The organism is Shewanella sp. HL-SH8, from assembly GCF_051165765.1.
GTDB lineage: Bacteria > Pseudomonadota > Gammaproteobacteria > Enterobacterales > Shewanellaceae > Shewanella > Shewanella glacialimarina.
The window spans coordinates 3,381,171-3,842,543 of record NZ_CP195039.1 but is presented as its reverse complement, the minus strand read 5'-3'; the positions used below and the strand labels follow the sequence as shown (position 1 = coordinate 3,842,543).

The window sequence follows — 461,373 nt, the reverse complement described above, 5'->3', positions numbered from 1 at the left end:
TCCAACGGATGCATTAGTTGATGCTGACGTCGTATTAATGTCTGCTGGTGTTGCGCGTAAGCCTGGTATGGATCGCTCAGATCTATTCAACATCAACGCAGGTATCGTGCGTAACCTAATGGAAAAAGTGGCAGTAACTTGTCCTAAAGCATTAGTGGGTATTATTACTAACCCAGTAAACACGACTGTAGCGATTGCTGCTGAAGTATTAAAAAATGCCGGTGTTTACGACAAAAACCGTTTATTCGGTATCACTACACTTGACGTTATCCGTAGCGAAACTTTTATTGCTGAACTTAAAGGCTTAAACGTTGCTGATGTTAAAGTTAACGTGATCGGCGGCCACAGCGGCGTGACTATTCTTCCACTACTTTCTCAAATTGAAGGCGTGACTTTCACTGATGAAGAAGTTGCAGCAATGACTACTCGCATTCAAAACGCAGGTACTGAAGTTGTTGAAGCTAAAGCCGGTGGCGGTAGCGCAACATTATCAATGGGCCAAGCAGCATGTCGCTTTGGTTTATCATTAGTTCGTGGTCTTCAAGGTGAAGCGAACGTAGTTGAATGTGCCTATGTTGATGGTGGCAGCGAACACGCTGAGTTCTTCGCTCAACCTATCCTTTTAGGTAAAAACGGCGTAGAAAAAGTGCTTCCTTACGGTGACGTAAGTGCATTTGAAGCTAATGCACGTGATTCAATGTTAGATACATTAAAAGCTGATATTAAACTAGGTGTTGAATTCGTTAAGTAATTTAACTCGCTAATAAAAAACGCGAAGCTATGCTTCGCGTTTTTTTATGACTGTAATTTATATCTCTATCACCAACCCTGCATTACCATTGAATGTCATTGCCTGCCCAATCAATAAAACTAGCTTGGCCTTCTAGGGTAATATTTGACTGTATGTTGTAAAGCTGCTGCGCCACAAACTCAGGGGTAAATAATTTACCTTCGGCCACATTGTGCTGAAAAGGTTTTGATAATGGTGTGTCTGTGGTGCCAGGATGAAAAGCCATCAATTTGACGTGCTTAAGCCGCCTTGCAAACTCAATCGCAGTGGTTTTTATCAACATGTTTAATGCCGCTTTACTGGTGCGATAGCTATACCAACCGCCAAGGCGGTTATCACTTATGCTGCCGACTCTGGCGCTTAAAATACTTATCACGACTCGGCTTCGCTGCTTTGATAACAGCTTTACCAAACCTTGCAGCCAAAGCATAGGCGTGATGGTATTCATTTGTATTAAAGCGAGTAAATTGGCTTCATTGATATCTTCTATCTTTTTTTCAGGTTGTATCGCCCCCTGATGCAGTACCCCATTACAGATTAATATTCTGCTAACACTGCCGTTGCTTGTGGTAATTTGAGGAATGATCTGTTGATTCATCAGATGCTCAATATCCTGCTGTAAATTACTGCATTGGTAATGTTGCCATGATGACGTTTTATTTTGAGAGATTAGATGATGTATATCGGCACTGTGTAGATAGTCATCTCGGCTAATGGTGATCAAATTAATCGGCTGCGGGTGATTATCGGCTTGGTTTTGTTTAAGGCATTGAGTAGTAAAGGCATGGCCAATAGCCGAATTTGCACCAATAATAATCACAAATTCAGCAGTGCTATTAGCAGCAGTACTTTCAGTAACAGTACTATCAGTAACAGTGCTATCAGCAACAGTACTATCAGTAACAGTACTATCAGTAACAGTATTAGGGGAGTCGTTTAGGTTAGCGTCATTATGCACTGAGTGTATCCACCCTTTAAGATTGAAGGTTTTCAAAAGCCTTTGAGGTTAATTATTAGTGCTATTCACTTCAAATCAGATGACTTCAAATTGCTCTTCGGTAAACCACATTGACCATTATCACACCGCTGTTGACCAGTAAGCAGGTATGAGATTTTGTAGCGATTTTTAGCAAACAATAGATAAGCTTTATCGGCTATGGGTTTAATAAAAGGTTTTCTAAGCCACTGAACCCAAAAGTGCTTACCGGTAATTCCCCATGCTTTTGCCGTAACATCTAGCCCCAGCAGCAGTTGTCCGTCTTTAGTTAAGCCGTGCAGTATAGTGTTGGCTTTTTCGATATCAATTTGTGGAAAACGCTCATGTAAGTCAGCACTGTATAAGTCCTCTAAATGAATCTCGTCGTGCTTATCATGCCGTTTAAGTTGACGCATTTCATTGGCACAAAGTGGACATGTGCTGTCGTAAAATATGGTCAATTCCATGGTGTTTTCCTTATGTCATTACAATCAATCGAACCTGGGTATCAAGGTTAATCATTGCCATTATCTTGTAGAATGGCTGTCTAAAAACGATGTTAACGTTACAGTAGCGCGTAGATGAAGAATTATACGATTAAATAAGCTAATTAGATCCTCATTGTTTTTAAATTGACTTAATGTCCCACTTAGTTAAATGTTAACATTAGTTAATATTATGTTTTGAAGGACCAAGCACAATGAATGTTCGTCAGATGTTCTGTTCGTTCTCCTCCACCTCGATCATGCTGATTAGCTTGATGGTTGCTCCGCCTAGCATTGCTAGTGATAGTAATGAGATTATAGTTGATGCTAATGCTCAACCGTTTGCCCGCCCCGTTAAAGTCATACAGCTTGATATTGGCAAAGGCTTTCGTGAGCGGTTATTACCCGGTGAGGTCCGCGCGGCAGATAAAGCCTCTTTGTCGTTTAGGGTGGCAGGACAAATAGCCGATATTTATGTGCGCCCGGGCGATCATGTTAAGGCGGGTGACTTACTGGCCAAGCTGGACAGTGATTTATACCAACAACAGTACGAAGTGGCTAAAGCGCAATACGAACTGGCCAAAGTGCTATTTGAACGTTCCAGTAGTTTAGTGGAACAAGGTGTGGTGTCCCGTAACGATTTTGACCAATCTAAAAGTGATTTCACCATTGCCAGAGCAGCGCTTGATAAAGCCGAAACTGATCTGGCCTATACCCAACTAAAAGCGCCCTATGATGGCATGATTTCAAAGCGTGATCGCAAACAGTTTGAATTTGTGCAAGCACAAGAATCGATTATGGGCATTCGCACCGAATCATTTATCGACATTAGTTTTCAATTGCCCGAGCAATTTATTGGCGCAATTCAAGCTAATCGAGTCAATGAAGGCCCAGTAGAAAATATCGATGTTAAATTTGACAGCCGTGATGCCTGGTATAAAGCCAGACTGAAAGAGCTCAGTACCGTAGCGGATACTAGTACTGGCAGTTATACCATTATTCTCACCTTGAAAATGCCAACCGAATTAAATGTATTACCCGGAATGGCTGCATCAGTCAGGGTTAAGCTGCCTTACCGAGGTGCTAGCAGTAATCCTGTTATTGCCGCGGGCGCGAGAGTTGAAGAAAATGGTCAAACCTATGTTTTTCGTTGGTTACCTGAACAACTAAAAGTCGAAAAAGTAGCGGTGACATTAAATGATAATCAACTTGAATCAGGATTAGAGGACGGTGACTGGTTAGTGGTCGCGGGCGCTAGTGAGTTAACCGACGGTGAAAGTACGGTTCGCTGGGTCAAGGAAAGAGGGCTGTAATATGAAGATTAACAACACCACTAATATTTTCATCAGCGCTTTGGTCTCATTGGTCTTTATGGCCGGTTGTAGCAAACCGCTTGAGATGGCACATAAACCTACCCTAGTAGATGTATATACTTTACCCAGAATTGAAAATCAGGTGATGCGAGAGTTTAACGGCGTGTCACGGGCGCAAGACCTGACTAAATTATCATTTCGAGTTGAAGGGCGCATAGCAAGATTACCGGTTTCTAAAGGTCAGACAATCAAGCAAGGTGATTTACTCGCCGTGCTTGAAAAGCGTGATTATGAAATTGTGCTCAATGATCGCCAGGCTCGTATGGAGTTGACCTTTAAACAAGCCCAGCGTGGTAAGCAGTTAGTCAATAAAAAACTGATGGCACAATCAGAATATGACCAAATGAACGCGCAATATTTAGTTGCAAAAGCACAGGCAAAACAGGCTGAACTTAGCCTGCAATATACTGAATTACGCGCGCCTTTTGATGGCATGGTCAGCGATGTTTTTTTACAGTCATTTGAAAACATTCAACCGGGTATATCGGTATTAAGTGTACAAAAAACCGAACAAATTGAAGTCGATGTGCAAATCCCCGATATGTTGATAGCCGTCTCTCGGCGGGCAACAGATGAGAGTGCCTTCGAAGTCAGTTTTGAAGCATTTGAAGGGGTGGTATTTCAAGGTCGATTACTTGAAATTAATACTGAAAAAGATCCTACTACATCAACCTATATTGCCACTATTGCAGTAGATTTAGACGATCAATATAAAGTGTTGGAAGGAATGCCAGCCAAAGTTAAAGTCAATTTAAGTAATATGACTTACACCTACAGCCGCCAATTTTTATTACCCATAAAAGCGGTTGTAATGAAAGATGGCGACCAACTCGCTCATCAGGAAAGTGGTGTGTGGGTTTATCAGGCCAACACTAAAACCGTGCAATATCAGCCAGTCAAACTGGGGGTTATTGTGGGTGACAACATTGAAGTGGTCAGTGGACTTAAAGATGGTCAAACTATTATTACCACAGGGGCTTCTCGTATGATTGAAGGCCAACAAGTTCAATTAATTCAAGGGTAATAACTAGATGAATATTGCAGGATATTTCGTAAAAAATACCGTGATCAGTTGGATGTTTATCCTTATTTTACTTATCGGTGGATTAATGGCCTTCACTGGATTAGGCCAGCTAGAAGATCCGCCATTTACCATTAAAGATGCCGTGGTAGTCACCTTATATCCAGGTGCAACGTCAACTGAAGTCGAAGAAGAAGTCACTTATTTGGTCGAAAAAGCCATTCAAGAACTGCCTTATATTGATAAAATTCGCTCACTCAGTACCTCTGGTATGTCACAAATTACCGTCACCATGAGAAACAATTATGGCCCAGATGAATTGCCCCAAATTTGGGATGAGCTGCGTCGTAAAGTCAATGATATGGCATCAAGTTTACCGCCTGGGGCGCATGCTCCAATGGTTAACGATGACTTTGGTGATGTGTACGGCATCATGCTGATGGTCAGCGGTGCAGATTACAGTTATCGAGATTTATTAGACTATGTTGATTATGTTAAGCGTGAATTAGAACTCATACCCGGCGTGGGTAAGGTGTCGCTAGCGGGCAAACAGCAAGAGCAAGTTTTTGTTGAAATGTCGCTGAACAAAGCGGCAAGTTCTAATATTGACCCACAGCTTATTTCAAATCTACTTAACTCACAAAATATGGTGTCTGATGCCGGTAACATTCGTGTTTCGGGTGATAACCTTAAAATCAGAACCAGTGGCGGCTTTAGTTCCGTTGAAGAGCTAGAAGAGCTGATTATTCCCGGTACTCAAGGTAATAAACTGATTTACCTTAAAGATGTGGCTACCGTCAGCCGTGGTTTTCAAAATATTCCCACAAACCTATTAAGCTTTAACCAAAATAGTGCCATCAACATAGGTATTTCATTTTCATCTGGGGTCAATGTTGTTGAAGTGGGTAAGCTAGTCGATGCTAAATTAGCCTCAATCGAAAGCGCCAGACCGGCAGGTATGCACATTGAAACCATGTATAACCAGCCTAACGAGGTGGATGTTTCGGTTAGCAGTTTTGTGTGGAACCTGATTGCCGCAGTCGTCATTGTTATTGGTGTGCTACTGGTCTTTATGGGGGTTAAAAGTGGTATTTTAATCGGTCTTATTCTATTTTTAACCTGCCTTGGCACCTTTATGTTAATGCTGCAGGCAGAAATTGAATTGCAGCGTATTTCACTTGGCGCATTGATCATTGCCTTAGGCATGCTGGTGGACAACGCCATTGTGGTGGTCGAAGGTATTTTAATTGGTCGCCAACGAGGCCAAACCACACTCGAAGCTGGTCAAGCTATTGTTAAACAAACCATGTGGCCATTATTAGGCGCTACCGTTATCGCGATTATCGCGTTTGCGCCAATTGGCTTATCCCCTGATGCTACCGGTGAATTTGCTGGGTCATTGTTTTGGGTATTGCTGTTTTCACTGTTTTTATCCTGGATTACTGCCATTACGATCACACCATTTTTTGCACAGATATTTTTTGGCAAAGAGGGTGAAAAAGTGCCTGAAGGTGAGTTAGCCGATCCCTATGGCGGCGCATTTTTTGTGTTCTACAAAAAAATACTCAATATTTGCATGCGATTTCGCTGGTTCAGCACCTTTGCGGTACTGTTGATGTTCGTGATTTCTATTGCAGGCTTTGCCTATGTTAAGCAATCCTTCTTCCCGCCTTCAACAACGCCGATATTTTTAGTCGGCGTGTGGATGCCAGAAGGCGCAGATATTCGCGAAACCGAAGTAGTTATTAAACAAATGGAAGCCAAAGTCGCCGTTATTGAAAATGTTGAGTATGTGGCTTCAACCATAGGTAAAGGTTTTCCGCGTTTCTTATTAACCTATTCGCCGGAAAAAAACTTTGCCTCATACGGTCAAATAGCGGTTCGTGCCAGTAGTTTTGATACTTTACAACCGGTAATGGTTGAGTTTAGACGTCAAGCAGAGCAATTTTTCCCACAAACCCAGCTTAAGTTCAAACGCTTAGAAATTGGCCCTTCGACAGATGCCAAAATTGAAGCCAGATTAAGCGGCCCAGACCCAGATGTACTGCGTCAACTTGCGGCACAGGTTATGACCATTTTTAACGACACCCCAGGTACGGTCAACGTACGCCATGACTGGCGCGACCGGGTCAAATACATTGAACCGCGCTTTAATGAAACCCAGGCCCGCCGTTTAGGTATTGTAAAAAGTGAAGTGGATAGATCGATTAAGTTCGCCTTTACTGGGGTAGATATAGGGGTTTACCGTGAAGGCACCACCTTATTACCGATTATTGGTCGTTTACCTAATGATGAGCGTGTCGATATTGAGTCAATGGAAAGTATCCGTATCTGGAGTCCGGTGATTAACGGTTTTGTGCCACTTCAACAGGTTGTAGATGGCTTTGACGTTAAATTTGAAGACCCGATTATTCAACGTCGCGACCGTAAACGAACATTAACCGTGTTTGCCGATGCTGATTTTGAATACGATATTTTGCCAGCTGCACTGTTTAATCAAGTTAGGCCTAAAATTGAAGCGCTTGAGTTACCAGTAGGCTATGAATTGCAATGGGGCGGCGAGTTTGAATCATCAAGTGATGCGCAAGCGTCACTGTTTTCAACCTTGCCTATTGGATTCTTGTTGATGTTTTTAATCACGGTTTTCCTATTTAATTCAGTGCGTAAGCCACTGGTTATTTGGTGTTGTGTTCCGTTAGCGATTATAGGTATCACTTCAGGGTTATTGATTTTAGACAAGCCCTTCAGCTTTATGGCGCTACTAGGTATGTTGAGTTTATCGGGTATGTTACTGAAAAACGGCATTGTGTTGCTTGATCAAATCAACACCGAAATTAATGACGGCAAAGAGATATTTCAAGCGGTATTTGAGTCCACGGTTAGCCGTGTGCGTCCTGTGTGTATGGCAGCGGTAACCACTATTCTTGGGGTATTGCCGTTAATCACAGATGCGTTTTTTGAATCATTAGCTGCGGTAGTCATGTTCGGGTTAGGTGTTGCCACCATCTTAACGTTAATTATTGTACCTGTGTTTTACATCATATTCTTTAATGTGAAATACCGAGATTATAAGACCTTCTAGTCAAGATTGTTAACCGCTAAAGCCCTGCACATCAAGTAGGGCTTTTTTATTGCCGCTATGTGAACCGTTCAACCCAACGTGCCGTATAAAGTTGCATCTGTATTCAATGTGAGCCATAAAGATGTCTTTAGAAATAGGCGCTTATAGCCAGGCTATTATTAATGTCACCAACCTTCGTTTACGCACTTTTATCGGGTTTAACCAAGATGAAAGAGAAAAGCAGCAAGATGTGGTGATCAATATTGAAATTCATTACCCCGCAGACAAGTCATTTCAAACTGACAATGTCGCAGATGCACTCAATTACAAAGTCATCACTAAAAAAGTGATTCAGCATGTTGAGGAGGGGCGATTCTTACTACTTGAAAAGCTGGTGGCTGATGTTGTTGATATTTGTAGTGAACATCCTTCTGTCACCCTAGCGAAAGTCACCATCGACAAGCCCCATGCACTACGCTTCGCCGATTCAGTATCGTTATCTTTAGAGTATCGCCGTTAAACTCATTTAAGGGGCCAATTATGTCAGCAAATAGTATTATGTCAGCAAGCCACGGCAATATTTCAGACGCCGCCAAAAAGGTGCAATCAGCATTAGTTGCGCACGGATTAGAAACGCCATTATTGCCTTCAGAGCTTACCGCACAGCAAAAGTATGAGCGTATTAAAGGACTTATGACTGATGTGGTATCAACGTTAGGGCTAGACTTAACCGATGACAGTTTAGCTGAAACACCGCATCGTATTGCCAAAATGTACGTTAATGAAATCTTCTCGGGATTAGATTACGCCAACTTTCCAAAAATCAGCCAAATTGAAAATAAAATGGGTGTGGAAGAGATGGTTAAAGTCAGTGATATCAGTGTGGTTAGCACCTGTGAGCATCACTTTATTACTATCGATGGTATTGCCAAGGTTGCTTATATCCCTAAAGGCAAAATCATTGGCTTGTCTAAAATCAATCGTATCGTGCGATTTTTTGCCCAGCGTCCTCAAGTGCAAGAGCGCTTAACCCAGCAGGTACTGGTGGCATTACAAACCTTACTGGAAACCGAAGATGTTGCGGTTACCATTAAAGCGACTCATTATTGCGTAAAATCTCGCGGCATAATGGACACCACATCAAGCACGCAAACCACCGCCTTAGGTGGCAGCTTTAAGGCTAATGCTTCTACTCGCGCTGAGTTTTTAGCCGCTTAATTCGGCATCGCCAATCGCTATCGCTCATCATGAAGTTAAATTAAGGCATTGTTAACTGACAATGCCTTTGCTACTGGGTAGAATAAGCGCAAATAGTTCTTTAATAGAGTTTTTGCATGCACGTACATATTCTTGGCATTTGTGGCACCTTTATGGGTGGTTTAGCGTTATTAGCACGTGCAATGGGCCATAAGGTCACTGGCAGCGATGCTAATGTTTATCCACCGATGAGCACGCAACTTGAACAACAGGGCATAGAGCTTATTCAAGGTTTTGACCCAAGCCAGTTGGGCGAAGAAGGCATTAACCAGCCCGACATTGTGGTGATTGGTAATGCCATGAGTCGAGGCAATCCGTGCGTTGAAGCGGTATTAAACCGCGGGATAAAATATACTTCTGGGCCGCAATTTTTGTCAGAGCATATTTTGCCTAATCGTTGGGTATTGGCTGTGTCTGGCACTCACGGAAAAACGTCTACTGCCAGCATGTTGGCGTGGGTATTAGAGTATTGCGGCTACCAACCGGGCTTTTTAATTGGTGGCGTACCGCAAAACTTTGGTGTGTCAGCAAGGTTAGGTGATTCGGCTTTTTTTGTAGTCGAAGCAGACGAATACGACAGTGCCTTTTTCGATAAACGCTCTAAGTTTGTGCATTACAAACCACGCACATTGGTGATCAATAACTTAGAATTTGATCATGCCGATATCTTTACCGATTTAGCAGCTATTCAGCGCCAATTTAATCATGTTATTCGTACCGTACCGGGTGAGGGCAAAGTCATTTGGCCTAAAGATGTGGTTGCGGTTAAACAGGTTATCGATATGGGTTGCTGGAGCGAGCAAGAAACTTTTAGTGCAACAGCACAAGATGGCTGGCAAGGTCAATGTATTGCCGCTGACGGTCATGAGTTTGAAGTGATGTTTAAAGGTGAGTCCCAAGGCGTTTTAAATTGGGGCTTAATCGGTCAGCACAATATTGAAAATGCGATAATGGCTATTGCTGCAGCGCGACACGTGGGCGTTACCCCGCAACATGCTATTGACGCTTTAGCGCAATTTAGCCCACCAAAGCGTCGTATGGAATTATTAGCAACACCGAATAATATTGCGGTTTATGATGATTTTGCCCATCACCCAACCGCGATTGAAACCACCCTAAAAGGGCTTCGCGCTAAAGTTGGTAGTGGTGATAACGCTAGTGGCAAAATTATTGTGGTGCTTGAGCCGCGCTCTAACACCATGAAAAGTGGCGTGCATAAAGATACTCTTGCCAACTCGATGGCACTGGCCGACCAAGCATGGCTGTATCAAGCCTGCAATGTTGGTTGGGACATTGCCGACAATATGCGCTCTGCTTCTATTCCGGTTACCGTCAGTGATGATATTAGTCATATTGTGGCACGAGTCAGTCAAGCGGCGAATCCAGGTGACACCATAGTGGTAATGAGCAACGGTGGTTTTAATGGTATTCATCAGCAAATCATTCAGGCATTACTTAATAAGTAGTCTCTAAACTGAATGAGTTTTGCCAAAGTTAAATAGCGCGCCCTAATGCAAAACCAGTGGAAGCGTAGTACCGAATAAGGATTAACGATGGCTTACGCCAAAAAAGAAAAAGCAATTAGTTTAGCCTGGACCGGAGCCTCAGGTGCACCTTACGGCATTAAATTACTGCAATGTTTATTGGCAGCGGATTATCAGGTTTTTTTAATGATATCTAGTGCTGCCAGAGTGGTACTTGCCACCGAACACGGCTTACAATTAAGTGCTAACCCCGACAAAGCCCGCGAGCAACTACTCAGCTATTTTGCTCAGCAGCAAGCACCTTTAGCCGGTGAGTTAATTGTACTGGGCAAAGAAGAATGGTTTTCGCCGCCAGCGTCCGGCAGTGCTGCACCTAAGCAAATGGTGATTTGCCCTTGTTCAACAGGCACATTAGCCGCAGTTGCTAGTGGCATGAGTAATAATTTATTAGAACGTGCAGCCGGCGTGGTGATTAAAGAGCGCGGCCAGTTAATACTGGTGCCAAGAGAAACGCCCTTTAGTGCCATACACTTAGAGCATATGCTAAGCCTCACTCGCAATGGTGCCACCATAATGCCAGCCGCACCGGGTTTTTATCATAATCCCAAATCGGTGGAAGATCTGGTAGACTTCATGGTTTCCCGAATTCTAGATCATTTGGGTATTGCACACGAACTGACAAATCGCTGGGGTTATGGCGTCGACGCCCCCCAAGATATTGATAATTGAGAACTGTATGAAACACACCATAGAACCTATGATTTCAACCGAAGACATCAATAAAACTTTAGATCAACTTGCCGAGCGTATTAACGCCCACTATGCCAACAGCGAACGTTTACTCATGGTTGGCTTATTGAAAGGCTCAGTGGTTTTTATGGCGGACCTATGTCGCCGTATTAAAGGCCATGTTGAAATAGACTTTATGTCAGTATCAAGCTACGGCAACTCAACCACTAGTTCTCGTGATGTCAAAATCTTAAAAGATGTTCAATCAGATATTGCTGGTCGTGACGTATTGATTGTTGAAGACTTAATTGACTCGGGCAACACCTTAAATAAGGTGCGTGAAATTTTATTGCTGCGTAATCCAAAAAGCCTGGCGTTATGCACCTTATTAGATAAGCCAGAACGCCGTGAAGTGGATGTGCCAGTTGATTTTATTGGCATGACAATTCCCGACGAGTTTATTGTTGGCTACGGCATTGATTATGCCGAGCAATATCGAAATCTGCCTTACATAGCTAAAGTCGTGCCTTTATAACGACCGCTGTATTACAAATTACTCCCACAATTGTGGGAGTTTTTTTCGATAAAATAAGGAATTTAGCATGACAGAACACACCGATGCCCTGGTGATAGAAAATCTACAAAAAACCTATAAAGGGGGAGTTGAAGCCGTTAAGTCACTCAGCTTAACGGTTAAACAAGGTGACTTTTTTGCATTGCTAGGCCCTAACGGAGCGGGTAAGTCGACCACCATTGGCATTATTAGCTCATTAGTGCAAAAAACTGCAGGCAGCGTCAAAGTGTTTGGTTTTGATATCGACCAACAACTTGAGCGCGCCAAGTTGTGTATTGGCTTAGTGCCACAGGAGTTTAACTTTAATCAGTTTGAAACTGTGCTGCAAATTGTGGTTAACCAGGCCGGTTACTACGGCGTGACACGCAATATTGCGTTGGTTCGTGCTGAAAAATACCTGTCACAGCTGGATTTATGGCATAAGCGTAATGCGCAGGCCCGTGAACTGTCCGGTGGCATGAAACGCCGCCTAATGATTGCCCGTGCATTAATGCATGAACCCAAACTGCTTATTTTAGATGAGCCCACAGCCGGAGTAGATATTGAACTTCGCCGTTCAATGTGGGATTTTTTAAAGCAGATTAATGCCCAGGGCGTAACCATTATTCTCACCACCCATTATCTTGAAGAAGCTGAAATGCTGTGTCGTAATATTGGTATTATCGACACCGGGCGTTTAGTAGAATGCACTAGCATGAAGTCGTTGCTTAGTAAGTTAAATGTTGAAACCTTTATCTTAGATTTGACTCAAAATCTCAGCACCGCACCTGAGCTGGAAAACATGTCATGTCGCTTGATAGACCCGCACACGCTAGAAGTTGATGTGGCTAAAAGCCAAAGCATGAATAGCCTATTTACCCAGCTAACCACTGCCAACATAGAAGTGCTATCAATGCGCAATAAAGCTAACCGCCTAGAAGAGCTATTTGTCGAGCTCGTTGAAAAAGCCAAGGGGGCGAAATAATGAACGCACTGTATTTAGTCGCCTTTAGAAGTATTTTAAAGAAAGAAATTAATCGCTTCACCCGTATCTGGGTGCAAACCTTAGTGCCGCCAGCTATCACTATGACCTTATACTTTCTCATTTTTGGTAACTTAGTCGGCAGCCGTATTGGTGAAATGGGTGGCGTAAGCTACATGGAATTTATCGCCCCAGGGTTAATTATGATGTCAGTTATTACTAACTCATATTCTAATGTGGCCTCATCATTTTATAGCGCTAAGTTTCAAGGCAATATAGAAGAAATCATGGTGGCGCCCGTGCCGCATTATGTGATGATAGCCGGCTATGTCGGCGGCGGCGTTGCCCGTGGCTTATGTGTCGGCCTTATTGTGACTGTAGTGGCAATGTTGTTTGTTAACATCAGCTTACACCACGTTGGCTTGGTGATATTAACGGTATTTTTAACCTCAGTGCTATTTTCACTCGGCGGATTAATTAATGCAGTATTTGCCAAAAGTTTTGACGATATCAGCATCATTCCCACGTTTGTATTAACCCCATTAACTTACCTTGGCGGAGTATTTTACTCGTTGTCATTATTGCCAGAGTTTTGGCAAGGTGTGTCGGGCTTAAACCCTGTGGTGTATATGATCAACGTATTCCGCTATGGCTTTTTAGGCTTCGCCGATATCAGCGTGCCGTTATCGGTGGCTATCATGGTCGGCTTTTGTGTTGCCTTATGGACCTTGGCTTACTACCTTATATCGCGTGGTATTGGTTTGCGTAGCTAAGTCTTGTAATAGCCCGGTCTTGCAATAGCTAAACGCTCACAAACCGGTTGTCACAATATCAGTTTAAAAGGACTCGCAAGAGTCCTTTTTTGTGGGCGTTATCTATCTATGGGGCTGGTGGTATGGCTAAAACGAGAACCTATAACATGAGTATACAGTTCAGTCGTTTTAAGATCTGAATGGCCTAATAGTTCTTGAACAGTACGAATGTCGGTCCCATTTTGCAGTAGTTGAGTCGCAAACGTATGCCTAAAGGTATGTGCTTTTACTTGCTTTGGAATTTGGCTGATTAATACAGCTTTGTGTAATTGTTTTCTAAATGTTGTTTCGTGAATATGATGACGACAAATATAGCCATCATATGGATGCGTGCAGCGAGTCGATGAGGGGAAAACATACTGCCAAGATAAATCTTTAGCGGCATTACCATATTTGCGTAATAGTGCAGGTGGCAAAGATGCTAACCCATAGCCTTCACTTAAATCTTGCTGGTGGCGAGCTTTTACGATACTAAATTGGTTATCCAAAGAATGACTTAAGGATTTTGGTAATAATGTATAACGGTCTTTTTTACCTTTGCCTCTAAAAATAAATAACGTATTATTCTGTGTGTTTACATCTTTAATTCTTAATTGTAATGCCTCATTTATTCGTAATCCTCCACCATATAGAAGTGATGCAATTAACCAATATTGGCCAGAAAGATTGCTAATAATATTTTTAGCCTCCTCGTGGGTTAGTACTGTAGGTATAGACTGCTCTCGCTTAGTAAACGAATAACGTAAATCCGATATCTCTCTTCGAATGATATGTTTATATACATAAATAATTGCGCATAAAGCTTGGTTTTGTGTTGCAGCACTAACCTGCCGATTGACTGCTAAGTGATTTAAGAAACGCTCAATTTCGGCATTACCCATGTCTTGAGGATGTTTTTTGTCATTAAAAAGGATAAATTGCTTTATCCAATATAAATATACTTTCTCAGTTTTGATACTGTAACGACGAGTGCGAAGTTCTGTACGAATTGACTCTAGAAATGGTGATGTTGGCATATCAACTCCTTTTGATTCAAACTGACATTATGGCTGTATGTATATACAGTTATAATTCATTGTTGTAAAAATGCCAGTTTTGTTCTCGTTATGTAATCGCTAAAATTCTCGGTTTTACCTAAAGGATAATTCTATCTAATTGAATTAGCTTATTTTTGTTAACATATCTGCTCTGCATAACGAGTTTGTATTATTCTCGATTATCTAAATTCTCGCTTTTGCCTAGACTAAAAGGTGATTGATTTGGGTTATTTAAGCTGATAAGTTACTAAAATTATTAATAATTAAAGCGATTTGGATGTTGTGTTTTGGTGAGCTTCTCAGGATGTTTATCGGAATTCTCGCTAATACGCTGTTATAAGGTTCAATCAGGCATGGATAAGCAAACTCGAATGGAACTTCGAAGAAAAGCTGGTTACAGAGATTTACCTACACCAGTTATAAAGACTCAAGGTCCAGAGTACGCAATGTCTTTTGCATGCTTCAACTGTAAAACTTCTAATATGCGACATTTTAATGTTCCACCTTGTGATTACCCCAAGACAATGGAATGCCCTATATGTAAAAGTACAACGGTAAACTTAGGTCGGCATTTTAAATCACCTAAAAAATCAGATGTAGCCCAATGGAAAAAAATTAGGTTCCTCGCTGAACATGGATTTGTTTTCCAAAAAATACGTACCGATTCAAATAGCTATGATAGTGTTCCGTACCCTGATACATTATCCGAAGCCAAAGAGTTTGTCGTAAAATACAAAAAATGGGCTTGGGAGCCAACCTTATAACACATATGAGCCTTCCGCCAGTCAATAGGCGAGCCTAACTTATTTGACTGCTTTTGCAGTCAAATTAAAATCAATCAACAAATTCATCTACTTCGTCTGTCAGTTAGCTGTCAAATCATCGTTTACAGCAAACACATATAGAGGCTCTCTTAGTGCGATCTTATCGCTGCCTGACGCTTTTCAATCCTTTGAAATATCAGGGGCACTAGACATTTATCGGTTAACCCTAAGATGGCACTATTCAAGTCAGAGGTGCTTTGTGCACAGTTAGTTTCAGGCTCATTTAAGGTGTAAACGACTTTGGTGATTGTACTCATTAATGCGCGCCAATAAGGTGTCTAATCAAGTCAGCGTAGCTTAAATAGCATTTGGCATAGTGATGATGGTGAGAAGTCATTGCTTCATTAGCCACATCATTCACGTTCATGCTCGCTTCTCTTTTCAAGAGTATCTAGTTAGATGTTCAGCTCACCTTATTGCGCGACTTATCCTTTTAAGAATCGTTGTTCATCAAACACCGTTTTGTTCTTCAACATGAAATAGACGCAACGGCCAAGCTTATGTGCCAGTGCAGATAACGCTTTAGCCTTACTCATTCTTTTTTGTAATCTATTAAGATAGTTACGGGCTTTATCATTGCCTCGCAGGTAAAGCACAGCAGCTTCAGAGAATGCCCACTTTAAATGAGCATTACCGATTTTATTACCATTAGTACCATAGGTTTTACCCGCAGACTCAGCTTTGCATTTGACTAATCGAGAGTATGAAGCAAACTTTTGCACTGACTCAAATCGACTGATATCACCGATTTCATAGAGGATTGTCAGTGACAAAATCTTGCCAATACCTGGTACTGTTTTCAGTAATTCTAAATAGACGGGGTTATGGTTCTTGGCTTGTTTTTCAATAAACCATTCGACCTGTGCGAGTTCCTTGGCATAGCAATCAAGTAGTGCCATGTCTAAATCAATGTTGCGTTGGACGATAGGGTCTTGATATTGCTCGCGTAGTTTTTGTCTTGCAGAGATGTTTTTAAGGTTAAGTTCAGTGGCAGGTAAATTGTATTGGCTGTTGGTGTTAACCACATGACCTTTAAGCATAGCGCCGTGACGAACAATCTTCATACGTCGACGTAACAGGTCACGCGCAGCGCGCATTTCACTTGGGTAATCGTAGGCTATTGGAAAATTGCCACCACGCAGCAGTGTGGCAATTTTAAATGAATCGACTTTATCGTTCTTAGTTTTACCGCCGTGAATCGCTTTCATATAAAGGGCATGACCTAGAATAAAGTCGATACCCAGTTCAGCACACCAATCAGACACCCAATACCAACAATGCATGCACTCAACTCCGACAATGACATTGCCGATATAGGGTTCAAGTATGAGTAGTAAGTCATCTTTGTCAGCGCCAATCTTTTTATGGACGACAACTTCCCCTTTAGAATCAATGATGCAGACATAAAGTAAGCGTGCATGTAAATCGATACCACAGTAGTATGGATGTGAGTTATTATAAAATCTCATTGAGCTTTCTCCTGTTGGTTTGGTCACCTTAAGCATACCGCTGATGCGGCTTGCTAGGGAGGGGGCTCAATGAGTATCAAGGCGTTCAAACGGACAAAAAACAGTTGGCTGTTTCACTCCGTTCACAATTTTAGCCAACAATTTTTTGCCGCTTAACGTGGCGTTAGGTGAATAATATGAGTGCAGCTCCGCATGTAGCGGCCTTCTGTAAGGATGTAGCGAAGAACAAGGAAATCTGGACAATCCAGTTTTCTGACGAATCCTATATCAAATGGGAAAATTCTGAAGGAAGAGATGTCTTTCCGGTATGGTCAACTAAATCGCGCGTAAAGAAAATCCTATCTTACGAAGAAGAGTTTGAAGGTGCCGTCCCAGTATGCTTTTCTCTAGATGAATTCATCTCAGACTGGATGCCAACCTTATTAGAAAATACAACTGGTTTAGGGCCTAACTGGGCTGGCGAAAATTTGATGGGTTGGGAGATGGGAGCACAAGAAGTGATTGACCGCATTTTAAAACAGCCCGAGATTAACTTATGAAATCACCTAACCAGAAATTGCAAAATATTCAGGCTCAACTACAACCTGAATTTTTGAATTGAGCGTTAGCTGTAAATTATGTTCAAAGTAAAACGATCTAGAAGTGTAATTCATAGTGTTGCTCATCATGCAGTAAGCGCACTATCATGGTTGCACCCAAGACTTGGCCAAGAGTGCTTGGGGCAAAATGTAATCGAGTTAAATTTTGATTTACTAAACAGCAATATTACCAATCAAAATTTCGTGGCATCTAATGAAACAAAGATGGCTTTCAATACTCTTAAGTCAACTTTTGAGCGTATAGCGGAGGCTGAAGGAGTCGAAGTTAATCAACTTGTAAATGCATCAATTTCATTTGGCTTTGCAAAAGATCACTGGCCCAATTATTGTTGCTGTTCATGTACAAGTAGTAGCGGTAAATTTGTAAGTGTAAAGGTTGATGGTTTAGGTAATAAATATGGTTTACTCAGCACAGTTCGTGGTCTATACAGCTAACAAGTGCAGCTTGCCGGACTTGGGTAAACTGTCACCTTTTTCGCGCTGCGCAGCAAAAAAGCCGCCAGCTTACCCAAGCCGCAACTGCAGGCGTTATGTACCGCCTTCTTTTTGAGGTAAATTCTTTTTTAGGTTTGCTGGTTTCAGGTTGGTTTAGTATTTGTAACTTTTGAGTTTTCGCCAATGCTTGTTTGGCAAATATAATCACTAATTTTTAGTTGGCTCAAAGTTATCGGTTTAGTGTTAATTAGGCGGTGGACGTGTTTTTTTCTTCCGTTTATCTGTTAACTTTTAGTACTGTTTGTTAGTGTAAAGTTCATAAATACCAAATACATAACACATATGAGCCTTCCGCCAGTCAATAGGCGAGCCTAACTTATTTGACTGCTTTTGCAGTCAAATTAAAATCAATCAACAAATTCATCTACTTCGTCTGTCAGTTAGCTGTCAAATCATCGTTTACAGCAAACACATATAGAGGCTCTCTTAGTGCGATCTTATCGCTGCCTGACGCTTTTCAATCCTTTGAAATATCAGGGGCACTAGACATTTATCGGTTAACCCTAAGATGGCACTATTCAAGTCAGAGGTGCTTTGTGCACAGTTAGTTTCAGGCTCATTTAAGGTGTAAACGACTTTGGTGATTGTACTCATTAATGCGCGCCAATAAGGTGTCTAATCAAGTCAGCGTAGCTTAAATAGCATTTGGCATAGTGATGATGGTGAGAAGTCATTGCTTCATTAGCCACATCATTCACGTTCATGCTCGCTTCTCTTTTCAAGAGTATCTAGTTAGATGTTCAGCTCACCTTATTGCGCGACTTATCCTTTTAAGAATCGTTGTTCATCAAACACCGTTTTGTTCTTCAACATGAAATAGACGCAACGGCCAAGCTTATGTGCCAGTGCAGATAACGCTTTAGCCTTACTCATTCTTTTTTGTAATCTATTAAGATAGTTACGGGCTTTATCATTGCCTCGCAGGTAAAGCACAGCAGCTTCAGAGAATGCCCACTTTAAATGAGCATTACCGATTTTATTACCATTAGTACCATAGGTTTTACCCGCAGACTCAGCTTTGCATTTGACTAATCGAGAGTATGAAGCAAACTTTTGCACTGACTCAAATCGACTGATATCACCGATTTCATAGAGGATTGTCAGTGACAAAATCTTGCCAATACCTGGTACTGTTTTCAGTAATTCTAAATAGACGGGGTTATGGTTCTTGGCTTGTTTTTCAATAAACCATTCGACCTGTGCGAGTTCCTTGGCATAGCAATCAAGTAGTGCCATGTCTAAATCAATGTTGCGTTGGACGATAGGGTCTTGATATTGCTCGCGTAGTTTTTGTCTTGCAGAGATGTTTTTAAGGTTAAGTTCAGTGGCAGGTAAATTGTATTGGCTGTTGGTGTTAACCACATGACCTTTAAGCATAGCGCCGTGACGAACAATCTTCATACGTCGGCGTAACAGGTCACGCGCAGCGCGCATTTCACTTGGGTAATCGTAGGCTATTGGAAAATTGCCACCACGCAGCAGTGTGGCAATTTTAAATGAATCGACTTTATCGTTCTTAGTTTTACCGCCGTGAATCGCTTTCATATAAAGGGCATGACCTAGAATAAAGTCGATACCCAGTTCAGCACACCAATCAGACACCCAATACCAACAATGCATGCACTCAACTCCGACAATGACATTGCCGATATAGGGTTCAAGTATGAGTAGTAAGTCATCTTTGTCAGCGCCAATCTTTTTATGGACGACAACTTCCCCTTTAGAATCAATGATGCAGACATAAAGTAAGCGTGCATGTAAATCGATACCACAGTAGTATGGATGTGAGTTATTATAAAATCTCATTGAGCTTTCTCCTGTTGGTTTGGTCACCTTAAGCATACCGCTGATGCGGCTTGCTAGGGAGGGGGCTCAATGAGTATCAAGTTGCTTAAACGGACACAAACAGCTGGCTGTGCTCGTACCTCGCTATTATAGCCAGCCATTTTTAGCCGCTTAGCAAAGCGTTAAATGCCATGGACACATTAGAGAAACTCGCACAGAAAAATAAAGCTCATCAGAAGCAGCAGAGTAATGATCGCTTTTCTACTGTCGCCATGATCTTGGTTTTGGTTCCATTTTTATTTGGAATTGCCATCGATGTAGGGGTTATTAATTCATCTCTGAACTTTAACCTTTGGTTGTATGGCTTCGGTGCGCTTTGCTTTGGGTTACCTCTAGCGGCCATGGGAGATCTTATGCTTTTCTCGCGCTGGTTAAAAATTTCTGGTTTAATTATTACCCAAGGTTGGTTCATTTACTTTTGGGCTTTTCAAATGCAATCTTGGCTAGCGTTTGTACCATTAGTGCCAGCATTTGTTTTACTACAAATACAAATGCTCAAAATTAAAAAACAAGCTGAACGCGAGAAAAATGGCATTTAACAAGTTAAATCATCGGAAAACCGCTCACTGGCTGCGCCAAAACGTTCGCGTTTTCCGCTGTTTAAAGCGTTAGTGAGCAAGGAGTGTTCAAGTGCCAACTGGAGTTAAAGTCTTTGGTTTGGGTAATTTTGTTTATGGGCTTTTATTATTTGTCCCATCATTATTCCAAGGCTTTTCATTATCTTTATTAATTGGGGGCTGGTTAGCTCTCACGGGCATTGGATTGCTCTTGCGAAAAAATTGGAGCAGGATTCTATTTATTTATAGTTGGGTAATACCTGTTGGTATCATGCTTTATGAAGCACCTGCATTTTTACTATTAATACTCCAATTGCTAATACCTGCAATATATTTTGTTTTGGGTGCTATTTATCTTAACGGTAAAGAGGCTAAGGCGTATTTCGCAAAAGCTCACTAACACATATGAGCCTTCCGCCAGTCAATAGGCGAGCCTAACTTATTTGACTGCTTTTGCAGTCAAATTAAAATCAATCAACAAATTCATCTACTTCGTCTGTCAGTTAGCTGTCAAATCATCGTTTACAGCAAACACATATAGAGGCTCTCTTAGTGCGATCTTATCGCTGCCTGACGCTTTTCAATCCTTTGAAATATCAGGGGCACTAGACATTTATCGGTTAACCCTAAGATGGCACTATTCAAGTCAGAGGTGCTTTTTGCACAGTTAGTTTCAGGCTCATTTAGGGTGTAAACGACTTTGTTGATTGTATTTATTAAAACAAATAACATGGCCACCCAACATTGTTTGCCACCCAAGATTGTTGGCTAAATATTAAACCCTCAACTACGCTTTATTTACCCTTCCTAAATGGTATTTGAAGATGGCCAGACCAAGACAGACAATCGTCAGGCTAGAAGATACGCCTTCTCCTGCAAATAGAGAGTAGTCACTGTTGTTCGCGTGTGGTGCGTAAAGCTTTTTTGTGCGGTTTTGATAACTCAACAGGTGAAAACTTTGAACATCGACGCGAATGGGTTGATGCTCGTATTCTTGAATTAGCGACAATTTTCGCCATTGATATCTGTGCCTATGCATTCTTTGTAATGAACAGGGAGTAACCATTTACATGTAGTGGTTAAAGTGGACGCAGATAAAGCAAAAAACTGGTCAGATAAAGAAGTACTGATGCAGTGGCATAAAGACTTTAAAGGTACTTTACTGACACATAAGTTTGTAAAAGGTGAAGACCTAAACGAATTTGAACTTAATACTGTGAATGATTGCATAACTCAGTATAGACAACGCTTAATAGATATTAGCTGGTTTATGCGCTCACTTAGTGAGCCAATAGCCAGAATGGCCAATAAAGAAGATAAATGTACAGGTCGCTTCTGGGAAGGTAGGTTCAAGTCTCAAGCATTATTAGATGAAGCCGCAGTATTAGCCTGTATGGCCTATGTCGATTTAAACCCCATTCGTGCAAAGATGGCCACCACACCCGAAACCTCAGACTACACCAGCATTCAACGCCGAATAAATTCAGCGATAAAAGGTGAGCAACCAACAGAATTGTTGCCTTTTGTGGGTAATGAGCGTTTGAACATGCCTAATGGGTTATTGTTCAGCGTAAAAGACTACATAGTACTGGTTGAAGATACCGGCAGGATAATTCGACAAGATAAGTGTGGTGCCATTAGCTCAAGTAGCCAGGATATTCTCAATAGATTAAATATTCCTGCTGAAAACTGGTTAAAAATAACTACCGAATTTGGCGCATTATTCAAAGGTGCAGTAGGAGCTTTACCTGCATTAACTGACTATTGTGAACATTTAGACCGAAAGCGAGCGACAAGGCGCAGCCAACTGTCAGCGCTGGTTGTGTGCATAAACTCTAACTAGTCCTCCTCAACATCTAAATATTAACTTGAATATTATCAAGCTTTTCAGCTGTCTTGGTTTTAGCTAATGATTCATTTTGTGGATATCGAGTCTACAAAATCACTCTGTTATATCTGTTAGTTTAGAAAATTACAGCAGGTGTTGACCACTTAAAACAAAAGGAGCTATGTTGTGACTTAAAATTATGGGTGGCATTTTGCCTCTATTTACGGCTTAAGCGGGCGCTAGGCTTTTTATGCATGTATCAACAATGAATCTAAAGTTTCAGCCATTTATCGTATTTGTCATGCTGACATTGTTCGTCACTGGATGCAAAGATCACAAATCAAGCTCAGCACCGGTTGCCTCAGTGAGTTCTCCCAATGCGAGTTCTGCTCATGCTGCGGATAAGTGGCTTGGCAAGTGGGCCGGACCGGAGGGCACATTTTTTCTGCTCGCTGGTGGACGCGGAAAATACGAGGTCACAATCCAAAATCTTGACGGTCCGCAAACCTTTAAAGGCCTTGCTGTGGGAGATCAAATCAGATTTGAACGCAATGGCGTGAAAGAGCATCTGCGAGCAACAAGCTGTGTTGAAACAGGAATGAAGTGGCTTAGCGAGAAAGCAAACTGCCTGTCAGTTCGTGTCGGCAAAGGTTACTGCCGCGACTAGCGAAGGCTTCAATGCTATTAAGTATGAGCACACTCAGTATTCAACGATAAATAACATGTCCATATATGGCATTATTTTCTAACTTATACGCTTCTAACTGGCAGTAACTACGATCAGCAACAGTGTGTCTCCTCACTATCGTATATAGTGTTATATTGGCGTTACTACAATAATTTACGTATTGTAAAATATATACTTAAAGATGTAATGACAGGGAGTTTTACATGACGATAGGTAAGTTTTCACTAAGGGGCTTGGGTCACAAGGTTATTCGCAATTGTAATAGTGTTTACCTAAGCTGTTTTGCAGCCTTTTTTTTCCTGATGATTATAGTGCTGTTCTTGCTCCGTTTTACCTATGCCGCCAATGCAGGTGAAGGGTTAGTTGCAGACGCGTCAGTTGTATCTGATGCTGCTGTTTTGCAAGTACACATACCAATGGGCAAGGAGTTTGCTGAAAGTCATGTGTCATATTTTCCAAAGTTGTTGGCATTGGCGTTAGACAAAACAAGCATTACAGATGGGCCTTACAAGATATCCTATCTAAATGAGCAATATACCACTCATCGGCTTATTGCTGAACTATCGAAAGATAAGCATTTACTCAGTGTCATGTGGACAGCGAACAGCGCTGAGCGTCAACAGCAGTTACGTCCAGTTAAAATCTCAATTCTGAAAGGACTTAACAGCTATCGTATCTTTCTTATTAGAAAAGATGACCAGGTAAAATTTAATCTTGTTAATAGCTTACAGGATTTGCGAGGCTTTATTGCTGGGCAAGGTGCGCAGTGGCCTGATGCGAATGTATTGGCGGCTAATGACATGCCACTTGTCACTGTGACCCAATCCGATTCTTTGTTCCCGATGCTAGCCAGTAAACGCTTTGATTACTTTCCGCGAGGATTGTATGAAATATGGGCGGAGCAACCTGCCCATGCAAACAAAGGTTTGGTTATAGAGGAGTCATTGATCCTTAACTATCCATCGCCGATTTATTTTTTTGTAAATAAAAACGACAAAGCCTTAGCTGATCGTATTGAGCGCGGCTTAACTATTGCCATCAGTGATGGTAGTTTTGATGAACTTTTCTTTAGTGTTGAAGGGTTTAGAAAAGGATGGGCTGAACTGCATAACAATAATCGTAAGCTTTTGAAATTAAAAACTGATTTTCAAGATCAAGATTAGTGAGTGTATTCCAACTACTAATATGGTCTAAGATGCTTTTGAAACAATCAGTTCTTAATCAGACAAAACTATTTCCCACTTGATTGATATCAAGCTTTTCTGCGACTTCAAAATTATGGGTGGCATTATTGAAGTCCGGCATTATTGAAGTCGAAAGTCTATTGAAGTCCGCAATTGAAGTTCCCTAGTAAATTATCGACGTTTTCAGTGTGTATTTTGGTCTTTGGCATATTTCATAGCCTAATCTTACAGCGGATAATACCGCGCGATTTATGATGTTATTCGCTTGAAAATTCTTATGCTGATCAACCATTAACAAACAATATTTTGTTGCAGCGACTCTGGAATGGTAAAAACGAAATACGCACCTTTACTCTGTTTATTCTCAATACTGATATTTCCGCCTAGTTTTCCTGTGACAAGGTTATAAACAATATTCATTCCTAAGCCACTTCCGCCCTGGTTGCGTTTGGTGGTGAAAAATGGATCGAAAACCTTTGGTCTGTCATGCAGTGGAATACCAATTCCATTGTCTTTATAGTGAAATTGAATTAAACCTTTATTTTGGATTATTTCGATTTCAATTTTTCCATTGTCAATATCAACTAATCCGTGGGTCATTGAGTTACTGATGAGGTTAGTTATAATTTGTCCAATGGCACCAGGATAGGTTTCGATTGTCAGTGCTTTATCACAAATAATATTCCATGTGTGTGATGTATTTTCAAAATAGGGCTGCAGACTTAAAAGAAGTTCAGTGAGATATTTTTTTACATTTATAATGCGCGCTTCATCATTTGATTGATCTACCGCTAACTGTTTAAAACGTCCTATTTGACTGGCTGCACGGTTAAGGTTGGACTCGATAATTGCAGAAGATTTAGAGGCCGTCTGTAAAAATCTCTCTAAATCATTACGAGTCAATTTATCTTGATGATAAAGCGTTTGGTAGAAGCTAACTTGTTGAGTCAAATGAGATGATGCCGTTAAACAAACCCCGACAGGATTATTGATTTCGTGTGCTACGCCGGCAACCATTCCTCCCAAGGATGCTAAACGCTCAGAGCGAATAATTTGATCTTGAGCGCTTTTCAATTCGGCTAAAAAACGATTTAGTTCCTGGTTTTTATGTTGTAGTTCCGCTGTTCTTTCATTTATAGATTGCTCTAGGTTTTTATTGAGTAAAAGAATTTGTTGTTCAGTATAACGACGTTCTTTTATTTCATGTTTTAGTTGCTCAATTTTTAGATTAAGGGTTGCAAAAATCGCCGTGGATTGTTCTTTATTGTTACATTGCAACATGATCAAGGGCTGATGATTATTAGCACTGGATCTTATCGCACTCCCATTACATCGGTATGTCGAACTAGACTCATTTTGTTCATGAAATATCAAGCTTGAGGGGAGAGGGGTTTGAGTGCGAGACCACATTTTTAACAGCCGCTCTATTTTATCAGGGCTTTCATTTAAGAGTTCACTGATGTGAACCATAGAGCTTGTTTGTTTTAGTAACGGAAATATATATTTAGCGCGGCTGTTAAAGGACACGATAATGCCTTTATTAGTGAGTAATAAATGAGGCGATTGAAGTGCATTAGTGATTCTATCGAAGTTATCTGGTAGCATTTTGATTAACTTCCCTCGTAGTACTCTCTACCTTCGGCTTCCTCTGCCTCGTCAGTTGCTTGGAAATACACTGTGACATGGCAACATTTATCGCCTCGAGCAATTGTTTTATCTAGGGTGACTTTGGCATAGCCGTTATTTTCAGCCGCTATGGTGCCAAAAACGTTAGATGTCATCATACATAATGAAGGGCGGCCATGAACTTTATCACCAAATGGACAAGTGTTATTACCAAAAATAACCTTATTTTCATCCACGCTAATAATATGAAAATTGCCTTTTATACGAGTTTTGAGGTCTTGTAATACCCCACAAATTTGGTCTCTACTTAGTTTGGATACCTGTAATTCTTTTTTATAGCTATCATTGATTTCATTACCAATCTCTTGACCGACGATACTGATAAATCCCGATGCCTCATCAAGGCCGATAAGGTCCTCTAATTGCCCTGAGATCCCTCGAATAACCGAGCGAAAAAAAGTATCACGTTCAAGCGGGATACTGAGATGATCTAATCGGATATTGTTTACCTTTATCTCATTCATGATTATTTTCCGTCGCTCGTTGAAAGTGATTATCTATTGCAATGTCTTAAATAGTTTTTCCAATTTTTGTATTGGTCTACTTTAATTTCAAATGCTTGATCGGCTGGAAGAGGAGGGCTACAGAGATACCCTTGAATTGAATCGCAGCCTAATTCATCCAGAAAACTCAATTGCTCAGTAGTTTCGACACCTTCGGCAATGACATTCAGCCCAATTGAGTGAGCTAAGGTTATAATTGCAGAGGCAATGGCTCTATCATCTTTATTGGTTGTAACATCTGTGATGAATGATCTATCAATTTTCAACAGATCAAAGGGCATTCTTCTTAGGTAATTCATCGAAGAGTATCCTGTTCCAAAATCATCTATCGACAGTGATACCCCCAAATTATGCAGCTCATGTAATTTTTCGGCGGTTTCAGTAATATTATCTATTAATATACTTTCGGTGACTTCAAGCTCAAGATATTTCGCCTCTAATCCTGTTTTGATAAGTATTTCATGGACCATTTCAACAAAGTTTTTCTCTTTGAATTGATGAATTGAAATATTAACAGCGACTTTTTTTGCCACTTGCCCTGCAGATTGATTGGCTTTTTCCTGCTGACAAGCGGTCTGCAACACCCAATGCCCAACCGGTATAATCATGCCAGTTTCTTCTAATAGAGGAATAAAACTGTCGGGAGAAATTAAGCCATGTTCAGGATGTTGCCAGCGAAGCAATGCTTCATATGCCTCAATTTTGCAGGAGGTTAAACTTAGCTGAGGTTGATAATATAATTTAAATTCGTCACGCTCTAATGCACGGCGTAATCCAGATTCAAGCGTTAGGCGGTTTAATGTAACTTGTTCAATTTCAGAGGTATAAAACCGAAATGAATTCCTACTACTTCCTTTAGCAAGATACATAGCGGCATCTGCATTTTTAAGGAGTAATTGTGCAGTAATTCCGTGATCAGGGTAAAGACTGATACCAATGCTGGCTGTAATAAATAATTCAAAACCTTCATATAAGTAGACTTCAGAAAGTGAGCTCAGTATCTTTTGCGCTATCGCAGCAATATCGTTTACCGCTGCGATGTCATTCAGCATAATGGCAAACTCATCGCCACCAAAACGGGCAACAGTATCATCATCACGCATACAGTCTGATAACCTTTGCGCCATTTCATTGAGCAATAAATCACCAACATGGTGGCCAAGTGAGTCATTAATGATTTTGAATCTATCTAAGTCTAAAAATAATACCGCCAGGATACGGTTTCTCCAATGTGCTGTTTTAATTGCTTGCTCGAGACGATCGAGGAACAAAACACGATTTGGTAAACCTGTTAGTGAGTCATGATGGGCGAGGTGATAGAGATTCTCTTGTGCCTCAATACGGTCCGTAATGTCTTTACCGCTAGATATATAGCTAGTAATTTCACCTAGGCTATTGAGCTGTGGGGTTATTGTTTTCTCTTCGTAGTAAAGGCGTCCGCTTTTATGCCTATTAATAATAATCTCATTAAAAATTGAGCCCCTTTGAATTGTTTTCCAAAGTCGATGATAAAACCGATAACTTTGTTTATCTGATTTTAATATTCTAGGAGTACGGTTTATGAGTTCTTCTTTTGCGTATCCAGTCATCTGACACATAGCCGGATTTACATATTCAATAATACCTTCCTTGTTTGTTATCATAATGCCATCGGCTATTTGCTCAATAGCCGTTGCCAGTTTACGCATTTCAAGTTCCGCATTACGCCGCTCTGTAATATCTTGTAAGGTGCCAACTATGTTAATTACCTGGCCATCTGGGCTAATTGACACATCACCTTGGTGCCTTATAAAAAGTACGGTTCCATTATCAAGCACTAAGTGATGCTCTATATCATAGGGTTTTTGTTCTCGGATTGTTTGCTTGAGAATATCCAAAACATAATTTTGATCTTCAATTGCTAATTTAGCGATAAAATCTTCTTGTAAAATAAATCTCTTGCCTTCGGGAAGTTGGAGTATGCGATATATTTGTTCCGAGCAAGAAACGCTATCATTTGTAATTGACCATTCAAAATGGCCTATTTTAGCAATTCTTTGGGCCTCAGCGAGTCGATCTTCGCTGCACTGAAGAGCTGCAAGACTTTGGTTTTTGATCACCATTTGTTGTTGTAGTTGATCGTTTACTTCAATTAAGTCCTGAGTTCTTGCTTTTACCAATGATTCTAAATTGTCGTTGTTTGTCGATAGTTGGTTAATGGTGCAAATATCATCATAGGATCTCAGTGAAGTGATCATAGCTGTTTCTAGGTATTGCGAGGTAAGTTTGCTTTTTTCTAGGTAATCATTGATATCATATAAGCGTACAATTTTATGCTCAGGGGCTTGACCGGGCTGACCTGTTCGTAAAATAATCCTAACCGTTCTATTTTGCAGCTCTTCACGAATATACCTTACGGTCTCAAGCCCTGCAGTATCACTTTCCATCACCACATCTAGCAATAAAACGGCTGCGTCGGGATGTAATGCCATCATTTCACGCGCTTCTTTACCCGAATAACCATGTATAAAATGAATCTTACGTTCTTTAAACGTAAAATCATTAAGCACTAGCTGTGAAACGTCATGAATGTCCTGATCATCATCAATAATTACCACTTTCCATGTTGATTTTTTAGCGGGTATTTTTGAGTCATGGCTGTCAGTTCGTTTTGTTCTTGGAGTGTTAGCGAATAATAATTCTTCACCACGCTCAATACTGGGACTGCCTTGTATGTTCATAGACTTCCTTTACTCTATAAATATTCATGATTAGTTTTATAATCTTTAATATTTATAGCTTAGTAAAATATTTTTGTACATTATGATGGCAATAAAATAAAAATCATCGTGGCCTCGATTGTTGATTAAGTATTAAACAGCCTGCTAGGCTTTGTTTGTTCTTTTAAAATGATGATTGAGATGACATCACCCCAAAAATAGCGGTTAGCTTATTAGATGCTAGAGCTGATTTTCACTGTTTTTTGGGAGTGGGCGTGAAGGCTTTTTGTGTGGAGTTGAGTGTTTTTAGGGAAGATTGGATTGAAAAAATATATGGTTATCGAAAAATTTAAGCTCGGATGTTTTGAGGCAAATTATGCAAGATATAACGCTAAAGGGCGTATGTTTCCTGACGGGCTTCATTATCTAAATTCTTGGGTAAATAAAGAGCTTAATGTCTGTTATCAACTCATGGAGTCTAACGATATTGAGCTATTTTATGAGTGGTTTAAAAAGTGGGATGATTTGGTCGATTTTGAGTTAGTGCCACTGGATTAGTTTACGGGTAATTAGCCTGTTGGTTGGGATGTTTTTCGCCGGCTGCGACTCTTTCTTCACCAATTACAATCAATTTAAACCGTTTATAATTGGTGTGTTAGTGTATAAAAAGGATTTTTAGTGCTGAAGGTTTAGGGAAGGAGCTGGAGTAACATAATAATCGTAAACTTCTAAAATTAAAGGCTAAATGACAACATCAATATTAGAGTTAATAACATGACTATTGATGCTTTTTACAACAGAAACAAAGATTAGCTGTGCCAAACTATAGTTTAGCGTTCGACTCCCGCATCGTCCTACTCAAGCAAACTATAAATTAACAATCAATGACTTAATTAAGGCGACTTACTTAACTCAATAAGATTTCGATAGGGTATATTACGGATATTGAATCAGTTATAATTAACATACTCAATGGAACTGATACATAATTGAACCTATGTATAATGGGCTAGAACAATGAAAAAGGAATTTCAGTGAAAAACTTATCTGCTAGGCAATATCAATTCTTCCCAAGCTACTCAGTCACTCTGAGTCAGCATCAAACTGTAAATGACTCACTATATAAGCATAAAGCTTGCTAATAATTTGGACTCGTCATCGGCTAGAAAGACCTAGAGCTGACTTCATATTGTGATATTTGCTCATATTTTAATGGCCTAATCAAGGTGTTTAACTATGAACAATATTGCGGTTTAGTTTCAAATTAATCCCAAGGCATCATAAAGTATTTTGTCTATTTACCACAGGGTAGTGGCAATAACCAATTCAATAATATAAGGAAATTTAAATGAATCTTGCTCGTAAAATTACTGCAATCGCTGTAGCGGGTGCACTTTCTGCTTGTGCAGCGACACAAGTTGACAATACACCAAAGCACCCGACAGCAGTGGTTACTGCAGAATTTACTATTAATGGTTTATATCTGCCGGATCATAAAGGTACGCAAACCGTTTATACACGTGAAAATATGCGTGCGATCGATCAAAAAGCGGAATTTGATAGTTTTTATATGGGTTGGGCTGACTACGATGAGACTCTTATTTTCAGGATTTCTGAAAACCTACTATGGCATGTTGATCATGATAAGAAAACCTATCGTGAATGTCCTCTCAGTGGTTGTAAAAATGTGTTTGAAGAATTTATGGCTAAAACCCAAAGCGCTTCAGATGAGGAAGAAGAATATGAAACTTATGAAGAAAAAGGCTGTAGTGTCACGTTAGATAAAAATGACTTCACAGTCGTTGCGACTAATAACACACGTAAAATAGGTGGCTTAGCCTCGCAGGAATATACCGCGACTTGGACAACCGAATTTAAAGATGAAAACGGTAAAATAGACCTTAATTTACTGCAATTTGTATTTTGGACCACCACCCCAACGGCAGACATGAAAGGCGTTTGGAAAATTCATGAAAAAGCCACTGACAACTATCTTAATCAGGTAGGCGACAAAAATGGTTTAGTCCGTTTATTGGGTAAAGATGGCTATAAAGCCATTAGTGCTTTTAGTGGTGACGTAGAGAAAAATGATAAACAAAATTTTAATAGCATTACTGAAAAGCTAGCCACTATTCAAGGTTACCCATTATCGATAAAAATGGAATGGTTTCAAAAAAGTGAAGCTTGCCCTACGGTGAAGAAAAAGCGATCTGACGCTGGGCTCGATTTATCTCAAGGCCTTGAAAGTGCAGCGACAAATTTTTTTGGTAATCTGATTAAAGATGAAGCAGATAACGTTGTTGACAGTGTTGTTTCAGAGTGGAAAAAAGATGCAAGGGTACGTTATATATATGAAGTTACTTCAGTGTCTGAAAAACAAATAAATGATAGTCGATTTAATGTGCCCAATGGCTATACACTTGAAGATAGACAATAAAAATACTTAGATAAGGCCTCTTCATAAACGACTAAAGCAAGTGTGCTTAACGTTAATAAAACCCGATTAACATTGCGTGTTAATCGGGTTTTATTGATTTAGGGCCGAGTGATATCGGATAAAATCTAAGAGTTCATTTTACGTATTTCCACTCACATTACTGCCAACAACGACTTTAACAGTTTGGCCCCTTAGTCTTATCAGTGTCTTTTGTTGTTACGATAACCATTCTAATAAATAGAATGCTTTAAGGCATTTTTTGCTATTTTTATTCAACTTAATAGTCGATAAGCTAGAGGCAATTCACTGGCAAAACTGTTTTGCTAGTCTGGTATTTCGAGGTGATTATGCAAATTATCTATAAAACTCAAGCTCGCCCAGCAATGGATGGTGACGGGGTGAACATTAAACGTGTCGCTGATTTTGGTAAACAAAGCTATGACCCCTATTTAATGTTGGACGAATTGAAGTCGGATGATAAGCAAGATTTTATTGGCGGTTTTCCACCGCACCCTCATCGTGGCATTGAAACCTTTACCTATATTATGAAAGGCGGTTTTGAGCACCGTGATCATATGGGTAATGTGAAAGCTATTCGTGCTGGTGATGTACAGTGGATGAGCACAGGTAGTGGCGTTATTCATTCTGAAATGCCGTTAGCAGATGCTAATGAAGGGCTACACGGTTTTCAAATTTGGCTCAATATGCCAGCTAAAGACAAAATGCGTCCGGCTATTTATCGCGATACAACGGTTAATCCTAATCCAAGTTTGCTCAACAATAAGGGCGCCAAGCTGATTGCGTTAGCCGGCACTTGGCAGTTTGCTGATACACCAGACAGTATCATTAATACCCATATTGAAGGGCTTGCAGGCAGTGGGGCGATCGCTGATTTGATTATTGAGCCAAACAGCTCTGCTAATATTGCGTTAAACCAGCATGGCGCAGTCAATATCTATATTTACCAGGGCCAGCTTAACGTGCTGGTTGACGGCGAAAAAGTGGTGTTTGGCGAAGGCACTATGCTTAAACTTAATCCGCACATATTGGCACAGTTCAACGCAGGTGACTCAGGGCTAGGGTGTTTAATTCTGGCGGGTAACCCAATTAATGAGCAGATTGTGCATATGGGGCCGTTTGTAATGAATACTCAAGCTGAAATTAATCAAGCGGTTGAAGATTACCAGCAAGGGCGTTTTGGCCATTTAGCACATTAATCTTCTAGCGGGTTGCTGATTTATTAAACGGCTAAAATAATAGAGCTTAAACAATGATGCAGTAATTTTTGGGGTTTATTGCTATAATTAGCCCGTTCCGGCCAAAGCCATTTGCTTTGGCCTTATTATTTTTAGTTTGCTTTCAGCACAGGATATTCCTTTGAGTCAATCACCTTCGCAAGTTGCCAGTCAGGCATTTTCATCATTAAACTTAAAACCCGAGTTATTAGATAACCTTAGCACTATGGGCTATGAGTCTATGACACAAATCCAAGCAGAAAGTTTACCGCCGATTTTAGCGGGTGATGATGTGATTGGCCAAGGTAAAACCGGCTCAGGCAAAACTGCCGCCTTTGGTTTAGGCTTGTTAAATAAATTAGATGTGAAGCGTTTTCGCATTCAAACTATGGTGCTTTGTCCTACGCGTGAGCTAGCAGACCAGGTCGCTAAAGAAATTCGTACTTTAGCCCGCGGCATTCATAACGTGAAAGTACTCACCTTATGTGGTGGTGTGCCAATGGGGCCACAAATTGGTTCACTTGAACATGGCGCGCACATTATTGTCGGTACCCCGGGGCGTATTATTGATCATTTAGATCGTAACCGTCTTGATTTAAGCGATGTGAATATGTTGGTGTTAGACGAAGCCGATCGCATGTTAGAAATGGGCTTTCAAGAGCACATTGATGCGATTATCGACCAAACTCCGCATGAGCGCCAAACCCTGCTGTTTAGTGCGACTTTTCCAGAGCAAATTCAATCTATTGCTGAGCGCATCATGTATAAGCCGGTGATGGTTAAAGTGGAATCAACCCACGATAACTTAACCATTGAACAGCGCTTTTACCGTATTGAAGACAACCAAGGCCGCTTAGAAGCGCTGCGTTTGTTATTACTTGATAAGCAACCAGAAAGCGCTGTGGTATTTTGTAATACCAAGCGTGAAACCCAAGACGTGGCTGATGCACTGCTTGAGTTTGGTTTCAGTGTTTTAGCATTACACGGCGATTTAGAACAACGCGATCGCGATCAAATGTTACTGCAATTTGCTAACAAAAGTGCCCGTATTTTAGTGGCAACTGACGTTGCAGCCCGTGGTTTAGACATCGATGCGTTAGATGCGGTATTTAACTACCATTTAGCTTACGACAGCGAAGTGCATATTCACCGCATTGGCCGTACAGGTCGTGCGGGTAGCCAAGGTGCAGCATATAGCTTCTTTGGTGAAAATGACGGCTATAAAATGGCGATGATTGAAGAAGCGCTGAATAAAGATATTGTGCCTTCAACACTGCCACCATTAAGTGCGTTAACTAAAGCACCGCTTGCACCTCTTATGCAAACCATACAAATTGAGGGCGGCAAGAAACAAAAAATTCGTCCAGGCGATATTGTTGGTGCATTGACTGGCGAAAACGGCATTGATTTCAACGATATTGGTAAAATTAAAGTGACTGATATTCGTGCTTACGTTGCCGTATCTCGCACCGTGGCACAGGAAGCTATGTCTAAAATTACCAAGGGCAAGCTGAAAGGTAAAACCTACCGCGCTTGGTTTATGTAAAACAGACTTATCAACTAGCATTATTGGATAGTCGCTTATCGTGACTTAACCCTATAGCTAGTCGTTAGTTTCACCTCAAAAGGAGCATTATGCTCCTTTTTTGTTTTCGTTTTTTAATAGCATCATCACGGTAAGCGGCAGTCTTATCTGATTATTACTTTGAGCTAGCGCCATGTTTGAGGTAAATTCACCGCAAGTAAAATGATCAATAACGTCAATAGACGGATACTGAACAGTCGATTTCAAAAGGTATGATTGCTATGACTCCCGCCATTGATTTAGTTAAAAAACACCGCTTACCTTTTACTGTGCATGAGTATCAGCATGACTCGAATGCGGTTTCTTATGGTTTAGAAGCGGCTGAAAAGCTGCAAGTTCCCGCTGAACTGGTGTTTAAAACCTTAGTGGTCGAAACCGACAGCCATAAATTAGCGGTAGCGATATTGCCGGTCAGCCAACAGCTGAACTTTAAGAAAATGGCCAAAGCGCTGAAGGTTAAAAAAGTGCACATGGCAGACAGTGCTTTGGTGGAACGCACAACAGGTTATGTATTAGGTGGGGTGAGTCCTTTGGGGCAAAAAAAGCGTTTGGCCACTGTGATTGATCAAAGCGCAGCGTTATTACCACAACTGTATTTTAGTGCCGGTAAAAGAGGGCTTGAATTACAGATGTCGCCAACGGATTTACAAGCGTTACTGTCCGCCAGTTTTGCTGATATTACCAATGACTAAACTGTTTGTTCACCGTGATGATTCAAACACCGCCGTTATTCAAACACGGCAGTTATTCAAATTGAGGCCTTAACGCTTCTGGCAGTGAAAACTGCACAGGTGTCGCTGTGACGGGGCAAACAAAAGCAAATTCACAACAGCATAATTTTAAATCTGGAGCATCGGCTGCAGCATTGCCATGTAATCTGTCGCCCACCACAGGGTGACCAATACTGGCCATGTGAATGCGAATTTGATGTTTACGACCCGACTCAATTTTAACCTGCACTTTAGATTGATCTAATTCAGGGTTGTACTGGAATAAAATTGCGTGCGATAGCGCGGGTTTACCATCTACTTGGGTATTAATAGTTACCGTATTATCGGCAAAACGTCCTTGCACTATCACCTGGTAAAATTTATCTAACTGACGAGTCTCAAACAGTTTAGCAACTGCTGCGGTGGCTTTTTTGGTGTGGCCGATAATAATCAACCCAGATGCTGCACGGTCAAGACGGTGGATAATATACGCGCTACGTGGCGGCTCGGTATTTAATTCAATAAAGCGGTTTATGGTGGTGTGATCGCTCCACTTAGAAGCCTGGCAACGTAAACCATAGGGTTTATACCACAGGCTGTAATCGCCTTGATCAAACATCAACTCAGCAGTAGCAGGCACTTCTGCCAGTATGTGGCTGTTGTAATATAAATGGAGTTTATCGCCCACTTTAAGGGCTTTTTTCGCCCGTCTAAGTCGAATAACCTGTTTGCCATGGGTGTGCCAAACGGCGCCTTTTTGCATGGCCTGTTTGATGACTTGCTTTGATAGACCAGAATGTTGCGACAATAACGTGCTTGCATCGACCTCACAGGAAGTAATGTCGAGGTGACATTCAATCAGATTATCTATTTGTGGTGTATCTGGCATAGTTTGCATCGACTTTTACAGTTTGATAAACACTATTTTACGTGATTTGTTGCTGAAGAGGTGATCAATTTGGCGATAGGTGAATAATATTTCAGGCCACTTTAACCGTAAGTTTCTTTATTGGTTAGATAAAACAGCGTAGCATTAGCGCCATAAGTCAGCCTTTTTTGGAGTAACAATTGGATCATTTCGTTTGGAATTTAGACCCTGTTTTGGTGTCGTTTATGGGGTTGACTGTACATTGGTACGGCGCATTATTTGCTACCGCGATAGCGGCGGGTTTTCAGGTAATGAAAAAAATCTATCAGGCAGAAGGCTTAGATCTTGAGTCATTAGACAACTTTTTGGTTTACTGCGTTATCGGTATTATTGTCGGTGCAAGGTTAGCCCATTGCGTGTTTTATGATCCGAGTTATTATTTTGCCCATCCGTTAAAAATTCTCGCGATCTGGGAAGGTGGCTTAGCCAGCCATGGCGGCGGCTTAGGGGCTATTTTAGCGCTGTATTATTACAAGAGAAAAATAGGCCTGCCATTTTTGTTTTTGTTAGACAGACTGGCGATTGCCACGGCAATTTTTGGCTTTTTTGTGCGTATGGCAAATTTTGCCAATTCAGAAATTCTAGGTGAGCCAACCACAAAACCCTGGGGTATCATCTTTGAACGTATCGATTTGCTACCGCGTCATCCGGCGCAATTGTATGAAGCCGTGGCGTATTTGTTGATCTTTATTCTGCTGGTGGGTTTATATCGCAAAACAAAGTTAAAGCTACAACATGGTGGTCTATTCGGGGTGTTTTTAGTATTAGTGTTCAGCGCCCGTTTTGCGATTGAATCGGTTAAGGTTAGCCAAACCGCTTACAGCGAAGCCTTGATGACAGCAGGGCAGTGGTTAAGTGTGCCGTTTTTAATTGTCGGTGTTGTATTACTTGGCCGCGCTATGATGGCAAAAAGTGAACCCGTGACAAAGAAGTGATTAGCTAACGCTATCAATATTTTTAAGGCGATTTAATAAGCGAACAAAAAAGTGGTCAAGGCGATATGCGCCTGACCACTTTTTTATGCTAATAACAATTATGTCGATAACAATCTAGTTTCGCGTGCCTGTGAGCCGCTATTACTATTTAAAATTCATTTAACTTTAAAATTATTTCAATTTAAATATCACTTCAACGCGATCGCTCACGGTCACTTGTCCTTGCTGATAACCCTGATTGGCATCACTCGATTCTGCCGCCATACGGTACATTACCGGTTGCACGGGCTGTTGGTCAAAATAGCGAATTTGCCACACGCCATCGACCTTTTTATCAAATCCTTTGGCTAACGATGCGGCTTTTTGCTTAGCATCTGTGATAGCGCTTTGACGTGCCTGTTCAACATATTCCGCCTGTTTACTTGAGCTCAGTTTAATGTTGTTAACCCGATTGATACCTTGATCTAAAGCAGTGTCGAGTAAGTCATTTAACTGGCTTAAATCTCGTACGGTAATCGTCATGCTTCTGCTGGCCTGGTAAGCCACCAGTTTAGCGGGTTCATTATTTTGATAATGATATTGCGGGCGGATATTTAAATTGGCGCTGTCGATATCATTTTTGGCAATACCGGCTTTATCTAATCGGCTTAAAAACTGACTAATGGCCTTATCTGACTCGGTTTTAGCTTCTTTTGCTGTGGGTGCATCAACCACTACTTCAATATCAATGGTGGCCATATCGGCCTCAATGCTAATTTCGCTGTTGCCGATGGTTTCTAAGTGGGGAAATGGTAAGTCTGCCGCAAAAGCCGGTAAAGCACTGAACGCCAGCACTGATGACATGATTGATGCCAGTACTGATGTGCGTACTGTAGGAAAGGTTAAGGCTGAAAATGAGTTAGAAAAAGTAAGTTGCTTCATGTATTGCTCCAAATAAAGGCGATGTGCCTCAAGTGTAATTTGTTTTATTCGTTAATGTTGATAACGCTATAAACGAGAGTAAATCTAAAAAGGGTTAAAATATTATTTATTTTTTATTACTGGCATCACACGCACCGTAATGGCGGTTTTTTTCTAAAATCCTGTGGCGTGATCTGGTACCAACGTTTAAAGGCTCGTCTAAAGTTTGCTACGTCAACATAGCCTAATTCAAAGGCTATTTGCTTAATACTCATGTTTGATTCACGTAAATAATGCTGTGCTAAATGTTGTTGAACATCTGTGAGTAATTGCTGATAACTGGTGTGATGTTTTAGCAACTGACGGTGCAAGGTGCGTGGGCTTACATGTAATAGCTGGGCGATATCCTGTTGAGATATTTTGCCTTGATGCTTCAAAATAAGTTGTTGAACCTGGCTCACAAAACCTACAGGTTGTTGTGCATCAAGTTGCTGTTGGCAAAATTGTTTGGCTTGAAATGCCGCCGCTGGGTCGCTACTAGCCAGCCTTTGGTTTGCGGTAGTTTGCGATAACACAATACTATTATGCGGTTGTGAAAATAGCAGTTCACAGGGCATAAAGAGTGAATATTGCTCGTAATAATCAGGTTTGGTTACTTTTAAATGAACCGCTTTGATCACGGACTTATCAGTAAGAAGGTGTAAAAACAAGGTTAAAAAGGTCACCGTAATAGCATCAATAAAGGCTTGATGGCCTTTAGGAAGAGGCTGAGACAAATCATAGTTGATGTGTAGTTTTTGATGATGCGCGCTAATATCAATTTCAATTAATGGATTACGGGTATGAATAAACTGCTTTAACAGTAATAGCGCATCATTTAACGAGGCGCTATTGAGCATCGCTAACCCTAGCATGCCATGGGCAATAACAGATATTTTTTTACCGACATACAGGCCAATATCTGGCCGCTGTGACAGCGTTATCGCGCTGTCTATTAACTCACTATATTGGCTTAGGGTTAACTGGCTATTAGCTTGCTGTAAGTCAGCTAGTGTCAGCTTATTCTGTTGTAACCATTGCTGCGCCGGTAATTGCCAATCACACAATTGCTGATACAACTGATGCAGATAAAATACCGGTATTAAAGGCTCGCTAACCGCAGACATATTTTTGATGACTTTGTCATGCTTTATAGGGGGAATTGCAGTCAAGGTCATATCCTAGTCAGACACCAATGCCCTAGTTGTAGCGGATTTAATCAAAGTTGTCTATAAATGACCCCTAGATGTCTTTTTTACCCGCTATTCTTTTTACTCACACTTGATAGATTAATTGTTAATAAAAGACATTAGCTAGGAGCTAACGGTGCACTATTTAAAATTTATGTCGTTCCATTTAATGGGCCTATTTACCCTGACTGCGCTGACGTTAGGTCAATTTTACATTGTGCTGGGTTATGCCATCTGGTTGTTATTCTATATTGGTGGCGACATTGTGTTAGGTGATGATGATTCAACCCCAACTTATAAGCATCAAAGCATTATGACCTGGCAGCTTTGGCTGGCATTGCCCTTGTTAATGGCCATTCTATTTGTGTTTAGTTGGCATTTTTCGGTCACAGATGTATGGGGTTATGGCCAATGGATAACCGAATTAACCGGCTATGATGCACTGGCGGCCAAAGCCAATACCAGCTGGTATCAACAACTGGTATTAGTGGCTTTTACTGGGCTGGTTATCGGGGTGATAGGCACAGTGACGGGGCATGAACTGGTGCACCGTACTTGGCATAAGGTGTCTTACACTATTGGGCGATGGTTATTAGCGTTTAGTTTTGACGCTAACTTTGCTATTGAACACGTATACGGCCATCATCGTTTTGTGTGTACCGCGCAAGACCCTGCTTCAGCCCCAAGAGGGCGCAATGTTTACCATCACATTATTGTGTCCAGCTGGTATGGCAATATCAGTGCCTGGAATATTGAAAAGCGTCGTTTATCCGTTAAAAGTTTACCGATATTTTCACGGCATAATCGCGTGTTAAGAGGCATTGCCATGAGCCTGGTTATTCTTCTGGCGGTGTTTGCTTTGGGGTCTTGGCAGGCATTGGCATTTTTTATTCCCACCGCATTATGGGCTAAGGCGGCGTTAGAAATAGTCAATTACATGGAGCACTATGGTCTGGTTCGCGCCAATGGCACTAAAGTAGCGCCACGGCATTCATGGAACACCAATAAACGCATCAGCTCCTGGTCATTGTTTAATTTAACTCGCCATTCGCATCATCATGCGCAAGCTCAAGTACCGTATCACCGCTTAGCACCCTATGAGGGCGCACCTATGATGATCAGTGGTTACTTAGCCACCTTAGGATTAACCCTTATTCCGCCGTTATGGCATCGACTTATGCTGCCTAGGTTAGCCCATTGGGATGCTCATTTTGCCAATGATGATGAGAAAGTATTAGCACAACAAGCCAATGACGCCAGCGGCATAGCGGCTTACCAACAAATGCATCAAGTTGAAACGGGTTCAATACCAGCCTAGGTCAGTATTAACCTAGGCTGATATGTAATGCTATGTAGAGGCTTAAGCTGATACTACAAATAGAGGCTTAAGCTGATATTACAAATAGAGGCTTAAGCTGTTATTACAAATAGAGGCTTAAGCTGATATGACAAATAGAGGCTTAAGTTGATATTACAAATAGAGGCTTAAGTTGATATTACAAACTTAGGCTAATACGATTACGGCCTTCTGCTTTAGCACGGTAAAGCGCGGTGTCTGCGGCGCAAATTAGTGCGGTGGCGGTGCGGAATTGGCCTTGTTGTTCACAGGCAATGCCCTGGCTAACACTGACTTTTACTTCGTTAGTTAAACCAATGTCGGTGAATTTAATTTGATTAATTTGGCGCTGAATTTTTTCAGCCACTCGTTGCGCTTGATCCTGGCTGAAGTTAGGCAGAATAACGGTAAACTCTTCGCCGCCAAAACGGGCAGCTAAACATTCGCGGTTAGGCATGGCTAAGTTAATCACCTGAGCCACTTTTTGTAAGCACTTATCGCCATTAATGTGGCCATAGTTGTCGTTAAAAATTTTAAAGAAGTCGATATCAATCAAGATCAAACTTAACGGATGTTGATGTTGCATGCTATCGTCCCAGGCATTTTGCAATGCTTCATCAAAAGCATGACGATTAGCTAAACTGGTGAGTTTGTCGGTATTGGCTAAACGGGTTAACTCTTCAAACTTTTCTTTGTGGCTAGTGAGGTTGTGCATTACCCCGACAATTAACGGTTTGGCATTTTCACCTACGGGCAGGCACGACAATGAAATGTCGGCATTGACTAAACTTGAGTCAGAGCGTTGCAGTACAATTTCTTTGGGGCCGTGATTAAATGGGGTGAAGGTTTCACGCCAATGGGCAAACAACTCTTGGTATTCTTCCTGGTAGGCCGAGTTAACAAAGTTAGTCCATTTTTGACCAATCAATAACTCTTTTGGCGAGCCGAAAAGTTTGGCTGCATGCTGGTTAATCATTTCAATGACGCCTTCATCATTGACCACAAAAATGGCTTCTGAAATGGCATTCATCAAAAAACCTAGGCTAGATAATTGGGTGGCCTGATCTAACGTGTGCTCAAAAATTTTCGATGTTGACACTGTTTGTGGGGGACTGGTTAACGCTGTTTTGGCTGGGGTGACAGGCGCATTTTTTTGATCTGGCGTGGGGAAATTTTTACCTGATAACGCCTTAGCAAGTTCAGTGGCACGGGTTAATGTGTCATGGAATTCTTGGTATTTGTCAGAGGTAATCATGGTCAGTCCCTTTTAAAATATAATGTGTGTCAAACAAACGTATTTCGATGACACACACTATATTGGAAAAAGTAAAAAACAGCCTTCCGTTAACCTTCTGGTTGTATCTTATTGTTTTTAAATTTAATTTTTAGGAGGTCTGTTGAGTACTTGTGGGTCAGGACTGACTATGCATTCATTTGTATTGAGTGGCGTTAACACAATTCTGAATGATATATCATCAGTATGCTGGCAATAAGTGTCATGGATTTTTAACTCAGTAGCTTGGTTTTTGATGCTGACTTTACCGATGTCAGGGTCATTTGGATTACCAAAAATAACCCCCGCAAATCGATAATTAGAAGCTGTTGCAGTATCTAATATGAATCGAATGGATGTATCTTCTTGCACAACTAGTTGACACTTTGGCGAGCCGTTATATAAAAAGCTTGGCGGTTGGTAAGTCACGGTGACGTTAATTTTATTGGTAGATGACATTATTATTTCCTTATAGTGGGATGGACGTTTTAGAGGTTAAAAGTGGGTAATGCGCCGAGATATTAATGTGCATTTTATTGAGCGCATTTAACTGCTCGGTTATTGATACTTTCGATTTTAGGCATAAGTTGGCAGCAACAAATGCTTGATTAAACTCAATGTCATACAGATAAAATCTTTCAGGTATATGAGATAGTACTAATTGACAGTATGACTCCATAGCTAGCTTCTGCTGATTCTGTTTTGCTTGCGTTGCAGATAGTAGCGCAGCCTCCATTGAAAAAGAACTTGGTGTTGATTGGGCTATAGTCGATAGCTGGTTTAGCTCGATTAGAAGTAATTCACTTTCCTGCCACAGACCTAGTATTTGAAAATATTTTATGGCGGCAATCAGATTAATAGTTTTAAGCTCTAAGTACTTATTGTTTTGCTCAGATAAAGAATATTGATCAGCAAATTGAGCGAATAATTCGAGTGGGGTAATAAAACTTGATTGTGATGATTTTTGTTCGCTAATTAAGTGGGCAGCTAAAATCAGCTGCTTGGCTTGTATGTTTAATCTTTCAAAGCGCCAGTAGCTATTATCAGGGTCTTGATTATGCATCTTATCCAATAATTCAAATGCCTGTTTGCTCATATCAAATGCAAGCTGCCACTTGGCTTGAGCGGTTAAAATCTCTATTTGATGACTTAAGATATAAGAGAGCACCTCCATTAGTGGTGCATCTTTTGCTTTTTCTTTTAAGAGTAATTCCAATAAATGCTGACCTTGAGCATATAGCGCTAATGCACCTTCTAAATCCCCCTGTTTCATTGCGGTACTGGCTATCCATGAATAGGTATCGGCTGTAGATGAGGCAAGTAAACTGTCTTGAGGTGACTGCACTAAAGCTTTTTGTTTTAGTTCTAATGAGAGTTCGAAATTACGTTGAGCATTGCTGAAATTGTTCTGGTTGAAAAATAGACTGCCTAGTGAGTTGTAGGCATAAGATAACTCGATCCACGAATCGATATTGTCTGGTGCAATTTGATTCATCTTAATGCTGTAATCGCGGTAAAGTTCAAATTGTTTGAGTGTTTCAGCATCTTTTCTGTCATTTAATGCTATTTGACCTACCCAGAAAGCGTTTGCGCCCAATAGTTTGAGTAGTTCAATATCTGGGGCGTTGCTGGTTTCATCATAGAGCGCTTGAAGAATTTTTTGAGAATCGATAAATGCTGTTAATGCTTTGCTGTTATCGCCCCTTGAATAAGCAACCTCTGCTTTTGCTGCCAATGCCTGACCGTGTTGTAAGCGGCTTTGATAACTTAATTTTTTGTAGGCGGCTGACGCATTCGTTTGTTGATCATTACTAGCAAAATATTCCATCGACTTTTGGGTGATACCATCTAATAAATCCATGCGACCAACGCTACGTAATTTATCGGCGAACTCGCCGACCATAAAACCCAATAAGCTTTCTGCCTGTTGTTGTTTTTGTTTAGCAAATTGTTCAGCCTTAATACTTCTTACACTCATAAAAACAGCCAATAAGGTCAGCATGCACAGCACGGCTATGGTGGACATTTTCGCCAGGCGTTTTACGCCAACGCTTTTCTTAGAGGCATGAATAAAGGCGTGTTGCTCAGTATCTAAATTAAACAGCGGGTTGTCGGCCAGTGCTAGTGCTTCTTGCAGCGGTTTACCTTCGGCCAGTAAATAGGCTTTGTGCTGTTGCTCATCTTGCCAACGCTGGCTAAGTACGGTTAAACGTGCGTTAACCCGTAAGCTGTCACGATGTGCCTCAATCCATTGTAATACCCGTGGCCAGCGTCGTAATAGTGCCTCGTGGGCAACGCTGAAACAGCCCTGGCCATTTTGCAGGTGTGACACAAATAAGCGGTTATCAATCAGGGTTTGTACTAGGGCGGTTTCGTTGTCGTTGCTCAGTTGGCTTAAGCGCGCGGCGCGGCTGGTGATGTTGGTTTCATCGGCGGATAAGGTGACTAATAACGATAATACTTTGCTTAAACTGTGTTGGTGCTTTGCGGCTAATGCGGCAAAAATACCTTCGGCTTTTTGACCAATAGCACCTTCTATTCCGCCGAGTTTTTGATAAACAGACACTAATAAGGTGTCGTGTTCATCGCGCTGTAAATACAGCTCTTGTAAGGTGTATTGCAGCATAGGTAGTGCGTCAGGGTTGTTAACCGCTTCGGCGCACAGTAGTTCATCTAATGGCGTGTGGGTTTGCGGGTCTGTGTCCCATTTAAGTCCCGCAGCTTTAGCGGGCAGACGGATCATTTGCAGTAACTCGGTGCGGTTTGGTGCGGTTAAGTCAAAGTGTGATCCGCTGGCTTTACCGGCCATTAAACTGGGCCGACTGACCACCTGCGGATAAAAGTCATTTCTACAGGCGCTGAACACCATAAAGTAGCCGCTGGTGGCGAGCGATTCAATCATATCTAATGCGGTTTGAATGTGTGCTTCAGTAAAAATAGGTGAAGAAAGTAGCACTTCTACACGGTCAATAAATATCGATAGTTTGGGCGTAATTGCGGTGTCAGTTTGCTCGATATTGGCTAAGGCCTGTTTGGCTTGTTCAATGACCTTGGGCATATCTTGCTGCAACATGACGGCGAGATTTTCAGCGGTCATGCCATCAAATACCGGTATATCGTTTATGTCTAAATCCAGCAGTGCAAGGGCGATGTCGGTAAATAAACGGTCCTGGCTAATATCGGCTAAATCTAAACTGGTGTGAGACACAATGCCAATGCCATCAAACCCCTGTGGGCGCATAAACTGCGGCACGACTCCGGCATTTAATAATGACGATTTACCGCTGCCGCTAGGGCCGAGTAATAAACAAAATGCCCGACCAAATTGTACCTGGTTGCTCATGCGTTTTAGCAAGGTACTGATTTGCTCGCTGCGGCCGTAAAATACATCGGCATCTTTGGCATCAAATGCACGCAATCCAGGAAAGGGCGAACCACCTTGCCAGGTGTTTTGTTTTATTTGATTATCATGTTCAATTAACGGGTAATTAACTTCAGCTAAGGTGCGATAGCCGCGTTTACGGATGGTTTCAATAAATTGTGGCTTAGATGCGTTGTCGCCTAAGGCTTTACGCAGTTGGGTAATGATTTTGTGCAGCGGGTTATCGCCCACAACGGTATGGCCCCAGCATTGCTCGACTATGGTGTCTGGGCTGAGCACTTCTCCTGGATGTTGGCAGAGTAGTATCAACACATCCATTGCTTTGGGCTCAATTTGCTTAATGTCAGCGCCCTGTTGCAAGCTGTTACTTTCTGGATTGACCTGCCAGGCCCCGAAGAAGAAATGCTGTTTATTCATATTATTATATTTTCTTTTTAGGCACAGTTAACCGAGTAGTGAGATCGTTAATATTGATCTTTTCACCTTGTTCTAGTTGTTTTATGGCTTGATATATTAGCCCATTCACTGGTGTTGCAATATGACATTGCACTCCCAGTTTGACCACAGCGCCATTTAAATAGTCAATTTCTGTTAAACGTTTGGCTTGAATGTCTTCCCACATTGATGAACGGGCATGTGGGTCAATGGCTAACATAGACTTAGCCACAATATTAAACAAGCCGTTGGGCAAACGCAGTATTAATGGCAGCCACCTTGGGGCGACTTGAGTAAATTGCATTAACGGGCGCTGTGTTTTATGGCATATATCAAGCCATTCTTGCATAGCTTGAGCCAGTAGTAGCCTAAAAGGGCGTTGTTTTAATTGAGCTTGTATCGGCAGATCGCAAATAACATTAAGGGCATTATTGAGGTTAAGTAATAGTTTGCCGTTTATTACAGCGGCCATATCGTCAACTAAGGTGCAGGGCACATTATTGTTGCCCATGGCGGTGGCGATAAGCTGTGTTTTATTGATACTAGGCAGAATAAAGCATCCCTCAGTGCCTTTATGAAAGCGGCCATTAGCTAACTGCAACACGTTAAACGGGGTGATGCCCTGATAAATTTGGCGTTGGGGTAGCTGTTGATGGGCGTTATCAAAACTGCCAAGGCCATTTTGCATAAAAATAATACTGCTGTTGGCATGGGTTATATTGAATAAATCAGAGTAGTTGCTGTCAAGTTGGTGGCATTTTAAGGTGACAAACACTAAGTCGAAACACGGGGGCTGGCCAGTTAATGGGTCTAATTGGGTTAAGTCGGTGATGATATTTGATGGCATCACGCTATGATTAGCGCCCTGGTAATTGCTAATGGCAATACCGCCATTATCAATGATCACCTGTTTAATCCGTTCTCGACAGATGACAGTGACATTTTGCTTGGCGACTAATAGTTCTGCTGCTAAGTAACAGCCAGTAGAGCCGGCACCATAAATGGCGATATTCATTGCAGTGCTTGTTGGTTTACTCATTTAATTTTACCCAATAAAGTGCATTTACAATGAAACTACATCCGCAGTAAGTGGCTCGCGCTGTCGATTCTACAGTATTGTTAGCGTTAAATTATGCCATTTTCTTTTTATTCAATGGCAATAGCATCAACCTAAAATGTAACAAAAAGCATAATAACTTGTAACTTTTTGCCTTTTTTGTCAGCTTAGGTGGCAATTATTATCAAATGAGCGATTTATAATGAAAACAACAGTATTCGCAGTATCAAGATTAACCACTTTAATCGGCGGTGCATTATTAGCGCTAGCATCTCAAGCCGCTGACATTCAAATAATTCATGCTGGGCAATTGTTGGCTGTGCCGGGTGAAAAACCGTTACAGCAGCAATCTATTATTATCCGCGATGGCATTATTACAGAGGTGAAATCTGGCTTTGTTAAAGACGTTGCTGTAACGGCTGATGACACCTTAGCGATTATTGATTTAAGCCAGGCATTTGTGATGCCGGGCTTAATGGACATGCACGTGCATTTACAGGGTGAATTAGGCCCTAAAAATGATAGCCAAAAACTGCGTATGTCTGATGCCGATGTCGCCATGCACAGTGCGTATTTTGCTAAAAAAACCTTATTGGCAGGCTTTACCACAGTACGTGATTTAGGCGCTAAAGCTGAGCAAATTTATGCCCTGCGCGATGGCATTAATAAAGGCTGGGTTGATGGCCCAAGAATTATTGCCTCTGGCGGCGTGTCGGTTACCGGTGGCCATGGTGATGTAGATGGTATGAGCCCAGATTTATTGGATTTATACACAGAAAAAACCATTTGTGATGGCCCTTTTGATTGCCGCCGTGCCACACGCCGGGCGATTAAATTTGGCGCAGATGTGATTAAAATTACCTCTACAGGCGGGGTGTTGTCTGACACCAATACTGGTACGGGTCAGCAAATGGAAGATGATGAGCTAAAAGAAGTGATTGATGCTGCCCATGCTTTAGGGCGTAAAGTGGCCAGCCATGCCCATTCTGCTGCGGGCATTAACGCCGCATTACGCGCAGGCGTTGATAGTATTGAACATGGCAGTTATGCCGATAAAGACAGTATTAAATTATTCAAAAAGTCGGGTGCGTTTTTAGTGCCAACCTTGCTGGCTGGCGACACTGTGGTGCAAATGGCCAAAAGCACAGATGTGTTTTCTCCTGCGATTAAAGAAAAAGCCATTCGTGTTGGCGGCGATATGATGGACAACTTTAAAGCCTCTTATAAAGCAGGTGTTAAGATAGCTTACGGCACTGACAGCGGTGTGTCGCACCACGGTGACAATGCTAAAGAAGCGGTATTAATGCACGCTGCGGGTATGACCAACATGGATATTTTGAAAAGTGCGACGGTTAATGCGGCAGAGTTGATTGATATGTCGGCTACGTTGGGTACACTCGAAAAAGGCAAATATGCCGATATTATTGCGACGTCACAAAGCCCGCTTGATAACATTGAAACCTTGTTAAATATTCCCTTCGTAATGAAGTCAGGCATTGTTTATAAACAAGATTTATAAGCAAACCTGTTCGTCTTGTTTTGTTGCAACTAGCTGATTTTATGGGGTGAAGTCAGCTGGTTGCTTATCGTTTAACACTGATTTAATTCCAATATTAATATTTTTTGATTGCGCACAATTGATTATCGCGATAACAATGTGTTTTAATAGCTTCACGCAATGATAATGTTGCTCGCTGTTAATGTTAGGGCTGCTTTTATGTTAGGGCTAAGGCAGATTGATTTGCTTTGGCAGCTTATTACGAAAAGCATCTAAGCGTTGTTTAAGGTCGGCCATTTCGGCCTCATCAATACCACTTTGTAACTTAACGTGCTGCGTGATTTGCATGGCTTTTGACTTTAGCGCGATGCCTTTTTCAGTGAGGGTTAATGACAGTTGTCTGTCGTCCTCAGGGTGTCTAACGCGTTGGATATAATCTAAAGCTTCAAGCCGTTTGACTACCGGTGTGATAGCGCCCGATTTTTGGGCCAGTTTTTGGGCAACATCTTTAAGGCTTAAGCCTTCATTTTGCCAAATAATCAACATCACCAGGTATTGGGTGTAGGTTAGCCCTAGCGAATTTAATAAAGGTTTATAAAGCTGAGTAATGGCAAGTGATGTTGAATAAACAGCGAAACAAAGTTGATTATCAAGATGTAACTGGTGATCTTCTTTCATAACTCACTCTGTCTGGACTGTGATCAAAATGGCTCACAGTCACGTAAATAAGTAAAACGTGTGACGATGTTACCACTGTTGTTTTAGCTATTGTAGCCTTCATTGAGTCAACCTTTGTCAACGTTTTGGATTGCAATTAAAAAGGATTAATCATGTCATCACACAATCGTCGTATCGTTTTAGCCTCTCGTCCACAGGGCGAACCGACTGCCGAAAACTTCCGTTTAGAAACCGTCAGCAAGCCAATGCCACAATCTGGTGAAGTGTTACTGCGTGCAGTTTATTTATCACTTGACCCTTACATGCGTGGGCGCATGAATGATGCTAAATCCTATGCTGATCCGGTTGGTATTGATGAAGTGATGGTTGGCGCGACTGTGTCACAGGTTGAAGCAAGTCAGCACCCTGATTACAAGGTAGGCGATTGGGTATTGGCCTTTGGTGGTTGGCAGGATTACTGCGTATCAAACGGTGAAGGCCTAATGAACTTAGGCGCTAACCCAAGTATGCCATCTTATGCATTAGGCATTATGGGCATGCCAGGATTTACCGCATATATGGGGCTGCTTGAAATTGGCGCACCTAAAGCGGGTGACACTTTAGTGGTTGCTGCGGCAACTGGCCCAGTGGGTGCTACCGTTGGTCAAATAGGTAAGCTTAAAGGCTGTAAAGTGGTTGGTATTGCGGGTGGTGCTGAAAAATGTCGCCATGCGGTTGAAGTACTTGGTTTTGATGCCTGTATCGACCATAAAGCAGCTGATTTTGCTGAACAGTTAGCAAAACATTGTGACAAAGGCATTGATGTGTATTTTGAAAATGTTGGTGGCAAGGTATTTGATGCTGTTTTCCCTTTACTTAACACAGGTGCACGAGTACCAGTATGTGGGATGATTTCGCAATATAACGCCACCTCATTGCCAGCAGGACCGGATCGTTTATCACTGCTGATGGGCACCTTGTTAGTGAAGCGCATTAAAATGCAAGGCTTTATCATTTTTGATGATTATGGTCATCGTTACCCTGAATTTGCTAAGGATATGAGCCAGTGGTTAGCCAATGGCAAGATCCAATATCGTGAGCATTTAGTCGACGGTATAGAGAACACGACTAAAGCGTTTATCGGCCTGTTAAAAGGCGAAAATTTTGGCAAATTAGTGATTAAACTGAATGAGCCACTGTCTATTTAATGAGATTTTTTACTTTATTAGGAATACATAAATGAAAGTACTAATGGTACTAACATCGCACGACAAATTGGGCGATACAGAACATAAAACCGGTTTTTGGCTAGAAGAGTTAGCCGCGCCATATTATGTGTTTAAAGACAGTAATGTTGAAGTGGTATTGGCGTCGCCGTTAGGTGGCCAACCGCCTTTAGACCCTAAAAGCGATGAAGTTGATTTTCAAACTGAATCAACGAAACGTTTTAAATTAGACACAGATGCCCAACAAAAACTGGCTACAACCTTATTGTTGTCGTCGGTAGATATTGCTGATTATGATGCGGTATTTTACCCTGGTGGCCATGGTCCATTATGGGATTTGGCCGAAGACAGCACATCAATTGCTTTGATTGAAAATGCGGTAAAACAAGACAAGGTATTAGGGTTAGTTTGTCATGCACCAGGCGCACTTAAGCACGCTAAAAATGCTGATGGTACCTCTATTGTTAAAGGCAGAAAAGTCACCGGATTTACTAATGGCGAAGAGGATGCGGTGCAATTAACCGACATAGTGCCATTTTTAGTCGAAGACATGTTAATTGCCAATGGCGCAGATTATGCCAAGGCAGATGACTGGCATCCGTTTGCGCAGGTTGATGGTAAATTAGTGACAGGTCAAAACCCAGCGTCATCTGAGCTAGTAGCACATAAAATGTTGGCACTTTTAAGCTAATTGCTATTATTTATTGGCTTATGCAAAAGCAAACTTAGGTTTGCTTTTTTGTTTTTTACGGACAAAAAATAGATTTTAGTAGGTAAATAGTTGTACAAAACATTAATTTTTCTCAATATAACGGTTAAAGTTTATTCGAATGTCAAAATAATGATATATTGCGCTCAATATGAAATGTGAACCAAGAGGATGTTGAAAGCGTGTCGAAATCGTTGAGTGATGAAGAGTTAGCCTGTTTTAGTGATATTTTTACATCAAAGATGACTTTAGGTAATCCTTTACAGTCTAGAACTGATGCGGACATTTTGGCTGATAACTCTTTAAGTGTTTCGACAGAGATTCCTCAGGTATTAGCCCATATTCTGGGTGAGGCTAAATTAACGCTGCTGGCTGAAATTAGCCACTATCGTTTGTGGTTTCCGCTAGTGTTAAAACGCGATGAACTAGGGCAGTTTATTCCTGTATTAGGCGTACCTGAAGTGGTCGATATGCAAGGTGTTGAACGCAGTTGGCGCGTAACCGATTTAAAAGATGTCACCGTTGTTGGTAATACTGAGCAAGAGGTTGAGGTGTTGTCGCTATCCAGCTCTGGCTTAACGATTAAAATGCGCGGTGACTTACACGCTGAAATGCCTACATCTGGCAAACTTATGCTGACCAATGGTTTGCAAGTGGATGTAGATTTTGAGCCCGTACGTGCTGAAAATGGTATTATGGCGGCTAAAATTAATGCCCATGGTGAAGCAAGGGAAGCATTAAGGCAGTTTTTATTCAGCGCCCACAAAACCAAGTATTCTCACCTTTATAATATTTAACTCATATCTAGCTAATATTAAAATCCTGCTGCAATACGCCTCTTAACATTTGGTTGAAACCTTTATCTTGTTTTGCTGCAATCAGCTGGCAAATTTCATCGCCAATGGTGGTTAATCGATAATAGGTAAATAGCAGGTGTTGGCTTTTGGGTTGAAGAGTAAAATTATCATGCACAAATTGCATGGGTAATTTTACTTTAGGGTCAAGCAGGCCTGTTTCAAACTCACTATTATGGATCACCCCCGCATCTATTAAGGTTAAAATATTTGAGTAAGGCAACCCATATTGAGACAAGGGGATATTTACCTGATTATTTTTACGAAAATATTGCTTCACCCCGCCATTTATCCGATAACCACTGAGTAATTTATAACGGTTATCTGTGCCAATTTTAGCCGACATGCCTAAGGCTTTTTCAAGAATAAGCGCTTCACGAAAGGTGAATTGTTTTAGTACTAACAGCGAACGAAGGCTAAAGTTACCAGGAGACACTATTTCACTGGCAAGAATACGCGCCCATAAATCCTGCATTTTGCGATTATGAATTTGCTCGGCCATTTGAAAAAACTGATGACTCCAATCAGCATCTAAATCGACACCCGTTACATCTGAAGGGGTGTAATTTAATGCTAATGCAAAAATATTTTCCAGATTGGCTTGATATGCACTTAGCTGTTTACGCTGGCGATGCTGCGCCCGCTCGGCAATAGATGCGCTTGATGGACGGTAATCTTCTTCACTGGCTAGCCCTAACATGCGCCCGAGTAATAAGGCTTTTTTGCGCGCAGACATATTGGCGGTATCTGCCGCTTGTATATCGACTTCAATGATATTGTTGTCTGGTTCAGCCATTATTTACTCATTTATTCGCGTGGTTTAGGCCAGTAAGTTTCAAACCCTGGTTTGGGTGATTTGGGGACATTGAATGCCAGTAATAAAGAGCATACCGCGAATCCTGTGCCGATGAAAAAGACATATTTAGGCGAACTTAACCACAGCATACCCAATAGTACGGGAATGATCACCGCGGCAATGTGGTTAATGGTGAAGCTAACCGACATGGTTGAGGCAATATCTTGTTTATCAGCAATTTTTTGAAAGTAGGTTTTCATTGCGATTGCCATGGCAAACAATAAATGATCAATCACATATAAACCCGCAGCTACATGGGCATTCTCTACATAGGCATAGCTGATAAAAATAATAATCAAGCCCACATATTCAAAGATAAGCGCATAACGCTCACCAATGCGACCAATCAGTTTTCCGATAGCGGGGGCAAAAAATAAATTCACCACATAGTTAATTAAGAACAGGGCGGTGATTTCTGATACCGAATAGCCAAACTTTTCGACCATCATAAAGCCGGCAAAAACCATAAATATTTGCCGACGCGCGCCGGAGAAAAAGGTTAGCAAGTAATATAACCAGTATCGTTTACGCACTAATAAATGTTTGTGCTGCGTTTCGCTAATAGCAAAACGGGGGAAGTACAGACTCATCATCAGCACCATTATTAGTCCTAATGCGCCAATGATTGAATACATCCAAATGTAGTCAAGGTTTAGCCATGTCATGACTAGCCAGATACTGCCATATCCGATTAACGCCGCGGCTGAACGCCATGCGAGTGCTTTACCCATAAACCCTGGTGCTTCTGCTTTATCTACCCATTGCAATGTTAACGACTGGTTGATGGTTTCAAAATAATGAAAGCCTATCGACATTAAAATTGTGGTCAGATATAGCCCGAGTACGCCGGGAAAAAATCCGGTAATACCCACACCAATACATAACAATGCCAGCGATATAAGGGCAAAGGCTTGTTCGCGAATAAGCAGTAAAACAAATACCGCAGTAAACGCCAAAAAGCCGGGCACTTCTCGTAAGCTTTGCAGCATACCAATTTCAGCACCGGTAAACGCCGCTCTTTCAATCACAAAGTTGTTGAGTAAGGCTTGCCATACCGCAAATACCATTGACATAACAAAGGTCATCCATAGCAACAAATGCTGTGGATTGGTTTGATAACCCTCAGTGGCTGAGGTATTTGCAGTTGTGCTAGCAGATACATTAGCCGTGGTCAGTGATGATGAATCCATGAAGTTCCAAAGGGTGATTTTAAAGGCGTGTGACCATAGTGGCAAAAAAACATTTTTATGGGAAGTGTAATTTATTTGTAAATGCTGTTGCGAAGAAAGATCTTAATTTTAATGCAAATGATTATCAATTAAGTTATTGTGTGGCGAATTATTAAAATAAGCTTAATTATTTAAGTGTACGTGGAGAGTTGATATGAATAGCAAAATCTCACTATTGGCGATGACTTTAGCGAGCGTTATGGGCTTAGGTGTTGTAGCGAATGCAAATGCTGCTAATGAAACCGATGCAATTGCCAAGGCTATTGCCAAGCAAGAAGCTGAAATTGCAGCATTAAAGCAGCAGTTAAATCTATTAACCGAGCAACAAAAGTCACAGTCTGCACAGCAACAGGTTGAGCGCGATGCCTTAACGTCAAAGGTTGAAACCGTTGCCAGTGAGGTCTCTGCAGCGCAAGACCGTTATAGCCGCTTTAGCTTTAAATCTTACGGCACCGCGAACTACACCAGTGATGAATATTTCGATAACGTTCAAGATACCAGCCCTGAGCGCCGTAATCGTTTTGACTTAGAGCGCATAGTGACTGAGTTTGGTTATCAGTTTACCGATGAGTGGAGCATGGAAGTTGAGATTGAATATGAACATGGTGGCACAGGCACATCGCTTGAGTATGATGGTTTTGATGAATTTGGCGAGTTTGAATCTGAAGTTGAAGCAGGCGGCGAAGTCATTGTTGAAAAAGCGGAGATCCGCTATCGCCCAAGTAAAGAGTTTGGGATTAAGTTCGGTAATATTCACCTTCCAATCGGCCTAACCAGCACACTGCACAAGCCTAATCAATATCTCACCGTGTTGCGCCACAAAAGTGAAGCGGCCATGTTACCGGCTGTGTGGAATGAAAACGGTATCGGCGTTTATGGTGAAATTAGTGATTTTCATTACCAGGCTCAGGTCGTCAGTGGATTAAATTCAGAATACTTCCGTACCTATGACTGGGCTGCTTCTGGGCATCAAAAACGTTTTGAGCATGTTAACGGCGATGATTTAGCTTTTGCCGGACGTTTAGATTACGGCAACTTTAAAACCGGTAGCGCTGTAGGTGTGGCTTATTACTATGGCAATACTTCAGGTAATCGCCATAAAAGTAATAAGTTAGATGTAGATGGTGCAATGAGTATTGTCTCAATTGCTGGGGCATTTGTCGAAGGTCCATGGATTCTTCGTGGCCAGTATCTTTATGGCACTCTGGAAAACACTGATGCGATTACTCAGGCTAACAAAACCACCCCAGGTTTACGTCCAGGTAACTTTGCCCAGCTAGGTTCTGAGTCACAATCTTTCTTTGTTGAAGCGGGTGTCAAGCTGGACAGCTGGATCAATATACCAATAACTGCGTTTGCCAACATCGATTACTCAAATCCGCTGATGGCGGTTGAAACGGGTACTGCTACTAAGCGTTTTGAAAACACCTGGAGCAGCATAGGTATCAATTATTTCCCTATTCCTGAAATTGTGATTAAGGCGGAAGGCGGCATACATCAAGTTGCCGTGGCCAGTATTCCTGATACTAATTTCTTCGCATTAGGTGTTGGGTACCAATTTTCTTTATAAGTCATTGTCTTAACAGACGTTTAATAGTGTGTTTTTTTAACGTTAATTTGTTTTACATGGAGTTTTTATGAAATTTAAATATTCAGCTATCGCATTTTCATTAATCATGGGGTTATCTGCTTGTGGTGGTTCTGGCTCAGATGATACTGCGCCAATCGTGCCAGATGATAGTTTCTCATTTGTTGCGACTGAAATGATCACCAACTTAACCAATGAGGTTATTGTTGACGGTTATGCTGATTTAGCCAGTAAAGGTGAAGCGTTATTTAATGCTACCCAAAGTTTAATTAACTCAACCTCTCAAGCGGATTTAATCGCAGCACAAGCGGCCTGGAAAGCGGCTCGTCAGCCTTGGGAGCAAGGTGAATCGCATATTTTTGGCCCTGTTGACTCATTAAGTATTGACCCGCATTTAGACAGCTGGCCATTAAATACTACTGACCTGCAAACACAGTTAAACAGCGCGGTCGGGTTTGATGCTGAAACCATTAAAGGTTGGAACGATGATGTGCAAGGTTTCCATACTATGGAATACCTATTATTTGGTGATGGCGTTAACGACAACACTAAAGACATTGCCGAGTTAACCACCCGTGAACGTGAGTATCTAGTGGCCTTAGCTGAAGTGTTTCGTGATTACACTAAGCAACTTGATGATGCATGGCAAGTTAGCCATAACCCACAAGATACCAACGCACTGCCATATGCTGAGTTATTAAAGCAACCTGGCACCAGTACTAATACCATTTACTCTTCACAACTGGCGGTTGTTGAAGAATTGATCAATGGCATGATTGGTATTGTCGATGAAGTGGGTAACGGTAAAATTGCTGATCCATTTGGTGACTCAATTACCACTGCTGACACCTCAAAAGTAGAATCGCAATATTCTTGGAATTCATTAACTGACTTTTCAAATAACATCATTGGCGTACGTAATGTTTACCAGGGTGAATATACCGGTAGTGCAGACAAGCAAGGTTTAATTGATTTTGTTGCTGCTGCAGACACTGTTTTGGCGACTCGCATTGGCAGTGAAATTGATGATGCTATTTTAAAAATCCAAGCGATTAAGGGCAGTAATGATATGCCGTTTCGTCAGGCTATTTTAGATGTTGAGGGCCGTAAGCGTGTGCAAGTGGCTGTTGATGCATTAAGTAAGCTGCAAGCCTCGCTAGAATCAGACATGTTACCTTTATTGTCAGATTGGAAAACCAGCTAACGTTTAGTTGAAGTATACCTGGCCTCAATTGAGGCTAGGTATTTTGATAAACTGTAAAAATGTGTGAACAAAATGATGAAAATAACAACTAAGCTTTATGCGTTAATGTCAGTGATGATGACAACAACAATTTTAGTCGGCTGTGGTGGCAGTGGTGATGAAATTACCACTGAAATAGTACCAGAGCCGCCAGTAGTCACTTACCCTAGTTATACCGATATTAGTGCCTCAGGTGGTGATACCACTACCTTTGATACCAGTAATTCAGGCCATGGTTTTTCTACCCCAGCAACTAATTTAACCGCCAGTGAGTTGGCATTGCATTTGGAGGGTGACGTTAATTTTGAAACCTCTTTTACCACAGCGCCTAATAGTGAACATCCTGAATTAGATGGACTAGGTCCGGTATTTAATAATGCCGATTGTAACTCTTGTCACCAACGTGATGGGCGTAACTCAACCCCATTTTTAGCCGCCAATGAAAATCGAGTTAAGCTAGGATCTGCCGCGGGAATATTTTTACGCATCAGTAAAGCACCTGATGAAGTGTGCACTGAAGGAACTGCGCAAAACAATTATTGTGCGCCAATAGCCGTGCCTGATTTTGGTGGTCAGCTATTTCACCGCGGCGTGCTTAAAGCTCGCCCAGATTGGCAGCAAAATGCTTTTGTTGGTCAAGCCGATGTATATTTGTCTTATCAGCGCAGCGAAATAACCTACGCTGACGGCAGAACCCTTATTCTTAAAAAACCTTTATTTGATGTTGAAAACCCCTACGATGCACCGGGTGAAACCAAACAAAGCGCTAATGTTACCTCTAACCTATTGCAAGACGACGTACTAATGGGCTGGCGAAACGGTATGCCAGTATTTGGTTTAGGTTTATTAGAAGCGATACCTGAAGCGGATATTTTAGCCAATGTTGATGTCAATGATGCTAATGGCGATGGTGTGTCAGGCCGAGCTAATTGGGTATTTGATGCCGTAAAAGCCCGCGATGGTGTCGCGCATCCAGTGTCATTAGGGCGTTTTGGCTGGAAAGCCAATACCCCTAGCGTACGAGTGCAATCACTAGGCGCATTACGGGGTGACATTGGTATTACTAACCCACTGTTTCCAGACGAAAGTATTGCAGGTACTAGCTTGCATGATGCTTATTTAACCCGTACAGGTTTTGTTGATACCGGCAGTGATGAAAATGGTGAGCCAGAAGCCGATGTTGCGTTCAGTGACTCAGTGACTTTTTACGCTGAAACCTTAGCGGTTCCGGCCAGACGTAACGTCAGTAACAGCAATGTACGTGAGGGAGCACGTTTGTTTGAGCAAGTTAATTGTACAGGTTGTCACACACCATCATTTACCACGAAAACCGCCGGTGATATTGGCGGTGAACCGATGAGCGATAGCTTAAAGGGTCAAACAATTTATCCGTTCAGTGACATGCTATTGCATGACATGGGTGAAGGACTTGCTGATGGCCGCCCTGACTTTTTGGCGAACGGTAATGAATGGCGCACACGTCCTTTATGGGGCATAGGCTTAACTCAAACGGTGAATCCGCAAGCCGGATTTTTACATGATGGCCGTGCGGCAACATTGGAAGAAGCTATTTTATGGCATGGCGGCGAAGCTGAAAAAAGCCAACAAGCTTTTATGGCGTTAACCCAGAATGAGCGAGACCAGGTGGTAGCGTTTTTAATGTCACTATAACGACCGATGTAACTCCATAAAAGAAGTAAGGCAGGTGCTTGCTTCTTTTGATCTATTTTGATGTTAAAGCCGTGATCTGTTTCAAGGTCAACACCTGCTATATAACGTAATATAAGCGAGTTAATTACTTGTTTAGGCGGCAATATGGCTCAGATCCTTCTTGTTTACTCCAGCGTACACGGACAAACCCGTAGAATATGCGAGTACATCCAACAACAAATACCCCAAGCTGATCATCATGTGACCTTAGCGGCTTTAGATGATGTGAGTGATTTGTCTGGCTTTGATAGAATTTATATTGGTGCAAGTATCCGTCATGGTAAACATCGACCCGCTTTATATGAATTTATTCAGCAGCATCAGGTAGAGTTAGAAACTAAACCCAGCGGCTTTTTTTCAGTCAGTTTGGTGGCGCGCAAACCGAATAAAAACACCCCAGAAACCAATGCCTATATGCAGGCATTTTTACAACAAACCGTATGGAAACCCGCTTTATTACAGACCTTTGCGGGGAATTTAGATTACCAGGGCTATGGCCCAATGGATCGCAATATCATTCGATTTATTATGTGGATGACCAAAGGTCCAACCGATCCCAATACCAAGGTTGAATACACTGACTGGCAAAGGGTGGATGACTTTATCGCTAAAATGATTGAGGTGTAACGCTATGGTACTAAAGCTGATATGGCAAAAAATTGCAGTTAAGCTACATGCATTGGTACTCGTCATGTCGGTCATATTAGTGTGCACTAGCCCTTGGGTATTAATAGGGCGGCAATTAAGCGCAAATGCCGGTTTTTGGAGTCACTTTCATGTATACGGCGGCCTAATTACAGCATGTTTAGCGTTATTGTTTGCCATAAAAGTGTGCCTTAAAGGTCAATGGCGACAGTTCTTCCCGTGGTTACTATTGGACTTTAATCAAGTTAACACGGACCTGATTGGTATATTAACAGGCAAGATACCGGTTGCAGGAGGTAAGGGGTTGTTCAGTGTTATTGAAGGAATAGGTGTTATTTTACTTTTGCTGGTGGCGATCAGCGGTGTGGTTTGGTATTTAGTTGACCCGAGCGATGCCTTAGTATGGCGCAGCTATCATCAAGTGCTTGGCCAATGTTTTATCGGTTTTATGATTATTCACCTGCTATTAGCGTTACTGCATATTAAGGACTTTTTTGACTAAGCCATGTGTTTAGAGGCTAACAAGTTCTTTACCCTTAGTTATTATCATTATCTAAATTATTTAGCGTATTAACACTATTTAACATTTCAGCCACTTGCTATTTCCTTCGCTCAACTGTTTAATTGCGGCAATTTATCTCTACTTCATTTTATTGAGAATTATATATGAAATCGACTCTATGTTGCTTACTGGTTTTAGGCGTTATGGGTATGAGTGGTTGTGCAGCAACTCAGAATAATTTTGCCTCTAAAGTTAAATCTGAAGGCGCACAAAACCTTGATTTATCTCAACAATGGGAGCAGGGTGATAAGGATGTTAGAAACGGTAAAGAGCAACTACAAGATGGCCGTAAACTGGTGCAAGAAGGTAGTGCTGAGATCCGTGAAGGTGAAAAGCTAATCGCCGAGGCAAGAATTGAAGGCCAGAAACAGAAACAAGCTTTTTTGAGTTTTACTAGCACATTAAATGGTGCACCGACGGGCAAACGAGCGATTGTTTTATTGAATAAGCTGGAAGAAATTGCCGATCTTTGGGAAGACGCTGATGACAAGTTTGCAGATGGTAAAGAATTGGTTGAGGACGGCAATACTAAGTTAGCTGAAGGTGAAAGTGCCATAGAACAAGGTCAAAACCTAATCAATAGCGGCAGTAGCCGTATGAAACAGGCTGAAGGTAAATATCAGCAACGCAATGGTTCAGGATTAGTTGAACAAAGACGTGAAGATAAGGCATTAGTTGAACAAATGCATATCGAAGAAAGGTCGAATAACTTCTAATTGTGATTTAAAATTTCGTCGGTTTTCAATCGACTTATTTTTAACAATAAATGTTTAACAATAAAAAAACCGATATTAGCAGTGCGATATCGGTTTTTTAGTTTGTAAAATAAATTAGCGGCGCAGTTTAGTTATTTTTGTAGTGCTAAGTAGTTCATCACATTGATTAAGTCATCAAGGGTGCGCATTTCGTTCATATTAATGGCGTATTTATCATTGACGATAAAGGTAGGTACACTTTGTACCCGATATATCACTTGCTGTTGGCGCCATAGGCTCAATTTTTTGTCGGTATCTGTACTGTCGGCCAATTCATCATATTTAGCGGCATCAATACCAAATTTAGCAAAGACCTTTTTAATGTCATCGCGGCTATTAACCTGTGACTCATGTTTGTCACCATGGGCACTGTGATCATGACCGCCATCGTTTTCATCGCCTTGAATGGCACCGAACATTGCTACTTTTAACGCTTCTTGATTGTCCTGAGTGTGGATCACCGCTAGCGAGCGCATAACTTCAGTACCTAAATCGCTGTTCATAAAATCGACATGTTTAGTGTCAAATTTAACTTGTTTGTCTAAGCCTGCTTTAATCTCTGGTAAATACTTGGTTTCCATATTGAAACAGTTGTGACAATAAAAAGAGAAAAACTCAGTCACTTTAGGTTCGCTTGGCACCATGCTATTTGAAACTTGTGTGTAGTGCTTACCTTCTACAAAGGGGGCGGCAAAACTATTAATAGGGGCAATGATTAAAGAAAAAATGAGTGTGATAATTACGCTGGCGGCTAATGCAAAATGTTTAAACATGAATACCTCAAAATTATGTTATTAATGGAATTTTATCCGCTAATGATGACATATTTTGACAAACTAGACCGAAAGATTTATGTGATCCAGTGGTGATTTGTGACAAATATTGCCTTTTAGTGCTTCCGATAAGTCTACTAATGATTCAGGCAACTAAGCTTTTGTCGCGTAATGTTTGCCATGCTTCACAGACTTCTTTAAAACGTTCGGCATTGCCTTGGTCACGATCAGGGTGCCATTTTAAGGCTAACTTTTTCCATTGCCTTCTGATGTCTTTGTTTGATGCGCTATCATCTAATTCAAATACTTTTAAAGCATGACCTTTATTCATTAATTGGATGTTTACGCCAATATATTCTTGATAGCTGTTCCAGAACGACTCCAACATTTCACGGACGACATTAATGCTGGTATCGTAATTTTTCCAGTCTAAGTAGTAATCCCGCAGTGCGGCGTCTTGACGGTGTAATAGGTCTGCGTTGCCTGGCACAATTCTAAACAACTGAATTTCCATAGCCTTCACTTGTAACCATTGCTTGGGCAGCAAAATATCCTGTAACTCATACAAGGCATTCATCAATAGAAAGTTACGTTTAAACAGGTCCTTTTCTGGTAATGGGTCTAAATCATGCATTAGGCCTTTATGTTGCAATTCACTGGCTAAATGATGCACCTTCCAACTGTGATTCGAAGACTGCAATACACTTAACAGTGGCCAAATAAGTGGATTATCACCTTTTTCAGAAGTCATCGATGACGATGGTGCTTCTAAGCTAGGTTCTGCGGAACGTTTTTCAAATAACATAATGAGCGTCTTCATGCTGAAAATGGCGATAAAAAATACTATGCCATAGTGATGATGCAAGGAAAAGCAGATTTTTATCTGCTTTGCGGCGTGTTCATTGTCTAATAAACGTTAACAATGCAGGCAAAGTGGCTGGTTTTGGTATAAAATTCTCCGCAATAAAAATGGGGGTAAACACCAATGACCGATAAACACTTTATAAGCGCGCAACAATTACTTGAAGATTCATTTCGTTTAGCAGCACAGGTTTACCAATCTGGCTTTAGACCCCAATTTATTGTGGGCATATGGCGAGGCGGTGCACCCATTGGTATTGCGGTGCAAGAATATTTTGATTTCAAGGAAGTGGAAACAGATCACATAGCCGTTCGCACCTCATCTTATTATGGTATTGGCACCGACAAGCAAGATAAGAATATTAAAGTGCATGGTTTGCATTACATTATTGAAAATGCCAACGCCACAGATGGCTTACTAATTGTTGATGATGTATTTGATTCTGGTCGCAGCATCCATGCCTTAATCGGTAAGTTGCAGAAATTTATGCGATTAAATATTCCAACGGATATTCGTATTGCTTGTCCTTATTACAAGCCAAACAACACTAAAGTACCGTTAAAACCAGACTACTTTATCCATGAGTCTGACGAGTGGTTAGTGTTTCCGCATGAAGTGAAAGGCTTGACTCCAGACGAAATTGCCAACGGCAAAGCTGATTTGAAAAACATCCAAGATTTATTTATCTAATCTGGGCATTTTTACAACAAATTTGCTAGAATAAGAAAATATATGAGTGCGCCAACAATTTTGTTGGCGCACTTTTTTATCTAACCGATTTTGCTTAATTACAAGAATTGATATAACCATATGGCCTCTGTTGAACTTTTTACACCTACACCCGCCAAAAAGCGTCAGCTTGAACTGTTAGCACCTGCTAAAAATGCCGATTATGGTATTGAGGCAATTCGCCATGGTGCAGATGCGGTTTATATTGGTGGTCCTGCTTTTGGTGCCCGTCACAATGCGGGTAATAGTGTTGAAGATATTGCCCGTTTAGCTGAGTTTGCTCATCGCTATCATGCCCAAGTGTTTGTCGCCTTAAATACTATTTTAATGGACGATGAATTACCTAAAGCTGAGCAAATGATTTGGGACTTATACGAAGCTGGTGTTGATGCGTTAATTATTCAAGATATGGGCGTGTTGCAATTAAACTTACCGCCAATAGCGTTACATGCTAGTACGCAAATGGATAACCGTACCCCTGAAAAATCCGTTTTTTTAGAGCAGGTTGGGTTTTCTCAAGTGGTACTCGCGCGTGAGTTAAATATCCCGCAAATTCGTGATATTGCTAACAGCACTAAAATGAAGTTAGAGTTTTTTATTCATGGCGCCTTATGTGTTAGTTACAGTGGTTTATGTAACTTAAGCCATGCTTATTCTAATCGCAGTGCTAACCGCGGCGAATGTTCACAAATGTGTCGCTTACCGTGTAACTTGACCACTCGAGAAGGTGAGGTGTTAGCGGAGAATCAGCATTTATTGTCTTTAAAAGATAATAACCAAACCGATAACCTTGAAGCGTTAATTGAAGCTGGAGTGTCATCTTTTAAAATTGAAGGCCGTTTAAAAGACATTACTTATCTTAAAAACGTCACCGCCCATTATCGTCAACAATTAGATGCCATTATTGCCAAGCGCAGTGATGTTGAATCTATTTCTCACGGGCGTTGCGAGTTTAATTTTACTCCTGATCCAGATAAAAGCTTTAACCGCGGTAAAACTGACTATTTTGTTACCCAAAGAACCGAAGCGATTGAACACTTTAGTTCGCCGAAATTTATTGGTGAAAAAGTGGGCCGTATTACTCAGGTTGGTAAAGATTTTATCAAACTCGATACGACTGAAAGCGGCAAAGATATTGTGTTCAATAACGGTGATGGTTTGTGCTTTTTTGTTGAGCATTATGAAACTCAGCGTTTGTCGGATGATAAACTTGCTGGTACTCGAGTTAACCGCGCTGACGGCAATACCTTATATTTAACTGAGGTGCCAAAAGATTTAAAAGTTGGCGTGATGATGTTCAGAAACTTCGATCATAAATTTGAATCGACGTTAAATAAAGAATCCGCTACCCGTAAAATCAGTGTTGATATGCAATTGCATGATACTGAACATGGCGTTGCGCTGACGATGACCGATATTCACGGCATTAGCGCTACGGCCCGTTTGCAATGTGAAAAGCAAGCGGCAAACGATCAAGCTAAATCAGCTGCTAACCTTAAAAAGCAGTTAGGTAAGTTAGGCAGTACCGATTTTACTGTTAATAAGCTGAACTTATTAACCGAGCAAGCCTGGTTTTTACCGGCCTCAACCGTAAACGAGCTTCGCCGTGATGCGGTTGATGCCCTAATGCTTGCGCGAGTGGCTGCATATAAACGCCCAGAACGCTGGACACATGATAAAGAGGCGCGTTTCCCGCAGAAATCGTTAAGCTTTTTATCTAACGTTGCCAACGAACAAGCGCGTAATTTTTACGAGCAACATGGTGTTATTCAAATGGAAGACACCTATGAAAAAAATAAAGTGCTACATGACGCACCTTTAATGGTGACCAAGCATTGTTTACGTTACAGCTTTAATTTATGCCCTAAAGAAGTAGAGGGCATAAAAGCTGACCCAATGTTTTTAGATGTCGGTAAAGATAAATTGAAATTAGTGTTTGATTGCCAAAAATGCGAAATGATGATTGTTGGCTCAAATCAGATGGTAAAAAGTTAAACTGCACTTAATAAGCACTTATTAGTACAGTAATAAATTAGGCTAAATGCCTGTTAAAGCGTTAATTCACTAGGAAAAATAGATAAATGAGTAAAAAGTATGAGTCTCGCGTGTTTCAAGCTGACAATGGCTGGAAAACAGAAATCACTCGTCGTATGACCTCGACTAAAACGATAGTATCGAAAAGTCATGATGGTTTTGCAACAGAAGCTGAAGCTACAGCATGGGGCGAAGAAGCATTGAAGGGCTTTTTAAGCAAACAAGCTGATCGTAATAAGCGTAAAACGGCTAAACACCTAAAAGCAAAAACCTTGGCAGATGCCATTGCAGCAGAATCAAGTGAAACTGAAGCAGATACTCAAGATTATGATGAAGAGTTAGGTTAGTCATCAAAGTATTTGTTTATACAACGAGTTGTTAAAGATAAGTTTCAAAAAGTAGCTGTTGTGATATATAGTTAGTGCACAATTGCATAGTTATTTTGACTGATATCTAAAATAGCCTCATCAAAGGATGTTGGTGAATGTTTACAAAAGGATGTATGAAATGAAACAGTTTACTGCAATAAAGCTTTGGCTGGGGCTAGCTTGTCTAGTCCCTTGTGCTGTGCTTTTTGCAAAACCGTTCTCTTCAATAAACACGCTGTTTGGCGATGACAACCAAAGCCTTGGTAAAGTTGAAATGCCAAAGGATGTGCAGCAATTAACTGACTTTGCCTCAAAGTTTGGTTTCTTGCCTCCGCTGAATTGGAAATTGGCATTCAGTGAAATGCAAGGTGAGATGTTTATGGCTGAATTCATTCCAGCCAATGAATCGCTAAATGATTGGAGCGGCCTTGTGTGTATGCAAGGCTTTAAAGGCTTAGCTAATGACATTGAACCGCAAAAATTTCTTGATGGAATGGCCGATACCTATAAAGAACATTGCGAAGGCAAGGTCGTTTACACCGTTTTAGGCACATCAGAAGTGGAAGGTTTAGATGCGGTGCATGGTATTTTGGGGTGCACAGTCATGCCCAATATTCATCATGCCTCCATTTTTGTTGAAAAAGATTTTTCCACTATTCCCAAAGGTGAAATTGGCTACTTTACTGTGGTTAGCGGCTCCCAAGATCTTTATCTTATCCATAAATCGATACGTGTAGCTGTGTTCAGAGAAAACCAACCCCCGCTTGATGCCAACAACTACCGCGAGTTTATGGCTAACCCTTAAGTCTGTCATATCTTTGATTGCTACGACTGTGAATGCTGAATATTTTTAATGTTCAATTCCTGCCGTAGCTCTCCCTGCCTGTATCTAATTTAGCTGTTAATCCGTATAATCGGCGCGATTTTATGGTCATGATGACTAGTCAATCTTTTGTGGTGCCATAACGTTTAAATGAGCTTATGGATAATCGGGAAATCAGTGAAAAGCTGATACTGCCCCCGCAACGGTGAAAGGTTAAGATAATGTGTAACGATGGCATTATTTGTTTGTTGAATAAATAGTTCATACAAAATACCTCAGTCCGGAGACCGGCCCTAAAGATGATTTTAAGATTTCGGTGGGCAGATCTTAAAATGTAATAAGCTATTTTTGATTCGATTTATTCATTCGATGTTGAAAGCGTTTTATTGCGACGTAATTGCCCCATTTTCCCTTTCAGGAGTTAAAGGTAAATGGGTACTAATCCAACAAAACTAGCCTTATCATTAAGCGCTATTCTGGGACTTTCGAGTCTTTCTTTGTGTCTATCTGCAAATGAAATTCAATCTATCGCTCAAGCTGACCCTCAAACTAATGATATCGTGCAGCAAGAAGAGAGCATGGTGATTATTGGCCGCCGTGCAGAAACACCACTTAACATTGCAGCTAACGTTAATGTCATTGATGCCGCTGAAATTCAAATGAGCGGCGCCACCAATTTGGGTGATTTATTGCGTGGTCATAGTGGTATTCAGGTTTCCAATAACAATACTGGCCCGGTTTTTTCTATGCGTGGATTTACTGCCTCACAAGCGGCAAATAATACCCTTATTTTGGTCGATGGACGTCGTCTTAATAATATCGATATTGCCGCACCTAACGTCAGCGCCATTTCGCTTAATCAAATTGAGCGCGTAGAAATATTATCTGGCAGTTCAGGGGTGTTATACGGCGATCAAGCTGTAGGCGGTGTGATTAACATTATCACTAAAGCGCCTACTAGCAATGGTGGTAGCTTAGCTCTGTCGGCAGGTAGTTTTGATACTTTAGAAGCAAAGGGTGATGTTGCTGGGGCAATTAATGATGCTTGGCAATATTACTTAGCGGGTCAGTATAACGAGTCGGACAACTATCGTGATGATAATGCCAATGAAACCAGCTCAATATTAGGCCGTTTACAATATAAAACCCTTGAAGAAGATTTTTATATTGAAGCAAACTACTTTGATAATGATCGTCAAACCCCAGGTGCGTTAACCAAAGAGCAACTTGAAGAAAATCCACGCCAATCTAACCCTTGGAATAAAGGCGATTATATTCATGGCATGACGACAGCACTGCGCACGGGTTATCACAATCAAGTTACTGATACCTGGACCTTAGGTGCCGATGTCAGTTATACCGACAGTAATAATACCAGCCTGCAATGGGGCAGTTCAGGCCGTAATGATCGTACTTTATTGTCTATTTCACCTAAAGCGGTTGCTAAGTATCAAGTCGAAAGTGGCGAACTAAATATCATTACCGGTATTGATTACAATTTAGGTGAGTCGATATTTAGCTTTGGTAGAAGTAATCAACAAACCCAAAGCAGTGCTTATATTCAAGCCTCTGTGCCACTGACAACCTCATTATCCTATGTGGTTGGCGGTCGTTATGCAGAAGCTGAGGATGACCTGGTTGATGGGAATATTTATCCTAATGGCATTGATTTAGACCAGGATGCACATGCATTTGAACTGGGCTTAAATTATCGCCCTAATACTGAACATCGTTTGTATGTGCGTGCTGATGATAACTTCCGTTTTGCTAAAGTGGACGAGCAGGCTTATACCTCACCAGGTACAGTGGGCTTAAAGCCGCAGCTAGGGCGATCATTTGAAGCGGGTTGGGACTATGCATACGATATTCATAATCTACAAATTAATCTGTTTCAACTTGATTTAGAAGATGAAATTGTCTGGGATCCAAGTGCTGAAAAACCAGTCGGTGGTGTTTTCAATGGCGCTAACATTAATGCCGATGCATCGCGTCGATATGGTGTCAGTACTGATTATGATATTCAGCTTAGTCCTGCATTAATGCTTGGTGTTGCATATGACTATATTGATGCCGAGTTTACTGAAGGCGAGAATGCAGGTAAGGCTTTATCCTGGGTGGCCAAACACAATGGTCGCGGTTATGTGAGTTATGATTTTGCTAATCATTGGCAAGTATTTGCTGAAGGTGTATACACTGGTGAGCGCTTTATTGAAGGTGACAATGCTAACGTTGACCCTAAATTAGATAGCTATGTTCTGACCAATATTGCTGTTAATTACACATACCAGCAATGGTCTGCAAGCCTACGGGCTGACAATCTACTTGATGAAGAGTATGTCAGCGCAGGTTACTATTCGGCATGGGGAAGTGGCTTTTATCCAGGCGATGGGCGTAACTTACGTTTAACCGCAGGATATCGTTTTTAAATCTTGCTGATTTAAATCACACTGGCTTAAATGCTATTGGTTTAAATCACAAAGTAACTATACTTTATCAAGCCAACAAGTTTCTTGTTGGCTTTTTTATGCTATGGTTTTGCTAACAGCCTAAATACAAATTTCGATTTAATAATAAGGTGACAATGGGGTATGACGGATCTTGAGCAAAGAGTGTTAACTCAAGTTAGGGCAATTATTGGTAATGAAGATCAAGTCATTGGCCGTCGCGGCATTCTTATTCCGCTAAAAAAAGCGCTAATTAATGAAGCTGATATCAGAGTTGTGATTGATATTGTGTCAGATGATCCCGCATTAGCAGGGCACTTACTTATGCGCAGTAATACCGCGCAAACGGCAGGGCTTATATCAACTAAGAATCGCAGCATTAAAGATGCGCTAATTCGTCTTGGTCAGGTTAACATTTATCGTTATGCATTTTCGTTCTATCTAAAAGAACGTTTAGATGGTCTTGCCGAGCCTTATAAAAAGTTGATCCATGGTTATTGGAAATTGAACGAGTTAATTGCGGTTGATTCTATTTCGCTTTTACGTCAAGAAACCGAAAAGGGTAGCGGCCTAAAAATTGACGCCGATGAAATGCAAACCTTGGCACTGTTTAGTGTGTTTGGCCAGGTTATCGCCTTAACCGCTTTTGCTTACTTGAACAGCGAGCAAGAAACCCCCGTATCACTGCGGGTTATTAAGTCGTTACTTGACAACCATCAGCAAACACTTTCAATTGAAGCCTTTGAATCTTTAGGTCTAGATGATGATTTGCGTATTGAGTTTATGATTGCGCATAACTTACAACAAACTAAAAACCCTGACTCAGCAGGGCTTCTTTTGCGTAGAGTCTTGTCGAAAAGAGGTTTGTTGATAAATCCCCTATAGCGCCAGACCTGAGTGGTGCTAAACCTTTGAAGTGTTAGGCCTGAGTTAGACTCGATCTTTGCAGCGCCAACCCTTCCTGTGCCACTAATTCTAACCATTTCTGGATTAAGTTAGCATTGGTGGCATCACGTCTATAGGCTCCAAACAATGGTCGTTTTAAGCCTTCAGCGCCTAATGGTAATGAGGTTAAGCTTAAGCCCTGGCTTTCTTTAATTGACCATGTAGGCAGCGCAGCAACCCCATCATTACAGGCTACTCTTTGTAATAACATTGAGGTTAAATCACATTGTTTTTGTTCACCAATTTCTATCCCAGCTGGCTCTAAAAAGTGCTTATAAATATCTAAACGGGTCAGCGGCACAGGGTATGTCAATAATGTCTGTTTGGCTAAATGTACAGGGCTAATAAAAGCTTGCTTAGCCAATGGATTATTATTGGCAACCACTAATTTAACCTCAAAATCAAACAAGTGCTGATACGCCAAAGTATGTCCAGGTACAGGATCAGAAGTGAGTACTATGTCTAATCCGCCAGTTTCAAGCGCATTAAGGGAGTCGAAAAGATGACGGCTTGAAATATCAATCTGTGCATCGGGTGCGTGTTGCTTAAATGCTTCAATAACAGGCATTAACCATCTAAAGCAACTGTGGCATTCAATGCCTAATTTGAGTTGTTGATTTTCACCTTCTAATCCACGCTTCAAATCAGATTCTGTCGCAATCACCTTTGGCAAAATTTCTTCAGCAAGGTTAAGTAAACGGGCACCTTCGTGGGTGAAGGTGAGCGGTTTACTTTTACGAACAAAAATAGATGAATTAATGCGGGTTTCTAATTCTTTAATTTGGTGAGAAAGAGCCGATTGGGTTACAAAACGTTTCTTAGCTGCACCCGCTAAACTGCCACTTTCCTTTAACGCCATTAAGGTGCGAAGGTGTCTAAGTTCTATCATTGCTCACTCCACATGAAACTTACTCAACTTACCGATGAAATCAATTCGATTACTTGGTAGCAGGTTAGCACAATAAACTTCTAGACGTCCAGACGCCTGTGTAATTTATTTACACAAAGGCAACAATAATCTGTTCGCCCACAAGAAAAGTAGTATGAAAATTACGAGTTTAGCTTTTATGCGCTTTGTTGGGTAACGCGCACTTAAGTTGGCTTTATAGGGGGAGCTGGTAAGATTGGGATGAGCAAGTTTGGAGTTAGCTGAGTTTGGAATTAGCCGAGTAGTGCATGATTATTTCATTACTGCTAGTAAAACTATACTCACACACTCTCTGAAACTAGGCATCTCTTGGCAGCCCTTTTTGAACACTGCGAATAACCCGTTGGGTTTTGCGGCTTAGCGGTTCTATTATGGCGAGCGCTTGTTCCGCTAGCTTTACTTGCTGCTGATTAATGGCCCATTCAATATGTTCAATGACTAATGCATCTACTTCATCTGTTTGAGCTTTTTGAGTCAGTGCGGCAATAATATCATCGCTTGCGGGAGCGTTACCTAGGGCGACGGCTATGTTGCGTAGCCAGCGTTTGTGGCCGATGCGGCGGATAGCACTGCCTTCGGTGTTTGACAAAAATACACTTTCTGACCAGGCAAATAAACTCAGTAAGTCAGGTTGTATTAGTTTTGCCCGGGTATGAAAGTCGGTTTCCTGGGTAAGTGGGGCTTTGGCATTAACCGGGCATACTAGCTGGCAGTCGTCGCAACCATAAATTCGATTACCAATTAAGGGTCTAAACTCTTCCGGAATAGCAGTTTGTAATTCTATGGTGAGATAGGATATACAGCGCCTGGCGTCAACAACATAAGGGGCGACAATCGCATCTGTTGGGCAAGACTTGATGCAGGCCACACAGGTATTACAGCCGTCTTTAATAGGGACATCAGTTGGCAGAGGCAAGTTAATTAATAATTCGCCGAGAAAAAACCAGCTGCCTGCGTCTGGATGTAAAATTAGCGAGTGTTTGCCTGTCCAGCCTAAGCCTGCTTTTTCAGCTAGAGGTCTTTCTAAAATGGGCGCAGAGTCGACAAAAGGGCGAAAGTCGGTGTCATTAAACGCAAGACTTTGACAGTGTGATGCTATTTTTTCGCCAAGCTGTTTTAGCCGTTGTCGCATGAGTTTATGGTAGTCACGGCCACCGGCATAACGTGAGATATAAGCTAAATTAGGGTCAGTTAAGTTACTGGCAAACCCGGCATCAGGTGGCAGGTAATCCATGCGTGCACTAATCACTCTAATACAACCAGGGTGAAGTTCTGCTGGCCTTGCACGCATCATGCCGTGGTTAGCCATATAACCCATATCACCGTGGTAACCTTTATCTAACCATGCTTGCAAATCAGCTTCGTGTGCTGATAGGTCAACATCTGCGATACCAATATGTGCAAAACCTAAATTTTTACCCCATTGCTTAATTTCTCGGGCAAGCTCGGCAAGTTGGTTTACACTTAGTACAGTATTGGGCATGTCAGTATTGAGTAGCGCAGTCGATTCGGCCATGGTAAATCATTAGGTGTGAGTAATCTTGCCGTTGATTATACGCTATCTGTAATGGACTATAGATTTTTTCATTGGGAAAATTCGGTCTTATTTTTATGTGTAAGATATTGTATAAAAGAGTGGGGGTTGGCATTGAAGCAACTTTTTTATGTGTTATTAGCGGCTTTAGTTTGCATTAAGTGTGAACAATCAATTGCCGCTGAGCCCTTGATGATCGTCGCAGAAGATTGGGCACCGATGAGTTATCGTGTTAATGATCAACCTACGGGTTACGTTATTGAGTTAATTCAAGTGCTGCAGTTACAATTATCTAGAACAGATCCGATAGTTTTTTTACCTTGGGCACGGGCTAATTTGCTAGGTCAATCTCAAAAAAATGTTTTATTAATTGCCATGGCCAAGAATCATCAACGAGAAAGTCGATTTTCATTTATTGGGCCAATTGCTGAAGGAAGTATGGGGATTTTTGTACTTAAGGATGACCCTATCAAGTTAGATAATTTGAGTGACCTAACGAATCAAGGGGACATAGGGGTATACCGCGAAGGTGATTGTCAGCAGACACTTAAAGACTCGCATATAAGTCAATTAGCTGTGGCAAATTATCCTGACCAAAGCGTCAAACAGCTAGTGTTGTCTAGGGTTCGTTTTTTATGTCAGGCTGATTTTGGTGTGCCGTTTACACTTAATCAAATTGGTAAGCGTAAGTCTGATGTAAGAATGGCATATAAAATTAAAGATTTAGCGATATATTTAGCCTTTTCTGACGGTACTTCACCAGCGCTTATTCAACAATGGCATCAGGCATTAAGTCAATTTATGCAAACGCCAGAATATACTGCTTTGTATCAAAAGTGGTTTGAAACTGACTTGCACCCTAATGAGCCAAAGTTATTTACCGTGAATAATTAACTAAACCCCTTAATACAGTTTTTGAAGCTGCTTGCTACTTTGTAAGCACTTTCTGTGCGTTATAACTAAAAGTAATAAACTTTCTCCTTGGATTAAATCATTATCCAACTCAGCCACTTATCTTAAATATAATAAAATCAATAGGTTTTAAGCACTTCTAACGCAATTTCTACCATCAGCTTTGGCACTATACAGTGCATGATCAGCTTTAAGTAACAATGGAGACAGTTCGGCTTCATTGGTTAAACTCGTCACTCCCGCACTAACCGTTTGATGTAATTCTGGTGATATTTGGCTCCACTCATAATTAGCAATACAGTCTATTAAACGTTGGGCAATTTCCAGTGCGATAGTGTGTGAGATGTTAGGCAATAAGACTAAAAACTCTTCACCGCCAACACGACCAACAACATCGTTTTCTCGCATCATGCCCGTCGTTAAGGCTGCTAACTTGACTAATACTTTGTCGCCAACTTCATGACCTAAGGTATCGTTCACTTGCTTAAAATGGTCTGCATCAAACGAAATTACAGAAAAAGGTTTGCCACTTTGTTTTGCTTGCTTAATAAAAAGCTCACCTTGATGATAGGTATCTCGGCGGTTAGATAGTCCGGTTAACTCATCGGTTAACGCAAGGGTTTGATAAGTCCGCTTACGTTTAACCTGCTTGTAAGCAAATACTGAAACGATAATTAGGATGATGGCCACTAAGATAATGATCACAATTTGCATTGACTCGTTACGTTGCATTATTTGCAGTTGCAATTCTTTGTCGCTAGCCGCTTTAAGTAATAACTCATTTTCATTTTGTACTTTGTCGGTATTAAATCTGGTTTGCATTTCAGCGTTTTTATCGGACATGATTTGTTTGTCTAAGATTAAGTGCATATCAACAAAATCACTTAATGCCTTGTGCGCATTTGCTATGTCACCTTTGGCGAGATAAATATCATTTAATAAGCGCAGATTTTGAGTTTCACCACGTTTATTTGCACCACGGGTAAAATCAATGGAGGCTTTTTTGCTGTATTCAATCGCTTTATCTAACTCATTTTTTACTAAGTAAGCTTGAGCAAAATACAAGCACATAAAACTATGTGGGCCCTCATATTCTAACGGAACATCAGGTTCTGCTTCCTTAAGTAACATGAGCGCTTTATCTATTTGACCTTGTAAAATAAGGTTGCCAGCAATATTAACTTTGGTGCCTGCAATGGCGACCTTATCTTTTTTTGATTGCCAGTACTTTAACGATCGATAAAAGCGTTCAGTGGACTCATTAATTTTCCCCAGTGCTTCTAATGAAAATGCTATTTGCACATTAATGGTGTCAGCCTCCATAAGCTGGCCAGACTCTATGTACATTTTTTCTAATTTTATTTGATATTTAAGTGCGGTTTCTGAATCACCAAAACGGCGATAACTGGTGGCTATTTCATTTAAGGTTTCATTCGCCCAGTATGTTAGATTTAGCTTTTCATAAAGGTGTTGTGCGGTAATCAAATCTTCTAAGGCTGCGTTGTAGTTACCTTGGTATGACATCATTGAGCCGCGAATACTGCGTCCATCAGCGATTAGTCTTGGGCTTTCTAGCTCATATGCGCTGCTAACGGCGGATGATATATCAGCAAATGCGCCTTCGGTTTGTCCTGCATAATTTTTGTAATAACCCAAGCATAGCAGTAAGTCAGTGTGAATTTCAGAAGGGTATGGGTCTGAATAGATCAGTAATTGCTGTTGAGCATACTCAATAGCTTTGGCTAGTTGCTCATTGGTTTCTGATGGTCGGCTCCAGCAATTTTGGCGGATAAACAGTTTTTGGCGTACATCATCGTCAGCAGCGATAATTTGTTTATATTCTTTTAGCAGTGCATCGGCTTCTTTTTGATCTTTATAATCTACTTGCTCAAACTTTTGATAGATTTCATCCGCCCGAGCATTATCATAATACTCAGCCCATGCTGGAGATAATAAAAGTAGTGTTGTTAGCAAAATTGAAATGCTAAGAATGTTCTCGCGATATTTGTTCAAGATAACAGGCCACTTATTTTTGTTTTATGTAACAATAAAAACATGATGTTTATTGTTCCTGCAATGTTTGAATTATAGCCGGTTATAGATATAAATAACAAATATATAACAGACGTGCTACTTGTTATTTTAAACGGTAACAGTATTTGCATTATCTGGGCTTGCAGCGTATAACGTCGCGGTTATCGTTGTTGTCATTTATAAGTGAGTAAAGATGAAGATAAGAATCATTAGATCTGTAATGCTATCGATATTGTTATTGGTTGTGTCTTTACCTAGCCAAGCTGAAGGTGATCTTGAAACCTCTGGTGATGTATTACATTTTGCTTTACCTGCAGTAGCATTAGCTTCGACATTAATGATAGAAGATGATTATCAAGGCGCTTGGCAATTAGCTAAATCAGGTATTTCAAGCCGCTTAGTGGTTGAAGCACTCAAGTTAAGCGTTGATAAGCAAAGACCTGACGGCAGTGATGATGACTCATTTCCCTCTGGGCATTCAGCGGACACCTTTGCTGCAGCAACATTTATAAATCAACGTTATGGTTGGGAATATGGTGTACCGTCCTATGTGGTTGCGTCATACGTTGCTTATACTCGTGTTGCCAGCGACAAGCATCATGTTGAAGATGTGCTTGCTGGGGCGGCCATTGGCATTGTAGCGGGTTGGTATTTTACTGATCCTTATGAAAATATTAGCGTGGTGCCACTGGCTTATAATGGCACTTATGGTGTGTATATTAGTGGACGTTTTTAATCTAAATTCAAACGCTAACTCAAATTATAACTCTAATTTAAATTCTAATATTGATGAATATAAGGTGTAATCATGGTTGAACAAACCTATAGAGATACCGCTAAAAAGGTATCTTATAATGTAGCCAATAAAGTGCTACCCATGGATCAACTACCTGACAGCTTAATAGAAGCCTATGACGGCCTGTTTGAAGAGTTGTTTGCTGACAAAGCACAATCGTTTAACAATGCCTGGGACAAATTGCCTGCCAGTGCTCAAAAGCTTATTTCGCAGGCTGAGTTTCATGGTTTTTATATTGCTAATGCTTGGATGCAGCTGAGTCGTGTTGCGCAAGAGATTGCCGACAGCAATGACACAGAAGAAGAGATGAACAATAACGAATACGATGGTATTTTTGGCCGTTTAGCTGAGCAGTCGTTAAAAGAATGTTTACGCAAGCTGAAAAAAGCCCGAACCGATAGAGTGATGCTTAATAGCTTCAAAAAGGTTATGGCAGATTAAGCATTTTTTATCAGTTACTTGATTAAAAGAAAAATCCCAGTAATTCATTACTGGGATTTTTTACATCATTATTCAAGCACAGATTAAAATGCAGTGCGGCGATAACGACGATATTCTGGTTGCCAAAAGTTATTATCAATGGCTTGTTGCAGTAACTCATCAGTACAAGGTAGGGCTAAACCTTGGTCAATTGCGACTTTAGCCACTGCAAAAGCGATGTACTTACTCACTTTATGAATATCTTCAAGCTTAGGCAACAGTGAACCTTCACCCATTGTACCCAATGGCGAACATTCAGACAGTGCGCGGCTAGAAGCCATTAGCATTTCATCAGATACGCGGGTTGCACCACAAGATAATACCCCAAGACCAATACCTGGGAAAATAAAGCTGTTATTACACTGGGCTATTTCAAAGGTTTCACCATTGACTACAACTGGTTCAAATGGGCTACCTGTTGCCACAAGCGCCTGGCCCGATGTCCAGTTTAAAATATCTTTTGGGGTTGCTTCGACTCGACTTGTTGGGTTAGACAATGGAAATACTATTGGACGTGGGCAATGGCTGTGCATGGCTTTAATCACATCTTCAGTAAATAGTCCTGGTGCACCCGATACGCCAATTAACACTGTCGGTTTAGCGTTATTAACTACATTGAGCAACGAGACATTGTCGCTGTAGTTGTGCCATTGATCAACCAAGGCTGTTTTTTGTGCCAAGTTACTTTGAAAAGGTAATAGATTAGGCATGTTGTCGAGTAATAAGCCCCAGCGATCAACCATAAAGACTTGCGATCGAGCCTGCGCGTCACTGATGCCTTCAGAGACCATTTGGGCAATAATAGCTTCAGCGATACCACAACCAGCACTGCCTGCACCTAAAAACACAATGCGTTGTTGGCTTAGTGTAGTGTTAGCGGCTTTACTGGCAGCCAACAATGAACCGACAGTAACCGCAGCAGTGCCTTGAATATCATCATTAAAACAACAGTACTTGTCTTTATAGCGCTCAAGTAAAGGCATGGCATTTTTTTGGGCAAAGTCTTCAAACTGAATTAATGCATCTGGCCAGCGACGGTTAACCGCTTGCATAAAGGCTTCTACGAATTCTTTATAGTCATCACCGCCAACACGCTGATGGCGCCAACCCATGTACATAGGGTCATCAAGTAGTTGCGGGTTATCAGTACCTACATCTAATGTAACCGCCAGACAGTAAGCCGGACTAATACCACCACAGCTGGTGTAAAGTGATAGCTTACCAATAGGAATACCCATGCCACCAATACCCTGGTCGCCCAAACCTAAAATACGTTCACCATCGGTGACAACAATGACTTTGACTTTATGACGAGTCGAATTATTCAAAATGTCGTCGATGCGATCTTTGTTCTCGTAAGAGATAAATAACCCACGGTTACGGCGATAGTTTTTTGAAAAGCGCTCGCAGGCTAATCCTACCGTTGGGGTGTAAATAATCGGCATCATTTCACTGATGTTGTTGCGCACCAATGAATAAAATAGCGTTTCGTTGGTGTCTTGAATATTACGCAGGTATATATGTTTATCTAAGTCGTTAGTGAAGTTAGTAAACTGCTGATATGCGCGTGCGACCTGTTCATCAATGGTTTCAATTACCCAAGGCAACAAGCCTTCAAGGTTAAATGAAATACGTTCATCTTCAGTAAAGGCAGTGCCTTTATTTAGCAGCGGAGATTCAAGAATGGCTGGACCTGCAAAAGGAAGATAGAGTGGGCGTTTAGTATCGTCCATGGGTAACCTTTTTTGTGTGTTGTTTGATAGGTTTGTTAAAGGATAGATTAACATGACTAATATGTATTGTGGTCTGTTAAGTGATGAATTTCACACTTTTTTTATGAAGCAGTTGTTTGAATTACTCGCCAGTAACAAAAATGCACAGCCGCTAGCTGTGCATTGATAGGGTATAACAGGCTTTATTGAGCCTAATCTTATTTACCGCGGTGTTTAATTGACAAACCTTTAACGAAGTTACGCAACACTTGATCGCCACAGGGTTTATAGTTTTTGTGTTCAGGGTTGCGAAACAATGCACCTAATTCAGATTTAGACATCGCAAAATCAGCTAAGGCTAGTACGGCAATGATTTCGTCTTCGCGCATTTCTAATGCGACCCGTAGTTTCTTAAAAATAAGGTTGTTGGTTAGCTGCTTTAAAGGCGTAGGTACTTCAGCGTCAGGCTTTAAACCACGATTTTTGATGATAAAACCATCTAAAAACTGGCACATTAATTTATCGTTACAAGCTTGATAACCTTCTTCTTCCTCTTTTTTCAGTAGCGCGATTATCTCATCTGAAGTGATTTCGGCATTGGCTTGGCTGAAAATATTGATCATTTTTGCATTTGAGTAATCAAAAACAAAACGAATACGGCGAAGAATATCATTGTTAATCATAAGGTTCTCTGGCGCGGCTGCGCATAAATAGTTTAGGTCACGTGACTGAAGTATATTATAGCGATTAATCTTTAATTCGTCAGATTATTCGTGTGCTATAAGTTGCTCTGTTGCCGTTTGGCGGATTTTATTTTTAACCGGCTTAATAGCTAAGGTAACGTTTTGTGTTATCGCTACTCATTTCTGTGAAGCGATCATTTGGTGACATACCAATAAATAAACACTATCGCAAAGCCTACTAAATACAGTAGCCCAAACCAAGATAAGCCGACCATTGCCTTACCATAACGGTGTTTCGGCGCTAAGGTTTTACTGGTCATTAAACGAAAATTAAGCCATGCAAATATCACTGTGGTCATAAAAGCTAAAATCATAACAAACTCTAATAAAGGCAGCAGCGCACCTTTAAAAAATAAAATTAACCCTAAGCCTAAAGCGCTCATTAGCAACATAATCATATTAAGTCTTTTAGGCGAGTCTTGCGCTTTAGTGAGTAGCTGCCAACCCATATTGAGGGTACGGCTATAGCCATCAATCACGGTCACAGTGGTACTGAAAATACATAAAAACGCCACAATGCCAATAAGGTAGCGGGAGTTCTCGCCCATGACTTGACTGTATAAAGTGATTAATTGATTGGCAAACTGAGCCCCAGAGTCTGAAAACTGCTCGCCCGAGCCATACATGACTAATGCACCTAATGCCAAAAAGACCAGCGCGAGGATTGCGGTGGTGATGTAGCCTAAATTGAAATCGAAAATGGCTTGTTTGGGGGTTACCGTTTGGCTCTTCTGCTTTTCTAATAACCACAGCGAGTTCCATGCACTGACTTCAATAGGGGCAGGCATCCAGCCCATCATAGCCACTAAAAAACCTACATTAGCCCATTGCCATGCATCAGCAGAAGAGGTGATTACCGGCTTACCCCATTGATTGGAGAAAGCCAATGACACGGCAATTAATGTGCTGGTAGTCAGTACAAACATGATGATTTTTGTGATGCTATCCAGACACTTATAATGGCCGACAATTAACAATACCAATGAAGTGATTAATACTATTAAGGCTAATACATCAATAGAGAGTGGAATAAATTGAGTCAGCATTGCTGCGGTTAACATACATACTCCCGCAGTGCTTGCGACGGCGGCAATAGTATTGAGCCCAGTAAACAGCCACAAATAACCGCGTCCCTGGCGTAAATAACCCTCTAGCAAGCTTTCACCCGTTGCTGCGGTATAACGCGCTCCAGCAGCAAAAAAGGGATATTTAACCATGTTTACCGCCAATACTAACCAGGCTAACTGCCAACCATATTCAGCCCCCGCACGGGTTGATGCCACAAGATGTGATGCACCAATAGCTGCTGCAGCCATTAAAATACCAGGACCTGTTGCTTTAAACAAAATCTTGATTTTAGAGAGTGTGGAAATCGGAACCAATTGTTGATTTAGCATAAAAACCATTTAAGTATATTGTTCAACAGTTAACGTATTAACGGCAAAATATAACCATTATCTTTGATTAGACAAGGGCTAGGTCGGTAATTCTAGTTACTTATCTTATTTATGTATCATCCGGTCATATTTATTTTTTGAATTTAAATTCATTTATTTTGGCTTTTTATTCTTGATTAAGTGTTTGGTTACATTTACATTACTGCATTGTATTGACTTTGTTAAATTTTAAATTAACTTGGACATGTAAATAATAATCCAAGCAAGTCGTAGGTAATTATATTGTTACCGCAATTTGCAGTAGTCATGGATATAAAATAAAAAATATTTTAAGGAAGATCATGAAAAGACCTAACGTTTTGCGCAGCGCGTGCGCTATTGCTGTATCACTGTCATTGGCCCCAATCGCCTTTGTTGCTCAAGCCGCCGATGCATCAGCTGAAGCTAAAGTTGAACGTATCGAAGTGACCGGTTCTCGTATCAAACGGACAGATATTGAAGGACCTTCGCCAGTACAATCACTTAACAAAGAAGATATTGCTAACATGGGTTTTGACAACCTACAGCAATTATTAGAGCGTATGCCTGCCAATGGTTCTGGCGCATTCTCAACTCGCGGCAACAGCCAGGATTCTACCGCAAACGGCGGTGCGTCAATCAGTTTACGTGGCTTAGGCCCTGATGCGACATTAGTATTAATTAATGGCCGCCGTGTTGGTGCAAGTGCATTTGCCGAAGGAATTTCAAACTCGTTTGTTGATATTAATAACATTCCTGTATCTGCCATTGAGCGTATCGATATTTTAAAAGATGGCGCGTCAGCAATTTATGGCTCTGATGCTATTGCCGGTGTAGTCAATATTGTTTTAAGAAAAGACATTGAAGGCATTGAGCTTAACTTAGGTTATGGCGATGATAGCGGCACGGGATATGACGAAACCACAGCGAGTTTAGTGTGGGGCGTTAAAGCCGATAAAGGCAGTGCATCTATTATTTTAGATTACTTTACCAACGGCACATTATCTGCAGAAGACATGGGCCAATTTGGTACCGCAAATCAATCGCCTTATGGCGGCGAAGATTATCGTTCATCACGTGGCTACCCTGGCTATTTTTATGTTAACGGTGTTAAAACCATCGATCCAGATTGTCCTCCTGAAAATGCAACATCAAGTGGCAGTTGTTTATTCGATTACGGCCCGTACAACCTAACTATTCCTACGGCTGAGCGTGTTGGTGCTATTGGGCAATTTGATTACATGTTGGGCGAAGACTTAACCGCATTTTTAGAGTTATCTGTACAACATAATACTTCTGAAGCGGGCGGTGCACCAACACCATTAGATGAAGATGCTGGCTTAACCGTTCCGGGTTCACACCCAAATAATCCTTTTGGACAAGATATTGAAATTGGTCGTTACCGTACCGTTGATGCCGGTGCGCGTGGTTGGGATATCGAATCCGATACTATGCGTATTGTGGCAGGTCTTCGTGGCGTTGTGAACGAGTGGGATTGGGAAGTATCAACCCAACGTGGTCGCAGTGAATCCACTCAAACAGGTGATCGCTCACAGGGCTGGGTAAGAACGGATTATTTACAAGCTGAAATTGATGCCGGTAACTACAATCCATTCGGCGCAGCGGTTAATTCACAAGATGTTATTGATCGTATTACCACTAGCCTTGTAAGACAAGGTAAGTCGAGTATTACTGCTTATGATGCCAGTATTTCAGGCCATGCATTTACCATTGCAGACCGCGATATCATGATGGCAGCTGGGGCTGAGTACCGTGAAGAAAGTGTTAGCGATATTCCCGATGAGCAATTCCAACGTGGTTTGATTTTTGGTACTGAAGCTATATCAGCATTTGGTTCACGTGATCAATATGCGGCTTATGTAGAGTTATCTGTTCCAGTGACTGATAGCTTTGAGTTGCAGTTAGCGGGTCGTTATGACAATTACAGTGATTTCGGTTCAACCACTAACCCTAAAATTGCTTTCCAGTGGGGCATTAATGATGAGTTAACCGCTCGTGGTTCTTGGTCTACCGGTTTCCGCGCACCATCACTTGCACAAATTGGTCTTGGTCCATCTGAAAAGAGTGACTTTTTAGTCGATAGCTACCGCTGTGCCGCCGATAATGTAGATTGTGAGTTACTCGACTACAACTTTATTTTTGCCGGTAACCCTAACCTTAAAGCGGAAGAGTCTGAGACTTGGAACGTCGGCATGATATGGGCGCCAAGCCAACAGTTTGATGTGGGTTTTGATATATTTAATATTCTACAAGACAACAAAATTGATTCACTGCAAAACCAAGATCTTTATGATGCAAATTGTAACGTTCAAAATAGTACTGTTTGTTTACGAAATGCGCCGCAACCTGGCCAAACATTAGGTCCTCTTGATGTGATCAAATCAGGGTTCGTTAACATTGGTTCGCAAGAAGTACAGGGTGTAGATTTATCTTCTCACTATGGTATTGAGTTAAACAATTTTGGTGATGTGAAGTTTGGTTTAGAGTACAGCTACTTAATCAGCTTCGAAAAAGTAGGTGCCGAGGGGGATGTTACTGATTACACAGGAAAATACGAATACCCAGAACATCGCTGGTTAGCAACAACTAACTGGATGATGGATGATTTTGCCGCTAACGTTAACTTAAGCTATATCGGTGAGTTTGAAGACTACAATGAAACCCGCACTGTTGAGTCGCAGTTATTAGTGGATATGTCTGGCTCATACCGTTTCAATGACACGGTTAAGCTATCTGTAGGTGTAAATAATGTGTTTGATGAATCGCCATCATTTGCGATTGGCGATGGTGATGCTGACCTTTATGGTTATGCAATGGGTGTCCATAACCCGCTTGGTCGTTATCTCTACACTAAAGTGACAATGAAGTTTTAAGCATTAAATCTTCAGATAATAAAAGCCACATCCCTCTTTTGGGTGTGGCTTTTTCATTAATAGATTATGATTTTATCGGCATTAAAAAAGGAAGCATTAAGCTTCCTTGTTGTTTGTTATGTTATAGCCAATGACTATAGCTGAGTTGCAGCCCATTTAGCTCTGCTTTCACGGCTTTCACTCATGCCGCTATCTGCGCGATAGGTTTTGTATGCTTCTGCATCCAGCGCTATAAGGCTCACATCAACTTCAAGTACCAGCTTACATTCTTTTTTAATTCGCCATGCCGCAGTATTATACAACTCTGTTACCGGTAATGAGCTTAAAAATTCAGGATTATATTGGGTATAAAGTGCTTGGGTTGGATATACCACAAACGCTAAACGGCGTTTAGGCTCTTTTTTAAATAACTCTTCAATGCCATCGGTGGTATTGAGCACTTGCATTTCAATGATGTCATCAATTTCTAATAGCTTCTTTTGAGCAGGTATTGGCGCCTCAGCTTCACCGGCTTCCCATGCGATAACCGCTTCAGAAGTCGTTTTAGTGATGAGTGCGACCTGCTCAACTGTTAAACCAAATGATTGGCGTAAACACTGCATTTCAATGGCGTTTAAGCCAGAAGGGTTTGACATAATATTTCCTAAATAAGCTGATGTTTGAATGTGAAAATGGGTGTTATAGTCCAAGCCAAATATCTTCAATCCAGTCCCACAATGATTCCCAACGTGCATCACTAAAGCGACCGTTTTTCCAAAATTGCACTTGACCGTTTTCTTCAATGCAGTAAAAGCTGTCACCTATTTGGCAAATGGGGATTTGCTCTCTTGGTAATCCAATAGACCATGCGTAACTGGCTACTTCTGGCAAATACGTGTGCGAGTAGGGATCTGTGGCAGTAACTGGCTCATAAGTGCCATAAATAACGTCACTGGCATACAGTAAATACTCTTTTAAATCCCCTGGAAGCCCAATTAATATTTGTTCTTCAACTTCGACTAGTTGCTCAAAAGTGGGTAATTCAAAAGGAACTGGAACTGTTTCACTGAGTTCTTGTAAATGGTCAATAATGTCTTGCATTGGATGTTCCTTTAGTCGCGATAGCGGTCAATGCGATATTGGGCGGGATTATAGCAGAGATAATGGCTGATTCAGATAAAAAAAATGCGCTCATATGAGCGCAAAAGGGTGGGTGGAATTAATGGCTGGTTAGGCTGCTTGTGGATAATCGGTAGTGATAACTTGACGTTTATACACCAGCCAAGCTTTATGGTATTGCTTATGGGATTGTTGACGAATTCGGGTTATTTGCTGTATTTCAAATTCATTCAATGGACGATGTTCTATGCTGGCGATGGCTTCTATTTGCTGAATTTGTTCGTAGTGTTTATGATCCTGACCACTTTTTATATTGGCAATGGTTTGTAGGTGTAACTGCACTTCAACAATCATTTGGCTTTGTGGCAGTTTCAGCAGAACATTTAAATCGCGATAACCTGATACCTTTGGGTTAGCAAAGCGGTTTTTAATTTGTACCACTTCGCTGTTTTCAGCTAACATTTTGTAGCTTGCCATTAAGTCATCAACATTATTAGCCACTATGCTTCCTCGGGCTAAATCGGTAATTAAACGGGCATCGCCTTCAAACTTATGAGTTACTTTTTGTAACGCCCGCTGATAGCTTTTGGCCGCAGGTAACAACATGGTTGTTTTATTCTGTTGACTGATAACCGACAAAAGCTGGCCTAACTCAGTTTGAGCCAGATCTGCTTGTGTCATTAAATGAATCAAGTCTGCTGATTGTTGCATAGGCTGGTATGCTTGAAAGTCAGGGATTGAATATAAAATATCAAGCGCATTGTGAGTACCGAGATTTAATCCGTAAGGGACTTTGTCATCTTGTTGATTTACAGGCGCAAGTGACTGGGCGGTAACTTGGCGGGTGCTCAGTAGCACTAAAAAAATAAAAAGAGTACGAAAAAGTTTATTCAATGTAAATTCTCCAAGCGATTAGCTTGGGGACACTGTAACTTACTGAAGCTGAATCAATCCTGAATGACAGCAAGCGTTTACATTAAAGATGGTTAACAAAAAGGGCGCCAGAAGGCGCCCTTGGGTATCAAGCTATTATTACCAAATTTTCACGCGGCTTTCTGGTGCAAGGTACATCTTGTCACCTTCTTTCACGTCATAAGTAGTATAAAACTCAGGCATGTTAGACAATGCGCCTAATGCACGGAAATGGCCTGGAGAATGTGGATCCGTTGCTACGCGATTTCGCATGGCTTCTTCTTTCATTTTCACACGCCAGATTTGGCTAAAGCCCATAAAGAAACGTTGATCGCCAGTTAGACCATCAATTACTGGTGCTTCTTGACCATTTAGTGACATTTTGTAAGCTTTATAAGCAATGGTCACACCTGATAAATCACCAATGTTCTCGCCTAAGGTTAATTCACCATTCACGTTCAAATCGTCAAATACTTTATAACCGCTATATTGGGTAATAAGGGCATTACCTTTAGCTTCAAATGCTTTTAAATCAGCTTCAGTCCACCAGTCACGCATGTTACCTTCACCATCAAACTTAGCACCTTGGTCATCAAACCCATGGCCCATTTCGTGACCGATAACCGCGCCAATACCACCGTAGTTAACCGCATCATCAGCTTCTAAGTTGAAGAATGGTGGTTGTAAAATTGCAGCAGGAAACACAATTTCGTTCATGGTTGGGTTGTAGTAAGCATTAACGGTTTGCGGCGTCATGTGCCACTCGTCTTTATCTATTGGTTGGCCTAGCTTAGCTAAATTTTTGTTATGTTCAAAAATTGCAGCGCGTTTAGCATTACCTAATAAATCATCCGCTTTAATCGTCAGTTTAGTATAGTCATCCCATTTATTTGGATAACCAATCTTTGGGTTAAATTTAGCTAGCTTGTCTTTTGCCGCGACTTTAGTGTCAGCGCTCATCCAATCTAGCGAATCGATGCTCGAGCCATAAGCGCCACGAAGGTTTTCAACAAGCTGTTCCATCCGTGTTTTCGCTTCTGGAGCAAAATGACGTTTAACATACACTTTACCGACGACTTCACCTAGGGTATCGCTTACTGTAGTGACACCACGCTTCCAACGCGGTTCTTGCTCTGCCTGACCATTTAAGATTTTAGAGAAAAAAGCAAAATTTTCGTTGTCTACCGCTTCTGATAAGTTGCTTGCATTGTGGGTTAGGGTCATCCACGTGAGGTAATTTTTCCATGCATCAAGGTCATTGTTCTTAATGACTTCATTTAACCCTTGGATATAGCTAGGTTGGTTGATAATAATATCAGTTTGCTTATCACCCCCTAATGCTGCCAAGTAACCTTGCCAGTTAATGTCCGGTGCTAACTCATCTAAGTCAGCTACTTGATACAAGTTGTAAGTTTTGGTGCTATCGCGAGTTTCAACGACATCCCAATGCTTTTCAGCAATTTTGGTTTCTAGCGCAAGAACAGCTTGTGCGTTTGCTTTAGCATTTGGTAAACCAGCTAGGTCGTACATTTTTTCGATATGTTCAACATAGGCTTTACGAATATTAACAAAGCGCTCTTCCTGGTTAAAATAGTAATCCTTTTCTGGCAGGCTTAAGCCATATTGCCAAATATGAGTCGCATAACGGCTAGAGTTTTTGGCATCTATTTCAACGTAGAATGCCAATGGCGTTCCGCCACCATTAGCTTGATTTACACCAAAAAATGCCGTTAACTCTTTTTTGTCTTTTAGCGCTGAAATTTTATCTAAATCAGCTTGAATTGGTGCGATACCTAACTTGTTTAAGGTTGCAACGTCCATAAATGAGCGATACAAGTCCGCCACTTTTTGCTCGCCGGTACCATCTGCTAAATTAGGCGTGGCGCTTAAATCCTCAATGATAACTTTAACGTCGTCACGGGCATTTTCACGTAAGTCGTAAAAAGCACCAATGTTAGTGCGATCGCCTGGGATCTCAGCTGTGTTCATCCAGCCGCCATTAACATATAAGTAAAAGTCATCCTGTGGACGAATATTTTTGTCCATATTGTCAAAGCTAACACCTGAAGTCAGTGCTTTTTCAACAGCTGCTGCGGTTGCTGTTTTAGTGACTTCAGTTTTTGCTGCCGAATCAGCTGTTGCTTGAGTATTATCACTACAAGCTGACAGGCCAGCGATAAGCGAGGCACAAAGTCCTCCAATAACCAATTTTTTCATGTTGTTTCCCTTGCGTTAAATATGCCCTTCAATGGAGGCTGGTAATTTTGTTTTTATCTTGTCAGGTGTTGAGTGCCAAAGTATTTCTTTGAATTGACTGCTGACTTATTGTTGTGACAGCTATGTTAAGGGGTTGTCGGCTAATAATACAAGCGTTCTCTGGGGGTTTTAGTGTGGTTTTTTGTGACTAGGTGTAACGAAAAGTACGATTTACTCGGCTGTTATTTCTATTTTTAACTTAAGACCGCATAATATGAACAAATTAAAGCAGTGAGTATTGATTGTGCGTTTAGACAAATTTATTTGTGAGAGTACCGAACTGACCCGTACTATGGCGAAAAAAGCACTTCACCGAAGTGATGTTACCTGTGATGGTGTCATTATAAAAGATTCGGGATTTCAAGTGACAGAAAAAACAGTGGTTTGTTTAGATGGCCAAGTGATTTCTGTGGTAGGTGAACGATATATCATGTTGCACAAGCCAGTGGACACTATTTGCTCGACTATTGATGAAGTTTATCCTTCGGTGTTGAGCCTAATGGATATCGAAAAAATCGATACCTTGCACATTGCCGGAAGGCTAGATGCTGACACTACAGGTTTAGTATTGATCACTAGTGATGGTCAGTGGTCTCATAAAATAACCTCACCTAAAAAAGATTGCGGTAAGCGTTATTTAGTCGAATTAGCTGATCCCATTACTGAAGATTTAGTGGCTGTTTTTGCCAGTGGTATTGCACTGCGGAATGAGGATGGGTTAACTAAACCTGCTATTTTAGAGCTTATTACTCCACAACAGGTGCGCTTGACAATTAGCGAAGGCAAATATCATCAAGTTAAACGCATGTTTGCCGCAGTTGGTAATAAAGTGGTTAATTTACACCGTGAGTGTGTTGGTCAAATTGAACTAGACCCAGAGTTAGTGCCCGGAGATTGGCGCTACTTAACACAAGAAGAAGTGGACTCCATCCATTAATTTATGATTTAGATATCCAAGTGGTAAATAGCTTGGTGGTAATTTTTTTGGTTGAAAATCGTGCAGAAGCCTATAGCTTTGCTAAAGTTGATTCAGATTGTAAAAATAACGCTTAAAATTTGATGTTGTTATCATTTTTGATAATCTTTTTTGAAATAGAAACTAAAATAGTGGTTAATACACTTATTAAACGCGTGCAGTAAATGTTGAGCTTTGGAACGCATAATACTGATCTGCGCCTAAATGACTTAGGAGTATATATGAAATATTCAATTTTATTTGCTGCACTATTTTTTGCTGGTTCAGCTGCTGCAGTTGACTGTGTTGAGTGTCATGAAAGTATCGACGTTGCTATGCATACTGAAAATGAAGCAACCTTAGCTGTTTGTGCTGATTGTCATGCTATTGGTGATGCGCATGAAATAGACATGGAAATGCACAGCCCTGAACTGACAATGAAAGAATGTACTGATTGCCACCAAATGGAAAAATAAGCCTCGTATTTGTGCAAGCATTGGGCTTTTAGCATAATAGTGATGAATTAAGGTCTTCTTCGGAAGGCCTTTTTTTATGATTTTTTGGCTGTAAATGTCGATAAAAACATTTAGGTTTAATGTCATATGCCGATAATAATTTAATGGTAATTTTTTTGTAAAGAATATTTAGTTTAATTTTTAGCTTAATTTTTGGCTTAATTTTTAGTTTATTTATTAGCTTACTTACATAAAAACGACTATATATTAACTATTAAAATGAAAAAAGGATGCGCTATGTTAATCCGATCTAAGCTTCTGTTGAGTGCAGCCGTATCGATCTCGGCACTTGTTGCTATGTTTGCATTACAACAATATTCCATCAACGTACAACAGCAGCTGGCATTGGCAACAACCAGTGTAATGGAAATTGAAAAAGAAATTTATCAACTGAGAAAAGAAGAAAAAGATTTTTTAAACAGATTGGATGTCGTATATCTTGAAAAACATCAACAGAATTTCGCAGACCTAAATGTATTGTTTGAGCGTGTTGAAGAAGTGCTAAATGATCGCAATATCCCCCTTACTGCTTTAAATGGCTTAAAAGACAGTGTCCAGACTTATAAATCGACATTTAACGATGTTGTGGTGCTGCAAAAAGAAATAGGCTTAACCCCTAAAACAGGTCTGTATGGTCAGCTAAGAGAAGCTGTTCATAATGTGGAATCTATCTTAAGCAGCAATGATGAAAATGGATTATTAGTCATCATGTTACAACTTCGCCGTAATGAAAAAGATTTCATGTTGCGCCGCGACCCTAAATATATAGACTCGTTTAAATCTTATATTAGTCAGTTTAAGCAAGCGGTAAATAGTTCGTATTTAGCCTCTGGAACCAAAGATGAATTACAGGCGAGTATTGACCAATATCAGGCTGACTTTCAGGCCTTAGTGAGTAAAGAGCAAGAATTTGGCTTGACTGAAGTTGACGGTAAAATGAAGGTGTTACGCGATGCTATTTATAAAACCGATGACGATAGTAAAGCGTTAAAAGAACAAACTTTAGCTGAAATTAATCAAGCAGAAGAAAATGGCATATATTTAGGCGGCAGTATTTTCTTATTGATTACCCTGGCTTTGTCGATATCCACTTATTATATTATTCGCAGCATTATTACCCCCGTTGAAAATATTACCCGCGTAATTGCCAGTATTGAGCAATCTAAAGATTTAACCCTGCGTTGTGATGACTCAGGGGATGATGAGTTATCACGAATTGCCACTCATTTTAATAGTATGGTGGGAGCATTTCAAAGTTTGATTGAGCAAGTCAATGAAGCTGTTGATGCAATGAATACTTCCTGCCAGGAGCTATCTAATAATGCCTCTTTAGCATCAGAAGGTGTATTAAGGCAGCTGAATGAAACTGACATGGTTGCAACCGCCATTACTGAAATGGGCGCCACAATTGATGAGATTGCTAATAACACTGAATTAGCCGCATTAAAAGCTAGCCAAACCCACGATAACGCAAAGAGTGGTCAAATTGGTGTAGAAGAAACGATAGCAAAAATTCAACTACTTGCCAGTCAGCTTAATGATTCAGCTAAAGTGGTTCGCGAGCTCGAGCAGGACAGTAAGACTATTGGCAGTGTATTAGATGTTATCCGAGGAATTGCAGAGCAAACTAACTTACTGGCACTTAATGCCGCAATTGAAGCTGCTAGAGCAGGGGAACAAGGTCGCGGTTTTGCGGTTGTTGCAGATGAGGTTAGAAGTTTAGCGATGCGAACCCAAGAGTCTACCGAGGAGATTGCCGGTATTATTACTACCTTGCAAACACGGACTCGCTCTATTGTACAGTTAATGGAAACTAGCCAGCGCCAAGGTGCAGAAAGTGCTGACCAAGCTGCAAGTGCGGGTTCATTACTACGCTTAATTAATGAAGATGTGACTAATATTATGGACATGAGCACTCAAATCGCTGCCGCAATTGAGGAGCAAAGCATGGTGGCTGCTGAGGTTAATAAAAACGTGGTGGTTATTCGTGACATAGCTGATGAGTCTTCGCATGCTTCAGAAGAGAATGCAGCAGCATCAGAGGATTTGCGTATTCGCGCAGCTGGTCTGCATAAATCAGTGAGTATGTTTAAAGTCTAAAAGTACTTTGATGTGTTGGACATGGTTATTAGTATCTGTAGCTCAGTAATTAATTAGCTATTTCTATACTTTTTCTCAGGGGCAGCGGCTATTACATCTTGTATGCGCAGGCACTAGATAAATAAAAACCTAACTTAGCGAGTTAGGTTTTTTATTGGACGAGAATGCTGCTTTAGTCTTTGAAGTAGCTAAAAAATAACTATTTCAAAGCTAGCAGTATAAAAAGCTGTTACTTTGAGGTGACAGTGTTAACGCCTTCAGGTGTGCCAACTAGCAATACATCAGCGCCACGGTTAGCAAATAAACCATTGGTTACAACGCCGACTATGGCATTAATTTTAGTTTCCATGACTTTAGGATCTAAAATTTTCATATTGTGAACATCTATTATCACATTACCATTATCGGTCACTACACCTTGACGATATTCAGGATCACCGCCCAATTTAACTAATTCACGTGCCACATATGAGCGCGCCATCGGGATAACTTCTACCGGTAGCGGGAAGTCGCCTAATATCGATACTTGTTTAGTGTTATCAACAATACAGATGAATTTTTTGGCTACTGCGGCAACAATTTTTTCACGGGTTAAAGCTGCACCACCGCCCTTAATCATATCCATGCGGTCGTTAATTTCATCGGCGCCATCGACATAAACGGCTATGTCTGCAACATTGTTTAGATCAAATACCTCAATGCCTAATTGTTTCATTTTTGCTGTTGATGCTTCCGAGCTTGAAACCGCGCCTTTAATATCATCTTTCATTGTTGCTAGTGCATCAATAAAGTGATTAACCGTTGAGCCTGTACCTACACCTACAATGGTATCTCTTTCGACATATTTTAATGCAGCCCAGCCGGCCGCTTTTTTCATTTCATCTTGAGTCATTAGGCAATTCCATTAGTTGTTTTTAACATTATCTCGATTATAACGTAACCTGCGGCGAAATTATTTGCTTGTCGTCATAAAAATGCGCATCTTTAAAAGCATCTAACACTCTTACATTGATATCGCTGATGAACTTTCTTTCCAAGCGTACATCCATTACATAAGCTTTTATGGTAATGGTTTGCATATGCTGCCCATAGGATAAATCTGTCCCCAATATGATCCTAATGGGTTTATTTAAAAAGGTGTAAGGTGAGCATTGTGTAGCTTCTTTGGCGAGGGCTATGGCTTGTTTATGATCGGCGTGCAAAGGTAAATAAAAACTGATTACAACCATTTCATCTAGGGCGCCGCTATTGGCATTTGATACGGCATTTTTTAATACCTCAGCATTAGGCACCATGATGGTGTTGTCATCAAAGGTTCGCAGCCAGGTTACGCTCCATTCAAGTTTTATTACTTCGCCATAATGGCCTGCGAGCGAGACCATATCACCCACTCGATAGGGGGGATTTAACATAATAATGAAGCCAGCAATCATATTTTTTGCCGGTTCTTGAGTCGCTAAACCGATAACTATACTGATTGAACCAATAATAGCTAACACTACATTTTGGTGAGGTGCGATAATTCCTGCAGTAGTATAAATTATTACGCAGCCCCAAATAAATAAGCGGATAAACGGGTAAAGTCGTCCCCAGAATAATCGATATTTTGGCAGCTTTATGGTGAGTTTATCTAAACTGATTTTTATTACATTCAATAGCGCCCAGGCAAAAAAGCATATCAATAAAATTAAGGCTATTTTCTCTAATGAGATGATGCTAATTAGCGACTGTAGTGCATCTGTTGTTGATTCCATACCTATTCTCTTTGGTAATGATTAGAAGCTAAAAAGTTTGTTGTGATTAAGCAGGTGCGTGGCGACTATTTTACTCAGTACTGGTGGTATTTGATAAAAGTGTCGCGCAAAATCACTTTCACAGTATTGTGTTATTAATAGACCTTGCCTGCTGAGAAACTCCAATTTTAACGAGCTTTCTTCGATAGACATGTTGAAAATAATGCTTAAATGTTCCACGGTTAATCCGCCATGAACATAAATTTCTGCGAGTGCAAAGAGAGATTCTTCATCTAAACTTTTTAGTGCGTGGGTGTCGATAGTGAAAATATCTTTTGAGTTGAGATCGCTAAGTTTAGATACCTTATGCTCATCAATAGATTGCTTTAAAATGAATAAAGCGAGTCTAGGCTGGCCTTGGCAGATTTTCATTAAGGTTTTGGTGTGGGACTCTAGGGCGTTTAACTCTATGGTGAGAGCTGAATCGCCTTCATTCTCTTGTGTGTTATTGCTTTCATGCGGTAAATTTATACCCATATCAGGTAAGTAAAGCGTAAGAAATGTGGTTAATTCAGTCTGAGTAAAATACTTAAGCTGAACGAGCGGTTTTAATAAAATGAGTAATTTGATATTGCGAAGAGAGTCTTTGCCATACATAGGTTTCACACCCCATAATCCAGCAATGCCTTTGCCTGGTTTCCATTAATATAGTCGCTAATGTTACCAAAGCTTGATAACTGCCCATTCGGCGCTGCATTAATCGATGAATGTCATCCAGGAAAATAATATGTTGAGGCTGTGCATTGATTAATCTAATGGCTTCTGTAATTGATTGGGGCTCATTTTGGATATCAAAACAATCATATAAAGTGGCGATAGCTTCTTTTGAAGACAGTGGCGCTTTACAGAAGCTAAGCCATAATAGTGGCTCAGACTCCGGTTGCCCGCGAATAATATTCTGAATAAAAGTACTGACACCTGCTCCAAAAGGGGCAATGATCGCGCTCAATTCACCTTGGTTATCACGCCATAACTCAATGGCGTTGTTGATTTGATCTATAGCTTGTTCTCGCCCGATGACATGGTAAATATCCGTATTTACTGAATAAGAGATCTGTTGTTTGAGCGGGCTTCTAAGCCCATGGTGTCGATAGGTTTGCGCAATGGCTTTTAAGGATAATGTATTTGTCGGCTCTGACTCTTGCTCTGTAGCTGCACTATCAGGGTTGATGTAGGTTATAAATTGTTGCCACTTACCAAGAAGTGCATCGATAGTCATTGCCATAATGTTATCCATTTGATCAAGCCATTAGTAAGCAGCATCTGATCCAACCTCTAAAAAGTAAATCGGATTAACAGGTATAACGTTTTTCATTACGTCAGAATAAGTACTATAACAGTAAATTAACGCTGGCATAGAGTGCTAGTTGTGATTGTTATTATTACCAATTTACTGTGATTATAGGTTATTACTGCTGGCAAGTATGATTAATAAATGAGTATAGCTATCTTAATGACCAATCGATAACGGTTTAGCAGATAACACGATGTAATGACCCCGTAGGCTATTTGTTCATGGAAAGTGAAGTTAAAGCGCTACTTTCGTATGAATTGACTCGCTGATTAATCATTGTTTAGCGTATACTTAATTTTATTTTTTTATTGAAAAATTAACCTTGATGATGCCATTCAAATCTGTTTTTTCGACACTGTTATTATTAGCTAGCTTAACCCATCAGGCTTATGCAGCACCAGCCGTTGCGTCTTCTCAACAACAAGAGCTAGCCGCGGGTAGTGCTATGCTGGTGGACCTTAACACTAATGAAGTTTTATATTCGAGTAATATTAATCATCAAGTACCCATAGCATCTGTGACTAAGCTGATGACTGCAATGGTGGTGTTAGATGCTAAATTACCTTTAGATGAAATGATTACAGTAGATATTCATCAAGCCCCAATTATGCGTAATGTTTACTCCAGAGTACGAATTGGCAGTGAAGTTAGCCGTGAAACCATGATGCTGATGACTTTAATGTCTTCAGAGAATCGTGCAGCAACAGCGCTTGCCCATCATTATCCTGGTGGCTACTTTGCTTTTATTGATGCAATGAATGCCAAAGCGAAAGCATTGGGTATGGAGCAAACTCGTTATGCAGAGCCAACAGGTTTATCGGCTGATAACGTCTCCAGTGCAAAGGATTTGGTTATTTTGCTACAGGAAAGTCAAAAATATCCTTTATTGGGCAAGTTAAGTTCAACTGAGAAAAAACACATTATTTTCAATAAGCCAAGATACAATCTTGACTTCCAGAATACCAACAAGTTGGTATTTAAAGACGGTTGGAATATCGCGCTAACTAAGACTGGCTATACCAGCAAAGCCGGTCATTGCTTAATTATGTTGACCGAAATGAATAAGCGAAAAGTCGCATTTGTGGTGCTCGATACCTTTGGCAAATATACCCATATAGCCGATGCTAGCCGTCTTAAAAAATGGTTAGAAACGGGTAAAGTAACCCCAATTCCTGCATCGGCTAAGGCATATAAACAACAAAAGCAATTGGCCAAATCTAATAGCTAAACATCAGTAGCTAAAGTCCAAAAGTGGGTGGTTGAGCATTTTGTAATGGGCACATTTAGTTGACCTGTTAAGCATTGCAGCTACGACAGTTTATTAACTAGGTTTTGTCGTAAGCCTTAACTTGTGGTGACCTTATAATATTGCATTATTGGGTGAAAGCATTTTAAGGCTCTCATTATTTATCGGTCTGGTAAATTAAATTAATACTTATATTTCATTAAAATACACCTAAAAGTACCTAGGTGTCACAATTGTACCTGCTTGTTTTCCTGTTTAATCAATCTATGATAACCACATATTGTGAATGAGGAACCGTAATGCAAAGTAGTAATTCTAACGATGTTGATATCCCAGAGATTAATCCTTTAAAGTCGATAAAAAGTGACTCAATTAACATGGACTTTAACCAACGTGTGGTTATTGACACTAATCAATTGGGCTGGGATAAAAGCCCCGCGAAGGGCGTGTGGCGTAAGCGTCTTGCTAGAGAAGAAGCTGAGCAAGGCCATGCAACCAGTATTGTTAAATATGATGCGGGTGCCAGTTTTTCATCACATCCACACCCATTAGGCGAGGAAATTCTGGTTTTATCTGGCGTGTTTTCTGATGAAACTGGCGATTATCCAGCGGGCACATACATTCGCAATCCCGAAGGTTTTAGTCACGCCCCTTTTAGTTTACAGGGCTGTGAATTACTGGTTAAGTTGCATCAGTTTCAACCATCAGATTTAAAGCAAGTTCGTATCGACACTCAACACGCACCTTGGTTACCGGGCCAAGGTCAGTTGCAAGTAATGCCGTTACATCAGCATCTAAGTGAATCCAGTGCGTTAGTTTTTTGGCCTGCAGGATGTCAATTTCAACCACATCGTCATTTTGGCGGTGAAGAAATATATGTTATCAGTGGCGAGTTTATTGATGAACACGGCCATTATCCTGCTGGGACCTGGCTACGCAGTCCACACTTAAGTCAGCACAATCCCTATGTTGAACAGGATACGGTTATTTGGGTCAAAACAGGGCATTTATAACGGATATAACGCGTCATTTGTGATAAATATTAGTTTGTTGCTTTTAAAGTATTATTTTTAACGATATATTAACTTAACATGCATATTTAGGATGTAATTTAGCAATGGATGCTTTTACTCTTCACGTATCAACCGCAATAGTCAGTGCGATGATGGCTATCAGTTTACTGGCATTTTATGTTGTTGGTCACCGCCAGCGCAGCTTAATAGATTGGAGCATAGCTGGTGGATTATTTTTTGTCAGTAGTTGCATTGGCTTACTTTCTTACTCTTTCCCTATTCCATATTGGCTTGGCCCCAGCTTAGCTAATGCATGTTATATATTAGCTCATCTTGGTTTACTTGCCGGTATCAGACGGCAGCTTCAGCTTACCCCTCAGTGGCCATCAATGATATTGATCGCTGTAATTGTGTTTTTAATGCATTACGTCCCAGGCTTTTTAGAGTCACTGACATCTAGGTTGCTTTATATATATCCTTTGTTAATGCTTATTAATATCTGTACTGTTTTGACCATTATATTGGCGGCTAAATCTAGAAAGCTTCACGCTATTTATTACCCTTTTCTGTTTGCAGAATTGATATTTTTTGGACAACAATTTGTTCGATTTATATTTGTAGCTTTTGATAAACAATTAACCTTAAGTGCTGCGGGGAATCGCGTTTTACAATCGTCAGGTACTTTGACTGTGTTCACTTTTTTAATCTTAATAACATTATCGTGTTGTTTAATTGTATATCGTCAACAACAACTCAAATTGCAAGATGTGACTCAGGTTGATCTATTAACAGGGTTGTTAAATCGCCAAGCTTTACCCCATCGAGCCAAACAAGTTTTTGAGTTAGGTCTTTATCAAAATGCCCCCATGGCCATTATGATTGTTGAAATTGATTCACTACCTCATATAAGTGAACAATATGGCTACGGTGGTAGTGATAGTGTTGTTAAGCATGTCGCCAGTGTTTTACAGTTTACGGCTCATATTAATAGCGGGATTTTCAGACATCATGATAATAAGTTTGTCTTGTTGTTTGAAGAGACTTCAACGGATCAATTGCAACGGTTAACCGTTAGATTAAAAGAGAAAGTGGCTAATTTAGTCATTAAACCATTGCACGATGACCAGAGAGTTAATATCAACATTGGTTTTGCGATGCAGTCAGACAATGACCATAGTTGGCAAATATTAATGCAACAAGCAGAACGTGTCTTGAAGCAACCCATTCAGCAAGTTAATACTTCTCAGACCGCTAGTTTGCAAGAGTTGAATGTCGATAGATTTGGTTTTATTGCGCAACAGAATTAACCTAGTTTAATGCTCTCTGCTAGTCTATCCAGGTATTGTTATAACTTAGAGAGTTCGTTTGATAAACATTACCGTTTCAATTATTCGATGATTGATCAATAGTGAAATAATAGCAGGCCTGTGTATCGGCCTGCTATGAGTAACTTTTGAGAGTAAAGAGAGCTGTTTAAGGTTATAAAGTAATGATTACTCTGTATCGTAGTCAAGTACAGGTGATAACCAACGCTCGGCTTCGGCTAAGCTCATGCCTTTACGTTTGGCATAATCTTCTACTTGGTCTTTACCAATGTTAGTGACCCCAAAATAGCGGGATTTCGGATGGGCAAAGTACCAACCGGATACTGCAGCTGTGGGGAACATCGCATAACTTTCGGTAATATTTAAACCAATGGTTTCATCGGGTTTAAGTAAATCCCACAATAGGCCTTTTTCAGTATGATCAGGGCACGCCGGATAACCTGGTGCTGGGCGTATACCTTTGTATTTCTCACGAATGATGGATTCGTTATCTAGTACTTCATCAGCCGCATATCCCCAAAACTCTTTGCGTACCCGCTCATGCATGCGTTCAGCAAACGCTTCAGCTAAGCGATCTGCAAGGCATTTAAGCATAATGGCATTGTAGTCATCGTGATTGGCTTCAAAGCGTGCCACATGCTCATCAATGCCATGGCCCGCAGTGACGGCAAAGCCACCCATGTAATCTGCGACACCAGAATCTTTTGGCGCAACAAAGTCCGATAAACAGAAGTTGTCGTTGCCAACTCGATCTAATTGCATACGCAAGTGATGAGTAGTCATTTCTACTGTGGTTCGGCTTTCATCGGTATACAGTTCAATATCGTCATGGTTGACTGTATTAGCAGGGAATAAACCTATTACCGCTTTAGCCGTTAGCCACTTTTCACTGATGATGGTTTCAAGCATGGCTTTACCATCAACAAATAATTTACGCGCTTCTTCACCGACGACTTTATCCTCTAAAATATCTGGATAGCGGCCGTGAAGTTCCCAGCTTCTAAAGAATGGTGTCCAATCGATACGCTCGACTAAATCTTCCAGTGGATAATCATCAAACACTTGACGGCCTAAAACATTGGGCGTGAATGGAGTGTAGTTTTCCCAATCATGTTTACAGCGATTTTCGCGGGCAACCTCAATTGGCACAATGGTTTTACGTTTAGTTTGCGATAAACGTTTTTCACGCATGACATCATATTCGGCATATTCTGCATCAATAGTCGCCTGGCGTGTTTCATTGTTAATCAGCTTAGAAACCATAGGCACTGCGCGCGAGGCATCGGCAATATAAATGGCGCCGTGCGGATAATGTGGCGCAATTTTTACCGCCGTGTGAATTTTAGAACATGTCGCTCCGCCAATAATGGCTGGAATGGTCAGGCCTTCACGGTGGAAGGTTTTGACGTTATGTACCATTTCATCAAGGCTTGGGGTAATTAAGCCTGACATGCCAATGATATCGATATTATGCTCTTTCACCGCTTCAAGAATTTTATCAACCGATACCATCACGCCCAAGTCAACCACTTCATAACCGTTACAAGCCAAGACAACGCCAACAATATTTTTACCAATATCATGCACATCACCTTTAACCGTCACCATTAAGATACGGCCGTTTGATTGGCCTTCAACTTTTTCTAGTTCAATATACGGGTTTAAAAAAGCAACTGCTTTTTTCATCACTCGAGCGGATTTAACCACTTGTGGCAAGAACATTTTACCTGCACCAAATAAGTCGCCGACCACATTCATGCCGTCCATCAGCGGCCCTTCAATAACATCAAGTGGACGTGCTGCTTGAAGCCTTGCTGCTTCGGTGTCTTCATCAATAAATTCGGTGATACCTTTGACTAAGGCATGCGATAAACGTTTTTCGACTGGCCAACTGCGCCATGCTAAATCTTCTTTTTTAGCCACTTGAGTGCCGTCGCCACGGTACTTTTCAGCCACATCTAATAACTGTTCTGTGTTGGTTGAATCTGCAACCGGGCAGGGCAGGTTCTGAACCACGTTTTCGACCTTTTCTTTTAAATCGGCATCAATGTCATCATAAATGGCTAGTTGGCCAGCGTTAACAATGCCCATGTCCATACCCGCTTGGATCGCATGGTATAAGAACACCGCATGAATGGCTTCGCGCACTGGGTTGTTGCCACGGAATGAAAATGACACGTTTGACACGCCGCCAGAAATCATCGCATAGGGTAAGGTGGCTTTAATGTCTTTAATTGATTCGATAAAATCGACCGCATAATTGTCGTGCTCATCAATACCGGTAGCAATGGCAAAAATGTTCGGGTCAAAAATAATGTCTTCAGGGGGAAAGCCGACCACATCAACTAATAAGCGATAGGCACGGGTACAAATTTGAGTTTTACGTTCGCGCGTATCAGCCTGGCCATCTTCATCAAAGGCCATCACAATCGCTGCAGCGCCGTAGCGTTTGACTAGAGTGGCTTGTTTGATAAAGGCTTCTTCGCCTTCTTTCATCGAAATTGAGTTAACAATTGACTTGCCTTGAACACACTTAAGGCCGGCTTCAATCACTTCCCATTTTGATGAGTCGATCATAATCGGTACGCGGGAAATATCGGGCTCTGAAGCGATTAAGTTTAAGAACTTTTTCATCGACTCGGCACCGTCTAGCATGCCTTCATCCATGTTGACGCCGATTATTTGTGCGCCATTTTCAACCTGTTCGCGCACCACATCTAACGCTTCTTCAAATTTTTCTTCTTTAATGAGGCGTAAGAATTTAGCTGAGCCGGTGACGTTGGCTCGTTCGCCGACGTTAACAAAGAGTGAGTTACCATCAATGGTTAATGGCTCAAGCCCTGACAAACGACAAGCTACCGGAATTTCAGGTATCTGGCGTGGCTCGTGATTTATTACCGATTCTCGTATTGTTTGGATATGAGCGGGTGTGCTGCCACAACATCCGCCTACAATATTCAGCATGCCTTCACGGGCCCAATCACTAATGACTTCAGCCATCTCCTCTGGAGTTTCATCGTAACCGCCAAACTCGTTCGGCAAACCGGCGTTAGGGTGAGCAGACACAAAACATTCAGCAATACGGGATAACTCTTCAACATAAGGGCGCAGTTCTTTTGGGCCTAATGCACAGTTAAGACCGATAGATAATGGCTTGATATGACGCAGTGAATTGTAAAAACCTTCAGTGGTTTGGCCGGTCAATGTGCGACCAGATGCATCGGTAATTGTGCCTGAAATCATTACTGGCAAGCGATCGCCAAGTTGATCAAATACTTTCTCAATGGCAAATAAGGCGGCTTTGGCGTTTAAGGTATCAAAGATGGTTTCAACCATAATGATGTCGGCGCCGCCTTCAATTAAGGCTGTGGTTGACTCAACATAAACATCAACTAACTCATCAAAGCTAACGTTACGAAAGCTAGGGTCGTTTACATCTGGGCTGATTGAGCAGGTGCGATTGGTTGGACCAAGCACACCCGCTACATAGCGGGCATAACCCGTTTGCGCGGCCACTTCATCGGCTGCTTCGCGAGCAACCCGGGCACCTTCTAAATTAATTTCAGCCGATAGCGACTGCATATCGTAGTCAGCCATAGCAATGGTGGTAGCGTTAAAGGTGTTGGTTTCAATAATGTCAGCACCGGCTAGCAGATACTTAGTATGAATATCTTTAATGATTTGACGTTGGCTAAGGACCAACATGTCATTGTTGCCTTTGACGTCGCAATGCCAGTCTTTAAATCTGTCACCACGGTAATCTTCTTCTTCCAACTTGTAGTCTTGGATCATGGTACCCATAGCACCATCGAGAATGACAATTCGCTCTTTTAGCGTGTTTGTCAGTTGTTCAAGCACTTGACTGTAGGAAGTTGACTTGGTCATAACGGATTACCTTTTTAATGCAGTGGCACGTTAACTTAATCGTGACATATTTATCTAACTAGCTATTTTATTGAGAGTTAATGGGTAAATAATGAATAGCTGGCTCTCAATAAACAGAATTTTGTTTGGACATTTATACGTATAGACGTCCATAATACGCGAGTTGTTATCTTCAGGGCAAGGCAGAAAACCATGAAACATCTTCAATTGGTATTCCTGCGCCATGGTCACTGCCTTGGCGGTGAGATCCTGCGCGGTAAAACAGATGTAGCCTTGTCTGAGCAAGGTCAAATACAAATGCAACAAGCTTTTAATAGCTTAGCGCTATGCCCTGCTATTGTGTATTCATCCCCGTTGAGGCGTTGCGCTGTGTTTAGTGACCTTATCGCAAAACAACACCAGTTGCCCATAACCCTATTAGACAGTTTACAAGAAATTGATTTTGGCCAATGGGATGGTCAAACCTGGCAGGCATTATATAAGCTACATCAAGCGCAATTAGATGCATACTGGGCAAACCCTTGGCTGCATGACAACACGCCACCAGGAGGTGAGCACTTAGTTGATTTTAGTGCCCGAGTGAAGCAGGTATTAGTGAAAATTATTAGTCAGATGCTGAATTCGATTGACGGTGATGTTCAGGATGAGCCTTTTGCCACTGCAAAATTGACCAATGAAACTCTTGCAAGTGAATTACCCAATCAAGCACTTGTTGTGACCCATGGCGGGGTAATGCGTTGCATTATTGCACAACTGTTAGGTGCTGAAGGGCAGGCTGGTGTGTTTACGCAATTACAATTACCCTATGCCGCGTTGATGACAGTTGATGTATTTATTGATGCAGATGACTTACAAATGGCCACACAAGGCAGCTTATGTTTTGAAAAGATCAGTTTTAGATTGAACTGGCCATCATTAACCACCAAAATAGAGCCGTTTTAATATAGTGTTGAGTATTGGGAATCGGGTAAGCCCGAACTGTCCCCGCAACTGTGATTGTTTGTCCTGCATATTTATGTCTGTGGCCAGCAAAAGTCAGATACCAGCTTGTCACTATTCATTTTTACGCCTGAGCGGGATACTCAGCGGAGCGTGTATGTTTGATCTTGTTCGTGCTTCCCCTATCAGCCATCAAGTTAACTTCGGCTTGTTTATGCTTGGCTTACTTAATCGTAAATCAAGCCATTGTCGAGGGCGTGATTTGTGAATTCCCAAAGTGTTGAAGCGCTAATGGCCGCTAATTCATCAGCATCGATACCTGCTTTAGTGGTTAATCAGCTGAGTTGGCGACATGATGATACTCAAATTTTAGCTGATATTAGTTTTAGCCTTACAGCCAATAAAATGCTTGGAATTATTGGCCCAAATGGTGCGGGTAAATCGAGTTTACTGCGCTGTTTATATCGCTACATTACCCCAAGTCGCGGAACAATATCCTTATTTGGTCAAGATATTAGTCAATTTCATGGAAAAGCTTTTGCCACTCAAGTTGCCGTAGTCCAACAAGATACTCCGCAGTTTTTTGATATGAATACCAGTCAATTAATTGCAATGGGTTTAACACCGCATAAAGGTATGTTTGATGGCTATACCGCCGAAGATAATCAGCTTATTAATGATGCCATCAATAAAGTGGGGTTAACTGATAAAGCGTTTTTGCAATATGGCCAATTATCGGGTGGTGAAAAACAACGAGCTTTGATTGCTCGAGCGATAGTGCAGCGTCCGCAATTACTGATTTTAGATGAGCCAACTAATCATTTAGATATTCGTTATCAAATTCAAATTTTAGAATTAGTGAAAAGTTTAGGTATTACGGTCATTGCCTCTATTCATGATTTAAACCTGGCAAGTGCAATGTGCGACCACCTTTTACTACTCAATAAGGGCCTGCTGGTAGCACAGGGCTGTCCAACAGAGGTACTAACAGAAGCGCAAATCGGCGGCGTGTTTGAAGTGTGCTGCGAAGTTAAAAAACATCCGCAACATACTAAACCACTGATCAATTATTTTTATGGTTATGTGCCCAAGAAACAGGTGAAAGTGCTTGCTGATAATGGATTAACCTCAAGTGAGTGCGAGGTTCAATCATGAGCCCAGTTAAAGAGCACCGTCGCTACCAATTTTTTCTGCTTATATTGGCTATATTGGCAGCAATGAGCCCGATTGCTGCGGCCAGCTTTGGTGCCGCCAGTATCAACTTTACCGATGTGTTATCGGCGATCATTCAACGACGGCCTTGGCAAGATGACTTGGTCTTTCATCCCGCAAGCATTACTGAACGGATTGTATTTGAACTGCGTTTTCCGCGTATTATGCTGGCTTTTGTTGCTGGAGCTGGCTTGGCCTTAGCGGGCAGCGTATTGCAAACAGTTACCCGCAATCCATTAGCCGACCCGTATTTGTTTGGCATTAGTTCTGGTGCATCATTTGGCGCTGTGGTGGTCTTTAGCCTGCTATCAAGCGGCTTATTTGCGCAGGCTGATTTACTTGCGCTTTCTTCTGGGCAACTCGCTTGGTGGAGTTGGCAAAATTTACTCCTGCCTATAGGCGCATTTGCGGGCGCAAGTTTGTCAGTACTGCTGGTGTTGAGTTTGTCTGGTTTAGGACGCAGTAGCCAAATTGAGCGGATGTTGTTATCAGGTGTGGCTACATCATTTTTATTTGGTTCCTTAACGAGTCTAGTGCTGTATTTTTCAAGCCCGCAAGCCACTGCCTCAGTGCTGTTTTGGACATTAGGCAGCTTTGCTAAAGCTAGTTGGGCTGGCGTGGTATTACCCAGTGTCATTGTGGCCAGTAGTTTAGTCATTATTTTAGTATTTAAACGTCAAATTGTTGCGCTGCAAGCCGGTGATGAAACCGCGCATACCCTAGGGGTTAATGTCGCCAAACTGCGTTTAAATATGTTGTTATTGTGCTCGTTGATCACCGCCATTTTAGTCGCAAGTTGTGGTGGCATTGGATTTGTTGGTTTGATGATCCCCCATTGTGTGCGTTTACTATTTCCAGGACGCCAGCCTATGGTAGTAACGGCCATTATAGGCGGGCTGTTTATGGTTTGGATTGATGTTGTCGCTCGTTGTATTTTAGGCAATCAAGAGTTACCAGTAGGTATTATTACCGCAGCCATTGGCAGTGTATTTTTCTTATTTATTCTACGGCACAGGCGCTAATAGCTGAGTTAATAATAGCTTGAGTGTTAATGACGTTTTTTGATTTGTCAGTGATTACCCTGACGAGGAGTGGTTATGTTTACCGTTGTGCCGGTTACTCATCAGTTTGATGCTATGATCCAACATAAGATTGATAAAAAAACTAAACCTCAGGGATCCCTAGGCTTACTGGAAGTATTAGTTAAGCAAATCGCTCAAATACAGTTTTCATGTGATCCTACAGCCACAAAATTACATATTAACCAGCCAGGTTTATTGGTGTTTGCCGGCGACCACGGTATTGCTAAGTACGGCGTGTCTATTGCCCCAAGTGAAGTCACCAGCCAAATGGTGGCTAATTTTGTTCATGGTGGCGCCGCAGTTAACGTTTTTTGTCGGCAAATGGGCTTTAATCTAGAAGTTATAGATGCTGGTGTACTCGCTCCTTTGGGGTTAGATGGGATAACTGAATATCGATTAGGTAATGGTACCGAGGCGATTCATCTGGCACCAGCCATGAGTATTGAGCAAGTCACACAAGGTTTTGAGGCTGCTAGTGAAGTGGTTGAACGACACGTATTGTCCGGTTGTAATGTCATCGCCCTTGGTGAAATGGGCATAGGTAATACCTCATCCGCAGCGGCAATGATGGCGGTGTTACTTGATATAGATGTTGAGCAATGCGTCGGGCGCGGTACAGGTATTGATGACAAGACCTATGCATTGAAAAAATCACTTATCAGTCAGGCATTAATATTACATCGTTCAAGTTTAACTTCTCCCCTGCATATTTTAGCGTGTTTGGGCGGATTTGAAATTGTGCAAATGACTGGGGCTATCTTGGCGGCGGCTGAGCGAAAAATATTAGTGCTAATTGATGGGTTTATCTCTACCGCTGCGGCATTAGTCGCTGTAAGATTACACCCTGCGGCTCGAGACTATTTAGTGTTTGCTCATCAATCAGAAGAACAAGGGCATAAATTAATGCTAGCGCATTTAAATGCTAAGCCTATTTTGTCCCTAGGATTACGTTTAGGGGAAGGAACGGGGGCGGCGTTGGCACTACCCATAGTACAAGCAGCAATCAATTTTTATAATGACATGGCCAGTTTCGAAGATGCTGGTGTTGATAATGTAGTTTAAGGAAAGTATGGCTAATCTATACCGTGGTTTAAGACAATTAAATCTATTTTTTGTGGCATTAAGTTTTTTTACTCGTCTTCCTATCCCATCATGGGTGGTAATTGATGCTGAAAAGCTCAATAAATCTAGCCGATTTTTTGGTGTAGTAGGCTTGGTGATTGGCTTAATCAGCGCTTTGGTATTTTGGCTAGTTCAACTTATTTTACCGGCCAGTATAGCGGTATTAATGGCCATGGTAGTCGGTGTTATTGCCACTGGTGGCTTCCATGAAGATGGCTTAGCAGACACTGCTGATGGTTTTGGTGGTGGTTGGAGTGTTGAAGAAAAACTACTGATAATGAAAGATTCCCGTTTGGGAAGTTATGGTGCGCTAGCTATTGGTTTAGCGTTATTATTGAAATGGCAGTTATTAGTGGAGCTAGCATTATATAGCCCAATGGCGGCAATTAGTGGTTTTATTGTGGCGCACACATTGAGCAGAGTGGTTGCCGCTAGCTTAATATTTAGTGAAAAATATGTCCGAGATGACAGTGGCAAATCTAAACCTTTAGCGCAGCATCAGTCGTTGAACGATTTATTCATTCTGTTAGCCAGCGGTATTTTTGTATTGTTGTGGCTCAATGGTTTTGCTGCTTTTGCTTTGTTTATTATTCTTTGGGGTGTACGTTTTTTATTAGGCAGTTTATTTAGAAGCCAAATAGGCGGATACACGGGTGATACCTTAGGTGCCGCGCAACAAGTTAGCGAAATTGTGTGCTACTTGGTTATTTTGGCGGTTGGTTTAAGTTAGTGATCCATTTAGTGCTCGGTGGAGCCAGAAGCGGTAAAAGTGGCTTTGCAGAACAGCATGTGGCCAACATTGTTAAGGCATTCCCGCAACATATGGATGTTATTTACATTGCGACTGCTACCGCTGGTGATGACGAGATGAACGCAAGAATATCGCGTCATCAGCAGGATCGAATTACCAGTCAGCTGTTGTGGCAAACCATTGAAACACCATTGGCATTGGCTGATTGTTTAAACCAAATTGATAAAGCTAACCAGGTTATTTTAGTTGACTGCTTAACCTTATATTTAACCAATCATCTATTATCTTTGGCACCAGAGCAATTACAAAACGGTATCCTATCTAGCTGGCAAATGGAAAAGCAGCAGTTATTGTCGACTTTGCCACAACTGCAATCTCATATTATATTAGTCAGTAATGAAGTGGGGTCGGGTATTGTGCCTATGGGGGAACTGAGCCGTGAGTTTGTTGATCAAGCTGGCTGGTTAAACCAATCCGTTGCTTTATTGGCTGATCAAGTCAGTTTAATCGTTGCCGGATTACCTCTTTCATTAAAAGCGCCTAAATCCTAATGACCATAGATAGCGCTCATCTCAAGAACAGTCATACCCCATCTACTCGCGACATCAAGAACACATTAACAGGCGCTTTGATGGTGCAGGGCACCACATCCGATGCGGGTAAAAGTACTCTAGTTGCTGGTTTGTGCCGTGTTTTTGCCCGTAAGCATATTGCTGTCGCGCCGTTTAAACCACAGAATATGGCGTTAAACAGTGCGGTAACCGAAGACGGTGGTGAAATTGGCCGAGCACAAGCGTTGCAAGCCATTGCCTGTTATCTAAAGCCGCATACTGATTTTAACCCTGTATTACTTAAACCTAGTTCTGATACCGGTGCTCAAGTCATTATTCATGGTAAAGCGCTAACCACACTTGAAGCTAAAGCATTTTTTGGACCTGAAAGCCAAGGTTATAAAACCCTAGCATTAACGGCAGTGATGCAATCTTATCGGCGCTTGCAGCAACAGTACTCACTGGTCGTTATTGAAGGCGCTGGCAGTCCCGCTGAAATTAATTTACGCCAGGGTGATATCGCTAATATGGGCTTTGCCGAAGTCGCGGATTGCCCGGTGATAATCATTGCTGATATCGATAAAGGCGGTGTGTTTGCTCACCTTGTGGGTACATTGGCACTATTGAGCGAATCTGAACAAGCTAGAGTAAAAGGCTTTGTGATTAATCGATTTCGCGGTGATATAGGTTTGCTTCAACCCGGCATTGACTGGTTAGAAAGCTATACTAAAAAACCTGTTTTTGGTGTATTACCTTATTTGCACGACTTACATCTTGATGCCGAAGACGGTTTAGTTGAATCTTCAAACCTAAGCCCCTCAGTTACCACGAACAAGCTAATCGTATTGGTGCTAGTTTTTCCGCGGATCAGTAATCATACCGACTTTGATCCATTACGCCTGCATCCTCAGGTTGAGTTTCGCTATATCAGTATGGCAGATCAACATAAGGTGTTTCCTGATGCTGATTTGATTATTTTACCTGGCAGTAAGAATGTCCGTGCCGACTTACTTTTTATGCGCCAGCAAGGCTGGGATAAGGCTATTTTTAAGCATTTACGTTACGGTGGAAAGGTTATTGGTATTTGCGGTGGTTATCAAATGCTAGGCCAGCTGATTGATGATCCCCACGGTGTAGAAGATATTGCAGGCAGCATCAAAGGTTTAGCTTTGTTGGATATTAATACTAAATTAACCACACATAAAACCCTTACTCAAGTAAGTGGTTACTTACAATTAGAGCAGCAACAGGTTAGCTTTACAGGCTATGAAATTCATTGTGGTGTATCGAACTTTACCCATAGTGATATTACACATCCTATTAAGATCGGTACTGAAGCGACTCAGTTTGATGGTCAAGTTAGTCAAGATAACTTGATTATGGGCACTTATATTCATGGCTTATTTGATAGTCCAGCAGCTTGTCAGCTGCTTTTACAATGGGCCGGTCTTGCTCAAGCTGAAGCAATCGATATTAATCACATTCGCGAACAGCAATTAAATCGTCTTGCTGACGTATTAGAAACACATCTTGATTTAGACAAATTAACCGGAGTGATCTCATGACCGAGAAGACAACAGACAACAATGCAAACATCGACAGTACTGATGTTGACAGTACTAATCTTGACAATACAAGTCTTGAAAGTACTAAGCTTGGTAATCAAAAGGCGGATCGCCATAAAGCTCGTCAACAAAAAGTAAAGCTAGGTGTAGATGCTAAAATTGCCGCAGCACAGCAAGAAAAGGGCATTTTATTAGTGCTTACCGGTAATGGTAAAGGTAAATCAACTTCTGGCTTTGGCTCTGTCGCACGCGCGGTTGGCCACGGTCACAAAGCCGCGGTAGTGCAATTTATTAAAGGCACTTGGGCATGTGGTGAACGTAATTTGTTAGAAGGTGCAGGGGTTGAGTTCCATGTTATGGGAACCGGCTTTACCTGGGAAACACAAGATAAAGAAAAAGATACTAAAGCGGCTGTAGAAGCCTGGGAATACGCAGAGAAACTGCTGCAAGATGAGTCGGTGAATTTATTATTATTGGACGAGTTAACCTACATGGTTAGCTATCATTATATTGAGTTAGAGCGAGTTCTCACAGCCTTGAGAAACAGACCTGCAATGCAACATGTGATTATTACTGGGCGTTCTTGTCACCGGGAGATTATCGAGCTTGCTGATACGGTGAGTGAAGTCCAGCCGATTAAGCATGCGTTTAATGCAGGGATCAAAGCTCAGTTAGGATTTGACTATTAATCAATAAATGTCGCTTAAAGCATACATTGGGTTCAGCTAAAAAAATGGCCAACTTATGTTAAGTTGGCCATTTTTATTGGTACTTAGTGTTAACGACGTCTTCTACTACGGCGGCGCATGCGGCTTTCTTTATCTGCTGCAGTAGGTTCTCCGTCAGTTCCATTTCGTTCTTCATTATCAAGAAAATCGTCATCATGGTCATCATGGTCATCATCTAGATCATCATTGCTGTGGGCTAGAGATACTGGTGATTCCACTTTGACTTCTTGCTTGGGTTCAACTTTTTTATCGCCCCTGAACACTGATTTTAAAATACTGGTCACGCCTTGCAATTTTGCAGAGGGCTCAGCTTTTGAACTAGATTTTTCATCAGGTATAGCAGGGCTTGCTTCAAAAACCTTTTCAAGTTTTTGTTCTATATTGTTTTTTAGTTCTTCAGAAAATTGAATGTTATCAATTTTCTCTTGCGACTTTTTTGGCGTAATATCATCAATAGATTCCCCCGGCTTCAAGCGTACAGCAACATTGTCCATGCTGGCCGATGGTCGGATAGGCTGAGGGTCTAACGATGCTGTTCTGGGTCTAATTTCAGCAACGTTATCTAGGGTGATTGTTTTACTAATAATAGGATCTAAAGGCACTGTTTTTATTGCTACGGGATCTAATGATAGTCCTGAGCTAGCCACAGGGTCTAATGATGCAGACTTGGTTGCTATAGGGTCAAGTGATAACGTTTTAGTAGCGACAGGATCAATAGATGCCGATTTAGTGGCAATTGGATCGATTGATGTTGATTTCGCTGCTACTGATTCAAATGATACGCTCGAGGCAATAATTGATGTGGCAGAAGCATCTGACGGAACTTGAGACGGCGTAGGCACTGAAGCTTGATCTTTTTCTCTTATTTGTAGACGTTTATCAAATTCTGCAGTGACTTCAGCTATTTCAGATTTAGCAATACTGACAGCGTTAACAAGTTCTTCAAAATGGGCTTGATAATCTTCATATCGACTTTCAATGCTGCTGATATTGTTCTTAACTTCATCGCTTAACTTACTTGTTAGACGCTTGTATATATTTATTTCTTGTTCTAACTCATATAGATAAGTTTTAGAATATTTAATAGACTCGTCTATTTCAACGAGGTTTTCAGTCAACTCACGCCGCTTAGAGGTAAACTCGTTAATAAGCTCTTTTGGAATTTGAGCTGGCGATTCTGGCTGCGACACTAAAGCAGAGAATTCACTAATATGGCTAACCGGCAGCCATTGTGAAAATGCTGGATGCCAGCCATAACAGTTAGGCTGGTCTTGTAAAAACGCAATAGCCTCAACTTCGGTTAATGGCCCTGTTACGTCGCCATCATGTGAAAAAAACCATTTTTTCATAATCATAATTCTTATTTAGTCGTTATCAACAGTGATTAGGAGTTATCGCAAATATGATTTGGAATCATTACTTAGTTGCGACGCCAGCAAGAGTTCTTTGTAAAGCCTCATACTGTTCATTAACACTTCGGATTGTTGTTTTAACTTCTTGATTTAAATTCTGGGTTATCGTTTTCGTCTTATTAGTATCACGATCAAAATCAGCGAGTGAATTGCTAAGAGACTTTATCGTTGTTTCAATTCGACTTAGCGCGGTATTAAGCTCTTGTTCTTTTGCTATAAAACGCTCAATCAACTTTTTTGGGATCGCTTGAGGCGGAGGTGGTGGTGTGATTACTATATCAAACTCATCGACATGACTGACTGGTATCCATTGGGCATAAGATGGATGCCAGGCGTAGGTGTCTGGGTTTTTTTCGATAAACTTGTTTGAGTCCGACAAGCCTAGAGGCCCGCTAACTTCACCATTATGTGAGAAATACCATTCTTTCATAGTTCCACTTTTATCCTTAACAGTGCTTGAGCTTATAGTTATTTTTATAATTAATCAGGGGTGTAGTCTACAACTATAGTCACGTTTTTGCGGCAACGTCACTTGGTTTGTCATGTTTTAGGAGCTAAAAGTGTCAACAACAAGCAGAAGTCATAATTAGCACCTATATATTTTGTTACAATAACCTATATTTTTTAACATGACTACTGTTTATCAAGGATCGATCTTGTTAAATGTGTAATGTCTATTTGACGCAAACCTAACACTGCAGCAGTGTTAAGCCTTTTTTAGTGCTGATATTATAGTCTAATTGTTTTTACCTAGCGGGTCTTTGATGTCGATCATTCAAAGTCAGCAAAAGTATTAAATTCGATCCACGCATCGGTGGTTGGGTGGTTAAAGCCGATAAATGCAGCGTGCAGATGCAACCTGTTTTGCTGAATACCATATAAGTCATCTCCCACAATAGGCAATCCTAAGCCTTGGTGGTGGGCGCAGTGCATTCTAAGTTGATGAGTACGTCCTGTTTTTGGATATAAGTGTAAAAGGGTGCGGGCACCTTTGTGCTTATATACCTCCCAATAGGTTTCGGCTTGCTTACCGTGTTCATAACAAACTAATTGCTTGGGGCGATCATTTAAATCGACTCTAAGCGGCAAGTTTATTGTGCCATTTTGCCCCTTAGGTTTACCGTCAACTAATGCAATATAGCGTTTGATTACTGTGCGGTTAATAAACTGTTGTTGTAATGCTTTGTTAGCGTCTTTGGTTAGTGCTATTACCATTAGTCCTGAAGTCGACATATCAAGACGATGTACTATAAGTGGACCAGTGGCTTGGGGAAATAATTGTTTCATTCTGGTTTGTACTGAGTCGGTGACATTTTTTCCTGCCACAGAGAGCATCTCAGCGGGTTTATTGATAATCGCTAAGTCTTTATCTTGATAGACTATTTCAATGTGCTTATTGACTGCGGTATTCACAAGTAATGGATCAGGGTCGACGGTCATACCTTTAAGCATATGTGCCAATATAGGACGGCATTTACTGTGGCAGGCTGGGTAGAAGTTTTTATGCTGCTTTATTTCTGATTTAGGTGATGAGCCCCACCAAAACTCAGCCATAGCGATAGGGGTTAACTGGTGCTGAAACGCATACTGTAATAATTTAGGTGCAGCACATTCACCAGCACCAGCTGGAGACAGATGATTCGGGGCATCGTGAAATATTGTGTTTAAATCTTTGCTTTCTGCTAACACATTTAAAAATTGGTACTGATTAAACAGCTTCTTTTGCAGTTGATTAGAAAGCTGTTTGCGCTGCTTTTTTAATTGGTTTATTTGTTGTTGTCGTGTGTCAACCTGTTGCTGGGTATGGTCAACCTTGATTGCCCAATGTTGTTTTAACTCAGTAAGCTTAAATTTTTGTTGCACACTCTGGCGACTAAGCTCAATTGACAATGATGTGAATGCTTCAGTGGTCATGTTATGTTGCGCTAAGGCTAAATCAGCTTGCTCACGCTGATCTTTTCTATGCTTACGGCTTTCAATAATGACAGATCGTAGCTGTTCGAGCTCATTTTCTGACTGCAGCTGTTGATCTGCTAAAAGGTCAACTAACCTGGTTAATTGGGGATCTGTTTCATGCTGAATAATGAGTTGATTGATATCATTGATTTGTTTGTTTTCAACACTAAAAAAGCTGTCTTTAGTTAACATGTCAAACACTGGCGGTACAAAGGGAGGCAAAATATTTTGATCTGCTAACTTGCCTGAAAATGCCGCTAAAAATCCCAGTTTGTCCTGCTGATTTTTTACAACCAGTACCCCAAACATTTTACCTATGACCATTCCACGATCGTTTTCAGGATCTAAGCCAAAGTTATGTCGCCAAGGGTTTGTGTCTAACAAGTCTTGTTGTAACTGTTCTGCCGCTTGTATGCACAGGGTGTGAGGTTGATAATAAAACGGAAAAGTAAACGACTCCGGTAAGCTGTGTTCAGCAATACTGCCATTGAAAAGAATAAAACAGGGATCGTTAACAGCCATTACACACTCTTACTATACCAAAGGGCGGCTATTTTACCTTGTAGTGGATTGTGATGCATCCATAAGCGTTATTACTTTAAGTGGTGTTTTCAAGCATAAAGGTTCAATAGGTCTTAGCGTAATTCAGAGGATGTTGTATTACTAATTTATTTTATGAAAAAATGGGCGCAGTATAAATACTTCGCCCATTAAGTTGTGATTGCATGCGCAGATTATTTCTTAGCAACTCTGTGCAGTGCACACAGTTTATTACCATCAGGATCGCGTAAATAGGCTAGATACAATTCAAAGCCAGGACCTTGGCGTAGACCTGGCGCTCCTTCACAAGCGGTACCACCACTTTTAACACCCATAGCTTCCCATGCATCAGCAGCGGCAGGGGTTTCAGCCGCAAAACCGATAGTCGTGCCGTTACCATGACAAGCGGGCTCGCCGTTAATCGGCTTAGTTAATGCAAAAATGCCTGTAGGGGTGAAGTAAAAACAGCGGCCTTTATCATCTATGACACCTGGTGCGTGGCCTAAAGTCGCTAAAATTGCGTCGTAAAACTTTTTCGACTTTTCAATATCATTAACGCCGATCATGATGTGACTAAACATGGTGACTCTCCTTGTGTGAACTCATTGAGTTCGATTAATAGACGGGTTTTTGCTCAATTCAGTAAGGTTATTGTGTACGATTATACTGTTCGATTAGTTCAATGGTATGGCTGAGCAATGTCGTATCGCCACTTGCACCATGGCCCGGAATAACGAGATTAATGTTAGGGAACTGTTGGTTTACTTTATTAATCGTTGTCGGCCATGCCTGCATATCGGCTTCGCCAATATAGCCCATGGTTTTTGAGTCGAGTGATTTTATCAAACAACCGCCGAATAGTATTTGCTGTTTTGGCAACCACACCACGAGGTTATCTTTTGTATGCCCAGCACCTAAGTCATACACCTCAATAAGATCAGACTTTACAGTGTAACTATTACCTTCAAAAGCCATGCTTGCTTGAGGTTTATTAGTTACAGCTAAAATATCTTGGGTACGGTCAGAGACAATAGTCTGAACGCCATGGTTATTTAAATAGCCTATACCACCTGCGCGATCTTGATGTGAATGGGTCGAAATGCTGGCAACAGGGGTGAAACCTTGCTGTATTATCCATTCAAGTAACAATGCCGTATCGCTGTCTGTCCATGGTGTATCTATAATGTAAGCTTGTTTATCTTGCACCACGACAAGCCCATTGGCTTCGACTACACCAAAGTCAGTAACATTTAAATATGAATGATGCAGATAAACGCCATCGGCAATTTCTGCAATTGCAAACTCACCAGGTTGACTGGTGCTGTTTGAGCTATTTTGGGTAACCGTTTCTGTATTAATCGAATGTGCCTGGCTTGATGCGGTAACGAGTACACTGAGTAAGCACGTACAGAACAAGCCGATTTTAAAGCCGTTATCCATAGTTTTTCCAAGATAATATTTGATGTCGGTTGAGCATTAACAGCATGCTCTTAAAAAGTAGATAACGGCATGTTACACCGATTTTTCGATATCATTAGTTTGATGAACAGAAAATAATGCCTGCACGTTAACCTTGGCTTTAATCTTCGCCGCCAACAAATAAATGCCTGCCAATTTACGATGAATAAAAATAGCATCCATTGGTGGCGTGTGCCATTCATCTTGTTGTGTGCTCATTGATCTAGCTGCATCGGTGACTCTATTAGCTAATCGGCTTTGGGCAAAATCATATTCGCCATTGTGTCTTAAGGGTTCGCATGCCTGATGAAAAATATCGACAATCAATGCTTGCTGTTCAGCAGAAATATTGTCTTGGAAGAAACCGATTTGTGATGCAGCCTCAGTGATTAATGCCATATCACTGGTCATTGCGCCCTGCATCAGTAATTTATAACCCTGCGATAATGAGTTTGATATGGTTCGCGTAGCACCAAAGTCAAGCAGTACTATGCAACCTGTATCTGCTTGGTACTGAAAGTTACCAAAATTAGGATCGGTTTGAACAAGCTTAAAAGTAAATAACTCATCAAGAAACAACTGTAATAACCTGGTGGCTACACTATCACGGGTGTGTTGATCTAATGACGCTATAGATTCGATTGACTGGCCTTCAACAAACTCCATACATAAAATACTGTTGTTACTCAGTGCAGGGTAAACTTTTGGCACAATAAAGTGGGCTTGGTGTTTAACCCATTGCTTATATTGAATCAGTAATGCCGCTTCGTGAAGATAATCAGCCTCATGGTGTAGTTGCTGTTTAGCTTGGGAAAGGAGCTCGTCAAGTTTGACGTTATTCGGTACTAATCCTGACATTTTTAATAGTGAGGCGACATTATCAATGTCGCTATCAATACTGTCTTTAATACCCGGATATTGAATTTTGACCGCCAGCTTCTCCCCTGTGGCTAAGTAAGCAAGATGCACTTGACCGATTGATGCTGCTGCAAATGGGCGTAACTCAAATTGACCTAAAGCATCTAACCAATTGTCTCCCCAGTGAGACTTCAATACGCCGATAAGTTGTTTATGGGGCATGTAGTTAGCGTTAGAACGCAACTTGGCCAGTACTTCAGTTAACTCTGGTGGTAACAGCTCGCCTGCATCCATCGAAAGCATTTGGCCGACTTTCATCGCTGCGCCACGTAATTGCGCCAGTTTGTCTGCAATATGGCCAATATTCGTTGGGGTCATAACCAGCTGTTTCAGCTGCGGTGATTGACCCTGGCTGTATTGTTTTACCCCTTCTTTAATTATGTTGCCAGCTAAGCGAGTGGCTAACCCGCCAAATGCTGAAAAACGTGCAACTCGGCTACTGGGTACTTTAGCGGCTTTTTGAGTATCAGATGGCTTGTTCATATAGGCTAAAATCGACTACCAGTAATGAAAGATGATCAAACAATACGCCAATAAAGCGGTTAAGATCATTTAATCAATTTTAATAAGGCTTTAAACCTATCGCCTTCTGCCTGATGCTGTAATTCAAAAAGTAATGACTCTACATTTGTCAGCTGCGCACCAAGATTAAGCATCATTTGAATACCCAGTACTTTGTTATCCGTTGAGCGCGACGACATGGCATCGGCGACAACATGAACATCAAAGTTATGTTGAAGCAGGTCTTTGCATGTTTGATAAACACAAACATGGGTTTCGATACCGCACAAAATAACTTGCCTACGGCCTTTTTGGGCAAGTAAAGTTTGTACTTGTTTTGACTGCCAGCCACTGAAATGTTGTTTTGCAATAGGTTGGCATAAGGGGGATAACAATTCAGCTAATTCTGGCGAGGTTGTGCCGAGTTTATCTGGCAATTGTTCTAACCAAATAATTGGCATATCGAAAAGGGCTGCCCCTTTAATTAACGTTATTAAATGATGGTGCAGTTGAGCGGAGTGTTGCATCACTTGGGCAAGTTTTCCTTGTACATCAACGACCATGAGTACGCAATCTGCTGGATTTATCATAATTGAGTCCAATTAAGTGTAAGTGATAAGAATAAGATAACGATAAGATAGGTACCTAAGCACGATATTTTATTATGGTAGTAGATTGTTTTTTAGACAAGCTTCCAATAGGGCCTTAGTCTAAAGCTGTGTCAAACGTTAAAAGGATGTTAGCTAATGAGTAAAAGGATTGTAGTGTGCGCAGATGGAACTTGGAATCGGCCAGAACTGGATGTTGAACAAGATCATGCCACCAATGTGCTTAAATTTGCCCGTGCCATTGACCCGATAGCCAGTGACGGTAAATCACAACAGGTATTTTATGATTGGGGCCTTGGCTCTTACCATGACGTGTTAATTAGCGGGGCAACGGGTCGAGGACTACATAAAAACATTGTCGATGGTTATCGCTATATTGTGCAAAATTACTCCCCAGGGGATGAAATCTGGTTATTTGGTTTTAGCCGCGGTGCATACACGGTTCGCTGTTTATCGGGATTAATCAATAATTGCGGCATCATCAAGCGGCCCGATGCTAAGTATATTCAAAAAGCGTTTGATCACTATAAAACCCAAGATAATAAATATGCTCCTGACGGTATTAAGTCTGTCGAATTTAGGGAGAAATATTCTCATTCAACACGTGACGTCGCTTTTGTGGGTGTTTGGGATACAGTCGGTGCTATGGGGATCCCTTTTTCATTTTTAGGGCTATTTGAAGATAAAGATGAATTTTTTGATACCAAAATTGGTGCCAATGTTAAAGTAGCCCGACATGCATTGGCAATTGATGAACATCGACAAGATTTTACCCCAACGATTTGGTCATCAAAAGACAGTGTGGATATTGAACAGGTTTGGTTTGCGGGGGCGCACAGCAATGTTGGCGGCAGTTATCCTGCAGATGATGATGGTACTCGGCTATCTGATATTCCGTTACAATGGATGATGCAGCAAGCTCAGTTAAATGGGCTGAGTATTGAACATCATTTACTCGATGGTATCGTGCTTAATCCGCTGGCTAAGCTAGTTAATTCCAGACGCAAATTTTATCGACTAAAGACAAAATCGCTGCGAACGATTAACGATTTAGGCGCAGCACAAGTTCACTCGTCAGTTAAAGCGCGCTGGCAACAAGATGACAGTTATCGCCCTGAAAATCTGCTTGAATATGCAAAGCTGCATGGTTGGTAATAAACCTGATATGACTATAATTCTTAGCTATTAACCATTTTAATCACAATCACTAATCAGTATCGCTTAAGTTAAATTTATTAAAAATGAGCACTACACTCGAAAAGGACACTCGTTTGCTATATTTCATACTCACTCGCTTTTTATTATTCCCTATTGTTTCTGCCGCATTAGTGACAGTGTCATTTACCGTCTTTGCGCAAACTGTTCAGGATGTCACTCCAGCTAATAGCCACGCAAATATTCACCCTACTGGCGCAAAACGTATTGTTGCTTTATCTCCTCACGGCGTTGAAATGCTTTATGCCATAGGAGCAGGCGACAGAATTGTCGCGACCACAGATCATGCGGACTACCCTGAGTCAGCAAAGTTTATTCCCCGTATTGGTGGCTATTATGGCATTCAAATAGAGCGAATTATTGAGCTTAACCCTGATTTGGTTGTCGTTTGGGCAAGTGGTAATAAGCTGGAGGATATTAATCAAATTAAGCAACTGGGTTTTACTGTGTTTAATAGTGACCCTAAATCATTAGATGATGTGGCGACAGAGATTGAACAGTTAGGGCAACTTACTGGTCAAGCGCAACAAGCACAGAAGGTGGCAGATGATTACCGTCAGCAGTTAGCTGAGATTCGTCAACAAAACACACTTAAATCGAAGGTTAAAGTGTTTTATCAGTTGTGGTCGACACCACTAATGACTGTGTCTAAAGGCAGCTGGATTGAGCATATTATTGGTGTATGCAATGGGGCTAATGTATTTTATGAGGCCGCGAGCGAATATCCGCAAATTAGTATTGAAAATGTATTATTAACTAACGCCGAAGTGATATTACAAAGTCAGGACGAAGGAAATGCCATGGGAGTTAATTGGTCACAATGGCCCGAACTGCCAGCGGTTAAAAACCAACACATTTATCAGTTAGATGCCGATGTATTACATAGGGCGTCACCGAGAGTTCTTCAAGGGATTAAGCTGGTTTGCGAAGCTCTTGATAAAGCGAGATAGGATAATTTGAAGCTTCTTGGTTAAGGTAGCACTTAACTGAATTATTAAAGGGGGCAATATAGTACTGTGTCCCTATTTACCTGAGCAATGAATCGCTAATTAGCGCTGCACTATAAAATTGTATTCAGCTAGCCAATCGGCAGCTTCTGTTTTGCTAGTGAAAATGCACCTTTCAAAATCACCGAGTCTCTCAATGACCATTTGGTCTATGAAATGTTTTTTGATAGCCGATTTACTGTAAATATGTGCAGCTTTTTTTAGGCCATTATCGATACACCACGTCACTAAAGGAGTGATCACCTGGAACATTTCTGCTTCGCATAACTCCCATTCATCAAGATATACAATATGCCCCCAAGGATTGCCTATTAATGGCTGAGCGACATGCATGAATTGATTTTTATAGGCTATGGCAGCCTCTTTATTCCAACTGCCATTAAGTGTTGCCACAATGACGTTATTCTCTACCGTTAATGTAAAACTCCCATGTTGGGCAAAATCTATTTTCATTGTTTATTTGCCTTAATAATAAATCATTAAATTATGTTAGTGTGAAAAAATAAAAAAGTCAGCCTAATTTTAAATTTAGGCTGACTTATGTGCTGTTAATTTAGAACGGTGAGATTAGTGAATTTATAAATATTCTACTTCGAGTGAAATCAGCATAGCATCGTCATCTTCAGTGGTGAACTCCGCTCTAATCTCATAATCATTATTGGTTACTGTCATTTTTTCTAACCAGAATGTCGCGCTGCTTGCATACTTATCCATCATGGCTTGTTTAGTTTCAGGTATGTTCATTTGCTTTAAAAAACGCATAAAGTCTTCATCAGATTCAACAGGGTAATTGATACTTTCCGATAGTTTGATTTGCTTGATTGTATTGTCGACGTGTTTTACTTGTATGTGTTTAGACAATACCTCCCAGCTACCATCATCAGAGTAATTGATAACGTTAGGAACGTAGTGAATGACTAAATCTTGTATTTTTAACGGTTTAGGTTTAGATACTGGTACGAGTAAGTTATTTAACAAGTTGTTGTCGATATCAGAATACTGGATCTGATTTTCATCTCTATCATAATCACGTGAGTAAAAAGTGAAGCCACTTAACAATAAATCTGGTTCTTTACCGTTATAAGAGGAAAACTCTGAGAAATCTAACTTCAATAGATTTTTTTGGTTTGAAACAGTGTATTCAGCTTTTGACTTCTGTTTGAGGTAATTTAATTTTGCGCGTACGTTAGGTACATCATCACGGAACCCAGCTTTATCATCGATAAGCCAATTATTGTCAAAGTCTTCATCATATAAAATAAAATTCTTACCGGTGTAATTCAGTAGTGAATGCTCTTTATAAGTAATTTTTTGTACTTTGTCATTTTCGATAATAAGCCATAAGTCACGGCCATATAACCAAGCCGTGGTGTCTGCACTTAGGGTAAACACTGCGCTTGCTGGGCCAAGAATATTCAGAACGTATTCAGTCGAGTTATTAATGTTAATGCCATAAGCACCTGATAAGGTGATATTTGTTGACAGCTTGCCCGCTTCATTTGCTTTAGCAGCAAGTTTTGCCAGTTCCAATTGTGTCATCAGTGCTGGTTTAAAGTTTTTTGATGATGTGCCTGCTCTGGCGGTATTGACTGTTCGCGTTGGTGCTTGCACTACTTGTTCCGGTTGGACACGAGCAATCGCTAGCTCAGGTTCAGGCTTAGGTATTGTAATTGATGTGGCCGGTTTTTTTGAGACGGAGTAACAGAGCGCTCAAAAGTAATGGGTCTACGGCTCAGTTGGTTGTAGGCGGTGCTCATTGATGACAAACTTTCGTCATCATCACAAAAATCGATTAAATCAGCGGTGATAATTAGCTTATCGGTTTGGATAAGATTAGTGATAATAATGGCATCGACGCGTTTTTCTTTTGCTTTTTCTCTGATTAATTGAAAACTACTGGCTATTAGCTTGTTATTCGCGCTGTCAGTAAGTTTTTTTTCAATATAAATACCATCAACAATAATAGGCGCACATGAAGGTAAAAAATTAAGAATAGGGGGAAGTGATTTGGCTGAAACGGGTAGACTTAAAATAAGCAGCATTAACACTAACAGTTTGTTCATTGTCGGGCACATCCTTTTGGTTTTGCTTGAATTTATGCTAATTACTTTTTAATCATGTTCTGTTTAATTGGCATTGCTAGCGCTTACTCATCCGTACTTTAGTACTGTTTTATGACTAATAATTGAGTAGCGGCTCTAATTTAACAAGTATTTAACAACCATGTCAAAGGTGGACTGCGGATTTTGTTGCAAAAAAAGATAAAAATATCACTGAACCGCTATTCTTAACAAATCTAAACAAGGTTTCAAATATCACTAGGAGTTGGCTTGCCCTACTGGCTTATAACCGCTTTATTTGCACTGCATTTTTAGCATTGGCTTTCCCTCATCTAGGCTAACCTGATATTCTTATTTTATTATTGATTAATAGACTGTGAATATGGACAAATCGGCTTTTCTTGATGCAATGAATATCACCCGTTGGCGTAGTGCTGACAAACCGGGCAAACCTTACTTGGTATTACACGATGTCGATGCAGATTTATCTGAACAACAGTTTATTGAAAATGTGCTGGCCCAATTAGATATAACCCCAGAGCAATGCGATTTTGATTGCGAAGTGATCAAAGGTCCGCAGGTTGTTTGGGATATGCGTAAAGTAAAAAGACGTCCACGGGTAGCATGGTTAGTCAGTGCACCACTGGAAGATGTGCTTCAAAGTGGGACTGAAAAGCGCCAGCTATGGCAGCAAATTTGTTCTGTGGTAGATAAACAACAAAGCTAATTTTATAGGGTTTATCTTTTACATCAGATTAAATGCCATTATTCATAATTTTTCATATTCATTTCTTATCAATTCATATCAAGCACAATAGCCATTCATAAGTTTTCCCTATAGTCACCCTATTAATAATAAGTGGTAAACATAGGGTGATAATTATGAACAAAATACATCAACTGACTCAATCGGTTTTACTTGGCAGCTTGCTATTTTCAGCCGTGCCATTTGCATTTGCTGCAGATGATGCCGACGTGTTTGGCGGTAAAATTAGCGGCAACATGACTTTTGCATCTGATTATGTTTTTCGCGGTGAATCTGAAACCATGGACGGCGACGTTCCCGTGGTACAAGGCACGTTAGGTTGGGCTAACGATGCGGGTTGGTACACTGGCGTTTTTGCTTCAAATATTAAGTTTGCTGATCCTAATTTAGAAATCGTGACCGCGCCATACATTGGTAAAGCTGGCGAGTTTGGTGATAGTGGCATTACCTATGACGTGATGGTCTTTTCTTACCTTTATCCGGGTGCGTCTTATTCAAACTACACTGAATTATGGATTAAAGTGGGCAAACAGTTTGGCCGTGCAAACGTACAACTAGAAGTGACCCCAACGGTTGATGACTGGTTTGGTGTAGAAGGCTGGCAAGGGGTGAACTACGCAGTACACCCAAGTTATCAATTCGACAGTGGCTGGAAAGTGTCTGGCAGCGTGGGTTATCAGGATTTAGATGGCGAGGGAGCAGAAGGTTGGGGGCACTGGAATCTTGGTGTCAGTAAAGTCTATGCAGGGATTAATTTCGATGTGCGTTACCATGGCAGCACAGTTGACTCTGATCATAAAGTGTATGGTACCCAAACCGAAATTTTTGATGATCGCCTTGTTGTTGGTATTAACAAAAGTTTTTAGCCTGCAATAGCAGCTTCGCAGTAATTATTAGTATTGGATCTGAAACGTCACTCTCCCTTAGTGATATTCAGGTCCTTTTTTTAGACTTTTTTTGCTACCCGCTACTCATTCCTTGGAGATCTTTATAGGCAAATGTGAAAAATTATGAATAATATCGGTCATTGGCTTAAATACTTTGGATTTAACGATGGCGCATACATTTGTATCACACACAGTGCTGGTGGTTGATGATGAGGCGGTAATACGTGCTCGCTTAAAAGGATATTTTGAGCGTGAAGGTTATCGTGTACTCGAAGCTGGAGACGGCGAGCAGATGTGGCAACAATTTGCCAATAATCATATCGATTTAGTCATGTTAGATGTCAACTTACCTGGTGTTGATGGTTTAAGTTTAGCCCGTGATTTACGCAGCCGTTCTGATGTCGGCATTATTTTGGTTACTGGACGCGATGAAACTATAGATAAAATTGTTGGCCTTGAAATGGGCGCCGATGATTATGTGACTAAACCCTTTGAACTTAGAGAGCTATTGGTTAGGGTTAAAAATTTGCTTTGGCGGATTTCGTTAGTTAAAAAAGCCCAGCAGGAAGTGGTCGAGCAATTTGAAAAGTGTGACGATTTAATTGTGTTCGACCGGTACGTTTTAGAATTAAATAGTCGTAAGTTATCTCGCGGTGATGAAGTGATTAAACTCACCAAAGCGGAATTTGAATTACTGACGGCTTTTGCTTTACACCCACAGCAGGTTTTATCTCGCGAACGTTTGATGCAGCAAACAAGTCATCGAAATGAAGATGTCAATGACAGAACCATAGACGTGATTATCCGCCGTTTACGCAATAAGCTTCAGGCAGATTTATTTGTTACCGTGCACGGTGAAGGTTACTTATTTGCCACTAAGGTTGAAGACTAGGCGAAACTACGCGATAGACGGGATAAAAGTCCGCAGGGGCTAAGCTATTTTCAAGTGCATTAAAGGACACTTTACCTTGTGATAGCTTTAGTATTTGCGGGCCTATATCACCAAAGGGCGTAGCACCTTCAAGCTCTTTTACTATTACATCAATGGCTAACTTACCTTGTAACACCACCTGATCATCTGTGCTAAAAGCCACTTTATTTCGATACAGTCCTCGCAACGTGGCGGGAGATAAATAACTACTGACTAACTTTACCTGCCCAGTTAGCTGCTTATGTTGTAAAGAGCCAATCGCCGCCTCAATGGCCACGGCACTTCCTAAAATATAATCGGGAATATGATCATTGAGTAAGTGATACAATTGGTCACGGTAAAGGTTGCGATTATTATCAGTATGGCGAATAGATGACACTTCTATCGAGCTGTTTGCTATGGCATCAAGAATACCAAGTTCAACCCAACTGCTACCGCCAACGCCTTCAGGGCCAGTTAATAGCGCTAGTTTTACTGGTTTATCTGCTGGGGTCTTTTGTTGCGATTGGCTAATATAATTGCCGGCAATCCAACCCATTTGATACCAATTGACGCCAACACGGGTATTGATGATAGGGCTATTGAGTTGATTGACCAGCGCAATAATCGGTTTATTGATAGACCCTTTATAATGCTTAAGTAAATCAGGGCTGACAGTACCAAGCAAAATCGCATCAAATGGCTCTGTTAAACAGTGTTCCAGTTGCTTTAGTTGTTGGTCTTTGCGGTAATAACTGCCCGCTTCAAATAACTCTAGGTTAATCCCTAGTTGGCTGGCATGTGACACCAAGCCATAATCGATTCCTATCCAATAAGCATCTTTAAGGTGGGGAACTAATGCACAAATGCGCCAGTTTTTTTGGGCAGACGTTAAGGCGTTATAATGGATTTTTTCAGTGGTTTGAATTTTTTCATTAAACGGCGTTCGTTGCTCTAATGACCAATGGTTGTCGGTTTTTGCTTCAACCAGTGATGAAATTGTCCCTAAACAAAAAATGAGTATATAAATGAGTTGTCGCATCTTATTGTCTCTATTAGGGTGTCTAAGCCGTTAAGTAAAACACTGTGGTTTTTGTCGAGTAGATTGTAACAGTTTAAGGAATGAATGTGAGTGCTTTATCACTATCAGGTAAGAGCTTAGTTGGTCGCCTCATGCTGGCATTTAGTCTATTGGGACTGCTATTACTGTTATTAGTCAGTCTGGGCAGTTTATCCTTGTATTGGGTAAAATTAGCCGATCAGTATTTATACGAAGAAGCCTTACCAGCCTCGGAAGCCGCCAGACAACTTATGCAGTCGTCCAATGCATTACTCGACAATGCTCAAGGGCTTGAACGAGTGGAAGAAGAAGCCCAACGAGCATTTTTAGGACGTAAATTATCTTTAGAAAGCACCAATTTATTTGCTGCAATTGAACGGCTTAATGCGTTAAAAGTGCAAGATAGTCATAACAGTAAAGATAATAATTTAGCCTTACTTGCGAGTGAGATTATTGATGACTTATCTGTTTTAGGGCGTCAGGTTGGCGCACGTTTAGCATTAACCGCACTATTAGATGATAAAGGCAGCGACCTTGCCGAAGCAGCCAGTCGTAGCGGTGTGTTGCTTGAAGCCGAGCAGGCGGTCGTCGACTCGGCTATTTTGGCCAAATTAAGCCTAGCTTACCCGCAAGTGGCTGGTGAAGCGCAAAGCGCTCACTTGCTCGACACCATCATAGAACAAGATTTAGATATCAGAGAGCGCTTAAACAGGGCGTTAGCGCTTATTCATCATATCGCATTAGTGGGCCAATTATTGCAGTCTCCCGAGCAACAACTTGGATTAAATAAAATATTAGACAGCATGACAAGGGTGCTTTATCAATCGGGTATTCGCCCTAAAACAAGCGGTCCCAATGTGGTTGGTGAACACCCTAATACCGCCTCAGGCTTTGATGTTTCAAATCATGCTATCGGTAAGCAAATCGATTTAATGCCGCTTGAATTATTAAAAGGGCTTATTCGCGACCCAGTTCGTGCGACAGAGCTTGAGCAAGAATTAGTTTTGCTAAGGGAAGTGAATATTGGTTTACGTTTACAGCAGCAATATGCGCAAGTGTTAGCTAAGCAAAATGCTCAGTTGATGCAGTTAACTGACAAATTAAGCCTGTTGAATAAGTCGGTCGATGGGGCGATGAAAGCCCAGCAAATCCAAGCAGACAATGCCCGCCGCGATTTTTTACAGCAACTGTTTTGGGCAAAGTCCGGCCTGTGGGCAACGGGCGTGTTAATGTTCATTATCATGATGCTGGTGGTATATCGGGTGATTTATAAAGGCATTGCCCTGCGCTTAAATGAAGCGACTGCGGCGTTATCACAATTAAGCCTAGGTAATACCGAGGTTGTGCTCGATCCCCATGGCGATGATGAGCTAACCGCTATGGCTTCAGCTATCGAAGCATTCAAGCAAAAAACTAACCAAAATCAAGCGTTGCAAGCCGAGTTACAAACTACCGCATCTGAACTGATTGTGCATAAAGCCTCATTAGAAAATACCGTTCAGGCACGTACCATTGAATTAGCCGAAACCAATCGTCAGTTAGATGCTGAAGCAAAAGGGCACTCGGCCGCAAGGGAGATGGCTGAGCAGGCCAGCAATGCTAAATCATTATTTTTAGCAACCATGAGCCATGAAATTCGCACGCCATTAAATGGGCTTTTAGGCACGTTAACGTTATTAAGTCACTCTCCTTTGCCGCCAGCCCAAAAGCAAATGCTGGCTTTGTCTCAATATAGCGGCACATTACTGCAAACCGTATTGAACGATATTTTAGATTTTTCGCGTTTAGAACAAGGCAAGTTATCTAATGAGCCGCGACCCGTTGCGTTAAATGATCTGTTAGATGAAGTGATGGCGGTGATGATGTCGGGTGCGGGGCTGGCTGGATTATCTTTATCGTTAAACTGTCAAAACTTGCCGCTCTGGGTGTTTGTCGATGGTCCTAAACTGCGACAGGTATTGTTTAATTTGTTGGGTAATGCGATTAAGTTTACACCAAAAGGTGGTGTGGAATTAAGTGTGGCTGTGGTTGACCAAAGGCTCACTTTTGCTGTGATTGATAGCGGAGTTGGTATTAGTGACATAGCAATGGAACAATTGTTTATCGCATATAGTGCTCAACCGAATCAAGGGCGCACCCGTGGTACTGGTTTAGGGCTGGCAATTTGTAAAGAATTGGTCGCATTGATGAATGATTTCGACAATAACCGCGAAAACAATCTCGATAATGCCAGCCAATGTATTGGCGTGGATAGCCAAGTGGGTAAGGGCTCAACATTTAGCTTTAGCTTACCGCTTATTATGTGTAATCAAACCGATGAGTTAAGCCGTATCGAGTTGCCAAAGGTGACACCTAAAAACCTGTTGGTGATTGAAGATAATAAAGTTAATGCCATGGTTGCTCAGGGCTTTTTAGCTCACCTTGGGCATCAGTCGATATTGGTTGAAAGCTGCGCCGAGGCAAGAGCGGTTTATCGGCAGGATAACGCCGCTCAGTTTGATGCGATTATGCTTGATATTCAGTTAGGTGACGGCTCGGGCATTGAGTTACTGGCTGAGTTAACTCAGATTGCGCAATCGGCGCAGGTCAGGGCAAATATCGCTGCGTTTACCGCTCAAGTGCAAGATGATGATATGCAGCTTTATAAAGCAACAGGGTTTGATTCGGTACTCGAAAAACCATTGAATATGCAGGCTTTAGCAGGATGGATTGGGGTGGCCAGTGAGGCATTTCAAACCGAGACGCACAGTGTAGGTGCTGCATCGGCTCCCCACCCGGCATCGGCTTATCATGGTGAAGTGAATTCCAATACCACTGATGCTGACAGCCTAGTTGCAGGTAGCACCATTAAGACCAAGCCTAATCGCTATCCAGTATGTAAGCCAACAGCGAGTTTGCTCAATGAGCAACAAATTACTGAGGACTTAGAATACTTAGGGGCGGATGCGATAGCTGAAATGCTCACCTTGTTTAAAGCCAGCAGTACCGCACAGATAGCGGCATTAGCTAACTTACCAGCTAACAGTAGCGAATTATTACATGGTTTAAAGGGCAGTAGTGCCAGCATGGGGTTAGTTGCGTTAACTCAGCTATGTCAGCAATTGGAAACATGCACCTTTACCAATGAAGAATACCAAGCGTTACAACAATTATGGCAAGACTCAATGGATACCGTTTCAGTTAAGTTATCAGATGCCAGCAGATAGCATGAATAAAAAAACACCGAGCAAGCTCGGTGTTTTGGGTCTTTGGGGGAAGGATAAAACTAACTTACTTGTAAAGCATCACAATCACTGGCAACCCAAGCCAGGGTAAGTCTGGCAAGGGCGGCATAAAAATTACCACTATCAACCGTGACTACCTTATCGGTAAACTGAGGTAACCAAGCATTCAAATATTGGGCGATAAAGGCCTGTTGTGTTTTATCGTCACAGCAACAGGCTTGGTGGGCGGCGTAAGCTAAAATGACTGCGATATGATCAGCAGGTTCAGGAAACTCACTTTGTACAGTCAATTGACTTTGTTGTAAAAAAGTCTTCATTTGCTGATGTTGTTCACCAAATAACAATATTTCATCGCTGGCGTTAGTATCGCCAAGGTATAAGCTGGCATAGGGACTTGCGCTATGTTTAGTGCCGACTAAAAACAATCCGCAATAATCAGCAGCGAGTTCTAATAACGCCCTGTCAGAATTGAGAGTATTCAGCACTGAATTTAAGCTAGTGATATCTTGTGCTAATAAGGGATCGCTGGCCAGTTGAGCAAAGAAGGCTTGAGCCTGACTTGATGTCAGTTCATGCAATAGTTGCTGATCAAGCTCTTTAGCAAAAAGCGATGAGAGCAGTTTGTATACCATCGCGCGCCCCTGGTTCATTGGGGTGGCATATACTTGCTTATCAGTCATCTATGTAATCTCCTTTGACCCAATTCAGGTCGATTCTATCTAGAGGGTTATTTAGCCCCAATGGAAAATGTGGTGCTAAATAACCTCAGTTAACGGCTAATTGTGTGAACTACACTTGTGCTTCAATTGGGCCACTAAACGAGCTGACCTCTGGCACTTTGCCCTGATACTTTTCAAAGTTAACCAAACAAGTATAGGCTGCACAAGCTTGAGCTAGCTTGGAGGTGCCGATATCTTGAGTCAAGGTATTTGGATCACCATAGCTGCATAATGCACCAATTTCATTACCCCCTTGTTTGCTGCCATCTTTGCCAACAGGGCCGTACCAGGCACCTTCGTGGATACGAATAACACCGCGTGGGAAATTGTCAGACACCACAGCGCCTGCAAGCAATTGACCACGGTCGTTAAATACCCGCACTATATCACCGTCTTTAATACCACGTTGTTTGGCATCAGTTGGGTTTAAGTAAACTGGCTCACGTCCTTTTACAGTGTAGGTTGCACGATATTGCTCAGACTCACACATTTGCGAATGTAAGCGTTTATCTGGGTGACAAGATTGCATCCACACAGGGTACTTGTCTGAACCGGGTCCACCATGACTGCGTTCTGACTTTTCCATCCAGGTTGGGTGGCCTGGGCAATCATCATAGTTAAACTGCGCAATCTTACGGCTGAATATCTCAATCAAACCTGATGGTGTGCCAAGTGGCGCCATTTCTGGATCGTTTCTGAAATCAGCGTGACGAGTCCAAGGTTGACCTTCACCAAAGTGAACATAACCGTCTTTCCAGAAGGTATCGAAATCTGGCATGTCAAACTTGCCCGCGTTATCGGCTTTGCACTCGTTATAGAGCTTTTTAAGCCAATCAAACTCAGACATACCGCGGGTATACTCTTGCTCTTTACCCATAATTTTGGCAAATCGAGTAAAGATTTCAAAGTCAGATAAGCTTTCAAATAATGGCTCAACCATCTTTTGCATTGCTAATACACCACGGTTAGCGTAACTGCCATAGACATCAATATCATTGCGCTCAAACGTGGTACAGGCTGGTAACACAATATCAGAGAAGCGGCATGTCGCCGTCCAGTTCATATCAATGGTGACCACACATTCAAGCTTTTTAAATGCTTGCTTCATTTTGTTTCTATCTTGATGATGGTTCCATGGGTTGTTACCTGAAAACACCATCATTTTGACATCTGGATACGTCACTTTTGAGCCATTAGCATCAATGGTTTTACCTGGCTCTAATATGGCATCAATCCAGCGTGCAACAGGTATAGTGCTACTTGCGCCTTTGAAATCATTATTATCAAACAGCGGCTTTTGGCCTTCATCTAAATTACGTGGGAATGCACCAGGCGCTGCGGCTCCTGATGAGGGGACGCCGATACTTGAGTAATGGTGACCATAGCTTATCCCGCCGCCAGGTAAACCAATTTGGCCAATCATAGTGGCTAGCACAGCTGCCATCCAATACGGTTGTTCACCGTGTTGTTGACGCTGAATACACCAGCCCATCATGATTTGGGTACGACCTTTAGTCATTACCTTGGCTAAATCACGAATGATTTCAGGAGTCACGCCAGTAATCTTACTGGCCCATTCAGGGGTTTTTACAATACCATCAGACTCGCCTAATAGGTAAGGTAGGAAGTGTTCAAACCCTAAGCTGTATCCTTCGATAAACTTTTTATCATGCAGGTTTTGGAACACCATTTCATGAGCAATGCCCAGCATTAATGCTACGTCAGTTTGTGGATTGACATACAGTTGCTCGCAGCCCAAATACTTTTGCGTTTTAGTGACCACAGGGTCAATGCTGATCACGCGGATTTTACCTTGCTTAACCTTCTCTTTCAGCTGCGCAAGGTAGCCATATGACTCGTGGGTTTCAGCGTTCCAACCCACTTGCAGATTTTTATAGGGATCGTTAGACCATAAGACAATGGTGTCTGACTGTTCAAGGATTAACGGCCATGACGTGCCCTGGGCGTATACCTCAGTTGAGCCTAAAATATACGGTAAAATGGTTTGCCCTGCGCCGGTAGAGTAATCACCAATTTTTTTAACAAAATTACCGTGCATGCCTACAGCGCGCTGCATATGGCTTGTGCTTGAGTGCAATTGTCCCGTAGCGCGCCAACCCGTTTGACCCGCATGCAAGCCTGATGGGCCATACTTGGTTTGCACTTGGTCTAATGAGTCTTTGAACAAGTTCAGTGCCTTGTCCCAGGTGACGCGAACAAAACGAAAATCACCGCGCTGTGAAGTATCACTTTTATGACCTTTTAATAAAAAGTCTAAACGTACCATAGGGTAACGAACGCGTGATGGGTTATACACTAACCCTTTTACGCCGTTAATCATGTCGGTTGGATACTTGTCTAAGTCAAAAGGGATCACCTGATCAATGACACCATTTTTACGCTTCATTTTGAATGCGCCAAAATGTGAGCCGGTTGTTAACCATTCATCATTAGCCATGGTTCCCGCTGCTGCCAAAGCCTTAAATGGCGCTAGCACTGATGCACTGCTTAGGCTAACAAATGAGGTTGCTGCTAAGCCTTTAAGAAAGTCTCTTCTGTTCATAATGATGTCCTATTAGTGCGCTGACTTGTCGAAAGTAGATGAATGTTCCTGTAGGTACTTTTGCACAAGTGCTTGGGTATCTTGGTCCATGTTGACGAACGCTATCATGCCTTGAAACATTCCAGGCCAGCTGTTGGCATCGAAGTGCGCTTCAGCAGGTTGGGTATGACACACACTACAACTGTTGGTATATGTGTCTCTTGCATAGTCCCAAAGTGGTTGTAGATCTTTGACTAGGTAATCTGAGTCGGTCCAAATTTTGGCTTCAACACGTTGCCAAATAAGTCCTGTCATCGGATCTTCTTTTTGCTCGAACACTTCCATTACACCGTCTTCAAGGGCGGCATCTTTTGACAATTGAGCCGATAAAATGTTTAGGCCAAAATCGTAGTAAATCACTCGGCCCGCGCCGACTTTTTTACGCCAGCCATCAATGCCAATTTTAACGCGATTACCTTTGGTTTCTAATACTGTCACTTTAGTGGCAATGTTTAGGGTACCGGCCTCAACGTCAGTTTTTTCGTTGAAGTAAAGTGGTTTAGTTAATGCGGTAAAGTAACTGCTGTTCGCTTCAAGGCTTGATTCACCAGCACCGACTTGGGCAATTAATTCAGGTGCACGTGAGGTGCCCATATCAGGTAGCTTGTGGGCAATTCCTTTGTGACAATCGATACAGCTTTGGTCGGTTTCCGCAGCACGTTTCATTTGTTTCTGCGCCAGTTTTGACATGTCTTCCCACTTCATTGAGTCGTAGTTATGACAGTTTTTACAGGCCAATGAATCATCACGATCAAAACGTTTCCACTCACGGCTTGCCATTTCAAGGCGTTTCGCTTCAAACTTTTCTTCGGTATTCACGGTTTGCATTAACCAGCCCCACATATCATGTGATGCTTCAATTTTACGGCCAATTTTACGGCTCCAGTTATGCGGCACGTGACAATCAGGGCACGTAGCACGCACACCAGAGTGATTAGACCAATGCACGGTTTGCTGTAACTCTTGGTAGGGTTTGCTTTCCATACTGTGACAACTAATACAAAACTCTTCAGTGTTAGTCAGTTCTAAAGCAGTGTTAAAACCGCCCCAAAAAATAATGCCCATTAAAAAGGCTGAAAGGCTAATAGTGCCTAAAGTGAGGTATTTAGCTGGCTGGTTGAGTGTGCGCCAGGTATTGATAAACCATTTCATAACGACATCCTTAATAAGATTGACCCAGAGTGAGAAGGACTAGTGAGCGACCACACCACCAAAGGCTTGGATCATCCAAATAACAAAGCCATAGGCGCTAATGCTGGTGGCTGTGGCAATGGGGAAAAACAAAAAAATGATAAATCCCAGTGCTTTAAGTTCATTGAATTTCACTTTTTTAGGTGTTTCAGATAATTCTTTTGTGGTCATGATTTGCTCTCTTAATGATGACATCTACCGATGAAGCCCATATTAGATAAGAGTTGTTAACAACAGTCAGACCATGGATGAATGGATATAGACAACTTATGAAAGAATATGAATAAATCACTAAGGGGCAATTGTTAATCTGGTAACAATTACTTCAACTAACTGATATGATTTAGGTATACCTGCTCGCTACCTTATGCAGTATCACTTTGTAATTGCCCATTTTGTGGAAATATTTATGACTTATTCCTTGGCCGTGTTAACTGAAGATCATCTTGCTGAAATGTCAGTTATAGAACAGGCATGTCATCATTCGCCGATGTCGCAAGCCATCTTAGCCAGCTGTTTCGGGCATTTGTATCGCGTTGAAGGCGTGATGGCAGAGGGGCAATTATTGGGCTTTAGTATTGTTCAGCAGGTGATTGATGAAGTGACCTTGATGGATATCTGCATTGCCCCCTCAGCACAAGGTTTAGGCTTAGGTAAGCGCTTATTAACCTCATTAGTCTCACAGGCAAAGACATGCGATGCAGTGGTGATTATGTTAGAGGTTCGTCAGTCTAACTTGAGTGCGATTGGGCTATATGAAAAAGCAGGCTTTGTTGAAACCAGTCGTCGTAAGGGGTATTACCCAACGGACGATGGCCATGAAGATGCGATTTTGATGGATTTGGTGTTGAGTTAATTATCCTCGCTATCGATAGTTAGATTCTCGATTACTCCCGATATTTAATCTCTTCGATTGAGCTATATTTGTAATAGCTCTGTTAGATTTTTGATTTTGCTGAAAATATCAATTCGTTTTAACTGTTAATATTGTTTACTCTTGAATAAAGTCTTCCATAAACCAGGCACATAGTGTGTGGCGACCATCAACCTGAGCTTTGCTATAAATGGTTGAGGCTTGCTGACGTACTGTTTTCTCTTTTGTTAGTCGTACTTCTGCTATTTCTTTAAAGCTCAGTCCTTTCAACAATAACAGTGCGACCTGCTGTTCGCTTTTAGTAAAGCCCCATAGTTCAAATTGTGCCGCAATGGTTTGGCTGTATTCCTGTCTTGCAGCGCGCATTTGACTGGACATGTTGTTGATCTGTTTATCCGCTTTAGCAAGTTTACTTCTCAGGGCTTTTACCTGACGAGAGTTACGGATTAAATCAAAGCCTAAATAAATACTGCCAATTATGGTTAAAAGCACCAGCACGGCTTCTTGGGCGATATGCCACACAGGAATGTCGAGTTGAATGTCTGCAAAAATATCAAACAGTTTGAATAGCGTGATCAACAGTAACAGTACAATTATGAATACATCTTTTTTCATGGTAGATCCTGAATCAAACGGCTTGTATTGGGCTAGATATAAGTGTTTTTAATAAATCAAATAAAATCATGGCTTTATTTTATGGTACATATGTCCCATAAGCGTTTTTATGATACATCTTACCCATGTGGTTTAGGCCCTAAATGATAAAGTGAGTATTCATTTAGGGGAACAGAAATCACTTATGTCGGCAGTTAAGTTTAGTATCAAAATATGTTTGTTTATCGCTTTAGGTAGCACTTGCTTTGGCAGTATTGCTGCCAATAATGCGTTACCTCAATTAGTTGAAATCAGTCAATCAAGACTAGCTAAATCACCGCTAAGTCAGAGATCTGCAATTGAACTGAACAGTTCATCTTGGTTAACAGGGTTACCCAGTGTGAGCTTAAGTTACCTTGGTGATTTGGATAATAGTAACATTTATGAGCAAGAATTATCCCTAAACCTGCCAATAAAAACCTTCAGTTTGCACCAAAGTGATAAACAGCTTGTGCAACTGAGTCAGGCGCTTCAGGCACAACAAACCCGCTTACAAAAGTTGTATTTATCTGGGCTGTTAAGGCAAAGCATGTGGGACCAACGACTTGCCGCTGTAAAGTTAAATCAACTTGAGCGTAAATCAAGACTGTTATCTAAACTATATACTCAGCAAAAAAAATTAGCCGACGCAGGGGAATTACCCTTGGTGAATATATTGCTGCTCGAAAAAGAGCTGGTGGATATTGAGCTTGAACAGATAGGGTTTAAGCAGCAACAAACCGAAGCACTGACCTTGTTTACCTCGCTAACTGGCCTAAATCAATTACCCGATGATATAGTCGAAAAAGCCATTGATATAGGTGAGTTTAGCGCGCCAGAACATGTTCAAACTGCGTTGATGCAACATCCTTCCTGGCTGCTTCATTCTCTGCAATTGCAACAAAAACAACTGATGTTACAAAGCCAGCAAAGCGGAGAGCAAGATCCGTGGACGTTATCGTTAACCGCTAAAGAAACCGCAGTTGATCAGTTTAATGACAAACATTTAGGCATAGGAATTAATGTGCCCTTGAGCTTTAGTTCGGCTTTGTCTCAAAGCGATGTTTCTATGTGGCAAAAAGATTTTCAAGAACAAAGTGTCAACGGTGAACGCATCTACCTTGAGCTTACCAGCCAAATTCAACGGCTTGCTATTCAGCAGCAAAACTTGCGGGCTCAACAAACCTTGTTAACAAGGGGGGTGTCCTTGAGCCGTTCCATTACTGAAAATTTAGCCCAAGTGAAAAATCAAAACCAAATTGGCTATGAAATTTGGCTGCGCTGTTACATAGATGCTCTCGATACTGAAGCGCGCTTAGCCTTGAATCAAGTCACGTTACAACAATTACATTCTCAGCAACTGCAAGCCTTAGGAATTTCATTATGATGCTCAAGTTTGGTGCTCATTTTTTAACTGTTTTAGTGTGTTTATCATCGGCAGCCACTCGAGCAGAATCTATTTCACTGGCTGACCTGGGCAATTTAACCCTGAGTTATATTCAGCCGCAAAAGTTGGCAAGTTATGAAGGGAGCTCCTTACCCGCTCAAGTTGAGCGATTGCCTGGCAATGATTATTGGGTCACTGCGCCGGAAAATATTCAGCAAGTGACATTCTTAGTCACACAGGGCCAAAACGTCACTAAGGGGCAGGCCATAGTGAGATTAACTGGGCCGGAGGTGTTTCATTTTTTAGCCCAAATTGATGCCGCTGAAAGTTTATATTCACTGGCAAAAAAACGCTATGAACGAAATCAGCCTTTATTAAAAAGTGGCAGTATCAGTACCGATCAATGGCGTGAGATCAGCCTGAATTATTTCAGTACCCATTTAACGTTTGAGCATATGCAACACTTTATGGAGATAGTGCAAGGCATTGATGCAGAGACAGAATCCTTGGTGGTGACGTCTCCTATGACTGGTGTGGTGAAATTGAATCATATCGACAGCCAATATATAGAGGGCACACAGTTGTTTTCATTGATCCCCGCTGACAGTGTTCGGGTGAAAATCGATGTACCAATGAGCCAGTCAACATCATTATCGGCAATTAATATTAATCAGTGTCATATCGCCATTGATGAGGTGTCATCGATTGCACAGGGGATCTTTTTAACCGCATGGTCAATGCCTATTACCTCTGATTGTGGTCTGTTACTTGGACAGCAAATTACGGTGATCCCTGAATATCAAAAAGCTGTGTATTTGCTGCCTAAAAATAGTGTATTTACCTGGCATCAAGACACGCAAATTTTTACCCAAACTGCCACTAACTTAACCGCGATGAGCATCGATGTTTTAGGCTCTACGCCGGATCAATATATTGTCGCCAGTGATCATGATTTAAGCCAAATGCAGGTGTTATCGCAATCTGTTGCGGCAGCTAAAGGTATATTGCTTGGTTTGGGAGGCGAATAACATGTTGGCTGCGGTAATTCGTTTTTCGCTTACACAACGCTTATTTGTGTTGATCGTTGCGCTGATGTTAATGCTTGCGGGCGGGCGTGCCTGGTTTTCTATCCCATTAGATGCCTTTCCTGATATTTCACCTACTCAAGTTAAAATTATTTTAAAAGCTCCGGGGATGACGCCCGAAGAAATCGAAGCACAGATCACCGTGCCGATTGAAACCGAGCTGTTGGGCATTCCTAATCAGGCGATTCTTCGTTCGACCACTAAATATGCCATCAGTGACATTACCTTAGATTTTACCGAAGGAACCGATATTTACTGGGCAAGGCAACAGGTCAGTGAGCGTCTTGCTGCCGTGTGGGACAGTTTTCCTGAGGGTGTGTCTGGCGGTGTTGCGCCCATGAGCACACCGCTGAGTGAAATATTCATGTTTTCGTTAGAAAACCCTAATCTGTCTTTGATGGAGCGTCGGCAATTACTTGAGTGGGAAGTGCGACCGTTACTGCGCACTGTTGCTGGGGTTGCCGATGTCAATATTTTAGGTGGATACGCAAAAAGCTTTAATATTAGTCCGAACCCCGCAGCAATGGCTGCGGCTGGGGTCAGCTTTGCTGCGCTGCAACAGGCCATTATGGAAAATAACCATAACGAGGGCGCGGGCAAGCTAACCATAGGTACCGACACCATTATTGTGCGCGCAGAAGGGCGTATTGATGACATCGATGAATTGGAGCAATTAGTCATCAAAGCCGATAACGGCAAAGTGTATCGCCTGACGGATTTGGCTGATATTGATGTTGGTCATTTAGCGCGTTATGGCGCCGTCACCAAAGATGGTGAAGAAACCGCCGAAGCATTAATCATTGCTCTAAAGGATGCTAATACCGCGCAGGTGGTGAGCAATATTAAGCAAAAGCTTGATCAAATAAGCATGACATTGCCACAAGGCAGTGTGATCAACACTTTTTATGATCGCGCTAATTTGATTAATACCGCTATTGATACCATTTCAACGGCGCTGTTTGAGGCAGTGTTGTTAGTGATTGTATTACTCGCCCTGTTTTTAGGTAATGTGCGCGCGGCTTTAGTGGTGTCATTGTCTTTGCCCTTAGCCGCCTTAATGACCTTTTTAATGATGGATTTGTTCAATCTATCGGCTAATTTAATGAGCTTGGGTGGGCTTGTTATCGCCATAGGTATGCTGGTGGACTCATCGGTTGTAGTGGTTGAAAACATGGTGAACCTTATCGCCACCAAACAACGTTTACCGCGCTTGCACCTTATTTTTAGAGCGACAAAAGATGTCGCAGTGCCTGTTGTTTCCGGTACTGTGATTGTAATGATTGTATTCTCGCCTTTGCTAACCTTAACTGGGCTAGAGGGTAAGTTATTCACCCCCGTTGCGGTCACCATAGTGTTTGCCATGTTATCGGCACTTGTGTTGTCGTTAACCGTTATTCCGGTTGTTGCATCTTACTTAGTGAATGAAAAATCGGCGCAAGAACCCAAAGCCATCGAAAAATTGAAAGCCGCTTATTTAACCAGTCTTAAAGGCACTTTTATTTATAAAAAGCCTTTTATGATTGTGGCATTTTCCTTACTGATTGTCAGTTTAGGCTTATTTAGTTTGGTGGGTAAAACCTTTATGCCGACCTTAGATGAAGGCGATATTATTTTACAGTTGGAAAAATCGCCCTCTATTTCACTTGAGGCTTCTATTGAGATTGATAAACAAATTCAACAAACCCTATTAGCTCAGCTTCCTGAAATTAAGCAGATGGTGGCAAGAACTGGCGCAGATGAAATTGGATTAGACCCTATGGGATTGAATGAAACCGATGTCTTTTTAGAGTTAGCCCCTCGCGATGAATGGCGATTTGATACTAAAGATGAGCTTATAGAAGCTATCCGCACCGAGTTATTACATTACCCCGGGGTAAACTTTAACTTTACTCAGCCAATCCAAATGCGCGTGTCTGAAATGTTGACCGGCAGTATTGGTGACGTTGCAATTAAAGTATTTGGCACCGACATCGATACCCTTGGCCAGCTTACCGGGCAAATTGAACAACTTGTCAGTGCCACCCAAGGCAGCATCGATATCAAAATGTCGATGATAGAAGGTAGCCCATTTATTAACTTAACTCTAAATAATGAAATGGCCCGCGGCTTTGGCATGAGCACTATCGAGTTTGCCCGTTATCTTAAAAGTCAGCTTGAAGGTGTGATGGTGACGGAAGTGCTGCAAGGTAAAAAACGCACTCCAGTATTGATTGCCAGTAATCAGCTCGGGCTAAGCAGCATCAGCGAGCTACAGCAGCAATTGCTGGTAATGCCAGACCATTCGTTAAAGCGTTTAATTGATGTGGCAACGCTCAGTTATAAAGAAGGGCCAATTTTAATTGAGCGTGAACAAGGTGACCGTTTCTCTGTGATAACCACCAACGTGCAAGGCCGAGACATCGTTGGGTTTGTGGAAGAGCTTAACGCCAAAATAGCCACAGAGATTAAGTTTCCAAGCGGTTACAGCGTCAGTTTTGGCGGGGAATTTGAAAACCAACAACGGGCAACCAATAACTTACTACTAGTGATCCCAATCGCCATTGCGCTTATCACCCTGATTCTATTCACCACATTTGGGTCGCTCACTAAAGCCAGTTTAATTTTGGCCAACGTCCCCTTTGCCATGATGGGCGGTATAGTCAGTTTGTATTTATCGGGTGAGTATTTATCTGTACCTGCATCAGTGGGGTTTATCGCCTTGCTCGGTGTTGCAGTGCTCAACGGCGTGGTAATGGTGAGTTATTACGAACAAACCAAGCACCTATTTAGCGACTTAATCACTAGGGTAGAACAGGGCGCCGCAAGACGATTAAGGCCTATCTTAATGACAGCCACAACAGCCATGTTTGGTTTGATGCCCTTGGTGTTTGCCACCGGCCCAGGCGCTGAAATTCAAAAGCCATTGGCTATAGTGGTTATCGGAGGTTTGCTGACATCGACTATTACCACCCTTTATTTATTACCAATCCTGTATTACTGGCTGGAGAAACGTCAATGAACGCAGAGCAAGTATTAGTGCTAATCGCTCAAAATGATATTAAAGACGACATAGTTGACACTTTGATTTCACTCGATTTCTTGTCAGGTTTTAGCCTAGGCAATATTTGCGGTTTTAGCCGCGAGCATAGCCACTTTAATATCAAAGAGCAGGTAGAAGGATATCGCGAGTTTTGTAAATTTGAAATTATGCACCCTATTGAGGCTCAAGCCGCATTACTGAATGCGCTATCTGTTGTGTGTAAACACAATCCTTGTCGCTACTGGATCACCCCGATCACGCAAACAGGAACGTTATGCTAGCGAGCTAATGCTAGGTACTTATGTGAGTGCTTAATCTAAGGTATGTGCATAACGCCAAAGTATCTATAAAGCCATAGTGAGTATGGTGTTGGTTGTATTGGGCAATATGATTGGTGTGTAACAAGCGCCAATCATATTAACGTTAATTATTCTTAATACACACACCTGAAATTGACGGATTAATAAATGATAAGGTGTTTAGCTATGAATTTTTATCGCTTTTTAAATTTGGTATTTGTGCTGTTATTGGTTAGCGCACCAATATACTGCGCATATGCTAATAAGAGTGATAATCCGCAGATTAATGGGCAGTTTGAATGGGCCTGTACCACCCCAAATGTACTGAAAGCCACTTTTGAACATCAGGTGACTTTGATATCCATCACCTTAAAACGCGATAACAATATTGTACTCAGTTTAGACTCACAAACCCTAGCAAAGCAGATACTCGATGCTGGCCAATTTGGTGAACCGGATTCAATACACCGGAGCGTTTTTTATATCAAAATTCCAGAGCTTAGCAATGCAGAATATCAGCTGAGTTGGACGGTACAGGACGTAAACGATGCCATTTCAAATGGTCATGGCCTATTAAGCGTATCAGCAGATAACACTTTTCCTCGTCCCTCGACTAAGAAGCATAGATACAATATTTTGCATAAAAAACTGAATCATTAGGGGCTGTCACCTGAAAAAAGTGACAGAAATCAAGTCGAATATTGAACTATCAAAACATGATATTGCCTATGGCTTCGGTGATACGGCAGAAGACCTACCAATTCAAGTAAATCATTCCCCATAAAAAAACGGCGCTATAAGCGCCGTTTCTGTTCAAACTCTAAAGCCAAAAAGTTACTTTACTTCTTTACCCTGAGCTTGCAAATCTGCATGGTAGCTTGAGCGAACAAGCGGGCCACATGCTGCATGGGTAAAACCAAGTTTATCTGCTAATGCTTTAAGCTCGTCAAACTCTGCTGGTGGCACATAACGTTCAACCGGTAAGTGGAACTTACTTGGTTGTAAATATTGACCTAATGTCAGCATTTCAACCTTGTGAGCACGTAGGTCATGCAGTACTTCTGCAATTTCTTCGTTAGTTTCACCTAAGCCCATCATTAAGCCAGACTTAGTGGGTACATCAGGATGACGTTCTTTAAACTTTCTCAATAAGTCTAGTGACCACTGATAGTTAGCACCAGGACGCGCTTTACGATAATGCTTAGGCGCGGTTTCTAAATTGTGATTGAACACATCAGGTGGCTCAGTGGCTAAGATTTCTAATGCCGCATCGATACGACCACGGAAGTCAGGCACTAAAATTTCAATCTTAATAGCAGGGTTTAACAGGCGAATTTCACGAATACAATCAGCAAAATGTTGTGCGCCGCCATCACGTAAGTCATCACGGTCAACCGAGGTGATAACCACATATTTAAGCTTCATATCTGCAATAGTTTGCGCCAGCTTTTTAGGCTCTTCGGCATCCGCGGCTAATGGGCGACCATGGGCAACATCACAAAATGGGCAGCGACGAGTACAAATAGCGCCAAGGATCATAAAGGTAGCGGTACCGTGATTAAAACATTCAGCTAGGTTAGGGCAAGAGGCTTCTTCACACACAGAATGTAAGCCATTTTTGCGCAGGGCAGCTTTAATCTCTAAAATACGTGTGTTAGATGAAGGCAGCTTTACCCGTAACCAATCAGGCTTGCGTAGCATGGTTTCGCGCTCTGAGGGTACAATTTTGATCGGAATGCGTGCAACTTTATCGGCGTCACGTAATTTAACTCCCGGTTGTAATCTTTCAGGCCTATTCATTATTCTGCTAATCCTTGATGATGCACAAGTTGTTGGTAGCCCATAACTTGGCTAAATGTTTGAATGAGTTTATCGCCAGCTTCAAGTACGGTTTGTGGACCGCCGAGTGCTTTGCATTGCACCATTTCAAGACCGGCATAACCACAGGGGTTAATACGTTGGAATGGACCAAGGTCCATGTCTACGTTTAACGCTAAGCCGTGGAATGAACAGCCTTTTCGAATGCGTAAGCCTAACGAGGCTAGTTTGCGTTCTTGTACATATACGCCGGGGGCATCGGCTTTGGCATAGGCTTCTACATTATATAGCGCTAACATATTAACTATGCTTTGCTCTATATTGTTAACCAGCTGCCTGACGCCCATTTTATTACGTTTTATGTCTATAAGTGGATAAACCACTAGTTGCCCAGGGCCGTGATAGGTGACTTGACCACCACGGTCTACTTGGATCACCGGGATATCGCCAGGATTTAAAATATGCTCACTTTTACCCGCTTGACCCTGGGTAAAAACAGGTTGATGTTCGACAACCCAAAGTTCATCTTGGCTATCACTGTCACGGGTGTCAGTGTATTCCTGCATAGCATGCCATACAGATTGATAGTCTTGCATACCAAGATGGCGAATGTGCAATGTTGATGCTGGCAAGGGCAACGTCTCCCCAAAGGTTGGACCGGTCACGCGTATGTTCAACGTGTTTAAAATAATTCCTGACTATTATACTCAAGTTTTACACGTTTACAGAACTCTTTAACGATTAGAGTACGCGTTTTACGCCCTCAATAGCGGCAAGATCAATATACGCTTTTTCAATATGCTCTTTGCTGGTGACGGTAATGCGGATCGTAATCGAATAATAACTGCCTTTACTTGATGTTTTAACCGTTGGCACATAGTCGCCTGGGGCGAGTTGTTGTGCTACCGCGACTACGCGATCGGCTAGGGTGTCATCAGCATCGCCAATTACTTTAAATGGACATGCATTAGGAAACGTCATTACTTCATCAAAAGTTGTGTTTAGCATCGGATTACTCATTGGTGATTGTTACACTAAATATGGTGGCGATTATACCTGATTCAAGGCTTAGATAACTTGAAATAATAAAGCCGCTGTAAAAGCGGCTTCAATTAATTGATTTTCAGGATAATTATTATTGCTTATTCAAACCAGCTAGCAAACATTTGTTTGAAGTAGTCCATCAATTTGCTGAACCAGCTACCTTCTTCAACAGTATTTAATGTCACTAAAGGATATTGAGCAATGTCTTTCCCATCTAATTGGAAGAACACGCGGCCAACCGTTTCGCCTTTAGCAAGTGGGGCACTTAATGGCTTAGTTAGCTCAAAGTTAGCTTGAAGATCTTTGGCTTTGCCACGGCTGATGGTAATAGGCGTATCTGTTATGACACCTAGGTCAACATTATCAACATCGCCATACCAAATTTTTTGGCTTACAAAAGTGTCACCCGCTTTGTAAGGCGTGATGGTTTCAAAAAAGCGGAAACCGTAGTTAAGTAACTTTTTACTTTCAGCTTTACGGGCTGACTCACTACTAGTACCGAGTACTACGGTAATTAAACGCATGCCATCGTCACTGGTGGCAGATGAGACTAAGTTATAACCTGCACCCGAAGTATGACCTGTTTTAATGCCGTCTACTTTTAAGCTGTTATCCCACAGTAGTCCATTACGGTTGTATTGTTTAATACCATTGAAGGTAAAAGATTTTTCTGAATAGACACGGTATTCTTCAGGCACATCACGAATAAGTGCCGCACCTAAAATGGCCATATCGTATGCGGTTGTTTTATGAGCATCTGAATCTAAACCGTGTGAGTTTTCAAAGTAGCTGTCATTCATACCTAGCTGCTTTGCCCATGAGTTCATTAAATCAACGAATGCACCTTCTGTGCCTGCAATGTGTTCAGCCATAGCAACACACGCATCGTTTCCTGATTGAATAATAATACCGCGATTTAAGTCGGAAACTTTGACTGTTTTTCCCACTTCAATGAACATTTTTGATGAATCAGGAAAGTTTTTTGACCAGGCATTTTGGGTGATAAGCACATCATCATCTAGTGAAATATTCCCCACTTTAACTTCATGCCCAATAACGTAACTGGTCAGCATTTTAGTTAAACTAGCAGGGTTTAAGCTGTCATAAGCATTTTGCTCTGCGATGACGCGGCCTGAATAATAATCCATTAACACATAGGCTTTTGCCGCAACACTTGGTGCATCAGGGGTAACCATTGGGGCGCGATTAGGCGTTGGACGTGCATCTGGCTGCGGTGTGTTAGCAGAAGAGGTAAACGACACAAAAGAAAGTAGCAGTGCAGTCGCAATTGGTGCTTTGGCAATATTTATCATGAAATTAGCTGGTCTCTATTAATTCGAAGAAAAGACAATAAAAAAGATTATAACATTAGTCGTGCTACTATTAGTCAACCAAATTGCATTAAGGTTCCTTAATCGAGTAAATTACTAGATAAATTAAGGAACAATAAAGCTTTGTGGGTAACCTTGGCTATGCAAGTTATCTAATAATTTATTGGTTAAGTAAATTTTACCAATTGGACCTAACTGGACTCTGTGTATGCCATCTCTTGATACTATTCGAGATGAAACGCCGTATTTATTTTCGAGCTCTTTTGCTAGGGCATTCACACGTAGTTTGTCTTTGGATGCTGCGACTTGAATGTAATGAATTTCGTTGCTGGTCGCCTCAGATATGCCTCGCTGGTCATTTGATTCAATATGAATGACTTCGATTTTTACTTTGGCTGTGCCTTTTGCCAACATATCTAGGTGATAAGCACCGGCATAGGACAAGTCAATTACGCGGCCATTATGGAAAGGTCCGCGATCATTTACCCTCACAATAATTTGTTTATTATTTTCAAGGTTAGTGACTTTAACGTAACTTGGCAGCGGTAAGTTTTTATGTGCTGCTGACATGGTATACATGTCATATGTTTCACCATTTGAGGTTAAGTGGCCATGAAACTTAGCCCCATACCATGATGCGTGACCGGTTTCGGAAAAGCCTTTACCTGTAGGCAGTACTTTATAGCTTTTGCCTAAAACAGTGTAATTACGATTGCCTTGGCGGGTGTATGCTTCGTATTTGGGCACCGCATTTTTAACTTTGCTGACATCTGGCGCATTATCAGGATAGCGGTCATCCGCCATTTGGTAACGACCCGATTGGCTACTTGCCCCTACACTGCCTTTTTTGTTATCTGGTTTTGATGAACATGCCGCCATAAGCAATATAATCATCATGACAATGGTACTTAGATAGAGTTTATTTTGCATTGTATTGGGCTTTTAATTGTTCGCTAAATTGGTAAACCGCCATTGCATAAAGCGGGCTGCGATTATAACGGGTGATAACATAAAAGTTCTTAAGTCCCAACCAGTATTCGTCTGCTTCGGGTTGTTCTAATTTTACTAATAGCGCTTGCTGAGAAACATCAATGTCCCGCGCCGATGCCAAGCTTAATGTCGGAGCCAAAATATCTGAGGCTCGATAATGCAATCTCTCTTTAGTCCATACTTTGGCTTTTGGCGCCTTATTATCGGTATGATTTAGCGGTAAGGCTACAGGAGCTCCTCGTTGCCAACCATGTTGATGAAAATAATTGGCTACACTGCCAATCGCATCAGCTTTACTCGTGAGTAAGTCTCTGCGGCCATCGCCACTGAAGTCGACTGAGTAATGGCGATAACTAGATGGAATAAACTGACCAAACCCCATCGCGCCGGCATACGAGCCTTTCAAGCTGGCATTATCGAGTTTTTCTTCCTTAATGAGTGACATCAAGTTACCGTATTCACTTCTAAAAAAAGTGGCCCTTGGGGCATAGTAAAAGCCTAAAGTGTACAGGGCATCTTGCACGCGATAGTTACCCATGTAACCACCGTAAAATGTTTCAATACCTATGATGGCGACAATGATTTGCGGGTCAACATTAAATTTATCGGCAGCTTTGGCTATGGTATCGGCATTTTCATGCCAAAACTCTAGCCCTTTGGCCAAGCGTTTTTCGGTGAGAAAAATAGGATAATACTGGTGCCAAGGTTTTGCTTCCCAGGGTTTGGTTATGGCATCAATCACTTCTTGGGTATAAGTCGATTCATTTAAAAATGCTTCAATTTCTTGTTGACTAAAGCCTTGTTTAATTTGCTCTGCCATAAACTGCTTTTTTAAGGCGTCGACATCTGTCGCCGCCGAGGCGATACCAATATGTGTCGATACGACTAAGGTGATCGCGCTAAATAAACGGGTAGATAATTTCATTACACCTTCCTATCGATCAATAAATCGTCTATGAGTTTGAATACTCATTAAAATGCCAAAGCCTGTCATCAGCGTCATCATAGATGTACCGCCATAGCTGACTAGCGGTAAAGGCACGCCTACTACAGGCAGAATGCCTGAAACCATGCCTATGTTAACAAAGATATATACAAAGAATGTGAGTGTAATACTGCCGGCTAATAAGCGTGCAAAACTAGTTTGCGCCCGTGAGGCTATGACTAGACCACGGCCAATAATGAACAGATAAATACTCAATAGCAATAAACTGCCCATTAAACCAAATTCTTCACCAATAACGCCAAAGATAAAGTCGGTGTGTCTTTCGGGTAAAAACTCTAACTGTGACTGAGAGCCATTTAGCCAACCCTTGCCCCAAAATCCGCCTGAGCCAATAGCTATTTTAGATTGAATAATATGATAACCCGCACCTAAGGGATCTTTCTCCGGGTCGAATAATGTCAGCACACGAGTACGCTGATAGTCGTGCATTAAAAAGAACCATAAAATCGGTAAAAAAATCAGTCCGGCAATGATAATAGCACCCACTATTAACCAGCTCATGCCCGATAAAAACAATACAAACACCCCTGAAGCAGCGACTAAAATTGAGGTGCCTAAGTCTGGTTGCTTGGCGATCAGTAGCGTTGGAATTAATAGGATGATTGCCCCACCTGCAAGGTGGCGTTTTTTAGGCGGCAAGGGAAATTTACTGATATACCATGCCATGGTAATGGGGAAGGCAAGTTTAATAAGCTCTGAAGGTTGAAATTCCATAAAGCCAAGATTTAACCAGCGCTGCGCCCCTTTATTAATGGTGCCAAAAAAATCTACCCCTAATAATAAAATAATACCCGCGACATAAATAGGTAGCGCCCAGCGTTTTAATGCTTCGGGATTTATTTGTGCCATAACAAGCATGATGAATAAAGATAACCCCATGCGCACTAACTGACGTTCCATCATCGCCATGCTTTCGCCACTGGCTGAATAAATGATGAATAATCCAAAAGCCATTAATGTCAACAGACCTGACAATAGCGGCAAGTCAATATGCAGCTTTTGCCAAATATTTTTTTTATGATGATGACCGTGACTATGGTGGCTATTCATTTGGTTGCTCATTTACAGGCGTTGTAGCGGTATCTTTTAGTGTGTCGTTAGGTACAGTCCATTCATCCCTGAGGATATATTCGTCCAGTAAGGCGCGCGCTAATGGCCCTGCATTAGCACCACCCCAACCCGCATTTTCTAGCACAACGGCTAAGGCGATGCGTGGATTCTCATAGGGGGCATAGGCAACAATGAGTGCATTGTCGCGTAAATGCTCAGCAATAGTATCAGCATTATACTTTTCATCCTGGCCGACCGAGAACACCTGCGCCGTGCCTGTTTTCATTGCAGCTGTGTACGTCGCATCGGTAAATCTTGATTTATCAGCAGTTTGACGCATAGCTTCGTTAATAATGTCCCAATTTCTAGGGTTTTTAAGCTCAATCGGTGGCTGTTCATCTATTGGCGCATCAATTTTGACCTTGTCATCTTTAAAGGTTTTCAATAAATGTGGCGTAAAACGACGACCTTTATTGGCCAAAATTGCTGTAGAACTAGCGAGTTGTAATGGTGTACTGGTCCAATATCCTTGGCCAATACCGACAGAAATCGTGTCGCCAATATACCAGGCTTGGTTGTAACGTAAGCGTTTCCAGTCACGTGATGGCATAATGCCTGCGACTTCTTCATATATATCGATATTGGTTCTTTCACCAAACCCAAATTGCGACATAAAGCTGGCCATTTTATCGATACCGACTTTATAAACTAGGTCGTAGAAAAAGATATCGCATGAATCAACAATGGCATGATAAACATCAACCCATCCATGGCCCCATTTTTTCCAATCGCGCCATTTGCGTTCAACGCCAGGAATTTGCCAAAAGCCAGGATCCCAAACCCGTGTTTTCTCACTAATTGCGCGTTCTTCTAAACCAAGGAGTGCAACTAATGGCTTAATAGTGGATGCTGGGGAATATTGTCCCTGGGTAGCACGGTTTATTAATGGCCGAGATTTATCATTCAGTAACTCACTATATCCTTTGCTGCTAATGCCATGGACAAATAAATTTGCGTCATAACTTGGGCTAGACACCATAGCTAAAATACCACCGTCTCGAGGATCGATGGCAACCACTGACCCCCGTCTACCCGCTAGCAACTCCATTGCTTTTTGTTGAAGTTTTAAATCAAGCGTGAGATATATATCCTGCCCAGGTGTCGGCGGAGTGACTCTCAAGGTACGAATAACTCGGCCACGGTTATTCACTTCCTCTTCTAAATGTCCTGGCAGTCCATGGAGTAAAGTCTCATAGAACTTCTCGATACCTTGTTTGCCAATATCGTTAGTCGCCGCATAATTCTTCCAGCTATTACTTTTTTCTAACAGTGCTTTATCACTGGTGTTAATCCTACCAACATAACCCAGAACATGTGTCATGAGGCTATTGTAGGGGTAGTTACGTTTTAACCCTGCTTCAACATAAATACCGGGAAACATGTGTTGATCAACTGAAAAAGCGGCTACTTGCTCTTCGGTCAACTTTCCCTTAATGGTGAGCGGTTTAAAGCGCCGATGAAACTTAAGGGTGTCTTTAATTTGTTCACGTTCTTCTTGAGATATCTCAACCACAGCATTGAGTTGATCAAAAGTGGCATCAAGATCGTCAATTCGCTCAGGGATCATTTCAAGAGAGTGATAAGGTTGGTTTTCTGCGAGTAGCTGACCGTGTCGGTCAAAAATAAGTCCGCGACTGGGGGCGGTGGGGACAACTCTAATACGGTTATCGTTGGAGCGGGTTTCATAATCTTTGTAAGAAACCACCTGTAATTGATACAGATTAAAAAATACTATACTGAGTAAAATGAACACGCAAAAAAAAGTGAACAATGCACGGCGTTTGAATAACGAAGCCTCGGCGGCGTGGTCATGCATTGTGATGCGCTTCTTTGGCGGCACTTAAGTCTCCAGCGGGTAAATAGCGAAAAGGTTAGCGTCGCTTTTATCGTGTTGCGGTGTCAACAACCATAAATGTCTTTTAATGAACTCACACCCTATTACTCGCGATGATAAGGATGATTATTATTGATGCTCCAGGCGCGATAGAGGCTTTCACCAATTAAGATACGCACAAGTGGATGTGGTAATGTTAGGGCTGACAAACACCAGCTTTGATCTGCTGCGGCCTTGCAGGCTGGGGCAAGTCCTTCTGGCCCACCAATCAATAAACTTACATCTCGTCCATCTAATTGCCACTTTGTCATTTGTTCAGCTAAATCGGGTGTTGTCCAATTTTTACCGGGCAAATCTAAGCTCACAATATGATTGCCTTTTGCAACAGCGGCTAGCATTGCTTCGCCTTCTTTTTGCAAAATTCGAGCGATATCAGCATTCTTGCCCCGTTTACCCGCAGTGATTTCGACTAATTCTAGCGGCATATCCCGGGGGAAACGACGCTGATATTCTTCAAAACCTCGGGTAACCCAGTCGGGCATTTTTGTGCCTACGGCAATCAGTTGTAACTTCATTAGGCGTTATTGTTCGACCACAATTTTTCAAGCTCGTAATATTCACGAGTTTGCTCTTGCATCACATGAACAATCACTTCACCTAGGTCTACTAATACCCATTCGCTGCTGTCACGGCCTTCAACACCAAGTGGTTGCATGCCAGCTTTTTTGGCTTCAACAACAAGATGTTCACCAATAGAGCGAACGTGTGTTTTAGATGTACCAGTACAAATCACCATAGTATCAGTGATAGTTGATTGTTTTTTCACATCTAATACAACGATGTTTTTTGCTTTTAAGTCTTCGATTTTATCGACGACGAAATCTTTCAGTTCGGTGCTTTGCACGCGAATTACCTCACTAGTCAAAATTAACGGGGCATTATACTCAATTTCATCCCACGGAAGCAATTAAGCAAAGGTGTTTATGCTGATCCATATTGCAATCAGGGCGCGACAAACAGCTTTAATCCTATATAGATTTGTTTTGGTGATTGGTTATTTAACAAAGGTATAACTTATGTTGCTGAATATAGCTAAGCGTAGAAGGCATAATAAGTTCATTGACTGGCTGATTGTTGTGTAGCTTGTGACGTACATCGGTTGAAGAAATATTCTGTAAAGCGATAGCGACTGGAATCACTGCACCATGTGCAGGTGGTGTTTGATGAGATGTTAATTGTTGTACATAATCGACATGGTTAATTGATTTGCTATCAAGTACTTGCTGCATTGAATTACAGGTGTCAAGTTGCCAGCCTGGACGTTGGCATAGCACGATATGGCAATGATTAAATAATGTTTGCCATAGATGCCAGCTAGGTAAGTGTAAAAATGAATCCATTCCCATAATAAAATAAAACTGATGCTGCGGATAAGTGTGCTGTAAATTCTGTAGGCTCACGACAGTATATGAAGGGCTATCACGGTTAATTTCAATGTCACAGACCTCAAGATCACTGAATTGCTGGCAAACATCTTCTACCATGGCAAGTCGGTGTTTGCTGCTAACATTAGTGGATTGCTTATGGGGCGGAATATGATTTGGCATCAGCCACACTTTGTCCAAGTGTAATTGCTGTTTCACTTCTAGTGCAGGGCGAATATGGCCTAAATGGATAGGGTCGAAGGTGCCGCCTAAAATACCTATTCGCATGTTTAATCCTAGGTCTAGCTTAATTCTATATGGGCTAAACGATTGTGTGCCCGCGGATCAAAAAGAATACACAAATGGCTCATACCCACCCAATCTTCAATACCATGCTGTTTAAGGTTGAGCTCTAATGTTGATGCCAAACCCAACATATGTTCAATATGGTGAAGCTCTAAACGCGTTAATGCAGCTTGATAAAGGGGTTTTCGTTTATCCCAAATTCGATATTTCCCCCACAATTGACTGAGTTGCTCACCCTGTAATTGGGCGAGTTTCAAATTAAGTAATAGGGTAATTTCTTTAAAAATTGCCCACATTAAAATAGGCATGGCTGTACCTTCACCTTGCAGCTGTGCCAACATATGCTGAGCTTGCTTTTGATGATTACTCAAAATAGCGTCGGTAAGCTGGAACACACTGAAGCGTGATTGGTCTTCAAAATAGTCAGTCAGTTGCTCTGGGGTAATGTTGTCATTTGGGCTGACCAGTTGCAAAATTTGCATCGCTTGTTCGGCGGCGAGTAAATTACCTTCAAACAAATTAAACATCATTGCTTTGGCGTCATGATGTATGGTTAATTTATGCTGCTGGATGCGATTGTCTAACCAGCGCTCAAACTGTTTACCTTCAGGGGTGGCACAAGGAATATATAATCCTTGGCCATCTAGTGACTTAAACCACTTGCTGTTAGTTTGTTCAACGCCTGCTTTGGGACCTTGAATGATTAACAGAATATCTGGATTTAGTTGTTGTAATAATATTTGGAACGCATTAGCACCGTCAGTACCAGGCTTACCATTAGGTAAATTAAGTTCGATAATTCTTCTACTGGCAAACAAGCTCATCGATTGCCATTCTTGAATTAACTCACCCCAGTTAAAACCAGTTTCTTGACTAAGCTGTACGCGCTCATCAAAGCCTTGTTTTTTTGCGGCGGCAATAATTTGTCTTTTACTGTCTTCAATCAACCATAAATCATCACCAAATAATAAACACACTTGGGGAAGTTTCTGCAGATGAGTTTTTAGCTGGTCTGGATAAACCCGCATTTATTCACTACCGATTGAAGCAAGTGTTTGAATAATGCTGTCGGCGGCTTGGGCACGCATCTCACGGGTTAATATTTCCATTTCGCGGCTTTTAGCTAATGCTGTACGGGGATCGTCCTGGTAGTCTCGTCGTATTTCAGCTTGGAATTCTGTTGGTTCTTGTTCTGGTAACATCACGGTATAGTTGACCAGGTAAATTAACTCATACTCAGCGACATTGCCCGTAGGGTAGAGGGACAGGGTTGCACGCTCTAATGAATCACTGACAAGTCTTAGCGTAGGCGTATCTTCTGCAGCTGCTACCAGTGTGACCCGATTAATACGTAGCCTGTCGCCCACTAAGCGGGTTAGTTCGCTATATTGGTCACTACTACTGAGGTGTAATTGTTGTAATTCAACCGGAATCGAGTAACTGCGCTGTAATTTAAAGCCACAACCTGCGGTGGCAATTAGCACAAAAAAGAGTAACGCTAAGCCAATACGTTTTACCAACATAAGTGTTATCGACATCCTTTATATCCATGGCAACCATGGCGGTAATAATGAATGCCCATCTTATGCTGGTTAGCATAAGATGGGCAAGTTACTCATTAGTGTTTGGTAGACTTTACCCTACCTGTTATTTGCCAAGGTTAGACTGGCAACAACATACTAGTTAGCAACAATATTAAGCAATTTACCCGGTACATAAATCACTTTACGGACAGTCAGTCCTTCAGAGTGTTTTTGTACATGCTCATCTTCCATCGCGAGTGCTTGAACTTGTTCTTGAGTTGCATCTGCTGCGACAGTGATTTTTGCACGTAACTTACCGTTAATTTGCACAATAATCAGTTTGCTGTCTTCAACAAGGGCTGACTCATCAACTTCTGGCCAGCGGCTATCTTCGATATCGCTGCTATTGCCAAGCTCTTTCCATAGATTAAAACTGATGTGCGGCACGATTGGGTACAATAAACGTGTGACTGCGGATAAAGCTTCAGCCATTAATGCGCGATCTTGAGCGGACTCTTGTGGCGCTTTTAATAGATGATTCATCAATTCCATAACGGCTGCAACAGCGGTATTGAACATTTGACGACGACCAATATCATCACTGACTTTAGCAATGGTTTTATGCAGTTCACGGCGCAGTGCCTTTTGGCTGCCGCTCAGTGCTTTAACATCTAACGCTTCTGTTGTCCCGGCTGCGATATGATCACTGGCCAGTTTCCAAAAACGCTTGATAAAGCGGTGTGCACCTTCTACGCCAGATTCTTGCCATTCGAGGGTCAATTCTGGAGGTGAAGCGAACATCATGAATAAACGGACGGTATCAGCACCGTACTTTTCAACCATGACTTGTGGATCGATACCATTGTTTTTTGACTTCGACATTTTGCTCATGCCGGTGTAAACCAACTCGTTACCGTCTTTGTCGATAGCTTTGATGACGCGACCTTTGTCGTCTTTTTCAAGTTCAGCAACATCAAGCGGCGATACCCATACTCGGGCGCCTTTCTCGTTGTTGTAGTAGTAAGCGTCAGCTAATACCATACCTTGAGTCAGCAATTGCTTAGCTGGCTCGTTCGAGTTAACCAAGCCCATATCGCGCAACAGCTTATGGAAAAAGCGGAAATACAATAGGTGCATACACGCATGCTCAATACCACCAATATATTGATCTACCGGCAGCCAGTAGTTAGCTTTGGCTGGGTCAAGCATTTGATCTGCATGCGGGCTACAGTAGCGAGCATAATACCAAGATGACTCCATAAAGGTGTCAAAGGTATCGGTTTCACGCCAGGCAGTTTGACCATTAATGGTGGTTTCAGCCCAGGCTTTATCTGCTTTAATTGGACTTTGAATACCGTCCATCACCACATCTTCTGGCAGAATAACTGGCAGTTGATCTTCTGGTGTTGGCATAACTGTGCCATCTTCCAAGGTCACCATTGGGATAGGAGCACCCCAGTAACGTTGGCGAGAAACACCCCAGTCACGCAAGCGGAAGTTAACTTGGAGTTTACCTTTGCCTTCAGCGCTTAGCTTGGCGTTAATAGCTTCAAAAGCCGCTTTAAAATCTAAGCCGTCAAGTGCTGGGAAAGACGCGCCAGAATTAAACACGACACCTTTTTCAGTGAAGGCTTCTTTACTGATATCAACGTCGCCATCAACAGGTTTAATAACCGCTTCAATAGCTAAACCAAACTTTTTAGCAAATTCATAATCACGCTGATCATGTGCTGGAACTGACATGACTGCACCAGTGCCGTAGTTCATTAACACAAAGTTAGCGACCCAAATAGGCACAAGTTTGCCACTGATTGGATGCACAGCGTTTAAGCCTGTTGCCACCCCTTTTTTCTCCATTGAAGCCATAGCGGCTTCAGTGGTGTCAGCATTTTTACATTCTTCAATGAACTCTGCTAAAGCTGGGTTATTCACAGCGGCTTGAACAGCTAAAGGATGACCTGCAGCAATAGCCACATAAGTCACACCCATTACAGTATCTGGGCGAGTGGTATAAATATCGAAACTTTGCTGGCTATTTTCCACCTGGAAGGTCATTTCAATCCCTTCACTGCGGCCAATCCAGTTACGTTGCATAGCTTTAACTTGCTCAGGCCAACCATCAAGCGTATCGATATCGTTTAATAATTCTTCTGCGTAGTCAGTGATTTTAATAAACCACTGTGGAATTTCTTTTTGCACGACTTCAGTGTCACAGCGCCAACAACAACCGTCTTGTACTTGCTCGTTTGCCAGTACGGTTTCGTCATTTGGACACCAGTTTACTGATGAGGTTTTTTTGTACACTAAACCTTTTTCATACAGCTTAGTGAAAAACCACTGTTCCCAGCGATAGTACTCAGGGGTACATGTGGCAATTTCACGACTCCAGTCATAACCAAAACCTAATAATTTGAGCTGGTTCTTCATGTACTCAATATTTTCATAGGTCCATGGAGCTGGCGAGGTTTTATTATTAATCGCTGCATTTTCCGCAGGCAGGCCGAAAGAATCCCAACCAATAGGCTGCAGAACATTTTTTCCTTGCAAACGTTGGTAACGAGCGACAACATCACCTATGGTGTAGTTACGGACGTGTCCCATGTGAAGGCGACCTGACGGATAAGGGAACATAGAGAGGCAGTAAAACTTCTCTTTAGTCTCATCTTCAGTCACTTCGAAGGTTTTTTGGTCTTGCCAGTGCTTTTGCACTAAGGCTTCAATTTCTAAAGGATTATATTGTTCTTGCATCAATCTATTTTCGGCCATGCCGCCCACTGTTGGATTTGCGCGTATTGTATGATCTAACGCGCATTCGCCTGATGAATAACTACATAGAATAAACTAGAAGTGATGCTTTAAAAAGGTTCGTCTTAAGGAGTATTTAATATGAGTGGAAGAAGTACAGCATTATTGGCCTTATATCAGGCATTAATTGACCAAGTGAAACAGCAGTTTGAGCAGGATAACTCATTGACTGCTAAAAGTTTGTTTAAATCTATTACTAAAGGAAAAAACTATTTACAGCTCAAATCTACAGCCGATGAACAAGAGCTGGCTTTGGTAGAAGAATTTTTAAAGCGTGATATTGCCAGCTTTTTAAAAGGGGAAAATGCCGACGATATTAGTTATAGCCCAACAGCAATTGCATTTGAAAATACCTTATGGCAATGGTTAAGTAGCATAACTGACAGAAGCCAGGTGCAATGGCACGAATTACAGCAAGATTTTAAGCATCATGGTTGCTATAAATCTGGAGAAATTATTAATCAAGGTGTATTGACCTGTGACAACTGCAACCATCAAATGACAATCGACTTTCCTGGCGTGATACCAGATTGTCCTAACTGTGACCACGATACGTTCTCTCGAGAACCCTTATCGCCTTAAGTGTTGATTTTCTAATGACAGTCGAGTATCGACTGTCGTTTTAAAAATTAACCCTATATTGACAATTACTGGCGCTACTATTACCGATCATTTCATCATATGCGGTTTGGATTTCTATAATGGCGTAACGGATCCCTTGCAGTTTAAGCAGTTCTTCTGCTTCTTTAATTGAATTAAGGCTTAGCCATTTTCCATCTTTACTGCGTGCACTGCGAAAGTTACCACTGCTATCTTTAACACCTAACAGATAATGGTTCGAGTCAGCATAGCTGATTATGGTTGGCTGTAATGGTTGTAGTTCGATAGCATTTTTTATTTCTGAAAGTTGCATTTTTTACACCCCATAATGTTTCATAATTGTTAACTATACGCAGGGGCGAGTTTTTAGGTTCATTATTGTGAATAAAAAAACACCATAATATGGATGGGAAAATCTATAGAGTGAGTTTTTGTAATGTTAAGCTGCAATATTTTTGTAAATTTTTAATAGCAATGTCTAACAGAAATCTTCAACAGCAGTCTTCAACAGGAATATTCAATAGCCGTATTGTGTAACGTTATAGCTTTTTAGCAGCCGCTTAATTGTACAGAATATAAAGGGGGAGTATCAGCATTGGCGGCCTGGGTATAGCGGAAGTAACAGTTATCATTAATGACTTGACCATTTTTATCTATGTCATAACCTATATAGGTGTTGGCTATGCCCTGATATTGAATGCTCAAGCGACTATCAAGGCTAATCCATTTCTCAATGTCAGTATTATCCAAATAGCCCCATTTTAAGCGGGTTTCAAAAATACCGTCACCCTCTAAATCGATATCGATTAAATCAGCTCGACCGCTGACAGGCTGCACTTGTAGGCTAGGAAGTTTCGATTTGGCATACACAAGAGTGTTGGCGGTTTTCACCGCTGAGGATAAGCCCGATAGGGTACTAGCTCGGGCATCTGATCCTAAATTAACCTGAACTCGGGATAAAAAATTGAACTAATCGCCCTCTTTGTGATCAGCTCTTTCGACCAAGAAGGAACCAATTACGCAGAGGGCTTATGAATAATTTAGTGGATATATTTTGTGATGTCGATGATTTTTGTACTGTATTTATCCCACAATGGAGAAAGCAGTGCTTAACAGATGGTACGCGTAAACGCCAACGCCAGAGCAGGATGGATATGAGTGAAATAATGACTATAATCATACTCTTCCATACGTCTCACCATCGTGATTTCAAAAATTATTACACTGGATATCTTGCTCGATTCTTTAAATCAGACTTTCCCAACTTACTCAGCTATACCCGTTTTCTTGAGCTGATGCCGACAACAGTCGTACCACTATGCAGTTATTTTTCCAGCATCAGAAGTCTACCGACGGGGATAGAGTTCGTTGATTCAACCTGCGTAAAGGTTTGCCATAATTTGCGAATTCCTCGACATAAAACCTTATCAGGCCTTGCTCGTCGCGGAAAAGGGACCATGGGATGGTTCTACGGGTTCAAGCTTCACCTCATCGTTAACCATAAAGGCGGTATTGTTGCTGCCAAAATAACAGCTGCCAATATGCATGATACTCAGCCTGTTTCAGGGATGGTGGTGAACGCAATGGATAAGCTGTATGCGGATAAAGGCTATATCAGCAAAGCGTTGGCAAGCGACTTACTTGAGAAAGGCGTGACCTTGGTAAACAATGTTCGCAAGAACATGAAAAAGAAGGTTTTATCACTGTGGGATAGAGCCATGCTTTCAAGACGATTTATTATAGAAACCATCAATGACCAGCTTAAAAACATCTCACAAATCGAGCATTCGAGACACAGAAGTGTGCATGGTTTTATGCTTAATATGATTGGTGGTTTAATCGCTTATCAACTCAAAGAGAGTAAGCCAAAACTCAATATCACAGATGTCGATTTCAATGCGATTTCTGTTATGGCTTAAACCGATCTCAGGTTAAATTAATAAATTTTGGTAATGCGACAACGGCTAAAATAGCTAAAATTAAAATCACCACTACCAACTCAATTAAAGTAAAGCCCTGTTTAAGTGATGGGGGCGCTCCTGTCGTGATTCTATTCAGTGACATCTTTGCTGTCTTGATGTGTTAATCCTCGATATCTTAACCCCAGTGCGAATAATAAAAATAAGCAGCAAAGAGTCAGTAATGGTGTTTGTCCAATACGTTTGAACCAAGTTTCACCTTGATAAAGCGCAACGTCATTAACCAATACAGCTGTTTCAAATTGAGGCAGGATGTCGACAATTTTACCATAAGGGTCAACTACTGCGGTGACGCCATTATTGGTTGCCCTGAGTAAAGGTTTACCCATTTCAATTGCACGCATTTGCGCAATTTCCATATGCTGCAATGGACCATTTGAGGTACCAAACCAAGCATCATTTGATACAGTAAGTATAAAGTCAGTATCGGTTTGCGTATTGGCTCTGACCTGTTCTGGAAAAACAATTTCATAGCAAATCGCTGGAGCCACTTTATATCCTGCAGCAGATAAGTTTGGCTGAATAAAATCACCCCGTTGAAAAGAGCTCATTGGCAGATTGAAAAAAGGCGCTAATGGTCTTAATAATTCTGCAAAAGGGACAAACTCCCCTATAGGCAATAAATGATGTTTTCTGAATTCATTATCACCGTTAATTTGATAGTCAGCACTAGGTTGTTGCTTGCTGTGATGATTGCCTAAGACGATTAAAGAGTTATAAAAATCGTGCTCTTCTCGGCTAATAATGCCGGTAATAATGGCGGTGTTGTTTAAGTTAGCTACTTGGTTAGCATTAACTAAAAAGTCTTCAACCATGGCTTCTGGTGCAGGGATTGCGGCCTCAGGCCAAATCACAATATCAACACTCGATTTTTCGTCAAAATGATTGCGAGTTAAATCCATAAATTTGAGCATGGTTGGCCATAATGCATCCGGCTCCCACTTCATGCTTTGGGCGATATTACCCTGTACTAATGCTACCTTGACTGATTTTCCACTTGGGGTAATTGGGTTGAGATGTGGCGTGATGATTGCGGCAATAATGACAACAGATAAGACAGTAAGAACTGGCAATACCCGTTTTTGTGTTGCTAGCATGACAGCGCCAGCGATTATCGCCAGCACAAAACTGAGTCCAAGCGCCCCAATAACACTGGCTAATTCACTTAATGGCCCATTGGTTTGACTATAACCAATCCATAGCCATGGAAAACCGGTTAATACCCAGCCGCGAAGCCACTCTGTGACTATCCATAACGCTGGAAACAAGCCTAAATATTTAAATGTCAGCACACCATAATGGGTAGATGCCGACTGTGGGGTAATAATTTTATTGAGTAAGTAACCCGCTAATGCTGGGTAAAGCCCAAGATAGAGCGACAAAATAGCCATTAATGCTAATGAAACTATTAAGGGCAGCCCACCAAACGTGGCCATGCTGACGTGCACCCAGCTGATCCCGACGGCAAAGGTACCAAAGCCGAAGCTAAGCCAATAGCGAAAGGCATGTTTGCCGATTAACTGCTGACTTTGCCATAACGCAAAAGCCAGTGCCAACGGCATAAGTGGCCAAACATTATAGGGCGCAAAAGATAAAGAGGTACTTGCACCAGCAGCAAACGCGCTGATTAAGGTGATTAAACTTAATTGGCTTTGAGGTAATAATTTTTTAAACACAACTCGCCTTATTGATCGCTTTATTTTAACAATGCAGTTTGGGGTTAAGTGGCATCATGTAGATGCGTATTATGCCATGAGCCATTAGGCTATAAAGCCATTAACTTGCTACGACAGCGGATTTTAAAATGGATAAAATAAAAAAGCAGCTTAATTAACATTAAAGCTGCTTTATTGGTGTTAGATTTTTAATTAATAAAATTAGTTATCGTCGTTAATACTGTCAGAGTCAGGCAGTTTTACCCTTAATTGGATCAAACGGCGAGTGTCAGCATTAGTCACTTTAAATTCAATATTATCAATCATAATGGTTTCGTTTCGCTCTGGTAAGTGACCAAAAGCGTGCGAAACTAATCCGCCAACGGTGTCAAACTCTTCATCGCTGAAGTGGGTGCCACAGGCTTCGTTGAAATCATCAATTTCAGTTAATGCTTTAACAATGAATACCGTATTACTGATTTTTTTCACCTCAGTGTCTTCCACTGAACTGTGATCAAATTCATCTTCAATTTCGCCAACAATTTCTTCAAGAATATCTTCAATGGTCACAAGGCCTGATACGCCGCCATATTCATCGACAACGATTGCCATATGGTAGCGCTGTGAGCGGAACTCTTTGAGTAACACATCAACCCGCTTACTTTCAGGTACAACTACGGCAGGGCGGATAACTTGAGACAATGTGAAAGGTACATCTGAATTTTTGAAACCATATTTAAGCAAATCTTTGGCTAACAAGATACCTTCAATATGGTCTTTATCTTCATTTACAACAGGGAAACGAGAGTGAGCAGATGCAATAACGGTTTCAAGAAGCTCATCTACCGTAGAATCAATTTGCAGAGTAACAATTTGTGAGCGTGGGATCATAATGTCTCGCACGCGTAGGTCAGAGACCTCTAACACACCTTTAATCATTTCGCGGGTGTCTTCAGTGATTAAGTCGCGCAGCTCTGCGCCATCTATCACGTCTACTAAGTCTTCGCGATTTTGAGGTTCGCCCTGGAATAATTGGTTAAATTTATCGAACCAACTTTTCTTATAGGCGTTTGTACTCGGGGGGATATCGTCACTCATAATATTTAACTAAATAGATAATTGGGCATCGATGTTATCTTGTGCCTGAAAATCTATTTATTTATGCTTCCTTATAGGGGTCTGTAAAACCTAAATGTTCAAGGAGTTGGGTCTCTAAAGATTCCATTTCCTCAGCTTCTTCATCGATAATATGGTCATAACCTAGTAAATGCAAGCAGCCATGTATCACCATATGAGCCCAGTGGGCTTCTAGGGATTTATCTTGCTGTTGTGCTTCTTTTTCTACCACATCAACACAGATGATTAAATCACCCAATAGTGGCAGATCAATTTCAGCAGGCGCTTCAAATGGAAAAGACAATACGTTAGTTGGTTTGTCTTTGCCACGGTATGTATGATTTAAATGCTGACTTTCGCTCACTTCCACAAGACGGATGGTTAGCTCTACTGCAGGCATTGTTTGACCCACAGCGATGCGTACCCATGATTCAAACTGCGCTTGAGTAGGCAAATTGTTTGCTTCAACCGCAATTTGCAGATCTAAATCTAAATTGATCTTGCTCATTTCGTCATGCTCACACTTTCTTGGGCTGCAAGCTGCCGTTTTTGTTCCCGCTCTTGGTAAGCTTTTTCTTTAGCCGCTTTCTCAAGCTGCTCTTTTTGCTCGAATGCTTCATAGGCTTCAACTATGCTGGCAACAATCGGATGACGAACAACATCTTGAGCCATAAAAAAGTTAAAGCTGATTTCAGGCACTTCACTTAATACTTCTATTGCATGACGTAGGCCAGACTTTTGACCTCGGGGTAAATCTGATTGAGTGATATCGCCGGTGATCACCGCACGAGAATTAAAACCAATACGGGTTAAGAACATTTTCATTTGCTCTACCGTAGTATTTTGGCTTTCATCCAAAATAATAAAGGCATCATTTAATGTGCGACCACGCATGTAGGCTAAGGGTGCAACTTCAATTACGCTACGCTCAATCAGTTTTTCTACTTTCTCAAAGCCCATCATTTCAAATAATGCATCGTAAAGTGGGCGCAGATAAGGGTCGACTTTTTGACTTAAGTCACCGGGTAAAAAACCCAGTTTCTCACCAGCTTCAACCGCGGGGCGGGTGAGTAAAATACGGCGCACTTCTTGGCGCTCATAGGCATCCACAGCTGCAGCTACTGCTAAATATGTTTTACCTGTACCGGCTGGTCCTACACCAAAGCTAATATCATGGCGAGTAATGTTATGCATATACACGCTTTGATTTGGGGTACGAGGCTTGATGACACCGCGTTTAGTTTTGATACTAATACCAGAATCATTCAGGCCATCATCGGCCTCTAGTGCGACCGCTTCTTGGATAGCCAAGTGCACCCTGTCAGGCTCTAAGTCAGGGGTACTACCTTTTACGGTTTGAGTTTCAATATAGAGTTGCTTGAGAATATTATTAGCGTTAAAGGCATTACGCGGTAGACCAACAATAGTGAAGTGATTATTTTTATGAATAATCTCAACACCCAAACGGCGCTCTAACTGTTTAATATTATCGTCAAATGGGCCGCATAATGAAGTTAAACGGCGTGTATCTGAGGGTTCCAGATACAAATTCATGGTAGTCACTTTAGTCGACAAATAAGGCTCCGTTAATTGCTGTGCTGATCATTTAAAAACAGTGTACGTAGGTACTGGAATTAATTCTAGCGTCCTGCATAAATAGAAACAAAAAATAAAAGGTGGACCAGCCACCTTTTATTTTATCTTGATACGCTTAAACCTGACTTAAGGTTTAAATTGGGTCACACCTATTTCATCATCTAGCTTATGCTTAGCTAAAATTTCAGCAGGGCGTAGGTTTCTGCGTAAGTCCATTTCAGCTTCACCGCGAACAAATTTACCGCGTAAAGAGTTAGTGTAAACATCAACAATCTCGACATCGACAAAACCACCAATGCTTGAATGTGGCGCTTCAAAGTTAACCACACGATTGTTTTCAGTACGACCACGTAATTCCATTGGGTTTTTAACCGACGGGCCTTCGACTAATACCCGTTGCACTGTGCCTAACATTTGACGGCTATAGCGCATGGCTTGCTGGGTGATACGGTCTTGTAAAATAGCTAGACGCTGTTTTTTCTCTTCATCTGATACGTTGTCTGGCAAATCTGCAGCAGGTGTACCTGGACGAGCACTATAAATAAAACTAAAGCTGTGATCGAAACTCACATCTTCAATTAACTTCATTGTGTCTTCAAAGTCTTGTTCAGTTTCACCTGGGAAGCCAATAATAAAGTCTGAGCTGATATGAATATCAGGGCGGGCTTTACGTAAGCGACGAATAATAGACTTATATTCGATTGCCATGTGGCCGCGCTTCATTTGAGTTAAGATGCGATCAGATCCTGATTGCACCGGTAAATGAAGAAAGCTAACTAATTCAGGCGTATCTTGATAAACATCAATAATATCTTGGGTGAACTCAATAGGATGGCTTGTCGTAAAACGAATACGATCAATACCATCAATACTGGCGACTAAGCGCAGTAACTCAGCAAAGGTACAAATTTGGTCGTCATGGGTTGCACCACGAAACGCGTTAACGTTTTGGCCTAAAAGGTTAACTTCACGTACGCCTTGTTCAGCTAATTGCGCAATTTCTAGAATGACATCATCGACAGGGCGACTGACTTCTTCGCCACGGGTGTATGGCACCACGCAGAATGAACAATACTTGCTACATCCTTCCATAATTGACACGAAAGCCGTTGGACCATCAGCGCGGGGCTCGGGTAAACGGTCAAATTTTTCAATTTCAGGAAAACTGATGTCGATAACCGCTTTCTCGCCACGTTGAATTTGATCAATCATGTCTGGAAGGCGATGTAAGGTTTGTGGGCCAAAAATAATATCCACGCATTGAGCGCGATCTTTAATGGCTTTACCTTCTTGGGAAGCCACGCAGCCGCCCACGCCGATAATTAAATTCGGGTTTTTATCTTTCAAGGTTTTCCATCTGCCTAATTGATGGAAAACCTTCTCCTGCGCTTTTTCGCGAATAGAACAAGTATTAAGCAGTAATATATCTGCTTCACTTGGATCTTCGGTCAAGGTATAGCCTTGATATTCGTCTAATAAATCGGCCATCTTAGATGAGTCATACTCATTCATTTGACAGCCCCAGGTTTTAATATGAAGTTTTTTACTCATCACTGCTCGCCGGTAACCTATAGTAAAAATAGCGCGATATTTTACCTGTTGTCGGGCCTTGTGGCTAGCCTTTGTGCAAGTTTCGTTAATATTACCCAGGCAGAGACAATACCCTTGTTTTAGGTAATGACTTAATCGCATCTTAATATGCTCGCCTTTTAGAGGTTGTTTACGGGTTAAACACGCCAAAAACTGCTACATCGTTTGACTGGTAACTTGCTTCCAGGACTATTTTTTTGTTCAAGTTTTCGATTAACGCTCGTCAGTATTTCCGTGCTTTATTGATATAGGGCATAATTGAACCGATTTTGATAACTTAACCTAATACTTGTTAATCATTGAGTTTGTGTAGACTGTTATACCTACTAAGTGATGTTTATTTACCCAAGGAAGTCGCATGTCGCAGAATCAATCCACATCAGAGCCTATTAGTACAGCTGAGCATTCAGGCAATCAATCACACACTCGCCATTTTGATGTTGTTATTAATGGCGGCGGCATGGTGGGAGCTGCTGTTGCTGTTGGGCTTGGGCAGCTTGGATTATCGGTTGCTGTGATTGAGGCTCGGGCTCCACAAGCCTTTGATGTCAGCCAGCCTTTAGATGTGCGAGTATCGGCTATAAGTGTTGCATCAGCGCAGTTGCTGTCGCGCCTAGGGGTTATGGAGAATTTACTGGCTTTACGCCATGTACCTTATACTGGGCTTGAAACATGGGAAATGGAAAGCTGTGTCACCCAGTTTAGTGCTGAGCAAGTGGCTGAGCCATTGTTAGGTTACTTCTTTGAAAATAGGTTGATTCAACTGGGTTTGTGGCAACAGATTGAAACTTTAACTAATGTTGAGCTTTTTTGCCCCGCTAAAGTGGTTAAATTTGAACGCATAAAGCCATTGGGTAAGGGGGCGTCGTTAGATGTTGCCCAAGATGCGATAACGATTGAACTTGATAATGGCAGCATATTGTCGACTCATCTTTTAGTCGGTGCTGATGGGGCTAACTCACAAGTAAGGCAATGGGCAGGTATAGGCCTTACCGGTTGGGATTACTCGCAATCGGCTATGCTGATTAATATTGAAACTCAAACCCCGCAGCAGTTTGTTACATGGCAACAGTTTACGCCCCTAGGTCCCCGAAGCCTACTGCCTTTGCCGGGCAATAATGCGTCATTAGTCTGGTATGACTCGCCAGCACGCATAAAACAATTAATGCAGCTTAATGATGCCCAGCTAGCTGAACAGATCAAAGAAAATTTTCCGTCGCGTCTAGATCCTCACTTTACTGTAAAGGCTAAAGGTAGTTTTCCGTTAACACGTCGTCATGCCCAACGATACTATGAGCCTAATTTAGTGATACTGGGCGATGCTGCTCATACCATTAATCCCTTAGCGGGGCAGGGTGTCAATATCGGATTTAAAGACGTCGACATATTAATCACACAGGTAGCCAGTGCGATTGGTAATGGTGAAGTGTGGTGGCATGACTGCGTGTTAAAACGTTATCAACAAGCCCGATATGTCGATAACCAGTTGATGATGACCGTAATGGATGCCTTTTATGCAGGATTTAGTAATGATATTTTACCCCTGAAAATCCTGCGAAATGGCATGTTGAAACTGGCTAACATCGACGGGCCTATTAAGCAGAAAGTGCTCAAATATGCACTTGGCCTATAACTGAAAAATCTTAAGCTAAAATGGCTTTCGTTAATCGGTGTTTGTTGGTAGCCAAATTGAGTGTTAAAATGCCGCGTTTTAAAGCTGCAGTGCAATATGTGCTGTGGGTAATTCAAACAATATTTAGGTTGTCATGAGCCACATTAAACTGATTGTAGGGTTAGCTAACCCTGGTGCTGAGTATGCGCAAACCCGCCACAACGCTGGTGCTTGGTATGTCGAAGAGCTTGCTCGCATTTTTAATGTGCCACTGGTCCCAGAGAGTAAATATTTTGGATTATCAGCTAGAGTGACCATTAACCACCGTGATGTGCGTTTATTAATTCCAACGACTTTTATGAATCTAAGTGGTAAATCTGTTGCTGCTTTAGCGAATTTTTTTCGTATTTTGCCAGAAGAGATTTTAGTTGCCCACGATGAGCTAGACATGCCACCCGGTGTTGCTAAATTTAAATTAGGCGGCGGACACGGTGGTCATAATGGTTTAAAGGACATTATTTCAAGTCTGGCTAACGATAAAGGTTTTCATCGTTTACGGATAGGTATCGGCCATCCTGGTGATAAAAATAAAGTCAGCGGCTATGTATTGGGCAAAGCCCCTGCAACCGAACAAGAATTGATTGTTGCGGCTATTGATGAAGCCGTACGCGCGACAGATATTTTATACAAAGAAGATATGGTGAAAGCCATGAACAGACTACATTCGTTTAAAGCTGAATAGCTTGGCGATACTATTTCGAACGTCATTATCATTAAGATAATTCTACATATAAAGGTATGCATATGGGTTTTAAATGCGGCATAGTTGGTTTGCCAAACGTTGGTAAGTCAACGCTGTTTAATGCGTTAACACAAGCGGGTATAGAAGCGGCAAATTTTCCGTTTTGTACTATTGAGCCAAACACGGGCGTGGTACCGGTACCAGACGCACGTCTTGACGCGTTAGCTGCTATTGTCAAACCTCAACGTATTTTGCCTACTTCTATGGAGTTCGTCGATATCGCTGGCTTGGTTGCTGGTGCATCGAAAGGTGAAGGTTTAGGTAACAAGTTTTTAGCTAACATTCGTGAAACCGATGCAATCGGTCACGTAGTACGTTGTTTTGAAGATCCGAACATTGTCCACGTAGCGAACAAAATTGACCCAGCTGGTGATATTGAAGTGATTAATACTGAGTTAGCTTTAGCAGACTTAGACGCATGTGAACGTGCTATTTTTCGTCAAGCCAAACGTGCTAAAGGCGGCGGCGGTGATGCAAAATTTGAAGTAGCAGTACTTGAAAAAATGCGTCCAGTGTTAAACGAAGGCCAAATGTTGCGTTCGTTGGCATTAACCAAAGAAGAGTTAGCAGCCGTTGCTTACCTTAACTTCTTAACCATTAAACCAACAATGTATATCGCTAACGTTGCTGACGATGGTTTTGAAAATAACCCGCATTTAGATGTCGTCCGTGCTATTGCAGCAACAGAGAATGCTATTGTTGTACCAGTATGTGCCGCTATTGAATCTGAATTAGCCGAAATGGAAGCTGATGACCGCGCAGAGTTTATGGCTGACCTTGGTTTAGAAGAGTCAGGTTTGGATCGCGTAATTCGTGCTGGTTACGAATTATTGAATCTACAAACCTACTTTACTGCGGGTGTAAAAGAAGTTCGTGCCTGGACAGTGCCAGTTGGGGCTACTGCACCACAAGCTGCTGGTGTCATTCACACCGATTTTGAACGTGGCTTTATTCGCGCGCAAGTTATGGCATATGATGACTTTATCACTTACAAAGGTGAAGCGGGCGCTAAAGATGCGGGTAAATTACGCGTAGAAGGTAAAACATACGTGGTTAAAGACGGCGATGTAATGCATTTCTTATTTAACGTGTAATATTGACTGTTTTAGGGTTAACGGTTGCATTTTTTAACATGGAGTTGGTAGGATTAATTGTCATAAAAGGATAATTATTATCAATCTAGGTAAAAATATCCGTTTACCTAAAATAGTCAGCCCGTATTAGTTTAGGTTGAAATCTGGGCGTGTGATGTAAATGACAGCATTTTAGGTCGCTAATTCGTTGGAAGATCATTCAGTTTGGTGAAGTAATAGCCGAATAAACAAGAATGATGAAATAAGCGAAAAAAAGCAGTTGACCTCGATACCTTGAATAAGCATAATACGCCCCGTTCCTCAGTAAGAGGGCGATGAAAAATGTAGTGGCAATATAGCTCAGCTGGTTAGAGCACAGCATTCATAATGCTGGGGTCGCAGGTTCAAGTCCCGCTATTGCTACCATCTTCACTTAAAGTGAGTTCAAGATGTAAAACAAGAACAGTTGTGCGGGAATGGTGAAATTGGTAGACACGCCAGATTTAGGTTCTGGTGCCGCAAGGTGTGAGAGTTCAAGTCTCTCTTCCCGTACCATTTATTAGAGAAGCTGGCTTGTGCGGGTTTTTCAAAAGTGTTTCAGTTGGGGTATCGCCAAGTGGTAAGGCACCGGGTTTTGATCTCGGCATCCCCAGGTTCGAATCCTGGTACCCCAGCCATTTTATTGTAAGCGTAATTTTTTTAGTTTGACCATAGTCTTAAACAGATTATTGGGGTATCGCCAAGTGGTAAGGCACCGGGTTTTGATCTCGGCATCCCCAGGTTCGAATCCTGGTACCCCAGCCATTTTTAGTAATAAAAATGTGGCAATGTAGCTCAGCTGGTTAGAGCACAGCATTCATAATGCTGGGGTCGCAGGTTCAAGTCCCGCCATTGCTACCATATTTTTATATGGAATGGTTAGCTAGAGCAGTAAGTTAATTTCAAAAGTTTATTCTAATATGAATTAGGGTATACTCGTAAAAAGTTTGATGCGGGAATGGTGAAATTGGTAGACACGCCAGATTTAGGTTCTGGTGCCGCAAGGTGTGAGAGTTCAAGTCTCTCTTCCCGTACCATCAAATTGTCTAAAGTAATTCATTCGTTATAAAAATATTGGGGTATCGCCAAGTGGTAAGGCACCGGGTTTTGATCTCGGCATCCCCAGGTTCGAATCCTGGTACCCCAGCCATATATAAAAACCTGTCTTTATGACAGGTTTTTGCGTTTTTGCAACATCATAATAGTAGACCATGTTTGAAGTGCATATCAGCTAAACTGGCATTGATATGAGACCCCTTACATTAGTGTTCATTACCTTCCTAGCAATTCAAATAGCATTAATATAACACTGTCTAGATAAGCTAAATTGTTATTGCTATCATGCAGTATTACTTTTCGGGACATTCAGGATATTGATGAATATTGAAATAAAAGATATCACCATTCAAGAGGTCAGTTGCTCAAACTGCCAAGCTTGTTGTTGCCGATTAGAAGTGATGATCATTTCAGACACTGGTGTGCCAAAAAAACATATCGCTTTCGATAAGTGGGGTGGCGAAACCATGTTGCGCTTAAACGATGGCTGGTGCTCAGCATTAGATAGAGAAACTATGATGTGCACGATTTATGAAAATCGTCCCTGGATTTGCCGTGAATTTGAGATGGGTTCATATGAGTGTGTCACTCAAAGGGCCGAGGTAAGTTAGTCTTCACTTATCAGCCAGTATCGAGATAAAAAAATGCCGCTAATATAATGTTAGCGGCATTGTCGTTTTTAATGGGGATTAATTTAAGCCACGGCGTTTAAGCAGTGCATCTGTAGTCGGTGCTTGTCCTCTGAAGGATTGGTAGGCTTCCATTGGTGGGACGCTATTACCTACCTCGCGAATAGTTTTACGATACTTCATGCCTATTTCACGGTTTAGACCACCTTGAGTTTGTACATAAGCAAAGGCGTCAGCGGCTAAGATTTCACTCCACATATAAGCATAGTAACTAGCAGAATAGCCTCCAGGGAATGAATGCGCAAAGAAGCTTGATTTATAACGTGGTGGTACCGCAGCAATATCAACACCATGCTTTTTGAGTGCAGCGGCTTCAAAGGTAACAACATCTTGCAGTGGCGCATCAGCAGGTAATGAATGCCATTCTAAATCCACTAGTGCAGCGGCCATGTATTCCAATGTGTCGAATCCCTGGTTAAAGCTACGTGCGTTAAGTAATTTTTGCAGTAGGGCTTCTGGGATCACTTCGCCGGTTTGATAATGCTTTGCATAGTTTGCTAATACTTCAGGATGTGCAGCCCAGTCTTCTTCAAATGTTGATGGGAACTCAACAAAATCTCGAGATACTGAAGTGCCTGCTAAGCTTGGGTATTTCACCTTTGAGAACATTCCATGGGTGCCATGACCCATTTCATGGAACATTGTCGTTACTTCATCGTAGCTTACAAATGTTGGCTCACCGTCAGGGGCTTTTCTAATGTTCATCACATTAACGACCACAGGCTTGGTATCAAGCAAAGTCGATTGGCCGACGAATGAGCTCATCCATGCTCCACCACTTTTACCTTCTCGGGTAAAATAGTCTGCATAAAAGATGGCGATTGAGCTACCATCGACATCAAACATTTCATAGGCTTTGACATCTTCATGATATACAGGCAAGTCTGGACGTGGCTTCAAGGTCACACCATAAAGTTTTTCAAGGGTGAAAAACACCCCATCTTGTAACACACGTTCAAATTCAAAATACGGTTTAATTGATGCTGAATCTAAATCAAATTTTTCCTGGCGCACCTTTTCTGCGTAAAACTCCCAATCCCATGGTGCCAGGATAAAGTCACCACCGGTTTTGTTGATCATAGCTTGAATATCGGCAGCTTCTTTTTCAGTATTAGCGATAACGGCAGGTACCATAGAGCCAAACATGCTATATACCGCTTCAGGTGTTTCTGCCATTTGAGACGATAATTGATAATCTGCCCAACTTTTAAAACCTAATAACGCTGCACGCTCGGCACGAAGTTGTGCTAAACGTGAAACTAACGATGCGGTTTCATTTTCGCCGCTTAGCCCACGATTAGCTGATGCTAACCAGATACGCTCACGTAGTTCACGGTTTTCAAGTTTGGCTAGAACAGGCTGGCGCGTAGTGTTAGTGATGTTGACTAAGTATTTGCCCGTATGACCTTGTGCCTCTGCGTCCATTTGGGCTGCTCGAATACTGCTGTCCGATAACCCAGCTAACTCATCAACAGATTCAACTATTACCGCACTTTGTTTGGTTAGTGACAGTAAGCGTTGGCTAAACTCATTCGTTAAGTTTGATTGCTCTTCGTTTAATAAACGGATTTTTGCTTTTTGTTGGTCGGTTAACTTGGCGCCAGCAAGCACAAAACGCTGATGATACACCTCAATTAAGCGCACCTCTTCGGCGGTTAAGTTGAGTGCATTACGTTGCAGGTAAAGGCTATCAATGCGTGAAAAAAGAGCACTATTCAGGTGAATGTTATCTGAGTGCGCAGCCATAATAGGCGCCATTTCGGCTTTAATTTCAAGTAAGGTTGGATTGCTATTGGAGCCGGTTAGATTGTAGAAAATTTGCGAAGTGCGAGTCAGTAATTCGCCACTGGTTTCTAATGCGATAATAGTATTGCTAAAGCTTGGTGCTTCACTATTGTTCGCGATATTAAGAACCTGCTGATAATGTTCTTTAATGCCTTGCTCTAAGGCAGGCTGAAAATGTGCATCTTTGATAATGCTAAAGTCGGGTGCTTGATATTGTAGAGCACTTGGGGTTAACAATGGGTTTTGCATTTGTACATTTTTAGCGGAAGATGCTTGAGTTGTTGATGAATCATGAGTGATTGAACAAGCTGTTGCCATCAAAGATGCTGCTATTGATACTGCCAGTAATGCCTTGCGCATATAAGTAAACCTTCAATAAATGATACCTATTATTTTTGTGCCGACAAGGTAACAAGCCTATCTTAAAAGCATCTTAATCTGACAGGATTAGCTAGAATGGCATTTTACCGCATAAAAAAATGCCGTCTGTAATAATACAAACGGCATTAATAAAATGGTATCAGTATATGTTTACTGAATGACGTGCTTAGTGACGGAACATCGCTGAGATAGACTCTTCGTTGCTTACACGACGAATTGCTTCAGCGAGCACTGCTGACATTGTTAACTGAGTGACTTTAGCAACCTTAAGCATTTCAGCACTTAAAGGTACTGTGTCAGTTACAATCACTTCATCAATCACTGAATTAGCAATGTTTTCTGCAGCATTACCAGAGAAGACAGGGTGAGTTGCATAAGCAAACACGCGATTAGCGCCGTGTTCTTTCAATGCTTCAGCTGCTTTACATAGGGTGCCACCTGTGTCGATCATGTCATCAACAATAATACAATCACGGCCTTGAACATCACCTATGATATGCATAACTTGTGCAACGTTGGCTTGTGGGCGGCGTTTATCAATAATGGCTAAATCTGAATCATCCAGTAATTTAGCAACTGCACGGGCGCGAACTACACCACCAATATCAGGAGAAACAACCACTGGATTATCTAATTTCTTCGCTAACATATCTTCAAGTAACACTGGGCTACCAAATACGTTATCTACAGGCACGTCGAAGAAACCTTGTATTTGTTCAGCGTGTAAGTCGCAGGTTAATACGCGGTCTACACCAACACTTGATAAAAAGTCTGCAACTACCTTAGCGGTAATAGGGACACGAGCACTGCGAACACGACGGTCTTGACGTGCATAACCAAAGTAAGGAATTACAGCGGTGATACGGCCTGCAGAAGCACGGCGTAATGCATCAACCATCACGATTAACTCCATCAGGTTATCGTTGGTTGGCGCACAGGTAGATTGGATGATAAACACATCCGCACCACGTACGTTTTCGTTAATTTGAACACTGATTTCACCGTCGCTGAAACGGCCTACAACTGCGTCGCCAAGTTTACAAAATAAACGGTCTGCAATCTTGATGGCTAGATTTGGGGTAGCGTTACCAGCAAAGAGCTTAATGTCGGGCACTTTATGAACCTCAGGTGTTTGCATTAAAATTAGTGGCTAAATCAATTTTACGTGTTAGCACTCAAAATTGACTCAGAAGAATATTGTTCGAACTCATCTAAGCGCACTAGTAGCGGCGAAGTATTAAGCCCTTTTGCAACAAAACCTTTCATATTAGCAGGAAGTTGCGCTAAGACATCAAGAGCTTGTTGCGAACGCTCGAATTCCCCAAACACACATGCGCCTGTTCCGGTCATTCTCGACGGCGCATATTCTACCAGCCAGCTTAAGGCATTGGCAACTTCGGGGTGTTGTTTGGTTACCAGATTTTGACAATCATTGCTCCATTCATTGGACATTAATGTGTCCAGTTGTAGCTTGGGTGTACTACGGGGCAAGTCAGGGTCTAGAAATACACTGCGGGTACAAACGTGGACATCAGGAGCGATAACGAGATACCAATATTCAGTAGGATATACCGGCTGAAGTTGTTCACCCACACCCTCAGCGAATGCCGCTAAGCCATTAATAAATACAGGAACATCAGCCCCTAGCGCTAATCCAATCTCAGCTAATTTACTCACTGAAAGGTTCGTTTTCCACAGGGCATTTAACGCCACTAACGTTGTGGCTGCATCAGATGAACCTCCACCTAAACCGCCGCCCATGGGCAGTAATTTATCTAACCAAATATGCGCGCCGCCATGATAATTTGTGTATTTTTTTAAAGACTTTGCAGCCTTAAGAATTAAGTTATCGCTGTCGGGGACAGAATCCGAGATATTCGAATGAAGATGTAGCTCAGGTGTTTCTGTAACTTGGAAGTCGAGGTAATCGCAATGATCTATAAATTGAAATAGGGTTTGCAGCTCATGGTAACCGTCTTCACGTTGGCCAGTAACATGTAAAAATAAATTTAACTTGGCAGGAGCTGGCCAGCTTTTAGAGGTTGAGTGATTAGGCTTCAATTTATTATCCTATTATTAAGTGGCGTTTATTTTGGCGTCAATGCCTGCCATAAATTGGTCTGAATTTTTATTTGTACGTCCTTACGGACAATTTTTAGCTGCTTAGGCACCAAAACACCGCTTTGTTGCTGCCAGCTAACAAAACTGACTTGCCAGTCGGCTTCATCATCAGGACTGTTAAATTGGAGCACCTGACCAGAAGAATTATAGCTGATAACGTTATCTTTGCTGCCAATTTGTCCTGTAAGCCATAAAGGTATATCAGCAAATGGAATCGTTATCCCACTTACGCCTTCTAACAATGCTTGGGGGTTATTGTCGTGGTAGGTTTTTCCGTCGACCTCTAATGTTGCAAGACCTTGATCATTTTTCAGGGTGAGCACATTGGTGCCCAGCGGAGTGGTTAGGCGTAACTCATTTCCATTAAGGTGATGAAACCAATATAAATTAGTACTAAACTTATCTGTTGATGACTTAAAAGCAATTTTGCCCTGTAGCTCCCAATTATCGGCGTCTTTGACATGGGTGACTTCAATTGGCTGATACTCTTGTGTTGGCAATGAGGTACAAGCACTCAAAAATAGTATCGATGCGGTAATAACCAAAAAGTGAGCTTTAAAAAAACGTTGCAAAAGTAACTCGTGTACTAAGAAGTGATTCCTCTATAATACTGGGCATTGGCATTGTTGTAAAAATGCTTTTGTGATTAAGGTTTGTTAATCGGTTATTTGAAAGAAAAATTAGACATATATTCGGTTTTGTTAACCCTACAGTGTTTTTAATTAGCCTGATTCAGTAGAATAGCCTAATTAACGATACCGAGAAAAACTTAGAACGAGTCAGATGAGCCTAGTAGCAATCGGGATAAACCATAAAACCGCCACAGTAGATCTACGTGAAAAAGTCGCTTTTTCACCAGATAAAATACATGATGCGATGAAAAGTTTGGCAAGTCGCACCACCACAGGCGAAGCTGTGATTGTGTCTACCTGTAATCGAACAGAACTTTATTGTAATAATGGCAGTGAAGCGGACATTATAGAATGGCTGCAGGATTATCATGGTTTAAAGCATGAGGACTTAATGCCATGCATTTATGTATATCGCGATCAAGTCGCAGTGAAGCATTTAATGCGGGTTTCCTCAGGGCTTGATTCATTGGTATTGGGTGAACCACAAATTCTTGGCCAGGTAAAACAAGCCTTTGTAAAAGCTAAAGAGGCTGGTACAACAGCGATAACCATCGACCGTTTATTTCAAAATACCTTTTCAGTTGCTAAAAAAGTGCGCACCGAAACTGAAATCGGCGCCGCAGCGGTATCAGTCGCTTTTGCTGCGGTGAGCATGGCTAAACACATTTTCTCAAGCTTGAGCCGTACTAAAGTCTTGCTTATTGGTGCCGGTGAAACCATTGAACTGGTTGCCAAACATTTAAAAGATAATAATGTAGAATCAATTATTGTCGCCAATCGCACTATTGAACGTGCACAAGCCATGTGTGAAGAGTTCAACGCGACTGCAATTACCTTGCAGCAAATACCTGATTACCTTGCTAAGGCTGATATCGTGATATCATCCACGGCTAGCCCTTTACCTATTTTGGGTAAAGGTATGGTTGAAAAAGCACTCAAGCAACGTCGTCATCAACCTATGTTGCTCGTCGATATTGCAGTGCCCAGAGATATTGAAGCGGAAGTCGGTGAGTTAGACGACGCTTTCCTTTATACTGTGGACGATTTACATAGTATCATTGAACAGAACATGGCTTCCCGTATGGAAGCAGCCGAACAAGCTGAATTAATAACTGAAGAACAATCTCATATTTTTATGGAATGGGTACGTTCTTTAGAGTCTGTTGACAGTATTCGTGAGTATCGCAGCCAAAGTGTGGCAATTAAAGATGAACTGGTCGAACGTGCCTTGAACAAATTGGCTCAAGGTGGCGATGGCGAGCAAGTGTTATTGGAATTAGCAAATAGACTAACCAATCGCCTCATTCATGCCCCCACACAAGCATTAACGGTCGCAAGCCGTCAGGGCGATTTGAATACGTTAGGACAATTAAGAATAGCGCTCGGACTCGATAAAAATTAAGGTTAGCGAGCTAAATGAAACAATCCGTTATCCGCAAGCTTGAAGGCTTGCTTGAGCGAAATGAAGAAGTATTGGCATTACTATCAGATCCTGGTGTAATTTCCAATCTAGAGCGTTTTCGCGCATTGTCAAAAGAATATTCTCAACTTGAAGATGTCGTCAAAGGGTTTAAAGAGTTTCAACAAGCGCAGGACAATCTAGCGTCAGCGAAAGAAATGCTTGAAGAAGACGACGCAGAAATGCGTGAAATGGCCCAAGAAGAAATGAAAGCGGCTAAAAATGAATTAGCCCGTTTAGAAGATGAGCTTCAAATTCTATTACTGCCTAAAGATCCGAATGATGATACCAATGCATTTATGGAAATTCGTGCGGGTGCAGGCGGTGATGAAGCGGCTATTTTTGCGGGTGATTTGTACCGTATGTACAGCCGTTTTGCAGAAGCAAACCGCTGGCAGATGGAAATCATGAACGTCAATGAAGGCGAACATGGTGGCTTTAAAGAAATTATTGTTAAAGTCAGTGGCGAAAGTGTTTACGGCAAATTGAAATATGAATCGGGCGGACACCGTGTACAGCGTGTTCCTGAAACAGAATCTCAAGGTCGTGTTCACACCTCAGCTTGTACCGTAGTAGTTATGCATGAAGTGCCCGAAGCAGAAGCGATTTCAATCAACCCTGCCGACTTAAAAGTGGATACTTTCCGCGCATCTGGTGCAGGTGGTCAGCACGTTAACAAAACCGATTCAGCTATTCGAATTACCCATATTCCCAGCGGAATTATTGTGGAATGTCAGGATCAACGCTCACAGCATAAAAACCGTGCCCAAGCGATGAGTGTACTGGCTGCCCGTATTCAAGCTGTTGAAGATGAAAAACGTCGTAGCGAAGAAGAAACAACTCGCCGTAGTCTTGTGGCAAGTGGTGATCGTTCAGAACGTATTCGTACCTATAATTACCCACAAGGGCGAGTCAGTGATCATCGTATCAACCTGACTCTTTATCGTTTAGGTGAAATAATGGAAGGTGATCTCAATGCATTACTTGATCCTATTATGCTAGAACACCAAGCGGATTTACTTGCGGCCTTATCAGGCGATTAAGGAGCAACCTTGCCCCAGTCATCGTATTCAACAATAGTTGAAGCCCAGCAATGGGCTTTTTCACAATTGGCATCAACCTCTGACTCTGCCCATGTAGATGCAGAGGCTCTGCTTATTCATTGTCTCAATAAAACACGTAGTTTTTTATATACCTGGCCTGAGCGCACACTGACCGTTGAGCAGTTTAAAAACTTTCAGCAGATGGTTAAAAAGCGTCAGCAAGGCATGCCAGTTGCGCATATTATTGGTGAGCGAGAATTTTGGTCATTACCTTTTATTGTCAATGAATCAACACTGATCCCACGCCCAGATACTGAAATATTAGTTGAAACCGCATTAAATTTAGACATTCGATTTAATGCTAGGGTGCTGGACTTAGGCACTGGGACTGGCGCGATAGCCTTATCTATTGCCCATGAAAGACCTAAATGGCGGATAACAGCAATTGATAAAGTGCCAGAAGCTGTCGCCTTAGCTAAAGCTAATCGAGCAAACTTACAACTTGAACAAGTTGAAATATTACAGTCAGACTGGTTTAGCGCGGTAAAAGATCGTGATTTTGATTTAATTGTCTCCAACCCTCCGTACATCGCTGAGCAAGACGAACATTTAAGTATTGGCGATGTTCGATTTGAGCCACAAAGTGCATTGACTGCTGCCGATGAAGGTTACGCTGATATTTACCATATAGCAGACAAGGCCCGTGAGCACCTGCTGCCTGGTGGCTTTTTATTACTTGAACATGGCTATCAACAAGCTATTAGAGTAAGAGAGAAAATGATCGACTTAGGTTACAAAGATGTCGCCACTGTAAGAGATTTTGGCAGTAACGATCGCTGTACTATAGGGAGCTGGACAGAGTAGTCATTACACTGATGCTATTGGAAAGCGGCTAGTTTATCGAGTAGACTAGCCGCTATTTTATTTATGCCCAACTGAGAACAACAATAATGGAAACATTTTACAGTTTATATCCAGCGGTAAAACATACTCATTTAATGTTTATTGCTTTAAGCGTCTCGTTTTTTGTGTTGCGTTTTGTATTGCACCTACGCCAATCACCGCTTATGGACAGAAAATTCCTTAAAGTGGCACCCCACGTAGTTGACACTTTTTTATTAGCGTCAGGGATCACCCTTTGCTTTATGATCAACCAATATCCATTCGTGGATCCGTGGATGACGGAAAAAATTATCTCTGTAGTGGCATATATTGCATTAGGGATCATGGCGCTTAAATCAAGCCGTAATAAACTGTTTAAGTTTTTCGCCTTCCTCGGCGCAATCGGTTGGTTAGTGTTAGCGGCCAAACTGGCTCATTTCAAACAAGTCGTATTAATGGGTTAATTGATTTTTAATGGCAAAACTTCAACTTGATGATGCAGTTTCTATTCCTGAAACTGCATTTGAATTATCAGAACATTTAGGTTTTTCTCGTGCACAGCCAGCTCTATGGGCTTGGTATGAAATAGCAGGCTCAGTACTTAGCCATTATGTGGTTGATCAAGAAGCACGGCTGCAAAGGCTACTTAACTGGTTTTATAATGATTTAGGCTTTCAAGCACGTGAAGATTACTTCAGCGTAGAGGCAGCCGACCTTTGTTATTGTGTATTAAAACGCCAGGGTAATAGTACAACTCTTGCGACATTACTCGTGTTGTTAGCTAAGCAATTGGATTTACCGCTTGAGGCTGTGTTACTGCCGGGGCAAACGGTTTTACGTAGTTTATTGAATGATAAAATCAGTTACTTTGATCCATTAACAGGTAAAGAGTTAAGCCGACATCAATTACATTCATTAGTGCGAGGCGAGTTAGGTAATGCTGCTAAGTTAAAACCAAGCCATATTAAGCCAGCATCTTTAAAACGTTTAATCAGTCGAATGTTGCATGAGCTAAAAGCGGGTTGTATTGTGAGCCAGAAGTTTGAGCAAGCAATGGAATGTTGTAATTTACTGTTGCAATGGCATCCTGATGATGTGAACTTAAATCGTGAACGTGCTTTTATTGCGCAGCAATTAGGTTGCATTAAAGTGGCGATGTCTGATTTACAGCACTTTATTGATAATAGCCCACATGATCCTGTGATTGAGTTGGTTAAAATGCAGTTAAAAGAGCTAAGTCAGCACTCACAAATTTATCATTAATATATTAGGCTCATCTGAGCCTAAATATTGATATAAAGAAAAGTAAGCGCGCCTAAGAAAATTTACCAAGTCCTTACAATCAACAATAAATAAAAACAAGAAAATAACCATAAGCGAATTTCGCTTTCTATACTGCATTTGCAAGGGAGAAAACTGCATGACGACGTCGGCACTGGTCACAAATGACGCCACCGCACTGGGTTTACTGGCCGCTATTCTCGGGTTTGTATTTTATACCAGTTCATCGCCACATCCATTTTGGCAAAAATTCTATAAGTTTATTCCTGCACTTTTATTATGTTACTTCTTACCCTCATTGCTGAATACGTTTGGGGTGGTCGACGGTCATACCTCTCAATTATATTATGTAGCATCACGTTATTTATTACCGGCGTGTCTAGTGTTACTTATTTTAAGTGTCGATTTAAAAGCTATTTTAGGCTTGGGCCCTAAAGCGGTTATCATGTTTTTAACCGGCACTGTGGGTATTGTTATAGGCGGACCGATTGCGTTATTACTGGTTTCATTTATCGACCCAACACTTATCGGTAATAACGGCCCTGATGCGGTTTGGCGTGGTATGACAACCCTTGCTGGTAGCTGGATTGGCGGCGGTGCAAACCAGGCTGCGATGAAAGAGATTTATAGTGTAGGTGGGGAGATCTTCTCGGTCATGGTCACTGTCGATGTTATCGTCGCCAATATTTGGATGGCAGTGTTATTATTTATGGCCTCCAAAGCCAAAGAAATCGATGCCAGAACCGGTGCAGACACCCGTGCAATTGAAGTATTAAAAGCTAAAGTTGAAAAGTATCAAGCAGAAAACGCCCGTATTCCGAACCAGCGTGATTTAATGATGATAGTTGCAGTCGGTTTTGGTGTTACCGGTTTTGCCCATTTGGCCGCAGATTTTCTAGGACCCTTTTTTGAAACCAATTACCCCTGGACAGCAGATTACAGTTTAACCTCTAAGTTTTTCTGGTTAGTTGTTATTGTTACCACAATTGGCTTAGCGATGTCATTTAGCCCAGTCAGGCATTTAGAAAGCCGCGGGCGCATCGAAAGTAGCTACCGCCTTTTTATACATATTGGTGGCAACTATTGGCTTGCACATGGATGTTACCAAAATTATGGACACCCCGATTTACTTTTTAGTCGGGATTGTTTGGATGTTAGTTCATGCAGGCTTTATGCTGTTAGTGGCTAAATTAATTAAAGCGCCGTTGTTTTATATGGCAGTGGGCAGTCAAGCCAACGTTGGCGGTGCCGCTTCTGCTCCTGTGGTTGCAGCAGCATTTCATCCTTCACTGGCTCCTGTAGGTGTTTTACTGGCAGTATTAGGTTATGCATTAGGTACTTACATGGCGTGGCTATGTGGTCAGTTTTTACTAATTATTGGCGCGTAAGCGTTAAGAAGGTCAAATGAATCAAAAAATCATTGAATTAGCTAATGGCACTGAAGTGGCCAACGACAAACCATTTGTGTTATTTGGTGGCATGAATGTACTTGAATCGCGTGATTTAGCCATGTCGATAGCTGAACATTATGTCGAAGTAACCCAAAAGCTGGGTATTCCTTATGTGTTTAAAGCCTCTTTTGATAAAGCTAACCGTTCATCAGTGCATTCATATCGCGGTCCGGGTATGGAAGAAGGCTTGAAGATTTTTGAAGAAATCAAAAAAACCTTTAATGTGCCAATCATTACTGATGTGCATGAAATCTACCAGTGTAAGCCTGTGGCTGAAGTGGTTGACGTGATCCAATTACCTGCATTTTTGGCTCGTCAAACTGACTTAGTTGTCGCAATGGCTGAAACGGGCGCTATCATTAATGTGAAAAAGCCGCAGTTTCTTGCGCCGCATGAAATGCGTCATATTGTGAAAAAGTTTAATGAAGCGGGCAATGACAACATTTTATTATGTGAGCGCGGCAGTTGTTTTGGCTATAACAACCTCGTTGTCGATATGCTGGGTATGGATGAAATGAAGCAATCTGGCTACCCAGTTATTTTTGATGCCACCCATGCTTTGCAACGCCCAGGTGGACGTAGTGATTCAGCCGGTGGACGCCGTGCACAGGCAACTGAACTTGCTAGAAGTGGTATGGCGTTGGGCATTGCGGGTTTATTTATTGAAGCCCATCCTGATCCAGATAATGCCATGTGTGATGGCCCTTGCGCTTTACCATTACATCAATTAGAAAATTATTTGAAACAGATTAAAGCGGTTGATGATCTCGTTAAATCGTTTGAATATATTGATACCAGTAAGTAGTTCATTTAAAACAGCCCTGTTTATCAGGGCTTTTTTATGGCTGTTTAATCGACTTTCATACGACTTTTTATGGGGAAAGTAAGCATGTGGATTGCCTTTACTGTTCTTGCTGCATTTATGCAAGCGTGGCGCAATGCTTTTCAAAGTCAGTTAAGTCAAGACGTTAACATTGCCGGTGTCACTTTAGCGCGATTTATTTGGGCTGGGCCTATCGCGTTAGTGTATTTATTGAGTTTGTATCAATGGCAACCGACTCATATTCCCGATTTTAATGTTGATTTTATCCAATTTGTCGTCGGTGCATCCTTGATGCAAATCTTGGCCACAGGGTTAATGGTAAAGTTATTTAAAATGCAAAATTTTGCCGTTGGAGCTGGACTGGCAAAAAGTGAAGCGTTAGTTGCCGCAATACTAGGGGTATTTTTTTTCGGTACTCAGTTAAGTTTATTGGGCTGGTTAGGTGTCATGGTTGGCGGGGTTGCCATTATGCTATTAAGTGCCAAACAAGGCTTTAAACAACTGTCGATAAAAACAGTTTTACTTGGGCTAGCCTGCGGTAGTGCGTTTGCATTAACTTCACTTTGGGTAAGAGAGGCGAGCTTACAACTTGATGCGCCATTCCCCCACGGTGCAGCCTGGGTATTATTGGCCGTTATCAGTCTACAAACGGCTATATTAGTGAGTTATTTACTTAGCTATGATAAAGCAACCTTAGTTGATTTATTTAAGCGACCTAAGCTCACGCTACTTATCAGTGTTACCAGCTGTATAGGTTCAATCGGGTGGTTTACGGCTATGTCTTTACAGGCAGTGCCCTATGTTAAAACATTAGGCCAAATAGAAGTGTTTTTCATGATGATCATCGCCAGTTTTTGGCTTAAACAAAAGGTCAAAATAAATGATATGTTAGGGTTATTATTAATCGCTGTTGCTGCCGTGTTAGTGATGTGGAGTTAGCTTGATTATGTGGCGCTTGTTTAGCTAAGTGGCATTTGACTGATTAGCAATTTCTAAGGCTTTAATGCCTTGCTGACTATTAACGTTAGCGGGCACGGCAATCTGATGTTGTGCAGCGCGATCAACTACATAACCACTGATATAATCTATTTCAGTTTTTCGCTGTTGAAGAATATCTTGATACATAGATGAGATGTTATTGGCCGTTAGCGTAATGACCTTGTAGACCATCTCTATGCTGGCAGAGAGCGATAACGATATACCATCAGCTTTAGCTACCTCGATACACTCTTCCACAAGCATATTAATGTGCTTGGCAAAGCGATCTTCTGCTAACTGACCATTCTTGCATGCAAATATCGCTGTAAGTGGGTTAATCGCGCAATTTATGATTAACTTTTGCCATAATGCGGTAATGATATCGGTGTGCCATATCAGCTCAGGTATTGCCTGCGATAAGCAGTCTTTTAGCGAGTTCGCTAATTTTTGCCCTTGGTAATGACCGATAGTTGTTTGGCCATTGCCTGTATGGGTAACCTGCCATTGTGCGTTTCTTAAAGCACCTTGCGATGTTGTTGCTAAACTTAGGCCCATTTTAGGGTAACCACAAAGATGCTTAGCGGCATTTAAGTGTGGACCCATTCCATTATGAAGCAGAATAATATGACATTGGCTGGCAAGTTTAGGTAATAGATTACACATCAGCTCATCGACCTGATAGGCTTTAACACAAACGATAACAAGATCTAGTTCAGCTAATTCTGGGTTTTCTTGACCAAGTACAATAATGGTATTTTTTTGGGTTGAGTTGGATAGAGTGATAAATTGAAGTGTGCTCGAATGAGAGCTTGGCTCTCGACCAATTAAATAAACGGCAGTACCAGTTTGCGAGTTAGCTTGTGTGGCGATTAAATTGAACATCAACTGGCCAATAGCACCAGCACCTATCACGCCAATTTTTTGTGTCATCATCACAAGCACTCGTTAATTAAGGTTTAGCGCCTTTATCTTTCAGTTTTTTATACTGTAAAAAGCTGAAATGAAGCAAATAGAACAAAGCAATGCCGACAAAGTCAGCAATAACATCCCCTATTGAAGCACTGCGGTAAGGAAGCCTTGATTGAACCAGTTCAATCAATACCGCATAACTGGCTAATACACCGAACAAGTAATACCATTTGGGTTTAAAGGCATAGTGGGCAAGAAAAGCGAGACCAAAAAAGCTGCCTAAATGACCGACTTTGTCCATATGCTGAAAAGACTGTGAATAGTTCGGCTTAGAAAATACTAAGTAGCTTGTTACTACAACAGCTATTAATAATGCCAGTTTAAAAGCATTTCGATAATTGATCACAAGTGTTACATCTGCCTTGAGGCTTATCTAAATTTGCCCCATGATAAGAAAACTACTGATTAAAGTCATCTATATTCCGCTGTTATATCGCCAAAACTGAATATTTTGCGTTAAAATAACCCAAATACCTCAAGCTTTATTAAAGGATCCCCATGCCATCAATGGATATCGTGTCAGAAGTTGACGAAGAAGAACTACGAAACGCGGTAGAAAACTCTCGCCGTGAAGTATCAGGCCGTTTTGACTTACGTGGAAAAGAGATCGATATTGATTTGAAAGACAATGTCGTTACCTTAAAGTCAGAGGATGATTTTATCTGTAAGCAGCTAGTCGATATATTACGGATGCAGCTGAGTAAGCGAAATGTTGATCCTTCATCAATGGAAGTTGACGATAAATCGGTTCACAGCGGTAAAACCTTTAGTTTAAAAGTTAATTTTAAGCAGGGTATTGATTCATTAGTGGCTAAAAAATTGGTCAAAGCCATTAAAGATAGCAAGCTTAAAGTCCAAGCTGCTATTCAAGGTGATTCTGTGCGTATTACCGGTAAAAAGCGTGATGACCTGCAAGCTGTTATGCGTCTAGCCAGAGAGTCGGAACTTGGCCAACCATTCCAGTTCAATAACTTCAGAGATTAATTCTGATGTTATTAAAAAAACCGACATTTATGTCGGTTTTTTTATTGGCAATAAAGATTAATGCGGATCAGTTGGTGTTTGTGCATCCTCAATTGCTTGGCGAGCATTCGCCCTATTAAGCAATACGATTAATAACAACACCGGGAAACCAATCAGACTAGCGGCAATAAAAAAGTTAACGTAGCCAAAAGCATTGACATATTCGCCTGAAAACCCTGCGATAAACTTAGGGAATAAGATCATAATTGAGGACAGTAATGCATATTGGGTTGCACTATAACCGCTGCTAGTTAAGTTAGACAAATAGGCGATAAAGGCCGCGGTAGCAATACCTGCGCTGAAGTTATCGATAGAAATCGCGAAGGTTAAAAAGGGCACGTTGTAACCAATATAAGCCTGCCAAGCAAACAGAAAGTTAGTCACCGCAACTAAGAGTGCACCTAAAAATAGAATACGCATGGTGCCATATTTCATCACCAGAATACCGCCAGCACCTGCGCCGACTAATGTCATAATTAAGCCGTAAACCTTGCTTAAAAACGCTATTTCTTCTTTGCTAAATCCCATGTCAACATAAAATACGTTGGCCATCACGCCCATCACAATGTCGGAAATTCGGTAACAGGAAATCAGCAATAAAATTAGGATAGCTTTTTTACCATATCGTTTAAAAAAGTCGATAAAAGGCAAGATGCAGGCGTTGTAAACCCATGCAAAACCTTTGGCAAGCAAAGGCGGATAACGTTTGGCAAAATCTTGCTGTAATTTCAGTTCGATTGCATCAGCGGCTTTTGTGTCAACTTCAGGCTCTTTAGCAAATAATGTGGTGATTAAGCCAACACTCATAAAAAGCGCCATAACAAAGTAAGCTGTTTGCCAAGATTCAAGGTTGTAGGTCTGGCTATCTGGAGAGATCCAAGCGGCAATAGTTAAGGCCCCCGCGGTAGCAACAATCATAGCGCTGCGATAACCCATTTGGTAAGCTGCGGCTAATGCGGCTTGCATTTTCTCTGGGGCAGATTCAATTCTAAATGCATCAATAACAATATCTTGGGTAGCAGAAGCAAAAGCTAAAAGCAGGGCGCAAATAGCTAAGCGTTCAAGATCTTCAATAGGATCGCTTGTCGATAGGCCAATAATAGCGCCAATTAAACACAATTGAGCGAAGATCATCCAGCCTCTTCGGCGGCCAAAAAAAGCGGTAAATAGTGGTAAAGTCATCCGATCAACTAAAGGCGACCAAGCCCACTTGAAAGCGAAGGTTAGTCCTATCCAGCTAAAATAGCCTATTGCAGCCCTGTCAACACCAGCTTCCCTTAACCAAAAGCTCAAAGTTGAATATACCAACATTAAAGGCAAACCGGCGGAGAACCCGAGAAATAATAGGATCAGTACCCGTTTGTGATAGTAAACGGAAAAAAGGTCACGACAACGGCTTAATATATCTGACATGGATGCTGGATTAATGAGGCGATGGGGCTAGCTTACGGGTTGGACTGAAATGGTTCAAGCCATTGATTATTAAATTAGCTTAAATCAATGGCTCGACTGCTGGAATTAACCTGAAATATTCAATTACATGATTAAGGTCGAACACCGATGCAACTTTGAGGAAAGGTGCCACCAATATTAATATAGTCACAGCATTCATTAACCTGACTGCGCAGGAACATATCACCCCGCAACGCCCAATCAGGCCACTTGTCGAAACAGTGTAATAGATGCCAAAACACTTTTTCAGTGTCCGTTTGTGAATATTCTATAGCGGGAATCATCTCAGTCAAATGCTGCCACTCCTCAAGTACATCCCACATGTAAAGCTGCATTTCTTTGTATTCTAACTGGTTGCTTAAAAACGCTTTGCCATAGAATGCCAGTTGGGGAGCTTTGGTTTCAATAAAATCGTTAGCTGTCATAAAACGTCCTTGAAAATGAATGCATAAAGAAACAGCATTTGGAGTATGTTTTAGAGTATAGACGTAAAGCTCTAAAACGGTAGTTAGGTGCTACAGAATTAATGTTTGTTACAAAATAGATTATTAATGATTTATTTTAATATGTTGCAGTAAATGCTGTTGGTTTGGTCTGTTTATTTCAATAAATAAAACTGAAGTGTGGCTTAATTTGGTCGATAACGCGCTTTATAAATAAAACGCGTTATCACAAATACCCTTTAGATGTTGTCGACAAGCCTGGTAAGAAGCCGATAATCAGCAGTTGAAGGAGTAAACTAACGAGCTTGTAATGTCGCTTTTTTAAGAATGACTTTATTTACTGGCACATCTGGCCAATTTAGAGTGGTATTTTGCTCTGTTGGCACTAACGAAATGGCTTCTAACACATCCATCCCTTCAATAACTTCACCAAACACGGCATATCCCCAGCGACGTTTAGATGGGTCGAGTTTTTTGTTATCGGCAACATTAAAGTAAAACTGACTATTAGCAGAGTGCGGATCGTTATCACGTGCCATAGCGATAGTGCCTAAGCCATTTGATAGACCATTGCCTGACTCGTTCACCACCGGAGCCATTGATGGCAGTTCTTCTAATGCAGTGGTAACTCCGCCCCCTTGCACAACAAATTCAGCAATGACACGATGAAATAAAGTGCCGTTATATTCACCTTTTACAACATAGGTTAAAAAATTATCGACTGTACGTGGGGCGCGAGTGCGGTCGAGCTCAATGACTATGTTACCCATAGAGGTTTCTAAGGTGACTTTGGGATAAAGCGTATCGGGTTGAATATCGACAGTAGCTTGGGCGCTAAAGGTCGTTAATAACAATATAGACACGGCAGTGGTAACTGAACGAAATTTCGAAAACATGAATAATCCTTCTTTTTTAAAAAATCTATCTATCAACTTTTGGGTATATTTAGTTATTCAAAAATTGATGTAATTCATCATCGTTAAGAATTTCAGTGGTTAACTTATCAATCAGTTTGTTCATTTCCAGCTCTAACGTGGCGAAATCAGGACTGAATGAGTCTTTAAAATAACCGTTACCACTGAAGCTTTTGGTAAATTCTTGACGTGAATTCGGCGCTTTAACATTGATCACTAAACGTGTTTTCGCTTCGTAATTTAAGGTGTTATTGATGACATTAGTGAGCAAATATTCTAGTTGAAATTCGACCTGCTTACTGGCAGCAGGATCGACCACATAACCAGCTTTACGCATTCCAGCTCTAAAAATAGTATCGAGCTGCGCTCGAATCGGTTCACTTGAGCTCACTAACTTTGGTGCCTCAGGGGCCTGGTCAAGTTGAGCAATAAAGCTTTTTGAGCGGGTATCAAGCATCTCGATGCTGATAGCAGTATCATTAGTTGTGTGTAAACCGACAGCTCCAAGAGCTGGGTTTAATGCAATATGAGTTGGCTCGTGGCTAGCACAAGCAGTTAATAACAAGATACTTAATAAAGCAGGGATTATTTTTTTCATGGTGATACTTAAAAATCATTGTGTTGATAGATTATAGCGAAAGGATAACAGAAAACGAGCGTTTTAACATGGCTGGCATTGTGTGGGGTAAATGATTTATCTTGGTTGACAATCTGATTTTATCAGGTCAATTTAGCAGTCATAATAATGTTAAATAATATGGACCCAGTATGCAGCTTGTTCAGCCGCAATTTGCCCCTGAAAGTTTAATTGGCCATGACGGGCAACCTGTTTTTGGTTTATTTGATGGAAGTGTTAAAAACTTAAATGTGAAAGCCTTTAAGTATTTTAATGAAATGGATAAGCCCGCCTCATTTGTTGCAAAGTATTTTGATTTTAAACAATTTCAATTTGTCAGCATTGTGACTCAGCGTTATATATTAGGTTTGGCAATTGCTGATATTCGCTATGCCACTTCCAGTTTTTGTTATTTATACGACATTCAAGCCAACCGTTTGGTGCAATCTGAATGGCTAAGGCCTTTTGGGGTTGGATGCCGATTAAGTGCATCTGCTAGTAAGGGCTCTGCAAAAGTGGGCAGTAAGCAACATCATTTTGAATTTGATATTAAAGATGGTCAGTGGCAGGTCAATATTCTATTAACTAATATTCAAGCCAAGTTAGTTTTGTCGCCACCTGCATTAAGTTTGCCGCTCAGCTTGTCTACACCGACCGGTTATAATGGTTGGACATATACCCAAAAACATAATGCCTTGGCGGTGTCTGGCGAGCTAACTGTTTTCAATGAGCCGCAACCTTTACTTAATGCTTTGGCCAGTTATGATTTTTCAGCGGGCTATATGCGGGCTAAAACAGCATGGCGCTGGGCTTCTATTAATGCGATAACTTCCCAAGGGGCCATAGGATTAAATTTGGCTGCGGGTGTTAATGAAACGGGCAATACTGAAAATGTTATGTGGATAAATGGTCAACGTCACTTTTTAGGTGCTGCGAACTTTATTTTTAACCGTCAGATTAGTGATGATTTTTGGCAGATATCGACTAATGATGGTCAAGTCGATTTGACTTTTAGGGCACTCAATTGCCGTAAAGAAAAGCTTAACCTTGGTTTTATAAAGAATAATTTTCGTCAATATATAGGTTATTACAGTGGGATATTGATTGATAATGATGGCACAAAATATCACTTACACAATCAACTAGGGTTAGCGGAAGATCACTTTGCAAAATGGTAGTGATCGTTCACACATTAAGTTATAACACGGACAATTAGATGAATTTTGAATGGTTAATATCTCATCCTGAAGTGCTGCTATTAGCACTTGCGCCGCTATTTTTTGTATGCATTTTACTCGAATGGCTGGTTCGAAACCGTTTACCTGCCAATGCTCAATATCATGGTGTTGAAGTGGCGTGTAACTTTGCCTTAGCGGCAATGCATCAGGCTACTGATTTATTGGCCGGGTTACTCATCGCAAAACTGTATTTATGGCTATTTGATTGGCGCATGTTCGATATTCAAATGACGGTGGTGAGTTTTATTGCGCTGATTATTGCCCAAGACTTTTGCTATTACTGGTTTCATCGTGCCAGTCATCGTATTCGCTGGATGTGGGCGGCGCATGTCGTTCACCATAGCTCGGAGAATATGAACTTTAGTACCGCTTTTAGACAAAGTTTAATGTACCCGCTGGCGGGTATGTGGTTATTTTGGTTGCCTTTGGTTGTGGTCGGTTTTGATCCTAACTGGGTGGTATTTGTGGTGTTGTTAAACTTAGGTTTGCAGTTTTTTGTGCACACCCAAGCCGTTAAGTCTTTAGGGTTTATGGAGTATATATTTAATACTCCTTCACATCATCGAGTTCACCATGGCCGTAACCCGCAGTATATTGATAAAAATTACGCCGGAGTATTAATTATTTGGGATAAGCTTTTTGGCACGTTTGAACCCGAAGTGGATACGGTTGAATACGGTATCACTAAACCAGTAAACAGTTTTAATCCGTTAACGGTAACCTTTGCTGAGTGGCGTGATTTGTTAGCAGATGTGAGTCAGCCTCATTTAACTTGGCGGCAGAAAATTGCACTGCTATTGTCACCGCCGCAAGCGAGTAACTCCATAGAAAATAGTGGTTCAGATAACAACAACCTTGCAGATGAAAAGACTACTGTTTAATTGCATGCAAAATAACGAATTTATCATTTGATGCAATGGTTGTGCAGTTTTTGAAAATGCGTTTTATTTTGACGTGATACTCTAAATGTCGATTACCCACTACGTGTAATACGCCGCCGGTTGCCAGTTTGCGATAGGCGTCTAAAAACATTTGCCAAGCAATATGGTCGGTAATCGCTTCACCTTGGTGAAATGGGGGATTACATAGGACTAAATCAGGCTCAACATCACCCAGATTGGTCAAACAGTCATCCCAATGAAACTCAGCATTAGCGTTAAGTTTATTGGCACTAAAGTTAACGCGGCTTGATTCAACTGCCATTTCAGAATCATCGACAAAATGGATATTAGCATTAGGATAAAGCTGCGCAGCTCGTAGCCCTAAAATGCCATTGCCACAGCCTAAATCGACAATGGTATGATACTGACCTTGTGGCATGTTATCTAACATGAAGCGTGCGCCGATATCGAGTTTGTTGGCGGCAAAAACATTAGTCATATTATTAATGCTTAAGCCTAATTCAGTTACCTCCCAACTCACGTCTTGCGGCAAGGCTCTAGTTAAACCATCTGCTATACAAGAAATTACGCGGGTTTTCTTCCAGGTTAAACTGGCTGATGCAGGACCTAAATTTTTGCTAATCACATCAATAATCGATTTGTTAATCGACTTTGCTTTAGCGCTAATCAACACTTCTACGCCCTGTGGTAACACGTGCGATAACCGCTGTAATTGATGGGCAAAATAGCTGAGGTTTTTGGGCAACTTCATCAACACTAGTTGGATGTTACGTGGCAGTAACTCTCGGCTATTAAAGTACTCAATATACTTTGCATTAAGGTGATTGTCCGACAGGTTTTGCTGTGCGCCCAAAAGACTTGTTCTTGCGTCTGTTTCAACCACTAATGGCCAGTGAACATTTATAGCGGTTAATGCACACTGTAAGGCCCCAAAACTATCATTGATGATGGCAGTATTAACCGGATTTTGCTGGTTTTCAATAAGGTGCTTTATCAGGTGTTCATCGCTAGCATCCCAAGCCTGCAGATTAGATTCTTGCTTTTTAGGATAACGAAATAAGGTGAGTTCGATACCTTGGCAGGAAAATTGGCTGGTTGTCATTGATGTTACCCAAAAGTGAATGCATTAAAGCTGTTAATTATCGCAGTTAAGGCGTGTGATTGAAATCACTGGTTTGTATATTATATCAAACTGACTCTTACTATGGCTGATTGTGCGTGTTGCTGGTGCTCATGTCATGGTGTGCAGCACTGTGGAAAGTGAGTTTGCTCCCTTAGTTATCTATTAAGTGCTCTTAGTTCTCTATTAAGTGCTAGGCCTTAGTACAAATGGCTGGTGTCGATATGATTGTATTTAAGCCTTTGACTGAGTAACATCTCCTGAAACATAATACATATAAAGGATTGATATGAAAGGTGCTGGTGGAACATCTGGGGGAATAGGGTCATTTTTTATTGGCTTAATTATGATGAGTGGTGGCTTTTATATGCTGCTCAAGGCGATTAAAGTCACCAGCTCATTTGGCCTTAGCCAAAGTTTATATAATGTAAGCGGTATGAACTTGACCAGTGGGATGATTATGATCCCCTTTATGTTTGGTGTGGGGTTAATGTTTTACAATGCTAAAAATATTTTTGGCTGGATATTGACCTTCGGATCTTTGGTAGGGTTGATTTTTGGGGTGATTAGTTCTATTAATTTCCGCTTCAGTCATATGAGCGCATTTGATTTAATTGTTATTCTGGTGCTGAGTGTCGGTGGTTTAGGTATTTTTCTTCGCTCGCTTAAAACGATTGAAAAACGCTATCCAGAAGCATGATATGTTAAGTGAGCGAGCGTTAACGTTTATAATAATAGACTCATTTTACTGAGCTGCTAGCAAGCAGTGTCAATAAGTCTACCAAGTACTCATTAACAACCTGTCGTCTCTACGTCAATAATTGGCCGGCCACTGACAGAAACTGCTTGCCTGTACCGCAAGTAGCAAGCCGCGACGCCCGCATCTTCTGCAATTTTACCGTGCCAGTAAATCCAAGCACCAGAATAAATACTAGGGCGTTTTTTCCAATCTCCACTGGGGACATCCATCAGTAAGTCGATACCAGATGCTGTGCCATCTGGATAACCATAAGCCAGCTTAACAGCAACTCCATCAATATTAATTGTATTTGTCGCCAGTTTTTCAACGCCAGCAATCGCGGCTTTTGAGTAAGTTAACGTTGCAGCTGTCTGCATCGCACTTTCCATACCTGCCATAGTTGAGATTATGGCATCACGTCGAAAATTAATAAATTTACTTGAGGCAATAATGGCTAATATAGCCAAAATTAAGATGACCACGACCAATTCTATTAGGGTGAATCCACGTGATAGTTTGAATGCATTGTTGGGGCTATAGTTCATATTTTCTGGGTCGAATTAGATTTATGAATGGTCAGAATGTATGTCAGCTAACAGTGTAACAGTCATTATCATTCGATGGCTATACAGTGGATATGGATAATACATCCACAATACTACGATTTATTGGTAGTATCGTATCATCTTAATTTGTTATGTAGGTTATTACAGTGACAAAATCCACGGCAGATAATGCTCCTGTTACTCCTTCAGAGAGTGGCACTCCTTTGCTATCCACTAGTGCATTATCGACATTAAATACTACTTATAGCGTACTACCTTGGATTATCGACTTTCTAAAACCTTATAAAGTGAAAGTGTTTGCTGCGATAGTCTTCCTATTCATCGGTTCACTTGCTTGGTTATCTTTAGGTCAGGGAGTGAAGTTAATGGTGGATGAGGGCTTTATTGCCGACAACGCCGACCGATTAAATCAGATTATGTTATTTATTGTGGGCATTACTATTATCAGTGCTAGTGCTGTTTTCTGTCGATTCTACTTAATGACCTGGCTAGGAGAGCGGGTCAGTGCAGATATTCGTTTAAGGGTTTATTCGCATTTATTGACCTTGTCACCGGCTTTTTTTGCCTCGCAACGCACCGGAGAGGTTATTTCTCGTTTTACTGCTGACAGCACCTTGATACAAAGCGTTGTAGGGTCAAGTTTGTCGATGGCGCTAAGGTCAGCGGTGACAGTTATTGGCGGTATTGTGATGATGGGTTTTACCTCGGTTAAATTAACTGGGTTAGTATTACTCGCTGTACCGTTAGTGCTAGGGCCGGTGGCCTTTTTTGGCAATAAAGTCAGACGATTATCGCGTGAGAGCCAAGATAGAGTTGGGGATTTAGGCGCTTATATTGACGAGACCTTGCATGAAATACATACGGTGCAAGCTTATACCCATGAGTCACAGGATAAAGCGGCTTTTACCGAACGTGTCGAGTCGGTGATGAGTGTGGCTAAAGGGCGGATTAAGTATCGCGCATTATTGATTGCCACTGTGATGTTTTTAAGTATTTCAGCGATTGCTTTTGTGACTTGGGTCGGGGCGCAGGACGTGATGTCTGGCAGTATATCTGCTGGTGAGTTATCGGCCTTTATGTTTTATGCCGTGATGGTAGCTGGAGCGGTTGCAACCATCAGTGAAGTGTTCAGTGAGATTCAGCGTGCTTCAGGAGCAACAGAACGTTTAATTGAATTAAGCCTAGCGCCAGTTGATATCGTGCAACTAGCGATACCAGAGCAATTAAAAGGTAAGACTCATGGTGCATTATCATTGTCGGAGTTAGTGTTTGCTTACCCTGCAGAGACTAATATTGATGTGATTAATCATTTAAGCGTCGACATTCAAGCCGGTGAACGGGTCGCTTTAGTTGGGCCCAGTGGAGCAGGTAAGAGTACTTTATTTGAATTACTGCTGCGATTTTATCAGCCCAAGTCTGGTTCGATATCGTTAGATGGTATTGATATCGCTAACTTGTCTTTACACCAATTACGCCAGCAGTTTGCCCTAGTGCCACAAGAGTCGGTGATTTTTGCCAGTAGTGTGTTTGAAAATGTGCGCTACGGGCGAATTGATGCGACAGAGGAAGAGGTTAAGCAAGCATGTATTGCTGCTAAGGCCGACGAGTTTATCGTTGATTTCCCTGAAGGTTATAATACCTATTTAGGTGAGCGCGGCGTACGTTTATCCGGAGGGCAAAAACAACGTATTGCAATTGCTAGAGCAATATTAGCCGATAGACCCGTGTTGTTATTAGATGAAGCAACCAGTGCTTTGGATGCGGTCAGTGAGGTGAAAGTAAAACAAGCTTTAGAGACATTAATGGCGGATCGCACCACACTGATAATTGCCCATAGGTTGGCAACGGTTATTAACGCTGATCGTATTTTAGTACTCGATAAAGGCCAGCTTGTCGCATCAGGAACGCATAATCAATTAATGCAATCGAGTGAGTTATATCGAGAATTTGCCAGTTTGCAATTACTGACTGAGCAGCCAGAGTGATCAGATTTGAGTTAAATCGTTCCCCAATAAAAAAGATGTCTGGGCATGTTTTTTTATTGGGGATTAGTGTTGGTTACTTACGTAATTCTCTGCGTAAAATTTTACCAACAGTACTTTTAGGTAATTGGGCGGTGAACTCAATAATACGAGGTACTTTATAGGCGGTAAGCTGAGTACGACAATATTGCTTAATCGATTCTTTGGCTGCTTCGCTATCTTGATCGGGATCTTTTAATACAATTACCGCTTTTACTGCTTCTCCGGAATGATCGTTTGAGACACCTACCACGGCACATTCCATAATAAGTTCATGGCCAGAAAGGACATCTTCCACTTCATTTGGGTAAACATTAAAGCCGGATACAATGATCATGTCCTTTTTACGATCTACGATACTGTGGTAACCATCCTCTGTTGCTATCGCTATATCACCTGTTTTGAAATAGCCATCTTGAGTCATTACGTTAGCTGTTTCTTGTGGTTTATTCCAATATCCAGACATAACCTGGGGGCCACTTACAGCGAGTTCACCGGCTGTGCCAATGTCCACTTCGTTATCGTTCATGTCTAAGATTTTAATTTTGGTGTCTAAAACAGGCTTTCCGATAGTACCTAAGCGTTGATGTCCTGGCGCATTTAAACTGACAACTGGAGAGGTCTCTGACAAGCCGTAACCCTCAGATATCATGCAACCGGTAGTCTGTTGCCATAAATTGGCAGCAGCGCTCGTTAGCGCTGTTCCGCCGGAAATGGTAATGGTCATATGACTAAAATCGAGCGCTTTAAACTCTGGCTGGTGGCATAAGCCAATAAATAAGGTATTAAGGCCAGCAAATCCTGTAAAAGGATAAGCTTTCATGGTGTTGATTAATCCAGTTATATCCCGAGGATTAGGGATTAATACTGAGCACCCACCCGATTCAAAATACAGCACTAAGTTAACCATAAAAGCGTAGATATGATAAATCGGCAACGGGGCAACAAAGATATCTTCGCCTTCGGTCATGGTGCTGGCAATTCTTGACTTAACTTGCCCTGAGTTAGCCAACAAATTGCGATGGGTTAGCATGGCGCCTTTTGATAATCCAGTTGTGCCGCCTGTGTACTGTAAGGCAATTAAGTCTGTTTGGTTAGGCTTTACTGGGGTGAATATATGCTCGCGACCTTGGGATAATAATGTATTAAATTCAATATTGTTGATGGCAGTTTGGGGTTGATCTTGTGGCGCGATCATATCCAGCGCGTGGGTGGAGATGACGTATTCAATGGTAGTAGATTTGACCACGTTTTCTAAGGTGGGTAGTAAGTCTGATAATACCACTAAAGCTTTAGCGCCAGAGTCATTATATTGATGAATTAACTCTCGTTCCGTATACAGTGGGTTAGTGTTCACTATAACAAAACCACCCCGAATAATAGCGTAAGCGGCAATGACAAACTGAGTGATATTAGGTAACTGAACGGCGATACGATCACCTGGCTTCAAATTTGTGCAGTTTTGCAAATATGCTGCAAAGTCACGCGAAAGCTGTTCAACCTCGGTAAAGGTGATGTTTTTGCCTAGGCAAGCATATGCTGTTTTATTACCAAACTTGGCGCAGCTTTGTTCAATCAAATCAACAATAGATTTGTAGCAGCTTAGGTCGAGAGTTGAGTCAGCATCATATGCCATAGTATTCACCTTTATTAGTTTTATATTTATGCCGATTATATCGGTAGGTTAATAATCAAACTAGTGTTTAGATTAGAGTGCTTTTAGTTATCAGGTCAATGAAAACTTATTCGAGTCATAAAGTGGCAACTTATTATTTATACTGATGTATTTAAGAGTATTTGCTCTATTTGCGCTTAGTTAGCTCCGTTCGCTTAATTTGGTAAACCTTGCTTTATTTACATACAAATACACCGTTTATTCAGTGAGTATAAATGGTTAAACATTAGCACTGACTTAATTGTAAATTTTAATTTCCAGTATATTTAATTGGTTTTTTTGTAAAAAAATTGATTTATTTTTAATTTAAATAAATCCCTTTTAAAACAGTTTCTTGGCCTTGTTTTTTGAGTTTTTACTCGAAAAACACTGCTTTTTAGCACATTAATTGCTAATAAATGTTGGCAATTGTGCTGCTGTTGTTATAAAAATGTAGCTGAGATGATGATAATTCATTTTGGGAGAGACGATTTCTTTATACAGGGAGTGTTAGGAAGTGGTGTTCAAACAATAAAATAATAATGACTGAGAATATAAAATGACTATTAACAATAAAAGAAAATTTGGCAAAAACTCATTGAGTTTAGCTGTTTCTATCGCATTATCCGGTTCTTTATTAAGCGCTCAAGTGTATGCAGCAGATGAAGAAGTTGTTGAGCAAAAAGTTGAGAAGATGGCCGTTATTGGCTCACGTTCAGCCCCTCGTTCAGTGGGTGAATCCCCAGTCCCTATTGATATTATTAGCAGTGATGATTTAAAGAAGAATGGTTCAACAGACATGATTGACATGTTGGTGACATCGGTGCCTTCTTTCAACTCACGTGCCCAGCCTATTAGCGACGCGGCAACACTTGTTCGTCCAGTTAATTTACGTGGTTTACCTTCAGACAGTACTTTGGTTTTAGTTAATGGTAAACGTCGTCACCGCGCATCAGTTATTGCTTTCCAAGGCGGCGGAGTTAACGACGGCGCCCAAGGCCCTGATATTTCAGTTATTCCAAGTGCGGCATTAAAGCAAGTTGAAGTGTTACGTGACGGCGCTGCTGCGCAGTACGGATCTGATGCGATCGCAGGTGTAATGAACTTTGTGTTAAAAGATAGCGCTGAAGGTGGCTCTATTTCAGCAACCCAAGGCCAGTATTATGAAGGTGATGGCACGTCAACGACTATTGATGCTAACGTAGGCTTACCGTTAACAGACGACGGCTTTGTTAATTTAACGGCTCAGTATAAAACTGCTGATGCAACAAGTCGTAGTGTGCAACGTTTTGATGCAGCAGCTATTTTAGCTGCTGGTAATACAGATATTCCAAACCCAGCACAAACTTGGGGTAACCCAGAAATTAAAGATGATTACACTATCTTCATTAATTCTGGATTTGATATAAATGACAAACACAGTCTTTATGCCTTTGGTAACGTTTCCTCACGTGATGCAGTAGGTGGCTTCTATTACCGTAACCCACACAACCGTGGTTCTGTTTATTCAAACGACGGCGGTGAAACTTTATTAGTAGGTGATGTAGGTTTAGCTGAAACCGGCATTGCATCATGTTCTTGGGTAGGTAATGTTGCTGCAAATGTACCGAACGTATTAAACACTGCAGATTACCAGTCGATGGTTGCTGACCCAAACTGTTTTTCTATGAACCAAGTGCGACCAGGCGGATACACACCACAGTTTGCCGGTACTATTGAAGATATGTCATTCTTCGCTGGTGTTAAAGGTGAAGTTGCTGATTGGGACTATGATGCAAGTGCGGGGACAGGGTCTAACAAGTCAACTTTTAGTTTACGTAACTCATTAAACCCATCATTAGGTTTAGCGACGCCAACTGACTTTGAAACAGGTGCTTATGAGCAAGTTGAAACTACGGTAAACTTAGATTTTTCTCGTTTATTTGATGTTTTTGAAGGGCTAAATTTCGCAACTGGTGTTGAGTGGCGTGAAGAGTCATTTGAAATTACTGCTGGTGAACAAGCATCTTGGGAAGCAGGTCCTTATGCTTCACAGGGCTTCAACATAGGCTCGCACGGATTTAAAGGCTTTGGTCCTGAATCCGCGGGTAAAAATGATCGCAGTAATATCGGTGTTTACGCTGATGCAGAAGCCTATTTAGGTGAGAAATGGTTAGTTGGCGCAGCACTGCGTTATGAAGACTTTTCAACCTTTGGTGATACGCTAAATTACAAGCTAACTGCACAATATTCGGCTACCGATGATTTAGCCTTCCGTGCCTCACACAGTACGGGATTCCGTGCACCGACAGTAGGTCAAGAGAACGTTGTTAACACACAGACTTCAATTGTTAATGGCGATTTGATTCAATCATTCATTGCGCCTCCAACGGATCCATTAGCCGCTTACTACGGTGGTAAAGTGCTAACTCCTGAAGAGTCTGTTAGTTATGCTTTAGGTGCTGTTTATCAAAGTGGTGATTTCTTCTTAACAGTTGATTATTACACGATTGAAGTAACAGGGCGTATTGCTCAATCAAGCCAAATTGATGTTGAAGCGGCAGATTATGATGACCTACGAGATTTAGGTGTTGAGTTTCCAGAGTTAATTTCTGCAGTAACGTATTATACCAATGACTTTGATACAACAACTCAGGGTGTTGATATTGTTGGTTCATATGATACTGAGTTGTTAGCTGGTGACACTAAGTTCAGCTTAGCCTATGGTTGGACTGACACTAATGTTGATAAATTTAATGAAGAAACTACTGATGCGGGTAAGGTTCGCCGTTTAGAAGATGGTATTCCAGCACATCGTGCCACATTAACTTGGGGTCAAAACTGGGATGAGTTAAGCATGAATTTACGTGCTAACTACTTCGGTGAGTACTATGCAACGCATGCTGATGATACGTCTGATTGGGGTTCTGAAATGGCCAGTTCAGCAGTAACATTTGACTTAGAGGTGAGCTATACCGTTATGGATAGCCTGACCTTCTCGGTAGGTGCAAATAACATATTTGACCAAGAAGCGCAGAAGCTTAAAGATGGTACTTTAGGTGAACTAGGTGGTGTTTATTACGAAAGTGGTCCATTTGACTACAATGGTGGTTACTACTACGGTAAAGTTAATTACCGTTTCTAGAAACAACTTAAGGGCTTAATCAATTTCAGCCCTTAAATAATAACCAATAAAAAGACTGCCTAGGCAGTCTTTTTTGTACCTATTATGTTTTAACATCACTTCATGATGTCTAAAGCCTGATAAACATGCCTGATTTCAAGTACTTTAGGCAGCTCTATTCCTTCTGGGTAGGCTGGACCATAAACTTTGTTGTAAGGTGTACCTGCAGCGCCTTGAATACCCATATACTGTTCAATGACGGTATCAGCCTCAGACCAATTCCCCTGCATTAAAATAATGTTATCGGTCATTAGGGTATTAACTACTTGTTCGCGATGAAGCACATTGGCTTTATTCGCTTGGCAAGGAACACACCAATCAGCTGTTATATCGACAAAAACAGTAAAGCCTTGCTCAACATAAGGTGCTATTTTTTCTGGCGCAAGTGGTTGCCAATGAAGGTTTTTATATGCTTGATAGTTTTCGCCTTTATTAATAAAGGCGATAATGCTGGCAAGACAAAGCGCTAGGCCACCTAAAACGAAAATAACCGCCATAGGGATAGCTTTGCCTTTAAACTTTGCGAACAATAAACCTGCAATCGCTAACATTAACGATATAAGTAACAATGAAGCAATAATAGACATAGTGATGCTTAATGAAGGGAAATTATAAATAGCATATCAAGATTTACTTAATTTGGTGTTAATGTTCGCAGTAACAATGCAATAGTTTATATAAGAATAAGTAAGGGAAAATATGAGTTTTACGACTTGGTTAGGGTTACTGGCCATTTGTTGCCTAGGGGCAATGTCACCAGGGCCGAGCTTGGCCATGGTGGTTAGGCATACATTAGGTGGCAGTCGCTTACACGGTATTGTGTGTGCTTGGGCGCATTCCATTGGTATTGGAATTTATGCTTTGGTGACCTTATTAGGGCTTGCTGTTGTGCTTAGGGCATCGCCATTATTATTTAATGCGATTGCGATTGTCGGAGCCTTGTATTTGGCTTGGATTGGTATTCAGGCTTTGCGCTCTAAAGGTGGTATGCAGCAAAAACTCGCCGCTGGAAACAAAACTAGTTTATTGGTTGCTGCACGTGACGGCTTGGCCATTTCATTATTTAACCCCAAAATTTTATTGTTCTTTTTGGCGTTATTTAGTCAGTTCGTATTAGCTGCAGAGACAATTTCAGGGCAAACATTGATTGTACTAACCCCTTTAGTGATTGATGGCCTTTGGTACACCTTGATTGCGATTATATTATCGCATTCCGCAATATTGCCTAAGCTACGTGAAAAAGCAGTATGGATTGATAGGGTGTCTGGAGTGGTGCTAATTGCGCTTGCTGGGCGGGTTATTTTTACATTGATATAAAGATTTTCAGTATAGGCCTCAGTGTCAAGATAACTGTGCGCGTTACATTTTTAACCTGTATGCACATATGAAAGAATGCTTACACTTTGAAATTATAAGTAATGCCATCTAGTTTAGAGATGGCATTATTTTTAATCCAATGATCTAGTTTTTGAAAACTTGCACACTGTCATCTTTTGCGGGTTCGTTTTCAACTTTGGAGATTGGTGGGTGCTTAATGTGATCGTCTAAGTTTTCATTTAGCATGAGTTTATACTCATTAGCAAACCAAGCTAACGCATTGTCTTTTTCTGCTGCTAGATCAGAAGACTTTATTGCTGCTTCAAATGCATTATAGCGAGATGCTGCATAGCGCAATGCTGTACCCACTTTACCAATATCATTTTCTGTTTGACCGATTTGATTGGCTAAAGCGATAAATTGATCCGCTAGTTGATATATAGTCGTAGCGCTTTGTGTTTCAGAACTTGGTGTTTCAGAAGCGGCGTTTTGAGATGCAGATTGTTCAGTCATAATGCTCACTTAAGGTGTTAGTAAAATAATGAGTGTATCGAGTTTAACAGCGAAATTCAGTTTAAATTTAGCTATTAGGATCCGAATCTGTGATGACCTGCCCATTACGGGAATCATAATAAATCGAAAGGGTATTTAATTTATTGTAGAAGAAACGACATTGGTCAGGGTTGATATAGGTGACTCTGTATTCAAATGCTGTTGAGTTTACATTGGTTGAAACACTAGGAGCGTCCTGCAAAATAGTGTTCCAAACAGAAATACAGTCGTTAGTGTTATTGAGTCGAGGTGAACTTTCAAATGGTGGGTAATTTTGAGCTGGGTATCCCCATAGATTTATATCAAGCTGTCCAGCAACACCAGCATTTTCATATATTTGTAAATTGTCCGCAGGACCAGAGTTTCCCATAGAAGCCCATTTGAGATGTGCAAGGCTAATGCCTGATGAAAATGCGCCACCTGTACCTTTGACATTTGATACATGGGCATCTTGTTGTAGGTTGATAAACTTAGGCAAAGCTATGACAGCAAGAATAGCTAAAATAATAATAACAATGACTAATTCTATTAAGGTAAAACCTTGCTGCTGTTGAGTTGCTTTAAATTTCATAATACTTAATAAACGATTTACAATATCAGTACTTTAAAGTAGCTGATATAAATTAGCAATTTACTCCTAAAAAGTTAAGGATAATGAAAGTGAAAAGTTGGCCTATATTTATCGAGAATGAACAACAACAGGATTACTTTATCCGGTTAAATCAATTTCTGTCTGAGCAGCAATCGATGAACAAAGTCATCTTTCCTCCAAAGGCTGATATTTATCGTGCTTTTGAATTAACGCCAGTTGAAAAGGTGAAAGTGGTGGTGATAGGTCAAGACCCCTATCATGGCGAAGGGCAAGCCCATGGATTAGCCTTTTCAGTTAAATCTGGCGTGAAGGTACCACCGTCACTAGTCAATATTTACAGAGAGTTAGCACAAGATATAGCGGGTTTTTCGATTCCATCACACGGTGATTTAACCCATTGGGCTGAGCAAGGCTTGTTAATGTTAAATACGGTTTTAACGGTAGAACAATCTTTGGCGCATTCACATGCTAAGGCTGGGTGGGAAGTGTTTACCGATCATGTGTTAGATTATCTTAACAGCTTACCTCAGCCACTGATATTCGTACTGTGGGGCAGCCATGCTATTAAGAAGGGACGTCTAATTACCCATGATCATCATACTATTTTAAGTGGTCCTCATCCGTCTCCATTATCGGCATATCGTGGTTTTTTTGGATGCGGTCATTTCTCCAAAATAAATCAACAGCTTATTAAAAATGGCCTCAAACCGATTGATTGGCAGGTGTAAAAAAGCAGTAACAAGGGGTGTTACTGCTTTTTAAAACAACTTAGTGTACGTTAGTTAAACATAACCTAGTGCTTACGGTTTACTGATAAGTGGGCAAGGGCAATAAGCGCTTGTTTATAATCTGTATCTGGTAATACGATCAACGCATCAATGGCTTTTTGTGCTTCTTCTTCAGCCCTTTTTTGCGTGTATTCAAGCGCACCTGATTTGTTTAAGGCGGCCACTATCTCATCAATTGCCTGGGTGCCGTCACCTTTTTCTATGGCCATTTTTATTAACGCTTTGGCGGTATCATCACCATGCACCATGGCATAGATTAAGGGTAATGTAGGTTTACCTTCCGCTAAGTCATCGCCAATATTTTTACCTAGCTCACCCGTTTCTGCCGTGTAGTCGAGTAAATCATCGGTTAATTGAAATGCTGTACCTAAATACTTACCGTAATCACCAAGTGCTTGTTGCCATTCAGTTGGGGAGCCTGCTAATACACCTGCCAGTAATGTCGCTGCCTCAAACAGCTTTGCTGTTTTACAGTAAATGACACGCATATAGTTAGCTTCAGTGGTTTCGGGGTCATTACAATTCATTAGTTGCAGCACTTCCCCTTCAGCCAACACATTGGTTGTATCAGCCAGAACCTTTAGTACATGCATACTGTCGAGTTCAGTCATCATCTGAAAAGAGCGGGTATAGAGAAAGTCTCCAACCAATACACTCGCACTGTTTCCAAATAGTGCATTAGCTGTTTCGCGGCCGCGACGTAATGTTGATTCATCGACGACATCATCATGCAGTAGTGATGCAGTATGAATAAATTCAATAATAGCGGCTAATTTAACATGTAACTTACCTTGGTAATCTACAGATCTTGCTGCAAGAATTGACAGTAAAGGACGCAGACGTTTTCCGCCACCATTTATAATGTAGAAGCCTAGTTGGTTAATTAGGGCTACATCAGATTCAAGTTGCTTATAAATAAGTTGGTCGACAGATTGCATATCTGAGTCTGCCAACAGACGAATGGCGGTTAAATCCATAATACTCTCTAATTTATTGTGGAAGACGTTAACTGTCTTTCTATTTGGTGCGCATCTGGGGTCATATCTTACAGGAGAAACGCGCTGATTTTCAAAGTTGTTGTTACTAATTTTTAAACTTGTTATGACTTATTCTCAATTTCTAAAATCTATGTCGGTGCAAATTTTTTAGTTACTTCATTAATACAAAGGAAAATCCCTGATCTAATATGCTGTAAGAGCAAATGAGTCAGTGCTTTTCAAGATAAATTTAGGTAAAATCATTTCAAAATCCGGTGAAGATAACACAGGAAGATTTTAGCGCTACTTTTAAACTAATAGAATGAGTATTTTTGCGTGGTAGTTAAGGCAATTGTACTTAATGTTTATACAATATTCAGTTTGTAACAGTGAATATTGTGCAGTAGTAACGGCTTTTTAATTTGAACCTGAATTAACGCTTGCCAGTATGAAATTCTTCGCGTAGAATCCGCGCCCATTGTCATTAAAAGTTTTTTAGCACCTATTCTCGTAAGATCGAGTTAGTGTGTTAGTCATTTGGAGTGAAATAGCTATGTACGCTGTTTTTCAAAGTGGCGGAAAGCAACATCGTGTTGCTGAAGGTCATACAGTTCGTCTAGAAAAAATTGAAGTTGCTACTGGTGAAACGATTGAGTTTGATCAAGTTCTATTGGTTGCTGATGGTGAGAACGTTCACGTTGGTGCTCCATTAGTTGCTGGTGGTAAAGTTGTTGCTCAAGTGGTTAGCCACGGACGCGGTGAAAAGATTACTATTCAAAAGTTTAATCGCCGTAAGCATCACGAAAAGAAAACCGGCCACCGTCAGTGGTTCACTGAAGTTAAAATAACTGCGATTAGCGCATAATTTAGGAGTCTAACTCATGGCACATAAAAAAGCTGGCGGTTCTACTCGTAACGGCCGCGATTCAGAAAGTAAACGTCTTGGTGTTAAGCGCTTTGGCGGTGAATCAGTTTTAGCAGGTAACATTATTGTTCGTCAACGTGGTACTAAATTCCACGCTGGTGTAAATGTAGGTATCGGTCGCGACCATACTTTATTTGCTCTAACTGACGGCAAAGTTAAATTTGAAGTTAAAGGTGCTAATAACCGTAAGTTTATTAGTATCGAAGCTTAATTTTTTAACTAAGCTAAAATCTAAAGCCCTGCCTCTGGTAGGGCTTTTGTGTTTTTGTTGTTGATCTTGTTTACCAATACAAAATTATTTCTAAGCTCACGTTATCCTCTTGGTTTTAAAACAATAGTGAACTGAGTGATTAGAAAGATCTATTTTTTGCAGCAAGCGGAAGATGTATTATCCATACACCACGCTTTTCTGCCCCCTGATATTTATTGTATTTAGGGTTATAATTAGCGCCAAGGTTCTATAGCTCAAAGGTGTCTTCACCTTGTGCTATTAGATGATTGAAGTGTTAGGAGTCCGTATGAAGTTTGTTGATGAATCCAATATCCGTGTAGAAGCCGGTGACGGTGGTAGCGGCTGCGTTAGTTTTCGCCGTGAAAAATATGTACCGGATGGCGGTCCCGATGGCGGTGACGGTGGCGATGGTGGTAGTGTCTTTTTACAGGCAAATGAAAACCTGAACACCCTTATTGATTATCGTTTCACTCGTTTTCATATGGCTGAACGTGGCACCAATGGTCGTGGTCGTGATTGTACTGGTCATGCCGGTGCAGATTTAGTGTTACAAGTACCTGTAGGTACACGTGCAATCGATCAAGAAACCGAAGAAGCTTTAGGCGACTTAACTAGCCATGGCCAAAAGTTACTGGTTGCTAAAGGCGGTTTTCATGGTTTAGGTAATACACGTTTTAAAAGTAGTACTAACCGTGCGCCACGTCAGAAGACTCTGGGTACTCCCGGTGAAGTGCGTGAAATAAAGCTAGAGCTGCTTTTACTGGCCGATGTGGGATTGTTAGGCTTACCTAATGCTGGTAAGTCTACGTTTATACGCTCGGTATCACGTGCTACACCAAAAGTGGCTGATTACCCATTCACAACTTTAATTCCAAACCTAGGCGTTGTTAACCCACGTCATGGGCAAAGTTTTGTTATTGCTGATATTCCTGGGCTAATTGAAGGTGCTGCGGAAGGTGCTGGCTTAGGTATTCGTTTTTTAAAGCATCTTGAACGTTGTCGCGCATTACTACACATTATTGATATTAACCCTATTGATGGTAGTGATCCGATTGATTCAGCCAGAGCTATTGTAGGTGAGTTAGAAAAGTATTCACCAAAGCTTGCCGCTAAGCCTCGTTGGATGGTATTTAATAAAATCGATCTATTGCTTGAAGATGAAGTAAAAGAAAAAGTCGCTCATATTATTAAAGAACTAGCTTGGGAAGGCGAAGTCTTTACTATGTCCGCCTATAACCGCCAAGGTACTGAAGAGTTAAGTATTAAGTTACTTGATTTCATTCAAACATTGCCTGTTGGTCAAGATGATCAAGATGACGAGCAAGAAGTTGAATTTAAGTGGGATAATTATCATCAGGGTAAAGACGACAGCATCAACGAGAATTATGATGATACTGATGACTTAGATGATGATGACTTTGATGATGATGATTATGACGTTGAAGTTATTTATCAACGCTAAGTTTTAAAGGATTACCGTGTACGCAGACAACCAAAATGATATAACCCGTTTAGTTGTCCGCTGCGCTCAATTGCTGCTTGCCTATGGTGCAGAGTCTGACTTGGTTGAAGAACTAAGTCAGCGATTAGGTAAAGCATTGGGCCTTGCAAGTGTTGAACTCTCTATATCTTCCAATGCACTTGTGCTAACTAGTCTTGTACATGGGCGTTGTATTACTACGACCAGACGGATCCGAGCTCATGGGATCAATATGATGGTGGTATGTGAATTACAACGGCTATGTTTGCTAGCTGAAAAAGGCATTTATGGCCCTAATGAGGTCCGCCGCCGTCTCGCTCGTATTCAGCCTAAAACATATCCTGCTAAAGTAGTTATTCCTGTCATTGGACTTTCCTGTGCTAGCTTTTGTCATTTATTAGGTGGCGATGTGATGGCGTGTTTAGTGACTTTTATTGCATCCTCCATAGGGATGAGTGTGAGACTTTTTCTTGCTAAAAGACATTTTAATTTACTCGTTAACTTTTCTATTACAGCCTTTATTACTAATGTTGTTGCTCAATTAGGTTATATTTATCCCATTAGTGAAACTCCTCAAATTGCATTAGCCGCAAGCGTATTAATGCTAGTGCCAGGTTTTCCGCTAATTAACGCGATTTCTGATATGGTAAAAGGTCATATTAATGTAGGAATATCCCGCTGGGGAAATGCAAGTCTACTCACCTTAGCTTCAGTAATTGGTATTACTATAGCAATGCAATTAGGCGGGATATTTTAATGCCGCCTCTGTTATTAGACTTATTACATAATGCTTTTTTTTCCGCTATACCAGCTTTTGGTTTTGCCATTTTATTCAATGTACCGCAACGTTATCTTGGATTCTGTGCGTTAGCAGGTGCATTAGGTCACAGTACTCGAACCGTGTTAATGCACGTTAATATGCCGATTGAGTGGGCTACATTTGCTGGAGCCGCTCTCGTGGGGGTTATTACAATTCAGTTTGCTAAACGTCATTTAGCGCCACCGTCAATGTATGCCGTTGCAGCTATTATTCCTATGATACCCGGAACCTACGCCTTTAATACTGTTATAGCGCTTATTCAATTAACAGCTCAAAACCAAGTCAGTCCAGAGTTAAGTGCGCAAGTCATTGTCAATGGCCTTAAAACGGTCTTTATTTTGGGAGCCTTAGCTGTAGGGCTAGCACTACCTAGTTTATTATATTATCGCAATCGCCCTATTATTTAATTAGAGGATTCATCATGCGTATCGCAATGATTGCCGCTATGGCTAACAATCGTGTTATTGGTAAAGACAATCAAATGCCATGGCATTTACCTGAAGACTTAAAGCATTTTAAAGCTATGACGTTATCAAAGCCTGTGGTAATGGGGCGTAAGACTTATGAATCAATAGGGCGTCCATTACCAGGAAGACACAATATTGTCATTACTCGACAGTCGAATTATGCACCGGATGGGGTCACTTGTGTCGGTAATTTTGATCAAGCTGTTGCTGCTGCGGGTGAGTGTGAAGAATTAATCATAATGGGTGGCGGTCAGCTGTATGCTGAACTACTCTGTAAGGCAGATGTATTATATTTAACTCAAATTGACCTAGATGTAAAAGGTGATACTTACTTTCCTGAATGGGATGATGGAAGTTGGCTTTCGAAACAAACTATTACAGCAACAAATGAGCATGGATTGCAATATAGCTTTAACACTTTTGTTAAAAACTGTAAACTTGTTCACGAGTTACCCTGAAACTAAATACAATCACAAAGATGAGCGTATTAAGATACAATAATAAATTATAAAGGAGTGTCAGATGCGTTTAATGCCTGTGGCGATAGCCGTACTGATAGCAGCATCTTCTGTGTCGGTCCCTGCTGTAGCGAACACTGATCAGTTAGTTGCTAACATATGCGATTATGTAAAGTCAGACGATAAAAATCGTTTACGTAAAAAGCTTAAAGAAGCCCGTGTAAAATTACGTAATATTTATTCAGCTGTGAGCTGTGATGGCAGCAGTTTATTGCGTACTGCCTACAATTCTAACGCGAATGATGTTGGTGAGTTTATTGCTAAACGTCTTCCTGCATCAGACCTTTCTGCTGCTGAATCAGATGGTACTTCTATTGTGGATTGGGCCAGTGCCAACGGTCATAGTGGTAGCCCTATCACAGCAGCGATTACTGAACGTCTAGGTGGCGGTGCAGGTGAGGACTAATCGTTAAGATTATTCTGCACCTACAATGCCAAATAAAAAATACCGACTAATAAGTCGGTATTTTTTATTTGGAAATAAGCGTTTAAGTAAAGCGGCGACCTCTAATCGATAATTTATTCCATAAGTTAGCTGTAACAAAAAAGGCCTTTACGGCCTTTTCTCATTAGGAGGATAATTTAAATCTAGATTAGACTTTAAACTCTTTAACAGACGATTGTAGTTCTTCTGCCAACATGGCGACTTGATGGCTTGATTGTGCAGTTTGTTCTGCACCAGAAGAGGTTTCTTCTGATATAAGCGCAATATGTTCAAGCTTCTCAGATACCTGCTGACTGACCAGATTCTGCTCTTGGGCTGCGTGAGCAATGTGAGTGCCAGAATCATAAGCTTTATGAACTGACTTGATAATTGTTTCAAGCGCTATATTGGCCTGTTCATTCTTATCAACACAGCTGCTAGCTTGCGATTTGCCTAGCTCCATAACAGCAACGGCTTGTTGAGCACCTTGCTGTAACACTTCGATCATTAACTGAATTTCTCGGGTTGAATCTTGGGTGCGTGAGGCAAGACTGCGGACCTCATCAGCAACTACCGCAAAACCTCGACCTTGCTCACCCGCTCTGGCTGCTTCAATTGCGGCATTTAATGCCAGTAGATTAGTTTGCTCGGCAATGCCTCGGATAACATCTAAGATTGAGCCAATAGATGCACTATCGGTGTGAAGTTTATTGATTACTGTGCCAGCTTTAGCCACTTCATCTGCCAGGGCTAAGATAGTAAGCTTGCTTTCATCAGCAAGAGAGCGCATGTGTTTGGTTTCTTCGTCGGCTTGTTTTATTTGTTCTAATGCCTGATCTGCGCTCATTGAAACCTGTTGAGAGCTTGAACTTAACTCAGTGGTTGCCGTTGCGACCTGATCGACCTGACTTTTCTGCTCTTGAATGCTAATAGTGGTCTGTGCTGTAATAGCTGAAGTTTCTTCTGCGGCCGCGGCAAGTTGATTTGAACGATCTAAAATCCCCATAATTAAGCTGCGAAGGCTGTCGACTAAACGGTTACAGTTTTTCGACAGTTCAGCAAATTCATCGTGGCCAGAGTCATCTAACTTATGGGTTAAATCACCTGAAGCTAATACATTAAGGGCTTGGTTTACTTGTGCTAAAGATTGTTTTAATGGCTGGACAACCATATAGCTGACAAAAATCGCAACAAATATAGCAAAAAGCACTACTGCCATGGTTTTAACTTCTGCGGAGTCAATCACCTCAATTGCTTCGTTACTTATTTCGTTAGTAAATCCATCAATTGCCGTGGCAAATTCAGTCATTTTTACATTGACGGTTTTGGTTTTAACTTGGATATCACTTAAGGCGGCCGCTGCAGCCGCTTCATGTTGTAGTTGCTGCTTTTTTAGACTAATTATAGAGTTATTGCCCGATAATAGTTTAAACACTTTATCTGTTTCTGTATTAAGGTCAGCCAATGTATCACTGTCAATTATATCTTGACCTTGCAAACTTATATGGCTCAACTTGCCTTTTGCTTCACTGACCATGAATTCCAATTCTTTTATAATCAGATCGTACTTGCTACTGTCAGTGACAGCAACGAGGTCATATACCGTAGTGATTAAATTGATAAATGTGTTATCAACAATATTGGCAGAAGAAGCTAAGCTTCTTTCTACTGAGTCTAAGCTTGTCTCTAAATCTGTTACGTCCAATAGAATAGAAGATGCGTCATCAGCAGCATTTTCTATCTCGCTGCGCATTTTTAATGCATCCTCTTGTTTAGATAAGGATTGCAATCTTTCGCTAAGCATCTTATCTGCTATATTTTCATAGGCTACATAAGCTGTTTTTAGTTGGTTTAGTGGTTGCGAAAGTTGTTCTTGTTCAGAAATTAAGTTTGTTAATTTACTGAATTCAGACACGAACTTTTTATTTTCACTAGCAAGGTATTGTTCTATAGCAGGGATTTTTGAAGAATGGTCACTGTAGTAACCTAAAATAAATTGAATCTGTTGGCCACTAATATTTTCGCTTAACAAATTAGTATGTGCCAAAGCGGGTAGACTAACTTGTTTTAAGGTTTGGGTACCTTTTTTGATGCTGCTATTGCCTAATAATGTGACAACGCCAAGTATGATTAGTAATAAAGTTAAGACAGAAAATCCGCCTATAACTCTAGTGGCCACTTTAATCTTCATATGTTACTCCAACCTATTATTATTTTATCCCAACAGCAAGGACTTTTGTATTCAGGTACTTTTTGAAATCCGATAGTAGATTATCGGCTTATTCGTCTTTTAGTTTAACGCTAAATGAGCTTTTTTTGGGTAATTTTTTCATTTGTTTCAAGGTGCCACAGTGTTAAATGTTCACCCCAACAGCATCCTGTATCTAAAGCATGTAAATGTGCTGCTGATGTTTGCCCCATTAATGCCGCCCAGTGACCGAAAACGATCTGGTAAGGCGCTTTTAGCTTAGACTCAAAATCAAACCATGGCCTTAATAATTTATCTTTCACTTGGTTTGGAGGCAGTTTACATTCAAAGTCTAAACTGGCATCGGAATGTAAAAACCGCATCCGTGTTAGGGCATTGATACAATATATCGTGCGCTCAATTCCATTAAGGTTGTTACTCCAAACATTCGGCGTATTCTGATACATTTGGCCAATAATACTTGTCAAATAATCAGCTTGTTTAAGCTGTTCACTAACCATTAAACTTTCAGATATAAGTGTTGCCAAATTCCACTGTGGAGGTACACCAGCATGAGTCATTATAAGACTATGTTCAGGTAAGTGGCGAACTAATGGTTGTTGCCTTAGCCAATTTATTAGCTTAAGGCAGTCGGGCGCTTCTAGCAATGCTTCTAAGCGGTCATTTGGTTTTGCGTGTTTTATTTTGCCATGAATAGCCATTAAATGAAGATCATGATTGCCTAGCACTACCTTGCCGCTGTCTTGTAGTGATTCAAATAGTCTTAAGGTTTCTAGCGAGCCCGGCCCGCGGGCAACTAAATCACCGACAGCCCAAAGTATGTCTTTTGAAGGATTAAAACTGACTTTTTGTAATAGTCTTTGCAGCTCTTGAAAGCATCCTTGAATATCACCGACAAAATAATTGGCCATAATTTTATTGCAGCAACCCTGGCACGGCTAACCTGAAGGTGGGAATGACAGCTGAAAATAGTCTGCCATCATTGTAGACCATGCCATATGAGCCTTCCATAAAACCGATAGGGGTTTCTAATACTGTTCCACTCGAATACTGGTAAGCGGTATTAGGTGCAATTGTAGGGGTTTCTCCTACGACGCCAGGGCCTTTTACTTCACTTTTATCACCATTAGCATTAGTGATGATCCAGTGACGATCTTTTAACGTTACAGCTTGATCGCCCACATTGATTATAGTGATAGTGTAGGAGAATAAATATTTCTCATCTGCTATATCTGATTGATGCTCAAGATATTCAGTGTCGACTTTAATTTTTATCGGAGATTCAGCTTGACTCATAGGTGATATATTTCGTCCTTAAGCAAAAGGGCATATTCATTGAACATGCCCCTTAAGATGAAGTAATTAATTTGTTGTTTTTTTATCTATATATAAATTAGCCATCGCAACATATTGTTGCACACTGATTTGCTCAGGTCGCAGGGTTGAATCTATATTGAGTAGGGCAAAGTCTTCATCATTGAGCATACCCTTTAAATTGTTGCGCAAGGTTTTACGGCGCATATGAAATGCTGTGGTGCATAAATGACGCATTACAGTTACGTCTTTGCATGGCCAAGGCTTTTGCTCATAAGGCAATAAACGTACCACGGCAGAGTCTACTTTTGGCGCCGGAGTAAAGCAGTGCGGAGGCACTTCTAATACAGGTACGACTTGACAAAAATATTGCGCCATAACGGTGAGACGTCCATAAGCTTTGCAACCTGGGCTGGCCGATAAACGCAATACCACTTCTTTTTGGAGCATAAAGTGCATGGTTTCAATATATTCTGCAAACTCAAATAAATGAAACATTAAAGGCGTTGAAATGTTGTAAGGTAGATTACCAAACACTTTCATTTTTTTGCCTTCTTGTCTAAGCAGGTTAAAATCAAACTGTAATGCATCACCCTGGTGAATAGTCAGTTTATCTTTTAATATAGGATGTGTTTTTAATCGCTCAACTAAATCGCGATCGAGTTCAACGACCGTGAGGTTATCTATGGTGTCTGCAACTGGCTCTGTTAGTGCACCTAAGCCTGGTCCTATTTCAACCATAACGTGGTCATTATCAGGGGAAATAGCACCAACAATGCTACTTATCACACCTTCATCAGTTAAGAAATTTTGTCCGAATCTTTTTCTGGCTGTATGGCCTAAATGTACTTTATTACTCATTAGATTAATTACTTACTCTTATCAATCATTTCAATGGCTTTATTTAATGCGCAAAATAAGCTGCCACTATCTGCTTGCCCTGTGCCGGCAAGATCTAACGCTGTGCCGTGATCTACAGACGTTCTAATATACGGTAGACCTAAGGTGATATTAACTGATTTACCAAAACCTATAGATTTGAGCACGGGTAAACCTTGATCATGGTACATAGCCAATACAACATCAGCTTGTTCAAGATATTTAGGCTGGAATAATGTGTCTGCTGGAAGTGGACCGACGATGTCCATACCTTGTTCACGTAGCTCATTTAAGGCTGGTATTATGATATCAATTTCTTCACGACCTAAATGACCATCTTCACCAGCGTGCGGGTTTAAGCCACACACAAATATTTTAGGTGAACCTAAGCCAAATTTACTGACAAGCTCACGATGTAAAATACCGATAATGTGGTGCAACCTGTCACGCGTAATGGCTTTTGCCACATAAGCGAGTGGAATATGGGTTGTCATTAATGCAACCTGCAATCCGGGTGTTGCTAACATCATGACTACATCTGGGCAATTTGCCTGTAGGGCGAAGTATTCTGTGTGACCACTGAATGAAATACCCGCCTGATTAATGATGCCTTTATGGACTGGCCCTGTGACAACAGCGTCAAATTCTTTTGACATGTTCTTTTCACCGGCACATTTAAGCGTGTCAACAACGTAGCCACTGTTAGCTTCATTCAACACGCCACATTCAACAGGTTCTGCCAACTTAAATGGCAGAATAGTTAATGTGCCCGCTTGCTGCGCTTTAGCCGGTAATCTTGAGTCATACGGTTTTAGCTGTAACGGTAAATTAAGTAATTTGGCTCTATCTAATAATAATTGTGGATCAGCACAAACAACTAACTCAGCAGGCCAATCCTGCTGAGCTAGTTTAATGACGATGTCAGGGCCGATACTCGCCGGTTCACCCGGCGTTATCGCGATACGTTTGATCATTGTGAGTTATTAGCCTCGTATATTTTCAGGCTCGAATACTTCGATGTATGCGTCACTGCGCATTTCATCTAACCAGTTTTGTAATTCTTCGTTAAATTTACGACGGAAAATTAATTGGTGTGCTCGATTACTATTAAACTTATCTGTTGCATCTGTTTTTCGACGATCCTCCAGCTGGACAATGTGCCAGCCGTGAGTGGTGCGAAAAGGTTCACTAATTTCACCCGGCTTTAAGTTTTGGAGCGTTTGTGAGAATTCAGGAACATATAAACTTGGTTCAGCCCAGCCTAATTCACCACCTTTAGCTCCTGAACCAGGATCTTCAGAATATTGGCGAGCTAACTTATCAAAATCTGCATCGCCACTGCGTATGTCTTTTAAGAAGTTTGCTAACATAGCTTGAGCACGGTCTTCAGATAAAATAGGTGACGGTTTCAATAAAATATGACGTGACTTAACTTCATCGATTTCTTGAGTTTGTAAACCACGAGTATCCATGACCTTAATGATATGAAAACCTGAACCTGATTTTATCGGCCCTAAAATATCGCCTTTTTTAGCGTCAACAACAACTTCTGCAAACAAAGTTGGCATCTCATTGATGTTCATGAACTCCCATATACCGCCTTCAAGTGCTTTCGGGCCAGATGAAGAGGCTATCGCTGTACTGCGAAAATCATCACCTTCATTAAGGCGCTTTAATACAATATCTGCTCTACGACTTGATAGTTCCAGTTGCTCACTGGTTGGGTCGTTTGGGATCTCAATTAAGATATGACCCACTTGAAATTCAACATCTTTCAAACCCTGTTCTTCAATCAGTTTAACTAGACTGTTTATTTCTTGAGGGGATACTTGGATACGACGCTGTACTTGAATACGTTGAATTTCACCTAAAGTGATCTCTTCGCGAAGTTGTTCACGGTATTGGCTGAAGCTCATACCTTCTGATTCTAGTTGCTGCTGCATCTGGTTTACGGTAATTTTTTGTTCTTTAGCGATATTTTCAATAGTTTGATCCAATTGAAGATCACCAATAGATAAACCAATCCGTTCAGCTGTTTGCAGTTGTAAACGCGTTGAAATTAAGCGATCAATAATTTGAGTGCGTAAAGCTTCATCAGAAGGTAGCGTTTGATTAGATGCTTTTGCGTTTGCAGAAACAGTCGTAATCATGTTGCTAATTTCGCTTTCTAAAATAATACCGTCATTTAATTGAACGGCTACGCTGTCTAACGTTTGCGGAGCTGATAAAGCTGGTTGGCTTATTGTCAGTGCAAATAACGCAAAAAAAAGTTTCTTACTGTGTTTCATCCAATAAATCCTTGGCACTTTTATTCTGGTATTTTGGGGGGACCCAAATCTATTGTTATCATTTTTGTCAGTTAATCTTAATTAACTTAACATAGGACTACGGTTTTTAATCTTGGTTCAGCAATTTATCATAAGCTATCATAAAAGCGGCTTAATTCCTTAAGTAAAGTGGCTTACGGTAGTTAAATAAACCTTCATTTAGCATATCTTCAACTCCAAGTGGGCCTGATCCTCCTAAGCCTTTAATGACAAAATTGAGGTAAATACCTTTATCAAATTCTTCACGCCCGTCGATACTTTGTGATAAATCGTCATCATAGTTTGTTTTGATGCGGTAATGGTAACTTAAACGTATAGCCCAGCAACATGACTCATATTGGACTCCAGTGTAGGTTTCAACACTGCGAGATTCATTTAAGTCATAATACCAATTACCAACAAAGTATAGGTCATCGTTAATCGGCCAAGATGTTCTGAGGCCAGCTTGAGAAATACTGACTCGGTCATTGGTGTTGGTATTGAGAAGATCTGGTACGTAACGGTAGCTAAATTGCAGTAATTTGTCGTTACTAGGGCGAAAATCTAAAGTGACTTCATTTTTTTTATTTTTGCCATTTTCGGTATCATGTTGAACAGAACCGCTAATAAACCAATCTTTATATAACTGTGCATCGAGCTCTGCGGCCAAAATTGACGTTGACTCAGTTTCTTGTAAACGCTGGTTCTCACTTAATACTTTCGATTCGTCAAAATAGAGCGTTTGCCCCAAACTAAATTTAAACTTTTCGAAATTTAGCTCATCAAACAATCGAGTAGTGAAACCTAAAGTCAGTTGATTTGCATCAGCAATGCGGTCTAAGCCTGAATAACGTCTATCCCGGAATAAACCAAAATAATCTTCCTGAAGTTGAGCCGTGTCGTAAATGCCAATGTTTGTTTGGTCTTCATAACCCACATACAGGTATTGAAATTGTGGCTCTAATGTTTGTTTTGATAGACTATCAAACATCGTTGTTGGACGCTCAAAATTTATTTGGCCCAACACTCGAACTTGAGGGATTGTACGGCTTACTGATTCGTCATAGCCAGTATCGAGATCGATAAGTTGCTGCCAATACTGGGTCTGCATAAGCTTAACTTCACTGGTTAAACTTCCAGCTGGCCCCTGAATAGGTAAGGTTAGACTGGGCACCATATGTAAGCGTGTCGCCGTTGAGTATTCATCTTGTTGATGACGGAAGTTAGTCAGTTCTGAGTTGAATTTAAAGTCAATACTATTGAAAAAATCGGTTTGACGATAATTGAAATTTAATTGTGGCATAACTTGGTAGGGTAACTCGTCCTCGCCAAGTACTTTGATGTCTTGTACTCGCATGTTGAAGTCCCAATTTTGCTCAAAATAGCTGGCTTCACCAATACGCGACAATTGATTATCTGTTGAGCGGTTAACATCGGAATTTAAGTCATTGAAATAGTTGTTATCAGATACATCGGTATAGTTTGCTCTGACACGCCAATTGTCGTTAAGAGCGCCTTGATGACTCCAATGATATAAATAGCGATCAGGGTTGTTAAATAGTTTGCGATCACTGCCTAAATATTCAACATTCATTTGACCATTTTGTTGTTCGCCAGCAAGATAACGGAATTCTGTTTTAGTAAAAATGCCGCGTGAAGACATGATATCTGGCGTAAAGGATAAGTCATACTCTGGTGCAATATTCCAATAATATGGCACGCTAAATTGTAGGCCATTAGTCGTACTTGTACTGAATGCTGGAAATAAAAATCCTGATTTTCGTTTATCTGATACCGGGATTGTCATGTAAGGGATATATAAAACAGGCACGTCAGCAATACGCAGTTTGGCATTCCATATTTCACCCCATTCTTCTTCACTGTCAATTTTAATCATGTCAGCTTCAAGTAACCAAGATTCATCACCTGGTGGGCAAGTGGTAAAGTTAGTGCCAGATAAAATTAAGTTATTGTCAGAGGTTATCTGTAACCGTTTAGCGTCCCCATGAATTTGTTGACCATTAAGCCAGTATTCAGCACCTTCTAAATTGGCGCTGCTGCTGCTCATTTGTGCTTGCAGTGAATCAGCAGTAATGGTGAATTGCTCATCTTTAAAAATGAGATTGCCATTAGCATTTAGTTGTTGTTTGCGCTGATCTAAAATAGCTTCGTCAGCTGCGATATACCTTGTGCCCTGACTAAAACTAACATCTCCGCGAAAGTGGGCTTTGTTTTCAAAAGAGGCCGATGAATCGTCTGAAATAATCACAATGTCGGTATCTTTTATGCCAGATAGCTTTTCACGATCGCTAAATGAGCGAGAGACAGGGGGCTCGACTATACAAAGTTGAGGGGGTTCCTCTTCTACATTGGGTGCCTGAGCAAACACGTATTGAGGTAATAGGCATAAGGCCAGAAGATATCGGATCTGCATTATAGTCAAATAATTATGAATTCTTGTTCTGGAAAGTTTGGATTAATAAAGAAGTTAGCAGCTAACAAAAACAATCCATTCTTTAGCTGTTTCCAAATGTTATGCTGGCTATAATAAAGCAATTTTTGTTGAAGAGCCATTGAGATGAGTCAAACAGATTTAAGATTTTCCTTATTATCCTCTTGGTTAAATCAGTATTTTGGTCAAGAAGTAAACGTTTCGCTAATTTGTGGTGATGCTAGCTTTAGACGTTACTTTAAACTGACGGTCAAAAACAACCATTATATTGTCTCCGATTCGCCTGTGACTTTAGTGCCTATTGTGCCATTTATTGCGATAGCAAAGGCATATCATCAAGCCGGCGTGTTAGTGCCTGAAGTTGTACATTACTCTCTAGAACAAGGTTTTGTTTTGCAAACAAATGTCGGTGATGAGCAGTTACTATCCATTTTGAAAAACGATAATGTTGCTGGTTACTATCAACAGGCGCTGGATTTACTCGTGCCTATTACAGGTATTACTCAATATCATAATGCAGAAGGTAAAAGCCAATCACTACCTTTTTACGATAGTGCCTTTGTTGAAAAAGAATTAACTATTTTCACCGAATGGTTGATTGGTGCTCATCTTCAGTATGATTTGTCACAAGTAGAATCTACCATGTTGAATGACTGTTTTCAGCAGTTGATAGTTAATGTAGAGGCTCAGCCTAAAATGGGTATGCATCGTGATTTTCACAGCCGTAATTTGCTTATGAATCATGGCATACCCGGTCTAGAGCGCCTTGCTGTGATTGATTTTCAAGATGCTGTAATAGGGCCGATAACCTATGATGCCGTATCACTGCTTCGTGATTGTTATGTCAGATGGCCAGAGAATACAGTGAATTCATTGATGCGTTATCATTATCAATTGCTAATGAAACATGAATTAATTGATCACAATGCCGATTTTTCTGTTTATCAACAATGGTTCGATTTGATGGGGCTACAGCGTCATATTAAAGCTGCGGGTATTTTTGCGCGATTAAAATTAAGAGATGGAAAAGCAGGTTATATGGCAGATATTCCTTTAACCTTACAATATATTGTCGATATTGCGGGGCGTTATCCTTCGCTGAAGTCCTTAAGCCAATGGGTTGAAGAGGTGGTGTTACCAAAGGTGCTCGCAAAGAATGCCACTTTAGGAGGAGGTCTCTAAATGAAGGCGATGATATTAGCGGCAGGGCGTGGTGAAAGATTAAGACCACTAACAGATTTAATGCCTAAACCTTTGGTTAAAGTTAATGGTAAACCTTTAATAGAATATCACTTAGAGAAGCTTGCTGAGTTGGGGATAACTGATGTCATAATTAATCATGCATGGCTTGGACACATGCTTGTTGAATCATTAGGTAATGGTGAACGTTGGGGGTTATCGATTCATTATAGCGCTGAAGCCGAGGCGTTAGAAACCGCAGGCGGGATAAAAAATGCTTTACCTTTGTTAGGTTCAGAACCTTTTTTATTACTGAATGGCGATATTTTTATAGATGCATTACCAGATATAGAAGCCGCATTATCTGTGGTTAATCAACGAAAGGCAGATGCTTATATTTGGTTGATTGATAATCCATCACATCACTCTCAAGGGGATTTTTGCCTTATTTCTCCGTTAAGTTCTGTGGGTAAGAGCGATCTGGAGCATGCGCTAGTGGCTCTTGATGGTTCTACGCGATTCACTTATAGCGGAATGGGCGTGTATCATCCTAAAATGTTTACTGAGCTAGCAAACGGATCACAACCACTCGGTCCGTTACTTAGGCAATCTATTGCACAAGCACAAATTTATGGTCACTGTTTGACACAATATTGGTGTGATGTTGGTACTATTGCTAGATTAGATGCGTTAAATGCACGAGTAATGTCATTATCTTAAGTTTGAATAACAAATTTTTATAAAATATAACGGAACAGTCAATGCGAATTTGGGGTAAGGTTTTTGGGTTTATCATTGGGTTTATGTTTGGCAGAATTGCTGGCGGCATAATGGGCCTTTTTTTAGGACACCTTTACGACAAGCGTAAACGTTTATCTGGCCTAATCCAGCAAGCGGGTGAGCGACAAGCGACTTTTTTTAATGCGACCTTTGCTGTTATGGGGCATGTTGCCAAAGCATCTGGCCATGTAACCGAAGCTGATATTCGCGTAGCGATATTATTAATGGATAAAATGCAGCTTACGGGCCAGCCGCGTGCTGATGCTCAGGCTGCATTTCGTTCGGGTCGCCAAGCCAATTTTGATTTATTTCAAACCTTAGCCGATTTTAAACGAGTCACACAAAGCCGGCATGAACTGCTACAAATGTTTTTAGAAATTCAAATTCAAACGGCTCTGTCAGATGGCGAACTACAAGCTAAAGAACAGCAAGTGCTTGCTGTAATAGCGGAACAGTTAGGATTATCTGCAGTGCTAAAAGATTTGCTCGCTCGCTGGCAAGCAGAATTTCAACATCATCAATCAGGCCAAGGCAGTAAAATGCCACTTAACGATGCTTATCTGGTACTGGGTATTGCCGAGTCTGAAACGGATCAGCAAATTAAACGCGCTTATCGGAAACTAATGAATGAGCATCATCCTGATAAGTTGGTTGCCAAAGGGCTGCCGGAAGAGATGATGATGATAGCTAAAGCTAAAGCTCAAGATATTCAAGCCGCTTATGAAACGATAAAAACTTCTAGAGGTATGCGTTAATTGATTAATTAAGCGGTTATATTAATGGATAAAATGTAAACAGGAGTTGGGCAAAATATGAAGCTAGTAAGATTAGCACTTATGGCTGTTTGTGCATTGATTAACCCAAATAGTTATGCTGAGATATTTGTAGCCCCTTTTGGTGGTTATAGTTTTGGTAGTAATGGGCTAGAAGTCTCAGTTAATGATGCCCAGACTAATCTATCAGAGTTAAACATCACTGAAAGTGGCAACATAGGTATTATGTTAGGTGTAACGACCAATGATCCTGGCAATATGTACTTTCTATATAGCCGACAAGATACAGATTTACGTCAAGGCTCGCTGTCATCAGATAAGTTAACCGAACTAGAGGTTAATTATTTCCATCTTGGCGGAACATTATATTTTCCAAATGGAAATTTGAAACCTTATATTACAGCCAGTGCAGGTTTAACCCAACTGCGTCCAAGCAAAGAGTATTCAAGTGAAACTCATTTCTCTATGGGCATTGGTGGCGGTGTTGCCTATGAGGTTACTCAAAATGTTAGTCTGTTTGCTGATGTGCGCGGATATGCCACTTTTTTGAATTCAGATGGTGGATTATTTTGTAATCAAGCTGGCTGTATATGGCAAATACAGGGTGATTTAATGTGGCAAAGCCAAGTTAACCTTGGTCTTGAGATTGCTTTTTAATGTAAGGACTAAAGGCTAATAGATAATGAAAATAGTTGTGCTAGATGGATTTACATTAAACCCAGGTGATTTAAGTTGGCATGAATTGGCGCAACTAGCACCCTGCAAAGTGTATGAGCATAGCTTAATTGATGATGTGGTTATTCGTTGTCAGGGTGCAGAAATCATTTTAACTAACAAAACCCCAATAACAGCGGATATTTTAAAACAGCTTCCTGATATTAAATATATTGGTGTACTAGCCACTGGTACCAATGTGGTTGACCTTATCTATGCCAAGCAAAGGGGCATAATAGTCACCAATGTACCAGCGTATGGCCCTGACGCGGTAGCGCAAATGGTGTTTGCCCATATTTTGCATCATACACAACAAGTCGCCTTGCATGATAACGCGGTAAAGCAAGGCCTGTGGGCTGGACAGCGTGATTTCTGTTTCACTTTATCTCCATTAATGTCGCTAAAAGGCAAAGTGCTCGGGTTAATTGGTTTTGGTGACATTGCTCAGCATGTGGCACAAATTGCGTTAGCTTTTGGGATGCAGGTTTTGATTCATACTCCTAAAATTAAAGAAGGACTTTCCCAAGGTATAGAGTGGTGCGAGTTAAACGATCTATTACCTAAAGTTCAATTTTTATCACTTCATTGCCCCCTGACTAATGCAACACACCAAATGATCAATACATTGTCTTTAGCGAAATTACCTAGCAAGGCATTAATAATAAATACTGCCAGAGGTGATTTAGTCAATGAACAAGATTTAGCAGACTGGCTTAACCAAGATAAAGGCTTTGCGGCGGTAGATGTATTGTCGAGCGAGCCTCCCAAAATTGATAATCCATTAATCAGTGCTAAAAATATTACAATAACTCCTCACATTGCTTGGGCAACGAAAGAAGCTAGGCAAAACTTGATGGATATAGCGGTGAATAATTGCCGACAATTCATACTAGGCAAACCAACTAATGTGGTTTAGTCGCATATTTATGTCCCTTTAATTGCATGGCCAGAGTTGCTCTGACTTGATAAGAGGGGTTATAAGATGAGTATGAAGTATGACCTCGCATGAGCGGCATAAAAAAACGCCATATTAATATTTAATATGGCGAAGGTAGATGTCAGTTACATCGCTTAATTTAGCTAATCACTAAAATATCACTTTAATTTCTGCAGCGGCCTTTTTTGCCTTTTCGATGGCATTTTCAATACTGGTATCTTTGGCCAAGGCGACACCTAGACGACGACGTCCATCAATATCGGGTTTGCCAAATAACCTAAGTTGAGTATCGGGTAAGGCTAAAGCCTTTCCCATACCTTGATATCGAATGTTGTCCGATTTCCCTTCCCCTAGAATGACCGCAGAAGCAGCGGGACCAAACTGCTCAATTTTACCGATAGGTAAGCCTAAAATAGCCCTCACATGTAATGCGAATTCCGATAAGTCTTGGCTGATTAATGTGACCAGGCCAGTATCATGTGGGCGAGGGGAAACCTCAGAGAAGTAAACTTCGTCGCCTTTAATGAATAATTCAACCCCAAAGAGTCCATATCCGCCCAGAGCTTTAACCGTTTTCATTGCGACAATTTGCGCTTGTTCTAACACATTGTCCGGCATAGCTTGAGGCTGCCATGATTCACGATAATCGCCGTCTTCTTGTCTATGTCCAATAGGTGCGCAAAAATGAATACCATCAATTGCGCTAATGGTGAGTAAGGTAATTTCGTAATCAAAGGGTATAAAGCCTTCGATGATGACTCGTCCTTGACCCGCACGCCCACCTTGCTGAGCATAATCCCAAGCCGCCTGAATATCGTCAGTAGACTTAATGACACTCTGGCCTTTACCTGATGAGCTCATCACAGGTTTGATCACACACGGGAAGCCAATTTGTGCTATTGCCTGGTTCAGTTCAATTAACGTGTCGCAAAAGAAATATGCTGAAGTCGGTAAGCCTAATGTTTCGGCTGCTAATCGACGAATGCTCTCTCTGTCCATTGTTAACTTTGCCGCTTGCGCGCAAGGCACTACGTTTAATCCCTTGGCTTCTAAAGCCAATAACATATCTGTTGCAATCGCTTCAATTTCAGGGATAACAATATCTGGTTTTTCTAATTCAATGACAGCAGATAAAGCAGCCCCATCTAGCATGTTAATCACATGGCTACGATGGGCTATTTGCATCGCTGGAGCGTTAGGGTATCTATCGACACCTATCACTTCAATACCAAATCGCTGCAATTCAATAGCGACTTCTTTACCCAACTCACCGCAACCAAGCAACATGGCCTTTACGGCATCAGTACAACCTGGCGTGCCTAATATCTCTAATGACGAAGTACTCATATTCACCCTTGTTCAGTGTTTTGTTATTAGAACAGTTTACCTACTTTGGAGGCCGTTTTGCTATTGTTTTACTGTAAATATTAAGCTAATACGTTTGATTTACTTATTTAGTTTTATCTTAACATTAAACAAACATTGTAAATTGTAAGTGGGTATGTAAGATTTATTGTTATGAGATTTTACATGGCCTGGAGGCTAAATGTTTTTAGATTACTTTGCATTAGGGATATTATTTTTTGTCGTTATTTTTATTTTTTACGGCATTATTGCTATCCATGATATTCCCTATGAGATTGCTAAAAAACGTAATCATCCGCAACAGGACGCCTTACATATTGCAGGTTGGGTTAGCTTGTTTACTTTGCATGCTATTTGGCCTTTTCTGTGGATTTGGGCCACGTTATATCGTGAGGATAGAGGCTGGGGATTTTCAGATAGCCGCCAAAGAGAGTTAATTCTTGAAGGTGAGGTAAAAGAACTTATTCAGCAAGTGACTCAATTAACGCTTAGGTTAGACCAGGTTGAGAGTAGTAAAGTGGCTAAAGCCATTGCCTCTAAAGGTGATTTAGCAGCGGTAAAAGTAACTGACGAGCTTCAAACCGAGTCAGTTGATAAGGAGATAAAATAATGGATTTACTGCTTATTCTGACCTATGGCGCCATTTGTATCGCAATTTTTAAAGTCTTCAAAATTCCATTAAATAAGTGGACTGTGCCGACAGCCTTACTCGGCGGCATAGTGTTAATAGGTTCATTGTTGTTATTAATGAACTATAACCATCCCTATACCAAGTTTACTAGAGAGTACTTCGTTTCTATTCCTATTACCCCTGCGGTGAAGGGGATTGTGACTGAGGTGAATGTTCAGCCCAACATGCCTGTCAAAGAGGGCGATGTTTTATTCAAAATAGATCCCACACCTTATGCTGCAACGGTAAAGCAAAAGCAAGCAGCACTTAAAGAAGCTGAACAACAGGTGCCTCAACTACAAGCTGCCTTTGAGTCTGCACATGCTAAATTTGAACAAGCTCAGGCAGATTCAACCCGTACCGAGTCAGCATATAGACGTTATGAAGAAGGACGTAAAAAAGGCGGTCAAAACTCACCTTTTACTGAACTTGAATTAGATAATCGTCGTCAACTTTACTTAGCATCATTAGCGCAGCGCGATGCTGCAAAAGCGGATGAACTTCGCAGCCGCCTAGCATTTGAGTCAAATATTGACGGGGTTAATACTAAGGTTGCGGGATTACAAGCTGAGTTAGCTAAAGCGCAATTTGAATTAGAGCAAACCATTGTGCGCGCACCTGCTGATGGTGTGGTCACCCAATTAGCATTGCGCAAAGGGGTAATGGCCGTTCCCATTCCACTTCGTCCTGCATTAACTTTTATTCCAGATGAAGAACGATATTTTGCCGGTGCTTTTTGGCAAAACTCGTTAATGCGTTTAAAGGAAGACGATGAAGCTGAAGTGATTATCGATGCTGTGCCTGGTGTGGTGTTTAAAGGCAAAGTGGCTAAAATTTTACCCGCAATGGCCGAAGGTGAAGTCCAGTTTAGTGGTAGCTTACAATCATCAAGTAGACTGTTTCAACGTGGTCGGGTAGTAGTATTAATTGACCTTGATAAGAATGCCACCCTTGATAGCTTGCCTGCAGGCGTTGCTGGACAGGCGGCTATTTACACTGAACACTTCAGTCATGTTGCTGTTATGCGTAAAGTACTACTGAGAATGCAGGGCTGGTTGAATTATCTATTTGGCGATCATTAATTTTTAGCTGATCTCAATCCACTTAGTCTCACTAAAAACGTCCGCATTAGCGGACGTTTTTTTAACTAAAAGTGAAGTGATTATTTTGCCGGTTTGGGCGGAAACTGTTGAAGAATATGATAAACAGTTTCAGCCGTTTTCTGGGCTTTAAGCTCGCCACCTTGTTCAAAATCATATTTATCAGTACCGCGCCAAATCAATCGGTTTTCTTTTGGGTCAATGACATCAATCTGAATAGTTTGCATTTTTGCACTATCACTGCCGATCGGAACCCCAATACTAGTTCCAATACTTGCTCCACCGCTACTTCCCCAGCTACCTGTCCCCAAACCAATTGAAAGACCTGAACTTTTAGGCTTGGTCTCAGTTTGAAAGGCAAAACTAACCAAGAAATCAGCATTATTATCAGTTTGGATAAAACCTTGGTTGACCAATGCTTGCACAATGTCCCGGTTAACTCTTTGTACAGTGAGTGGATCGTCGGTATTGGCAACATCTACAAGGCTAAAGCTTTGTAACTGACTAAAATCATAATTAATATCATAGTCATTTTTTTGCGTACTTTGGCAACCTAAAGCAGCCAAACCTATTATCAACAATATGGCTTTAGAGAAAAAGTGCAACAAGGTTTTATAATGCATGATTGGCGTTAACATAAGAGGCGTCTCCAAAAAATGTACATTTTTACTGCAATTGGTATAACCTTAACTATATCGTTAATTGGTTAACTTCGCTCTCACTATGGAACAATTAAGTTTTTTCGCCATTCCTAGCCCCTGTGTTGGTATCTGTCAGTCAGATACTAAAGGGTATTGTTCAGGCTGTTTTCGCAGTCGTGACGAGCGCTTTAATTGGCTGCATTTCTCTGAACTTCAAAAGCAAGATATCGTGCGCTTGTGTGCTGCGCGGCGAAAAAGGCGTCAATATGCTGTATTCAAAGCGCAAAAATTACAGCAACAACAGCAACAAGCGAGCAGTAATAATCAGTTTGATTTTAACCAAGCTGATGATACGGATTTATTGAGTGATTTAAGTCAGTTTGAGCTAGATTAGCTTTTTGCCATTATTATAGGCCAGCTTAGAGTAAATTCAGTTTTTGCCTGGTTACTCGATATGGTTACATTCCCCTTATGGCGCATCATAATCCGTTTAACAATGGCGAGGCCCAAACCGTGGCCTTTATTGCCACTATGTTGGGATTGGCTACGATAAAAAGCATCAAAAATATAAGGATGATCTTCTACCGGAATACTAGGGCCGTCGTTGTTAACTGATAAGTAGACTTTATGTTGATCCGTTCGTAAATTGATTTGAATACTTGATTTAGCATAGCGCTGTGCGTTGGTAACAAGATTTTGTATTGCCCGTTCGACCAAGGACCCTTCGCCTTTAATATAGATTTGCGTGCTGTTAGTAAGATTTAATTCAATATCATGATCACTTAAATCTTCAAGCCTGAGGATCAGTTGTTTACAGATGCTGACCAGTTCGCAGTTTTCTAAAATAGGCTCAATTTGCATCGTTTCTAGGCTGGCATAGGTCAGTAACTCCTGCAACAAGTCCTCCATCTCTTTTATATCAGTTTGCATGCCCTCCAAAAAATCAATGCGTTGGTTAATATCGCTTTGAGGTAGACAATATTGCGGTAGTAGAGCAAGTGCGAACTTAAGCCTTGCTAAAGGTGTCCTAATTTCATGTGAGACAGCATTAGTAAGATGTTTTTGGTTATCTATTAAACTGCTGATGTGCTGTGCCATATCATTGAAGGTGAGAGCAAGAGGTGATACTTGAGAACTAGTACTGAGCTCAATGCGAGTATCCCAGTTGGCTTCACCAAATTTTTTAGTAGCGATACGCAGTATTTTTAAATCTCGCGAAAGGGGCCATACCCATATTAAAGCTACCAGTGCCAGTGATGTATAGAAAACGATAGTAAATATTCCGCGTAATTGACTGCGGGGTTCAATGTCAAACGGTCCAGCCACAAGCACTTGTTCACCGACGGCAATAAATTGCAATTGTTGCTCATTTGATTCAGTGGTTAATATCTGATTATCTGCAAGTTGTATATCACCATTTAAGGCAACTTGATTACGTTGAAGCAGTTGTAATGAAAATGAGTGTTGATCACTTATCGCATCCAGAATAGATTGCCTATCGGTCTCTGGCTGCTGAGATAAGAGCAATGCTAAAACAACAAGCGGCGTATCGACATCATCATTTTCGTCAACATGGTTTTGCCAAAGGCTATCTAATGTCCAGCCTATGCCTAAAAAGCTTAAGCTGAGTAGTAAATATAGGCTGATGAATAAACGTTTCATTTTAGTGTTATCACCTAGCCATTCCATGCTTCTGGCGCGAATAAATAACCTTGTCCCCATACTGTTTTAATACGAAACGGCGTTTCAATACTATCCCCCAGTTTTTTGCGTAGACGAGATGTGCGAACATCAATTTTGCGATCTTTGCCATCAAAATCGATGTTGAGTAGATATTGATAAATATATTGACGACTTAATACCTGACCTGCCTGTGAGGCTAACAGCCATAACAGCTCAAATTCATGGTTGGTAAGGTCAACTTGCGTATCGCCTAGTCTAATCGTTTGCGTATGCGGATCGATACTGAGCTTGCCAAAATTAAGACAATGAGACTCTGGCTTATTAGGCAAAGCTTGGCGACGAAGTAAATTATGAATTCTAGCCACTAATAATGCTGGTTCAACGGGTTTGACTACGTAATCATCAGCGCCTAATTCTAAGCCTTTAATTTGGTCTTCATTGGTACCCAAGGCACTCATTAATAAAATAGGGCCGGAAAAATAATCGGCTAACTTTTCGCAAAGACTGAATCCATCAAGTCCTGGTAGCATAATATCAAGCAAAATAATGTCAGGCTTGTAGCTGATTAAACGTGTCAATACTGTGTCGCCACGACGTTCTACTTCAACATGCATATCATGTGTTTTTAAGTAATCAACAATCAGGTTGGCTAGTCGAATATCATCTTCAACTAATAAAACTCTGTGGGTAGATTGTGGCAAGGTCATTAAAATAAGCTCCAAGGATTCCGGTAGCGCCTTCTCACTTGTCGCGAGGACGCTTTATTAACCTTTAACTTCACGCCCGCAAGCGTGATGTTGTCGTGTTTGCTGACAAGTATAAATTGGATGTCTTTATCTGTTTTTATGGTTAAATTGACCGATTTTTCGTTTGGGTTGTCCGAACACCATCTCGGTATGCTTGGGTAGTCTGAAATAATGCATACGAGTTCTTCATTGACCAAATTCCATGTGAGTAAAAGGTCTATCTCACAGTAATCAAATTGATCATCAGTGAGGCAAAAATTTGGCATAGCATTTAGCTGCACTTGATGTTTAAGAGGCTCTGCAGATGCTGAAAAAGCACTCATAAACAAAGCTGATATACCAATAAGCTGATATAAAATACTGATAGGATGATATTTCAAAATTAAAACCTATAAGCTACGCCAACAAAATAACTTTGACTGTTATCTTGATTGACTAATGGACTATCAGTTATTTCATCAGACAAGGCTGTGTAACGATATGCCATTAAAATATTCCATTGCCCATTAAGAATGTAGCGGGTGGTGAGCTCCATCCCTTTATTCCAGCCTGAATGAGCTTGGTATTGCTGGCTCCAATAGTTATTCTCGTTTTGTCTAACCCCATAATAATATTGAATAACTTTAGCACTTTTCCAGTCAGTTCTTAGGGCTAGGTCAAATACCCATTGCTTAACCGCTAAGCTGTAATTCCAACTAATATGTGCAGTGTCACCACTATGAACATTGAACATGTCATGGGCATAAGCTACTTTAAAGAAGCCAAAACGAGCATAGTAGAAGGCTTCAAGACCACCATAAAAGGTGAATTTTCGCCTTTCTAAACTATTAAACACTTTAGGTTCACTGGTTCTAGATAATGACGATAATCCCATCGGCATAATGTTTAAATTGTCTGCAGAGCTTCGGCTAAAAAAAAGGTTACTCGGATCCCAATCATAAAAGAAAGCTCTGTCATCACTATAGCTGGTGACGAGGTTGAGCGAATACTTTTCGGCTTCTTGCAAACTATATCCAAAGTTGCCGTTATCAAAAAACCACTGCTCGCCGTAATAGGCTATCGATGGTAAGAGATACAGTGGAATGTCATCATAATCTTGCAATGGATTGGTTTTCTGGCCAAAACCAATGGCGATAGATATGTCCCACTCACCTTCAGTGATACAGTCTCCTGAGACTAAACAAGGGGGATTTGTTTCTGCTGCTGCAGTAAAGTGCGCGCCGAGAATCAGCATAAAAATAACTGTATGGATATATTTAAGCATAGGTGACGGCATAACCTTATATATGTTTAATATTAAGATGTTGATATTTAACGTTATTGAAACTAAGTCGTTAAATATGAAGCTCGTAATAAACAGTATGTTATCACTATCTCTCTATTGCATTAATAACTAACCCATGACTGATACAAAGTGTTACGAGTGAGAGGCATTTAAAAAGGGCTGGGTTTAGCTTTTGATTGCTTTCCAGAACAATTGGAAACTAGCTTGCCTGTGTAAGTCATCACACCCTAGTTCAGGATGATCAGTAAAGAAGCGGATTGCGGCTAAGTATTGTCCATGACAGTTTTCAAGTAGCAAAGGGAGCGGGTAGTGGCTAATTAGATTTTGTTGTTGACCTTGTTCAATTAACTCGACAACAAACCCTAATATGCTATTCATTGCTTGTTGTCGCGTAATGGGATCTATTTCCGCTGACAGTGAAAATTGCAGGAAAAACTTTTGTTTTATGGGGTGAGTAATCGCCCAATCAATGGCATTTTGCCACAGACTATTTGCATCTTGCTCTACATCATTTATGTATAGCGTATTAAGGGTTATTGCATCAGCAAACTCTTGTTTAATATCTAGAAAGAGTTGATTGATAATACTGTTTTTAGAAGGGAAGTGATGAAATAAGGTGCCGGTTGCCACGCCCGCAGCTTTGGCTATAGAAGCTGTTGAGGTGGCATGAAAACCTTGATTGACGAAAAGCGCTAACGCAGACGCTAAGATGGCTTGTTTCTTATCAGTTTGTTTGTTAGTCGCGCTTTTAGTCATCACAAGGATTATTCCTAACGTAAAAAGAACTTCATTAACATCTTTTGAATCACAGTACCGTAAGGCGGGTGAACTAAAATGCCCGAGTTAATTTTACCGCTATTTAATACTGTTTTTGCATGACTAAAGGTAAGGAAGCCCTCTTTACCGTGGTAATGGCCCATACCTGAAGGTCCAATGCCACCAAAGGGTGCGTCATCAGCAGCCACATGAAATACGGTATCGTTAATGCAAACGCCACCTGAGTGGGTATGATGTAAAATATTATTTTGAGTCTTACCGTCAAAACTTAAGATATACAGTGCAAGCGGGCGATCGCGTTGATTGACATAACCTATCGCTTCATCTACCGATTGATAGCTAATAATTGGTAAAATAGGACCAAAAATTTCATCTTGCATCACTAGCATATCGGCATTCACATTGGTCATTAATTGGGTTGCTAGTTTTCGCTTGCCAGATGTGACTCTGCCAGTAGAAGCTGATATGACAGTCGCTCCCTTTGCCTTGGCATCATCAATCACTTTCGTTAAGCGTTCAAATTGGCGATCATTAATAATATTGCCGTAATCTGGGTTGCTATCAAAGTCAGGGTACATTTTGTTAAATCTTGCTTGGTAGGCTTGTATAAATTCGGCAATTTTATCTTCAGGGCAAAGTACATAATCAGGTGCAACACAAATTTGGCCTGCATTTAAGCATTTACCAAAAATTAATCGCTCTACAGCGGTTTCAATAGGCATGTCAGGGGCAATAATAGCCGGTGATTTACCGCCAAGCTCTAATGTCACTGGGGTGAGATTTTCTGCTGCAGCTCGCATAACATGACGGCCAACAACCGTTGAGCCAGTAAACAGAATGTGGTCGAAAGGCAGCGCTGAGAATTGAGCTGCGACATCAGCTTCACCTTCCACTAATGCGACTTCATTTTGAACAAAAACCTGTGCTAATAAGTCCCGCAATACTTGATTAATGTGTGGGGTGAACTCAGACATTTTTAACATGGCTCGATTACCCGCAGCGATAGCGGTGATCAGCGGACCAATTGATAACATCACTGGAAAGTTCCACGGCACAATAATGCCTACAACACCTAAAGGTTGATATTGCACAGTGACTTTAGAAGGCGAAAGTAATAAACCTGCATGGCGCTTACTAGGTTTCATCCAGGCTTTAAGATTTTTTAGGGTGTAATTAATGTTATTAATACAAGGCATAATATCGGAAATGACAGTATCGTTTTCTGAGCGGTGGCCATAGTCATTATTGAGTGCGGTGACTATTTCTTGCTGATTTTGCAATAGTGATTGCTTTAGTTGTTTCAGTTTAGCCACTCGCGACTCATAGCTTGGAGCAGGCATTGATAAATATTGGCTGCGTTGGGAATGAAGCAATTGCTGTAGTGGTGATAACGGTGAGTGTTCAACGGCCATATTCATAAGGTAACTCCTGCAAAAAGAATCGAAAATACGGTTAAATATAAACCGACTGATTAGTCGGTCTAATTCTAGGGGGGTTTTACTCGATATGCAATAACTGTTGAGTATTTGACCAAGATCACTTAGACGTTGTGATAAAAGACTACACTTTAAATAAGGCTACATTTTTTAAGGAGGTTATTATGCGAAGTAAAACGATTTTATGGCCGACAGATTTTTCTGAGACGGCGTCCCATGCACTGCAATATGCCATTGAAATGGCCAATCTGTATAACGTCAGCATAAGAATCTTGCATGTGGTTGATCAACCTTTTGGTGATGAAAATTACATGATATTAGCGGTAACTCCAGAAGAGTTAGCTAAAAGTATGGAGGAGGCTGCGGCACAAAAAATGCACTCTTTGCTCGCTAAGTTAACTATTACTACTCCAGTTGAAACCATTGTTCGTAGAGGTGATGCTGTCACCGAAATAGTCGCTGAAGCTAATTCAGGCGATATAGGTATGGTTGTGATAGCCAGTCATGGACGTACAGGTTTTGCACATTTTTTACATGAAAATGTTGCTGAATCAGTCGCCAATCAAGCAAGTTGTCCGGTACTGGTGGTCAAATAGTGCAATTGTAGAAATGATTTAGATGGTCTCAGTTACTTCCCCATTAAATCTATCCTCTATTATTAATACTTAACCGTCATTAGCACCAAGACCGACTATTTATTGGCAAAATTAGTACTCATCTATAAAAAGATGACTTAGATAAAAAGATGACCTGGATAAAAAAATAACTGTGCCACAATAGTCAGTGGCACTCGTTATTTTGTTGAGTGTTAAGTGATGCTTGGTAATTGCTAAATCCACTGCTTATATTGAGTTGAAACGGTATTGAGTGATCGGGCTATTAATGTGTTTGCCACTTCAATAGGTATATAAGGCAGTATAATAGCACCACTTGCTAAACCTAATTCTAAATAGGCAAGTTGCTGTGTTTTTTGTCTTGCTGTCTGCGTGACTTTCACGTGTTGTATTTTTTCAAATGGAATTCGTTTCCAGTCTCGTCCTAGTAACCCGCTGTGTTGCCAAACTGCATCTTGTTCTAGCACATATCCCCATCGCTTATAGCGAATATAAAGCAGTAGGCTCACTAATATGGCTGCAACAAACGCGAACTCAACCAGTTTGATGTCTATATCCAAGGTGAAAAATAGGCCAAGTAAAATACTAAAGGGAATAAATGGCAGCCATATTCTTTTATATAACCAAGCAATATTTATCCCAGTGTAGTCGGTCGGTAATGTAATAACTGAAGGGCTTAATGAAGGTAACATACTGAATATCGATTCTATTTCAGTATTTTTAATAGAAGGGATAAGCATATGTTGCTTGGTTCTTTCCTCCACTTCATTACCTTTTACTTGCTTCAAAAACAGCGTCCAGCGGTTAACAAAGCGCGCTAATAGTGGTTGTTGAAAATGGATAACCTGAATGCGCTTAATCGCTAATGCATCTTGTTGATGTGCAATAACCCCGCCACTACGTTGCAATGTCTGTTGATGTTTATCGAGTGAATATGGATAATATTTGAGTACTGAGGCTAGAACTGAAATAGCCGAAAAAAGTAGGTAACCCATGATAAATAAACTGCTAATCATGATTAATTGCAGCATGAAACTATCATGCGTGGCTTGGTTTACCCATTCTATTGATGCTTTAATTAAGGGAGATTGAGCGACTTTCTCCCACTCAATTTGTCCAGCAACAGGACCTGCAATAATGGCGAACCAAATAAAGTTATTTTGATAAAAACCAAATATGATCAGCTCCTTCAAGCTTCGTTTTATAATCGGTTGGTCCGAGGTCGTCGCTTTCATCGCTATTTTGCTAGTTTCATCATCCTTGCTTGTTACTGTTTCACTGACCTTATTTAGCTGCAATAAGTGCTGCTTTAAAATCTGCGCATGTTTAGCGTCAAGGGCAGTGAGTTTGGCTTCATCTTTACTTGAACCAGCGGTTTCTATGACCAAAACGGCAAGTTTGAGTGGCTTGAAATAAAAAGGTTGTTCAAAACGAATGTTTTGAATTCGATTAAGAGGGATTTCATCTTTTTTAGTGAAAAACAGCCCTCGTTTTACATCGAGTTGCTCTGTACTTATTCTGTAGCGAAATTTTCGCCATTGAATGAAGGCAAATGAGGTCAATAAAATAAGTAAGACTATAAATCCATCAATAACCCACACAATCGATACATCGTTGCTCCAGCCAGCATAAAAAATTGGGATTAAAGCATAACCGTTGCTTAGAATGTTTTTCAGCGAACCGAACACAAAGCTTAATATTGACCAAGGTGATAATGCTTTCCAATCATTTAAACTCGGCGTTTGCTTGATGTTGGCTTGTTCATGTGCGCTTGATGGTTGATCATCAGTCATGTTGAGGATCCAAATCAGTATTTAACACTTGTTGTTCTATTTGTTGGTTCTGCGCCGCTTGATGCAATAAATGCTGGCGAAGGTGTTCAGCTACTTCCGCCGGCAATCCGGGCAAATTTATTTCGGCTTCACCTGATCCCGCACTGAAACATTTTAGGGTAATAAGTTGGTATTTTCGTTCAAGTGGCCCCTGAGATAGATTAACGTGTTGTAACCGTGTGTAGGGCAGTGCGGTTGTTGATACCCAAAATAAGCCTTGTCGCATAATAAATTCATCTTTAAATACGCCATAGCAAACCGTTAATGCTTTTAAATAAGTCAATCGAGTAGCAAAAGCCCCAATGGCTAAAATAATAGACAAAATAATAATTTTACTGATCAAATCCAAGGGGGAGGCCAGTATTATAAAAAGACAAGTTACTATGGCTATTGCGCCAAATAATACACCACTGGTGTAGAGTTGCAGCTTAGGATAATTGTCGTCGACCTTATTTAGGACTAAATCCTGTAAAGGCGTTAGCTGAGTGGGATTCAATAAATCACCATGATTATAGCCTGTTAATGCAGGTGGCATCTGGCTGTGTATATATGGATTAGTCATTATGTCTCATCAGTCATTAAAACTTGAAAGATACTATATCGACATTTTATGTCACATGATAGAGGGGTGATTGGTTGTAGTTTGTTTATTTGTAATCAGCTTCTTCCGATGATTGTTAGCATTTTTAGATGATAGTGATGTTCCATTTTAGGTGATAATTAGGTTTTATAAATGATGGAGCAGAGTGGCACACATGACGTTAGATTTATTTACTGATCACGATCCTAACATTAAGTTACCTCCAGTGGTGCACCAGCCAGATTTTCTGTCCGAGCGTCAGCAAAGGCTTTTATTACAAGAAGCGAGCGATTACCCTTTAACTAAAATAGAAATTGAGGTGTATGGAAAGAAGCACTTTATTCCGCGCACACAGGTTTGGTTTGGTGATGAAGGGTGTGATTGTCGATACTCTAAAACTTTGATTAATCCCTTACCTTGGCCACCAGTATTGTCAAAATTACGGCAAACATTATTACAAAAGTGCCACTTAGACTTTAATGCCGTGTTGGTTAATCGGTATGCTAACGGGACAGAATGTATGGGCTGGCACAGTGATGATGAGCCTGAAATTGTTGCTAATAGTGCTATTGCATCCATTACACTTGGAACATGTCGCGACTTTGTTGTGCGTCATAAGGCATCTCAACAAAAAATGTCATACGCTTTGCAATCGGGCGATTTATTGATTATGCAACCTGGGATGCAGCAAACTTGGCAACACTGTTTGCCTAAGCGTTTAACGGTCAATACTCCACGTATTAATTTTACTTTTAGGCAGATAACACCTTATTTTTACCAGCTATGAATTACCCACAATGTGTTTTATAAAACAGCACATAAGGTTTAAAGGGTTATCAAGACGCGGCCTGTTTGGTGTCAAAAACATCAGCCGCTATTCTCGCGAATTAATAATTCTATCTTTGTTCCTTGTTGAGTTAACATTTTATCGCCACAGTGTTTGACGTTTACGTTTTAACCCAGTACTCTTCGATTTTTAAGAGCCCAAGAGTAGGTCGCTATGTCAGTTGCACAGACTATTACTGATAAACTGAATCAGTCGTTTACACCATCACATCTTGAAGTGATTAATGAAAGTAATCGCCATCATGTTCCACCTAATTCAGAAACCCATTTTAAAGTGGTCATCGTCAGTGATCTATTTGATGGGCAGCGTCCATTAGCGCGGCATCGCAGCGTGAATGCGATTCTAGCTGATGAATTAGCCAATGGCGTACATGCATTATCAATTAATACCTATACTGAAGCAGACTGGCAAAATCTTGCTGAAGTTCCTCGAACCCCAAACTGCAAAGGGTAATAGAGCCATTTAAAACCTCACTGATTAGTGGGGTTTTTTATTGAATTAAACTTCAAGTTAGCATAACTATTCTTTTGCGATCTAAGCTTGATTACCTTTACATTAACGCTATATTTATACGACTTGCTTGAGCTGATTGCGCCATTTGCCAATAAGATAAAAGGGACTCTGATAATCAAGTGCCTATTTCTGTATCGAGAAACCATTGAAGTTCTGTTTTAATCGGATGCCGAAACAGCAAACGGCTGAAAAACTATCACAATTAATCACTATAAGTCTTAGTTGAGTTTAATTCATGCTGGTAGAGAGTTGTGCATTGTTGATGGTATGATGATTCTGTTATCGTTAAACGTGTTGACCATTTTGAGTTGTTTCAAGTTAGCGCGCCCTTATCTTTGGAGAACACAATGCCGTTATTAGATAGTTTTACTGTAGATCACACTCGTATGAATGCTCCCGCTGTTCGAGTTGCCAAACATATGAGCACTCCAAAAGGGGATGCCATCACCGTATTTGATTTACGTTTTTGTGCACCGAACAAAGACATTTTAAGCGAACGTGGTATTCATACTTTAGAGCATTTGTTTGCAGGATTTATGCGTGATCATCTTAATGGTGACAATGTTGAAATTATCGATATTTCACCGATGGGTTGTCGTACCGGGTTTTATATGAGCCTTATTGGCGAGCCAAACGAGCAACAAGTTGCAGATGCGTGGCTAGGCGCAATGGAAGACGTATTAAAAGTGACTGAGCAAAAAGATATTCCAGAATTAAACGAATATCAGTGCGGTACTTATGAGATGCATTCACTTGAACAAGCGCAAGATATCGCCAAAAATATTATTGCTGCTGGTGTTAGCGTAAATAAGAATGATGATTTAGCATTAAGTGGTGAGATTTTAGGCACGCTTTAACGTCAGTAATTACACAAAAAAGCGGCTTAGGCCGTTTTTTTGTGTCTAAAATTAACTAATTTTTAACAGCTTGTGGTTGATGCTGTTTTTATGTGGATTAAACCGTTATTGTATATAGCATTAACAGTGCATTTTATAAGACAAGATAGAATACGGAGATTGATATGTCTGATCGCTCTTTTAGCGTTTCAATGGTGGCCTCAGCAGTATTATTAATGCTTGGCAGTTTTCCAAGTGTAGCAAGCACAGTAACGGAGTCTATTGAAGATAAAAACTCCCGTATTGATTTACAGCAAGATGGAGTGTCAATATTTCATTATCGCCAATCTGCCAATGTATTGGCCAAAGCTGGTGTGACAGTCCTTCCCAATGTTGAACATGCGCAGAATGCGATTTCAATTCGTGGTGCAACCAATGGCGTTGCAATATTACAAGATAATATTTTTTATTCTGCGGCGCCTTATTCTGGTCAAAACCTTATTTCTCAACCGAACTTATTTTTCCAGTCTGCAATCTCAACCAACAAGCACACCAATGTAAACTCAGGTGGACAGGGCGCTTTTGGGCAACTTAATTATCTGACGGCGAAAATCAGTGAGCGTGAAACTGATGCGATTATTAATATTGAAGCAGATCAAGATGGATCGCCTGCTGGGGGCTTAATTGTCAGTGGCAAAACCAAGCAATATGGCATGTTATTGGGCGTTGATTACCAAAAAGATGATACAGATGCAGGGCTCAATACTAGTATTGATAATAAACATCAAGCCACAGATATCCTGTTTAAAATCAACGCTGACAGTTTAGTCGGTGCTAGAAATCCACAAAAAACAGAGTTCAGTTATCATTTTACTGATACGACACTTGATAATAGTGATATTGGATTAACCCTCTCAGATTTTACCACATCGGCTAATAATCGCTATGCAGCGACAACGTTGGATTTTGATCAAGGTAAGCGTCAACGATATGCTCTAGCGCATCAAGTTAATTTATCAGGCCAGTCGATTATGTCGACAGACTTTTATTATCAAAGCTTTGCTCAACGTGGCCATAACACGTTAACAATCAATGACGAAATAATTAACCGTCAGTTGTTACAGGTATTATCTGATTTTGAAACCAATCCTACTTCCCAAGGCTTACCCACAAGTGCAGTGGTTGCCAATAACGATTTTGATGGTTTTGGTGTGCAGACAAAAGGTGTCAGCCTTTATGGCGCTCATGAAGTAACCTATCAAGCGCGTTATCATAGTGATAAAGCTGAAATGAAAGTGGCTAAAATAGATTACTTATTAAGTGAAAATTTAGGCCTCAATGCACTGGATGTGCAATATGGTATAGGTGATTATACGGATGATGCAGATGCATTTACTACGTCGGTTAATACCAAGCTGAACTATGATGCCTGGTCAGTAAATTTCGGCTTAGGTTACGAAAGTGTGAGCGTGACGCGTGAGTTAGGTGACAATGCAGATTTATTAACCGCGGCTGACTTTTCTGATGATGGCTGGTTACCTTCTGTTGAACTTGCTTATAAAAAGGATGCCTGGCTATTAGCATTAAGTGCTAAACAAGCCTGGACCGCTGCTGGTGCCGGTAATGCCGAGCAATTAGCACAAGAGGCATTACAATATCAACTGGCATTAAATTATCAACAAGAAAATTTCAATGTCGGTTTATCGACTTATATGCATGACTTTGACAATCAGCATATGACCTGTAAATTGGGTGTTAATTGTGTTCCTTTGCAGGAGGCATTACAGGTTAATTTACAAGATGTCTCTGTTGCAGGTGTAGATTTAACGATTGACTACAAAATGGACTTTAATAGTTTCTCCATTCCAATGGCGTTAGATTATAGCTATACCCAAGCTGAATTTGGTCAGTCTAGCTGTGATGCCGTTGTTGGTTGTTATGCTGATGGCCAACAATTGCCTTGGGTGCCAGAGCAACAAGTTAGCGCCAGTATTGGTCTGGTTATGGGCAAGTTTAGTATTTTTGCTAATGGCTTGTATCAATCAGAAACTGGCAGCGTGTTTACCTTAGGGAATTATGGTATTGACTCGCAACTTAAAATTGATTTAGCAGCGCATTATCAAATGACTCAAGCGCACAATGTCTATGTCCGCATAGAGAATGTGTTAGATGAAGAGTTAATCGCTAAAAATTATCAGATGGGAATGTTATCTCAAAGTGAAATGACAACCTACATTGGTTATCAAGGTAAATTCTAATTCAGATTGTAAATTTTACACCTGTCAACTAGCCTGCTTATTATAGGTTAGTTGGCTAATTATCCGCTGGGCAGTGTTCTGGTTGATAAATAATCATTTCATCTTTAAAGATAGTGTAAAGCTCATGCTGAAATAGCATGGGCTTTATTTCTAATCCTTCCTGTTTTAAAAATATTAATCAAAAATATTACTTTTAAAATTAATGCTATATTTTAGTTTGCATGGAACAAAATATGCGCTTTAGACCTAATAAATAATCGCCAGTCGCTTTGTACTATATTAGAAGACTAAATTGGTGCATTGGTTTGAAAACACCTATTATTTTCGTGGCGATAGTCTTATATATGGGGTAAAATGCGCGCGACCAGCGTGATTATGATCGCATTTCCGTGTTAAACCTGCGCTAGCTCCAGAATGAGGTGTTTTTTAACACATTGTTTTTGTAGCGGAACGTGGCGCATTGTCTTTCCTTCAAACGTAGTGCTTGTGGATATGATTACAATTAAGAAAGGATTGGAACTACCTATAACAGGTAGACCAGAGCAAGTTATCCATAATGGCCCAGCCATTAGATACGTAGCTACTTTGGGTGAAGAGTATATTGGCTTACGTCCAACGATGAAGATTAAAGTGGGCGATAAAGTACAAAAAGGCCAGGTTCTTTTTGAAGATAAGAAGAATTTAGGCGTTAAATATACGGCTTTAGCCAGTGGTACTATTTCCGAAATTAACCGAGGTGCTAAACGTGTACTTCAGTCTGTTGTCATTGAAGTTGAAGGTAACGATTGTGTTGCGTTCAATAAATATGATGCTGGCTCATTAGACTCGTTAGACTCGCAAGTTGTTCGTGATAATCTGATTGAATCAGGTTTGTGGACGGCATTGCGTGTGCGCCCATTTAGCAAAGTGCCTGCAGTTGATGCTGCTACACAAGGCATTTTTGTCACTGCTATCGATACACAACCTCTTGCTGCAGATCCTGTGGTAGTCATTGCCGAATATAAAGATGATTTTGCCTATGGTTTAAAGGTGCTTGCACGTTTAACTGAAGGTAAAGTGTATTTATGTAAAGCACCTGGTGCGGATATTCCTTCAGCAAATGCCCAAGTGGCTGAGTTTGGCGGGAAGCACCCTGCGGGGCTTGTTGGTACACACATACATAACATTCTTCCAGCTTCAGCTACGCGAAGTGTTTGGCATGTGGGCTATCAAGATGTTATTGCTATTGGCCAATTATTCACTCAGGGCACTTTAAATACTGAGCGTGTTATTGCCATTGCCGGTCCTAAAGCAAAACAGCCTCGTTTAGTTCGTACTCAAGTAGGCGCAAGCATTACTGAGTTAACGACAAATGAAGTTGATGAAGGCAAAGTTCGCGTCGTTTCTGGCTCAGTATTAAACGGCCGCTTAGCAATCGGGCCTCATGCTTACTTAGGTCGCTACCACACGCAAGTTAGCTTACTTGAAGAAGGTTACGAGAAAGAGTTATTCGGCTGGGCTATGCCTGGGGCGGATAAATTCTCAGTCACTCGTGCATTTTTAGGTCACTTAAGTCCTTCTCGCTTATTTCCAATGACAACTAGCACTGGTGGTTCAGACCGCGCTATGGTGCCAATTGGAAACTATGAGCGGGTAATGCCACTTGATATTCTTCCTACCATGTTATTACGTGACTTAGTGTCGGGTGATTATGATGGCGCTGTGAGACTGGGTGCTCTTGAGTTGGATGAAGAAGATTTGGCGTTATGTACTTTCGTATGTCCAGGTAAATATGACTATGCTTCATATCTACGTGACTGCTTAGATACGATCGAGAGGGAAGGCTAATGGGCTTGAAAGATTTTATCGAACGTATTGAACCGCAATTTGAAAAGGGCGGCAAATACGAGAAGTGGTATGCGCTTTATGAAGCGGCTGCCACGGTATTTTATACTCCAGGTAAAGTGAACAAGGGTAGAACCCATGTTCGTGATAACATCGATCTAAAGCGTATTATGATTACGGTTTGGGCGTGTACATTTCCAGCTATGTTTTTTGGTATGTACAACGTGGGTCTTCAAGCGCAAGTGGCATTAGTTGCTGGCTTTGGTACTCCAGATGTTTGGCAAGTTGGCTTGTTTGAGTTATTTGGTGCTCAGTTGACCGCTGACTCTGGTATCACATCATTGATGTGGTATGGCGCGTGCTTCTTCTTACCCATCTACGCGGTGACTTTCGCTGTCGGTGGTTTCTGGGAAGTATTATTCGCTTCAGTCCGTGGCCATGAAGTAAACGAAGGTTTCTTCGTGACTTCAGTGCTATTCGCACTAACTTTACCTGCAACGATTCCTTTATGGATGGTGGCGTTGGGAATTACATTCGGTGTTGTGGTTGCTAAAGAAATCTTTGGCGGTACAGGCCGTAACTTCCTTAACCCTGCGTTAGCGGGTCGTGCATTCTTGTTCTTTGCTTACCCCTTAAGTATGTCTGGTGACACGACTTGGGTTGTTGCCGATGGTTATTCTGGCGCAACATCACTAAGCTTGGCTGCACAAGGCACATTTGATTATGCTAACAATGCAAAATGGATTGATTCCTTTATGGGTTTCATCCCTGGCTCGATGGGTGAAGTTTCTACCTTTGCTATTTTGCTGGGTGGTTTAGTCATTATTTATGCTCGCATCGCTTCATGGAGAATCGTTGGTGGTGTTTTCATAGGTATGGCTGCTATTGCAACATTATTAAACGTAATTGGTAGCGATACTAACCCTATGTTCGCAATGCCTTGGTATTGGCACTTAGTGTTAGGTGGATTTGCTTTCGGTATGATGTTTATGGCGACTGATCCTGTATCAGCTTCATTTACCAATTCTGCAAAGTGGGCCTACGGTCTGTTAATCGGTGCGATGGTAGTGTTTATCCGTGTGATTAACCCTGCATTCCCTGAAGGTATGATGTTGGCTATTTTGTTTGCCAACTTATTTGCCCCATTATTTGACCACTTCGTCGTGCAAGCAAATATCAAACGGAGGATCGCACGTGGCTAGTAATAAAGATTCGTTCGGTAGAACGCTATTTGTTGTTGTCGGCTTATGTCTTATCTGCTCAGTGCTTGTTTCTACCGCTGCTGTGGTATTAAAACCTATTCAGCAAGAGAACAAGTTACTTGATAAGCAAAAGTATATACTTGAAGCGGCAAGCCTTATTAATACTAAAGAAGGTAAGGTCACTAAAGCAGATATTCTTAGCAAATATAATCAATATGTTGAAGCGCGTTTAGTCGACCTGAAAACCGGTGAGTTTGTCGAAGGTGACGCTAATGCTTATGATCAACGTAAAGCATCACGTGATCTAAGTACTTCATCAATTCCTGAAAATGACATTGCCTCGATCAAGCGCGTTGCCGATAAAGCGGTAGTGTATTTGGTTCGTGATGATGATGGTAAATTAACCAGTGTTATTTTACCTGTTCACGGTTACGGCTTATGGTCAACCATGTATGCGTTCTTAGCATTAGAAGCTGACTTAAACACGATTCAAGGCTTAGTTTATTACGACCAAGCTGAAACTCCGGGTTTAGGCGGTGAAGTTGAAAATCCAAAATGGAAAGCCTTGTGGAACGGCAAACAGTTATTTGATGAGCAAGGTAACTTTGCTATCAGTGTAACTAAAAACCCTGCAGTGGCGAGCACTGTTTACGGTGTTGATGCACTTTCTGGTGCAACATTAACCAGTAACGGTGTACAACATTCATTGCAGTTTTGGTTAGGTAAAGAAGGCTTTGCAAGCTTTATCGCTAAAGCACGCAACGGAGGGTTAAGCTAATGGCTGACGTTAAAGAACTTAAACAGGTTCTGACTGGACCGATTATCAATAATAACCCAATTGCCTTGCAAATATTGGGTGTATGTAGTGCCCTTGCTGTTACCACAAAGCTTGAAACTGCACTGGTAATGACGATTGCATTAACAGCGGTAACAGCGTTTTCTAACCTGTTTATTTCGCTTATTCGTAATCACATTCCAAGCAGTGTGCGTATTATTGTACAGATGACCATTATTGCCTCATTGGTAATTGTGGTTGACCAGGTACTACAAGCTTATGCTTATGCTATTTCTAAACAGTTATCAGTATTCGTAGGTTTGATTATTACTAACTGTATTGTAATGGGTCGTGCTGAAGCTTATGCAATGAAAACGCCTCCGATGATGAGTTTTATGGATGGTATCGGTAACGGATTAGGCTACGGTGTTATTTTATTGTCTGTTGGTTTTTTCCGTGAATTATTTGGTAATGGTTCATTATTCGGCGTAGAAATCCTCAGTAAAATCTCTGACGGTGGTTGGTATCAACCTAACGGTTTATTACTGCTTCCACCAAGTGCGTTCTTCTTGATCGGCGGTTTTATCTGGTTGATCCGTACTTATAAGCCAGAGCAAGTAGAAGCAAAAGGGTAAACGCAATGGAACATTATATTAGTTTATTAATTCGCTCCGTTTTCATTGAAAATATGGCGCTGGCGTTCTTTTTAGGTATGTGTACTTTTTTAGCTGTGTCTAAGAAAGTGACTACTGCGATGGGCCTAGGTGTTGCAGTTATCGTGGTACTGGCTATTTCTGTACCTGCTAACCAAATTATTTATCAAGGTTTACTTGCTCCTGGTGCTTTAGCTTGGGCTGGTATACCGGAAGCTGATTTAAGCTTCTTGAAGTTCATTACCTTCATCGGTGTGATTGCAGCGCTTGTACAAATTTTGGAAATGGCATTAGATAAATACTTTCCACCTTTATACAATGCATTGGGTATTTTCTTACCATTGATTACTGTTAACTGTGCAATTTTCGGTGCAGTATCATTTATGGTAGAGCGTGATTATAACCTAGGCGAAAGCGTAGTGTTTGGTATCGGCTCTGGTATCGGTTGGGCGTTAGCAATTGTATTGTTAGCGGGTATCCGTGAGAAAATGAAGTATTCTGATGTGCCAAATGGCTTACGTGGCTTAGGTATTACCTTTGTTACCGCAGGTCTTATGGCTTTGGGTTTCATGTCGTTCTCTGGTGTTTCTTTGTAAGAAATACTGAGACGAAGTATTAATTTGAACCTTTAAGGAATAAGTGAATGGGTATTCTTGAATCTACTCCAATAGATGTTTATCTAGGTGTGAGTATGTTTACTGTTATCGTACTAGTTTTGGTATTAGTGATTTTATTCGCTAAGTCGAAGCTGGTTGCTAGCGGTGATATCACCATTAGTATCAATGGTGATGCAGACAAGGCAATTAAAACAGGTGCCGGTGGTAAGCTACTGGGTGCCTTAGCCAATAATGGTATTTTCGTATCAAGTGCATGTGGTGGCGGTGGCTCATGTGGTCAATGTCGCGTGATGATCAAATCTGGTGGCGGTGATATTTTGCCAACAGAACTTGATCACATCAGTAAAGGCGAAGCTCGCCAAGGTTGTCGTTTGTCATGTCAGGTCAACGTAAAAAGTGACATGGACATTGAATTAGACGAAGAAATCTTTGGTATTAAAAAATGGGAATGTGCAGTTATCTCTAACGATAATAAAGCCACTTTCATTAAAGAACTGAAGCTTCAAATTCCTGATGGTGAAACAGTTCCATTCCGTGCCGGCGGTTATATTCAAATTGAAGCACCTGCTCATCATGTTAAATATGCTGAGTTTGAAGTGCCTGAACAATATCGTGGCGACTGGGAGCATTTTGGCTTCTTCAAGTTAGAGTCAAAAGTAGACGAAGAAACAATTCGTGCATACTCAATGGCTAACTATCCAGAAGAGTTTGGTATTATTATGTTGAACGTGCGTATTGCTACGCCACCGCCACGTAATCTGACCTTACCTTGTGGCAAAATGTCTTCTTACATTTGGAGCTTGAAAGCGGGTGATAAAGTCACTATTTCTGGTCCTTTTGGTGAGTTTTTCGCTAAAGATACGGATGCTGAAATGGTCTTTATTGGTGGTGGAGCAGGTATGGCGCCAATGCGTTCTCATATCTTCGACCAGCTTAAACGCTTAAACTCGAAACGTAAGATCAGTTTTTGGTACGGTGCGCGGTCAAAACGTGAAATGTTCTATGTAGAAGATTTTGACGGCCTTGCAGCTGAAAATGATAACTTCAAATGGCATGTTGCTTTGTCTGATCCTCAGGCAGAAGATAACTGGACTGGTTACACAGGTTTTATTCATAACGTATTGTATGAAAACTATCTGCGTGATCATGATGCGCCAGAAGATTGTGAGTTCTACATGTGTGGACCTCCAATGATGAACGCAGCAGTTATAGGCATGTTAAAAGATTTAGGTGTCGAAGATGAAAACATCTTATTAGATGACTTCGGCGGTTAATATCAATTAAGTTAAGGTGCTAAATTTAGCACCTTAATTTTTTATAGATTGCAGTATGCATTAGCTACTGCAATTTTTTGTTTTATGGGATAGTTCATTATGGCGACATCAATTAAATCATTCCTGCTCATCCTGATTGCTTGCACAATTACAGCCTGTACACAGTCTGAGACCACCATTAAGTTGGAAGGGCGAACAATGGGCACCACATATCATATTACTTTGGTCACTAACGAGCATTTGCCGCAAGCACAATTGTTACAAACAGAAATAGATATGGCCCTTGAGACCGTTAATAATCAAATGTCTACCTATCGTCCGAACTCAGAGTTATCTCGTTTTAATCAGTTACAAATTAGACAAGGTGTCGATGTCTCACCCGATACTCTTTTGGTTGTAAAAGAGGGGATCCGTTTGAACGAGATAACCGACGGTGCTTTAGATATTACACTTGGGCCGCTGGTTAACTTATGGGGATTTGGTCCAGACAAACGTCCTACATCTATTCCAACTGCTCAAGCCATAAGCGATGCTAAAGCAAAGACAGGGATCAATGAGTTAACTATTGAAGGCTCCAAGCTAGTTAAACATAATGCCGATTTATATGTTGATCTATCCTCAATAGCTAAAGGCTTTGGTGTTGATAAAGTGGCATCTTTATTAGACAAGTATCAAATAGAAGGTTATTTAGTTGAAATTGGTGGCGAAATTAGTACCAAAGGGACTAAATTTGACGGAACGCCTTGGCGTGTCGCAATTGAAAAGCCTGCAGAAGACGGGCAAGAAGTGCAGCAAGTGATAGAACTTGATACAATGGCCCTAGCAACATCAGGTGACTATCGTATTTATTATGAAGAAAATGGTGAACGTTTTACGCATTTAATCGATCCCCGTACTGGTTATCCAATTAAGCATAAATTAGCCTCAGCCACTGTGCTGCACAAAAGTTCAATGACAGCAGATGGTTATGCTACAGCAATGATGGTATTAGGCACAGAGGCATCATTAGCACTTGCCAAAGAGCAAAATTTAGCAATAATGCTGATTGAAAAGCAGGAACAAGGTTATCAGGTCTTTTATAGTGAGGCCTTTAAGCCTTATCTTGATTGATCCATCCATTAAACTGGAGTCCGAAATGAGCACATTTATTGCTGCGTTTGTGGTGTTATTAGTTTTTTTCTTATTGATGTCTATTGGCTATATCATTAAGAAAAAAGCAGTGGAAGGAAGTTGTGGTGGCTTAGGAGTGTTAGGCATCGAAAAAGCCTGTGACTGCGATGACCCCTGTGACAAACGTAAACGTCGAATGGCAGAAGAAGAACGCCTCGAGAAGTTAGCGCAAAACAGAATCATCTAACTTATTTGATTAGAGTTAATAAAGTTGTACATATAACAGCGCACAAAAAAAGTGGGCTGTTTTTATATGATGACGCTGAAATTTATCGTCTTTAGCAGCATTTTTAGCTATCTGACTAGCAAGTCAGTAAAAGCTTAGGTAAGCTGTTGCCCATTATCTATGTAACATCCCTGTCGTATTACTTGTAGGTTTTAAAGTAAGTCATTCCAAACGATTATTATTGTGTCGATATTTTATCGGCACGGGATGCTTTTGTTTTATGGAGATCACTTAACATGAATAAAGTTCCAATGACCGTTGTTGGTGCTGATCAATTACGCAAAGAATTAGACATCTTAAAGTTTGATCGACGCCCTAAAATTACAGAAGCAATTGCTTCGGCGCGTGAGCTTGGTGATTTAAAAGAAAATGCAGAATATCATGCAGCACGTGAAGATCAGGGTATATGTGAAGCCCGTATTCGTGATATTGAAGGCAAACTGTCTAATGTACAGATTATTGATGTCACTAAAATAGAGAATACTGGCAGAGTTATCTTTGGTACTACTGTCAGCATTCTCAATATCAATACCGATGCTGAAATGACTTATCGAATAGTTGGTGATGATGAAGCAGATATCAAATTGAATTTGATATCTGTTAACTCCCCAATTGCTCGTGGACTTATTGGTAAAAACGAAGGTGATGAAGTCGGTATTGCCACTCCTGGTGGAATAACTGATTACGAAATTTTATCAGTTAAATATATCTAATTTTTACAGATAATAAAAAAACCACTGCCAAGGCAGTGGTTTTTTTATGTCAAATTGTTATAACTTAAGTTAATGATCTCGTTGATTCATTGACAGTAATTATTTTACTTTCGGAATGGCAATTTTCATTTCTGCAGATTGACGGAAGATAACTAAAATATGACCGATAGTTTGCACTTTCGTAGACTGTGTTTCACGAACAATGGCGTCAACGATGGCATTTTTAAGTTCTCTATCAGAAGAGGCAACTTTTACTTTGATCAATTCATGATAACTAAGTGCGCTATCAATTTCAGCCAGAACACCTTCAGTCAAACCATTGGCACCAAGCATCACAACGGGCTTTAAATTGTGCGCCAAGCCTTTTAGATGCTGCTTTTGTTTGGTTGTTAAATTCATTTATACCAACTTTTACTGAGTTACTGTTGAAAAGCGGCTATTCTACCCTTATATAGTCTCTATGTAACTCTCAATCGTTGCGGAATTTCAATGTCAGCTAAAAAACGTACAGCCAGCTCTAATCGCTGGATGCTAGAACACTTTGATGATCATTATGTTAAATTGGCTCAAAAACGTGGAATGCGCTCGCGCGCAGCTTTTAAACTAGAAGAAATTCAGCAAAAAGATCACTTGATTAAGTCAGGTATGACTGTAGTAGACTTAGGTGCAGCTCCTGGAGGTTGGTCTCAAGTTGCGGTTAAGTTAGCTGGAGAAAGGGGTAAAGTCATCGCCTGTGATATTTTACCTATGGATCCCATTGTCGGAGTCGATTTCTTACAAGGGGATTTTAGAGAAGAAAAAGTACTCGAAGCTTTGCTTGACCGTGTAGGTGAAGCTAAAGTGGATGTGGTATTATCAGATATGGCACCAAATATGAGCGGTGCAGATGTTGTTGATCAACCTAGAGCAATGTATTTAGTTGAATTAGCATTAGACATGTGTAGGCAAGTATTGGCTCCAAACGGCTGCTTTGCCGTCAAAGTCTTTCAGGGGGAGGGTTTTGACGATTATATGAAGTCGGTTAAACAAGTTTTCAAAGTAGTAAAAACCCGTAAACCAGACTCATCTAGGGCCCGCTCTAGAGAAGTCTATTTAGTGGCGACTGGTTACAAGTTGTAGTAGTCTAATATCCATTATCGCAAGACTGTAATAGAGGTCTAATAATTTGAGTGACATGGCAAAAAATTTAATACTCTGGGTCGTCATCGCTGTTGTGTTGATGTCAGTATTTCAGGGTTATTCCCCCACTTCTTCGAATTCGCAGAAGATGGACTATTCCGCTTTTCTTGATAATGTCCGAGATGGACAGATTAAGACTGTTGAGATTAAAAGCGATCAGCGTACTATTGAGGGAACAAGATCTTCAGGAGATAAGTTCACCACGATTATGCCTATGTATGACCAAGATTTAATAAATGATCTTGATCGCAGAGGTATCTCGATGAAAGGTCAAGAAGCTGAAGAATCAGGCTTCTTAACCCAAATATTCATTTCATGGTTCCCAATGCTACTGCTTATCGGTGTGTGGATTTTCTTCATGCGTCAAATGCAAGGTGGTGGCGGTAAAGGTGCAATGTCGTTTGGTAAGAGTAAAGCCAAACTGATGAGTGAAGACCAAATTAAGACCACTTTTGCTGATGTAGCAGGTTGTGATGAAGCAAAAGAAGAAGTTAAAGAGCTGGTTGATTATTTACGTGATCCAACCAAGTTCCAAAAGCTAGGCGGCCGTATTCCAACTGGCGTGTTAATGGTTGGTCAACCTGGTACAGGTAAGACCCTATTAGCCAAGGCTATTGCCGGTGAGTCTAAGGTGCCATTCTTTACTATATCAGGATCTGATTTTGTTGAGATGTTTGTTGGTGTTGGTGCATCTCGTGTGCGTGATATGTTCGAACAAGCAAAAAAATCTTCACCTTGTATCATTTTTATCGATGAAATCGATGCAGTAGGTCGCCAACGCGGCGCCGGTGTAGGTGGCGGTCATGATGAACGCGAACAAACCTTAAACCAAATGCTGGTTGAGATGGATGGTTTTGAAGGTAATGAAGGCGTCATCGTTATTGCTGCAACTAACCGCCCTGACGTTCTAGACTCTGCGTTACTTCGTCCAGGTCGTTTTGACAGACAAGTCGTGGTTGGATTGCCTGATGTTCGTGGCCGTGAACAAATTTTAAAAGTACACATGCGCAAAGTGCCCTTGTCTGAAGATGTTAAAGCAAGTGTTATTGCCCGTGGTACACCTGGATTTTCTGGTGCTGATCTCGCTAACTTAGTTAACGAAGCTGCATTATTTGCTGCGCGTGGTAATCGCCGCATGGTTAGCATGGAAGAGTTTGAACGGGCCAAAGATAAAATTATGATGGGCGCAGAACGCCGTTCTATGGTGATGTCAGAATCTGAAAAAGAAATGACAGCTTATCATGAAGCTGGCCACGCCATCGTAGGTTGCTTAGTACCTGAGCATGATCCTGTGCACAAAGTGACTATTATCCCACGTGGACGTGCATTAGGTGTGACCTTCTTCCTGCCATTAGCTGATGCCGTTAGTCAAAGTCGTCTAAAACTAGAGTCACAAATTTCTGTGGCTTATGGTGGTCGATTAGCTGAAGAGTTGATCTATGGTAGTGATAAAGTGTCAACTGGTGCATCACAAGATATCAAATACGCTACTTCTATAGCGCGTAATATGGTGACTCAGTGGGGATTTTCAGACAAATTAGGTCCTTTACTTTACGCTGAAGAAGATAATGAAGTGTTTTTAGGTCGTAGCATGGGCAAATCAAAAGCTATGTCTGCCGATACCGCTTCGCTTATTGATTCCGAAATTAAAGCATTTATTGATAAAAATTATCAACGTGCGCAAACAATGCTGACTGAAAATATGGATATTTTACACTCCATGAAAGATGCATTGATGAAGTATGAAACCATTGATTCATTGCAAATTGATGACTTGATGAACCGTCGTGAAGTTCGTCAACCAGCTGATTGGCAAGTTGATGACTCTTCTGATGATAAAGGTGATGGTAAACCTGAAGCAAAAGATGATGATAAAGTTGAAAAAGTGACAACTGAATCGGAAGATAATGCTAAGAAAGATGATTTAAAGCCTGATGAGTCGCCCGTTAAGTAATGACGTGGTGTAAGTTAAAAAAGCCCCGCAAGGGGCTTTTTTGTTTTAGCTGATGGGTAATTATAGGTAACCAGTAATGTTTAAATTATCACATGGTAATAAACAGTTAGATTTAGCTCAACCTGTTGTAATGGGGATTGTTAATGTAACACCTGATTCCTTTTCCGATGGTGGAGAATTCAATTTATTTGAACATGCCTGCAAACATGTTGATTATATTATCGAGCAAGGTGCTAGCATTATTGATGTCGGTGGTGAATCGACACGTCCAGGTGCCTCTGAGGTCACTGTTGAACAAGAACTTGCAAGAGTATTACCTCTAATCAAATATATTGCTGATAAACATGATGTTTGGATCTCCATTGATACCAGTAAACCAGAGGTTATGCAGCAAGCTGTAGCAGCGGGTGCCAATTTAATTAATGATGTTAGAGCTTTACAGCTCCCTGGTGCAATTGAGATGGCAGCAACTCTAAAAGTGCCAGTTTGTTTGATGCACATGCAAGGTCAGCCTCAAACAATGCAAGACTCACCAGAATATGGAGATGTTATCTCTGAGGTGAGTGCTTTTTTTGAGCGGCGCATTATAGCTTGTGAGGCTGCAGGGATCACAAGAAGCAAGATAATATTAGATCCAGGCTTTGGCTTTGGTAAAACTTTAGCGCATAATTACCGCTTATTAGCGACATTGCCGCTGCTACATCAATTTCACTTACCAATATTAATAGGTTTGTCTCGAAAAAGCATGATTGGTGATTTATTAGCAAGGCCAACGTCTGAGCGCTTGGCCGGCAGTCTTGCCGGCGCGTTAATTGCTGCGCAGCAAGGAGCTCAAATTATACGTGTACATGACGTTCCCGAAACCGTCGATGTACTGAAAGTCATGGCGGCTACCATGGCGAATATTTAAGTTAGCCGCTGATAATAAATTAATTACAACAAACTGAGTGAATTCACTTAAGTGGGGATATGTGAAACAAAGACAATTTTTTGGAACTGATGGCATTCGTGGAAAGGTCGGTTCAGGCAAGATGACACCTGAGTTAGCATTAAAACTAGGCTGGGCAGCGGGGCGAGTGCTTTCACGCAGTGGAACAAAAAAAGTGATTATCGGTAAAGACACTCGTATTTCAGGTTACTTATTTGAATCAGCACTCGAAGCGGGCTTATCTGCAGCAGGTTTGAATGTGTTACTGCTTGGGCCTATGCCGACACCTGCGGTGGCATATTTAACCAGAACATTTAGAGCAGAAGCCGGGGTTGTGATCAGTGCATCGCATAATCCTTATTATGACAATGGTATTAAGTTCTTTTCAACCGATGGCAGTAAGCTAGATGATGCTATTGAACTTGAAATTGAAGCCGAACTTGAAAAGCCACTGGTATGTGTTGAATCACATTTGCTTGGTAAGGCACGCCGTATCGATGATGCAGCAGGGCGTTACATTGAGTATTGTAAAGGGAATTTCCCTGCAGAGCATACGCTTACAGGGCTAAAAATTGTAGTGGATTGTGCCCATGGTGCTACTTATCACATCGCACCGAGTGTATTTAGAGAGTTAGGTGCTGAAGTGGTTGCTATTGGTGATAAACCTGATGGGTTAAATATCAATGATAAAGTTGGCGCAACCGCAATGGCTAAAATTTGCGAAACCGTACTCGCTGAGAACGCAGATTTAGGTATCGCGTTAGATGGTGATGGCGATCGTATTATGATGGTTAATCGACATGGTGAAGTGATTGATGGTGATCAAATATTATACATATTAGCTGTCGATGCACAAAAGCGTGGTGTATTAAAAGGTGGGGTTGTTGGCACTTTAATGTCAAATCTAGGACTTGATTTAGCCTTACAAGAGTTGAATATTCCTTTTGTTCGCTCTAATGTTGGCGACCGTTATGTGATGGAACTGCTGAAAAAGCATGAGTGGCGTATCGGTGGTGAAAATTCAGGTCATATTCTTAACTTAGATCATGGCACTACAGGCGACGGTATTATTGCAGGTATTCTAGTATTGGCGGCGATGCGTAGGCAGAATGCTTCCCTTGAGTCGCTTACCGAAGCGATGAAGATGCTACCGCAAGTGCTAGTTAATGTAAGATTTGAAGGCAGTAATAACCCACTTGATTCTGATGCAGTTAAATCGGCACAAGCCTATGTTGAGCAACAACTTGGTGCTCGAGGCAGAGTATTATTAAGAAAGTCTGGTACAGAACCGCTTATTCGCGTGATGGTAGAAGGCGATGAGCATGATCAAGTGCTGGCATTTGCAAATAAAATTGCCGACGCGGTAAAAATGTCCTGTTAGTCAGAAATAAATCATAAATATTTAATTAAGCTGTTGCTGGGGTAAAAAGTAACCACTTCGACAGCTTATTGTAAATATTCATCTATTACCTATTGTAACTTGATAAGTGGTTCGCTATTATTCACGCCGCTTTCAAAGGAGACAGTGATGGCACTCAGACGTCCTATGGTAGCTGGCAACTGGAAAATGAATGGCAATTCGGCATTAGCCCAAGAGTTATTTAAAAAGTTTGCAGCAAAGCTCCAAAATGATTCCGCTGAAGTGGTTTTATGCCCGCCTTCAATTTATCTTGAAAGTGTTAGGCAACTGCTTGAGTCAAACAAGCAAACCCTAGATGGGGCACTTGTTAGAATGGGCGCGCAAAATCTTAGTCAACATGACTTCGGCGCGTATACCGGCGAAATATCCGGGCAGATGCTAAAAGATTCAGGATGTCGATACGTAATTATCGGTCACTCCGAACGTCGCCGTATGTACGGTGAAACGAGTAATATAGTGGCAGAAAAGTTTGCCGCAGCTCAAAAACATGGTTTGACGCCTATATTATGTGTGGGAGAGTCAGGTCCAGCACGAGAAGCAAGACGTACTTTTGAAGTTATTGCTGAAGAGTTGGATATCGTCATTGAGAAAAATGGCACTATGGCTTTTGACAATGCGATTATCGCCTACGAACCTTTATGGGCTGTAGGGACAGGTAAGAGCGCAACTCCAGAGCAGGCACAAGAAGTTCATGCGTTTATTCGCAGTCGCCTCTCTGAAGTATCTCCATTTATTGGAGAAAATATCAGAATTTTATACGGTGGAAGTGTCACGCCAAGTAATGCGGCAGATATTTTTGCCCAACCTGATGTTGATGGTGGATTGATTGGCGGAGCTAGCTTAAATTCGTCCGAATTCCTAAGTTTATGTTCCATAGCAATGAGCGCATAATAATATGTACGAAGTACTTATAGTTGTTTACATGGTGGTAGCAATTGGCCTAGTAGGTTTAATTCTTATTCAGCAAGGTAAAGGCGCCGATATGGGCGCATCATTTGGAGCCGGAGCGTCTGGTACGTTATTTGGTTCTAGCGGTTCAGGTAACTTTCTGACTCGTAGCACAGCAGTTTTAGCTATCGCATTTTTTGCTTTAAGCTTAGTAATTGGTAATCTTAGTGCCAATCACAGTAAAGCTGAAGATAATTGGAGCGATATAGGTCCAGCCACTGAGCAAATCATTGATGAAGCGCCAGTAGTTGAACAAGAATCAGAAGATAAAATTCCTGATTAAAGTACCAAATTAGCCGAGGTGGTGGAATTGGTAGACGCGCAGCCTTGAGGTGGCTGTGTCTTAACGGACGTGCGGGTTCAAGTCCCGCTCTCGGCACCAGTTAAAAATTGTTCAGTTGGCCTTGTATTACTGAATAGTTATTGCAAGATAAGGCGTAAGTCAATATACTTGCATGCAGTTGACGCGGGATGGAGCAGTTTGGTAGCTCGTCGGGCTCATAACCCGAAGGTCGTCGGTTCAAATCCGGCTCCCGCAACCAGCTCCCTGTTATTGGATACTTCGATAACAGATACAGGTTCTATAGCAAAATAGCCTCGTATTTACGGGGTTTTTTGTTATATGGACTTTTGATTTTCCGTGATTTTAAGGCGGATTATACAGGGGCTTTTGCCCTTTTTTTGTTTTTTGGGGGTCATTTTTGGCAACATTAGAATCAAGACTGGTAGACATGTTAACGGTACCAGTTGAAGCACTTGGTTTTAAGCTTTGGGGCATTGAGTATGTCCAAGCTGGTAAACACTCGATAGTACGCATATTTATTGATCATGAAAATGGCATCCATATTGAAAACTGTGCCGAAGTGAGCCGACAAGTGGGTGCGGTACTTGATGTTGAAGACCCTATTTCTACAGAATTTACCCTTGAAGTATCTTCTCCGGGTGTAGATAGACCTTTATTTACTGCTCAACAATATGCAGCCTATGTAGGCGAAGATGCAAAAGTACAATTGACTATGCCGGTAGCGGGTAGTCGAAATTTAAAAGGCGCCATTGCTAAAGTTGACGGGCAAATGCTCACAATAACAGTAGATGGAAAAGACTTGGTTGTTGCTTTGGATAATATCCGCAAAGGCAACATCATCGCAAAATTTTAATAGTTTCAGGTGAAGAACGAGGCTAGACCAAATGAATAAAGAGATCCTGCTAGTAGCAGAAGCGGTTTCAAATGAGAAAGCGGTTCCGCGTGAGAAAATTTTTGAAGCGTTAGAAACTGCCCTTGCAACAGCAACCAAGAAAAAATACGAAGGTGATATTGAAGTTCGTGTTGCTATCGATCGTAAAACCGGACACTACGACACTTTCCGTCGTTGGATGGTTATCGATGATCAAGGTGAGCCGTTAGAAAACCCATATAGCGAAATTACCCTTGAAGCTGCACGCTATGAGAACCCTGATCTTCAACCTGGCGATTATGTTGAAGATGAGATCGATTCAGTAGTATTTGACCGTATAACAACTCAAACCGCAAAACAGGTTATCGTACAAAAAGTACGTGAAGCTGAGCGTGCTCAAGTTGTTGAACAGTTTATTGAGCGTGAAGGCGAGATTGTTACTGGTGTTGTTAAGAAAAGCACCCGTGAAAACGTGGTTGTTGATTTAGGTAATAACGCTGATGGCGTGATATTTAAAGAAGACTTAATTAGCCGTGAATCATTCCGCCCAGGTGATCGCGTTCGTGCATTACTTTATGCAGTTCGCCCAGAAGCACGTGGCGCGCAGTTATTTTTAACTCGCAGTAAGCCTGAAATGCTCATTGAGCTTTTCCGTGTTGAAGTGCCTGAAATTTATGACGAGTTGATTGAAGTTATGGGTGCTGCCCGTGAGCCAGGTGCCCGCGCTAAGATAGCCGTAAAATCAAACGATAAACGCATAGATCCAATAGGTGCTTGTGTTGGTATGCGCGGTGCACGTGTTCAAGCTGTATCGAATGAATTATGTGGTGAGCGTGTTGATATCGTGTTGTGGGATGATAATCCAGCACAATATGTCATCAATGCGATGGCACCAGCTGATGTTGCTTCAATTATTGTTGACGAGGATAACCATTCAATGGATATCGCCGTTGAAGCTGACAGTCTGGCACAAGCAATTGGTCGTAACGGCCAAAACGTACGTTTAGCGACTCAACTTACTGGTTGGGAATTAAACGTAATGACAGTAGAAGACATGAATAAGAAACACCAAGCGGAAAGCGCGAAAGTGGTTGAATTATTTATGGCTACTTTAGAAGTAGACGAAGATTTTGCAACAGTTCTAGCGGAAGAAGGTTTCACTTCATTAGAAGAGATCGCTTACGTACCAGAAGCAGAATTACTTAATATTAACGGATTTGACGAAGATATCGTGGCTTCTTTGCGTGAACGCGCCAAAGCAGCGATTTCTACGCGTGCATTAGCTTCAGAAGAAGCATTAGATGGTGCACATCCAAGTGAAGACTTATTAGCGCTTGACGGTTTAGAAAGACATCTTGCCTTCGTATTAGCAAGTAAAGGTGTTGTTACATTAGAAGACCTTGCTGAGCAAGGTATCGATGATTTAATCGAAATAGAAGAATTGACAGAAGAAAAAGCAGGTGAGCTCATCATGGCAGCCCGCAATATCTGTTGGTTTGGCGAAGAAGCATAAGTCGATCAACAGGGGGATTTATTTGATGGCAGATACAAGTTTAGAAAAATTAGCTCAAGAAGTGGGCAAAACGGTTGATCGTTTAGTTGAACAATTTAACGAAGCCGGCATTACAAAGACAAAAGCTGACACTGTTTCTGAAAATGAGAAACAGCAGTTATTAGATTTTTTGAAGAAGCAACATGGTGGCGAATCTGCACCAACAAAAATGACATTGCAACGTAAAACCGTATCTACGTTAAGTGTGCCTGGTTCTGGTGGTCAGTCAAAAGACGTTAAAGTTGAAGTTCGTAAAAAACGTACTTTTGTTAAACGTGATGACGCCGATGTAGCTAAACTAGCTGCCGAAGAACAAGCTAAAGCTGAAGAAGCTAAGCTTAAAGCGGCTGCAGATGAAAAAGCTAAAGTTGAAGCAAAGGCTAAAGCTGATGCAGATGCAAAAGCTAAAGTGGCTAAAGACGCTGAAGCTAAAGCTAAAGCTGCCAAGGCACCAAAAGTTGAGCCTAAAGCTGATAAGCCTTTAGACCCAGCAGCTCAAGCAGCAAAGGAAGAAGCTGAACGCATTAAAGCGACTCAGGAGAAAGTTCTGACGCAAAAGCAAATTGAAGAAGCCGACAAAGCTGCTGAAAAGGCGCGTAAATTGGCTGAAGAAAATTCTAAGCGCTGGGCTGACGAAGAGCGTCTACGCCTAGAAGCTGAAAAGAATGGTGATCACCATGTAACGACATCTAAAGTAGCGCGAGCTGCTGAAGATAGTTCTGATATGGATGATGAAAAACGTGGTCGTCGTGCTCGCAACAAAAACACCAGTAAGAAACGCGGTGGTAAAGATGCACGTGACGGTCGTGAAAGACATATGCGTCGCAATACAGCACCACAGTCCATGGCTCATGGCTTTAACAAGCCTGTTGCCGCAGTGACTCGTGATGTGCGTATTGGCGAAACGGTTACAGTTTCTGAATTAGCTCATTTGATGGCAGTTAAAGCAACTGAAATCATTAAGCAAATGATGAAAATGGGTACAATGGTTACCATTAACCAAGTACTTGACCAAGAAACTGCACAGTTAGTGGCAGAAGAAATGGGCCATAAAGTGGTTCTACTTCGTGAAAATGAACTAGAACATCAAGTAATGCAAGACCGTGATGATAACGTTAAATTAGAAACACGTGCGCCAGTTGTGACCATCATGGGTCACGTTGACCATGGTAAAACGTCATTACTTGATTATATCCGTCGCGCTAAGGTAGCAGCTGGTGAAGCCGGTGGTATTACCCAGCATATTGGTGCTTACCATGTAGAAACTGAGAACGGTATGATTACCTTCTTAGATACTCCTGGTCATGCTGCGTTTACCTCTATGCGTGCGCGTGGTGCTAAAGCGACTGATATCGTTATTCTAGTTGTTGCTGCTGATGATGGTGTAATGCCACAGACAATAGAAGCAATTCAACATGCTAAAGCCGGTAATGTGCCTTTAATCGTTGCGATTAACAAAATGGATAAGCCTGATGCTGATCCTGAGCGTGTTAAAAGCGAACTATCTCAACATGGCGTAATGTCAGATGATTGGGGTGGAGACAATATGTTTGTCAATCTTTCAGCTAAGACTGGTGAGGGTGTTGATGATCTATTAGAAGGTATTTTGCTTCAGTCTGAAGTATTAGAACTTAAAGCCGTTCGTGACACTATGGCCGCAGGTGTAGTCATTGAGTCTAAGCTTGATAAAGGCCGTGGACCTGTCGCAACTGTATTGGTTCAAGAAGGTACTTTACGTCAAGGCGATATCGTTCTATGTGGTTTAGAGTACGGAAAAATCCGTGCAATGAAAGATGAGAATGGTAATTCAATCACTGAAGCCGGCCCTTCAATTCCAGTTGAGATTTTAGGTCTTTCTGGTGTGCCATCAGCGGGTGATGAAGCTACCGTTGTACGTGATGAACGCAAAGCACGTGAAGTTGCACTTTATCGTCAAGGCAAGTTCCGCGATGTTAAGCTTGCTCGTCAGCAGAAGTCTAAACTTGAAAACATGTTTGCTAACATGGAAGAAGGTGAAGTTCAGGAATTGAATATCGTTCTTAAAGCGGACGTACAGGGTTCTCTGGAAGCGATTTGTGATTCATTAACAGGTCTATCAACAGCTGAAGTTAAAGTTAACATTATCGCTCGTGGCGTTGGTGCCCTTACTGAAACTGACGCAACGTTAGCTGCAGCGTCTAATGCTATTATGGTTGGCTTCAACGTTCGTGCTGATGCACAGGCGCGTAAGACAATTGAAGCTGAAAGTGTTGATTTACGTTATTACAGCATCATCTACAACTTAATTGATGAAGTAAGAGCGGCAATGACTGGTATGTTAGCGCCTGAGTTCAAGCAAGTGATCATTGGTCTTGCTGAAGTTCGTGATGTATTTAAGTCTCCTAAGTTAGGCGCAATTGCTGGCTGTATGGTTACTGAAGGTATTGTTAAGCGCAGTGCACCAATTCGTGTACTACGTGACAACGTGGTGATCTACGAAGGTGAGCTAGAGTCTTTACGTCGCTTTAAAGATGATGCCGCTGAAGTTCGTAATGGCATGGAATGTGGTATCGGGGTTAAGAATTACAACGATGTTCGCGTAGGCGACCAAATCGAAGTATTCGAAATCGTCGAAGTAGCTAGAACGCTATAACATGTGAAAGGGCGGCATTAGCCGCCCTTTTTGATTTAATGGCTTAAGTGGGTTAATAGTCATGGCAAAAGAATTTAGTCGTACTCGTCGTATCGCTCAGCAGCTTCAACAAGAGCTGGCTATGGTGCTGCAACGTGATATGAAAGATCCTCGTATCGGTTTTGTTACAGTTAATGACGTTGAAGTTTCACGTGATTTAAGTTACGCCCGGGTATTTGTGACTTTCTTCGAAGAAGACATTAAGTTAGTTGAAGAAAAAATTGCGGCGTTAACCGCTGCTGCACCTTATATCCGTACATTAATTGCAGGGCGCATGAAACTTAGGGTTATGCCTGAGCTGCGTTTTATGTACGATAGTTCATTAGTCGAAGGTATGCGCATGTCTAACCTAGTTAGCCAGGTCATCACTAAAGACAAGCAAAAGCAGCAAGACAGTGGTCGTGTTGATGAGATTGACCAAGACGATACCCAGGAGAAAGATTAATGGCGCGTCGTCAAAAAGGTCGTTTTATTGATGGCATCGTTTTACTCGATAAAGGCACGGGCATTAGCTCTAATCATGCACTTCAGCGAGTAAAACGTTTTTTTAATGCCAACAAAGCTGGACATACCGGTGCGCTAGATCCTCTAGCAACGGGTATGCTACCTGTGTGTTTAGGTGAAGCTACCAAGTTTTCTCAACATCTTCTAGATGCTGATAAACGCTATACAGTGATTGCTAAGCTAGGGCAGCGAACAGATACCAGTGACTCAGATGGCGAAGTGGTTCAAGAGCGAGACATTAATTTTACTGAAGATCAACTGCAACAAGCATTAGCGCATTTTCGTGGTGATACTATGCAAGTGCCTTCAATGTATTCTGCATTAAAGCATCAAGGTAAGCCGCTTTATAAATATGCTCGAGAGGGTATTGAAGTCCCACGTGAAGCAAGACCGATTACGGTTTTTGAATTGAACTTTTTGGGACTAGAAGGTGACGAGCTAACACTTGATATTGACTGTTCCAAAGGCACTTACATTCGCACTATTATTGATGATCTTGGTGAAATGCTAGGCTGTGGTGCGCATGTTATTATGTTGCGTCGCACACAAGTTGCCAATTATCCTTACGATAAGATGGTAACCTTAGAACAGTTAGCGGCGATGATTGACTCTGCGACTGAGCAAGATATTTCTCCTTTTGAAGCGTTAGATTCACTATTACTGCCTATGGATACTGCGGTAGCTAATTTCGCAGAAATAAATTTACCGCAAGATATGTTGTATTATGTTATGCAGGGCCAAGCAATACAGGCATCGGGATTAAAACCCGACGAATTAGTGCGCATCACCATTGGTGAAGAGCATAAATTTGTCGGCGTGGGGTCTATGAATGATGATGGTTTACTCGCACCTAAGCGTCTCATTGTTATTCGCGAAGCTGAATCAGATAATACTATAAGTTGATGCAAGTTTATTATTGCTTAAATTGGGCAAACTAATTATTTATATTGCTCTAGTCATTAATTCTCGGTAGAATGTCGCGCTTCCTTTAGCTGAGTTAGTGATCGGCTAAAGATTATTTATTATATTTTGGAGATACACATGTCACTAAGTGCTGAAACTAAAGCAAAAATTCTAGCAGACTTCGGTCGTTGCGAAAACGATTCTGGTTCTACTGAAGTACAGGTTGCTTTATTAACTGCTCAAATTAACCACCTTCAAGGTCACTTTAAAACGCATATTCACGACCACCACTCACGCCGTGGCTTGTTACGTATGGTAAGTGCTCGCCGTAAGCTTTCTGCTTATTTAAAGCGCACTGACGTAGCTCGTTATACTGCTATGATTCAGAAGTTAGGTTTACGTCGTTAATACGACTTTGACTTACTTTAGTAAGTCAAAACCGTAAAAAGGAGGCTTAGCCTCCTTTTTTATTGTCTTAAATTTGATGATTTCTAAAGTTGTAATATTTTAGCGCTTTCAGAGGCAATATACTTTTGTTCGAACTCTTCTAATGGTAATGGCTTGCTGAAGAAAAAACCTTGCCCAATAGGACAGTTATTTTCTCTAAGCCAGTCAAGTTGCTCCTCATTTTCAATTCCTTCAGCAACAATTGATAAATTTAGTTGGCGCCCTAGCATCAAAATAGTTGATGCTATTGCACTATCAACCGGAAGGTCGCTTACAAAAGCGCGATCTATCTTCATCGTGGTTATAGGCAAATGGCGTAAATAAGATAACGAAGAGTATCCAGTACCAAAATCGTCAACTGCAATACCAAAACCAGCGGATTTGAGTTGTTCCAATTTTGCTATTGCCTGTTCTATATCATTCATCAATGATGTTTCGGTTATTTCTATTTCAAGTAAGTCTGGACGGATTTGATAGCGTAAAGCAAGTTGTTTGATATCAGGCACCAAACTTGAGTCGGCAAATTGCTGTGATGCGACGTTAACGGCAATAGGAACGGCATAATTGTATTTTTTCTGCCAATCTCTCAGTATTTTACAGCTTTGTTCAATGACCCATCTACCTATTGGAATAATAATACCAGTCTCTTCAGCTACAGGGATGAAAGACATTGGGCTGATGAGTCTGCCATCTTTCTGCCAACGAATTAATGCTTCACAACCAATAACCTTATTTGTGTTAATGTCGAATTTAGGTTGAAAATGAAGTAGGAACTCATTGTTTTTAAGTGCATCGTGCAAAGAGGCTTCGGTACGAAGTCTTACCGCTGCCCGCTCGGTCATTTGTTCTTTAAAAAACGCCCATTGATTCGAACCTGCCGCTTTAGCACTGTACATGGCGATATCAGCATGGCGTATTAAATCCTCTGCACTCTCACCATCATCAGGGTAAATGGAAATGCCGATAGAGGCCGCTGGGTGGATGGTGTGTTCATTTAACTGTAGCGGAGCATTAAGCTGTATCAGCAGTTTATCAACAAAGTCTGCCGCCTGATCTGGGCTTTGGATATCATCGGCTAATACGACAAATTCATCCCCACCTAGACGAGCAACGCTCCCCTTATCACCAACAACGCGTTCCAGAATACGGGCAATACGTGCTAGAAATTGATCACCTAATGCATGGCCTAGCGAATCATTAACATTTTTAAAGCGGTCTAAATCGATAAACAGCAATGCAAAGTTGCGTTTGTGCACACGCGATCGTTGAATAGTTACATTGAGTGTTTCTAGTAATAAAGTTCGATTGGGTAATCCTGTGAGTGGATCTCGGGTGGCCATTTTACGAAGCTTATTTTGAGTTTGACTAAATTGCAGTAAAATTTGATTAAATTTACTGGCCACTAATCCTAACTCGTCATCCTTATGAGCTTTAGAAATTGGCAATAAGTTTTCACCGGGTGAATCAGGATCTATTTTATCTATGGCTTCACTTATTCTCGCGATAGGTTGAGTTAAGAATCGATGGAAAACGACGCTAAGTACCAAGGTGAGTAATAATGCTCGGGCCAATGTTGCAATAAAGCTGAGCTGAAGTTGGTCAAACAGATGCGTCGTTAACTTTTGAGTGTCATAAAATATCGTTAAACTACCAATTAGTTGTTGCTTTTTACTGCCTTCAAAATAGAAGGGGCGGTATAAGGGGCGTGATATTTCCTTTAGGTCACCAAATAAACGGTTACTCAATAAAATGTAATTTTCTGAAAAGTCCTCACCTTCATTCACCACACTGACAAAAAGTGAGCCATCATCAAGCTCAAGCACCGCAGAGCCCACATTATCAACTTTAATAATACCCTCTAAGGTTTGCTGAGCTAATTTATCATCTAATGCCCAGATGGCATTCGTGGTTGTTTGCTCTACAGAGTTAAGTAGTTCTTGCTGTGAGCTAGATAGTTGTTGTTTAGTCGTAACAACAACTAGGGCTATTTCAACAACAAATACAGCGATTGCAAAAAACAACGCCGTAAATACGACAAGATTAGTTTGTTTCCAAGTCAGTGATTTAAATCTTGAGGTCATCATTAATTCCGTGTCTTATAAGACCAGTAATGTTATTCGTCTTTATTATTAGTTTTTGTCTATTATTTTAAGAGTTTTGTGACAAAAAAGTTCGTTTTATGTGATTGATAACAAATTAATTCATTAAATAGAATCTATCCATTACTCTAAAGTAACTGTAGTAAAATTAGTGCTCCTTGTCACTCATATTTATACGAATAGCGTCTAACACAGGTGATTTAAGTTTACGCTAGCAAAAATAATGAAATGATTTACCAAGTTTGAAGTACTTTATTTATCAGTAAATAGGGAAGTATTTTAGAATGAAGAGTAAATTTTTATACCTAGATAAGAAGTGTCTATTTAACTATTGATTCTATTTGAAGTATACTTGCGCAGGTAATTTAAAGGTCATTAATTAAGGAATGGGTCACGTGAATCCAATTGTAAAGAGTTTTGAGTATGGTCAACATACAGTCACCTTAGAAACGGGTGTTATTGCACGTCAAGCTGATGCTGCTGTTTTAGCAAGCATGGGCGATACCACAGTGTTAGTTACTGTCGTCGGTAAAAAAGTTGCTGATTTAAGCCGCGATTTTTTCCCACTAACTGTTAACTATCAAGAAAAGACCTATGCTGCGGGTAAAATCCCTGGTGGTTTCTTCAAGCGTGAAGGTCGTCCGTCAGAAGATGAAACTCTGATTGCCCGTCTTATCGACCGTCCAATTCGTCCTTTATTCCCTAACGGTTTTAAAAACGAAGTTCAAGTTATCATTACTGTGGTTTCTGTTGACCCACAGATTGAGCCAGACATTGTATCAATGATTGGTACTTCCGCAGCATTAGCTATTTCTGGTATTCCATTTAGTGGTCCTTTAGGTGCTGCTCGCGTTGGTTATATCAACGGTGAATATGTGCTTAATCCAAGTGTTGATCAGTTAGCGACTAGCGACCTTAATTTGGTTGTAGCGGGTACGCAAAGCGCTGTGTTAATGGTTGAGTCAGAAGCGAAATCGCTTGCTGAGGAAATTATGCTAGGTGCCGTGACTTATGGTCACGATCAACAACAAGTAGTTGTCAATGCGATTAGCGAATTTAAAGCTGAAGCAGGCAAGCCAACATGGGATTGGACTGCACCAGTTCAAGATCAAGATTTAGTTGCAAAAATCAAAGAACTTGCTGAAGCGGGTTTGACAGAAGCTTATCAAATTGAAGTTAAGCAAGATCGCTATGCACAAGTTGGCGTAGTTAAATCAGCGGCTAAAGCTGCATTAACAGCTCAAAATAGCGATGTTGATTTACGGGAAGTAGATAATCTACTTGCTAGCCTTGAAAAGAAAGTTGTTCGCGGCCGTATTATCAGTGGCAAGCCACGTATCGATGGTCGTGAACCTGACATGATCCGCGCATTAAGTGTATTAGCAGGTGTTCTTCCACGTACTCATGGTAGCTCACTGTTTACCCGTGGTGAAACTCAGGCGTTAGTGACATGTACTTTAGGTACAGAGCGTGACGCACAGAAAATTGATAGCATCATGGGCGAACGTACTAATCGTTTTATGCTGCACTATAACTTCCCTCCGTACTGTGTTGGTGAAACTGGTATGGTTGGTTCACCTAAGCGTCGCGAAATCGGTCATGGTAAATTAGCATGGCGCGGTATGAAGGCTGTTATGCCTTCAGCTGAAGAATTTCCGTACAGCGTTCGCGTAGTATCTGAAATTACTGAATCTAATGGTTCAAGCTCTATGGCTTCAGTATGTGGTACGTCATTAGCATTAATGGATGCTGGTGTACCAATCAAAGCATCTGTTGCTGGTATTGCGATGGGTCTAGTTAAAGAAGGCGACGATTTTGTTGTACTTTCTGACATTTTAGGTGATGAAGATCACTTAGGTGACATGGACTTTAAAGTGGCTGGTACTCGTGATGGTATTACTGCATTGCAGATGGATATCAAGATTGAAGGTATCACTAAAGAGATCATGGATATTGCACTGCAACAAGCATACGGTGCACGTGTTCATATTCTTAACGTAATGGATCAAGCAATTGGTTCTCATCGTGATGATATCTCTGATCATGCTCCACGTATCACGACTATCAAGATCAATCCTGAAAAAATCCGTGATGTTATCGGTAAAGGTGGTGCAACTATTCGTGCACTGACTGAAGAAACGGGTACAACTATCGAGTTAGATGACAACGGTACAGTCAAGATTGCTTCTAATAATGGCGAGGCAACTAAAGAAGCTATTCGTCGTATAGAAGAAATTACCGCTGAAGTTGAAGTTGGTCGTATTTATAATGGTAAAGTGATTCGTATCGTTGATTTCGGTGCATTTATTAACATTCTTCCTGGTAAAGATGGCTTAGTGCATATTTCGCAAATCAGTGATGAGCGCGTAGCAAATGTATCAGATCACTTAGAAATGAACCAAGAAGTTGCTGTTAAGGTGATGGAAGTGGATCGTCAAGGTCGCGTACGTTTATCAATTAAAGAAGCACAAACTAAAGAAGCTGCTGAATAAGCGACTATTTTAAGTGTAAAAATTGAGTGTGATGAAAGGGAGGCCAATTGGTCTCCTTTTTTTAGTTTTTTGACAATTAAATCAAATAGCAAATAGCACTAACCCCGCTAGGTTGTTATCATGCTGATTATTAATGAACCTGATTAAAGGTAAAGTAGATGGAATTTAAATTACGCACCTCGTTTGTCGCCATGGTGGCAGGTGTTAGCTTGTTGCTTACCGGTTGTGCTGCTACTTCGGGTTCAAATGGGGATGTTGCGATAGGGCAAATTATTGTCGCCCCAGTTATGCCAGATTATAAATTAGAAGTGACTTTGGCCAAGTTGAATGAAATTTTGGCTAGTATGGAACTGACCAACGATCAGCGTGCACGTTTTCATTATGATCGCGGTGTTATTTACGACAGTGTTGGATTACGCCTACTCGGACGTATTGATTTCCACCAGGCACTTAAGCTACAACCAAATTTAGCTGATGCCTATAACTTCTTAGGTATTTACTATACCCAAGAAGGTGAATTTGAAAGTGCATATGAGGCTTTTGATGGCGTATTAGAACTCGCCCCAGAATACGACTATGCATACCTTAATCGCGGTATCGCATTATTCTATGGTGAACGCTACGAGCTTGCAGTAAAAGATATGATGACTTTCTATCAACGTGATCCAAATGATGGTTATCGCTCTTTATGGCTATACCTCATGTCATCACAAATTGATGCGAAGGCTGCACTAGTTACGTTAGGTACTCAGCGCGGGCAACTTGAAGATAAAGCTTGGTCAAGTGTATTAGTCGACTACTACTTAGGCAAACTAACCAAGAAACAATTATTTGCTGCCGCTAAAGTGGGTTTAAATCAACCTAAAGAATATGCAGAGCGTTTATGCGAAGCGTACTTTTATTTAGGTAAACGGGCAGAAGAGTTAGGACTGTACCAAGAAGCGGCAAATTATTACCGTCTCACCCTAGCAACTAATATTTATGATTTTGTTGAACATAGATACGCGCGTATCGAGTTAGCTAAAATAAAACACATCCTCGAACAGCCTCCTCAGTCCTAAAAGGCGCTTTGCCTAGCCAAGCTTACTGATAGGCGCTATAATTTGCGCCTTTTTTAGTATCAAGTGCAAAGGTTACCATGTCAGGCATAAATGTTGAGGTCGACAAACGTCGAACCTTCGCCATCATTTCCCACCCGGATGCGGGTAAGACAACAATTACTGAAAAAGTATTGTTATTCGGTCAAGCAATTCAAGTCGCGGGCACGGTTAAAGGCCGAGGCTCTAAGCAGCATGCTAAGTCGGACTGGATGGAGATGGAGCAAGAACGTGGTATTTCTATCACTACCTCTGTAATGCAGTTCCCCTATAGAGAATGCTTAGTCAATTTACTTGATACACCAGGTCATGAAGACTTCTCTGAAGATACTTATCGTACCTTAACCGCTGTTGACTCTTGTCTTATGGTTATTGATGCGGCTAAAGGTGTAGAGGATCGTACTCGTAAGTTAATGGAAGTGACTCGCTTGCGCGATACTCCCATTATCACTTTCATGAATAAATGCGACCGTGATATTCGCGATCCTATGGAAGTGATGGATGAAGTGGAAGAAGAGTTAAAAATTGCCTGTGCGCCTATTACTTGGCCAATTGGTTGTGGTAAGTCATTTAAAGGTGTTTACCATATTCATCGTCAAGAGGCTATTTTATATAAATCAGGCCTTGGTCACATGATCCAAGAAGTGCGTATTGTAAAAGGGATTGATAACCCAGAGCTTGATGAGGCCATTGGCAGTGAGTTAGCAGATCAATTACGTGATGAGCTTGAGTTAGTTGTCGGAGCATCACATGAGTTTGATTTAGATGCATTTTTAAAAGGCAAGTTATCGCCAGTATACTTTGGTACTGCGCTAGGTAATTTTGGCGTCGATCATATGCTTGATGGTTTGCTTGAGTGGGCACCAAAGCCTCAGTCACGCAATACTGAAGTGCGTGAAATTACCGCGAAAGATGAAAATTTTAGCGGTTTTATCTTTAAAATTCAGGCTAATATGGATCCAAAGCATCGCGACAGAGTTGCTTTTATGCGCGTAGTGTCAGGTAAATATGAAAAGGGCATGAAAATGCACCATGTTCGTATTGGTAAAGATGTGCGGATTTCAGATGCATTAACCTTTGTTGCTGGTGATCGCGAGCAAGTTGAAGAAGCCTACCCAGGTGATATTATTGGTTTGCATAATCATGGCACGATTCAAATAGGTGATACTTTTACCCAAGGTGAAAAATTTAAATTTACCGGTATTCCTAACTTTGCACCGGAAATGTTCCGTCGTATTCGTTTAAAAGACCCATTAAAACAAAAGCAGCTTTTAAAAGGTTTGGTGCAGCTTTCTGAAGAGGGTGCAGTGCAAGTCTTTAGACCAATAGACTCGAATGACTTAATTGTTGGTGCGGTTGGTGTGCTACAGTTTGAAGTGGTTGTAGGACGTTTAAAGAGTGAATATAACGTTGAAGCTATTTATGAAGGTATCAGTGTTTCTACAGCACGTTGGGTTTACTGTAAAGATGAGCGAAAGCTTGAAGAGTTCCGCCGTAAATGTAGTCCAAACCTTGCGTTAGATGGTGGTGATAATTTAACTTATATTGCGCCGACAAGGGTTAACCTTAATTTATCAATGGAACGCTATCCTGAAGTAGAGTTTGCGAAGACACGCGAAAACTAATCTATTTTAGGCTAGGCTAGGCTATAGTTAATGTTAAAAAGGCAGTAGTGACTGCCTTTTTTATTGCCTGTTTTTAGAGTCGATTCTATGTCCTTACCTATATTTGATACCCACGCACATCTTGATTTTGAAGTATTTGATCATGACCGTGATGAATTATTCAACCACATGCGAAACAAAAATATAACTAAAATACTCATACCGGGCGTGAGTCCTGAACTGTGGTTTAAGCAACTGGCTGTTGCTCAGCAATATCAATGTTATTTCTCACTAGGGATCCATCCCTGGTATCTTCCTGAGAATATTGATACTGCACTTGAAGAGCTAGAGCATCAAATTTATCTAAATCAAACTAACCCATTATTTGTTGCTATTGGTGAGTGTGGCTTAGATAAATTACGTCCAGAATTTGAGCAACAACAAGCGTTGTGTGAACAGCAATTACAGCTAGCAAAAAAGTACCAACTTCCCGTAATTCTGCATGCGGTAAAATGCCATGCTTTGTTAATTGAGTTGTTAACAAAAGCTGCGTTGACAAAAGGTGGCGTTATACACGGTTTTTATGGCAGCGTTGAGGTCGCAAAACAGTATCAAAAATTAGGTTTTAAATTAGGCATTGGTGGCTTGATATTAAACCCTAGGGCAAAAAAACTGCATAAAGTAGTAGCAGAATTATCTTTAGAATTATTTGTCATTGAGACTGATTCACCGAGTATGTCACCCGAAAATCAGCTTGATAAACGCAATACACCGCTCATTTTACCCTTGATTATTGAAAAAATAGCTTTTTTGCGTCAAATTTCAACTGTTCCTATATTAGAACAGCTTAATAGAAATTCTTTGCAACTATTTGAGCTTTAGTTACTTTTTTTGAAACGAGGCCTGTTTACCGCAATTGTCTTGCGTAAATATCTGAAACTAAACTTTAAAAGTTTGATCAAAACGACGCTTTTCCTCAATTGCTCGGTTATAATCTGTCTTGGAAATAAGGTGAGTTAACAACATTAATAAGAAGTGTTAACAATTAAAAAGGGTGATGTTTAATGGATATAGTTATGAGTCTAGTAGGGGTGGTCACCCTACTTGTGATAGGTTTCTTACTATCTACAAATAAAAAAGCTATTAACGTACGTACCGTAGGTGGCGCTTTATTAATTCAAGCGTTTTTTGCAGGTTTCGTATTATATGTGCCAATTGGTCAACAAGTATTAGGTGGTGTTTCAACTGCCGTTGCTGATGTAATTGGTTATTCTCAAGCAGGTATCAACTTTCTATTTGGCGGTTTAGGTACTGACGCTATGTTTGGTAATGGCGTAGGCTTCGTATTCGCCGTTCGCGTATTACCTGTTATTATCTTTTTCTCTTCTTTAATCGCTGTTCTTTACTATCTAGGCATTATGCAGATAGTAATTAAGTTCATCGGTGGTGGATTACAAAAAGCACTTGGTACAAGCCGCACAGAGTCTATGTCTGCTACAGCAAACATCTTTGTTGGTCAAACTGAAGCGCCTTTAGTTGTACGTCCTTTCATTCCAACAATGACTAACTCTGAGTTATTCGCAATCATGGTAGGCGGCTTAGCCTCTATCGCTGGTGCGGTACTTGCTGGTTATGCTGGTATGGGCGTTAAAATTGAGTACTTAGTAGCAGCATCATTTATGGCGGCTCCTGGTGGCTTAATGATGGCTAAACTAATGCACCCAGAAACTGAAGCAACTAATAATGACATGACTGACTTACCAGAAGATACTGATAAGCCAGCAAACGTTATTGATGCGGCTGCATCAGGTGCCGCTTCAGGTATGCACTTAGCACTTAACGTTGGTGCAATGCTTTTAGCCTTTGTTGGTCTAATTGCAATGGTTAACGGCATGCTTGGTGGTATCGGTGGCTGGTTCGGTTTCGAAGGTTTATCACTAGAACTTATCCTTGGTTACATCTTTATGCCGTTAGCATTCCTTATCGGTGTGCCTTGGTCTGAGGCTATGGTTGCAGGTTCGTTCATTGGTCAAAAAATCGTTGTTAACGAATTTGTGGCTTACTTGAACTTTGCTCCTTATCTTAAAGATATTGCTGATGGTGGTATCTTGGTTGAAGCTACAGGTCAAGCAATGACAGACCGTACTAAAGCGATTATTTCTTTCGCACTGTGTGGTTTTGCTAACCTATCGTCAATTGCGATTCTGCTAGGTGGTTTAGGTGCTATGGCTCCTACTCGTCGCCATGACTTAGCTAAGTTAGGCGTACGTGCGGTTATCGCTGCATCATTAGCTAACTTAATGAGTGCAACACTTGCTGGTTTATTCCTAGCACTGTAGTAAAAGATATTCCTTTACTACAAGGGCTTTACCTACTCTAGTGAGTAAAGCCCTGTATTTAAGATTACATAATCATAATGATTGGCGTTAATCCACCGGTTTCCAGATAGCGAAGTGGTAATGAGTGACAGGTGCATATTTTCATATTAACACCGCAAAATCATTCATTTTCGAATGCGACACAAAAGTAACTGTTAGTGAGATGTTGTGAGTAAGTCGCGACATTGTTCACAAAAAAGAATTTAGTATTCGTTTTTATACCGGTTAAATATTGTGATTTACAACAATAGCGGTAAAATACGAAAGCTTAAAACAAAAGCTGTCCTAGAAGGCGGCAAATTATGATAAATGGGGTTGATGATGAAAAACTTTAAAACTTTAGCTTTAGCAGCAACAACTATGGCAGCAATGGCTGCACCTGCACTAGCTGCTGACCGTGGTGAAGATATTCGTTCTGGCGATTACAGTTGGATGCAGTTCAATGCTATGTACTCTTTTGATGAGTTACCAAGCACTGGCGAAAGTGGTCACGATTATCTAGAAATGGAATTCGGCGGCCGTGCTGGCGTTGTTGACCTATACGGTTATGTTGATGTTTTCAACTTAGCGACTGGTGACTCAGGTGATAAAGCGACTGGTTCAGGCGCTAGCAAAATGTTCATGAAGTTCAATCCACGTTTCTCACTAGATGCTATTACTGGTAAAGACCTTTCTTTTGGTCCAGTTCAAGAGGTCTACTTCTCTACTCTATTTAACTGGGGTGGTGGAGTTGTCGGTGAAGATGTAAACGCATCTTTCTGGGGTATCGGTGCTGATGTTATGGTTCCATGGTTAGGTAAAACTGGCATGAACTTATACGCACACTATGACATGAACGGTAAAGATTGGAATGGTTACCAGTTCTCTGCTAACTGGTTCAAGCCTTTCAAATTCTTTGATAACAAAAGCTTCATAGCTTTCCAAGGTTATGTTGATTATCAATTTGGTGCTGATGACGAGTATGGTAATGAGTTTGTTCCTATGAGCTCTAGCGGTGGTGCTGCATATTTCGGTATTCACTGGCATTCAGACAACTATGCTTTAGGCTATGGTCTTAAAGGTTACAAAGATGTATACCTTCTTGAAGACGGCGCAGGTATTGTTGGCTTAGATACAACTGGTTGGGGTCACTACCTAACAGCTACTTACAAGTTCTAATACTTTGTAAGACATTGGAGCCACAAAATTTGTGGCTCCTCTATAGTTTTTAAAAATTAATACTTAATTAAATGCATTATTAAAAATGCCGTTAATTAAGCATTAAGCACAACGCGCTAAAATGGATTTTTCGCGGAAAATGATAAAATAAGTCATTAATTTATTTTGCCTTTTCCGGTCTTCAAGGATTCAAGTCGTGGTACTCGTTATCAGATTGAATACTTAGGTTAGTAAATCATATTAGTTTACTGGCAACACGTGAAGACTCGGCCATAGCTGTAATCATATAAGCTGTAATCTGTTTAGCTATATCCTAGTTAGCTATGATCATATGCCACTTTACTTTGTTGCCCTGACAAAAATTATCTACTGATTTTTCTTTATGGAGAACAAACATGACTGATTTAAAAAAAGCTGCGCAACTTGGTATCTCATTAATGGATTTAACCACGTTAAATGATGATGATACTGATCAAAAAGTTATCGACTTATGCCATAAGGCCAAAACTGCTGCAGGTAATACCGCTGCAATTTGTATTTATCCTCGCTTTATTCCTATTGCACGTAAAACCTTAAATGATCTTGATTGTGAAGACATTAAAATCGCGACAGTGACTAACTTCCCACATGGTAACGATGATATTGCAATTGCAGTATTAGAAACTCGTGCAGCAGTTGCTTACGGTGCTGATGAAGTCGATGTGGTATTTCCATATCGCGCATTAATGGCAGGGGATGAAACCGTCGGTTTTGAGCTAGTTAAAGCCTGTAAAGAAGCCTGTGGTGATGATGCTATTCTTAAGGTTATTATTGAATCGGGTGAGCTTAAAGATCCCGCATTAATTCGCAAAGCATCAGAGCTATCAATTGATGCAGGTGCTGACTTTATTAAAACCTCTACCGGTAAAGTGCCGGTTAATGCCACGCTAGAAGCGGCTGAAATTATGCTAACCGTGATCAGCGAAAAGAACCGTAAAGTTGGGTTTAAGCCCGCCGGTGGCGTAAAAGATGCAGCTAAAACAGCAGAGTTTTTAGCTGTTGCGGCCCGTATTTTAGGTGAAGACTGGATCAGCCCAAGTACTTTCCGTTTTGGTGCATCAAGCCTGTTGACGAGCTTATTGCATACTTTAGAGTTTGCTGACGCACCAGCACCGACTCAAGGTTACTAATTTAAATCAATGTTATAGCTAAGGTTTATTGCCTTTAGTGTTAATAAACCTATAGCTATAGATATTTTTGGCGATCCAAATCTAGCAGCCTGTGGATTGCCTAGATGGAGGCTATATTATGTTCCTCGCACAAGAAATTATCCGCAAAAAACGTAATGGTGAAGTCCTTTCCACCGCAGAAATTCAATTCTTTGTTAACGGTATAACAACTAATACGGTATCAGAAGGCCAGATTGCCGCCTTTGGCATGGCAGTTTACTTTAAAGATATGAGTATGGACGAACGTATTGCATTAACGATTGCAATGCGTGATTCAGGCACAGTGTTAAATTGGGACTCATTAGGACTAAACGGTCCTATTATTGACAAGCACAGCACTGGCGGTGTTGGTGATGTTATTAGTTTAATGCTTGGCCCTATGGCTGCAGCTTGCGGCGGTTATGTGCCCATGATTTCCGGGCGTGGTTTAGGCCATACCGGTGGGACATTAGACAAGTTTGATGCGATTCCTGGTTACCAAACTGAGCCATCTAGCGAATTGTTCCGTAAAGTAGTTAAAGATGCTGGCGTAGCGATTATTGGCCAGACGGGTGATTTAGTACCCGCCGATAAACGTTTTTATTCCATCCGTGATAACACAGCTACTGTTGAGTCTATTTCACTGATCACTGCATCAATTTTATCTAAAAAATTGGCCGCAGGACTCAATGCACTGGCTATGGATGTCAAAGTGGGTAGTGGCGCATTTATGCCAACTTACGAAGCATCTGAAGAGCTAGCTCGCAGTATTACCGCTGTTGCAAATGGTGCGGGCACTAAGACCACTGCATTATTAACTGATATGAATCAAGTCTTAGCTTCGTGTGCAGGTAATGCTGTTGAAGTACGTGAAGCAATACAGTTCTTAACTGGTCAATACCGCAACCCACGTTTGTATGCGGTGACTATGGGCTTATGTGCTGAAATGCTGATTTTGGGCGGTATTGCACAAAATGAAGTTGAAGCGCGTATTAAACTAAATACTGTATTAGATAATGGTAAAGCAGCTGAAGCCTTTGCTAAAATGATTGCTGGTTTAGGTGGGCCAACTGACTTTGTTGAGGCGTATGATAAGTATTTACCCCATGCCAAAATTATTCGTCCTGTGTATGCCAATACTAGTGGTTTTGCTTACAAAATGGATACTAGAGAGCTTGGCTTAGCGGTTGTTACTTTAGGCGGCGGTCGTCGTAAACCTGGCGATGCGCTTGATTACAGTGTCGGATTAACTCAAGTTTGTGCATTAGGTCAAGCCGTTAACAAAGATGTTCCGTTAGCGATGATCCATGCGCAATCTGAAGAGGCATTTTCAGAAGCTGCGGCAGCAATTCAACAGGCCATAGTGATTGGCGATAGTGCGCCAGAAAAGACGCCTGAAATTTATCGCTATATTCGCGCTTCAGATTTATAAAGGAAAACACAATGAAACGTACTTTTATCTTAATGTTAGATTCATTTGGTCTTGGTGCTGCAACCGATGCTGATAAGTTTGGTGATGTTGGCTCTGATACTTTTGGTCATATTGCCCAAGCCTGTGCAGAAGGTAAAGCAGATATAGGCCGCAAAGGACCACTAGTTTTACCTAACTTGGCTAAATTAGGCCTAGGCCATGCAGGCTTTGAAAGCACGGGTAAGTTTGCTGATGGCTTTAACGCTGATGTTGAAGTGATTGGTGCCTATGGCCATGCCGATGAGTTAAGTTCAGGTAAGGACACGCCCAGTGGTCACTGGGAAATGGCGGGTGTACCTGTATTGTATGAGTGGGGATACTTTAGCGATTTAACTAATTCATTCCCAAAAGAGTTAACCGACAAAATTCTAAAACGTGCTGGTCTAGAAGGGTTCTTAGGTAATTGCCATGCTTCGGGCACTACCATTCTTGAAGAGTTAGGCGAAGAGCACATGAAAACGGGCATGCCTATTTTCTACACGTCAGCAGACTCTGTTTTTCAAATTGCATGTCATGAAGAAAGCTTCGGTTTAGAAAACCTCTACAAGCTGTGTAAAATTACCCGTGAAGAGTTAGAGCCGTATAATATTGGACGTGTTATTGCACGCCCATTTGTTGGGACTGGTGCGGCTGATTTTGCTCGTACCGGTAACCGCCATGATTATGCCGTATTACCACCAGCGCCAACCGTATTAGATAAGCTTAAAGATGCCGGTGGTGAAGTGGTCAGTATTGGTAAAATTGCTGATATTTACGCCCATAGTGGTATTACTCAGCAGTTTAAAGCGACAGGTCTTGAAGAGCTATTTGATGAAACGCTAACGCAAATTAAACGTGCTGGCGATAACACCATAGTGTTTACCAACTTTGTCGATTTTGACTCTCATTATGGCCACCGTCGTGATACAGCAGGTTATGCTAAAGCATTAGAATATTTCGATACCCGTTTACCTGAATTATTTGCGATTTTACAGCCAGATGATTTAGTGGTATTTACCGCAGATCATGGTTGCGATCCTACTTGGGTTGGTACTGAGCATACTCGTGAGCGTGTACCTGTATTAGCTTATGGTGCAGGTTTAGCCGCTGGTTCATTAGGTCGTCGTCAGTCTTTTGCTGATATTGGTCAGTCGATTGCAAGCTATTTTAAGCTAGAACCTATGGATTATGGCCAATCTTTTATAGATTAGTCACATTTTCGAACGACGGTTCTATATAAAACTTAATAGCTTTGCTAAACTATCAACAAGATTAAGCAATACAAAATAAAATAGAAACATAGGGGTTATAACATGGCTACACCACATATTAATGCTGTTGAAGGTGCATTTGCTGAGACAGTGCTTTTCCCAGGCGATCCATTACGTGCAAAATACATTGCAGAGACATTTTTAGAAAATGTTGAGCAAGTAACCGATGTACGTAACATGCTTGGTTTTACGGGTACTTATAAAGGTAAGCGTATTTCTGTAATGGGTTCAGGAATGGGTATTCCATCTTGTTCTATCTATGCACATGAGCTGATTAAAGAATACGGTGTTAAAAACTTAATCCGTGTTGGGACATGTGGTGCTATTAGCACTGATGTAAAAGTACGTGATGTGATTATTGGTATGGGTGCATGTACTGATTCACAAGCTAACCGTTTACGTTTCAAAAACCAAGATTTTGCAGCAATTGCGGACTACAGCTTACTAAGCGCTGTAGTTGATTCTGCCAAAGCACACGGCACTAAAATTCAAGTGGGCAACATTTTCTCTGCTGACTTATTCTATACACCCGATCCTGAAATGTTTGATGTTATGGAAAGAATGGGTGTATTAGGTGTCGAAATGGAAGCCGCTGGTTTATATGGTGTTGCCCATGAATTAGGCGCTAAGGCACTATGTGTTGTCACTGTATCAGACCACATCCGTACTGGTGAGAAAACCACTTCTGATGAACGTCAAACGACTTTCAATGACATGATAGTGATGACTTTGGATGCTGCATTAACACTTTAGTTTTAATAGCATACCAATAAAAATGGGCGCATTAAGCGCCCATTTTTTATTTTATATTTACATCATTTTATTAACTTTTATCTTCCGGCTCATCTTTAGAGGCGAGATGTTTTTTAAATTGTTTAATACGTGTTTTTCGACGATCAAAGTCAGCGCGCTTAAACGATAATGCGCGTGATAACAAGAAACCAATAAAACTGGCCACAAGTAGCATCCACTTCAATAGTTCCATATTCTCTTGATGCAAATATTTAATTTCATCAAAAAATTTGCTCAGGTCTAATCTTACTTCCACATAGCCAAGGTTATTGTCTTGTTGCATCACATTTTCAATTAATGGTGGATAATTGGCTAATAGTTGACGTAATGCTTCTGAATCAGGTGCTAAATCATCGGTAGTCACTGATTGGGCAAAAGCGAGTCTGACTCCTTGAGAGTTATAAATATTAACCGACATTACTTTAGGGTCTGACGCTAAAGTCGATGTCAGCCATCGTAGTTGTTCATCATTTTGTAAAAACATAGCCGGAGCTGCACCGTTTGCCGCCTGTTGCGCAAGGGTTCTCGCCATAAGTTGAGTCTGTGAACTCAACAGTTTTTGACCGTTTTTCAAGCTGCTTTGCCAAAGATTGATTAGGCCTAATACTAAGCCTATGGCAACAATAACCTGAATGATCCTGCTAATTTTTTGTCTTTTCTTGAGACCGTTAACAAAAATCACTTTAATCCTCAGTCATTTTTCTATTTAATGAAACGCTTAGTAGGCGCCTGATTGCCATATTTTTGATGGCTTGGTGGTGTGGAAATTATATTAATCTAAAAACTCATCAGTAGATAGTTGTAATCAAAGAGGTCTGATCCATGCACCGCAGAAGTCTAGCATCCGCCAATGCACTTAATAAGCGTACCCCAAGTAACAGAGGTGTCAGTATTCTATCTTGGTTATTAACATCAACTACCACTGAGTATTGGCACAATGACCTATTATGCCAACGCTATGAAGAGGCGCAGTATCATAGTGATATCGCTTCTTTAAGTCATGAACGTGTTAGAGTGATATTTGAATCATCGGCTCAATCACACATTGATGCATGGCTTGCTGAACTGCCGTTTCTTGCGTATTTTAGCGTACTTGAACGCGAAAATGATCTTATCGGTATAGAAATTTCAGCCAGTAAGTCTTTTACTGAAATGAAGTCGGCTTTTAATATTAGTGTGACTCAGCATAGTTTAGCGGCTGAATTATTATTGATCACTGAGCCATTACCTTTGCTGAACCAGCGCGGATTGCTAGTGATGGATATGGATTCAACGGCGATTCAGATAGAGTGTATTGATGAACTAGCTGTGTTAGCTGGAGTGGGTGATGAAGTGGCCGAAGTCACCGCTAGTGCGATGCGAGGTGAATTAGATTTTGAACAAAGCTTACGATTACGAGTAAGCAAACTCGCTAATGCAGATGCAACTATCATTGATACACTATGCAAAAATTTACCATTGATGCCCGGCTTAACCGCCTCTTTAGCAGAGTTACAAGCTAACCAATGGAAAGTGGTTGTCGCCTCTGGTGGATTTATGCCATTTGTGAATCATTTAATGTATCTGTTAAAGTTAGATGCAGCCTTTGCTAATGAACTGGTTATTGAGGATGGCAAACTGACCGGTCATGTATCGGGTGATGTAGTCGATGCGCAATATAAGGCGACTGTTATTGGTAAGTGTGCTCAAAAGTGGCAAATTGAAACAGGACAAGTAGTGGCTATCGGTGACGGTGCTAATGATATCCCGATGATCCAAGCCGCTGACTTAGGAATTGCGTTCCATGGTAAGCCTAAGTTAATCAATGCGGCCAATTTAGCGGTAAATAAATTAGATTTACGTGCTTTGGTTTTTTGTTTACAAGCCTCATAAGCATTACGCTGCTGTTGTTACTCAAAACAGCGCAGTTGTATTATTTAGGATGTTTGCTCTATTTTAGTTGATATTGATGGCAGTTATGGTTAAGTATGGTCTTACTCACTCAATACCAATAGCTGCCATTTTGATATCACCCACTCAACAGTCTTTGTTTATTCCTTATCGACAGGGGCAATTACATCTACGTTATATTCCAGCTCAAACTTCGCATAAGCGTCTCACACCTATTTTAATGCTGCATGGTGCTATGTCTAACGGTCGAGTCTTTTATAGTGACTCAGGGCGTGGTTTAGGCTGTTTTATGGCGCAGCAAGGGTTTGATGTTTATGTGCTAGATACAGCAGGAAGGGGTAAAAGTACTCCCTTGATTGATAAGCAATATGAATTAGGCCAAGGGGAGGTTATTAGAGAGCAGTTACCTTTGGTGCAATCATTTATTTTAAAACGTCATCCTATGACATCAAAAGTACATTGGAGCGCACATTCCTGGGGGGGAGTGTTAATGGCAAGTAGTTTAGCTCGGTTTGTGGATTTACAGACGAGTGTCGCCTCACTGTTAACTTTTGGTAGTAAACGTACCATCAAAATTAAGTCATTACGAAAATGGATAATGGTAGATCTTTTCTGGAACCGGTTCGCCCCTTTTTGTGTATCTAGGCAAGGCTTTTTCGATGCTAACCGTTATCGATTTGGTATGGATAATGAAAGCCATCAATCACTACTCCAGAGTATTGATTGGGTTAGGGGGAGTGGATAGACCATGATGACCAGTTTAATTACGCACTTGCTGCAAAAAGTGCAAACTGGCCTAGTACGTGGTTTATTGCCGGAGAAAATGACACTGTATTAGGTAACCCATCGGATGTGCAAGATATGATGGCAGAGTGCGGTTTGCAGCAAGCAAAATATACCTTACTTGCTAAAAAAAATGGCTACCTAAATGATTATGGCCATGCGGATATGTTGACTCACAAACAAGCCAACGATGACCACTTTATGCAGATTAAAAAGTGGTATCTTGAGCTGAGTGACTGACGATGCTAAAGCTTATTTTATTATGATCCATTAGGATGCGGCTAAGTTCTTGTTGTTTTGCACAGTACTCAGTTTAGGGAAACGTAATTTTACTTCTGTCGTGATGTCTAGAAATTCGCCAATACCAATAACTTTCCAGAGCTGTTCTTCAAGCTGCTTGGCTTTATGATTTGCATGGATAGTAATATATTCTAATTCACGACGAATATAGCTCATATCTGGTTTATCTGCTGCCCCCAAATATACCCTTAACGCCATAAATCTACCTAAACGTTGGCTTTGTTCTATAAAAGATTGTTGATCTACGACACTGATTTCTGTCGCAACTTTGCAATTTAGATTGATTGTGCCACGAGCGTGTCGAGTTATTTGAATGAATACTTCAAAAAAGCGCATATCATCAGCGGCTTTCATTGTTTTAATTGGATCTATAATTTGACTTTTTAGTACCCCATCTGCCATGAGCGGTGTCAGGTTGTATTGCATTATTTGATCTGTATCTTGAGAGAATAAATGGCTTATCTCATCTACTTTGGTGCCAATGCCGATGGCTGAAAGGGAGAATGATTTACTCTGTTTTTCAATAAAATATGGCACGCTAACTAGCTCACGCATCATCAAATTTTTCATTCCATCAGCCAGCTCTTTTTGTTCACCATCTTTATCGGACAGTTGAGTTAACTTTGCTTTGTTGTGATTGATCAGTTTATTTAAAAATTCAACGCCGATATGTGGCGAGTGACCAATTAATGCACTTAAATGAAGTATGCTGCCTTTTGAGCGCGTTCTAATAAGTTGGTATGGTAATGCGCTCAAGTCAATCTGAATTGCTTTGGCCTGTAAGCTAGGCAAGCTAAGACTAACCGATGCTGGTGAGTTAAAATCGAATGCTTCCGCTAAGGTTACTTGCAAGCCTCGGCTAGAAATATCATGGGTTATTCCAGAAGCAATTTTATTACCTTGTTTGATGTGAACTAATGTTTTAAAAGCGAATCTTGATTCATGGCGCCGCTCTGTAAATGGCATTGATATTCTTTTAATGCTATTGACATTTATTTTACGTTGCGCAAAGGTTTTTAGTTGGTTTACATCTTGGTTATTGAACCAAGCTTGATATTGGCTATTTACACTCGAGTTTGTGATATCACAAACTTGAATAATATGACTAAAACTGGCTAACTGTTGTTCTGTTAATGCTGAATATTGTGCATCATCGCCCGGAAGTGTAGAGGTTTTATAATTCAGTTTATGATCCACTTTTTGGCTAACTAATTTATAGACCCGCCAACTAGACTTTTTTGAACCAAAACCTAAGAATAATCCCAAGTGTTCGCTTTGTTGCAGTTCAAATAATGTCGCTGAATAAAAGTGCACTTTTTCGTTGGCTATATGTGTAAAACAAAACATCAGTTGATGTTCAGTAATATCCGGTGACTTTAATAAATGCACTATGCGGTTATTAGTTAACATCCCTGGCAGCTGGTTAATATCATCCTCATTTTGAAAAAAATGCAGTAATGGCTGATTACCGCGACCAAGCAGGGCATGGGTGATATGAGGCTTACCTTCTTTAATCGAAATGTACACAGGTAAATGAGGTTGCAAGGGTAAGTAATGACGCTCGAATCCTAAACCTGTAGCATTAACAATGACATCGTTAACATCGACTTTGTAGCGAAATTTATAACTATTAATTAATTGAGTAATAACCTTATCTAGTTCTTCACTGCTACCAATTCGTTTTAGGCGAAATATGGCGCTGTCATCTTTATTTTGGATATCAACAATAGCGTAATCAACACCTTGCTGTAAGTCTTCAAAGTAAAACTCTTCATTAAGTTCAAGCAACTTAACCCTAAGTGGTCTCTCAGGTTGAAAGTTATGTTTTAATGGGAGTTTTATTCTGGCGCCGCCAACGGATAAGTCCAGGGTAGCCCCTAATACTTCAGCGGATCCAGATTGTGACACAGCAATTTTAATGCTGTAGTTCATTCGCTCTTCACTACGATTAAAATAACTGCCTAAAACAATACCTGGTACCATAAAAGGTGAGGCATTTAGGCTTGGCTCATTAGTGCTGCCTTCTTGTTTAAGCTGTTTACGTTTTTGGTGAGCTTTAATGACTTTTTCATACACACCTAAGGTGTATTTGTTTCGATAAATAGGTAACGCTTCTTCAAGGGCTTCTTTTGACGGCGCATCTAAAAAGTGTCGTTGGTTACCAATGAAAACTTCTTCACAGGCCAGTTCGGTTTTATCACGTAAGTCTATTACGCGAGTACACAGGGCTGATATGCGGTTTAGCTCCATTTTAAGTAAAAAGCGGGTAGAATTTGATTCATCAGCCGTAAGGCTTTCGAACAGTTCCTGAAAATCAGGTTCCATTAATAAGGGCTTTAATTGTTCTATAAGTGCGCTGTGGTTGTCTAGGCTCATCTTCTATTATCGTTTTTAATGCTTATTGTGAGTCTGGCTGTTAATCTTATCGGCATGAAAAGACATTGCTTTATCAATAGTATGGGTCTGAAGTTAATCTTAACCCTATTTGAGATAAATGATAAAGTTTACAGAACAATTAGTGTCTATGATTTGATATATCTTGGACTGAAAAGAGTTCTTCCTCAACTTTTTAATTTACTAACTGAGCATTATGGCAAAGAATAAAACAGCATATGTGTGCAATGAATGTGGTCAAGATTTTCCGCGTTGGCAAGGGCAGTGTAATGCCTGTCAGGAATGGAACACGATCACAGAGGTTCGTTTGGGCGCAAGCAGTGCTACGCGTACCCATCAGTTTAGTGGTTATGCCGGTTCCACCAGTAAAGAAGTACAGACGCTCGATCAAATAGATTTAAATGAGTTACCTCGTATTGCCAGTACGTTTGGTGAGTTAGATCGGGTTCTTGGTGGCGGTATTGTTCCTGGTAGCGCGATACTCATTGGTGGCCATCCTGGCGCTGGTAAAAGTACGCTGTTACTGCAAGCCTTGTGTCAATTAGCGCAAATTATGCCCGCCTTGTACGTCACGGGAGAAGAGTCTTTACAACAAGTGGCTATGCGCGCCCATCGTCTAGGGTTACCGACTCAAAATCTGCGTATGCTGTCTGAAACCAGTGTTGAAGCTATTTGTGATGTTGCGATACAAATAAAGCCTAAAGTGATTGTGATTGATTCTATTCAAGTGATGCATATGAGCGATATTCAATCTTCGCCAGGAAGTGTGTCTCAGGTTCGTGAGTCAGCTTCATATTTGACCCGATTTGCAAAACAGCATGGTATAGCGGTCATTATGGTTGGCCATGTCACCAAAGATGGCAGTTTAGCTGGCCCGAAGGTATTAGAACATTGTATTGACTGCTCGGTGATGTTTGAAGGTGATAGTGATAGTCGTTACCGTACTTTACGTTCACATAAAAATCGATTCGGTGCAATTAATGAGTTGGGTGTTTTTGCGATGACGGAACGTGGCTTAAAAGAAGTGGCCAATCCCTCCGCAATATTTTTATCCCGTGGCGATGAAGCATCATCGGGATCATTAGTTATGGTGGTATGGGAAGGTACGCGTCCATTGCTGGTGGAGTTGCAGGTTCTGGTCGACAGTTCAGCCATGTCTAACCCTCGTCGAGTCGCGGTGGGGATGGATGCCAATCGTTTAGCCATGCTACTGGCAGTGATGCACCGCCATGGTGGGTTGCAGATGTCTGATCAAGATGTGTTTGTGAACGTTGTAGGTGGTGTGAAAGTAACTGAAACCAGTGCCGATTTAACGTTATTATTGGCGATGGTATCGAGTTTTCGCGGTCAGGTTTTACCAACTGATTTAGTTGTTTTTGGTGAAGTTGGCTTATCAGGGGAAATTAGACCTGTGCCTAATGGCCAAGAACGTTTAATTGAAGCAGCTAAACATGGTTTTAAACGTGCGATAGTACCTAAAGCTAATATGCCCAAAAAACCACCAGCGGGAATGGAGATTATTGGGGTGAACAAATTAACTGAAGCTTTAAACGCACTCTAGTTGTGCGTTTTCAGCGTTAAATTTAACGGTTATTTATTCTTCGGGTTGGATAAGCATTTCCAACTCTCGATTAAGCAGCTCAGCATCACCTAAATTAAGTTCAATAATACGGCGCAAGTGACTAATACTTTCAACATCGATATGTAAACAGCGTAAGCCTAAATGCTTGCTAGTTTTATGTACAATTTTTGTGTTCATGACTAACTGAATATCTGAATCAGGTAATACAAACTCTAATGTTATATCACTATTTTTTGTACCGCTGAATGTGTCAGGGATTTCGACCAAAGCACCATTAAGGCTTAAATCTAGAATCGTTGTACGCCAGGTAGACTCAGCCTGAGCAAGATAAGCATTAGCATCAAATAGAATTCTCGAAAATTTGCGTCTCTCGTCCATTAGTCTGTCCTTTAATTTATAGGATTAGTGTTGTATTGATTGCTATAGATTAGCATACGATATAAGCACACATAAAACACCCAGATTCAATTTATTTGTTTCGTCATTATTTCTTCGGGTAATTCAATTGTAAATATAGCGCCTTGTTCTGGAGCCGTGCTCAAGGTGACTTTGCCTTTTAAAACCTGATTAACTAAGTTATATAGAATGTTCATTCCCAGGCCGCTTCCACCCTGGCCACGTTTAGTGGTGAAAAAGGGGGTGAAAATCTTCTGCTTAATTTCATCTGACATACCGCATCCATCATCTTTATAAATAATTTTAAGCCCGTTAGGTTCTCGCGTTACGGTTAAAGTCAGTTGGCCGATTTTATTATCAGGGTAAGCATGAATTATCGAATTATTTAATAAGTTGCTGATAATTTGATACAGTACGCCCGGCTGACTGTGTAATGAAATATCTTCAGGGCACTGGTAATCATATTGGTGTTTAGTACGGGATAATAATGGGTGCAGTGACACAAATATTTCATCTAAATATTGTTTCAGATTAAAGTCTCTTACTTCTTCATGCGATTGATCCACCGCAACTTTTTTGAAACTTTGTATTAATTTGGTTGCTCTATTTAAATTAGATAGCATCAGTCTTGCACAATCAGCAACTTCAGTTTGATATAGTTCAAAATCTTCGTGTGAAACATCGCCAGATTGATATTTTTTATTGAACTCCTCGACCCTGTCCGAAAGGTGCGATGTCGCTGTCACACTAATACCGATTGGAGTATTCATTTCGTGAGTAATACTTGCGACGAGTCCACCTAACGTGGCCATTTTTTCCTTATCAATGAGCTCATTTTGAGTGAGTTTAAGCTCTTCAGTGCGAGACTTTACTCTATCTTCAAGCTCAATGTTGAGCAGCTTTAGTGCTTCTTCAGTTTCTTTCAACGACTGAATATTCTTTATTGTACCCGTTATTCTGTTTGGTTTTCCTTGATTATTTCTCTCTATCACTTGACCTCTATTAAGTACCCAAAGCCATTTTTCATCAGGTGTTTTTGCTCTATAAGCCAGTTCAAATTTATTTTCCTCTAAGTTTAAGCAAGAGGTCATAATATTAATTACATGGGGTAAGTCATCATGGTGAACGCACTGTTGTAGGGTGTCCATTAAACTGATTTCGTGTTCAGGATATTGTAAAAAAGTATTAGTACGAGTTGCGGTTTTATTGCGAATATCCCAGTCCCAAAACTCATCACCACTGCCCCATAATGCGAGCTGTAATCGCTGCTCGCTTTTAGCAACTTGCTCCATCATAAAGACTTTAATGCGATATTTGCGAGTTTGTAACCAGCTAAACAATCCGATGATGGCAATAAAAAACAAGCAATAAAGTAAATATGCCCACCATGTTTGCCAGGGTGGGGGCATAATATGAATGTCCAAGGTTCTTATCTGGCTAAACTGATTATTGTGATTTTTAGCTCTGACTTGAAATTGGTACTTACCCGGTGATAAACCAGAAAAATGGGCAATATGACTGTTTAAGTCATCAAACCATTGCTGATGTAGTCCTAGCATCCTATATTCATATTTAATCTGTTGGGCTTGATGTAAATTATTACTGTGAAAACGAAATGAAAATAATGTGTCTAGATAACTCAACTGAATATTATCGGCATAACTGACATCCAGCGATTGATTAAACCGTGTGTCATCTTGTAGACGCTGCAATTTATTTAATAAGTAAAACTCGTCGATAATGGGCGTTTTAGGTTCTGGTGTGACGGGTAAATCAGAGGGGGTAATGATGTTAAACCCATTTATGCCACCTAAATAAACACGATTATTATCATCAACAAAGCCTGCACCGAAATTAAACTCATTATTCTGAAGCCCATCCACATCAGTATAATTACGTATTGTATGATCTTTGCTATTAAGAACGCTAAGCCCTTCAGATGTACCGACCCAGAGTTGATCCGATTTATCTTTAACCATAAGGTAAGCGATATTGTCGATTAAACCATTTTGCTTATTAAATAGTTGCACCGCCTTTGTTTCAGGTATAAAAGAGAAAACCCCATCACTGGAAGAGATCCACAACCTATCTTTTATCCAATACGCATTAAATAAATGTTTGCTAGGAAATTGATCGACAGTGTTTGGCGCATATTGGGTAAATTCTCCCTCTACAGACATATGAATTAACCCTGCACCATAAGTCAATATCCAGTACCCGCCTTGCTGAGCAGGTAAAATCTTACTTATCTCATTACTCGCAAGGCTGTCCGGTAAATTGGGATCATGAGACCAGGATTTAAAACCAGGTGTAGTGGGTATAAATAAACTTAGCCCTGCATCTTTTGTCGTAACCCAAGCTTGCTTAGTGTCATCGAATAAAATGCTATATAGATGGTTACTTGCTATTGCCAGAGGGTTATCTGGCTGAGCTACATATTGGTTAATTTCCTTGGTTTTAATATCCATGATATATAAACCATTGCCGCGCGTACCAATCCAAAGCTGTTGTTTATCATCTTGTGTTATAAAACTAATAAAGCTTTTACTATCAAATTGTGGGTGGATAAAAAGTGAGAAGCCAGTAATGTTTCTTTGAGTATCTTCAGCTGCAATGAATAACCCTTGGGCAGTCCCTATCCAAAGGACGTTTTGTTTATCTCGATAAATAGTTCTAATATCGTTATCAGAGATATTGTTTTCAAAGAATGCATATTGATTGATAGTATTGAAAGCTTGGCTATTTAGATCTGTTTTACTTAAACCAGCCCCTCTTGTGCCAATCCATAGTTGGTGTTCGTCGTCTATCCACAGCCTGGTAATTAAATCACTACTGACACTACGAGTATTGCTTGCTGAATGAGAAAAATGTTCAAATTGATGTGTGTCTGGCTGATACCAAGCTACACCAGCTTGTTGAAAGCCAATCCAAAGTTTACCATCGATATCTAAAGCTAAGTCATTGATATTGTCTTGCTGAACGGTATCGGGAAAAAATAACTGGTGCGAAGTGGTGGTTGGCGATGTTAACCCTTGAGAAAAATCTAGCTGCAATAATTCACTATTACTGGTTGCTACCCAAATGTTATTATCGTCTCCATTTGCAATGCGAGTAATATATTTTGTTTGCTTAGATTGTTGAGATATCGTGGTTAATTTTTTTTGTTCAGGTAAGTAAAGTTGTAGGCCTTGATTGTGATAAACCCATAAACGCGATGATTTATCTAAAAATAGGCCGTGAATATTGTCATCTAATAAACCTTTGTCGCCGATATTTAAGTGTTCAATAACCACATTTTGTGTAGCAGAAAAAATATAAATTCCGTTATTAGTAGCAATCCAAATATTACCTTCACTATCTTCACTTAGGTCGTTAATTCCGCTAGAGGGTAATCCAAATTTAGGCGCGTTGTAATGCTCAAAACGTTTGGTTTTTGGTTTGAATTTATTTAAACCATCATTGACGGTGGACAGCCAAAGCTCTCCTTTTTTACTGTAATACAAATGACTAATATGATTGCCTGATGGGCCATATTGATCTTCTTTTAAGTAAATCTTTATTTCTTTACCATTGTAACGATTCAAACCAGCCTGTGTCGCTATCCATAAATAACCATCTTGATCCGTAATGACATCATTAACAGTGTTCATGGATAAGCCATGCTCGGCTCCAATCGTGTCAAATAGCACCACAGCCTGAGTAAGATGAGGAGCAAAAAAGAATATACTCAAAAAAGTATAGTAGCTTAGTAGGCGTTTTTTTCTCACACAGTTGATCCTTACACTTTTTTACTTTAATAATTATCTTAAGTGTTAAATTTAAGTGTAGAACTAAATTAATAAAATGCGAGTTAAGTACTGGCGTTGACAAAAAAGGAACCCGAAGGTTCCTTTTTATTTGTTAACTAATTTGAAGTTAATTCATTGCTGCTAACTAATTGAAGCTAACCAATTACTGTTAACCAATAATACTATCATCCGGGTCTACGATGGGTGAGTTTGGCATAATCCGCACGGATTTAATCATATTATCTGATACTTCGATGACTTCTATATGATAATCAGCTAAGCGCAAACTAGTTTTAGCCGCAGGGATATCCTCAAGATACTCGACAATTAACCCATTGAGTGTTTTGGGGCCATCGATAGGGAAATCCCATTTCATCTCTTTATTTAAATCACGAATGTTAATAGTTGCATCTATTAAAAAGCTTCCATCCTGTTGGATGTTAATATCTTCGCTTGGTGTCGTCATCATTGATGTGGTGAAGTCGCCGACTATCTCTTCTAAAATATCTTCAAGCGTAACAAGCCCTTGGATGTCACCATACTCATCAACAACCAGCCCTATGCGTTCTTTATTTTGTTGAAAATTTGCTAACTGCACGTTTAGCGGTGTGCCTTCAGGAATAAAGTACAGCTCTTTTACCGCACGTAATAAGGAAGACTTACTAAATTGCTCTTTTGATTGTAGACGAAGAGCATCACGTAAATGGATAAACCCAACCGAATCATCAATTGTGTCTCGATATACTAATACACGAGTATGTGGGCTTTGGATAACAAGCTTATTAATGAGCTTAAAATCATCATTCATATTGATAGCGTAAATATCGGAACGCGCAATCATAATGTCTTCTACTGTGACTTTTTCTAAATCTAATATCGACAATAACATTTCTTGGTGACGCTGGGGAATAAGCGCACCAGCTTCGTGAACAACGGTACGTAACTCTTCTTGGCTTAATGCATCATTGGTTTTGACTGTTTTAATCCCCAATAAACGCAGGAAACCGGTAGTAATAATGTTAAGCCCTTTTACTAACGGCAGCATAATAATCAATAGCCATTTCAGAATAATGCTTGATGGAAAGGCGATTCTTTCTGGGTGTAATGCAGCATAGGTCTTGGGGGTGACTTCTGCAAAAATCAAAATGACGACAGTCAGTACGCCGGTAGTGATAGCAATGCTGGCAGCTTCATCAATATTATATTGGCTAAGTACGCGCATACCGATTATGGTTGCAATTGAAGAGGCGAGGATATTTACTAAGTTATTGCCGATAAGAATAAGCCCAATTAATCGGTCTGGCCTATCAAGTAGCTTTAGCGCTCGCTGTGCTGGTTTGTTACCACTACCAGCCAAATGCCGTAAACGATAACGGTTAAGCGTCATCATGGCGGTTTCTGAACCAGAAAAGTATGCAGAAATCAAAATCAATACTACAAGAAAAATTAACAGTGCGCTGGTAGATATAGCGTCCAAGGAAGGGGGCTCCGTTATGGTATGTAGGCCGTTGTTGACGACCAGAATAGATATATTTAACCAGCATTATTAACCACTGACGAAAAGAGTCAAGTTATAGAGGCTTATAATATTAGTAAAGTAAAAGACAACATGCAGAGTGAACAACTTCATTTCGTTGAAAATCCCCGCTTTTTAACGGTTATGACGACTTTCATAGTCATAACCGAAGTGGTAATTAATTAATAATCAATTCTTTAACAATACGGGCACCAAAATAGCCTAATGAAAGTAGTCCTGCACCAGATAAACTGTAAACCACAGCAGTGCGGATACGACAGCCTATTGTGTAGTGTTGCCACAACATAGTGCCATATACAGCCCAGGCAGCCATAGACAGGATAGCTTTGTGGCCTTTACCATCAACAAACATATCTTCTAAAAACACAAACCCAGTCACTAGTGACAAGCTTAATAAAATAAAGCCAATCACAATAAGGTGATATAACTGGCGCTCTACGGTCATAAGCGGTGGCATAGCAGTGCTCATGATCATTTTCTTATTTTTAAGCTTATTTTGAATAATCCACAATTGCAGTGCATAAAGTGCTGCAATCATTAATGCACTGTATGCCATAAGCGATAATACAACATGCGCAAGAATTTCCGGGTGCAGTTCAAAATGAGTAATATATTGAGGAGGTAGTAGCCATAGCAAAGCTACCGAGATGATTGAACAGGCATAAATTACCGGCAACACGACAATCACTTTTAGCCGCGGTAAGGTAACGGTAAAGGTAAATGCGATGATCCAGTTCACCATTGATATGACATTGGTTAAGCTGAAGTTTTGCCCATCAAGTGTAAAAATTGAATGAGATAAAGCAAAACCATGCATTACCACACCCAGAGCAGATATCATCATAAGAAGTTTGCGATTGGGACCATCAGCATGAAATAGCCGGCTAGTGGCAAGAATCAATGCAATACAATAAAAAAACATAGCCGAAGCAGAAAAAATAACCATCTGATTTAAACCTATCAAGTTATATGGACATGCTGACTAGATATAATATCTAGTCTCAAAACGCACATGAACACTATTGGGTAAGATTAACATGAAGTCACCTAATAAGGGCAGTGACCTATTACGCAAAATTTAACAGTTTCTGACCGTTAGCTGCAAATAATTTACCTTATTGCATCTGTTATGGGTAATAAGACACTTGAACACCGTGATTAAACATGAGTTTGATCCTGCTATAAATAAGGCGTAAGGCTAATCGTTTGAGTTAAAAATGAATAATTTGTCACACAAGCGCGCATCTTAAAAATTTTTGAGTATAATAGTGCGCATTATCGATAAGCGTATTAAGAGCGGTTAAATGTTTGAGAATCTATCTGACAGACTATCACGAACACTAAAAAATATAAGTGGTCGCGGTCGATTAACGGAAGACAACATTAAAGACACCTTACGTGAAGTCCGCATGGCTTTGCTCGAGGCTGATGTTGCATTGCCAGTAGTAAGAGACTTTGTTAGCAGTGTAAAAGATCGCGCTGTCGGACAAGAAGTCTCTAAAAGTTTAAGTCCAGGCCAAGCTTTTATTAAGATTGTGCAAAGTGAACTTGAACGCGCTATGGGGGAAGCTAATGAAGAGCTTGACCTAGCTGCTCAGCCTCCGGCTGTCATTATGATGGCGGGTCTTCAAGGGGCGGGTAAAACCACCTCTGTAGCCAAGTTAGGTAAGTTTTTACGCACTCGTCATAAAAAATCCGTGTTAGTTGTCAGTGCTGATGTTTATCGCCCAGCGGCAATAAAACAGCTTGAAACCTTAGCAGCTGAAGTTGAGGTTGAGTTTTTCCCATCTGATGTCAGTCAAAAGCCGTTAGATATAGCAAAAGCGGCAATAGCTTATGCCAAACTAAAGTTCATTGATGTTGTTATTGTCGATACAGCAGGTCGTTTGCATGTTGACGAAGCCATGATGGACGAAATTAAACAGCTTCATGCGGTTATTAAGCCTGTAGAGACCTTATTTGTTGTTGATGCAATGACAGGTCAAGATGCAGCAAATACAGCTAAAGCTTTTAATGAAGCAATGCCATTAACAGGGGTGATTTTAACCAAGGTGGATGGTGATGCTCGCGGTGGTGCTGCGTTATCAATTCGCAGCATAACTGGCAAACCGATTAAGTTTTTAGGTGTTGGTGAAAAAACTGACGCGCTTGAACCTTTCCATCCTGACCGTATCGCATCGCGCATTCTAGGCATGGGTGATGTTCTTTCACTGATTGAAGAAGTTGAACGCGGCGTCGATAAAGACAAGGCAATGAAACTGGCTTCTAAAGTGAAAGCTGGTGGTAGTTTTGATTTAGAAGATTTTCGTGAACAGCTGCAGCAAATGAAAAACATGGGCGGCATGATGAACATGATAGAAAAGCTGCCCGGTGTCGGTAAGTTACCTCCAGAAGCATTAGCGCAAGTTCAAGACGGTAAAATGACTGGCCAAATGGAAGCGATTATTAACTCCATGACAGCCAAAGAACGCAAAAACCCTGATGTAATCAAAGGTTCACGCAAACGTCGTATCGCGCTAGGTTCAGGGACACAAATTCAAGACGTAAATCGCCTGTTAAAGCAATTTACTCAAATGCAAAAAATGATGAAAAAAATGTCAGCTAAAGGCGGCATGAAAAAAATGATGCGTGGTATGAGCGGTATGTTACCGCCTGGTATGAAGATGCCCGGTCGTTAGTTAATCAATTTAATCTTCGGAAGTGATACTTTGCTTGGCGCTATAACCCTTTTTGCTGTAAAAAACGGCGCTTTGGGTTGCATTAGTTTCAAAGTAGGGTAAAATCTTCCGGCTTTCTTACTGGGACCTTCGCGAACACGGGTTCCAGTTTTTATTTTTGCTTCTAGCAAATCATTAGAGGAATAAAACGCATGGTTACCATTCGTTTAGCTCGTGGCGGCGCAAAAAAGCGTCCATTTTATAATATCGTTGTTGCTGATAGCCGCAATGCTCGTGACGGTCGTTTCATCGAACGTGTAGGCTTTTTCAACCCACTAGCTCGTGGTCAAGAAGAAACTTTACGTTTAGATTTAGATCGTGTTGAGCATTGGGTTGCTACTGGCGCGGCAACATCTGAGCGTGTTGCTAAGTTAATTAAAGACGCACGTAAAGCAGCAGCTTAATTGCGTTTAGGTATAGATAGATGAGTAGTAACCAACAGCCGATTGTGCTGGGTAAAATAGGCGCTTGTCATGGCATTAAAGGTTGGCTAAAAATCACTGCCTATACCAATTCTGTTGAAGGCATTTTTGATTATTCTCCTTGGCTTATTTATGACCAGGGGAAATGGCGTGAAGTTAAAGTCAGCCAGTGGCGCTCACAAGGTAAAGCGGTTATCGCTGAACTTGAAGGAGTCGCATCACGGGAACAGGCGCAAATGCTCACAAATTGTGAAATTGCGATTATGCCTGAACAAATGAAAGAACTCAGTGATGATGAATTTTATCACCGTGATCTTATCGGCTGTGAAGTGACTAATAATAACGGCTATAACATGGGCATTGTTGACCAGATCGTGGAAACAGGATCTAACGATGTTTTACTTGTTAAAGCTAATGCCAAAGATGCTTTTGGCAAAGTGGAACGTATGATCCCCTTTGTCCCTGAACAATTCATTTTAAAAGTGGATTTGCAAGGCAAACAGATAACAGTGGATTGGGATCCTGACTTCTAAGTCGAGGTACAACATATGTGGTTAGGGGTAATAACCCTGTTTCCAGAGATGTTTCGTGCTGTTACAGACTTTGGGGTGACGGGTCGAGCCGTAAAAAACGGCCTGCTCAAGGTGCACACGTGGAATCCTCGCGATTTCACCCATGACAGACATAACACGGTTGATGATCGCCCATACGGCGGTGGACCTGGAATGTTAATGATGGTGCAACCTTTGCGAGATGCCATTCATGCAGCGAAAGCTGCAGCGGGTGACGGAGCGAAAGTGATTTATCTATCTCCTCAGGGGCGCAAGCTGGATCAGCAAGGCGTTACTGAGTTAGCTAAATCAGACAGTTTGATTTTAGTGTGTGGTCGTTACGAAGGTGTCGATGAGCGCATTATTCAAACTGAAGTAGATGAAGAATGGTCAATAGGGGATTACGTGCTTTCGGGCGGCGAAATACCTGCAATGACTTTAATCGATTCAGTGGCTCGCTTAGTACCTGGTGTACTTGGTAAGCAAGCTTCGGCAGAGCAAGACTCTTTCTCTGACGGATTACTGGATTGTCCTCATTATACTCGCCCTGAAAACTTAGATGGCATGGACGTACCGGCAGTGTTGTTAAGCGGTGACCACGAAAAAATCAGACTCTGGCGGTTGCAGCAAAGTATCGGAAGAACTTTTCTACGGCGACCAGAAATATTTGAAAATCTAGCTCTGACTGACGAACAAACAGCCTTATTAGCGCAGTTTGTAAATGAAACGGACACGTCCGTATAGTCATTGTTTCAGTTATTCTAGAATGGAGTAAGTTATGAACAACATCATTAAAATGCTCAACGATGAGCAAATGAAAACAGACGTACCTGATTTTGGTGCTGGTGATACAGTAGTAGTTCAAGTACGCGTAAAAGAAGGTGATAAAGAGCGTCTTCAGGCTTTTGAAGGTATCGTTATCGCTAAGCGTAACCGTGGTTTGCACTCTGCATTCACAGTACGTAAAATCTCTAATGGTGAAGGTGTTGAGCGTGCTTTCCAAACGCACAGCCCATTAATTGCTAGCATCGAAGTTAAGCGTCGCGGCCGTGTTCGTCGTGCTAAACTTTACTACTTACGTGAGCGTTCAGGTAAATCTGCACGTATCCGTGAAAAATTGGCAACTAAGTAATAGTTATCAATTTAGTTTAAAAGATGCAGTGTTCGCACAACTAACCGCCGAAAGGCGGTTTTTTGTTTTTAGCATTCGTCCCCATCATTTTTGAGTCATGTAAGCAGACTTTTATTTAGCCCTTAGCTTTACTTATCGAGCCTGACTCATTATCTGAGTTTCACATTAGTCATTTAACAATAGATAGCCATATGATCCTCATGAATACTGATATGGCAGTAATTACACATTTGAGTTAAATAAGTCTTGATCTCATAAAAATGCGCAGGCATAGTTAGCTCTATGTTGTAATGGTGTATCATTACAAAAATACAGTGGTTTTAGTTATCACTAAAAAGTGTGACTAGATTGCTTTTTACCTTATTACAGTGAGCCGATATCATGCAGCAAGATACCATCAACAATATTCATATTAGTTCTGAGCAAATACTGTCAACGCCGTCACAACTGAAACAAGAGTTACCCTTATCAGCACATGCATATCGTTATATTTTGGATGCGCGTAAAACGGTAGCAGACATTGTGCATAAACGTGATAGTCGGGTATTGGTTGTGACAGGGCCTTGTTCAATACATGATATTGATGCAGCTAAAGAATATGCGCTTAAGTTGAAAAAATTACACGATGAACTCAGTGATGATTTTTATATTTTAATGCGCGTGTACTTTGAAAAACCTCGTACCACAGTAGGCTGGAAAGGGCTGATTAACGATCCGAATATGGATGAGTCTTTTGACGTAGAAAAAGGACTCCGTATGGCTCGTGAATTGATGATTTGGTTAGCTGAATTAGAATTGCCCGTGGCAACTGAAGCGCTGGATCCTATTAGTCCTCAGTATATTTCTGAATTAGTCACCTGGTCTGCTATTGGCGCCCGCACCACTGAATCTCAAACCCACAGAGAAATGGCATCGGGGTTATCTATGCCTGTAGGTTTTAAAAATGGCACGGAAGGCAAGCTAGATGTTGCTATTAATGCCCTTAAATCTGCAGCCAGCAGCCACCGTTTCATGGGTATTAACCAAGAAGGCCAGGTCAGCTTATTGCAAACTGCCGGTAATCCTGACGGTCATATCATTCTTCGTGGCGGTATTGCACCTAATTATGATGCTAAAAGTGTGGCTGAGTGTGAAATACAAATTCATAATGCTAAGTTGAATGCACGTTTAGTGGTTGACTGCAGTCATGGTAATTCATCTAAAGATCACAATCGTCAAAAACAAGTGTGCGAAGATGTATTTAATCAAATTGTCTCGGGCAATAAATCTATCATTGGTGTTATGCTTGAAAGCCATTTAAATGCAGGTAATCAAAGTACTAATAAGCCATTAAATGAACTTGACTATGGTGTATCTGTCACCGATGCCTGTATTGATTGGGCAACAACTGAAACAATTTTACGACAAGGCGCTAACCAATTATCTGCCGTACTGCCAACTCGCTTTAATGTGCTGCAAGTTGTTAATGGTTAATGAAAAGTATGATGAACGAAAAAACCACAGCTGATTTAGAAAAACTTCGCGATTTAATCGATGGCGTTGATCAACAACTTCTACATTTATTGCGTAAACGTTTAGATTTAGTCGCCCAAGTTGGTGCAGTCAAGCACGCCGCTGGTGTGCCCATTTATGCCCCACAACGTGAAGCTTCCATGTTAGCTAAACGTCGTGACGAAGCGCAAAAGATGAATGTATCGCCACAATTGATCGAAGATATTTTACGTCGCTTAATGCGTGAGTCTTATCTGAATGAAAAAGATGTTGGCTTTAAACAGGTAAAAACAGACTTAGGCCATGTGGTTGTCGTTGGTGGTGATGGCCAGTTAGGTCAGTTATTTACTCAAATGCTTACACTATCTGGTTATCAAGTGAAAAGCTTGGACAAGAATGATTGGCACCGCGCCGAAGCACTATTTGATGGTGCCGGAATGGTGCTGGTTACTGTGCCAATTAAAGTCACCTGTGATGTTATTCGAGAACACCTGACTCATTTACCTGACACATGCATTTTAGCTGATTTAACTTCGATTAAAGAACAGCCTGTTTTGGCGATGCTAGAGGCGCACAAAGGGCCTGTGGTAGGTTTACACCCTATGTTTGGTCCAGATGTCGGCAGTTTAGCTAAACAAGTTGTGGTGGTGTGCCATGGGCGTCAGCCTGAATCTTATCAATGGTTACTTGAACAAATTGCTATTTGGGGCGCAAGAGTTGTTGAAGCTGAACCGGTTAAACACGACAAAGCGATGCAACTTGTACAAGCTATGCGTCACTTTTCTAGTTTTGTGTATGGTGTGAATCTATGTGAGGAGCAGGCTGATATAGATACATTATTGCAATTTAGTTCGCCAATTTATCGATTAGAGCTGGCGATGGTAGGTCGATTGTTTGCTCAAGATCCCGAGCTTTATGCCGATATTATATTTGCACAGCAAGGCAGCCAAGACGTGATAAGTGATTATTTGGATAACTATCGAGACGCGTTAGCATTATTAAAGTCAGGTGACCGTAATGCGTTTGTAGAAGAATTTAAACGCGTCGCTAAATGGTTTGGTGACTTTGCTCCACAGTTTCAACATGAAAGCCGTGCAATGCTGCAGTCAGTGAATGATATGAAGACAGGTTAATCATTTTTCATTTTTTGTTGTTTGCGTAAATACAGTATAGGGCTTACATTTATATTCTAGTAGTCAGCGTATATTATCGATGACAGAGCAATTAAATTGCCCTTTACCTATTCTATTTTGGAGATGTGCCCATGACTTCATTCGATACGCTGTCAACATCAACATCAACATCGCAAGATAATACCGTAGGCCATTTTCTCTATGCAATGATGAGTGCTTTTCCGCTTTTTTTTATTCCTGTGTTAATGAGCTTTTGGCTTAATCTTATTCAGAAAAACATTAAGCCTAATTCATTACTTGCATCGCATTTGCGTTGGCAACGACTCAGTATTATTGGACTATGTCCCTTTTTTATAGCGGGCTATTTATTAAGTCCTGTTTGGCTAAGTGTGTCGCTCTATCTTATGGGGATAACGTGGTTTAGTTACCGTATATTTAAAGGCTGGGTGAGTTTGAATGAAGGCTTAATGGTTTAGGTTTTATAGTGTTATTCAGAAGGAATAAAAAATGCCGGTTAATACCGGCATTTTTGTGGATAAATACTACAAATAAAGCTCACGAAGCAGGTTGCTATCGGCATCGGTACAAGGCGCTGCTAATACAATACCATCAGCGTTAAGTTGCTTGGCGGCTTTGGCCTGTGGATATCGGTTATTGCTCTTCTCATTAGCTACATTGCAAATGATAGGTAGATGGCACATTTGTTTTATGCTGACTAATGATGATAAGTCGAGACTGATTTGATCTGGCTTTGCAAAGCTTCTGACCCCAGAATCACACAGGATGACCTGTTGATTTCCTTGCGCTAATACTATTTGTGCAGCAGCAAGCCAATCTTCAGTACTGGCCATGTTATTACGTTCAATAATGACAGGCCTATTTAAGCTGCCTAACTGGCCGAGCAAGCCTTGATTAAACATATTTTGACCACTTAACATAACCATATCGGCTAAGTGGGCACTGCTGATATCGTTTTCTTGTTCGATAAATAATACGCTTACTAATCCCGCTTGCTCAATGACCTGAAGATGTTTCTTTAGTTGGCTTTCGCTAGTTACGCCCAAAGATGGGTTAAGAATAATAGCTTGAAAGCCCGCTTCTTTAGTTTGTTTTGCAAGACTCGCTAGCTCTGTATCAGTTTTAGGTTCATCAACTAATTGAAATGCGCCAAATTGATTATTACCTACTTGCAATTGTTTGCATTGGACTTCACTGTCCTGTGACTTATATTCGCGACTATATTTAGTTGTGGGTGATGTAGTAAGCTGATTTGGTGACTCGACAGCCCTTGAGCTATTCGGTTCAATCAGTAATTGTGCTTGCGACAATTGTGTTGGCTTGACAGACTCACAAGGGTAGCAACCTAATACTTTAATAAAACGGGTTAATCGCTCTAATTCCTTAATGGCTTGCTGCACATCATGGTTGGCAAGATTACCATCAATGTCGATATAGAACATTTCTTCCCAAGGTGTACCAGGAATGGGACGCGACTCAAGTTTAGACATATTCAAACTATGGGCTTTTAACACCAGTAGTGCTTCAACCAGCGCGCCAGGTTTTTGACCTGTAGCCATAATTAACGTTGTTTTAGCCGGTAATTGTGCTGGTACATCAACTGGTTTACGCGCAACAACAATAAAACGGCTTTGATTTATTTTTTGGTTCGCTAACCCATCTTCAATAGCGCTTAGCTGATATAGAGCACCCCCTTCAGCGCTACCAATAGCGGCAACACTTTGATTATCAGCTTCAATCACTTTAGACATTGCCTCAGCACTGCTAGCACAATACTCAAGTTTAAATTCTGGATGTAAGCTCAGGTAGCGGCTGCATTGACTAATGGGTTGTGGGTGCGCATAGACGGTTTTAATATTGGCAGTATCAGTACCTCGTTTTGCTAATAGGCAATGTCCGACTTCTATTGTGGTTTCGCCCACAATCGATAGGCTGGTATGTTGCAAAACGTCGTACACCTCATTAATTGATCCTGAAGAGGTATTTTCAATCGGTAAGAATCCGTAATCAGCATGGCCTGATTCAACTGCGTTGACAATATCATCAAAACTTTGACAGCCAAAGTCGATCATTGTTACCTGCCTTCTATCACAGTAACGAGTGGCGGCAAGATATGAATATGAACCTCTGGCTCCTAAAAAGGCCACTGTATAGTGTTGTTTCTGTGTGTCAGGATTGGCTCTGCCGTGTAAAAAAGCTTGCTGGTTAAGCACAGAGTCCTCAATGATGCTTTGGTAAAGAGATATCACAAAATGTGCATCAAGCCCTTTGTCTCGTCCAAGCTGAACAAGTCGTTCTAATAATGCTTTTTCCCTTTGGGTATCACGAATAGGTCTAACATCAACTTCTTTACTGCGGGCGACTTCAAGGCTGAGTTCACGACGTTTAGAGAGCAAGGTCAGTAGCTCATTATCTAACGATGTAATCTGTTCTCGCGTTAGATCTAACCCTTGTGGCTTATTCATACTAACCTCTTAATATTGTTCAATTCGATTGCTTATTTCGATAGTGAAAACTAAAAAGCCCCCCATTTGGGAGGCTTTGGTATTTTCATTTTCTTTTTAATACAGAAAAACCGCCTCCCTATGTGGGTTGCATAAAAAAGAAAATAAAAACGCGACACAATATTTTGTTCATAGGTTAAAACTAAAACTTCGCTAGGTGAGTGTCAATGTAAAATTGTTCACTTTGGCTTAAACCTGCATAAAAAAGCGCACCCGAGGATGCGCTATGTGTTTTTGGTATGAGTATCAAGCGGCGGTATCCTCCTTGTAGATATACTCAAAATCATCTTCTGCACGTTCAAGTGTAGTATGACGTTGAGCTTGGGGTTTATGGGTCAGGCGATTTAGCTGTTTTTCCAGCTTTTTACCCATTGCAGTAATTGCTGCGTAAAGGTTGTCGTTTTTCGCCTGGGCAAATAGTTCTCCACTTGGCAAGCCTATAGATGCTTCAATTTTAAAGAGCTGCTTTTCCTGAGTAATAATGACATGCGGGTTAATAAGATGAACATCGTGTCTTGTGAGCTTTTCAAATTGTCCTTCAATACGTTCAAGAATAGGGGCAGTGACTTCAAGTTGCTTGCTAGTGATTTTCAGCATATTTTGAACCTTCTGTTGTATTGCTTAACTTCAGATTACCAACTTAAGGCTAATAAAATGTGATCCGCGTCACATAATTGAGCAGGGGTTTTGTTAGGTGATATTAATTTGAGCGTATAGGTATTTTCGTTAAAAATAGCGGCAATTTAACTTGAAAAGCTAGTCAACTAGGCGCATATTTGAATGAATAACAACAGTGTGTTATGCGGTTTAACAGTGTGTTAACCTGTTTTTTAAGGATAATGTTTATTGACTTGAGCCGCCTTTTTTATTTCTTACACTTCTTTACGTTTTCAACTCCCCTTAATTGAATAAATAATTTTATAATGAGTGATGTTTTCGCCTATGGCGAATTATTACAACATTTATTAAAGTCGAGTGATTAAATGCAATCTCAATTTAAGCAAATTAAAGTGTGGGACTTTTCAGTAAGAGCGTTTCATTGGAGTATGGTGATATTACTCGGAGCGTTGTGGTGGAGTGCTGATGCGGGAGAGATGAGTCTGCATCAGATATTTGCCTACTTGCTACTAACGCTATTAGCTTTTAGGCTTATTTGGGGCATTATTGGTAGTGATACTGCTAAATTCACCCATTTTATTCGCCCCCCTAAAACGGTTGTTCAATACGCCAAAGATAAACAGAAAACCCAATCTTTAGGGCATAATCCGCTAGGCGGCTATATGGTGGTATTACTACTGAGCCTATTAATAATACAACTCGTAACAGGATTATTCGCTACTGATGATATTTTTACTGAAGGGCCCTTTTATAGTTATGTATCATCTGCCACAGCGAGCACATTAACATGGGTGCATAAACAAAACTTCAATCTTATTCTCGGTTTTGCTGCAATGCATGTTTTGGCTGTAATGGTTTATCTCATTAAAGGTGAAAACCTAATTACGGCAATGATAACAGGCTATAAGCGCGTTCAAGGTGAGTTGAAACAACCTAAAATGGTACCCATCTGGCTTGCGTTAATTGTGTTTGCTGTTTTATTTACAGGGGTGTGGTTTAGCTTGTTAGCAGATGCCGTCAAGTATATGTAGTCGATTGCTAATCGGTATGCCTGCTAAAAATAAAAGCCCATTCGATATTAGCGATATGGGCTTTTTATCATACTGGAGCAGAACGTTTGTGATATTAATCTTTTTTATAAACGTCGTGACAGCCTTTACAGCTTTGACCTGTATCACCAAATGCTTTTTTGATCTGCCCTAAATCCGTACCTTGCGCAATGACAGCCAATTTAGTGGCATTTTCTTGGAATTCAGTTATTTTGCTATCAAAATCGGCTTTATCAGTCCAAATTTTAGCTAACGCGTCGGTATTACCTTTGTCTGAACCTGCAATAAAGCCTTCATGAGGGATTTTTGATAGTGCTGCAACATTGGTTGCACGAGCTGCAAATACCGTGGCGTCAAATTCTTTTTTACCTTTTAACATCGCACCCATATCGCCAAAGTTATAGGCAATTAAACCGAATGCTGATTGGCGATATTTAATGGCATGATCAGTATCTTTAAAGTTATTAGCATAAACGCTTGGGATCAGTAGTGCAGTAGCCGTCATTGCGAGTAAAATTTTTTTCATCGTATTCTCTATTATTATCAGGGAGTATTGGCTTTATTTTACACATTTATTTTATGAAATCACCTTTAGATTGTTTCTGAATGTGAGGCGAGTTTACATAACTTCACTTTTGGATATCGCTATATAGTTTGTGCAGCTTTTGCTTTCGGCTGTTTCCTTGTTATTATCAGGGGGACTTTATTAAAGAGAGTACCTATGAGAGCGAATTGGAGTTTAGTGGTCGATAAAATTTTGACTCATTCGAATCATGATGAATTAGCGGTGTTATTTCGGTTATTGCTGACAGAGGAAGAGCGCAGCGCAGTTGCCGGCCGATTAAAGGTGTTTCAAACCTTACTGGAAGGTAAGTTAAGTCAAAGGCAAATCGCAGCTGAGTATCAAGTCAGCATTGCAACGATTACACGCTGTTCTAATTACCTTAAAAACATGTCTAATGAGCAGCGTGAGCAAGTTCAAAAGTTGATTTTGTAGATTGATAGGACACCCATTACAATAAAAACCGCTTGATGTGATTAAGCGGTTTTTTATTGTTTGTTAAGCCTTTATTATCTCTAGTTAAGGTTGATTAACGGCCATGGGTTCTAAACACTGGAATTTTATGGCGTCTATAACTAGAGCGCCTTAAAAGTAGGTAAGTCCCAAATGTTACCAAGCAAATAGCAAACAGAGCGCTAGAATCTTTAGGGATAAAACGATAAAGCAAAGCTGCCGATAAAATATAAAGGAATGGCATATACCCATACAACCAGTCTGGCCATAAACCTTCTTTACGTCTTCGTTTAGTGTCGGTTCGACGGTTTTGTGAGCGTAAGTTATAAATTCTGGCGCCAAACAAAAACACTACAACAGCGGCTGCAATTGCATATTCTTGTTGTAGAATCAAAATACTTACCCCGCCGATAGCAATATATGTGTAAGGTAATAACTCATAAAGTGGCTTAATTAACATGAGCACTCCGTCGCTAATCATTAATTATTATTATTTTTATACTGAGATATACCACGCTGCTAACGCATGTTTATTAAATTGTCCTCAATCATAAACAAGGTGGAAAGGGCAAGCGTGACACTATTAAATGGCGTATCAATTGATACCACACAGGATAAAGTATAGCGTATAAAAAAAGTCGCTGACTATATTTTAATCAGCGACTTGCATTTATTCAAACTTTCTAATGGTTTTAATTAGGTGAAATAACCTAATAGCTTAGTAAAATAGTCTACATTTATTATTAATTACAACCACATCCGCCATTGCCATCACAACCCGGTTTTTGGGTGTCACAAGGTTCATGATCGTGCTCATGATCGTGCTCATGATTATGTTCATGTCCACCGCCACAACTGCCACCATGGGCATGAATGTGTCCGTGGGCGATTTCTTCCGCAGTTGTTTCTCTCACAGCAATAACTTCAACATTAAATGTTAATGCTTGGCCTGCTAGGGGATGGTTACCGTCAACAATGACACTATCGTCTTTTACTTCTGTTACTTGAACAGGGCGCTGACCCATTTCTGTTTCTGCAATAAAGCGCATACCCGGTACGATATCTTCAATATCACCAAATGCAGCTAAAGGCACTTCTTGCTTCAAACCTTCGTGATATACACCATAAGCTTGTTCCGCTGGTATGTTTGCTTCAAATTTATCACCAACAACTTTACCTTCTAATTCAGCTTCTAGGCCAGGTATAAGATTTTCGGTACCCTGAATATAAATCATTGGCTCTGCATCAAAAGAGCTTTCCAATAATTGACCTTGTGCATCGCTTAGACGGTAATGAATGGTAACCGCGGCATGTTTTGAAATTTTCATAATGACTCCAATTGCTGATATGGGCGCATAATACCTTTATTTTTTTGGGGCTGCGATGATTTGTGACGTATTTTGATCAATTCCTATTGATTTAGTTAGCTCGTTATTGTTTTTATCCGATTAATCGAATGCTATAGAAATTTACTCATTTATTAAGCATCAAGAACATTATCAGCTTGCTCATTCTTGCTGCACTACTATTTGGGATAGCGTAATGGGTGCGCTTTATCTTTAATTATTGAAAAATATAACAATTTAATTGTGATACTAATAACGTTGACGTTAGCGTAAATGCAGTATTTTAATTGTTTTATTGCGAATGCAATTGATGTTTCAGTTTATGAAATATGAAATCTTAAATAAATCAACTTAAATGCTAATTAATATGCAAATTTATTGGCAACTGGGGTTGACAATATAGTGCTAAAAAAGCAATTCTGTAAGCATTAGTGAATAAGAGTTACCAGCAATGGAAAGCGTATGCGTTTGGTAACACTGATGAAACCCGAATAAGTGAGCGATATGTCAGCCTACAAGTCCGTTGTAATAGCAACCATTACAACCACCACTATTAATATAGTGGGGGCGGGCTGATTCATCCTAAATAGAATTCAGTAACAAGCCCGCTTCCCACAAAAGAAGCGGGCTTTTTTATTATAAAATTTTGCATTGATGTCATGATATTGGCAGGAGAAAACGGTATGAAAGTGATGAAGTTTGGTGGTACGTCGTTAGCAAATTGGCCTCGTTTTTTAATGGCGGCTGATATTATTGCTCAGTCTTCTAAGGCTGAACCAGTCGCTACGGTCCTTTCTGCTCCTGCAACAATTACAAATGCATTGTTGGAAATGGTTGATATAGCGGTGGAGGGAAAATCTTACCAAGCGGTTGTTGATCATATCGATCATGTTTTTAATAATTTATATACCCAAGCGGGTGAAACCTTGTTGTCTGTAGCTCAACAGGAATTGCTTAAACAGAAACTTAATATGCAAATGCAGCAATGGAAGTCTAAGTTAGAGGGAATATCCTTGTTAGGTGAGTGCCCGGATTCAGTAAGGGCTGCTATTGTTGTTTCTGGCGAGCGTTTATCCGCAGCGTTAATGGAGCAAGTGATGTTGGCTAAAAACATTACTGCCGCTCAGTTGGACCCAGTTGCATTGTTTCTTGCCCATGGACAGCCTTTAGAGTCTGTAGTTGATATTAATGTCAGTAAACCTCGGTTTGCAGTATTACCGTTAACTGAATACAGAGTATGGGTTATGCCAGGTTTTACTGCCGCAGATGCTCACGGAAAAATCGTGACCTTAGGCCGTAATGGTTCTGATTATTCTGCTGCCGTGTTAGCCGCTTGTTTAGATGCCTCTAGCTGTGAAATTTGGACCGATGTGGATGGTGTTTATAACACAGATCCCCGTGCGGTGACAGATGCTAAGTTATTGTCTCAGTTGAGTTATCAAGAGGCGATGGAGCTATCGTATTTTGGTGCCAAAGTATTGCACCCTAAAACTATCGCTCCAATTGCGCAGTATCATATTCCTTGCTATATCAAAAACAGTTTTAATCCATCAGCACCCGGTACATTGGTATCGAACGATGAAGATCAAACTGGTTTACAAGTTAAAGCCATTTCAAATCTTGATGATCAGACTATGTTTAACGTATCTGGGCCAGGTATGAAGGGGATGGTTGGGATGGCTAGTCGTACGTTAGCAGCCATTTCACGCAGCGGCATTTCGGTATCATTAATCACCCAAAGCTCATCAGAATACAGTATCAGCTTTTGTGTTGGAACCCGTGACGCAGCGAAAGCGAAATGGGCTCTAGAACAAGAATTTGAATTAGAAATAAAATCCGAATTACTTGAGCCTATTGAGTTGCGTCAAGGTTTAGCTATCGTGTCCTTAATTGGTGATGGCATGAAAACGCATAAAGGAGTGGCGGCTAAGTTCTTCAGCGCGTTAGCTAAGGCGAGCGTTAATATTATAGCAATCGCTCAGGGGTCGTCAGAGCGCTCTATTTCAACCGTTATCCAGCAAAGTAAAACCAAACATGCTATCAGTGCTTGTCATCAGGCTTTCTTTGATGTGCAGCAATACGTTGATTTGTTCTTAGTCGGTGCTGGTAATGTGGGCGCAGGATTGCTTGAACAAATAAAACAACAAAATGACATGCTAAAAGAGCAGCACATCAGCATTCGAGTATGCGGTATTGCTAACTCACGTCAAATGCTACTGGACAGTAATGGAATTGAATTATCTAACTGGCAAGGCTTAATGACTGATAATGCTCAACCCTATGATTTAAATAATTTATTGCTATGGGGGCAAGAGCAGCAACTACTCAATCCTGTCTTAGTCGATTGTACCTCAAGTGAAGCGGTTTCAGACCGTTATTTAGATGTAATGAATGCTGGATTTCACGTGGTCACGCCAAACAAAAAAGCCAATACCCGTGATTATGCATTTTATCAAGCATTACGCAAAGTGAGTTTAGAGCAGCGTCGTCAATTTTTATATGAAACCACGGTTGGTGCAGGTTTACCCGTTATTGATAACCTTAAAAAGTTACTATGCGCGGGTGATAAACTGCATAAATTCAATGGTATTTTATCAGGTTCGTTATCGTATATTTTCGGGATGCTGGATGAAGGAATGAGTTTATCGCAAGCCACATCAATTGCCCGTGATAAATGCTTCACAGAACCTGATCCTCGCGATGATTTAAGTGGAATGGATGTTGCTCGTAAGGTGCTTATTTTAGCCCGTGAAGTTGGCTTGCCGTTAGAGCTTAGCGATATTAACATTGAATCTGTATTACCTACTGATTTTGATGATAGTGGTGATGTTGAGACATTTATGGCCAACTTATCCCGTCTTGATGCGCAAGTATCCCAGCGTGTGTCTAATGCTAAAGCGCAGGGAAAGGTACTACGTTATGTCGGCCAGATTGATCAAGGTAAGTGTTATGTTCGCATTATTGAAGTTGATGCGACCGATCCTTTATATAGTGTCAAAGGTGGTGAGAATGCGCTGGCTTTTTACAGTCGCTACTACCAACCCATTCCATTTGTTTTACGTGGCTATGGCGCGGGTACTGATGTGACTGCAGCAGGTGTGTTCGCCGACGTACTTAGAACCCTTAACTGGACACGTGAGGTGGGTTTGTAATGAATAGCATTAATCAAGCTCAACTGAGTGTTTATGCACCAGCATCTATGGGGAATGTAGGTGTAGGTTTCGATTTATTAGGTGCTGCGTTAGCGCCTATTGACGGTAGCCTTCTGGGCGATAAAGTCACTATTAGCGGTATTGAAAGCGGCGTTGAATTTGCTCAGGTAGGACCTTGGGCGCATAAATTACCAACGGATTTGAAAGACAATATCGTTTATCAGTGTGCCGTTTTTTTTCTTGATAAACTACAACGTCAAGATGGCGTTAAACTCATTTTAGAGAAAAATTTACCCGTTGGTAGTGGGTTAGGTTCGAGTGCTAGCTCTGTAGTTGCTGCTCTTTATGCACTAAATGAATACTTTGAACAACCATTTGATCAACAAGCTTTGCTATTGTTAATGGGCGAGTTTGAAGGACAAATCTCAGGTAGTGTGCATTATGACAACGTTGCCCCCTGTTACTTAGGTGGCATGCAACTAATGCTTAATACCGCCGATAAGGTTTGTGCGGCGATACCGAGTTTTAAGCAATGGTATTGGGTGGTGGCTTATCCTGGTATTTCATTATCGACCGCTAAAATGCGCGCATTGTTACCCGCTCAATATGATAAAGCGGTGGCGATTGATTTTGGTCGTTATTTAAGTGCTTTTGTACATGCTAGTTATCAACAAGATGCTGCTATGGCAATTGAAGTGCTCAAGGATGTAATGGCTGAGCCTTATCGCGCGGCAGCTATTCCTGGCTACCTTGATGCCAGAGAAGCACTAGCGCATCAAGGAATGCTGACTACGGGGATTTCAGGCAGCGGACCAACATTATTTAGCGTCACCGACTCATTAGAAAAAGCTCAGCAGGCTAAAACCTGGCTAGAGCAACATTATGTGACAGAGCAAGGTGGTTTTGCCCATGTATGTCAATTAGATGAACAAGGTACTCGACGCGTTTAGTATCGAAACAAAATTTTCAATTTAATAGGTAGTGGTAATGGAATTATATAATTTAAAACATCCTTCGCAGGAAGTTAATTTTAGTCAGGCTGTTCAATTAGGGCTAGGTAAAGATAGAGGGTTGTTTTTCCCTAAAACGATCCCTGTGTTAGATGATATTGACAGTTTACTTGATATGCCATTTGCGCAGCGTAGTAAACTTGTTTTAGGCGCTTGGTTAGCGGATGAATTAGGACAAGATAATGTTGACGCGTTTGTTGATAAAGCATTTACCTTTGAGGCTCCCCTAAAAGAAGTTGATTTTCATCGCAGCTGTTTAGAGCTTTTTCATGGGCCAACCCTTGCATTTAAAGATTTTGGTGCACGTTTTATGGCGCAATGTATCAATTTATTATCAGGTGATAAAGGGTTAACTATTCTGACAGCAACCTCTGGTGACACAGGCGCTGCTGTGGCGGATGCATTTTATGGTTTAGATAAAGTACAAGTTGTTGTGATGTATCCGAAGGGGAAAATCAGTGAGCTGCAAGAGAAAATGTTCACTACTTTAGGCAAGAATATCCACACAGTGGCGGTTAATTCTGATTTTGATGCTTGCCAGCATTTAGTGAAGCAGGCGCCTTTGATGATGAAGAGGTCAGAGAAGGTTTAGCGCTAAACTCTGCAAATTCAATCAATATAAGCCGTTTATTGGCGCAAATTTGTTATTACTTTGAAGCCATCGCCCAAGCTAAAAAAGCTGGTCATGAAAACTTTGTGGTATCAGTTCCTAGCGGCAACTTTGGTAATTTAACTGCAGGTTTATTTGCTAAAGCGATGGGCTTGCCAATAAAGCGATTTATTGCAGCAACCAATAGCAATGATACTGTGCCACGTTACTTACAAAATGGTGACTGGGCACCACATGATACTGTTGCAACTATGTCAAATGCGATGGATGTGTCAGAGCCGAGTAATTGGCCCCGCGTTGAAGCTATTTGTGAGCAAATGGGCTGGCCACTTTCTGATATTACTGGCTTAGCATTAAATGAATTGCAAACCTCTGAAGCGCTTAAAAATCTATACCGATTGGGTTATCAATCAGAGCCGCATGCTGCTATTGCAGCTCAAGGTTTACGTCAATTATTGGCTAAAGATGAGTATGGGATATTTTTAGGTACAGCGCATCCTGCAAAATTTAAGGATGTGGTTGATAGAGAGTTACAAGTTGACTTACCTTTACCATCTGAACTTGAAGCTGTCGTCAATAAAACTATTTTATCTGTTGAGTTAGACGCTGATTTTACTCAGTTAAAGTCACATTTATTTAGTACCCTTAGATAAATACATTTTTAGCAGAAACACTAAAGCACCTTTTTAGGTGCTTTAGTGTTTCTGAAATCCCTAGCTTGTTAATTATCTGGAATATGATCTCTGTCATAACTAATTTATATGGTTGTAGTAGATTGGAAGTTGATAGGATATTGACTACAATTTGAGTAAGTGAGATAGGCATGACGGAGAAGACGATGCTTAAGCGATTAATACGTGATCACCAGCACATAGCCATTTTATTGAATATACTCACCAACAAAAATGCCCGTTTAGCCGAAGGTGAAGCTGTTAACTTTAATCTTGTTAGAGATATTGTTGAGTACATGCAGGGATATGCAGAACATAGTCATCATCCAGTAGAAGACATCACTTATCATTATTATGCCCAAAAAATGTCTATACCTAATAGCGATCAGCTTCGTGATGAGCATGAGCGGTTGGCGCAAGTTTCCGGTTCTTTGATGTACAGTTTAAATATGATCCTCTCAGATATTGTGATTTCAAGAGAAAAGTTGATCAATGATTTGGCCAACTACATCAAGTTACACGTTGAGCACATGCAGTTTGAAGAAACGGAGGTTTTTCCTCACTTTGCTAAAGCATTAGATGCTAGTGATTGGCAAAAATTGAGCATTTATGCCATAAAAAACTGGTTGTGGATCCACTATTTAGCCAAAACGATAATGTAATTTTTGAAGAGCTTCGACAGTATATTGTGAAAGCAGATAAAAAAATTAATATCTAACATTATAAATGTTATCAGTTTGATCAAAAAGAGCACCTTAGGTGCTCTTTTATTATATTGCTATTTAGTGAATAAATATTCACGGCTACTCATATCTATAACACTAAAGTATTGGCATCAAATTCAAAAGAATCATCAATATCTTGTAATTCTTTTAGTAAGCGTTGCTTATCCTTAATTGCCTCAATCTCACGCCATTTACGCTTTTTGTTAGATCCTTTGGAACGGCTTGGTCTTTCAACAACTTCGTCTAACGCACCACCATAGTCTAAACGATCCATGGTAACCTCCCTTGTTATTATGATGTCTCTATGCGAATAAGTATCATATTTCTATTGCAGGATGCAACTTTTATGTTTCAATTGTGTTAAGCGAAAGTGAAGTTTTGATGAAGCTATTGAACCATAATTGGCATGATGTGCTGAATAGAGTGGTAGCTGGCTAATAAAAAGCCAGCATATGCTTAACACCATTCAGTTAAGAGTTTCTTCTCTTAACTGGATAGCGGGTTTTGTTAATTCGAACGGTCCTACTTTTGGGCCGTTTTCGTTTTTTGGGCAAGATAAATTGCTTAACGTTTTCCCTCATTGCTTTGAGCTTTTTAGGGATTGTTCCTGGCGAAGCAATTGCGCACCACATCAACTCATCCTGTATATAGCGCATCGCCATTACAAAGCTAATCCGTAATGGTGACACTTCTGCCTCTTTAGCGATTTGGCTTATTTCAACTCGGATCAAGTTGTACGCTATCAGTAATCCCCAAATCTCCTGATAAATGCCTTCAACTGTCTGACTTCTTAATAAAATACTCTCATCAAGTTGATATTGCTTGATTTCTCCATAGCCATTTTCTATCTCCCAGCGTTCGAAAGTGTAGTGGCATAGTTATTTTGGCCACCTAAATAGAGGTGATATTATTACCTCGTACATGACTTTAGGTGAACACATGAGATCGATAACCAGAAAAACATTTAGTGCTGAATTCAAACTTGAAGCAGCCCAATTAGTCCTAGATAAAAACCATAGCATCATCGAAGCTGCAAAGGCGATGAACGTGGGTAAATCAACCATGGACAAATGGGTGAGACAGTTAAAACTAGAACGCCAGGGTGGCACTCCCAAAGCCTCTCCCATTACCCCTGAACAAATTGAAATTCGTGAGTTGAAGAAACACATAGCACGTATTGAGGAGCATAATCTTATCCTAAAAAAGGCTACCGCTCTCTTGATGTCAGACTCGATGAACAATTTGCGCTAATCAGCCAACTCAAGCAGAGCCACTCTATTCTTACAATTTGTAATGCATTCAAAGTGCATCGAAGTAGCTATAAATATTGGCTAAAAAGAAAAGAGCATATTGATGCTGATTTTACAATTTTATGCAGTGAAGTGAAGACCGCGCATCGTATTAGTAATGGCTCTGCCGGTGCCCGAACGATAGCGCAATTAGTGACTAACAAAGGGATTAAACTTAGTCGTTATCGAGCTCGTAATCTCATGATAAAGCTTGGGTTAGTCAGTTGTCAGCAGCCTAAGCATGCTTATAGGAAAGCAACACAAGAACATGTAGCTATCCCTAATACGCTTAATCGACAGTTTGCTGTTACCCAACCAGATCAAGTGTGGTGTGGCGGCGTGACGTATGTTTGGGTCGGTAATCGTTGGGCATATTTAGCGGTTGTTCTAGATTTATTTTCCCGCAAACCTGTGGGATGGGCTTTGTCATTATCGCCAGATAGTGAACTGACGTGCAAAGCCTTGAATATGGCGTTTGAGTTAAGGGGTAAACCTGAGAATGTGATTTATCACAGTGATCAGGGCTCGCATTATACTAGCTTGAAATTTAGGCAGTTATTATGGCGTCTTCAGATTGAGCAAAGTATGAGTCGTCGCGGGAATTGTTGGGATAACGCACCAATGGAGCGTTTCTTTAGAAGTTTGAAATCTGAATGGGTACCCGCTAGTGGCTATGGGAGTTTTACAGAAGCAGACAAAGCGATCACAAATTACATCACTGGATATTACAGTGAAACTAGACCCCATCAATATAATGGTGGGTTAACGCCAAATGAGTCAGAACGTTTATATTGGAATGACTCTAAAACCGTGGCCAATTTTACTTGACCACTACAAATAGACATCTAATATATCTTGAGAGGAGTATTGGCTTCTATTGGTTAATGAACTCAGCACACCTGTAATATGATTGCCCTGGGATTTTTCTTGATAGGTCACTAGTCTTGCATGCCACTTTTCAGGTAGCTCTGGGTTCTTTTTTCTCGCTTGTGGTGATACTGGCATCTCAACTAGATAATCGTTGTCAGCGTATTGCTCGATGACTTCAAAGCGTGTATTACTTTTGAGTGGTGTAAGCCAATGACTATTCTGGTTGGCTCCCCACCAACTTGTCATAAGATCTGCACTAAAGTAACAACTATCAAAAATAGTGAGAGAATTAGCTGGAACTGATCCAATTAGCTCTCGAGCATAACTAATTTCCCCTTTACTACACGGACCAAATTTTACATTTCTTATCATACGACTTCGTAATGACATGAGTGCGCATAAGCGGGCTACTGGGTATACGGACTGCTTCCTATGCTGATTACTGATATAGCCAAAATGCTCTGAATTCTCGGTATTTTCTGCACATCGAAATGTCGTTCCATCAACAGAAAATAACTGAAGACCATGCCATGTATCTTGGCTGTCTTCCCTATGACACCAGTGTTTAGAAGTGATATCAAAAAGGGCTTTAAGGGGAGCGGCTGTCAGTCGCTGTCTGGCTTGCGGGATAGCACTTGGCGCAACGGTTTCTCCCAACTTATCAACTAACGTTAAGTCGAGCTTGGAGACGACTTCAGCGATGGAACGATTTCGGTAGAGGCCAATTCCAACGATGAGCCAAACGACTAATTCTGCTGGAAGTTTTCTGCGCCTAATACTTGCTTTGTTGGTTAGCTCCAAAGCTTGTTCAATCCATTCCAACGGCAATTCTTTTTGAAAGATAGATAGTTCTTCGGGGGCGACAAGTAATTCAGTATCAATAAGCCAGTTAGACAACATAAAAAATGACTCCGTTCAAAAGAAGGAGCCATTTTCGTAGGATCATTTTTGCTGTCAACCGATCAGTTTCTTAACTGATCGGTGTTAAGCATATGCTGGCTTTTTTAGTGGTTAAATCTGCCCTTGACGATACAAATTGATTAAGGAATTACTGGAACAATCTAATTCATTTGCATTCTGGTCAGCTCCAATCCGGTCGAGTACATCGTTGCCGAGTAATTTACCTAATTCAACTCCCCATTGGTCAAAGGAGTTAATCTGCCAAATGACACCTTGAACAAATGTTCTGTGCTCATATAAAGCAATTAAAGCGCCTAAGGTTTGTGGAGTCAGTTTATCCATTAATAAAGTGTTGCTAGGTTTGTTACCAGACATTACTTTGTGTTTAGCAATAAGCTGCTTTTGGGCATCATCAAGCTTGCTTGTGCTCATTTCGGCTAATGCTTCTTCGTATGTACGACCTTGCATTAACGCCTGAGTTTGGCCAAAGCAATTTGATGCCAGCTGATTGTGATGTTCACCAAGCGGATTATGACTTTGTAATGGCATGATAAAATCAGCTGGAATAAGTGCAGTACCTTGATGCAATAGCTGATGGTATGCATGTTGTCCATTGGTGCCTTCGCCGCCCCAAATAACAGGACCTGTGCTGTAATCAACAGTTTGCCCTTCTAAAGTGACCGACTTGCCGTTGCTTTCCATATCAAGTTGCTGGAAATAAGCAGGTAAACCACGTAAATAGTGATCATAGGTTAAAATGACATGGGACTGTGCACTATGAAAATTACTATATAACACAGATAGCATTCCCATAATGACTGGCATGTTTTGTTCTAGCGGTGCTTGCTGAAAATGTTGGTCCATGTCAAATGCACCGGATAATAATTGTTTAAAATTATCCATACCCACAACTAGTGCTATCGGTAAACCAATTGCTGACCATAAAGAATAGCGGCCACCGACCCAATCCCACATAGGAAAAATATTGTCGGCATCCATACCAAACTCAGTCGCTTTAGCGACATTTGAGGTAACAGCCACAAAGTGCTGGGCAACGTCGCTCTGTGATGCCCCTTGTGCTAAAAACCACTCTTTTGCGCTTAGGGTATTAGTAAGCGTTTCTTGCGTGCTAAACGACTTTGATGACATGACAAATAACGTGGTCTCAGCGTTCAAACCCTTCAATTTCTCACAAATCGATGTAGCATCCACATTGGCAACAAAATGACAATTTAGTCCTTGCCAATAAGGTCTTAACGCCTGAGTTACTATTTTAGGGCCTAGAAAAGATCCGCCAATACCAATACTAACGATATCTGTAATCGCTTTTCCTGTGTAGCCTTTCCATTGACCACTTTGTACTTGCTCAACAAACTTAGCCATTTTGGTAAGAGTTTGCTGTACTTCAGGAACAATGTTTTTTCCTTCAGCTTTAATATCTTGGTCAGCCATACTGCGAAGTGCGGTATGAAGTACTGCACGTTGCTCAGTATTGTTGATAATGTCACCGGAAAACATTGCGGTGATTTTATCTTGTAGCTGAGCTTCATTAGCAAGTTTAAATAACAACGCCAAGGTTTCTTTATCAGCACGGTTTTTTGAGTAATCTAGCAGTAAACCACAGCTTTTGAGATGCATTGAGTCAAAACGTTGCTTGTCTTGACTAAATAGCTCACGCATGTGAGGCAGCGCAGCTGCATTACTAATTAACTGTTGCCATGTAGCTGATTGTGTTAATTGAGTCATTAATTCACATTCCTTGTTTAGCTTAACTTCTCTTTTAGCATGACCTCAAGTTTACCTTGGTCAATCGCAAAATTACGAATACCTTCAGCAAGTTTATCAACCGCCATTGGATCTTCATTAAATGCCCAACGGAACTCTGCTTCAGTTAGCGCAGTAGGTGCGGTTGATGATGCCGGTACCGCTTTAAGTTTTTCAGTAACAAGGATATCAGTATTGGCTAACTCTTCTAATAGAGCTGGTCCAATAGTTAAGCGATCGCAACCTGCTAGCTCGATGATTTCGCCGATATTACGGAAGCTCGCCCCCATTACAACCGTGCTATAGCCGTGTTGTTTGTAGTAATCATAGATTTCAGTAACCGAAATAACCCCAGGATCCGTTTCAGCTGTGTAATCTTTACCAGTATCTTTTTTGTACCAATCAAGAATGCGACCTACGAAAGGCGAAATAAGATAAACCCCAGCTTCAGCACATGCTCTAGCTTGAGCAAAGCTGAACAGTAGGGTTAAATTACAGTTAATGCCTTCTTGCTCTAACTCTTTAGCTGCGCATATGCCTTCCCAGGTAGATGCTAGTTTGATCAGAATACGTGATTTATCAATTCCAGCTTCTTTATAAAGCTTGATAAGCTTATGTGCCTTATCAATAGAGCCTTGCTTGTCGAAAGAAAGACGCGCATCTACTTCAGTAGAAATACGGCCTGGGACAAGTTTTAGAATCTCAACGCCAATGTTTACCGCAAGCTTATCACCGGCATCTTCAATTTGTTGTGCTTGATCGTTGCTTTGGTTTTTTGCCCAGCTAACAGCATTTTCGATTAAAGAGGCATATTCAGGAATTTGTGCAGCTTTCAAAATCAACGATGGATTTGTGGTTGCATCTTCTGGTTGATAGCGTTTGATTGCTTCAATGTCACCGGTATCTGCGACAATAGTAGTGAATGCTTTGAGTTGAGCGAGTGCGTTGGCCATGTAACGTTTCCTCTCGATAAAAAATGGTTATTTTACTTCCTTTATTAAACGCGATTTTACTCTTTATTCCAACGTTTTGGTAAAAAAATTACCAAATGTTGCACTGTTTTGCTTAATTTTTGTTTTTTATTGTTGTTAAATTTCGAATTTAGTGCAAATTTATGTTTATTAAATTGGGTGATAAAAACATAAATATGACTAATAGTAGATGTTTAGAGAAGTTTACTATTGTTCAGTAAATAAAAAAGCCGCTGATATCAGCGGCTTTTCGTTAAATCGATTAGTATTAAATTATTTTAATACAGCACGTTTTTCAGTACCAGTAACGATAGCTTCAATACGACGGTTCTGTCTATGAGCTTCAGCAGTGTTACCTTCAACTACAGGCTTAGTTACACCATAACCGATAGATTTAATACGGTTTGCACTAATGCCATATTTTGATTTTAGTGCATTGGCAACTGAACTCGCACGACGGTCAGATAGAGCCATGTTATATGCTGGTTTACCTACGTTTGACGCATGGCCTTCAACAATAACGGTATGCTCTGGGTTTTTCTTCATATAATTAGCTAATTTCTCTAGATCAGAGAATGAAGCTTGATTAATAACTGCAGAATCATTAGCGAATAATATGCCACCTAAGTCATGCTTAGTTGTTGCTAACTCGTATACTGTACAGCCAGTAGCATCCACTTTGTGGTTACTTGGTGTATTAGGACATTTGTCTAAACGATCAACAACGCCATCAGAGTCAGAGTCAGCATCGGCAGCAACAACTACTGGAGTAACAACTGCTGCGGCTACTGGAGCAGCGTGGCCAGAACCAAAGCGGTAGCTTAATTCTAGACCCCAATAGTTACTTTCCATTTGTAGGTTGTTTAATACATCCGCATCAAGGTTTTCGTAACGACGATATTTTGCTGCTAACTTTAAGTTTTCGTTAAAGTTATAACCAACACCAACGCCAGCAAATAAGGCTATACCTGACTCACTTAAGTTTACGCCATTAAAAGACTGTTTATTTTCTAATAGATAACTATAAGTACCTAATTCAGATGATAGGCTCCACTTGTCGGCTAGTGGGTAAAAACCGACTAAACCTAAGCTAAGACCTGTGGCACCTACGTCATACATAGTGTTATCAGTAGCCGTCCAATCAGCGCGACCTAAGTCACGGTAACCCATTTCAAGACCGATATATTCATTGAATAAGTAACCACCTACAACATCCCAAGCGTACGGGGAGTCTTCACCGCACATTTTAGTACCAGGTTGGTCACAGTTTTGTTCGTAATTGTTGACACCTAATCCACCACCAACATACCAAGGCGATAGTTGTTCTGCAGCTGATGCAGCGAAAGGTAACATAGAGGTGAGTAGTACTACTTTTAATGTGTTCTTCATCATTTATAAGTCCATTGTTATTATACTTCACCAACACGCATGCTTTACGATTATTGTAAACATGTGCAACTGACACTTGAGAGGTGAATCCGTTATGTTTTAGTCAGCGCTTTAATTATCATCGTTAATTATGTGATTTGCTATAGTAAATATGATTAATTTAACTTTAATGCTTAAATTATGGCATTGCTGACACGTTTAAAGAGTTTTATACTCACATTTTTGTTGCAGGTTGTGGTTGAATGTTTGTTTTTTGTTGCATTGGCTGCCAATTTATATTCATAATAGAATAATAAAAAATGCGTCCTGTGGACGCATTTTTGTTATTCTATACCTAGGTAAATAAAGCTATTGTTAAATCAATTTACAATAATTTAATGTTAGCGAGTCCATACCCAGTTTTCGATTTCAACAGGATCTACCCCATTTGCCTTGATATAGTTTTTATGGTCAACCAAGCGTTGTAACATATCAGTGGTAATACGAACGTGTTGAGTTTCGTCAATTACGCCTTGTTGGAACAATTTATACGCCATGTCGATAACTAAGTGGTAGCGAGAGGTGCCGTTACGTACGCCCATATCAAACGGTGTAGTCGTTGAACCTTCTTCTTCATAACCCTTAATACGGAAACGAGCGGTTACCTTTATAATCAAATACTAGCTTCTTAATGGTGTTTGGGTAACCGTGGTAGTTAAATACCACGCCTTTATCTTCTGTAAAGACTTCATCCATCATCCAAGGCTTGCTTTGGAACTCAAGACTACCTAAGCCACTGCTGTGAAGTTCTGACACACTCACAAAGCGAATGCGTACCCGTGGTAGAATTTCACGAATTAGTACTAGTGAAGCCATACATTCTTGAGTTGCATAATCGCCACAGCCCGCTAAAACAACATCAGGATTATTATCAGAGGCGAAATCCCACACCATCATGCCGTCTTTGGCTTGCTTACGAGCTTCGTCTAATGACAACCATTGTGGTAATGATTTCTTACCAGCAACAATGATGTTTAGTTTGTCACGATCAGCATAAGCTTTTTCGGTATACACCAAAGTACTGTTAGCATCTGCTGGTAAATAAGCAGAAATAATGTTTGGGTGCTTCTCAAGCATAGCACCTAGGAAAGACGGATTCTGATGAGAATAACCGTTGTGATCTTGACGCTCTAGTAACGAAGACAGTACCACGTTACACGCTGGAATTGGCTTGCGGAAATGGATGTCTTGACTTGCATGGACGTATTTACAGTATTGATCAGCCATAGATGACACAACTTGAGAGAAAGCCTCATAAGTTGGGAACATACCGTGACGGCCCGTTACTGTGTAACCGTGTAACATACCGAAAAGTAAGTTTTCAGATAATAGTTCAATCACACGACCGTCGCGAGACATATCCTCATCCCAGCTCTCAATCGGCCATTGCCAGGCGCGATCTGTTTCTTCAAACACAGCTTGAAGTTGGTTTGAATAAGTTTCATCTGGGCTGAAAATACGCAGGTTACGTTGATCGCGGTTTAATTTGAATGCATCACGCATCCATTCACCCATTTTCAACATTGAGTAACCACGTTGACCCCGTGGAGTTTCAGCGCCGTAACCAAGTTTAGTAAGATCAGGGTTAGCTAACGCACGTACCACTTCGCCGCCGTAGCTTAGACGTTGACGGCCACAGCAAAGATCTGTTGGTGGCATCAAAGACATAATGTCTTTATCAAATACTAGCGCGCCGGTGTCTGTTGTTTGTACTAGTTCATCAAATTTGTAGCTGGCTAGCCATTGATCAAGCGCATCTAAATGGCCTTTGTCAGTTGCACAGTTATTAACGATGACTTGATGAGATTCACAGTTGCCTGCAAGTTTTTTTCCATCATATTCAGTAGTACCAGTCCAGCCTTTTGCTGTTCTCAATAAAATCACTGGCCAGCGTGGTTTAACAACATCTTCGCCAGAGCGTGCACGGCGTTGAATGTCGTTTATCATGTCATATGACAAGTCCATAGCGGCTGTCATTTGTTCGAAGATATCAATATCAAGTTCATCATCAACAATAATTGGATGATAACCAAGACCACGGAATTCTAAATCAAGCTCTTCATGACTCATGCGGCCCATACGGGTTGGGCCAGAGATTTTATAACCATTGATATGCACGATTGGAAGAACTGCGCCGTTATTTTTAGGTGATACCAAACGGTTTGCATACCAAGATGCTGCTAGTGGGCCTGTTTCAGCTTCACCGTCACCGATTAAACAGGCAGCAATCAGATTTGGATTATCTAGCACAGAACCCCATGCAACAGACAATGAGTAGCCAAGTTCGCCACCTTCTAAGATTTGTCCTGGTGCTTCTGGGTTAGCATGCGAAGGATAGCCATAGGCTGCAGAGAATTTTTTACAGATATCTTCGATACCGGTTTCTGTATAAGGAATTGTCTCTGGATAGAAATGGCTTAATGAACCTTCCATGAATAGGTTGGCCTGTACTGCAGGAAAACCATGACCAGGGCCAACAAGGTAGATGAACTCACGATTATGTTTAACAATAAGACGGTTTACGTTAGCGTAGACAAAGTTAATACCTGGGCAAGTTCCCCAATGGCCTAGTAATCTAGGTTTAATATCAGTGTGTTCAAGCTTACGTTTATAAAGTACGTTTTGCTTCAAATAAATTTGCGAAGTTGCAAGGAAGTTAGTAGCTCGAACAAACTTTTTGAGTGCGATAATTTCATTAGCATTTGTCATATTGACCTCATTAAAACGAGAAAAATTGAATGTTAGTCTTAGTTTGAGAACACTGTATTTCATTTTGAGGGTTAATAATGTGTTGTGGATCTAATTTTTGTTAATTAGGTGGTGATATTTCACTGAGAGTTATGTTGTATTTGTTGTTATGTTGGTTTTATAAAGTGGAGGATTGTTATGCTGTTGTTGATCTGAGGGCGATAAAGTGATTTTTACGATGAATTTATTAAGTTCTAATTGACTGCCTGTGCTAATTTGTTTGCAAAGAACATCATCGAATATCTTAATTAGTCTGAATGCAGTTTCAAACTAAATTAGAGATCATTGGTTGAAAAGGTATAATAAGCCAAGCCACAAGACTGGTTTTTAATTAATAAAAATATAAACCAATAATAATCAAGCAATTAAAATAACTTTATATGTCGTGATTACAGCATCTATACCCAGCTATAAATAAGATTGTTACACGATAGATTGAGTTATTCCAAAGGAATAGATAAGCATTATGGCAATGTTAGAAAAAATAATTAATTATTTAAACGGCCTACTTTGGGGCGAGCTATTAGTTTATGGGCTGGTTGGAGCTGGCTTATATTTTACGATACGCCTTGGGTTTATTCAGTTTACTCAGTTTGGTCACGGCCTTAAATTACTCGCCATTAGCCGTAGACCGGGTAAAAATGGATTATCTTCGTTTCAAGTTTTTTGTACCAGTATGGCTGCTAGAGTCGGTGCAGGTAATATGGCTGGTGTTGCTTTTGCTATAGGGGTAGCAGGTCCTGGTGCCGTTTTTTGGATGTGGGCTATTGCTGTTTTAGGCATGGCCACAGCGATGATCGAATCCACTCTTGCTCAAGTTTATAAAGTAAAAGATGTTGATGGGCAATATCGCGGCGGTCCTTCTTACTATATGGAGCAAGGCTTAGGACAGCGTTGGATGGGGGTGTTATTTTCTGTTCTCTTAATTATCTGTTTTGGTTTGGTCTTCAATGCAGTTCAAGCTAATACAATAGCCGGTGCGATGACCGCTGTATTTGATGTTGATGCACTCTATGTCGGCATTTTGATTACGTTATTCAGTGGCGTGGTTATTATGGGGGGATTAAGAAAGGTTGCTAAAGTATCGGAATTTGTTGTCCCTTTTATGGCATTAGTTTATATCATTATGGCGTTTATTGTCGTACTGATAAATATTGAGGAACTACCAAGAGTATTTATGCTCGTTATCAATAGTGCATTTGGATGGCAAGAAGCTGCTGGTGGCGCTATTGCATATAGTGTCTCGCAAGCTATGCAGGCTGGTATAGCTCGTGGGTTATTTTCAAATGAAGCGGGTATGGGTAGTGCTGCTAACATTGCAGCAAGTGCTTCACCCAACCCAAATCATCCAGCATCACAAGGTTATATACAAATGATGGGGGTATTTTTTGATACTATCGTTATTTGTACTGCAACGGCGGCAATAATATTACTTGCTGGTGATGCCGCTGGATCTGGTGAGGGCATTGGTATGACAATCAATGCATTAACTTTCCATGTAGGTTCATGGGGCGGTGCCTTTATTGCTTTCGCTATTTTGTTATTCTGTTTTACCTCAATTATTGCAAATTACTCTTACGCCGAAACCAACATCATGTTTTTGTCTGGCAACAGCAAAAAAGCGTTACCTTTATTTAGACTAGTAGTACTAGGTATGGTGATGTTTGGTGCTATGGCTAAAATTGGTTTGGTATGGGATTTAGCTGATGTGTCCATGGGACTGATGGCATTGGTTAACATTGTCGCGATAATGTTACTTTCAGGATTGGCGATTAGGGTCATTAATGACTATCGTCAGCAAGTTAAAGAAGGAAAAGATCCGGTATTTGATACAAGTAAATTTCCTGAGCTAGCCGATCAATTGGAAGAACAAATTTGGCCTGACTTATCTGCTAGTAACAAAAAATAAGCCGCTATTGTTTTTTGTGCATTGATTAAAGGCGTGAGGGTAATCGAAAAAGCCATGCTGAATCAGCATGGTTTTTTTATATCAGTCACGTATTATGTGGTGTATTCAGATAAAGGAGTTAACCATGCTGGTTTTAGTATCACCTGCCAAAACATTAGATTTTGAACATCCGCCGATAACGGCAACGTTTACTCAACCGACATTATTATCCCATAGCGAAACACTGATAAAGATATGTCGGCAACTTACGCCTGTTGATATTGCTAGTTTAATGAAAGTTAGCGATAAAATAGCGGGTTTGAATGCTGCCCGTTTTGAGCAGTGGCAACCTGATTTCACTCCAATCAATGCCAAGCAAGCGATGTTCGCTTTCAGAGGGGATGTCTATACCGGATTTGATGCAGATAGCTTATCAGAGTCGCAAATTCACTCAGCACAGCAACATATGCGTATTTTGTCAGGTTTATATGGCTTGCTAAAACCCCTCGATTTAATCCAACCTTATCGCTTAGAAATGGGCACCAAATTAACTAACTCAGCTGGGAATAATTTATATGCATTTTGGGGGGAGATTATTACCAATGAAGTGAATAAAGCATTAGCAGAGCAGGGTGATGACATCATCGTCAATCTAGCCTCTAATGAGTACTTTAAATCAGTTAAAGTCAAACAGCTTGAGGGGCAACTTATTACCCCAATTTTTAAAGATTGTAAGAATGGTCAATATAAGATAATTAGCTTTTATGCCAAAAAAGCGCGTGGTTTGATGGCAAGGTATATTGTCAATAATCAACCTAAGACATTAGAGCAGTTAACTGAATTTGACTTAGAAGGCTACTATTACAGCCCAGAGCAATCCAAACTTGATAGCCCAGTATTTTTACGCGATGAGCAACATTAGAGTTTTTTAACATAGTTATTATTTATATATTAACATGAGTGTTAATTTCATAGTTGGTTCAATTTAGTCATAAAAAAATGCCCTTTATTAAGGGCATTTTTATGGATAAAATATGTTATCAATATGACCTAGCACAGTACCAAGTTGAGCATATGCACTTAATCTTGATTACTCAGATTTAGCAAGTGGTCTTAGTTCAATTTCAGATTGTGCCATCATATAAGCAAACTGCACGTAAGCCGCTACATTTTGCGCTAATGCCTTTGGATCAATTTTATCCAACGTATCATTCGGGGTGTGATGATAATCAAAATAATCTGTACCATCTTGTTTTAACGATGCAACTGGAACACCCAAACCTGGCATCATAGAGACATCTGGGCCGCCTGAAGCGTCATTCGTACCTAAAGTAATGCCGTTTAATGTCATTGCAGACACTTGATGTTGAATTTGACTAAAACTTGCGGGTGCGACATTAAAATCAATTTGATAAACAGGACCAGCACCAAAATCAGATTCTGCTGCTATGTAATGCTTTTCTAATTCATTGGCATGCATCTCTGCGTAGGCTTTTCCACCGACTAAACCGACTTCTTCAGCAGCGTAGAGTACAACGCGGATAGTACGAGCAGGCTTTTGTGGTAAATCTTGAATTAACTTTGCGGCTGCAGTGACAATTGCGACACCGGCTCCGTCATCAATAGCGCCCGTACCCTCGTCCCACGAATCTAGATGCGCGCCTATTAAGACAATTTCATCTGGTTTGCTACTGCCTGTCACTTCTGCTATTACATTATAAGATGTGGCAATACCTAAGTTTTCAGATGTCATATTCAACGACATAACAATATTGGGGTCGCGTGTTAACATGGCGTTGATTAAGTCGGCATCAGGTGCTGACATTGCCGCCGCGGGAATTTTAGGCACATCTTCTTGGTAACGCATCATACCCGTATGAGCCATACGGTCATGATCAGTCCCAATTGAGCGTATTACAACTGCAACAGCGCCTTTTTTTGCCGCTTCTACAGCTCCTTTAGAGCGTCCGCCAACAGTAATACCATATCCGTTGCCATCTTTATGCCGTTCAGTCTTATGGTCGATAAAAACAATCTTGCCCTCAATACGCCCAGGTGAGGCTAAAGTGAGTTCCTCTAATGACTCAAAACGTACTATAGGTGCTTGAATGCCTGTCTCTGGCGTACCAATACTGCCACCAAGGGCTGTAATCACCAAAGGCTGCTCAAATGGTGACACAATACTGGCCGAAGTCATTATCCCTCTAGACCATGCTGGAACTTGGACTGATTCTTTATAGACTTTATCAAAGCCCATCAGCCACAGTTTTTCCATTGCCCATTCGACAGCCATAATATCTTTATCTGTACCAGCTAATCGTGGTCCTACCTCTACGGTGAGTGACTCAACAATATCGTAGGCTCTGTTTGAATTAAGGGCTTGTTGCGCTAACAGTTGACTGATTTGCGCATCTTCAGAGTCATTAATCACTTTTTCAGGCGATTTAGATTGTGATGGTGTTGTTTGCTGGCAGCCAAATAATGCCACTGTAAATAAAGCTGTTAAGCTGACGTGCTTATAATTTCTCATGAGTTTCCTTCAAATATTCTAACTATGTCTCACTTTTTTAAACAATCTACCAAAAAGTGTGCTTCATGTCCCGACTCTATTTTTAAGGTGACGCTATATTAGGCAAATGTTAGATGAGGAGAGTATTTTAGGTGATGGATATAGAAAAAATGCAGCAACAAGCCGACCATGCCGTTGTCTTATTAAAAGCGCTAGCGAATGAACGAAGACTGTTTATTTTATGCCACCTGCTGAATGATGGTGAAATGTGTGTAGGTGATATGAATAAAAAGCTAGGGCTAAGCCAGTCTGCTTTATCGCAACACCTTGCATGGTTAAGAAAGGATAATCTAGTTGGCACACGTAAAGAGGCACAAACCGTTTATTACTCATTAAAAAGCGATGAAGTAAAAGCACTTATTCAAGTACTGAATAATATGTACTGCCACTAATCTGTCTTCTTTTAAGCCTTAATCGCTATTAAGCGATTAAGGCTTTTTATTATCTGTCACATAATCAATACTATTGGTCGGCTTACATGCTTACATGCTTACATGCTTACATGCTTACATGCTTACATGCTTACATGCTTACATGCTTACATGCTTACATGCTTACATGCTTACATGCTTACATATGCTGAATTTTAAACATAAAAAAACCGGCCTAGGCCGGTTTTTTGAGATTGATTACTGAATTAAGCAACTAGTGCTTTGATTCTAGCATTCAAACGTGACTTTTGACGGCCAGCTCTATTCTTGTGAATAAGGCCTTTTGTCGCCATACGGTCAACTATTGGTTGTGCAACTGCGAACGCTTCTGTAGCCGCTTTGTGGTCACCGCTTTTGATAGCAGCGATGACTTTCTTAACGTATGTACGTAACATTGAGCGACGGCTTGCATTATGCTGACGACGCTTTTCAGACTGAAGCGCGCGCTTCTTTGCAGACTTGCTATTAGCCAAGGTGCAACTCCTAAAAACTGGATTTGATACTTTTAAAGGCCGAGGAATATGCCTGCTTTAAGTCGCTTTGTCAACGACTAAAATTGAAATCTCATCATAAATGATAAAATATACAATCGGCGTGCTTATCTTCAACCCACTCGTGTAATATGTGGCGTAATTCTAACAGCTCTTTAGCCTATGTGACAGAGTTTGCTTAGAATATTTGCAACAAATACCATTAAATTTTATGGGCAAGATGAGCTTTTGGGGGTCAATTGAGTAAAAAGTTAATTAAATCAGGTGTCGTTGTCAGTGCTATGACGTTGATTTCTCGTGTGATGGGGTTAGTGCGTGATGTTGTTATTGCTAATTTAATGGGGGCAGGAAGTAGCGCGGATGTTTTTTTCTTTGCTAACAAAATACCTAACTTTTTACGCCGCCTATTTGCCGAAGGTGCTTTTGCACAAGCTTTTGTGCCTGTGTTAACTGAATATCAAGAAAAGCATTCCCCTGAAGAAACCCGGGAGTTACTCGGAAAAGTTACCGGTACGCTTGGTTTGCTGGTGACGATAGTAACCTTAGTTGGTGTTATTGGCTCTCCTATACTTACAGCATTATTCGGCGGCGGTTGGTTTTTAGACTGGTTGAACGATGGCCCCAATGCCGAGAAATTCGAGCTTGCGTCTTTAATGCTTAAAATCACCTTCCCTTATCTGTGGTTTATCACTTTTACTGCGCTAGCAGGATCAATCTTAAATACCAGAGGCCGGTTTGCTGTATCGGCATTTACCCCAGTTTTTCTTAACATTGCAATCATCGGGTTTGCTCTATATGCATCTCCGACTATGGAAAACCCAGAAATTGGGCTCGCATGGGGGGTTTTTGTTGGTGGTCTGGTGCAGTTTGTATTTCAAATCCCTTTTTTAATTCAAGAGCGCGCTTTAGTTAAACCTTCTTGGGGGTGGCATCATCCTGGTGTCGTTAAGATTCGCACTTTAATGCTGCCCGCACTTTTTGGGGTATCGGTTTCTCAAATCAATTTGCTGTTTGATACGTTTATTGCCAGCTTCTTAATGACGGGCTCGATTAGTTGGCTGTATTACGCAGATAGGTTACTTGAATTTCCACTCGGATTATTTGGTATTGCTATCGCAACGGTCATTTTACCAGCACTCTCGAGAAAGCATATTAATGCTGAAGGGGAAGGGTTTCGTCAAACAATGGATTGGGGCGTTAAAGCTATTTTACTATTAGGTATGCCTGCTATGTTTGGCTTGATTTTGCTCGCGCAACCTATGTTAATGGTGTTATTCATGCGCGGGGCATTTAGTCTCACCGATGTTGAAATGGCTTCATACAGTTTAGTTGCTTATGGTGCAGGCTTGCTGAGTTTTATGATGATTAAAGTATTAGCGCCAGGTTATTATTCTAGGCATGATACAAAAACACCGGTTAAATTCGGTATTATTGCCATGGTAACTAACATGGTGTTTAACCTTATATTTGCTATTCCATTCGGCTATGTAGGTTTAGCAATAGCGACATCCTTATCGGCATTGCTTAATGCTGGTTTGTTATATAGCGGTTTACATAAGGCTGGGGTTTACAATCTTAGCCGCGCAACATTAATATTTGCGCTTAAAATTGTCATCGCGACAGCGGTCATGTCTGCAATGTTATGGTATTTTTTACCCGTTCAATCGCAATGGCTTAGTTGGAGCATTAGTGAAAGAATGATGGCGTTAGTCGCGCTTATTTGTAGCGGCGCATTAACTTATCTGGCTACCTTACTTTTGCTCGGTGTCAGACCATGGAAAATAAAAACAGCCCCAGTAGTTCTTTAAACGCAGATTTATAGTCGCTTAATAGAGTTATTGGGTTTAAGTGGATAGCGGTTTGGGTATATAATCTGCCGATTTACTATTAATAAACAATTTTAGGCAAGCATTGGCGTAATGGAATTAATCCGCGGTATACACAATTTATTACCTTCTCATCATGGTTGCGTGCTAAGCATAGGCAACTTTGATGGTGTTCACCGTGGCCATGCTGAGGTGATCCGTAATTTGGTAAGTAAAGCGCACCATTTTCAACTGCCTGCGACCATAATGACATTTGAGCCACAACCCCAAGAGTTGTTTCGTGGAGAGCATGCTCCAGCAAGGTTAAGCCTTTTAAGAGATAAAGTCCGTTTATTGGACGAATTAGAAATTGACCGCCTATTATGTGTTAATTTCACACGATCTTTTGCCAGTCAACCCGCTCAGGCGTTTATTGAAGAATTATTGGTTAACAAACTAGGTGTTAAATACCTGGTTGTCGGTGACGACTTTTGCTTTGGGAAAGGGCGTGAAGGCAATTTTGAGATGCTTGTAGCCGCAGGTAAGCAATTTGGTTTCAGCGTAGTCAGCACTCAAAGCTTTGTCGTTGGAACCCACAGAGTGAGTTCAACTTTAGTACGTGAACAGCTCATGTTAGGTCATTTAGAACAAGCAAGACGGTTATTGGGTCATCCATTTATGTTGAGTGGTAAAGTGGCTCATGGGCAAAAAATTGGTAGAACTATCGGTTTTCCAACGGCAAATATTGCGTTAAAAAGAAAAGTCGTGCCAATACGCGGTGTATTTGCAGTACGATTTTTTTGGCATGGTAGTGATGTATATGAAGGTGTTGCAAATGTGGGCTTTCGCCCGACAGTGCAAGGCCAAGTTTGTCAGTTAGAAGTGCACTTATTTGATTTTGATGGTGACTTATATGGCAAGCGAGTAGAAGTTGAATTAGTGGCTAAAATCCGTGACGAACAACCTTTTGAGTCATTGGATGCACTAAAAAAACAAATTTTGAATGATGCGAATGAAGCTAAGGCTTTATTCTGCTTTGATGCAAGCTGATTATTCAGCTTAATTAACGGTATGGGATCAATGAGCGACTATAAACTGACTTTGAATTTGCCGGAAACTGAGTTTCCGATGCGCGGTAATTTAGCTAATCGCGAGCCAGAAATGTTAAATCGCTGGACGCAGGATGGGTTATATCAACACATTCGTGAACATAGAGCTGGCCGTAAACCGTTTATTTTGCACGATGGCCCTCCTTATGCGAATGGCAGTATTCATATTGGTCACTCTGTAAACAAAATCCTAAAAGACATTATTATTAAATCAAAAACCATGTCTGGTTTTGATGCGCCTTATATCCCTGGTTGGGATTGTCACGGTTTGCCGATCGAGTTAAAAGTCGAGCAAAAAGTGGGCAAGCCAGGGCAGAAAATTTCAGCGGCTGAATTTCGTGAAGAGTGTCGTAAATATGCTGCTATTCAGGTAGATGGTCAGCGCGATGACTTCATTCGTTTAGGTGTGCTAGGTGACTGGCAAAACCCTTACCTCACCATGGATTTCACTACTGAAGCTAACATTGTGCGTTCATTAGCCAAAGTTATTGACAGCGGCCATTTACACAAAGGTGTAAAGCCAGTGCATTGGTGTACTGACTGTGGCTCAGCACTTGCTGAAGCTGAAGTTGAATATGAAGATAAAACATCACCAGCGATTGATGTTGCTTTTGAAGCGACAGATAGTGCTGCTGTTGCAGCAAAATTTGCGGTAGAAAATTATCCTCACCCAATATCAATGGCTATCTGGACCACAACACCGTGGACATTACCGGCTAACCGCGCGTTATCTTTAAGCCCTGAGTTTACCTATAGCTTAGTGGAGTTTACTAAAGACGGTATGACAGCTGCTGTGATTTTAGGCCAAGTGTTGGTTGAGTCATGTGTTGAACGTTATGGATTTGATTCACATAAAATTATTGGTGAAGTCAAAGGCGCAGAGCTTGAACTGACTCGTTTTAAACACCCATTTTTAAGCTTTGATGTACCTGCGATTCTTGGCGACCATGTTACTACTGAAGCGGGTACTGGGATTGTTCACACTGCACCAGGGCACGGTCAAGACGACTTTGTTGTTGGCCAGTTATACGGTTTAGAAGTGGCCAACCCTGTTGGCGATAACGGTGTATTCAAACCTGATACTGAGTTCTTTGCCGGTCAACACGTGTTTAAAGCTAATGACAATGTAGTCGCACTATTAACGGAAAAGGGCGCACTGCTTCATCACGTTGCTTATCGTCACAGCTATCCGCATTGCTGGCGCCACAAAACACCGATTATATTCCGTGCAACACCGCAGTGGTTCATCTCAATGGACAACAAAGGTTTACGTGCACAAGCTTTAGCTGAAATCAAGAAAACGCATTGGCTACCAGATTGGGGTCAAAGTCGTATTGAAAAAATGGTTGAAAACCGCCCAGATTGGTGTATTTCACGCCAACGTACCTGGGGTGTACCAATCACATTATTTGTACACCGTGAAACCGATGAGATACATCCAGATAGCGCGTCATTGATGGAACGTATTGCCCATAGAATTGAGCAACAAGGCATTCAAGCTTGGTGGGACTTAGATGAATCAGAACTATTAGGTGAAGAAGCCTCTCAGTATCGTAAAGTCACTGACACCTTAGATGTTTGGTATGACTCAGGCTCTTCCTTCTCGTCAGTTGTTGCTGCCCGCCCAGAGTTTCAAGGCCATGATATTGATTTATACCTTGAAGGTAGCGATCAACACCGCGGCTGGTTTATGTCATCACTGATGATTTCTACCGCGATGAACGGCAAGGCGCCTTATAAGCAAGTACTTACACACGGTTTTACCGTTGATGGTAAAGGCCGTAAAATGTCTAAATCAGTTGGTAACGTGATTGCGCCATTGCAAGTAACCAATAAGTTGGGTGCCGACATTTTACGTTTATGGGTCGCAGCAACCGATTACAGCGGTGAAATGACTGTTTCTGATGAGATTTTAAATCGCAGCGCCGATGCGTATCGCCGTATTCGAAATACCGCTCGTTTCTTATTAGCTAACTTAAATGGCTTTAATCCAGAAACCGATATGGTAGCACCTGAAGATATGGTGGCATTAGATCGCTGGGTAATGCGTCGTGCTGATACACTACAAAATGAAATTATTGCCGCGTATGATCAATATAATTTCCACTTAGTGACTCAAAAGTTAATGCAGTTCTGTTCAATTGAATTAGGTGCATTCTACTTAGATATCATTAAGGATCGTCAATATACCGCCAAGCAAGATGGTAATGCTCGTCGTAGCTGTCAATCGGCATTATTCCATATATCTGAAGCTATGGTACGTTGGATCACCCCAATTCTAAGCTTTACCGCAGATGAAGTCTGGCAATTACTACCAGGCAAACGCGATAAGTATGTGTTTACTGAAGAATGGTATCAAGGGTTACAGTCTGTCACTCTTAAAAGCGATTTAAGTGATGATTACTGGCAGAAGCTGCTTGCTGTTCGTAATGAAGTGAATAAAGTGATTGAACAAGCCCGCCGTGATAAACGTGTTGGTGGTTCATTAGAAGCTGAAGTGACTTTATTTGCCGATGCAGAACTTGCCGCAGAGCTAGCTAAGTTAGATGACGAATTACGCTTTGTATTATTAACCTCAAAAGCGGTAGTTGCGCCTTTAGCTGATGCACCATCAGATGCTGTAGTAACTGAACTTGAAAATCTAAAATTAGTGGTGACTAAAAGTGAAGCGCAGAAATGCGAGCGTTGCTGGCACCACCGTGAAGAAGTTAGCACCATTGAAGCCCACCCAACATTGTGTCAACGCTGTGTGACCAATATTGAAGGTGAAGGCGAACAACGCGAATTTGCATAAGGATAGAATGTTATGAGTACTGTTCCAGCAACATGGAAGGACAGTGGCTTGCGTTGGTATTGGGTAGCTGTATTTGTGTTTATTACAGATCAGCTATCTAAACAATGGGTACTGGAAAACTTTGATTTATATGAATCAATTCAGTTATTGCCATTTTTTAATTTTACTTATGTACGAAATTACGGCGCTGCATTTAGTTTTTTAAGTGATGCCGGAGGTTGGCAACGTTGGTTTTTTGCGGTTATTGCCATAGGTTTCAGCACCTTACTAACCATCTGGTTAAGAAAGCAGTCACATCAATTGTTACGTACAAACCTTGCTTATACACTCGTTATTGGTGGAGCATTAGGTAATTTAGTTGATCGTTTAATGCATGGCTTCGTAGTGGACTTTATAGATTTCTATTGGAAAACTAGCCACTACCCAGCATTTAATATTGCTGACTCCGCTATTTTTATTGGCGCAATATTAATTCTGTGGGAAGCCTTTAAGCCTGATGTTGCTCAAACTGAGCAGGAGCAATCAAAGTGACCGATTTAAATAAACCCGATAACCATGCTATTTTATGCCATATGAACCTTATTTTAGAAGATGGTTCAACCGCAGATAGCACCAAAGCATCAGGTAAGCCTGCGCGGTTTAATTTAGGTGATCAAAGCCTGAGCCCAGCGTTAGAAGCACAAATTAAACATTTATCTGAGGGTGATAAACATACTTTTACCCTGGATGCTAAAGATGCTTTTGGCGAGTCAAACCCTGATGCTATTCATCATATGGACCGCAGTCGTTTTCCAGCTAACATGAAGTTAGAAGCTGGGGTTATTGTCAGTTTTTCTGGCCCAGGCGGCAGTGAAATTCCAGGTATTGTGCGTGAAACAATAGGTGACTCTATTACTGTGGATCTAAATCATCCATTGGCTGGGCATAAAATCACGTTTGAGCTAGATGTTGTACAGGTTATCACGGAGTAAACATTACCTATGTTAAAAGTCGATCCTACCTCAGCTAAACTCAACATTCTATTAGCAAACCCACGTGGTTTTTGCGCGGGTGTTGATCGTGCTATCAGTATTGTTGAACGTGCTTTAGAGTTATTTGAACCGCCTATTTATGTGCGTCATGAGGTAGTGCATAATCGATATGTAGTTCAAAACTTAAAAGAGCGTGGGGCGATATTTGTTGAAGAGCTAGAACAAGTACCCGATAACTCAATTGTTATCTTCAGTGCACATGGTGTTTCTCAGGCTGTTAGAAAAGAAGCCAAGCAGCGTGGTTTAAAAGTGTTTGATGCAACTTGTCCCTTAGTGACTAAAGTACATTTGCAGGTGACTCGAGCAAGTCGTAAAGGTATTGAATGTATTTTAATTGGTCATGAAGGCCACCCTGAAGTAGAAGGGACCATGGGGCAGTACGACAATGATAAAGGTGGCGTTTATTTAATTGAGTCACCAGAAGATGTCGCCGCATTGTCGGTGAAAAATGCGGATAACTTATGTTTTGTTACCCAAACTACATTATCTGTCGACGATACGCTCGATATTATCGCTGCTTTACAGAAACGCTTTCCATCAATCGAAGGGCCACGTAAAGATGATATTTGCTACGCCACTCAAAATCGTCAAGATGCGGTGAGAAGTCTTTCTTCACAAGTCGATTTACTGATTGTTGTCGGTTCTAAAAATAGCTCTAATTCAAACAGGTTGCGAGAGCTGGCTGAAAAAACCGGTACCCAAGCTTACCTAGTTGATACCGCAGCAGATGTCGACCCTAGCTGGTTTAAAGATGTTTCAAAAGTTGCTGTTACAGCCGGAGCTTCAGCACCCGAGGTGCTGGTTCAGCAAGTTGTTAAAGCTATTGCTGAGCATGCTCCAAGTGTGATTACTGAAGTTGAAGGGCGAAAAGAAGACATTGTTTTTGCTGTGCCTGCAGAGCTAAGGTAGCGTTAGCGCTTTTTCTAGTTCATACTGTATTAAATAAACCCGTAGCGTTAAGTTACGGGTTTTTTTGTGCTTAAAATTTAATCGGAGTATAGTTGTTACCAATAACCGCTTTATATGAAGGTAAACATATTAAGCTAGATTGTTAACAACTTGTAAGTTAGAATTGTTGAACAGAAATTTGATATAAGTTATCGTTTTTTAAGCTTAAAATAAGATATTTGAGGTCAAGAATATGACGGTTGTCGGAGGGTTGACGCATGTCATCTAAAGGGAATGGATTTTCCTTAATTGAAGTTATGGTCTCACTGGTAATACTGGTGATAGGCCTTATTGGCATTTTTAATTTGCACATTATTTCTAAGCAAGGCAGTTTTGAGTCTTTTCAACAAACTCAAGCCTCTTATTATGCCAATGATATTGTTAACAGAATGCGAATGAACCCATCTGAGCTTAGCAATTATGAAGGAACTTATAATGGCGGTACGTCTGCGCCAACTAAAGCTTGTGATGTTGCTATTGGTGTGAACAGTATTTGCACTAATGTTGAGACCCGCCTATGGGATATATACCAGTGGGAGCAGTCGTTTAAAGGTGAAAATGAAAAGTATTCTGGTGCGAGTGTCGGCGGATTAGATTCTACCACAGCGTGTATAGATATTACTGGTAGGGATGTCACAGTTGTTATGACCTGGCGCGGCATTCGCGCTTCAACAGATGGTTTAAGCGAGGGCAGTGCTTTTGCAAAAAGTTGTGGCTCGTCAAATGATAGGCGTCGTGCGTTAGTTATTAATACCGCGATTTTGTAAGGTAAAAAAATGCTAAAAAAAATAACATTGCAAGCGGGGTTATCGCTTGTTGAATTGATGGTCGCCATGCTGATCAGCTTGTTTTTAACAGCAGGTATTTTTAGCATGTTTAGTATGTCATCAAGTAATGTGACCACCACGAGCCAGTTTAACCAATTACAAGAAAATGGCCGTATCGCATTAGCGATTATGGACAGAGATATTAGTCAGGTAGGATTTTTCGGTAATGATACCGCTCGACCGTTTTATGCAAACGTCACCGTGTCAGCTACTGCTGTTATAAATGACTGTGTTGGTGGTGGTGCTAATAATGGGAGTTTTCCTAGCAATCCATTTAGTAGTTTTAGATACTTATGGGGTTATGAGGCTGGGGTAGGGCCTGACGTGTTGGCCTGTATAACTCCGAAGTCTGGCACTGATGTTATTCAGTTAAAACGACTTGTTGGTCCTTCTGTATTACCAGCTAATATGAATGCCACTCGTTATTACGGTGCAGTTGCATATGAGAACATCGCATTATTTAATGGTAATGCTGTCCCCCCCGTTATAGAAAACAGTCGTATTTGGGAGTATCAACACCATGTCTATTACATTGAAAATGACGGTGATATTCCAATATTAAAACGACGGACACTTTCGATTGGTAATGGCATGAATAACGATGAACAGCTAGTTGAAGGTATCGAGAATATGCGCATTTTATATGGTGTTGACCGTAATCTTGACGGCACAGCTGACAGTTACATGCCAGTACAAAATGTCACGGCGCCGATGTGGGATTTTGGTCATCAAATAGTCGCTTTAAGAATTTATTTATTAGTACGCAGTACTCGAAAAGACAATAGCTATAATAACAATGTGAAATATACAGTGGGTGATAAAACGATAGGTCCATTTAATGATAACTATCGTCGAAAAGTTGTATCAAGCACAGTAGTGCTGAACAATTCAATGTTTAGTGCAAGCCATTAATAAATATAATCATGTAGGTGTCCATATGATGTTTTCCATACAAAGGCAGCAAGGGGTTGTGTTGTTTTTTTCCCTTATAATATTAGTTATTATGACTATTATCGGCGTAGCGCTTGCAGTTAACTCGACCCAGTCGTTACGCATGGCTGGTGCTGGTTCTGAGCGGTTAGAAGCGATGATTTCGGCTCAAGGTGCTCAAGATAAAATTATTGATGCTAAAGAAGGCTCTGATTTGGGAAATATGGCTGGAGTATTTGTCGAGCATGATAATCAATTAGATATTATCAATACGATTACGCCACTGGAAAATTATACGTGTGTACGTACAGAAACTGTAACTGAAGGCATAGGATGTAAATTCTTAGAGATCTCCAGTGCTGCAAGATTTGGGCGCAATAACCTTGGGCAAGTTACGATTGTTGCAGGCGTAGAGCAAGAAATATTCACAGGAAACTGATTATGATTAAGCTTATATCTTTTACATCGTTATTCGCGGTACTTTGCTTGTCTGCTAATAGTTTCGCAGATGACACTGAACTTTATGTTTTTGAGTCTACAGCAAGGTCAGGTTCACGGCCCCAGGTACTCATTATATTTGATACTTCAGGCAGTATGGGCAGTAACTTCAAAACGGATACACCTTATGTTCGTGGTGCAGAGAACGTCAATTCAGGTGGAACATTAAAACCAGATACTAAACTATTTTATACTCGTAGCAGCAGTAATATCCCTAGTGCTTCTAGCAAGCAATTCTTTTTACATGGCGTAAATGGCTGTGATGTTGGCGAAAAGTATCTTCAAGACTACGGTATGTTTACAGGTTATATACGCGAGCATAAGTATGTTGGAGAAAACGGGACCTGGTCTGAAATACCGTTAACTGATGGTTCAGGGATTACCCAGGTTGATTGTTATGAAGATATTGCTGAGAAGAATTATTATAACAATAACACAAACTTTTGGGGCTTTCCGGTTGATGGGTTAGGAACAAGTGCTAATCCTATAAGCCATACTGCCGCAAACAACTCATCAACACCAGCTCAGATTGACGCAGCAGTCGCTAAAGCTAAACTTACTAACTTTGGTATTGGCCAACCTATTACTCTTTACACTGAAAAATACGTGAAGTGGTATCACAGTTCGAAAACTCAACAAAATTATTCTCGTCTAGAAATTGCTCAGCGAGTGATAGAAGATACCATTGTTACTACTCCGGGGGTTGATTTTGGCCTTTCAGTATTTAACTTTAATGGTGGTGACACCCGTAATGGCGGTAGAATTGTTTACGGCATATCTCCGACTAATGAATCATCAAAAGCAAAATTGTTGACAACCATAGGTGGATTTAAAGCCGAAACTTGGACGCCATTATGTGAGACATTGTACGAATCGTATCGTTATTTTGCAGGCTTAGGTGTCCATTATGGTGATGATGATACCAGTCGAACTCCTTACAGGGATACCAATGCAGAGTCTGGAGGCAAATACAAATCACCTTTTGTGGGTAAACTATGTCAAGATAACGCTTATGTGATTTACGTGACGGATGGTGAGCCAACAAATGATACTAATGCAGATGATCTTATATTAGGGCTAAATGGTGTCACTAAAACCGATAAATACAGTAATAGTTATCTTCCCGCGCTAGCTGGTTGGTTAAAGAAGAATGATGTGAATACTTCTGTTGATGGTTTTCAAACTGTGAGCACATATACTATTGGTTTTAGTTCTGGCGCAGATAGCGCAGCACCTATTTTAAAAGAAACCGCATTACGCGGCGGAGGCGCATATTATTCAGCTAAAGATGCACAAAAATTGCAGGAAGCATTACAGCAAATTTTCTCTAATATCTTAGAGGTTAACTCGAGTTTTACCTCACCTTCTATTGCTAGTAATAATTTTGATAGAACCCAAACCCTCGATTCCGTTTATTATGCAATGTTTTTACCTAACAAGGGGCCACGCTGGCTAGGCAACTTGAAAAAGTTCAAAGTCACTGGTAGTGGGGATGTTGTAGACCAATCAGGAAACAATGCCATTGGTGATGATGGTAATCTAAAATCCTCAGCTTGTTCATATTGGACTTCAAAAGCCGTCTGCGATGCAACAAGTGGTGGTGGCGATGGTAATAATGTTGCTATCGGTGGTGCTTCATTAATGCTTCAGAATACCGCGACAAGGACCTTGTACAGTAATTTTGGTTCCAATGGTGCATTAAAGGCATTTACTAAGGCGAATGCAATTAATGGTGTTGGCATTGGCAATGAAGATGAGTTAGCTCGTTTTATGGGGGTCGATAAATCCGAGTTAGATAAATTGTTTAAATGGACCCAAGGCATTGATGTAGATGACGAAGATAAAGATAAATCTACCTCAGATACCCGTGTTGATATTATGGGTGACCCTCTTCATTCAAAACCTTTAGCAATAAACTATGGTACCGCTGGTTCTCCTGATGTTCGCGTGATATTAGGTACAAACCAGGGGTTTATTCATATGTTTAAAGATAAGGGTAATACGGTAGAAGAGTCCTGGGCATTTATGCCACAAGAGCTATTACCTAATCTAAGAGAGCTTCGCGCCAATATTCCCACAGGCGTGCATTCTGTATACGGAATGGATAGTCCTTCAGTGGCCTATGTTAAACGCAATGCTTCCGGTGCAATTGAAAAGGCCTGGTTATTTACCGGTATGCGCCGTGGTGGTAAGTCATATTATGCTCTTAATATCACCGACCCAGATAAACCATCATTTATGTGGAAGGTCAGCCCTGATTCAGCCGGTATGAGTGATATGGGGCAATCTTGGGCTGAACCTGTTGTGACTTTTATACCAGGTTTACCCGCAGGTAATACTTCTTCTGCTAATGCCTTACCGGTTGTGATTGTTGGTGGAGGCTATAATCCTTCAACAAAGGATGGTGCAGGGGTTGGTCAAGATGATACTAATGGTCGTGGGGTGTATATTCTTAATGCCGAAACAGGTGCGCTTGTACATCATTTTGGCGTAGCGGGTGGTAGTAATAAAACCATGCTTGATGGTATTGTTGATAGTATTCCGAACAGCGTAGCAGTATTGGATAGTAATAATGATAAATTGACTGATCGAATATATGCGACTGACACCGGCGCTAATGTGTGGAGAATGGATCTTCCTAGCGCTTCGCCGGATAGTACCACTGTGCCTTGGACTGCATTTAAGTTTGCCAGTTTAGGTGGAACCTCTCAAGCTAATGATCGTCGTTTTTTTGCAGAACCTGCAGTGGCTCAAACGGTATTTACTAATGTAGTAGAAACTAGTGTGACAACTCCTACAGGCACTACGACGACGCGAACCTATCAAAATGTCCCCTATGATGCGGTAACTATTGGGACTGGTCATCGACCACACCCGCTAGATAAGTCGCGTTCGGATAAGTTTTTTGTCCTACAGGATAGAAATATAGTAAGTAAATCCTTTACTGGTACTACTGGTAGTGAAGTTCCGGCGACTTTAGAGCTATCTAACCTTTACAATGTATCATCGGCCGCGCCCGCAACAGAGGCTGAAAATGTTGCCTTTGGTAAGATGCGAGGTTGGTATTATAACTTCGGTGCTATTGGTGAGAAAAGTTTATCTGCGCCAACTATTGTCAAAGGACGTGTTTTTTTTACGTCATATATTCCAGGCGATACAACATCAGCTAATCAATGTTTAGTATCAGGTAAAGGCCGTTTGTATGGTTTTGATTTACACAAAGGCACTCGCTCATATACGCAAGAATTTATGGAAATGGGCGCTCGTGTTCCGGATACACCACAGCTGGTGATTCCACCTAATGGCGAAGATGACAGTTACATGTATCTTATCGGCATTGGTGCAGCGGGAGAGCAAATGAAGAAAATAGAAGACTCCACATCTCCTAAAGATAATTGCAAAGATGGGGATGAAAAGTGTCTTGGTGGCATGAGTGCAAACAAAATTTATTATCATATTGACGAGTAAACTGAATGAAACTAAAAAATGGTTTTACCCTGATAGAGCTTATGATTTCCGTTGTTGTGATTGGTATTTTGGCATCTATCGCATACCCAAGTTACACTCAATTTGTCGCTAAGGGCGCGCGAGCTGATGGTGTCGCTGGGTTAATGAATGCTGCAAATAGACAAGAGCAGTACTATTTAGATAATAAAAAGTATACCGATGATATGAATAAGCTAGGTTTAGGTGCGGATCCCTGGATAGTCGAGAATAAATTTTATTCCATCGATGCTGTAGTGGTAAATAATAGTGATTTTACATTAACCGCAACAGCAAAGGGAACTCAAGCGACTCGCGATTCGGCTTGCGCTTCAATTACCTTAAATGCAGCAGGGAACAAATTGCCTAAGGAGTGTTGGAAATGAAGTTATTACCCTTACTTATCGTTGGTTTAGGATTCAGTATCACGGCTCATAGTGATGAATTACCGCTCACCTATAAATGTTTTATTGAAACTCAAAACGGTGTAGATATAGCTAATTTTAGTTGGCTTGAAAGTGATTTGATAAAAGAACAGGCTGCGCTATTGACTCAGGATGTTAGCACTATGACAGGTAAACGCGGTGTTGTGAGGCATATTGACGAATGTGTAAAACTTGAACAAAAATTTAAGTCCAAAATAGCCAATAAAATGGATGAAGAAATTACTCAATAACTCATCAACTTAGAAATTTATTTTATTGTGTAAAAAAGGTAGCCATCGGCTACCTTTTTTAATTGCAGTTTACACTAGCTGTGATTGCTGAAACTCGTCCGGACACGCCAATTGTTATTCCTTTAGAATCAGGATTACTCTTATCACCCGGACAATAAATGATACTACCTGTTTGAGCCTGGTTCATTAACCCATCAGCATTGAATGTATAGCGTGATAAAGTTGATTTAATAAAGTCATTGCTGTCTACGGCATCGACGGTACGTAATACAGTATCCTGTATACCATTATTGTTTTCCAGTGACCCCAATGCCCCATTATCGATAAAAACACTAAATCCTTCAGTCCAGTCAGCGCCGCAACTTGTTCCATTAAATGGGCATATTGATACCCTGCTACCGTAACTTACGGCTTGGCTGCGGGCAAATAATATGGTTGATTCAATATTGCTTATAAGACTTCTGGCTCGGTTTCCTTCATACATAGAAATTAGAGAAGGGACACCAACTGTTAATAATATTCCAGCAACCACGACAGTCACCATTAACTCAACCAGTGTGAAGCCATTAGATTTATGTTTCATTTTATTATCCTTGGTCATATGTATTCAGTATAACCAAGAGACCAATGAAATTCAGCGATTTATTTTATTCAGGTCAATATTATTTGAGTGTTAGGGTTTGCAGGCAATATTTTTCTTAGTGGAAAATCTCACTCTGCCTGCTTGATTGATAATAATTGCTTTAGAGTAAGGGCTGTCAAAGGTTTCAGGGCAATATGTAAGTGTGCCATTTGTACCTGATGCTAAGCCGTCAGGCTGATACCGTAATGCCTTTCGATTATATTGTATGATATCTTCTTGATGAAACTGGCTGACTTCTTGAATGATTTTATCTTGGCCATCTAATTCATTGGTTTTGCCGGAATCGGTAAATATAGAAAAGCCAGTGTGCCAATCATTACCACATTTTCCTTGGTATAAAGGGCATACCGTTATTCTTACGCCATAACTGATCGCCATGTTTCGGGCAAATTGCATCGATTGCTGAATTGTCCTGATATTACTGTCGACTCTGATTTGTTGTTGTAATGATTTAAACGAGGGAAAGGCGATAACAGACAGTAAGCTGGTGATCATTATTGTGGTCATTAATTCAATAAGATTAAAACCAAAATTGCGCTGATATAACATCATAATAGACTCATCCTTGATTTATCAATATGCCGCTCCCTGCGGCAATTGATTAAATTATAGTCAGTAATTGATTTTTTGCTTAGAATAAATCAATTTAAAAATAAGTTTAAAATGCAGCAGAAACTTACCTCAGTTTCGAGTAAGATATTCAGTAGTGATAGAAAGTTGATATAAACTATAAAAGTTACATCATCTTAGGTAATTAAGTTAACCTATACAGCCCTTTTAGGAGTGATTAAATGAAGAAAGTAGAAGCCATTATTAAGCCATTTAAATTAGATGATGTGCGCGAATCACTCGCTGAAATTGGCATTACCGGTATGACAGTGTCCGAAGTCAAAGGTTTTGGCCGTCAAAAAGGGCATACTGAATTGTATCGTGGCGCCGAGTATATGGTAGATTTTTTACCCAAAGTAAAAATTGAATTGGTAATACAAGATGAATTACTTGAGCAAGCTATCGATGTGATCGTTGATACGGCCAGGACAGGAAAAATTGGTGATGGTAAAATATTTGTCACCGATGTAGAGCGAGTTATCCGAATTCGTACCGGTGAAGAAAACGAAGAAGCTGTATAAACTAAGGCCATTATGGCCTTTTTTATTATCTGAGCTTTCTGTTAGTCACTATATAGTTATGCATTTTATGGTTTTTATTTAATAGGGTTATGTAATGACTCAAAAAATTGTAATCGTGGGTGGTGGAGCTGCTGGCTTAGCATTAGCCTCTCGATTAGGTCGTAAATTTGGTCGTAGTAAGCAACTTGAAGTCTGTTTAATTGATAAAAATACTATTCATATTTGGAAGCCAAAACTGCATGAAGTCGCAGTAGGGGTGATAGACCAATCAATCGAAGGTCTTCAGTATCGTGATCATGGTTTAAAGAATGGTTATCAATATATTAGAGGCAGTATTGAAAATTGCGCTCCCGATCAAAAATGTATTTATTTAGCGCCGGTACTCAATGATGACAATGAAGTCATTATTCCACAGCGCAAAATTGAATATGATTATTTAGTGCTCGCACTAGGAGGTGTCTCTAACAGTTTTAATACTTTAGGTGCAGAGAAAAATTGTATTTTCTTAGACAGTTTAGAAAGTGCTAATCGTTTTCATGACAAGCTCTTAGATGCGCTATTACAACTTAACGAGACACAAACTCACCTAAGCATAGGTATTGTCGGAGCGGGTGCTACAGGTGTTGAATTAGCCGCTGAACTGCATCATGTTATAGAGTCGGTTACCCAATATGGTTATACCAATATTTCAAAGCAGCATTTAGAGATCCATCTAATTGAGGCCGCCGATAAAGTGTTGCCACAGTTGCCGGAACAAGTCAGTTTTCGTGCTCAAGCTGTGTTAGCCAAACTTGGCATTAAGCTGCACTTAGCGGTGCAAGTAAAAGAAGTCACTAAGGCAGGCTTTATCACTGCAGCAGGTGAAACAATAAATGCCAATATAAAAGTTTGGGCAGCGGGTGTAAAAGGGCCTAAAGTGTTAGAAAACTTCAGCACATTACCGATTACCGCTCGAAACCAAATTGAAGTTGATCATTATATGAAAGTGAAGGGCATAGACAATATCTATGCCTTAGGTGATTGCGCTCAGCTAATACTGGATACTGGTAAGCCTGTGCCACCAAGAGCTCAAGCCGCAGCACAAATGGCTGAAACACTTTTTAAAAATATCAGTGCACAAATGAAACAACAGCCACAAAAAGCGTTTGTTTATAAAGATTACGGTTCTTTAGTATCACTAAGTCGTTTTTCTGCTGTGGGTAATTTGATGGGTAACTTACGCACGGGGACGTTTTTTGTTGAAGGACACTTAGCGCGTCTTATGTATATTTCGCTCTATCAGCGCCACCTTATTAGTTTATATGGCTGGTTCTCGGCATTTGTATACCGCTTAGCGCAAAGATTATTGCGTTGGAAAAGACCTAAGCTTAAATTACATTAGTCTTTAACTAGTGAATATAAAAAATGCCTTATTAATAAGGCATTTTTTATCGCATAAAAAGACTTAACAGCGGCTTATTACGGAGATGATGCCGAATCTCGTATTACTGGGGTTGGCGTGAATACCTTAAAGCTTTCTTTGCCTTGATCTTTTCGTTTATCAATTAATAATTGAGTCGCAATTTGTGCTATCTCAATATTGGGTTGATGAACAGTCGTTAGTTTTGGCCAGGTTTGACGTGAGAAAGGGCTATCTTCGAAGCCTACAATGGATAAATCTTTTGGTATATCCAACCCCGCAAGTCTTGCAGCAAAAAGTGCACCAGCCGCTATTTCATCATTACAGGCAACAATTGCAGAGGGTCTATTTTTCATCGCAATTAATTTATTTGCCCCTTCAACACCCGATTCAAAAGAGTATCTTCCGTCCAATACCCAGTCTTCGTTGACGGTTAAATCATTACTTTCTATGGCTTGCTTGAAGCCATGTAATCGCTCTTTGGTTGATGCATGTTGATGATCACCACTTAAAAAACCAATATGCTGATGCCCAAGGTTTATCAAATGTTGCGTTATTTCAACGGCGCCGTGTTTGTCGTTAACTAAAACGGTTAAGCCTTTATGATCAGTTATCTGCTCACCTGCGATAATTCTGACGTAATTGGCATTAATTTTATCTAGTGCAGCCAAGATATTAGGGTCCTCTGACATAGGCGGAGTTAACACTAACCCAGCTAGTCGAGAATGTTTGACCATAGTGGTGAGTTCTTCACAAATTGTTGGCGATTTTGCATTACAAGGATGAATGAGCAGTTCGAAGCCCCTATCTTTGCAAGCAGATAAAATGCCGTTTTGCATATCAATAACATAATAAGCATTTGGGTTGTCATAAATGAAGCAAATCACATATGAACTTGTACTGGCTAAATTTCTAGCCGCAACATTTGGTTGATAATTTAATGCACTAATAGCTTGGTTGACTTTGTCTATAGTTGTTTGCTTTACCGAAGGTTCCTTGTTAGTGACCCTTGATACTGTTTTTATTGAGACGCCTGCATATTTAGCCACGTCATTAATGGTTACTTTCATGTGAAAATTAACTCTTCTTCAGGCGAAATCCAATTAACTGATCCCCCGTAATTGATCAGTTAAAAGGGTTATTTATCTGCCAATAGTGCGAGTTTTTAAATAAATAGGCAATCACCAATTTATAACAGGTAGGATCTGTTCTATTTTAAAAGGTAACAGAATGTGATTTTACATTATGTTTACATTCTTTACTCTCATGTTTTATATAAGATTATTTAACTCTTGTTCTATTTATCAGACAAAAACACAGTAAAAAAATAGCTTGAATAGTTATTTTGTTGTGGCGTGACTGTTAATTTTTGTGTAATGTTTGCTCTAGACATGACAGCGTTGTCATTCCGTCGGAATGGTTATGAACTCTAAAACGATAATAAAGTTATGGAAGGGGAAAAAAAGATGCGACCATCTACCTTTAAAAAAAATGTACTAGCGACTAACATCGCAATCCTACTTGGCAGTGTTGTATCTGTTGGCGCTTATGCTGCAGACGAAGCTGTTGCTGATGACAACATTGAGAAAATTGAAGTACGTGGTATGCGTGCATCGATGAAAGCTTCTGTTAATGAGAAGCGATTTTCAAACTCTGTGGTTGACGCTGTGACTGCAGAAGATATCGGTAAATTCCCTGACGGTGACGTTGGTGAATCATTAGGCCGTATCCCTGGTGTTGCGGTAAACCGCCAGTTTGGTCAAGGCCAACAGGTTTCAATCCGTGGTGCATCAAGTCAATTGACTAGCACACTACTAAATGGTCACTCAGTTGCTTCAACAGGCTGGTTTGATCAACAAGCGATTGACCGTAGCTTTAACTATTCTTTATTACCACCACAAATGGTGAGTGGTATTGAAGTGTATAAGTCTTCACAAGCTGATTTACCAGAAGGTGGTATCGGCGGTACAGTTATCGTTAAAACACGTAAGCCGTTAGACTTAGATGCAAATACTGCATTTATCAGTGCTAAAGGCGATTACGGTACTATTTCAGAAGAGACTGACCCTGAATTATCTGGCTTATATAGCTGGAAAAATGAAGATGAAAACTTTGGTTTCTTAATCTCTGGTGCCGGTGCTAATACACAGTATCAACGTAACGGTATTGAAACACTTTTAGGTTGGGGGGAAATTGTTCCTTCAACATTCCAACAAAACCGTGAACGCACAGCATTGAACGTTGCAGCTCAATATAGAGCAAGCGATGCATTAGAGTTTGGTTTAACCTACACAGGTTTAAGCTTACAAGCAAACAATGCTAACACCTCAATTTTCTTATTCCCAACTCAACAGGGTGAAAGCACCTGTAACCAAACAAATGCTGCTGGTGTATGTACAGACATCACTCATTCAGGTGTTGGTGGTTTTGCTTGGAACCAAGCTTGGGCTCGTGAAGCTGAAATGAATTCAGATACTATTGATTTCGATTTCACTTACAACAACGATAACTTCAAACTTGAAGGTCGCGTAGGTAATACTACTGCTGACGGTGGCACTAGCTTAACGTCTAACTATGGTGGCTCTATTGGTCAACCTGGCGATTTCGCAGGTCACTATGATGCAACTGGCGATATTATTAATATTGATATTGCTAAGAAAGATTTTGCTGCAAGTGATTATAATGGCCAATTATCTAGTGCGGGTTGGGCGTTAAAGAAACAACCTAACACAGATGAAGAGACCTATGCACAGTTTGATATCACTGTACCAACTGATTTAGGTGCGATTTCATCGATTAAAACCGGTTTACGCTATGCTGATCATGATGTAACCCAAGAAACTGATGCTGCAATTGTTGGTGATATTGCAATGCGTGATGCATCATACTACTACGATGGTACTATGAGTTCAGGTGCAGGCTTTACTTTGCCTAGACCAAACTTTGACAACATGATTAATGATGCTAAAGCGGCAATTGATGGCTTTACACGTGATAAATCTGGTTATGGTACTCTGAACGAGAAGAACCTTTCTTTGTATGCAATGGCTAACTTCGAGTCAGAAGGTATCCGTGGTAACTTTGGTTTACGCTATATTTCTACCGACGTTGAGTCAGATTATTATGATTTGAGCAGCACGGGTCAGTTTGCTGATGCATTGTCGACCGATTCATCAAGCTACAGCGACGTGCTACCAAGCATTAACGTGGCATTTGACTTAGCACCAGACTTAATCCTACGTACCTCAGCATCACAAGTTATTTCTCGTCCTAACTACGCTGAATTATTTGCTACCTCGACTTTACCTGGCTTAAATGATGGTACTCCTGGTAATGAAAAGCTTAACCGTGGTGCAGTATCATTAGACCCGTTTAAAGCTTCTCAAGCTGATTTAAGCTTAGAGTGGTATTTCAGTGATTCTGGCTTAGCTGCTGCAACTTACTTTATCAAAGATGTTAATTCGTTTATTTCTACTCGTCAGAAGTTGAATCAACAAATTGGTATTAATGACAATGATTTAATTGCCCAAGGTGAAAGTGCTTGTGGTGTTGGTGTGTATGACTGTTGGACTGTTAGCGAGAAATACAATGCTACCGGTGGTCGTATTGAAGGTCTTGAATTACAACTACAAGACTCTTATGACAGCGGTTTAGGTTATTCTGTTAACTATACTTATGCAGATGCAGGTTCTCCTGCTGAAAACTATCCTGATCAAGTGGGCGTGTTCTCTGATTCTTCTAAGCACACTGTTAACTTAGTCGGTTATTATGAAATGGATGCATTCTCTGCCCGTTTAGCTTATAACTGGCGCAGCGAGTACATGATGCGCGAATTACCAGGTTTCTATGGTAACCGTCAACATCAAGACTATGGCACACTTGATTTAAGTACAACTTACAGTGTGACAGAGTGGATGGATGTGACGTTTGAAGCAGTTAACTTAACTGAAGAAGACAGTATCCAAACGGGTGTTGCGCCATTAGATGCTGAAGTTATCCCTGAGTTCAAAGCTGATTATCCAGTTTGGAGCTTTGAAGGTGAAGCTCGTTATAAAGTGGGTGTTGCGTTCCGTTTCTAATCAAATAATATAGTTGATTATAAAACTTTAAAGCCCAGCTTCTGCTGGGCTTTTTGTTATATTTCCAGAGGTCTTATGAATATTCAATCAATTGCGATTATTGGTGGTGGCACAGCTGGCTGGTTAGCGGCAAATCATCTTGGTAAGGCGTTACTTCATATGAATGTATCAATTACCTTAATTGAGTCGCCAGATATTCCAACCATTGGCGTAGGTGAGGGAACCGTTCCTACCATACGTAAAACATTACAAAGCTTTGGCATTAGTGAAACTGAATTTATTAAGCGCTGTGATGTAACATTTAAGCAGTCGATCAAATTTCAAAATTGGCTAGACAAAAAAAGTCATGGAAATAATAATTTCTACCATCATCTTTTTGATCCACCAAGCCCAATGGGTGATGACTTATCTGATTTTTGGCTTCAAGGCTCAACTAAGGCTTATGCTGATTTTGTGTCAAGTCAGCATGCTGTTTGTGAAGCTAATTTAGCACCTAAATTGATCACTACCCCTGAATATCAGGCGGTACAAGGATATGCATATCATCTTAATGCGGCTAAGTTTGCGCTGTTACTCGCTGACAACGCAAAGCAAAAATTTGCTGTTAAGCATCTTGTAGCTAATGTACAGGACACTCGTTTAAGTCAAGATGGCAGTATTGATGGCTTAATATTAGATACGTGTGGTGAACAAAAATTCGATTTTTATATAGATTGCAGCGGTTTTGAGTCTGTGTTGTTAGCTAAAGCGTTAAAAGTGCCATTTGTCGATAAGTCACAACAGTTGTTCATTAACAAAGCGGTTGTTGTGCAAGTGCCTACTGAGCCTGAAGCCATTATTCCACCCTATACCAAAGCGACAGCGCATCAAGCCGGTTGGATTTGGGATATTGCTTTAACAAATCGCCGGGGCATTGGTTTAGTGTATTCCAATTCGCATCTTGATGATGAGCAAGCAAAGCAAAAGTTAAATCGTTATCTTAACGGCCACTTAGACCAATATTCTTATCGCACTATTCCAATGCAAGTGGGTTATCGAAAACAATTTTGGGCTAAAAACTGTGTCGGACTGGGGTTAGCTCAAGGCTTTTTAGAGCCAATTGAAGCCACTTCGATTATGCTAACCGATTTTGCTGCTGGGTATTTAGCTAGCCGTTTCCCTACCGATAGCAGCCAGTGCGAAAGCTTATCAGTGCGCTTTAATCACACCATGACATATGCTTGGGAGAGGGTAGTTGAGTTTGCTAAAATGCATTATTGTTTATCCGATAGAACGGATTCAGACTTTTGGATGGATAATAAAGACGCTAAAACTATCCCTGAAGGGCTGCAACAAAAGCTCGCTTTATGGCAACAATATAGTCCATTGAGTGAAGATTTATTTTCAAAGTTTGAAGTCTTTAATGTCGAGAATTACCTCTATGTATTGTACGGGATGAAGTACAAAACCAAAGCGCCTCAATTAACACCTAAATCAGCGCAAGTAGCTCAACAACATGCGGCGCAGATAGCATTAAGAGGTAAACAACTGAGTGGACATTTACCTGCACATAGAGAGTTACTGCAAAAAATTCACCAGTATGGTTTACAAAAAATCTAAAAATATATTTTTTGATGGATATTTAAGCGGTTAACACATTGTTATCTCGATAAGCTCAGTTCCCGCTTGAAAAATCTGAGTATCTTGGTAGTTTCAAGTACTAATTTATTTTAAACATATTATAACAAGCCTCAAAAGTTGTTATTACCATAGCCATATTTAATGAGAAGCGCCTCAAGGAGCCAAGATGTCTAACCAAATTACTCTAATTGATCATACTAAGCACGGTGATCTAAAAATCATTCCTAGTGATTTTTCTCACGTTGCAGACCAGCATATTGTACCTGTTACATTACACGAGATTGCCAGAGCGGCAACTGAGTATCCAATCGTATTTGTTAAGAACAGTGATACTGGTGAGTTTCAATCTGTTGCTATGTTAGGTTTAAAGCCTGGTGAAAACTTAAGTGTAAAAGATGGCAAGTGGTTAGGCTTATATATCCCCGCAGTGGTTCGTGACTATCCATTAGGTTTAATATTAAACCCTGACGTTAAAGATAAAGTCTGGATAGGAATTCGTGAAGAAGCGAAGGACGTGAGTAAAACCGAAGGACAAGCGTTATTTGAAGGTGATAAAGAAACCCCATTTTTAGAGTCTCGCAAAAAAGCGCTAATTACGCACTTTGAAGAAGATCAGGCTACCCGTGGTATTTTAGGATTCTTAGCTGAAAAAGAACTGCTTGTTAGCCAAACACTTACAGTTGATGTTGCAGGTGAGAAACGTAACATTAACGGTCTGTATTTGATCGATGAGCAGAAGCTAAATCAACTTTCGGACGAAGACTTTTTAGAGCTTAAAAAGCGTGGATTATTAGGTCCAATTTTTGGTCATTTAGGATCGTTAAACCAAGTTAACCGTTTAGCGCGTATGGAAGTATTAGGGCGTTAAGTTTTAATATTGCTAATAAAATGGCGCTAATAAGGCGCCATTTTAATTAATATCCTCTAAAATCCGCTAAATCCTCGGGAAGAACTCAGTGAATACGGAGGAGTCTGTTTACAGCTAAGCAATAAACAACATTATCGTTCCAGTTAAAATTATCCATACCGCAAAAAATAACTTAAGTTTCACAACAGAAAAAAACAGTGCGACCCGTTTGGCTAGCAATCCACCGATTAATGCCCCAGACCCTGCAAAAAGTAACACCTCAAAATTGGCTAATGAGTCTTGCCCTAAGGTGATAGGTGTTGCCGACCAAACAGTGAGTGCACTGACTACAACCCCTACCGCTATTGACAGTTTGGTGCAATATCCCCGCAGCATTAAGTAAATCACCGCTATCTCTCCAACGCCAACAGATAACCAAGCAGTAATAATGCCACCGATAAAGCCTATGCAACATAATAAGACACAGTCGAATAAAGGTTTGGCCTCAAACTGAGTCGCGATGCCATTGTTGGTTTTTTTTAGGCTGTTTATAATGATAATGCTGCCTAAAATGATTGAAAATAGGCTAAAGCTGATATGTAAAGATGCAGGAGCGTTAATGTGCATTAGTTTACTACACCATAAACCTGCAATAGAGGATATCGAACAACAGATGATCATGGTACTGAAGCCATGCCAGGTTTTGTTATGATGATGTTGTTTTATATAATGATGGCACCAGGTTAATGCACCTGCTGTCATGCCAAAGCATTGGATCAGAAATGAGGTTGATATCGCTTCTTCGGGGCTAAATCCTAATGCAGAAAATGCAGGAATAAATATTACACCACCTCCCGCTCCTGTCGCATTAGCAAATATAGCTCCACATATTCCTAGCAGTGTAAAAACACTATGACTATTCAATAGCTGTGAAATATTGGGTGTGTGCCAAGCCCATAACACCCACGAGCTAAATAAGGTAATTGTAATAATTAAACTCGTAAGTGGAATTTTGGCAATTAGACGATTCATAGGCATATAAAAAAGTGCAGCGTAAAGGAAAGTGGATTAATCCTATCAGTGTGTAGATAACATGTCATCGTACTATGTTAACAATCTGTTGTGGTATTAGAGGTGTAGCACGGTTAATGTAACTAGCTGATTCTTAATTGGTTAGTGTTTTTTTAATATTGAGTTAATAAAATTGTGTCAAAAAGATGTAGATCTCTCGCCATTTATTAGGTAACTTAAGCAATGACAGCGTTGTCATTGCTTGTAGGTAACGTTGTTATTTAAGGTCAACATGAATAGGAAGAGGTCTCCAATTCATGAGTGATAATGGTTTCTCGGTCGGGCGAGATATCATTTTCCATTTTAATATACTTTTAGTCTCTCCCCAGAAACGAGTATAGGCTGGGAACATGTCTTAACTGATTTATGTCCCAGCTTTTTTTTCCTTAAATTTAACATTGAACATTTATCAAGCACTCATTTTACAATGTGGTGTGCTGAATCAAACCAGCAGGATACTATTTTATAGGCAGTAGCCTAACCTCAGTATTTATTGGTTATGATATCAATCGGCCACACTAAATAAGCCCTAATAAAAACAAAATTTATAACGAGGACGCTATGAAAACGACTTGGGCGCTCAGTGCCATCATGATGTCATTAAGTTTGACTGCATGCTCTCCATCACAATCGACTGTATCTACTTCAGCAACAGCCACCTGGCAGCAAGGTCATCTTGCTGAATTTGCAGATGAACTGATGGTTAAATATCGTTTAGTCTCCAATTTACCAGAAGAAGCATGCCCTGCAGATGCTAAAGCTGATGAGCGTTGTTTTATTGCTGAGATTGATTTCACTAGTCCAAAAGATATGCTGAATGGTGATTGGGAAATCTATTTTAGCCAAATGCGTCCAGTTCAAACGGTACTGAACGATGAGTTTAATATTGAGCGTGTTAAAGGCGATCTTCACCGTTTAACGCCAACCGACCAATTTACTGGTTTTAAAGCAGGACACGTAAAAACAGTACGTTTTCGTGGCGAGTTATGGCAATTATCAGAAACTGACGCTATGCCTAATTACTATATCGTTGCTAAAGACGCTAAAGGTATTGAGCTAGCACCACAGATCATTAGTAGTACGCGTGTTGAAATTGATGCTGACACGGGCATGGAAGTTAGGCCATACGTCGAAGCATTTGTTGATGCTAAAAGACAATATCAGCGTAGCGATAAAGATAAATTGGTTTGGGCAAAACCCGCTGTGTTATTTGAACAGAATAAATCTGTATCTGTTGCACCTGCATTAATCGCAAATTCTTTATTACCCACACCTCAAACACAAGTCCTGCTAGATAACGTCAAAGCGGTATCTTTGTCTCAAGGGATCACCTTAGACACTCAAAGTGTCACTGATGCAAAGTTGAATGTTGATGACATTCAAGCGGCTTTAGCCCGCCTAGAACGCATTGGCGTACCACAATCAGAAAATGGCGTAAAAGTCTCATTTGCAACGTTATCGCCAGTTGATAACCTAAACGCTGGCTCATATCAGCTAACGGTTGCTGATTCGGGCATTGTGATTAAGGCCAGCGAATCGAGTGGATTTAGCTATGGTATTGCGTCAATAACCTCGCTGGTTAATTTAAACGATCTAACCATAAATGCGATGAAAATTGATGATAGCCCACGTTATCAATATCGTGGTATGCATGTGGATGTGTCGCGTAATTTCCACAGTAAACAATTCCTGTTAGATCTGCTTGATCAAATGGCCGCCTATAAACTTAACAAATTACATTTGCATATGGGTGATGACGAAGGTTGGCGTTTAGAGATTGATGGCTTACCTGAATTGACGGATATTGGCAGCAAGCGATGCCATGATGTAACCGAATCAAGCTGTATTTTACCTCAATTAGGCAGTGGACCTTTTGTTGACACCAAAGTGAATGGTTACTACACAAAAGCTGATTATATTGACATTCTTCAGTATGCGAATGCGCGCCAAATTCAGGTGATTCCGTCAATGGATATGCCTGGCCATTCACGCGCCGCGATTAAATCAATGGATGCTCGATACCGTAACCTTATGGCCAAGGGCGATGAGCAAGCCGCAAAAGAGTTCGTGCTCACAGACCCTAATGATACCACCCAGTATTCTTCGGTACAGTATTATGACGACAACACGCTGAACGTGTGTATGGAATCGACTTATCATTTTGTCGATAAAGTGATTACCGAAATAGCAGCCCTGCACACCCAAGCGGGACAGCCTTTAACAACTTACCATATTGGCGCAGATGAGACCGCGGGCGCCTGGTTAGAATCACCTATTTGTCATGATTTTATTGCCAATAACCAATACGGCGTGACAGATATCAAGCTAGTGGGTCCTTACTTTATTGAGCGCGTAGCGAATATGTTAGCTGAAAAAGGTATTCAGCCAGCAGGTTGGAGCGATGGTATGAGCCATACTAATCCAGCGAATATGCCGTCTAACTCGCAAAGTAATGTCTGGGATGTGGTATCTCATAAGGGCTATCAGCGTGCTCATCAGCAAGTTAACAATGGTTGGACAACGATTCTTTCAAATCCAGAAGTGCTTTATTTTGATTTCCCTTATGAAGCCGATCCAAAAGAGCATGGTTATTACTGGGCATCTAGAGGCTTAAATAGCAGACACATATTCAGTTTCATGCCAGGTAATTTACCTGCCAATGCTGAACAGTGGTTAGATATTGAAGGTAACCCATTTGAGGCTGATGATCGTCCTCAAGTAGATGAAAATGGAAAGCAAACCAGTGGCCCTATTGTTGCCGGAAAAGCCTTTGATGGTATTCAGGGACAGTTATGGAGCGAAACATTACGTAGCGATCAAACTGTTGAATATATGATTTACCCAAGATTGTTAATGCTGGCAGAAAGAGCGTGGAACAAACCTGAATGGGAAGTTCCGTATCAACATGATGGCGCGTTATATAACCAATCTACCCAGCACTTTAGTGCACAAATGAGACAGCAACAGGCGACTGAATGGCAAAAAATGGCTAATCATTTGGGCCACAAAGAATTAGCTAAACTTGATAAAGCAGGTATTGAATATCGAGTGCCTACAGTAGGTGCAATTATTGATGACAAAGGCGTATTAACGGCAAATATTGCTTTCCCTGGTCTGCAAATTGAATATCAAGAGCAAGGTAAAGCGTGGCAGTCTTATCTTAGCCCTGTAGCGATTAAAGGCCCGGTTGAAGTTCGTGCGATTACACCTGACGGTAAGCGAAAAGGGCGCACTCTAGTTGTGAATTAGTTGTTGTCTTGTTTACTTAAAAAGTCGCTAGCAATGACATTGTTGGCGACTTTTTTATTTTAGAAAGCCAAGTTTATACCTCTCTATTATCCATCTATCATATTGTTTTTAAATGGTTAAGTTTTAAATTCTATTTGGTGTGATATTTTTACGCAAAAAACAAATGACAACGCTGTCATTTTAAGTGTAACATAGCCTTAACTTATTCATTGGCTCGAATACAATCAAAAAAATAGTAGCCATAAACTGAATACCGAGAGGGAAGTCATGGGTGAAAATCAGCTTAGCAATTCGCAGCTTTACATTGGCATCGATGGCGGTGGCAGTAAATGTCGCGCAACCATTTATACTGAAGATTATAAGCTATTAGGCACTGGTGTCTCAGGCCGGGCTAATCCATTACATGGCTTAGAGCAAACTTTTCAATCAATAACAGAATCAACCCAGCTTGCTTTAGCCGATGCAGGTTTATCCGTTGAAGCCTGTAGCCAACTTGTAGCGGGTCTAGGTCTTGCTGGCGTCAATGTGGGTCATTTCTACGATCAAATTTCAAATTGGCAACATCCATTTAAATCCATGTATTTAACAACTGATCTGCATACTGCTTGTATTGGCGCACACAATGGTGCCGACGGCGCCGTGATTATTACCGGTACAGGCTCATGCGGATATGCCCATGTCGGCCATCAGAGCATCAGCTTAGGTGGACATGGTTTTGCCCTTGGTGATAAAGGCAGTGGCGCATGGCTGGGCTTAAAAGCAGCCGAACATGTATTACTCGCCCTTGATGGATTTGCAACCAACACTCAGCTTACACAAAAGTTACTGACTCACTTCAATGTTTCAGAGGCTATCGGTCTGGTTGAAAATCTTGCGGGTAAGTCATCAAGTGTCTACGCCCAATTAGCCCGGTTAGTGATAGAAAGTGCCCATGACGGTGATGACGTTGCTACGGCTATCGTTAAAGAGGGAGCCAGTTATATCAGTGAGCTTGCCCGAAGACTTTTCACGATTAATCCTAGCAGATTCTCAATGATTGGCGGATTAGCTGAACCTTTACTGCCTTGGTTAGATGACGATGTAGCGGACAAGGTTTCCCCTGCGCTTTCTCCGCCTGAATTTGGCGCGTGTTTATTTGCTCAAAAACAATTTAAAACCCAGTCGGTAGCTTAATAACAATAGCTTGATTTAACTGTTTGAAGACACGTAATTAAATCAAGTTTTTTAAATAAGTTACTGGTTATGACATAACAATTTTGTATAAAGGTTTATTATGACAACTAATACCATCATGGAACAAGAAGCTCGCACAGCCCCTCAAAAAATAGCTGAGCAATTAAAAGCGAATGAAAGCATTACGACATTACTGGGTGAAAAGTTACGAGAATTTAAACCAAAATTTGTCATGATAGTTGGCCGAGGCTCATCTGATCATGCAGGTGTGTTTGCTAAATATTTATTTGAAATTGAAGCTGGCATTCCAACATTTGCAGCAGCGCCATCTGTGGCAAGCGTTTATGGTAAAACGTTACAACTTGAAGGCGGTTTAGTGATTGTTATTTCACAATCTGGCCGTAGCCCTGATATTCTTGCCCAAGCAAGAATGGCTAAAAATGCTGGCGCATACTGTGTCGCGTTAGTGAATGATGAAACTGCGCCAATTAAAGATATCGTTGATGTGGTTGTGCCATTGCGCGCAGGTGAAGAGAAAGCCGTTGCGGCCACTAAAAGTTATTTAGCGACCCTTTCTGCCATTTTACAAGTTGCCGCTAAATGGACTCAAAGTGAGTCCTTAGCACAAGCGGTAGACTCTTTACCACAGGCGTTACAGACCGCTGTTGATGCTGAACCACAATTAACCGCAGAGTCATTAGATGGCGTTAAAAACCTTGTCGTACTCGGCCGTGGTTTAGGTTATGCAGTGTCAAAAGAAATAGCATTAAAAATGAAAGAAGTGTGTTCAATCCATGCCGAAGCTTTCAGTAGTGCTGAATTTTTACATGGCCCAGTAACCTTAGTTGAAAAGAAACTGGCAATTGTAGATGTGTGTATTAATGATGAATCTTACGCAAGCCATGTAGAGCAAATTGATAACGTTAAGCAACGTGGTGCTGATTTAGTTCATTTGAATCAAACGGCAGCAGATATTCACCCTCGTGTTGCACCTTTAGCGTTATTACAGCGTTTTTATATTGATGTAGCCGCTGTTGCTATTGCTCGCGGTATTAATCCAGACCAACCTGCTGGCTTAAAGAAAGTGACACAAACACTGTAATATCTTTAATAAAACTAAAATAAAACGAGAGCATTATGAAACAAATCCTGATTGTTGAGCGATTATTCGATGGAGAAGATTTTCATCAAAATATGGCGGTCACTATCGAAGCAGGCTGTATTATCGTAGTTGAATCTGCTGAAGCTATAGACATTGATATTGATCCTAATACCATCTCTAAGCTAGCGGGTACGCTAACGCCAGGGTTTGTTGATGTTCAAGTTAATGGCGGTGGCGGGGCATTATTTAATGCCCAGCCCAATGTTGAATGCATTGAAACAATTGGCCGCGCCCATGCAAGGTTTGGGACCACAGGTTTTCTACCGACTTTAATCACTGATGATGTTGAAGTGATGGCAAAAGCGGCTGATGCCGTTGCGCTTGCTATTAAGCAAAATAAAGCGGGTGTATTAGGTGTTCACTTTGAAGGGCCGCATTTGAGCATCCCTAAAAAAGGCGTTCATCCCCAGCAGTATATCCGCAATATCAGTGATGCAGAGCTGGCTATATTTAGCCGCCAAGATCTGGGTATTAAAGTGGTTACCTTAGCGCCTGAAAACGTTTCAACTCAAGTGATTAAAAGTCTAGTTAAAGCAGGCGTCAGAGTATGTCTTGGTCATTCAAATGCAGATTATGACACGGTTGTTGCAGCACTAAATGCTGGCGCTACTGGCTTTACTCATTTATTCAATGCCATGTCAGCTTTAGGTTCACGTGAACCGGGTATGGTTGGCGCAGCACTTGAAAGCCAGGATGCCTGGTGTGGTCTTATCGTAGATGGGCATCATGTACACAGTGCTGCAGCCAGAATCGCAATTAATGCTAAACCACGCGGCAAAATGATGTTAGTCACTGATGCTATGCCACCAGTTGGCATGAGCGAAGATGCAAGTTTTGAATTATTTGGCATAAAAGTAGTACGTCAAGGCGATCGACTTAATGCCACAACAGGCGAGCTGGCGGGTTGTGTGTTAGATATGGTTGGTGCCGTCAATAACAGTGTCAGCATGCTGGGCTTATCCCATGGTGAAGCATTGCGCATGGCATCATTATATCCAGCTCAGTTCCTTGGTTTAGAATGCGGCCCAGGCTCAACAAGTAACTTAGGTTTATCAAATAGCTTAGGCTTTATTAAACCTGGATATAGAGCTGATTTGGTATTACTTAATCAAAAAAATCTGGTCACTCGAACTTACATTGGTGGCAAAATTGTTTTTGCCCAGTAATCGATTTATTCGTTCAGTTTCAGCTTCTCGATAATAATAACAATAGAGGCCAGTATGTCTGTTAAGCCCGCTACTAGAATACATAGTGAACAAACCAAGCCAGATAAACCAAGACTAAAGTCCCTTGATGCTTTACGTGGCTTTGATATGTTTTGGATTATTGGTGGCGAAGGTTTATTTGCCGCCATGTTTGCATTAACCGGTTGGGCGGGTTGGCAGCTAGCTGCAGGTCAAATGCAACATAGTCAATGGCATGGCTTCACCCTATATGATTTAATCTTCCCGCTATTTATTTTCTTATCAGGTGTGGCACTAGGCTTATCGCCCAAGCGATTAGATAAGCTTCCTTATCATTTACGAATGCCTTTATATCGACATGCGGTCAAGCGTTTAGCGTTGTTGATTTCTCTTGGGGTACTTTACAACCATGGTTGGGGAGCGGGTATCCCTTCAGATCCTGAACAAATTCGGTTTTCTAGTGTATTGGCGCGTATTGGATTCGCCTGGTTTTTAGCGGCATTTTTAGTTTGGCATACTTCATTACGAACTCAAATTTTTACCGCTGTAGGTATACTCGTTTTCTACTCATTATTATTATGTTTTATGCCTTTTCCTGGTGGTCAAGCTGGTGTTTTTACTATGGATGGCAGCATCAATGCTTATATCGATGGCTTGTTTCGCCCAGGTATTGCTTATCAGCATAGGGCACTCGATCCTGAAGGTGTGTTATCAACCTTGCCCGCTGTCGTCAATGCGTTAGTCGGTGTGTTTGTTGGGCAATTTATTGTTAGACCGCATGATAAAGGCGATTGGGCAAAAGTTGGGATTATGGCGCTTTCAGGGTTGGTGTTGTTAGCTTTAGGCTGGTTGCTAAACCCGCTAATTCCGGTCAATAAAGACTTATGGACCCCTAGCTTTGTATTGGTTACCTCTGGCTGGTGCTTACTCTTTTTAGCGTTATTTTACGCCATTATCGATGTGCTGAAATGGCAGAGGTGGTCGTTTGTATTTGTCGTGATAGGGACCAATGCAATTATTATTTACCTTGGTTCAAGTTTAATTGATTGGCAGTACATTACTCGCAGTGTGTTTGGCGGCGTTATTCAAGCATTCCCTTCAGCAAGCCAGCCGCTTGTTGGTGTGGTGGGTTTTATCACAGTGCAATGGTTAATTTTATGGTGGATGTATCGTCGTAATATATTTATTCGAATTTAAATTAAAGGCAGGTCTAGCTGCAACTAGTTATAAATGACAGCGTTGTCTTGGTGGTTAAAGTGTTCTATTATCGAACAAGATAGTCTATATGTGACTCAATCCATATCTAGATTATTCAAACTACAAAGGCCCTATAAATAAAAATAATGAGCAGGTTTATGGAAATGACAACAACAGAACAACAATCTAAAAGCAGTTTTGTCCCTATGGCAATTGTCGCGGTGCTGTTTTTTATTCTTGGCTTTGCCACATGGTTGAATGGCTCTTTGATGCCATACCTTAAGCAAATTTTGCAACTGACTCCCTTTCAAGCCTCGCTGATATTATTCTCATTTTACATTGCGGTAACCTTCACCGCATTACCTTCTGCCTGGGTGATCCGTAAAGTGGGTTACAAAAATGGCATGGCATTAGGTATGGGGATCATGATGCTAGCCGGATTATTGTTTATTCCTGCCGCACAAACGCAAATTTTTGTATTATTTTTACTTGCGCAGCTAGTTATGGGGACGGGGCAAACGTTACTGCAAACTGCGGTAAATCCTTATGTAGTTCGCCTAGGCCCTGAAGAATCAGCGGCTGCTCGCGTCAGTGTGATGGGTATTTTGAATAAAGGCGCGGGCGTGATTGCGCCTATGGTATTCACAGCGTTAATCTTAGACAGTTTTAAGGATCGTGTTGGTACTGAACTAAGCCAAATTCAAATTGATGAAATGGCTAATAGCTTGATTTATCCTTACTTAGGCATGGCTATATTCATTGGTATTTTAGCTATAGCAGTTAAGAAATCGCCACTGCCTGAGCTTGAAAAAGATGAGCAAGAACAAGGTTCTGAAAAAGGTCAAATCAAACAAGCTTTGGCCCATCCTAATTTAGCATTAGGTGTTGTTGCTTTATTTGTCTATGTTGCCGTTGAAGTGATTGCTGGTGACACTATTGGTACCTTTGCATTAACTCTGGGCGTTGAAAATTATGGTGTAATGACCTCATATACTATGCTGTGTATGGTGTTCGGTTATACTTTAGGTATCATTTGTATCCCGCGGTTTATTTCACAGCCTAACGCACTAATGGTCAGTGCTATTTTGGGATTAGTGTTAACCGCTGGCATCGTATTTGGTGACAGTCAGTCCTATGCTATTGCCAATGTATTATTAGTCCCATTTGGTGGTGCTCAGCTTCCTGATACTTTACTGATGATTGCCTTTTTAGGTTTGGCTAATGCTATTGTTTGGCCTGCGGTATGGCCATTAGCATTGTCAGGTATGGGTAAGTTAACCAGTACGGGTTCTGCCTTATTAATTATGGGTATTGCCGGTGGCGCTTTTGGACCACTATTTTGGGGATTAACCAGTTCTGCAACCTCATTAGGTATGCAGGGCGGTTATATGGTGATGTTCCCATGTTACTTATTCATCCTATTCTATGCAGTTAAAGGCTATAAAATGAAAAGTTGGAGATAGCTTTTTATTATCAAGTCCTGCTAACAATAAAGAAGAGCGCATGAGCGTTCTTTTTTTATTTCATCAAATAATGAGTAACGAACCGAATAATAAGATTCAGGGCTGCAGTTTTAGTATCAGCTGATGGTTCGATGTGTTTTGCTATATTATTGATACTTTCTATGCTTAATGCTTTAGATGAAGGGGGATACAGTGATAGGCGGGCTGAGACTATGCTTGAGATAAAAGGATTAATTAAATCGCTAATATTCAGATACAAAAAAGCCACTCATTGAGTGGCTTTTTTGTTTTTTATGGTGCCGGCACCAAGAGTCGAACTCGGGACCTACTGATTACAAGTCAGTTGCTCTACCAACTGAGCTATGCCGGCTAAATTGTGGTGCCCGAACCCGGAATCGAACCAGGGACACGAGGATTTTCAATCCTCTGCTCTACCGACTGAGCTATTCGGGCAACTAAACTAAGTGTCTAGTTATCTACTTCACACTCAACAATCTTACTAAGTAAGGCTTGTCTCGTCTGGAGTGCGCACATAATATAGTGATGGTTTTTATCGTGCAAGTGGTTTTTAAAAGTTTTTACTCGTTCGGTTAGTTTGTGCGCAAGATGGTGTTTTTTTAAATACTATTGCGGATTTTTAAGGCAAACATAAGCTGAAATGAATATTTAGATAGAGTTATTAGCTGGTATTTAGCGGGTAAATATCAATCTTTTACAATAGTTCTATTTATTAGAATGATTTTAACAATTTTTAGAGGTTTTATTTCAATAAATAGTAAGTAGACTGTTTAGATTCGTTTTAGTCGCAGTTACTGAGTAAAAAACAAGGATCTGTTTATGTTAAACAATACTTCGACTCGATATGGGTTGCTTAATATCTTAGTTCACTGGCTATCCGCCATTGCTGTCATAGGATTATTTGGCCTAGGTTTTTGGATGGTAGAGTTAACCTATTACAGTAGTTGGTACAAAACCGCACCAGATATTCATAAAAGTGTCGGAGTTATATTATTATTTTTAACTCTTATCAGAGTTTTTTGGCGAGCAACAACCGTAAAACCTAATCCCATTTCAACCCATAAAACTTGGGAGAAAAGGGGCGCTCATTTGGCACATAAATTACTTTATGTCCTGATGATAGCCATTATGGTATCAGGAATATTAATTTCGACCGCTGATGGACGTGGAATATGGGTATTTAACTGGTTTGAGTTACCCGGTGTCGGCGAGCTATTTACCGACCAGGCTGACTTAGCCGGACTGTTCCATCAATATGCAGCATATAGTTTAATTACTCTGGTAATAGTCCATGCAGTCGGTGCGTTAAAACATCACTTTATTGATAAAGATTCAACCTTAACTCGTATGTTATGGGTTAAGCGTAAACAATGACCAAATCATTTATACAAAGGAAGGATTAACATGAAAAAACATCTAATAGCAGCATTAATGAGCACGGCAATGCTAACGCCTATGTTTGCCACAAGTACTGCCAACGCAGCTGATTACGTTATCGATACCCAAGGTGCCCATGCTTTTATTCAATTTAAAGTAAGCCACTTAGGTTATAGCTTTGTGATGGGGCGCTTTAATGATTTTTCTGGTGATTTTAGCTTCGACAGTAAAGATGTCGGCAAAGGTAATATTAAAGTAAACATCAATACCACTAGCGTTGACTCAAATCATGCTGAGCGTGATAAGCATTTACGTAGCGCTGATTTTTTAAATACCGATAAATTCCCGCAGGCTAGTTTTAAATCAACGTCGGTAGAAGATAAAGGCGAGGGTAAGTTTGTTGTTAATGGCGATTTTACCTTTAACGGCGTGACTAAGCCTATAGTGATTGATGCGGTGATGATTGGCGAAGGTGACGACCCATGGGGCGGATACCGTGCAGGTTTTACCGGTACAACCAGCTTTAAAATGAAAGATTACGGTATAAAAATGGATCTGGGCCCTGCATCTGCCAATGTCGAGCTTGAATTAGTTGTTGAAGGGATCAAGAAGTCATAATTAAGATATAACGGCTAATCTGTAATAGTTTGGCTGCTTTAGTATCAGAAACGGCCTGTAATCTAGATTACAGGCCGTTTTTATTTGATCAATTAAACTACTGCAGATATCAAGTGATGATAAATATCAGTCATTATATTTAACGCTAGGGAATGGGTAGTGAGCTCTTTGTTGATACAGGCACGTTTAAGGTTACATAGATGAAGGAGGTCTCTAGCCGCGGAATAGCATCAATAAAAAAGGATAAGTAAATAACTTATCCTTTAATCAAAAGCAGAACGAATTGAATTAATCTTCGGCTGGTGGCACATAGCCTTCGATTTCAACGTCTTTGCCTTCAAATAAGAAGTTAACCATTTGTTCTTCAAGAAACTTACGGTCCTCAACATTCATCATGCTAAGTTTTTTCTCATTGATCAACATGGTTTGTTTTTTCTGCCACAAACCCCACGCTTCTTTGCCAATATTATCAAAGATACGTTTACCCAGATCGCCTGGATAAAGTTGAAAATCTAAGCCATCAGCTGACTTGTTTAAATGAACGCAATTTACCGTGCGAGCCATGTTTACTCCTTAACGTGAACGGGGGAAGCGACAGAATCAGACTGTTGATTTAACACCGCACCAAGATTGGCAAGAATCTTTTCTGTTGCGGCGGCTAATCCGACTTTGGCTGGATGCTTGATGTTATACCAGAGTGGTGGACTTTGTTCCATCACCCCAGTAAATTCCTGTGGGACTCTAACGTCATTTTGAGTAGACACTTCAACCATAATAGGCTGAATATCTAAATGAAAATGACTAAATGTATGCCGAAAACCGACTAAGTCAATGGCAGATTTTTGCAGCGACTGTAACGCTAAATACTGCTCTATTGATGCTTGGTCATCAAATTGTGGAAAACACCACAATCCGCCCCAAATACCAGTAGGTGGACGTTGTACTAATTGTACTTGGCCTTGATGAAGCATGACCAGCATCCAAGCTTGTTTAGTTGGGATCGTCTTTTTAGGCTTTTTACCCGGATATAGGCTTTGTTTGCCACTAAGTTGAGCAATACAATCAATGGCTACTGGACAAGATGCGCATTGAGGTTTGCTTCTGCTACAAATGCTAGCGCCTAAATCCATCATAGCTTGATTGTACTTTTGCACATCATCACTTGGGGTTAACTGTTCCGTTAACTGCCACAGGGCTTGTTCAACGGCCTTTTGTCCGGGCCATCCTTCAACAGCACCATGTCGAGCCAATACGCGTTTAACATTGCCGTCTAAAATAGGGTGGTGTTGGCCAAGTGACAATGACAAAATGGCTCCAGCGGTTGAACGGCCAATGCCCGATAATGCTAGCACTTGTTCAAATTCAATGGGAAATTCACCCTTAAACACATCGCGAACATGAATAGCGGCTTTATGCAGGTTACGGGCTCTGGCGTAATAGCCAAGGCCGGTCCAAAGATGAAGCACTTCATCCTGTGGCGCATTTGCTAAATCGACAACGGTAGGAAACCTTGCCATAAATTTTTCGTAATAGGGGATCACTGTTGCAACTTGGGTTTGTTGTAACATTATCTCTGAAATCCATACTCTATATGGGGTTTTATTGATCTGCCACGGTAATTTTTTACGACCGTGAACATCATACCAAGCGATAATACGCTCAGCGAAAGTGGCTGCTATTTTCATGCGGGCAGTGTAGCGATACGCCTATAATCAAACAAGGTTTATATAAACAATTGTTAGTAGATTAGGTATACTGTGCCGCTGAAATAAAAAATTTAAGATTAACTATTATGATCCGGGCCGTTTCGGTGGAAATTGCACCATTGTAATAAAGAGGCAAAAATGAGCGACGTTACTACAGCTGAATTTAATGAAGAAGGTAAGTACCTTCGTAAAATCAGAAGCTTTGTATTACGTGAAGGCCGTTTAACTAAAGGTCAGTCACAAGCTATTGAATCACATTGGCCAGCAATGGGGCTTGATTACAGTCCTGAAGCATTAAATCTCAGCCAAGTATTTGGCCGTGAAGCTGATACCGTATTAGAAATCGGTTTCGGTATGGGTGGCTCTTTAGTGCAAATGGCTAAAGCTTCACCTGAGCTTAACTACATAGGCATTGAAGTACATAAACCAGGTGTTGGCGCATGTTTAGGCGATGCAGGTGAAGCGCAAGTGACTAACTTACGCGTTTATCATCACGATGCTATGGAAGTGCTAGAGCACAGTATTGCAGATGGTTCATTATCACGTGTGCAGTTATTCTTCCCGGATCCTTGGCACAAAAAACGTCATAATAAACGTCGTATAGTGCAGCCTGAATTTGCGCAGCTAATTCGCCGTAAACTTAAAATTGGTGGCGTATTTCATATGGCGACCGACTGGGAAAATTACAGCGAGTATATGCTTGAAGTAATGCAAGTTGCTGAAGGTTTTAAAAACCAATCTGCCACTGGCACAGTGGTTGAAAGACCAGATTATCGCCCATTAACAAAATTTGAAGCCCGGGGTCATCGCTTAGGCCATGGTGTTTGGGATATTATGTTCGAACGTATTAGTTAATAACGTCTAAATTAGGAGACAGTATCATGGCAACAAATCGTAGCCGTCGTTTACGTAAGAAATTACGAGTTGATGAGTTCCAAGAGTTTGGTTTTGACATCCAATGGACGTTTGAAGAGTCTGTGTCAGAGCAAGATATTGATAGCTTAATCGATCAATTTATTCATGAAGTGATCGAGCCTCGCCAATTAGGTTTCCATGGCGGCGGACATAAAGAATGGCAAGGTATTATTGCGACTCAACACATTGGTAAATGTACCGATGAAGACATTGCAGTGATTACTGATTTTTGGAAAAGCAAACCAGTAAAAGATGTAGAAGCTACAACTTTATATGATATTTGGTGGGGTTAATTGCTAAACCAAGCATTATTACAAGAGGCGGTCGACAGTGTTCGGCCGCTTTTAGGTAAAGGCAAAGTAGCCAATTACATACCGGCATTAGCCAATATTGATAGTACTAAACTTGCAATTGCAGTAACCACAGTTGATGGTCAAACAATTGGAGCTGGAGACTATCTTGAACCCTTCTCTATCCAATCTATTTCAAAAGTATTTAGTCTAACCCTCGCACTCAATCTTTATCGTGAAGATGAAATATGGAGCCGAGTAGGCAAAGAACCGTCAGGGCATTCTTTTAACTCACTAGTTCAAGTTGAATTAGAGCGGGGTAAACCGCGTAATCCATTTATTAATGCTGGCGCGTTAGTCATTGCTGATTTGTTACAAACCAGAAGCAGTGCACCAAAACATCAAATGTTAGAAGTGGTGCGTAAGCTGAGTATGAATCCAACTATAAGTTACGACAAAGTAGTGGCTGATTCTGAATTTGCTTTTAGTGCGCGTAATGCAGCGATTGCTTACTTAATGAAATCGTTTGGTAATTTTAACGGCGTAGTTGAAAATGTACTTAAAAACTACTTTCATTACTGTGCCTTAAAAATGAATTGTGCTGACTTATCTAAGTCGATGCTTTACCTGGCTAATCGCGGTAAAACCTTGTCAGGTGAACAATGGATAACGCCTATACAAACAAGGCAACTCAATGCCCTGTTAGCAACCTCGGGTTTATATGATGGTGCGGGAGAATTTGCCTATCGGGTAGGTATGCCGGGTAAAAGTGGAGTCGGTGGCGGTATTGTTGCCGTGATCCCTGGTGATATGTCAGTATGCGTTTGGTCTCCAGAATTAGACGGTAATGGCAATTCATTGGCCGGAACCGCAATGTTAGAACATCTTTGTCAAAAATTAGGTCGCTCGATCTTTTAAACATATTTCAATCTAGATAAAAATGATTAATTTAACTAAGTTTTAGTTTTTTTGGCTAATGCAATTAAGTTATTCGGTTAATGTTATCTTTAATTTTTTGTTAAGTAACTGAAATAAAGCGGCTTATTAATTTTGGCACACAACATGCTATGTCATTAGTAACTTATCAATAATTGTTGATTGACTGCTTCTTCTTAGTCAATTGTGATTCCCGTATAGCAAAAGGATTTATTAAATGACTCAACATAATCAAGTCACTAAAAGCACGCTTAATAGCCAGAAATTACTAACGGGCCTTATATTTTCTGGACTGATTTTTACTGCCGGCGCGTTCACCCCTGCAATGGCTAAAATGTCTTTGAACGATCAAAGCTGTAATGTCACCTTGCACTACGACGTAACTGTTGAGCCTAAATCCGTTAAGGTCAGTGAAAAGGGGTTAGAAAAATACCGTGTTGAAGTTGGTCAGTTATTCGTTGAAGGAAAACCGGTAAAATTAACGGCCGCTCAGCAAAAAACATTAACTCAATACTCTGATGAAGTCTCTCGTCAGGTGCCAGAGGTGATAGATCTGGTTGGTGAAGTTGTTACCTTGGCAACCCAGGCAGTTACAATGGCGCTCACTCCGTTGCTTGGTGACGCAGCCGGTAGCCAAATCGATAAATTGATGGATGGTATTGAGCAACGTGTAGATACTATGGCTTATCAGCAGGGTGATATGTTTTTCATTGGTTCAACAGAATCGTCTTTAGAAGAAACCTTTAATGATGAGTTTGAGCAAGAAATGGAAAACATTGTTTCAAACTCAATTGGAAGTTTGATGATGAGCATGGGAAGCCAGATCATGTCTTCAGAAGGTGGATCATTTGAACAGAAAATGAATGCTTTTGCGACTAAAATGGAAAATGTAGGTAAAGATATTGAATTACAAATGGAATCACAATCTGAGGCTTTAGAAGGCCGAGCTGACAAAGTCTGCGGCGATTTTGAAAAGTTGATGGTACTAGAAAATCAACTTAGAAAAGATATTCCACAATTGGCACCTTACAAACTAGCCAGTTTAGAGGCGCAGCCTTTATCTGAATAATCTTTTCTACTTCCCTTACCCGATAAATTTTACGCGACTCAAGCGCGTTAACTTGAGGAAGACTTTGTAAATCATTGGTTTCAATGTCTTATGTATGTCACCTGACTTTCCCCCTGCTAGTGCTTATTTGGCAGGGGGCTTTTTATATCCGTTATGTACCTTCCTGCAGCACCTCTTCAAGTAAACTAGCAAGTTTGTTCTGATAAAAAAATTCTCAATTATAAATATAGAGCAATGATATAGTTTTTTGTTATACTCATAAAAATTATAAGAAAAATGCACTCTATTTAAATTTTTGCTAGTTTTTCGGATAATTGGCGTAACTTTACAACCTATTGGATTTATTTAATGTTTAATAATGCTATTTAAGCCAACGGCTTCCATTGATATGACATTCATGGAAGATAAAGTGAGTAAAGAAATTGCCGAAAATCGTTTTCAATGTCGTAACAGCTTAAGGCGACTTTCATGTTAGAACTGTTAGAACCAATTGCCATTTTTACCCATGTTGCTCGTGCAGGTAGTTTTAGTGCTGCTGCAAGACGCCTTGGAATATCCAAATCTAAAGTAAGTACGCAGGTAGCTGATTTAGAACATAAATTAGGCGTGCAGCTTATTCAGCGAACAACTCGTAGTTTAAGTTTAACTGAAGCGGGTAATTTACTTTATTTACAAGGTGAAGAGCTGCTGCGCGATGCTGAACAAGCGGTTTCCAGTGTGCATAATTTGAATGATGCAACACGTGGCGTACTTAAAGTGGGAATCTCACAATCATTTGGTACCATGCATCTTATCCCTGCATTACCAGCGTTTATGGCTAAACATCCTGATCTAGAGTTGCAGGTAAGTTTGTTGGACCATAAGGTTGATGTTGTTAGTGAAGGCTTAGATTTGTTGCTAACGATGTCTGAGCAACTCCCTTTAGGCATGGTGGCTCGTCCATTAATGAAGTGCCAGTTCTTATTAGCAGCATCGCCTGAGTATGTGGCTAAGCACGGTAACATATCGCGCCCTGAACAGCTTGTTGAACACAATTGCTTAGTTTACCAAGGTGAATGGCATGAACACAGCATGTGGCAGTTCAAGCGAGGTGACGATTATTGTGAGATTGGTGTATCAGGTAATTTCCGCGTTGATAATGCACCGGCTTTAAAATCAGCAGCCGTTAGTGGGTTAGGTATAGCCTATCTTGCCAGTTATCTGATGGAAGATGAAATCGAGAAAGGCACATTAGTTCCTTTACTGACAGATTGGCAATTGACCAACAATTTACCTTTGCAAGCCGTGTATCCAAGACGTAAGCACTTAGCTCCTAAAGTTAGTGCCTTTATTGACTTCATTAAAGGCCATATTGGTACATCGCCATATTGGGACGTTAAATTCGAACATTTGTATAAATTACGTAAGTAATTTTGAAAACATTGTTCTTAAAATAGAATAAAGCCATGCAGCCCAGCATGGCTTTTTTATTTGTGTTTTTTATCAAAAGCTTAAGCTGATTGTTATGCAGTAAAAGCTAAATTGGTAAATCAATGGTTTAACTGCTGCTCACCATGGGGGTGTTGCAGTCTGTTCTTATTTGAATACAATAGATGTCAGTTGATTCGAAATGATTTGAATAAATACGATTTTGAGAAATGACCCCTTTTCATTAGCGTGTACAAATCAGCCACTTCGCAAATTTTGAGTCACGGCTGGCAGCAGTTTATAATTAAAACAATGTTAGCTTTGAAACCATCATCCTAGTTTTATTGGTTTACCCCAGACTTTGTCTGGGGTTATTTTTTTGTGTAAAAAAAAGCAACAACCCATGGTCGCTGCTTTATTTTCAAAAACTCATCTTATCGTAACGCCGTTACTTAATCGATTTAACCCAGCGGTTCACTTTAGTTTCCAGTACATCTAATGGTAACGGTCCGTATTGTAAAACGAGTGTGTGGAAGTCGCGAATGTCGAACTTGTCGCCTAATTGTTTCTTGGCGTGTTCACGTAGCTCAAGGATTTTAATCATCCCCACTTTATAAGCTGTGGCCTGTGAAGGCATAACTACATGACGTTCAACCATTTTTATGGCATCAGACTCTGCATTGGGCGTGTTTTCAACGTAGTAAGCAATACCTTGTTCACGGGTCCACTTTTTAGTGTGGATACCTGTATCTACCACTAAGCGACAGGCACGCCATAATTCCATGGCTAAGCGGCCAAAGTCTGAATAAGGATCAGCATATAAGCCCATTTCTTTTGGGAAGTATTCAGTATATAAACCCCAACCTTCGCTATAGGCAGTGTAACGACCATACTTACGGAATTGCGGAATACCTTCTAATTCTTGTGCTATGGCAATTTGCATATGATGACCAGGAATACCTTCATGGTAAGCCAGTGCCTCCATTTGGTATTTAGGCATAGCGCTCATGTCATAAAGATTAGCGTAGTAAATACCAGGTCGTGAACCATCTGGTGCTGGTTGATCATAAAAGGCTTTTCCGGCCGACTTTTCACGGAATGCTTCTACTGGGCGTACACTCAAACTTGCTTTAGGTTTGATTTTGAATACTTCATCTATTCGAGACTCCATATTATCAATCATCGCTTTAGCATCAGTAATGTAGGCATCACGACCCGCTTGAGTGTCTGGGTAGTAGAATTGCTTGTCATCCCGCATAAAGGCGAAAAATGCCTGCAGATTACCTTCAAAGCCGACTTTTTTCATAATAATACGCATTTCATCTTGAATGCGCGCGACTTCACTTAACCCTAAATCATGGATTTGATCCGAAGTCATATCGGTAGTCGTTGTACGAGCTAAGGCATTATTAAAGTAGGTCTCACCATCAGGGAACTTCCAGGCACCATCTCGGTTATCTGCCTTTTTCTCTAATTTAACCAGGTAACTTAGCAGGCTTTCATAACCTGGTTTTACACTGTCTATTAAAGCTGACTTTGCATCAGCAAGTAATGATTCTTTTTCTGATTCATTAATAGATAATTTTGCGACTTTACGATTAAAATCTGCCCATAACGCGCTGTCTTCTCCCGTTGAATCAAAAGGTGCACCGGTAATAATATTCTGGCTGTCTGATATTACGTAAGGAAACACGAATTTAGGGGCAATAATGTTTTTATCAGCACGTATGGTTAATTCAGCTTCAAGTTGAGCCAGCAGAGGCTTTACGCCCTCTAAACGGCTGATATAAGCCTTAGCATCGCTTAGATCAGTAATTTGATGTTGGTTAATTAAAAATGAGGCAATCATTGAATGCATACCATACATCTGGTTAACCGGGTAAGTATGGTAACGCCATTTATCATCAGCAATAGCCTGCTCTAAGCTTGCTTTAAATAGCTCAAAACTTAAGGTTGTTTGTTGATCAAGCTTGCTGACATCTAATGTCAGTAATTGAGCTAATTGTGCTTTGGCGAGTGCAAGATTTTTATCTGCACCGGCATCTGAAATATCACCCCATTTATCATAATCTTGCTTTATGCCTAAATAGGTTTGATTGATAGGATTAGCCATAATGCTTTGCATAAATAACTCATCAAACAATGCATTAGCTTTTTGAGATTCAGTCTGTGGTGAACTGACTTTTGTAACACTTTCTTGAGCACTATCAGCAGGCATTGAATGTGAGTGAGCGTAAATATTACCGCTTAAAAGGCTAGAAAGAGTCAACGCAAGTAACGTTGTTTTAGTTTTTATTAGCATTGCAGGCATTCCAATCTTATTTTTAAAAACGCTATCCTAATAAAGCTGGAGGTAAAAGTGTAAATTGAAGTGTTAGTAAGTGTTTCGATATTGTGAAAATAACCTGAAAGACACTCAAATTAGTTACAGTCTGGTGCGACTAGTTAGCACCAGACTGATATGTTATATAAAGCTTATTTGTTGCCTTGCTTTAATTAACCCTTTTATTACAGTTAAATAAACTGTGATAGAAGATCGTTGACAAACATATGACCTTTTGAAGTCAGCTGCCAATGGGTGCCGGTTTCAGTTAACAAGCCTCGATGAATTGATTTAGCCATACCTTCTTTTACAACTGTCGCGCTTTGACCTGTTCGCGCTTCAAATTCTGCTTTAGGAATGGGCGTCATCAAACGTAAGCGATTCATTAAATACTCTAAAGCTCTATCTTCGGTTATGACCTCTGTGGTTTCTGAGGTGTAATCACTCGCCGCCAAGTAGCCCTTAGGGTGTTTAACTTTGACTGTGCGAATAATGCTGTCCGTATCTGGTAGAGTAATTTTTCCGTGGGCGCCACAACCAATACCTAAGTAGTCACCAAATTTCCAATAGTTAAGATTATGTCGACACTGAAAACCAGGTTTTGCGTAGGCTGATATTTCGTATTGCTCATAACCTAGTGCAGCTAATTTTTTTGTCCTTGCTCGTAGATATGCCACAATTTTTCATCATCAGGTAGTTGTGGCGGTTTAGAGTGAAACAAGGTGTTTGGTTCAATCGTAAGCTGATACCAAGACAGATGCGGCGGCATTAAAGCGCCAGCGGTATCAATATCATGCATGGCTTCATCAAAGCTTTGATTGGGCAGACCGTGCATTAAGTCCAAGTTGAAACTTAAGTAATTGGCTTGCTTGGCTTTCTCTGCTGCTGTTTTTGCTTCATCTTGATCGTGTATACGCCCCAATAGATTAAGCTTTTCTTTAGAGAAGCTTTGCACTCCAATAGATAAACGCGTCACGCCTGCGGCGCGGTATGCGGCAAAATCGTCATGTTCAAGCGTGCCAGGGTTGGCTTCCATGGTAATTTCAATGTTTGTTTCGAATGGGATCATGGCTTTAACCCCTTCGAGTAAACGTTGTATTTGGCTAGCATCGAACAGCGAAGGCGTGCCACCACCAATAAAGATAGTGTGAATAGGTCTTTGTTGAACATAACTCAGATCATTTTTAAGATCTGCCAATAACACGTCGACATATTGTTGCTGTGGTAATTCGCCATTTTGTCCATGGGAGTTAAAGTCGCAATAAGGGCATTTTTGCACGCACCACGGAATATGGATGTACAAACTAAGTGGTGGTAATGACAACATCGATGGTTAGCCTATTTAAATGGGTATAATGACACTTTTCGCTTAACGGTAGCTTTTAAAAATGAATATTCAACTTACTATTAGCCCTGAATAATTCCTTTGGCCTTCATGGCTGCGACTAACATGGCTAATGCCTTACCACGATGACTATGGGCATTCTTTTCATCACTGGTTAGTTCAGCGGCGGTTTTATCAAATCCGTGCGGAATAAAAATAGGGTCGTAGCCGTGGCCTTGCTCACCTTGGGGGACTAAATTAATAGTGCCTTCCCACGCAGCTTGGCAAATAATTGGCGTCGGGTCTTTGGCATGACGCATATACACTAATACGCATTGAAAGCGAGCTGCACGATTTTGATGTGAATTCATTTCTGTAAGTAACTTTTGATAGTTGCTGACTTCTGTCGCGCCTTGGCCTGAATAACGTGCCGAATAGATACCTGGTTGGCCGTCTAATGCGTCAACTTCGATACCTGAGTCGTCGGCTATAGCGGGTTTACCCGTAATTTCAGCAGCATGACGAGCCTTAATAATGGCATTTTCAACAAACGTGGTGCCGGTTTCGGCGACTTCTGAGACATTAAATTGGCTTTGGGCAAGCACTTGAATATTGAATTGGGCCAACATTTGATCAAACTCGTTAAGTTTGCCTTTATTGCCGCTGGCTAACACAATTTGTTGTGAAATGGGTGCTTGCATGAAACTGCCTTATTTTGTCATCTGAAAAGATCGGCATTATACCCCAAGCTAGCAGTAAAAGAAGGCGGTAAATCAGCTCGCTAAGTTAACCAGTGCAAGTTTAGCTAACCCAATACGGGCTTATTAGTCTGTATTCTAATCAATCAACATAAAACTTTTGCTTAAATTTTAGCGAGGTATTTAATTTTTTAGCGTGTTTAATGGCAATCGAAAAGTTAATTTCCTGGTCGTCACGATAGGGGACCTGGGCAATATAATAAATAGCATCGCCTTCACGAATTTCTTTAAAATTAAGCTCCATTTTTGCATCAAGTAAATTATTAGCAATGCCCGATATTTCAACCGCAACCGCTGGATTACCCTCTTGGCTTGTATCTAATACCGCAATATTGATAATGCCGTTATAGCGGCTGCGCTCAATACCATAGGTTTTAGCTATAGTGGGGGTAATAAAGGTGCTGTTAAGTGCCATATAATGAATGTCAAAATTACCGACTTGTTGTTTCTGCTCTGCTTGTGCTGGCGCAATTAATAGCATTAGGCTCATGATGAGTGCAAACGGGAGTATTTTGTTAAACATTTTAATATCCTTTTTAAAAGCAGCGCAAAACTGCTGTATGTCAGAACTGTAAGTATAGCGCTATATCATGTGTCGCGGTTAATTCTGGCATTAGGTGTCGCAATAAGCGTAACGCCATTTTTACATCAATCTAGTGCCAGTTTTCAGTATGAAAAAGGCAGTCTAAAAAGACTGCCTTTCAATATGATACGTTTTAAGCTAAATCATCGCCCAAAATGGAATGTATTGGGAAAATAAAATATTGATAAAATTCATCGCAATAAATAATACTAATACTGATAAATCTAAACCGCCGATTGCCGGGATCACTTTACGAATTGGCGCTAAAATTGGGTCGGTAAGTTGAGACATTATCATTACAATAGGGTTGTAGCCCTGATTAAACCAGCTTAATACCGCACGAATAAGCAGCATCCAAAATAGCAGTACCCCAGCGTTTTTCAGCACCGAAACTACTGAAAAAAGTAATAAGGTAGCAATATCAATTCCAGCGCCTGCAATGAATGTCAGCACTAACATTTTGAGTATTACTACGATTAAAGCTAATAGTAACGATGCAGTGTCAATGCTACCTATAGAGGGGATAACTCTGCGCATTGGCGCGACAATCGGTTGGGTCGCTTTTACTACAAATTGGCTAAATGGGTTGTAAAAATCGGCTTTAACTAGCTGTAGCCAAAAACGTAAAATAACAACCATTAAATATAAATCAAACAAGGTGCTAACTAAAAAACTCATCGCATTCATGATGTTGCCTTACCATTTTAGTGTTCAGGGTATAGTCATTGGCCTGATTTATTAACCAATGATGTCAAAATAACTTGAGTGATTTTAGCACTCAAAACCGCGAAAACACGTAATTTAAGTCAATTTATAAACTTAAAATGTTTTTGCCATTTCTTCTGCTTTAGCAACACAATTACTCATTGCGCTATCGACTAATTCTCGTAAACCACCTTTTTCAAAGGTTTCAACGGCTTGTGCTGTTGTGCCACCCTTTGAGGTGACATTATTACGCAATGTTGCTAAAGATAAATCTTGATTCTGAATCACCATTTGCGCCGCACCCAGAGCCGCTTGCTCTGCTAATGCCCGTGCTTTGGCTTCATCCATACCCATTCTTTTGCCTGTTTCTATCATTGACTCAATAAACAAGAAAAAATAAGCTGGTGAGCTGCCAGCAAGCGCGATAACTTGATTAAGTTCGCTTTCTTTTTCGACCCAAATGACTTTGCCACCGCTTTCCATCAAGGTTTGGCATATGGCTTTATGTGCTTCAGTAATACTCTCATCAGCAAAAATGCCTGTCATGCCATAACCTAATTGTGTTGGCGTATTTGGCATAGTGCGAATAAGTTTAATGGGTTGGTTAAAGTATTCTGGGTATCTCGATGCTGGAATGCCTGCAGCAATAGTGATGACTAACTTATTGGATAAATCGAGAGTTTGCATAGACTCACAAACTTGTTGCATCAATTGGGGCTTGACGCTGAGTACAATCACATCAGCATCTTTTGCAGCCTGAATATTATCGTTAGATACCAGAATACCAAAGTCACTATTAAGTGCATCAAGCTTAGGTTGACTGGGATTAGTCGCGTGAACTAACTCACTTGGATAACCATTTTTTACCAGTCCGCTAATAATGCTACGGGTCATATTTCCTGCACCAATAAAACATACTTTTGCTTGTGTCATTATATTGTCCAACTTTTAATTCGATTACGTACCATCTTTGTTTATATGAGGGCAAAAAAGCCATTTTCAATGTTAGCCACTGTGCAGCGGTATCCATAAGCTATCACTTTTAGAACAACTTGAAGGTGAAACGACTCATATTTCTATCGTTATTGAGCTTGTTAATGTTGCATGCACTAACATTTAGAAGGCGTTAATACAGCGCTAGCTTACGCTCTGTCACCAAATATCGCACTGCCTATTCTTACCATGGTAGAACCATTAGCAATGGCCATATCTAAATCGCCACTCATTCCCATTGAAAGGGTATCAATACCTTCAAATTGTTGCTGTAAGTGCTGATATATTTGCTTAAGTTGACTGAACTCAGCTTGCTGGACGTTGACATCATCTGTCGCGGTCGGAATGGCCATTACTCCCCTTAGCGATAAATTTGGCATTTGACTGATTTGCTTGGCTAATTCAATAACAGCTTGCGCATCAATACCTGATTTGGTGTCTTCTTGGCTAATATTGACTTGAATGCACACCTGAAGCGGTGCTTTTTGCGCAGGGCGTTGATCGTTCAGCCGTTTGGCCGTTTTCTCACGGCTTAAGGTATGCATCCAATCAAAGTGTTCTGCAACAATTTTAGTTTTGTTCGATTGTAATGGTCCAATAAAGTGCCATTCAATATCTGGATGCGCCTGTTGCATTGCGATAATTTTTTGCTCACCTTCCTGGACATAATTTTCGCCAAAAAGTCGCTGTCCAGCCTGATAAGCTTCTATAATGTCGCTAATAGGTTTAGTTTTACTCACCGCAAGCAGCTTTATCTCGCTGGGCGAGCGTGAACATTTTTGCGCCGCTTGATTCATTCTACTCTGGGCGATTGATAATCTGTCTGCTATTGTTGTATTCATATTGTTAAAATGGACGTCTCTATAATGGAAATCACTGAATTACTGGCCTTTAGTGTAAAACATAAAGCATCAGATCTACATCTTTCTGCAGGTGTTTCACCTATGATCCGTGTTGACGGTGAAGTCAGAAAAATTAACTTGCCGCCGTTAGATCATCAAGGTGTACACAGTTTAGTGTACGATATTATGAATGATAAACAGCGTAAAGATTACGAAGAACATCTTGAAATAGATTTCTCGTTTGAAGTGCCTAACTTAGCACGTTTTCGTGTTAACGCATTTAACCAATCCCGTGGTGCTGGTGCTGTATTTCGTACCATTCCATCTGATATCTTGTCACTCGAGCAGCTAGGTGCACCGGATATTTTTAAAAAAATCTCCAGTTTTCCTCGTGGGTTAGTATTAGTGACAGGACCAACAGGCTCTGGTAAATCAACCACATTAGCGGCAATGGTCGATTACATTAATGAAAATCGTCATGAACACATTTTGACGATTGAAGACCCAATCGAATTCGTTCACCAAAATAAGCAATGTTTAGTCAACCAACGTGAAGTGCATAAGCACACCCACAGTTTTAATGCGGCGCTTAGAAGTGCACTGCGTGAAGATCCCGATGTTATTCTTGTGGGTGAGATGCGTGACTTAGAAACCATTCGCTTAGCCATGACAGCGGCAGAAACGGGTCACTTAGTATTTGGTACTTTGCATACTACTTCAGCGGCAAAAACCATTGACCGTATTGTTGACGTATTCCCCGCAGGTGAGAAAGGCATGGTACGGACCATGTTGTCAGAATCATTGCAGGCAGTTATTTCACAAACACTCATTAAAAAGGTCGGTGGGGGACGTGTAGCCGCACACGAAATTATGATGGGAACACCGGCTATTCGTAACTTAATACGTGAAGATAAAGTGGCGCAAATGTATTCAGCTATTCAAACCGGTATGGCTCACGGTATGCAAACGCTAGATCAATGCTTACAAACGTTAGTCAATCGTGGTTTGATTACGCGTGAAGATGCCATGCATAAAAGCGGTAATAAGCAAGCCAACTTTTAAGGAATAGTACAATGGATGTTCGCCCTTTTTTAGCCACTATGGTTGAAAAAAAGCTTCTGATTTATTTATCACAGCTATGTTTCCACCAAGTGCCAAAATTGATGGTGAGTTACATCCACTGTCAGAAGAAAAACTCACGCCTGCCCAGTCATTAGAGTTTGTTGAATCTTTAATGACCGATGTGCAGAAAAAAGAGTTTAAAGAATCTCGCGAATGTAACTTTGCCTATGCGGTTTCGGGCTTAGGGCGTTTTCGTGTGAGTGCATTTTGGCAGCGTGACTCAGCAGGCTGTGTCATGCGCCGTATTGAAACCAACATTCCTGAAATGGATGATTTGAAACTGCCGCCCATTCTTAAAGATTTAGTCATGAGCAAACGCGGCTTAATTATTATGGTTGGCGGCACGGGTACGGGTAAGTCAACATCGCTAGCCGCGTTAGTGGGTTATCGTAATGCTCATGCTCGGGGACATATTTTAACCATTGAAGACCCGGTCGAATTTGTGCATAACCACCGTAAAAGTATTGTGACTCAAAGAGAGGTGGGTATTGATACCGTGTCTTTTGATGCGGCACTTAAAAGCTCTTTACGCCAAGCGCCCGATGTTATTTTGATTGGTGAAATTCGTACCCAAGAAACCATGGAGTTTGCATTATCGTTTGCTGAAACGGGTCACTTATGTATGGCAACCTTGCATGCCAACAACGCCAACCAAGCACTTGATCGGATTATGCACTTAGTACCTGAAAGTAAGCATGCTCAGTTATTATTCGATTTGTCGCTTAACTTACGCGGTATTGTTGCTCAACAGCTTATTGCTAAATCTGATGGTTCTGGTCGTCGTGCGGCAATTGAAATCCTTATCAATACTCCGCGTATTGGTAGTTTGATCGCAAAAAATGAACTGCACTTACTTAAAGAAACCATGGCTAAATCGAATGAGCAGGGCATGCAAACCTTTGACCAGGCCTTACTTGGTTTGTACTCTGAAGGTGAAATTAGTTACGCCGATGCATTACACCACGCCGATTCTCCTAATGATTTGCGCTTAATGATTAAGCTTAAAACCAATGACTCTTCTAATTCAGGCTTTTTGGAAGGTGTGACATTAGACATGGATTAAGCCAAGTTAATTAACGCTTTGTGCTATTTATGATTAAGCCGCAACAATCGTTGCGGCTTTTTTGTTATAATAGTTGCCCTTTTTCTGTACCTTTGCCATCACTAATTAAGCTGTCACTTTACAACCGATCAAATGGGGATTTGCTTTCATCACGTTAATACCATCCTAAGGGTTATTTCATGTCTTTTCTCAAGAAATTATCACCATTATTACTCGCTATTTTACCTTTTCAGTCTCAAGCCGTTGAGGTCACTGATGAGCTAGATATTGGTGGCGCTGTACGCGTTAACTACGGCTGGAAAGATTATGACAATAACGCAAAACTAGAGTTTGAGTTATTTCGCGCCGATGTTAATTACAAAACCGGCGATGGTTTGTTTGCTTCAGCCCAATATCGTTGGTACCAAGATATGGATGTCATCCACCATGCGTATATGGGTTATCAATTTAATGAGGCACAATCAGTGCAGGTGGGAGTTACCCAAGTGCCATTTGGACTATTGCCTTACGCGGCGCATTCTTTTTGGTTTGGTGCGACATACTACATAGGTTTTGAAGATGATTATGATGCGGGAATACATTATCAATATCAGCGTGATAATTTACGTGTCGATTTAGCTTATTTCGCCAATGATGAGTACGGCAAAGGTAGCCGTTTTGATCGCTACTCTTTCGATGTGGCAACCACAGAGCAATCACCTTATCAAGAATCTGGCCAATTAAATGCCCGTGTTGAATATGAGATAAGCCAAAATAGTTTTAGCCAAAAGATTGGTAGTTCTATTCAATATGGTCAACTCGATTATGTTACTAGCGTTAACGGGGCAGAGGGGATTGATGGCAATACACCTAATACAGATGACATCAGCACATTTTCCGGCGCAGTGCATTGGCAAGTAGATTGGCTAACCTGGCAACTTCAATTGCAGTATTTACATTACAATTATGATGTTAAGTATGGTAATCGTATCGCATTATCGGCATTTTTATACCCATTTGAAATAGCGTCACAAGCTGATGTAGTAACCGCTAACCTATCAAAATCTATCGATGTAAATTTTGGACCTATTTCAAATATTAACTGTTATAACGATTACAGCACTGTACTTGTATCAGGAAGTGGGCTTGCTGATTCGATTCAAAATGTAACGGGCTGTGCTATTACCGCAGGTAAATTTTATTCGTATCTTGACTGGATCGTGGGTAAGAATATGTACTTTGTTGGCGGCGACGGTGTTGGCATTGATAATGATGATACCTCGTGGCATTCTCGACTAAACATTAATGTCGGGTTTTATTTTTAATTAGGCTCAGACTTAACGATGTACAAGAGTTAATTTCGCTATATCAATGATTTCAAACTAGTGATCCAAGTCAGCAGCATAATCGTATACATGAGACATATTCTGGGCTGTAAAATTGTGCTGATAATATTGATTTAATCGTCACTAGCACTTACTCAGTTAGTGCTTACTAGCTAACTAGCCATTTTCTAAAAGTCAGTTTTTAGTAAAGCTAGATATCAGTAGATTTAGTTAAATATTAGCAGCTTAACGTATTCATTAATTCAATAAGGATGACTTATGTCAGGTTTATCGCAAATGTCTTCAAAAACGCTTCCTTCTATAGCGAAGCTTTCATTGGTTGCCACATCACTAGTGGCTCTTACTATCGGTATGACATTTTTCAGTGCTAATGCTAATGCTAATGCTAGTGCAGCAAGTTGCCCTGATTACCTAAATGTAGAAGCGCGTAAACTGCATTCAGACGATAACGTCAACTTGTGTGAGCTAACCGAAGGTAAAACAGTGTTAATAGTCAACACGGCTTCAAACTGTGGCTTTACCTCACAATTTGAAGGGCTTGAAGCCTTACACAAACAGTATAAAGACAAAGGATTAGTTGTTATTGGTTTTCCATCTGATGATTTTTTCCAAGAAGAAAAAGATGAAGCCAAAACCGCCGATGTCTGTTTTATCAATTATGGTGTGACATTCACTATGGTTGCCACCTCGCCAGTACGTGGTAACAATGCCAACTCAGTCTTTCAGCACTTAAACCAGAAAAGCACGGCGCCAAAGTGGAACTTTTACAAATATTTAGTTTCGGCTGACGGTGAGACTGTGACCCAGTTTAATTCGCGCGTAAAACCAGATAGTGAAGAGCTCAAAAAAGCTATCGACAAGCAACTAAGTATTTAATTATTTAATTTCAGTCGCATTTTTAATAAAAAATTGAGACAAGAGGATATTTTCCAAATATCCTCTTGTCATAAATAAATATATTCATCAGTTCATTATACTAGGAGCGAGCTTTGGCGCGATTTTCAGGGTTAGATAAAGAGACAGGGCACAGTGCTCGCGGTAAAACAGGCGTATTATTGCTTAACTTAGGTACGCCTGATGCGCCTACCACCTCAGCCGTCAGACGTTATTTGGCAGAGTTTTTGGCCGATCCTCGTGTAGTCGAAATCCCTAAACTAGTATGGATGATGATCCTTCACGGTATTATATTACGCGTTCGTCCAGCAAAATCTGCCGCTTTATACAAGCAAATTTGGACTGAGAATGGCTCTCCGCTGCTGGCTATAAGTCAACAACAGCAGGCTAAGCTCGATAAGTTATTAGCTTCAAGCGGAATTGATGCTAGCGTACACCTAGCCATGCGATACGGTTCACCCTCCGTCGCTTCAACTTTGCAAAAAATGCACAAGCAAGGAATTGATAATTTAGTGGTATTACCGCTTTATCCTCAATATGCCGCGCCCACAACGGCTTCGGCATTTGATGCAATCGCCAAAGAGTTATGCAAATGGCGCTACTTACCCGCATTACACTTTATTAATACCTATCATGATCATCCTGATTTAATCTCAGCACTGGCTAATTCAATTGAGCAAGATTTTGCTAAGCATGGCAAACCGCAAAAATTAGTGCTGTCCTATCACGGTATGCCGGAACGTAATTTACATCTAGGCGACCCTTACTATTGTTTTTGTATGAAAACCAGCCGTTTAGTGGTTGAGAAATTAGGCTTAACGGAAGACGATTACGTCGTTACTTTCCAATCTCGTTTCGGTAAAGCAAAGTGGTTACAGCCATATACTGACGTCACTATTGAAGCTTTACCTGCTAAAGGCATTAATAATATTGCTGTTATTTGCCCTGCATTTAGCGCTGACTGTTTAGAAACCTTAGAAGAAATTCAAGGGGAAAATCGTCACGTATTTGAAGGTGCTGGTGGCACAGACTTCAGATATATTGAATGTTTAAATGATAATGACGACCACATTCAAATGATGGCTAACATTGTAAAACCTTATTGTTAGAAACTGATCCCGGCCCACAAGCATTGCCGGGATGACGTTAGAAGCATTATCAGCATGACGTATAAAGTCTTTCGTCAGCCTGCATGCTTCCAATCCATCATCTTCAATGCTAGCACCATGTTCAATGTTTCCAATGCATCATCATGAATGTTTCCCATGCGTCATCCCCGAGTGCTTTTGTCGGGGATCTGCTTTTGTTTCAACTAAACACCATTAACACAGCATAAAAATGTACTTTCTCGCCTCATCTATCTCAATTTCATAGACTAAAACCATTGTTCCCAATCATCATTTCGTAAGCCTGCATACTTCCAATCCATCATCTTCAATGCTTTCAATGCTTTCAATGTTTTCAATGCTTCATTTTCAATGTTTCCAATGCATCATCATGAATGTTTCCCATGCGTCTTCAAATGATGGCTAACATTGTAAAACCTTATTGTTAGAAACAGATCCCGGCCCACAAGCACTGCCGGGATGACGTTAGAAGCATCATCACAAATGCTCCCTATCCGTCATCCCCGAGTGCTTTTGTCGGGGATCTGCTTTTAATACAATTAATGTAATTAACACAGCATAAAATTTACTTTCTCGCCTCATCTATCTCAATTTGATAGACTAAATCTATTGTAAAAAAGCACACATAAATTATGAAAATAGATCCTAATATAAGATTAGTATTCAGTACCGATAAAGGCCGTATTGAACCTGAAAAAGAAGTAGAAGCAGTACCCGATGGTGACGGCATAGTTCGGATCCATAAAGATACTAAAGGCCGTAAAGGCAAAGGGGTGAGTGTGCTAAAGGGCCTAGGTTTAGATCAAACTGAACTTAAAGCCTTAGCTCAGAAACTAAAAAAACAGTGTGGTTGTGGTGGTACTGTGAAAGACTTTGATATCGAGGTTCAAACAGATAACCGTGAACAATTGAAAACCCTATTAGAAAAAATGGGTTACACGGTGAAGCTAGCCGGTGGATAACCCCTTAAACATTAAGCCCCTAATATCCAAAGATAATTAATATCAAACGATTATTAAATAAAGTATTGGTTTATATACTTGTACACTCTGTTTCAATAAGTAAGTATTAGGGCTAGGTATTCAAGCAAAGGAAGTTATTATGGATGGTTCAGAAGTCAGTGTTGCCAAAAAAGGCCGTCTTCAAGGTGACTGTTTACAAGGTTATCTATTAATTGCTATGCCATCGCTTGAAGAGACATTTTTTGAGCGCAGTGTTATCTACATTTGTGAGCATGATGAAAAAGGCGCAATGGGATTGGTCGTGAATCGCCCAATCGGTCTTGAGCTCGAAGACTTACTAGAGCAAATGGGGCTTAATCCTTCACCTGAGTCGGCTTTCTATATTAATTCTCAAGTATTATCGGGCGGCCCAGTGTCACCAGATCGTGGCTTTGTGCTTCATAGTCCACAGCCGAATTGGATTAATAGCCATCAGGTAACAGATTATTGCATGCTGACGACATCACGCGATGTATTATCAGCCATTGGTACTCAAAAATCGCCCGCAGATTACGTCGTCCGCATTAGGTTATGCTGGTTGGGGAAAAGATCAATTAGAGCAAGAATTAGCAAACAATACCTGGTTAACCATTAAAGCAACTCCAGAATTGTTGTATACCAAAGACCCTGAGCATCTGTGGGATATCGCCTCTAAACAATTGGGCTTTGATATGTGGCAAATTTCATCTCAGGTAGGCCATGCTTGAGACAAAAATACGACACTAGACACTATGCCAAGCCTACATTATCTACCTGAAGGAACATCATGCAACCTCAAACCGTATTAGGTTTTGACTATGGCACCAAAAGTATTGGTATCGCAATCGGCCAAGCTATTACCGCCAGTGCCAGTCCATTAATGTCGATTAAAGCGGTTGATGGCATTCCCAATTGGGACGATATTGGTAAATTGATAACCGAATGGCAACCAGATCTAGTGGTAGTAGGATTACCGTTAAATATGGATGGTACAGAGCAAGAAATGACCCAGCGGGCACGTAAGTTTGCTAACCGCATTAATGGGCGCTTTGGTATAAAAGTAGCGACTCAAGATGAACGTCTAACAACGGCAGATGCCAAAGCCAGATTGTTTGAACTTGGTGGATTTAAAGCACTATCAAAAGGGCAAATTGATGCAATTTCTGCGGTACTGATTGTCGAAAGTTACTTTGAAAATCAATTCGGAGACTAAACGGCTTTATCGTATTTTTAAATCAGACCTTTCGTTACCCGCAATAGTATTTAATTTATTGATTAAATGCTGAACTTGACAATCATTTAACTGTCTATAAGCTGGTGATTATTTAAATGTTTTTGGAGTTTGTATGAAAAAGTTAGTTTTAGCGATAGCAGTATTAGCCTTAAGTGCATGTAGCACATTAAAAACCAATACTGATTTTGACCCAGCAGTGTCATTTGACCAATATAAAACATTCACTTGGGTTGCAGCCAAAGAAGAAGACAAAGGTTATCACTTAGATGGATTACTTGATCAGCGAGTAAGAGATGCCGTCGATAGTCAAATGGCAGCTAAAGGGTTAACTAAAGTCTCAGCTGATGCGGATTTATTAGTTAACTACCTGACCAAAGTAGACAAAAAGATTAATGTAGATACGTTTAACAACAACTTTGGCTATAACCCATATTATGGACCAGGTTGGGGATGGAGTGGTTCAATGCACACTCAAACCACGGTGCGTGAATATGAAGTCGGCACGTTAATAATTGATTTAATTGATAATAAAACGGGGAAGCTTGTATGGCGTGGTAGTGTTGAAGACACCATACGCGATCAAAATACGCCACAAGAGCGTGTAGAGATTATCAACAATGCCATTGGACATGTAATGTCAGCTTACCCGCCAAAAGCAGAAAAGTAGTATAAAACTGATATAGATTCTTAAAGCGCTTCCCTTTTGGGCAGCGCTTTATTGTTTAAAAGTCAGCATTTCGTAAATATCAGAATAAAATAACTAACACTAAACATGAACGACCATAAACATAAGTCAGTGTCATCTATCATTCTGTGCTGTTTATCTTTACCCACTCTCACCCATTTGATAAAATTCCTAACCGTGATAAGGAAATTCACCCTTCATTTGTAAGTGAGTCATGATGAAATCTTGGTATCTTTTGTATTGTAAACCGCGTGAGGAATTACGTGCACAACAGAATTTAGCGCTTCAACAAATTGAAAGCTATTTACCAATGATTAAAGAATCAAAAAAATCAAAATCAATCACCAAAATGGTCGACGTACCGTTATTTCCTAATTACCTGTTTATCCATTTTGACCCTACTGAATTCAGCGTGAGTAAAATTCACTCAACTCGCGGTGCCAGTCGTATTATCGGCTGCAAAGAAGTGATGACACCTATAGATGATAGATTAATTAGTGGCATTAAACGGCGTGTTAATGCTTTTGTGCCTGAGCTGGAAAAAGGCTTAATAAAAGGCGATAAAGTTACCTTTACTGAAGGACCTTTTATTGACCTAGAAGCTATTTTCGAAGAGCGAAATGCAGAGAAGCGTTGTTATGTTCTATTCAATATAATGGGTCAACAAAAGCGTATTTTAATTGATGAGCAAGCAATCAAAAAAAGTGCAGCAGGTAATGATTGTTAATTAATCGAGTTGATTATAAGTTAGTCGACATAATAGAGATATACTGACAACCTTGTAAGACATTGACTACAGCAGCTTATGTTTATAACTTTTAACCGCAGATAAACATTAAGGATTTGATGGTTTTTAATGTTTTATATCAAATATTTATTGGTTTTTTTTGATGTTAAAGTTACTTGTATGACTTTATCAGTTTTACAAAATGTTTTTTTAATGCCGACTGATTGATTTTTCTACATATTTAACAACACACTTAAGTTATAATACGCACCAAATTTTACATTGGTTCAGTTTGAACTAATAAATATTTAATCAAAAAATTAGATGTTTCGCAATGCGAAGGGCACAATAGAAGCCGCAATCTAAGGGCGGTAGCGTGTCTGAAAGACAACAGGCAGAAAAGTTTCTGTCTTTTAGCTAACGCCGAAGACCGTCTCGGTCGCCACGCGGAACGGTAGCAAAGCATGGCTTCTCGGTCGCCACGCGGAACGGTAGCAAAGCATGGCTTCTCGGTCGCTACAAAGAACGGTAGCAAAGCATAGCTTCTCGGTCGCTACAAAGAACGTTAGCAAGGTTAGCAAAGCATACTGTGTTAATCGCTACAAACAGCAGTATATATATTTTGAAAATTTGGCAATTTGCCAAGTACATAAGCCTTATCGTCGGTCGCCTAGTTCGCTATAGGCTTTTATCAAATTAACCCTAATTTTATTAATAATATTGGAGATACCTGGTGTTTCATAAAACCAAAACATTGTTCATTGCAGGCTTATCTGCCTTTATTATATTAACCATGCCAGTACAAGCGGTTACTCCATCACCACAAATGATTGAGCAATTTAAACAGCTGCCTAAATCAGAGCAGGCAAGAATTGCGAAACAATACGGTGTTGATCCATCTTCTTTTGGAGGAGGCAGTAGCGCTGCACCAAAAATTGAAAACCCTCAGGTGGTAAATGAGAGAGCCAGTAACCCAGACTCTTCAGCTGCAAAAAAATCAGACTCTGAATATGACTTTAAACGAGATAGCCAGCGTAATGAACTAACAAGATTTGGTTATGAAATGTTTGCTGGTGAACCGACAACATTTGCACCAGTGTCAGATGTTCCTGTGCCAAGTGAATATATGATAGGCCCAGGAGATGTCATTAATGTTCAATTGTATGGTAAAGAAAATCAAGAATATAGTTTAACCGTTGGTCGTGATGGTAATCTTCAGTTTCCTTCACTTGGCCCTATACAACTTAATGGCATGAGCTTTTCAGCCGCTAGAGATTCAATTAGCGAGCGAATTAAGCAACAAATGATTGGTATTGAATCTAATATCAGCATGGGCGAGCTTCGTTCTATTCGTATTTTTGTTGCTGGCGATGCTTATAAACCTGGCTCTTATACTGTTTCTAGTTTATCAACCATTACCCAAGCATTATTTGTTGCTGGTGGTATTAACGAAATAGGCAGTTTAAGAAATATTCAAGTCAAACGAAATGGTCGATTAGTCGGTAAATTCGATTTGTATGATCTACTATTACGAGGTGATGCATCTGGTGATATAAACCTACGTTCAGGTGATGTTGTTTTTATTCCTGCGGTTGGTGGATTAGTCAGTGTAACCGGTGAAGTGAGAAGACCTGCAATTTATGAAATAGCGCCTAATGAAACCATTTCAGATATCGTTACTATGGCAGCAGGCGTAAAAGCAGCTGCGTACCCTAAAGCCACCAGTTTAGAACGTTTTAATAGTAACGGCTTAAAAAGTATTATTAACCTTGATTTAACCTCAGCTAAAGACCAAACCTTATTAGCTAAAAATGGCGATTTTATTCGAGTTAAAAATTCATCTAGTCAATTTGAAAACACCATTACACTAGCCGGTGCAGTGGTTCGTCCTGGTAAATATCAATGGCGAGAAGGGATAACTATTGCCGGCGTATTACCGAGTGTATGGGGTGATTTAGCGCCTAGTGCCGATTTAAACTACGCCCTAGTGATTCGTGAAGTAAACAAGTACGGTGATATCAATGTATTGCAATTCTCCCTCGGTGCCGCAATTACTGGCGAAACCTTAACTGACAATCTGGTTTTATCACCACGCGATAAAATTCTCGTATTCAATTATGATGATTCTACTCAAAACCGTTTTGAATTAAATAAGCTAGTCAAGCAAAGAGTTGAAAAAGTTGCCGCGTTAAAAGGTGATTCACTACTGGGCAATGATCTTTTTCAATCAGGCTTTGCGTCATTGGATTTTTCGGGTAATAAAAAAACAGCTAAAACAAACATTGGTGGCGTCATCATTAGAGATACTGATTCGTCGCAAGAGCAGAATGCGGTAAAGAATGAAGTATCACAAATGTTAGCTAACTTATTTGACGATATTGAACTCATTAAAGTCAGCTATGCAATGAGCAGAGCTGAGTTACTTTACCCGATTATTAGTAAACTTTACCAACAAGGTAATGGTCACTCTAATGTTAAAGTTGTTGCCGCAGCAGGTAAGGTTCGACACCCAGGTTTGTATCCCCTAAGTGACAACCTAACCGTGAGTGACTTAATTAAAGCCGCGGGTGGCTTAACCGAAGGTGCATACCTTGAGAACGCGGAATTAACCAGAACACAAATTAATGATAATGGTTCAGGTATTATGCATCTAAGTGTTGATGTCGCATCAGCTCTTATGGGGGACCAGACCGCTAATTTTGCCTTGCAAAGTCGTGATGCATTGACGATTCAAACCATCCCAGACTGGCAAGAAAGTAAAAGCGTTGAGCTTCGTGGCGAAGTTAAGTTCCCAGGTGTTTATAATATCGGCCGAGGCGAAACATTAGCCCAACTGCTTGAACGTGCCGGTGGTTTTACTGAATATGCAGCGCGAAATGCGTCTGTATTTGTGCGTGAATCAGTGAGACAACAAGAAGAGTTAGAAATCAAAAAACTGGCCAATCAATTACGCCGTGATATAGCCAGTCGGGGTATTTCTAAAGACGGCATTCAAGTTAATTATGCTGACGCTCAATTGATGCTTACTGATTTAGAAAATATAAAAGCAGTAGGGCGTTTAGTGGTCGATTTAAATGCTATTAGCTTAGGTATAGATGAAGCCGACTTACAGTTAGAAGATGCCGACGTGCTTTATATCCCAGCTATAAAACAAACCATTGCAGTAATGGGTGAAGTTCAGCATCCATCAACACACAGGTTTAAATCGGGCTACACCCTTGAACAATATCTTTCATTGTCAGGTGGCCCACGCGAACGCGCAGATGAAGACCGCATTTATATTATCAAAGCCGATGGTTCGGTTACTTTACCAAGCAACAGTGCTTGGTTTGCAAGTGAAACAGAGATATCACCAGGTGACACGGTAATAATGCCGTTAGACACCGAATATAAAGATAACTTAACTCTTTGGACGCAAATTACCGGTATTCTCTATAACACTGCTGTAGCTGTATCCGCTATTTCTGGGCTGTAATTTTACATCATAATCAACAGAGTAATGATTAGCTGAGTGTGCTAATCATTACTTTCAGTAACTCTGTTACAACAGTTATCACTGTTAATTTTTAATCATTTAAAGAGATAATTCATTAATGTCGACAGAAATACATAACTATACCGACGCCAAATTTTTCAGCAAATTCACAGCAGAATAATTCTGATGAAATAGACCTTCGAGAATTATTCTCAGTCATTTGGCAAGGCAAGTGGATAATTATTGCCATTACTTTTGTTTTTGCTGTTGGCGCTGCAATACTTGCTATAAACCAACCCAACATCTATAAATCAGAGGCTTTATTAGCCCCAGCTGATACAGAACAAGGTGGTGGTGGTTTAGCTGCACTAGCGGGGCAATTCGGAGGTTTAGCCTCAATGGCAGGAATAAACCTAGGTCGCAAGGGCGGTGTAGATAGTAAAACACAAATGGCCATAGAGGTAATGAAGTCACGCCAATTCACCAGTGATTTTATACAAAATCATAATTTGCTGCCTGATTTAATGGCGAGCAAAAGCTGGAATATGGCTGACAATTCCATTAACTACAATGATAAAATGTATTTACCTTTGGAAAATAAGTGGATTCGTGAAGTACAAGCGCCATTTAAACCAGAACCCTCGATGCAAGAAGCATTTAAAAAATTCAGTAAAATTATAGTAATCAATACTGATAAAGAAACAAGTATGGTAACAATTTCAATAGAACACTTATCGCCGAGCATCGCACAGCAATGGGTAAATTGGTTAGTTGCTGACATTAATAAAGTCATGAAAAACCGGGATGTAACAGAAGCCAAACGGAGCATTGCTTTTTTAGAATCCCAAATTGAAAAAACTAACGTAGCTGATATCCGCACCATCTTATATAAATTGGTCGAAGAACAGGCTAAAACGATTATGTTTGCCGAAGTCCGTGATGAATATGTATTCAAAACAATTGACCCAGCATTAATAGCAGAAGAAAAATTTAAGCCTAAGCGAGCATTAATATCTCTGTTAGGCACAATACTTGGTGGTATCTTAGGTGTCATGTTTGTATTAATTAGATATTTTTTGAGAAAAAAAAATTAATTTGGTTCTGATTCCGACAAAGATTTTAAATTTGAATTTAACCTTAATTATTGTGTAATAGGGCCTTTTTTAAAAACAGCAAAATTAAGTCCCTGCGAAGCAGAGCAATTATTAGCGTGTATCAATATTTTTGAAATGTATACCAAGCTTGCTTTAAAAACCGATATATATATATGACATAATTGATGGTTAGTCTTAAAATGTAAACTCAAAGGCGTAGTATATACTTCTTTAAACTTGCACCGGAAATTATAATTCTGCCGATAAAGCTCAATTATTAATTATGGCAGAAAATAGTACTTATGTATTTAGTAATCCTTTATTGCTATTTATAGAGGGTATTCGATTTTTTAGTGATAACTAATTTTTCAGCTGTTTACCTTAATATAATTTAAAACAGTATGAAGACAATTTTGTTCGTGAGAGATTAAATGTTCTATAATAACGATAAATTTAAATCGATAATAGTAAGTAATCGTTTTAAATCAAGAAGTGAAGCATTAAAACAAAAAACAATTTATGTTTATTGTCCTATTGGTATGGAACATACCATAGGTCAAATTGTTGATGATTACTCTTTCGATATGATTGTAAATGACTATTCAATGACCGATTTAAATAAAAAAGTAATTTGCCACTATAATGCAAGCGACTTAACAAAGGAGCAGCGACATTACCTGGTAGTAGCCACTGAATTAGGTGCTTGGGTTGAGCCACTTGTAAGTTATCTTGATTCAAGACTCGGTTATACAGAAGTAAAATTATTACACAGTAGTTATTTCCTACATCAAAAAGCTTTCTCGATCTTATCCACGAAGCGAACTCAATATGCAAAACGTATATTGGATGTTTTTGCAGCGTTAATGCTGTCTATTGTAGCGCTACCTATTGGATTGTTCACGGCTTTAGCTATAAAGTTAGAATCCCCTGGCGGTGTTTTTTATAAGCAAAAGCGAACAGGCCAATATAACGAAGAATTTGAAGTTATCAAATTCAGATCAATGAGAAATGACGCAGAAAAAACTGGTGCACAATGGGCTGCTAAGAACGATGCTCGTGTCACCAAAGTAGGTAACTTTATTCGCAGAACACGTATTGATGAGTTGCCACAAATAATCAATATCTTCAAAGGTGAAATGTCGATAGTTGGTCCTAGGCCTGAGCGCGAAATCTTTATCGACGAGCTTGAGAAAGAAATACCATACTACCGTTTTAGGCATGCAGTTAAACCGGGTGTGACTGGGCTAGCACAAGTGTGTTATCCATATGGAGCTTCTGTTGAAGATGCTGTTTGGAAACATAAGTATGATATTTACTATATTAAGCATCACAGCACTTGGCTTGATATTAAAATTTTGTTCAAGACTGTTAAAGTAGTTTTGTTTGGTATGGGTCGTTGATTTAATTTAGCTTAGAAGAGACATATTGTGAAAATTCTTATTACAGGTGGTGCAGGGTTTATTGGTTCTGCAGTTGTTCGTCACATCATCGCCAACACTCAAGACAGTGTTATCAATGTCGATAAACTCACTTATGCAGGTAACCTCGAATCGCTAGCATCAGTGAGCGACAATTCTCGTTACCATTTTGAACAGGTTGATATTTGCGATCATGAAGAATTAAATCGTGTTTTTGCTACTTATCAACCAGATGCTGTAATGCACCTAGCTGCAGAAAGTCACGTTGATCGCTCTATTACTGGACCGTCTGATTTTATCCAAACTAATATTGTCGGTACGTATACCTTGCTTGAGGCAACGAGAGCATATTGGAATACACTAACGCCAGAAGCTAAACTGTCATTTCGTTTTCATCATATTTCAACCGATGAAGTCTATGGTGATCTCCCTCATCCAGATGATGTTTCAGTAGCAACTAATTTACCCTTATTTACTGAAACTACAGCTTATGCACCAAGCAGCCCATATTCAGCATCAAAAGCATCAAGCGATCATCTTGTTAGAGCTTGGTTACGCACTTATGGATTACCAACAGTGATTACTAATTGCTCAAATAACTATGGCCCTTATCATTTCCCTGAAAAACTTATCCCGTTAGTCATTTTAAATGCACTAGAAGGTAAATCATTACCTATATATGGTAAAGGCGATCAAATACGTGACTGGTTATTTGTTGAAGATCATGCCCGTGCACTCTACAAAGTTGTTACCGAAGGCAAAGTAGGAGAAACCTATAATATTGGTGGCCATAACGAAAAACAAAACCTTGAAGTAGTACAAACTATTTGTAGTATTTTAGATGTTTTAGTGCCCAAAGACAGCACGTATGCACAGCAAATAACCTATGTAACTGATCGACCAGGTCACGATCGACGCTATGCGATTGATGCAAGTAAGATGAGTAAAGAACTTAACTGGACTCCAGTCGAAACATTTGAAACAGGCTTACGCAAAACGATTGAGTGGTACTTAGATAATCAAACATGGTGCCAACATGTACAAGACGGAAGCTATAAACGCGAGCGTTTAGGCATTTAGTCGTTTTTATTAATTTGCTTTAATATCCTAGTTTTCTTAAACCTAGGATCAACTATTTATCTAGGAACCGATTTTACTATGAAAGGCATTATATTAGCTGGTGGTTCAGGAACTCGTCTATATCCTATAACTAAAGGTATCTCAAAACAGTTACTCCCTGTTTATGACAAACCAATGATCTATTATCCAATATCTGTATTAATGTTGGCTGGAATACAAGAGATCTTAATCATCACTACACCAGAAGATATGCAATCTTTTAAAAGGTTATTAGGCGATGGTTCAGACTTTGGGGTCAAGTTACAGTTTGCGGTTCAAGAGAAACCTGATGGGCTTGCTCAAGCTTTTATTATCGGTGAAGATTTTATAGGTACTGACAGCGTCTGCTTAGCCTTGGGTGATAATATATTTTGGGGGCAAGGTTTCTCTCCTATTTTGATAAAAGCGGCAAGTAGAACAACTGGTGCAACTGTGTTTGGCTATCAAGTTAAAGACCCTGAGCGTTTTGGCGTTGTCGAATTTGATGATAATCAAAAAGCGATAACAATAGAAGAAAAACCAATTAAACCTAAATCTAACTTCGCTGTTACAGGTTTATATTTTTATGATAACCGGGTTGTTGAAATTGCTAAGAGTGTCAAGCCCTCTGAAAGAGGGGAGTTAGAAATAACAAGCGTTAACCAAGCTTATTTAGAGCTTGGCGCATTAAATGTTGAGCTGTTAGGCAGAGGCTTTGCTTGGCTTGATACTGGTACATATGACAGTTTACTTGAAGCTGCTACATTTGTTGAGACGATTGAAAAAAGACAAGGTTATAAGATTGCATGCTTGGAAGAAATCGCCTGGAGAAATAAATGGCTATCTGATGAGCAAGTTAAATCAACCGCTAAGTTATTATCTAAAAACAGCTACGGAAATTATTTGATGGATTTAATAAGTCAGTAATGGATGAATTAATAAAGATAATCTCATTGGATTACCTTGGTGATGACCGAGGCGGACTCGTTTCGCTACAATCAAATCAGAATATTCCATTCGAAATTAAAAGAGTTTATTACCTCTTTGCGACTCAAGAAGGTGTTGCAAGAGGTTTTCATGCACATAAAGAGCTCAAGCAGGTTGCAATAGCATTGCACGGTTCATGTAGGTTTATATTAGATGATGGAAAACAACGGCAAGAAATCATTTTAGATTCACCACTTAAAGGCCTTTATATTGATAATAATAAGTGGCGTGAAATGCATGATTTTAGTAATGACTGTGTACTTGTCGTAATTGCAAGTGAACACTATGACGAATCGGATTATATAAGAGATTACCAAGATTTTTTGAAAGAGGTTATTAATGTTTAAACATATTTTGATTATTGGTTCAGGAACTATGGGTGTTGGTGTTGCATCATTATTAGCTGTTTTTGGCAATAATTTGACCATATTTGTCAGGGATGAGTCTAAAAAAAATATTGTTTTACAAAAGCTTGAAGATACTTTGAAGAGAACTATACGTAGACAAAAGTTGACTACTTCGCTAGAAGATATATTAAAAAACATTAATATTGTAAACTCAATACCAAATGGGACTTTTTTTGATTTTGTTTTCGAAGCAATAAGTGAAGATATTAATAAAAAGAAATTGATTATAGAAAGTTTTTCTGAATATGTGACTGAAAATACTATTTGGGCAACAAATACTTCAAGCTTATCTGTTACTGATATGAGTTCTAAATATAAGTTCCCCGAAAATTTTATAGGGTTACACTTTTTTAATCCTGTTGCAAATATGGAATTAATTGAAATTATTCCATCAATGTTAACAGCGGAAAAAACTATTAAATCTTGTTGGGACTTTAGCATAACGATTAATAAGCATCCAGTAAGAGTTGAAGATAGCCCTGGTTTTATTGTAAATAGATTATTGATTCCTATGATTAATGAAGCTATCGGTTTACTCGAAACTAGGGTTGCAAGTGTAGATGAAATTGACTCTGCAATGAAGTTAGGGGCACATCATCCTTTAGGTCCTTTGGCATTAGCTGATATGATAGGAAATGACGTTTGTTTATCTATTATGGAAGCTCTATACAGTGCTACTGGCGATTCAAAATATCGACCTTCATATTTGTTGAAAAAAATGGTCAGCGCAAATAAATTAGGAAGGAAAACAAGTGTTGGATTTCACTTATATTAATTAAGGAGCTCTAATGAACAAAATACATTCAACGGCTATAATTAGCAAAAGTGCAATTATTGGTGAAAATGTTTCTATTGGCGCTTTTTCTATAGTACATGATGATGTGATTATTGGTAATAATTCAGTTATAGAATCTTATTGTGAACTCGGTGTTAAAAATAAGTTTTGCAGTGATAGACCTTTAACCATTGGGAATCAAAGCCATATCAGAAGTCATAGTGTATTTTATTCTGATTCGGTTTTTGGTGATGGATTAATTACAGGCCATAGAGTTACAGTTCGTGAAAAAACTAACGCTGGACTCGGGTTTCAATTAGGTACCTTGGGTGATGTTCAGGGCCATTGTGACATTGGAGATTTTGTCAAATGCCACAGTAATGTTCACATTGGTAATAAGTCTAAAATAGGAAATTATGTTTGGATATTTCCATACGTTGTTTTGACTAATGATCCACATCCTCCAAGTGAAGTTCTTCTTGGCTGCGAAATAAGCGATTTTGCTGTAATTGCAACTATGTCTGTAATTTTACCCGGTGTAAAAGTTGCTTCTGATACCTTAATTGGTGCAGGCAGCATTGTTGGTAAGAATGTTGAGGCGGGCTGGGTAGTTGCTGGAAACCCTGCAAAGCCTATTTGTGAAATAATTAAAATAAAATTAAAAGATGGAACAGGTCGCAATGCATACCCATGGCGCAGTCATTTTCATCGTGGTTACCCATTAGAAACCGTTGAAAAATGGTTGTTAGAGTTTGATATATAATTGTTATTTTTATTTCATAAACTAAAGAGTAAATATTAGTGATTCCTTTTTTAGATTTAAAAGATTTGAATGCGCAATACAGAGATGAATTACTTGCTGCTTGTACAAAAGTTATTGATTCAGGTTGGTATATTCAGGGTAGTGAAGTTCAACAATTTGAACAAGAATTCGCAGCATATTGTGGAACAAAGTATTGTATTGGTGTTGCCAACGGATTAGATGCTTTAATATTAACGATTCGAGCATGGAAAGAGTTAGGGCGACTTAAAGAAGGGGATGAAATAATCGTACCGGCTAATACCTATATTGCCAGTATATTAGCAATCACAGAGAATGGTCTAATTCCTGTTCTGGTGGAGCCAGATTCAAAGTCGTATAATATATCTGTTAAAAATATTAAATCTGCAATAACAACAAATACTCGTGCAATTTTACCCGTACATTTATATGGCCAAATGTCTGATATGCCAGCCATAATGGAGATTGCTGAACGTTATAATCTTCTGGTGTTAGAGGATTCTGCTCAAGCTCATGGTGCAAGCATTTTAGGTAAAAAAGCAGGAAATTGGGGCCATGCAAGCGGCTTTAGTTTTTACCCCGGTAAAAACTTAGGTGCACTAGGTGATGCTGGTGCGATTACCACTAATGACGAACAGTTGGCATCTACAATTAGGGCTATTGCTAATTATGGTAGTCACAAAAAATATGAAAATATTTATCCAGGTGTAAATAGCCGTTTAGATGAATTGCAAGCAGCATTCCTTAGAATTAAATTACGCTCGTTAGATGAAGCCATAGCTCAACGACGAAAAGTTGCCGATTCCTATTTAGCTAACCTGCGTAAGACAAGTTTAGTTTTACCATTAGATGAACATATTTCTGCATTAGATTACGAGGGTCATGTTTGGCATTTATTTGTTATCCAGTGCGAAAACAGAGATGCTTTACAGTCATTTTTGGCGTCACGTGATGTGCATACGTTAATTCACTATCCAGTGCCGCCCCATAAGCAATCTGCATATAAAGAGTGGAATGATTTAAGTTATCCTATTACTGAATTAATTCATAATCATGTATTGAGCTTGCCTATTAGTCCTACAATGAAAACTGAAGATGTTTTATTGGTTAGTCAAATTATAGAAATGTATGACTCTATTTAAAACATCATTTTTAAGTTTTATTGCGACAGCAGTTAAATTGTTAGCTGCTTTAGTTATAAACAAGGCTATAGCAATATTTATAGGCCCCTCTGGTTTAGCCTTGATCGGCCAGTTTCAAAACTTTATACAACTTAGTCTAACATTCGGTCAAGGCGGAATAAACCAAGGGGTTACAAAATATACTGCTGAAAATAATGTAGATGAAAAATGGAAGCTAAAGTGTTTATTCAGTACCTCATTTAAAGTAAGTTTAATTACTTCCTTTATCGCAGGCCTTGTTATTATTGTTTCTCGCAATTTTCTGTCTGTTAAATTTTTGCAGTCAGAAGAGTATGCTTATATATTTATTCTTTTTGGCCTGACAATTATATTTTTTGTTTTAAACCAGCTTTTACTTTCAATATTAAATGGTTTGAAAGAGATTAAATTATATGTAAGTGTTAATATAATTCAAAGTTTATTCAGTTTAGTTTTTACTACTGTTATGATCTATTTTTATCAATTAGATGGAATTTTAATAGCGCTTGTCACTAATCAGTCTTTTGTGTTTTTATTTTTAATATATAAACTTAGAAATCATGCTGTTATAAAAATACAAGCTTTTTCAGATGCTTTGGATAAACCTCAATCATTGAGGTTATTTAAATTTTCCCTCATGGCATTAGTTTCTGCAGTTTGTGTACCTATTTCCCATCTAGTAATTCGTGACTATTTAGGCGCTCAACTTGGTTGGGAAGCCGCCGGGCACTGGCAAGCAATGTGGTACATCTCTAGTATGTATTTGATGGTTGTAACAACCACATTGAGTATTTATTTCCTACCTAAATTTTCCGAGCTTATAGATAAACAAAAAATAAAAAATGAGCTAGTCAATGGCTATAAATTACTTATACCAGCTGTGATGTTAATGGCTTTAATAATTTACTTAATTAAAGATTATATTATAGTTATATTGTTCTCTAATGAGTTTGTGCCTATGAAAGAACTCTTTTTTTGGCAGCTATGTGGTGATGTTATTAAATTATGTTCATGGCTTTTAAGTTATTTAATGTTAGCTAAAGAGATGTTAAAAAAATATGTTGTAACCGAAATTGTTTTTTCAGTCTCATTTGTTACTCTAGCTTTGCATTGTGTAGGTGAGTATGGCTTGGAAGGTATGTCTATAGCTTACTTTATTAATTATTTAATTTATTTTATCGTTATGGCTATTATTATAGTTAGATTTTTAAAAGTCAGAGATTAACGTAATGGTATATAAGTTAGTTAAAATATATAATTAAGAATTTATTATTTCTATCGATGTATAAGTATTTAACAAGATCTGTAATTTCGTATAAATCCCCCGTGATACAATCAATTTTTCATTAAATGTTTATCTAGGGTGTGTTGTATATTTGAGTAATATATCCGCAAGAAATAGACTCAGTATTTTAAATCATAGCGGTGAACTATCACTTGGGTATAATTGTTTTTTAACAATAATTTTTTATTTAATTGTTTAGAAATATTTCTATCGATGAACATACATTTTTTGGTCAAAATGTTAAATTGTATGACCACGATCATATTATTTCGGACTTATTTAGAGCGGCTGAAGAACAGTATATAAAAAACCATTCATATCGTATGTAATTATTGAGTTTACGCCAATACACTAATATTAAAAGGTATTTTATTTAATTATTATTCGGTAATGAGTGAGTTGCCAGGTAGATAAAAAGATTGATGAACCCAGTATCTACATAATGAAGAATAATAACCTAACAGAAATGAGATAGTAGGCTTTTATGCGCGAAATTATAAGTGTTGCCGTAATATGTTATAAGTCATCAGCAACAGTTACTGACACCCTTAACAGTATTCTAGTTCAAAATTATGGTTCAAAGTTTATTGAATTGATAATTTCAGATGATTGTTCAAATGATAATACCATCGATGTTATAGAGAGATGGATAGAAGTAAATCAACATCAATTTCATTCTGTTAAGTTATTTTCTGCCAAGTGTAACGGCGGCGTAGCCATAAATTGTAATATTGCTTGGCGCAATTGTTCAAGTGATTGGATAAAAACTATTGCAGCGGACGATATATTAACACCTAATTGCATTTCGGATAATATGTCTTTTATTAACAGTAATGCTGATGCATCACTTATTTTTTCTAAAATGTTTTCTTTTACTCAGGATTCAAAAATTAGTAAAGAAATGCCTTATGATATTGAATTTTTCTCCTTAAATTCAAGTGAACAGCTCGAAAAATTGATAAAAGACTGTTCATTGCAAGCCCCTTCATCTTTTATTCGAAAATCATTATTAGAAGATGTCGGTTATGCTGAGGAAAAGTATAATATGCTAGAAGATTACCCGCTTTGGTTTAAAATTCTAAAGATGGGTACAAAAATCTCTTTTCTTGATAAAAATACAGTTCTTTATAGGAACGCTGATTCTTTGTCCCAACAAGTTACTAAAATCGGTAATGTTGCTTATTTAAACTCTCTCTACAGTTTTCAGCAAGATTGTTTATGGCCATATTATAAGGGGATATTAGTTTTTAAAAAATGGGATGATTATATAGTAAATGGCAGCAAGTTATTATGGATAAATAATGTTAGTAATGTAAATAGTCTTTTTTTTAAGGCTTTTTATAAAGCCTTATTTTTAATTAGACCATATTTAATCTGGAAGCTCGCTCATGCTATTAAATGTCGAATAAGAGTTAAGTAAAGTATGATTGAAATTTTTATTGTTTTTCTGTTGTTCTTTATTTCTGTAATTGTATCAAATCATAAGTTAAGATTTTTTTCATTAAATCCGACAGTGCTTGGTTCGTTCTTGTTTCTGGCCTTATTTGTCCAGATTTTACCTGGAACTATTTTAGTTTCTTTTTTTGATTTTCCAATGGTGATGAATATAGAGAAAGCTATATCTAGTGAAACTCTGAGTTTAACTTTTATTTACACATTTATATCTGTTTCCACTTTATTTTTTTTACTTGGTATTATATCTTTTGTAATAAACTTGGATATAAATCTACAGAAGGTACCAGTATCATCTAACACAAGTCTCCTGCTTTTATTATGTTCACTATTTGTTGTTACCTTAAAAATAGCATCAATTGGTAATATTCCACTATTCATGGCTATAGGCGGTGATTTTATTGGTGCTGGTTTACTTAAAGCTAAGATACTAAAAAATGAAATAGGCCTTGGTGGCCTTTTTCTAGGTTATATTTTTGCTTACTTCCCTTTTGTATCACTTGTATATTCTTATGTTTGTAAAAACCTAATTGCAAACTCTGCTAGAATATTTAATTTAAATATGTGTTTGATCATATTTTATAGCTTGTATGATATGCAGAAGTCAAAACTTATTATTGTTTTCTTTATTTTGTTTGTTTTGTATCTGAAAAGTAGTAAAAAAATAAATTATACTTATTTTATTTTAATACCTTTAATAAGCATGATTGTTTTAATATCCTCATTTATGTTATTGCACAATAGCCCGTTAGGTGAGGTCTTTTATTCGGTAGTAGCACGTATTTTTATCGGTCAAGCCGAAGGGGGATACATGATGTATAGTGTATTAACGCCGAGTCTAGATAGGGTTACATATGGTATGCCATTAGCCGGCTCTTTCGGCTTCTCGGGTGTAGATCCAGCGGCTGAAATTATATCAATATTTTTCCCTACTGCTGGTGATGCTTGGGTTAATTCGAATTCATATGTTCAAGCGCATGCTTGGTCTATTTTTGGGCTTTCCTCTTTAGTTATTGCACCTGTAGTTATATGTATCAATATAATAGGATTATATTTTTTAAGAAGAATATTTACTCCTTTAGTTCATGGTTATGCTCATGCCGTTTATATTGTGTCCATATTAATGTTGCCACTTAATAATGATTTCTCTTACTTTTTATTTTTTAAGTCATGGGTTTGTTATTTAATATTAATGATTTTTTTCATTGTAATAATGGTTCCTATCTATTTTTTTAAAAAAGGTGATTCATTTACACCTCGGATAATTTTATGAAGGTATTACATATAGTCGGTAATAAAATTGAACCAGCAAATGGTATAGGTCGATTAGTACCGGAAATGATAGTTAATCATAACTCTTTAGGTGAAGGTTTAGAGTCCTCACTTTTAGTTTTATCTGGTAATTATTCAAGTACTGATTTTGCTGTTTATAATCTTGACGAAATTCAGTCTTTTGACGTTTTTTTTACACAGTTCGATTTGGTAGTTTTTCATGGTATGTATTTTTATCAGTACATAAAAATATCAAATATTCTAACAAGGACCTCTATACCGTATTTGATTAAGCCGCATTCTAGTTTGATGTTTGCAGCACAGCGAAAATCAAAACTAAAAAAAACCATAGCTAATTTTGTTTTCTTTAAACGATTTTTTAAAAGATCAAAAGGAGTGCTGTTTACCAATTTAGATGAGATGACTAACTCTCTTAAATGGTCAGATAAATGGTTTGTTGAGCCAAATGGTCTTGATTTTAGCTTTTCTGGCGCCAATCTAAAGATAAGCAGTGGTTGTGAAAGTTTTAAATTTATCTATTTATCTAGGATAGATTTTAGTCATAAAGGTACGGATCAACTCTTAGATGCACTATCTATTATAAAAAGTAAAAATCTTTTAGATAAATTTTCTTTGGATATATACGGGAAAGGTAGTGTAGCAGAGGAAGGAGTTGTTAAAAAAAGATTGCTAGAATTAGGTTCTCCCAACATTGTATTTAAGGGCCCTGCTTATGGTTCTGTAAAAGTTAATGCTTTTAATAACGGTGATATTTTTATTTTAACTTCAAGGTATGAAGGTTTTCCTATGGCGATTTTGGAAGCTCTACACTTTGGACTTCCTTGTATTGTTACACCTGGAGCTAACATGACAAGTATTCTTAGTAGTAATAATGTCGGTTGGTTAACGGAAGGTAATCCTGAGTCGATAGCGAATACTATGATTAAGGCTAACTCAATATCTACATCTTGTTTATCCGAAATGTCCTTGACAGCTAATAAGTATGTTCATGACCATCACAACTGGCAGACAGTCGTCAATACATCACGATATATTTTCCAAGAAGTTATCGAGGCTGCAAGATGAAGCATGTCTTATTAATAGGAGGGGCTAGTTTCATCGGTTTGAACCTTATTGAGAAGTTTATTTCTGAAAACTATAAAGTTATAGCTTATGGAAGGACAGAGCCAATAATTAAACATGAAAATTTATTTTTTATTAAGGGGGAGCTTTATGATGTAGCTTCGAAGCTTTCATTTATAAAATCACTCGATATTCATGATGCCATTTATCTTGTAAATAATATCCCTGTCAATTCTAGTATTGATAACTACTCTAAGTTATTAGACTTAAACAAGTCAGCTTTTAATGCAATTTTAAAATTAGTTAATAGATTGGTGTTTTTTTCTTCAGGAGGACGTGTTTATAGTAGTTCTGAAACCCCTCATTTAGAATCTGATCTTATCGATCCAATTTGTCAATATGGGCGCAGTAAGGCGGAGCTTGAAGATTACCTACAGTCGATAGCTAAAAACGATGGTGCTGATATATTAATTATAAGGCCATCAAATCCTTACGGGAAATATCAGAATATACGAGGTTCACAAGGTTTAGTTGCAGTTTTGATTGGTAAGTTCATTGATGGTGTATCAATTGATATATGGGGTACTGGTCGTGAGGTTAGAGATTATATATATATATGTGATTTTGTCGAGATATTCTTTAAATTACTGTCAAAATCCGACTTGATCTATAACGTTTATAATATTAGTTCTAACTTTGGCAGCTCTACTCTTCAAGTTCTAGAGTTAATTAATAACCATTTTGATGTTGAGCGCGATTTTAATTTGATAAATGTAAGTCAACCTATTGTTAGTTTTAACGTTTTATCTAATAATCGAGTTCTAAATGAAGTGGGTGATTTTGAACTTACTAGCTTCGGTGATGGTCTAGATTTATTCATTAAACATGTTTGTAAATTGTAGTTTGATTCTATTTGTTAATTGTTTAGTGGTTTATTCAAATTTTATGAGCTTTAGATTTTTGAGTTTTTGAGGTTTTTATGTCTTTAGTATCAATTGTTATGCCCTCTTATAACGCAGAGAAGACGATAGCAGTTTCTATTAATTCTGTTATTTCACAGAGTTATTCAGATTGGGAGTTGTTAGTTGTTGATGATTGCTCAACTGATAATACTATTTCAATTGTTCAAAGTTTTTGTGACAAAAGAATAAAGTTATTTGTTTTGCGAGAAAATTCCGGTTCCCCAGTTATCCCTAGAAATTTCGCTATCGATAAAGCCTCTGGTGAGTATATTGCTTTCTTGGATTCCGATGATATTTGGTTTGCCGATAAACTGAGTTTTCAACTTTCTGCCATGAAATCTAGTGGGTATCTTATTTCTCATTCTTCCTATAATCGTGTTGATGAAAATGGCGTTTTTTTAAATGTAGTTTCAGCAAATTTTAATGTAACTTATAATAAATTATTACATGGAAATTGTATAGGGAATCTTACTGGTATATACAACTGTTATATTTTAGGTAAGTTTTATCAAAAAAAAATTGGTCACGAAGATTATCTTATGTGGTTAAATATTATATCTAATAATGATTCCTTAGCCATCTCCACTCCTCTTGCTAGTTATCGTGTTCTTAATAATAGTGTATCATCTAATAAATTTAGAGCTATGTATTGGCACTTCAATATTTTAAAACGTGAGATGGGTATTAATATTTTTAAAGTTATTTATTTAATGTTTTTTTATATTAGGAATGCCTTAGCAAAGCGATTTTAATAATATATTCTTTAATTTCGATTCAGTTTTTTGGTGTAATATGAAAGTAGTTATTCCCGTTGCAGGTCTAGGCACGCGTATGTTACCGGCGACTAAAGCTATTCCGAAAGAGATGTTGCCTTTAGTTGATAAACCCTTAATTCAGTACATTGTTAATGAGTGTGTGGCTGCAGGAGTTAAAGAGATCGTTTTAGTAACCCATGCCAGTAAAAATGCGATTGAAAATCACTTTGATAAATCATACGAGCTTGAGTCAACCCTAGAGAAGCGAGTCAAACGTCAGCTACTTGAAGAAGTACAAGCTATTTGCCCCAAAGATGTGACAATTATGCATGTGCGTCAAGGCGAAGCCAAAGGGTTAGGTCATGCGGTGTTGTGTGCTAAACCTTGTATAGGTAATAATTCTTTTATCGTTGTTTTACCGGATGTGATTTTAGACTATTACAGTGCTAATCAAAAAACTGACAATCTCGCGGCAATGATTAAACGTTACAAACACAGTTTAGTCAGTCAGATTATGGTTGCGCCGGTACCTGATAATGACGTCAATAAATATGGCATCGCTGATTGTGATGGAGCTGACATAGCACCTGGTGATTCGGCGAAGATTAAAGCTATGGTTGAAAAACCTACTATTGGTGAAGCGCCGTCTAATTTAGCTGTAGTAGGGCGTTATGTCTTATCAGAAAAGATATGGCCATTATTAGCTAAGACTCCACATGGCGCAGGAGACGAAATTCAGTTAACTGATGCGATTGATATGTTGATAGACCAAGAGACTGTTGAAGCGTTCCATATGACTGGTAAGTCACATGATTGTGGCGATAAGCTGGGCTATATGAAAGCGTTTGTTGAATACGGCTTACGTGATCCTAAACTTGGTGCTGCGTTTAAAGCTCAAGTGTCTAGTATGCTTGAATAGTTGTACATACAGCTCCATATGAAAGGCTTTGAAATTTATGTTCAAAGCCTTTTTTGCTTAGTAATATAACTGTGTGATACGAGGAAAGGTTTCGTATATGTATTTTATGTTTGATAAATGATAATAACAATAGTAATAACTTTAGCTCTTTAAAAACAATCTTAACTCTACAATTTACCATATAGCTAATAAAAATTAGTTATATGGTAAATAACTTCTATTTATAGTGCTTTGACGTTAATAAGAGTTTTATGTTTTTTAAACTCTTATTAAAAATAAGGATGCTACTCAGTCTTTTTGTATAAAGCTTTAATTTTACTTGATAATATTTTTTCTGCAATAAATAAAGATCCCTCTTTAGATAAATGTCCATAATCTACTTGAATTAAAACTTCATTATCAACTTTCACTCTACAAAAAAAACTATTGATTTTTTTTACGCATAAATTATCTATTAATGATAGGTATATAATGTTTGTAGGAAATGCTTTTTTTGAAAGTTCAGAGTCAATAGCAATTATAGACATATCTAATCCATCATCATTAACGAATTTACTATCATTGTTCCAATTCTTCGTTTTTATCATAACTTTTGGCAAAGATGGTTTCCATTGTTGAATTGGCCCAACTAATAGTACTTTCTCAACGCCTAAATCCTTGAGTGTTTCGCTTATACCTTCCCAGTCAGAGTTGTTATGTCCATTTGCCTGTGCAATTATCACTAGCTTTGGTTTGAGATTTGAAATGCTCTCTAATGCAACTTTGTTTGAGCTGTCACAAGCTTCTTTAAAAACCCCTGTTAACTCATCAGTATTTTTTAATGACGCTTTACATCCAGCAGAGGTTTTTTGATAAAAAGGTATATTTAATGGGGTCAATATCGATCTAATTCCAAATGAAAGAGCTTCAGCATGCGAATCACCCCATAAATAGACACCTTTCTGCCCTTTTTCATTAATACAACTTGGATCAACATCAAGTGTGTTGTTGTTTGTCAATGATGAATATGTATTACACTTTAACCAATACGTTTCATCTAAATTTCGATGTGCTTCCTCATATAAATTTAAAAACTTTGCTTGAGGCGTTGACGCGCCTAACCTTTCTTTAATATTTATTCCATTTGTCATGTATATGCCACCGCTTATAATTCCTAAAAATAATGTAATATAAATTGGTTTGCATGTTCCATAACTCAAAAATCCTGTAAAGTTGTTTCTGAATTTAATTTTTTCAATATATTTATGACTAAAGAAACCAAGTAAAACTGATGCGAAAATGCCTATGAAAATAAAGTTTTTATCTAAAGAATAATAGTAAATGGCTACAACTATCGGCCAGTGCCATAAGTAAATTGAATATGACCAAGCGCCTATTTTTTGAAAAATAACATTGCCGGTAATTAAACTGTTATTATGCTGTGCTTGTATTACTAAAAATGAACCTAAAACTGGGAATATAGCTAAATAACCCGGCCAAGGACTGTCTTTAGATATGAATAGGTAAGAACATAAAATCAATGTTATTCCTAGTAACTCAAGCGCTTGCTTTTTAGGGCCTTTTATTTTGATTGGGTAAAGGTATGCTACTCCACCAATCATCATTTCCCAAGCTCTAGTTGATAGTAGATAATAAGATGCGTTTGGCCATGCATATGTCGAAATAATACAAAAAATAAATCCAATGATAGTTAAAATTAAAATTGTCTCTTTCATTTTTTGTTTAGAAATATATTTATGCATACCTACTAATATAAGCGGGTATGCTAAATAAAACTGCCATTCAACAGACAGCGACCAAGTATGTAGTAACCACTTTTCATGTGATATGGCATCAAAATAACCCGATTCTCGCCAATAAATGATATTAGATAAGAAGCTAATGCTGGATAATGCATGTTTCCCTAAGGATTTAAAGTCTAATGGTGTTAAATAAAACCACCCAAATATAATTAAAGTTAAACATAAGACAGCTAAAGCAGGAATTATTCGATTAGCTCTAGAAATATAAAATTTTAATATAGAAAAGTCATTTTTTTCTATTCCGTTAAAAATGATTCCAGTCATTAAAAATCCTGAAATGACAAAAAACACATCAACACCAGCAAACCCACCAGGCATCCAAGAAGCATTAAAGTGAAACAATACAACGGCTATTACTGCAATAGCCCTGAGGCCATTTATATCTTTTCTGAATTGCAATGTATACGCTCAATAATTTTACAATGATAATAACACCATTTTATACGAACTATTGTGCAAGGCAAGGCAAGGGGTTGATTACAGGGCGAGTTCATGAACACTTTTCGTTCAATTAAATAGGTGATTTGACTCGTTAACGCTGTTGTTATCTTGTACTCTCTTTTAAGGAGTATTGCATGATTCTTTCTCATCGTTGCTGCTGTTATAGTAGTTTCGAGGGATTGGAAGAAATTGAATACTTCGGTCATTGCCACCTCGATTGGTTAAAAAATCATGGTGGTTTTTGCCTTTGCATTCCATTACACTATCGCACGCCTTATTAGTAACATAAATCCAGACCACTTTCAGAATGCATTTATTCGATGGATGCAAAGTTGCGAACATCTGACTGATGGTAAGCGCTCAATTAAGCCCACATACCAATAAAAATAAACTTTTGGCATAGTTCTTCTTTACAAAGGAGGTGCTATGAATCAATCGTAAAAACATGTCCACTGGACTCAAATACTGACTGAGTTCAAACAAAGCCAGTTACCGATTAAACAATTTTGTACTGAGCGGTCAATCCACTATCAAACACTTTACTGTTGGGTCAAAAAACTCAATAGTAAAGAGGCCAAGCAGTACGTTCAGCCCATTGTCTTTGACCAGGAAAGGACTGATGTCGTGGTGCTATTATTACCTAACGGTATTCGCGCAGATTTCCCCTCGATGCTCAGTCAAATACAAATCAAACATTGGGTTGCAGCACTACAATGACTCCCACTGGTAACGTGTATTTAGTGTCGGGTGTCACCGACATACGAAAGTCGATTGATGGATTATCATTAATCGTCGCGGATACGCTTGAAATGGACCAATTTAGCCAGGCTTGGTTTATTTTCTGCAATCGGGGCCGCGATAAACTCAAAATCCTATTCTGGGATACCAATGGATTTTGGCTTTATTATCGTTTCCTCGAAAAAGGCCATTTTAAGTGGCCAGCGCCTAAATGTGATGGCGCTGTTCATATCAGCAAGCAGCAATTACAATGGCTATTATTGGGATTAACCTTAGATAATCCTAAGGTGCATCGACCCATATTTGGTCTTGAAGTGTGACGTTAAATGTTGATCGCAAATTTCTACTTGAACGATCATTTTTCTCTGTCAGACTAAGGATATTGATAACCTTTTAAGCCCTGAGCCACCTTGACTGACTTACCTGATGATATAGCACAACTCAATGTCTAATTTGAGCTTGGCTCAGCGTAGCAGGAAATTCAGCGCGAATACCGTTGGTAAAGGTAATGTTCATCGACAGAACTTGCGTATATTCATGTTCATCGACAATGATGGGGTGCAAGGTTTGCATGGCGTCAGGAACGCGCAGCCGCTTAGACCAATAGTAGAAGGTTTGATAACTGATGCCGCTGTCTGTACAGAATTGCTTAATGGATAGCTGGCTTTGTTTTTGTTGCTCAACAATTGATACCCAATGGGCGCGCTTTTGTTCTTGGTTCATAGTACCTCCGGTGAAAAAGGCACTATATTAAAGCGTGAGTATTATTGGTATGTGGGGTTAATTAACCGCTTACTTTGAAAATCTTTAGCCTTGAGTGAACACTCAAGGCTTTTTTCGTTTTTGGGGAGCAGATCCCAGCCCAGAAGCGTTGCCGGGATGACGTTGGTGTTTTAAGGTTGTTGTCACACTTGATCAAGCTCAGCCCCGTTATGTCATCTCCTTCAACCTCAGTCCTCAGTCCTCAGTTCTCAGTCCTCATCCAAACAGAGTTCACTGTGGCAAGCCCCATTTCGTCATCCATGTGGCTGCTCCCATTTCGTCATCCCCGAGATCTGTTATCGGGGATCCAGGTTTTAGTTTTTGGCGTCATATAAAGCAGATCCCGGCCCAGAAGCGTTACCGGGATGACGTAGGTGTTTTTAAGGTTGTTGTCATACTTGATCAAGCTCAGCTACGCTATGTCACCTCCTTCAACCTCAGTCCTCAGCCAAACAGAGTTCACTGTGGCAGTTTCTATCTGTCATCCTCCATATCCCCGTGGCTCCTCCTATTTAGCCATCCATGTGGCTGTTCACATTTCGTCATCCCCGAGATCTGTTATCGGGGATCCCGCTTTTCGTTTAGGCTGTTTTCTGTGCTAAGTTAAGTCTATCTAAAATATAAAAGGGATTTTTATGCGGATACTTCATCATGGGGCTGTAAATGGAGTGACTGGCTCTTGTCACCAATTGGATATCAATCAAGGTGAGGCTTTATCGTGTTACCTTATCGATTGTGGCTTGTTTCAAGGCGCAGAAACGGCGGGTAAGTCTTCTGCTGAGCAGCTTCAAATTGAGTTTGATATTAGTGCTATTCAAGCGTTAATTGTCACCCATTGTCATATTGACCATGTCGGTCGCATCCCTTATTTAATTGCAGCAGGTTTTAATAAACCAATTTATGCCACTAAAGCGACCGCGGCATTGTTGCCGTTAGTGATTGAAGATGCATTAAAAATTGGCGTGACGCGTGATAAAAAGTTAATTGATGCTTTCTTATTGCGGCTTGAGTCATTAATACAGCCGATAGATTACCATCAATGGGTATCATTGCCGCTTGTTGACTCCACTACTAAGCAGGATGAAGTGACAGAGGTCAAACTTAAGTTTAAACCCGCAGGGCATATCTTAGGTTCAGCCTATGTTGAGTTTGACCTGATAGGTAAAGCAAAGCATCGAGTGGTGTTTTCGGGGGATTTAGGTGCAACTTATGCTCCTTTACTGGCCAGTCCACGTAGTCCTTATCGTGCTGATACGTTAGTCATTGAATCTACCTATGGTGATAAGAATCATCAGGGGCGAAAAGACCGCAGTAAGTTACTTAAGCAGATTATTGAAAAGTGTGTTGCCGATAATGGTGTGGTACTCATTCCTGCATTCAGCATTGGCAGAACTCAAGAGTTATTATATGAGTTTGAAAACATTATAGCTAAAAACCAGCATAATCCTATTTGGCAAAATATTGATATTATTGTCGACTCTCCCATGGCGGCTAAGTTCACCCAGAAGTACCTCGAATTCCAAGCTTTATGGGATAGTGAAGCTAAACGGGTGGTGAATAAAGGCCGTCATCCGTTAGATTTTGAGCAACTTTATACCATCGATAGTCATCAAGACCATCTAGCGGTGATCAATTACCTAGATACCCGTAAAAAACCAGCCATTGTTATTGCAGCCTCTGGCATGTGCAGTGGTGGTCGGATTATGAATTACCTAAAACGTTTTTTGTCTGAGCCTACCGCTGATGTGTTGTTTGTTGGCTATCAAGCTCAAGGTACACCGGGTAGAGACATTCAAAACTTTGGCCCCGAAGGGGGTTATGTGATGTTGGATGACGAGCGTATTGATATTAAAGCCGGTGTTTACACCATTAGCGGCTATTCAGCCCATGCTGACCAGGCTAATTTAATTAATTTTGTAAAACGCATGCATCATAAACCCAAACATATTCGCATAGTTCATGGAGACGACGATGCTAAACAGGCCCTTGCAGATAAATATCGCCAACTTTTACCTGATTGTGAGGTGGAGATAGGTGGCCAATAATGATGTATAAAGCCTAACAATAAGGGCTGTTCTTTGATGTTGTTTCAACATTTAAAAATGTCATTCACTATTAATGAATGGCATTTTTTCAGCTTAAGTTGGAGGTGGGAGGGACTTTGACGAAAGTATTGTGTACTCTGTGTTAACAATACGTTTTAAACTAAAAAGAAATCTATGACCCCGTCAGAAGACTCGTTATTGAGAACATTTTTGCGCTTGTGTAATTCAAAAACTCCAGTTTCTGTGCTTAAGCTTGAATTGTTAAACTTCTCTAATGAAGAACAACTCAAGTGGCTTATTGAGCGACATAAAGTGTGGAACCTGGTTGCGGCGTCAGTTAAAAAGCTTGATGCAGATAATTTTTCTTCAGATTTTCTTCTCTGGTTAAAGTCTGCTGAAGCTGATTGTAAGCTAAAAACATTACAACAATTTAAAGTGCAGACTGAGTTATCTAAGCAGTTGAATGAGGTTGAGGTTAATTATCATTTTTTTAAGGGCATAGATTTATCTTTACGTCTTTATGGTGATCTTAATTGTCGTTTCTCTAGAGATATTGATTTGTTGATTTCAGAACAAGACGCCATAAAAGCAGAGCAAGTGTTACTAAAATATGGTTATAAGCCCATTAATGACGCCTTTACTGATATTGCGCCAGGTAGCGTTATTAGGGGGACTTTTAGCAAGGACAAAGGTTATCAAGCTTTCGGTTTACCAGTAATCGAGCTTCATACTCGAGTAAATAATGAAGATACGCAGTTTTCTAAGGCGGTTACCGCATCCTTGTTAGTTGGGGTTGCAGGTGTGTCGATTATTGAATACCTTTACTTGTGTGTCCATGCTATGAAGTTAAATTGCCATCGAGTTAAGTGGCTAATCGATTTAGCATTTTATTATGAAAAACTTAATCTGCATATTCCTGGTTGGGATAAGATAAAGTGGGCTGAAGCACATAAATTTGGTATTACTCGTCAGGTTATTGCATGTGAATACTTAATGGCAAAATATCTTGATATTGCTGTTACACCTAAAGGTTTTATTGGCTTAAAAAGTTATTGTAATTGGATAAGCGATTCATGGTTAAGTGAACATCGCGCTATCGCGTCAATAAAACGGGTTATATATCCGGTATTTATGAACAGTAAATTTGAGCATAGACGCAAAGCTTTTAACTTTTTGTTATTTTGCCCAAACGATACCGATAAAGCATTTATAGATCATTATGCAAAAGATGATGGTCGATATATTATGCTACTGCTACCTTTAAGAAAATTTTTTAGCTACACAAAAAATAAGTTGTTAAGACTTAGCAATGAGCGATGAAGCAACTAACAATGAAATTCTTATATCAAAAATTATATGCTTTTAAAAAGCATGAGTTGTTTTTTAAAATTGGTTTTATTTTTGCTTGGGCATCACTTGGAGTTGCCAGAGCAATAGTGCTGATTTTCCCATTTGCGCGTGTCGCGCCCTATTTAGGTGTGTCAGTTGCCAGTTTTGATATCCAGCCAATAGTCATCAGCAAGTTAAGTGAGCAACAACTGAAGCGTGCACGTCAAATTTCTCGTTTAGTGGTTAATACCGCTCGTTATTGTCCCTGGCATGCAAACTGTTTTGCACAAGCAATTGTTGCGCGTGTTTTACTTGGGATGTTTGGCTTACCCTATCGTTTGTATTTTGGTTTGCGGCGTGAAAATACCAGTTTAAAAGCGCATGCATGGGTGTGCTGTAATCAGCTGTTCATCACGGGTGATAATGGTTTTAAACATCACTCAGTGGTTGGTTGTTATTGTTGTTCACAATGTGATTTTGCTACCAAGGTTAGCGCTTAAATGCCAATGTCGATTAAAAATAGAATTAAGGCTTTATTGTTAAGAAAACGTCCATTATTTCGATTGAGTTGGCGATATAGTTTACCGTGTGATGGCTATATTAAATTACACCGATGGGTAATGTTGCGCTCTTTGCAAAAGCAGCCGTTATTGTTGGTTAGTTTTATTTACTCATTGATTAGCTGGTATGTTTGTTGGTTTTGGGTAGCGGCGTATCGATCGTGCCTTCAATTTAATCAGCAAGCCATCAATGATGGAGTATCCATACCTTCACAAATATTCGGTTTGTTGAGGGCAGGATTAGGTCAAGGTATTTCAGGTTTTGACTATTATCGCTTTAAGCTTTATCAGACTTCTTCAATACTATGGTGGCAATACGTATTTGATTTTCAATTACCTTTTTTTCACTCAACATATCAACTTAATGCTATTAGTCCAACCTCACAGACTTTTTTGAGTAATAAATTAACCTTTGCCCAGCGCTTGTCTAAAGCTGGGGGGCAACCCGTAGCTACCCTTGATAGTGTTAACCTAAAAGATAATTGGGCTATAGAAGCGTGGTTAAAGTTGTCTGATAACCTTTTTATTAAACCTGATTCAGCATCCAGAAGTATAGGCTGCGTTAGCCTAACGAAACATGATACCGATTGGCAATTTGATTATTTAGGCAAACAGTATTACGGAGATGAAGGGCTTAATGCTGTTAAAGCATTATTGCCAACATGCAATTATATCGTTCAACCTTTATTGAACCATCATTTTGAAATGAATGCTTGGCAGGATAGTGATAAAACCATCACTTTGAGGATTGTAAGTTGCCTAGAACAGGGTAAATGCCACTTAGTCGTCGGTAATCTTGAGTTAAATGATGATTCTCATCGACGGTTTAATGTGTTTGCAATTGATGTGTCAAATGGCAGTGTGATATTGGACCAAGAGTATTGTGCCAAAGTCATGGGAGTTGATTTGGCTACCCAGGTGACAATACCATTTTGGCAGTCTGTCGTTGATGAAGTAACACTTGCTCACAGTTTATGTGCAGATGTTCACACTGTCGGGTGGGATGTCGTTATTACCGATACTGAAGTGGTATTACTTGAAGGAAACATAAATTGGGGAGTTAGCCCTCTTCAATATGCTGCACAAGCACCATTATTACCGTTATTAATATCACAGAGTAGCCAGTTTGCTGTTACTCCCACTAAAGCGTCAACAGTTGACTTGCGATAACCTCACCATACTCTTTGTATGAAGCGAATTGAGATATTACTGGAAGTTGCATTGTGTAGCTTTTACATTGATGTTGAAGAATTTGATTCAACAAGAAGAATTGCTGTTCGTGCTTGAATGCGCCTATTAATCTTGGGCGATATACGTTTTTTCGAAGTCGTGTGAATGATTCAAGCTGACTAATTGGGCTGATTTTAGGCTGAATACATTTTAAGCGTTCAGGTTGAAGATGAATGCATTTTACAATCGGCAACGCCTGTTTAGCCATAAGCTCCCAGGGGATATCCCAACCGAATTTATTAATACCAGGTGCAGTATTTGACAGTTGTGTTGTATCAATCCCCATCGCTTCTAGCTGTACTGGTGACAATTTAAAACGCCTATGGGATGGGTGTACATTTAATATACCGTGACTGTCTTGATGTAAAGCGACAATATCGTCACCAAATATATTGATATTGGCTAGTAGTAAAGACGTTGCTAAAGTGCTTTTTCCGCAACCGCTTTCAGCCAATATTATTATTGCGCCTTTATGGGTTTCAATTGCAATACCATGAAGTGGGATATCGCCCCTAAGATGTAACATCATGCCAAGTCCTGAACCGAGTGTAGCCGTTATGGCATGCGGTTCAGTTAATGTAGTCGGAAAGTCTACAGTGATTAAGCCTTTTTTTCTAAAAGGAAACGCCCAAAAAGAGATTGTTTAAAAAGTGCTTTTTCACCATCAAATTGCAGTCTAGTATGAGTTTTAAATTGTGCAGATAACACATTGGGGACCGCTCCTTGTATTATGGATATATCGGCACCGGCATTAGCGAAGGGAGCGGGTAATGCCAATGACGTTTCTACGTTCATTCCATATATGCGATAAATGTTTAACGGTGACAACTAGAACCCCATTTAATTGATATAAGTATATGCTGGTAAGGCATGATAACTGAATATGTTTACAATACAAAAACAACCGTAAGTTAATTTATTAAGATGAGTAAAGAAGGCTGTAGATAGAATGTCGTCTAGTTTTAGTGCATTAAAAAGATATTTACAAGGATTGGGACAACAAGCCTCCAAGTTACTCGTGCTTGCTTTTGGTCTATTACTGCTAAGTAGTTTTACTGAAGGCATCGGGATATTAATGTTGGTACCCGTGGTTAACTCTATGTCAGACCCAAGCCAAATCTTGCCCAGTTGGCTAGAGGTTATTCCAGGTTTTAACCCTGAGGTGCTTTCTTTAGAAATCGTGCTGGCATTGTTTTTATGTTTGCTGCTTGTGCGCTCTACTTTGGTGTATTTTCGTGAGCGAGTGTTAACCCAAATTCGCCTGCAAACCACAGATGAACTGCGCAAAAAGCTATTTGAAACCATGTTGTTTTCAGATTGGCAGCAAAGAATTAATTCCGAGCAACATCAAGAGTTAGAGCAGCTCACTAATGGGGTTAATCGCGTCGGAATGGCCACTTTCTATACTCTTAAGCTAGCGACTACGGCTATTTTTCTTATCGTATATAGCGTGGTATCAATCATTATTGCCCCTATAGCATTATTAATAGCCATTGTAGTCGGCGGTATTATCTTATTACTTTTTCGCCACATTTTTCGACAAGCGGCAGAATTTGGTACGGGCTTGACTAATAGTAATAAACAGCTTTATCAAAGGGTGATGTTTTTCTTAAATGGTATGAAAACGGTTAAGGCATGTGCATATGAAGCACAACAACTTAAATCGTTTGAAATGACTCAAAAAGAGTTAAGAGACAATCAACTAGCCTATCAAGATAAAACAGCTTTGCAGCAATTTGGCTTTCAAGTGATTACCGCTTTACTGCTGTGCGTGTTAGTTTTTGTTGGCTTGGAAGTATGGCAATTAGGTGTTGCTGAGCTTGTTGTGTTGATTGTTATGTTTAGCCGAATGATGCCCATGCTGTCAGATTTACAATCCAATACTCAGCGTTTATTGCATATGTTACCCGCTTTTGTTGATATTGAGGGCGCGATTAAAAAAAATCAGCAGGCTCATATGCCAAATAACACACGCATTGTTCAATTTCCGCGTAAACACTTGGCATTACAAGGGGTCAGTTTTGCTTATCAAACACGTTCACCCTTATTATCAAATATTAACATTGAGTTTCCACTGCATAAGATTACCCTAATAAAAGGTCCTTCAGGACAAGGCAAAACCACGGTTATCGATATTCTAACCAGTTTGCTTACTCCCTCAGCGGGGAAGGTGATGTTAGATGGCAATCCGCTGGATGCAAGTGCGCACCATTCATGGCGTCAACAGGTGAGTTATTTGTCTCAGGAACCATTTTTATTTCACGCCAGTGTTCGCGACAATATTCTATGGGGCGAGTGCTGTACTGATAGCGAGATCTATAGTGTGCTATCTCAATGTTGTGCCGATTTTGTTAGTGAATTACCTCATCGTCTTGACACCATGATTGGTGATGGTGGCATACAACTTTCTGGTGGGCAAAGGCAGCGCCTTGTATTGGCAAGGGCATTAGTTAGAAAGCGACCATTGTTGATTTTAGATGAAGCAACTAATGCGCTGGATAGTGGGACAGAAAAAGCAATATTTATAACTTTACAGCGATATCGAAACTCAATGACGATTGTTCTAGTCAGTCATAGTGAACAAGCTCAGGCTTTTGCTGATAAGACAGTGCTTTTATAAAAAGACACGTTTTTGATAGTTGTAGGTGTGTTTAACTGAATAAGCAAAATGAGTAATGATTACAGATAATCATTTGTAAAGACTTGTTGCGGTTTGTTTGCTAATTCGTGGTTTTCGGTTGTAAATCAGGTTATACTTTGTAAAGATTAAGTTATTAAGGTTGTGGTCTTTTTAACTACAATTAATTCAACTATGAACTATGAACTATGAACTATGAACTATGAACTATGAACTATGAACTATGAACTATGAACTATGAACTATGAACTATGAACTATGAACTATGAACTATGAACTATGAACTATGAACTATCAGTAGTCTTGTTCATTTTGATAGCTTATTTTTAAAACTGGAGCGATATAAATGCAACATAAAACTAAAACAAATAATGATCTAGATGTGACAAGTATTGAGAAATCAGTTTGGTCCAAGCCTGAGATTGAAGTGATTGATATTGGTTCTACGGATGGTAAAGCTCCTTCTGTTAGTGAAACTGCCCCTTTTGGTTCCTCATAGGAATAGTGTATGTTGCTTTATAGTCAACAAAAAGCGCTGAGTGTTGCGCCTATGGGCGATCAGCTAGTAATGATGGATGTATTGCAAGATCAATATTTGGGACTAGATACAACAGCAACCCATATTTGGGGGTTATTAGCCTCACCTATCAGTGTTGATGACCTTGTGATTCAGTTGATGTTGACATTCGACGTTAAAGAAAATGACTGTCGTCGCGATGTTGAATATTTTCTTCAACAGTTAGTCGATAGAAAGCTTGTAGAAGTCAATGCGGCTGCTTAATGTGCAGCCCGTTTATTTAAGGCCAAAATTCCCGTGCGTTACTCTCTGTACAATCTTACCTTTGACAGCCAATTTATCCTTCCAAATTTTCCTTCTGTTCAAGAAACGCATCCTGCAAATATTTGCATAAAAAATGTGGATAAATTAGATGTCGATATTACTTTCTTGAGTCAAGTTGGCGCTTACTGTTGGCTGAATTCGTCAAGTTTTCTGTTATCCATTCCTCGATTAGCTGACTTTTATGTTTGTAACGGGCAGTCCATTAAAGTCGCCCTTGCCGACGATGCAGATATGGCACTGGTGATCACTTATATTCAAGGTTATATGCTTGCTGTTGTGATGCAGCAGCGTGGCCAACTAGTCTTACATGGCACTGTTCTGCAAAAAAATGGCAGCGCTATTGTTGTTTGCGGTAACTCAGGCAGTGGTAAATCCACGTTGGCGGCAACACTGTTGACCCAAGGTTGGCAATTGGTATCCGATGATTTATGCGTTTTTGATACAAATGGGAAAGTGCTACAAGGCTGTAATGATCTTAAAGTCTGGCCAGATGTTGCTGAGGTTTTGCAGTTGTCAGAGGCCAAACCCTTAGCAGCCCAAATTGCAAAGTTGCAGTATGTGCCGGAAGGTTCATCAATGGGTAATGAAGATGCTAAAGAAAGCTTAGACGCATTCCCATTAGTGGCTGTCTATTGCTTAAGTGAGCAGCACGATAACGAGCAAAGTGAAGCTCGGGGTGATGGCGTTTTAGCTGACGTACTAAGCGAGTATAAGGGGATGCGTAAATTTGCACCGCTTAAAGCCAATCGCTACCGAACTCATTTTTCAACAGCAATGGGGCAAGATGCAATGTTTATGCAGCAGTGCAGCGCCTTTTTAGCAAAGACTCCTGTTTATGGGCTTGATCGCGGCAAAGCAAAACTGTCACTAGAAAATCTTCACGCATTAAGCCGCTTTATTACCGATTCATTTGAGGCTCTAGTTTAGTTATGTCTGCAGGTATTTACTGGCTCGCCTCTTACCCGAAATCCGGAAATACTTGGTTGAGAAGTTTTATTTTTGCCTTACAAAATCAATCTACGACTGATGTTACAACAATTGATATTAATCAATTGCACACTGGCGCTATTGCTAGCAGCCGCAGTTGGTTAGCGAATGGCTTGGGTGTGGAGTTAGGATTACATTCGGCTGAGCAAATTGAGTCATATCGTAGTGATGCGTATCGCTTTATCCATAGTCAATTGACTGAACCTGCTTATCATAAAATTCATGATGCCAATCATATGTGTGCTTCGGTTGGACACTTGTGTTCGCCTGATGCCTGTGCAGGTGCCTTGTATGTGGTCCGCAACCCCTTCGATGTGGCAATTTCATTTGCTAATCACATGGGGGTATCACTCGACAAGAGCATAGGTATGATGGGCACCAGTGATTTTGCACTGCTAGCAGATAATAAAAAATATCGGCAGCAGGTTCGGCAGCATATGGGGACTTGGAGTGACCATGTCAGCTCTTGGATAGACTGTGATTTACCAATATTAGTAGTGCGTTATGAGGATATGCAGAATCACTCACTTGTGTGCTTTACGCAGGTTAGTCAATTTTTGCATTTGTCTGATGATGAAAACTCAGTTAAAAAAGCCATTGCAATGTGCCATTTTGATAAGCTTAAAAAGCAAGAAGACAAGCATGGCTTTAAAGAGCGACCCGTTAAATCAAAAGCGTTTTTTAGAAAGGGCATCGTAGGGGACTGGCAAAATACGTTATCCCTGTCTCAGGTCGATAGGCTGATTACCGACCATGGTTACGTGATGCAAAGGTTAGGCTATCTTGATGACAACATGCAAATCACGCCACTGTGTTATCCCACTAATATTTAGTGGTTATTTAAAGGATGATGCATGAGCACGATTCACTGCGTAATTGATTGGCAAAAAGCGTTACCTGAACATGCTATGCAAGCAATGCTGTCTTGTAGTGACTATTGGCAACCTGATGCTCGTCATCATATACAGGTAAGTGACCAACCTGATGTCCGTTTAGCAAAAGCATGCCTATATAATCGGCTGAATTCCGAGCAAGACGCAGTATTATTAAGTGATTGCGGACAATATGCGATTGTTGCCAATGCGCAGCTTGATAACCGCGATGAACTTGCCAATAAACTGCAGTTAACAGACTGTCAGTACTTGTGCGATGCAGGTTTTATTTTACAGGCTTATCTATGCTGGCAAGAGGAAACGGCCGCCCATTTATTGGGGGATTTTGTTTTTATCATTTGGGATAAGGTGAAACAGCAGCTTTATTGTGCTCGAGATCACTTCGGGGTTAAGTCGCTGTTTTATTCTATGCAGTCTGGACGAGTTGCATTGTCAAATGAGCATAAAGCATTGCTGGTGCCCGAGCTGGACATTTCGCGTCAACTCTCCCATCAATGGCTGACTGATACATTTATGCCAATTACTATGAATGAATTCCTTTCTCCTTTCAATGCTATTCAGTCTTTACCTGCGGCGCATCAGCTTGTAATAAATCAGCAAGGGCAAAGCTGTAAACCATATTGGTCATTAAAACCTCAAGTCTTACCAGCATTAACGGATAATGAAAACCTTGCTAGGTTAGCTAAGTTATTTGAGCAGGCAGTGGCGCGGCGTTTAGTATCGCAATACCCCATAGCGGCTGAGTTAAGTGAAGGTTTGGATTCAAATGGTGTGGTGGGATATGCCAGTCGTTTGTTAGGCGATAAACCTTTATATACTATGTCCTTTAATGGTACCGCGTTGAACGATGATAATGCGTCAGTTTGGTCAGATATCTATCAAGAGTTGTTTGATGCAATCGATCTATGGCCAAATGTGCAGCCGCTTTGGCGCGAAGAGACTCCCAGCCTATTGAAAGCAGGTGCGTACGGCAATACATTTGGTGGTCCTTCTGTTATATCCTCTTGGTATGCGCCTCGCGTTGCCCTTGCCCAGTCTCAGGGGTGCCGTACTGTGCTTTCAGGTTGGGGAGGGGATCACTGTGTCACTGGCTATGGCGATGAATATATTCATGAGTTGTTTTTAGGGCGGCACTATCTTTTATTGTATCGACAGCTGAAGTTGCGTCAGCAACGTGGACGTGGTGGTAACCCAATAAAAGCTATGCTGAGATTGTTAATCCAACATCAAATACCCCAAGTGTATAAAAAGCAGCTTCAATTGCGTAATGGGTTAGCGAAGCAGTCGGCCGATTTGTTTTATCATCCAATATTGACTGCCAAGGTTACTCATAAGTTAGCTGAAATAATCAAACCTTATTATGCCATTATTGACAGAACCTCAGTGCAAGCACGTGACCATCGCGAGCTGATTGAAGTTGGCGTTCAGCGTCGTATGACGTTGACTGAAATAGCCGCACGGCATCATCGTTGTGAGTATCGATACCCTCTGCTGGATAAAGAATTGGTGGAGTTTGCCTACAGTTTACCGAGTCATCTTAAGTGCAAATATGGCGTTGAACGTTATATGTTTAGAGAGGTTTTAAAAGGGCATACAACAGAGCGTATTCGTATGAGACGCAAAGCCGATGTATTAACGACGCTTAATATTGATAAAATGCAAGAAAAGGCTGACGAATTGTTACAAAAAGTGGTTGCTAATTGGGCATCTGACCTTGATACCATTTTTGATAAAACTGCACTAGCACAAGTGGTTCAAGACTATCCGCATATCGCTCAACGGTATTTATTGGTGATTGAATCACTGCAACAGCAGCTTGAAAATGGCTCAATTTATATGAATCAATCAAGTGACATGTAAATTGAGGTATTATTAAATCGATGTTTAACTCAGATTTGAACTAACATTCATCAATGTACTAGCAAATCTGAGTAAACACAGTATAGAAAACGCCGCAATTTATTTTGTCTTCATTTCTAAATCTGAAATTCGATTCGACAACTCTTCTATTTGTTTGTCCTTCTTCATATTCAAATCATATAGCGCTTGGATTGCGGCTAACGATATACCGGCAGAATCAATCGCGGAAATGTGTTTGTCATCATTTCCGCCAAGACCAAATAATTTATAAAAATCTTGCGCCATAGGGCCGATATGTTGCTCACTAGCACTTTGAGATTTGTAATTCCATTTAGAAATCGCCAATTTAGAAATGGCACCGAGTATTTCAGTGCCATTAATAGTCTGAAAATTCTCTTTCTTGTTCACATCAGAAGTTAACAACACGTTGTTTGCTGTTACAGTCCCTTTAGTTGTGATGTTACCAGTCGAATCGACAATAAACACCTGTCCGCCAACGTTGTTAGTAAAGGAAAATGTACCATCCTGTCTAGAACCTAGTAGCCAATAGGCAACCGTAGGCGAAGCTTCTGTATTCGATATTTTTAAATAGCTGTTACCAGCATGTGCTAATTCGAGAAGTACTGAGTTTCTAGCTGCATTTGTATTTTCAACTAACACTGAACTTGTTGAAAGGTTAGTACTTGTCGAGTCAACAACGTGTAATCTAGCTGAGGGCGAGGATGTACCAAAACCCACATCACCGTTGGCGACAACTAGTTTACCGTTAGGTGAGGCTGTACCTAAACCGATGTTACCGGTATTACTGATATAAAGTGAATTTGATGGGGCTCCAGGAACAATTTTAAAAGGCAATTTAGAGCCGTTAGTGATATCCCTAATGAAAAAATTTGATTCATTACCTGCAACGTCCCATGTCTGCGGCGTAAAGCCTGAACTCCCATCCTGTTCCAATCTGAGCGCTGGCGTATTGCCTTTTACAACATGCATGTCGACAGCAGGAGTGCTTGTTCCTAAACCTAATTTTCCAGAATTGTTGATAAACAAAGCGTTGCTTGGTGCGTCAGCCATAATGGTAAATGGTGTACGTCCGGCATCGGCATCTTCGATAGAAAACTTATTTGCTCCACCATTTGCTGTGTCATTGATAGAAATTCGCCAGTCCCTCGTTGGAAAACTGCCGGAGGAGCTAGTGTCTTGAAAGTGAATGCGTAAATTGTTTTCTTTTAATCTTAATGTATCAAATCCAAAATTTTCACCATTAACACAGTCAAAACCCATACATGCACTTCCGATGATAATGACATCATCTTGGTGTACGACGCCGGCATATAGATTTGTTGATACCACTAGCGGCAACAGTGCAATTACAACTTTTAATTTAGTATTCATTGTTCAGTCCCTGCGTGTTTTGAGTTCTATTCATTGGAGGGGAAATTGGATTAGTGTCGAGTGGCTGTTGATTCAGCTCTACATCTGTTTCTGTTTGGTCTTCAACAATAAATTGATTATCCATTACGTTAAAATAGCCCGACTTTGTTTCGACTAAGCCAGTATTACGTGGCGCTGTTTGTCGACCCGTAGTTGGGTCACTGACGTATTCAATTTTACCTAGTTGAATGTACTGTATTTGATAACTGTAGTTTCCAGCCGCTGAAATATTCAAGGCATCAATATCAATTTGAGTTTGATTGTTATTAAGTGTGTAGTTGGTATTAAATCCATTTGGGCCTGAAATGGTCATGATGGCTTGATCAAATTTTTTGCCAGTATCAATATCAAGTGTGGAGCCACTCACCGCTATGCTTGCTGCCATAGTCGTTGATGTTATTGCCAATCCTGCTGCCAAAATGGCTGATGTGATAAGTTGTGTTACTGTTTTCATGCTGAAACCTTTTTTTCACAATTAATTAATTTTAACTTATTAGTAACAATTAGCAAGCTTAAGACGCAGCAAATGCTCAGTAGTTGCATATCATTTCAGGCTGTATTCAATATTGATTTTTACCTTTTTAAACAATGATTACTTATTAGTCGTAAAAACAGATAGATAGGGATGGATTAGATTTTGCATTTAATTTGTCACAGATTATTAAAAGTAAAATCAGTAAAGGAGGGGCATTTTTGTTATTTACTGTTATCATTATGTTAAAGATTGTGCTCAGCAATTTATGCTTGGGTGACATATTGCGATAACAGGAAGAAGGTTTTATATGGATGCCACTTTTATCAAGATGGGAATAGTGCGTTTTTTTGGTATTTTAATTTTCGCAATACTGGCTTACATACCAGCATTTACCGCTATCGCTGTTCCGGTAGGTTTTACAGCAACAGGGCAGTTTAATAGCGCAACGATTGGCAGTGGTAATATTAGCTCACTGACTTTGACCTTGAATAATGGAACCGGTCAGTCGATTAGTGGTGTTGGCTTTGTGGCGACTATCGATGATTTAGCTATTTTAAATTTTGCCACCCCTAATAATATATCAACATCTTGTAGTGGCGGTTCTTATTCATTTACTACCACAGACTTTACCGCTGTTGATTATTTAATGACAGATGGCGAAAGTTGTTCGTTTACTTTTGATGTTAAAGGGGTGACCGTTAGCGATACCACTATTTCAGGCGTTACTGTTACTGGTCTTATATCAAGCGCTGGCCCTGGTACTAATCCTCCAGACTCAATTCTGTTAACCGTTGATATAAATTCCATTTCAGCCTCTTTAACCGCCGCTGAAAGTGAGCTGTCAGTGGGTAGTATTAACCGAATGACGTTAAATTTGAGTAATCTGCCTGTATATTTTACCGGTTTTTATAGAATGCCTTCTGGGACCATATTTTTGCCTGATGGTGTGTTATTAGCCTCTCCTGTTAATTTCAGCACTACTTGTGGCGCGCTAACTAATAATAATGCCTCTGGTAGCCAAACTTTTGCTTTACCGACCGGCCCGGCCGATGTATTTGAATGTGAACTTAGTTTCGATGTGAAAGCGGAATCTGCTGGGGTTAAAAATTTTTATAGTGGTTTATTAACTAATACTGCTAATAATCAACCCATAGGTAAAGTCAGTGCTAGTTATGAGTCAAAAATTGGATTTATAACCAGTGTATTTTCGCCAATAAATCTTGCTCCAGGTGGTACTGGTAGCATAGACGTTACGATTTTAAATACTGATCGTACCAATGATGCTACAAATATTGCTTTTACTAATGATTTAAATGCTGCGTTAACAGGTCTTGTGTCTACTGGCGATCTGGCCGATGTTTGTGGCTCAGGCTCAGCACTGACAGGGACGGGACTTTTATCATTTACTGGTGGCTCGTTAGCCGCAGGGTCAAGCTGCCAATTTAGTATAGCAATTGCAGTACCTAGTAACGCTACACCTGGCACGTATACCAATACGACTTCCGCTATCAGCTATGATCTTGACGGTAGTTCAGTGACTCCTTCAAACGCGCTAAGTTCTTTTAATGTTAATAGCGCACCCACTTTGAGCATTGATACCAAGCAATCAGGTGTTCAGGTTTCTGCAGTCGCAGCAGGGGAGGTATTCTCTGTTGAATATACTCTGACTAATATTGATGCTAATAATGCGGCCTCAGCGATTTCGTTTAGTCATGTGTTAGATAATTTGTCTGGTTTTACCGCAACTTTACCCGCTAACGATTTTTGTGGTACAGGGTCAGTTGCTAATTTTACAGCTACAACAACTAACGCACCACCTTTTGTCGCATTTACTGGCCTATCTTTGACTGCTGGTGACAATTGTGTTTTTTCGGTTGATTACACAGTTCCTGCTACGTTTAGTGCTGGTAATTACTTATTGTCGGTAGGTTCGATTACTGCATCGATAAATGCTATTTCTGTACAGTCTGAGTCGCCTTCCGCGAGTAAGATTTTTGGTATAAATACAGCGCCATCACTGCTGATGAGTTTTTCTCCCGCGGTTACAACACCTGGTGGTAGTTCAACTATTGACTTTGAAATTAGGCATAGTGACGGGTCAACATATGGCGCTACAGATATTGGTTTTAGTGTTGCTTTAGACTCTATTCTTTCAGGCCTGACGGTGCAAAGTTTACCAACCGATCCCTGTGGCGTTGGTTCTACAATTGTCGGAACAACGGATTTAATTTTATCTTCCGCATTATTAGGTATTGGTGAAAGTTGTGAATTTTCAGTGCCTGTGACTATTCCAGCTAATACTGTATCTGCAACTTATAGCTTTATTACTTCAGTATTAAGTGCCTCTATAAATTCGGCTACATTGACTTCACCGACCGTTTCTACTGATTTACAAATAACCAATTTTAGTGCTTCAAAAAGCTTTACCCCGGTCTCTTTAAAGGTGGGCACTGGTACAACGCTAAAATCTACCTATGTACTCAATAATGCAGATCCAGTTAATACCGTTTCAGCAATTCAGTTTAATGAAAATTTTGCCAATCTATATTCTGGTGTTACCGTTACTTCAGTAACACAAGCTGATGCCTGTGGGACAGGTTCGAGTGCCACTATTGCGGGTACTTCATTGTTTTTAATTAGTGGAGAACTAACGCCGTCAACTAGCTGCACCTTTGAAGTGTCGCTACTACTGCCTGCAAATATGCCGGCAAATGTTTATTCAAATGTCACTAGCGCTATAACCGCAACGGTAGGTGGTAATAATGTTAGTTTTGCTGCATTGACAGCAAATTTGACTGTTGATCAACTATCGACACTTACCTCTATTGACGTTAGTAGCCCTACCTCTGAAAGCACTGTTTTAATGTCGATAGCGTTTTCTGATGATGTTTTAGGTTTCGATATTTCAGATATTGTGGCAACTAATGCCACTCTTAGTAATTTTGTACCTATTACCGCTCGCACATTTAGCGTAGAAGTTATGCCGACAACTGACGGTGAGGTAACCTTAAATGTTGGCACTAATGCGGCACAAGATGCTGTGGATATTACTATTGAGTCGACAGCTGCAGTTCCGATCCGTTTCGTTTATCAAACAACTCCTTTAGCGCCAACTCCTAGTCTTACAATTAGTAGTCCTTCTCTATTTCTAACCAGTTCCAATGCTGTGACATTTGATATTGGTTACACCGATGTTGAAACAGTCAATTTAACTGAGACAGCAATCAGTCTTAATAAAACCGGTGATGCAAATGCAACCGTTACTGTTTTAAATGGTGGAACTAGTTCAGCGGTTGTTTCGTTAAGTGGCTTCACTGGTAATGGTTCTTTAGGGATCAATATTGCAGCGGATACGGCACGCTTTAGTACTAATTTAGCACCAGCAGCTGGGCCATCAACTGTTTTTGTGGTGGATACTAAAAAACCTATCGTAACTCTTAGTACCCTAGCGGCAGATCAGACAAGTGATTTTACTTTAACTATTGTATTTGACGAAAATGTATCAGGTTTTGATATAGGTGATATTTCTGTTATCAACGGCAGTTTGTCGAATTTCCAGACTATAGACGCTAAAAATTATACTGTTTTAGTCAGTGCGTCTGGTGAAACTACAGTAGCGCTTAGTATTTTAGATAGTGCATCGACCGATGCTGCAGGTAATGGTAATACTGCTTCTAATACATTAAATATTAATTACGATGATTTATTACCCTCGGTTAGTATTAGTGGCCCATCAGGAACAGTTATTGCTGGATTTAGCGCCACAATTAATTTCAGTGAAGTTGTAAGTGGTTTCGATGTAAGTGACATCCAAACTACTAACGCAAACCTGTCATCTTTTACCAATATAAATGGAATGCAATATACGGTTGATGTTAATCCAATTGCACAATCAAGTGTTGGGCTAGCTATTAATGCAGGTGTTGCTACTGATGCTTTAGGCAACGCTAATACTTCAGCAGTTAATTATGCTGTGATTTATGACTTTAATGATGCACCTGTTATTGGCGGCGCACCGGCTACGTCAGTAGACGAAGACAGTGCTTATAGCTTCATACCAACGGCAAGTGATGACGACAGCACGGATACGTTAAGCTTCAGCATTATCAATAAACCGACCTGGGCCACATTTAATTCTGCTAATGGATCGTTAACGGGTACACCTACCAATGGCGATGTGGGCACAACAGCCGGTATCGTGATTGGGGTTAGTGACAGTACAGTCACCACTAACTTAGCGGCTTTTAGCATCACAGTAGTGAATACCAATGATGCACCGGTTATCACAGGTTCGCCTGTCACTTCAGTTGATGAAGACAGTGCTTACAATTATACCCTAGTGGTGAGTGATGCAGATGTTGGCGATATATTAACTTATTCTGCTGTCACTAAACCTGATTGGTTAAGCTTTAACATTGCCACAGGAGTATTAAACGGAACACCAACCAACGCTGAAGTGGGTAGCCATGCGGTGACCTTAAAAGCAACTGATACTGCCGGTTTAACCGCAGAGCAGAGCTTCAGCATCAGTGTTAATAATGTTAATGATGCACCGGTGATCAGTTCTACTGTGATTACTGCAGCCACCCAAGATGCGGCTTATAGTTATACCTTGGTGGCGAGCGATGCCGATGTTGGTGATACGTTAACCTATGCCGCTGTGACTAAGCCCGATTGGTTAAGCTTTAACATTGCTACAGGCTTGTTAAACGGAACACCAACCAACGCGGAAGTGGGTAGCCATGCGGTGACCTTAAAAGTAACTGATACTGCTGGTTTAACAGCAGAGCAGAGTTTCAATATCAGTGTTAATAATGTTAATGATGCACCTGTGATTAGTTCTACTGCGATTACTGCGGCCACCCAAGATGCGGTTTATAGTTATACCCTGGTGGCGAGTGATGCAGATGTTGGCGATATATTAACTTATTCTGCTGTCACTAAACCTGATTGGTTAAGCTTTAACATTGCCACTGGCTTGTTAAACGGAACACCAACCAACGCGGAAGTGGGTAGCCATGCGGTGACCTTAAAAGTAACTGATACTGCCGGTTTAACCGCAGAGCAGAGCTTCAGTATTAGTGTTAATAATGTTAATGATGCACCTGTGATCAGTTCTACTGCGATTACTGCGGCCAGCCAAGATGCGGCTTATAGTTATACCTTGGTGGCGAGCGATGCAGATGTTGGTGATACGTTAACCTATGCCGCTGTGACTAAGCCTGATTGGTTAAGCTTTAACATTGCCACAGGCTTGTTAAACGGAACACCAACCAACGCGGAAGTGGGTAGCCATGCGGTGACCTTAAAAGTAACTGATACTGCTGGTTTAACAGCAGAGCAGAGTTTCAGCATCAGTGTTAATAATGTTAATGATGCACCAGTGATCAGTTCTACTGCGATTACTGCGGCCACCCAAGATGCGGCTTATAGTTATACCCTGGTGGCGAGCGATGCAGATGTTGGTGATACGTTAACCTATGCCGCTGTGACTAAGCCTGATTGGTTAAGCTTTAACATTGCCACAGGGGAATTAAACGGAACACCAACCAACGCTGAAGTGGGTAGCCATGCGGTGACCTTAAAAGTAACTGATACTGCCGGTTTAACAGCAGAGCAGAGCTTCAGCATCAGTGTTGAAAATATCAACGATGCGCCAGAAATCAGTGGCTCTCCGCTGTTGTCGATTGATCAAGATGAAAGTTATATCTTTACCCCTGTTGTGGTTGATGCTGATGATTTAGATGTGCTTAGCTTTATGGTTGCCAACAAACCTGCTTGGGCACAATTTAATATTACCGATGGTACATTAAGTGGTATTCCCACTAATGCTGACGTTGGTGTGACTTCAGATATTATGATTTCAGTATCAGACGGTACTATTCAAGTTGATTTGCCGGTATTTAATATCGAAGTTGTTAATGTGAATGATGCACCTACATTTGAATCTGATCCGGTACTTGAAACTAGTGTATTAGCACCTTACCAGTATGACGTGCTTGTATCGGATATTGATGTTGATGCTTCTTTAACCTTGATCATTGTGACCGCGCCTGAATGGTTATCTCTTAACAGCTTAAATCAATTAGTTGGTACGCCACCTGTAGAGGCTGCTGATACAAATGTAAGTATTGTGTTGAGCGTGACTGATGGCATTATCGATACACCGATCCAACAAAGTTTTGAACTTAACATTACTCAGCCTACTGATACTGAGCTAGACGTTACGTTTTACTTTTCCCCAGCACCAGCAATAGTCGGCCAAAAAGTTAACTTGGTGATTGATGTTGTTAATACCGGTTATACCGCTGCTATAGGGCTTAAATACCATATTACCTTTGCCAGCGAGCTTTCCCTTGATGCATTGCCTAGTGAGTGTATTGAGACGAAGGTGGGTGTTTTAGATTGTGTTATTACACAGGAATTAGCAATTGGGCAAAAGTTAACTCGTATTGTTGGCTTAACAGTTGGCAATGTTGACTCTGGTTTTAGTTCTGCTGAAATAACTGTGAGTGGTGACAATTTAAGTGATGCCATATTTAGCAATCAAACAACCATTTTATTAGCTAATTCCTTATCTATATTACCGGGCAAAGTGCTAATCAGTGTTCCCTCTAGCTTGGGTTATGCGGTAGATATGAACGATGATATGTTCAGCGATTTACTGGTTTATCTACCTAATGAGATGGCGATTCAAGTGATGCTAAATGATGGCTTAGGTCAGTTAATACCTGATGTAAAAATCATGTTGAGTGGCACTATTACCTCTTTAACGGCTACCGATATCAATTTAGATGGCAATGTTGATATTCTCACCACTGGCGGTGCGACAGCAAGTAACCGTGTTTACTTATTAGATGACCAGTTCGATATCACTGCCACTGAATTTTTAGATGATGTGAAGGCTGATATTATATTAATTGCTGATTTTGACTCTGATGGTAATTATGAAGTGGTGTTAGCTGGAATTTATCAACCTGAAGTAGCAATATATTCGGGTGTAGGCAGCGGTGCTACTAGTGTTACCTTATTACCAATAGCGGTTTCATTACCGCTCGTTGAGCGCCGAAAAACGTGCCCAACAGATTTCCTCTGCAGCTAGCGTGTCATCACAAGTTGCTTCTGGGGTAACAACACTATCGGCAGTCAATATCGATGGCGTCACTAAGCTTTTAGTCGGCTTGGACAATCAGAAGCCATTGTTATTTACTGTTGAGGAAACGGTATGGACAGGAAGTGCTGTGGTATCACTTTCACAAAACGCTCAACGCATGATCAGTGCTGATTTAGACCATAATCAGCAAGCAGATGTCTTTATGCTTCAAGATGATGGTTGGCACTTAATTCTTAATGCATTTGAAAGTGACTTTGTTAACAGCAGTGTGGTTTTCCCCAAAGCTACTGATATTATTGTGACTGATTTAAACGATGATAATGTTGCAGAGCTTTTGTTAGTGATGCCTCAAGGCGTCAGCATTTGGCACTATTACGGCCCAGAGGATATTCGTCCTGATAATTTTGTTATTCAGACCAATGAACTTGTTTCTGTTGCTGTGATTGATATTAATAATGACGGTCTTTTAGATATCGTTACTTTTGATAAGCAAACAGGCGTGTCTATTTGGTACCTAAGTGTTGGCGGCAATGCTGGACCGGAAGATGTCGATTTAGCGTTAACCAGTCTCATTGCGAGTTATCCAAAAGTTGATCAAGCCGTAAGTGTGACTTGGTCTGTTTACAACCTCAGTAAAGCGAGTGCCAGTGAAGTTGAATTAACTGCAACTATGGATGTAGGATTATCAACGGTACAGTTACCTAATAACTGTGGCGTAGCGGCTAAAGTGATTACTTGTAAGTTGGGGGGAATTGCGGCAGGTAAGTCTAAAGATGTCATATTTAGTGTTCGCCCACAAAATGCAGGTAACTTATCTTTGATCGGTGAGGTGACAAGTCTAGAATATGACCTTAATAGCAACAACAATAAGCATGATGCAAGCTTTGATGTGTTCGCGCCTCAAAAATCTGATGGTGGTAGCATACCGCTTTGGGTTGTAATAGCATTGTTGTTAATGGCTATCTTTAAAACGAATATGATACGTATTCGATAGTCTTAGTGTTTTATTTTTAGCCAAAATTAATGATGCAGAGGAGTTAATCCCTGCATCATTTTCATTATTTTATAGGACCTGATGATTTTTTTGAGTTGTCAGCGATGTTTTTAGGGATACATAGATGTTAAGTTTTCGTTTGTCACGCCTTGTTTTAGCAACGAGTTTATTTTTCAGTTGCAGTGTTGTTGATCTAAATGCGGCAAATGAACCGTTCAACTTACCCTCTCAAAACCCCAATGGCTTGCTTGAATTAATGGGTAAACTAGAATCAGCTAGAGATCCTAAATGCCATGCTACCGCTACTCGGCTTGAAGGATTAATTTATGGTACGCCACTGACAGACGATGCCCGCTACTTAAAAGCAGAATACCAACAGATTTTAATCCGCGATATTTGGCATCAAGCTGCAATACTGAATCCCACCGCAGAAAGCCTATCTTTAACGCAAATAAAATCAGTATCAGATAAATTATTTAACACGACTCTGTCAGATGGACGCTGGAAAGTAACTACACCGGCTATTTCTGTCGATATCGATAAACGCGATCAAAGCCATTATGGTTCAATAGCCTATAGTTTACGTGCGATGCTAGCGGTTCAGCAGGAAGCTTTGTTAGATCTTGACCGCGACCTTCCAATATTAACGGATGAGGCGACTCAATTTATAACCGATCAAATTGATTTAGTGACGCTGTCATTACTAAAACAAGCTGACAATTTAGCCAGAACTAACAATCAATATGATGTCAGCAAAGAAACCTTGTCTAAAACTTGGCATATTTTGTTTCCTGATTTTACATCTGATTCAGCGAGCAAAAAAAATAACAAAAGTGTAAGTTCATTGGCAAATCGCGCCCAACATTCAGGTTTGTTATCACAGCTTATTGAACAAAAAATTACTGCCTTTGATCAATATAATCAAGTTAATCAAACATTGTTTGCCCGCAATCTACAGGTATATTTTGCCAAATTGGCACTTCCTGAAAATGATAGCGAATCAGCAGAGTTTAAACGTTACTTTACAGAGGCAATGATTGCCTTCAGTGCTAATTTCTATTTGTTATCGCAAACTCAAGCGGTAGACAGTAATGTGATTAAAGAAGCTGATGTCGCAAAAGCTATGCAACTGCTTTTACCCCATGATGTTAATGAATATGAAGATGTGATCTTTTTCCCACAGTATCCGCAAGACCAGCAAGTTGTGATTGAGTCTTACGATATGGATTCTTTTAGAGATTCAGGTTTGCATTGGTTGTACTTAAAAGAAGCACTATCTGATTTAGGTGATCGGGTGAAGTTAGAAGCTGACCCTTTCGCAGCAGAACTTTTGTCTGAAGCCATTGCTCACTATGGCGTTTTATTGTTACGTACCGCTGGGCAACAGGGGAAGAATAGCAAGCAAACTAGGTTATCAGCAGGTTTAGTGACTTTAGCATATGAAACGATTAATGAAGAAGTGAGTACTTATCATAAATATCAGCCAGAGCAATTAGCTATTCCTATGATTGTATCAGCGGGTAGTGAAGAAACGTCAACAACACGTTATTTTGAAAATGTTACTGCCAAACAAAAGGTCAATTTCGAACATCGAACATCGGATTGGTTGAGCCGTCAATTACGCAGTTATTTGGATAAAGGTGCTAATACTGGCATTTCAACCATACCTCCAGCATTTGGTGGCGGTGGCGTTGCAACTGAAGATATTAATGGTGATGGTTTAGTTGATATTTTTATCTTGAGTGGACTGGGTAATAAACTTTATGTTAACCGGGGTGATAGTTTTGAGGATGTCACTATTCAATCGGGCTTAAGTAACGTTAGTCAACGTAAGGGCTCTAGCGCATCAAAAATACTCGCAGGAGAGCCTAGACAGCCATTAATTGCCGATTGGGATAACGATGGCGATCAAGACTTAATGATCACTTATGTTGATGAGCCTCACCGCATTTATAGTAACAATGGCGATGGCAGTTTTACTGACGTTACCACGATAGCTAAGTTGGGTGGTGCTGGTAAGGTTGGTGGGCCTGCAACCACCTTAGATGTTAACAATGATGGTTTATTAGATATCTACATAGAGTATTTTGGTAATTACCTCAAAGGCGATTTGCCCACCTTAAAACGCCGCAATGAAAATGGCGGTGTCAATGAGTTATATATTAACAAAGGCAATTTTGTTTTCGAGCAAGCCAAAGATGCCTTAGGTGCTAATAATGCAGGATGGGGACAGGCTGTAACACATGCTGATCTTAATATGGATGGCTGGCAGGATCTTATTGTCGGTAATGATTTTGGGGTCAATGCTTACTATATTAATCAACAAGGTAAAGGTTTTGTTGATTATGCTGGTAAGTTAGGCACAGGTAAACCGTCTTATACAATGAACATTGGTTTAAGCGATCTTAATCAAGATGGTATTGCTGATGTGTATATTTCAAACATTGTGACCATGAATAAAGATCAAAAATATGTGTTACCTAGTGAAGATACCCAAGCAGAATTTAACCCTGATAAATTAGCTAATATGCGTGTTGTAGAAGGCAACGATCTGTTCATGTCCAGTTTGACAAGCAAAGGTGCTTTGAAGTACCAAGCCAGTGATAAAGTGGGCAGGGGCTATTCATCAACTGGTTGGGCATGGGATGCAGATTTTTTTGATGTTGATAACGACGGCGATGAAGATCTTTATGTGTTAAATGGTATGAATGATTATTATGTTTATTCGACCAATAATCCTTATTATGCTGACCCTCATACGGGCGAAAACCTGAATGCAATCTTTCCTGATGCTGCCAAGGCCAGTAATGTGTTTTTTCTTAATAATGCCGGTGGCTTAATCAATATGTCTGAACAAAGTGGGCTCGATTTTGTTGCCAATTCACGTTCAGCCTCTTATTTTGATTTTGACAATGATGGTGATTTAGACATAATCGTTAATAACTATCACGATAAAGCACAACTATTTGAAAATAAAGCTGAATCTCTTAATAATAATTGGTTAAAACTGCGTCTTGAAGGTTCGCCAAGTGACGGTGTAAACCTAGACGGTATAGGGGCTCAAATTATTATAGGTTTTGGGGATAAAGGTTATGGGTGGCGACAAGTAAGTGGTAGCCAAGGTTATATGTCCGTGCACCCCAAAGAGCAAGTATTTGGCCTAGGTAAACAAAATACCGCAAGAGTGATGGTCATATGGCCAAATGGTAAGCGTCAAGCATTTGAAAATTTAGCGGCGAATAAGTCCTACACTATAAAATATCGTGCAGCAGCGGTGCAATAATGCGTGTTATTGTTGCGTTATTACTACTTTGCAGTAACGGCATTTTTTCTGCCAGTTATGAGCAGTCTTTTGAATCACGAAAAAGTTGGTTTGAACAACGTCAGCTGCTTGAGAGTGCATTAAAAGAAGGTGATAAACCTAAATATGTTAATAGCTTAATTGGCGCTGATTCTCCTTATTTACTCAGCCATGCACTGCAACCGGTAAATTGGTTGCAGTGGCAATCTCGTTTTGAAAATGATTTTGCAAGCGAAAACAAATTAATCTTTATCTCTATTGGTTATGAAACCTGTCATTGGTGCCATGTTATGGCGCAAGAAAGCTTTAATTCCGAAGCTGTTGCCGCTGTTCTGAATCAGCACTTCGTGAATATTAAAGTTGATAGAGAACAATGGCCCTTAGTCGACAACCGTTACAAGCTTGCTTTGGAATGGTTAAAAGGCGAAGCCGGTTGGCCAATTAATGTTATTTTAACCCCAGAGGGCCACATTCTGTGGGCTGACTCTTACTTACCACAAGCTAAATTACTAAAAGTGCTAAATGCTTTGACCCATCGCTGGCAAACAAAACCGGCGACAATTCGACATACCGCAGCCAATATTTCAGCTCAACTTAATTCACTTGCTGAGCCTGCTGTTATTAATAATATTAATGTTAATAAAGTGGTTGATGAGGTGTACCTTCAAGCTGGGTATTCATTGCAAAATGAAGCTAAACAAGGTGGCCCTAGATTCATCCGAGAGTATTGGTTATTAGGATTATTGCAAAAATATTTTGAGCACAATGATAAGTCAGCATTGGCGTTAGTCACCCATCATGTTGATTCCTTGTTAATGAGTCCGACCTATGATGGCATCAATGGTGGTTTTCATCGTTATGCCGTTGATGGGGCATGGCTTAAGCCACATTTTGAAAAGATGCTTTATACCCAAGCTTTTATGATAAAAGTTTTGGCTCAGTTATATATCGCCACAGCAGAGATTAAATATCGCATTGCCATGGAGCAGACTATCGATTGGGTTGAAACCGCATTGATACAAAAAGGGGGGCGCTCCTCCGCTATGTCTGCGGTCTCTGATGGTTTTGAAGGAGGTTACTATTACTTTGGTACTGATGTTAAAGCTGATTTAGATTTGGCAGGCTTTAGCCTTGTGGGCAATCAAAGTTCTGGTTTGGTGGCATTAACAGATTTGAATAAAGATTGGACCAATAATGAAGCGCATCGTCGGTTAATTATCAAACGTAAGCAAAATGTAGCCCCACTGGTTGATGAAAAAATTATAGTTAGCTGGAATGCTATGTATATAACAGCATTGCTCGAAGCTTATAGTGCCACTGATAACAAGCAGTTTTTAAACCTTTCCATAAAAGCTGCTGGTGAACTTTGGCAAACAGCATTTGTTGGCCAAAAAATGCATAGAATTGTATTTCAAGGGCGTGCCAGCATAGATGCTACGTTAGAGGATTTTGCTTGGATGGCACAGGTTTTTACTCAACTAAGCTTTTATGAAGATTGGCCAACAAGAGTGCAAAGTACTCATGATAGCGATGCTATTAAGCTAGTGAGCCATAGAGAACGTGCCAAATGGCTACTAGATCAGCTTGTGATTAAGTATCAGTTTTCACTGGTTCAAGCTCTCGATCGTGATGGTGAAGTCCCTTCAGTGTATTCAAGTGTTTATCAAGCTATGGCATTAGGTTATCAAAGTTTCAGTGAAAAAAAATATGCTGACATTGCCAAAGAATTAATTAATAAACACGCCGATAGCCCTAAAAGTATTGCAGATAACTTTAGTTTTTGGGCGTCAGTAAAGGGGTATCAATCTAATACTGTGTTGAGCCATCGTTATTTTGCAAGAGGCCATGGCAAGGTGACGACTTCAAACAATGAAAGTGGGGTGCTAATAGAAGTTGATTTAGAGCCAGGTTGGCACGTTAATGCTAATCCTAGTTCGAATGAAAAGTTAATCGCGACAAATGTGGAAGTGCTTGAGCTGCCAGAGTTATTCAGTGTTGATTATCCAAAACCAATATTACGCCATCTTGGATTTAGCCAAACAGAGTTGGCGCTATACCAAGACAAAACTAATATTATTATAAAATTAGCGGATGTGGCTAATTCGGTCCCTATATCAATCAACAAGCCAATTAACCTCAAAGTGACACTTCAAGCTTGTTCAGATTCATTATGTTTACTCCCTGAAGAGTTCATTTTAATCTCAAAATAACTGCTGAATATAGTCGAGAAGTTTGAGGCTATTATTTGCATTAAATAATACTTGATCAGAATATTGAGCCTTGTCTTCCTCAGACGGTTAATAAGAGATTTATTCACTCTATCTTTGCTTGATGCTTGGCGGTCTATTACAATTGCTCACATCAGTTTTAGTGCTAACTTGGTGAATGTCTTTGAAGATTTTAGTGACGGGTGGAGCAGGTTTTATTGGCTCGGCCTTAGTGCGTTTTATAATTGAGCATACCCAAGATGAAGTCGTTAATGTTGATAAACTCACCTATGCGGGTAACTTAGCGTCTTTACAATCTGTGAGTAATAACCCGCGTTATCATTTTGAGCTGGTCGACATTTGTAATCGTGCTGAGTTAGATCGTGTTTTTGCTGAACATCAGCCTGATTTTATTATGCATTTAGCCGCTGAAAGTCATGTTGACCGTTCAATTACTGGACCCAGTGATTTTATTCAAACCAATATTGTCGGCACTTTTACGTTGTTGGAGGCAGCACGTGAATACTGGCAAACACTCGTCCTTGCTAAACAGAATCAATTTCGTTTTCACCATATTTCTACCGATGAAGTGTTTGGTGACTTACCTCATCCTGATGATGTATGTGCTGATCAAGTTGCCTATTTACCTAAATTCACTGAACAAACATCTTATGCACCCAGTAGCCCTTATGCAGCATCAAAAGCATCCAGTGATCATTTAGTTCGTGCATGGTGCCGCACCTATGGCTTGCCAACGATTGTGAGTAATTGTTCGAATAATTATGGTCCTTACCACTTTCCTGAGAAGTTAATTCCACTGGTTATTTTAAATGCAATAGAGGGTAAAGATTTACCGATTTATGGTAAAGGCGATCAAATTCGTGATTGGTTATATGTCGAAGACCACGCTAGGGCACTGTATAAAGTGGTGACTGAAGGTAAGGTGGGTGAGACCTACAATATTGGTGGCCATAATGAGCAACGCAATATCGATGTAGTGAAGGCTATTTGTGGTATTTTAGATGCTCTTTTGCCTAAAGAGACTTCTTACGCTGAACAAATTACTTATGTCACAGACAGACCCGGTCATGACCGTCGTTATGCTATTGATGCCACCAAAATAAGCCATGAATTGAACTGGCAACCACAAGAAACCTTTGCAACAGGTTTACGTAAAACCATCGAATGGTATTTAACCCACCAAGGCTGGTGTCAACATGTGCAAGATGGTCGTTATCAAGGTGAGCGTTTAGGCCTTAATTCTTGATAACGGTTGATTAAATACTGGCTTATGTCACGTTGAAAATGAGAGGGGTTATGAAAGGCATTATTTTAGCGGGTGGAACGGGTACGCGTTTATATCCTCTTACTCGTGGAATATCCAAGCAGTTGCTGCCGGTTTATGATAAACCGATGATTTATTATCCTTTATCAACCTTAATGTTGGCGGGTATAAGAGATATTCTTATTATCACTACCGCTGAAGATAAACACAGTTTTGAACGTCTTTTGGGTGATGGTTCAGATTATGGTATTTGCCTAAGTTACGCAATCCAAGCGTCACCAGATGGCATAGCACAAGCTTTTATCATTGGTGAATCGTTTATTGGTAATGATAATGTTTGCTTGGTATTAGGGGATAATATTTTTTATGGACAGTCATTTAGCCATACCCTTAAACAAGCTGTAAGTAAGCCGTTCGGCGCAACAATATTTGGTTATCAGGTGAAAGATCCTGAGCGATTTGGCGTGGTAGAGTTTGATCCGCAAATGAATGCTATTTCGATTGAAGAGAAACCACTAAAGCCTAAGTCGAGTTACGCGCTTACTGGGCTGTATTTTTATGATAATCGTGTGGTTGAGTTTGCTAAGGCGCTTACACCCTCAGCCAGACATGAGCTTGAAATAACCGATTTAAATCAACGGTATTTAGATGATGCAAGTTTATCAGTTGAGCTGTTAGGTCGAGGTTTTGCCTGGCTGGATACGGGAACTCATGAAAGCTTGCACCAGGCGTCTTCTTTTGTACAAACCATTGAAGCCGTGCAAGGATTAAAGGTGGCGTGTTTAGAAGAAATTGCTTGGCGTAATGGTTGGCTTTCTGACGATGACCTTTGCCGAATTGCGCAGCCATTATTGAAAAATGAATACGGCCAATACCTACTACGTTTGATTGAGGAAGTAAGATAGTGCGTTTGTTGATCACTGGAGCCAATGGTCAGCTGGGGCGATCGCTAGTCGCATATTTGCACTGCGTTATGATGCCTCATGTTGAAGTATTAGCGTTAACAAAGCAGCAGTTAGATATTTCAAACCTTGATGCCGTTGAATTGGTCATGGCAAAGTTTTTACCCAATTATATTATCAATACCGCAGCTTATACCGCTGTTGATAGGGCTGAAAATGATGTTGAGTTAGCCTATGCAATTAATTGTGATGGGGCGAAAAATTTAGCCCAAGCGGCCAATGGCATTGGTGCGACAATATTACATGTCTCAACCGATTATGTTTTTGCTGGTGATAAGCTCGGCGAATATCAAGAAGACGATATTACCAGTCCTTTAAGTGTGTATGGCGAAAGTAAACTCGCTGGTGAAGTTGCTGTAATGCAATCTAACCCTAAGCATATTATTTTGCGTACCGCTTGGATGTTCAGTGAATATGGCAATAATTTTGTCCGCACTATATTAGGTTTAAGTCAGGATAAACCCACTTTACATATTGTTGATGATCAGTTTGGTGGCCCTACTTATGCGGGACATGTTGCACAGACTTTGATTTCGATTATGCTGCAATTAGATACTAATACAGCTCATACACTAGGTGCTCAGCGTGGCCAAAATGAGCATATTAATAACACTCTTTATGGCGTGTATCATTTCTCAGGTTTGCCCCATGTGAGTTGGTATCAATTTGCGCAAAAGATAGTTCAACAAAAGATTGTGAATGATCACAAACAGACTGAAAATCATCGCATAGCAACAAAGTTGAACCTTGCTGAATTAAAGCCAATTAGCACAAATGAGTATCCTGTCGCCGCAAAACGACCGCACAATAGTAAATTACATTGTCAAAAAATCACTGACACATTCGGCATTCATCCCAGTGACTGGATATCGGCTTTATCTAAGGTTGTGACTGTATTAGCCCCGCTTGCATTAGAGGATGATACTTCGCAGATAAGATTTACTCCTCCAATTAAGTCCGAGAAAGAGCAATAAATGAACGTGATTGAAACTAATATAGCCGGTGTAAAAATCATTGAGCCAAAGGTGTTTGGTGATGACAGAGGCTATTTCTGCGAAACCTGGAATCAACAACAGTTTGAGACATTAGTTGCAGGCAAGCCAACTCATTTTGTACAAGATAATCATTCTAAGTCGGTAAAAGGCACCTTGCGCGGATTACATTTCCAGCGTCAGCAGACTCAAGGTAAGTTAATTCGAGTCATATCAGGTGAAATATTTGATGTTGCCGTTGATATTCGCACTGACTCGCCGACATATGGGCAATGGGTTGGGGTGTTGCTTTCAGCTGACAATAAACGCCAAGTTTGGATCCCTGCCGGTTTTGCCCACGGTTTTTATGTACTAAGTGATTCGGCAGAATGTGTTTATAAATGTACTGATTATTATCATCCACAATCAGAAGAAACCATTTTGTGGAATGATGCTCATCTAGATATCAAGTGGCCTGTAAATGATGCACCTTTATTATCTGACAAAGATCAACATGGACAGTTGTTTAAAAATATTAGGCCACTTGTTTGACTAAAGCTCGATCCCGGCCCAAAAGCATTACCGGGATGACGGTGGGTGGAAGCATTACCGCTATGACGGTAGGTGGATGCGTTATCGATATGACGATAGGTGGAAGCATTACCGGGATGACGGTGGGTGGACGTTACCGAGATGATGGTAGTTGGTGTATTGGCTGTATGACTGCAGATGCGGTATTACCAATATGATTACCGGTTTGATGTTTTTCTTCGTCATCCCCGAGATCCTTTATCGGGGATCTCGATTTTAGGTATTTTGTATGAAGACTAGATCCCGGCCCAGAAGCATTACCGGGATGACGGTGGGGGATGCATTGCCTGTATGACTGCCGACGCAGCATTACCTATATGTCTGCCGGTTTGATGTTTTTTCTTCGTCATCCCCGAGATCTGTTATCGGGGATCTCGATTTTAGATATTTTGTATGAATACTGGATCCCGGCCCAGAAGCATTACCGGGATGACGGTGGGTGCATTACCTGGGTGATGCTAGGTGGAAGCGTTACCGAGATGATGGTAGTTGGTGCATTGCCTGTATGACGCTGAGTGGACACATTACCAATATGATTACCGGTTTGATGTTTTTCTTCCTCATCCCCGAGATATTTTATCGGGGATCTCGATCTTGGTAGTTGGCCGGTAGTGGCCGATATTGTACGTAGAGCATTTGATTTGAAGGCATATTGTAGGATTTAAAGTAGATCATCATAAAGATCAACCCTGTAAGGGTTATTTTTCTCTATCAATTTGATTTTCCAATCTCGATGCCATTTTTTAAGTTGTTTCTCACGAGTGATGGCTTGATAAATATCATCATGAACTTCAAAATAAACTAATTTCTTGGTGTTATATTTTTTACTAAATCCATCACACACGTTATTTTTGTGTTCATATATACGCTTTATGAGTGAAGACGTTACCCCTATATAAAGAGTGCCGTTAGGTTTGTTGGTGAGTATATAAACGTATGATTGCTGATCCATAGCAGTGAAAACCTATCCATAGTTAGCGTGTTTTCTGGTTATTATGGTAGTTGATAAAATTGCTTTTGGCATATAGCGGTAACAAGGCGCAGGTACTGGTAATAATGTTATTGAGCGCTCAAATAAGTCCAGAGAACGTCATCCGCTATTTTTGTTCGTGCGGATGACGCCATTTAAACTGGGTTAATCCAGCCCTAAAAACCCTCCGGTTTGATGTGCCCATAGCTGGCTATAAATACCGCCACTGGCGATAAGTTCTTGGTGGCTACCTTGCTCAACTATTTTGCCTTTGTCTAATACGATTAACCTGTCCATCGCGGCTATGGTTGATAGTCGATGGGCGATGGCGATAACGGTTTTACCTTCCATTAATTCATATAATGATTCTTGAATCGCCGCTTCAACTTCAGAGTCGAGTGCTGATGTGGCTTCATCTAACAGCAAAATAGGGGCGTTTTTAAGCAATACCCGGGCAATGGCGATACGTTGGCGTTGTCCGCCTGACAGTTTTACACCACGTTCACCAACTTGAGCATCCAGGCCGACATTACCATGTGGGTCTGTTAATGCGGCAATAAACTCGGTAGCTTGTGCCTGTTGAATTGCAGCAACTAATTGTGCTTCGCTGGCATTGGGATCACCATAAAGAATGTTTTCACGAATGGAGCGGTGCAATAGTGATGTGTCCTGTGTCACCATGCCGATATGAGCGCGTAATGAGTCCTGGGTGACATCTTTTAATCCCTGTTGATCAATTAAAATCTCACCTTTTTCGATGTCATGAAAACGCATTAATAAATTCACTAGGGTAGATTTACCCGCGCCTGAACGCCCCACTAAGCCGACTTTTTCACCGGCTTTAATGTGCAAGTCTAGCCCTTCAATCACGCCCGTTTTTTCACCGTAATGAAAGCTTACCTGGTTGAAGTCAATTTGCCCTCGGCTAACATTGAGTGGTTTGGCATCGACTTTATCTTCAATCAAAATAGACTTAGATAAAGTATTCATTCCATCTGTCACTGTGCCGATATTTTCAAATAATGAACTGATTTCCCACATTATCCATTGTGACATGCCATTGAGTCGCAGTGCTAAGCTAACCGCAATAGCGATAGCGCCGACTGTGATGGCATCGTCCGCCCATAACCAAATAGATACTGCAGTAATAGTGAAGGCTAAGATGTAGTTGATGATTTGTACTGATACGTTAATCACAGTGACCAGACGCATTTGGCCGTAAACGGTTTTTAAGAAAATCATCATGCTGTCTTTGGCGTAATCGGTTTCTTGTTGGGTATGAGAAAACAGTTTTACGGTGGCTATATTGGTATAGCTGTCAACAATTCGCCCTGTCATGGTTGAACGTGCGTCGGCTTGCTCTGTTGCAATAGCTTTAAGTTTTGGAACTAATTTCCATTGGATAGCCACATAAGCCGCTAACCAAATTAGCATCGGCAGCATTAGGCGTAAGTCTGCGCTGGCAATCATGACTAACATTGAGGTGAAGTAGACTAAAATGTATACCAATACATCGAGTAGTTTCATCACGGTTTCACGTACTGCAAGGGCTGTTTGCATGACTTTGGTGGCCACTCGGCCTGCAAAATCATCTTGATAGAACGAGATACTTTGTTTCAGTAAATAACGGTGTGCCATCCAACGGATAGCCATAGGGTAATTACCTAGCAAGGTTTGATAAACAATCGATGCATGCAGCCAAACCAAAAACGGTATAATGACTAACACGATGACTGACATGGTGATTAACGTGTCCCCTTCATCTTGCCATAGTGTCTGGGGGTTTTTCGTCACTAGCCAGTCAACCAGTTGCCCCATAAAGCCAAAAAGGGACACTTCTAGCATCGCCAAAAGAGCCGTTAGCACCGACATCGCAATTAATGGCGCGCCGAACCCTTTGGTATAATGACGGCAAAAAGCATATAAGCTTTTGGGTGGCTGAGTCGGTTCTTCGGGTGGCAAAGGTTGTACGAGTGATTCAAAAAATTTAAACATGCAAGGCTCTGGTTATTCTTCAATAATCTTTGCTGTTAGGATACCTCAAGTACTTTATAACCTCAGTATTATTTACCGCTAATATTGAGAGAAATGTAAATGGCTGTGTTTGTGGTGGTTGTTCAATTAGGGGAGGCTTCAGTACCGATTTCCGCTAGTGCAGAATGGTCTGCTGACGTAAAGTAAGCCTATTATTCATTCTACTGGTGCCATTGTGGCTATTCTTCCTGAACATGACTGTACGATTTTGGCCGAGGTGTGTCGTCAAGCTAGGCTTAGCCGTGACGCGCGATTTGATGGCCAATTTTATACGGGTGTTTTTAGTACTGGTATTTATTGTCGCTCTATTTGTCCCGCGTCACCGCCGCATGAGAAAAATGTCCGCTACTTTGACAGCCCAATTAAAGCGGCTAATCATGGTTTAAGGCCTTGTTTACGTTGTCGTCCAGACAGTGCGCCTTACTCCTATGCGTGGATAGGCACTCAAACCACATTACAGCGGGCGATAAAGCTAATCGACAATGGGGCGATGGCAGGTGAGTCGGCTCTAAGTGTTGAACAATTGTCTGACAAACTCGGCATCAGCAGCCGATATTTAGTGAAGTTATTTACTCAATTTCTGGGTACATCACCAAAGAAATATGCTCTATATCAGCAAGTGATGTTTGCCAAAACATTATTACATCAAACGGCGTTGCCGATAACCGATGTAGCACTTGCCTCAGGGTTTAATAGTATCCGCAGCTTTAATGACACATTTAAGCAAGCGCTACAATTAACGCCAACATCACTAAGAAAGAGCCTTAGTAAAGCCTCTATTGATAAAAGCGACAAAACAGTTCAAACAGTGTCGACGGATATGCAAAGCAACCATCAAAACACCTATCAACGCGATGTTATAAACACCCGCGCGAGCATCACCTTAAAACTTAGCTATCGGCCACCCTTAAACTGGCAGGCAATGCATGACTTTTATCATTTAAGGCAAGTTGCCAATATGGAATGGTTGGCTGACGAAATTTATGGTCGAAGTTTTAATCTTAATGGCGTTAAAGGCATATTGCAGCTCAAACACATAGAGACTAAGTCACTGTTTGAACTTGCGGTAAGCTTTGTCGAACCAACAGATTCACGTTATTTAGCTGCTGTGGTTAATGCCGTCAGAAAAATGCTTGATTTAGATGCTGACATGTTAACCATTGAAGGCCAACTGAAAAGTATTAAGGCTATCGATATCAGTGCAGTTGCATTAAAGCCGGGTTTAAGAATACCGGCTACGTTTTCGGTGTTTGAAGCGGCCTGCCGCGCCGTGCTTGGTCAACAAGTGAGTGTGGTCCAAGCCTCTAAGTTGCTCAATACTCTGGTGGAACATTATGGTGAGAGTATAACGCTTGGTCAGCAAATGTTTAGGTTGTTTCCAACGCCTGAAGCCATTGGCAGTGCTAGTTTAGATGAACTGAAAATGCCAGGGGCAAGAAAGTTGGCATTAAATGGCTTAGGTAATTTTGTGCATAATAGCCCGCAGTCTTCACCACTTGATTGGCTTGATGTTAAAGGTATTGGCCCCTGGACTGTCGCCTATGCGCAAATGCGCGGTGAGAGTCAGTCTAATGTATTTTTGAGCGGTGATTTAGTGATCAAAAATCGCTTAAAAGCATTATGTGACAAAAGCGCTACTAGCATAGAAACCGCAAAACAATATCAACAACTGGCAGATCAGGTTGCCGAGCAAGCCGCGCCATGGGGCAGTTACTTAACGTTTCAGTTATGGTCAGCCGAGTGAGGTTGGCATTACTTAATCTCGGTATGATTTAATTAAAGCCCACCTGGATTTAATTTATACAAGGATACAAAAAATGGTTAATCAGTATCAGCCGCCAGTATTAACAGTCAATTTAACCAGCCCTGTGGGAGTGTTGTCAGTAAAAGCGTCAAGCGAAGGACTGACTCATTTGACGGTTGTTGATGTTAGCCGTCAATCGGCTGCTGTTGAAACATTTGGCGAGGTTATTGAACTTGAATGTAATCGCGAGCAATCAGATGACCTAAGTCGACAACAAAAGCATCTTGCTCAGCAACACATAAACAAGGTCCATAAGCAGTTAACGGAATATTTTGCCGGTAAGCGTAAAGTGTTTGAGTTATCTCTCGCGCCCAAAGGTACAGTGTTTCAGCATCAAGTTTGGCAAGCGTTATCAGCCATGCAATTTGGCGAAATATGCAGTTACAGCGACATTGCTAACGGTATAAATCGCCCTAAAGCGGTAAGGGCCGTTGGGGCTGCAAATGGGGCCAACCCGATTGCGATAATAGTGCCATGCCACAGAGTAATTGGTAAAAGTGGTAAGTTAACCGGTTATGCCTATGGCTTAGAGATGAAGCAATTTTTATTAGGGTTAGAAGCTAAATATTAAAATGCCAAGTACGATGTTGCTCGGATTGAATAAATAGAAAAGCCAGATCCCGGCCCAGAAGCATCGCCGGGATGACGGTTTGATATTTTTCTTCGTCATCCCCGAGATCTGTTATCGGGGATCTCGATTTTAAATACTTTGTATAAATACTGGTTCCCGGCCCAGAAGCATCGCCGGGATGACGGTTTGATATTTTCTTCCGTCATCCTCAAGATCTGTTATCGGGGATCTCGATTTTAAATACTTTGTATGAATACTTGTTCCCGGCCCAGAAGCATTGCCGGGATGACGGTTTGATATTTTCTTCCGTCATCCCCGAGATCTGTTATCGGGGATCTCGATTTTAAATACTTTGTATGATTACTTGTTCCCGGCCCAGAAGCATTGCCGAGATGACGGTTTGATATTTTCCTCCGTCATCCCGAGATCTGTTATCGAGGATCTCGCTTATTATTTTCAATTTAAAGCATTTTCGATAATGTCGAGGCTGGTTCAGACTGTAGAATTGGATTGTTAGCTCACAGAACGGCACTCTGCTGATTGAATTATTTCAGACTTCACCCATAAACTAATGTAAAATTGTGGTTTATCCAAATTAATTGAATTGATACATGACCCAAACTGTTACTTTTACTGATTTTGGCTTGTCGGCGCCTTTGCTAGCTCGACTTGCTGAGCTAAATTATACCTCCCCAACTCCTGTGCAAGCGGCGACAATTCCGGCGTTATTGCAAGGTCAGGATATTCTTGCGGGAGCCAATACCGGTTCAGGTAAAACAGCTGCGTTTGCATTACCTATCATTCAACATTTAAGCCTTAGCACCAAGAAAAATACCTCAAAAAATAATAATGTCAGTTGCTTAGTATTGGTGCCAACGCGTGAACTCGCTAAACAGGTGGCCGATAGCTTTCAGTCTTACGCAAGTCATTTAAATGGCTTGATTAAAACCGTTGCCATTTATGGTGGTGTGTCAGTCAATACCCAAATGTTAGCTCTACGTGGCGGCGCCGATGTAGTGGTTGCTACGCCGGGGCGATTATTAGATTTACTCTCTTCAAATGCACTTAAGTTAAATACCGTTTCTCATTTGGTGCTTGATGAAGCTGATCGCATGTTAAGTCTTGGTTTTACCGAAGAGTTAACTGAAGTACTTGAGTTAATGCCAAAGAAAAAGCAAACCTTGCTGTTTTCTGCGACTTTTCCTGAAGAGGTCCAAGCCCTAGCTTCATCATTATTAACTAAGCCACTTGAGATACATTTACAAAGTGCTGAAGCAAGTACTTTGGTGCAACGGGTTTTTACTGTTAATCGTGAATCTAAAACGGCATTATTAGCGCATTTGATTAATGAAAATCAATGGCGTCAGGCACTTATATTTGTTAATGCAAAAAACACCTGTAATCATTTAGCCCAAAAACTGGCTAAAAGAGGCATTAATGCAGAAGTGTTTCACGGCGATAAAGCACAAGGTGCAAGAAATCGTGTATTAGAAGCTTTCAAATTGTCTGAAATTGATGTATTAATTGCCACCGACATTGCTGCTCGCGGTATTGATATTGAAAAACTACCCGTGGTAATTAATTTTGACTTACCCCGAAGTCCTGCTGATTATATGCACCGTATTGGTCGAAGCGGCCGAGCTGGTGAAGTGGGTTTAGCCATAAGTTTGCTTTGTCATGATGACTATCATCATTTCTCAGTAATAGAGAAAAAGAATCAAATTCGCCTTGAACGTGAGCAAATAGTAGGCTTTGAGGCAGATGAAGAAATGCCATTAAGCGCGCAAATCGTTAAACCAATGGCTAAGCCTGCAGGAACGGGAAAAAAGAAGCGTAAAAAACTTCCTCCTGAAAATGTAAATGTTTGGTCTAAAAACGAAATTAAGTAGTAGGTATATGAAACAAGTTTTTTGGTTAATAGATGGGCAACTTGCAGGACGCAGTGGTCCCAATAAAGATGCATGGGATTTAGCAGAACTTAAAGCCGCCGGATTCGGTGCGATAGCGTCACTCAATGATGGTGCAATGTGTGACACACAAGCTATGGCCGATTTAGGGATAGCGCATCAGGTATTTAGCTTACCTGATAACATCCCGCCTATTGAAGGTGATGTTGAGATTTGTGCAGAAATTATGCCTAAGGTGTTAGCTTTTATTCGTCAGGCTGAGTCGGAAAATAAAGCCGTATTACTGCATTGTCGCTCAGGTATTAACCGTACCGAACTTATGATGGCGTATTATTTAATGGAAAATGGCGCAGCCCCTGTGCATGCTGTTAGCCAGGTGCGTAACGCCAGTGGTTTAGCGTTTGACGCTGAAGGCTGGGATCAGTTCGTTTACGATGTGCTGTACAAATTACAAGAGTCATCTAACTAATTATTGGTATTTGTTAGAATAAGGGAATACTTAGCAGTGCAATACTGAATCGATTTATTAATGATTCAGTGATTATCTGACGGGTATTCCTTTTTTATTGGATGTTAGGTTCTTAGCCATTACTCATCAAATTTAACAATTATATCCAAATGGTATTGAAATAATCTGCCATTCACTTTATCTATATTACTTTAAATAGAAAATTGAATTGATAGCACAATAATGACAGCCATTTACTGCTATATTATCAAAGTAGTCATTTTATATTTTTAGTGAGGACACTCAATGGCATCAAAGGTTAGCAAAGCCAGTCAATCCCAAGGGTTGCTCCTGTTTCATTTAAATCAGAGTCAACTGTTTGCATTGGGTACATTAAAAGTTCGTGAACTGGTGCCTTTTACTGCCTTGACAAAGATCCCTAATTCTCATCCTAGTATCATGGGGGCCGCAGCTGTGCGTGGTGGCACCATTCCGATTATTGATATGGCAGCAGGTATTGGATTTAGACCGATAGATGAAAGTGAATTAAAAAATTGTTTTATCATTATTACTGATTGTCAGCGGATGGTGATTGGTTTTGTGGTACGCGCAATAGACAAAATTATTGAATGTAATTGGCGTGATATTGAGCCACCGGCGACTAACTTAGGCAAGAATGCATTTTTAACCGGTGTGACACGTTTTGAAGGCCAGTTAGTGCAATTGCTAGATGTTGAGCTATTGCTATCAAAAATATTCCCGCACGATCCCTCTGTTAATCGTGCCATTTTAACCGATGTGCAGCGAGAAAAACTTAAACCATTACGTATTTTGATTGTTGATGACTCAAAAGTAGCCCGTAAGCAACTATCTGATGCGTTAGATTCGATTAACATTGGCTACCAGGTTACATCTAATGGCCAAGAAGCATTGACTATGATGGTTGAGGCGGCAAAAGAGCGCAATCCAGTACAACTGTTGGTGAGCGATATCGAAATGCCTGGTCTTGATGGATATGAATTATCGTTCGAGGTCAAAAACAACCCCGACATTGCCAAAGCTTATATTATTTTACATACCTCACTTTCAAGCGAAATTAGTTTAAGTCAAGCGAAGCAAGTTGGTGCCAATGAAGCGTTAACTAAGTTTGATGCCAAAGAATTGATCGAAGCTATGTTACGCGGTGCAAAACACATTAGCGACGCAGCCAACTTGGTTAAATCTCCCAGTTAACATGTTTGATTAATGTGGCTAACATGGAAGTTTAGGGTAATTTCCGCATCAATTTAACGTCTTTGCTAGACTTTGCCCGCCTCATCCTGATATACAGACCTTAGTAAGTAAATCAATAATAATAAATAATGTTAAGGTAAAGTAATGAATCAAAACACATCACTGTTTGCACGTATTGCTAATGGTAGCTTAGTACTACAAATTATTGGCGGGATTATTTGTGGGGTTATCATCGCCTCTGTGTCAAGCGAAGCCGCTGGTCAGGTTGCATTTTTAGGCGATCTATTTGTTGGAGCATTAAAGGCCATTGCGCCTATTTTAGTGTTTGTTTTAGTGGCGTCATCTATCGCGAATCAAAAGAAAGACAGCCATACTAATATGCGTCCTATTATTGTGCTGTATTTGATTGGTACTTTAGCCGCAGCGATTACAGCGGTTATGTTCAGTTTTATGTTTCCAACCACACTATTATTAGCTACAGGTATTGAAGGTTCTAATCCACCTCAGGGTATTGGTGAAGTATTAAATACCTTGATGTTTAAAGTGGTTGATAATCCGGTTAATGCATTAATGACGGGTAATTATATTGGCATATTAGCTTGGGGTATCGGCTTAGGTGTCGCAATGCACCATGCAAGTGATTCAAGTAAACGTATGTTAGCTGACTTAAGTGATGGCGTATCGACTATTGTACGTTTTGTTATTCGCCTAGCACCTATTGGTATTTTCGGTTTAGTTGCGGCAACTTTTGCTACGACGGGCTTTGCCGCATTAGCCGGATATGGACAGTTATTGCTAGTATTAGTTGGCGCTATGTTATTTATTGCATTAGTGGTTAACCCACTGATTGTCTATATCAAAATTAAGCGTAACCCTTATCCATTGGTATTAAAGTGCTTACGTTCAAGTGGTGTGACTGCATTTTTTACCCGTTCAAGTGCCGCTAATATTCCGGTTAACATGGCGTTGTGTGAAGAGTTAAAACTGCATAAAGATACTTACTCTGTTTCTATTCCGCTAGGCGCGACAGTTAACATGGGCGGGGCTGCGATTACCATTACAGTGCTAACTTTAGCGGCAGTGAATACGTTAGGTATTCAAATTGATATTACGACGGCGATTTTATTAAGTGTTGTTGCTGCAGTGTCTGCTTGTGGTGCATCAGGTGTCGCTGGTGGCTCGTTATTACTCATACCCTTGGCATGTAGCCTATTTGGTATTTCAAATGATGTGGCAATGCAAGTTGTTGCGGTTGGCTTTATTATTGGCGTTATCCAAGACTCTGCTGAAACAGCCTTGAATAGTTCAACCGATGTCGTCTTTACTGCTGCTGCTTGTGAGGCCGCAGAAAATAAAGCGAATCTGGTTTAATCACCATGCTATTGCGTTTTTAAATTCAATAAGTGACTGCTACCCAAATGCAATAATGGCAATATCATCACGTTAATCCAATAGCGTTAGTGTATTTGAAACAAAAATGCCGCCCTTTTTTAAGGGCGGCATTTTTGTTTGAATAACGGGTTAAATCACATATTAAGGGATGCTAAAAATGTGCTGAACTAACAAATTCTAATAGGGTTTGCTTGTAAGGATGAGTAATCGTTAGCGACTGTGCATGCAATTTTAATCTTGGGCTAGCATCAATACTCGCTTTATCAGCATAGAATGTGTCGCCAAGAATAGGGTGACCTAATGCCAACATATGCACCCTAAGCTGGTGGGTTCTACCAGTATGCGGACTAAGCTCAACTAAAGTGGAATAGGGACGTAGTTCAATGATTTTATAGTCGGTTATAGCGGCTTTGCCTTGGTCGGTAACGTGTTGAAAAGGCGGGTTATCGATTATTGGGCCCAAGGCTAAATCAATTTGGCCAGCTTGGTTGTCGATATGTCCGCTTACTTCAGCAATGTAGACTTTTTTAGCCTGGCGATTTTGAAATTGGGTTTTTAGGTGTGATTCCGCCTTTTTATTACGGGCAAAAATTAAAATGCCTGAAGTGTCACAGTCAAGGCGGTGAACCAAAATGGCATCTGAGTATCGCTCTATCACCCGATTAATGGCACAGTCATGGGTCTCAGGCGCTCGTCCTGGATTCGATAATAATCCTGACGGCTTATTGATAACAATAATGTCTCTGTCTACGTATCGAATATCTAGCCAGGGAATACTGGGTGGCTGATAAGTAAATATGTGCATTGATTTTCTCTTTGATCACTTTTGTACAGAGTGAGTTTTGGGGCTCTACAGCAAGTTCAGGTTTCTACAATAAGTAATGCCAATGATACCGCCTGTTTTGGCTTATAAAAAAGTCGTCAGCCATAAACGTAATTTTAAGCCCCAAGTGGTGGTTACACCAGAGGTAACGAAGCGGATATGCTGATTTTCATCAATAATATAGATAGAAGGAAAAGCATTTGCGCCCCATTGTTGCGATAAACTTGGCTGGTTTATCACCTGTGGTAATTGTGCCTCGTTAATAACTTCAAAACTGAGCTGATTAAGTTGCATATATTGGGTGATATCATCATCAGAACCAGAGGCAACGGCAATCGATATGACTTGGTAATCATTGGAAGAAGCAACAGAGTTGACCATTGGCGAGGTTATTTTACAGGCCGAGCACCAGGTCCCCCAAAAGTAAACGAGTGTCGGTTTGGTTGATGCTGTTAAGTCAAAAGACTGTTGGCTAACCGTTACCGCAGACAAATTAGGTGCTTGGCCGTTGATCATGTCGCGCTGTAAATAACTGGTTATAACGAAAAGTATCACTAGGATGATACTTATATCGCGCAATTGTTTTACCCAGAATGAGCCGGTGCGAATACGTTGGCGAAGCAAAATTTTATTGTCCATTAGCTATTATCCCAAACTTCAATAACTTCCACTTACAGCATCTTATAAAGCTATTTCGGTCAGCAGCCTCTTATTGTTTGCAGACCCAATAGCTAATATTTAATGATTAAACTAAATATTCTGCAGGTGTTTTACGGCTGTAAATACGGCTGTATGCCATTAGTTGAGGGTAAAAGGTGCGAAATGCAATTTCAATTTCGATATAAAGCTTATCTACATCTTTGATGGCACTATTGAATAGCTCTGGTTTAGACAGACGTTTGCTGACGCCCGTGATGGCCTGATCCAAACCTTGTCTCGATTGATAACTGCTTAACCAGTCTTGTTGAATAATACTTGGAATAATCGTTTGCAGTTTCGGGGGCAATTCTTGAGTTGTCTGCATGCATTGGTAAGCTTTTTGAGTGAAATCTAGTAATGATTGTTGATGGTATTCTTCCCAGTAATAAGCTAGATAATGATCAAAAGCTAAATCGATTAAAATGGGCGCAACTCTGCGAGAGCTACTAGGAAATTGACTGAGTAAGTCCTTAATAATTTCATGACTATCGGTCACAATATCAATTTGTCTGTGTAACCAGATCCCTTGCTGCAAGTGTTTAGGGTGGTCGATTATGCTGCCTTTAGCAAAATCACCCGCAAGATTAGCCGAAAGGTGCGTGTCGCTAATATCTGCGAGGTGTAAATGTGCTAGAAAGTTCATAATTTTATACTTCTTTTTTGTAGATTTTACAGTATGATAACGTATGAAAAATAATCAAGCTATTTGTTAGTTATGCTATTTCTGCATTAATAATACAGTGAGTTAATGTACCACAGACTCTGTCTCGGCTGAATAAATAATGCTGAAGTAACCATGCTATAAAGATTATTTAGAAATACGATTTATATTATTCGTTTTGTTTGTTTTAGGATCATGGAAGATGAAAAGCTGGCTTAATAAAATATTGGGGCGCGAACCTATCTTGGTACGCCATAAAGTGCAGGTTGATTTGCGCTATCATTCCTATCGTTTCAGCATGGATGATTTTAAACATCCAAATACAGACAGTTCCGACAACACAGATGAATCAGAATTAGCTTCGGCTGAAGATCAGGCCTGTGAAATCGCTTCTTCTTCAGAATCTTCAATTAAGTAATTAACCCGGCCTTCAGCTGGCAGATATGCCAGGAGACCCGTTAAGTAATGACATCAGTGAATAACTTATAATAGTCACCGTTAATACTAAGGTTACAATAATAATATTGTCATAAATTGATCGTCTTAACTTGATCTTTATCTATGGTCGCCATAGACTGGCGGCCGATTTTTGACTAGTTGAGATCCAATTATGCGCGTCACTGACTTTTCGTTTGAGCTGCCTGATGAATTGATTGCCCGTTATCCAACGGCGCAGCGCAATGCATCGCGATTACTGACGCTTGATGGCCATAATGGCGCCTTAGCGGATAAAAAATTCACCGATTTACTGCAAATGATAAATCCTGGTGATTTGATGGTATTTAACAATACCCGCGTAATACCTGCACGTTTATTCGGTCAAAAAACAACTGGCGGAAAGCTAGAAATTCTTGTTGAGCGTATGCTAGATGATAAACGTATTCTGGCGCATGTTCGTAGTTCAAAATCACCTAAAGTTGACAGCTTAATTGACTTAGATGCGGGCTATCAAATGAAAATGATTGCTCGTCATGATGCTCTATTCGAACTTGAGCTATTATCTGATAAGACTGTTTTAGACGTCCTTGAACAAATCGGCCATATGCCGCTGCCTCCTTATATCGACCGTCCCGACGAAGATGCTGATAAAGAGCGCTATCAAACAGTGTATAACCAAAAGCCTGGTGCGGTTGCGGCACCAACGGCGGGGTTACACTTTGATGATGCAATGCTTGCAGCATTAAAAGACAAGGGCGTTAATATTGCCTTTGTTACCCTTCATGTGGGTGCAGGTACTTTTCAGCCAGTGAGAGTGGATAACGTGCTTGAGCACAAAATGCATTCTGAGTGGGCTGATGTACCACAAGAGGTTATCGAATTAATTGCGCAAACTAAAGCAGCCGGAAAGCGTGTTGTCGCAGTCGGTACAACTTCTGTACGTTCATTAGAAAGCGCAGCAAAAGCCTGTGGTGATGATCCATTAACGGCGTTTTGCGGTGATACGGATATTTTTATCTATCCTGGTTTTCAATTTAAAGTGGTTGATGCCATGGTGACTAACTTTCACCTGCCTGAGTCGACATTAATCATGTTAATGAGTGCTTTTGCCGGTTATGAAGAGGTAATGAAGGCCTATCATTATGCGATTGAGCAGAAATATCGCTTTTTTAGCTATGGCGATGCGATGTTTGTGACGAAAAAAGCCCCGTAAGCGGCAAAATTGATTTAAAATAAGCGCCCACTCATATGTGGGCTTTTTTATTGAATTTTTACTGGTTTGACTGTTCATTACTTGAAGTATGAACATTTGCCCTCATTACTATTGAAACAACAACAAGTCAGACTGTTTATCTGACAAGGTGATTTATGAAATTTGAGTTAGATACCACTGATGGACGTGCGCGTCGTGGCCGCCTAGTTTTTGAACGCGGAACGGTAGAGACGCCAGCATTTATGCCTGTAGGCACATACGGTACTGTAAAAGGTATGACCCCAGAAGAAGTTCGCGAGACGGGTGCAGATATTCTGTTAGGAAATACCTTCCACTTATGGTTACGTCCTGGTGAAGAAATCATGCGTAAGCACGGTGACTTACATGACTTTATGAATTGGCAGCGCCCAATTTTAACCGATTCGGGTGGGTTTCAAGTATTTAGCTTAGGTGATATACGTAAGATCACTGAAGAAGGCGTACATTTCCGTTCACCTATTAATGGTGAAAAGATTTTCTTAGACCCTGAAAAGTCGATGCAAATTCAAGATTCGTTAGGCAGTGATGTGGTAATGATTTTTGATGAATGTACACCTTATCCAGCAACACATGATGAGGCACGTAAATCGATGCAAATGTCATTACGTTGGGCAAAGCGCTCACGCGATGAGTTTGACCGCTTAGAAAATCCAAATTCATTATTTGGCATTATCCAAGGTGGTGTATTTGAGGATTTACGTGATGAATCGATTGAAGGTTTAACGAATATCGGTTTTGACGGTTATGCGGTTGGTGGATTAGCGGTAGGTGAACCTAAAGCTGACATGCATCGGATTCTTGAACATGTTTGTCCACAGTTACCCGCTGACAAGCCTCGCTATTTAATGGGCGTAGGTAAGCCAGAAGATTTAGTTGAAGGTGTGCGTCGTGGAGTTGACATGTTTGACTGTGTTATGCCAACGCGAAATGCCCGCAACGGTCACTTATTTACCAGCGAAGGTGTGATTAAAATTCGTAATGCACGTCATCGCGATGACACGTCAACACTCGATGCTAAGTGTGATTGTTATACCTGTAAAAACTATTCACGCGCCTATTTATACCACCTAGATCGTTGTAATGAGATCCTAGGTGCGCGTTTAAACACTATTCATAATCTACGTTATTATCAAATTTTAATGGAAGGTTTGCGCGGCGCGATTCAGACAGGTACATTAGACGCCTTTGTAAAAGACTTCTATACCGGTTTGGGGCGTGAAGTGCCTGAGTTTAAAGGCTAATTTACTGTTTATTTAGACTTTTTTGTTCATTTAATTGTTTATTTATAAGAAGAGAGAGAACTATGTTTATTTCAAATGCATATGCAAGCGCAGCAGGCGGACCTCAAAGTGGCGGCACCATGGAATTAGTGTTCATGCTAGTCATGTTCGGCTTAATCTTTTACTTCATGATTTTCCGTCCACAGTCAAAGCGTGTTAAAGAGCATAAGAACCTAATGTCATCGATTTCAAAAGGTGATGAAGTCCTCACTAGCGGCGGTATTTTAGGTAAAGTGACTAAAATCAGTGATGAAAACGATTATGTGTTATTAGCGATTAATGATAACAATCAAATCACCATTAAAAAGGACTATATTGCAGCAGTATTACCTAAAGGTTCTATTGCCTCGCTATAAGCCAAGAGGGCGTCAGAGTGTTAAATAAATACCCTATGTGGAAAAACTTGATGGTGATGATTGTTATCGCCGTCGGGTGTTTTTATGCAATGCCGAACCTTTTTGGTGAAGACCATGCTGTTCAAGTTGTCGCGACTCGTAGTGCTGAAGTCACTGTCACCACGCAATCAAACATCACAGCCGTACTTGAGAGTAAAGGCATAGCGATTAAACGCTCTGAGCTCGAAAATGGCCAATTGTTAGTGCGTGTTAGTGATCCTGAGCAGCAATTACTTGCTAAAGAAGCGATAGCAGAGGCATTAGGCAATAATTATACCGTGGCATTAAACCTAGCGCCGGCAACACCAGAATGGCTTGAAGCCCTTGGTGGTTCGCCAATGAAGTTAGGTCTTGACCTTCGTGGTGGTGTTCACTTCTTAATGGAAGTGGATATGGGCGAGGCGTTACGCAAAATGGAAGAAGCTAAAATAGCTGATTTCCGTAGCCAACTGCGCGAAGAGAAAATTCGTTACGCGGGGATCCGTAAAACCCCTAAAGGCATCGAAATTAAATTTCGTGATGCAGAAACTGTGGGTGTTGCCGAACGTTTTCTGAAAACCAAAAGTAACGACATGGTTTATTCTGATGGCAGTCGTGATGGTAATTTCTTTTTAGTTGCCGATATGAGCGATGCCTATATCAAGCAAGTTAAAGAAGAAGCGTTACAACAGAACATTACCACTATTCGTAACCGTGTTAACGAGTTAGGGGTAGCTGAGCCAGTCGTTCAACGTCAAGGTGCTGAGCGCATTATCGTTGAATTACCAGGTGTTCAAGATACAGCTCGTGCTAAAGAAATTTTAGGCGCAACTGCTTCAATTGAATTCCGCATGGTCGATGACAAAGCCGATGCCGCAGCTGCAGCAAGTGGTCGAGTGTCAGCTGCATCTGAGGTTTATCCTCGTCGTGACGGCGGTATTGCAGTACTGCGTAAAGAAGTGATGTTAACCGGCGATCATATCACGGGAGCACAGCCTACTTTTGATGAATATAGCCGTCCACAAGTAGCGATTAACTTAGATGCTAAAGGTGGCAATATTTTCTCAAACGTGACCAAGGACAACATTGGCAAGCCAATGGCAACCTTGTTTATTGAATATAAGGATAGCGGTTTACGTAATCCTGATGGCACAGTGAAAATGACTAAGATTGAAGAAGTTATTTCTGTTGCTACTATTCAAGCACGTTTAGGACGTAATTTTGTGATTACAGGTCTTGAGCATAAAGAAGCACAAAGCCTGGCGTTACTGTTACGTGCAGGCGCCCTGATTGCGCCAGTGACGATAGTTGAAGAACGTACTATTGGTCCTAGTTTAGGTGCTGAAAATATTCAAAACGGTATGCAAGCTATGATTTTTGGTTTGGCCATCGTATTGGTATTTATGCTGGTTTATTACCGCGCATTTGGCTTTATTGCTAACTTAGCACTGCTTGCTAACCTAGTGATGGTTGTAGGCGTGATGTCGATGATACCTGGTGCGGTATTAACGCTTCCTGGTATTGCCGGTATGGTATTGACTGTCGGTATGGCCGTTGATGGTAACGTACTTATTTATGAGCGTATTCGTGAAGAATTACTGGCTGGACGCAGTGTTCAACAGGCGATTCATGAAGGTTATGCCAATGCATTTTCAACCATTGCTGATGCCAACATTACTACCTTTATGACGGCGTTAATCTTGTTTGCTGTGGGTACCGGTGCAGTGAAAGGCTTCGCGGTGACGTTAATGATAGGTATTGCGACTTCAATGTTTACCGCAATTGTCGGCACACGTTCAATCGTTAATGCGCTTTGGGGCGGTAAACGTCTTAAAACGCTGTCAATTTAAGGGAGGAGTTGAACATGTTTCAGTTATTTTCAGTTAATAATACCGTCAACTTTCTTCGTCATGCTGCGCCGATAAGTATTATTTCGATGCTTCTAGTGATTGCCTCATTTGTTTCTTTAGGAACGAAAGGCATTAACTGGGGCCTAGATTTTACCGGTGGTACGGTTGTTGAAGTTGAGTTTTCTAGCCCAGTTGATTTAAATGTATTACGTAGCAAGCTAACGTCTGTTGAAACAGAAGGTGCATTAGTACAGAACTTTGGTTCAAGTACTGATGTGTTGTTCCGTTTGCCTGTGCGTGAAAACATTAAAAGCGACGTTCAAGCCACTGGCATTATGAAAGTGGTTAACTCAATGGACGACAACGCCATTCAAAAGCGCGTTGAATTTGTTGGACCGCAAGTAGGTAAACAGCTAGCTGAGCAAGGTGGTTTAGCGGTTATTGTCGCATTAATCTGTATTTTGATTTATGTGTCTTTCCGTTTTGAATGGCGTTTGGCTGCGGGCTCTGTAGCCGCGCTTGCCCATGACGTTATTGTCACCTTAGGTATATTTTCTATATTACAGCTTGAGTTTGACTTGACTGTTTTGGCGGGACTATTAACCGTTGTCGGTTACTCGCTGAACGATACGATTGTGGTATATGACCGTATTCGCGAGAACTTCCTCAAAATGCGTAAAGGCACGCCTGAAGAGATCGTTAACCAATCAATTACGCAAACAATGAGCCGTACCGTCATTACGACTGGTACCACGTTAATTGTGGTTATCGCGCTATTCTTAAAAGGTGGCACTATGATCCACGGATTCGCCACTGCATTAATGTGTGGTATTTTTGTGGGTACCTACTCATCGATTTATGTTGCAAGTTACTTAGCCATTAAATTGGGTATTAACCGCGAGCATATGATGCCAGTAGAAATTGAAAAAGAAGGTGCTGATCAGCCTCCAATGATGCCTTAATCAGCCAACTTTTGAATAAAAAGCCACTTTAGTTTGCTAAAGTGGCTTTTTTTATAAAGCTAATAATGTCACTTAACATTAGCTTAGTTACTCAAACCAATCTTTTACTTGATCCCATATCCCAAGTGAAAGGTCAGGGAATAGGTCGATACCTAATGCTGACTTTAAGATATACAGTGACAATAACCCCAACAAAATACCCGCCAATATTACCGCTATGATACTTAACATCAGCATGGCCACTGACATTTTCTTTTCTGTGCGAGTATAAGCACGTTTGTTTTTACCTAACAGAAACACATAATAAAATCGCCATTTTATAAACGGGAACTTAAATGTGCCTCTGTTATCAATAAAGTGGCCGCCCCATGTATTGGGGCCGAGTGCACTTTTAATGCCCTGTAGTTGCTCATCAGTGTAAGTTTGGGCTAATGACGAGGGGAGGCGCCCAAGTAACTTTACAATGAGTTCATCTTGACGAATATCGAGCGCAACAGGTGATGATGCTATGTTTTTGTTTTCATCAGTTGGCAAGTTCGACATTCAATAACCTCAATGTGTGGCGTGATAGGGGGACTGATTAACAATAGCTAATTAAAACCTATTTGGGCGAGACTTTATGTGCAAATGCTGTTTGCTAGCTTTTGCATTCAATGACGAAATTTACTCAGCTGAATTAGACATTATCTTCAGTATGTTAGCTTCAGTTTGTTAACTGCTATTTCGCAGGTATTGATAATGATAACTCATAATTTGCTTGACCATTGTCTGTCGTTTTAAAAAAACCTTGACCCGTCACGTTTTTAAAATCACCCGCTCCAGCATCAACCACAATGGTAAAGTTACTTGAGGCAATATGATTTTGATATTCGCCTGTGTGTTGTAACGTAATGGTACCTTTTAATTGGCTAATAAAAATATTAATCACCTCATAGCCAACAAAAAAGCATGATCATCGTTCAGATATGTCATTAGGTAATTTACGTTAGCATCGCCTGTTATCTCGCCATCATATTGCTGGGTTATCTTTGCATGGGTTTGCTTACCACCTTCAGCAAAGGTGATGTAGGTGCTTTCATCCCAAGCGGTGATCTGAAAGTGGCCCCTGTAAATGTCATTTTTACTCATTGTTCACCCTGGTAGCTTTGAGAAGACTTAACTGTGATACAGATAATTTATAACGGTAATAGCTGCTTTTGTCTAATTTTCAACCATGGCACGGTTCTCAACTCGACAGTAAATAAGTTTAGCAGTAGGATGAATAAAAATTTTGCTAAAGTGATAGAGGCTTAAGCTGTATTTCACTTAAAATAATACCCTAGGATAATAATAATGGAACAACGCAAAGTCTTGTTAACAGGGGGGAATTTACTTCAAGCCCACACTTGGAAAGGTTTGTTGGAAACCAGTGGGATTGAAGTTGATTTACGTGGTGAGGCGTTAATGGGAGGGGTTGGGGAGCTACCTGTTGATCTTCAGAGTGTTGAATTATGGATAGATACAGATCATTTAAGCGAAGCGCAAAGCATTTTGGCTAACTTAGATGTTGAGCAGCCGCAATGGCAATGTGTACAATGCCATGAAACCAATGAAGGTAGTTTTGAGCTTTGCTGGCAATGTAGCTCTCCCAAAAGTGAGACACATAACTAAGTTTATCGATAATTTTAGCAAACAATTATTCAGATAAATTCTTTTTACTCAGGATTTAATACAGGGGGAATTATGCAACCCACTTCTGCATTTGCACAGCTAGTCGATTCAATTAAAGACAAAGTGACTCATATTAGTATTGAACAATTTCAAGCTGATGATAAATGGTTATTAATCGATGTTAGGGAAGATCATGAATGGTTACAAGGTCACTTACCTAACGCGAAACACTTAGGTAAGGGGATAATTGAGCGTGACATTGAAACGCGTTTTCCTGATAAATCAACTCCGTTATTGCTTTATTGCGGTGGTGGGCATCGCTCGTCATTAGCTGCTTATAATATTCAGCAAATGGGGTATACCCAGATAGGATCATTAGTCGGTGGCTTTAAAACCTGGGTTCAACATCAATTTCCAGTGGCGCAAGATTAAGTGCAATATTTCCCGTTATTTGTAGATACAAAAGAACTCTTTGTGTTAATCGTTGGTGCCGGTGAGGTAGCGAGTCGAAAACTTGATTTGCTCGCCCGTACTGATGCCACTATTCATGTTGTAGCACCTCAAGTGGCTGCTGATGTTGAAGCTTATGCTAACAAAGGTAGGATAAAACTATCACGCCGAGAGGTTTCGATTGAAGACATGTCCTGTTATGACCTCATTTATTTTGCAACAGCAAATGAAAAACTCAATACTGAATTAGCGGTTATTGCGAGTGAAAAAGGTATTTGGGTTAATGTGGTTGATAATCCTAAATTCTGCCGCTTCATCACGCCTTCAATCGTGGATAGAGGCCGACTTGTTGTAGCGATAAGCACTGCTGGTGCCGCGCCAGTATTTGCCCGTACAATTCGCTCACGTTTAGAAACCTTGTTACCTAATTCATTAGCGCCTTTATTTGATTATGTTGCCAGTAAGCGGGAGGACGTACAGCAAAAACTTACCAATGGCAAAGATAGACGTTTATTTTGGGAGCGATTTTTTAATCTTAATCAAGATCGTTTTGATACTGCGACCGATACTCATTACCAGCAAGCATTTAGTAGTTATGAAAGCCGTGGTGAAATTTTATTATTGGATGAAACCACTCCTGCAGGTTTATTGCCCATCGCTGTGATGCCACTATTGCAAAAACTGGATGTAGTATTTATTGAAAATGATTTAGATGAGCATACAAATGAGCTATTAAGGCGCGATGCATCAAGGGAGTCGCTACCCGCATTAAGTACGATCTCAAAGCAGTTTGAACTTGGTGATAGAATGTTGCTTGTGGCTTCAGCTGAAAAAGTTAATCAACTTAAAGCACACTTTCCTATGGCAAAACATTTAAGACCAGGGGCTATTTAAGCGCATTTCATTTATGATTGCATTCATCTTTTATAACCGAGTAAATTAGCTCGGTTTTTTATTTTTGAGGTCAACATGGCACCTAAATCTACCGTCTACAAAGTCAACTTACAGATAGCTGATATGGATAGACATTACTATGGTGAGCATCCATTAACGATTGCACAGCATCCGTCAGAAACCGATACCCGTATGATGGTGCGTTTATTAGCTTTTGCTCTCAATGCCAGTGAATCTTTACAATTTAGTAAAGGACTTTGTGTTGATGATGAGGCTGAATTATGGGATGTCGATTTATCAGGTGTGGTTGATTTATGGGTTGAGTTTGGTCAGGCCGATGAAAAGTGGTTACGCAAAGCATGTGGGCGAGCAAAAAATGTCATTTTGTATACTTATGGTGGTCGTAGTGTACCGATTTGGTGGCAACAAAACCAAAGTACTTTAAGCCGTTATAAAAACCTAAAAATAGTTAATTTTCCAGAAGCAGCGGTAGAGCAATTAGCTGCATTTGTGGGTCGTAATATGGCGGTTCAAGTGAATATTAATGAAAGCCAAGTATGGTTATCTAATGCCGACATAAGCGTACTTGTTGAGCCTGAAATACTTCAATAATATTAATTATCACTGGCTTATCTATGGTCAGTGATCTTTCTTCTCATCATCTCAAAGCTTACCCACCTAGCACAATCCATACGCAATAAAACTGAACTGAACCTTAATTATCGTAATATGAACTAAATTTAATCCTTTGGTATATTGTGAAATGTTTATCTTGGGCAGATAATAAAATTCAGTTAATAACAGTTGTAACTCTTTATAGTGCATTTAAATCAATGGTTTAGATTTATATTGCTAAGGATGTCGTTGTGAAAAAATTAACCCTACATGAAGTCGAAGCAGTCGATGAACTTGCTTGGCCTGCAAACCATCAAGAATATAGTCTTCATTCACCCGCTTTAGATGTCTTTACCGATTTTAAAAACGTAAAACCTTTGGTTATCGATGCACATGCTTCTGCTGTAGAAGTTGAAAGCTTGATGAAAAAAGCTCATGTTAGATTAAAATTAGTTATTGATAAAAAAGAACATTTTATTGGTTTAGTGAGTTATGACTCATTGAATAGCCAAGAAATTGTTAAAAAGCTGGTCAAAGGAGATTTACGCGAAAATTTACTCATTACTGACTTTATGATCCCTAAATCGAAGTTAAAAGCGATTGCGTATGCTGATATAGCTAACGCTAAAATTGGCGATGTCATTGAAACCCTAAAAGTTGCTGGTCAACAACATTGTTTAGTCATAGACCGCAAAGATCATACTATCCGCGGTGTTTTATCGGCAAATGATATTGCTAAAAAATTACACTTGGCGATAGATGTGAGTACACCAACCAGTTTTGCGAGCATTTTTGAGGCTATTTCACCTATTCCTCAACCGCTTGTAGTGTGAATTTGAGGTACAAATAGAAAGCCCCGTGAAGCTAATAATTAAAGAGCTTAACGGGGCTTTATAATGTTAATCATTTCGATAAAATGATTGTTTTATCTCTAACTGATTACTTAAAAGTCAGTGTCCATGTATCGATATAGCCAGTATCACGACTTGCGTTATCTACAGCCTTAAGCTTCCAAGTTCCGCTTGACTCAACACCGGTAAAGTTTGCACTGTAGGTTGTGTTGATGTTGTCGGTTCCACCACCGCTGTTGCTATGTAAAGCAACTTTTTGGCCTGTAGGGCTAATCAGTTCAACTTTCAAATCACCAATATATGTGTGGATGATCCCCACGCTAACAGAAACTGTCCCAGAATCACCAGTTCGTGTCACATTAATTGAGCTTGTAATACCGGTAGTATTGTTATCAGGAATGTTAGCGTTAGTGGTATTGGTATAACTTGCTGGACCACCTGTCGTTCCGCCACCTGTAGTGCCTGCAGTATAATTAGCGACTAGGTTTACGCCACTAAATGCGCTGTAGCCTTTAACCATCACATAATAGGTACCCGATTGAACTGTGGTTATTGGGCAAGACTCGCTATTACCACCTTTCCAAGGACGACAGTCATAGCTGGTGGTAGATGGAGAAGCACCGTATTGGACATATAAATCTGCATCACCTGTACCACCGCTCATGGTGAAGCTGAGGTTTTTAGCTCCTGCAGGGACATCTAGCGAGAAATAAAGCTCATCATCTTTTGCACCGGTGAGGTTTGATTTTGTCACGCCATTAACAAGCACTAAATCTCCACCACCTGTGCCTGGATCAGTTGGGCCATCACATGATGCATCTAAATAGGCTTTAGCCGCTGTAGCGTTAATCATGCCGTAACCAGTTTGATTATCACGGCCGGCAACACTTAAATCATCAGCAGTTGCATTTAATGCTGCACGAACTTGTGTTGCTGTACATTGTGGATGATAGCTCCACACTAATGTTGCTACACCCGAAACATGCGGTGTTGCCATAGATGTACCATTGTAAAACGCGTAGTCCTTGTTGCCCTGGTTGGCAACAGTTGTGCTGGCGCCAAGCTTAGCGCGAAGTGCTAAACCAGTTGCTCTGTCTACTGATACCGTAGGAATTGTGATGTCGCTATTAGCGTCAACTAGGAATGGGTTTTGTAAGCCGGGCAATGC

Annotated in this window: 403 protein-coding genes, 11 tRNA genes, 14 pseudogenes, 2 riboswitches and 1 other annotated feature (2 of these 431 running past the window's edge); of the genes and pseudogenes, 269 read left to right on the top strand and 159 right to left on the bottom strand. The window is 40.5% G+C overall.

All coding sequences use genetic code 11. The features are described 5' to 3' along the window. Positions 1-751, top strand: partial view of a malate dehydrogenase gene (gene mdh, locus ACRWQN_RS16990; protein ID WP_434927075.1) — the 3' portion only. It extends 185 nt beyond the left edge of the window; 751 of the gene's 936 nt are visible here — the last part of the coding sequence; its start codon lies beyond the left edge, outside the window; it ends in the stop codon at positions 749-751. Positions 752-833: 82 nt separating this feature from the next. On the opposite strand, the gene ACRWQN_RS16985 is transcribed toward mdh, so the two are convergent. Further along, positions 834-1,748 carry an SDR family NAD(P)-dependent oxidoreductase gene (locus ACRWQN_RS16985; protein ID WP_434939033.1) on the bottom strand — a complete coding sequence of 305 codons (915 nt, stop codon included), beginning with the start codon at positions 1,746-1,748 and terminating at the stop codon, positions 834-836. A 65-nt stretch (positions 1,749-1,813) separates the two neighbouring features. After that, a complete protein-coding gene (locus ACRWQN_RS16980) occupies positions 1,814-2,233 on the bottom strand; it encodes a thiol-disulfide oxidoreductase DCC family protein (protein WP_434939031.1) in 420 nt (139 codons plus the stop codon). Between the two features lie 233 nt (positions 2,234-2,466). Here ACRWQN_RS16980 and ACRWQN_RS16975 point away from each other — a divergent pair, with 233 nt between their 5' ends. The 10 genes from ACRWQN_RS16975 (at position 2,467) to ACRWQN_RS16930 (ending at position 13,484) form a co-directional block, all read left to right on the top strand. Beyond that, on the top strand, positions 2,467-3,564 hold the full coding sequence (locus ACRWQN_RS16975; RefSeq protein WP_434939030.1) for an efflux RND transporter periplasmic adaptor subunit: 1,098 nt from the start codon (positions 2,467-2,469) through the stop codon (positions 3,562-3,564). 1 nt (position 3,565) lies between these two features. Continuing rightward, complete coding sequence (locus ACRWQN_RS16970) at positions 3,566-4,648, top strand: efflux RND transporter periplasmic adaptor subunit (RefSeq protein ID WP_434939028.1); 1,083 nt, start codon at positions 3,566-3,568, stop codon at positions 4,646-4,648. 7 nt (positions 4,649-4,655) lie between these two features. Then, entirely contained in the window at positions 4,656-7,727 is a 3,072-nt protein-coding gene (locus ACRWQN_RS16965; protein WP_434939026.1) for an efflux RND transporter permease subunit, read from the top strand. Between the two features lie 121 nt (positions 7,728-7,848). Then, the gene (folX, locus tag ACRWQN_RS16960) at positions 7,849-8,226 is read left to right on the top strand and encodes a dihydroneopterin triphosphate 2'-epimerase (RefSeq protein ID WP_434939025.1); all 378 of its coding nucleotides are present in this window, start codon (positions 7,849-7,851) and stop codon (positions 8,224-8,226) included. 38 nt (positions 8,227-8,264) lie between these two features. Beyond that, positions 8,265-8,924 carry a GTP cyclohydrolase I FolE gene (folE, locus tag ACRWQN_RS16955; protein WP_434940691.1) on the top strand — a complete coding sequence of 220 codons (660 nt, stop codon included), beginning with the start codon at positions 8,265-8,267 and terminating at the stop codon, positions 8,922-8,924. Positions 8,925-9,040: 116 nt separating this feature from the next. Further along, positions 9,041-10,429 (top strand): UDP-N-acetylmuramate:L-alanyl-gamma-D-glutamyl-meso-diaminopimelate ligase, encoded by a 1,389-nt coding sequence (mpl, locus tag ACRWQN_RS16950; protein WP_434939023.1) that lies wholly within the window; start codon positions 9,041-9,043, stop codon positions 10,427-10,429. Between the two features lie 87 nt (positions 10,430-10,516). Next, a complete protein-coding gene (locus ACRWQN_RS16945) occupies positions 10,517-11,176 on the top strand; it encodes a flavin prenyltransferase UbiX (protein WP_434939021.1) in 660 nt (219 codons plus the stop codon). A gap of 7 nt (positions 11,177-11,183) precedes the next feature. Beyond that, complete coding sequence (gene hpt, locus ACRWQN_RS16940) at positions 11,184-11,711, top strand: hypoxanthine phosphoribosyltransferase (RefSeq protein ID WP_434939019.1); 528 nt, start codon at positions 11,184-11,186, stop codon at positions 11,709-11,711. Positions 11,712-11,778: 67 nt separating this feature from the next. Beyond that, positions 11,779-12,714, top strand: a complete 936-nt coding sequence (locus ACRWQN_RS16935; protein ID WP_434939017.1) for an ABC transporter ATP-binding protein — start codon at positions 11,779-11,781, stop codon at positions 12,712-12,714. Next, the gene (locus ACRWQN_RS16930; protein WP_226413527.1) at positions 12,714-13,484 is read left to right on the top strand and encodes an ABC transporter permease; all 771 of its coding nucleotides are present in this window, start codon (positions 12,714-12,716) and stop codon (positions 13,482-13,484) included. Before ACRWQN_RS16935 ends, ACRWQN_RS16930 begins: the two co-directional genes overlap by 1 nt. 98 nt (positions 13,485-13,582) lie before the next feature. Here the strand turns inward: ACRWQN_RS16930 and ACRWQN_RS16925 are convergent, their stop codons facing one another. Further along, entirely contained in the window at positions 13,583-14,539 is a 957-nt protein-coding gene (locus tag ACRWQN_RS16925) for an integron integrase (RefSeq protein ID WP_434939016.1), read from the bottom strand. A 374-nt stretch (positions 14,540-14,913) separates the two neighbouring features. On the opposite strand from ACRWQN_RS16925, the gene ACRWQN_RS16920 reads away from it, so the two are divergent. Continuing rightward, entirely contained in the window at positions 14,914-15,324 is a 411-nt protein-coding gene (locus tag ACRWQN_RS16920) for a hypothetical protein (protein WP_434939014.1), read from the top strand. A 485-nt stretch (positions 15,325-15,809) separates the two neighbouring features. Here ACRWQN_RS16920 and ACRWQN_RS16915 read toward each other — a convergent pair whose 3' ends face one another. Continuing rightward, positions 15,810-16,853 carry an IS110-like element ISShfr7 family transposase gene (locus ACRWQN_RS16915; RefSeq protein WP_434939008.1) on the bottom strand — a complete coding sequence of 348 codons (1,044 nt, stop codon included), beginning with the start codon at positions 16,851-16,853 and terminating at the stop codon, positions 15,810-15,812. Between the two features lie 176 nt (positions 16,854-17,029). On the opposite strand from ACRWQN_RS16915, the gene ACRWQN_RS16910 reads away from it, so the two are divergent. After that, entirely contained in the window at positions 17,030-17,392 is a 363-nt protein-coding gene (locus ACRWQN_RS16910) for a DUF2750 domain-containing protein (protein WP_434939012.1), read from the top strand. Between the two features lie 78 nt (positions 17,393-17,470). Then, a complete protein-coding gene (locus tag ACRWQN_RS16905) occupies positions 17,471-17,887 on the top strand; it encodes a hypothetical protein (protein ID WP_434939010.1) in 417 nt (138 codons plus the stop codon). Between the two features lie 822 nt (positions 17,888-18,709). Here ACRWQN_RS16905 and ACRWQN_RS16900 read toward each other — a convergent pair. Continuing rightward, complete coding sequence (locus tag ACRWQN_RS16900; RefSeq protein WP_434939008.1) at positions 18,710-19,753, bottom strand: IS110-like element ISShfr7 family transposase; 1,044 nt, start codon at positions 19,751-19,753, stop codon at positions 18,710-18,712. A 170-nt stretch (positions 19,754-19,923) separates the two neighbouring features. On the opposite strand from ACRWQN_RS16900, the gene ACRWQN_RS16895 reads away from it, so the two are divergent. The 5 genes and pseudogenes from ACRWQN_RS16895 (at position 19,924) to ACRWQN_RS16875 (ending at position 24,028) form a co-directional block, all read left to right on the top strand. Continuing rightward, positions 19,924-20,331 (top strand): hypothetical protein, encoded by a 408-nt coding sequence (locus ACRWQN_RS16895; protein WP_434939006.1) that lies wholly within the window; start codon positions 19,924-19,926, stop codon positions 20,329-20,331. A 91-nt stretch (positions 20,332-20,422) separates the two neighbouring features. Continuing rightward, positions 20,423-20,749 carry a hypothetical protein gene (locus ACRWQN_RS16890; RefSeq protein WP_434939004.1) on the top strand — a complete coding sequence of 109 codons (327 nt, stop codon included), beginning with the start codon at positions 20,423-20,425 and terminating at the stop codon, positions 20,747-20,749. Between the two features lie 424 nt (positions 20,750-21,173). Beyond that, positions 21,174-22,181 (top strand): annotated as a pseudogene (locus ACRWQN_RS16885) (transposase). Between the two features lie 246 nt (positions 22,182-22,427). Next, positions 22,428-22,844: a hypothetical protein gene (locus tag ACRWQN_RS16880; protein WP_434939003.1), complete on the top strand. Its 417-nt coding sequence runs from the start codon at positions 22,428-22,430 to the stop codon at positions 22,842-22,844. A 341-nt stretch (positions 22,845-23,185) separates the two neighbouring features. After that, entirely contained in the window at positions 23,186-24,028 is an 843-nt protein-coding gene (locus tag ACRWQN_RS16875; RefSeq protein WP_434939001.1) for a hypothetical protein, read from the top strand. A gap of 312 nt (positions 24,029-24,340) precedes the next feature. Here the strand turns inward: ACRWQN_RS16875 and ACRWQN_RS16870 are convergent, their stop codons facing one another. Genes ACRWQN_RS16870 through ACRWQN_RS16860 form a run of 3 tightly spaced genes read right to left on the bottom strand, consistent with a single transcriptional unit; the run spans position 24,341 to position 28,835 of the window. After that, the gene (locus ACRWQN_RS16870; protein WP_434938999.1) at positions 24,341-25,654 is read right to left on the bottom strand and encodes a sensor histidine kinase; all 1,314 of its coding nucleotides are present in this window, start codon (positions 25,652-25,654) and stop codon (positions 24,341-24,343) included. A 5-nt stretch (positions 25,655-25,659) separates the two neighbouring features. After that, positions 25,660-26,199 carry a methanogen output domain 1-containing protein gene (locus ACRWQN_RS16865; protein ID WP_434938998.1) on the bottom strand — a complete coding sequence of 180 codons (540 nt, stop codon included), beginning with the start codon at positions 26,197-26,199 and terminating at the stop codon, positions 25,660-25,662. Between the two features lie 29 nt (positions 26,200-26,228). Then, positions 26,229-28,835: a two-component system response regulator gene (locus ACRWQN_RS16860; protein ID WP_434938996.1), complete on the bottom strand. Its 2,607-nt coding sequence runs from the start codon at positions 28,833-28,835 to the stop codon at positions 26,229-26,231. A 423-nt stretch (positions 28,836-29,258) separates the two neighbouring features. Between ACRWQN_RS16860 and ACRWQN_RS16855 the strand changes: the two genes are divergently transcribed. The 5 genes from ACRWQN_RS16855 (at position 29,259) to ybaK (ending at position 34,886) form a co-directional block, all read left to right on the top strand. Beyond that, positions 29,259-29,495, top strand: a complete 237-nt coding sequence (locus ACRWQN_RS16855) for a DUF3303 domain-containing protein (RefSeq protein WP_434931249.1) — start codon at positions 29,259-29,261, stop codon at positions 29,493-29,495. A 790-nt stretch (positions 29,496-30,285) separates the two neighbouring features. Next, the gene (locus tag ACRWQN_RS16850) at positions 30,286-31,374 is read left to right on the top strand and encodes a hypothetical protein (protein WP_434927056.1); all 1,089 of its coding nucleotides are present in this window, start codon (positions 30,286-30,288) and stop codon (positions 31,372-31,374) included. A gap of 347 nt (positions 31,375-31,721) precedes the next feature. After that, positions 31,722-32,591, top strand: a complete 870-nt coding sequence (locus ACRWQN_RS16845; RefSeq protein WP_434938994.1) for a pirin family protein — start codon at positions 31,722-31,724, stop codon at positions 32,589-32,591. A gap of 160 nt (positions 32,592-32,751) precedes the next feature. Then, the gene (gene dbpA, locus ACRWQN_RS16840; RefSeq protein WP_434938992.1) at positions 32,752-34,155 is read left to right on the top strand and encodes an ATP-dependent RNA helicase DbpA; all 1,404 of its coding nucleotides are present in this window, start codon (positions 32,752-32,754) and stop codon (positions 34,153-34,155) included. Positions 34,156-34,415: 260 nt separating this feature from the next. Next, on the top strand, positions 34,416-34,886 hold the full coding sequence (gene ybaK, locus ACRWQN_RS16835) for a Cys-tRNA(Pro) deacylase (protein ID WP_434938991.1): 471 nt from the start codon (positions 34,416-34,418) through the stop codon (positions 34,884-34,886). A gap of 52 nt (positions 34,887-34,938) precedes the next feature. On the opposite strand, the gene ACRWQN_RS16830 is transcribed toward ybaK, so the two are convergent. Continuing rightward, positions 34,939-35,802, bottom strand: coding sequence for a pseudouridine synthase family protein (locus tag ACRWQN_RS16830; protein WP_434938989.1), 864 nt, complete (start codon positions 35,800-35,802; stop codon positions 34,939-34,941). Between the two features lie 170 nt (positions 35,803-35,972). Here ACRWQN_RS16830 and lgt point away from each other — a divergent pair, with 170 nt between their 5' ends. Further along, positions 35,973-36,767 carry a prolipoprotein diacylglyceryl transferase gene (lgt, locus tag ACRWQN_RS16825; RefSeq protein WP_434938987.1) on the top strand — a complete coding sequence of 265 codons (795 nt, stop codon included), beginning with the start codon at positions 35,973-35,975 and terminating at the stop codon, positions 36,765-36,767. A gap of 171 nt (positions 36,768-36,938) precedes the next feature. Here lgt and ACRWQN_RS16820 read toward each other — a convergent pair whose 3' ends face one another. Beyond that, positions 36,939-37,688, bottom strand: coding sequence for an oxidative stress defense protein (locus ACRWQN_RS16820; protein ID WP_434938986.1), 750 nt, complete (start codon positions 37,686-37,688; stop codon positions 36,939-36,941). Between the two features lie 125 nt (positions 37,689-37,813). Beyond that, positions 37,814-38,878 (bottom strand): AraC family transcriptional regulator ligand-binding domain-containing protein, encoded by a 1,065-nt coding sequence (locus tag ACRWQN_RS16815; RefSeq protein WP_434938984.1) that lies wholly within the window; start codon positions 38,876-38,878, stop codon positions 37,814-37,816. Positions 38,879-39,032: 154 nt separating this feature from the next. Here ACRWQN_RS16815 and ACRWQN_RS16810 point away from each other — a divergent pair, with 154 nt between their 5' ends. Then, positions 39,033-40,214, top strand: coding sequence for an alkane 1-monooxygenase (locus ACRWQN_RS16810; RefSeq protein WP_434938982.1), 1,182 nt, complete (start codon positions 39,033-39,035; stop codon positions 40,212-40,214). A gap of 178 nt (positions 40,215-40,392) precedes the next feature. Here the strand turns inward: ACRWQN_RS16810 and ACRWQN_RS16805 are convergent, their stop codons facing one another. The 4 genes from ACRWQN_RS16805 to ACRWQN_RS16790 all read right to left on the bottom strand — a co-directional run bounded on the left by ACRWQN_RS16805 (position 40,393) and on the right by ACRWQN_RS16790 (position 46,361). Beyond that, positions 40,393-41,487 carry a diguanylate cyclase domain-containing protein gene (locus ACRWQN_RS16805; protein ID WP_434938980.1) on the bottom strand — a complete coding sequence of 365 codons (1,095 nt, stop codon included), beginning with the start codon at positions 41,485-41,487 and terminating at the stop codon, positions 40,393-40,395. Positions 41,488-41,610: 123 nt separating this feature from the next. Further along, the gene (locus ACRWQN_RS16800) at positions 41,611-41,964 is read right to left on the bottom strand and encodes a DP-EP family protein (protein WP_434938978.1); all 354 of its coding nucleotides are present in this window, start codon (positions 41,962-41,964) and stop codon (positions 41,611-41,613) included. 10 nt (positions 41,965-41,974) lie between these two features. Continuing rightward, positions 41,975-45,304: an nSTAND1 domain-containing NTPase gene (locus tag ACRWQN_RS16795; RefSeq protein ID WP_434938976.1), complete on the bottom strand. Its 3,330-nt coding sequence runs from the start codon at positions 45,302-45,304 to the stop codon at positions 41,975-41,977. Positions 45,305-45,308: 4 nt separating this feature from the next. Next, entirely contained in the window at positions 45,309-46,361 is a 1,053-nt protein-coding gene (locus tag ACRWQN_RS16790; protein ID WP_434938974.1) for a 2-dehydropantoate 2-reductase, read from the bottom strand. Between the two features lie 220 nt (positions 46,362-46,581). On the opposite strand from ACRWQN_RS16790, the gene ACRWQN_RS16785 reads away from it, so the two are divergent. Then, positions 46,582-47,898, top strand: a complete 1,317-nt coding sequence (locus tag ACRWQN_RS16785; RefSeq protein WP_434938972.1) for an amidohydrolase family protein — start codon at positions 46,582-46,584, stop codon at positions 47,896-47,898. A 207-nt stretch (positions 47,899-48,105) separates the two neighbouring features. Here ACRWQN_RS16785 and ACRWQN_RS16780 read toward each other — a convergent pair whose 3' ends face one another. Continuing rightward, positions 48,106-48,555 carry a MarR family winged helix-turn-helix transcriptional regulator gene (locus ACRWQN_RS16780; protein ID WP_226413598.1) on the bottom strand — a complete coding sequence of 150 codons (450 nt, stop codon included), beginning with the start codon at positions 48,553-48,555 and terminating at the stop codon, positions 48,106-48,108. A 152-nt stretch (positions 48,556-48,707) separates the two neighbouring features. Between ACRWQN_RS16780 and ACRWQN_RS16775 the strand changes: the two genes are divergently transcribed. The 3 genes from ACRWQN_RS16775 (at position 48,708) to ACRWQN_RS16765 (ending at position 51,266) form a co-directional block, all read left to right on the top strand. Beyond that, entirely contained in the window at positions 48,708-49,742 is a 1,035-nt protein-coding gene (locus tag ACRWQN_RS16775) for an NADP-dependent oxidoreductase (RefSeq protein WP_434938970.1), read from the top strand. Between the two features lie 31 nt (positions 49,743-49,773). Continuing rightward, positions 49,774-50,451 carry a type 1 glutamine amidotransferase domain-containing protein gene (locus ACRWQN_RS16770; protein WP_434938968.1) on the top strand — a complete coding sequence of 226 codons (678 nt, stop codon included), beginning with the start codon at positions 49,774-49,776 and terminating at the stop codon, positions 50,449-50,451. Positions 50,452-50,651: 200 nt separating this feature from the next. After that, positions 50,652-51,266, top strand: a complete 615-nt coding sequence (locus ACRWQN_RS16765) for a hypothetical protein (RefSeq protein WP_226413604.1) — start codon at positions 50,652-50,654, stop codon at positions 51,264-51,266. A 7-nt stretch (positions 51,267-51,273) separates the two neighbouring features. On the opposite strand, the gene ACRWQN_RS16760 is transcribed toward ACRWQN_RS16765, so the two are convergent. Both ACRWQN_RS16760 and ACRWQN_RS16755 read right to left on the bottom strand, forming a co-directional pair. Then, positions 51,274-52,119: a TIGR03899 family protein gene (locus ACRWQN_RS16760; protein WP_434927038.1), complete on the bottom strand. Its 846-nt coding sequence runs from the start codon at positions 52,117-52,119 to the stop codon at positions 51,274-51,276. An 11-nt stretch (positions 52,120-52,130) separates the two neighbouring features. Further along, complete coding sequence (locus tag ACRWQN_RS16755) at positions 52,131-53,264, bottom strand: MFS transporter (RefSeq protein WP_434940690.1); 1,134 nt, start codon at positions 53,262-53,264, stop codon at positions 52,131-52,133. Between the two features lie 298 nt (positions 53,265-53,562). Here ACRWQN_RS16755 and ACRWQN_RS16750 point away from each other — a divergent pair, with 298 nt between their 5' ends. The 6 genes from ACRWQN_RS16750 (at position 53,563) to ACRWQN_RS16725 (ending at position 59,872) form a co-directional block, all read left to right on the top strand. After that, the gene (locus tag ACRWQN_RS16750; RefSeq protein WP_434938967.1) at positions 53,563-54,978 is read left to right on the top strand and encodes a hypothetical protein; all 1,416 of its coding nucleotides are present in this window, start codon (positions 53,563-53,565) and stop codon (positions 54,976-54,978) included. A gap of 67 nt (positions 54,979-55,045) precedes the next feature. Beyond that, entirely contained in the window at positions 55,046-56,200 is a 1,155-nt protein-coding gene (locus ACRWQN_RS16745; protein WP_434927036.1) for an imelysin family protein, read from the top strand. A gap of 72 nt (positions 56,201-56,272) precedes the next feature. Then, positions 56,273-57,910 (top strand): di-heme oxidoredictase family protein, encoded by a 1,638-nt coding sequence (locus ACRWQN_RS16740; protein WP_434938965.1) that lies wholly within the window; start codon positions 56,273-56,275, stop codon positions 57,908-57,910. A gap of 144 nt (positions 57,911-58,054) precedes the next feature. Next, entirely contained in the window at positions 58,055-58,576 is a 522-nt protein-coding gene (hemG, locus tag ACRWQN_RS16735; protein ID WP_434938963.1) for a menaquinone-dependent protoporphyrinogen IX dehydrogenase, read from the top strand. Between the two features lie 4 nt (positions 58,577-58,580). Beyond that, positions 58,581-59,096 (top strand): cytochrome b/b6 domain-containing protein, encoded by a 516-nt coding sequence (locus ACRWQN_RS16730; RefSeq protein WP_434938961.1) that lies wholly within the window; start codon positions 58,581-58,583, stop codon positions 59,094-59,096. 164 nt (positions 59,097-59,260) lie between these two features. Continuing rightward, positions 59,261-59,872 (top strand): hypothetical protein, encoded by a 612-nt coding sequence (locus tag ACRWQN_RS16725; RefSeq protein WP_434927032.1) that lies wholly within the window; start codon positions 59,261-59,263, stop codon positions 59,870-59,872. Between the two features lie 131 nt (positions 59,873-60,003). Here ACRWQN_RS16725 and ACRWQN_RS16720 read toward each other — a convergent pair whose 3' ends face one another. Together ACRWQN_RS16720 and ACRWQN_RS16715 are read right to left on the bottom strand one after the other, a co-directional pair. Further along, positions 60,004-60,684 (bottom strand): thiol:disulfide interchange protein DsbA/DsbL, encoded by a 681-nt coding sequence (locus tag ACRWQN_RS16720; RefSeq protein ID WP_434938960.1) that lies wholly within the window; start codon positions 60,682-60,684, stop codon positions 60,004-60,006. Positions 60,685-60,829: 145 nt separating this feature from the next. Next, entirely contained in the window at positions 60,830-61,489 is a 660-nt protein-coding gene (locus ACRWQN_RS16715; RefSeq protein WP_434927030.1) for a DNA-J related domain-containing protein, read from the bottom strand. A gap of 180 nt (positions 61,490-61,669) precedes the next feature. On the opposite strand from ACRWQN_RS16715, the gene ACRWQN_RS16710 reads away from it, so the two are divergent. The 6 genes from ACRWQN_RS16710 (at position 61,670) to ACRWQN_RS16685 (ending at position 68,829) form a co-directional block, all read left to right on the top strand. Further along, complete coding sequence (locus ACRWQN_RS16710; RefSeq protein ID WP_434927029.1) at positions 61,670-62,236, top strand: phosphoribosyltransferase; 567 nt, start codon at positions 61,670-61,672, stop codon at positions 62,234-62,236. Positions 62,237-62,356: 120 nt separating this feature from the next. Next, positions 62,357-64,270 (top strand): peptidase U32 family protein, encoded by a 1,914-nt coding sequence (locus ACRWQN_RS16705; protein WP_434938958.1) that lies wholly within the window; start codon positions 62,357-62,359, stop codon positions 64,268-64,270. Positions 64,271-64,356: 86 nt separating this feature from the next. Further along, the gene (locus tag ACRWQN_RS16700) at positions 64,357-64,656 is read left to right on the top strand and encodes a DUF3622 domain-containing protein (RefSeq protein ID WP_226413615.1); all 300 of its coding nucleotides are present in this window, start codon (positions 64,357-64,359) and stop codon (positions 64,654-64,656) included. A gap of 160 nt (positions 64,657-64,816) precedes the next feature. Then, positions 64,817-65,482 carry a hypothetical protein gene (locus ACRWQN_RS16695; protein WP_434927027.1) on the top strand — a complete coding sequence of 222 codons (666 nt, stop codon included), beginning with the start codon at positions 64,817-64,819 and terminating at the stop codon, positions 65,480-65,482. 133 nt (positions 65,483-65,615) lie between these two features. Further along, a riboswitch (cobalamin riboswitch) is annotated at positions 65,616-65,810 on the top strand. A 121-nt stretch (positions 65,811-65,931) separates the two neighbouring features. Beyond that, entirely contained in the window at positions 65,932-67,926 is a 1,995-nt protein-coding gene (locus ACRWQN_RS16690; RefSeq protein WP_434938956.1) for a TonB-dependent receptor family protein, read from the top strand. 162 nt (positions 67,927-68,088) lie between these two features. After that, a complete protein-coding gene (locus ACRWQN_RS16685) occupies positions 68,089-68,829 on the top strand; it encodes an HDOD domain-containing protein (protein WP_434927025.1) in 741 nt (246 codons plus the stop codon). 34 nt (positions 68,830-68,863) lie between these two features. Here ACRWQN_RS16685 and ACRWQN_RS16680 read toward each other — a convergent pair whose 3' ends face one another. Both ACRWQN_RS16680 and queG read right to left on the bottom strand, forming a co-directional pair. After that, positions 68,864-69,778, bottom strand: coding sequence for a LysR family transcriptional regulator (locus ACRWQN_RS16680; RefSeq protein WP_434927024.1), 915 nt, complete (start codon positions 69,776-69,778; stop codon positions 68,864-68,866). 337 nt (positions 69,779-70,115) lie between these two features. Further along, positions 70,116-71,300, bottom strand: a complete 1,185-nt coding sequence (queG, locus tag ACRWQN_RS16675) for a tRNA epoxyqueuosine(34) reductase QueG (RefSeq protein WP_434940689.1) — start codon at positions 71,298-71,300, stop codon at positions 70,116-70,118. A 165-nt stretch (positions 71,301-71,465) separates the two neighbouring features. On the opposite strand from queG, the gene ACRWQN_RS16670 reads away from it, so the two are divergent. Next, positions 71,466-72,245 (top strand): substrate-binding periplasmic protein, encoded by a 780-nt coding sequence (locus ACRWQN_RS16670; protein WP_434938954.1) that lies wholly within the window; start codon positions 71,466-71,468, stop codon positions 72,243-72,245. Between the two features lie 147 nt (positions 72,246-72,392). Here the strand turns inward: ACRWQN_RS16670 and ACRWQN_RS16665 are convergent, their stop codons facing one another. Next, positions 72,393-74,276, bottom strand: a complete 1,884-nt coding sequence (locus ACRWQN_RS16665) for a diguanylate cyclase (RefSeq protein ID WP_434938952.1) — start codon at positions 74,274-74,276, stop codon at positions 72,393-72,395. 214 nt (positions 74,277-74,490) lie between these two features. Between ACRWQN_RS16665 and ACRWQN_RS16660 the strand changes: the two genes are divergently transcribed. Both ACRWQN_RS16660 and ACRWQN_RS16655 read left to right on the top strand, forming a co-directional pair. Then, positions 74,491-75,033, top strand: a complete 543-nt coding sequence (locus tag ACRWQN_RS16660; protein WP_434938950.1) for a phosphatase PAP2 family protein — start codon at positions 74,491-74,493, stop codon at positions 75,031-75,033. A gap of 72 nt (positions 75,034-75,105) precedes the next feature. Then, positions 75,106-75,534, top strand: coding sequence for a DUF3069 domain-containing protein (locus ACRWQN_RS16655; protein WP_434938949.1), 429 nt, complete (start codon positions 75,106-75,108; stop codon positions 75,532-75,534). Positions 75,535-75,617: 83 nt separating this feature from the next. Here the strand turns inward: ACRWQN_RS16655 and ACRWQN_RS16650 are convergent, their stop codons facing one another. From ACRWQN_RS16650 to ACRWQN_RS16640, 3 genes are all read right to left on the bottom strand, one after another. After that, positions 75,618-77,306 carry an NAD-dependent malic enzyme gene (locus tag ACRWQN_RS16650; RefSeq protein WP_434931273.1) on the bottom strand — a complete coding sequence of 563 codons (1,689 nt, stop codon included), beginning with the start codon at positions 77,304-77,306 and terminating at the stop codon, positions 75,618-75,620. Positions 77,307-77,503: 197 nt separating this feature from the next. Further along, complete coding sequence (locus ACRWQN_RS16645; protein ID WP_434938947.1) at positions 77,504-77,968, bottom strand: DUF1456 family protein; 465 nt, start codon at positions 77,966-77,968, stop codon at positions 77,504-77,506. Positions 77,969-78,162: 194 nt separating this feature from the next. After that, positions 78,163-79,425: an NRAMP family divalent metal transporter gene (locus ACRWQN_RS16640; RefSeq protein ID WP_434938946.1), complete on the bottom strand. Its 1,263-nt coding sequence runs from the start codon at positions 79,423-79,425 to the stop codon at positions 78,163-78,165. 341 nt (positions 79,426-79,766) lie between these two features. Between ACRWQN_RS16640 and ACRWQN_RS16635 the strand changes: the two genes are divergently transcribed. Beyond that, positions 79,767-82,337: a TonB-dependent receptor gene (locus ACRWQN_RS16635; protein ID WP_434938944.1), complete on the top strand. Its 2,571-nt coding sequence runs from the start codon at positions 79,767-79,769 to the stop codon at positions 82,335-82,337. Positions 82,338-82,471: 134 nt separating this feature from the next. On the opposite strand, the gene ACRWQN_RS16630 is transcribed toward ACRWQN_RS16635, so the two are convergent. From ACRWQN_RS16630 to ACRWQN_RS16615, 4 genes are all read right to left on the bottom strand, one after another. Next, the gene (locus ACRWQN_RS16630) at positions 82,472-82,972 is read right to left on the bottom strand and encodes a DUF4447 family protein (protein WP_226413634.1); all 501 of its coding nucleotides are present in this window, start codon (positions 82,970-82,972) and stop codon (positions 82,472-82,474) included. Positions 82,973-83,015: 43 nt separating this feature from the next. Then, a complete protein-coding gene (locus tag ACRWQN_RS16625; RefSeq protein ID WP_226413636.1) occupies positions 83,016-83,417 on the bottom strand; it encodes an SMI1/KNR4 family protein in 402 nt (133 codons plus the stop codon). A 129-nt stretch (positions 83,418-83,546) separates the two neighbouring features. Further along, entirely contained in the window at positions 83,547-84,329 is a 783-nt protein-coding gene (locus tag ACRWQN_RS16620) for a GTP pyrophosphokinase (protein WP_434938942.1), read from the bottom strand. Between the two features lie 138 nt (positions 84,330-84,467). After that, entirely contained in the window at positions 84,468-86,564 is a 2,097-nt protein-coding gene (locus tag ACRWQN_RS16615; protein WP_434938940.1) for a M13 family metallopeptidase, read from the bottom strand. 283 nt (positions 86,565-86,847) lie between these two features. On the opposite strand from ACRWQN_RS16615, the gene rsuA reads away from it, so the two are divergent. The 3 genes from rsuA to ACRWQN_RS16600 all read left to right on the top strand — a co-directional run bounded on the left by rsuA (position 86,848) and on the right by ACRWQN_RS16600 (position 90,173). Beyond that, positions 86,848-87,540 carry a 16S rRNA pseudouridine(516) synthase RsuA gene (gene rsuA / locus ACRWQN_RS16610; protein ID WP_434929124.1) on the top strand — a complete coding sequence of 231 codons (693 nt, stop codon included), beginning with the start codon at positions 86,848-86,850 and terminating at the stop codon, positions 87,538-87,540. Positions 87,541-87,800: 260 nt separating this feature from the next. Continuing rightward, positions 87,801-88,034 carry a cytochrome c3 family protein gene (locus ACRWQN_RS16605; RefSeq protein WP_226413640.1) on the top strand — a complete coding sequence of 78 codons (234 nt, stop codon included), beginning with the start codon at positions 87,801-87,803 and terminating at the stop codon, positions 88,032-88,034. Between the two features lie 276 nt (positions 88,035-88,310). Next, entirely contained in the window at positions 88,311-90,173 is a 1,863-nt protein-coding gene (locus tag ACRWQN_RS16600) for a methyl-accepting chemotaxis protein (RefSeq protein WP_434938938.1), read from the top strand. A gap of 229 nt (positions 90,174-90,402) precedes the next feature. Here the strand turns inward: ACRWQN_RS16600 and rpiA are convergent, their stop codons facing one another. From rpiA to ACRWQN_RS16580, 4 genes are read right to left on the bottom strand one after another with little or no spacing between them, the layout of a single operon-like run. Then, positions 90,403-91,065, bottom strand: coding sequence for a ribose-5-phosphate isomerase RpiA (rpiA, locus tag ACRWQN_RS16595; protein ID WP_434927015.1), 663 nt, complete (start codon positions 91,063-91,065; stop codon positions 90,403-90,405). A 37-nt stretch (positions 91,066-91,102) separates the two neighbouring features. Next, positions 91,103-91,927 (bottom strand): mechanosensitive ion channel family protein, encoded by an 825-nt coding sequence (locus tag ACRWQN_RS16590; RefSeq protein ID WP_434938936.1) that lies wholly within the window; start codon positions 91,925-91,927, stop codon positions 91,103-91,105. Positions 91,928-91,948: 21 nt separating this feature from the next. After that, positions 91,949-92,572, bottom strand: coding sequence for a hypothetical protein (locus ACRWQN_RS16585; RefSeq protein ID WP_434938934.1), 624 nt, complete (start codon positions 92,570-92,572; stop codon positions 91,949-91,951). Beyond that, positions 92,496-93,191, bottom strand: coding sequence for a hypothetical protein (locus tag ACRWQN_RS16580; protein WP_434938932.1), 696 nt, complete (start codon positions 93,189-93,191; stop codon positions 92,496-92,498). The genes ACRWQN_RS16585 and ACRWQN_RS16580 overlap by 77 nt, the downstream gene beginning before the upstream one ends. Positions 93,192-93,588: 397 nt before the next feature. Here ACRWQN_RS16580 and pbpG point away from each other — a divergent pair, with 397 nt between their 5' ends. The 3 genes from pbpG (at position 93,589) to ACRWQN_RS16565 (ending at position 96,826) form a co-directional block, all read left to right on the top strand. Beyond that, entirely contained in the window at positions 93,589-94,488 is a 900-nt protein-coding gene (gene pbpG, locus ACRWQN_RS16575) for a D-alanyl-D-alanine endopeptidase (protein ID WP_434940688.1), read from the top strand. A gap of 395 nt (positions 94,489-94,883) precedes the next feature. Further along, entirely contained in the window at positions 94,884-95,519 is a 636-nt protein-coding gene (locus ACRWQN_RS16570) for a cupin domain-containing protein (protein WP_434940687.1), read from the top strand. A gap of 104 nt (positions 95,520-95,623) precedes the next feature. After that, complete coding sequence (locus ACRWQN_RS16565) at positions 95,624-96,826, top strand: diguanylate cyclase domain-containing protein (protein WP_434938930.1); 1,203 nt, start codon at positions 95,624-95,626, stop codon at positions 96,824-96,826. A gap of 186 nt (positions 96,827-97,012) precedes the next feature. On the opposite strand, the gene metH is transcribed toward ACRWQN_RS16565, so the two are convergent. Continuing rightward, positions 97,013-100,729: a methionine synthase gene (gene metH / locus ACRWQN_RS16560; protein WP_434938927.1), complete on the bottom strand. Its 3,717-nt coding sequence runs from the start codon at positions 100,727-100,729 to the stop codon at positions 97,013-97,015. A 192-nt stretch (positions 100,730-100,921) separates the two neighbouring features. Between metH and ACRWQN_RS16555 the strand changes: the two genes are divergently transcribed. The 8 genes from ACRWQN_RS16555 to cobO all read left to right on the top strand — a co-directional run bounded on the left by ACRWQN_RS16555 (position 100,922) and on the right by cobO (position 108,640). Beyond that, a complete protein-coding gene (locus ACRWQN_RS16555) occupies positions 100,922-101,671 on the top strand; it encodes a histidine phosphatase family protein (RefSeq protein ID WP_434938926.1) in 750 nt (249 codons plus the stop codon). After that, positions 101,664-101,794, top strand: a riboswitch (cobalamin riboswitch). It overlaps the preceding gene by 8 nt. A 165-nt stretch (positions 101,795-101,959) precedes the next feature. Further along, a complete protein-coding gene (locus ACRWQN_RS16550) occupies positions 101,960-102,823 on the top strand; it encodes an ABC transporter ATP-binding protein (RefSeq protein ID WP_434940686.1) in 864 nt (287 codons plus the stop codon). Further along, entirely contained in the window at positions 102,820-103,902 is a 1,083-nt protein-coding gene (locus ACRWQN_RS16545; protein ID WP_434938924.1) for a FecCD family ABC transporter permease, read from the top strand. The genes ACRWQN_RS16550 and ACRWQN_RS16545 overlap by 4 nt, the downstream gene beginning before the upstream one ends. A 75-nt stretch (positions 103,903-103,977) precedes the next feature. Beyond that, on the top strand, positions 103,978-105,024 hold the full coding sequence (gene cobT / locus ACRWQN_RS16540; RefSeq protein ID WP_434938922.1) for a nicotinate-nucleotide--dimethylbenzimidazole phosphoribosyltransferase: 1,047 nt from the start codon (positions 103,978-103,980) through the stop codon (positions 105,022-105,024). A 7-nt stretch (positions 105,025-105,031) separates the two neighbouring features. Continuing rightward, on the top strand, positions 105,032-105,814 hold the full coding sequence (locus tag ACRWQN_RS16535) for an adenosylcobinamide-GDP ribazoletransferase (protein WP_434938920.1): 783 nt from the start codon (positions 105,032-105,034) through the stop codon (positions 105,812-105,814). After that, the gene (gene cobU, locus ACRWQN_RS16530; protein WP_434938918.1) at positions 105,814-106,386 is read left to right on the top strand and encodes a bifunctional adenosylcobinamide kinase/adenosylcobinamide-phosphate guanylyltransferase; all 573 of its coding nucleotides are present in this window, start codon (positions 105,814-105,816) and stop codon (positions 106,384-106,386) included. The genes ACRWQN_RS16535 and cobU overlap by 1 nt, the downstream gene beginning before the upstream one ends. A gap of 80 nt (positions 106,387-106,466) precedes the next feature. Beyond that, positions 106,467-107,951 carry a cobyric acid synthase gene (locus ACRWQN_RS16525; RefSeq protein WP_434940685.1) on the top strand — a complete coding sequence of 495 codons (1,485 nt, stop codon included), beginning with the start codon at positions 106,467-106,469 and terminating at the stop codon, positions 107,949-107,951. Further along, complete coding sequence (gene cobO / locus ACRWQN_RS16520; protein WP_434927004.1) at positions 107,948-108,640, top strand: cob(I)yrinic acid a,c-diamide adenosyltransferase; 693 nt, start codon at positions 107,948-107,950, stop codon at positions 108,638-108,640. Before ACRWQN_RS16525 ends, cobO begins: the two co-directional genes overlap by 4 nt. An 89-nt stretch (positions 108,641-108,729) precedes the next feature. Here cobO and ACRWQN_RS16515 read toward each other — a convergent pair whose 3' ends face one another. From ACRWQN_RS16515 to ACRWQN_RS16485, 7 genes are all read right to left on the bottom strand, one after another. Further along, positions 108,730-110,028, bottom strand: coding sequence for a GYF domain-containing protein (locus ACRWQN_RS16515; protein ID WP_434938916.1), 1,299 nt, complete (start codon positions 110,026-110,028; stop codon positions 108,730-108,732). A 67-nt stretch (positions 110,029-110,095) separates the two neighbouring features. Beyond that, complete coding sequence (locus tag ACRWQN_RS16510) at positions 110,096-110,521, bottom strand: GYF domain-containing protein (RefSeq protein WP_434927002.1); 426 nt, start codon at positions 110,519-110,521, stop codon at positions 110,096-110,098. 341 nt (positions 110,522-110,862) lie between these two features. Continuing rightward, entirely contained in the window at positions 110,863-112,569 is a 1,707-nt protein-coding gene (locus tag ACRWQN_RS16505; protein ID WP_434938914.1) for a pseudouridine synthase, read from the bottom strand. A gap of 212 nt (positions 112,570-112,781) precedes the next feature. Further along, the gene (locus ACRWQN_RS16500) at positions 112,782-113,168 is read right to left on the bottom strand and encodes a VOC family protein (RefSeq protein ID WP_434931290.1); all 387 of its coding nucleotides are present in this window, start codon (positions 113,166-113,168) and stop codon (positions 112,782-112,784) included. A gap of 67 nt (positions 113,169-113,235) precedes the next feature. Then, positions 113,236-114,027: a DIM/SIM/IMP family subclass B1 metallo-beta-lactamase gene (blaDIM, locus tag ACRWQN_RS16495; protein ID WP_434938912.1), complete on the bottom strand. Its 792-nt coding sequence runs from the start codon at positions 114,025-114,027 to the stop codon at positions 113,236-113,238. A gap of 72 nt (positions 114,028-114,099) precedes the next feature. Further along, the gene (locus ACRWQN_RS16490; RefSeq protein WP_434938910.1) at positions 114,100-115,446 is read right to left on the bottom strand and encodes an ABC1 kinase family protein; all 1,347 of its coding nucleotides are present in this window, start codon (positions 115,444-115,446) and stop codon (positions 114,100-114,102) included. A gap of 65 nt (positions 115,447-115,511) precedes the next feature. Then, positions 115,512-116,054, bottom strand: a complete 543-nt coding sequence (locus tag ACRWQN_RS16485; RefSeq protein WP_434938908.1) for a hydrolase — start codon at positions 116,052-116,054, stop codon at positions 115,512-115,514. Positions 116,055-116,210: 156 nt separating this feature from the next. Here ACRWQN_RS16485 and ACRWQN_RS16480 point away from each other — a divergent pair, with 156 nt between their 5' ends. Both ACRWQN_RS16480 and ACRWQN_RS16475 read left to right on the top strand, forming a co-directional pair. Then, positions 116,211-117,227 carry a DUF2235 domain-containing protein gene (locus tag ACRWQN_RS16480; RefSeq protein ID WP_434938907.1) on the top strand — a complete coding sequence of 339 codons (1,017 nt, stop codon included), beginning with the start codon at positions 116,211-116,213 and terminating at the stop codon, positions 117,225-117,227. Between the two features lie 242 nt (positions 117,228-117,469). After that, positions 117,470-118,237, top strand: a complete 768-nt coding sequence (locus tag ACRWQN_RS16475) for a cobalamin-binding protein (RefSeq protein ID WP_434940684.1) — start codon at positions 117,470-117,472, stop codon at positions 118,235-118,237. 99 nt (positions 118,238-118,336) lie between these two features. On the opposite strand, the gene ACRWQN_RS16470 is transcribed toward ACRWQN_RS16475, so the two are convergent. From ACRWQN_RS16470 to ACRWQN_RS16460, 3 genes are all read right to left on the bottom strand, one after another. Continuing rightward, on the bottom strand, positions 118,337-118,747 hold the full coding sequence (locus ACRWQN_RS16470) for a hypothetical protein (protein WP_434938905.1): 411 nt from the start codon (positions 118,745-118,747) through the stop codon (positions 118,337-118,339). A gap of 123 nt (positions 118,748-118,870) precedes the next feature. Next, complete coding sequence (locus ACRWQN_RS16465) at positions 118,871-119,905, bottom strand: hypothetical protein (RefSeq protein ID WP_434938903.1); 1,035 nt, start codon at positions 119,903-119,905, stop codon at positions 118,871-118,873. 29 nt (positions 119,906-119,934) lie between these two features. Continuing rightward, positions 119,935-120,357 (bottom strand): hypothetical protein, encoded by a 423-nt coding sequence (locus tag ACRWQN_RS16460; RefSeq protein ID WP_434931298.1) that lies wholly within the window; start codon positions 120,355-120,357, stop codon positions 119,935-119,937. Positions 120,358-120,736: 379 nt separating this feature from the next. Here ACRWQN_RS16460 and ACRWQN_RS16455 point away from each other — a divergent pair, with 379 nt between their 5' ends. The 3 genes from ACRWQN_RS16455 (at position 120,737) to torR (ending at position 122,899) form a co-directional block, all read left to right on the top strand. After that, the gene (locus ACRWQN_RS16455) at positions 120,737-121,081 is read left to right on the top strand and encodes a DNA polymerase III subunit psi (protein ID WP_434926993.1); all 345 of its coding nucleotides are present in this window, start codon (positions 120,737-120,739) and stop codon (positions 121,079-121,081) included. A 155-nt stretch (positions 121,082-121,236) separates the two neighbouring features. Next, a complete protein-coding gene (locus ACRWQN_RS16450) occupies positions 121,237-121,986 on the top strand; it encodes a TorF family putative porin (protein WP_434938902.1) in 750 nt (249 codons plus the stop codon). A 187-nt stretch (positions 121,987-122,173) separates the two neighbouring features. Continuing rightward, on the top strand, positions 122,174-122,899 hold the full coding sequence (gene torR / locus ACRWQN_RS16445) for a two-component system response regulator TorR (RefSeq protein ID WP_434931300.1): 726 nt from the start codon (positions 122,174-122,176) through the stop codon (positions 122,897-122,899). Here the strand turns inward: torR and torT are convergent. Beyond that, the gene (torT, locus tag ACRWQN_RS16440) at positions 122,883-123,959 is read right to left on the bottom strand and encodes a TMAO reductase system periplasmic protein TorT (protein ID WP_434938900.1); all 1,077 of its coding nucleotides are present in this window, start codon (positions 123,957-123,959) and stop codon (positions 122,883-122,885) included. The genes torR and torT overlap by 17 nt on opposite strands. 131 nt (positions 123,960-124,090) lie before the next feature. Between torT and torS the strand changes: the two genes are divergently transcribed. Beyond that, positions 124,091-127,183 carry a TMAO reductase system sensor histidine kinase/response regulator TorS gene (gene torS, locus ACRWQN_RS16435; protein WP_434940683.1) on the top strand — a complete coding sequence of 1,031 codons (3,093 nt, stop codon included), beginning with the start codon at positions 124,091-124,093 and terminating at the stop codon, positions 127,181-127,183. Positions 127,184-127,242: 59 nt separating this feature from the next. On the opposite strand, the gene torD is transcribed toward torS, so the two are convergent. From torD to ACRWQN_RS16415, 4 genes are all read right to left on the bottom strand, one after another. Continuing rightward, positions 127,243-127,881: a molecular chaperone TorD gene (torD, locus tag ACRWQN_RS16430; protein WP_434938898.1), complete on the bottom strand. Its 639-nt coding sequence runs from the start codon at positions 127,879-127,881 to the stop codon at positions 127,243-127,245. A 109-nt stretch (positions 127,882-127,990) separates the two neighbouring features. Further along, a complete protein-coding gene (gene torA, locus ACRWQN_RS16425) occupies positions 127,991-130,483 on the bottom strand; it encodes a trimethylamine-N-oxide reductase TorA (RefSeq protein WP_434938897.1) in 2,493 nt (830 codons plus the stop codon). Between the two features lie 12 nt (positions 130,484-130,495). Then, positions 130,496-131,674: a pentaheme c-type cytochrome TorC gene (gene torC / locus ACRWQN_RS16420; RefSeq protein WP_226413699.1), complete on the bottom strand. Its 1,179-nt coding sequence runs from the start codon at positions 131,672-131,674 to the stop codon at positions 130,496-130,498. Positions 131,675-131,713: 39 nt separating this feature from the next. Then, entirely contained in the window at positions 131,714-131,884 is a 171-nt protein-coding gene (locus ACRWQN_RS16415; RefSeq protein ID WP_226413701.1) for a periplasmic nitrate reductase, NapE protein, read from the bottom strand. Between the two features lie 238 nt (positions 131,885-132,122). Here ACRWQN_RS16415 and rimI point away from each other — a divergent pair, with 238 nt between their 5' ends. Then, the gene (rimI, locus tag ACRWQN_RS16410) at positions 132,123-132,569 is read left to right on the top strand and encodes a ribosomal protein S18-alanine N-acetyltransferase (protein ID WP_434926985.1); all 447 of its coding nucleotides are present in this window, start codon (positions 132,123-132,125) and stop codon (positions 132,567-132,569) included. A 135-nt stretch (positions 132,570-132,704) separates the two neighbouring features. Here the strand turns inward: rimI and ACRWQN_RS16405 are convergent, their stop codons facing one another. Next, positions 132,705-133,202 (bottom strand): helix-turn-helix transcriptional regulator, encoded by a 498-nt coding sequence (locus tag ACRWQN_RS16405; protein ID WP_434926984.1) that lies wholly within the window; start codon positions 133,200-133,202, stop codon positions 132,705-132,707. A 184-nt stretch (positions 133,203-133,386) separates the two neighbouring features. On the opposite strand from ACRWQN_RS16405, the gene ACRWQN_RS16400 reads away from it, so the two are divergent. The 5 genes from ACRWQN_RS16400 (at position 133,387) to ACRWQN_RS16380 (ending at position 139,670) form a co-directional block, all read left to right on the top strand. After that, positions 133,387-134,607 carry a metal transporter gene (locus ACRWQN_RS16400; RefSeq protein WP_434938894.1) on the top strand — a complete coding sequence of 407 codons (1,221 nt, stop codon included), beginning with the start codon at positions 133,387-133,389 and terminating at the stop codon, positions 134,605-134,607. Continuing rightward, positions 134,604-135,635: a membrane fusion-like protein gene (locus ACRWQN_RS16395; RefSeq protein ID WP_434938893.1), complete on the top strand. Its 1,032-nt coding sequence runs from the start codon at positions 134,604-134,606 to the stop codon at positions 135,633-135,635. The genes ACRWQN_RS16400 and ACRWQN_RS16395 overlap by 4 nt, the downstream gene beginning before the upstream one ends. Before the next feature lies 1 nt (position 135,636). Then, positions 135,637-138,690, top strand: a complete 3,054-nt coding sequence (locus tag ACRWQN_RS16390; RefSeq protein WP_434926981.1) for an efflux RND transporter permease subunit — start codon at positions 135,637-135,639, stop codon at positions 138,688-138,690. Next, positions 138,687-138,992 carry a DUF3240 family protein gene (locus tag ACRWQN_RS16385; protein WP_434926980.1) on the top strand — a complete coding sequence of 102 codons (306 nt, stop codon included), beginning with the start codon at positions 138,687-138,689 and terminating at the stop codon, positions 138,990-138,992. Before ACRWQN_RS16390 ends, ACRWQN_RS16385 begins: the two co-directional genes overlap by 4 nt. A 204-nt stretch (positions 138,993-139,196) precedes the next feature. After that, the gene (locus ACRWQN_RS16380) at positions 139,197-139,670 is read left to right on the top strand and encodes a hypothetical protein (protein ID WP_434926979.1); all 474 of its coding nucleotides are present in this window, start codon (positions 139,197-139,199) and stop codon (positions 139,668-139,670) included. Between the two features lie 174 nt (positions 139,671-139,844). On the opposite strand, the gene lipA is transcribed toward ACRWQN_RS16380, so the two are convergent. From lipA to leuS, 14 genes are all read right to left on the bottom strand, one after another. After that, positions 139,845-140,810 (bottom strand): lipoyl synthase, encoded by a 966-nt coding sequence (gene lipA / locus ACRWQN_RS16375; RefSeq protein ID WP_434926978.1) that lies wholly within the window; start codon positions 140,808-140,810, stop codon positions 139,845-139,847. After that, complete coding sequence (gene lipB, locus ACRWQN_RS16370) at positions 140,810-141,460, bottom strand: lipoyl(octanoyl) transferase LipB (RefSeq protein ID WP_434938891.1); 651 nt, start codon at positions 141,458-141,460, stop codon at positions 140,810-140,812. Before lipB ends, lipA begins: the two co-directional genes overlap by 1 nt. Before the next feature lie 109 nt (positions 141,461-141,569). Continuing rightward, on the bottom strand, positions 141,570-141,836 hold the full coding sequence (gene ybeD, locus ACRWQN_RS16365) for a DUF493 family protein YbeD (protein WP_226413709.1): 267 nt from the start codon (positions 141,834-141,836) through the stop codon (positions 141,570-141,572). 134 nt (positions 141,837-141,970) lie between these two features. After that, complete coding sequence (locus ACRWQN_RS16360) at positions 141,971-143,185, bottom strand: serine hydrolase (protein WP_434926976.1); 1,215 nt, start codon at positions 143,183-143,185, stop codon at positions 141,971-141,973. A 123-nt stretch (positions 143,186-143,308) separates the two neighbouring features. Then, positions 143,309-144,133, bottom strand: coding sequence for a septal ring lytic transglycosylase RlpA family protein (locus ACRWQN_RS16355; protein WP_434938889.1), 825 nt, complete (start codon positions 144,131-144,133; stop codon positions 143,309-143,311). Beyond that, positions 144,123-145,118, bottom strand: coding sequence for a lytic murein transglycosylase B (mltB, locus tag ACRWQN_RS16350; protein ID WP_434938887.1), 996 nt, complete (start codon positions 145,116-145,118; stop codon positions 144,123-144,125). Before mltB ends, ACRWQN_RS16355 begins: the two co-directional genes overlap by 11 nt. 9 nt (positions 145,119-145,127) lie before the next feature. Next, positions 145,128-146,249, bottom strand: a complete 1,122-nt coding sequence (gene rodA, locus ACRWQN_RS16345; RefSeq protein ID WP_434938885.1) for a rod shape-determining protein RodA — start codon at positions 146,247-146,249, stop codon at positions 145,128-145,130. Continuing rightward, positions 146,242-148,149 carry a penicillin-binding protein 2 gene (gene mrdA / locus ACRWQN_RS16340; RefSeq protein ID WP_434938883.1) on the bottom strand — a complete coding sequence of 636 codons (1,908 nt, stop codon included), beginning with the start codon at positions 148,147-148,149 and terminating at the stop codon, positions 146,242-146,244. Before mrdA ends, rodA begins: the two co-directional genes overlap by 8 nt. Positions 148,150-148,247: 98 nt before the next feature. After that, positions 148,248-148,718 carry a 23S rRNA (pseudouridine(1915)-N(3))-methyltransferase RlmH gene (gene rlmH, locus ACRWQN_RS16335; protein ID WP_226413719.1) on the bottom strand — a complete coding sequence of 157 codons (471 nt, stop codon included), beginning with the start codon at positions 148,716-148,718 and terminating at the stop codon, positions 148,248-148,250. Then, positions 148,718-149,047, bottom strand: a complete 330-nt coding sequence (gene rsfS, locus ACRWQN_RS16330; RefSeq protein WP_226413721.1) for a ribosome silencing factor — start codon at positions 149,045-149,047, stop codon at positions 148,718-148,720. Before rsfS ends, rlmH begins: the two co-directional genes overlap by 1 nt. A 154-nt stretch (positions 149,048-149,201) precedes the next feature. Beyond that, positions 149,202-149,855, bottom strand: a complete 654-nt coding sequence (nadD, locus tag ACRWQN_RS16325; protein WP_434938881.1) for a nicotinate-nucleotide adenylyltransferase — start codon at positions 149,853-149,855, stop codon at positions 149,202-149,204. Positions 149,856-149,869: 14 nt separating this feature from the next. Next, positions 149,870-150,901: a DNA polymerase III subunit delta gene (gene holA, locus ACRWQN_RS16320; protein WP_434938879.1), complete on the bottom strand. Its 1,032-nt coding sequence runs from the start codon at positions 150,899-150,901 to the stop codon at positions 149,870-149,872. Next, the gene (gene lptE / locus ACRWQN_RS16315; protein WP_434940682.1) at positions 150,902-151,396 is read right to left on the bottom strand and encodes an LPS assembly lipoprotein LptE; all 495 of its coding nucleotides are present in this window, start codon (positions 151,394-151,396) and stop codon (positions 150,902-150,904) included. A 156-nt stretch (positions 151,397-151,552) separates the two neighbouring features. After that, the gene (leuS, locus tag ACRWQN_RS16310) at positions 151,553-154,144 is read right to left on the bottom strand and encodes a leucine--tRNA ligase (RefSeq protein ID WP_434940681.1); all 2,592 of its coding nucleotides are present in this window, start codon (positions 154,142-154,144) and stop codon (positions 151,553-151,555) included. Positions 154,145-154,282: 138 nt separating this feature from the next. Here leuS and ACRWQN_RS16305 point away from each other — a divergent pair, with 138 nt between their 5' ends. After that, entirely contained in the window at positions 154,283-154,783 is a 501-nt protein-coding gene (locus tag ACRWQN_RS16305) for a zinc ribbon-containing protein (protein WP_434926971.1), read from the top strand. Between the two features lie 40 nt (positions 154,784-154,823). On the opposite strand, the gene ACRWQN_RS16300 is transcribed toward ACRWQN_RS16305, so the two are convergent. Together ACRWQN_RS16300 and ACRWQN_RS16295 are read right to left on the bottom strand one after the other, a co-directional pair. Further along, the gene (locus ACRWQN_RS16300; protein ID WP_434938877.1) at positions 154,824-155,114 is read right to left on the bottom strand and encodes a DUF6482 family protein; all 291 of its coding nucleotides are present in this window, start codon (positions 155,112-155,114) and stop codon (positions 154,824-154,826) included. Positions 155,115-155,350: 236 nt separating this feature from the next. Continuing rightward, on the bottom strand, positions 155,351-155,692 hold the full coding sequence (locus tag ACRWQN_RS16295; protein ID WP_434938875.1) for a hypothetical protein: 342 nt from the start codon (positions 155,690-155,692) through the stop codon (positions 155,351-155,353). A gap of 140 nt (positions 155,693-155,832) precedes the next feature. Between ACRWQN_RS16295 and ACRWQN_RS16290 the strand changes: the two genes are divergently transcribed. After that, entirely contained in the window at positions 155,833-156,720 is an 888-nt protein-coding gene (locus tag ACRWQN_RS16290; RefSeq protein WP_434938147.1) for an IS982 family transposase, read from the top strand. A gap of 7 nt (positions 156,721-156,727) precedes the next feature. On the opposite strand, the gene ACRWQN_RS16285 is transcribed toward ACRWQN_RS16290, so the two are convergent. The 6 genes from ACRWQN_RS16285 to miaB form a co-directional block, all read right to left on the bottom strand. Next, entirely contained in the window at positions 156,728-156,865 is a 138-nt protein-coding gene (locus tag ACRWQN_RS16285; RefSeq protein ID WP_434938873.1) for a type IV pilin protein, read from the bottom strand. Next, the gene (gene lnt / locus ACRWQN_RS16280) at positions 156,852-158,456 is read right to left on the bottom strand and encodes an apolipoprotein N-acyltransferase (protein WP_434938871.1); all 1,605 of its coding nucleotides are present in this window, start codon (positions 158,454-158,456) and stop codon (positions 156,852-156,854) included. The genes ACRWQN_RS16285 and lnt overlap by 14 nt, the downstream gene beginning before the upstream one ends. A 201-nt stretch (positions 158,457-158,657) precedes the next feature. Then, positions 158,658-159,533 carry a CNNM family magnesium/cobalt transport protein CorC gene (gene corC / locus ACRWQN_RS16275; protein ID WP_434931315.1) on the bottom strand — a complete coding sequence of 292 codons (876 nt, stop codon included), beginning with the start codon at positions 159,531-159,533 and terminating at the stop codon, positions 158,658-158,660. A gap of 61 nt (positions 159,534-159,594) precedes the next feature. Beyond that, the gene (ybeY, locus tag ACRWQN_RS16270) at positions 159,595-160,059 is read right to left on the bottom strand and encodes an rRNA maturation RNase YbeY (protein WP_434926966.1); all 465 of its coding nucleotides are present in this window, start codon (positions 160,057-160,059) and stop codon (positions 159,595-159,597) included. Beyond that, positions 160,056-161,126, bottom strand: a complete 1,071-nt coding sequence (locus ACRWQN_RS16265) for a PhoH family protein (RefSeq protein ID WP_434931316.1) — start codon at positions 161,124-161,126, stop codon at positions 160,056-160,058. The genes ybeY and ACRWQN_RS16265 overlap by 4 nt, the downstream gene beginning before the upstream one ends. A 147-nt stretch (positions 161,127-161,273) precedes the next feature. After that, the gene (miaB, locus tag ACRWQN_RS16260) at positions 161,274-162,698 is read right to left on the bottom strand and encodes a tRNA (N6-isopentenyl adenosine(37)-C2)-methylthiotransferase MiaB (protein ID WP_434926964.1); all 1,425 of its coding nucleotides are present in this window, start codon (positions 162,696-162,698) and stop codon (positions 161,274-161,276) included. Between the two features lie 397 nt (positions 162,699-163,095). Between miaB and ACRWQN_RS16255 the strand changes: the two genes are divergently transcribed. From ACRWQN_RS16255 to ACRWQN_RS16205, 11 genes are all read left to right on the top strand, one after another. Beyond that, positions 163,096-164,370 carry an FAD-dependent monooxygenase gene (locus ACRWQN_RS16255; protein ID WP_434938869.1) on the top strand — a complete coding sequence of 425 codons (1,275 nt, stop codon included), beginning with the start codon at positions 163,096-163,098 and terminating at the stop codon, positions 164,368-164,370. 133 nt (positions 164,371-164,503) lie between these two features. Next, complete coding sequence (pth, locus tag ACRWQN_RS16250; protein WP_434926962.1) at positions 164,504-165,091, top strand: aminoacyl-tRNA hydrolase; 588 nt, start codon at positions 164,504-164,506, stop codon at positions 165,089-165,091. Between the two features lie 62 nt (positions 165,092-165,153). Continuing rightward, positions 165,154-166,245 (top strand): redox-regulated ATPase YchF, encoded by a 1,092-nt coding sequence (gene ychF, locus ACRWQN_RS16245; RefSeq protein WP_434938867.1) that lies wholly within the window; start codon positions 165,154-165,156, stop codon positions 166,243-166,245. Positions 166,246-166,573: 328 nt separating this feature from the next. Further along, positions 166,574-166,650 (top strand) — tRNA-Met (locus ACRWQN_RS16240). Positions 166,651-166,694: 44 nt separating this feature from the next. Further along, positions 166,695-166,779 (top strand) — tRNA-Leu (locus ACRWQN_RS16235). 47 nt (positions 166,780-166,826) lie between these two features. After that, positions 166,827-166,901: transfer RNA gene (locus ACRWQN_RS16230), tRNA-Gln, on the top strand. A gap of 52 nt (positions 166,902-166,953) precedes the next feature. After that, a tRNA-Gln gene (locus ACRWQN_RS16225) sits at positions 166,954-167,028 on the top strand. 19 nt (positions 167,029-167,047) lie between these two features. Next, positions 167,048-167,124: transfer RNA gene (locus ACRWQN_RS16220), tRNA-Met, on the top strand. Between the two features lie 91 nt (positions 167,125-167,215). After that, positions 167,216-167,300: transfer RNA gene (locus ACRWQN_RS16215), tRNA-Leu, on the top strand. Positions 167,301-167,338: 38 nt separating this feature from the next. Then, positions 167,339-167,413: transfer RNA gene (locus tag ACRWQN_RS16210), tRNA-Gln, on the top strand. A gap of 226 nt (positions 167,414-167,639) precedes the next feature. Continuing rightward, on the top strand, positions 167,640-167,930 hold the full coding sequence (locus ACRWQN_RS16205; protein WP_226413751.1) for a YkgJ family cysteine cluster protein: 291 nt from the start codon (positions 167,640-167,642) through the stop codon (positions 167,928-167,930). Positions 167,931-168,008: 78 nt separating this feature from the next. Here the strand turns inward: ACRWQN_RS16205 and ACRWQN_RS16200 are convergent, their stop codons facing one another. The 4 genes from ACRWQN_RS16200 to lolB form a co-directional block, all read right to left on the bottom strand. Beyond that, a complete protein-coding gene (locus ACRWQN_RS16200) occupies positions 168,009-170,153 on the bottom strand; it encodes a M3 family metallopeptidase (RefSeq protein WP_434938865.1) in 2,145 nt (714 codons plus the stop codon). Positions 170,154-170,340: 187 nt separating this feature from the next. Then, positions 170,341-171,288 (bottom strand): ribose-phosphate pyrophosphokinase, encoded by a 948-nt coding sequence (locus ACRWQN_RS16195; protein WP_226415846.1) that lies wholly within the window; start codon positions 171,286-171,288, stop codon positions 170,341-170,343. A 47-nt stretch (positions 171,289-171,335) separates the two neighbouring features. After that, entirely contained in the window at positions 171,336-172,235 is a 900-nt protein-coding gene (gene ispE, locus ACRWQN_RS16190) for a 4-(cytidine 5'-diphospho)-2-C-methyl-D-erythritol kinase (protein WP_434938863.1), read from the bottom strand. 26 nt (positions 172,236-172,261) lie between these two features. Next, entirely contained in the window at positions 172,262-172,867 is a 606-nt protein-coding gene (lolB, locus tag ACRWQN_RS16185; protein WP_434926958.1) for a lipoprotein insertase outer membrane protein LolB, read from the bottom strand. 211 nt (positions 172,868-173,078) lie between these two features. Here lolB and hemA point away from each other — a divergent pair, with 211 nt between their 5' ends. From hemA to ACRWQN_RS16145, 8 genes and pseudogenes are all read left to right on the top strand, one after another. After that, the gene (gene hemA / locus ACRWQN_RS16180) at positions 173,079-174,329 is read left to right on the top strand and encodes a glutamyl-tRNA reductase (protein ID WP_226413759.1); all 1,251 of its coding nucleotides are present in this window, start codon (positions 173,079-173,081) and stop codon (positions 174,327-174,329) included. A 14-nt stretch (positions 174,330-174,343) separates the two neighbouring features. After that, positions 174,344-175,429, top strand: a complete 1,086-nt coding sequence (gene prfA, locus ACRWQN_RS16175; RefSeq protein WP_434938861.1) for a peptide chain release factor 1 — start codon at positions 174,344-174,346, stop codon at positions 175,427-175,429. A 9-nt stretch (positions 175,430-175,438) separates the two neighbouring features. Beyond that, a complete protein-coding gene (gene prmC / locus ACRWQN_RS16170) occupies positions 175,439-176,293 on the top strand; it encodes a peptide chain release factor N(5)-glutamine methyltransferase (RefSeq protein ID WP_434938859.1) in 855 nt (284 codons plus the stop codon). 86 nt (positions 176,294-176,379) lie between these two features. After that, positions 176,380-176,775 carry a SirB2 family protein gene (locus tag ACRWQN_RS16165; protein WP_434926955.1) on the top strand — a complete coding sequence of 132 codons (396 nt, stop codon included), beginning with the start codon at positions 176,380-176,382 and terminating at the stop codon, positions 176,773-176,775. Between the two features lie 10 nt (positions 176,776-176,785). Further along, positions 176,786-177,574 (top strand): transglutaminase family protein, encoded by a 789-nt coding sequence (locus ACRWQN_RS16160; protein ID WP_434938857.1) that lies wholly within the window; start codon positions 176,786-176,788, stop codon positions 177,572-177,574. A 157-nt stretch (positions 177,575-177,731) separates the two neighbouring features. Then, a pseudogene (locus tag ACRWQN_RS16155) lies at positions 177,732-178,980 on the top strand (DUF819 domain-containing protein). Positions 178,981-178,996: 16 nt separating this feature from the next. Continuing rightward, on the top strand, positions 178,997-179,848 hold the full coding sequence (gene kdsA, locus ACRWQN_RS16150; RefSeq protein WP_226413771.1) for a 3-deoxy-8-phosphooctulonate synthase: 852 nt from the start codon (positions 178,997-178,999) through the stop codon (positions 179,846-179,848). Positions 179,849-179,932: 84 nt separating this feature from the next. Further along, entirely contained in the window at positions 179,933-180,805 is an 873-nt protein-coding gene (locus ACRWQN_RS16145; protein ID WP_434938856.1) for a multidrug transporter, read from the top strand. 24 nt (positions 180,806-180,829) lie between these two features. Here ACRWQN_RS16145 and ACRWQN_RS16140 read toward each other — a convergent pair whose 3' ends face one another. Together ACRWQN_RS16140 and ACRWQN_RS16135 are read right to left on the bottom strand one after the other, a co-directional pair. Next, a complete protein-coding gene (locus ACRWQN_RS16140) occupies positions 180,830-181,777 on the bottom strand; it encodes a ketopantoate reductase family protein (RefSeq protein WP_434938855.1) in 948 nt (315 codons plus the stop codon). Positions 181,778-181,793: 16 nt separating this feature from the next. Further along, the gene (locus tag ACRWQN_RS16135; RefSeq protein WP_434926950.1) at positions 181,794-182,159 is read right to left on the bottom strand and encodes a VanZ family protein; all 366 of its coding nucleotides are present in this window, start codon (positions 182,157-182,159) and stop codon (positions 181,794-181,796) included. Between the two features lie 152 nt (positions 182,160-182,311). Here ACRWQN_RS16135 and ACRWQN_RS16130 point away from each other — a divergent pair, with 152 nt between their 5' ends. Continuing rightward, positions 182,312-182,797 carry a YajQ family cyclic di-GMP-binding protein gene (locus tag ACRWQN_RS16130; RefSeq protein ID WP_226413779.1) on the top strand — a complete coding sequence of 162 codons (486 nt, stop codon included), beginning with the start codon at positions 182,312-182,314 and terminating at the stop codon, positions 182,795-182,797. Positions 182,798-182,854: 57 nt separating this feature from the next. On the opposite strand, the gene ACRWQN_RS16125 is transcribed toward ACRWQN_RS16130, so the two are convergent. From ACRWQN_RS16125 to ACRWQN_RS16110, 4 genes are all read right to left on the bottom strand, one after another. Next, positions 182,855-184,249 carry an AmpG family muropeptide MFS transporter gene (locus ACRWQN_RS16125; RefSeq protein ID WP_434938853.1) on the bottom strand — a complete coding sequence of 465 codons (1,395 nt, stop codon included), beginning with the start codon at positions 184,247-184,249 and terminating at the stop codon, positions 182,855-182,857. 131 nt (positions 184,250-184,380) lie between these two features. Beyond that, the gene (locus tag ACRWQN_RS16120; RefSeq protein WP_434938851.1) at positions 184,381-184,713 is read right to left on the bottom strand and encodes a hypothetical protein; all 333 of its coding nucleotides are present in this window, start codon (positions 184,711-184,713) and stop codon (positions 184,381-184,383) included. A 314-nt stretch (positions 184,714-185,027) separates the two neighbouring features. Next, positions 185,028-185,627 (bottom strand): peptidylprolyl isomerase, encoded by a 600-nt coding sequence (locus ACRWQN_RS16115; protein WP_434938849.1) that lies wholly within the window; start codon positions 185,625-185,627, stop codon positions 185,028-185,030. A gap of 49 nt (positions 185,628-185,676) precedes the next feature. Continuing rightward, complete coding sequence (locus ACRWQN_RS16110; RefSeq protein ID WP_434938847.1) at positions 185,677-186,243, bottom strand: YajG family lipoprotein; 567 nt, start codon at positions 186,241-186,243, stop codon at positions 185,677-185,679. A 170-nt stretch (positions 186,244-186,413) separates the two neighbouring features. On the opposite strand from ACRWQN_RS16110, the gene ACRWQN_RS16105 reads away from it, so the two are divergent. Both ACRWQN_RS16105 and ACRWQN_RS16100 read left to right on the top strand, forming a co-directional pair. Beyond that, positions 186,414-187,439 carry a DUF2804 domain-containing protein gene (locus tag ACRWQN_RS16105; RefSeq protein ID WP_434938845.1) on the top strand — a complete coding sequence of 342 codons (1,026 nt, stop codon included), beginning with the start codon at positions 186,414-186,416 and terminating at the stop codon, positions 187,437-187,439. A gap of 38 nt (positions 187,440-187,477) precedes the next feature. Then, positions 187,478-188,380 carry a sterol desaturase family protein gene (locus ACRWQN_RS16100; protein WP_226413792.1) on the top strand — a complete coding sequence of 301 codons (903 nt, stop codon included), beginning with the start codon at positions 187,478-187,480 and terminating at the stop codon, positions 188,378-188,380. Here the strand turns inward: ACRWQN_RS16100 and ACRWQN_RS16095 are convergent. Next, on the bottom strand, positions 188,370-189,503 hold the full coding sequence (locus ACRWQN_RS16095; protein WP_434938843.1) for a methyltransferase: 1,134 nt from the start codon (positions 189,501-189,503) through the stop codon (positions 188,370-188,372). The two genes, ACRWQN_RS16100 and ACRWQN_RS16095, sit on opposite strands and share 11 nt — an antisense overlap. A gap of 307 nt (positions 189,504-189,810) precedes the next feature. On the opposite strand from ACRWQN_RS16095, the gene ACRWQN_RS16090 reads away from it, so the two are divergent. After that, positions 189,811-190,221: a hypothetical protein gene (locus ACRWQN_RS16090; RefSeq protein ID WP_434938841.1), complete on the top strand. Its 411-nt coding sequence runs from the start codon at positions 189,811-189,813 to the stop codon at positions 190,219-190,221. Positions 190,222-190,313: 92 nt separating this feature from the next. Here ACRWQN_RS16090 and ACRWQN_RS16085 read toward each other — a convergent pair whose 3' ends face one another. Continuing rightward, positions 190,314-190,637 carry a hypothetical protein gene (locus ACRWQN_RS16085; protein WP_434932060.1) on the bottom strand — a complete coding sequence of 108 codons (324 nt, stop codon included), beginning with the start codon at positions 190,635-190,637 and terminating at the stop codon, positions 190,314-190,316. A gap of 72 nt (positions 190,638-190,709) precedes the next feature. After that, positions 190,710-190,805: pseudogene (locus tag ACRWQN_RS16080) on the bottom strand (prepilin-type N-terminal cleavage/methylation domain-containing protein); the annotation flags it as partial. Positions 190,806-191,029: 224 nt separating this feature from the next. Between ACRWQN_RS16080 and ACRWQN_RS16075 the strand changes: the two are divergent. After that, complete coding sequence (locus tag ACRWQN_RS16075) at positions 191,030-192,811, top strand: ABC transporter transmembrane domain-containing protein (protein WP_434940680.1); 1,782 nt, start codon at positions 191,030-191,032, stop codon at positions 192,809-192,811. Between the two features lie 73 nt (positions 192,812-192,884). Here the strand turns inward: ACRWQN_RS16075 and ACRWQN_RS16070 are convergent, their stop codons facing one another. Further along, on the bottom strand, positions 192,885-194,483 hold the full coding sequence (locus ACRWQN_RS16070; RefSeq protein ID WP_434938839.1) for an AMP-binding protein: 1,599 nt from the start codon (positions 194,481-194,483) through the stop codon (positions 192,885-192,887). A gap of 577 nt (positions 194,484-195,060) precedes the next feature. On the opposite strand from ACRWQN_RS16070, the gene ACRWQN_RS16065 reads away from it, so the two are divergent. Then, positions 195,061-197,625 (top strand): TonB-dependent receptor plug domain-containing protein, encoded by a 2,565-nt coding sequence (locus ACRWQN_RS16065; RefSeq protein WP_434938837.1) that lies wholly within the window; start codon positions 195,061-195,063, stop codon positions 197,623-197,625. A 95-nt stretch (positions 197,626-197,720) separates the two neighbouring features. On the opposite strand, the gene ACRWQN_RS16060 is transcribed toward ACRWQN_RS16065, so the two are convergent. Continuing rightward, positions 197,721-198,251, bottom strand: a complete 531-nt coding sequence (locus ACRWQN_RS16060; RefSeq protein ID WP_434926940.1) for a thioredoxin family protein — start codon at positions 198,249-198,251, stop codon at positions 197,721-197,723. 112 nt (positions 198,252-198,363) lie between these two features. Between ACRWQN_RS16060 and ACRWQN_RS16055 the strand changes: the two genes are divergently transcribed. Beyond that, positions 198,364-198,981 carry a LysE family translocator gene (locus ACRWQN_RS16055; protein ID WP_226413808.1) on the top strand — a complete coding sequence of 206 codons (618 nt, stop codon included), beginning with the start codon at positions 198,364-198,366 and terminating at the stop codon, positions 198,979-198,981. Positions 198,982-199,125: 144 nt separating this feature from the next. On the opposite strand, the gene ACRWQN_RS16050 is transcribed toward ACRWQN_RS16055, so the two are convergent. Together ACRWQN_RS16050 and ACRWQN_RS16045 are read right to left on the bottom strand one after the other, a co-directional pair. After that, positions 199,126-199,494, bottom strand: coding sequence for a DUF3144 domain-containing protein (locus ACRWQN_RS16050; protein WP_434938835.1), 369 nt, complete (start codon positions 199,492-199,494; stop codon positions 199,126-199,128). A gap of 67 nt (positions 199,495-199,561) precedes the next feature. Continuing rightward, a complete protein-coding gene (locus ACRWQN_RS16045; RefSeq protein ID WP_434926937.1) occupies positions 199,562-200,104 on the bottom strand; it encodes a prepilin-type N-terminal cleavage/methylation domain-containing protein in 543 nt (180 codons plus the stop codon). 83 nt (positions 200,105-200,187) lie between these two features. Between ACRWQN_RS16045 and ung the strand changes: the two genes are divergently transcribed. Continuing rightward, a complete protein-coding gene (gene ung / locus ACRWQN_RS16040; protein WP_434938833.1) occupies positions 200,188-200,853 on the top strand; it encodes a uracil-DNA glycosylase in 666 nt (221 codons plus the stop codon). Positions 200,854-200,918: 65 nt separating this feature from the next. Here the strand turns inward: ung and ispB are convergent, their stop codons facing one another. Further along, entirely contained in the window at positions 200,919-201,890 is a 972-nt protein-coding gene (gene ispB / locus ACRWQN_RS16035; RefSeq protein ID WP_434926935.1) for an octaprenyl diphosphate synthase, read from the bottom strand. Between the two features lie 553 nt (positions 201,891-202,443). On the opposite strand from ispB, the gene rplU reads away from it, so the two are divergent. The 7 genes from rplU to ACRWQN_RS16000 all read left to right on the top strand — a co-directional run bounded on the left by rplU (position 202,444) and on the right by ACRWQN_RS16000 (position 206,738). After that, positions 202,444-202,755, top strand: a complete 312-nt coding sequence (gene rplU / locus ACRWQN_RS16030; RefSeq protein ID WP_226413818.1) for a 50S ribosomal protein L21 — start codon at positions 202,444-202,446, stop codon at positions 202,753-202,755. A 16-nt stretch (positions 202,756-202,771) separates the two neighbouring features. Then, positions 202,772-203,026 carry a 50S ribosomal protein L27 gene (gene rpmA / locus ACRWQN_RS16025; protein ID WP_006080527.1) on the top strand — a complete coding sequence of 85 codons (255 nt, stop codon included), beginning with the start codon at positions 202,772-202,774 and terminating at the stop codon, positions 203,024-203,026. Positions 203,027-203,333: 307 nt separating this feature from the next. Then, positions 203,334-204,509: an Obg family GTPase CgtA gene (gene cgtA, locus ACRWQN_RS16020; protein WP_226413820.1), complete on the top strand. Its 1,176-nt coding sequence runs from the start codon at positions 203,334-203,336 to the stop codon at positions 204,507-204,509. A 16-nt stretch (positions 204,510-204,525) separates the two neighbouring features. Then, positions 204,526-205,284 carry a threonine/serine exporter family protein gene (locus tag ACRWQN_RS16015; protein WP_226413822.1) on the top strand — a complete coding sequence of 253 codons (759 nt, stop codon included), beginning with the start codon at positions 204,526-204,528 and terminating at the stop codon, positions 205,282-205,284. Beyond that, positions 205,284-205,754, top strand: coding sequence for a threonine/serine exporter family protein (locus ACRWQN_RS16010; protein ID WP_434931336.1), 471 nt, complete (start codon positions 205,284-205,286; stop codon positions 205,752-205,754). The genes ACRWQN_RS16015 and ACRWQN_RS16010 overlap by 1 nt, the downstream gene beginning before the upstream one ends. A 14-nt stretch (positions 205,755-205,768) precedes the next feature. Continuing rightward, positions 205,769-206,272: a type 3 dihydrofolate reductase gene (folA, locus tag ACRWQN_RS16005; RefSeq protein ID WP_434938830.1), complete on the top strand. Its 504-nt coding sequence runs from the start codon at positions 205,769-205,771 to the stop codon at positions 206,270-206,272. A gap of 64 nt (positions 206,273-206,336) precedes the next feature. After that, positions 206,337-206,738 carry a DUF3718 domain-containing protein gene (locus tag ACRWQN_RS16000; RefSeq protein ID WP_434931338.1) on the top strand — a complete coding sequence of 134 codons (402 nt, stop codon included), beginning with the start codon at positions 206,337-206,339 and terminating at the stop codon, positions 206,736-206,738. Positions 206,739-206,925: 187 nt separating this feature from the next. Here ACRWQN_RS16000 and ACRWQN_RS15995 read toward each other — a convergent pair whose 3' ends face one another. The 7 genes from ACRWQN_RS15995 to lptD all read right to left on the bottom strand — a co-directional run bounded on the left by ACRWQN_RS15995 (position 206,926) and on the right by lptD (position 215,898). Beyond that, complete coding sequence (locus tag ACRWQN_RS15995) at positions 206,926-208,947, bottom strand: HAMP domain-containing methyl-accepting chemotaxis protein (RefSeq protein ID WP_434938829.1); 2,022 nt, start codon at positions 208,945-208,947, stop codon at positions 206,926-206,928. A 110-nt stretch (positions 208,948-209,057) separates the two neighbouring features. Then, positions 209,058-209,876 carry a symmetrical bis(5'-nucleosyl)-tetraphosphatase gene (locus ACRWQN_RS15990; RefSeq protein ID WP_434938827.1) on the bottom strand — a complete coding sequence of 273 codons (819 nt, stop codon included), beginning with the start codon at positions 209,874-209,876 and terminating at the stop codon, positions 209,058-209,060. Positions 209,877-209,880: 4 nt separating this feature from the next. After that, complete coding sequence (gene apaG / locus ACRWQN_RS15985) at positions 209,881-210,261, bottom strand: Co2+/Mg2+ efflux protein ApaG (protein WP_434926928.1); 381 nt, start codon at positions 210,259-210,261, stop codon at positions 209,881-209,883. Between the two features lie 66 nt (positions 210,262-210,327). Further along, the gene (gene rsmA, locus ACRWQN_RS15980; RefSeq protein ID WP_434926927.1) at positions 210,328-211,140 is read right to left on the bottom strand and encodes a 16S rRNA (adenine(1518)-N(6)/adenine(1519)-N(6))-dimethyltransferase RsmA; all 813 of its coding nucleotides are present in this window, start codon (positions 211,138-211,140) and stop codon (positions 210,328-210,330) included. Positions 211,141-211,148: 8 nt separating this feature from the next. Then, positions 211,149-212,132 carry a 4-hydroxythreonine-4-phosphate dehydrogenase PdxA gene (gene pdxA / locus ACRWQN_RS15975; RefSeq protein WP_434938825.1) on the bottom strand — a complete coding sequence of 328 codons (984 nt, stop codon included), beginning with the start codon at positions 212,130-212,132 and terminating at the stop codon, positions 211,149-211,151. A gap of 9 nt (positions 212,133-212,141) precedes the next feature. After that, positions 212,142-213,446, bottom strand: a complete 1,305-nt coding sequence (gene surA / locus ACRWQN_RS15970) for a peptidylprolyl isomerase SurA (RefSeq protein ID WP_434926925.1) — start codon at positions 213,444-213,446, stop codon at positions 212,142-212,144. 151 nt (positions 213,447-213,597) lie between these two features. Further along, positions 213,598-215,898 (bottom strand): LPS assembly protein LptD, encoded by a 2,301-nt coding sequence (lptD, locus tag ACRWQN_RS15965; RefSeq protein WP_434938823.1) that lies wholly within the window; start codon positions 215,896-215,898, stop codon positions 213,598-213,600. A gap of 144 nt (positions 215,899-216,042) precedes the next feature. Between lptD and ACRWQN_RS15960 the strand changes: the two genes are divergently transcribed. Genes ACRWQN_RS15960 through ACRWQN_RS15940 form a run of 5 tightly spaced genes read left to right on the top strand, consistent with a single transcriptional unit; the run spans position 216,043 to position 220,278 of the window. Further along, the gene (locus tag ACRWQN_RS15960) at positions 216,043-217,098 is read left to right on the top strand and encodes an aminoglycoside phosphotransferase family protein (RefSeq protein WP_434938822.1); all 1,056 of its coding nucleotides are present in this window, start codon (positions 216,043-216,045) and stop codon (positions 217,096-217,098) included. Next, complete coding sequence (murU, locus tag ACRWQN_RS15955) at positions 217,099-217,815, top strand: N-acetylmuramate alpha-1-phosphate uridylyltransferase MurU (protein ID WP_434938821.1); 717 nt, start codon at positions 217,099-217,101, stop codon at positions 217,813-217,815. It abuts the gene before it with no gap. Between the two features lie 41 nt (positions 217,816-217,856). After that, on the top strand, positions 217,857-218,630 hold the full coding sequence (gene djlA, locus ACRWQN_RS15950; protein ID WP_434938819.1) for a co-chaperone DjlA: 774 nt from the start codon (positions 217,857-217,859) through the stop codon (positions 218,628-218,630). 57 nt (positions 218,631-218,687) lie between these two features. Continuing rightward, complete coding sequence (locus ACRWQN_RS15945; RefSeq protein WP_434926920.1) at positions 218,688-219,305, top strand: outer membrane beta-barrel protein; 618 nt, start codon at positions 218,688-218,690, stop codon at positions 219,303-219,305. Positions 219,306-219,330: 25 nt separating this feature from the next. Continuing rightward, positions 219,331-220,278 (top strand): D-2-hydroxyacid dehydrogenase, encoded by a 948-nt coding sequence (locus tag ACRWQN_RS15940; protein WP_434938817.1) that lies wholly within the window; start codon positions 219,331-219,333, stop codon positions 220,276-220,278. Between the two features lie 171 nt (positions 220,279-220,449). Here ACRWQN_RS15940 and purT read toward each other — a convergent pair whose 3' ends face one another. Further along, positions 220,450-221,625 carry a formate-dependent phosphoribosylglycinamide formyltransferase gene (purT, locus tag ACRWQN_RS15935; protein ID WP_434940679.1) on the bottom strand — a complete coding sequence of 392 codons (1,176 nt, stop codon included), beginning with the start codon at positions 221,623-221,625 and terminating at the stop codon, positions 220,450-220,452. 220 nt (positions 221,626-221,845) lie between these two features. On the opposite strand from purT, the gene ACRWQN_RS15930 reads away from it, so the two are divergent. Together ACRWQN_RS15930 and ACRWQN_RS15925 are read left to right on the top strand one after the other, a co-directional pair. Then, a complete protein-coding gene (locus tag ACRWQN_RS15930) occupies positions 221,846-222,274 on the top strand; it encodes a DUF3302 domain-containing protein (RefSeq protein ID WP_226413854.1) in 429 nt (142 codons plus the stop codon). Then, positions 222,274-223,416: an HlyD family secretion protein gene (locus ACRWQN_RS15925; protein WP_434938815.1), complete on the top strand. Its 1,143-nt coding sequence runs from the start codon at positions 222,274-222,276 to the stop codon at positions 223,414-223,416. The genes ACRWQN_RS15930 and ACRWQN_RS15925 overlap by 1 nt, the downstream gene beginning before the upstream one ends. A gap of 80 nt (positions 223,417-223,496) precedes the next feature. Here ACRWQN_RS15925 and ACRWQN_RS15920 read toward each other — a convergent pair whose 3' ends face one another. After that, on the bottom strand, positions 223,497-224,072 hold the full coding sequence (locus ACRWQN_RS15920) for a DUF4136 domain-containing protein (RefSeq protein WP_434938814.1): 576 nt from the start codon (positions 224,070-224,072) through the stop codon (positions 223,497-223,499). 85 nt (positions 224,073-224,157) lie between these two features. Here ACRWQN_RS15920 and ACRWQN_RS15915 point away from each other — a divergent pair, with 85 nt between their 5' ends. Beyond that, a complete protein-coding gene (locus ACRWQN_RS15915) occupies positions 224,158-224,469 on the top strand; it encodes a DUF1289 domain-containing protein (protein WP_434938812.1) in 312 nt (103 codons plus the stop codon). On the opposite strand, the gene ACRWQN_RS15910 is transcribed toward ACRWQN_RS15915, so the two are convergent. The 6 genes from ACRWQN_RS15910 to ACRWQN_RS15885 all read right to left on the bottom strand — a co-directional run bounded on the left by ACRWQN_RS15910 (position 224,466) and on the right by ACRWQN_RS15885 (position 229,984). After that, entirely contained in the window at positions 224,466-225,737 is a 1,272-nt protein-coding gene (locus tag ACRWQN_RS15910; protein ID WP_434938810.1) for an ATP-binding protein, read from the bottom strand. The genes ACRWQN_RS15915 and ACRWQN_RS15910 overlap by 4 nt on opposite strands. 14 nt (positions 225,738-225,751) lie before the next feature. Continuing rightward, on the bottom strand, positions 225,752-226,465 hold the full coding sequence (locus ACRWQN_RS15905; protein WP_434938808.1) for a response regulator: 714 nt from the start codon (positions 226,463-226,465) through the stop codon (positions 225,752-225,754). Then, positions 226,465-226,884 (bottom strand): DUF3019 domain-containing protein, encoded by a 420-nt coding sequence (locus ACRWQN_RS15900; protein ID WP_434938806.1) that lies wholly within the window; start codon positions 226,882-226,884, stop codon positions 226,465-226,467. The genes ACRWQN_RS15905 and ACRWQN_RS15900 overlap by 1 nt, the downstream gene beginning before the upstream one ends. A 2-nt stretch (positions 226,885-226,886) precedes the next feature. After that, complete coding sequence (locus ACRWQN_RS15895) at positions 226,887-227,756, bottom strand: MipA/OmpV family protein (protein ID WP_434940678.1); 870 nt, start codon at positions 227,754-227,756, stop codon at positions 226,887-226,889. A gap of 198 nt (positions 227,757-227,954) precedes the next feature. Beyond that, entirely contained in the window at positions 227,955-228,545 is a 591-nt protein-coding gene (locus ACRWQN_RS15890; RefSeq protein WP_226415853.1) for a TetR/AcrR family transcriptional regulator, read from the bottom strand. Between the two features lie 14 nt (positions 228,546-228,559). After that, the gene (locus ACRWQN_RS15885) at positions 228,560-229,984 is read right to left on the bottom strand and encodes a coniferyl aldehyde dehydrogenase (RefSeq protein ID WP_434938804.1); all 1,425 of its coding nucleotides are present in this window, start codon (positions 229,982-229,984) and stop codon (positions 228,560-228,562) included. Positions 229,985-230,166: 182 nt separating this feature from the next. Between ACRWQN_RS15885 and ACRWQN_RS15880 the strand changes: the two genes are divergently transcribed. After that, entirely contained in the window at positions 230,167-230,598 is a 432-nt protein-coding gene (locus ACRWQN_RS15880) for a universal stress protein (RefSeq protein WP_434931356.1), read from the top strand. Between the two features lie 233 nt (positions 230,599-230,831). Here the strand turns inward: ACRWQN_RS15880 and ACRWQN_RS15875 are convergent, their stop codons facing one another. Both ACRWQN_RS15875 and ACRWQN_RS15870 read right to left on the bottom strand, forming a co-directional pair. Continuing rightward, positions 230,832-232,409, bottom strand: a complete 1,578-nt coding sequence (locus ACRWQN_RS15875; RefSeq protein WP_434938802.1) for a PH domain-containing protein — start codon at positions 232,407-232,409, stop codon at positions 230,832-230,834. Continuing rightward, positions 232,402-233,010, bottom strand: a complete 609-nt coding sequence (locus ACRWQN_RS15870; protein WP_434938800.1) for a PH domain-containing protein — start codon at positions 233,008-233,010, stop codon at positions 232,402-232,404. Before ACRWQN_RS15870 ends, ACRWQN_RS15875 begins: the two co-directional genes overlap by 8 nt. A gap of 193 nt (positions 233,011-233,203) precedes the next feature. On the opposite strand from ACRWQN_RS15870, the gene ACRWQN_RS15865 reads away from it, so the two are divergent. The 13 genes from ACRWQN_RS15865 to greA all read left to right on the top strand — a co-directional run bounded on the left by ACRWQN_RS15865 (position 233,204) and on the right by greA (position 245,936). Continuing rightward, the gene (locus ACRWQN_RS15865; protein WP_434926904.1) at positions 233,204-233,815 is read left to right on the top strand and encodes an alpha-ketoglutarate-dependent dioxygenase AlkB family protein; all 612 of its coding nucleotides are present in this window, start codon (positions 233,204-233,206) and stop codon (positions 233,813-233,815) included. Between the two features lie 213 nt (positions 233,816-234,028). Continuing rightward, the gene (locus ACRWQN_RS15860; protein ID WP_226413878.1) at positions 234,029-234,328 is read left to right on the top strand and encodes a BolA family protein; all 300 of its coding nucleotides are present in this window, start codon (positions 234,029-234,031) and stop codon (positions 234,326-234,328) included. A gap of 407 nt (positions 234,329-234,735) precedes the next feature. Then, positions 234,736-235,245 (top strand): S-ribosylhomocysteine lyase, encoded by a 510-nt coding sequence (gene luxS / locus ACRWQN_RS15855; RefSeq protein ID WP_226413880.1) that lies wholly within the window; start codon positions 234,736-234,738, stop codon positions 235,243-235,245. 164 nt (positions 235,246-235,409) lie between these two features. Further along, a complete protein-coding gene (locus tag ACRWQN_RS15850; protein ID WP_434938798.1) occupies positions 235,410-237,482 on the top strand; it encodes a hypothetical protein in 2,073 nt (690 codons plus the stop codon). 492 nt (positions 237,483-237,974) lie between these two features. After that, positions 237,975-239,309 (top strand): Na(+)-translocating NADH-quinone reductase subunit A, encoded by a 1,335-nt coding sequence (locus ACRWQN_RS15845; protein ID WP_434940677.1) that lies wholly within the window; start codon positions 237,975-237,977, stop codon positions 239,307-239,309. After that, positions 239,309-240,508 carry an NADH:ubiquinone reductase (Na(+)-transporting) subunit B gene (locus tag ACRWQN_RS15840; RefSeq protein ID WP_434926900.1) on the top strand — a complete coding sequence of 400 codons (1,200 nt, stop codon included), beginning with the start codon at positions 239,309-239,311 and terminating at the stop codon, positions 240,506-240,508. The genes ACRWQN_RS15845 and ACRWQN_RS15840 overlap by 1 nt, the downstream gene beginning before the upstream one ends. After that, on the top strand, positions 240,501-241,286 hold the full coding sequence (locus ACRWQN_RS15835; RefSeq protein WP_434926899.1) for a Na(+)-translocating NADH-quinone reductase subunit C: 786 nt from the start codon (positions 240,501-240,503) through the stop codon (positions 241,284-241,286). The genes ACRWQN_RS15840 and ACRWQN_RS15835 overlap by 8 nt, the downstream gene beginning before the upstream one ends. Then, on the top strand, positions 241,286-241,918 hold the full coding sequence (locus tag ACRWQN_RS15830; protein ID WP_226413890.1) for an NADH:ubiquinone reductase (Na(+)-transporting) subunit D: 633 nt from the start codon (positions 241,286-241,288) through the stop codon (positions 241,916-241,918). The genes ACRWQN_RS15835 and ACRWQN_RS15830 overlap by 1 nt, the downstream gene beginning before the upstream one ends. A gap of 5 nt (positions 241,919-241,923) precedes the next feature. Then, complete coding sequence (gene nqrE, locus ACRWQN_RS15825; protein WP_226413892.1) at positions 241,924-242,532, top strand: NADH:ubiquinone reductase (Na(+)-transporting) subunit E; 609 nt, start codon at positions 241,924-241,926, stop codon at positions 242,530-242,532. A 47-nt stretch (positions 242,533-242,579) separates the two neighbouring features. Beyond that, on the top strand, positions 242,580-243,827 hold the full coding sequence (gene nqrF, locus ACRWQN_RS15820; RefSeq protein WP_235088546.1) for an NADH:ubiquinone reductase (Na(+)-transporting) subunit F: 1,248 nt from the start codon (positions 242,580-242,582) through the stop codon (positions 243,825-243,827). 96 nt (positions 243,828-243,923) lie between these two features. Further along, positions 243,924-244,937 carry an FAD:protein FMN transferase gene (locus tag ACRWQN_RS15815; RefSeq protein WP_434940676.1) on the top strand — a complete coding sequence of 338 codons (1,014 nt, stop codon included), beginning with the start codon at positions 243,924-243,926 and terminating at the stop codon, positions 244,935-244,937. A gap of 25 nt (positions 244,938-244,962) precedes the next feature. After that, the gene (gene nqrM / locus ACRWQN_RS15810; protein WP_226413896.1) at positions 244,963-245,184 is read left to right on the top strand and encodes a (Na+)-NQR maturation NqrM; all 222 of its coding nucleotides are present in this window, start codon (positions 244,963-244,965) and stop codon (positions 245,182-245,184) included. A gap of 275 nt (positions 245,185-245,459) precedes the next feature. After that, on the top strand, positions 245,460-245,936 hold the full coding sequence (greA, locus tag ACRWQN_RS15805) for a transcription elongation factor GreA (protein ID WP_434926898.1): 477 nt from the start codon (positions 245,460-245,462) through the stop codon (positions 245,934-245,936). A gap of 99 nt (positions 245,937-246,035) precedes the next feature. On the opposite strand, the gene yhbY is transcribed toward greA, so the two are convergent. Then, a complete protein-coding gene (gene yhbY, locus ACRWQN_RS15800) occupies positions 246,036-246,335 on the bottom strand; it encodes a ribosome assembly RNA-binding protein YhbY (RefSeq protein WP_434926897.1) in 300 nt (99 codons plus the stop codon). Positions 246,336-246,425: 90 nt separating this feature from the next. Here yhbY and rlmE point away from each other — a divergent pair, with 90 nt between their 5' ends. The 14 genes from rlmE to rpsO all read left to right on the top strand — a co-directional run bounded on the left by rlmE (position 246,426) and on the right by rpsO (position 259,578). Further along, positions 246,426-247,055: a 23S rRNA (uridine(2552)-2'-O)-methyltransferase RlmE gene (gene rlmE / locus ACRWQN_RS15795; protein WP_226413902.1), complete on the top strand. Its 630-nt coding sequence runs from the start codon at positions 246,426-246,428 to the stop codon at positions 247,053-247,055. 46 nt (positions 247,056-247,101) lie between these two features. Next, the gene (ftsH, locus tag ACRWQN_RS15790) at positions 247,102-249,069 is read left to right on the top strand and encodes an ATP-dependent zinc metalloprotease FtsH (RefSeq protein ID WP_434938796.1); all 1,968 of its coding nucleotides are present in this window, start codon (positions 247,102-247,104) and stop codon (positions 249,067-249,069) included. 76 nt (positions 249,070-249,145) lie between these two features. Then, positions 249,146-249,979 (top strand): dihydropteroate synthase, encoded by an 834-nt coding sequence (folP, locus tag ACRWQN_RS15785; RefSeq protein ID WP_434938794.1) that lies wholly within the window; start codon positions 249,146-249,148, stop codon positions 249,977-249,979. Positions 249,980-250,040: 61 nt separating this feature from the next. Beyond that, the gene (gene glmM / locus ACRWQN_RS15780; RefSeq protein WP_434938792.1) at positions 250,041-251,378 is read left to right on the top strand and encodes a phosphoglucosamine mutase; all 1,338 of its coding nucleotides are present in this window, start codon (positions 250,041-250,043) and stop codon (positions 251,376-251,378) included. 147 nt (positions 251,379-251,525) lie between these two features. Next, positions 251,526-252,308, top strand: a complete 783-nt coding sequence (gene tpiA / locus ACRWQN_RS15775) for a triose-phosphate isomerase (RefSeq protein WP_434926893.1) — start codon at positions 251,526-251,528, stop codon at positions 252,306-252,308. Positions 252,309-252,312: 4 nt separating this feature from the next. Continuing rightward, on the top strand, positions 252,313-252,648 hold the full coding sequence (gene secG / locus ACRWQN_RS15770; RefSeq protein WP_434938790.1) for a preprotein translocase subunit SecG: 336 nt from the start codon (positions 252,313-252,315) through the stop codon (positions 252,646-252,648). Positions 252,649-252,660: 12 nt separating this feature from the next. Beyond that, a tRNA-Leu gene (locus tag ACRWQN_RS15765) sits at positions 252,661-252,747 on the top strand. Positions 252,748-252,830: 83 nt separating this feature from the next. Further along, positions 252,831-252,907 (top strand) — tRNA-Met (locus ACRWQN_RS15760). Positions 252,908-253,066: 159 nt separating this feature from the next. Further along, positions 253,067-253,522 carry a ribosome maturation factor RimP gene (gene rimP, locus ACRWQN_RS15755; protein WP_226413914.1) on the top strand — a complete coding sequence of 152 codons (456 nt, stop codon included), beginning with the start codon at positions 253,067-253,069 and terminating at the stop codon, positions 253,520-253,522. A gap of 31 nt (positions 253,523-253,553) precedes the next feature. Next, the gene (gene nusA / locus ACRWQN_RS15750; protein ID WP_434926890.1) at positions 253,554-255,053 is read left to right on the top strand and encodes a transcription termination factor NusA; all 1,500 of its coding nucleotides are present in this window, start codon (positions 253,554-253,556) and stop codon (positions 255,051-255,053) included. Between the two features lie 25 nt (positions 255,054-255,078). Continuing rightward, positions 255,079-257,724 carry a translation initiation factor IF-2 gene (gene infB / locus ACRWQN_RS15745; protein WP_434938788.1) on the top strand — a complete coding sequence of 882 codons (2,646 nt, stop codon included), beginning with the start codon at positions 255,079-255,081 and terminating at the stop codon, positions 257,722-257,724. Between the two features lie 61 nt (positions 257,725-257,785). Further along, a complete protein-coding gene (rbfA, locus tag ACRWQN_RS15740; protein WP_226413920.1) occupies positions 257,786-258,208 on the top strand; it encodes a 30S ribosome-binding factor RbfA in 423 nt (140 codons plus the stop codon). Next, on the top strand, positions 258,208-259,170 hold the full coding sequence (truB, locus tag ACRWQN_RS15735) for a tRNA pseudouridine(55) synthase TruB (RefSeq protein WP_434938786.1): 963 nt from the start codon (positions 258,208-258,210) through the stop codon (positions 259,168-259,170). Before rbfA ends, truB begins: the two co-directional genes overlap by 1 nt. A 138-nt stretch (positions 259,171-259,308) precedes the next feature. Then, complete coding sequence (rpsO, locus tag ACRWQN_RS15730; protein WP_235088586.1) at positions 259,309-259,578, top strand: 30S ribosomal protein S15; 270 nt, start codon at positions 259,309-259,311, stop codon at positions 259,576-259,578. A gap of 83 nt (positions 259,579-259,661) precedes the next feature. Here the strand turns inward: rpsO and ACRWQN_RS15725 are convergent, their stop codons facing one another. Beyond that, complete coding sequence (locus ACRWQN_RS15725) at positions 259,662-261,698, bottom strand: putative bifunctional diguanylate cyclase/phosphodiesterase (protein ID WP_434938784.1); 2,037 nt, start codon at positions 261,696-261,698, stop codon at positions 259,662-259,664. A 413-nt stretch (positions 261,699-262,111) separates the two neighbouring features. Here ACRWQN_RS15725 and pnp point away from each other — a divergent pair, with 413 nt between their 5' ends. The 10 genes from pnp (at position 262,112) to deoD (ending at position 275,106) form a co-directional block, all read left to right on the top strand. After that, positions 262,112-264,208 carry a polyribonucleotide nucleotidyltransferase gene (gene pnp, locus ACRWQN_RS15720; RefSeq protein WP_434926886.1) on the top strand — a complete coding sequence of 699 codons (2,097 nt, stop codon included), beginning with the start codon at positions 262,112-262,114 and terminating at the stop codon, positions 264,206-264,208. A 158-nt stretch (positions 264,209-264,366) separates the two neighbouring features. Further along, positions 264,367-265,269 carry a lipoprotein NlpI gene (gene nlpI / locus ACRWQN_RS15715; RefSeq protein WP_434931368.1) on the top strand — a complete coding sequence of 301 codons (903 nt, stop codon included), beginning with the start codon at positions 264,367-264,369 and terminating at the stop codon, positions 265,267-265,269. 77 nt (positions 265,270-265,346) lie between these two features. After that, positions 265,347-266,930, top strand: coding sequence for a peptide chain release factor 3 (gene prfC, locus ACRWQN_RS15710; protein ID WP_434926884.1), 1,584 nt, complete (start codon positions 265,347-265,349; stop codon positions 266,928-266,930). Between the two features lie 99 nt (positions 266,931-267,029). Continuing rightward, a complete protein-coding gene (locus ACRWQN_RS15705; RefSeq protein ID WP_434931976.1) occupies positions 267,030-267,791 on the top strand; it encodes a TatD family hydrolase in 762 nt (253 codons plus the stop codon). A 182-nt stretch (positions 267,792-267,973) separates the two neighbouring features. Further along, positions 267,974-269,248: a NupC/NupG family nucleoside CNT transporter gene (locus tag ACRWQN_RS15700; protein ID WP_434926883.1), complete on the top strand. Its 1,275-nt coding sequence runs from the start codon at positions 267,974-267,976 to the stop codon at positions 269,246-269,248. Between the two features lie 360 nt (positions 269,249-269,608). Continuing rightward, the gene (locus ACRWQN_RS15695) at positions 269,609-270,445 is read left to right on the top strand and encodes an outer membrane protein OmpK (RefSeq protein ID WP_434926882.1); all 837 of its coding nucleotides are present in this window, start codon (positions 269,609-269,611) and stop codon (positions 270,443-270,445) included. A gap of 395 nt (positions 270,446-270,840) precedes the next feature. Continuing rightward, the gene (gene deoC / locus ACRWQN_RS15690; protein ID WP_434938782.1) at positions 270,841-271,614 is read left to right on the top strand and encodes a deoxyribose-phosphate aldolase; all 774 of its coding nucleotides are present in this window, start codon (positions 270,841-270,843) and stop codon (positions 271,612-271,614) included. 118 nt (positions 271,615-271,732) lie between these two features. Next, the gene (gene deoA / locus ACRWQN_RS15685) at positions 271,733-273,064 is read left to right on the top strand and encodes a thymidine phosphorylase (protein ID WP_434938780.1); all 1,332 of its coding nucleotides are present in this window, start codon (positions 271,733-271,735) and stop codon (positions 273,062-273,064) included. A gap of 11 nt (positions 273,065-273,075) precedes the next feature. Next, positions 273,076-274,293, top strand: coding sequence for a phosphopentomutase (locus ACRWQN_RS15680; RefSeq protein WP_434926879.1), 1,218 nt, complete (start codon positions 273,076-273,078; stop codon positions 274,291-274,293). A 102-nt stretch (positions 274,294-274,395) separates the two neighbouring features. Then, entirely contained in the window at positions 274,396-275,106 is a 711-nt protein-coding gene (gene deoD, locus ACRWQN_RS15675; RefSeq protein ID WP_226413944.1) for a purine-nucleoside phosphorylase, read from the top strand. A 70-nt stretch (positions 275,107-275,176) separates the two neighbouring features. On the opposite strand, the gene ACRWQN_RS15670 is transcribed toward deoD, so the two are convergent. Beyond that, positions 275,177-275,827, bottom strand: a complete 651-nt coding sequence (locus ACRWQN_RS15670; protein ID WP_226413946.1) for a YtjB family periplasmic protein — start codon at positions 275,825-275,827, stop codon at positions 275,177-275,179. A 140-nt stretch (positions 275,828-275,967) separates the two neighbouring features. Here ACRWQN_RS15670 and serB point away from each other — a divergent pair, with 140 nt between their 5' ends. After that, positions 275,968-277,017 (top strand): phosphoserine phosphatase SerB, encoded by a 1,050-nt coding sequence (gene serB, locus ACRWQN_RS15665; RefSeq protein WP_434938778.1) that lies wholly within the window; start codon positions 275,968-275,970, stop codon positions 277,015-277,017. An 85-nt stretch (positions 277,018-277,102) separates the two neighbouring features. Beyond that, a pseudogene (locus tag ACRWQN_RS15660) lies at positions 277,103-278,058 on the top strand (alpha/beta fold hydrolase). 30 nt (positions 278,059-278,088) lie between these two features. Here the strand turns inward: ACRWQN_RS15660 and ACRWQN_RS15655 are convergent. Continuing rightward, complete coding sequence (locus ACRWQN_RS15655) at positions 278,089-280,494, bottom strand: PilZ domain-containing protein (RefSeq protein ID WP_434938776.1); 2,406 nt, start codon at positions 280,492-280,494, stop codon at positions 278,089-278,091. Positions 280,495-280,708: 214 nt separating this feature from the next. Here ACRWQN_RS15655 and radA point away from each other — a divergent pair, with 214 nt between their 5' ends. After that, on the top strand, positions 280,709-282,073 hold the full coding sequence (radA, locus tag ACRWQN_RS15650) for a DNA repair protein RadA (RefSeq protein WP_434938774.1): 1,365 nt from the start codon (positions 280,709-280,711) through the stop codon (positions 282,071-282,073). 33 nt (positions 282,074-282,106) lie between these two features. Here radA and ACRWQN_RS15645 read toward each other — a convergent pair whose 3' ends face one another. The 4 genes from ACRWQN_RS15645 to ACRWQN_RS15630 all read right to left on the bottom strand — a co-directional run bounded on the left by ACRWQN_RS15645 (position 282,107) and on the right by ACRWQN_RS15630 (position 288,761). Further along, the gene (locus ACRWQN_RS15645; RefSeq protein WP_434931375.1) at positions 282,107-282,472 is read right to left on the bottom strand and encodes a PilZ domain-containing protein; all 366 of its coding nucleotides are present in this window, start codon (positions 282,470-282,472) and stop codon (positions 282,107-282,109) included. Positions 282,473-282,558: 86 nt separating this feature from the next. Further along, positions 282,559-286,140: a two-component regulator propeller domain-containing protein gene (locus ACRWQN_RS15640; protein ID WP_434938772.1), complete on the bottom strand. Its 3,582-nt coding sequence runs from the start codon at positions 286,138-286,140 to the stop codon at positions 282,559-282,561. A 307-nt stretch (positions 286,141-286,447) separates the two neighbouring features. Continuing rightward, on the bottom strand, positions 286,448-287,755 hold the full coding sequence (locus tag ACRWQN_RS15635; RefSeq protein WP_434938770.1) for an HlyC/CorC family transporter: 1,308 nt from the start codon (positions 287,753-287,755) through the stop codon (positions 286,448-286,450). Positions 287,756-287,972: 217 nt separating this feature from the next. Beyond that, positions 287,973-288,761, bottom strand: coding sequence for a cytochrome C assembly family protein (locus ACRWQN_RS15630; protein WP_434931379.1), 789 nt, complete (start codon positions 288,759-288,761; stop codon positions 287,973-287,975). A gap of 358 nt (positions 288,762-289,119) precedes the next feature. Here ACRWQN_RS15630 and ffh point away from each other — a divergent pair, with 358 nt between their 5' ends. The 8 genes from ffh (at position 289,120) to ACRWQN_RS15590 (ending at position 295,737) form a co-directional block, all read left to right on the top strand. Beyond that, positions 289,120-290,493, top strand: a complete 1,374-nt coding sequence (ffh, locus tag ACRWQN_RS15625; protein WP_434931380.1) for a signal recognition particle protein — start codon at positions 289,120-289,122, stop codon at positions 290,491-290,493. Between the two features lie 191 nt (positions 290,494-290,684). Continuing rightward, the gene (gene rpsP / locus ACRWQN_RS15620; RefSeq protein ID WP_160053063.1) at positions 290,685-290,936 is read left to right on the top strand and encodes a 30S ribosomal protein S16; all 252 of its coding nucleotides are present in this window, start codon (positions 290,685-290,687) and stop codon (positions 290,934-290,936) included. Positions 290,937-290,956: 20 nt separating this feature from the next. Then, on the top strand, positions 290,957-291,487 hold the full coding sequence (gene rimM, locus ACRWQN_RS15615) for a ribosome maturation factor RimM (RefSeq protein ID WP_434938768.1): 531 nt from the start codon (positions 290,957-290,959) through the stop codon (positions 291,485-291,487). A 15-nt stretch (positions 291,488-291,502) separates the two neighbouring features. Further along, positions 291,503-292,249, top strand: coding sequence for a tRNA (guanosine(37)-N1)-methyltransferase TrmD (gene trmD, locus ACRWQN_RS15610; RefSeq protein ID WP_434938766.1), 747 nt, complete (start codon positions 291,503-291,505; stop codon positions 292,247-292,249). A gap of 34 nt (positions 292,250-292,283) precedes the next feature. Next, positions 292,284-292,637, top strand: coding sequence for a 50S ribosomal protein L19 (gene rplS / locus ACRWQN_RS15605; RefSeq protein WP_188955527.1), 354 nt, complete (start codon positions 292,284-292,286; stop codon positions 292,635-292,637). A 381-nt stretch (positions 292,638-293,018) separates the two neighbouring features. After that, positions 293,019-294,110 (top strand): 3-deoxy-7-phosphoheptulonate synthase, encoded by a 1,092-nt coding sequence (locus tag ACRWQN_RS15600; protein ID WP_434926871.1) that lies wholly within the window; start codon positions 293,019-293,021, stop codon positions 294,108-294,110. A gap of 11 nt (positions 294,111-294,121) precedes the next feature. After that, entirely contained in the window at positions 294,122-295,261 is a 1,140-nt protein-coding gene (gene tyrA / locus ACRWQN_RS15595) for a bifunctional chorismate mutase/prephenate dehydrogenase (protein WP_434931977.1), read from the top strand. Between the two features lie 131 nt (positions 295,262-295,392). After that, positions 295,393-295,737 carry a hypothetical protein gene (locus tag ACRWQN_RS15590; protein ID WP_434938765.1) on the top strand — a complete coding sequence of 115 codons (345 nt, stop codon included), beginning with the start codon at positions 295,393-295,395 and terminating at the stop codon, positions 295,735-295,737. 66 nt (positions 295,738-295,803) lie between these two features. Here ACRWQN_RS15590 and ACRWQN_RS15585 read toward each other — a convergent pair whose 3' ends face one another. Further along, on the bottom strand, positions 295,804-297,744 hold the full coding sequence (locus tag ACRWQN_RS15585; protein ID WP_434938763.1) for a chorismate mutase: 1,941 nt from the start codon (positions 297,742-297,744) through the stop codon (positions 295,804-295,806). 48 nt (positions 297,745-297,792) lie between these two features. Further along, positions 297,793-297,917 (bottom strand) — a sequence feature (Phe leader region). 112 nt (positions 297,918-298,029) lie between these two features. After that, positions 298,030-298,380 (bottom strand): ribosome hibernation-promoting factor, HPF/YfiA family, encoded by a 351-nt coding sequence (gene hpf / locus ACRWQN_RS15580; protein ID WP_434926868.1) that lies wholly within the window; start codon positions 298,378-298,380, stop codon positions 298,030-298,032. A 386-nt stretch (positions 298,381-298,766) separates the two neighbouring features. On the opposite strand from hpf, the gene ACRWQN_RS15575 reads away from it, so the two are divergent. Beyond that, positions 298,767-299,432: a cytochrome b/b6 domain-containing protein gene (locus ACRWQN_RS15575; RefSeq protein WP_434938761.1), complete on the top strand. Its 666-nt coding sequence runs from the start codon at positions 298,767-298,769 to the stop codon at positions 299,430-299,432. A gap of 94 nt (positions 299,433-299,526) precedes the next feature. Here the strand turns inward: ACRWQN_RS15575 and ACRWQN_RS15570 are convergent, their stop codons facing one another. Further along, positions 299,527-299,976: a c-type cytochrome gene (locus ACRWQN_RS15570; protein WP_434938759.1), complete on the bottom strand. Its 450-nt coding sequence runs from the start codon at positions 299,974-299,976 to the stop codon at positions 299,527-299,529. Between the two features lie 195 nt (positions 299,977-300,171). On the opposite strand from ACRWQN_RS15570, the gene trpR reads away from it, so the two are divergent. After that, positions 300,172-300,447, top strand: a complete 276-nt coding sequence (gene trpR, locus ACRWQN_RS15565; protein ID WP_226413980.1) for a trp operon repressor — start codon at positions 300,172-300,174, stop codon at positions 300,445-300,447. Between the two features lie 94 nt (positions 300,448-300,541). Here trpR and ACRWQN_RS15560 read toward each other — a convergent pair whose 3' ends face one another. Further along, positions 300,542-300,925, bottom strand: a complete 384-nt coding sequence (locus tag ACRWQN_RS15560) for a hypothetical protein (protein ID WP_226413982.1) — start codon at positions 300,923-300,925, stop codon at positions 300,542-300,544. Positions 300,926-301,208: 283 nt separating this feature from the next. Next, on the bottom strand, positions 301,209-301,793 hold the full coding sequence (gene slyD / locus ACRWQN_RS15555; RefSeq protein WP_434938758.1) for a peptidylprolyl isomerase: 585 nt from the start codon (positions 301,791-301,793) through the stop codon (positions 301,209-301,211). 701 nt (positions 301,794-302,494) lie between these two features. On the opposite strand from slyD, the gene thrA reads away from it, so the two are divergent. The 4 genes and pseudogenes from thrA (at position 302,495) to ACRWQN_RS15535 (ending at position 307,972) form a co-directional block, all read left to right on the top strand. Further along, complete coding sequence (thrA, locus tag ACRWQN_RS15550) at positions 302,495-304,963, top strand: bifunctional aspartate kinase/homoserine dehydrogenase I (protein ID WP_434938756.1); 2,469 nt, start codon at positions 302,495-302,497, stop codon at positions 304,961-304,963. Further along, the gene (gene thrB, locus ACRWQN_RS15545) at positions 304,963-305,913 is read left to right on the top strand and encodes a homoserine kinase (RefSeq protein ID WP_434938754.1); all 951 of its coding nucleotides are present in this window, start codon (positions 304,963-304,965) and stop codon (positions 305,911-305,913) included. The genes thrA and thrB overlap by 1 nt, the downstream gene beginning before the upstream one ends. Positions 305,914-305,950: 37 nt before the next feature. Continuing rightward, positions 305,951-307,236: pseudogene (gene thrC / locus ACRWQN_RS15540) on the top strand (threonine synthase). A gap of 185 nt (positions 307,237-307,421) precedes the next feature. Then, positions 307,422-307,972: pseudogene (locus tag ACRWQN_RS15535) on the top strand (hemerythrin domain-containing protein). A gap of 95 nt (positions 307,973-308,067) precedes the next feature. Here ACRWQN_RS15535 and ACRWQN_RS15530 read toward each other — a convergent pair. Together ACRWQN_RS15530 and ACRWQN_RS15525 are read right to left on the bottom strand one after the other, a co-directional pair. After that, complete coding sequence (locus ACRWQN_RS15530) at positions 308,068-308,253, bottom strand: DUF3545 family protein (protein WP_226413992.1); 186 nt, start codon at positions 308,251-308,253, stop codon at positions 308,068-308,070. A 196-nt stretch (positions 308,254-308,449) separates the two neighbouring features. Further along, positions 308,450-308,839: pseudogene (locus ACRWQN_RS15525) on the bottom strand (IS4 family transposase); the annotation flags it as partial. A gap of 79 nt (positions 308,840-308,918) precedes the next feature. Between ACRWQN_RS15525 and ACRWQN_RS15520 the strand changes: the two are divergent. Continuing rightward, a protein-coding gene (locus ACRWQN_RS15520) for an IS3 family transposase (RefSeq protein WP_434938752.1) occupies positions 308,919-310,096 on the top strand; the annotation gives its coding sequence in 2 pieces (ribosomal slippage) (positions 308,919-309,177 and positions 309,177-310,096; 1,179 coding nt in all). A 3-nt stretch (positions 310,097-310,099) separates the two neighbouring features. Here the strand turns inward: ACRWQN_RS15520 and ACRWQN_RS15515 are convergent. The 5 genes and pseudogenes from ACRWQN_RS15515 to ACRWQN_RS15495 form a co-directional block, all read right to left on the bottom strand. Further along, positions 310,100-311,038, bottom strand: coding sequence for an IS4 family transposase (locus ACRWQN_RS15515; protein ID WP_434938751.1), 939 nt, complete (start codon positions 311,036-311,038; stop codon positions 310,100-310,102). 111 nt (positions 311,039-311,149) lie between these two features. Beyond that, positions 311,150-312,784 (bottom strand): glucose-6-phosphate isomerase, encoded by a 1,635-nt coding sequence (gene pgi / locus ACRWQN_RS15510; protein WP_434938749.1) that lies wholly within the window; start codon positions 312,782-312,784, stop codon positions 311,150-311,152. A gap of 17 nt (positions 312,785-312,801) precedes the next feature. Continuing rightward, positions 312,802-313,755 (bottom strand): transaldolase, encoded by a 954-nt coding sequence (gene tal, locus ACRWQN_RS15505; RefSeq protein ID WP_434926860.1) that lies wholly within the window; start codon positions 313,753-313,755, stop codon positions 312,802-312,804. A 291-nt stretch (positions 313,756-314,046) separates the two neighbouring features. After that, positions 314,047-315,165 carry an OmpA family protein gene (locus tag ACRWQN_RS15500; protein WP_434926859.1) on the bottom strand — a complete coding sequence of 373 codons (1,119 nt, stop codon included), beginning with the start codon at positions 315,163-315,165 and terminating at the stop codon, positions 314,047-314,049. A 377-nt stretch (positions 315,166-315,542) separates the two neighbouring features. Beyond that, positions 315,543-317,910 (bottom strand): annotated as a pseudogene (locus ACRWQN_RS15495) (phosphoketolase family protein). Positions 317,911-318,421: 511 nt separating this feature from the next. Here ACRWQN_RS15495 and ACRWQN_RS15490 point away from each other — a divergent pair. Then, a complete protein-coding gene (locus ACRWQN_RS15490) occupies positions 318,422-319,858 on the top strand; it encodes an alanine/glycine:cation symporter family protein (RefSeq protein WP_434938747.1) in 1,437 nt (478 codons plus the stop codon). 124 nt (positions 319,859-319,982) lie between these two features. Beyond that, positions 319,983-320,759 (top strand): peroxide stress protein YaaA, encoded by a 777-nt coding sequence (yaaA, locus tag ACRWQN_RS15485; RefSeq protein ID WP_434938745.1) that lies wholly within the window; start codon positions 319,983-319,985, stop codon positions 320,757-320,759. Positions 320,760-320,927: 168 nt separating this feature from the next. Here yaaA and ACRWQN_RS15480 read toward each other — a convergent pair whose 3' ends face one another. Beyond that, a complete protein-coding gene (locus ACRWQN_RS15480) occupies positions 320,928-322,367 on the bottom strand; it encodes a M20/M25/M40 family metallo-hydrolase (protein WP_434938743.1) in 1,440 nt (479 codons plus the stop codon). Between the two features lie 134 nt (positions 322,368-322,501). Here ACRWQN_RS15480 and ACRWQN_RS15475 point away from each other — a divergent pair, with 134 nt between their 5' ends. After that, positions 322,502-322,798 (top strand): ArsR/SmtB family transcription factor, encoded by a 297-nt coding sequence (locus ACRWQN_RS15475; protein WP_226415862.1) that lies wholly within the window; start codon positions 322,502-322,504, stop codon positions 322,796-322,798. Between the two features lie 245 nt (positions 322,799-323,043). On the opposite strand, the gene rpsT is transcribed toward ACRWQN_RS15475, so the two are convergent. Next, positions 323,044-323,310: a 30S ribosomal protein S20 gene (rpsT, locus tag ACRWQN_RS15470; RefSeq protein ID WP_226414009.1), complete on the bottom strand. Its 267-nt coding sequence runs from the start codon at positions 323,308-323,310 to the stop codon at positions 323,044-323,046. Positions 323,311-323,567: 257 nt separating this feature from the next. On the opposite strand from rpsT, the gene murJ reads away from it, so the two are divergent. The 12 genes from murJ to ACRWQN_RS15410 all read left to right on the top strand — a co-directional run bounded on the left by murJ (position 323,568) and on the right by ACRWQN_RS15410 (position 337,429). Next, complete coding sequence (gene murJ / locus ACRWQN_RS15465) at positions 323,568-325,136, top strand: murein biosynthesis integral membrane protein MurJ (protein WP_434938742.1); 1,569 nt, start codon at positions 323,568-323,570, stop codon at positions 325,134-325,136. 111 nt (positions 325,137-325,247) lie between these two features. Next, positions 325,248-326,183 carry a bifunctional riboflavin kinase/FAD synthetase gene (gene ribF, locus ACRWQN_RS15460; protein WP_434931393.1) on the top strand — a complete coding sequence of 312 codons (936 nt, stop codon included), beginning with the start codon at positions 325,248-325,250 and terminating at the stop codon, positions 326,181-326,183. A 30-nt stretch (positions 326,184-326,213) separates the two neighbouring features. Then, the gene (gene ileS / locus ACRWQN_RS15455; RefSeq protein WP_434938739.1) at positions 326,214-329,036 is read left to right on the top strand and encodes an isoleucine--tRNA ligase; all 2,823 of its coding nucleotides are present in this window, start codon (positions 326,214-326,216) and stop codon (positions 329,034-329,036) included. 12 nt (positions 329,037-329,048) lie between these two features. Beyond that, positions 329,049-329,567 carry a signal peptidase II gene (gene lspA, locus ACRWQN_RS15450; RefSeq protein WP_434938738.1) on the top strand — a complete coding sequence of 173 codons (519 nt, stop codon included), beginning with the start codon at positions 329,049-329,051 and terminating at the stop codon, positions 329,565-329,567. Then, the gene (gene fkpB / locus ACRWQN_RS15445) at positions 329,564-330,007 is read left to right on the top strand and encodes an FKBP-type peptidyl-prolyl cis-trans isomerase (protein WP_226414019.1); all 444 of its coding nucleotides are present in this window, start codon (positions 329,564-329,566) and stop codon (positions 330,005-330,007) included. The genes lspA and fkpB overlap by 4 nt, the downstream gene beginning before the upstream one ends. Positions 330,008-330,016: 9 nt before the next feature. Beyond that, a complete protein-coding gene (gene ispH / locus ACRWQN_RS15440; protein ID WP_434938736.1) occupies positions 330,017-330,976 on the top strand; it encodes a 4-hydroxy-3-methylbut-2-enyl diphosphate reductase in 960 nt (319 codons plus the stop codon). A 257-nt stretch (positions 330,977-331,233) separates the two neighbouring features. Then, on the top strand, positions 331,234-331,782 hold the full coding sequence (pilV, locus tag ACRWQN_RS15435; protein WP_434938734.1) for a type IV pilus modification protein PilV: 549 nt from the start codon (positions 331,234-331,236) through the stop codon (positions 331,780-331,782). A gap of 9 nt (positions 331,783-331,791) precedes the next feature. Continuing rightward, positions 331,792-332,754 carry a PilW family protein gene (locus ACRWQN_RS15430; protein WP_434938732.1) on the top strand — a complete coding sequence of 321 codons (963 nt, stop codon included), beginning with the start codon at positions 331,792-331,794 and terminating at the stop codon, positions 332,752-332,754. A gap of 28 nt (positions 332,755-332,782) precedes the next feature. Continuing rightward, positions 332,783-333,211 (top strand): pilus assembly PilX family protein, encoded by a 429-nt coding sequence (locus ACRWQN_RS15425; RefSeq protein WP_434940675.1) that lies wholly within the window; start codon positions 332,783-332,785, stop codon positions 333,209-333,211. Then, the gene (locus tag ACRWQN_RS15420) at positions 333,211-336,738 is read left to right on the top strand and encodes a pilus assembly protein (RefSeq protein WP_434940674.1); all 3,528 of its coding nucleotides are present in this window, start codon (positions 333,211-333,213) and stop codon (positions 336,736-336,738) included. Before ACRWQN_RS15425 ends, ACRWQN_RS15420 begins: the two co-directional genes overlap by 1 nt. A 5-nt stretch (positions 336,739-336,743) precedes the next feature. Further along, positions 336,744-337,139 (top strand): type IV pilin protein, encoded by a 396-nt coding sequence (locus ACRWQN_RS15415; protein WP_434938730.1) that lies wholly within the window; start codon positions 336,744-336,746, stop codon positions 337,137-337,139. Continuing rightward, positions 337,136-337,429, top strand: a complete 294-nt coding sequence (locus ACRWQN_RS15410; protein ID WP_434931397.1) for a TapY2 family type IVa secretion system protein — start codon at positions 337,136-337,138, stop codon at positions 337,427-337,429. The genes ACRWQN_RS15415 and ACRWQN_RS15410 overlap by 4 nt, the downstream gene beginning before the upstream one ends. A 58-nt stretch (positions 337,430-337,487) precedes the next feature. Here the strand turns inward: ACRWQN_RS15410 and ACRWQN_RS15405 are convergent, their stop codons facing one another. Together ACRWQN_RS15405 and ACRWQN_RS15400 are read right to left on the bottom strand one after the other, a co-directional pair. After that, the gene (locus ACRWQN_RS15405) at positions 337,488-338,012 is read right to left on the bottom strand and encodes a GspH/FimT family pseudopilin (RefSeq protein ID WP_434938729.1); all 525 of its coding nucleotides are present in this window, start codon (positions 338,010-338,012) and stop codon (positions 337,488-337,490) included. Positions 338,013-338,102: 90 nt separating this feature from the next. Further along, positions 338,103-338,624, bottom strand: a complete 522-nt coding sequence (locus ACRWQN_RS15400; protein WP_434938727.1) for a GspH/FimT family pseudopilin — start codon at positions 338,622-338,624, stop codon at positions 338,103-338,105. A 239-nt stretch (positions 338,625-338,863) separates the two neighbouring features. Here ACRWQN_RS15400 and glnB point away from each other — a divergent pair, with 239 nt between their 5' ends. Together glnB and ACRWQN_RS15390 are read left to right on the top strand one after the other, a co-directional pair. Next, entirely contained in the window at positions 338,864-339,202 is a 339-nt protein-coding gene (gene glnB / locus ACRWQN_RS15395; RefSeq protein ID WP_226414035.1) for a nitrogen regulatory protein P-II, read from the top strand. 94 nt (positions 339,203-339,296) lie between these two features. Continuing rightward, complete coding sequence (locus ACRWQN_RS15390; protein WP_434938725.1) at positions 339,297-340,583, top strand: NAD(P)/FAD-dependent oxidoreductase; 1,287 nt, start codon at positions 339,297-339,299, stop codon at positions 340,581-340,583. 77 nt (positions 340,584-340,660) lie between these two features. Here ACRWQN_RS15390 and ACRWQN_RS15385 read toward each other — a convergent pair whose 3' ends face one another. Further along, positions 340,661-341,671: a LacI family DNA-binding transcriptional regulator gene (locus tag ACRWQN_RS15385; protein ID WP_434938723.1), complete on the bottom strand. Its 1,011-nt coding sequence runs from the start codon at positions 341,669-341,671 to the stop codon at positions 340,661-340,663. 396 nt (positions 341,672-342,067) lie between these two features. On the opposite strand from ACRWQN_RS15385, the gene ACRWQN_RS15380 reads away from it, so the two are divergent. The 3 genes from ACRWQN_RS15380 to ACRWQN_RS15370 all read left to right on the top strand — a co-directional run bounded on the left by ACRWQN_RS15380 (position 342,068) and on the right by ACRWQN_RS15370 (position 347,168). Further along, positions 342,068-344,680, top strand: coding sequence for a TonB-dependent receptor (locus tag ACRWQN_RS15380; protein ID WP_434938722.1), 2,613 nt, complete (start codon positions 342,068-342,070; stop codon positions 344,678-344,680). A gap of 75 nt (positions 344,681-344,755) precedes the next feature. After that, complete coding sequence (locus tag ACRWQN_RS15375; protein ID WP_434938720.1) at positions 344,756-346,279, top strand: tryptophan halogenase family protein; 1,524 nt, start codon at positions 344,756-344,758, stop codon at positions 346,277-346,279. A 187-nt stretch (positions 346,280-346,466) separates the two neighbouring features. Further along, the gene (locus tag ACRWQN_RS15370; RefSeq protein WP_434938717.1) at positions 346,467-347,168 is read left to right on the top strand and encodes a SapC family protein; all 702 of its coding nucleotides are present in this window, start codon (positions 346,467-346,469) and stop codon (positions 347,166-347,168) included. A gap of 114 nt (positions 347,169-347,282) precedes the next feature. On the opposite strand, the gene ACRWQN_RS15365 is transcribed toward ACRWQN_RS15370, so the two are convergent. After that, complete coding sequence (locus ACRWQN_RS15365) at positions 347,283-348,185, bottom strand: sulfite exporter TauE/SafE family protein (RefSeq protein ID WP_434938715.1); 903 nt, start codon at positions 348,183-348,185, stop codon at positions 347,283-347,285. Positions 348,186-348,779: 594 nt separating this feature from the next. On the opposite strand from ACRWQN_RS15365, the gene ACRWQN_RS15360 reads away from it, so the two are divergent. From ACRWQN_RS15360 to nagP, 6 genes are all read left to right on the top strand, one after another. Beyond that, on the top strand, positions 348,780-351,467 hold the full coding sequence (locus ACRWQN_RS15360) for a family 20 glycosylhydrolase (RefSeq protein ID WP_434938713.1): 2,688 nt from the start codon (positions 348,780-348,782) through the stop codon (positions 351,465-351,467). A 267-nt stretch (positions 351,468-351,734) separates the two neighbouring features. Further along, positions 351,735-352,640, top strand: coding sequence for an N-acetylglucosamine kinase (gene nagK, locus ACRWQN_RS15355; protein ID WP_434938711.1), 906 nt, complete (start codon positions 351,735-351,737; stop codon positions 352,638-352,640). Positions 352,641-352,740: 100 nt separating this feature from the next. Then, complete coding sequence (nagB-II, locus tag ACRWQN_RS15350) at positions 352,741-353,742, top strand: glucosamine-6-phosphate deaminase NagB-II (protein WP_226414053.1); 1,002 nt, start codon at positions 352,741-352,743, stop codon at positions 353,740-353,742. A gap of 35 nt (positions 353,743-353,777) precedes the next feature. Next, positions 353,778-354,968, top strand: coding sequence for an N-acetylglucosamine-6-phosphate deacetylase (nagA, locus tag ACRWQN_RS15345; RefSeq protein WP_434938709.1), 1,191 nt, complete (start codon positions 353,778-353,780; stop codon positions 354,966-354,968). Positions 354,969-355,022: 54 nt separating this feature from the next. Then, positions 355,023-356,183, top strand: a complete 1,161-nt coding sequence (nagX, locus tag ACRWQN_RS15340) for a transmembrane glucosamine N-acetyltransferase NagX (protein ID WP_434938707.1) — start codon at positions 355,023-355,025, stop codon at positions 356,181-356,183. A gap of 158 nt (positions 356,184-356,341) precedes the next feature. After that, complete coding sequence (gene nagP, locus ACRWQN_RS15335) at positions 356,342-357,646, top strand: N-acetylglucosamine MFS transporter NagP (protein ID WP_434931407.1); 1,305 nt, start codon at positions 356,342-356,344, stop codon at positions 357,644-357,646. A gap of 294 nt (positions 357,647-357,940) precedes the next feature. On the opposite strand, the gene ACRWQN_RS15330 is transcribed toward nagP, so the two are convergent. Further along, positions 357,941-358,016: transfer RNA gene (locus ACRWQN_RS15330), tRNA-Thr, on the bottom strand. A gap of 7 nt (positions 358,017-358,023) precedes the next feature. Beyond that, positions 358,024-358,099 (bottom strand) — tRNA-Phe (locus tag ACRWQN_RS15325). A 384-nt stretch (positions 358,100-358,483) separates the two neighbouring features. Here ACRWQN_RS15325 and ACRWQN_RS15320 point away from each other — a divergent pair. Together ACRWQN_RS15320 and ACRWQN_RS15315 are read left to right on the top strand one after the other, a co-directional pair. After that, positions 358,484-359,038, top strand: a complete 555-nt coding sequence (locus tag ACRWQN_RS15320; protein WP_434938705.1) for a cytochrome b — start codon at positions 358,484-358,486, stop codon at positions 359,036-359,038. 30 nt (positions 359,039-359,068) lie between these two features. Next, a complete protein-coding gene (locus ACRWQN_RS15315) occupies positions 359,069-359,659 on the top strand; it encodes a YceI family protein (protein WP_434938704.1) in 591 nt (196 codons plus the stop codon). Between the two features lie 288 nt (positions 359,660-359,947). Here ACRWQN_RS15315 and ACRWQN_RS15310 read toward each other — a convergent pair whose 3' ends face one another. After that, positions 359,948-360,223, bottom strand: a complete 276-nt coding sequence (locus tag ACRWQN_RS15310; protein WP_226414073.1) for an oxidative damage protection protein — start codon at positions 360,221-360,223, stop codon at positions 359,948-359,950. 2 nt (positions 360,224-360,225) lie between these two features. Next, positions 360,226-361,344, bottom strand: coding sequence for an A/G-specific adenine glycosylase (gene mutY, locus ACRWQN_RS15305; RefSeq protein WP_434938702.1), 1,119 nt, complete (start codon positions 361,342-361,344; stop codon positions 360,226-360,228). 159 nt (positions 361,345-361,503) lie between these two features. On the opposite strand from mutY, the gene trmB reads away from it, so the two are divergent. The 5 genes from trmB to ACRWQN_RS15280 all read left to right on the top strand — a co-directional run bounded on the left by trmB (position 361,504) and on the right by ACRWQN_RS15280 (position 365,985). Further along, the gene (gene trmB / locus ACRWQN_RS15300; RefSeq protein WP_434938700.1) at positions 361,504-362,220 is read left to right on the top strand and encodes a tRNA (guanosine(46)-N7)-methyltransferase TrmB; all 717 of its coding nucleotides are present in this window, start codon (positions 361,504-361,506) and stop codon (positions 362,218-362,220) included. Positions 362,221-362,246: 26 nt separating this feature from the next. After that, complete coding sequence (locus ACRWQN_RS15295) at positions 362,247-362,573, top strand: 50S ribosome-binding protein YggL (protein WP_226414077.1); 327 nt, start codon at positions 362,247-362,249, stop codon at positions 362,571-362,573. Further along, the gene (gene glsB, locus ACRWQN_RS15290) at positions 362,574-363,488 is read left to right on the top strand and encodes a glutaminase B (RefSeq protein WP_434938699.1); all 915 of its coding nucleotides are present in this window, start codon (positions 362,574-362,576) and stop codon (positions 363,486-363,488) included. A gap of 235 nt (positions 363,489-363,723) precedes the next feature. Beyond that, complete coding sequence (locus ACRWQN_RS15285; protein ID WP_434926827.1) at positions 363,724-364,575, top strand: YggN family protein; 852 nt, start codon at positions 363,724-363,726, stop codon at positions 364,573-364,575. 468 nt (positions 364,576-365,043) lie between these two features. Next, on the top strand, positions 365,044-365,985 hold the full coding sequence (locus ACRWQN_RS15280) for a LysR family transcriptional regulator (protein WP_226414080.1): 942 nt from the start codon (positions 365,044-365,046) through the stop codon (positions 365,983-365,985). A gap of 445 nt (positions 365,986-366,430) precedes the next feature. Here ACRWQN_RS15280 and ACRWQN_RS15275 read toward each other — a convergent pair whose 3' ends face one another. The 7 genes and pseudogenes from ACRWQN_RS15275 to ACRWQN_RS15245 all read right to left on the bottom strand — a co-directional run bounded on the left by ACRWQN_RS15275 (position 366,431) and on the right by ACRWQN_RS15245 (position 373,510). Next, the gene (locus tag ACRWQN_RS15275) at positions 366,431-368,284 is read right to left on the bottom strand and encodes a DUF885 domain-containing protein (protein WP_434938698.1); all 1,854 of its coding nucleotides are present in this window, start codon (positions 368,282-368,284) and stop codon (positions 366,431-366,433) included. Between the two features lie 212 nt (positions 368,285-368,496). Then, a pseudogene (gene hemW, locus ACRWQN_RS15270) lies at positions 368,497-369,632 on the bottom strand (radical SAM family heme chaperone HemW). An 80-nt stretch (positions 369,633-369,712) separates the two neighbouring features. After that, positions 369,713-370,330, bottom strand: coding sequence for an RdgB/HAM1 family non-canonical purine NTP pyrophosphatase (gene rdgB / locus ACRWQN_RS15265; protein WP_434938696.1), 618 nt, complete (start codon positions 370,328-370,330; stop codon positions 369,713-369,715). Positions 370,331-370,469: 139 nt separating this feature from the next. Then, positions 370,470-370,910, bottom strand: a complete 441-nt coding sequence (locus ACRWQN_RS15260) for a DUF4426 domain-containing protein (RefSeq protein ID WP_434926824.1) — start codon at positions 370,908-370,910, stop codon at positions 370,470-370,472. 198 nt (positions 370,911-371,108) lie between these two features. Continuing rightward, positions 371,109-371,657 carry a YggT family protein gene (locus tag ACRWQN_RS15255; RefSeq protein ID WP_434926823.1) on the bottom strand — a complete coding sequence of 183 codons (549 nt, stop codon included), beginning with the start codon at positions 371,655-371,657 and terminating at the stop codon, positions 371,109-371,111. A gap of 132 nt (positions 371,658-371,789) precedes the next feature. Further along, positions 371,790-372,608 (bottom strand): pyrroline-5-carboxylate reductase, encoded by an 819-nt coding sequence (gene proC / locus ACRWQN_RS15250; RefSeq protein ID WP_434931415.1) that lies wholly within the window; start codon positions 372,606-372,608, stop codon positions 371,790-371,792. Positions 372,609-372,817: 209 nt separating this feature from the next. Continuing rightward, a complete protein-coding gene (locus ACRWQN_RS15245; protein ID WP_434938694.1) occupies positions 372,818-373,510 on the bottom strand; it encodes a YggS family pyridoxal phosphate-dependent enzyme in 693 nt (230 codons plus the stop codon). Between the two features lie 24 nt (positions 373,511-373,534). On the opposite strand from ACRWQN_RS15245, the gene ACRWQN_RS15240 reads away from it, so the two are divergent. The 26 genes and pseudogenes from ACRWQN_RS15240 (at position 373,535) to galU (ending at position 401,590) form a co-directional block, all read left to right on the top strand. Further along, positions 373,535-374,572 (top strand): type IV pilus twitching motility protein PilT, encoded by a 1,038-nt coding sequence (locus tag ACRWQN_RS15240; RefSeq protein WP_434926820.1) that lies wholly within the window; start codon positions 373,535-373,537, stop codon positions 374,570-374,572. An 11-nt stretch (positions 374,573-374,583) separates the two neighbouring features. Further along, positions 374,584-375,695 (top strand): annotated as a pseudogene (locus tag ACRWQN_RS15235) (PilT/PilU family type 4a pilus ATPase). Positions 375,696-375,874: 179 nt separating this feature from the next. Beyond that, positions 375,875-376,999: a hypothetical protein gene (locus ACRWQN_RS15230; protein ID WP_434938692.1), complete on the top strand. Its 1,125-nt coding sequence runs from the start codon at positions 375,875-375,877 to the stop codon at positions 376,997-376,999. A gap of 372 nt (positions 377,000-377,371) precedes the next feature. Then, positions 377,372-377,896 (top strand): glutathione peroxidase, encoded by a 525-nt coding sequence (locus ACRWQN_RS15225; RefSeq protein ID WP_434940673.1) that lies wholly within the window; start codon positions 377,372-377,374, stop codon positions 377,894-377,896. Positions 377,897-378,009: 113 nt separating this feature from the next. Further along, a complete protein-coding gene (hemH, locus tag ACRWQN_RS15220) occupies positions 378,010-379,023 on the top strand; it encodes a ferrochelatase (RefSeq protein WP_434931419.1) in 1,014 nt (337 codons plus the stop codon). Positions 379,024-379,673: 650 nt separating this feature from the next. Beyond that, on the top strand, positions 379,674-380,003 hold the full coding sequence (yciH, locus tag ACRWQN_RS15215; protein WP_226414092.1) for a stress response translation initiation inhibitor YciH: 330 nt from the start codon (positions 379,674-379,676) through the stop codon (positions 380,001-380,003). 139 nt (positions 380,004-380,142) lie between these two features. Continuing rightward, positions 380,143-380,749: pseudogene (locus ACRWQN_RS15210) on the top strand (YqgE/AlgH family protein). A gap of 59 nt (positions 380,750-380,808) precedes the next feature. Further along, entirely contained in the window at positions 380,809-381,234 is a 426-nt protein-coding gene (gene ruvX / locus ACRWQN_RS15205; protein WP_434938690.1) for a Holliday junction resolvase RuvX, read from the top strand. A gap of 133 nt (positions 381,235-381,367) precedes the next feature. After that, positions 381,368-381,922 (top strand): DUF4136 domain-containing protein, encoded by a 555-nt coding sequence (locus ACRWQN_RS15200; protein WP_434938688.1) that lies wholly within the window; start codon positions 381,368-381,370, stop codon positions 381,920-381,922. A 235-nt stretch (positions 381,923-382,157) separates the two neighbouring features. Beyond that, the gene (gene rfaH / locus ACRWQN_RS15195) at positions 382,158-382,667 is read left to right on the top strand and encodes a transcription/translation regulatory transformer protein RfaH (protein WP_434940672.1); all 510 of its coding nucleotides are present in this window, start codon (positions 382,158-382,160) and stop codon (positions 382,665-382,667) included. A gap of 733 nt (positions 382,668-383,400) precedes the next feature. Beyond that, a complete protein-coding gene (locus ACRWQN_RS15190; protein ID WP_434938686.1) occupies positions 383,401-386,142 on the top strand; it encodes an SLBB domain-containing protein in 2,742 nt (913 codons plus the stop codon). Positions 386,143-386,260: 118 nt separating this feature from the next. Continuing rightward, positions 386,261-387,236, top strand: a pseudogene (locus tag ACRWQN_RS15185) (Wzz/FepE/Etk N-terminal domain-containing protein). 431 nt (positions 387,237-387,667) lie between these two features. Then, a complete protein-coding gene (locus ACRWQN_RS15180) occupies positions 387,668-388,636 on the top strand; it encodes an exopolysaccharide biosynthesis polyprenyl glycosylphosphotransferase (RefSeq protein WP_434938685.1) in 969 nt (322 codons plus the stop codon). 27 nt (positions 388,637-388,663) lie between these two features. Further along, positions 388,664-389,734: a dTDP-glucose 4,6-dehydratase gene (rfbB, locus tag ACRWQN_RS15175; RefSeq protein WP_434938683.1), complete on the top strand. Its 1,071-nt coding sequence runs from the start codon at positions 388,664-388,666 to the stop codon at positions 389,732-389,734. A gap of 78 nt (positions 389,735-389,812) precedes the next feature. Further along, a complete protein-coding gene (gene rfbA / locus ACRWQN_RS15170; protein WP_434938681.1) occupies positions 389,813-390,679 on the top strand; it encodes a glucose-1-phosphate thymidylyltransferase RfbA in 867 nt (288 codons plus the stop codon). Then, entirely contained in the window at positions 390,679-391,086 is a 408-nt protein-coding gene (locus tag ACRWQN_RS15165) for a sugar 3,4-ketoisomerase (RefSeq protein WP_434938680.1), read from the top strand. The genes rfbA (ACRWQN_RS15170) and ACRWQN_RS15165 overlap by 1 nt, the downstream gene beginning before the upstream one ends. Beyond that, a complete protein-coding gene (locus ACRWQN_RS15160) occupies positions 391,079-391,921 on the top strand; it encodes a 3-hydroxyacyl-CoA dehydrogenase family protein (RefSeq protein ID WP_434938678.1) in 843 nt (280 codons plus the stop codon). Before ACRWQN_RS15165 ends, ACRWQN_RS15160 begins: the two co-directional genes overlap by 8 nt. A 13-nt stretch (positions 391,922-391,934) precedes the next feature. Next, the gene (locus ACRWQN_RS15155) at positions 391,935-392,684 is read left to right on the top strand and encodes an N-acetyltransferase (RefSeq protein WP_434938676.1); all 750 of its coding nucleotides are present in this window, start codon (positions 391,935-391,937) and stop codon (positions 392,682-392,684) included. Positions 392,685-392,722: 38 nt separating this feature from the next. Then, complete coding sequence (locus ACRWQN_RS15150; RefSeq protein WP_434938675.1) at positions 392,723-393,844, top strand: DegT/DnrJ/EryC1/StrS family aminotransferase; 1,122 nt, start codon at positions 392,723-392,725, stop codon at positions 393,842-393,844. Then, positions 393,831-395,087 carry an O-antigen translocase gene (locus ACRWQN_RS15145; protein WP_434938674.1) on the top strand — a complete coding sequence of 419 codons (1,257 nt, stop codon included), beginning with the start codon at positions 393,831-393,833 and terminating at the stop codon, positions 395,085-395,087. The genes ACRWQN_RS15150 and ACRWQN_RS15145 overlap by 14 nt, the downstream gene beginning before the upstream one ends. A 544-nt stretch (positions 395,088-395,631) precedes the next feature. Further along, positions 395,632-396,567: a glycosyltransferase family 2 protein gene (locus ACRWQN_RS15140; RefSeq protein WP_434938672.1), complete on the top strand. Its 936-nt coding sequence runs from the start codon at positions 395,632-395,634 to the stop codon at positions 396,565-396,567. Positions 396,568-396,570: 3 nt separating this feature from the next. After that, positions 396,571-397,872, top strand: a complete 1,302-nt coding sequence (locus ACRWQN_RS15135) for a hypothetical protein (RefSeq protein WP_434938670.1) — start codon at positions 396,571-396,573, stop codon at positions 397,870-397,872. Continuing rightward, positions 397,869-398,957 carry a glycosyltransferase gene (locus ACRWQN_RS15130; RefSeq protein WP_434938669.1) on the top strand — a complete coding sequence of 363 codons (1,089 nt, stop codon included), beginning with the start codon at positions 397,869-397,871 and terminating at the stop codon, positions 398,955-398,957. Before ACRWQN_RS15135 ends, ACRWQN_RS15130 begins: the two co-directional genes overlap by 4 nt. Next, positions 398,954-399,856: an NAD-dependent epimerase/dehydratase family protein gene (locus ACRWQN_RS15125; protein ID WP_434938667.1), complete on the top strand. Its 903-nt coding sequence runs from the start codon at positions 398,954-398,956 to the stop codon at positions 399,854-399,856. Before ACRWQN_RS15130 ends, ACRWQN_RS15125 begins: the two co-directional genes overlap by 4 nt. A gap of 77 nt (positions 399,857-399,933) precedes the next feature. Further along, on the top strand, positions 399,934-400,668 hold the full coding sequence (locus ACRWQN_RS15120; RefSeq protein ID WP_434938665.1) for a glycosyltransferase family 2 protein: 735 nt from the start codon (positions 399,934-399,936) through the stop codon (positions 400,666-400,668). Positions 400,669-400,708: 40 nt separating this feature from the next. Beyond that, positions 400,709-401,590, top strand: coding sequence for a UTP--glucose-1-phosphate uridylyltransferase GalU (gene galU, locus ACRWQN_RS15115; RefSeq protein WP_434938663.1), 882 nt, complete (start codon positions 400,709-400,711; stop codon positions 401,588-401,590). Positions 401,591-401,874: 284 nt separating this feature from the next. On the opposite strand, the gene ACRWQN_RS15110 is transcribed toward galU, so the two are convergent. Next, positions 401,875-403,791, bottom strand: a complete 1,917-nt coding sequence (locus ACRWQN_RS15110) for an acyltransferase family protein (RefSeq protein WP_434938661.1) — start codon at positions 403,789-403,791, stop codon at positions 401,875-401,877. Between the two features lie 495 nt (positions 403,792-404,286). On the opposite strand from ACRWQN_RS15110, the pseudogene tnpA (ACRWQN_RS15105) reads away from it, so the two are divergent. Together tnpA (ACRWQN_RS15105) and tnpB are read left to right on the top strand one after the other, a co-directional pair. Then, a pseudogene (gene tnpA, locus ACRWQN_RS15105) lies at positions 404,287-404,550 on the top strand (IS66 family insertion sequence element accessory protein TnpA); the annotation flags it as partial. Further along, positions 404,547-404,891, top strand: coding sequence for an IS66 family insertion sequence element accessory protein TnpB (gene tnpB, locus ACRWQN_RS15100; protein ID WP_434938659.1), 345 nt, complete (start codon positions 404,547-404,549; stop codon positions 404,889-404,891). The pseudogene tnpA (ACRWQN_RS15105) and the gene tnpB, both read left to right, overlap by 4 nt. Positions 404,892-405,012: 121 nt before the next feature. On the opposite strand, the gene tnpA (ACRWQN_RS15095) is transcribed toward tnpB, so the two are convergent. Further along, positions 405,013-405,294 carry an IS66 family insertion sequence element accessory protein TnpA gene (gene tnpA, locus ACRWQN_RS15095; RefSeq protein ID WP_434938657.1) on the bottom strand — a complete coding sequence of 94 codons (282 nt, stop codon included), beginning with the start codon at positions 405,292-405,294 and terminating at the stop codon, positions 405,013-405,015. Between the two features lie 674 nt (positions 405,295-405,968). Between tnpA (ACRWQN_RS15095) and ACRWQN_RS15090 the strand changes: the two genes are divergently transcribed. The 4 genes from ACRWQN_RS15090 to ACRWQN_RS15075 all read left to right on the top strand — a co-directional run bounded on the left by ACRWQN_RS15090 (position 405,969) and on the right by ACRWQN_RS15075 (position 410,437). Continuing rightward, positions 405,969-407,378, top strand: coding sequence for an MBL fold metallo-hydrolase RNA specificity domain-containing protein (locus ACRWQN_RS15090; protein WP_434938655.1), 1,410 nt, complete (start codon positions 405,969-405,971; stop codon positions 407,376-407,378). A 174-nt stretch (positions 407,379-407,552) separates the two neighbouring features. Continuing rightward, the gene (locus ACRWQN_RS15085) at positions 407,553-408,698 is read left to right on the top strand and encodes a nucleotidyltransferase family protein (protein WP_434938653.1); all 1,146 of its coding nucleotides are present in this window, start codon (positions 407,553-407,555) and stop codon (positions 408,696-408,698) included. Further along, positions 408,695-409,207: a lasso peptide biosynthesis B2 protein gene (locus ACRWQN_RS15080; RefSeq protein WP_434938651.1), complete on the top strand. Its 513-nt coding sequence runs from the start codon at positions 408,695-408,697 to the stop codon at positions 409,205-409,207. The genes ACRWQN_RS15085 and ACRWQN_RS15080 overlap by 4 nt, the downstream gene beginning before the upstream one ends. After that, on the top strand, positions 409,208-410,437 hold the full coding sequence (locus ACRWQN_RS15075) for a sugar-transfer associated ATP-grasp domain-containing protein (protein ID WP_434938649.1): 1,230 nt from the start codon (positions 409,208-409,210) through the stop codon (positions 410,435-410,437). Here ACRWQN_RS15075 and ACRWQN_RS15070 read toward each other — a convergent pair. Then, positions 410,409-411,026 carry a hypothetical protein gene (locus tag ACRWQN_RS15070; RefSeq protein ID WP_434938648.1) on the bottom strand — a complete coding sequence of 206 codons (618 nt, stop codon included), beginning with the start codon at positions 411,024-411,026 and terminating at the stop codon, positions 410,409-410,411. The two genes, ACRWQN_RS15075 and ACRWQN_RS15070, sit on opposite strands and share 29 nt — an antisense overlap. Positions 411,027-411,097: 71 nt before the next feature. Continuing rightward, a complete protein-coding gene (locus tag ACRWQN_RS15065) occupies positions 411,098-411,325 on the bottom strand; it encodes a hypothetical protein (RefSeq protein WP_434938646.1) in 228 nt (75 codons plus the stop codon). 121 nt (positions 411,326-411,446) lie between these two features. Between ACRWQN_RS15065 and ACRWQN_RS15060 the strand changes: the two genes are divergently transcribed. From ACRWQN_RS15060 to ACRWQN_RS15035, 6 genes are all read left to right on the top strand, one after another. Further along, a complete protein-coding gene (locus tag ACRWQN_RS15060; RefSeq protein ID WP_434938644.1) occupies positions 411,447-413,117 on the top strand; it encodes an ATP-binding cassette domain-containing protein in 1,671 nt (556 codons plus the stop codon). Positions 413,118-413,481: 364 nt separating this feature from the next. After that, entirely contained in the window at positions 413,482-413,634 is a 153-nt protein-coding gene (locus ACRWQN_RS15055; RefSeq protein WP_434938642.1) for a hypothetical protein, read from the top strand. Between the two features lie 9 nt (positions 413,635-413,643). Next, positions 413,644-413,916: a PqqD family protein gene (locus tag ACRWQN_RS15050; protein WP_434938641.1), complete on the top strand. Its 273-nt coding sequence runs from the start codon at positions 413,644-413,646 to the stop codon at positions 413,914-413,916. Positions 413,917-414,051: 135 nt separating this feature from the next. Continuing rightward, the gene (locus ACRWQN_RS15045; protein WP_434938639.1) at positions 414,052-414,903 is read left to right on the top strand and encodes a hypothetical protein; all 852 of its coding nucleotides are present in this window, start codon (positions 414,052-414,054) and stop codon (positions 414,901-414,903) included. Positions 414,904-414,905: 2 nt separating this feature from the next. Next, the gene (locus ACRWQN_RS15040; RefSeq protein ID WP_434938637.1) at positions 414,906-415,796 is read left to right on the top strand and encodes a sulfotransferase domain-containing protein; all 891 of its coding nucleotides are present in this window, start codon (positions 414,906-414,908) and stop codon (positions 415,794-415,796) included. 21 nt (positions 415,797-415,817) lie between these two features. After that, positions 415,818-417,716 (top strand): asparagine synthetase B family protein, encoded by a 1,899-nt coding sequence (locus ACRWQN_RS15035; protein ID WP_434938635.1) that lies wholly within the window; start codon positions 415,818-415,820, stop codon positions 417,714-417,716. Between the two features lie 99 nt (positions 417,717-417,815). On the opposite strand, the gene ACRWQN_RS15030 is transcribed toward ACRWQN_RS15035, so the two are convergent. Further along, a complete protein-coding gene (locus tag ACRWQN_RS15030; protein ID WP_434938633.1) occupies positions 417,816-419,108 on the bottom strand; it encodes a tail fiber domain-containing protein in 1,293 nt (430 codons plus the stop codon). After that, entirely contained in the window at positions 419,098-419,601 is a 504-nt protein-coding gene (locus ACRWQN_RS15025; protein WP_434926777.1) for a hypothetical protein, read from the bottom strand. The genes ACRWQN_RS15030 and ACRWQN_RS15025 overlap by 11 nt, the downstream gene beginning before the upstream one ends. 328 nt (positions 419,602-419,929) lie before the next feature. Here ACRWQN_RS15025 and ACRWQN_RS15020 point away from each other — a divergent pair, with 328 nt between their 5' ends. The 9 genes from ACRWQN_RS15020 (at position 419,930) to ACRWQN_RS14980 (ending at position 437,205) form a co-directional block, all read left to right on the top strand. Continuing rightward, entirely contained in the window at positions 419,930-426,724 is a 6,795-nt protein-coding gene (locus ACRWQN_RS15020; RefSeq protein WP_434938632.1) for a putative Ig domain-containing protein, read from the top strand. 1 nt (position 426,725) lies between these two features. Beyond that, positions 426,726-427,730, top strand: a complete 1,005-nt coding sequence (locus ACRWQN_RS15015) for an FG-GAP-like repeat-containing protein (protein WP_434938630.1) — start codon at positions 426,726-426,728, stop codon at positions 427,728-427,730. 124 nt (positions 427,731-427,854) lie between these two features. Further along, positions 427,855-431,013 (top strand): CRTAC1 family protein, encoded by a 3,159-nt coding sequence (locus tag ACRWQN_RS15010; protein ID WP_434938629.1) that lies wholly within the window; start codon positions 427,855-427,857, stop codon positions 431,011-431,013. After that, positions 431,013-433,241, top strand: coding sequence for a DUF255 domain-containing protein (locus tag ACRWQN_RS15005; RefSeq protein ID WP_434938627.1), 2,229 nt, complete (start codon positions 431,013-431,015; stop codon positions 433,239-433,241). The genes ACRWQN_RS15010 and ACRWQN_RS15005 overlap by 1 nt, the downstream gene beginning before the upstream one ends. Before the next feature lie 181 nt (positions 433,242-433,422). Next, entirely contained in the window at positions 433,423-434,505 is a 1,083-nt protein-coding gene (gene rfbB, locus ACRWQN_RS15000) for a dTDP-glucose 4,6-dehydratase (RefSeq protein ID WP_434940671.1), read from the top strand. A gap of 50 nt (positions 434,506-434,555) precedes the next feature. Further along, positions 434,556-435,428 carry a glucose-1-phosphate thymidylyltransferase RfbA gene (rfbA, locus tag ACRWQN_RS14995; protein ID WP_434938625.1) on the top strand — a complete coding sequence of 291 codons (873 nt, stop codon included), beginning with the start codon at positions 434,556-434,558 and terminating at the stop codon, positions 435,426-435,428. Next, the gene (gene rfbD, locus ACRWQN_RS14990) at positions 435,428-436,459 is read left to right on the top strand and encodes a dTDP-4-dehydrorhamnose reductase (protein ID WP_434938623.1); all 1,032 of its coding nucleotides are present in this window, start codon (positions 435,428-435,430) and stop codon (positions 436,457-436,459) included. Before rfbA (ACRWQN_RS14995) ends, rfbD begins: the two co-directional genes overlap by 1 nt. After that, positions 436,460-437,008, top strand: a complete 549-nt coding sequence (rfbC, locus tag ACRWQN_RS14985) for a dTDP-4-dehydrorhamnose 3,5-epimerase (RefSeq protein WP_434938621.1) — start codon at positions 436,460-436,462, stop codon at positions 437,006-437,008. 35 nt (positions 437,009-437,043) lie between these two features. Then, positions 437,044-437,205 (top strand): hypothetical protein, encoded by a 162-nt coding sequence (locus ACRWQN_RS14980; RefSeq protein WP_434938619.1) that lies wholly within the window; start codon positions 437,044-437,046, stop codon positions 437,203-437,205. Positions 437,206-437,708: 503 nt separating this feature from the next. Here ACRWQN_RS14980 and ACRWQN_RS14975 read toward each other — a convergent pair. Both ACRWQN_RS14975 and ACRWQN_RS14970 read right to left on the bottom strand, forming a co-directional pair. Continuing rightward, entirely contained in the window at positions 437,709-437,999 is a 291-nt protein-coding gene (locus ACRWQN_RS14975; RefSeq protein WP_434926770.1) for a GIY-YIG nuclease family protein, read from the bottom strand. A gap of 183 nt (positions 438,000-438,182) precedes the next feature. After that, complete coding sequence (locus ACRWQN_RS14970) at positions 438,183-440,012, bottom strand: ABC transporter ATP-binding protein (protein ID WP_434938617.1); 1,830 nt, start codon at positions 440,010-440,012, stop codon at positions 438,183-438,185. 214 nt (positions 440,013-440,226) lie between these two features. On the opposite strand from ACRWQN_RS14970, the gene ACRWQN_RS14965 reads away from it, so the two are divergent. From ACRWQN_RS14965 to sstT, 6 genes are all read left to right on the top strand, one after another. Beyond that, on the top strand, positions 440,227-441,795 hold the full coding sequence (locus tag ACRWQN_RS14965) for a DNA-3-methyladenine glycosylase 2 family protein (protein ID WP_434938615.1): 1,569 nt from the start codon (positions 440,227-440,229) through the stop codon (positions 441,793-441,795). Positions 441,796-441,868: 73 nt separating this feature from the next. Continuing rightward, the gene (locus ACRWQN_RS14960) at positions 441,869-442,426 is read left to right on the top strand and encodes a methylated-DNA--[protein]-cysteine S-methyltransferase (RefSeq protein ID WP_434938614.1); all 558 of its coding nucleotides are present in this window, start codon (positions 441,869-441,871) and stop codon (positions 442,424-442,426) included. A 611-nt stretch (positions 442,427-443,037) separates the two neighbouring features. Continuing rightward, on the top strand, positions 443,038-444,315 hold the full coding sequence (locus tag ACRWQN_RS14955; protein WP_434938612.1) for a DEAD/DEAH box helicase: 1,278 nt from the start codon (positions 443,038-443,040) through the stop codon (positions 444,313-444,315). A 7-nt stretch (positions 444,316-444,322) separates the two neighbouring features. Beyond that, positions 444,323-444,802: a dual specificity protein phosphatase family protein gene (locus ACRWQN_RS14950; RefSeq protein WP_434926765.1), complete on the top strand. Its 480-nt coding sequence runs from the start codon at positions 444,323-444,325 to the stop codon at positions 444,800-444,802. A gap of 285 nt (positions 444,803-445,087) precedes the next feature. Next, positions 445,088-446,014, top strand: coding sequence for a chemotaxis protein (locus ACRWQN_RS14945; protein ID WP_434938610.1), 927 nt, complete (start codon positions 445,088-445,090; stop codon positions 446,012-446,014). Positions 446,015-446,158: 144 nt separating this feature from the next. After that, positions 446,159-447,385: a serine/threonine transporter SstT gene (gene sstT, locus ACRWQN_RS14940; RefSeq protein ID WP_434938608.1), complete on the top strand. Its 1,227-nt coding sequence runs from the start codon at positions 446,159-446,161 to the stop codon at positions 447,383-447,385. 172 nt (positions 447,386-447,557) lie between these two features. Here the strand turns inward: sstT and ACRWQN_RS14935 are convergent, their stop codons facing one another. The 3 genes from ACRWQN_RS14935 to ACRWQN_RS14925 all read right to left on the bottom strand — a co-directional run bounded on the left by ACRWQN_RS14935 (position 447,558) and on the right by ACRWQN_RS14925 (position 449,571). Further along, entirely contained in the window at positions 447,558-448,211 is a 654-nt protein-coding gene (locus ACRWQN_RS14935) for a pseudouridine synthase (protein WP_434938606.1), read from the bottom strand. 102 nt (positions 448,212-448,313) lie between these two features. After that, the gene (locus ACRWQN_RS14930; RefSeq protein ID WP_434938604.1) at positions 448,314-448,868 is read right to left on the bottom strand and encodes a protein disulfide oxidoreductase; all 555 of its coding nucleotides are present in this window, start codon (positions 448,866-448,868) and stop codon (positions 448,314-448,316) included. Between the two features lie 106 nt (positions 448,869-448,974). Further along, a complete protein-coding gene (locus tag ACRWQN_RS14925) occupies positions 448,975-449,571 on the bottom strand; it encodes an ACP phosphodiesterase (RefSeq protein WP_434926760.1) in 597 nt (198 codons plus the stop codon). Between the two features lie 220 nt (positions 449,572-449,791). Here ACRWQN_RS14925 and ACRWQN_RS14920 point away from each other — a divergent pair, with 220 nt between their 5' ends. From ACRWQN_RS14920 to secF, 6 genes are all read left to right on the top strand, one after another. Beyond that, the gene (locus ACRWQN_RS14920) at positions 449,792-450,007 is read left to right on the top strand and encodes a hypothetical protein (protein ID WP_434938603.1); all 216 of its coding nucleotides are present in this window, start codon (positions 449,792-449,794) and stop codon (positions 450,005-450,007) included. Between the two features lie 192 nt (positions 450,008-450,199). Then, positions 450,200-451,240: a tRNA preQ1(34) S-adenosylmethionine ribosyltransferase-isomerase QueA gene (queA, locus tag ACRWQN_RS14915; protein WP_434938602.1), complete on the top strand. Its 1,041-nt coding sequence runs from the start codon at positions 450,200-450,202 to the stop codon at positions 451,238-451,240. Between the two features lie 155 nt (positions 451,241-451,395). Continuing rightward, entirely contained in the window at positions 451,396-452,520 is a 1,125-nt protein-coding gene (tgt, locus tag ACRWQN_RS14910) for a tRNA guanosine(34) transglycosylase Tgt (RefSeq protein WP_434926757.1), read from the top strand. Positions 452,521-452,582: 62 nt separating this feature from the next. Next, the gene (gene yajC, locus ACRWQN_RS14905) at positions 452,583-452,915 is read left to right on the top strand and encodes a preprotein translocase subunit YajC (RefSeq protein WP_226414194.1); all 333 of its coding nucleotides are present in this window, start codon (positions 452,583-452,585) and stop codon (positions 452,913-452,915) included. A gap of 17 nt (positions 452,916-452,932) precedes the next feature. Continuing rightward, complete coding sequence (secD, locus tag ACRWQN_RS14900) at positions 452,933-454,783, top strand: protein translocase subunit SecD (protein WP_434926756.1); 1,851 nt, start codon at positions 452,933-452,935, stop codon at positions 454,781-454,783. Positions 454,784-454,797: 14 nt separating this feature from the next. Then, the gene (gene secF, locus ACRWQN_RS14895; protein ID WP_434938600.1) at positions 454,798-455,745 is read left to right on the top strand and encodes a protein translocase subunit SecF; all 948 of its coding nucleotides are present in this window, start codon (positions 454,798-454,800) and stop codon (positions 455,743-455,745) included. 87 nt (positions 455,746-455,832) lie between these two features. Here the strand turns inward: secF and ACRWQN_RS14890 are convergent, their stop codons facing one another. Then, on the bottom strand, positions 455,833-456,288 hold the full coding sequence (locus tag ACRWQN_RS14890; protein ID WP_434931452.1) for a hypothetical protein: 456 nt from the start codon (positions 456,286-456,288) through the stop codon (positions 455,833-455,835). 175 nt (positions 456,289-456,463) lie between these two features. Further along, positions 456,464-456,873: pseudogene (locus ACRWQN_RS14885) on the bottom strand (DUF3224 domain-containing protein). 204 nt (positions 456,874-457,077) lie between these two features. Here ACRWQN_RS14885 and ACRWQN_RS14880 point away from each other — a divergent pair. The 5 genes from ACRWQN_RS14880 (at position 457,078) to ACRWQN_RS14860 (ending at position 460,187) form a co-directional block, all read left to right on the top strand. Next, positions 457,078-457,395: a DUF2007 domain-containing protein gene (locus ACRWQN_RS14880; protein ID WP_434931453.1), complete on the top strand. Its 318-nt coding sequence runs from the start codon at positions 457,078-457,080 to the stop codon at positions 457,393-457,395. A gap of 72 nt (positions 457,396-457,467) precedes the next feature. Beyond that, positions 457,468-457,827, top strand: a complete 360-nt coding sequence (locus ACRWQN_RS14875) for a rhodanese-like domain-containing protein (RefSeq protein ID WP_434938598.1) — start codon at positions 457,468-457,470, stop codon at positions 457,825-457,827. Continuing rightward, the gene (locus tag ACRWQN_RS14870) at positions 457,828-458,739 is read left to right on the top strand and encodes a precorrin-2 dehydrogenase/sirohydrochlorin ferrochelatase family protein (protein WP_434931454.1); all 912 of its coding nucleotides are present in this window, start codon (positions 457,828-457,830) and stop codon (positions 458,737-458,739) included. Between the two features lie 75 nt (positions 458,740-458,814). Beyond that, complete coding sequence (locus ACRWQN_RS14865; protein ID WP_434931455.1) at positions 458,815-459,351, top strand: YaeQ family protein; 537 nt, start codon at positions 458,815-458,817, stop codon at positions 459,349-459,351. A gap of 254 nt (positions 459,352-459,605) precedes the next feature. Continuing rightward, on the top strand, positions 459,606-460,187 hold the full coding sequence (locus ACRWQN_RS14860) for a CBS domain-containing protein (protein WP_434938597.1): 582 nt from the start codon (positions 459,606-459,608) through the stop codon (positions 460,185-460,187). Positions 460,188-460,293: 106 nt separating this feature from the next. Here ACRWQN_RS14860 and ACRWQN_RS14855 read toward each other — a convergent pair whose 3' ends face one another. Beyond that, positions 460,294-461,373, bottom strand: partial view of a S8 family serine peptidase gene (locus ACRWQN_RS14855; RefSeq protein ID WP_434938595.1) — the final stretch only. The gene runs 1,368 nt beyond the window's last position; the window shows 1,080 of its 2,448 coding nt (coding positions 1,369-2,448); the start codon falls outside the window, past its right edge; the stop codon is at positions 460,294-460,296.

Excerpts from the sequence above, each read along its gene's own strand:
- ACRWQN_RS16980 (WP_434939031.1), bottom strand. The coding sequence starts at position 2,233 with ATGGAATTGACCATATTTTACGACAGCACATGTCCACTTTGTGCCAAT.
- ACRWQN_RS16975 (WP_434939030.1), top strand. The coding sequence starts at position 2,467 with ATGAATGTTCGTCAGATGTTCTGTTCGTTCTCCTCCACCTCGATCATG.
- ACRWQN_RS16970 (WP_434939028.1), top strand. The coding sequence starts at position 3,566 with ATGAAGATTAACAACACCACTAATATTTTCATCAGCGCTTTGGTCTCA.
- ACRWQN_RS16965 (WP_434939026.1), top strand. The coding sequence starts at position 4,656 with ATGAATATTGCAGGATATTTCGTAAAAAATACCGTGATCAGTTGGATG.
- folX (WP_434939025.1), top strand. The coding sequence starts at position 7,849 with ATGTCTTTAGAAATAGGCGCTTATAGCCAGGCTATTATTAATGTCACC.
- folE (WP_434940691.1), top strand. The coding sequence starts at position 8,265 with ATGTCAGCAAGCCACGGCAATATTTCAGACGCCGCCAAAAAGGTGCAA.
- mpl (WP_434939023.1), top strand. The coding sequence starts at position 9,041 with ATGCACGTACATATTCTTGGCATTTGTGGCACCTTTATGGGTGGTTTA.
- ACRWQN_RS16945 (WP_434939021.1), top strand. The coding sequence starts at position 10,517 with ATGGCTTACGCCAAAAAAGAAAAAGCAATTAGTTTAGCCTGGACCGGA.
- hpt (WP_434939019.1), top strand. The coding sequence starts at position 11,184 with ATGAAACACACCATAGAACCTATGATTTCAACCGAAGACATCAATAAA.
- ACRWQN_RS16935 (WP_434939017.1), top strand. The coding sequence starts at position 11,779 with ATGACAGAACACACCGATGCCCTGGTGATAGAAAATCTACAAAAAACC.
- ACRWQN_RS16930 (WP_226413527.1), top strand. The coding sequence starts at position 12,714 with ATGAACGCACTGTATTTAGTCGCCTTTAGAAGTATTTTAAAGAAAGAA.
- ACRWQN_RS16925 (WP_434939016.1), bottom strand. The coding sequence starts at position 14,539 with ATGCCAACATCACCATTTCTAGAGTCAATTCGTACAGAACTTCGCACT.
- ACRWQN_RS16920 (WP_434939014.1), top strand. The coding sequence starts at position 14,914 with ATGGATAAGCAAACTCGAATGGAACTTCGAAGAAAAGCTGGTTACAGA.
- ACRWQN_RS16915 (WP_434939008.1), bottom strand. The coding sequence starts at position 16,853 with ATGAGATTTTATAATAACTCACATCCATACTACTGTGGTATCGATTTA.
- ACRWQN_RS16910 (WP_434939012.1), top strand. The coding sequence starts at position 17,030 with ATGAGTGCAGCTCCGCATGTAGCGGCCTTCTGTAAGGATGTAGCGAAG.
- ACRWQN_RS16905 (WP_434939010.1), top strand. The coding sequence starts at position 17,471 with ATGTTCAAAGTAAAACGATCTAGAAGTGTAATTCATAGTGTTGCTCAT.
- ACRWQN_RS16900 (WP_434939008.1), bottom strand. The coding sequence starts at position 19,753 with ATGAGATTTTATAATAACTCACATCCATACTACTGTGGTATCGATTTA.
- ACRWQN_RS16895 (WP_434939006.1), top strand. The coding sequence starts at position 19,924 with ATGGACACATTAGAGAAACTCGCACAGAAAAATAAAGCTCATCAGAAG.
- ACRWQN_RS16880 (WP_434939003.1), top strand. The coding sequence starts at position 22,428 with ATGCATGTATCAACAATGAATCTAAAGTTTCAGCCATTTATCGTATTT.
- ACRWQN_RS16870 (WP_434938999.1), bottom strand. The coding sequence starts at position 25,654 with ATGCTACCAGATAACTTCGATAGAATCACTAATGCACTTCAATCGCCT.
- ACRWQN_RS16865 (WP_434938998.1), bottom strand. The coding sequence starts at position 26,199 with ATGAATGAGATAAAGGTAAACAATATCCGATTAGATCATCTCAGTATC.
- ACRWQN_RS16850 (WP_434927056.1), top strand. The coding sequence starts at position 30,286 with ATGAATCTTGCTCGTAAAATTACTGCAATCGCTGTAGCGGGTGCACTT.
- ACRWQN_RS16845 (WP_434938994.1), top strand. The coding sequence starts at position 31,722 with ATGCAAATTATCTATAAAACTCAAGCTCGCCCAGCAATGGATGGTGAC.
- ybaK (WP_434938991.1), top strand. The coding sequence starts at position 34,416 with ATGACTCCCGCCATTGATTTAGTTAAAAAACACCGCTTACCTTTTACT.
- ACRWQN_RS16830 (WP_434938989.1), bottom strand. The coding sequence starts at position 35,802 with ATGCAAACTATGCCAGATACACCACAAATAGATAATCTGATTGAATGT.
- ACRWQN_RS16820 (WP_434938986.1), bottom strand. The coding sequence starts at position 37,688 with ATGAAGCAACTTACTTTTTCTAACTCATTTTCAGCCTTAACCTTTCCT.
- ACRWQN_RS16805 (WP_434938980.1), bottom strand. The coding sequence starts at position 41,487 with ATGATTACCTCTGACAAATACCAAGAATTCCATGACACATTAACCCGT.
- ACRWQN_RS16800 (WP_434938978.1), bottom strand. The coding sequence starts at position 41,964 with ATGTCATCTACCAATAAAATTAACGTCACCGTGACTTACCAACCGCCA.
- ACRWQN_RS16795 (WP_434938976.1), bottom strand. The coding sequence starts at position 45,304 with ATGAATAAACAGCATTTCTTCTTCGGGGCCTGGCAGGTCAATCCAGAA.
- ACRWQN_RS16790 (WP_434938974.1), bottom strand. The coding sequence starts at position 46,361 with ATGAGTAAACCAACAAGCACTGCAATGAATATCGCCATTTATGGTGCC.
- ACRWQN_RS16785 (WP_434938972.1), top strand. The coding sequence starts at position 46,582 with ATGAAAACAACAGTATTCGCAGTATCAAGATTAACCACTTTAATCGGC.
- ACRWQN_RS16780 (WP_226413598.1), bottom strand. The coding sequence starts at position 48,555 with ATGAAAGAAGATCACCAGTTACATCTTGATAATCAACTTTGTTTCGCT.
- ACRWQN_RS16775 (WP_434938970.1), top strand. The coding sequence starts at position 48,708 with ATGTCATCACACAATCGTCGTATCGTTTTAGCCTCTCGTCCACAGGGC.
- ACRWQN_RS16770 (WP_434938968.1), top strand. The coding sequence starts at position 49,774 with ATGAAAGTACTAATGGTACTAACATCGCACGACAAATTGGGCGATACA.
- ACRWQN_RS16760 (WP_434927038.1), bottom strand. The coding sequence starts at position 52,119 with ATGGCTGAACCAGACAACAATATCATTGAAGTCGATATACAAGCGGCA.
- ACRWQN_RS16755 (WP_434940690.1), bottom strand. The coding sequence starts at position 53,264 with ATGACCTTTGTTATGTCAATGGTATTTGCGGTATGGCAAGCCTTACTC.
- ACRWQN_RS16750 (WP_434938967.1), top strand. The coding sequence starts at position 53,563 with ATGAATAGCAAAATCTCACTATTGGCGATGACTTTAGCGAGCGTTATG.
- ACRWQN_RS16745 (WP_434927036.1), top strand. The coding sequence starts at position 55,046 with ATGAAATTTAAATATTCAGCTATCGCATTTTCATTAATCATGGGGTTA.
- ACRWQN_RS16740 (WP_434938965.1), top strand. The coding sequence starts at position 56,273 with ATGATGAAAATAACAACTAAGCTTTATGCGTTAATGTCAGTGATGATG.
- hemG (WP_434938963.1), top strand. The coding sequence starts at position 58,055 with ATGGCTCAGATCCTTCTTGTTTACTCCAGCGTACACGGACAAACCCGT.
- ACRWQN_RS16730 (WP_434938961.1), top strand. The coding sequence starts at position 58,581 with ATGGTACTAAAGCTGATATGGCAAAAAATTGCAGTTAAGCTACATGCA.
- ACRWQN_RS16725 (WP_434927032.1), top strand. The coding sequence starts at position 59,261 with ATGAAATCGACTCTATGTTGCTTACTGGTTTTAGGCGTTATGGGTATG.
- ACRWQN_RS16720 (WP_434938960.1), bottom strand. The coding sequence starts at position 60,684 with ATGTTTAAACATTTTGCATTAGCCGCCAGCGTAATTATCACACTCATT.
- ACRWQN_RS16715 (WP_434927030.1), bottom strand. The coding sequence starts at position 61,489 with ATGTTATTTGAAAAACGTTCCGCAGAACCTAGCTTAGAAGCACCATCG.
- ACRWQN_RS16710 (WP_434927029.1), top strand. The coding sequence starts at position 61,670 with ATGACCGATAAACACTTTATAAGCGCGCAACAATTACTTGAAGATTCA.
- ACRWQN_RS16705 (WP_434938958.1), top strand. The coding sequence starts at position 62,357 with ATGGCCTCTGTTGAACTTTTTACACCTACACCCGCCAAAAAGCGTCAG.
- ACRWQN_RS16700 (WP_226413615.1), top strand. The coding sequence starts at position 64,357 with ATGAGTAAAAAGTATGAGTCTCGCGTGTTTCAAGCTGACAATGGCTGG.
- ACRWQN_RS16695 (WP_434927027.1), top strand. The coding sequence starts at position 64,817 with ATGAAACAGTTTACTGCAATAAAGCTTTGGCTGGGGCTAGCTTGTCTA.
- ACRWQN_RS16690 (WP_434938956.1), top strand. The coding sequence starts at position 65,932 with ATGGGTACTAATCCAACAAAACTAGCCTTATCATTAAGCGCTATTCTG.
- ACRWQN_RS16685 (WP_434927025.1), top strand. The coding sequence starts at position 68,089 with ATGACGGATCTTGAGCAAAGAGTGTTAACTCAAGTTAGGGCAATTATT.
- ACRWQN_RS16680 (WP_434927024.1), bottom strand. The coding sequence starts at position 69,778 with ATGATAGAACTTAGACACCTTCGCACCTTAATGGCGTTAAAGGAAAGT.
- queG (WP_434940689.1), bottom strand. The coding sequence starts at position 71,300 with ATGCCCAATACTGTACTAAGTGTAAACCAACTTGCCGAGCTTGCCCGA.
- ACRWQN_RS16660 (WP_434938950.1), top strand. The coding sequence starts at position 74,491 with ATGAAGATAAGAATCATTAGATCTGTAATGCTATCGATATTGTTATTG.
- ACRWQN_RS16655 (WP_434938949.1), top strand. The coding sequence starts at position 75,106 with ATGGTTGAACAAACCTATAGAGATACCGCTAAAAAGGTATCTTATAAT.
- ACRWQN_RS16650 (WP_434931273.1), bottom strand. The coding sequence starts at position 77,306 with ATGGACGATACTAAACGCCCACTCTATCTTCCTTTTGCAGGTCCAGCC.
- ACRWQN_RS16645 (WP_434938947.1), bottom strand. The coding sequence starts at position 77,968 with ATGATTAACAATGATATTCTTCGCCGTATTCGTTTTGTTTTTGATTAC.
- ACRWQN_RS16640 (WP_434938946.1), bottom strand. The coding sequence starts at position 79,425 with ATGCTAAATCAACAATTGGTTCCGATTTCCACACTCTCTAAAATCAAG.
- ACRWQN_RS16635 (WP_434938944.1), top strand. The coding sequence starts at position 79,767 with ATGAAAAGACCTAACGTTTTGCGCAGCGCGTGCGCTATTGCTGTATCA.
- ACRWQN_RS16630 (WP_226413634.1), bottom strand. The coding sequence starts at position 82,972 with ATGTCAAACCCTTCTGGCTTAAACGCCATTGAAATGCAGTGTTTACGC.
- ACRWQN_RS16625 (WP_226413636.1), bottom strand. The coding sequence starts at position 83,417 with ATGCAAGACATTATTGACCATTTACAAGAACTCAGTGAAACAGTTCCA.
- ACRWQN_RS16615 (WP_434938940.1), bottom strand. The coding sequence starts at position 86,564 with ATGAAAAAATTGGTTATTGGAGGACTTTGTGCCTCGCTTATCGCTGGC.
- ACRWQN_RS16605 (WP_226413640.1), top strand. The coding sequence starts at position 87,801 with ATGAAATATTCAATTTTATTTGCTGCACTATTTTTTGCTGGTTCAGCT.
- ACRWQN_RS16600 (WP_434938938.1), top strand. The coding sequence starts at position 88,311 with ATGTTAATCCGATCTAAGCTTCTGTTGAGTGCAGCCGTATCGATCTCG.
- rpiA (WP_434927015.1), bottom strand. The coding sequence starts at position 91,065 with ATGACTCAAGATGAAATGAAAAAAGCGGCCGGCTGGGCTGCATTAAAA.
- ACRWQN_RS16590 (WP_434938936.1), bottom strand. The coding sequence starts at position 91,927 with ATGGAATCAACAACAGATGCACTACAGTCGCTAATTAGCATCATCTCA.
- ACRWQN_RS16580 (WP_434938932.1), bottom strand. The coding sequence starts at position 93,191 with ATGGCAATGACTATCGATGCACTTCTTGGTAAGTGGCAACAATTTATA.
- pbpG (WP_434940688.1), top strand. The coding sequence starts at position 93,589 with ATGCCATTCAAATCTGTTTTTTCGACACTGTTATTATTAGCTAGCTTA.
- ACRWQN_RS16570 (WP_434940687.1), top strand. The coding sequence starts at position 94,884 with ATGGACTTTAACCAACGTGTGGTTATTGACACTAATCAATTGGGCTGG.
- ACRWQN_RS16565 (WP_434938930.1), top strand. The coding sequence starts at position 95,624 with ATGGATGCTTTTACTCTTCACGTATCAACCGCAATAGTCAGTGCGATG.
- metH (WP_434938927.1), bottom strand. The coding sequence starts at position 100,729 with ATGACCAAGTCAACTTCCTACAGTCAAGTGCTTGAACAACTGACAAAC.
- ACRWQN_RS16555 (WP_434938926.1), top strand. The coding sequence starts at position 100,922 with ATGAAACATCTTCAATTGGTATTCCTGCGCCATGGTCACTGCCTTGGC.
- ACRWQN_RS16550 (WP_434940686.1), top strand. The coding sequence starts at position 101,960 with ATGGCCGCTAATTCATCAGCATCGATACCTGCTTTAGTGGTTAATCAG.
- ACRWQN_RS16545 (WP_434938924.1), top strand. The coding sequence starts at position 102,820 with ATGAGCCCAGTTAAAGAGCACCGTCGCTACCAATTTTTTCTGCTTATA.
- cobT (WP_434938922.1), top strand. The coding sequence starts at position 103,978 with ATGTTTACCGTTGTGCCGGTTACTCATCAGTTTGATGCTATGATCCAA.
- ACRWQN_RS16535 (WP_434938920.1), top strand. The coding sequence starts at position 105,032 with ATGGCTAATCTATACCGTGGTTTAAGACAATTAAATCTATTTTTTGTG.
- ACRWQN_RS16525 (WP_434940685.1), top strand. The coding sequence starts at position 106,467 with ATGGTGCAGGGCACCACATCCGATGCGGGTAAAAGTACTCTAGTTGCT.
- cobO (WP_434927004.1), top strand. The coding sequence starts at position 107,948 with ATGACCGAGAAGACAACAGACAACAATGCAAACATCGACAGTACTGAT.
- ACRWQN_RS16515 (WP_434938916.1), bottom strand. The coding sequence starts at position 110,028 with ATGAAAAAATGGTTTTTTTCACATGATGGCGACGTAACAGGGCCATTA.
- ACRWQN_RS16510 (WP_434927002.1), bottom strand. The coding sequence starts at position 110,521 with ATGAAAGAATGGTATTTCTCACATAATGGTGAAGTTAGCGGGCCTCTA.
- ACRWQN_RS16505 (WP_434938914.1), bottom strand. The coding sequence starts at position 112,569 with ATGGCTGTTAACGATCCCTGTTTTATTCTTTTCAATGGCAGTATTGCT.
- ACRWQN_RS16500 (WP_434931290.1), bottom strand. The coding sequence starts at position 113,168 with ATGTTTAGTCACATCATGATCGGCGTTAATGATATTGAAAAGTCGAAA.
- blaDIM (WP_434938912.1), bottom strand. The coding sequence starts at position 114,027 with ATGGATAACGGCTTTAAAATCGGCTTGTTCTGTACGTGCTTACTCAGT.
- ACRWQN_RS16490 (WP_434938910.1), bottom strand. The coding sequence starts at position 115,446 with ATGAACAAGCCATCTGATACTCAAAAAGCCGCTAAAGTACCCAGTAGC.
- ACRWQN_RS16485 (WP_434938908.1), bottom strand. The coding sequence starts at position 116,054 with ATGATAAATCCAGCAGATTGCGTACTCATGGTCGTTGATGTACAAGGA.
- ACRWQN_RS16480 (WP_434938907.1), top strand. The coding sequence starts at position 116,211 with ATGAGTAAAAGGATTGTAGTGTGCGCAGATGGAACTTGGAATCGGCCA.
- ACRWQN_RS16470 (WP_434938905.1), bottom strand. The coding sequence starts at position 118,747 with ATGAAAATAGATTTTGCCCAACATGGGAGTTTTACATTAACGGTAGAG.
- ACRWQN_RS16460 (WP_434931298.1), bottom strand. The coding sequence starts at position 120,357 with ATGAACAAACTGTTAGTGTTAATGCTGCTTATTTTAAGTCTACCCGTT.
- ACRWQN_RS16455 (WP_434926993.1), top strand. The coding sequence starts at position 120,737 with ATGGACAAATCGGCTTTTCTTGATGCAATGAATATCACCCGTTGGCGT.
- ACRWQN_RS16450 (WP_434938902.1), top strand. The coding sequence starts at position 121,237 with ATGAACAAAATACATCAACTGACTCAATCGGTTTTACTTGGCAGCTTG.
- torR (WP_434931300.1), top strand. The coding sequence starts at position 122,174 with ATGGCGCATACATTTGTATCACACACAGTGCTGGTGGTTGATGATGAG.
- torT (WP_434938900.1), bottom strand. The coding sequence starts at position 123,959 with ATGCGACAACTCATTTATATACTCATTTTTTGTTTAGGGACAATTTCA.
- torS (WP_434940683.1), top strand. The coding sequence starts at position 124,091 with ATGCTGGCATTTAGTCTATTGGGACTGCTATTACTGTTATTAGTCAGT.
- torD (WP_434938898.1), bottom strand. The coding sequence starts at position 127,881 with ATGACTGATAAGCAAGTATATGCCACCCCAATGAACCAGGGGCGCGCG.
- torA (WP_434938897.1), bottom strand. The coding sequence starts at position 130,483 with ATGAACAGAAGAGACTTTCTTAAAGGCTTAGCAGCAACCTCATTTGTT.
- torC (WP_226413699.1), bottom strand. The coding sequence starts at position 131,674 with ATGAAATGGTTTATCAATACCTGGCGCACACTCAACCAGCCAGCTAAA.
- ACRWQN_RS16415 (WP_226413701.1), bottom strand. The coding sequence starts at position 131,884 with ATGACCACAAAAGAATTATCTGAAACACCTAAAAAAGTGAAATTCAAT.
- rimI (WP_434926985.1), top strand. The coding sequence starts at position 132,123 with ATGACTTATTCCTTGGCCGTGTTAACTGAAGATCATCTTGCTGAAATG.
- ACRWQN_RS16405 (WP_434926984.1), bottom strand. The coding sequence starts at position 133,202 with ATGAAAAAAGATGTATTCATAATTGTACTGTTACTGTTGATCACGCTA.
- ACRWQN_RS16400 (WP_434938894.1), top strand. The coding sequence starts at position 133,387 with ATGTCGGCAGTTAAGTTTAGTATCAAAATATGTTTGTTTATCGCTTTA.
- ACRWQN_RS16395 (WP_434938893.1), top strand. The coding sequence starts at position 134,604 with ATGATGCTCAAGTTTGGTGCTCATTTTTTAACTGTTTTAGTGTGTTTA.
- ACRWQN_RS16390 (WP_434926981.1), top strand. The coding sequence starts at position 135,637 with ATGTTGGCTGCGGTAATTCGTTTTTCGCTTACACAACGCTTATTTGTG.
- ACRWQN_RS16385 (WP_434926980.1), top strand. The coding sequence starts at position 138,687 with ATGAACGCAGAGCAAGTATTAGTGCTAATCGCTCAAAATGATATTAAA.
- ACRWQN_RS16380 (WP_434926979.1), top strand. The coding sequence starts at position 139,197 with ATGAATTTTTATCGCTTTTTAAATTTGGTATTTGTGCTGTTATTGGTT.
- lipA (WP_434926978.1), bottom strand. The coding sequence starts at position 140,810 with ATGAATAGGCCTGAAAGATTACAACCGGGAGTTAAATTACGTGACGCC.
- ybeD (WP_226413709.1), bottom strand. The coding sequence starts at position 141,836 with ATGCTAAACACAACTTTTGATGAAGTAATGACGTTTCCTAATGCATGT.
- ACRWQN_RS16360 (WP_434926976.1), bottom strand. The coding sequence starts at position 143,185 with ATGATAAATATTGCCAAAGCACCAATTGCGACTGCACTGCTACTTTCT.
- ACRWQN_RS16355 (WP_434938889.1), bottom strand. The coding sequence starts at position 144,133 with ATGCAAAATAAACTCTATCTAAGTACCATTGTCATGATGATTATATTG.
- mltB (WP_434938887.1), bottom strand. The coding sequence starts at position 145,118 with ATGAAATTATCTACCCGTTTATTTAGCGCGATCACCTTAGTCGTATCG.
- rodA (WP_434938885.1), bottom strand. The coding sequence starts at position 146,249 with ATGAATAGCCACCATAGTCACGGTCATCATCATAAAAAAAATATTTGG.
- rlmH (WP_226413719.1), bottom strand. The coding sequence starts at position 148,718 with ATGAAGTTACAACTGATTGCCGTAGGCACAAAAATGCCCGACTGGGTT.
- nadD (WP_434938881.1), bottom strand. The coding sequence starts at position 149,855 with ATGCGAATAGGTATTTTAGGCGGCACCTTCGACCCTATCCATTTAGGC.
- holA (WP_434938879.1), bottom strand. The coding sequence starts at position 150,901 with ATGCGGGTTTATCCAGACCAGCTAAAAACTCATCTGCAGAAACTTCCC.
- lptE (WP_434940682.1), bottom strand. The coding sequence starts at position 151,396 with ATGTTGGTAAAACGTATTGGCTTAGCGTTACTCTTTTTTGTGCTAATT.
- leuS (WP_434940681.1), bottom strand. The coding sequence starts at position 154,144 with ATGCAAGAACAATATAATCCTTTAGAAATTGAAGCCTTAGTGCAAAAG.
- ACRWQN_RS16305 (WP_434926971.1), top strand. The coding sequence starts at position 154,283 with ATGAGTGGAAGAAGTACAGCATTATTGGCCTTATATCAGGCATTAATT.
- ACRWQN_RS16300 (WP_434938877.1), bottom strand. The coding sequence starts at position 155,114 with ATGCAACTTTCAGAAATAAAAAATGCTATCGAACTACAACCATTACAG.
- ACRWQN_RS16290 (WP_434938147.1), top strand. The coding sequence starts at position 155,833 with ATGAATAATTTAGTGGATATATTTTGTGATGTCGATGATTTTTGTACT.
- ACRWQN_RS16285 (WP_434938873.1), bottom strand. The coding sequence starts at position 156,865 with ATGTCACTGAATAGAATCACGACAGGAGCGCCCCCATCACTTAAACAG.
- corC (WP_434931315.1), bottom strand. The coding sequence starts at position 159,533 with ATGAGTGACGATATCCCCCCGAGTACAAACGCCTATAAGAAAAGTTGG.
- ybeY (WP_434926966.1), bottom strand. The coding sequence starts at position 160,059 with ATGAGCAAGATCAATTTAGATTTAGATCTGCAAATTGCGGTTGAAGCA.
- miaB (WP_434926964.1), bottom strand. The coding sequence starts at position 162,698 with ATGAGTAAAAAACTTCATATTAAAACCTGGGGCTGTCAAATGAATGAG.
- ACRWQN_RS16255 (WP_434938869.1), top strand. The coding sequence starts at position 163,096 with ATGTCGCAGAATCAATCCACATCAGAGCCTATTAGTACAGCTGAGCAT.
- pth (WP_434926962.1), top strand. The coding sequence starts at position 164,504 with ATGAGCCACATTAAACTGATTGTAGGGTTAGCTAACCCTGGTGCTGAG.
- ychF (WP_434938867.1), top strand. The coding sequence starts at position 165,154 with ATGGGTTTTAAATGCGGCATAGTTGGTTTGCCAAACGTTGGTAAGTCA.
- ACRWQN_RS16205 (WP_226413751.1), top strand. The coding sequence starts at position 167,640 with ATGAATATTGAAATAAAAGATATCACCATTCAAGAGGTCAGTTGCTCA.
- ACRWQN_RS16200 (WP_434938865.1), bottom strand. The coding sequence starts at position 170,153 with ATGCGCAAGGCATTACTGGCAGTATCAATAGCAGCATCTTTGATGGCA.
- hemA (WP_226413759.1), top strand. The coding sequence starts at position 173,079 with ATGAGCCTAGTAGCAATCGGGATAAACCATAAAACCGCCACAGTAGAT.
- prfA (WP_434938861.1), top strand. The coding sequence starts at position 174,344 with ATGAAACAATCCGTTATCCGCAAGCTTGAAGGCTTGCTTGAGCGAAAT.
- ACRWQN_RS16165 (WP_434926955.1), top strand. The coding sequence starts at position 176,380 with ATGGAAACATTTTACAGTTTATATCCAGCGGTAAAACATACTCATTTA.
- ACRWQN_RS16160 (WP_434938857.1), top strand. The coding sequence starts at position 176,786 with ATGGCAAAACTTCAACTTGATGATGCAGTTTCTATTCCTGAAACTGCA.
- kdsA (WP_226413771.1), top strand. The coding sequence starts at position 178,997 with ATGAATCAAAAAATCATTGAATTAGCTAATGGCACTGAAGTGGCCAAC.
- ACRWQN_RS16145 (WP_434938856.1), top strand. The coding sequence starts at position 179,933 with ATGTGGATTGCCTTTACTGTTCTTGCTGCATTTATGCAAGCGTGGCGC.
- ACRWQN_RS16140 (WP_434938855.1), bottom strand. The coding sequence starts at position 181,777 with ATGATGACACAAAAAATTGGCGTGATAGGTGCTGGTGCTATTGGCCAG.
- ACRWQN_RS16130 (WP_226413779.1), top strand. The coding sequence starts at position 182,312 with ATGCCATCAATGGATATCGTGTCAGAAGTTGACGAAGAAGAACTACGA.
- ACRWQN_RS16125 (WP_434938853.1), bottom strand. The coding sequence starts at position 184,249 with ATGTCAGATATATTAAGCCGTTGTCGTGACCTTTTTTCCGTTTACTAT.
- ACRWQN_RS16120 (WP_434938851.1), bottom strand. The coding sequence starts at position 184,713 with ATGACAGCTAACGATTTTATTGAAACCAAAGCTCCCCAACTGGCATTC.
- ACRWQN_RS16115 (WP_434938849.1), bottom strand. The coding sequence starts at position 185,627 with ATGTTTTCGAAATTTCGTTCAGTTACCACTGCCGTGTCTATATTGTTA.
- ACRWQN_RS16110 (WP_434938847.1), bottom strand. The coding sequence starts at position 186,243 with ATGAAAAAAATAATCCCTGCTTTATTAAGTATCTTGTTATTAACTGCT.
- ACRWQN_RS16105 (WP_434938845.1), top strand. The coding sequence starts at position 186,414 with ATGCAGCTTGTTCAGCCGCAATTTGCCCCTGAAAGTTTAATTGGCCAT.
- ACRWQN_RS16100 (WP_226413792.1), top strand. The coding sequence starts at position 187,478 with ATGAATTTTGAATGGTTAATATCTCATCCTGAAGTGCTGCTATTAGCA.
- ACRWQN_RS16095 (WP_434938843.1), bottom strand. The coding sequence starts at position 189,503 with ATGACAACCAGCCAATTTTCCTGCCAAGGTATCGAACTCACCTTATTT.
- ACRWQN_RS16090 (WP_434938841.1), top strand. The coding sequence starts at position 189,811 with ATGAAAGGTGCTGGTGGAACATCTGGGGGAATAGGGTCATTTTTTATT.
- ACRWQN_RS16085 (WP_434932060.1), bottom strand. The coding sequence starts at position 190,637 with ATGCAGACAGCTGCAACGTTAACTTACTCAAAAGCCGCGATTGCTGGC.
- ACRWQN_RS16070 (WP_434938839.1), bottom strand. The coding sequence starts at position 194,483 with ATGGCATATGATGCTGACTCAACTCTCGACCTAAGCTGCTACAAATCT.
- ACRWQN_RS16065 (WP_434938837.1), top strand. The coding sequence starts at position 195,061 with ATGACTATTAACAATAAAAGAAAATTTGGCAAAAACTCATTGAGTTTA.
- ACRWQN_RS16060 (WP_434926940.1), bottom strand. The coding sequence starts at position 198,251 with ATGTCTATTATTGCTTCATTGTTACTTATATCGTTAATGTTAGCGATT.
- ACRWQN_RS16055 (WP_226413808.1), top strand. The coding sequence starts at position 198,364 with ATGAGTTTTACGACTTGGTTAGGGTTACTGGCCATTTGTTGCCTAGGG.
- ACRWQN_RS16050 (WP_434938835.1), bottom strand. The coding sequence starts at position 199,494 with ATGACTGAACAATCTGCATCTCAAAACGCCGCTTCTGAAACACCAAGT.
- ACRWQN_RS16045 (WP_434926937.1), bottom strand. The coding sequence starts at position 200,104 with ATGAAATTTAAAGCAACTCAACAGCAGCAAGGTTTTACCTTAATAGAA.
- ung (WP_434938833.1), top strand. The coding sequence starts at position 200,188 with ATGAAAGTGAAAAGTTGGCCTATATTTATCGAGAATGAACAACAACAG.
- ispB (WP_434926935.1), bottom strand. The coding sequence starts at position 201,890 with ATGGATTTAACCGCCATTCGTCTGTTGGCAGACTCAGATATGCAATCT.
- rplU (WP_226413818.1), top strand. The coding sequence starts at position 202,444 with ATGTACGCTGTTTTTCAAAGTGGCGGAAAGCAACATCGTGTTGCTGAA.
- rpmA (WP_006080527.1), top strand. The coding sequence starts at position 202,772 with ATGGCACATAAAAAAGCTGGCGGTTCTACTCGTAACGGCCGCGATTCA.
- cgtA (WP_226413820.1), top strand. The coding sequence starts at position 203,334 with ATGAAGTTTGTTGATGAATCCAATATCCGTGTAGAAGCCGGTGACGGT.
- ACRWQN_RS16010 (WP_434931336.1), top strand. The coding sequence starts at position 205,284 with ATGCCGCCTCTGTTATTAGACTTATTACATAATGCTTTTTTTTCCGCT.
- folA (WP_434938830.1), top strand. The coding sequence starts at position 205,769 with ATGCGTATCGCAATGATTGCCGCTATGGCTAACAATCGTGTTATTGGT.
- ACRWQN_RS16000 (WP_434931338.1), top strand. The coding sequence starts at position 206,337 with ATGCGTTTAATGCCTGTGGCGATAGCCGTACTGATAGCAGCATCTTCT.
- ACRWQN_RS15995 (WP_434938829.1), bottom strand. The coding sequence starts at position 208,947 with ATGAAGATTAAAGTGGCCACTAGAGTTATAGGCGGATTTTCTGTCTTA.
- ACRWQN_RS15990 (WP_434938827.1), bottom strand. The coding sequence starts at position 209,876 with ATGGCCAATTATTTTGTCGGTGATATTCAAGGATGCTTTCAAGAGCTG.
- apaG (WP_434926928.1), bottom strand. The coding sequence starts at position 210,261 with ATGAGTCAAGCTGAATCTCCGATAAAAATTAAAGTCGACACTGAATAT.
- rsmA (WP_434926927.1), bottom strand. The coding sequence starts at position 211,140 with ATGAGTAATAAAGTACATTTAGGCCATACAGCCAGAAAAAGATTCGGA.
- pdxA (WP_434938825.1), bottom strand. The coding sequence starts at position 212,132 with ATGATCAAACGTATCGCGATAACGCCGGGTGAACCGGCGAGTATCGGC.
- surA (WP_434926925.1), bottom strand. The coding sequence starts at position 213,446 with ATGAAACACAGTAAGAAACTTTTTTTTGCGTTATTTGCACTGACAATA.
- lptD (WP_434938823.1), bottom strand. The coding sequence starts at position 215,898 with ATGCAGATCCGATATCTTCTGGCCTTATGCCTATTACCTCAATACGTG.
- ACRWQN_RS15960 (WP_434938822.1), top strand. The coding sequence starts at position 216,043 with ATGAGTCAAACAGATTTAAGATTTTCCTTATTATCCTCTTGGTTAAAT.
- murU (WP_434938821.1), top strand. The coding sequence starts at position 217,099 with ATGAAGGCGATGATATTAGCGGCAGGGCGTGGTGAAAGATTAAGACCA.
- djlA (WP_434938819.1), top strand. The coding sequence starts at position 217,857 with ATGCGAATTTGGGGTAAGGTTTTTGGGTTTATCATTGGGTTTATGTTT.
- ACRWQN_RS15945 (WP_434926920.1), top strand. The coding sequence starts at position 218,688 with ATGAAGCTAGTAAGATTAGCACTTATGGCTGTTTGTGCATTGATTAAC.
- ACRWQN_RS15940 (WP_434938817.1), top strand. The coding sequence starts at position 219,331 with ATGAAAATAGTTGTGCTAGATGGATTTACATTAAACCCAGGTGATTTA.
- ACRWQN_RS15930 (WP_226413854.1), top strand. The coding sequence starts at position 221,846 with ATGTTTTTAGATTACTTTGCATTAGGGATATTATTTTTTGTCGTTATT.
- ACRWQN_RS15925 (WP_434938815.1), top strand. The coding sequence starts at position 222,274 with ATGGATTTACTGCTTATTCTGACCTATGGCGCCATTTGTATCGCAATT.
- ACRWQN_RS15920 (WP_434938814.1), bottom strand. The coding sequence starts at position 224,072 with ATGTTAACGCCAATCATGCATTATAAAACCTTGTTGCACTTTTTCTCT.
- ACRWQN_RS15915 (WP_434938812.1), top strand. The coding sequence starts at position 224,158 with ATGGAACAATTAAGTTTTTTCGCCATTCCTAGCCCCTGTGTTGGTATC.
- ACRWQN_RS15910 (WP_434938810.1), bottom strand. The coding sequence starts at position 225,737 with ATGAAACGTTTATTCATCAGCCTATATTTACTACTCAGCTTAAGCTTT.
- ACRWQN_RS15905 (WP_434938808.1), bottom strand. The coding sequence starts at position 226,465 with ATGACCTTGCCACAATCTACCCACAGAGTTTTATTAGTTGAAGATGAT.
- ACRWQN_RS15890 (WP_226415853.1), bottom strand. The coding sequence starts at position 228,545 with ATGACTAAAAGCGCGACTAACAAACAAACTGATAAGAAACAAGCCATC.
- ACRWQN_RS15885 (WP_434938804.1), bottom strand. The coding sequence starts at position 229,984 with ATGAATATGGCCGTTGAACACTCACCGTTATCACCACTACAGCAATTG.
- ACRWQN_RS15880 (WP_434931356.1), top strand. The coding sequence starts at position 230,167 with ATGCGAAGTAAAACGATTTTATGGCCGACAGATTTTTCTGAGACGGCG.
- ACRWQN_RS15875 (WP_434938802.1), bottom strand. The coding sequence starts at position 232,409 with ATGACTGATGATCAACCATCAAGCGCACATGAACAAGCCAACATCAAG.
- ACRWQN_RS15870 (WP_434938800.1), bottom strand. The coding sequence starts at position 233,010 with ATGACTAATCCATATATACACAGCCAGATGCCACCTGCATTAACAGGC.
- ACRWQN_RS15865 (WP_434926904.1), top strand. The coding sequence starts at position 233,204 with ATGACGTTAGATTTATTTACTGATCACGATCCTAACATTAAGTTACCT.
- ACRWQN_RS15860 (WP_226413878.1), top strand. The coding sequence starts at position 234,029 with ATGTCAGTTGCACAGACTATTACTGATAAACTGAATCAGTCGTTTACA.
- luxS (WP_226413880.1), top strand. The coding sequence starts at position 234,736 with ATGCCGTTATTAGATAGTTTTACTGTAGATCACACTCGTATGAATGCT.
- ACRWQN_RS15850 (WP_434938798.1), top strand. The coding sequence starts at position 235,410 with ATGTCTGATCGCTCTTTTAGCGTTTCAATGGTGGCCTCAGCAGTATTA.
- ACRWQN_RS15845 (WP_434940677.1), top strand. The coding sequence starts at position 237,975 with ATGATTACAATTAAGAAAGGATTGGAACTACCTATAACAGGTAGACCA.
- ACRWQN_RS15840 (WP_434926900.1), top strand. The coding sequence starts at position 239,309 with ATGGGCTTGAAAGATTTTATCGAACGTATTGAACCGCAATTTGAAAAG.
- ACRWQN_RS15830 (WP_226413890.1), top strand. The coding sequence starts at position 241,286 with ATGGCTGACGTTAAAGAACTTAAACAGGTTCTGACTGGACCGATTATC.
- nqrE (WP_226413892.1), top strand. The coding sequence starts at position 241,924 with ATGGAACATTATATTAGTTTATTAATTCGCTCCGTTTTCATTGAAAAT.
- nqrF (WP_235088546.1), top strand. The coding sequence starts at position 242,580 with ATGGGTATTCTTGAATCTACTCCAATAGATGTTTATCTAGGTGTGAGT.
- nqrM (WP_226413896.1), top strand. The coding sequence starts at position 244,963 with ATGAGCACATTTATTGCTGCGTTTGTGGTGTTATTAGTTTTTTTCTTA.
- greA (WP_434926898.1), top strand. The coding sequence starts at position 245,460 with ATGAATAAAGTTCCAATGACCGTTGTTGGTGCTGATCAATTACGCAAA.
- yhbY (WP_434926897.1), bottom strand. The coding sequence starts at position 246,335 with ATGAATTTAACAACCAAACAAAAGCAGCATCTAAAAGGCTTGGCGCAC.
- rlmE (WP_226413902.1), top strand. The coding sequence starts at position 246,426 with ATGTCAGCTAAAAAACGTACAGCCAGCTCTAATCGCTGGATGCTAGAA.
- folP (WP_434938794.1), top strand. The coding sequence starts at position 249,146 with ATGTTTAAATTATCACATGGTAATAAACAGTTAGATTTAGCTCAACCT.
- tpiA (WP_434926893.1), top strand. The coding sequence starts at position 251,526 with ATGGCACTCAGACGTCCTATGGTAGCTGGCAACTGGAAAATGAATGGC.
- secG (WP_434938790.1), top strand. The coding sequence starts at position 252,313 with ATGTACGAAGTACTTATAGTTGTTTACATGGTGGTAGCAATTGGCCTA.
- nusA (WP_434926890.1), top strand. The coding sequence starts at position 253,554 with ATGAATAAAGAGATCCTGCTAGTAGCAGAAGCGGTTTCAAATGAGAAA.
- infB (WP_434938788.1), top strand. The coding sequence starts at position 255,079 with ATGGCAGATACAAGTTTAGAAAAATTAGCTCAAGAAGTGGGCAAAACG.
- rbfA (WP_226413920.1), top strand. The coding sequence starts at position 257,786 with ATGGCAAAAGAATTTAGTCGTACTCGTCGTATCGCTCAGCAGCTTCAA.
- truB (WP_434938786.1), top strand. The coding sequence starts at position 258,208 with ATGGCGCGTCGTCAAAAAGGTCGTTTTATTGATGGCATCGTTTTACTC.
- rpsO (WP_235088586.1), top strand. The coding sequence starts at position 259,309 with ATGTCACTAAGTGCTGAAACTAAAGCAAAAATTCTAGCAGACTTCGGT.
- ACRWQN_RS15725 (WP_434938784.1), bottom strand. The coding sequence starts at position 261,698 with ATGACCTCAAGATTTAAATCACTGACTTGGAAACAAACTAATCTTGTC.
- nlpI (WP_434931368.1), top strand. The coding sequence starts at position 264,367 with ATGGAATTTAAATTACGCACCTCGTTTGTCGCCATGGTGGCAGGTGTT.
- prfC (WP_434926884.1), top strand. The coding sequence starts at position 265,347 with ATGTCAGGCATAAATGTTGAGGTCGACAAACGTCGAACCTTCGCCATC.
- ACRWQN_RS15700 (WP_434926883.1), top strand. The coding sequence starts at position 267,974 with ATGGATATAGTTATGAGTCTAGTAGGGGTGGTCACCCTACTTGTGATA.
- ACRWQN_RS15695 (WP_434926882.1), top strand. The coding sequence starts at position 269,609 with ATGAAAAACTTTAAAACTTTAGCTTTAGCAGCAACAACTATGGCAGCA.
- deoC (WP_434938782.1), top strand. The coding sequence starts at position 270,841 with ATGACTGATTTAAAAAAAGCTGCGCAACTTGGTATCTCATTAATGGAT.
- deoA (WP_434938780.1), top strand. The coding sequence starts at position 271,733 with ATGTTCCTCGCACAAGAAATTATCCGCAAAAAACGTAATGGTGAAGTC.
- ACRWQN_RS15680 (WP_434926879.1), top strand. The coding sequence starts at position 273,076 with ATGAAACGTACTTTTATCTTAATGTTAGATTCATTTGGTCTTGGTGCT.
- deoD (WP_226413944.1), top strand. The coding sequence starts at position 274,396 with ATGGCTACACCACATATTAATGCTGTTGAAGGTGCATTTGCTGAGACA.
- serB (WP_434938778.1), top strand. The coding sequence starts at position 275,968 with ATGCACCGCAGAAGTCTAGCATCCGCCAATGCACTTAATAAGCGTACC.
- ACRWQN_RS15655 (WP_434938776.1), bottom strand. The coding sequence starts at position 280,494 with ATGAGCCTAGACAACCACAGCGCACTTATAGAACAATTAAAGCCCTTA.
- radA (WP_434938774.1), top strand. The coding sequence starts at position 280,709 with ATGGCAAAGAATAAAACAGCATATGTGTGCAATGAATGTGGTCAAGAT.
- ACRWQN_RS15645 (WP_434931375.1), bottom strand. The coding sequence starts at position 282,472 with ATGGACGAGAGACGCAAATTTTCGAGAATTCTATTTGATGCTAATGCT.
- ACRWQN_RS15640 (WP_434938772.1), bottom strand. The coding sequence starts at position 286,140 with ATGAACACTGTTAATGATGTCATTACGGATCAAGATGGTTATTTATGG.
- ACRWQN_RS15630 (WP_434931379.1), bottom strand. The coding sequence starts at position 288,761 with ATGGTTATTTTTTCTGCTTCGGCTATGTTTTTTTATTGTATTGCATTG.
- ffh (WP_434931380.1), top strand. The coding sequence starts at position 289,120 with ATGTTTGAGAATCTATCTGACAGACTATCACGAACACTAAAAAATATA.
- rpsP (WP_160053063.1), top strand. The coding sequence starts at position 290,685 with ATGGTTACCATTCGTTTAGCTCGTGGCGGCGCAAAAAAGCGTCCATTT.
- rimM (WP_434938768.1), top strand. The coding sequence starts at position 290,957 with ATGAGTAGTAACCAACAGCCGATTGTGCTGGGTAAAATAGGCGCTTGT.
- trmD (WP_434938766.1), top strand. The coding sequence starts at position 291,503 with ATGTGGTTAGGGGTAATAACCCTGTTTCCAGAGATGTTTCGTGCTGTT.
- rplS (WP_188955527.1), top strand. The coding sequence starts at position 292,284 with ATGAACAACATCATTAAAATGCTCAACGATGAGCAAATGAAAACAGAC.
- ACRWQN_RS15600 (WP_434926871.1), top strand. The coding sequence starts at position 293,019 with ATGCAGCAAGATACCATCAACAATATTCATATTAGTTCTGAGCAAATA.
- tyrA (WP_434931977.1), top strand. The coding sequence starts at position 294,122 with ATGAACGAAAAAACCACAGCTGATTTAGAAAAACTTCGCGATTTAATC.
- ACRWQN_RS15590 (WP_434938765.1), top strand. The coding sequence starts at position 295,393 with ATGACTTCATTCGATACGCTGTCAACATCAACATCAACATCGCAAGAT.
- ACRWQN_RS15585 (WP_434938763.1), bottom strand. The coding sequence starts at position 297,744 with ATGAATAAGCCACAAGGGTTAGATCTAACGCGAGAACAGATTACATCG.
- hpf (WP_434926868.1), bottom strand. The coding sequence starts at position 298,380 with ATGCTGAAAATCACTAGCAAGCAACTTGAAGTCACTGCCCCTATTCTT.
- ACRWQN_RS15575 (WP_434938761.1), top strand. The coding sequence starts at position 298,767 with ATGCAATCTCAATTTAAGCAAATTAAAGTGTGGGACTTTTCAGTAAGA.
- ACRWQN_RS15570 (WP_434938759.1), bottom strand. The coding sequence starts at position 299,976 with ATGAAAAAAATTTTACTCGCAATGACGGCTACTGCACTACTGATCCCA.
- trpR (WP_226413980.1), top strand. The coding sequence starts at position 300,172 with ATGAGAGCGAATTGGAGTTTAGTGGTCGATAAAATTTTGACTCATTCG.
- ACRWQN_RS15560 (WP_226413982.1), bottom strand. The coding sequence starts at position 300,925 with ATGTTAATTAAGCCACTTTATGAGTTATTACCTTACACATATATTGCT.
- slyD (WP_434938758.1), bottom strand. The coding sequence starts at position 301,793 with ATGAAAATTTCAAAACATGCCGCGGTTACCATTCATTACCGTCTAAGC.
- thrA (WP_434938756.1), top strand. The coding sequence starts at position 302,495 with ATGAAAGTGATGAAGTTTGGTGGTACGTCGTTAGCAAATTGGCCTCGT.
- thrB (WP_434938754.1), top strand. The coding sequence starts at position 304,963 with ATGAATAGCATTAATCAAGCTCAACTGAGTGTTTATGCACCAGCATCT.
- ACRWQN_RS15530 (WP_226413992.1), bottom strand. The coding sequence starts at position 308,253 with ATGGATCGTTTAGACTATGGTGGTGCGTTAGACGAAGTTGTTGAAAGA.
- ACRWQN_RS15515 (WP_434938751.1), bottom strand. The coding sequence starts at position 311,038 with ATGTTGTCTAACTGGCTTATTGATACTGAATTACTTGTCGCCCCCGAA.
- pgi (WP_434938749.1), bottom strand. The coding sequence starts at position 312,784 with ATGACTCAATTAACACAATCAGCTACATGGCAACAGTTAATTAGTAAT.
- tal (WP_434926860.1), bottom strand. The coding sequence starts at position 313,755 with ATGGCCAACGCACTCGCTCAACTCAAAGCATTCACTACTATTGTCGCA.
- ACRWQN_RS15500 (WP_434926859.1), bottom strand. The coding sequence starts at position 315,165 with ATGATGAAGAACACATTAAAAGTAGTACTACTCACCTCTATGTTACCT.
- ACRWQN_RS15490 (WP_434938747.1), top strand. The coding sequence starts at position 318,422 with ATGTTAGAAAAAATAATTAATTATTTAAACGGCCTACTTTGGGGCGAG.
- yaaA (WP_434938745.1), top strand. The coding sequence starts at position 319,983 with ATGCTGGTTTTAGTATCACCTGCCAAAACATTAGATTTTGAACATCCG.
- ACRWQN_RS15480 (WP_434938743.1), bottom strand. The coding sequence starts at position 322,367 with ATGAGAAATTATAAGCACGTCAGCTTAACAGCTTTATTTACAGTGGCA.
- ACRWQN_RS15475 (WP_226415862.1), top strand. The coding sequence starts at position 322,502 with ATGGATATAGAAAAAATGCAGCAACAAGCCGACCATGCCGTTGTCTTA.
- ribF (WP_434931393.1), top strand. The coding sequence starts at position 325,248 with ATGGAATTAATCCGCGGTATACACAATTTATTACCTTCTCATCATGGT.
- ileS (WP_434938739.1), top strand. The coding sequence starts at position 326,214 with ATGAGCGACTATAAACTGACTTTGAATTTGCCGGAAACTGAGTTTCCG.
- lspA (WP_434938738.1), top strand. The coding sequence starts at position 329,049 with ATGAGTACTGTTCCAGCAACATGGAAGGACAGTGGCTTGCGTTGGTAT.
- ispH (WP_434938736.1), top strand. The coding sequence starts at position 330,017 with ATGTTAAAAGTCGATCCTACCTCAGCTAAACTCAACATTCTATTAGCA.
- pilV (WP_434938734.1), top strand. The coding sequence starts at position 331,234 with ATGTCATCTAAAGGGAATGGATTTTCCTTAATTGAAGTTATGGTCTCA.
- ACRWQN_RS15430 (WP_434938732.1), top strand. The coding sequence starts at position 331,792 with ATGCTAAAAAAAATAACATTGCAAGCGGGGTTATCGCTTGTTGAATTG.
- ACRWQN_RS15425 (WP_434940675.1), top strand. The coding sequence starts at position 332,783 with ATGTTTTCCATACAAAGGCAGCAAGGGGTTGTGTTGTTTTTTTCCCTT.
- ACRWQN_RS15415 (WP_434938730.1), top strand. The coding sequence starts at position 336,744 with ATGAAACTAAAAAATGGTTTTACCCTGATAGAGCTTATGATTTCCGTT.
- ACRWQN_RS15410 (WP_434931397.1), top strand. The coding sequence starts at position 337,136 with ATGAAGTTATTACCCTTACTTATCGTTGGTTTAGGATTCAGTATCACG.
- ACRWQN_RS15405 (WP_434938729.1), bottom strand. The coding sequence starts at position 338,012 with ATGAAACATAAATCTAATGGCTTCACACTGGTTGAGTTAATGGTGACT.
- ACRWQN_RS15400 (WP_434938727.1), bottom strand. The coding sequence starts at position 338,624 with ATGATGTTATATCAGCGCAATTTTGGTTTTAATCTTATTGAATTAATG.
- glnB (WP_226414035.1), top strand. The coding sequence starts at position 338,864 with ATGAAGAAAGTAGAAGCCATTATTAAGCCATTTAAATTAGATGATGTG.
- ACRWQN_RS15390 (WP_434938725.1), top strand. The coding sequence starts at position 339,297 with ATGACTCAAAAAATTGTAATCGTGGGTGGTGGAGCTGCTGGCTTAGCA.
- ACRWQN_RS15385 (WP_434938723.1), bottom strand. The coding sequence starts at position 341,671 with ATGAAAGTAACCATTAATGACGTGGCTAAATATGCAGGCGTCTCAATA.
- ACRWQN_RS15380 (WP_434938722.1), top strand. The coding sequence starts at position 342,068 with ATGCGACCATCTACCTTTAAAAAAAATGTACTAGCGACTAACATCGCA.
- ACRWQN_RS15375 (WP_434938720.1), top strand. The coding sequence starts at position 344,756 with ATGAATATTCAATCAATTGCGATTATTGGTGGTGGCACAGCTGGCTGG.
- ACRWQN_RS15370 (WP_434938717.1), top strand. The coding sequence starts at position 346,467 with ATGTCTAACCAAATTACTCTAATTGATCATACTAAGCACGGTGATCTA.
- ACRWQN_RS15365 (WP_434938715.1), bottom strand. The coding sequence starts at position 348,185 with ATGCCTATGAATCGTCTAATTGCCAAAATTCCACTTACGAGTTTAATT.
- ACRWQN_RS15360 (WP_434938713.1), top strand. The coding sequence starts at position 348,780 with ATGAAAACGACTTGGGCGCTCAGTGCCATCATGATGTCATTAAGTTTG.
- nagK (WP_434938711.1), top strand. The coding sequence starts at position 351,735 with ATGGGTGAAAATCAGCTTAGCAATTCGCAGCTTTACATTGGCATCGAT.
- nagB-II (WP_226414053.1), top strand. The coding sequence starts at position 352,741 with ATGACAACTAATACCATCATGGAACAAGAAGCTCGCACAGCCCCTCAA.
- nagA (WP_434938709.1), top strand. The coding sequence starts at position 353,778 with ATGAAACAAATCCTGATTGTTGAGCGATTATTCGATGGAGAAGATTTT.
- nagX (WP_434938707.1), top strand. The coding sequence starts at position 355,023 with ATGTCTGTTAAGCCCGCTACTAGAATACATAGTGAACAAACCAAGCCA.
- nagP (WP_434931407.1), top strand. The coding sequence starts at position 356,342 with ATGGAAATGACAACAACAGAACAACAATCTAAAAGCAGTTTTGTCCCT.
- ACRWQN_RS15320 (WP_434938705.1), top strand. The coding sequence starts at position 358,484 with ATGTTAAACAATACTTCGACTCGATATGGGTTGCTTAATATCTTAGTT.
- ACRWQN_RS15315 (WP_434938704.1), top strand. The coding sequence starts at position 359,069 with ATGAAAAAACATCTAATAGCAGCATTAATGAGCACGGCAATGCTAACG.
- ACRWQN_RS15310 (WP_226414073.1), bottom strand. The coding sequence starts at position 360,223 with ATGGCTCGCACGGTAAATTGCGTTCATTTAAACAAGTCAGCTGATGGC.
- mutY (WP_434938702.1), bottom strand. The coding sequence starts at position 361,344 with ATGAAAATAGCAGCCACTTTCGCTGAGCGTATTATCGCTTGGTATGAT.
- trmB (WP_434938700.1), top strand. The coding sequence starts at position 361,504 with ATGAGCGACGTTACTACAGCTGAATTTAATGAAGAAGGTAAGTACCTT.
- ACRWQN_RS15295 (WP_226414077.1), top strand. The coding sequence starts at position 362,247 with ATGGCAACAAATCGTAGCCGTCGTTTACGTAAGAAATTACGAGTTGAT.
- ACRWQN_RS15285 (WP_434926827.1), top strand. The coding sequence starts at position 363,724 with ATGACTCAACATAATCAAGTCACTAAAAGCACGCTTAATAGCCAGAAA.
- ACRWQN_RS15280 (WP_226414080.1), top strand. The coding sequence starts at position 365,044 with ATGTTAGAACTGTTAGAACCAATTGCCATTTTTACCCATGTTGCTCGT.
- ACRWQN_RS15275 (WP_434938698.1), bottom strand. The coding sequence starts at position 368,284 with ATGCTAATAAAAACTAAAACAACGTTACTTGCGTTGACTCTTTCTAGC.
- rdgB (WP_434938696.1), bottom strand. The coding sequence starts at position 370,330 with ATGCAAGCACCCATTTCACAACAAATTGTGTTAGCCAGCGGCAATAAA.
- ACRWQN_RS15260 (WP_434926824.1), bottom strand. The coding sequence starts at position 370,910 with ATGTTTAACAAAATACTCCCGTTTGCACTCATCATGAGCCTAATGCTA.
- ACRWQN_RS15255 (WP_434926823.1), bottom strand. The coding sequence starts at position 371,657 with ATGAATGCGATGAGTTTTTTAGTTAGCACCTTGTTTGATTTATATTTA.
- proC (WP_434931415.1), bottom strand. The coding sequence starts at position 372,608 with ATGACACAAGCAAAAGTATGTTTTATTGGTGCAGGAAATATGACCCGT.
- ACRWQN_RS15245 (WP_434938694.1), bottom strand. The coding sequence starts at position 373,510 with ATGAATACAACAATAGCAGACAGATTATCAATCGCCCAGAGTAGAATG.
- ACRWQN_RS15240 (WP_434926820.1), top strand. The coding sequence starts at position 373,535 with ATGGAAATCACTGAATTACTGGCCTTTAGTGTAAAACATAAAGCATCA.
- ACRWQN_RS15230 (WP_434938692.1), top strand. The coding sequence starts at position 375,875 with ATGTCTTTTCTCAAGAAATTATCACCATTATTACTCGCTATTTTACCT.
- ACRWQN_RS15225 (WP_434940673.1), top strand. The coding sequence starts at position 377,372 with ATGACATTTTTCAGTGCTAATGCTAATGCTAATGCTAGTGCAGCAAGT.
- yciH (WP_226414092.1), top strand. The coding sequence starts at position 379,674 with ATGAAAATAGATCCTAATATAAGATTAGTATTCAGTACCGATAAAGGC.
- ruvX (WP_434938690.1), top strand. The coding sequence starts at position 380,809 with ATGCAACCTCAAACCGTATTAGGTTTTGACTATGGCACCAAAAGTATT.
- ACRWQN_RS15200 (WP_434938688.1), top strand. The coding sequence starts at position 381,368 with ATGAAAAAGTTAGTTTTAGCGATAGCAGTATTAGCCTTAAGTGCATGT.
- rfaH (WP_434940672.1), top strand. The coding sequence starts at position 382,158 with ATGAAATCTTGGTATCTTTTGTATTGTAAACCGCGTGAGGAATTACGT.
- ACRWQN_RS15180 (WP_434938685.1), top strand. The coding sequence starts at position 387,668 with ATGTTCTATAATAACGATAAATTTAAATCGATAATAGTAAGTAATCGT.
- rfbA (WP_434938681.1), top strand. The coding sequence starts at position 389,813 with ATGAAAGGCATTATATTAGCTGGTGGTTCAGGAACTCGTCTATATCCT.
- ACRWQN_RS15165 (WP_434938680.1), top strand. The coding sequence starts at position 390,679 with ATGGATGAATTAATAAAGATAATCTCATTGGATTACCTTGGTGATGAC.
- ACRWQN_RS15160 (WP_434938678.1), top strand. The coding sequence starts at position 391,079 with ATGTTTAAACATATTTTGATTATTGGTTCAGGAACTATGGGTGTTGGT.
- ACRWQN_RS15155 (WP_434938676.1), top strand. The coding sequence starts at position 391,935 with ATGAACAAAATACATTCAACGGCTATAATTAGCAAAAGTGCAATTATT.
- ACRWQN_RS15145 (WP_434938674.1), top strand. The coding sequence starts at position 393,831 with ATGACTCTATTTAAAACATCATTTTTAAGTTTTATTGCGACAGCAGTT.
- ACRWQN_RS15140 (WP_434938672.1), top strand. The coding sequence starts at position 395,632 with ATGCGCGAAATTATAAGTGTTGCCGTAATATGTTATAAGTCATCAGCA.
- ACRWQN_RS15135 (WP_434938670.1), top strand. The coding sequence starts at position 396,571 with ATGATTGAAATTTTTATTGTTTTTCTGTTGTTCTTTATTTCTGTAATT.
- ACRWQN_RS15130 (WP_434938669.1), top strand. The coding sequence starts at position 397,869 with ATGAAGGTATTACATATAGTCGGTAATAAAATTGAACCAGCAAATGGT.
- ACRWQN_RS15125 (WP_434938667.1), top strand. The coding sequence starts at position 398,954 with ATGAAGCATGTCTTATTAATAGGAGGGGCTAGTTTCATCGGTTTGAAC.
- ACRWQN_RS15120 (WP_434938665.1), top strand. The coding sequence starts at position 399,934 with ATGTCTTTAGTATCAATTGTTATGCCCTCTTATAACGCAGAGAAGACG.
- galU (WP_434938663.1), top strand. The coding sequence starts at position 400,709 with ATGAAAGTAGTTATTCCCGTTGCAGGTCTAGGCACGCGTATGTTACCG.
- tnpB (WP_434938659.1), top strand. The coding sequence starts at position 404,547 with ATGACTCCCACTGGTAACGTGTATTTAGTGTCGGGTGTCACCGACATA.
- tnpA (WP_434938657.1), bottom strand. The coding sequence starts at position 405,294 with ATGAACCAAGAACAAAAGCGCGCCCATTGGGTATCAATTGTTGAGCAA.
- ACRWQN_RS15090 (WP_434938655.1), top strand. The coding sequence starts at position 405,969 with ATGCGGATACTTCATCATGGGGCTGTAAATGGAGTGACTGGCTCTTGT.
- ACRWQN_RS15085 (WP_434938653.1), top strand. The coding sequence starts at position 407,553 with ATGACCCCGTCAGAAGACTCGTTATTGAGAACATTTTTGCGCTTGTGT.
- ACRWQN_RS15080 (WP_434938651.1), top strand. The coding sequence starts at position 408,695 with ATGAAGCAACTAACAATGAAATTCTTATATCAAAAATTATATGCTTTT.
- ACRWQN_RS15075 (WP_434938649.1), top strand. The coding sequence starts at position 409,208 with ATGCCAATGTCGATTAAAAATAGAATTAAGGCTTTATTGTTAAGAAAA.
- ACRWQN_RS15070 (WP_434938648.1), bottom strand. The coding sequence starts at position 411,026 with ATGATGTTACATCTTAGGGGCGATATCCCACTTCATGGTATTGCAATT.
- ACRWQN_RS15060 (WP_434938644.1), top strand. The coding sequence starts at position 411,447 with ATGTCGTCTAGTTTTAGTGCATTAAAAAGATATTTACAAGGATTGGGA.
- ACRWQN_RS15055 (WP_434938642.1), top strand. The coding sequence starts at position 413,482 with ATGCAACATAAAACTAAAACAAATAATGATCTAGATGTGACAAGTATT.
- ACRWQN_RS15050 (WP_434938641.1), top strand. The coding sequence starts at position 413,644 with ATGTTGCTTTATAGTCAACAAAAAGCGCTGAGTGTTGCGCCTATGGGC.
- ACRWQN_RS15040 (WP_434938637.1), top strand. The coding sequence starts at position 414,906 with ATGTCTGCAGGTATTTACTGGCTCGCCTCTTACCCGAAATCCGGAAAT.
- ACRWQN_RS15035 (WP_434938635.1), top strand. The coding sequence starts at position 415,818 with ATGAGCACGATTCACTGCGTAATTGATTGGCAAAAAGCGTTACCTGAA.
- ACRWQN_RS15030 (WP_434938633.1), bottom strand. The coding sequence starts at position 419,108 with ATGAATACTAAATTAAAAGTTGTAATTGCACTGTTGCCGCTAGTGGTA.
- ACRWQN_RS15025 (WP_434926777.1), bottom strand. The coding sequence starts at position 419,601 with ATGAAAACAGTAACACAACTTATCACATCAGCCATTTTGGCAGCAGGA.
- ACRWQN_RS15020 (WP_434938632.1), top strand. The coding sequence starts at position 419,930 with ATGGATGCCACTTTTATCAAGATGGGAATAGTGCGTTTTTTTGGTATT.
- ACRWQN_RS15010 (WP_434938629.1), top strand. The coding sequence starts at position 427,855 with ATGTTAAGTTTTCGTTTGTCACGCCTTGTTTTAGCAACGAGTTTATTT.
- ACRWQN_RS15005 (WP_434938627.1), top strand. The coding sequence starts at position 431,013 with ATGCGTGTTATTGTTGCGTTATTACTACTTTGCAGTAACGGCATTTTT.
- rfbA (WP_434938625.1), top strand. The coding sequence starts at position 434,556 with ATGAAAGGCATTATTTTAGCGGGTGGAACGGGTACGCGTTTATATCCT.
- rfbC (WP_434938621.1), top strand. The coding sequence starts at position 436,460 with ATGAACGTGATTGAAACTAATATAGCCGGTGTAAAAATCATTGAGCCA.
- ACRWQN_RS14980 (WP_434938619.1), top strand. The coding sequence starts at position 437,044 with ATGACGGTGGGTGGAAGCATTACCGCTATGACGGTAGGTGGATGCGTT.
- ACRWQN_RS14975 (WP_434926770.1), bottom strand. The coding sequence starts at position 437,999 with ATGGATCAGCAATCATACGTTTATATACTCACCAACAAACCTAACGGC.
- ACRWQN_RS14970 (WP_434938617.1), bottom strand. The coding sequence starts at position 440,012 with ATGTTTAAATTTTTTGAATCACTCGTACAACCTTTGCCACCCGAAGAA.
- ACRWQN_RS14960 (WP_434938614.1), top strand. The coding sequence starts at position 441,869 with ATGGTTAATCAGTATCAGCCGCCAGTATTAACAGTCAATTTAACCAGC.
- ACRWQN_RS14955 (WP_434938612.1), top strand. The coding sequence starts at position 443,038 with ATGACCCAAACTGTTACTTTTACTGATTTTGGCTTGTCGGCGCCTTTG.
- ACRWQN_RS14950 (WP_434926765.1), top strand. The coding sequence starts at position 444,323 with ATGAAACAAGTTTTTTGGTTAATAGATGGGCAACTTGCAGGACGCAGT.
- ACRWQN_RS14945 (WP_434938610.1), top strand. The coding sequence starts at position 445,088 with ATGGCATCAAAGGTTAGCAAAGCCAGTCAATCCCAAGGGTTGCTCCTG.
- sstT (WP_434938608.1), top strand. The coding sequence starts at position 446,159 with ATGAATCAAAACACATCACTGTTTGCACGTATTGCTAATGGTAGCTTA.
- ACRWQN_RS14935 (WP_434938606.1), bottom strand. The coding sequence starts at position 448,211 with ATGCACATATTTACTTATCAGCCACCCAGTATTCCCTGGCTAGATATT.
- ACRWQN_RS14930 (WP_434938604.1), bottom strand. The coding sequence starts at position 448,868 with ATGGACAATAAAATTTTGCTTCGCCAACGTATTCGCACCGGCTCATTC.
- ACRWQN_RS14925 (WP_434926760.1), bottom strand. The coding sequence starts at position 449,571 with ATGAACTTTCTAGCACATTTACACCTCGCAGATATTAGCGACACGCAC.
- ACRWQN_RS14920 (WP_434938603.1), top strand. The coding sequence starts at position 449,792 with ATGAAAAGCTGGCTTAATAAAATATTGGGGCGCGAACCTATCTTGGTA.
- queA (WP_434938602.1), top strand. The coding sequence starts at position 450,200 with ATGCGCGTCACTGACTTTTCGTTTGAGCTGCCTGATGAATTGATTGCC.
- tgt (WP_434926757.1), top strand. The coding sequence starts at position 451,396 with ATGAAATTTGAGTTAGATACCACTGATGGACGTGCGCGTCGTGGCCGC.
- yajC (WP_226414194.1), top strand. The coding sequence starts at position 452,583 with ATGTTTATTTCAAATGCATATGCAAGCGCAGCAGGCGGACCTCAAAGT.
- secF (WP_434938600.1), top strand. The coding sequence starts at position 454,798 with ATGTTTCAGTTATTTTCAGTTAATAATACCGTCAACTTTCTTCGTCAT.
- ACRWQN_RS14890 (WP_434931452.1), bottom strand. The coding sequence starts at position 456,288 with ATGTCGAACTTGCCAACTGATGAAAACAAAAACATAGCATCATCACCT.
- ACRWQN_RS14880 (WP_434931453.1), top strand. The coding sequence starts at position 457,078 with ATGGAACAACGCAAAGTCTTGTTAACAGGGGGGAATTTACTTCAAGCC.
- ACRWQN_RS14875 (WP_434938598.1), top strand. The coding sequence starts at position 457,468 with ATGCAACCCACTTCTGCATTTGCACAGCTAGTCGATTCAATTAAAGAC.
- ACRWQN_RS14865 (WP_434931455.1), top strand. The coding sequence starts at position 458,815 with ATGGCACCTAAATCTACCGTCTACAAAGTCAACTTACAGATAGCTGAT.